The organism is Pseudomonas asiatica (genome assembly GCF_009932335.1).
GTDB classification, from domain to species: Bacteria; Pseudomonadota; Gammaproteobacteria; order Pseudomonadales; family Pseudomonadaceae; genus Aquipseudomonas; species Aquipseudomonas asiatica.
Genome location: NZ_BLJF01000001.1, coordinates 915,114 through 1,364,341, shown reverse-complemented (window position 1 = coordinate 1,364,341; position 449,228 = coordinate 915,114). Strand labels below are relative to the sequence as shown.

The following is a 449,228-nucleotide window of genomic DNA, read 5'->3' as shown; positions in this document are numbered from 1 at the left end:
CCACTTGGCTACGACACCACCATGCCGGGCGCTGACAAGACCGTCGAGCAGCGTGCCGCTGCGTGGGTGCGTGACGGCGAGGTAGGCATGTCGTCGCGAGCTATTCACGACCACATGCTGGGACTGACGCCGAAGAACGGCTACTTCGACTATCCGCTCGATCCAGACGACCTGAACCGCTGCATCAAGCTCCTTGAATTGATCCCTGAGTGGAAGCCCCGTATGGGCGAGATGGTCTGCCACGGGAAGGATTGGGCAGGACTGGCCAGCCACTGGGAGGAAATCAGCCAGTGCTTCCTTGATGAGGTCGGCCTGGACTGGTGCAAGGGTAGCCGCGCACCGAAAACGTACGCGCTGATGAAGCAGGCTATGGGAGAGCGGGCATGACCATCGATAAAGCAAAGCTGAAGGCGCTGGCCCAACGCGCCACACCTGGCCAGTGGGTCACGGAAGGCGAATACATCAATGAGCACGGCCACCTCCTGTACGCCTACGTGGCGCATGAGAACAGCGGGATGATCGCCGAGGCCTTCGCCAACTGCCGAGTTAAAACGGATGACGAGTGCCGAGGCAATGCAGCTTTCATCGCTGGCGCAAACCCGGCAAATATCCTCGCCCTGCTTTCGGAGATTGATGCGCTGCATGACCGTGCTGCCTACTGGCGCCAACGCGCCAAGAGCGCCGAGGGGCATCTGTACTCTGCTGATTTCCAGATTGCATGCGATGAGCTGCATAAGGTCAGCAACTACGCCGACATTCCGCCCAAGCAGCTCTCAGAAGTACAAAAGGCCCGGATCGGTTCCGCCGTTCACGCAGTGCTTCGGGCGGTGAATGCCCAGCGCGACCGGCGCCGACCAGCCGACTTAATCGCCTACCGCGATGAGCTAGCCGGCAAGGTGATCTGCGACTTGGACCTGTTCGAAGACCTGCGGGACAGCGCGGCAGAGGAAGCCGAGCAGCACCGCCAGTACATGGCCAATTATCGCCCCCAGCGCCAGCAGACGCTGGACGAAATCGTGAAACGCTGCGATGCACTTATCGCTGCCGTGACAGTTCAGCGTGACAACCAAAACCTGACGCGTCAGGCGTCGGACCAAAGTAACGACTGAGGTACAGCCATGGCTAAAGTCATAGCTCAGATCACCGCCAACCTGCCTAGGCTCATGGAGGTGGGCGAGTATCGGAAACTGCGCTACGCCGGCGGTAAGCCGAGCTTGCAGCAGCTCAAGAAATGGATTGATGACGGAGAGCTGGCGGGCGAGGTCCGCGGCGGCATGTACTTCGTCGACCTACAGGCCGCCGTGATCGGATCCACGGACCCGCTCCTGGCCCAGATGTTGGAAATTTGAAATGGCACCGCGCCCTCGCAGCCCGAAGAACAAGACGCTTCCGCCCAACCTGTACGCCAACGGGAAGTATTGGCGGTACAAGAACCCGATCACGGGGAAGATGACCAGCATCAATAAGCCCTATGACGAGGCGGTGCGCCTGGCCAAAGCCGCCAATGCCAAGCTGGCGTTCCTGATGACCGACAACGGCGAGATGCTGGCGACCATCACCGGGGACCGCCTGCCGACTATCAGCGCCCTGATCGATCGTTTCGAAACAGAATGGCTGCCCGAGCGCGGCTATGCGCGTTCGTCGCTGGACGAGATCGGCTACAAGCTCAAGCGGTACCGGACGGACATCGGACACATGCTGGTGGGGCAGTTCGACGTGTTGGCGGCAGCGGAATACCTGGACCAGTTCAGCAACAATGCCTACACGAAGCACCGCGCCCTGCTGGTAAGCCTGCTGACCTTCGCTATCGCCAAAGGCATAGTGGAGCGCAACGCCGCCGACATGACCCTGCTGAAGAAGGAAGCCAAGAAGAAGCGCCAGCGCCATACTCTGGAGGGCGTACAGAAGATCCTCGACGCCGATACAACCCCGGGCTGGCTAAAGCGCGCCATTCGATTGGGGCTTACCAGCCTGCAGCGCCGTGAAGACATCGTGACCTGGAAGAAGTCGGCGGTTGACCTGATCAAGAACACCATCAAGGTATCCCCCGGCAAGACCGACAACTACGACACGCCGATCCACCTGCAGATCATCATGGGCAAGGCACTGCGCGAGACGGTGAACGAGTGCTTTCGGTCGCCGATCATTTCACCCCTTCTGATCCATTACCGCCCGAAGGCGCGCCGTCAGGACCAGATCGAGGCGAAAGAACACTGGACGGCGGTTACCCCGGATTATCTGTCCAAGAGTTTCAGGAAGGCCAGGGACGCCGCGAAGGCCTACGACCACCTAGACTTCGAAGAGCGCCCAACTTTCCATGAGATCCGGGCCCTGGGCGCCTGGCTTTACGAGCAGCAGAAATTCCCTACGGAATACGTTCAGGCGCTGATGGGCCACGCAACACCTGAAATGACAGAGCGATATCAAGATGGCCACGTTGAGAAAGGGATCGAGTATGTGGTTGTAGAGGCGAATCTGATGCTATAGGAATTGGTTAGCCGTCTTTACTCGACGCTTGCGAAGCTTCTTCTTCTAAAGCTTTCTCAGCCTTCTGAAGAGCAACCTGATCCAAATGATTAAACATCGTTGCAAGATTCTTCTTGATCAAGAACAACGTAAGCGTGAGAAATAGCAGGGTGACGACCACAAAGAAAATACATACAAAAGTTGTAAAAATCGTAGAAAAAAGACCCAAAGTAAGCTGTGAAACCGAGGTGATAAAGCTGCACGAGATAGTGTAGAAAAGGATATTGCTCAATCTGCGCAACGGATAGAACAATGGCACTGACTTCCCTGGACCAGACAGCTTATAACTATCTCTCCACTCCTTTTCGTAGCCCGCGGTATCGAAAACCTCTTTCTTCATATTAACAATGATAAAAGTTTTCGCGGACATCAAAAAACCACCAAGGGCCAAAAAGCCAGTAAAAAAGCTTGCCCTTAAATTAGAGGAATAAAACTCAAATATTTTTGCTGTGGTGCCCGCCTCCACCAACAAAAAATCGACAGCATGGTGCGGAGTTGACGCAACACAGACTGCACCGATATACATTGTTACGGTTATCAGCATGGCTACGAGAGCTATGCCAATTTCCTTATTATGATTTAGCGACAGTTTTCGAGAAGACATGCGAATATTCCTTTTCGATTTTGTGCTTGAGAGACTTGAATAAAGCGCATCCTTTCAAGTTATCAAGCTGAAAACCACCTAGCCCAAGCATATAGGAATTATAGTCAATTTCACCATAATTTACAGGGATGTTCATGATTTTCAACGACAAAGGTTCATCTTCGTCGTCCAAAACTTCAACTCTAGCTGTTCTCTCTCGCACCATCGGCATCATCAAGCTAATGCCCTGGATAATACGCGACTTGTCCACCCCAGCATCAAACCTTACTTGATGAACGGACTTAGTTACCAGGCCTTGAAGAGGCACTGCGTCATTAAGATGCGATTCGACCGAGGCCACCTCATATTTAAATGAGCGAATATCTTTGTAAGCATCTAGCACTTTTTCAATGTCGCGCTCCTGAACGAGCATTTGAAACTGCAGGCCGTGGAAGAACTTGCTATTAATCGCGGCCACCTGCTTTTTCGGCGCGTTATCACCAAGAGCCTTTAACTGCTTTTCCTTCTCGAAAATCAGCCCCCTCCGGTACATTGACGTCATCATCGATGCAAAGTTCGGAAGAGTACAGGCACCAAAGTGGTGCTGATACAGGCCAAATCCATTCTTTTTATTGATTATAAAAAAATTGAATTCTGCTATCTTTTCCAATTGTGCCAGACTGGTTATCTTCACAGACAGGCCATTTTTACCGCTAACCAAAGACGCGTATTGACGCTGATTCTTTATAGTAATAACAACGCCGTAAAAAAAAGCACTATCAGAGTCCAGAATAACCTCTCTATTATTTCCAGAACTCATCGGGAAAGAGAGATTTTGGCCAACTATCGACTGAAAAAAATCTTTGAAATCAATGTAGCTATTATCAGTAGAAAATGAAAAACCATAATTTTTTACTATATACATCTTGACTCACATCCCTGTTGCACACGTAACAGATTAGCTGGGCGCGCGTACATTACAACACCACGCGCATGATTCCAATGGGCCATCACTGAAATCGCCACACGCCTTCTGTCTGGCCACCGACGATGACAGGTGGGTGGGTGGGTGGGTGGGTGGTTTTGCAAATATTTTGCAAAAGTTTTGCAAAAGCAAAAAGGGCGACCCTCTCGGATCGCCCTTCAAGTGCCCGGAAACCTGGGCTTTCGTTTGGTAGGCACAATTGGACTCGAACCAACGACCCCCACCATGTCAAGGTGGTGCTCTAACCAACTGAGCTATGTGCCTGTCGTGTGGTGCGCATTCTACCCATTCCAAAAACCCTGTCAACACTTTTTTTCGCGCTAACCTACTGAATCTTAAACTCTTTATAGAAAAGTGCGCTGGCGGGGACCGAGTAAAGGATTTTCAACGGACGACTAGCGGGTGTTTATTATTATTGATAGCATCGGTACATTCGTTAAAAATATAAAACACGAGGTTCCTGCAGCATGGCTAACACCCCCTACCCCCAGTCCTACTACGCCGCCTCGGCCAACCCGGTGCCGCCACGTCCGGCGCTGCAGGGTGAGGTGGAAACCGATGTGTGCATCATCGGCGCCGGCTACACCGGTCTGTCCAGCGCCCTGTTCCTGCTGGAGAACGGCTTCAAGGTGAGCATCGTCGAAGCAGCCAAGGTCGGCTTCGGCGCATCGGGCCGCAACGGCGGCCAGATCGTCAACAGCTACAGCCGCGACATCGACGTCATCGAGCGCACCGTCGGCCCCAAGCAGGCCCAACTGCTGGGCCACATGGCCTTCGAAGGCGGGCGCATCATTCGTGAGCGCGTGGCCAAGTACAACATCCAGTGCGACCTGAAGGACGGTGGCGTGTTCGCTGCCCTCACCAGCAAGCAGATGGGCCACCTGGAGTCGCAAAAGCGCCTGTGGGAACGCTTCGGCCACAACCAGCTGGAGCTGATGGACCAGAAGCGCATCCGCGAAGTGGTCGCCTGCGACAACTATGTGGGCGGCATGCTGGACATGAGCGGCGGCCACATCCACCCGCTGAACCTGGCCCTGGGCGAAGCCGCTGCGGTCGAGTCGCTGGGCGGCATCATCTATGAGCAAACCCCGGCCGTACGCATCGAGCGCGGCGCCAACCCGGTGGTGCACACCCCGCAGGGCAAGGTCCGCGCCAAGTTCATCATCGTCGCCGGCAACGCCTACCTGGGCAACCTGGTGCCGGAGCTGGCCAGCAAGTCCATGCCATGCGGCACCCAGGTGATCACCACCGAACCGCTGGGCGACGAACTGGCGCGCACCCTGCTGCCGCAGGACTACTGCGTCGAGGATTGCAACTACCTGCTCGACTACTACCGCCTGACCAGCGACAAGCGCCTGATCTTCGGTGGTGGCGTGGTGTACGGCGCGCGTGACCCGGCCAACATCGAGGCGATCATCCGTCCGAAGATGCTCAAGGCCTTCCCGCAACTGAAAAACGTAAAGATCGACTACGCCTGGACCGGCAACTTCCTGCTGACCCTGTCGCGTCTGCCACAGGTTGGCCGTATCGGCGACAATATCTACTACTCCCAGGGCTGCTCGGGTCACGGCGTGACCTACACCCACCTGGCGGGCAAGGTGCTGGCCGAGGCCATGCGTGGCCAGGCCGAGCGTTTCGACGCCTTCGCCGGCCTGCCGCACTACCCGTTCCCGGGTGGCCAGATGCTGCGCGTGCCGTTCAGCGCCATTGGGGCCTGGTACTACAGCCTGCGCGATCGCCTGGGCTTCTGATGTAGGCAGGCTTGGCCTCTTCGCGGGCACGCCCGCTCCTACAGGATTTGTGCTGGTTGCACGGTCCCTGTGGGAGCGGGCGTGCCCGCGAAAGGGCCGGTACAGACAAAGCTATTTGTTCAGGCTACTCACAGCCTGCTTCGCCGCAATCTCCTGCCCCGCCCGGGCCAGTTCATCGGCAGCCTGCAACCAGCGCTGGCGGTCCACCTGGGCTGGCAGCTGCCGAGGTGGCTGCACCAGCACCGCCCAGCTCCCAAGCTTCGCCCACGCCGAGGCAAAGTCATCGAACGCCATCAACTGCCGCCGGTGCATGCCCGAGCGCAACAGCACCCGCTGCTTGTAGCGGTCGTAGCCGATCAGCACGGCGTAGCGTGGCTCGCTCCACCAGGCCGAACCATCCTCGTAACGCAGCAGCACCGGGTTGCCCGCCGCCACCTGGGTCAACAGCGCGTCCAACTGCTTGTCCAGCGGATACACCACCATGCCGTAGTCGCGCGCCACCCGGGGGATGCCGGTGTCCAGGGCCTCGGCGCCCTGCGGCAGGTTCAGCGGCTTGTCCAGCAGCCCCGGCGTGATCGGAGCCCCCTGTTGCGACAGCACCGCCGCCAATGCCATGGCCCCGCTGTGGTTGGCGTTGCCACGGTAGAACGGCACGCTGCTGATCTCGACCCGCTGCGGCAGGCCCTTGAGGTTGCCGGAGGGTGCGCTGGCGCAACCGGCCAGGCTGGCTGCAACCAGGCAGGCAGCCAGCAGCCGACGAGGGATGGTCTTGAAGGAAGGTTGCTGCATGGACACTCGCTTGCTCCAACGCCGGGCAGGCAGCGCCCGGCTCTGGCCACCGATCATAGGTCGGACAGCGGCGCGGGTATAGTCCGACACCGCTTAGGAGCAAATCGGACCAAGCAATAGACCTTTGGTCAATGGAACGTCACAGGCGAAAGACTAGACTAAAGCAGTGTCTGGAAGGCCAGCGTCGGCGACCGAGCGCGGCCCGTAGAGATGGAGGCACAGATGAGCCTGACCATGGCAATCCTCATGCTGGTTGGCATGTGGCTGAGCGTTGCAGCCGCCATGCTATGGGGTGTACTGCGTATCGTGCGGCGTCATTCCCACCACCACCTGCCACCGCAGGCCCCCGCCAAGCCACAGCCTGTGCGCCGGTCGCGGCGGCATGCCGGGGTGCACTGACTACAGATTTTCCCTACCCCCATTCGCGGGCTTGCCCGCTCCCACTGGGGCCGCGTAGCTATCTGGCTGACGCGGCACCTGTGGGAGCGGGCAAGCCCGCGAATGGGGCGCGAGCGCCCCGCATTTTTTACATCAACCTTCAGCCGCCTCACGCTTCAACCGCGCCCGACGGGCCAGGATGTTGAGGATCTCGATTGCCGTCGAGAAGGCCATGGCCGCGTACACATAGCCTTTCGGTACATGGGCGCCGAAACCTTCGGCGATCAGCGTCATGCCGATCATGATCAGGAAGCCCAGGGCCAGCATCACCACGGTCGGGTTGTCGTTGATGAAGTTGGCCAACGGGTCGGCGGCCACCATCATGACGATCACGGCAGTGATAACGGCAATGATCATGATAGGCAGGTGCTCGGTCATGCCCACGGCGGTGATGATGCTGTCGACCGAGAAGACGATGTCCAGCAGCAGGATCTGGAAGATCGCCGCGGCAAAGCCCAGGGTAACCGTCGACGACACCTTGGCTTCTTCCTTGGCCCCGTGCGGGTCGACGTTCTCGTGGATTTCCTTGGTCGCCTTCCACAGCAGGAACAGGCCACCGGCAATCAGGATCACGTCCTTCCAGGAGAAGGCATTGCCGAATACTTCAAACACCGGGTCCGTCAGCTGGACGATCCAGGCCACCGTGCTGAGCAAGGCCAGGCGCATGACCAGGGCCATGCTGATACCGATACGGCGCGCCTTGGAGCGGTACTCCACCGGCAGCTTGTTGGTCAGGATGGAGATGAAAATCAGGTTGTCGATGCCCAGCACGACTTCCATGGCCACCAGCGTAGCCAGGGCAACCCAGGCGGTAGGGCTAGCGACGAGTTCCAGCAAGTATTCCATTGTTCAAATCCTGCAGCAGCGGTTGGGGGTCAGATTTCCTGGGTGTCTTCTTTGTTGTCGGCGTCCTTGGGCTTTTGCCCTTCGCTGCCGATGGCCTCGCTCAACGCCTGCTGTGCGGCCTTGTTGGTGTCGTCGATGGCCTGCTTGGCCGACTGTGCGGCCTGGTCGAGCATCTGCTGGGCGGATTTCTCGGCCTGCTCGCAACCGGCCAGGGTGAACAGGGCCAAGGCCAGCACCAGCGGCGTGCCGATGGATTTTAGTTGCAGCATGGGTTCCTCGCTTTTCATGTTCCGGCGGCGCACACGGCGCCTGATGGAGTCGCATTCTAAAGAGCGCAACACATCCGGAAAATTCGTATTTTCAGCGGTTATACTTCGGTTTTTACGAATCCGGAACGATACCGATGCTCAACTATCGGCAGTTGCACTACTTCTGGGCCGTGGCCAAGACCGGCAGCATCGCCCGCGCCAGCGAACAGTTGAACCTGACCCCGCAAACCATCAGCGGTCAGATCAGCCTGTTCGAGCAGACCTATGGCCTGGAGTTGTTCCAGCGCGTGGGGCGCCAGCTGGAACTGACCGAAACCGGGCGCCAGACGCTGATCTATGCCGAGCAGATGTTCCAGCTGGGAAGCGAACTGGAGGCCATGCTGCGGGCCGGCCCGCAGGAGCAGATCCTGTTCCGCGTGGGTGTGGCGGACGTGGTGCCCAAGTCCATCGTCTACCGCCTGCTGGCACCGACCATGGAGCTGGACGACGTGCTGCGTATCAACTGCCGCGAAGACAAGCTCGAACGGCTGCTCGCCGACCTGGCGATCCAGCGCCTGGACCTGGTGATTTCTGACAGCCCCATGCCCAGCCACCTGGACATCAAGGGTTATAGCCAGAAACTGGGCGAGTGTGGGTTGAGCTTCTTCGCCACCCCGGCGCTGGCACAACGCCTGGAAGGCCCCTTCCCCGCCTGCCTGCAGGATGCGCCATTGCTTATCCCCGGGCAGGAAACCGTGGTACGCAGCCGCCTGCTGCGCTGGCTGGGTGAGCAGCAGGTGCAGCCACGAATCGTGGGCGAGTTCGATGACAGTGCCTTGATGCAGGCATTCGGGCAGTCGGGCAGCGGCATCTTCGTCGCGCCCAGCGTGATCGCCGAGGAAGTGTGCCGCCAATATGGCGTGGAGCTTATCGGGCAGACCGAGGCGGTGCACGAGTCGTTCTATGCCATTTCGGTGGAGCGCAAGGTCAAGCACCCGGGGATCGTGGCGATTACCGAGGGGGCACGACGAGAGTTGTTTCACTGGTAGCAGGCAGAATTGACGCCCCCGCGTTTCAATGGTCATATGCCCGCCAGTTTCAGGTGCCCTGCGCCGCCGCGCGCAGGGTGAAACGGGAAGCCGGTGCGTCGTGTTGCCCACGACAAGTCCGGCGCTGCCCCCGCAACGGTAAGCGAGCGAACCCTTCGAGATACCACTGTGCACTTGCATGGGAAGGTGAAGGTTTCATGCCCCTCGCAAGCCCGGAGACCGGCCTGGAGCTTCACTTGGCAACCCGCGGTGGGCGGGCGCAGGCCGGTATCCGTGCGTGCGCCTGCGTGCACGGTGCGCCTTTGCGTGTTTTCCACCGGGATCCATTCATTCCTGCAGTAGTGGAACGACATGTCCCGTATTTTCAAGCTTCCCCCCCTGGCGGCCTGCCTGGCCGTTTCCCTGCCGGCCCTGGCCGATGACCTCGAGCGACAACCACTGGCCCTGCCTTCCACGGCCATCACCGACACGCTCGACAGCCACGCCATCGACCTGGCCACACCGACCCAGGCTGGTTCGCGCCTGGGCCTCAGCGCCCTGGAGACACCGGCCAGCACCAGCAGCATCAGCGCCGAGCAGATCCAGCAGCGCAACAACCTCACCGTGCAGGACGCGGTGAGCCGCTCAGCGGGCATCAGCTACATCGGCTCCCCGGGCGACGGCGGCACGGGGCTGTCCGCCCGCGGCTTTACCGGGCACGGCTCGGTGATGACCTTGTTCGACGGCGCACGCCTGTACACCGGTGCCGGCACCCAGACGTTCCCGGTCGACCCGTGGATGGTCGAGCGCATCGATGTCATTCGCGGCCCGGCTTCGGTGCTGTATGGCGAAGGCGCCACCGGGGCGGTGGTCAACGTGATCCCGAAAAAGCCGTTTGCCGGCGAGGTACGCAACCACCTGCGCCTGGGCTACGGTTCGTGGGACCGCCAGCAGCTCGGCCTGGACAGCGGCGGCAGCCTCGGTGAGCGCCTGAGCTACCGCCTGGCCCTGAACCAGCAAACCGGTAACGGTTGGGTCGACCGCACCCCGTCACGCAGCCTGGCGCTGAGCGCCGCGCTGCGCTTCGATGCCAGCGACGACCTCAGCTTCACCCTCGCTCACGACCGTGGCGATGCGCAGCCTGCCAACTACTACGGCACCCCGCTGATCGACGGCCACTACCGCAGCAGCCTGCGCAAGAAGAACTACAACGTGCAGGACGACGTGCAGCACTACGTCGATGAATGGACCCGCCTGAATACCGACTGGACGTTGAACGACCACCTCAGCGCCAGCAACCAGCTTTACTACATCAAGAGCCGCCGTCACTGGCGCAATGCCGAGGAATACAGCTGGGATGCCGGGCGCCAGCAGCTGCTGCGCGGCAGCTATCTGCAGATCAAGCACAACCAGGAACAGTTCGGCGACCGACAGGCCTTCACCCTCGACCACAGGCTGTTTGGCCTGGCCAGCAAGACCGTGGTCGGCGCCGAGTACAACAAGGTCCGCTTCAACGTCGACAGCAACGCGCCCTACAACGATGTGGGCGGTGACTACGTCGAGCCTTGGCAGCCACAACCGGGTTGGTTCCACAGCGCCTCGCCTCTGCGCCCGCAAACGCTCTCTACCACCCACACCTTTGCCCTGTTTGCCGAAAACCGCCTGCAGTTGAGCGATCGCCTGTCGCTGGTCACCGGCGTGCGCCGCGACCAGAACCACATCGACCAGGAAAAACTGACCACCGACAGCCGCAGCGACCGCAGCCTGCAAGGCGGCAACTGGCGTGCCGGGCTGGTGTTCGCGGTCAGCGACGACCTGTCGCTGTATGGCCAGTACTCCACCAGCGAGGATGGGGTCGACAACCTCATCAGCCTCAGCGCCAACCAGATGCACTACGACCTGACCGAGGCCAGGCAGACCGAAGTGGGCCTGAAGCAGCGCTTCTGGGAAGGGCGTGGCGAATGGACATTGGCGGCCTACCACATCGTCAAGAAGAAGCTGCTGGTGGATGACCCGGTCACCCACGAGAAGCAACAGGCTGGCCAGCAGACGTCCGACGGCCTGGAGGCAACCCTGGAACTGGCGCTGGCGCACCAGTGGCAGGTGTCGGCCAACGCGGCGATCGTGCGCGCAAGGTACGACGACTTCGACGAAATGGTCGGCGGTGTGGCGCAGGATCGTGCGGGCAATCGCCCGGCCAATGTCCCGCGGCGTACCGCCAACCTGTGGCTGAGCAAAGGCTTCGGCCAGCGGCTGGAGGCCGGCATTGGCGCGCGTTATGTGGACGAGCGCTATGCCAATACCGCCAACACCCAGAGCGCCCCCGGCTACACCGTGGTCGATGCCGACATCGGCTGGCAGGTGTTGCCGGATGTGCGGCTGGGGTTGCAGTTGAACAACCTGTTCGACCGTGAGTATGTGCAGTCGGCGTTCAGTGGCCAGCAGTGGCTGATGGGGATGCCACGGTCGTACTTTGCGACGGTGGATTACAGCTTCTGATCTGAACTGCCTGCACCGGCCTCTTCGCGGGCTTGCCCGCTCCCACAGGAGTACCGCTGCCCTCAGGCCCGATGAGAAACCTTTGTAGGAGCAGCCTTGTGCTGCGAAGAGGCCATAACTGCCACAGAAAAGCTTCTGTCATGCCGCCCCCTTCGCAGCACAAGGCTGCTCCTACAGGTCCGCTGGGTAGCCGCGAAGAGATCGCTCAACACAGAAACCACTACCCGACGCCGAACAAATAGTTATAAGATAACGTTTCAGTTGACATCCATTCCTATCAGCGACCTCCCATGACAAGCGCCAGCGCCAACCCCACCCTGGTCACCCAGCGCCTGCAGAGCATCGACGCCCTGCGCGGCCTGGTAATCCTGTTCATGCTCCTGGACCACGTTCGTGAAACCTACTTCCTGCACCGCCAGGTCAGTGACCCGATGGCCATTGATACCACCGAGCCCACGCTGTTCTTCAGCCGCACCCTGGCCCACCTGTGCGCGCCGGTGTTCGTCTTGCTGACCGGCCTTTCAGCCTGGCTGTACGGCGAGAAACACCAGGGCCGCGGCGATGTCTCGGCGTTCCTGTTCAAGCGTGGTCTGTTCCTGGTGGTGCTGGAGTTCACCCTGGTCAACTTCGCCTGGACCTTCCAGCTGCCGCCCAGCGTCATCTACCTGCAAGTGATCTGGGCCATCGGCGTGAGCATGATCGCCCTGTCGTTGCTGGTGTGGTTGCCACGTGCCGCCCTGATCGCGGTGGGCGCAATCATCATCGCCGGCCACAACCTGCTCGATGGCCTGCACTTCGGCGTCGAATCCGCCCTGCACGTGCCATGGGCGATCCTGCATGACCGGGGCTGGCTGGAGTTCTCCGAAAACCTGCGCCTGCGCACCTCCTACCCGGTGCTGCCGTGGATCGGGGTCATCGCCCTGGGCTACGGCCTGGGCCCTTGGTTCGCCCGTGCCAGCGAGGCCGGCCAGCGTCAGCATCGCCTGCTGCTGGCCGGGCTGATCGCGCTGCTGGGCTTTGTCGTGCTGCGCCTGGTCAACGGCTACGGCGAGGCGCCGTGGAGCGTTTACCCGACCGTCACGCAAACCCTGATGAGCTTCTTCAACATCACCAAGTACCCGCCATCGCTGCTGTTCCTGGCCCTGACCCTGGGCTGTGGCCTGCTGTTGCTGCGCGCCTTCGAACGCGCCGGCCAGGCCCGCTGGATCAGTGCCCTGGCGGTGTTCGGCGCGGCACCGATGTTCTTCTACCTGCTGCACCTGTATGTGCTGAAGCTGCTGTACCTGGCCAGCGTGGCGCTGTTCGGCCGCAACCATGGTGACTACTTCGGCTTCGATGGCATCGCCGCGGTGTGGCTGGGGGCAGTGCTGCTGGCAGTTTCGCTGTACCTGCCGGTGCGCTGGTTCGCCCGCCTGAAGGCGCGGCGGCGCGACATCACCTGGCTGAAGTACTTCTGAAAAGCGTTTTCACCCGGCGGCACGATGGTCTACCATGCCGGCCGCCGGTTTCCACCACGGAATCAATAGGGAATCCCAGGCCCGCCAATTCGGGCCAAACGGAACTGCCCCCGCAACTGTAGGTGCCGAGCCTGCTCCATCAATGCCACTGGGCCACGAACCCGGGAAGGCCGGAGCCAGGCCATGACGCACCAGTCAGGAGACCTGCCGGCCCACATTCACCAACCGGCGGGGTGTCCGGGATTGGCCATCAGTGTTGCCCCTGCCGCCAGCTGGGGCTCGGCGATGCCTGTCCGTGCGTTCCTCACCCGAACTGTCCGATAGGAGATCGCCCAGCATGCTGCCCCGTTTTGCCACCCTGCTCGCCGGCCTCGGCCTTACCGGCCTGGCCCAGGCTGCTGCCACCCACTACCCGCTGACGGTCGACAACTGCGGCAAGCCGCAAACCTTCGCCCAGGCGCCGCAACGCGCGGTCACCATTGGCCAGGCCAGTACCGAGATGCTCTACGCGCTGGGGCTGGGCGACAAACTGGCGGCCACCTCGCTGTGGTTCAACAATGTGCTGCCCGAGTACCAGGTACAGAACGCCAAGGTGCCGCGCCTGGCCGACAACGAGCCCAGCTTCGAGGCGGTAGTGGGCAAGCGCCCGCAACTGGTGACGGTGCAGTTCGAATGGATGGTCGGTGCCCAGGGGGCGGTCGCCACCCGCGAACAGTTCGATGAACTGGGCATCCCCACCTACCTGCTGCCATCGGACTGCGAAGGCAAGGACAACCTGGTGGGTGCCGACGGTACTCGCCTGCAGGCGTTTCAGGTCGACACCCTCTACAAGAGCGTCAGCCAGCTGGCGGCAATCTTCGACGTGCAGGACCGTGGCACAGCCCTGAATGCCGAGCTCAGAGGCCGCCTGGACAGTGCCAAGGCGCAACTGGCCGACAAGGACCTGTCCGCCACCTCGGCGCTGTTCTGGTTCTCCAGCGCCGATCTGCACATCGACCCCTATGTGGCGGGCCGTCAGGGGGTCGCCGATTTCATGCTGCGCACCCTTGGCGTGCGCAACGTGGTCGAGTCCAGCGAAGAATGGCCGACCGTAGGCTGGGAAACTCTGGCCAAGGCCAACCCCACCTGGCTGATCATTGCCCGCATGGACCGCCGCCGCTACCCCGCCGACGACTACCAGAAGAAGCTGGCATTCCTGCGTAGCGACCCGGTAACGCGCAACATGGACGCGGTGAAGCACGACCGCATCATCATCCTCGACGCCGACGCCATGCAGGCCGGCATTCGCTTGTTCAGCGGCCTGCAGACGCTGGCCGCCGCCTTCGCCAGCGGCAAAGCAGCCCAGTGATGATGCGCCTGCTACCCTGCATCGCCGTTGCCCTGGCCGCCCTGTTGGCGGCCCTGCTGGCCGGCACCGCCATCGGCGAAACCAACCTGTCGCCCGGCGTGGTCGGCCAGGTACTGGCCAACCACCTGTGGCAGGCCGGCTACCCGGTCGACCCGATCGACGCCGGCATCGTCTGGAACTACCGCCTGCCCCGCACCCTGGTTGCCGCGGCCTGCGGCGCCGGCCTGGCCACCTGCGGCGTGATCCTCCAGGCACTGTTGCGCAACCCGTTGGCCGAGCCTTACCTGCTGGGCCTGTCTGCCGGCGCCTCGACCGGTGCGGTGCTGGTGGGCCTGCTGGGCTTCGGCAGCCTGGCGTTGAGCATGTCCGGCGGCGCGTTCATCGGTGCCCTGGCAGCGTTCGCTTTGGTACTGTTGCTGGCCCGGGCAGCCGGCCCCAGCAGCAACAATGCCCAGGTGATCCTTGCCGGGATCGCCGGCTCGCAACTGTTCAACGCCCTTACCGCCTTCCTCATCACCATGTCGGCCACCGCCGAGCAGGCGCGCGGCATCCTGTTCTGGCTGCTGGGCAACCTCAGTGGCGTACGTTGGCCTTCGGTGTGGCTGGCCGTGCCAGTTGTACTGTTCGGGCTGTTGGTGTGCCTGTGGCATCGCCGTGCCTTGGATGCCTTCACCTTCGGTGCCGACTCGGCGGCGTCGCTGGGCATCCCGGTGTGGCGTACCCAGTTGCTGCTGATCAGCTGCGCGGCGCTGGTGACCGCGGTGATGGTGTCCATCGTCGGCGCCATCGGTTTTGTCGGGCTGGTGATCCCCCATGCCCTGCGCCTGCTGCTCGGCCCCGGGCACAGCCGCCTGCTGCCCGCCAGCGCACTGGGCGGGGCACTGTTCCTGATTGCCGCCGACATCCTGTCGCGCATCTTGATCCCTGGCCAGGTGATCCCCGTGGGCGTAGTCACAGCGCTGCTCGGCGCACCGGTCTTCGCGCTGATCCTGGTCAGCCGCCGGGGGCGCCCATGACGGTCATGACGGCGCTACAGCTGGCCCCCTTGAGTTGCCAGCACCTGGGGCTGCAACTGGCCGGCAATACCGTGCTCAGCGATATCGAACTGAGCGTTGTCGCCGGTGAAACCCTGGGCGTCGTCGGCCCCAACGGTTCCGGCAAGTCCTCGCTGCTGAAGGTGCTGGCCGGGCTGCGCAAGCCAGGCAACGGCAGCGTGCAGTTGCTGGGCGAACCGCTGGCACGGTTGCCCCGCCGCCGTGTCGCCCAGGCCTTGGCGCTGGTCGAACAGCAGGCCGACACCCTCGATGCGATCAGCGTGTTCGATGCCGTTGCCCTGGGCCGTACCCCCTGGCTGTCGGCGCTGGCGCCGTTCTCCGGGGAAGACCGCGCGATCGTCGAGCAGGCTCTGGCCGACCTCGACGCTTTGCACCTGCGCGCACGCCTTTGGGGGTCGCTGTCCGGGGGCGAGCGCCAGCGGGTGCACATCGCCCGAGCCCTGGCACAGCGGCCGCAGGTGCTGCTGCTGGACGAGCCGACCAACCACCTGGATATCCAGCACCAGCTGAGCCTGTTGCAACAGGTGCAGGCCCTGCCGGTGACCACCCTGGTGGCCCTGCACGACCTCAATCAGGCGCTCACCTGCGACCGCGTCGCGGTGCTCGACAAAGGCCGCCTGGTCGCCCTCGGCAAACCGCTGGAGGTGCTCACCCCCGAGCGCCTGCTGAACACTTTCGGCGTGCGCGCCCACTACCTCATCGACCCCTTCGACGGCGCGCACATCCTGCGTTTGCGCGCCCCCTGAACAGGAAGTTCTGCCCATGCCGCGCCCTGTCGCCCTGCTGCTCGCCAGCGCCCTGCTCGCGCCCCCTGCGCTGGCCGACTCCGCCCAGTCGCAAAGCAACGGTTTTGTCGAGGATGGCCGCTGGAGCCTGCTCAACCGCAGCGTATTCGACCAACGCGACTACAAGCATGGCGGGCGCAACAGTGCCGGGCGCAACGCCTACAAGCCACGCAATGAACGTAGCGGCAAGGCCGAGGAATGGGCCTATGGCCTGATGGGCACCTTCCGGTCCGGTTTCACCCAGGGGCTGATCGGTGTCGGGGTCGACGCCCACGCCTACCTGGGCGTGCAACTCGACAGCGGCGGCGGGCGCGTGGGCAAGGCACGCTTGCTCGGGGTGGATAACGAGGGGCACCCGAAGAACGAATACAGCCGTGCCGGCGCGGCATTGAAACTGCGCGTGTCCAATACCGTGCTGTCCTACGGCGAGCAACGGGTCAAGACCCCGGTGTTCAGTTCATCCGATAGCCGCCTGCTACCCGAGACAGCGACCGGGTTCTTCCTTGACAGCACCGAGTTCGACCACCTCAGGCTGGTGGCCGGGCACTTCAACGAAAACGCCGACCGCAATGCTTCCAGCCACGATCAAGGCTTCGTGGTGAACTACTCCAATGGCCGCCAAGGCAACAGCTTCGACCTGGCCGGCGTGGTGTGGAACCCCGGCGCCGCCTTCAGCGGTAGCCTGTACACCTCACGTTACCAGGACAGCTGGAACCAGCATTACCTGGGCAGCACCCTAAGCCATGCCCTGGATGAGCGACGCAGCCTCACCCTCGACCTCAACCTGTACCGCACCACCGACACCGGCAAGGCGCTGTCCGGGCGCATCGACAACACCACCTGGAGCCTTGTCTCGCGTTACGACCATGGGCCGCACGGTTTCAGCCTGGGCTGGCAGCAGGTGGACGGCAACACACCGTTCGACTACGTGACGCGAGGGGCGATCTTCATTGCCAACGCGGTGCAGATGTCGGACTTCAACGCGCCGAACGAAAAGTCGTGGCAGGCGCGCTATGACCTGAACATGGGCGCCTACGGCGTGCCGGGGTTGAACCTGACGGCGTTGTACGTGCGCGGGTTCGATATCGACGGCAGCCATGTCGACCCTGCGGGAGGGTATGCCTACCTGGGGTATGGCAAGGGGGGCAAGCATTGGGAGCGCGACCTGGAGGCACGCTATGTGGTGCAGAGCGGCAAGGCCAAAGGCACCACGTTTTCGCTGCGGCATAACGTGCATCGGGGCAATACGGCACAGGCGGAGCTGGATGGGGACCAGATACGCTTGGCGGTGGAATGGCCGTTGGGGGGTGGGTTCTGATGTTTCGCGTTGCCTGAATGGGGCTGCATTGCAGCCCATCGCGACACAAGGCCGCTCCTACAGGGGATTCGCGCAAAGATCCGGCCAGGCGCGCTCCCTGTAGGACCGGCCTTGTGTCGCGATGGGCCGCACAGCGGCCCCCAAAATCCATCAGGCGACCACAACTGCCGTATAATCGGCAGCACTCACTGCCCAACCAGGCCACACCATGCCTCGCCTCCAGAAGTTGCTGTTGCCCCTGCTGCTGACTGCAGCCCTCACCGCCTGCGACCAGAAACCCTCCCGCGAAGAACAGATCCTGGCCCAGCTGCCGCTGCAGGATGCCTACACGCACAACATCGAGCGCATGGCCGCGCTGCTCGGCCGCACGCACCCGCAGCTGTCGCAGGCGACCATCCAGGGCGTGCTGCGCAAGCACCTGACGGTCGAGGACCAGCGCCAGGACCTGTTCCGCCTGTACAGCGAAAAGAACTTCAGCGATGCCGAGTTCGCCACCATCGTCGAGGCAACCCGGGACCCGGCGAAGGCCCGCGCCCTGGAAGACACCGAGGCCGGCAAACGCCTGAGCGAGAAGCTCACTGCCCTGATGCGCGAATCGGCCCGCGACGCAAAGGTGCAGGCCTTGGCGCAGCAGCGCATGCAACAGGTTGAAGACGAGCTGGACGCGCTGGAAAACGCAGGCTCCTGAACGCAGTTCCCCACTGCGCCCATAACGCGTAATGTTGCCCACATTTCGTAGCCGGTTTTTGATCACTCGAGGTCAGGATTGCCACACACCAAGCACGGACTGCGCCTGGATCTACGCACACTCATTCTGGTGCTTTGCGCCCTTACCGCCGTGGTGATGCTGTGCGCCAGCTATTTCGCCAGCTACCGGGTGCAACGCCAGTTGCTGATCGACCACGCCCTGGAAGCCAACCGGGTGTATGCGATGAAGCTGGCCAGCATTACCGAGACTTTTATCGACAACGCCTTGCAACAGCTGTCGTTCAGCGCGGGCGTGCAAGGCCGCCAGCTGGGTGACGCCGTCGCCCTGCAGGCGGAGGCCGAGCGTGTCCTGAGCCAGAGCATGGCCTTCAATTCCACGTTCGTGATCGATGCAAACGGGGTGCTGCTGGCGATTTCTCCCGCCCCCTTGCGGCACCTGGTCGGCAAGCACATGCATTCTCCCGGTGTCCAGGAAGCGCTACAGGCGCGCCGCCCACTGGTGTCGACGCCCTACATTTCGGCGGCCAACAACCTGGTGGTGGCGCTGTCGCAACCCATTTACGACAGCAACGGCCGCTACCTGGGGTATGTCGGCGGCAGCCTGTACCTGCGTGAACGCAACATTCTCAACAGCCTGCTGGGCGAGCATTTCTACAAGGACGGTTCCTACCTGTACGTGGTCGACCGCAACCGCCGTCTGCTGTACCACCCCGACAGTCAGCGGGTGGGTACGGTGGTTGAGGGCAATGCACTGATCGACCAGCTGGCGGGCCTGGGCAATGGTACCCGGCAATTGACCAACAGCCTCGGCGTGGAAATGCTCGCCGGATACGCCACCGTGCCCAGCGCCGGTTGGGGCGTGGTGGCGCAGCAGCCGCTGACCCAGACGGTGATGCCACTGAGCCATCTGATCCTCAACGTGGTCGGCACCTCCGCGCCGTTGGCACTCGTGGGCAGCATGCTGCTGTGGTGGCTGGCCATGACCATCGCTCGGCCGCTGTGGCAGCTGGCCGCCGGTGCCCGCTCGATGGATCGGGCCGGCACTGCCGAACGCCTGCATCGGGTACCGGCCTGGTATTTCGAGGCGGCCGAGTTGAAGCGCGCGCTGCTCTTCGGGCTGAACCTGCTGCATGAACGTATCGGTCGGCTCAACCGCGACGCCCAGACCGACCCGCTGACCGGCCTGGGCAACCGCCGCAGCCTGGAGTTCAGCCTGTCGCTGCTGGAAGCCGAAGGCCGGGCGTTTGCGGCCATCGTGCTGGATGTCGACCATTTCAAGCGGGTAAACGACTGCCACGGGCACGAGGTGGGTGACCAGGTGTTGCGCCGGTTGGCGGAGCTGATGCGCCGCTGCTGCCGCGAGGGTGACCTGCTGTGCCGCACCGGCGGCGAGGAGTTCCTGATGCTGCTGCCAGGGGCTAGCCTGGACGTTGCGGCAGCGGTGGCCGAGCGGCTGCGGCTTACGGTGCAGGATACGCCGGTGGAGCCGGTGGGCGCGGTGACGGTGTCGCTGGGGGTGGCGCATTGGGATGGCGAGGCCGAGAGCGAACCGGGGGATGCGTTCAGCGAGGCTGACCGGGCGCTTTACCGGGCCAAGCAGGAGGGGCGCAATCGGGTGGTTGTTGCCTGAGCGCCCTTGCTTGCCTGTTCCGGCCCTTTCGCGGGCATGCCCGCGAAAGGGCCGGAACAAACAATAATGAATGGGCAGGTTGTAACATTCATTGTCATGAAACTGTCTTGTTCCAGTCATAGGATTGACCCCAACCTGACATTTTCACTTCATGGATGAACGTCTGATGCGTCGTGTGGTTTTCAATCAGAAAGGTGGCGTCGGCAAGTCCAGCATCGCCTGCAACCTGGCCGCAGCCAGTGCCGCCGAAGGCTATCGGACCTTGCTGGTTGACCTCGACCCGCAGGCGAATGCCACCTACTACCTGACCGGGCTGGTCAATGACGCCATTCCTTCCGGCATCGCCGATTTCTTCCGCCAGACCTTGTCGCCGGTCACCGCTGCCGGCAAGAAGCACCGGGTGGCGATCACCGAGACCCGCTACCGCAACCTGCACCTGGTCACCGCCAGCCCCGACCTCAGCGACCTGCAAGGCAAGCTGGATCGCAAGTTCAAGATCAATAAGCTGCGCAAGCTGCTGGTGGAGCTGGGCGAGGACTACGAGCGGATCTACATCGACACACCACCGGCGCTCAACTTCTATACCTTCAGCGCGCTGGTAGCGGCCGAGCGGCTGTTGATTCCGTTCGACTGCGACAGTTTCTCGCGCCAGGCCCTGCGCAACGTCATGGCCGAGGTCGAAGAACTGCGCCAGGACCACAACCCGGCGCTGCTGGTGGAAGGTGTTGTGGTCAACCAGTTCGCCGGGCGCACCGCACTGCACCAGACCCTGGTCGAGCAATTGCGCAGCGAGGGCATGCCGGTGCTGCCGGTATACCTTAGCCATTCGATCAAGATGCGTGAGTCGCACCATGCCTCGGTGCCGCTGGTGCACCTGGCGCCGCGGCACAAGTTGGCGCTGGAGTTCGTCGATTTGCTGGATGTACTGGAGCGTGCGGCCTGACAGAACCCCGGGGCGCAAAGCGCCGCAAAAATATCAAGGCCGAAGCACTACCCGACCGTTCGTCCGGGTGGTAGATTCGCCGCCATGAAAACCACCCGGCACACCCGCACGCTGACCGCCTGGACGCTCTACGCCAGCGTCCTGTTCAGCCTGGTTCTGTGTGGCCTGCACCATGGCCAGATGGGTGGCCTGCGCCTGGCCGGCCTGGAAGGCGGTTTCTGCTCGATCAACAGCGAACACGGCGTAGCCATCGACCTGGAAGGCGCTGGCGGCGACCAGCACATGGCCCAGCTCGATTGCCCGGTGTGCTCCTCGTTCGGCCTGGCCGTGCCGCTCAGCAGCAGCGGCTGGTCGTTCACCCCGGCGCAAGCCGTGGCCACCTCGCCCATCGTGGTGCGCAGCTGGGCGCAACCGCCGCCGCGTTATCAGCGCCCCGCCCTCAACCCCCGCGCCTCCCCTGCCACCTTCCCCGCAGCCGTACCTCATTTCGCCTGACCTCAGCCGGGCGCGCCTGACTGTGCGCGTTCGCGGTCAGCCATGACCTTTGCGTGGAAGACACACCAACATGCTTCGCAAAACCTCCCTGGTGCTCCTCATGGGCACCTGCAACCTTGCCTGGGCGGATGCTGCCCCGGTAGAACTGAGCGCCACCACCATCGACGGTGAACGCGACGCCGCCAGCGGCGTGCAACTGGACGAGCCGATCCGCACTGGCTCGCGCCTGGGCCTCACCGCGCGGGAAACGCCAGCCTCGGTCAGCGTCTCGGACCGCCGCCTGATCGAAGAGCGCGGCGCCAAGGACAGCCAGGACGTGATCAACGCCATGACCGGCGTCAACGCCTCGGCCAACCCGGGCTTTGGCGGCTTCGTCGCCTACCGCGGCTTCACCCAGAACCAGGTCACCCAGTTGTACAACGGCATAAACCTGGGCTACAGCAGCGCCACCCGGCCAGTGGATGCCTGGGTACTCGACCGCGTCGAATTGATTGGCGGGCCGTCGTCGTTCCTGCATGGTGCCGGCGCGGTCGGCGGCTCGATCAACTACATCACCAAGTTGGCCAGCCGCGATCAGCAGACCATCGACGGCCGTATCCGCCATGGCAGCTTCGACGACAGCGAAGTGGCGTTCGGCATCAACCAGGCTCTGGCCAGCAACCCCGCCGATGCCCGCCACTTCATGCGCCTGGACTTCAGCCGCGGGCAGGGCAACGGCTACATCGACCGCAACGAACGGCACACAGACAGCCTGGCTTTTTCGTTGCTGAGCGACCTCACGCCCAACCTCACCCACACCCTGGCGCTGGAATACCAGGAAGACCGCGAAGACAGCCCTTACTGGGGCTCGCCGATCCTGCCCGGGCGCAGCACGATGAAGATCGACAACAGCCGCCGCTTCGAAAACTACAACGTCGGCGACGGGCGCTATGAGCAGCGGGTACGCTGGCTACGCTCGATCCTCGACTACCAGCTCAGCGACAGCACCAGCGTGCAGAACACGCTGTACCACTACAACGCCCAGCGCGACTACCGCAACCTCGAACGCTACAGCTACACCAGCGATGGCAAGGTACGACGCAGCAGCCCTTACCTGCAGCGCCACGACCAGAACCTGCTGGGTGACCGCATCGAGCTGCGCCACGACAACCAGTTGTTCGGCCTGGCCAGCCAGTGGTCGCTGGGGCTGGAGTACTCGCGCATGCGCCAGACCCTCTACCCCACCTCAAGCAGCTGGAGCGACGTGGTCGATGCCGAGCACTTCGCCCCCGGCAGCTTCGACGACATCCCCGGGGTGAATGCCGGCCTGACCAAGCAACGCCGTCATGAGGTGACCAACCGCGCGGTGTTTGCCGAAAACCGCCTGCAACTCACCGAACGCCTGGCCCTGCTGACCGCCCTGCGCTACGACTACCTGGACATGCAGGTGACCAACTACGGCGCGGTGACGCCAACCTCGCCGGCGTTCTTCGAACGCCGCTGGGAACCGCTTTCCGGGCGTATCGGCCTGACGTATGCGCTGACCCCGTCCGCCAGCGTCTATGCGCAGTACAGTACCTCTGCCGACCTGCCGGCAGGCTCGCTGGCGGCGGCGACCTATTCCAACGTCGGGATGTTCGACCTGTCCAAGGGCGAGCAGTGGGAAGTGGGCAGCAAGTTCGACTTTCTCGACGGGCGCGGTGCGGCCACGCTGGCGCTGTACCAGATCGTGCGCAAGGACTTTGCCGTGCGCGACTCCAACGACGCCAACCTCACGGTCCAGGCAGGGCAGCAGACCTCCCGCGGCGTCGAGCTGTCCGGGCGCCTGCAGGTGACGCCGAAGCTGCTGGCCGAGGCCAACTATGCCTATGTCGATGCGCAGTACGACGAGTTCAACGAGGCGGTCAACGGCGTGTCGGTGTCGCGCAAGGGCAACGCACCGGTGAACGTACCGGCCAACGTCGCCAACCTGTGGCTTACCTACAGCCTGACCCCGGCGTGGTCGGTGGGGGCAGACGGGCGCTACGTGGGCTCGGTGTATGCCGACAACGCCAACAGCCTCAAGGCCCCGGCGTACACCCTGTTCGGTGCGTTCGCCCGCTACCGGCTGGATGAACACACCACGCTCACCGGTCGGGTACGCAACCTGACCGACGAGGTGTATGCCAAGCAGGCCTACAACAGCCAGTACTACATGGGGCCGCCGCGCACCTTCGAACTGGCGCTGGACATGCGCTTCTGAGCGCATGGCCTGTCTTGCATGAACATCCCGGCCTGCATTGGCTCTTGTGGGAGCGGCCTTGCGTCGCGAAAGGGTCGCAGAGCGGCCCCGGCGATGTCAGTAGCGAAGCTGCAATCGAGGGGCTGCTGCGCAGCCCTTTCGCGACACAAGGCCGCTCCTACAGTGGACCGTGCCAAGCGAACAGCTCGCGGTTGAATCAGGTATCCCGAGGTCGCCCTCGACAAAGCGTCCTCCAGCACCCGGCGATCTACTGGCAAGCACAACAATGATGGCGCGGCCCGACCGCGCCACTTTCATCATGCCTGCCCATGGAACCGGAGAGCACTCGCATGCCCACACCTCACGAGGTATCCCCCGCCACCCTGCGCCGGGTGATCGCCGCCTCGGCCATCGGCAATTTCGTCGAATGGTTCGACTTCGCCGTCTACGGCTTTCTCGCAACCCTGATCGCCAGCCAGTTCTTCGCCAGCGAAGACGCCAGCGTGGCCTTGCTGAAGACCTTTGCGGTGTTCGCCGTGGCCTTCGCCCTGCGCCCGCTGGGCGGCATCGTGTTCGGCGCGCTGGGTGACCGCCTGGGGCGCAAGCGCATCCTGTCGCTGACCATCCTGCTGATGGCCGGCTCCACTACCCTCATCGGCTTGCTGCCGACCTACGCCAGCATCGGCCTGGCAGCCCCCGCGCTGCTGACCCTGGCGCGCTGCCTGCAGGGCTTTTCTGCCGGTGGCGAGTATGCCGGGGCCTGCGCCTACCTGATGGAGCACGCGCCCAACGACAAGCGCGCCTTCTATGGCAGCTTCGTGCCGGTGTCGACCTTTTCCGCCTTTGCCTGCGCGGCGGTGATCGCTTATGGCCTGGAAGCCAGCCTGTCGGCCGAGGCGATGAATGCATGGGGTTGGCGCGTTCCGTTCCTGATCGCCGCGCCGTTGGGGCTGGTCGGCCTGTACCTGCGCTGGCGCATGGAAGAAACACCGGCGTTCCGCGAAGCCATCGCCCAAGGCAAGGAGCATGAACATTCGCCGCTCAAGGAAACCCTGCGCAACCATGGCCGGGCTATCCGCAACCTGGGGGCTTTCATTTCGCTGACCGCGCTGTCGTTCTACATGTTCACCACCTACTTCGCCACCTACCTGCAACTGGTCGGCAACCTGACCCGCGCGCAATCGCTGCTGGTAACCACCGTGGCCCTGCTGTTCGCCGCAGTCGGCTGCCCGCTGGCCGGAGCGTTCTCGGACCGCGTGGGGCGACGCAAGACCATCGGCTTTACCTGCCTGTGGGTGATGCTGTGCGTGTTCCCCGCGTACTGGCTGGCCAGTTCCGGCTCGATGCCCGGTGCACTGCTGGGAGTGATCCTGCTGGCGGTGGGAGCGCTGTGCAGTGGCGTGGTCACGGCGGCATTGCTGTCGGAAAGCTTCCCCACCCGCACCCGCTATACCGCTTCGGCAATTACCTACAACGTGGCCTATACGCTGTTTGGCGGCACTGCGCCGCTGGTGGCGACCTGGCTGATCGGGCAGACCGGCAGCAGCCTGGCACCGGCGTTCTACCTGGTGGTGATTGCGCTGGTGGCTTTGGTGGGTGGTTTGGCGTTGCCGGAGACTTCGCGGATTTCGTTGCATGATGAGGCTGGGGGCGACGGTGCAAGGGCTGGGGCTCGTCGTACTGTTTGAGAATTTGGGGCCGCTTTGCGGCCCATCGCGACACAAGGCCGCTCCTACAAGGGATCGCGTCAATTTGCGGCTGATGCGGTCCCCTGTAGGAGCGGCCTTGTGTCGCGATGGGCTGCAAAGCAGCCCCAAAACGCTCACCCCTCCTGCACCTCTTCCCGCCGATACGCCCACTGATACAACGCAGGCAACACCAGCAAGGTCAGTGCGGTGGACGACAGAATCCCGCCAATCACAACGGTCGCCAGCGGCCTTTGCACCTCGGCCCCGGTCCCGGTAGCCAAGGCCATCGGGATGAACCCCAGCGACGCCACCAGTGCCGTCATCAGCACCGGCCGCAAGCGCGTCAGCGCGCCCTCCTCGACCGCTGCCCGCAGCGTGCGCCCCTCCTCCCGCAAGCTACGGATAAAGGCGATCATCACCAGCCCGTTGAGCACCGCCACCCCCGACAAGGCAATGAACCCCACGCCAGCGGATATGGACAACGGAATGTCGCGCAACCACAGCGCCAGCACCCCGCCGGTAAGGGCGAACGGGATGCCGGTGAACACCAGCAGGCCATCCCTGAGGTTGTTGAACATCATCAGCAACAGCGCCATGACCAACAGCAAGGCCACCGGCACCACCACCTGCAGGCGCTCGGCCGCCGACTGCAGCTGCTCGAACTGGCCGCCCCAGCGGGTCCAGTAACCCGGCGGTATCTGCACCTGCTGGATCAGCGTCTGTTCTGCCTCCTCGACGAACGAGCCCAGGTCACGCCCGCGCACGTTGGCACTGACCACCACCACCCGCTTGCCATCCTCGCGGCTGACCTGATTCGGCCCCAGCTGCAGGTTCAGCGTGGCTACCTGCGACAGCGGAATGAAGCCGATTTGCCCGGCACCCGCAGCAGCACTGGCCGGCACCGGAATCAGCAGGCTGGCCAGCCCGTCGACATCGGTGCGCAGGGTTTCCGAAAGGCGCACCACCATGTCGAAACGGCGGTCACCTTCGTACAGCGTACCGGCGGTGCGGCCACCCACGGCAATGGCAATGGCGTCCTGCACATCGCCCACGTTCAGGCCATGGCGGGCCGCCTTGTCGCGGTCGATATCGATGGTCAGCACCGGCAGGCCGGTAGTCTGCTCGACCTTTACCTCGGACGCGCCCGGCACGCCTTGCAGGCTGCTGGCGATCTGCGCTGCGGTGCGGTTAAGCACGTCCATGTCATCACCAAACAGCTTCACCGCCACATCGCTGCGCACCCCGGAAATCAGCTCGTTGAAGCGCAGCTGGATCGGCTGCGACAGCTCGTGGTTGCTGCCCGGCACGCTGGCGGAGGCGCGTTGTACCTCGGCGATCAGCTCATCACGCGGCTTGCCCGGGTCGCCCCATTGCTCACGCGGACGCAGCATCACATAGGCGTCGGAAATGTTCGGCGGCATCGGGTCGGAGGCGATCTCGGCGGTGCCGGTGCGGGCGAACACCCGTTCCACTTCCGGCACCTGGGCGATGATCGCCTGTTCCAGGCGCTGCTGCATGTCGACCGACTGCGACAGGCTGGTGCCCGGCACGCGCAGGGCCTGCAGGGCAAAGTCGCCTTCGCTGAGGCTGGGGATGAACTCGCTGCCCATGCGGCTGGCCATCACCCCGGACAACAACACCAAGGTAGCGGCGGCAGCGAATGCCAGCTTGCGCCGGCCCAGCACCCAGGCCAGCACCGGGGCATAGCGCTGACGCGCCGTGCGCATTACCAGGCCCTCCTCTTCCTTGACCTTGCCGGTGACGAACAGGGCAATGGCCGCCGGCACGAAGGTGACCGAGAGGATCATGGCACCAAGCAGGGCGATGACCACGGTAAAGGCCATAGGGTGGAACATCTTGCCCTCCACCCCGGTCAGGGCAAAGATCGGCAGGTACACCACCATGATGATCAGCTGGCCGTAGATCAGCGGCCGGCGCGCCTCACGGGCGGCAGCGAACACTTCATGGAAGCGCTCGGTGCGGGTCAGCATGCGGCCATGGCGTTGCTGGGCGTGGGCCAGGCGGCGGATGGCATTCTCCACGATCACCACCGCGCCGTCGACGATGATGCCGAAGTCCAGGGCGCCCAGGCTCATCAGGTTGGCGCTGACCTTGTTGCTGAACATGCCGGTGAAGGTAAACAGCATCGACAACGGAATGACCATGGCGGTGATCAATGCAGCGCGGATGTTGCCCAGGAACAGGAACAACACGGCGATGACCAGGATGGCGCCCTCGACCAGGTTCTTCTTCACCGTGGCGATGGCTTTTTCCACAAGGTTGGTGCGGTCGTACACCGTCACCGCGACCACGCCCTTGGGCAGGTTGCGGTTGATCTCCACCAGCTTGGCGGCGACCGCCTGGGCCACCGTGCGGCTGTTCTCGCCAATCAGCATGAACACCGTGCCCAGCACCACTTCCCGGCCGTTTTCGGTGGCCGCGCCCGAGCGCAGCTCTTCGCCCAGGCCGACCTGGGCAACATGGCTGACGCGGATTGGCGTGCCATCGACACTGGAGATGACGATATTGGCGATGTCCTCGGCCGACGCCACCTGGCCTGGCGCGCGAATCAGCAACTGCTCGCCATTGCGCTCGATGTAGCCGGCGCCGACGTTGGCGTTGTTGCGTTCCAGCGCCGCGATCAGGTCGTTGAGGGTGAGTTTGTAGGCCGCCAGGCGCTTGGGCTCCGGCGCAATCAGGTACTGCTTGGCATGGCCACCGATGCTGTTGACCTCGGCCACCCCGGGCACGTTGCGCAACTGCGGCTTGATGATCCAGTCCTGGATTACCCGCAAGTCGGTCGGGGTGTAGGGTGTGCCGTCTTCCTTCAGCGCGCCCTGCTCGGCTTCCACCGTCCACAGGAAGATTTCACCTAGCCCGGTGGAAATCGGCCCCATGCCCGCTTCGATGCCGGCGGGCAACTGCTCACGCGCCACTTGCAGGCGCTCGTTGACCAGTTGGCGGGCGAAGAACAGGTCGGTGCCGTCGTCGAAAATGACCGTGACCTGCGACAGGCCCGAGCGCGACAGCGAGCGGGTCTGCTTGAGCCCGGGCAGGCCGGCCATGGCGGTCTCGATGGCGAAGGTGATGCGCTGCTCGGTCTCCAGCGGCGAATAGCCAGGTGCGGCGGTATTGATCTGCACCTGGACGTTGGTGATGTCCGGTACAGCGTCGATCGGCAGTTTCTGGTAGCTGTGGATACCCACCGCGGCCATCAGGACCACGGCCAGCATCACCACCAGGCGTTGCTCGATGGCGAATTGGATCAGGCGTTCGAACATGCAGGTGTCCCCGTGATCAATGGCTGTGCTCGGCCGAGCCCTTGCCCAGCTCGGACTTGAGGACAAAGCTGCCGGCAGCGGCCACCTGGGTTCCGGCGGCAAGGCCGGTGGTGATTTCCACCAGGCCGGCGTCGCGGCGGCCGGCCTTCACCGGGCGGGCCTCGAAGCCTTCCTCGGTACGGGCAAACACCACGGTCTGCTCTTCCCAGGATTGCAATGCGCTTTCCGGTACCACCACGGCGGCGTTGAAGCGTTCGACGCTGACCGCGACGTTGACGAACAACCCAGGGCGCCAGGCGCCGTTGGGGTTGGCCAGCGTGGCGCGGACAGTGGCGGCACGGTTCTGCTCGCCGAGCAGGCTGCCGACGTAGTTGACCTTGCCCTCGACCCGGGCACCCAGGTCCGGCGCGCTGACCGTGACATTGCGGCCGGTGGTCACCTTGTCCAGGTCGCGCGGGGCGACGGCGAAGGTGGCCCAGACCCGGCTCAGGTCAGACAGGGTGAAGGCATTGCTGGTCTCATCGACCACCTCACCCACGGTCAGGTGCTTTTCCACCACCACTGCATCGAACGGCGCGCGCAGTTCATAGCGGTTGCCGGCACCGGCCGGGCCCACGGCGGCGACCTTCTGCCGGGCGTTGGCCAAGGCAATCTCTGCTTCCTGCAACGCCTGACGGGCCTGCAGGTAATCCTGCTCGGCGCTGATCCGCTCCTGCCACAGCTGCTGTTCGCGCTGGAAGGTCAGGCGCGCCAGTTCCAGGCGGCGCTGGGCAGCCTGTTGTTCGCTGCGCAGGTCGGAAATCTGCTGGCTGGCAATTACCGCCAGCACCTGACCACGCTTGACCGCCTGGCCCAGTTCGGCTTGCACCGACTCGACCACACCGGGCACACGTGGCACGACGTGGGCAGTGCGATCCTCGTCGAAGCGGATTTCACCCGGGAAGCTGATGGCGGTGCCCAGTTCACGAGGGCCGGCATCGGCCAGTTGCACACCGGCAGCTTCGATCTGGGCGATGGACAGGTGCAGCTTGCCCGCCTCTTCTTCGTGACCTTCGCCGGCCTGTTCCTCGCCGTGGCCGTGGCTGTCTTCGCCGTGGTCGTCGTGCCGGGCTTCAGTGCTTGATGCGTTGCCGAGGTTGCCGGTCCAGGCCAGGCCACCCAGGCCAAGCGCGGCAATGGCGGCAGCCAGAAGGGCTATCTTGCGTGGATTAGTCATTGTTGCTCCTGCTGTTCAATTTGTTGCTCAGCTCATCGAGGTCGCCATAGATCCGCTCGACCTGTGCCCGCGCGTCGGTCGCCGAGGCCAGCGCCTCGAGGTACAGCCCGCGTGCCTCGATCAGCGTGCGCTGGGCGTCGAGTACATCGAGAAAGGCGAACTTGCCCATTTCGAAACCGCGTGTGGCGGTGTCCACGGCCTGCTGGGCAGAAGGCAGGATGGTGCGGTCATAGGCCTGCACTTCCTGCATGGCCGTGGTCCACTGGCTGACGGCGCTGCGGGTTTCACTGCGCAGGCGCAGCTCCACGGCGTTGCGCAGGTCACGCGCCTGGTCGGCACGGCGGGCCGCGGCCAGCACGTTGCCCTGGTTGCGGTCGAACAGCGGCAAGGGCATCGACAGGCCCACCACATTGACCCGCTCGCGGTCTTCGCGGCTGTATTGGCTGCCAAGGCTGACGGTGAGGTTGGGAATACGCAGGGCCTTTTCCGATCCCAGGGACGCTTCGCCGCGCTCGACCTGGGCGGCGGCCAGGCGCCATTCGGCCGTTTGCTCGACCTGGTCGAGCAGAGCATCGGCGCTGGGTGCATCACCGGGGGACAGGTTGGCTGCCTGCAACTGGTCGAAGCTTGCCAGCGGGCTGCCGGTCAACCGTGCCAGGGCCTGGTAGGCCACACTGCGCTGGGTTTGCGCACGGCGCACTTCAGCCTGGGCCTGGGCCAACTGCACCTGGGCCCGGGTGGCCTCGACGGGCGATGACTGGCCAGCGGTCACCCGCCCCTGCACCACTCGCAGCCCACGCTCGGTCAACGCCTGCGATTGCTGCGCCAAATCCAGCGCGGTCTGTGCGCGCAGGGCCGCGTGGAAGGCCTGTATCACATCGGCGCGCAGGCCGTTGCGCTGGCGTTCCAGGTCCAGCAGGGCAATGGCCTGGCCAGCACCGGCCACGGCGATGCGTGCGCCGCGCTTGCCGCCCAACTCCAGCGGTTGGCTGAGGGTGACAGTGGTGGTGCTGGTGTCACGGCGGGTGTCCTCGACCTCCCAGGACAGCTCCGGGTTGGGGATCAGCCCGGCCTGGCGCCGTTCGCCATCGGCAATGCCGATTTCCCGTCCGGCTGCGGCCAGCTCCGGGTTCTGAGCAAAGGCGGCGTCTAGCGCCTGGGGCAGGCTCAGGCTCTGGCTGGCCTGGGCAGTGCCGGCGCCAGCCAGCAACAGGCAGAGCAAGGCGGTCTTGCGGGGGATGGGCACGAAACAGTCCTCGTCGGCGAGATTTGCCGAGGGACTGTAGAAAGCCGCGCTTATCGGGGCGGTGGCGGGAAAATTACAATTTTGTAATCCAGTCTGAGTTGCTGAGGGTTCGATAATCGCCCACTTTCCCGGAACAGCGGTTTAGTCCAATTGACTAAACTAACCAGGCGGTACAAAACTAGGAAGCATCCAACAACAACAAAGCGATGCCCGTCATGAAGCCCCTTATTCTCGTACTCAACGGCCCCAACCTGAACATGCTGGGCACCCGCGAGCCTGCCCAGTACGGCCACGAAACCCTCGCCGACCTGGCCCAGGGTTGTGCCGACACCGCCCATTCCCTCGGCCTGGAAATCGAATTCCGCCAAACCAACCACGAAGGTGAACTGATCGACTGGATCCATGCCGCCCGTGGCCGCTGCGCCGGCATCGTGATCAACCCCGGTGCCTGGACCCACACCTCGGTGGCCATCCGCGATGCCCTGGTGGCCGGCGAAGTGCCGGTTATCGAAGTGCACCTGTCCAACGTGCACAAGCGCGAACCGTTCCGTCACCTGTCGTTCATATCGTCCATCGCCGTCGGGGTCATCTGCGGCCTGGGCAGCCATGGCTATCGCATGGCCATCAGCCACTTTGCCGAAATGTTGCAGGAGCGCAGCGCATGAGCCAGCAAGCCATCCTCGCCGGCCTGATCGGCCGCGGCATCCAGCTGTCGCGCACCCCTGCCCTGCACGAACACGAAGGTGATGCCCAGGCGCTGCGCTACCTGTACCGGCTGATCGATGCCGACCAGCTGCAACTGGACGACAGCGCCCTGCCCGGCCTGCTCGACGCTGCCCAGCACACCGGTTTCACCGGGCTAAACATCACCTACCCGTTCAAGCAGGCGATCCTGCCGTTGCTCGACGAACTGTCGGACGAAGCCCGCGGCATCGGCGCGGTGAACACCGTGGTACTCAAGGACGGCAAGCGGGTGGGTCATAACACCGATTGCCTGGGCTTTGCCGAAGGCTTGCGCCGTGGCCTGCCGGATGTGGCACGGCGCCAGGTAGTGCAGATGGGTGCCGGTGGCGCAGGTTCGGCCGTGGCCCATGCCCTGCTGGGTGAAGGGGTCGAGCGGCTGGTACTGTTCGAAGTGGACGTGGCCCGTGCACAGGCCCTGGTGGACAACCTGAATGCCCATTTCGGTGCCGGGCGCGCCGTGGTCGGCACCGACCTGGCCACGGCCCTGGCCGAGGCGGACGGGCTGGTCAACACCACGCCGGTGGGCATGGCCAAGCTGCCGGGCACGCCGCTGCCGGTGGAGCTGCTGCATGCTCGCCTGTGGGTGGCGGAGATCATCTACTTCCCGCTGGAGACCGAACTGCTGCGCGCCGCCCGGGCACTGGGCTGCCGCACCCTGGATGGCAGCAACATGGCCGTGTTCCAGGCGGTGAAGGCGTTCGAGCTGTTCAGCGGGCGCCAGGCGGATGCGGCGCGGATGCAGGCGCACTTTGCCAGTTTCACCTGACAGACAGGTGTCGGCTTCTTCGCGGGCTTGCCCGCGAAGAAGCCGACACAGACAACTCACCCTTTCTCATCCAGCAACGCCTGTATCACCTGCTCCTGCCCACCATAATCCCCCTCGCCAAAGTGCACATGGCGCACCTGCCCCTTGCGGTCGACAAAGTAGTGTGCCGGCCAGAACTGGTTGCCCCAGGCATTCCACACCTTGTAGTCGTTATCCACCGCCACCGGGTAAGCGATCCCCAGGCTGGCCACCTTGTCACGCAAGGTGCCTACATCGTGCTCGTAGTCGTACTCCGGGGTGTGCACGCCGACCACCACCAGGCCCTGGTCGGCATAGCGCCGCGCCCATTCGTTCACATGCGGCAGGCTGCGCCGGCAGTTGATGCAGTCCCAGGTCCAGAAGTCCACCAGCACCACCTTGCCCTTGAGCCCGGGGCCATCCAGCGGCGCCGAGTTAAGCCACTGGCTGGCGCCGGACAGCGACGGCATGGCACCGTAGCTGTCGCGGGCCATCAGGTGCCCGCCCAGACCCAGGCCGGCCAGCGCCAGGGCAATGCCGCCAACCTTCAACAACAAGCGGCGATCAATTCTCATGGCAACCGCCGGTGGCATAGGTGCGGTACTGCACGCTCTGCCGCTGGCCCTTGGAGTCGAGGTAGTCCATGCGGGTGTTCACCAGGCCGCAGGCGTCGCTCTGGTCATCCTGTATCGACAGCACTTTCTTCACATCCAGGTGGTCACCATAGCGGTACTGCATGACCCCGGTATCGTCCATCGGCATGGTGGAGGCCTGGACGGCAATGGCGCCGAAGCTGAGCACGGCAAGCAGGCTGGCACGGGCGAAGGTATTGAAGTTCATGGCATCTCTCCTGTGTAACGCTTGAGGGTGGGGAGTTGCGCTCCCCGGTCGAGAGCCATTTCACGCCGGCCAGGTATCCCGTATGTGTCGCCCGAAGCTGTGATGTGCTTCCTCCTGTGTCTGTACGCATGGCAGATACACTGCAATACAAACCCCCGCAGGCAAGCGCGAACGCGCTCGGTACACTGCGCCCATCCCCTCTTGAACAGGAACGCAGCGCATGGAACACGTCGATCACATCCTGATCGTCGACGACGACCGCGAAATCCGCGAACTGGTCGGTAACTACCTGAAGAAGAACGGCCTGCGCACCAGCATCGTCGCCGACGGCCGGCAGATGCGCGCCTTTCTCGAAGCCAACAGCGTCGACCTGATCGTTCTGGACATCATGATGCCCGGCGACGACGGCCTGCTGTTGTGCCGCGAGCTGCGCGCCGGCAAGCACCGCAACACCCCGGTGCTGATGCTGACCGCCCGCAACGACGAAACCGACCGCATCATCGGCCTGGAAATGGGCGCCGACGATTACCTGACCAAGCCGTTCTCGGCCCGCGAACTGCTGGCCCGCATCAACGCCGTGCTGCGCCGCACGCGCATGCTGCCGCCCAACCTGACCATCAGCGAAAGCAGCCGCCTGCTCGGCTTCGGCCAGTGGCGGCTGGACACCACCGCGCGCCACCTGCTCGACAGCGAAGGCACCCTGGTAGCCCTGAGCGGTGCCGAATACCGCCTGCTGCGGGTGTTTCTCGACCACCCGCAGCGGGTGCTCAGCCGTGAGCAGTTGCTCAACCTGACCCAGGGCCGCGAAGCCGACATCTTCGACCGCTCCATCGACCTGCTGGTCAGCCGCCTGCGCCAGCGCCTGGGTGACGACGCCCGCGAACCCAGCTGCATCAAGACCGTGCGCAGCGAGGGCTACGTGTTCTCGCTGCCGGTGCAACTGCTCGAGTCACCATCATGAAGTGGCCACGTACCCTGGCCTCGCGCCTGGCACTTATCTTCTTCACCGGCCTGGTGCTGGCCTACGGCCTGTCGTTCGGCCTGCAGGCCTACGAGCGCTACATCAGCAGCCGCTCGATGATGCTCAGCACCCTGGAGCAGGACGTGGCCACCTCGGTGGCCATCCTCGACCGCCTGCCCGCGGCCGAGCGCCCCGCCTGGCTGCCGCGTCTGGAGCGGCGTACCTACCGCTACCGGCTGGACCAGGGCCTGGCGGGCGAAGCCATGCCGACCAGCGACCCGCCCATGGCCGCGGACTCGATCGTCAAGGCCATTGGCGCCGACTATCGCCTTTCCTTCCAGGAAATCCCCGGCCCGAATGCGCACTTCCAGGCCCACCTGACCCTCGCCGATGGCGCTCCGCTGACCATCGACGTAACCCCGTCGCCGCTCCCGGTGGCACGTTGGCTGCCCGTGGTGCTGCTGATCCAGTTGGCCGTGCTGTTGCTGTGCACCTGGCTGGCGGTACGCCTGGCGATCGGCCCGCTGACCCGCCTGGCCCGCGCGGTGGACAATCTCGACCCGGACAAGCCTGGCGTGCAGCTGGATGAAAGCGGCCCGCGCGAGGTGCGCTACGCCGCCGTGGCCTTCAACGCCCTGCAGGCGCGCATCGCTGCCTACCTCAAGGAACGCATGCAGTTGCTGGCGGCCATTTCCCACGACCTGCAAACACCGATCACGCGCATGAAACTGCGTGTCGAAGTGATGGACGAAGGAGTAGAGAAGGACAAGCTGTGGAACGACCTTGGCGAGATGGAGCATCTGGTGCGCGAAGGCGTTGCCTATGCCCGCAGCATGGATACCAGCACCGAGGCACCGTGCCGGGTCAACCTCGATGCCTTTCTCGACAGCCTGGTGTTCGACTACCAGGACAGTGGTGCCCAGGTGCTGCGCCATGGCAGCAGCGGCAGCCTGCTGGAAACCCGCCCGCATGCCCTGCGTCGGGTGCTGGTGAACCTGGTGGACAACGCCCTCAAGTTTGCTGGTGCTGCCGAGCTGGAGGTATGCCGCGAAGGGGACCTGACCGTGATCCGAGTGCTCGACAACGGGCCAGGCATCCCCGGTGGCGAACTGGATGAAGTACTCAAGCCGTTCTATCGCGTGGAAGGCTCACGCAACCGCAGCACCGGCGGCACCGGGCTGGGGTTGGCGATTGCCCATCAGCTGATCCAGGCCATGGGCGGCCGACTGACCCTGAGCAACCGCGCAGGCGGCGGGCTGTGCGCGCAGATCGAGCTGAAGTAAGGCAATCTCAGGTAGGAGCGGCCTTGTGTCGCGATCGGGCCGCAAAGCGGCCCCGGCAATTCATGCGGCGAAGCTGAAAACCTGGGGCTGCTTCGCAGCCCATCGCGACACAAGGCCGCTCCTACAGGGACTGCGGCGCTTGAGCGACTTCTACAATCCGATACACAACCCCACCACCGCCGACACACTGCAGATACCCCACCCCGACACACTCCCGGTCACACAACCACACCCCGGGAGCCTCCCTGATGAAACCCCTCACCCTTCCCTCCGGCTGGAAGCTGTTCGCCACGCTCGCCGGCCTGACCCTGGCGATGACCGCCGTGGTCCTGGCCAGCCAACCTGATCCGGACGGCCTGCGCAGTGCGATCCGTGCCACTGCGCGCAGCTCCTTCGCGCTATTCCTGCTGGCCTTTCTGGCCTCGTCGCTGGTGACCTTGCTGCCTGGCACCAGCAGCCGCCGCATCCTCCAGGAACGGCGCTATCTGGGGTTGGCATTCGCCTTTTCCCACACCGTGCACGGCGTACTGATCTACCGCTATGCCCAGCAATTCCCCGAGCTGTTCTGGGCCGGCCGCACGTTTACTTCCAGCCTGCCCGGCACCCTCGGCTACCTGTTCCTGCTGCTGCTCACCATCACCTCGTTCAAGGCCCCGATGCGCCTGTTGGGTGGCCATGCCTGGCAGGCCCTGCACAGTACCGGCATGTGGGTACTGGCCGCGGTGTTCTGCCTGTCGTTCTACAAACGCATCCCCATGGGCGGCTGGTACCCGCTGGCGTTCGCCCTGATGTTCAGCGCCATCGCCGTCAAGCTCACCGCCAAGCTGGCCCGTCAGCAACGCCGTAACGCCCGTGCCCTTTCCTGAAGAGAGAATCCAGCATGACCACCTTGACCCGCACCCTGACCACCTTCGACCGCTTCGGTACCTGGAGCGCCGACCTGCCATTGCGGCTGTTTCTGGCCTGGGAGTTTTTTGAATCCGGCTGGGAGAAATTCAATGGCAGCAACTGGTTCGCCGACCTGCAGGCGAACTTCCCGTTCCCCTTCAACCTGCTGCCTGCAGAGCTGAACTGGCAGCTGTCGATGTGGGCGGAGCTGATCCTGCCGTTACTGCTGTTGTTGGGGCTGGGTACCCGGCTGGCCTCGTTTGGGCTGATGGTGGTGACCGTGGTGGCGATTGCCGCGGTGCATTGGCCGGCGCACTGGTCGAGCCTGGCCGAACTGGCCCAAGGTTATGCGATTACCGACCAGGGCTTTGGCAACTTCAAGCTGCCGCTGATCTACCTGGTGGCGTTGCTGCCACTGCTGCTGAAAGAGGCTGGGCGGTTGAGCCTGGATCATTGGCTCAGAGGGCGGTTCTGCAGGTGATATCGCCGGGGCTGCGTTGCAGCCCATCGCCGCGGTTCGTCGCCACGACAAGCCAGCTCCCACAGGTACTGCGCAAGATTCTGGGCATGCGCTGTACCTGTGGGAGCTGGCTTGCCGGCGATTGGGCGCAAAGCGCCCCAATACCACGATTCAACATGTACCGATGATGACCCCCTGCTCGCGCAGCCCCTCCAGCAACGCCAGCCCCTCCTCCACAGCACCGCCCAACGCCTGCAACCGCGCCCGCCCACTGCCCTGTTCCAGCGCCAGCAACCGGTACGCCAGCGGCGCCAGGCGCGCGAAGCGCACCTTCAGCCCCGCATCGCGATAAACCAGCAACAAGGTCGGCGCCTCTGGCGCGACCGCTGGCTGGTAATCCGCCCCGATCCGCTCCACCGGCCAGCGATAGGCCAACACCCGCGCCACACACGACAACAGTGGCTCCCCTTCCAGCAGGTCGCCTGCCGGGTCATGGGGCGGGTCCTGCGCATCGCTCAGATACAACTGCGCCTCGACCCACTCATAGTGCGCCAGCTCCAGCTGCCAGGGTGCATCCAGTTCGATGCCTTGCAGGTAATCGACGAACGCTTCGGCAATCTCGGTGAACAACGGTGTCTGGCTGCGATAGTTGGCATAGAAGTCTCGCACTCGGGCATGCCAGCGCGGTTCACCCAACGCCTGGCGCATCACCGGAAAACTGCCGGCCAGCAAACCTTCGATAGCACCATAGAACAGCTCGCGGTAAACCTTCAGGCGCCGGGCCTCCACGCCCGGCGGCGGCGCATGGCGCTGCGGGTCACGCAGGTGTCGGGCCAAGGTGTACTGCTGCTCACGCAAGGCCTCATTCATCTGCATGCCCTCCAGAAGCACGCTGCACAGCACGGATGCGCGCCGTTTCGGCGAGCAGTTCGACCAGCGGCGGGTAGTTGAAATCACGCTCGAGTACCGTCGGTTGCACACCGAAACGCTTACAGGCGACCGCGTACAGCGCCCACACATCCTCCTTCACCGCAGCCCCATGGGTGTCTACCTTGAGGTCCGGCGCTTCATCGTAATGGCCAGCCACGTGCATGCCGGTGACCCGCGCCTGGGGCAAGCCCGCCAGGAATTCGCGGGCGTCGTAGCCGTGATTGCAGGCGTTGACGAATACGTTGTTGACGTCCAGCAGCAGGTCGCAGTCGGCCTCATCGAGGACCGCACGGATGAAATCGAGTTCGCTCAACGCCTGGTACGGCGCCGCGTAGTAGCTGATGTTTTCCACGGCAATACGCCGCTCCAGGTGTTCCTGGGCCTGGCGAATCCGCGCGGCCACATGGTGCACCGCTTCGTCGGTGAACGGAATGGGCATCAGGTCATACAGGTGCCCGTCATCACTGCAGTAGCTCAGGTGCTCGCTGTACAGGCGCACCTGGTGGCGATCGAGAAACTGGCGGGTCTGGCCAAGGAAATGGCGGTCCAGCGGCTCGCTGCCACCCAGCGACAACGACAGCCCGTGGCAGGTAATGGCAAAACGCTCGGCCAACTGCGCCAGGCCCTTGCCATAGGCACCACCCACGGCAATCCAGTTTTCCGGTGCGCATTCCAGGAAGTCCACGGCGCCAGCCTCCATGGCCAGCAGTTCCGGCAACAGGCCGCGGCGCAGGCCAAGCCCGGTCTGTAACGGTGCAGGGGGCAAAGATGTGGGGTGCATGAACAGGTCTCCGCAACAGGCACAACGCCCCGCCTGACCAGCAGGAGGGGCGTTGCGCGGTTCATGGGGCAGAAGGTCAGGACTTGCCGGTCAGGTGGCTGAACAATCCTTCGGGCATGGCCTTGCCATTAGCCTGGTAGATCGCCTTGAGGTGATCCGCCGCCTCCTGTTCGGAGATGAAGCCATCATGGTTGCTGTCGATCTTGTCGAAGTCGCCGGCACGGTCCTTGGCCACCGCCAGGAACTCGTCGCGAGAGACCTTGCCGTCGTGGTTGCTGTCGGTCTTGGCGAACGAGGCATCACCACACTTGCCCTCGCCACACTTGCCTTCGGCCCCGGCCTTGGCGCTGGCGCCGCACTTGCCCTCACCGCATTTGCCTTCGCCTTGGGTGGCCTTTGCGCTGCCACCACATTTGCCTTCACCACACTTGCCCTCGCCTGCCACCTTGGCCGAAGCCAGCTGGTAACCCTGGGCCAACGGCTCGACGGCAAAAGCGCTGCTGCTCAAAGCCATGCTGCCGATCAGGGCAGCGCCGAGCAGGCCGAGGGTGTTTCGTACTTGAGTCATGGTGTCGCTCCACTGTGGTTGGAATGTGGAGCCATTAGGCCGTTGCGGTATGTCGTGGATGTATCGCGCGGGGTGCGGTTTTGTATGGGAATGGGTCTGCAGCGTGGGCAGATACAGTGGGATACACAACGGCCCCAAGGTGCCTCGGGGCCGTCGTGCAGGGTCAGTCTTCCAGCGGCTTGGGCGGCGCGGCAGGTTTGGCGGGCTTGGCGGGCTTGCTGTCCTTGGCCTTGGCTTCCGGTGCCGCTGCAGCCACAGGTTCGGGCGCCGTCATGGCTTTTTCGCTGGCAGGCAGCTCATCGACCGCCTTGAAAATAACCTGCGGGTCAATGGCCCCGCCCTCCTCATCGTCCTTGAGCATGTGCCGTTCACCGTCCTTGCCCACCAGGATCACCTTGGTGCCTTTGCTGGCACCCAGCTTCAACTCGCGGATCAAGGCCATGGTAGTCTGCTGCTCCAGGTTCTTGTCCTCACGCTTGCCCATCATGTTGGCAACGCTGTAGAGCACCAGGTTTCGCTCCTTGAAGGCGGCCTGGGTGGCCGGATCCTTGAGAGCCTCGTTCAACCCACGCAACGTCGGGTCGGCGCTGCTGGGCGCAATGACGACCAAGGGCCTGGCCTTGCCCAGTTCCTTGGCCAGCGGCGCGTCACTGTCGGCAGCAAACACAGGGCCGACGAGCGCGAGCAAGGTGGCGAGGGTCAGTGACCGGACGAGCATGCGTATCTCCTTATTCTCTCGATAAACCAGAAGACTACAGATCAGGGCGAAAGATCCGACAAGCGAGCGTAAACCAGCAAAAGGCCTCCATGTTTGAATGAACAGTAACCGGCGGTTACCAAGTGCGGTCGCTCCCCGTCCCGAGCCCGAAAAAGTACCTCTATCACTTGTAGCTTGAGCATAGTCCAATGCGCCCTGGTCATACCGGCCGTTGCAGAGCCTCGATGGTCAGTTGGAGTTCGGTCTTCTCGGTCCAAAGCCTGATTTCCGCCATCAACCTGGCGGCGTCCTCGGCATCTGCATCCTCTGCCAACTGGTTCTGAAAACTGGCCGGCACTTCCAGTTCGCGCACGTAGCGTTTCTCGAGATAATTTCTCCAGAACGGTTGCTGGACCATCCACACTGCCACCGATTGGTCTGTCTCGTTACGCCTGACTTGATCAGCCGCGCGCATCACCGAAGCGTCATCCAGGTCCGGGATGCCCGCGTGTAGCATGCTCCGCGCGTTGCCAGGGAGGCCCAGGTCCTCGCGCAAGCGGATCGAGTAGGCCAGCGCCCATTCGATCGACTCATTGCCCGCACCTGCAGCCTCAGCCTCGCGCAAGGCGATGAAGTCAACCTCCTGTTGCCTCCACAACTGCCGCGCCAGTTTCACCAGGGCTTGTTCCTGGCTGCCAGAGGGGGCAGCCTGCTCGGCGTCCCACACAAGGCATCGGATTTCAAGCTGCTGGAAGACCACCGTGGCATTGTCGGCGCAGTTCTCGACCAGTGCATGGGCGAAAATTTCATTGGCCAGTGCTGCTGAGTTGTCCACCTTTTCCATCATGGCCAGAACGCGTGAGGCCAGCATTTCCCCATATCGAGGATGGGTGAAGTCTTGCGAGCGCGTAAGCTGTTTCAGCAGTTGCATGAAGTTCGTCACCCCATCCATTTGCTCGATAGTGCTCCAGCGGATACCCAGATTTTCGCGTTCCACACCGTCCAGGCGGTCCATCCAACGAAACCTGTGAGGGACTGAACTGTCCTCCGGAATGTTCCAGGCCTCCTGCACATCTTCAGCCTGTTGCAGCAGCACAGGATTGCCTGACAGCGCCACGTAGCCTTCCCGCCACAACCGGGACTGGATGAAGTTAGGGGGCAACAGATTGATGAAGTTGTTGGAAGCATCGAGCATGTACAACGTCTGACAATCCGTGATGCCCTCGGGCAGCAATACCAACCCGGCATTGCGCAAACGCAGTTCGGCCAACTGGTTCATCTGCGCCACAGAAAAGGTCATGTTCAAGCGATTGTGCGAAAGGTTCAGGTAGCGTAACCGGCTGCATTGCGCCAGCACTTGAGCCTGGGACTCGTCCAGAGAGATGCGATTGCCGGACAAGTCGAGTATGCGCAAGTCATTGAGCAACGACAGGCTCTCTGGCAGACGTTGCAACTTGTTGTAGCTCAGTTCCAGCGAGCTCAGATTGGGGAATGAAAGCAGGAATTGCTCTGGTACCTCCTTCAGCAACAGGCTGCGCAGGGAAAGCTCGGTAACGTGCGGGAAGCTGAAGAGTGGGCCCAATTCAGGCAATGAGCGCAGGTCATACGCGCTGAACTGCCAAGTTACCGTCAGACGTTCATGCTGAGCGAGAACCTGAGCGGGCACCCGTTCCCGCCAGCATTGCATGAGTGCTTTGCGAAACCGCTTGCGCTCGGGTCGATCGCGATTCAGCAACCCTCGCCACTCCCAGCTTTTCAGGTGGTCGTTCAACCTGCGGGCCTGCTCTTCGAGCACACCGAGTTCGGTGTCGGTATCACGCCCCGAAGCATGCAAGGTGGTCAGCCAATCTTCGATCTGCTCATCACTGTACGCTGGGTAAAGGTCGCGCAGGCGCGCCTCGAACGCCCGGGGTCGAGACGCAGACCGGGCAAAGCATCCCTGGCAGCCGCCCAGCGGGTATCCGACCCTGCCATCCTCCAGGCGCACTGGCGCCAGCATCCATGGCTGTCGAGGGTTTTTGCCCAACACCTGGGCGAGTACCCTGCTGTGCCCGGGCATTTGCCGAGCCAACACTGCTCTCAAACTCGGGGCGTAGGGTTCAGTGATACCGAGTGCCGCATGATCGGCCGGGGCAAACGCTTCCGCCAAGGTCTCGAACAGCTCGCCGGGGCCGCGCAGCTCGAGGCCTAACGCGTCCTCAAGCTCGAACCGCCCGTTGTCATGCACAAGCCTGTAGTTCTGCCCGTCGCCAGCAGTAGTCATTATCGGCTGCGGGCTACCGCCATCGTACAGCCGCCAGCGCGGCCTGGTCTCCCTGACATCCAGAGTCTCCAACAGTGTCAGCGCGACCTTGGCCTGGTCCAGGGTCTGGGGCGTCTCGATGAACAGCGCCTCGCAGGCACGCGCAACGCGTATGCGCAGTACGCTCAGCCTGGCCCTTTCGACCAACCGGAGCGGCACTGTGCCGCCGACCAGTGCCTGAAATTCCGCACCTTCTGCCGACAGCTCGCCCACAAGCTCGCGCGCCGCTCGGCAATGCAGGCTCGGGAACGCCTTGCGCAAGGTTGCCACCGCCGCATCGTCTGGCTCCTGCTGCCCGTCATACACCTTTTGAAACAGCTGGCGCCGCCTTGCCGAGACCTGCGCCGCCAATGCTGGCCCGCCCTGCTCGGTGACGCCAGGCAGGGCGCGGGCCTTCGCCAGCAACGGCGCGTCCTCCGGCACCCGCCCGAGCTTCAAATCGTCCAGCAGGGTTTGCAGCCGGCGATCGATCAGCAGGCGCTCTACGGTATCGACCAGCTCGGCCTCAGGTGGCCGGCCGTACACATGCAGCGCCCGTAGATGGTCTGCATCCAGAGCATGGACGGCCATGGCCTGGTCAATCTGTTCATCATCCAGGCGAGCGAAACGCTCACCAAGGCGGCGGAACATCCTGTGCTTGTCTGTCCAGCTGGCCGGTTGCTCGGTCCATAGCCGCCAGGCACCGGCGTCATTGTGACGCAACAAAGGTCCATGACCACCTCGTGGTGCCAGTTGCCACTCTTCATCTGCGCGCTGGACGATTTCGTAGTTGTGGCCGTCCATGATCATCCAGCTTCTGTCCTGGGCACGGTAGATGCCCATTGCATCGGCCACTTCCCCAGCGGGAGGTGCAGCGCTGCGAAACGGCACCAGGTCTCCATTCCAGAGCTTCTCGCTGCCGTCTTCCAGGCGCGCTGGCACCCACTGGTCCAATGCGGCCCAGGCCCGGCTCGCTTCCCGCCATACCACGGCGGTGACACCGATCACGGCCAGGTCTTTGGTCACGTTGAGCACATGCTCCATTGCGGCGCTGGTATCGCCCTCGCGCCAGTCTTCAACGGCCTGGAACAGCTCGCCCAGCAGGTCCCAGACCATTACCGCCAGCAGCAGTGCATTGAGTGCGGGGATGAACACGCCCGCCACCGTGGCCAGGGTCCAACCCTCGGCAACCAACCTTTGCCGATGGGCTTCCTGGGCCTTGCGGTCAAGGTCTGACACCGGCGTTGCAATCAGCGCAGCATCGTCCTTGATATGGGCAATGCGCGCGGCGGCAAGTTGGTCGAACAACGGCAGCGGGTAGTCCCGCATGTGCTGGTCCATTTCCCGAGTTGCCCAATCGGCGACGCCCACCAGTTCCTTGGCAACCCTGGAGAAGAACTGCTGGCTGTCGCGCCGGCGTACGAAGCGTTTGAAGAAATCCTGATAGCGCTTGTCTCGCAGACGCTTGCCCAAGACCTTGCGGGTGAAGCTTTCCAGGTCGGGGCTTGCGGTCCAGGGACCGTGGGGGTCATCGGGAATATAGACAATGATCTTGCGGCTGACCTTGTCATGAAATACATCGAGTATCACGATCTGTTGCAAGTCGCAGCCGAACGCCTTCAGTTGCCGGGCCACCACTTTCGATTCGTAGAGCGTGCCGGGGCGTCCGTGCTTGCACAGGTCCACCACCAGTTCCAGTTCAGCGGCGTTCAGTACGCCATCACTCTTGGCCTTGCACGCATCGATCAGCATGACCGAGCTGTAAAGCTGGGCAAGCGTCGAAGCCATGCTGCGCCAGCCGCTTGCCTGGCTGCTCGGCGCTTTGAGTACACTGTCCAGGTGCTGTTGATAGCGCCTGCCCAGATCCAGCTTGCGGCACAAGCGTGCGAAGGCTGGCGCGGTTGGTGAGGGGAGCCGTTGCGACAGGCTGTCGACGATGCAGTTGTCCTTGTGCTGTTCGTTCCGCCCCTCGCCCGGCGTGAAGTTGTCCAGTGCCGCCTCGATCAGCGGTACGTCGAAATAGTCCTTTTCCACCACCGGGTAGCGCCCCCACACGGTGCCCTGGCTGGGAGCGGTGTAGGTGTACCAGCGCCTGAAATACAGGCCATCGACATTTTCCGTGGTGCCGAATTCTTCCTGCATGGCGTGTCGAAGCAGCGGCTTGACGAAACGGTCGATGCCCTCGATTCGCGCAAGCTCCTTTTCCAGCCACTGTCGACAGGCCAGGCTGTCTTTCAACGCGTCGCGTAATGCAGCATGCTGCGATTCATACAGACCGTTGGCCGGGATGTTCTGCTCGGTCAGCGATACGATTCGCAGCCGGCGAATCCATCTGGGCAGTCGCTTGACGATGAGGTTGTCCTGATAGGCCTGCTCCATGGCCAGCGTATCGGCAGTTGGCGGTTGTTCCTGGCTGGGTGTAGTCACGTTGTTGCGCCTCGGGCTGATCAAAAGGCCCGACACTAGACGCAGGCTTGCCAAGCGATAAGCTAGATAGGTACCACCTCTTCAGAACAGCGCCAGCTGCTGGCCGGTCAACCCTTCGAAACTGTCGCCAACAAAAGGCAGGATGGCATCGGCCACCGGCTGCAGCTGCCGCGTCAGGTAATGCTCGTAGTCCACCGGCGCTTGCAGGTTTTCCAGGGGTTCGGGGCCCGCCAGGGTGATCAGATAGCTGATCCAGCCGCCGCGCTGGTATTGCAACGGGCGGCCAAGGCGGCGGTTGTAGTCATCGGCCAGCCGGGCCGCACGCACGTGCGGTGGCACATTGCGCTGGTAATCGACTAGCGGCCGGCGCAAACGCTTGCGGTACACCATCAGCTCATTCAGCTCGCCCGCCAGGGTGCGCCGTACATAATCGCGCACATACGCCTGGTAAGGCTCCCCGCGGAATATCCGGCCATAAAGCTCCTGCTGGAACTCCCGGGCCAGCGGCGACCAGTCGGTACGCACCGACTCCAGGCCCTTGTAGACCATCTGCTCGCTGCCATCGGCCCGCTGCACCAGCCCGGCGTAGCGCTTCTTGCTGCCTTCGTCCGTACCGCGGATGGTGGGCATCAGGAAGCGCCGGTAATGCACCTCGAACTGCAGCTCCAGCGCGCTATCCAGGCTCATCTGCTCGCGCAGGTGTTCGCGCCACCACTGGTTGACCTCGGCCACCAGCTCACGGCCGATGCGTGCTGCAGTCTCCTCGCCGTGGGCGCCCTTGAGCCAGACGAAAGTGGAGTCGGTATCGCCGTAGATCACCTCGTAGCCCCTGGCTTCGATCAGCGCACGGGTCTGGCGCATGATCTGGTGGCCGCGCATGGTGATCGAGGAAGCCAGGCGCGGGTCGAAGAAGCGGCAGCCGCTCGAACCCAACACCCCGTAGAAGGCATTCATGATGATCTTCAGCGCTTGCGACAGCGGCGCATTGCCCTCGCGCTTGGCTGCTTCCCGGCCCTGCCATACCCGCTCGACGATGGCCGGCAGGCAATGCTCGCTACGGGAAAAACGCCCACCCCGGAAGCCTTCCACCGAGTGTTCATCGTCGGGCAGGCGCAAACCTTCGACCAGCCCCACCGGGTCGATCAGGAAGGTACGAATGATCGACGGGTACAGGCTCTTGTAGTCCAGCACCAACACCGAGTCGTACAGGCCCGGGCGCGAATCCATGACGAAGCCACCGGGGCTGGCTTCGTCGGGGCGGCTACCGAGGTTGGGCGCGACGAAGCCCAGGCGGTGCATCTGCGGAATGTACAAGTGGCAGAACGCAGCCACCGAGCCACCGCTGCGGTCCACCGCAAGGCCGGTGACCGAGGCCCGCTCCAGCAAGAATTCGAGCAGGCGGGTGTGGGCGAAGATGCGCGTCACCAGCTCGCAATCCTTGAGGTTGTAGCGCGCCAGCGCCGGCTTGTCCTCGGCGAAGCGGCGGTTGATTTCATCCATGCGCTGGTACGGCGTATCGATGGCCTTGCCTTCACCGAGCAAGGTCTGGGCGACACTTTCGAGGCTGAACGACGGGAAGCTCCAGGTCGCCGAGCGCAGCGCCTCGATGCCGTCGATCAGCAGCCGCCCCGGGGCATCGGCGAACACGTGGCCACCACCGGCATGGCTGCGCAAGGTCATCGGCGCGCCATTGCGTCCCAGTGCCAGTGGTACCTGCAGCAGCTTGGCGTGCTCGTGCAGCAGGCGCAGGTCGAACTGGATCAGGTTCCAGCCGACGATTGCATCCGGGTCGTGCTCGGCCATCCACAGGTTGAGGCAGGCCAGTATGTCGGCGCGGTCGGCGCAGTAGTGCAGGTCGAAGTCCAGGCCATCAGCCGTGCCGTTGGCCGGCCCGAGCATGTACACCTGGCGCTGGCCACAGCCTTCCAGGGCAATGCTGTACAGCTCGCCCCGCTCGCTGGTCTCGATGTCCAGCGACACCAGGCGCAGCGGCGGGCGATAACCCGGCAGGGGCTTGAGCTGGGCATCGCAGAGCACGCCTTGGGCATCCGGTTGGCCGGTGAACTGCACCGGGGCGGTGATGAAGCGCTCCATCAGGTAGCGCTCGGGCGGGCGAATATCGGCTTCGAACACCTCGATACCGGCCGTGCGCAGGCGTTGCTCCAACTGCATCAGTTGCCGGTGCTGGCGGCAGTACAGGCCCAGCACCGGGCGGTGGTCAAAGTCCTTCAGCTGCAGCGGCCGCAGCTCGACACCGGCTTCGTTGGCCAGCAGCACCCGTGCGTGCGCTTCCTGCGCCTGGGGGATGAATGCCACCGATGCCTGTGGCGCCAGGCGCAGCTGCCGTGGCCCCTGGTCGGTGGCCAGCCAGAACTCCACGAAGGTGCCTTCGGGCGCGTCATGCCAATGTCGGGTCAGGACAAAGCCCTGCTGCAACTCCACCGCGTCGACCTCTGAATCGTTTGTTGTGCTGATTGCGGCGATTCTACCGCTGACGCACCGTCGCAGCGCATTTTGTTGGGGCCAGCAGGTGTTTGCCGAAATATTTTCAGCGCCGGGCGCTTGCCGACGGCCGGGCGCATGCTCGAACGCGTGTGCAGCCGTACAGGTAATTGATGTCCTTGCAGGGCAGCGGTGGCACCTGGCCAAGCAGGAACTCGCGCAGCTTGTGCATCTGCCGCGCCTTGGGGCTGGCCTTGAGCCAGGTCATGTAATAGCCGTCGCCGGTGGCCACCGCGTGCTTGAACGGCGTAACCAGGCGCCCGGCCAGCAGGTCGGCACTGGCCAGCACCAGGTCGACCACCGAAATACCCAGGCCTTGCTGTGCGGCCGAGATGCCCTGGTCGAGGGTATCGAACACTTGCCCGTGGTCGATGCTGATGTCCAGCGCGTCCATGCGAGCCAGCCAGCGCCGCCAGTCGCGCCGGTCAGGGGACGGGTGCAGGAATTCGCACTGGGCCAGATCGGCAAGGTCCGGTTGCGCCTGGGCCATGTAATCCGGGTGGCACACCGGGATCAGCCATTCATCGAACAGCTTGAAACTCTCGATATCGGCGGGAAAACGCCCGTTGGCCAGGAGGATCGCACAGTCGTAGGGCTCGGAATAGAAGTCCACGCTGTCGATGTCCATCCACACGCTGGACAGCTGCACGCTGCAGTTGTCCTCGGTCTTCTTGAACGCATCCAGCGCACGCAGCAGCCAGCGCACGGTCAGCGTGGACGGTGCCTTCAGACGCAGGCCGTAGCGGTCCTGGCGCAACAGGGCGCAGGCATTTTCGATGATCTTGAAGCCAACCTTGAGTTCCTGCGCCAGCAGGCGGCCGTGCTCGGTCAGGGCCAGCTTCGGCCCGCGGCGTTCGAACAGGTCGCAGCCGAACATGGCTTCGAGGGTCTTGATGTGGTGGCTGACGGCGCCCTGGGTCAGGGCCAGCTCTTCCGCGGCACGGGTAAATGAGCCATAGCGAGAGGCTACCTCGAAGGCACGCAGCGCGTGCAAAGCCTGAATCCGTTCCGACATGGCGACGCCCCGAGCATGAGTAAGACTAATAGTAGGTCATAGTTCCACGCGTTTTACAACGTCAAGGACGTCTCGGAAAATGCAGGTAAATAATAAACATAACCAAGATCCTGCCTGCATGTGACTTGAACGTTCATCAAATTTACGCCTGGGGAAATCATGTCGACGGGTTATGGAACTTGCTATCGCCTGGATGCGCTAGAGCTGGCCGCTGACCATGTGCGCAACACGCGACATTGGACCTACAAAGCCGTAGAACATTTTCGCAGTGTCCTCGCCAACCCCGAGTTTCCCTGCCTGTTCGGCCGCAAGGCGGTAAACGGCGCAACCTGCCACATCCTCTTCGCCCGAGCCGGGCAACTGGCCGATGACATCGCCATGGGCCTGGCCGACTACGTGCGCACCGTCGCACCTATCCCACCCAAGCAGCGTATCGGCAGCCCACTGGTGGTGTTTCTCGAAACCGCCGCCGACTACACACTGGCCGAGCAACAGGCGCTGGCCTGGAAGGTGTTGCGTGGTGTGCACGCGCGCGACCCGCATCCCTGGCCGCAGGGCATCCCGACCGACCCCGACGACAATGCCTGGTCGTTCTGCTTTGCCGGCATGCCGCTGTTCATCAACATGAACTTCCCCGGCCACCAGCAGATGAAAAGCCGCAACCTGGGGCCACACATTACCTTCGTCATCAACCCGCGGGCGAACTTCGACGAAGTGGCCAACGTCAACACCGAAAGCGGCCATCGTATCCGCGAACGCATCCGCGAGCGCGTGCACCACTACAACGACGGCGTCATGCCCGACACCCTTGGCTTCTTCGGCGATGCCGACAACTACGAGTGGAAGCAGTACCAACTGCAGGAGGCAGGGTCGCTCAACCCGTCCCGCTGCCCGTTCCACGCCCATGCCGTACAGCCGGCAACACCCGACATACTGATCGAGACCTGACCGTGAATACCGCACTCACCGCTACCTACGCCCTGACTGTCCTGCTACTGATCGCCACCCCCGGCCCGGTGGTGGCACTGATCGTCAACACCGCGGCCGCCTCCGGCTCACGCAAGGCCATGTTCACCGCTGTCGGCACCAACTGGGCATCACTGGTGCTGATCGGCGCAGCGGCCTGGATCATTCTCACCAGCGCCGCCATCGACAAGGCCTGGCTCAGCGCCATGAGCCTGCTGGGTTGCCTGTTCATCGGCTACATCGCCGTCGGCACGTTGCGGGAAGCCCTGCAGGCGCCTGCAACCGAGGCGCCAAGCGACCTCGCCAAGCCTGGCCGCGGCGGGCTGCTGCAAGGTTTCATGGTGGGCATCTCCAACCCGAAGGACATCATCTTCTTCATCGCCTTCTTCCCGCAGTTCATCCAGATCACCGAGTCATTCGGCAAGAGCATGGTGGTGCTGTCGTTGCTGTGGGTGGCCATCGATTTTGCCGTGCTCAGCCTTTACATCTTCGCCATCGGCAAGATCGCCTCGCAACGCAGCAACCGCATGATCAGCCTGGCCTCGGGGGTCGCCCTGCTGCTGATTGCCGCCGGCGGCCTGCTGTACAACGTCAGGGAGCTGGCGGCCTGAATGTGATGCACGGTGCCCGCTGCGAGAGAAGGAGACCCCATGACTGCGATTGACACGAGCCCTTCACCTTCGCCGTTGCAACAGGACTACCAGCGCTTTCTGCTGCTGGGCAGCCGGCGTGCACCGCACACCGTGCGTGTGCACGAAACCGGCTACCGCTCCGGCACCATCAATACCGATGCCCTGGGCCTGCGATACAGCCATTGCGCCGGCAAGCGTTTTTCGGTGGCCGAACGCGGTGGTGCATCACGTGTCAACCTGCTGGTCGGCGGTTCCGCGGCGCTGGGCATCGGTGCCAGCTCCGACGAACACACGGTGGCCTCGCACCTGTCGATGCTTACTGGCGAAGTCTGGCTGAGCCTGGCCGGCTGCGGGCTCAATGCGAGCCAGGAGCTGCTGATGTTCCTGACCCACCAGCACCGCCTTGGCCAGCTTGGCCATGTGGTGGTGCTCAGCGGCCTCAACACCCTGGCACACGAAGCCCTCTGCGAAGTCCTCGAAAACCTGAACGACCCGCGGCACGCCAAGGCCTATCAGGACTTTCTCAACAGTTTCAGCGAAGGCATGCAGCCCACGACAACGCCACGTCGGCAATCGCTGTGGCGGCGCATCGGTCAGGCGTTGGTCACGCCCCCGGCCGCGATACCTGCCACCTGGTCGCTGTCGCCTCCGGAAAAGCGCCTCACCCGAGCCGCCGACAACATTGGCCGGACCTTGCGCCAATGGGACCGGCTGCTGGCAGACAGCCACTCCACCCTCACCTTCATCCTGCAGCCGTTGCTGCCCTGGTGCCGGGATAGCGTGCCCGCTGGCGAGGAGGCGATGCTGGATGCGCTTCAGCGGCAACCGGCGAATTTCGACCGGCTGCTGGACGGCGCATTCGACAGCCAATTGCACTCGGCCTTCTTCCGCCGTATCAAGAGCCAGGCCGACCCGGTGCCTTGCTACGACATGAATTGCATGCTCAGCAGCTCGCCGGTGTTCGGCGCCGACCTGTTCATCGACCGCCTGCATTTGAACGACCTGGGCAACAATGCCCTTGCCAAGGTCATTACCGCCAAGCTTGGCCTGGCCCAGGAAAAACATGCCCAGCGCAAGGTCACGCCGATCAAGCTCGTCTGAGAATTGCCGGGTGGTCTTTCGGCCAGGCCCCTTGGGTGGCTAGAATAGGCCGTCGTTCCGATCTGCCCGAGGCGCACGCTTGACCGCCATGAACATCGAAGCCTTCCATCAGTACCTGGCACCCTCTGGAGCTTGCCTGTGAGCCGCATGCTTCGCTTGCCCCCGCTGTTGATCGCCCTGATGCCACTGGCTGCGCACGCGCTGGAGGTGCGCATCGACCCTCATGCCGACCTGCTCTACCGCCAGGCCTTGCCCCTGCTGGAGCAGGCCGACAACCAGGACGACGGCGCCAGCACGCTGCGCACGGCCATCGGCGGCGACCCGGAGCTCAGCCGCCAGGGCCAGGCAATGGCCCACACCCTGCCGACCGCGGTCGCCTTGCTGAAAAAGTCCGTGGAGCTGGGCCACCCGGTCGCACAGTACCGCCTGGCGCTGTACTACATGACCTACCTGCCCGCCGCGCAAATCCCGGATGCCGCCTGCCCGTTGCTCGAAGCCAGCCTCAGGCAGGGCTTTGCCGCACCGGCACCGGCCATCGCCACCTGGTGCCCTCCCTACAACGCCAGCAACGAGTACCGTACTGCGCTGGAGGCCATCCCCAACATGGCCACCGTGTATGCGCCCTACTACCCGCAACCGGCCACGCACCTGGCCTGCAACCGCAACCGGCCACAAGGCCTGGAAATGCAGTGGGGGCGCCAGCGTGACTACCAGGCCGAGGTATACCGCCTGCTCGGCGACCTGGACCCGCAGCACCGCCAGAGCCTGCTGCAGAAGGCCGTGGACACCAACGGCTGCGTGACGGCGCAGCAGCACCTGACCAGCCATCCGTAACACGGACGCGGTTTCTGTGTAGGAGCGGCCTTGTGTCGCGATGGGGCGCGCAGCGGCCCCAGGATTTCAGCTTCGCCGCAGATATTGCCGGGGCCGCTGCGCGCCCCATCGCGACACAAGGCCGCTCCTACAAGGGACCGTGCCCAGGCATAGCAAGATCGTTCAAGCCATCCCCCGCCCCGTCTGGCATGCTGGCCTGCCAACGTACACGCACTGCAGCCACCATGCCCCACATCGCCCGCCAAGCCTTTCTCCACGGCGCCATCGCCATTCTCCCGTTGTCCCTGGCCGTCGCCCCCTGGGGCCTGCTGGCCGGCTCCATGGCCATCGAGGCCAACCTCAGCGCCTGGGAGGGGCAAGGGCTGTCGGCCATCGTCTTCGCCGGTGCCGCGCAACTGGTGGCGATCGGCATGCTCAAGGGCGGCGCCAACCTGGCGTCGATCCTGCTGACCACCCTGCTGCTGACCTCGCAGCACCTGCTGTATGGCCTGACGATGCGCCCGGTGCTGTCCAGCCAGCCGCTGCGCTGGCGGCTGGGCCTGGGCTTCCTGCTCACCGACGAGTTCTTCGCCCTGACCAGCCAGTACGACCAGCAGCAGTTCAACCGCTGGTACGCCCTGGGCGTGGGCCTGACCTTCTACGTCGCCTGGAACCTGTTCACCCTGGCCGGCATCCTGCTGGGGCAGAACATTCCGCACCTGGACCAGCTCGGCCTGGACTTTTCCATTGTCGCCACCTTCGTCGCCCTGATCGCGCCGCTGGTGCGCAACCTGGCCACGCTGGTGTGCGTGGCGGTGTCGCTGTTCTGTTCGGTGCTGTTCAGCTACTGGCACTGGGAAACCGCCCTGGTGGCCGCAGGCCTGCTGGGCATGAGCGCCGGTTTCGTCTGCCAGAAATTCGCCGGAGCCCGCGCATGACCTGGGTCCTGATTCTTGCCATGGGCGCCATCGTGTTCCTCAACCGCTATGCGTTCCTGGAGCCGCGCCTGCCCTTGCGCCTGAGCTCCAACGCCAGGCAGTTCCTCGGCTTTGCCGTGCCAGGCATGCTCACCGCGATTTGCGGCCCGATCATATTCATGCCCGAGCACCAGCTGGACCTGAGCCTGCTCAACCCTTACCTGCTGGGTTCGCTGGTGGCCATCGCCCTGGTGCTGTTGACCCGCAGCGTGTTGCTGAGCATGCTGGTGAGCATGTTGATCTTCTTCCTCTTGCGCAGCTGGCTGGCATGAGCACGCCCCTGCGCGAACAGACACACCTCTGGCAGGCGCCGGCACTGGGCGACGTCGAGATGCTGCACGCGCGTTATTTCCAGCAGCGCTTCGCCCCGCATGTGCATGAAGGCTATGTGTTCACCGTGATCGAGTCGGGCGCACAGCGCTTCTGGCATCGCGGCAGTGAGCACCTGGCGCCGGTCGGCAGCATGGTGCTGATCAACCCCGACGAGCTGCACACCGGTGCCACCGCCCACGAAGCGGGCTGGCGCTACCGTGGGTTCTACCCGGAACATGAACGGGTAACCGGGGTGCTCGACGAACTGGAACTGGGCCGCCACGGCATGCCCAGCTTCAAGGACAGCGTGATCCACGACCCGGCCCTGGCGCTTGCCTTCAGCCAGTTGCACCAGCTGTCCGAAGCCGGCGCCAGTGCCCTGCAGCAGCAGACCGCCTGGCGCCAGGCGGTGCTGGCCCTGGTGCAACGGCACGGGCAATGCGCCGATCCTGCCACCCCTGGCCACGAACCGCTGGCAGTGGCCCGCGCCCGTGAGCTGCTGGAAAGCCAACTGGCCGACCCACCCTCGCTCGAAGCCCTGGCGGCGGCGGTCAACCTGTCACCGTTCCACTTCGCCCGGGTGTTCCGCCAGGCCACTGGCCTGCCGCCACATGCCTGGTTGAAACAGCGGCGCCTGGCCCGTGCGCGGGAAATGCTCAAGCGTGGCTGGGTGGCCTCGGAAGTGGCGTTCGACCTGGGCTTTGCCGACCAGAGCCATTTGAGCCGGCAGTTCAAGCAGGCCTACGGGGTAACGCCAGGGGCTTATCGCAGCGCCTGCCTGCAAGGCTGAGCTGCGACAGCCGGCCTCAGGCAGGCCGGCCAGCCACTGCTACACTGACAAGGCTGAATGGAGGATCCTGCCATGTCCGAAAGAGAGCTCACCACCCTCCTGTCGCTGATGAACCAGCGCCAGGCCTGCCTGAGCAGTGCCTGCAAGGAGATAGCCGACTGGATCGACCGGCAGGGCGACGTGCCCGCCGCCGGCAAGATCCGCGCAAGCCTCAAGGCTCTGGAGGCTGATGAGGCCCAGGTCCGCAAGACCCTGACCTCGCTGACCCTGGACAGACCGCTGCCCAAGTTTCGCAGCTGATTGAACCGGGGGCTGCCTGGCAGCCCCCAAAGGGTTCAGCCTGATCAGTGCTTCATGTGCATGTGATCATGCCCGCCGCCCGCCTCGGCGTTGAGCGCACGCACTTCGGCCTGCACGTCCAGGGTTTCCTTGGCCCCCTTGGCATCTTCGATGGTCAGGGTCAGCGGCACTTTCTCGCCTTCCTTCACCTGGTTGTTCAGGCCCATCAGCATCACATGCAGGCTATTCGGGTCGAGGGTCACCGCCTTGCCGGCCGGTAACTCGACCGCCTTGACCTCACGCATGCCCATCACATCGCCGTTCATGGTCATCTCGTGCACCTGCACGGTCTTGGCCACAGGCGAAGCCACGCCCACCAGCTTGCTGTCGCTGCTGGCGGTCAGGGTCATGAAGGCACCGGTGGACTGCTGGTGCGGCACGGTTGCCCGCACCCAGGCGTCACTTACGGTGGTCTGGGCCAGGGCCGGCAGCGCCAGGCCCATCAGGACCAGGGCAGCCAGGCCGCGCTTGATCGGTTGCATCGACATTCAGCAGATCTCCATCAGGGTGACCAGGTCTTCGGCGCATTCCTGGGCGGTAAGGGAATGGCCCAGGCTCAGGCGCAGGGTGCCACGCGTATCGTAGACGTAGCTTGTGGACGAGTGAGAGACGGTATAGGTATCACCGGCCGGGACTTTCTCGTAGAACACCTTGAATTCCTTGGCCACCGCGGCGATTTCCTCGGGGGTGCCGGTCAGCGCGGTGAACGACGGGTCGAACGCCTTCACGTAGGCATCGAGCACCTCGGGGGTGTCACGTTCCGGGTCCAGGGTAATCAACACCACCTGGAACAGGTCGCGATCGCGGCCGCGCAGCAGCTTGCGGATTTGCGCCGCGCGCGCCAGGGTGGTCGGGCACACGGCCGGGCACTGGGTGAAGCCGAAGAAGATCATCGGCATGCTGCCGTAGAAACTCGACAGGGTGCGCACATTGCCTTGGGTGTCCTTGAGGCTGAACTTGCGCCCAAGGATTTCGTTGCTCATGTTCTTGCCGTACTTGAACTCGAGCCCCCGGGCCGGGCTGCAGCCTGCCAGCAGGCCAAGCCCGAGAACGCCCATCCCGGCGACAACTGCGCGCCGGGTATATAGATCATTCATGAAACCATCCTTTACAGGGAAGGTGCCGGCCCTCGGGACGGGCCGGTCGAAAAACCGGGGCATTCTGGCACGACACCCCGAGGGGTTCTACCCGACGAAGGCAAGGATCGGCTGCAGCCCTTTGAATACGGGCTGCGGCCTGTTGTCGCAGGGGTTGAAACAGTAACACTTTGTTGCTAAGGAAGAGGGTTCAACGCGATCCCTGTAGGAGCGCGTCAACCTCAGTAGTAGGCGTTCTCTTTCTGACTGTGGTCAGTCACGTCACGCACGCCCTTGAGTTCGGGAATACGCTCGAGCAGGGTGCGCTCGATGCCTTCCTTCAGGGTCACGTCGGCCTGGCCACAGCCTTGGCAACCACCACCGAACTGCAGCACGGCAATACCGTCGTCGACAACATCCACCAGGCTCACCTGGCCGCCGTGGCTGGCCAGGCCGGGGTTGATCTCGGTCTGCAGGTAGTAGTTGATGCGCTCGTTGATCGGGCTGTCTTCGTTGACCATCGGCACCTTGGCATTCGGTGCCTTGATGGTCAGCTGGCCACCCATGCGGTCGGTGGCATAGTCGACCAGTGCGTCTTCCAGGAACGGCACGCTGACCGCGTCCAGGTAAGCGGTGAAGCTCTTCAGGCCCACGGCGGTGTCGTCAGGCTTCTCTTCGCCCGGCTTGCAGTAGGCGATGCAGGTTTCGGCGTACTGGGTGCCCGGCTGGGTGATGAAAATGCGAATGCCGATGCCAGGCGTGTTCTGCTTGGAGAGCAGATCGGCCAGGTAGTCATGGGCGGCGTCGGTAATGGTTATAGCGCTCATGTAGGTTCCTCACAGACTTGCGGCCAAGTGTACGCCAACCCGGCCTTCGAACAAAGTCCTAGTATTTGACTCGGGAAAGCGCATATTCAGGGGCCTGCCCCCGTGGCGCCGCCAGCCAGGCCTGCATGCGCCGGTACAGGCCGCGCTCCAGCCACTGGTAGCTGAACCACGACATTAGTCCAATGGACGGCACGCACAGGGCGAACACCAGATACGGGTTCAACTGCAGGCGCTGGCTGGCGAACCAGCCTGCGTACAGCACCAGCACATGGACCAGGTACACCGAATACGAACAGTCGCCCAGCGCCTTGAGCAGCCGGTTGCCGCGGAACACTGGTTCCAGGGCGACGAAGGCCAGCACGATCATTGCGCTCGGCACGCCCCAGTGCAGCAAGCGCCGGGAAGCGTCCAGGTGGTAGATGGCAAGGCTTGCAACCGCCAGCAACGCCAACGGCAGCCAGCGGCCCTGGTGGATCAGCCCGCGACGGTGCAGCACGCCCAGGCCGATGCCGAGCAGGAATTCGTAGATGATGTCGTTGCTGTAGAAGCGGCTGAGCACGCCCAGTCGGCCCAGTATCTCGCTGGCCAGCAGCAGCGCGGCGGTGACCAGCAACTGGTGATGACGCTGGCGCACCAGGAAGGCCAGGCCGAACAGCAGGTAGAAGAACATCTCGAAGTTCAGCGTCCAGCCCACGTTCAGGGTCGGGTACAAGCCGTAGCCACCGGGGTTTTCCGCCGGAATGAACAGCAGCGACAGCAGCAGGTGGTGCCAGGTGAATGCCTGGTGCGGCATCCATTGACTGAAGGCCAGCAGCAAGGTTGCCATCAGCGCCGTGTAGAACCAGTAGGCCGGAACGATACGCAGCGCCCGGTTGAGCAGGAACTGGCGGGGCTCGATGGCCTTGTCGCAGGTCGACAGGTAGATGACCAGCCCGCTGATGACGAAGAAGATGTCGACGCCTGCGGCGCCGCGGTCGGTGAGCAGTTGGCCGATGGGGCCGGAGGCTTGGAAGTCGAAGAAGATCTGCATGAAATGGTGGCAGACCACCACCCAGGCGGCGAACGCCCGCAGTGCCTGAAGCGAATACAGCATGGAGAACCCTGCAATTGCCGGTGCATTGAGGCCTTTGGGAGCGCGTTGCGCTCCATCGCCGGCAAGCCAGCTCCCACAAGTACTGCGCAGCCTTCAGGCATGTGCGGCCCTTGTGGGAGCTGGTTTGCCGGCGATTGGGCTGCACAGCAGCCCCCGGACCACCCATCGGTTCCGACCGCAGGGTAATCGGAAAGGTCAGCCCAACCGATCAGAGGTTCTCGTAGCGGTTCATGTCCAGCACGCCCGCCTCGACCGGCTCGGTCTCCTTGATGAAGCTGTTCAGGTCATGGAAGTAGCGCCAGAACTCTGGGTGACTGCGACGCACACCCCAGCGCATGACGATGCGCTCGAACCTGGCCGGGTCATCTTTCGCATACTCCATGTCCTCGACGAACTCGGGCACATCCCTGGTCGGGATGTTGAAGATGAAGTTGGGGTAGCTGCTGAGCACGCCCGGGTACAGGGTCAGGGTATCCAGCCCCGGCTGGTAGCGGTACGCCTCGCCCAGCAGGAACGCCACGTTGCTGTGCGCGCGGTTGCGCAGCAGGCTGTACACCTGGCGCTGGCCGCCCTGCCCTTCGATGCGCAGCATGGTCGCTTCGGGCAGCTGGTTGATCACCTTCAACCCGGCAGCCGGGCGCGACACCAGGCGGCTGAGCGACTGCTCGGCATTGCGGAACTCTTCGCTCACCTGTGGCCGCGAGCAGAACGCGCCCTGGCAGCGGTTGATCGGGTCAGGCGCGGCATTCAGGCTGCCGGTACGCTGCAACAGCTTCAGGCCGAAGTCGCGCTTGGGGTTGCGCGGGTCGAGCTGGATGCCGCTCGGGGTGTCGGTGTCGATGTCTTCATAATCCATCCACATCTTCACCTTGCCGCTGTTCTGGTACCAGTCGCCGAGGATCGCCTTGCGCTGGTCGGCCGGCATCAGGCGCAGGAAGTTGACCTCGGCGCCGTTGCGGATCAGGTCGAAGTACAGGCGCGTCTGCAACTGGTGCGAGACGTTGCCGAACACATCGAAGTTGACCGCCAGCTGGTAATAGGTGCGCTCGAACAACGGGTAGTCGAACAGCCACACGGTCAGCGGCACATCACCGATCAGGCCCTTGGTCACCGAGGCGCTGTCGAAGTGGCGGAAAATGCTCAGCAACGCGTTGTCGTTACCGGCCCACAGCGTCGCCCAGCCCGGTGCCGGCATGTCGGCATAGGCTTCGCGGCGCAGCTTTTCGTACTCGTTGCGCTTGTCACGGTAGGCGTGCCACAGGCTCAGCACGCTGCCCACGTCATCGATCTGCCCAGGCATGGCCAGCAGCGGCGTGGCCTCGCCACGGTACTTGGCATCGGTGACGTAGCGGTCGTGGGCCGGCTCCTGGAACAACGCCCAGAAGTTGTCGCGGATCACGTCGGTGGCAATCTGCCCACGGCATACCGGGCCACGGATGAAGGTGCGCACGAAGTATTCGGCGTTATCCAGCATGAACTGGTAGCGCGCCACGGCCGGGATCGCTTCGAAGGTTTCGAACGGGTTGGCCCGGTGGCGCGGGCCGTAGCCTGGCAGCGCGGTGGCATGCCAGTCGCCGGCGTAGAACAGTTGCTTGACCCGCTTGAGCTTCTGCGGCCCCATCGGGTAGGTGATGTGCGTCTTGTGCACGATCACGCCCTGCACCGGGATCAACCGGTAGTAGAAGTCGGTGCCCGGCGGGTCATTGGGGCGGCGCGTGGCGATCAGGTCGACCGGCTGGCCGCTCGGTGTACGCGAACGTACCCATTGGAAGAAGTGGCCCTGCTCGCCACCGACGAAATAGATGTGCGCCAGGAACAGGTGCTCGTACAGCCAGCGGCCGACCAGCGCCTCGGTGGAACCCGGGCGGTTGAGCAGCTCTTCCCAGTCGGCAATCTGCTTGGCTTCGGCCGCACTTGGCTTGATCGGCTGGTACTCGACCGGCGCACCGGCGGCCAGCCAGCGGCGCATGGTGTCGTATTCCTTGTCGGTCAGGCCGGTCACCGCCAGTGGCATGCCTTCCTTGGGATGGGCGCCGGCATAGGCATCGAATTCTTGCGGCAACGGGCACATGTTGTTGCGGTTCAGGCCCAGGACGATTTCTTCGGGCAGCTTGGCATTGGGCGTGAGCGGGGTCTTGTGCCCGAGCTCCAGCATGCGCGCCATCAGCGCGGCCTGGCTACCCTGGTTGTCGAGGACCGAGTAAAAGCCCTTCTTGCGCCACTCGCCCTCGCTGTGGGCGTCGTAGAACAGCCGCGTGGTGGGCACTGCCTTGCTGCGCTCGCCCTGATACACCGGCACCTTGGTGGCGCCGCGCACCGCGCCTTCGGGGCTTTCCAGCTTCAGCTGGCAGGCGGCGTCGTTGCAGGCGTGGCAGGCCACGCATTTCTCGGTGAAGATCGGTTGAATGTCCCGGGTGTAGGAAATAGCCGGGCTCGACTGGGGGGCTTGCCCGAACGCCATACTGCTGATGAGCAGGGCGAAAACGCCGGCAAGAATACGATGCACCATGTGCGGAAAGTCCTGGGTATTGAAAGCCATCACGATTTGTTGCCTGGTCGTCCTTGGGTGCCCTGCTTCGCCGACGCCCGCCCAACATGAGCCATTTTCATGCAAATGGGCGATGCGCCTAAAAACCGCGCAGCTTTGTTATGATTCTGCACCTTCTGAAATTTGCCCGACCAGGTAGTTCCTATGTCCGACCGCAGCGCTCGTCTCCAAGCACTCCAGAACGCACTCAAGGAGCGCATCCTGATCCTCGACGGCGGCATGGGTACTATGATCCAAAGCTACCGGCTCGAGGAACACGACTATCGTGGCACGCGTTTCGCCGATTGGCCAAGCGATGTCAAGGGTAACAACGACCTGTTGCTGCTCAGCCGCCCGGATGTGATCGCCGCTATCGAAAAGGCCTACCTGGATGCCGGCGCCGATATCCTCGAAACCAACACCTTCAACGCCACGCAGATTTCCCAGGCCGACTACGGCATGGAATCGCTGGTCTACGAGCTGAACGTCGAGGGCGCGCGCATCGCCCGCCAGGTGGCCGATGCCAAGACCCTGGAAACCCCGCACAAGCCGCGCTTCGTCGCCGGCGTGCTCGGCCCTACCAGCCGCACCTGCTCGATTTCCCCGGACGTCAACGACCCCGGCTACCGCAACGTCACCTTCGACGAGCTGGTAACGAACTACATCGAGGCCACCCGCGGCCTGATCGAGGGCGGCGCCGACCTGCTGCTGATCGAGACCATCTTCGACACCCTCAACGCCAAGGCGGCGATCTTCGCCGTGCAGCAGGTGTTCGAGGAAGACGGCATCGAACTGCCGATCATGATCTCCGGCACCATCACCGACGCCTCGGGCCGTACCCTGTCGGGCCAGACCACCGAAGCGTTCTGGAACTCGGTACGCCACGCCAAGCCGATTTCCGTGGGACTGAACTGCGCCCTCGGCGCCAAGGACCTGCGCCCGTACCTGGAAGAGCTGGCGACCAAGGCCGACACCCATGTCTCGGCCCACCCCAACGCCGGCCTGCCAAACGCCTTTGGTGAATACGACGAAACCCCGGCCGAAATGGCCGTGGTGGTCGAGGAATTCGCCGCCAGCGGCTTCCTCAACATCATCGGCGGCTGCTGCGGCACCACGCCGGGCCACATCCAGGCCATTGCCGAGGCCGTCGCCAAGTACAAGCCGCGCGAGATTCCGGAAATCGCCAAGGCCTGCCGCCTGTCGGGCCTGGAGCCGTTCACCATCGATCGCCAGTCGCTGTTCGTCAACGTCGGCGAGCGCACCAACATCACGGGCTCTGCCAAGTTCGCCCGGCTGATCCGTGAAGAGAACTACACCGAAGCCCTGGAAGTCGCCCTGCAACAGGTCGAGGCCGGCGCCCAGGTGATCGACATCAACATGGACGAAGGGATGCTCGATTCCCAGGCCGCCATGGTCCGCTTCCTCAACCTGATCGCCGGCGAGCCGGACATCTCGCGCGTGCCGATCATGATCGACTCGTCCAAGTGGGAAGTGATCGAAGCGGGCCTCAAGTGCATTCAGGGCAAGGGCATCGTCAACTCCATTTCCATGAAGGAAGGCGTCGAGCAGTTCAAGCACCACGCCCGCCTGTGCAAGCGCTATGGCGCTGCCGTGGTGGTGATGGCCTTTGACGAGGTCGGCCAGGCCGACACGGCCGCGCGCAAGAAAGAGATCTGCCAACGCAGTTACGACATCCTGGTCAATGAAGTGGGCTTCCCGCCGGAAGACATCATCTTCGACCCGAACATCTTCGCCGTCGCCACCGGCATCGAAGAGCACAACAACTACGCCGTCGATTTCATCGAGGCCTGCGCCTACATCCGCGACCACCTGCCGCACGCCCTGAGCTCGGGCGGTGTGTCCAACGTGTCGTTCTCGTTCCGTGGCAACAACCCGGTGCGGGAAGCCATCCACTCGGTGTTCCTGTACCACGCGATCCAGAACGGCCTGACCATGGGTATCGTCAACGCCGGCCAGCTGGAGATCTACGACGAGATCCCGCCTGCACTGCGTGAAAAGGTCGAGGACGTGGTGCTCAACCGCACCCCGCATGGCACCGACGCACTGCTGGCCATTGCCGACGACTACAAGGGCGGCGGCGCAACCAGGGAAGTGGAAAACGAAGAGTGGCGCTCGCTGCCGGTGGAAAAACGCCTGGAGCACGCGCTGGTCAAGGGCATTACAGCGTTCATCGTCGAAGACACCGAAGAATGCCGCCAGCAGTGCGCCCGCCCGATCGAAGTGATCGAAGGCCCGTTGATGAATGGCATGAACGTGGTCGGCGACCTGTTCGGCGCGGGCAAGATGTTCCTGCCTCAGGTGGTCAAGTCGGCCCGCGTGATGAAACAGGCGGTAGCGCACCTGATTCCGTTCATCGAAGCCGAGAAAGGCGACAAGCCGGAAGCCAAGGGCAAGATCCTGATGGCCACGGTAAAAGGCGACGTGCACGACATCGGCAAGAACATCGTCGGCGTGGTGCTGGGCTGCAACGGCTACGACATCGTCGACCTCGGCGTGATGGTGCCGGCCGAGAAGATCCTGCAAACCGCCCGCGACGAGAAGTGCGACATCATCGGCCTGTCCGGCCTGATCACGCCGTCGCTGGACGAGATGGTCCACGTGGCCCGCGAAATGCAACGCCAGGGCTTCCAGTTGCCGCTGATGATCGGCGGCGCCACCACCTCCAAGGCGCACACCGCAGTCAAGATCGAGCCCAAGTACAGCAACGACGCCGTGGTCTACGTCACCGACGCCTCGCGCGCGGTCGGTGTTGCCACCCAGTTGCTGTCCAAAGAGCTGAAAGCCGGCTTCGTCGAGAAGACCCGCCAGGAATACGAAGAAGTACGCGAGCGCACCGCCAACCGCAGCGCCCGCACCGAGCGCCTGAGCTACGCCCAGGCTATCGCCGCCAAGCCGCAGTACGACTGGGCTGGCTACCAGCCAGCGGTGCCCTCCTTCACCGGCGTCAAGGTGCTGGAAGACATCGACCTGCGCACGCTGGCCGAGTACATCGACTGGACCCCGTTCTTCATCTCCTGGGACCTGGCCGGCAAGTTCCCGCGCATCCTCACCGACGAAGTGGTCGGCGAGGCGGCGACGGCGCTGTACAAGGATGCCCGCGAGATGCTCGACAAACTGATCGACGAAAAACTCATCAGCGCCCGCGCAGTGTTCGGCTTCTGGCCAGCCAACCAGGTTGCCGATGACGATATCGAAGTGTACGGCGAGGACGGCCAGGCCCTGGCTACGCTGCACCACCTGCGTCAGCAGACCATCAAGCCGGACGGCAAGCCCAACTGGTCGCTGGCCGACTTCGTCGCGCCGAAGGCCAGTGGCGTTACCGACTACGTGGGCGGTTTCATCACTACCGCCGGCATCGGTGCCGAGGAAGTGGCCAAGGCCTACCAGGACAAGGGCGACGACTACAGTTCGATCATGGTCAAGGCCCTGGCCGACCGCCTGGCCGAGGCCTGTGCCGAATGGCTGCATGAGCAGGTGCGTAAAGAGCACTGGGGTTATGCCCGCGATGAACACCTCGACAACGAGGCGCTGATCAAGGAGCAGTACCGCGGTATCCGCCCGGCCCCCGGCTACCCGGCCTGCCCGGACCACACAGAGAAGGAAACCCTGTTCCGCCTGCTTGATGGCACTGCCATCGGTGAGACCGGGCCGAGCGGCGTGTTCCTCACCGACCACTTCGCGATGTTCCCGGCAGCGGCGGTCAGCGGCTGGTACTTTGCCCACCCGCAGGCGCAGTACTTTGCGGTGGGCAAGGTCGACAAGGACCAGATCGAGCGCTACAGCGCGCGCAAGGGCCAGGATGTGAGTGTCAGCGAGCGCTGGTTGGCGCCTAACTTGGGTTACGACAGCTAAGACCCTTGGGGCCGCTTTGCGGCCCATCGCGACACAAGGCCGCTCCTACAGGAGAATGCAATCCTTTGTAGGAGCGGCCTTGTGTCGCGATGGGCTGCACAGCAGCCCCAATAGCCACCTACACTGTCCCTGATTGCCTCTGATTTCCTCAGGAGCCACCATGGACGATTCCAGCCAGGGCAAGCCCCCTACCTTCTGGCAGATGCTGCACAGCATCCTCGCTGCCGCCTTCGGCGTGCAAAGCGGCAAGAACCGCGCCCGCGATTTCACCCACGGCAAGGCCAGCCATTTCATTGCGCTGGGGACGCTGTTCACCCTGGTGTTCATTGCCGTACTGATCGGCCTGGTGCAATTGGCCCTGCACCTTGCGCGCTAGCAAGAACGCCTGCGGGACTCCCTACCGCAGGCGCTCTGGCTGCATCACGGTCTTGAATACAAGTCTACTGGTGGCTGACCCAATACACGGCAGTGACCACCACCAGAACGATCAGGCAGAGGATCGCCCAGGCATCGACGCTGCTGTCAGCTTTGCGGACCTTGGTTGAGTTTCCCATTGCATTGCCTCTTGTAGTGGTTATGGGAATGCACTTCACCACCAGCAGTTAAGACGAGCAATGCCCTTCCCTCAAGCAGGGTCTTTCAATAATTGATCGGTGATGTCAGAAATGGGTACTGGTAGTCGGGCGGCCGCCCTTCGGCACTGTAATGCTGGAAATCGATACCGTAGTCGGGCCGTTCCAGTAGTTTCAGCCAACGGGTTGCCTTGGCCTGGTCAATCGACTGCAACACCGGGATGCGATGCTCGCGCAGGCCGTCGCGGTTCACCGTCAGTCCCTGGGCATCATCGTGCAGCATCACCATGGCCCAGCCGCCGAGGGTGAAATGCCCGCCCATCAGCACGCTAAGACGCCCGTCGATACGGGCATGCAGGGCCTCGGGCGAGCTGTTGATGGCGCTGAACAGCACATCGCGCCCCGGCTTGCGCCCTGCCTCCTCGAACGCCTGCATGGCACCAAAGGCCATTTCGTCGTTGGCCGACCATACCAGGCGGGTGGCCGGGTAGCGCTCCACCAGTTGCTGCGCCTGCTCGTAGGCGCGCTGGCGGCTCCAACCACCATATACCACCTGGCGCAGGCGCACCTGGGGGAAGTCGGCCAGGGCGCGGCGCATGCCCTCCTCGCGCAGCTGCGAGGCCGGGGTGGTCTTGACCCCGGCAAACGCCAGCAGGTCCACCGGCCCACTGTCGCGGGGCAATTGCGCGACCATCTGGTGCAACATCTCAAAACCCGCTTGCTCGTCGTTGGCCGTCAAGGTGCCCAGCAGCTCGGCATACTTGTCCGGCTGGGCCTCGATGCTACGGGCCTGGCTGGCAGTCAGGCCGTTGTTGACCAGGAACAGTTTGACGCCGGTGCCACGCGACAGGCGGATGATCTCCGGCGCCACGTACCGCTCATTGACCAGGACCAGGTAATCCGGCCGCTGCGGTCCGCCCAGGATCGCCCTGGCCTGGGTCAGCGCCAGGTCGGCGCGGCGTTCGCTGTATTCCACGTGCAGGGTCATGCCCAGATCGTCTGCAGCGGCCTGCATGAAGCGGGTATAACTGGTCCAGAACGTTTCGGTGGACAGCCCCGGGTTGAGGAAAACCACCGAAGCCGGTTGCGCACTTGCCGCCAGCGGCAAGGCAAGACACAAGCTTTGGCACAACGCCTTGAGCATGGGCTGACATCCCTGCGAAGCAAACGCCGGATTATAAACGCCAAGCCACGCCCAGCGCACAAATGGCAGTCAGTCTCACATAGTCCATTTGGTTCTTTTCATATGCAAAAACATCACTTTAGCGCATAAACGCAACCTGCTATCGTTCCCCGGCTCCGAAGCGGAGTGCGCGGCCGTGCGCGCGAATAGCTGCATGCCTGAGACAGGACTTTTATGTACGTATACGACGAGTACGATCAGCGGATCATCGAGGACCGCGTCAAGCAGTTCCGTGATCAGACCCGCCGCTATCTGGCCGGTGAGCTGAGCGAAGAAGAATTCCGCCCTCTGCGCCTGCAGAACGGCCTTTACATCCAACGTTTCGCGCCGATGCTGCGCGTCGCCGTGCCGTACGGCCAGCTGAACGCCACCCAGGTCCGCACCCTGGCCAGGATCGCCCGCGACTACGACAAGGGCTACGCCCACATCTCCACCCGCCAGAACGTGCAGTTCAACTGGCCGGCCCTGGAGGACATCCCGGACATCCTCGCCGAACTGGCCACCGTGCAGATGCACGCGATCCAGACCAGCGGCAACTGCCTGCGCAACACCACCACCGACCAGTTCGCCGGTGTGGCCGCAGACGAAATCGTCGATCCGCGCCCGTGGTGCGAAATCGTCCGTCAGTGGACCACCTTCCACCCGGAATTCGCCTACCTGCCGCGCAAGTTCAAGATTGCCATCAACGGCTCGCAGGAAGACCGCGCCGCCATCGAAGTGCACGACATCGGCCTGGAGCCGGTGCGCAATGCCGCTGGCGAGCTGGGCTTCCGGGTACTGGTCGGTGGCGGCCTGGGCCGTACCCCGGTGGTGGGCTCGTTCATCAACGAGTTCCTGCCGTGGCAGGACCTGATCAGCTACCTCGACGCCATCCTGCGCGTGTACAACCGTTACGGTCGCCGTGACAACAAGTACAAGGCGCGGATCAAGATCCTGGTCAAGGCCCTTACCCCGGAAGTGTTCGCCGAGAAGGTCGAGGCCGAAATGGTCCACCTGCGTGGCGGCAGCACCACCCTGACCGAAGCCGAAGTGCAGCGTGTATCGCGCCACTTCGTCGACCCGGCCTACCTGGCCCTGGACAACGTCGACTACGCCGCGCAGGACGCCGAGTACCCAGGCTTCGCCCGCTGGCGCTCGCGCAACACCCGCGCCCACAAGCGCCCTGGCTACGTGGCCGTAACCCTGTCGCTGAAGCCCACCGGCGTTGCCCCGGGCGATGTGACCGACAAGCAGCTGGACGCCGTGGCCGACCTGGCAGAACGCTACAGCTTCGGTTTCCTGCGCACCTCGCACGAGCAGAACATCATTCTTGCCGACGTCGAGCAGCGTCAGTTGCATGCCCTGTGGCTGGAATTGCGCGAAAACGGCTTCGCCACGCCGAACATCGGCCTGCTGACCGACATCATCTGCTGCCCGGGCGGTGACTACTGCTCGCTGGCCAACGCCAAGTCGATCCCGATCGCCGAATCCATCCAGCGCCGCTTCGACGACCTGGACTACCTGTTCGATATCGGCGAGATCGACCTGAACATCTCCGGCTGCATGAACGCCTGCGGCCACCACCACGTGGGCCACATCGGCATCCTCGGCGTGGACAAGAAGGGTGAGGAGTTCTACCAGGTGTCGCTGGGCGGCAATGCCGCGCGTGGCGCGAGCCTTGGCAAGATCCTCGGCCCGTCCTTCGCCCAGGATGACATGGCCGATGTGATCGAGAAGCTGATCGCCGTGTACGTCGAGCAACGTACCGAGGAAGAGCGTTTCATCGACACCTACCAGCGTATCGGCATCGACCCCTTCAAGGAACGCGTCTATGCAGCGAATCATTAAGAACAACCAGATCGTCGACGAAACCTGGCATCTGCTGCCCAAGGAAACGTCCTTTGACGAGCTGACCAACTGCGACGACTACATCGTCCCGCTGCAGATGTGGCGCGACCATGCCCATGCGCTCAAAGCCCGTGACGGCGGGCTGGGCATATGGCTGGACAGTGACGAAGAAGCCGAAGAAATCGGCGAAGACGTGCAGCACTTCCAGGTCATCGCACTGAACTTCCCGGCGTTCACCGACGGGCGCAACTACTCCAATGCGCGCCTGCTGCGTGACCGCTACAAGTTCAAGGGCGAGCTGCGCGCCATTGGCGACGTGCTGCGCGACCAGCTGTTCTTCATGGCCCGTTGCGGCTTTGACGCGTTCGCCATCCGTGCCGACAAGGACCCGGAAGACGCGCTGCAAAGCCTGAAGGACTTCTCGGTGACCTACCAGGCCGCCACCGACGAGCCGCTGCCGCTGTTCCGCCGGCGCTGATCGTCACCTTGCAATGCCAGACGGCCCGCCTATATGGCGGGCCGTTTCGTTTTCCTGTACCGGCCTCTTCGCGGGCTTGCCCGCTCCCACAGGAATGCCACATTCCTTGAAGCCTGTGGTGTACCTGTGGGAGCGGGCAAGCCCGCGAAGAGGCCGGTACAGGAAGAATCTGCTATTCCAGCAACACAGTCACGACTTTGCCGCTGATTCTTGACTGTGAATCAAATGACCTTGGCCCCGCCCCATCTTAATCAATCCCCCTCAAAGCCGCACACTGCTCCCCCACACGAAGAGCGATCGAACCCGAGCGACCAAGCTCGATTCGGCCCACCCCCTCACTCACCAGGAGCAGATCCATGAGCGTTCCATCCTTCGGCCTCGGCACCTTTCGCCTAACCGGCCAAGCCGTCATCGATTCGGTCAAGTCGGCCCTGGAACTTGGCTACCGCGTCATCGACACCGCGCAGATCTACAAGAACGAAGCCGACGTCGGCCAGGCCATCGCCGAAAGCGGCGTCAAGCGCGGCGAGCTGTTCATCACCACCAAGATCTGGGTCGAAAACTACGCCGCCGACAAGCTGGTCCCCAGCCTGCGCGACAGCCTGCAAAAACTGGGCACCGACTACGTCGACCTGCTGCTGATCCACTGGCCAGCCCCAGGCAACGGCGTTGAGCTGCCCGAGTACATGGCCGCCCTGGCCGAAGCCAAGAAGCTGGGCCTGACCCGCCAGATCGGTGTATCCAACTTCAACATCGAACTGACACGCCAGGCCATCGAAGTGGTCGGCGAAGGCGAGATCGCCACCAACCAGATCGAACTCAGCCCCTACCTGCAGAACGGCAAGCTGACCGCGTTCCTCAAGGAGCAAGGCATCACCGTCACCTCGTACATGACCCTGGCCTACGGCAAGGTGCTGAAAGACCCGGTACTGGCCGACATCGCCGCCAAGCACAAGGCCACCGTGGCCCAGGTTGCCCTGGCTTGGGCCCTGCAGCTGGGCTACGCGGTGATCCCGTCGTCGACCAAGCGGGAAAACCTGGCCAGCAACCTGCTCGCACGTGACCTGAAGCTGGACGCTGACGACATGGCACGCATCGCCAAGCTCGAGCGCAACGGCCGTGAAGTCAGCCCTGACGGCCTGGCGCCAATCTGGGATTGATACCATGACCACGCCCCTCGAACGCCTGACCGCTGGCGGTTTCAGCATCGGCCTGGAAGCACCGCTGGACCACGACTGGACGCCCGCCGGCGACCAGGCGCGGCGCCGCGATGGCCGCCAGTTCGGCGAGCCGGACCTGGCCCGCCACGCAGAACTGGCACAACTGGCCGACCGCCTGGGCTACCGCGCCCTGTGGGTCCGCGATGTGCCGCTGTACGACCCGTCGTTCGGCGATGCCGCCCAGGTGTTCGAGGTATGACCCTGAAATCGGCCAACAGCTGGTAGCCGGCCTGACCCAGCAGAACCCGGAATGGATCGGCAGCAACCTCGACGGCTGCCTGGCCCACCCCGGCACACCGGACGACCACCGGCACCGGGTCGCCACCTGGCGCACGGTGGCGGGCAACAAGCCCTACAGCAGCTTCATCCGCCTGGACCTGGCGGACAACCCTGACGAACCGTTGCAACGCTGGCGTTTCGGTTTCCGCGGCGGCCGCAAGGCGCTGGCGGCCGAGCTCCGCGTCCTGCGTACGGGGGCTGGCCTCATCGATCAATGTCGGCGCGTTCAACCTGGGCAATGCCGTAGGCGCGGCGCTGGGTGGTGCGGTGATCAGCCTGGACCTGGACTATGCGGCCGTGCCGATGGCAGGTGGCGTGCTGGCGGCCACCGGCTGCTGCTGGTGTGGCTGGGTGGGCGTAGCAAGGCTGCCGGGAAAACTGCAGCCGACGCAGCCTGATAGAGCCCCCTTGCCCCATCTCCAGCGGTCTTCATTGTTCCACGCACTGCAATTATGATGTGCCAGGCACACCCATTCTCTGTTCAGCCAGCGGCTACTACTCTCCTACCAGCCAATCGAACTGAGGAGAACCCCGATGTCCCGCCCACCCCTGCCGCCCTTCACCCGCGAAAGCGCCATCGAAAAGGTCCGCCTGGCCGAGGATGGCTGGAACGGCCGCGACCCGGCCAAGGTCGCGCTTGCCTATACCATCGACACCGTGTGGCGCAACCGCGTCGAGTTCCCGCGCGGTCGTGCCGAGGTCGAGGCGTTCCTGACGCGTAAATGGAACCATGAACTGGAGTACCGCCTGATCAAGGAGCTTTGGGCCTTCACCGGCAACCGCATTGCCGTGCGCTATGCCTACGAGTACCACGACGACAGTGGCCAGTGGTACCGCGCTTATGGCAACGAGAACTGGGAGTTTGCCGAGGACGGGTTGATGCAGAACCGCCATTCGAGCATCAACGAGCACCCTATCAGTGAAGCCGAGCGCAAGTTCCACTGGCCGCTGGGCCGGCGCCCGGATGATCACCCCGGGCTCAGCGAACTGGGGCTCTGATCAGCCCTGCGGCAGCATGATTCTGACTTCCAGCCCGCCACCCGGGCGGTTGCCCAGGGACATGCTGCCCCCCTGCTCCAGCACGATGGCACGTGCTGCGGGCAGGCCCAGCCCCACGCCACCGGTATTGCGGTTGCGTGAACCTTCGATACGGTAGAACGGCGCAAATACCTGCTCGTGCAGCTCCGGCGCAATGCCCGGCCCGCGATCCTGCACGGTAATCTCGATCTGCCTGGCGTTTACCGCCAACACCACCGTGGGCTCGCAGCCGTATTTCGCTGCATTGTCGATCAAGTTGACCAGCACCCGCTTGATACCCACCGGCCGCCCCGTATACACACAGCGACGCGGCCCGCTGAGGCCGACCTCGACCCCCGCGTCCTTGAAGTCGTCCACCACGGTCAGCAGCAATTCGCCCAGGTCGAATACGGTCGTCTGTTCCAGCCGCGCGTCATCACGGAAGAACCCCAACGCCGCATCGACCATCGCCTGCATCTCGTCGACGTCCTTGAACAACTTGGCCTGTAGCTGGGCATCGTCGATGAACTCGGCGCGCAAGCGCATGCGCGTCAGCGGTGCACGCAGGTCATGGGAGATGGCCGCGAGCATCTGGGTGCGGTCGTTGAGAAAATGCTTGAGCTGCGCCTGGGTGGCATTGAACGCAAGAATGGTCTGACGCAGGTCGTGCGGGCCGACCACCGGAATGGGCGGGGCGTTGAAGTCCTTGCCAAAACGCCGCGCACCTTCGGCAAAGCGCTCCAGCGGCTTGGCCAGGTAGCGGGTGGCCAGCAGCGCGACGACAAGGCTGGAAACCAGCATCAGCCCGAGGATGATCAGGTTGCGCGGCAGTTCGTCCAGGCCCCAGCTACGGCTGGTGGCACGGAACAGTACCCAGGACTTGTCGGTCAGCTCGATCATCAGCGCATAACCACGTTCAGGTGCGTACTCCGGCATGTCGGACGGTGCGAAGGCCTCGACCCTGGCATCCGGGCGCTTGAGCAATGCGCGCAGGATAGGCGTGCCCTCGCTGAACTCGGCATCGACCAGCACGGGTACGCCCGCTTCGTCATGGCGGCGCAGCCAGCGCACGGAGTATGAGCCGTCGCCCGCCGCACTGGCGATGTTGGCGCGCTGCGCCATGGGCGCGACGTCGAGGATGCGAGTGACCGCTGCAACCTTCTCGATCACCCCGCTCTCCAGCAGCGGTGGCTGCGCCCAGACACTCAGCAACAGGCTGAACAGCCCCTTGAGCAGCAACAGGAACAGCATCGCCGTCAGGGTGGTCAGCGCGATCCAGCGGGCAATGGTGATCCTGGGCCGTGGCAGGGCCTGGCGAACCCTGGCGAGCAGCTTCATCGCTTCGCGACCGTGGGCGTGAACAGGTAACCGGCGTTGCGCAGGGTACGGATCAAGGGCTCGTTGCCGTTGTCGGTTTCAAGCTTGCGGCGCAGCCGGCTGACCTGGACGTCGATGCTGCGATCATAGGCGTCGTAGGCATCGCCACGGGCCATGTCCAGCAACTGCTGGCGGCTGAGCACCCGCCGCGGATGTTCGGCGAACACCAGCAGCAGCTCGAACTCACCGTTGGACAAGGGGATCATTACGTTGTCCGGCGAACGCAGCTCGCGCCGCACCACATCCAGCCGCCAGCCGGCAAACTCCAGGGTCGCGCAGGCATGGCCCGCCGCGCTCCCGGCCGCTTCGCCGGCACGGCGCAGCACTGCCCTCACCCGGGCCAGCAGTTCACGGGCGGCGAACGGCTTCGTCAGGTAGTCGTCTGCCCCCAGCTCCAGGCCAACCACCCGGTCACTCAACTCGCCCATGGCGGTGAGCATGATCACTGCCACCTTGTGCTCGGCCAGCAAGCGCTGGCACAACACCAGGCCACTGTCGCCAGGCAGCATCACATCCAGGATGACCAGGTCCGGCACCCGCCGCTCGACGGCCTGCCACAGCGCCTTGCCATCCCTGGCCACATCAACCTCGTAGCCATGTTGGCAGAGAAACTTCTGCAGCAGGTCGAGCACCTCGACATCATCGTCGACTATCAGCAAATGGCTCACAAAAAAGCACCGCAAAACAAGGTTATCAGGCCGTACTTTAAGGCCATCCCCACGTAGCCGTCATATATTTCAACCCGGAAACAAAGTGTCGACGCCGAGACAATCCGGACATTACCAGGCAAAGAAAACTGCGCAGCATCGCTGCCAGTTCTTGCCAGGAATGTATCTATGTCCCGTTCATCATCCGCCTCCCGCTCAGCGCGCTCAGCCGCGCTGGCCTTGTCGCTGCTTGTGGCGGGAGGCTGCAGCCAACGTGCACCGGCCACGGCGGCCTGCGGCAATGTCGCCTATCAGGTCAGTGACCCGGCGGAGCCCGCCAACCGCGCCGTATTCGCTTTCAACCGCACGGTCGACGACTATCTGCTGGCCCCCGTCGCACGGGGCTACACCGCGCTGCCCGGTTTTGCCCGGCAGGGCATGCACAACTTTGCCAGCAACTTCGGTGAGCCGAAGGTGTTCGTCAACGACCTGCTGCAGGGCAATGGCGAACGGGCGATGACCAGCCTCTCCCGCTTCATCTTCAACACCACCCTGGGTGTGGCAGGGCTGGTCGACGTGTCTGGCAAGATGGGGCTGAGCCAGCATCGCTCGGACTTTGGCCAGACTTTCGGGGTGTGGAACATCGCCTCTGGCCCCATCGTCGAGCTGCCGCTGCTGGGCACCCACAACCTGCGCGATGCCACCGGCACGCTGCTGGGCCTGGCACTGGACCCGTTTGGTGGCAACAGCGATACCGTCGAAACCATGGGCAACGTAGCCATGGCCGGCGGCATCGTCGATGCACGGGCCGAAGCACTGCCACTGACCGACCTGCTGCGCACCTGGCCTGACTACTACGTTGCGATGCGTGACTACACCGCGCAGCGGCGCAGCAACCGGGTGGCAGAAGGCAAGGCCGGCGAGCCGGGCACCTGGCCAGTGGATTGCGCAGGGGGTGCCCATGAAGAATGATGCCCAAGGCGCCATGCTGCTGTTCAGGCGCCTGGAAGGCGCTGCCCGGCAACCGCTGTTGCTGCATGAACTGGAGGCCCGGGTTTCGGCCGATGGCCGAAGCCTGGTGCTGAGCCGCTATCGCGAACGCTTTACCGCCGAGGGCAAGCCCTACCGACACGAGGCTCACCGCAGCGTACCGATTGCAGCATTGCTGCGCTGGGTGGCGCGGCAGGGTCAATCGTTCTGAAAGGGACCGGCTTCTTCCACCCAGCGCGGGCCCTTGTAGGAGCGGCCTTGTGTCGCGAAAGGGCTGCGAAGCGGCCCCAGCAATTTGTGCATCTGCGCTGAAACTCTGGGGCTGCTTCGCAGCCCTTTCGCGACACAAGGCCGCTCCTACAAGGGATCGTGCATGTTCCTCTGACGGATGTCCGAAACGCGACAGTGGCTGCCTGTTCGGCGTGAGACAGGCAAACCGGGCACTGGCTACCCTTCTTCGGCAAATGCCTTGTTCCCTTTCGCCAGAAGAAGATCGCCCATGACGACCTCCACCGCCTCCATGGCCGCCACCACACCTGCCGACCAACCCCAGGGCTTTCTGGTCCGCATCGTCGGCGCTGCGGCATTCGCCCACCTGCTCAACGACCTGATCCAGGCCGTGCTGCCGTCCATCTACCCGATGCTCAAGAGCGATTTCGCACTCAGCTTTGCCCAGATCGGCTGGATCGCCCTCATCTACCAGGTGACCGCGTCCTTGCTGCAACCCTGGGTCGGCCTGTACACCGACAAGCGCCCGCAGCCCTACCTGCTGCCGGCCGGCATGCTGGTGACGTTGGTGGGCATCGCCCTGCTCGCCTTCGCCAGCAGCTATGAAATGCTGCTGGTGGCCGCCGCGGTGGTCGGCGTGGGCTCGGCGACCTTCCACCCCGAAGCCTCGCGAGTGGCCAGGATGGCCTCCGGCGGGCGCTTTGGCACCGCGCAATCGACCTTCCAGGTCGGTGGCAACACCGGCTCGGCCCTCGGCCCGCTGTTGACCGCTGCCATCGTCATTCCGCACGGCCAGCCGGCCATCGCCTGGTTCATGCTGGCGGCCGCGCTGGCGGTATTCGTGCTGCTGCGGGTGACCGGCTGGACCGTGCGTCACGGCCAGACCCGGCTCAAGACCTTCGCCGGCCAGCAGGCCCCCGGCCTGTCGCGTGGCGCCATGTGGCGCGCCGTGGCGGTCATCGCCGTGCTGATGTTCGCCAAGTTCGTCTACATCGCCTCGTTCACCAACTATTTCACCTTCTACCTGATCGAGCATTTCGGCCTGAGCGTGCAGCACAGCCAGCTGTACCTGTTTGTGTTCCTCGCGGCCGTGGCCCTGGGCACCTTCGCTGGTGGCCCGGTGGGTGACCGTATCGGGCGCAAGGCGGTGATCTGGGTCTCGTTCCTCGGCGTGGCGCCCTTCGCCCTCGCCCTGCCCTACGCCAACCTGGCCTGGACGGCGGTACTGGCGGTGGGCATCGGCCTGGTGATGTCCTCGGCCTTCGCCGCCCTGGTGGTGTATGCCCAGGAGGCCGTGCCGGGCCGGGTCGGCATGGTGTCGGGGGTGATGTTCGGGTTGATGTTCGGTATCAGCGGCATCGGCGCCGCCGGGCTTGGCGAACTGGCCGACCGGCATGGCATCGAGTGGGTGTACCAGATCATCTCGTTCCTGCCGCTGCTGGGGCTGGCCACCGCGCTGCTGCCGGCAACCCGCTCGCAAGCCCGCCCCAGCCGCTGCTGTTAAAGTGGGCGTGCCAGGCTGCCCGTACAAGAGGTCGAAATGCTGAAGCCGCAGCACGAATTGCTGGTGGAGGTGGATGAATGGAACTGGGAGGTGGGCAGCCGTGCGACGGACTACCCGACCGACTGGTTCATCGAGCCCCACAGCCATGCCAAACACCAACTGATCTATGCCACCAAAGGCCTGATGATCGTCGAGTCCGGTAACGAACGCTGGACCGTGCCCCCCAGCCGCGGCGTATGGATGCCTTGCGGCCAGGTGCACGCGATACGCTGCGTGGGCGATGTGAAAATGCGCAGTGTGTTCGTGCGCACCGACGCGGCAGTGCAGTTGCCCCTGCAGAGCAAGGCGATCAGCATCTCGCCATTGCTCAGCGAGCTGATCAAGGCCTCCGTAGGCTTTACCGCGCCGTTTGCCGAAGACTCGCGTGAAGCCCGGGTGATGCGCCTGATCCTCGACGAGATCTGCGTGCTGCCGACCTTGCCGCTGAAGCTGTCGCAGCCCGGCGACAAGCGCCTGCAGGCGATCTGCTCCGCGCTGCACGAGCGGCCTGACGATAACGCCACCGTGGCCGACTGGGGCCAGCAGCTGGGGGTGGACGAAAAGACCATCCAGCGCCTGTTCCGCAAGGAAACCGGCATGACCTTCGGCCAGTGGCGCCAGCAGGCGCGGCTGATGCAGGCACTGGAGCGGATCGCCCTGGGCGAGCGGATCATCGATGTGGCGGGGACGCTGGGGTATGACAGCCCCAGTGCCTTCGCCAGCATGTTCAAGCGCCAGTTCGGTATCACGCCGAGTCAGTTCTTCAAATAGCCTGTAGGAAACATATGAGATCGCCCCCGCGTCGCCTGATCTCGCACAGCAACCCTGTCAAGCCGTGTACAGTACCCTCACAACAAAGCCCCCAGAAGGAGCCCGGCACATGACAGTGACGCTGTCCCCCCTGCAGATCGACTGCGATTTCGACTCCGGCAACATTCAGGTGCTGGATGCCAGCAACCCAGCCCGGGTGCACCTGGCTATCCGCCCGGACACCCACAGCGGCCACTACCAGTGGTTCCACTTCAAGGTCAGCGGGCTGACGCCAGGCCAGGTCCATCGCTTCAGCCTCGACAATGCCTCCGGTTCCTCCTACAAGAACGCCTGGAGCGGCTACAACGCCGTGGCCTCCTACGACCAGCAAACCTGGTTCCGCGTCCCCAGCCAGTTCGACGGCACGGCGCTGTCGTTCGAGGTAAAGGCCGAACAGCCGCACATCTGGTTCGCCTACTTCGAGCCCTACCCGCGCGCTCGTCACAACCAGCTGATCGAACGTGCACGGCAACTGCCGGGGGTGGAATTGCTCGCCAGTGGCCGCAGCGTACAGGGCCGCGACATTCCCCTGCTGCGTGCCGGTGATGGTGCCGCAGGCAAGCGCAAGCTGTGGCTGATTGCCCAGCAACATCCGGGCGAACACATGGCCGAATGGTTCATGGAGGGCGTGATCGACCGCCTGCAGGCCAACGACGAGGTGATCCGGCAGTTGCTGGCCAAGGCCGACCTGTACCTGATCCCCAACATGAACCCCGACGGTGCCTTCCTCGGCCACCTGCGCACCAACTTCAAGGGCAAGGACCTCAACCGTGCCTGGCAGGACGCCAGCGTCGAGCTCAGCCCCGAGGTCTTCTTCGCCCAGGCACAGATGAAGCAACACGGCGTGGATGCGTTCATCGACGTGCATGGCGACGAAGAGATCCCCCATGTGTTCACCGCGGCCTGCGAGGGCAACCCGGGCTACACGCCGCGTCTGGCCAAACTGGAGGAGCAGTTCCGCAGCACCCTGTGCAGCCTGACCCGCGACTTCCAGACCGTGCATGGCTATACCCGCGACGAACCGGGGCAAGCCAACACGACGCTGGCCTGCAATGCGGTGGGGATGGCGCATGACTGCCTGTCACTGACCCTGGAAATGCCGTTCAAGGACCATGACGACGCGCCGGATGCCGTCACCGGGTGGTCGGGGGCACGTTCGAAGGCGTTGGCCGGGGCGGTGCTTGAGACCTTGGCGAAGATGGTTGGCGATTTGCGCTGAGGCCCCTGGCTGACGCGTCCCCTGTGGGAGCGGGCGTGCCCGCGAAGAATCCAATACGGTGTATGGCACCGGCTTCGCCGGTGTTCGCGGCGGTTCGACGCCTCGACACGCCCGCTCCCACAAGGTCCCTCGGCCGATAGCAATCCTGCGCTCAGAACTGCACATCCAGAATCACGCTGTCGGTATAGGTCGCAGCCGGTGGTGTAGCCTGGTCGGTGTAGACCTTGGCGTTGTAGTTGAACACCTGGCTACCGGTGCCGGTCCCCGTGCCGGGGTTCACATCGGCATCGGCGCTGGCCCGTCGCGCAGCCCCTGTCGAACCCCAGCGCACCGCACCGGCGCTCTTGAAAATGTCATAGGCCAGGTAGTTGTTGGCCGCCGACTTCATCCGCCGTCGACCATTGGCCACGTTCTGCCCGTCATCCAGGCCCACCGTGTAGTTGCTGCCCTTGGTGCACGACACGCTCAGGCTCTGGCTCACCGTGCCGAACCCCGCCACCACCGGCGCGCTGGCAAAGTTGATGCTGGGCGTGGTGATCTGGCTGTCGTTGGTCACCGTCATGCTTACCAGCAGGGTCCTGGTACCGGAGCCCTGGTCTCGCCCTATGCAAAGCCCGCCAACACCAATCCCGTCGCAATAGTCCCAGGTCCACTCGACATCGAGGAGTTCCTGATATAGCCCCGCCGATACGTTGCTGCCCACCTGCGTGCGCATGTAGATGGGCACGTTCTTCGGTGTACCGTTGAGCAACCCGAGCAAGTCGAGGATGCCGGTGGTCCTGAATTCGAAGGGGGTGCCACGGGTGATCGGATAGTTGGTTGTGGCGTCGGCATAGAGCGTGTAGGGGATCACATCCCCGGTAGGCCCTACCAGGCCGCTGGTGGTGGAGGTGATCTTGATCTTGAAGGAGTCGGTGCTACTGAGCACGCTGATCACCGAACCGTTGCACTGCAGGCCAGAGTTGGTGCTGGAAGCTGTCTGGACCGTGCCACGTACCTGAGTCGAGTTGAGCGAACCAAACGCCGCAGGCGCAGTCAACACTGACGTGCACTTGGCCCAGGCCGAGCCCGCCCACAACAACAAGGCGCATGCCCACAAACCACGCCAGCAGGCCTTCACTTGCACACCAACGGGCCAATCAACGGGATCGAGCCTTGCGACTCAGGCAGGTCGAACGCCACCTGGCAATGCCCGCCCCCCTCCAACTCAACCTGCAGTCGGTTATGCGGCGTCAGGTTCTCCAGATAAACCAGGCCATCCCAACCGACCACCGCCTGGCTGCCACTTTCTGCATGGGTGACACGGCTGCCCAGCTTGAGTGCCTGCTGTTCGGTGTCCACCAGTTCGACGCTGGCCGCCAGCACGCGCCTGAGCGGGAACTCCAGCAAGTAGCCGCTGCCTCGGCGCACCGCCACCCGCTGTTCCACTTCCGGCGCGAGGATGTCCGGCGGCAAGCCCATGGGGTCGATCTCGTACTTGCCGCGGTAGTAACCGCTGCTGTACGGCACCAGCAGGTGACCATCGGCATCGGTACGGCCGACCTCCTGGTTTTCATAGCGCACCGGCACGTCGGCGTAACCACTGGTGCTGACTAACACGAAGGCATCGTCGATACGGTTGGCAGCGAACAGCCCGGCATCCATCCAAACCAGCGAGCCACTGGCGTCGGCCCAGCGGGTCATCTCTCCACTGCTGCCATACAAACCGGCCTGCAACTGCACCGACTGCAGGCGCCAGGTGACATCGGCCTGGCGGTAGGCGTCGCGCTCGCTACCGGTGGCGTAGCCCAGGTTGTAACCGACACCGCCCCCCACCGGCGTCGCGCGGCTGTAGTTGACCCGCTGCAGGGTTTCGCCTTGCTGGCTGCGCTCCATGCCCAGGGCCAGGGTGCCGTGCAGGTCGAACGGGATCACCAGTTGCGCCTGCACTGCCCACTGGCTGTCCCCCACTTCACGGTTGGCCGACAGATAAACGCTGCTGTTGCCCCACAGCGGCCTGCTGTAGCTCAGGTTGATCAGCCGGGTACGTGTGCCGTCGCCGGCGCGCACATCGAAATAGCCGGCGCCGATGTTGCCGTATTCGTTCAGGTTCAGGCTCAGCGTGACCTGCTCGCTGCGCTGGCTCAGCTGTATGTCCCGGCTGTCGACCCGGGTCAGGTCGGCATAGTCGCCATGGCGTTGCAGGCGCTGGTAGCTGAAGCCGATGCGCTGGCTATTGTACTGGTAGCCGAGGGCGACCTGGTGGCCCTTGTCGCCGTCGAACCGGCTCTGCGCCAGCGCCGCATTGAGCACACCGAAGTTGCCCAGCCGCATGTTGCCACCCAGGCCTCCCAGCATCAGCGATTCGGCGCTTTCGGCATGGGTTTCCAGGGTGAAGATGTCGCTGACCCCGTAGCGCAGGCTGGCCGATGCGACCCCGGGGCCGTAGGCAAAATCGCGCACCCCGTAGTCACGCCGCAGGCTGCCGGCCGCTACCGAATAATCCGCCAGGCCCTGCTGCAGCAGGCTGCTGGTGACGTAGAACGGCAAGGTGGTCGACACCTGCCGGCCAAGGGCATCGGTGGTGACCACCACCGCCTCCCCGGCGCCGTTGATGAACGGCACGTTGGTCAACGTGTAGGGGCCCGGCTGCAATTCGCTGGTGCTGGACTTGTAGCCATTGATGAACAGGTCCAGCGAGGTCGGTACCGCCGCTTCACCGGAGAACGCCGGCAGCGGATAGGTGACCAGGTCGGGGCGCGCAGCGAAATCGCGCGACAACTGCAGGCCACCGACCCGCACCGAGCTGGTCCAGGGCAAGGCCCCGGTCACCAGGTCACCGGCTTCGTAGGTCAGCAGGCGCTGCTCGTCGGTGAAACGCCAGGTGGTGTCGTAGCGCAAGAAGCCCTGGCGCGTGTCGTCGGTCGGCGCACCATTGAACGACTGGCGCCATTGCCCGGTGCTGGAGAACGTACCCCAGCTGTCGAACAGACGCAGTTCGTTCCAGGCCGCCAGGTAGCTGCCGCCGTCATCGGTGTCGTTCAGGTACAGGTCGTAGTTGAACAAGGCGCCGAAACTACTGCGCGCATCGCTGGCCGGGTACAGGTTGCGGTCGCCCAGCTGCTGGTCGGGCAGCCAGGCCGGCGGCACTTGCAGCAGCAGGCGCTGGTTCTGGCTGTCGTAGTCGGCATGCATCCCCACGATGGCCTCCAGGGCCACCTCGCCCTGCGGGTTGCCTGGCAGCGAGACGCCGGCCGCCCGCAACACCTCGCTGTCCAGGTACAACTGCCCGGCGCGCTGCTGCACCGGTACCAGCTCAGCCCTGGGCACCTGGTTCACCAGCAACTCGAGGTACAACGTGGCATCGGCGATAGCGGACATCTCCGTAGGTGGTGGCGGCAGGTCGTCGGCCAGCACCAGGCCAGGGCCGACCAGGGCAAGCCCCAGGCACCAACGGTGGGTCAGCCACATCACACATGGTTTCCAACCATTGCCGGGTTCTCCACGGCCTCTGCGCGGCATTCAGGCGCAGGCTCATTGGCTTTGGCGGATGGCGTCCGCGCTGCTCTGGCCGTTTACCCTCCCCTTCAGCACACTGCCGGCACTCGGTGTTAGCGGTGCCGGCCAGCGCATGCTGGCCCCCGGCAGCACATAACCCAGCAAGCCATCGGCCAGTGGTTTGCTCTGGCTGCCCTGCTGCACCACCACATCAGTCAGGCGTGCATGCACCGGGCCGGTGTTGCGCAGTTCCACGTACGGCTTGCCCTGCACGGTCACCGCGCGCCAGCTGAGTTGCGGCTTGCCGACGCCCTCGGCATTGCGCTTGCCCTCAGGGCCTGCCTTGCCCCACAGGCCTTCGCCGTATACGAACAGGGGTACCGAGTAGCGCATCTGCAGGCGGATCGCCGCGGTGGTGCCGGGCTCGGCCTTGTCGACCGGGATGGCGGGCGGGATTTCGTCGATGATGATGCGGTAGGCCTGCTCCTGGCCGACTGGCGAGGGGCCGGTGCGGGTCAGGCGGATCAATTGCTTCTGCCCGGGGGCGACGTTGGCCACCGGCGGGCTGCCAATGATCTCGCGCTGTGCCTGATACTGTTCCTGGTAATCACCTTGGCGCCAGGCGAACACCCGCACCTGCAGGTTGGCCGGTGCGGTTCCGCGGTTTTCCAGCCACAGTGCGCCAGCCTTCTGGTCAGCCTCCAACACCGGGTCGATCGGCCAGATCAGCACCGAGGTGGCCGCCCAGGCTGGCAGGCTCGCCAGCCACGATACCCCGATCAATCCTCGCGCCCACTTCGCGCCTGCCCCCATGAAGCTCTCCTTGGATACTGGTCATTGGTGCCGATGCATTCACCAGGTCACCGTCACTTGCACCACATCGGTGTAAGTCCCCGCCGGCATCGTGCCGGTCAGCTGAACCCGCCCGTACACCGGCAGCTTGATCGCCGTCGGGTCGGTATAGCCCACGGCCACGCTCTGGCCGATCCCCAGGCTCTGGCTGTATGCCGCGTCCCGGTACAACTGGTAGGCCAGCACCTGCGTGCCGCCCGTGCGTTTGAGGTTGCGTGTGCCACTGGCACTGTTCTGCCCGCCATCCACGCTCATGCTCAAGGCCACGCCCGGGGTGCACTGGAAGGTCACTGTGGTACCGCCCAACGAGGTGCCGAGAGTTCCGGTGGCCAGTGCCGACTGCGAGCCGTAGTCGAGCGTCCCGTAGCTGGTCACGCCGCCCACCACCAGGCACCCGGCGACGATCTGCGCCGTCACCAGAAAGCTGCTGGTGGTCGCCGCATCCAGAGGCGCGGCCAGCAGCACGCCAAGGACGCTCATGCCGCCCGCCAGCCAGCTGCGCATGGTTCAGAACGACAGCTCGACGGACACTGTGTCGGTGTATTCCCCCGCCGGCAGGCCAACCTTGCCGCGCGCCTGGCCATACAGGTTGACGGTCTGGGCCACACCACTGCTGAGCGGCAAGGTGATGGTGCCGTTGATGGCCAACACCTGCGTACGCCCGGCATCGGTGTAGAAGTCGTACGGTACGAAGTTGCCGACGCCATCCGCCAGCGCACGGCTGCCCCCGGCCGACTGGCCATCGTGGGAACCTGCACCCACGCGGATGACTGGTACCGTGCCAGCCGAACAGAGAATGCTGATCGCCCCACCGCCGCCGCCGATTACCTGGCCGTCGGCAGTGTTGAACAAGGCATCGTGAGTGCCGAAGTCCAAGGTACCGAAGTCAGCCCCCGAGGAGGCTGAGCTGCCGTTGACCTGACACGCTGCGGTCAAGGTCAGCGTCGATTCGATAGTCCCGGTAGTGGCGGCCTGCGCCTGGTAACTCAGCATCAGCCCCAGACCGGCGAGGATGCAGCGTGAAAGGTTCGTTCGCATCGAAGTCTCCTTGTGTCGTTACCAGTCCAGGGTCACCCTCAGGGTGTCACGGTACAGGCCGGCTGGCAGCGCACGCGGTTGCGCCACTACCACACCGTAGATGGGGATCGGTATCTGCCGGGTACTGCTGATGGTGAAGGCACGCGCCTGGCCGATGCCGTAGCGGCTGTTACCACCTGGGTCGATTGCCAGTTGGTAAGGGATCAGCTCGCGGCCGTTGCTCAGCCGCCGTATGCCGTCACTGCCATTCAGGCCGCCGTTGATGCGCACGTTGAACGCCCGCACCTCGGGCGTGCAACTGATCTGCAGGCTGCCTTCGCCGCTCACATCATCAACCCGGCTGCGCAGCGGCTGGTCCCAGTTCGGTCCGCGCTCGCCGAAGTCCATCACGCCGGGGTTACCCACCGTTGCCGGTTGCGTCTCGTTGCTGCTGATCTGGCAAGCACTGCTGATCACCAGCCGCGCCTGGATGAAACCGGTGCTGGTGCCATGCGCGGCACCACCGGGCACCAGCAGCGGGCCCAGGGAAAGCAGCAGGATCGAGGTGCGGTTCATGGCGTCGCGTCCTTGAGCATGGTGGCATCCCTACCAGGTGACGGTGACTTTGAGCAGGTCGGCGTACAGGCCTGCAGGCGGTACCCAGGCCAGCTTGTCGATCCGTGCGTACAACGGCAGCTCGACCGAGCCGCTGTCCGGCACCCGCGCCGAGTGCGCCACATTCACCGCCAGCGGCTCGCGCCAGGCAGCGTCGCGGTAGAGGCGATACGGGATGAGCCGGGCCGTGTCATCGTCACTGGCCAGAAAGCGCAACTCGCCGACGCCGCCATGCTGCCCACCATCGACGCGGACCTGATAGGGGGTGTGGGGATTGCATTCCAGGCGTGGCGGGCGCTGGCTCAACAGCGCGCCGGTGAGCGGTGCGGCAGGGCCATCCAGCCGTGCAGTAGCGCCCAGGTCGATGCGCCCAAGCGCCTGTGCCCCGGCATCGCGGGGCTGGTTGACCAGCATGCAGCCACGCTGCACCAGCACCCGTACCTCCACCAGGAAGTCCGCCGCCATGGCGCTGCTGCTCAACATAAGGCCCAACAGGGCGGCCAGGTAGCGCTCCTTCACCTTATTATCCTTGTCGATATCTGCTGACTTGAGCGTAGCAGCGAGGTGGCATCACGATGCTGGCATCGAGCCATTTTTTTGTATTAGCCAAAAAGCGCTACCACTAAAAAAAAGCCGCACGACACAGAACGCATCGCCGACATTCTCCTCAAATGGCCAAAGGCCGTTATCCGGACCGATATTCTGTTAGGGTGTATCCCTTTCATCCTGCCTAGACTCATGCGGCATGCATGGAAGGACACGACAGGAGCGTTTTCATAGATGATTGCAGACAGCACGCTCACCCAAGCCCTCGAGCGCTGCGCCCAGGAGCCGATCCAGCTACCTGGCAGCATCCAGCCCCACGGTTTTCTGCTGGTGCTGGACGAAACCGACATGCGGGTACTCCAGGCCAGTGAAAATGTCGAGCATTGGCTGGGCATACCGGCCAGTGAACTGATAGGTCGCGAGTTCGCCGAACTGGTCAGCGGTGCCTTCGACTTGCGCCTGCACCTGGCCCGCCTGCCGCAGGACGAGGTCTTTCCGTTCCACATCAGCGATGTGCACCTGCGCCAGGACGCTCCATATCGTGGCAACCTGCACCTGCTGGTCCATCGTCACGACCAGGTGCTGATCGCCGAATTCGAACCCCCTCGCCTGCCGGCCGATCTTGTCGGGCAAGGCGACTACTACCCGCTGGTGCGCAGCTTCGTGGGCCGCCTGCACCAGGCCGGCAGCCTCGAGGAACTGCTGCAGCAAGCAGTGCTGCAGCTCAAGCGCATCACCGGCTTTGGCCGGGTCAAGGCCTATCGCTTCGATGCCGAAGGCAACGGCCAGGTGCTGGCCGAGGTGGCCGACCCGGGCTACCCGAGCTACCTGGGCCTGTGTTTCCCCGCTTCGGACATACCGCGCCAGGCGCGCGAGCTGTACCGAATCAACCGCATCCGCGTGATCGAGGACGCCAACTACCAGGCCTCGCCGTTGCTGCCCGCTGCCAACCCACGCACCGGCAAGCCGCTGGACCTGAGCTTTGCCGCGCTGCGCAGCGTGTCGCCAGTGCACCTGCAGTACATGCGCAACATGGGTACCCTGGCATCGATGTCGCTGTCGATCGTGGTCGACGGGCAACTCTGGGGGCTGGTGTCCTGTCACCACGAACAGCCACGCCCGGTGGACCTGCGCACCCGTACCGCCTGCGAACTGCTGGCCAGTGTGCTGTCGCTGCAGATCGAGTCGCGCGAGTCCCACGCCAACACTCGCCAGTTGCTGGAGCTGCGCCAGCACATCGTGCGCATGATCTCGTCCATGGCCGACCATGACAGTGTCGGCGACGGCCTGCGCGACTTGCCCGAAGTACTGCTGGCCTTCGCCGGCGCCCAAGGTGCCGCGGTCATATCCGCCGAACGTTGCGACCTGATCGGCAAGACCCCTCCGGCCGCGCAGGTAAACGCCCTGGTGCACTGGCTCTCCCAGCGTGGCGAAGACAGCGTGTTCCACAGCGACAACCTGTGCCGCGACATCGATGAACTGCCCGAGCTCGCGGCCCATGCAGGCGGTGTGCTGGCAGTGGCCATTTCGCAGATCCACTCGCACTACCTGCTGTGGTTCCGTCCCGAGCAGGTGCGCACGGTGAACTGGGCCGGGCAGCCGAACAAACAGGTCGGGCCGCAGGGCAACCTCGACCCGCGGCACAGTTTCGAAAGCTGGCAGGAAAAACTGCGCGGCTACTGTGAACCCTGGCACCCGCTGGTCATCGAAGGCGTGCAGGAGTTGCGCACGGCAGTGCTCGGCATTGTCCTGCGCAAGGCCGAGGAACTGGCGCAGCTGGCTGGGGAGCTGCGCCGCTCGAACAAGGAGCTCGAAGCGTTTTCCTACAGCGTGTCCCATGACCTGCGCGCCCCCCTGCGCCATATTGCCGGCTACTCCGAACTGCTCGGCGAAATCGAGGGCCAGAGCCTCAGCGAGCGCGGCAGGCGTTTTTTGCAGCACATCGAGGAAGCCGCGCATTTTGCCGGAAGCCTGGTCGACAACCTGCTCAACTTCTCGCAAATGGGCCGCTCGGCCCTGCGCCTGTCCGAGGTCGACCTCAACGCCCTGGTCGAGGCCGTTCGCAGCGAACTGGCGCCCGACTACCAAAACCGCGAAATTGTCTGGGACATCGCCCAACTGCCCAAGGTGGTCGGTGACCCGGCGTTCATCAACATGGCCTTGCACAACCTGCTGGCCAACGCCATCAAATACACACGTGGGCGCACCCCGGCGCGCATCGGCATCAGCGCCGTGCAACATCCGGGCGAAACCGAGATCTGTATTCGCGACAACGGCGTGGGCTTCGACATGGCCTACGCCAACAAACTGTTCGGCGTGTTCCAGCGCCTGCACCGCATGGAAGACTTCGAAGGCACCGGGATCGGCCTGGCCAGCGTGCGTCGCATCATCGAACGCCATGACGGCCGGGTCTGGGCCCATGGCAAGGTTGGCCAGGGTGCAACCTTCCACTTCACCCTCCCGCGCCATCCCGCAACTACCTGAGGCACCGCTACCATCATGCTCAAACCCATCCTGCTGGTCGAAGACAACCCACGGGACCTGGAGCTGACGCTCCTGGCGCTGGAGCGCAGCCAGTTGGCCAACGAGGTCATCGTGCTGCGTGACGGTGCCGAGGCACTCGACTACCTGCTTCGGCGCAATGCCTATGCCGAACGTGACGATGGCAACCCCGCCGTGTTGCTGCTGGACCTGAAACTGCCAAAGGTCGACGGCCTGGAGGTGCTGAAGGAAGTGCGCGCCACCGCCGAGCTGCGCAGTATCCCGACGGTGATGCTGACGTCCTCGCGCGAGGAGCCCGACCTGCTGCGCGCGTACGAGCTGGGGGTGAACGCGTACGTGGTCAAGCCGGTGGAGTTCAAGGAATTCGTCGCCGCCATTTCCGACCTGGGGGTGTTCTGGGCGGTACTCAACGAACCGCCACCCGGCTCGCTGCGCCTGAACCGGCGTGGCAGCATCTGAGGTGGCCGCGACGATGCAGCCAACGCCGCTGAAACTGCTGATGGTCGAAGACAACTCGATGGACGCCGAGCTGACCCTGATGCGCCTGGAACGCAGCGGGTTGCAGGTGCAGGCGCAGCTGGTGTTCGACCATGCCGGTGTCGAGCAAGCCCTGAGCGAGGCCCACTACGACCTGATCTTGTGCGACTGCGTGCTGCCGGGCTCGTCCGGCACCGATGTGCTGGCCATCGCCCAGCGCCTGGCACCCGACATTCCGTTCATTTTCCTGTCTGGTATCTATGGCGAAGAACATGCGGTGGAAATGATCCGCCTGGGCGCCACCGACTATGTGCTGAAGAAGAACCTGCCGCTGCTGCCCAAGGCCGTGCGCCGGGCCCTGACCGAAGTGCAGGAGCGCCAGCGCCGGCGCCGCGCCGAAGAGGCCCTGGCAGACGTCGAGGCACGTGCACGTATTGCCATCGACGCTGCCGGCATGGGCACATGGGACATGCGCCCGCAGGAAGGCCTGTTGTTGTGGGATGACCGCTGCAAGACCCTGTTCGGTCTACCCACCGATACTGAAATGAGCCTCGAGGTGTTTTACGCCGGCATCTACCCCGACGACCTGCCGCAGGTGCGCGAGGCGGTGGAACAGGCCATGTGCCCGAAAGGTGGCGGCCTGTATCGGGTGGAATTCCGCATCGCCCAACCCGACGGCCTGGAACCGCGCTGGTTGCTCAGCAGCGGCCAGAGCCGGTTCGTCAACGACCAGTGCGTGCGCTTTTCCGGGGTGTTGCAGGACATCCACACCCAACGCCTGGCCACCCAGGCACTGCGCCAGCTCAACGAAATGCTGGGGGAAAGGGTCGAGCGCCGCACCCGCGAACGCGACCGTGCCTGGGAGCTGTCGCAAGACTTGCTGGCCGTGCTCAACAAGGACCTGACCCCAGTCGCGCTGAACCCCGCCTGGGAAGCCAGCCTGGGCTTGTCCCGCGAACGTCTGAGCCAGTCGTCCTTGCTGCACCTGCTGCCCGAGCATGACCAGGAACTGATGCTCACCGAACTGGCCGCCCTCGCCCATGGTCGCACCAGCGCCCGCTTTGTCGGGCGCATCCTGGATGCCGGTGGTCAGCAGCGCTGGTTGTCTTGGGTGGTGGTGCCGGAAGACACCCTGCTGTATGTGGTGGCACGCGACATCACCAGCGAGCGCGAGGCCGCCCTGGGCCTGGCCGAAGCCAACGCCCGCCTGCGCGAGCAGATCGCCGAACGCGAACGCATCGAGGCCGCGCTGCAGCAGATGCAGCGCCTGGAAGCGGTCGGCCAGCTGACCGCCGGTGTGGCTCACGACTTCAACAACCTGCTGACGGTAATCCTCACCGGCGCCAGCTTCCTTGAGCGCGACCTGGCCAAAGCCGACCTGGAAAAGGCCAGTGCGCGGCTCAAGCACATCCGCGAAGCCGGCGAGCGCGGCGCCAAGCTGACCTCGCAGTTGCTGGCTTTCTCCCGCCGCCAGCGCCTGGAGCCGGTGGCGCTGAACCTCAACCGCACCCTGGCCGGGCTGGAAGAGTTGCTGCGCCGCACCTTGGGCGGCAATGTCTCGGTGCGCCTGGACCTGGAACCAACCCTGTGGCAGGCCTTGACCGACCCGACCCAGACCGAAATGATCATTCTCAACCTGGCGATCAATGCCCGCGATGCCATGCCCGACGGTGGCCAGCTGACGCTGTCGACCCGCAACACCCGGATCGACGCACGTCCACAGCGCCCGGAAGACCCGGACCCGGGCGAGTACGTGATGCTGAGTATCCGCGATACCGGCTGCGGCATGAGCGAAGAGGTGTTGGCCAAGGTGTTCGAACCGTTCTTCACCACCAAGGATATCGGCAAGGGTTCGGGCCTGGGCCTGGCCCAGGTATTCGGCTTCGCCAAACAGTCCGGGGGTGGCGTGCGCATCGACACCACGCCGGGGCGTGGTACGCAGGTGGCCGTGTATCTGCCGGCAGTCAAGGGTGAAGCCGTCAACGAACCGATGCCGTCGCTGCTCAGCCACTCGACTAGCGAAAGCGGTTGTAATCGCACCGTGCTGCTGGTGGATGACGACCATCTGGTACGCGACATGCTTGGTGATGTGTTGCGCCAGTACGGCTACCAGGTACGCCAGGCGCACAGTGGCGAACAGGCTTTGGCCTTGCTGGATGAGCAGATCGACCTGCTACTGAGCGATTTCGCCATGCCCGAGTTCAACGGTGCGCAACTGGCCCTGGCGGCGCGCGAGCGCTACCCGCACCTGCCGGTGGTGCTTCTTACCGGTTATGCAGAGTTGCAGGGACTGGAGTTGCCGGGCAGCCTGGTGATCCAGAAGCCGGTACAGGCCGATGAACTGGCCCGCTTGCTGAACGAGATGCTTGGAACGGCCAGGTGACCGAACAGAGCCTTCGGCAAAACCTGTGGAAACGACAAAGCCCAGCGCTTGTCTTTCCAAGCACCGGACCGAGATACGTTTGAAGCAAGAAAATGGCAGGGGCGGCTGGATTCGAACCAACGCATGGCAGGATCAAAACCTGCTGCCTTACCGCTTGGCGACGCCCCTGTATCGGATGCAGCATCTGCTGCTCTGACAATTCCAACTGAGTGACAACTGGGTTGTTGTCTTGGAATGCGCGGCACTTTAACAACAAACTTTCGGTCTGTGAACCCCCTGATGAAAAAAAATTACCAAAAAACAGCGAGTTAGTCATTTTCGCGGTTGGCGAGGTGACCATCCGTCGCTTTCCGCCCGCTTGGCTTCAACACAATCGCATTCCTCCCTTCCAATCAGATGAACCATCTGCATTGACCAAGGAGGACCCCATGCCTGTCTCCCACGATCTTTACCAGGACTTGCACTACCCGCGCGAAATCGTCCAGCAGCGCCGACAGCAGGACAAGGCACTGGACCGTCTGCTGGACGAATACATGGACATCGACAACCAGGTGCTGGCCGCCGAGTCGATTTCGGCGGGCAACTTCGAGGATGAAGACCTGCGCCGCCTGAAAGAACGTCGGCTGGCAGTGAAGTACATGATCGAGCGCCAACTGGAGCAAAAGGCCTGAACTAACCCGGCAACATGGCCAGCGTCATGGCGTCCGGCTCACCGTCGTAGAACTGCACCAGCGCCAGCTGGAACAACGGGTTGCCGGGCGCGGCCTGGGCGAACAGGGTCAGGCACGAGCGCAGCTTGAGGTAGTCAGGGCTGCAGAGCATTTCACGGGCACTCTTGTCATGGTGCTGCAGCAGCGCAGTCACGCACGCTTGCAGGCGCGGGCCGAGCAGCGGATGAGCCAGGTAGGCACGGGCTTCGTCGATACCGGCCAGCGCATAGCGTTCGGCCATGGCGCTGTGGCCCAGGCCATCGAGCTGGGGAAACACGTACCACATCCAGTGGCTGCGCTTGCGCCCGGCCTGCAGCTCCTGCATCACCTGGTCATACACAGGGTTCTGCGCCTCTACGAAGCGCTGCAGATCAAAGTCGGCGTGCATGCTCGCCCCTCCTCGCACCGGTTCCAGCCTTTACTGTACGCCTGCATGGCGAACCTATCTCGTCAGGCGATGATTGCCGCGCACTTTCTGTATTAGTCAAAATGGCTGCCCTCGGGCAAGCTGCACCCTGCCCTGCCATCGCCCAAGGAGCTTTGCTTTTGCCTGCCTGGATCCCTACCCCGCTACGCCAGCTTGGCCAACGCCTGCGCGGCGCCGCCGCCAACCAGAGCGAACTGCTCGGCTGGTTCGAGGACAAGGCGCACAGCCGCGGTTACCAACTCAGCGACGGCCAACGCCGGGTAATCCACTGCATGGCCGAACAGCTGGCGCAGCTCGAACAAGGCCAGCCACGCAGCCTGTACCTGTACGGTTCGGTGGGCCGTGGCAAGAGTTGGCTGCTCGACGGCTTTTTCCAGGCCGTGCCGGTGCAGGCCAAGCTGCGCCTGCACTTCCATGACTTCTTTGCCCGCCTGCACCAGGGCATGCACCGCCACCGGGCGCTGGATGATGCACTGGGCGCGACCCTCGACGAGCTGGTGGGTGATTGCCAGGTGCTGTGCTTCGACGAATTCCATGTGCACGACATTGGCGATGCCATGCTGCTCACGCGGCTGTTCAATGCGTTGTTCAGCCGTGGCGTATTCCTGCTGGTGACGTCCAACTATGCACCCGAAGGGCTGCTGCCCAACCCGCTGTACCACGAGCGCTTCCTGCCGGTGATCCGCCTGATCAACAGCGCGATGGAAGTGCTGGAAGTGGGGGGCGATACCGATTTCCGCAGCCTGCCGGCCAACCGCGAACATCAGCGCTTTACCCGGGGCCACTATGTCTGGCCGGGCAATGCAGCGCAGCGCCAGGCGCTGAATGTGCCCGAGCCGCAGCCGGTGATGCTGGAAGTGAACAAGCGCCCGCTGCGCGCACTGGCGGTGGACGGCCGGCGGGTGGTGCTGGGCTTCGACGACCTGTGCGAAAAGGCCACGGCAGTGATCGACTACCTGGTGCTGGCCGGGCAATACGATGAGTGGATCATCGATGGGCTGGATGACTTGTCGGAATGTTCCCTGGCGGCGCAGCAGCGCTTCGTCAACCTGGTGGATGTGCTGTATGACCAGGACCGGCAGGTGCTGGTGATCGGCAAGCGGCCACTGGAAGAAAGCCTGGGCGGGCCGCTTGCCGACCTGATGCGTACGCGCAGCCGGTTGGGGCAGCTGCATCAGGTAGGACCCTAGAACTGCTTTGCCCGGGCCGGCCTCTTCGCGGGCATGCCCGCTCCCACAGGTATTGCACAGTTCTCAAGGCCTGCGACATCCCTGTAGGAGCGGGTTTACCCGCGAAGAGGCCAGCAAGGTCAAACCCTCAGCCAGCCCTGGGCAAGTCCGCCAGCACCGCCTCGATCTCCCCCAGCACCGCCGGGTCATCCAGGGTCGAAGGCGGCACATAATCCTGCCCGTCGGCAATCTTGCGCAGCACCGCCCGCAGAATCTTCCCGGAGCGGGTCTTGGGCAGTCGCTTCACCAACCGCACCCGGTTGAAACACGCCAACGCGCCAATCTCCTCGCGCACGCTGCCCACCAGGTCCACCAGCAACTGCGCCTCGGCAATGCCCTCGCCGTCCTTGAGCACCACCAGCGCCAACGGCACCTGCCCCTTGATCTCGTCATGCACGCCAATCACCGCGCACTCGGCGACCGCCGGGTGGCGTGCCACCAGGTCTTCCATCTCGCCGGTGGACAGCCGGTGCCCGGACACGTTGATCACGTCATCGGTGCGCCCCATGATGTAGACGAAGCCGTCATCGTCCAGGTAGCCACCGTCACCCGTGTGGTAATACCCCGGGTAAGTCCGCAGGTAAGCCTGCAGGTAACGCTCGTGGTCGCCCCAAAGCGTCTGGCTGCACCCGGGCGGCAATGGCAGGGCGATGACGATCGAGCCCTGGTGGTTCGGCCCCAGCAGGTTGCCCTCGTCATCCAGCACGCGCACGTGATAGCCCGGCACCGCCCGGTTGCTCGACCCGGGCTTCGCCGCACTGCCTTCCAGCCCTACGCAGGGCGCGGTGACCGGCCAGCCGGTCTCGGTCTGCCACCAATGGTCGTGCACCGGCTTGCCACTGACCCGTTCCAGCCATTCGTGGGTGCTGGAATCCAGTTTCTCGCCAGCCAGGAACAACTGGCGCAGCGAGCTCAGGTCGTGCTTGCGGATCAGCTCGCCCTCAGGGTCTTCCTTGCGGATGGCGCGCATGGCCGTAGGGGCGCAGAACAATGCGTTGACCTTGTATTGCTCCACCACCCGCCAGTAGGCCGAGGCATCCGGGGTGCGGATCGGCTTGCCTTCGTAGAACACCGTGGTGCAGCCGCTCATCAGCGGCCCATAGACGATCAGCGAATGGCCAACCACCCAGCCCACGTCGGATATGCCCCACCACACATCGCCGGCCTGCATGCCGTAGATATGGCGCATGGCGTAGCACAGCGCGACGGCATTGCCGCCGTTTTCCCGCACGATGCCCTTGGGTTTGCCGGTGGTGCCAGAGGTGTACATGATGTAAAGCGGATCACCCGCATCCAGTTCCACCGGTGGCACCGGCTCGGCTTTGGCCAATGCCGCCTGCCAGTCCAGGTCGCGGCCTGGCTGCAGCTGGGCACGCGCCTGCGGGCGCTGCAGCACCAGCACGTTGCGCGGCTGGTGGCGGGCCAGTTGCAGGGCACGATCGACCAGCGGCTTGTATTCGATTACCCGGTCGAACTCCAGCCCGCAGGACGCCGTCAGCAGCAGCGTCGGCCGGGCGTCGTCGATGCGCAAGGCCAGCTCGTTGGCGGCAAAGCCACCGAACACCACCGAGTGCACTGCGCCAATCCGCGCGCAGGCCAGCATGGCCATGGCCGCCTGCGGCACCATGGGCATGTAGATGATCACGCCATCGCCCTTGTTCACCCCCAGCTGGCGCAACAACCCGGCCAGGCGCGCCACCTCGTCACGCAGCTGGTGGTAGGTGTAGGCCTGTTGCACACCGGTCACCGGCGAGTCGTAGATCAGCGCCAGTTGCTCGCCACGGCCCTGCTCGATCTGGTGATCGAGGGCCAGGTAGCAGCTGTTCAGGCGGCCATCGGCAAACCAGCGGTGGGTACCGTCGGCATTTTCTTGCAGCGTGAGGGCTGGCTTGCGGTGCCAGGCCAGGTGCGCGGCCTGCTCCGCCCAGAAAGCGGCAGGGTCGGAAATGGAATGGGCGTAGCTGTGCTGGTAGCTCATATCGAAAGAAACCCGGTACTTGTTGTTATTGAAGGGCGAAACTTGAGTATGGACCGCTACACCCGCGCCGCCATGGGACTAAAGTCACAACCGACCTGCAAATTTGCAGACAACGCAAAAACGCCCCATAACGGTGCAAAGCCTCTAGAATAGGCCACCCCTTCAGCCACCGAGCAGCTCATGGATATCGATCAGGCCCGTACCTTTCTGGAAATCGTGCGTTGCGGCAGCCTGGTCGCCGCCGCCGAACGCCTGTTCGTGTCACAAACGGCGATCACCGCGCGGGTGCAGCGCCTGGAGCAGCAACTGGGCTGCCAGCTGTTCGTGCGCAGCCGCAACGGCGCCAGCCTGACCAGCGACGGCGAGGCATTCGTCAGTTACGCCAACCAGATGGTGCAAACCTGGGAAGCGGCGCGCCGCGACCTGCCGCTGCCCGAAGGCTGCCAGCAAGTGCTGCACGTGGGCGGTGAGGTGAGCCTGGGCAACCCGATGCTGCTCGACTGGGTCGGTGCCCTGCACCGCGAACTGCCCAGCCATGCCATCCGCAGCGAGGTGAGCGACGGCGAATCGCTGCTGCGCAAGGTCGAGATGGGCCTGCTGGATGCCGCGCTGGTCTACCAGCCGATCTACGGCCCGGGCCTGCAGGTGGAGCAGTTGATGGAGGAGAAGCTGATCCGTGTGCGCCGCGTCGACCAGCCGGACCCGTACATCTATATCGACTGGGGAGAAGCCTTCCGTCGCCAGCACGATGCCGCCCTGCCCGACTGCGCGCGCCCGGCGCTGAGCTTCAACCTGGGCCCGCTGGCCTTGCAGTTCATACTCGACCAGGGCGGCAGTGGCTACTTCCGCACGCGGGTAGTGCAGGCCTATCTGGACAGCGGGGTGTTCGAACGAGTACCGCAGGCGCCGGAATTCACCTACCCGACCTTCCTGGTGTACCCGCGTAAACGCGACAGCGAAGCCCTGCAACAGGCCTTCGCCATCCTGCGCCGTCTGGTGGCCGCCGGCGCCAGCGACTGGTCACAACGCTGGGACCCGCTTATCTGAAGCCTCGGCCTCGCTGAGCAACTGGCGCTTGAGGCCGGCGATCAGATCGGTCTGGGTGATCACCCCCACCAACTGGTCGGCATCGAGCACCGGCAGGCAATGCAGGCCCTGTTCGCACAGCAGTGGCAGCAAGCGCTCCAGCGGGTGCTGGCTGCTGACGCTGATTACCCGGCGGCTCATCACCTGCTCCATGCGCACCGTCTTGCGGCCGAACAACCCACGCCAACTGAAGCGGCCACGCTGCATGGCCGGGCCGACCAGATCGCTGAGGCTGACTACTCCCACCAGCTTGCCCTGCTGCAGCACCGGCAGGGTTTTCAGGTGGTGGCTGGCCAGCAGTTTCCAGGCCTGCTCCAGGGTAGTGTCGGGCGTGGCGAACTGCACGTCGCGGGACATCACCGAGGCCGCGGTGATGCCGCCGAGGCTGCGCTGCAGGGCGTGTTGCTCGGTGGCCAGGATGATGCGTTCCAGTTCGTCACGGGTGACATCGACGAACTCGCCCAGTTCTTCCAGAGCCTGGTCCAGGTCTTCCCCACGGATGCCGACCCGCTCGCTGGGCAGCGGGTCATGGGTGTGGTGCAGGTCCTTGCGCGGCACCGCGCCTTTCGGGTAGCGCACGCCGGTGAGGTGGTTGTAGAGGATCGCCACCGCTACCAGGATCAACGCGTTGAGCAGCACCGGCTCCAGCAGGTGGTCGCCCATGGCGGTAAGCCCGGGGTCGGCCAGCACCGCGCTCACCGCCACCCCGCCGCCTGGCGGGTGCAGGCAGCGCAGCAGGCACATCACCAGAATCGAGATACCCAGGGCTGCAGCGGCAACCCACAGCTGCGGGCCGAAGCCCTGGCGCATGGCCAGGCCGACCGCACCGGCCAGGGCGTAGCTGCCCAGCACAGGCCAGGGCTGGGCCAACGGGCCGGAGTGCACGGCGAACACCAGCACGGCCGAAGCTGCCAGCGGGCCGAGCAGGTGCAAGGCAATGCTGGGGCCGTAGGCCATGCTGGTCAGCCAGCCGGCGAGGAAAAGGCCGAACAACGCGCCGATACCGGCACGCAACCATTCTTTGGGGGGAATATTCAGGGGCGCTGGCAACAGCCGCTGCAAACGACTTTCGAAACGCGAGGCAGGCATGTAGGTAATCGGAATCTGTAGTTTTTTCTGGTTAAAAAGAAAGCCCAGCCGAGGTGGCCTGGGCCTCGTATTGCGGTCGCAATAGCACAAGGGGCTCCGTCCGTGGAGAGATGGAAACCACAGGGTTTCGTGGGGGAATTTTGCCGGGTGGGGTGAGATTGGGCTAATTCAAAAAAATGCGGCTGTACTGCAATTTTTTTGCAGTGGTGATATGGCCCACGGGGTCATGCTTGTCGGCTCCCACAATGGGGCTGCTTTGCAGCCCATCGCCGGCAAGCCAGCTCCCACAGGGCCCTGCACATGGCTTGAGGTCGATGCGAGCGGCGTGGGAGCAACTGTCTTGCTCAAATTCTAAAAGTTGGCGCGCTCCCTGTGGTAGCGGCCTTGTGTCGCGAAAGGGCTGCAAAGCAGCCCCAGCAATTTCAACTGTTGCGCATCAATCCTGGGGCCGCTTTGCGGCCCTTTCGCGACACAAGGCCGCTCCCACAGGTACAGCGACAACCTCGAGAGCAACGCTGTACCTGTGGGAGCTGGCTTGCCGGCGATGGGCCGCAAAGCGGCCCCGGCATTACCGAGCCTTGCGCGGCAAGTCGATGCTTACCCGCAAGCCGCCCAACGGGCTATCCAGCAGCGCCAGGCGCCCGCCCCAGGCCTCGACGATATCGCGCACGATGCCCAACCCCAGCCCGTGCCCGTCTACCTGCTCGTCCAGCCGCGAGCCGCGCTCCAGCACCTGCTGCCGCTGGCCCTCGGGGATACCGGGGCCATCATCATCGACCCACACCTGGTAGCCATCGGTACTCGGCGCGATACCCAGCCGCACCTCGCTGTCGGCCCACTTGCAGGCGTTGTCCAGCAGGTTGCCGAGCAGCTCCAGGATGTCCTCGCGGTCCCAAGGCAGCAGCAGCCCGGGCGGCACATCCCTGGCCAGCAGCAGGCCCTCGCCATGGATCATGCCCAGCGTCCCCAGCAACCCCGGCAGCTCGACGTCGCAGTCGAACTGCGCGCCAGGCAGCGCATCCCCCGCCAGGCGCGCACGGTTCAGCTCACGCGCCAGGCGCTGCTGAATCTGCTCCAGTTGCTCGCGCATCTGCGCGCGAACATCCGGCAGGTCTTTCAGGCGCTCGCTGGAGGCCAGGCTCAGCAACACCGCCAGCGGCGTCTTCAATGCATGGCCCAGGTTGCCCAGGGCATTGCGCGAGCGGCGCAGGCTGTCTTCGGTATGGCTCAGCAGGTGGTTGATCTGCCCCACCAGCGGCGCCAGTTCGCTGGGCACTTCGGCATCCAGCTGCGAGCGCTGGCCCTGCTGCAACTGGGCGATCTGCTGGCGTGCCCGCTCCAGCGGCCGCAGCGAGCGGGTCACGGTGATGCGCTGCAACACCAGCACCAGGATCAGCGCCACCAGGCCCATGCCCAGGCCGATCTGCTGCAGGCGCCGGAAACCTTCGCGTACAGGTGAATAATCCTGTGCCACGCTGATCGAGATGTCCTGGCCCAGGCGCCGGTAGTCGGCACGCAGGGCAAGCAGTTGCTGGCCTTCCGGGCCGAGTTCGTGGCTGTCGGAAAGGCCCGGCGCGGCGGGTTTGGGCATGTCCAGATCCCACAACGACCGGGAACGCCAGGTGCCTTTATCGAAATCGATGCGGAAGTAATAGCCGGAAAACGGCCGCTGGTAGGCGGCCGAGATACGCCGCTCATCCAGCTGCAGGCCCGAAGGCCCGCGCACCAGGGCCACCAGCAGGTTTTCGCTTTCCTTGCGCAGGCCATTCTCCAGGTAGCGCTGCAGGCCGACCTCGAACAACCACAGGGTCAGCTGCGCAAGCACCAGGCCGACCACCACCAGCACCGCCACCAGGCCCAGGCTCAGGCGCGCCTGGATCGACTTCACGCGGCGCTCCCGGCGTAGATGTAGCCCTGCCCGCGGCGGGTCTCGATGACGCTGCGGCCCAGCTTGCGTCGCAAGTGGTTGACGTGCACTTCCAGCACGTTGGAGTCGCGCTCGGTTTCACCGTCGTAGAGGTGCTCGGCCAGGTGGCTCTTGGACAGGATCTGCTGCGGATGCAGCATGAAGTAGCGCAGCAGGCGGAACTCGGCGGCGGTCAGCTGGATATCCACGCCGTCACGGTTCACGCACTGCCGGCTTTCGTCCAGGTGCAGGCCGGCCGCTTCCAGCGTCGGCTGGTTGGCCAGGCCACGGGCACGGCGCAACAACGCCTGGATGCGCAGCTGCAGCTCTTCGGGGTGAAAGGGTTTGCTCAGGTAGTCATCCGCCCCGGCCTTCAGCCCTTCGATACGCTCGGCCCACGAGCCACGGGCAGTAAGGATCAACACCGGCGTGGCCAGGCCGGCGGCACGCCACTGGGCCAGCACCTCCAGGCCCGGCAGGCCCGGCAGGCCAAGGTCCAGGATGATCAGGTCGTAGGGTTCGCTCTGACCCTGGTACACCGCGTCGCGGCCATCGGCCAGCCAGTCCACGGCGTAGCCCTGGCGCTGCAGGCCTGCGGTAAGTTCATCGGCCAACGGTACATTGTCCTCGACAAGCAACAGGCGCATTCAGTCGTCTTCCTCGTCTTTTAGCAGGGCACCGCTGCTGGCATCGAGTTTGATCTCGCGCACCACGCCTTCAGCTGTCAGCAACTCGACTTCGTATTCGTAGCGATTGTCGTCTTCTTCCAGCTCGGCCTCCAGCAGGCGCGCCCCGGGGTGACGCCCCAGGGCGGTTTCCAGCAGATGCTCGAGCGGCAGGATGATGCCCTTCTGGCGTAGTTCCAGGGCTTCGTCCTGATCGAGGTCTCGGGCAACGGCCAGGGAACACACGGCCAGCAGCGCCAGCGCGAAGTAGCGCGCCGGCCGCAGTAGGTGGATCATCAGTTGTCCCGCTCGTCCTTCAGCACTTCACCGGTCTTGGCGTCCAGCGCCACGTCCCATTCGACGTTCTGCGTGTCGCGCAGCTCGACCTTGTAGATGTAGCGACCGTACTCATCTTCAAGTTCCGAGTCGGTGACGGTGGCACCTGGGTGCTTGGCCACGGCGGCGGCCTTGAGTTCGTCCAGCGACTTGACGGTCTTGGCATCTACCAGCTTGACCACTTCGTCGGGCTGCACATCCTTGGCGATGGCGGAATGGGCGCCCAGGGCAAGGGCGGCGGCTACGGTGAACAGGGCAGTCATGCGTTTCATCGTTCTTCTCTCCTGAGAACTGTACAAGTTGTCTACGGGGTTAAGATTAACCACCGGTCCTTAATTCAACCTGAAAACAACTGGCGCCATGATAGCGCAGCTCCCACCCGTTCATCACAGGCCTCGGCAATGGCACAAATACCTGTGCATGCCTTGAACCCTTTACAATGACTCGCCTGCCGCCCAAGAGACCCGCCATGAGCGCCATTCACATCAAATACCCCGCCCTCACCTTCAAGGCCGGCCAACGTGCCCTGCGGCAGGTCCGCGAGCGCGGCCTGCAGGCGGCCGACGTCGGTGTGCTGCCGGGTGCGGCTGGCGGGCCGAAGCCGCTGGGCATCCAGGGCCTGGACCTGGCGCTGTTCGGTGAGTGGCTGCCGTCGGCGCCACGCCAACGTGCGCTGATCGGCGCCTCGATCGGCGCCTGGCGCTTTGCCAGTGCCTGCCTCGACGACCCGGTAGCAGGCATCCGTCGCCTGGGCGAACTGTACACCGAGCAGGATTTCGCCAAGGGCGTCACCCCGGCCGAAATCAGCCGCAGCTGCCAACACATGCTCGATGACCTGCTGCAAGGCCGCGACAGCCAGCTGCTGGCCAACCCGCACTATCGCCTGAACATCCTGGTAGTGAAGAGCCATGGCCAGCTCGCCCACGACCATCGCGGCCGCCTGGGCCTCGGCCTGGGTTCGGTGATCGCCAGCAACCTGCTCGGCCGCTCGCGCCTGGCACGGCACTTCGAGCGCGTCATCCTGCACGACGGCCGCGCCACGCCGCCGCTCGACGCACTGACCGACTTCCCCTCGCGCTGCCTGCCGCTGGACCTGGCCAACCTGCGCCATGCCCTGCTTGCCTCGGGCTCCATCCCCATGGTCATGGAAGGCGTGAAAGACATCCCTGGCGCAGGTGCAGGCACCTACCGCGACGGCGGCCTGCTCGACTACCACCTCGACCTGCCCTACCGCGGCGACGACCTGGTGCTGTACCCGCACTTCACCGACAAGGTCGTACCCGGCTGGTTCGACAAGGCCCTGCCCTGGCGCAAGGGCGATGCCACGCGCCTGCAGAACGTGCTGCTGATGACGCCCTCGCCGCAGTACCTGGCGGCCCTGCCCTACGGCAAGCTGCCCGACCGCAATGACTTCAAGCGTTTCATGGGCGATGCGCCTGGCCGCAAGCGCTACTGGTACAAGGCCATTGCCGAGAGCCAGCGGCTGGGCGACGAGTTGCTGGAGCTGATTGCCACCGGGCGGTTGCATGAACGCCTGCAAGCCTTGTAGCGGCCATGCTGGTAGACTGCGCGCATTCTTGATTCACATAGAGTTATGACAGCGTGGAAATCTTCAAGGATTCCACTTTGGATTCCCGCCGAAAACCGAGCGATACCACAATCGGCCATGACGCCCTGAATACGGCGTCATTGGCGTATCGCCTCGTACCACGCTGTACCTTCCCAATTCCAAAAACGTAGTACATCATCCAGTACATCCAACACGCAGCGAGAGGCAATGTACTAGTGGCGCTAACGGACACCGCGGCCAGGCAGGCCAAGCCCCGGGAAAAGAGCTACACCCTTGCGGACTCGCTAGGGCTCACGCTGTACATCGCCGAAACCGGCGTCAAGAGCTGGCATTTCAGGTTCACCTGGCTCGGCAAGCAGGCCCGGATTTCCCTTGGGACCTACCCAGAGATCGGTTTGAAGGAGGCACGTGCGCGAAGGGACGAGGCGCGCGAAGAGGTAGCGCAGGGAATAGACCCGCGCGAATCAAGGAGGATGAAGAAGACAGAGCGCCTTGGCGCCCAGGAGAGGACATTCCGCCGCGTCTACGACGAGTGGCTGGAATTCAGGAAGGGAAGCCTGACCAAGTCGACGGTCAAGGTGATTTCTAACGCGATGGAGCTGGATGTACTGCCGGCGTTCGGCCTGCGCCAGATCGATTCGATCAAGCGGTCCGATGTGATCACGCTGATTCGCCGCATTGAGCGTCGCGGGTCGGTGACCACTGCCGTCAAGACCAGGCAATGGATGGGTCAGGTCTTTCGGTATGCGATCGCCACCGGCATGATCGAGAACAACCCCACGGCGGAAATGCACACTGTCACTGAGAAAATGGCGCCGCACAAAAATCGGCCGTTCCTCGCCTTTTCGGAGATGCCGGCCATCATCAAGGCCATCGAGGAAAGCCAGTCAGGCCTGCAACTGCAGTGCGCCACCAAACTGCTGATCCTCACCGCCTGCCGGCCGGCTGAGGTGCGCAAGGCCGAATGGGCGGAGATCGACCTCGACACAGCGACCTGGGCGATACCAGCTGCCAAAATGAAGATGCGCCGCGACCATGTGGTACCGCTGTCTCGCCAGGCTGTGGAGATACTGCGCTCCATGCTGCCGATCTCAGGCGGGATGAAGTATGTGTTCCCAAACCGGTCTGATGCGGTACGGCCGATCGGCATCAACTACGCGGTAAACCTGCTGGATCGTTGCGGCTATACCGGCCGGCAGTCGCCCCATGGGTTCAGGCACTTGTTTTCCACGGAGATGAACAGCCGTGGCTACAACAAGGACTGGATTGAGCGCCAGCTGGCCCACGCCGACAGCAGCGCCATCCGTGATGTGTACAACCACGCCACATATATAGAGCAGCGCCGCGACATGATGCAGGCCTGGGCCGACATGGTGCTGCCACCAAAGGACTGGTTGGTGGCCTAATCACTCGTTCCCTTGGAGCGCCCACAGCCTGGCCGCCTCGGCCAGTTCAAGCATGTCCACCAGGTCACTCTCGTCTATTTCCTGCCGCCGGTGCGCAGCATAAGCCATCTCACTGAGCACAGCCGCGCGCCCATCAGGATCAGCCACCAGGGCAACCTGGTCGTTCAGCTCGGCCAACCAGGCCCCCGGCAGCTCAGTTGCCATAGTCGCCCACCGCCCGGCACCACCACGACTGGGCGTACAGCACCCCGTCAATTTCCTCGACACCGTTGATGTTGATTCCCAGCTGGGCCATGCCATTGAGCTTGGCGTCGTGCAGCCGGGGGATGATGTCAGGCCCGGGGGACGGGTTGAACACCCACGCCTGGGTAGATACCCGGCCCAGCGGCTCACTGTGGTGGTCACCGATGTGGATGTCGGCCCGCAGGGGCTGGACCTTCCTGAGCTGATCGGAAGGGATGGCCACGCCATTCACGCGGCGGCGAACGAGGAGAAAGTACATGCTGCACCAATACTGTATATAGATACAGTATCGTAGCCATCAAAGCGCTCACCGGGCAACTGCCGGTCAGCGGGTCGACTTCATCCTGTCGACCACCGCCTCACAGGCCAGCCCAGCTATTCGGCTTCTCTCAAGCGCCGCTGCGAGGTCTCCCGCCATTCGGTCAGACTCTTCAAGCAATCCCCCGAGCACCACGACGGCAGAGGTTCCTGCCTGGCGCTGCTGGGCAGCGATGGTATCGCAGGTGGCTCGGTGGCCGTCCCGCAGTCTGGCGATCTCGCCGCGCAGCCCGTCAGCAGCAGACTCAGCAGTAGCGGCGCGGCCTTGGGCCAGCTCCAGTTTCTTGCGTGCACTCTCACCCTCCTCGTCCGCCGCGGCTTGGCGGCGTTGTTCCTCTGTTCTGGTCTTGGCGGCAGCGCGCCGGTCACGCTCAGCCACCTGCAGGCGGTAGTCGGCCAACTCGATCCGGGCGGCGCCGGTTTCGCCTTGGGCAACCACCACCCGGTACTGCTGGCCCCCGGCGACAAGCACCAGGGCGATCAGCCACCAGCACCAGGCCGGTACCGCGCCGAGCCAGTTCACGCCAGCACCCCGCCAAGCTCGACCCAGCGCCCTAGCAGCTTGTCCAGGCGATGCGGGTTCTGCCCGTAGGTGTTGCCTGGCAGCGACGCCCAGATGTTCGAGCACTTAGCGATAGCCTGCTGGATGCGGCCGGCCTTGATATCGTCCAGGGCCTTGCGTTCGCGGATCTGCTGCAGCGCGATGCGGTCCTGGTTCTCCGGCGTGAACCCGCCAGCCAAGCGCAGGCTGACCCGGTATGCATCCCAGTAACGCTCGAGCAACTGGTACCGGCCGGCTGCCGTGCTGGTCACAGGCTTTCCGTTGATGGGGAATGTCAGCTTACGCCGCGGGTGGTCCGCGTAGCCTTGGAACAGTCCGCCGCCGTACAGCACGTTGTATCCGTCGTCGCTCGCCCTGACGGTCGAGGTGCCTTCAGAGAAAGCGATCAGGTCCAGAAACCGGAGCACGTTCGCGCCTCCGGCCTGGGTTTCGGTGAGTCTGGACATGGTTTCTCCAGGCAAAAAAAATGCCCGCAACTGGGCGGGCATTGGGGAGTATCTGAAGCAGTTGCTGCTCGTTGATGGGCATTCAGTTTTCTCCAGGCAAAAAAATACCGCCGGGCGGCGGTCGGTGGTTTCGGTGCGGGTCAGGCCGGCGGCGCTGGCCAATCGATGATCGCTGGGTAGCCGTCCTGCTCGGGCACTTCGACCAGGTCGAGGCGGTAGTTCTTCCAGGCCTTGAGCTGGTCCTGCTTGGCTTGATCGGCGCGGCCCAGCTCTACGGCGTCCTGCAGCGGGGCGATGGCGTCGTCAGCGATCTTTCGCAGGCGACCCGTTTCAGTAACGGCGGCCAGCAGCAGCTGCGCTGCAGCGGTTTCCGCCTTCATCTCGGCAGTAACAAGCTGCGACCAATCCACAACGCCCGGGGCTTCCTGTCCCAGGACTTCGGAGTTCTGCCCAGGCAGCAAAATCTGACCATCCGGCGGGCTCACAATGTCGCTTGGAAACCTGACGCTTTGAGGCGCGTCATCGGCATGCGGCAGGATCAAAGTGAGCGTCAGGCTGCCACCGATACGCTCTACAGGCCCGAGAAGCCAGGGCGAAGCAACAGCCTGACCTGGAAGTGTTGCGCCCTCAGACACGGCAGCGAAATCGAAGATTTTGCCGTTGATTGACAGCGATTCTCCATTACGAGCAATCGAGAGCGATTCTGGAGAGCCGATAGGAACAAGCTTGATAATCATCAGAACCACCTTCCCACTGCAAGGACATTGAAAGAGAACGCACCCGATCCGGTTGTAGCCGGCCCCGCACCGAACCATGCATTCAATGCCGAGCCGCTACTTGCCGACAGATGTGTGATCCAGGCGGAGCGAGCCGAAATATCTGACTCATAGAACTGGCCATACAGGTCTGGTGGAGAGACGAACGCTACCGGCAAGCCGGCGGTGATGTTCACATATCGAACGCCAGTGCCAGTCGCCCACGATACTGCGCCATTGGCAATGCTCACTTTCTGACTGGAAATCATGAGCCCGCATGCAAACTTCCAGTAGGTGCCCACGGAGTTGGTGACCTGCTGCATCAGCGCGCCGGTGGGTACGCCACCTGTTTGGCTAAGTTCGCCAACAATCGCAGCGACTGCCGCTGAACCCAGGTTCAGTCCGGCACGGGCCGCTGCGGCGGTAGTGCCGCCGGTCCCCCCTTTTGCCACGGGGACTACGTTCTCGGTCGAGACGGAGCCCAGGCCGGCCAAGGTGGAACCCCATTGGTCGACGATCTGACGCAGGCGGTCGGCAGACTCCTTCACATAGCCTTGCATCGGGGCGAGGCCATATGTGCCACCGGCTACGGTCGAGCCCTGGTAGGCAGGCAAAATGCTCAGCACCGTGCCGCTGGCAATGTTGGTAACTTCATACCAGCGCCCGTCAGGCCCTTGAAAAGCGTCACCAACTCGGGCATTGGCAGAGAAGTTGGTGTTGGTTCCCGTAACCGTAGTCTGACCGGCCGTGATCGCAACCGTGCCCGTTCTATACCATGGCATGCTTGGTTCCTTTTAAAGAGGTTTCATTGGTCGAGATGCGAAGAGGGTCCGGCCGTTGACGCTGAGCGCGTTTATGCCGTCGAAGTTTTCGCAGTACATCTGCAGCACGTCCCGTCTTCCAGGAAGAAACCCGCCGTAATTCGCCCTGAATGGCTGGGTGGTTTGACCAACGTTGGTTGCAGAGAAAAGGGCATTCGCGAGGACGTAGTCGGCATAATTTCCGGTCCATGCCATCTGCGCCGGCGAGGCGTAGTAACCGGCCCCGGTGATGGGTGTTCCTGCTGTCGCGAACGAGTTGTTTGCTGGTTGGCTGTTGAGCAAGGCCAGGTTCGCGGATGTGACGAAAGTTCGGTTACCCGCTGCATCCCGCACTGATGCTCCGTACGCATCCACAGGCGTGTTCGGCGTCATGTAGCTTGCGCAAAACCAGTTGATCATCATCGGATACAGCGCGGTGGTTCCGTGAGCCGCCTGGTTGTTGTAGGCCTTGATGCGGAACCCGGTCCAGTTGCCGGGAGACCCGGTGACGAAGAAGCTCCCCACCATCATGTAGTTGTCGGCATTCAGGAAGATCATCGGGCGCTCATAAGTCGTGACAGGCTGAGGAAATGTCACATTGCCGTACTGGATCTGATTCGCGCTGCCCGGACCCTGAAATCCGATATTCATGCGTCCGTTGTACCGGACACTGAGCACTCTGTTGGTAGCATCTATCTGGGTGCGAATATTGTTGTTCGCTGCCCTTATGCCGTAGCTGCCCGCGGCAGAAAAAGGCTCGCCACCTTGCGACAGGATCATCACCTGCCAGGTGCTGGTGCGGGGCTGTCGCAGCTGCAGCTGCCCAGCAGTTGCCCAAGCGGGCGGGCTCCAGGTGTAGTCACCGCCGTCAAACAGCGCATCAACCACAACAAAGGACGCCGCCTGGATCTCCGGTATGGCGATGTACTGGTCGAAGGCGTTGTTGCCGACAACCTGTATCATCTTTAGAGAGCGGATCGGCGTAATGGTCGTGTCCAGGGTGATGGCCCCAGACGCATCTCGCGTCCGAAGGCCGTACACGTCGGTCATTGGGTCATCCTCCCTACCGCAGTTCGCTCGATGCCGTTAGCGTCGTACACGTACAAGCCGCCGTTGTTCAGCAGCGTCGAGCCGTTGGCATCCTGGCCACGGAGCGTGAAGGTGCCGGCTGCGAAGTTGATCTCCAGCAGCGGCAAGCCTTGCGAGTTGAGCGCGGCCGACCTGATGGTCATACCGGCCACGATCTGCTGGATGAACGCCGTGTTGATCACGGCGGAGTTGATGAAGACCTGGCCGCCCTGAACCACGAAGGGCAGGATCAGCTGGCCACTGACCTCGTCAACCACGCCGAACCGCTGTGCGAAGGCCAAGATCTCCGACGTTTCACCATCGGTACCGACCGAAAGGCCAGCCATCACCTTTCTGCCGCCGACAATGGTCTGTGCCTTGATGGTGGTCTGGGCTCGGACCCTTCCATCAACACCGACCACGGCTTCGCTTACCTGCTGGACCGAGGCGGCGGTCTGGCTGATGGATGCCTCCAAGGTGTCCGACTTGCGCGCCAGCGCCTGGTCGGCATCGGCGAGCGTGCGCACCTCGGTGGCGATCTTGGCCTTGGTCTGCCAGGCATCCAGAGCCCCCGTGAGATCACCCTCCCCGCTGTCCCCACGGCCAGCCGTATACACCGACTCGACCGAGGTGCGTAGCGAAGCAAGCGCCTGATCCGTATCGGATAGGGACTCGCTCACCTCCTGGATATGCGAGGCGTTGCCGTCGACCTCTGTCTTCAGCTGGCTCAGCCTGCTGGCCGTCGCCTGCTCGTTCGTAGCAACCACTTGCTCAAGGTTGCTGATCCCAGCCTTATTACCGGCGACCTGAGCGTCCAGCGTGGTCAGTCGAGTAACGGTGGCTTCGTTCTGGGTAGCGCGAACGCGCACTTCATCAGCAAATCGGGCGGTGGAATCCCAGCCTTTCATGGCGTCTGCGAGCTCGCCTTCTCCGTCGTCATCGCGCCAGGCTGCCTGCAGGGCCTGCAGCTGGCTGGCCGAAGCCGTCACCTTGCCGTCTAGGTCACTGATATCGGTGGTGTTCTGCTGCACTTGCAGCGCCAGCGCATTGGCCGTTTCGAGGATGGTTCCGATGTCTGCCCAGTAGCTGGCGTTTGGCGGCGTGACGCCGACCGGAACATCGGCGATGGCCTGAAACAGCCGCTGGCCCAGGCGCACCACGTCACCCTTCGTGTAGGCACTCTCCGGGTCGTAAGCCAGAGCGTCGGTTAGCTGGTCAATGCGGTCGATCAGTTCCTGTGTGGCCTCTTCCAGCCGATCGTTTACCGAGCCGGGCCCATCACCGGAAATCAATTCGATTTCCTTCAAGAGCTCCTGGCCAAGCTCGCTCTTGCCGATCTTGCCAGCCAGTGCCGCGAGAAAAGCAGTGACATCATTCGATGTGGAAGCCACTACTTTCAGGAAGGCGCTGACTCCGTAGGCGTTCTTCGAGCGCACGAAATAGGCATAGTTAGTAGCAAATGCCAGTCCGGTGTGCGTCAGGGTGAGGCCCTGACCAAGGTAATCACCCTGCGTGGCCTGAGGCTCAGTAGAGAAGAAATACTCGTAGGTGCCGCCGTTCAGCCCGTGCTGGACGTTGCTCGGGAACAGGGTAATCGTGTCGATGGTGGACTGAACCGTGCACGCCTCGGGAATTGGCGGCCCGTCAATGTTCACGGTGATACTGGCTTCGCCGGAGCGGGTCAGCGGGCCCAGGGCAGCCACGCTCATCGTGTAGCTGCCAGACGGCAGGCCGGACAGCGGCAACTGCAGAGTCGTCTCGGGCACCTGCTGGGCCTGCACCGCAGTGCCGCCCTGACGGATGGTGACCGCATACCCTGTGACAATTCCCGCGGGCTGCGTCCAGCTAAGCACGCCCTGGGTCACTTCTGCAGTCTCGTCGGGCACCCAGGACAGGTTGGTAGGGCTGCCCAGGCCACCGGTCGGCAGGTCGATGAAGCCAATAGGGTTGTACGGCTGACCCACGGCATCGTCGAACTGCGCTGCGTCGTACTGCTGCAGCTGGGCGGTGCACCCTTGGTCTGCGCCCATGCTCCAGTTGGTTACGATGAATTCGCCCAGGATGTTCAGCGACGGCAGGTTCACGCGCACGGCGCGGCCCGGCCGGCAGTTGTAGCCCAGGAAGTTCATGGGAATACTGATGGTGCCGCCCGCGCGCCGGCGGCGCAGCTCGATGTTCGCCAGGCGCTGGGCCTGGTAGGCGTCAGTGACATAGGAGAAAGACAGCGTTTCAGCTGCCTCGCCGCCGTCCACGATCACCCATTCGGCAACGGAGACCTCGGGATAGTCGGTCTCCGTCCACGATTGCGAGGTATCGACGAAGGTGCCGCGCACCGTGTTGATCGCGGCGTCGTTGGTCGGCTCGGTGCTGCCGGTGATGGTGCCGACCACCATGTCTTCGGTGATCTCGTAGTCGTAGGGGCCGTAGTAGGCCCCGGCCTGGAACATCCAGCGGCCACCGACACGAATGGTTCGGCCACCGCAGGAGGCCTCGAGCTTCTGCAGCACATTCGTGCGCTGCTCGTCGGCGCCAATCACGCAACTGCTGCGGTAGCGAGGGCTGATCGTGTTGTCAGGGTTGGCGACCGACTCGTCGCAGATGTTGGCACCACTGGCGAACGTCTCGAACACTATCTCATCGTCCGGCACGCCGCAGCGGTTGCGCAGGAACCAGAGGATGTGCAGCGCCGTGTTCTCGGTGTACACCGCCATGCCGCTGCGCGGGTCGTAGATGTCGTTGCGGCCACGGACAATGAAGCGCGCGTCGGGGATTCCCGACGGGAACTTCTCGGCGCTGTACTTGAGTGACAGGCGCACGAACGACAGCCCGCGGCCGATCTGCTCATCCTTCCAGTCCGGGCAGTTGGCCTTGAGGAAGGCGTTCACCTGCGTCGGGTTGACGACCAGTTCATAGGTGGCGTGCTCGCCGTAGGTGGCGATATCCTCCTCGCCAAGGTAGATGTTTTCCAAGGCGTCGACCGGCCCCTCGCAGAGGACGTAAACCAGGTGCAGCCACTCGCCATCAGTTTGGTCGCCGGTCTGCTCCTGCGCCCAGACCAGCACCCCACCGGTACTGACGCGGCCAAGGATGAAGCGCGCGGGTGCCTTGGACGAGCGGACGGTCTGCGCCGAAGGCTCGTTGTCACGCAGTGGCGACTTGGTGTTCAGCTTCTCCTGCTGCTCGGCCATATAGAAGGCCATGCCGGCGCCGATAGCCGCCCCCACCGGGCCGCCCTGGATGAAGCCAATCACCGCACCAACAGCTACCTGAGCAATCTTCCTGACGCCACCGGACATTATTCAACTCTCCAGACTGCAAGCGGATCGCACACCACGCGGGCGACCCCGTCGACAGTGGTCGCCCAGAATTCGTTTGCCCAATACACGGCCATCGACCGTCCGCCGGGCGCTTCGTACATGGCGATGTCGCCACGCTGGATGAATGCCGGCGCCACACGGGCGAAGCAGGCATCCCACGCCGCCTCGAGGCTGCCGTGCCGCTTCTTCAGCGCCCGCTTCGCCCCGGCCTCGGTCTTGTAGGTGCCGCGGTACGCCTCAGCCGGGTCGGTACCGCACACCGCTACCGCGCAGTCCGCCGCGAACAGGCAGCAGTCAAATTCGCCCCATGAAAAAGGCCGCTCTAAGGCGGCCTTGATCACTTCACTGAGGCGTGTGGTCCAGTCTCGGTAGCGCATGGCTATTTCTCGTAGGTGAACGTCGGGGCGTCCTTCTTGGATCCCCAGTAGATGGGCCATTCGGACATCTGGGCGATGGCGTAGAAGAACCGGTCGCCCTGGTGGCGGGCCCGATGGTTCTCGTCGGTGAACCGCTCGGTGCCGGTGCGACTCCACTCGGCCATCCGATCAACGATCGGGACGGTGATCTTGTTGCCGTCTTCGCCATTGCCAGCGTAGGAAAAGGTGGCGGCGTCCATGCGGCCGGAGAACAGGATGTCGGCGGCGTAGTTGCCCTGCTCGTCGAACACCACAAACATGAGCTTGCCCGAGCGCCCGCGGCATCCCCGGATGTTGGTCTCGGTGATGATGTAGCTGTCCAGGCCAGTGAGAGCCAGGTCGATCGACATGGGCGAGTTCGAGTTGTCGCTTTCCTGCGACTGCCCGACCTCGCCGAACTGCCCTACCCCCAGATACGTGATGCCGCCGATCACCAGATCACCGGTACCCGTGTGTGCGTACACCGGGCCGTCTTCGAAGTCGAGCTGGCAGGCGTACACGCTGAGGAATTTGCCGGTGGCGATGATATCGACCACGCTCTGGCTGAATGGGAACGTCGAGGGCATCAGAAGGCCTCCCTGAACTGGTAGCTGCCACTGGCCACCACCGGCCTCACCGTCATGTTCCAGGTATCCTGGGTCATGCGGCATTCGGCGTAGGGGTTGAGGTATTCGACCGGCGTCCCGGCGACCAGCGATTTGCGGATGCGCTTGTTGACCGACACGATGGCCTGGCCTTGGGCGTTGGAGGTAGCAGGTTCAACCACTTCGAACATCTCACCGGCCACCGTGAGGTAATCCCCCACGGCGAAAACCGGGGTGTTCGCGGCGGCACCGGCCACCGTGATAGCCCTGGCCTGCGCCACGCCTGACACGACGGTGAGGCTTCCCACGCTCACCTTCCGGGTTCGGGTGAACGCCGGCAGGTTGAACGTGCCGAACAGCCCGTCCAGGCGCCCGAGAAACGCCGACAGCTCGCGCTCCTGCTCCCGGGTAAGCAGACCAAACGTCAGGGTGCACTGCCAGTACGCGCCCGGCTGCCCGACGATCTGCTGGGCGTTCGAGAGCGTCGAGGTGAAGGCGCGGCTGTTGTTGACTAAGCCCCACGTCATTTCAGACGGGTGCAGCGATGCCGGCCATTGGATAGCCATGCAGTACTCCTTCTTGCTATCGGTTGCGGGCGATCAGCTGCCGCGCCGGCCCGTTCATCTTGAAGTCGCGCAGCACCAGGTTGTAGCCATCCTGAGCGCCCTTCTGGGCTGCCTGTTGGATGCGGGCTAGGGTTGCGTCGTCGGCTGTGCCTTGAACGCTGATGTGCTGAACGATAGGGGGTAGTCCAGTCTGGTTTGCAGGGAGCACCGAGGAAGACTGTGTTGCAATCGCTGCTGGCTCGACATAACCGCCACTGGCATACCCCTTCCTGTTGAGCCGATCGAGGTGGTCGCGCATTCCGGGCTGGCTGACAACCTCCTTACGGACCACGTACTCACCGCCGTGGACAACACCCTTCGGTTCAAACTTTCCGCCGTCTCCGGTATAGCCGCCAGCCGCAAAGCCAGACCGCGAGATCGTCTCGCTGAAACCGGTCATGGTGCCACTGCCTGCAGCCGCTGCTCCCCCTCCTCCGCCTAGGAATCCTAGGGCAGAGCCAAGGAAGCCGGCGGCCGCTTGGCGCACCTGAATCCGAATGAGGTCGGCCACTACCTGGTCAGCGAAGTCCTTGAAAGACAGCTTGCCGGTCTTCACGAAGTTGACCACGGCGTCTTCCATGTTGCCGAAGGCGTTGCTGAACAGGTTGCGAGTCTGCCCCGCAACGTCCCTGGCACTGTCCATGTAGTCCTGGAAGGCGCCGCGGGCGCCGTTGCTCCAGTCGGCCTGGGCTTGGTCGATCTGGGACCATCCCTCGCGCTGAGCAGCGACACGCTTCTGAAGAAACTCCCGTTCGATGTCGATCTGCGCCTGCAGGTCCTGCCGCTGCTTCTCGCCCTGGGCGTTGGCCAGCTCGGTCTGCAACTGAAGGATGCGGTTGTTGGTGTCCTGCTCGATCCTCAGGCGCTCTTGCATGCGGGTTGCATCCTTCTGGCCCATACCCACGGCATCAGCCTGCGCAGCGTACTCCATGCGCTGGGTAGCCAGCTGCCGCTCCATCTGGGCGCGGTACTGCTCGGCCTGGGTCAAGCCCTGGGCGCCCTTGATCGCCGCGGCGTAGTTCGTCGAGGCCTGCGCCAGCGCCTTGCCGTACTCCTCCTGGCTGATCTTGCCCTTCTGGAAGGCCAGGTCCAGCTGCTGCTGCTCCTTGGTCAGGGCACGGGCGGCCTGGGCTGCTGGGTCGTACTGGCCATACAGGCGAGCGAAGGTATTTTCCGCCTCGGCAACGCCTCGATTGACGTTCTTCGGCGCGTTCTTCTTCGCCTCGCGGGTTTTGATGTCCGCGATTTCCTGCTCGATGTTCTTCCGGGCTGTGGCGTATTTTGCTTCCTCAGCGGCAGTGAAAACGCCAGCCTCAACAGCTTTCGCCTTTGCCTTGTCGAGATCGGCGAGGTCTTTATTCAGTCGCTGAGTCTGGGTCAGGGCGCTCTTATAGCTGGCGTCAAGCGCGTCCAGGCCCTTGCGGCCTTCCTCCTGAACCCGTCGGCGCCTCTCCTCTTCTTCCAGCGTTTTCTGGTTAACCCTGAGGATTTCCTGCCGCTTGCTCAGTTCTTGTTCAATCTCAGCTATGCGAGATCTGGTCGTATCATCTTCATAGCCCGTATTGAGCAAGCTATTCCGATATGCCAATTCCTGCTGAAGCTTCTTGATCGCCGACTCTTCGCTCTCGGCACTTCTCCTGCCAATGCTGGCGAAGGCATCGAGAACCTCATTGGCGGCGTCCTTGATGTTGAGCCAGCCGCGCTCGATCAGACCCAGGTTCTCGCGGATCTTGGAGGTGCGCTGCCCCATCGCCTCGGCGTAGGTGCGCTCCGCCAAGTCGGCAGCAGCCACGGCTTTACCCTGATCCGACAGGGCCTTGATTTGGGCATACACCGACGCGGTCAGGAATCGGTATTTCTCGTCCAGTTCGACAATGCCCGCGACCGGATCCTTGCCGAGCTTGATGAACTCGGCAACCGTTTCTTCTATAGCCTTACCAGTGACTCGCTGCATCTCGACGGCTGTGGTCGTGATCAGCTTAAAATTCCCGGTTGTGTTCTCGCCTGCGGCGGTCAATTGCGCCAAGGCTCCGGCGGCCTGACCGAACGTCCCCGTTACCTGGTCGGCTGACTCCGCCAAGCTGATCAATTGCGCCTCGGACGCCTTGGAGAAGTTGCCTGTCAGAATCAGGCTGTTTCGAAGGGCATCCGATTGCTCGGAGCCCTTGTAGTAGGCCAGGGCCAGCGCGCCGGCGGCAGCGGCAGCAACAGTGAATGGATTCACCAAGCCAAGGATGTAACCGCCCATGGCCTGGGCTGCTGGGGCGATGCCGCCAAACATATCTTTGAGCTGTCCACCCTGCTGAAGCAGGACCGTCAATGGGGCCTGGCCTGCTTGAAGGCTGATCGCGATGTCGGTGAACTGCGCAGGTAGCATATTCAGGTTGTTGCGCATGGCCTTGGCGGACATTCCTGTCCTGTTCATGCTCTCTGCGGATTCGCCAAGCGCGTCGCGCATTGTGTTGATGCGCTGGGTGTACTCGACGAATGTGTCGCTCTCGACGATTCCGGCCTTTTTGAACTTGGCCAGCTTCTCCTGCATGTCGTCGAGGCGCCCGAGAGCAGCAACCGTTGGGTTGATCTGACCCAGCAGCTGGGAAAGCTCCTTGCGTTGATCGTCAAGGCTGCTGCTCACGCCATCAGCAGATGCAGCTGCCGCATCGCCAGCGCGCTCCATGCGCTCAAGAGATCCGGTTAGATCGTCCGCATTGCGCTTTGCGCCCCGCGAGTCGATTGTTACCGCCAGGCGGGATTCCTGCGCCATACCTTTCTCCGGGGGTTAAAAACCCGCCGGAGCGGGTTCTGTTATTTCATTGGCTCGATGATGTTCTTGTAACACTCGGCGTAGGCCGCGTTTCTGAAGTCAGACACGAGCTTTTTCTTACCGGCAGAGCTGTTCGCGACAGGTGCGGTGTACGCCTTTACCACCATGGCGTCAGAGAATTTGCTTTGGTCGCCAACGGATGACATGGCGTCCTCAAGCAAATCGCCGTTCTGGCGCGCCTCCATTGCTTTTCCCGCCATGGCAGATATTTTTTTGCAGGTCTCTTCGCCGCTTGCGGCAAGCGCTGAAAAAGGCAGACAGATAAGGGCGGCGATCAATAGCGTTCGATTCATGGCTTCCTCCATAAAGATGGCCAGAATCTACCACCATCAGGAGGAAGCGCCAAAACCCTGCACAGGCGGAGCGGAAAACGAAAAGGCACCCGAAGGTGCCCTCTCATTGCCTCTGAGCAACGCGGCGATCATCGATACTTAAAAGGAGCCGGTGTGGTGAGCAACGGCTCGGCCTTGTCCCATGTGCCGCGATACCCTCGCACCTGATATGAATAACCTGGCTTCAAGTCCAGCAGTAAGCCTCGCAGGTCTCCGCCTGCGCAACCCATGTTGTTTTTGATGGCCAGCTGCACTGGGCCAGGCTGATGATAGAGAGTCACAGATTTCCCGCTCGTGGTCTCGGCTGCAAGCTTCTCGTTCAAGAAAACTTGCATCCCTGCGCCAAAGCAGCTTATTGCGCCAGCGTCTTGAGTGAAAACGATCCTTGCATCATCAGGGGTCGTTGGGCGGCTGAATGCGTAAACATCATCCGCCTGGACCTGGACTGCAGCATCAGGCGAAACCCTAGCGGTCTCGCATCCGGTTGCCGCGATGCAGGCCAACCCTATAAAAATGGGTTATCGGTTTTACGTGTTGTTGCAGGCAAAGCGCAGCCTTAAAGCATATTGGCATTAGCTTCGGCTTTAAGTGTTGTTATAATGAAGACTCACCCCCATTGCAGGAGAGAGTCATGCCAAACCCCAAGGAAACCGCAATCCCGCCATCAGCTGCTCAGGTAGCGATGCTTGAGGCCTTAACAGCGAATCGGGGTAGTAGTGATTTGGCCGGCGAGATAGCTTCGCTGCGTAACGAAATCTCCGAGCTCCGTGCAGCCCTTGTCCCTGTTCCGTCACTGATCATGACTGGCCAGCACGCTCTTGATGAGTTCAAGCGGATAACGCGAGGAGCTACGCTGTGAACATGCAGACAGTCGGCGCCGACCGTTATCGGGTCGAGCCTACGGGCAGAGGGTTCTGGCCGTTCTGTGTGCGCGCCGGGGATGGAGAGCGAGAGCTATTCATAGGGCACCGAAAGGCCTGCGAACGAGTTGCCGCCGAACTTGCGACGGCGTTCGAGGATGGCAAGTTTGTTGGAAGTCGGGACGCCCTGGCCGCCCAGGGGGCGGCCGGTGCCTGAATCGCTTTCCCTTCTGCACCCATTGAACGTAAAGATCGTGGAGTTTCTTGAGGATGAACACGATCTGCAATTCAAGGTTGAGTTTCCGGCACCCGAGTTCTGCACCTCCTGCGGAGCTATCGGCCAGTCGATTCGTTTCTCCAAGAAGCTGACCAAGTACGTTGACCTGCCCATCAGGGGCAAGCGCACGGTGCTCTGGGGCATGCGTCGACGGTACAAGTGCAAGACATGCAGCAAAGTGTTCTCGCCGGCCCTGCTGGATTTCGACGAGAAGCACCGCATGACGAAACGCTGCCATGCCTACGTCATCAAGCACGCCATGACCAGCACGAACTCAGCTGTGGCGCGCGATCTCGGCGTGGATGAATCAGTGGTGCGCAGGGCCTTGCGCGACTACTGCGCCGAAAAGGAGGCTGGATACAGGCCCATGCTTCCGCGTGTTCTTGGCATTGATGAACTACTTGTCGGCGGCGAGTACAGGTGCGTCCTGATCAACCTGGAAGAAAGAACGATCATCGACGTCCTGCCTAACCGCAAGAAGATCGTGATCCATAATTACATCTCCAACATGCGCGGCCGGGACAGGGTCCAGATCGTCTGCCAGGACATGTTCCATCCGTACAAAGACGTGTCGCTAGAGCTGTTCCCTAACGCCACTGTCATCGTCGATAAGTTCCACGTTGTGCGGTACGCCAACGATGCAATGGACCAGATACGAAAGCGGATCAAGCGAGGCCTCACCGTTCCGCAAAAGCGCACCCTGAAAGGCGACCGCAAGCTAATGCTGATGCGTAGGCGTGACCTGGACGTTTGGGCGCACCTGAAGATCAAGACGTGGTTCGATCAGTTCCCCGAGCTAGGCACCGCCTACAACCTCAAGGAAGGCTTCTACAACATCTGGAATAGCAAGACCCACAATGCAGCCAGGCAAGCCTATGACGAATGGCGGCAGCGCATCCCCGCTGAGCAAGAGAAGGACTGGAAGGTCGTCACAACCATGATGACCAACTGGGGCGAGTACATCTTCAACTACTTCAGGTTCATTCCCCAGCGGTACACCAACGCGCTAACCGAGTCGATCAACCGCTATCTGCGCGACGTGAACCGTAACGCGCGCGGACTGAGCTTCGAGATGTTCCGCGCCAAGATCATGTTCACCCTAGAGCACAAAGTGAAGCCGCCAGAAACCAAGCGGCTAGCGCCGTTCCTGGCCAGGGAAATCATGGCAGTCGAGCCCATCGAGGACGAGCTGGTGGATTACGGCGTTCCGATATTCAGCATCTTGCAGCTGTACGCGGAGCCGGAGACCAGAGCCATCCGCGAGGACGACTAACAACACACTCAACCACCCAACCGTGGGGTATTCAGAAAGGGTCTAACAACACCCTTTCCCGAATACCCATAAAAATCCACCGTTTCACAGCGCGCCCTCCTTGAATTGAGGGCAATCTACCACAGCCTGGAAGCCGCCGGCGCACACCTATCAGTAGGTCCGCGCCCTGTCCACCCATCCACCCTGGACGGAAAGCCAGTACCAGCCCGGCACGGCGCCGTAGTAGCGTTGTGCCTCCCAACGAACTGCCCCGGTCCGTTGCCGGAAAGCCCATGGACTGGGGTGTTATGATCTAGGAGGATCAACATGAGCGAACAACGCGTAATCACTCCCTTCGAGCTCGGCGTATGCGCTGCACTTCAGGTAATAGGCACATCCCTGGCAACTCTGGACCCTTCGCTGCGCAGCAAGATTGAAGAAACAGCGAAGACTCTGATCGCCTCCATGCCAGCTGACAAATCCATCATCAAAGATCGGTCTGCGTATCACCTGCCTCTCGAATCTTTGATTCAAGGCCTTTTCCCAGAGCGGAATTCAAAATCTGACGTGTAACCCACGACAGGAGTTTCCCGGCGTCTTCGTGGCCCGGGAAACAATTTTGGGCTGAGCTCATGATTTCTCCTGCGGCCTGGCCGCGTCAGTCGTTGCTGTTCTGCTCCGCCCAGTTGGCGCGGAATTCTTCATCCAGAGCGAACACCACTGCCTCGAGCTCGTCACGATCGATGGCGGTCGGGTGCCTAGCCAGGTACTCGCTCACCATGCCTGCGGTGATCGGCGCCGGCGCGGCCATCATGCCGACGTACTGCCGTGACCTGCTGATCGCGTTGTAGGCGTCGAGCAGCTGGTCAGTGACCGGGTCAATCTCTGGGGCCTCCGGTACCGCGCCTACGCCGCTCAGTCGCTCGCGTTTCCAGCGCTTTTTCTCGTTCTCTTCGCCCGCCCAGTCGCGACCCCATCGGTAGACGGCGAGGGCTTTCCCACCGATTCCTTGATGCGCTCCTCGACGCGGTTGGCGATATCGACGCCGGTGCGCAGAGCGAGGAAGTAGACGCTCGGCATCTGCTCGATCAGGGCCTTGCCGAGCTCCGGGGTGTACGGCGCCGGTTCGCCCGGACGCTCGGCCACGTCGACGCCCTGCCAGTCCTTGATCAGGTGGTGCGCCACCAGGTCCATGTAGAGCTCGTCGTCCACCTCGATCTCGACCTGCGGGATCTGCGCGACGCTGAACTGCTTGGTGCCGACGCCGGCCTGGGAGTCTATCGCCGCCAAGTGCCGGTTGATCAGCGCGCGGTGCGATCGGTATACGGGGTCGGCGGCGGAGCCGACCAGGATCTTGGCGCCCGGGGCGAACTCCACCCAGCGCTGGCCGTGGAGGTCCATCTCGGGCTTGCGAGCAATAGTGAATCCCATGTTCTTCCTCTGCGGTAAAAGGCCCGACACGCACCGCAGGGCGCGCCGGGCAATGATTACGCCGTGACAGTGATCGCCGCGGTGCCTTTTTTGGTGCCATCCACGGTGCTGGTGGCGGTGATGGTCGCGGTGCCGACAGCCACACCTGTCACGACGCCGGTGGCGCTGACGGTGGCCTTGCTCGCATCGGAGCTGGACCAGGTAACGGTCTGGGTCGCGCCAGCCGGGGTGACGGTAGCGGTCAAGTTGGTAGTAGCACCAACGGCCACGCTGGCGGTCGACGGGGCCACGGTCACGCCAGTTGGCGCTGGAGGCGCCGGACGGCGGGTGATGGTCGGCGATACGCGACGGGCGGTGTAGGTCAGCTCCACCTGGATGATGTCGGTGGCTCCGCCATCCGGCCAGGAGCCGCTGATTTCCATCTCCGGGATTAGGATGTCGTAGGCGCCGTCGGCATTGCCCAGAGTGAATTCGAAGCTGATCGCATCGCCGGTCTGCTGCTTCTTCCACAGCTCGTAGGCCGTCTTCGACCAGCTCAGCGTGATGCTGCCCGACGGCGTGAAGGTGGTCGGGATGATATTGCCGGCAAAGGGGTTTCCGTTGCCGATACAGCGCTGGGTCTGGACGGCATTGTCGAACTGCAGGTTGAAGGTGTCGACGCAAACGTTGTTGTCGCCGACCTGGACCCCGTTGAGCTTGAGGCCGGAGACGTCCTTGAAGCCATAGCGGCGCTGGAATGCTTCGGCCACCGGCGTGAGGATGAAGTTGGTGTTGTCGCCCTTGTCCTGCCAGCCGGTCGCAGCAAAGCTGGTGGTCACCTCGATCTCGCCGTCATTCGGCACTTGGATGTTCATTGTGGCGACCTGGGCGCCGGTGGCCTTGCCGGCGATGCCGACGTCCGCGGCATAGTAGCCCAGGCTAAAGCTGATCCGGTCGTTACCCATGGTCAGGACGTTGTTGTCCCAATCCTTGCCGAAGCAGGAGGCCATGAACTCATCCAGCGCGCCAAAGCGCATCTTGGTACCGACATCGCCTGCCACGTCCACGGTGGTCTGGGCGGTACCTTGTGACATGCGGTCTTCGCCGATCTCATTGTTCTCGGCGGTGTTGTAGCTGGGCCCGACACCGAAGCTGGTCCGCGTCAGCACGCTCCAGGGGCCTGGCGGGGTGGTGCCTGGCGTGACTTCACGAATCCAGGCGGTTGCAACCTTGGCACCACTCGACATGGCGTGTTTCTCCTATCAATAGGCGTAAAAAAACCGCCTTGTGGCGGGCTTTGAATGGGCGAACTTGGAATGGCTCAGGAGGAGCGCTTACCGAATTCCTCGAGAGCCGCTTGGTAGCCGGCGCGAGCGCCTTTCACTACGGCCTCCTTGACGGCCTCCATAAGCTCGATCTTTTCCTTCAGAGGGTCAGCCAGCTTTGAATCAGCGATGCAGCTGTTCAGCTCCTGAAGCACCTGATCGACTCCAAGTCCCACACCAGCAGCAAAGTACCGCCCGCTTTCATCACGACTTAGACTTATTGCCCATCGCACCGCATCGACGGTCACTTGACCGGCCATGCCCTGGTGGCATTGGTCATCGCCTTCTGCCCTGCCCCGCAAGGTGATCGAACCGCTGGACAAATCCATCTCTACCACAGGGCGCCCGGCATCATCCGTAGCCTTAGAGCTGAGTTTCACGCTCATAGCTGAATCACGAATCATGGCCTCGTTGATGTAGGTGACGCCGTCTACCACCATGAATGGTTTGCTGTTTCTCTGCATGGACTCTCCCGCTGACCTCAGTAGGCCCGGTATGGAATGGACAGGTTGACCTGGTACCAGCCGTGGCCGTCATCGCCGATGGTGCTGGCCGAGGCCGCGTAGCACTCGAATGGCCCGGTCGGGTCGCTGTAGAACTCGAAGTGCTGAACCAGCGTGTCCGCGGCCTTGGTGATCGCCAGGGTGCCCTTGTTACTGGGCACGAACAGCTGAACCATGATGATGCCGGTTCGGCGCACGCAGGGGCCGATGCCGACCTCTGGCGCGCTGGACAGGCCTGGAACGTCCGCCAGCCTTGCCCAGATGGTTTTGCCGGACGGGTCGAACGGCCCCTGCGGGTTGTTCGGGTAATCGACAGCGGATGCGGGTATGCCCGCCCACTGCGTCATGCGGCCAGTGACGATGGCCCGGATCTGTTCGAAGGTCATTTGTCGTAGGCCTGTGTCACGCCGTAAAAGGCGATGCCGTAGATACCAGCGGGCGCCTGCCGGGAGTGGCCATCCTCGAGCGCCCCGGCGTACACCAGGTTGTTCTGGATGTAGGTGACGGTATAAGGCTCAAGCCCAGACAGCACGCTCTCACCCTTCGCGACCGTCTCCCGACCGCTCTTGTCGTAGGCGTCAAGGGAATAGAAGACCGGCGAGCCGATGCTGACGATGTTGTTGGCCAGGAAGCGCCCGGTATCCACAGGTGCCCGAAGTACGATCTCGCCCAGCATTGCCAGGGTGATCGATCGGTGCCGATCGGCCAGGGCGTCTTCGACCACGCCAATGAACGCCGACGGCGGCACGCTCCAAGCGCGCCCTCCTCTTTGCTTGGCCATCACGCCTTCCTCAGCTGCAGGTCATGATGCACGCCGGCAGGATCACCGCCCACGCGAACGATGCGATAGCCCTTAGCGGGCATGCCGAGAATACCGACGTTGTCGGTCGTCTCCACCAGGTGGCCGATGTCTGGGCGGCCGGCCACTTCGTTGGTTAGCGCAATGAGCTGGATGTCGCCGAACTTGATGTTCAGCCCGTCGACACGCTTTTCATCGTACTCATGGAATACGCCGCGCCCGGCGTAGATCACAGGCTGCGCCGTGGTTTCCTCGGTCACCGGGTCGAAAACGCCTGGACCCATGTACTCGCCTGTGAAGGCGGTTACCGACTCCGCGAAGACGTCATCGAATAGCTCCCCGAAGATTTCCTGCATCTCGTCGCGCATAGTTTGCCCTTATGGTGTACCGGGCCTGGCACCGGCAATTCGCGGTTTCGTCCCACCCAGCGCCCAGGGACCGGTCACCCGGGTACCGCAGGAGTGCGCCAGAGTTGGTGCTGAATGGCTCGCCCAGCGCCCGGGTCTGACCCTGCATGCCGGCGTGGCTGTTGCGCACCTTCTCGTCTCGCCTGGTCTCCCAGTCCTTGACGATGGCTTCCCTCGGCAGCCCGCGCTCGACCAGTTGCTCATACACCCGGTCCCGGCCAGCGCTGAACGATTCAAGCGCCTCGGTGCGGGCAATCATCTGTGCATGGGTCTGCAGAAGGCGGTCGGCGTAACGCCCTGCGATGCGGTCGGCATCAGAACTGCTTACCGGCGTTCCATCCTTCAGCGCTCGCATGACCATGGAATCAAAGCGCTTGTCGCGGCGGGTGCGGGTCAGGTACTTGCGCAGCTGTTCAGGATCGCCGCTGCGCAGCTGGGTTCTGGCATCGGCCACGTACTGGGAGAAATTGCCAGGCAGCCCAACCGTGCCGCCTGTACGCCGACCGGTTTGCTTGCTCACACGACCGGCCAGGTCCAGGGCAATTTGGCGCGGGCTCCTGCCGGCCTCCAGGCCAGAGGCAACCGTAACGCTGATGCCATCGACCTGATCCATGGCCATCTGTGACTTCAGGGTTGCGATGTGCTGCGCCAGCCATGACTGGGCGCCTTCGGCATTCACATCCAGCTCCTGCCTGCCCAGGCTGCGCGGTACGCTGCTCACCTCTGCCTTGGCGCCTGCCATATAGCCCGACCGGATCAACTCCATCAGCGCGCCGAACACGCCAACCGTGAGCATATCGCCCAGCGCAGAATCGTCTCGCGTCGCGATGAGGCGCTCGATCTCGGCGATGGTGGCCGCGTCCAGGGTTGCTCGAATCTGGTCGAGGTAGGCCTTGGCCATCGCTGGCTCCATGCCCTCGATCTGCCGGATGAGTTCTGCCTGGTTCACACGACCACCACTACTGGCAGCGGGCACCGCAGCACCATGATTGGCGCCAGGATGTCGTTGATGATGCCGACTACGGGCTTGTTGGGCTGACCGTCGACATCCTCAGGGCCGAAGAACTCGGTATCTAGAGGACCTACCTTGGCGCGTTTGACGGCCTTGGATGCCACATAGTCAGGGTTAAGGCTGCCAGGCTTCACCAGCTCACGCAGCGCGCCTTCGTAGGTGGCCTGTTCAACCTCGCGCGGCACCGAGCCTGCGTCGATTGGGTCGCCGTTTCGGTCCGTTGCGCCGGAACGAGGCCATTGCAACGCCTGGTCACGCCCGCCGACCTTGCGGCCGGGGAACGACAGAACGCAGCCGGTGGTAGGCAGCTGGGTGCCGAGGCCGTCGATGTAGGCTGAGGCTCGCGCCAGTGCCGCTTCCTTGTCGGCCTGAGTAGCAGCCGCCCAGGCGGCATTGCCACGGGCCGTGTGGTAGGAATCTGCGCCCGCCACGGTACCGTAGTAGTCAGCCATCATCGCTCTCGAATAAGTGGGCGGCGAACCGCCCGGGGTTGTTACGGGTGCTTGGCCAGTTCGGCCTGCAGCTCTTCCAGGGTGACGTCGTCGCCGACTTCAATGCCCTTTTCCTTGAGCTTGGCGATGGCTTCAGCCTTGGCCTTGGCCTCGACTTCTGCCAGGCGCTTCTGCAGGGTTTCAGGCTTGGCATTTGCGCCAACCTCGATGCCCAAAGCTTTCAGCTTGGCCATCAACTCTTCCTTGGTCAGCTCCGCCGGCTCGCCAGCCTCTACCACCAGCACGCCTGACTCGACGTAGAAGGCCAGATTCTGACGCTTGCTGTAGTCGACCCACTGCGGCACGTCGATGGTGCCGCCAGGAGGAACCACGGAGCCGTCAGGCAGGCCGATTGGGGTCTTGCTATGGGTGTTGGTTACCTTAGCCATGTGACCCCCTTAGATGCCGTCGGTGTAGCGGACTTCGGCAGGACGACGAACATCCACACCGCCCAGGCGGAAGATGCCCGGCACTTCCCAGCGGATCGGGCCTGCCTGGTACACAGGCAGGAAGCGGTGAGGCATCGGGATGTGCATCTTCAGCACCGACGGGTCGCGGCGGTAGCTGATCATACGCGCGGTGTTGCCTGCGCCGGCGGTGTCCAGGCCGTTCAGGCCCTTGATCATCAGCGGGCGACCGGTCTGTGCGGTGTAGACGTTGTTGCGCTGCAGGTAGGTCAGGATCGACTCCAGGCCCTGCTCGTTCACCTTACGGGTGGCCAGCAACAGGAACTTGCTGTACGGCAGCAACAGGGTGTCGGAGAACGCAGTGAACAGCGTGCCCTGGGCCTGCACGGTCAGGGCGGTGTTCACGTCGGCCAGGATCTGGTCGGCGGTCGCGGTAGCCCAGTTGCCGGTCACGGCCGTGCCAGCGGTGACGCCCGGGAAATTGAACAGGCCCGAGAAGCCTTTCGACGAGTCACCCAGCAGGGCAACGCGGTCAACCATTTCCTCGTAGGCCCGGCGGGCCGCCATGGCGTCATCAGCGGTCAGGTTGATGCCGAGCATCTGCGCCTGGCTGATCTCTTCCAGGCCGTAGCCATAGCCGATACCGGCCATGTGGATCTGGGTCTCGAACTTCGAGCGCTCGGTGCTGGCCAGCGGGATGTCATCGGCATTGCCGTTGATCCAGTCGGCTTTACCGACCTTGTCGGCCGAGTAGTAGGTGACGGTCTTGATCCATTCGGGAGCCGAGGTGTCGACCGGGATCAGCTGCGAATACTGAATGTCCGCATAGACGATCTCGTTCACCTGACGCTCGATGTACGAGGTCTGGGAGACCACGAAGCCCAGGGCGGCCTGAGCATCGAGGAGCTGAATGTGTCGCATGGTTTCTCCTTAGCCCAGGCGGACTTGAGCGAGTTGGTTGGCACCGGTGGTGCTGGTGTCGAAACGGGCGTTCGCGACCAGTACGTTGCTGGTGGCCACGTTGGTCCAGGCGCCGGTAGCCGGCACGAAGTAGACCGGGTCACCAGCGGCTACCTGCACGGAAGCGGTTACCCAGATGGCGCCCTTGGTCATCACGCGGGCCGATTCGTACTGGCTGTACTGGTTGGCCTCGGCCTTGACCGAGCGATCGCGGACGCTGATGCCGACGAACTTGGCTGCGGTGTCGCCGGTGGTGGCAGCACGGCCAGCCTTGTCGGCAGTGCCCTGGATAACCGGGACGCCGAACGCCAGGCCGCCAGCAGCCTCAACGGTGCGGGAGATCAGGGTCTTCGGGATCGTGTCCACGATCATGCCCGGCAGGCCGGCTCGAATGGTCGCGGTGTAGCTGGTTTGAACGGCCATTACTTGGCACCCCCTTTCCAGGCGTCGTTCAGACGCTGCTCGTAGGCCTGCTGGCCGTTGTCATTGGGCTTCGGCGGTTTGCCGTCCTGATTGATCAGGTGCTGGCGGACCGGGTCCTTGGCGGCGTCCTCGACCAGCAGGTCGAACCGAGCATCGATGTAGGCATCGGTCTTGCCGGCGATGGCAGCGTCACCGATCTTGGCGACGACCACGGCCTTGCGGATCTCGGCATCGCTCTTCCCGGCGTAATCGCCGTCGTGGATGGCCTTGGCCTTGGCGATCAGGTCGCCTCGGGCCTTCACGCGCTCGTCGATCTGCGCGTCGGTGATCTGCTTGGACTTGAGGTCATCGATCTCGGCGTCCTTCTTGGCCAGGTCAGCGTCCTTGGCTGCCATTGCAGTGGCGTGCGCAGCCTCGGTGGTGCTGAGCTTGGTGGCGGCGTCGGCCAGGCGGCCTTGCAGGGTGGCGATGACAACGGCGCCCTGGTCGGTTACTTCAACCGGGATGCCGTCGACGGTAACCGTCTTCAGGGTCATGGGTTTTTCCTCGGGGGTTGGGGTGTGTTGTGGCCAGGAGTCGCCAATGCTTGCCCGGCTGCCGGCCCGCCCGCGCTGAACGATGGCGATGTGGTCGGCGATGATGTTGGTTTGCTTGGCCTGGTACTTGGTGCCGTCCGGGGCTTCCCCGTCCTCCCAAACCAGTTCGCAGCTGTAGCCCACGCTCAGTTCGCGCTTGCCGGCTTGCACCGCGGCTACGGCGTCACCGTCGGTGATCTTCAGGCCGATCTTCAGGTACTCGCCGTCGCGCAGCACCTCGTCGCCGGTCGTGCCCACCGCCACCTTCTTCCAGTTGGCAGCCGTGACCGGCTGGCCCGGGTGGTCATTGGTCATCGGGATCTTGGAGAACGACTCCAGCGATCGCTTGGAGAAGACCTCCTTCTCGTCGCGGTAGACGTTCACGACCTTCAGGTCAGGCCGACCTACTTCGGCGCCCAGGTACTGCTGAATGCCGGTGCGCGCAGTGAGCGCAAAAGCTTCCAGGTAGCCGGAATCGTTCAGCCTGGTGTCGCCCAGGCTGACTGTGTCTGTGATGTGCATGGTTTACCTCAGGGCGTGGCCGTAACGTCGTCTGGCTCTTCTTCGTCGGGCAGTTCAGAGCCGAACTCAGCGATTGCCGCCTCAAGGCCCGGCAAAACGCTCTGCTCGACCAGCAGCGTGGTAGCTGCCTTGCTCAGCGCGTCTTCAGGCCAGAGCTTCGTTTCGCCAAGGATCTTGAGGGTCTCGGCCGTCTGCTTGCTGATCTCGGACCGCTCTTTTGCCGTCGGCTGCCAGAGAGGGTTCCACACGTAGTGGATCTGGGCCGGCCTGGAGCCAAGCGCCGAGCGGATCAGGCAGTCATCGAGCAGCTTCAGGGCCGGGGTGATGTCAAGTTCTTGCAGCGCCTGGATGCGGTCGTAGTAGTTGCGAAGGTCGGCCTCGCCGGTGGAGTTCAGGCCGGAAGGCGACTGCCCGAGCAAACGGGTAGCCGGAATGTCGGCCGCACCGGATACGGCCTGCAGGAATCGGTCGATGATGTCAGGCAGCGTGCCGAAGCTCGCCGACTTCGTCTCATAGTCCTCTTCCTTGTCCAGCAGCAGCGTACCGTTGATGCCCTTGGCAGTGGCTGCCAGGGTGATGCGTTCCAGCACCTGCTTGCGGTATCCGTCGTCCTGCAGGCTCTGCATGAAGTCAGGGATGCGGATGACGTCGACCTTGGCCTCGAACACCAGGCTGGCCACGTTGGCCATGGTGCCGTCCGACTGCTTGATGGCTTCGAAAATCGCCTGGAGGACCGAATCACCCCAGCCGAAGATGTTGGCCGGGGCCAGGTCAGGGTCGGGATGCTCGGCCCCGGAGAAGATCACCAGGCGAGATGGGTGGATCTCCACCTGGCTATCAGCCAGGCGGTAGGCCTTGGGCTTGCCGAAGCGCTCCGACTGGGGATCTTGTTCGATCTCGGTCGGGGACAACTGCCGGCGATTCATGACGGCCAGGTACTTAAGGCCGCCTGACTGGATTCGCTCAGGGTTCAGCGGCACCGCAGTGTTCGTCTCTCCCGTGCCGATGAAGATGGCCGCCCCGCCGAACAGCCGGGCCCGGGTCATGGCCTGCTTCACCTTGGCTCGAAGGTCAAGGCGAACCTCCTCAGCCTCGATTTTCTCGATCTGGGCCTTGTCAGCCTGCCATGCCCGCCAGCGCCGAGTGGCGTCCAAAGCAGGGATGTCCACTATCTTGCGCGGAAGCCAGGCCCCGCGATATGCGTTCACCAGCTGCTCGTCGGTCAGGATCACCGGCGCATACGTCGAGCCCGATGCCTTGTCGCGCTCGGTGCCCAGGTTCGCCACCAGGTTCACCAGCTTGTCGCTGAGGTATCGGACTACGCCCATTAGGTAACACCTTCGTAGGAGAATCGGCCCTTCGCAGGCCATTCAACGTCGACGCAGTAGCCGATCGCGGTTGTGATGTGTTGATACTGGTTCTTCTGGTCCTCTTGGAACGTCGAACCTTCTTGAAGCTGGACTGTGGCCAGGCCCTTGTGGCACCAAGGCGCGGTCACCGGGTTGACGAAGAGGCTGCTCTCCCCGGATGCGGTCAGGATCTTGGCCCGGACAGCGTTCTGCCGGTCCTTGATGGCCGGGTGTGCAGGCTTAACCTTGCGCGTGTAGCGCCACCCGCTCGCCTTCAGCACGGCCTCGATGTCGGTGTAGTCCGATGCGTGACCATGCTTCTCGCCGGCCTTGCCCGCCGGGTCTCCGTAGATCAGCACATGCTTGTTCTTGTGATCCTTGTAACGCTCAACGAACTCGACGGCCGCCTGGCGCGATATGGCGCTGGTCAGTACGATCTCATCAAGCAGGTACAGATCCTTGCCGTTGTTGCGCCGGACACCGATGGCCGACGATAGAGGCGTGAAGTTCTGGTCGTGCATCCACATCAGCTGCTCATGCGGCTCGATGGTGGCAGACGTTTGGTTATGCTTGCCGTAATCCTCGTAGATCCGACCCGAGGCCGTCTCGAAGCTGGCTTCAAACTCCTGCTTGAATTGCTTGGGCGACATGGCGCGCTTCATGGCATCCATGACGTCCGGCGGCAGGATCTCTGCTGACTTCCAGTGGAACACGCGGAAGTTCGGATCCTGCCCTGTCTCGGCCTGCTGGCAGAGGTCGTAGTAGTGGTTCAGGCCATCAGGCACGCCCAGCAGCCAGCACCAAGCCCGGTAGTCAGGCATGGTCGGGTTGACGGTATTGAGGGCCGGCAGGATGTTTGCCTCCCAGGCGTCCGGCTTAACGTCGGCGAATTCGTCGATGCCACCACCAGTCCACGGGATACCCTCGATCCGCTGAGGCTTGTCCAGGCCGATGACGTGTATCTCGCTACCGTTCTCCAGGTAGATGATTAGGTCCGACTCGGAAGGCCGGCGGCTATGCATGCTCGACAGCGTGAAAGCCTTGAGGTCGTCCCAGAAGATCTTCTTGGCCTGGGCATGAGTGGGAGCCGCAGCGAAGTACGGGCCACTGTAGGCCGTGGCCTGCTTCACCAGGAACCGCTTGAATCGTTCGGTCTTGCCGCTACGGCGCCCGGCCGGAACCAGGGGGAAACGGATACCAGACGGCACGGCCGCCATGAGGGCGAGCTGTACCGGGTGATCCTTGAGCTTGTACCAGCGGGCCAGCTGGCGATCGAGCATCAGGTTACCGGTGTTCATCCTGGCAACCTCGCAATCAGATCAGCCAGCAGCTGGGCGTTGGACGACTGCGACCCGGCTTGCAGGGCCTTCAGCTCAGCCTTGCGCTTCTCGATCTCCAGTCGCTTGAGCTCTTCGTCAAGCTCAGAAGGACCGCCATGCCCGAACATACCCAGGTGCCGCCCGATGTCGACCAGCGCACCCTTCTTGTCGTGCAGCTTTACCTTCAGCCCTTCTTTGCCTTGGGACACCTCGGCAATGGCGCCGGCCGTGTCGTCGTCGATCTCGGCGGAGTCGATCAGCGCAAGGCCGTGGTACGGCACCATGTCTTCGGTGCCGCCCTCTTCTGCCTCGACCATGCGCACCATCGTCTCGCCCCAGCGGACCACCTTCCGGATGTCGCTGAACCCTATCTTGGCCAGCTCTCGGAGCACCATGTCCTGGGTGATGGCTACCCTTCCAGAGCGCGCCTCCATGCCAGCCTGGATGGCCTGCTGAATGTCAACATTTGTCAACAGACGATTACCCGCCTGTCTGGCAGTCTTAGCGCTGAATCCAGCGCGGATAGCGGCTTGCGTGGCATTCAGGTCGATCAGGTATTCGTCGACGAAGCGCTGCTGTTTTGCTGTCAGCGCCATAGGGAATTCCTTGAGACTTAGGTGCCTCGCTGTGGCAGGTGTTGAAATAGTGGCTCGCTGCCTGTATTGATCTCCGCTCTACCAACGAAACGGAGCTTCAAATGGCAACCACATACGAAACGATCATCAATAATGCGATCAGCGGAGGTGCTGACGTTTACCGAGCCACCGCAGTAGCAGCCGCACTCGAACTGATAGCCGCTCGCATCGCTAGCCCAACCGTGAAGCAGGCCCAACTTGCAGACGAGATGGACAACCTGTCGAAGTATGCAGATCAGATCCAGCAGGCGCTGAACCAAAAGTAACCGCCAGCCTTCCTGGCCCGCGCCACGAAACGGAGCATCGCTATTTTGTGGCGCGCGGCCTGTGCCTGGACTGATCAAACAACCTGGCCACATTGCCCTTCGAGCGCAGCGCCAGGATGAACAGGATCCCGAATATCAGGGTGCTGGGGACCGAGGTGGCCGGCCACTGCCCGTACAGCAGGATCGCGCCGACGATGCTCAGCCACTCCTGACCGAACAGGGATGCCAGGCAGAAGGCACAGAGGCTGGGCAGGAACTTGTAGCTCGACTCGCCCCGCCGGTACATGAACGCTATGACGAAGCAGATACCGCCGCAGAACCCGGCATGGGCCAGGGTGATGGTTTGGTCTAGGGTCATTGGCCCCCTCGCTTGGGGAACAGGCTGCCAATTGCTGCTGGCAGCTCGGTTACCCACTTCGGCAGTTTGCCGGTGGTGATCGACTCCAGTACGCTGATGCTCACCAGGACAGTGGCGAGTCCACAGCTGAAGGCAGCGATGCCGCTGGTCTTCGTCCAGGCCTGGGCCAGGATCTCGGCCGAGCCGTAGTAGCCGCCGATCCAGCCAGCGAGCAGGTAGCCCATGCGCTGCCAGAGGGTTATGTCCTTCGCCCACAGGATGAAGAGCAGCGCGCCACCGAAGGCGCATACAACAGCGTTCAGATCAATCGTGGGAAGGCAGCTTGCGAGGGCAATGCCGCCAAGCCCTACAACCGTGCAGGCAGCTGCAGAAGCGGCATCGACCATGTTCAGTCCCTTAGTGTTTGTAGCGGAATGGCGCGGGCCCGCGGAAGTCGATCCCAGTGGCCAGCGCCCATACCGCAAAAATGAGGATGCCCGCGCTCAGTGCGGCAGCCAGAAAGAGCGCCCGGCGCTCCTGGGTTGAGCCGCCAGGTCTTTTGAGGCCCTGGATGATGAAGATGCAGCCCAGGAAGATGTTCGCGCTGATGTCGCGATGCATGGCGTAACTGGCCAGGGCCATGGAGAAAGCAAGCAGGCTCCAGCATGTGGAACGGGACATGCTCCCTCCAAACGCAAAAACCCGGCGCGATGGCCGGGTTCAGGTGGGTGTTTGCCGAAGGCAAAATTATCAGGATGGCGAAATCATGCCACCAGCCGAGCGGGAACGCAATAGGGCCTCATGCGGCCTTTTTCATTTCGCTTATTGCGGCGCCAATCGGACTGAGTGCCTCCTTGTCCAGATCCTCGCAACAATCGAACGCCAGGCGCACGTAACCGCCCCATTCCCTATCCCAGCGGACCGACTCAAGCTTCACGCCGTAATGCGCGTTCAGCCATGCTCGGAACCCCTCCGGCGACTCCAGCGGATCGTCATTGGCCGACTGGCCGCCCTGGTGCATGTACCGGTACCGGGCCATAACGCCCTTCACGACGTACTCCAGCTTCTCCCGCTTGGCTGCGGTCATGCGCGGCGATCGCTGCTGCACCATCAGGAATACGACCTCCTCCGCCGTTTCCTTGTCGTCGACATCCAGCCGGGGCGCGTACATGAAATGCCCGAAGGCCTTGACGTGCGGCTTGAGCTTGTCGATTGCCGACTGCACACCACCGGCCAGGGCCTGGTGAACCGCATGGCTCGCCTTCCGCTGCTTCTCCGTGGTCTGGACCATGGTGCCCAACAGGCCCAACTGCTCGATGAAGGCGCCCTGGCTATCCCACGCCGTGTAGAGGCAGTCGTGCCACGCTTGGCGCGCGCTGTTCAGTTGCATTGGCCGTTCTCCTTCTTGCGGCGGATTGCGATGACCTTGGCGCGGGCGACGCACCAGGTGGATGCGATGGTCATGGCCAGCAGCAGCGCGCCGGCGGTATCTGAAATTGTCCAGGTCATGCTGCGCTCCTCCCCTCGATCTGATGCTCACAGCGCTTGCAGCGAACCCAGTTTCCAGCATCGAACATCGGCATTTTCCCGGTGCTGACGGCATCGATGCCGCAGAGGGAGTGCCATGACACCGCCACCCCTTGCCCGTCCAGCGCCGGCAGTTCGAACTCTTTTTCGAAGTAGTGCGCCCGCCCGGTGATCGGGAACATCGGCTTCAACCAGCCCTCGGAGGCCTGCGTGGGCGGGCCGCCGATCATTGCTATTTTGGTCATGCTGCCTCCTGCGCCTGGATACGGACGCGCACGGCGCCGCCCTTGATCGTTTCCTTGCTCACCCTGATCTGGGTGGCGAACACGTTGTCGTCGATGCCCAGGGCATCAGCCAGGCCGTCACGGCCGGCCTTGAACATCGCCAGCAGGTTGTCGTCGTCGCGCCGGCGGCGATCGGGCGGCACGAACTCGAGCATGAGCAGCGCGTCACCTTCCGGCGCTTTGATACCGGCCTGCTTAGCCAGCAGGTGGCAGGCTGCCCGGTAGGACTTGGCCGCCTTGCTCTTCCTGGACCAGTGCACCCGGGCGTTCGGGCTGCATGCGGCCGGTGGCCACGGTAGTGTCAGTTCCATCAGGCAGCCCCCTTCACAGTCAGAATGCCGGCCCGGATCAGCGCCTCATGAGTCTCAGCGATCGCCCGTGGCATGTCGGACCAGTCCACTTCGCCTTTCCCACGGCCATCGAGGGCGTCGTGACAGGCGCTGCAGGCGTAGACCGCCACGGTGTCGAAGCCCTTCATGCCCATGCCCTTTTGCCCGCAAGGCAGGTGGGCCAGCACGGTGGTTTCAGGGTTGAAGTTGCAGGTGCCGGGAATCCGGACGGTGCAGTCCTGGCCGCGGGCGCTCTCGCGCACCCTTTTGGATACGACACGCATCAGTACCGCCCTCCCCACCGATCCGGCTCAGTCCAGCGAACGCCATGCTCGGCCCCGAAGGCGTGCATCACTTCGAACAGGTCGCTGAACCACTTCTGCGACTGCTTGCGGGTCGAGACGCCCAGGACGACAAAGCCACCGTCGATGCCCGGTACCGCGTCCTGCTTCTGCACCGCAGCGCTGAAGATGTGCTTCCAGTCCTCGTCGGTGAGCTTGCGGCCGTACCACTCCACCTGCTGGGATACGTCGCGGAGCATTGCCCACATCTTCCGGTTGCAGACGTCCGGGCGCTTCTCGTCCTTGATCACCACAACCTTGGGCTTGGTCAGGTCGATGGCGTGCAGGGCGCCGTAGAGGCGGTTGAGGTCCTGGGCGCTACGAAGAGCGAACTCAGCCACGCTTCACCCCCTTGCCTGCGGCCTTGATCGCTCGGGCCGCCCTGATGAAGCCGCTGGCAGTTCCGCAAAACATCGCCCAGGCCAGGTAAAGCGCGTACATGGACAACATCGCGCCTCCGGCTCCCATGACCGCGTAGCCAACGAGTTGAGCGAAATTATTCATGGTCATGGCTCGCCTCCTTGGCCATGGCCGCCGCGTGAATTTTCGCCACGCACCCGGCAAGGTCGTGTTTCTCTTGGAAGTACTCACTTGCATAGGCGCCCCAGGTAGCTACTTCCTCGGATGCTTCCAGCAGCGCCGAACGCAACGCCTCGTTCTCGGCCTTGAGTCTCACCACATCGTCTTTAAGCGATTTTCCGGCGAGCAGAAAAAGTTCGCGCTCGGCGCCTAACTGGTCGATCTCCGCGAGCAGGGCCAGGATTGCTTCAGGCGTCAGCTCGCTATGGAACTCAGCGAGGCGGCGATCCTCCTCAGCCTCGTCTGCGCACTTGGATGGGGCGCAGGCTAGGGCGAGCGCTTTGATCTCTTCCTTGTCGATGGTCATGGCTTCACCTCGACGTTCAGGCCCTGGGCCTCGATGGCCATGCGAGCGTCGTCAATCCCGCAGTCCCAGGCCTGCTTGTTGGAATGGGTTGCGTCGTTCCACTTTGGCGGCAGTTCCACCACTACGGCGGCGCGGGAGGCCTGCCAGAACACCCAGGCCTCACCAGTTGCACCCCAGTAGTAAGACTTCCCATCCGATGCAAGACGAAACTCATCGTCTGCCCAGTCCAGAACATCGCGGGCGAAGCTCTCGAATTGCTCGCGGCTTATGTCGCGCATCTTGTTGGTGTCCATCAGTGCTTCTCCTCGGCGCCCAATTCGATTTCCTGAACCTCGAATTTCATTCGCGGATCATCGTCCGCGTAGAGCTCGCGCCATTGCTCAGCCAGGCTTGCGCAAGGGTTCCCAAGCCGATTCTTGCCAGCGGCCTGATAGGCATCGTCCTTGTCGGTGAAGCCAACGCACTCGGTCCGCCCTTTGTTCCAGACCAGATAAACTTTGCTCACACCCCCTCCCCGGCCGGCTGCCCGGCGCGCTTGAATTCAACGTGATGCCCGCGCTTCTGGCTCCCATCGCCCATCACGACACGGCGGTCGGCGCCCTTGGTCATGCGGACGATTTCCCGGCCTTCCACGACCTGCGCGAAGCCCTGGCTCTTGAGCTGGGCGACTGTGATTTCTTGTGCGGGGGTCATTGGACTGGCTCCCAAACTTTCACGTTGGCTTTCTGGCTCTGGCGCTTCATGTCCGCAGTTCCGGCGCCGCCGGCAAAGGCAACAACCCCTACCGTTTCGCCAAGTTGTGCGCCGATACTGATCGCCGCTTTAAGCATCTCGGCATTTCTCCTCGGGCCAGCCGCCCTGCCGTGCTTCTTCCAGTTGGCGTGGTAGGTGATGTGATCAACCCCTGCAGAGGCTGCCCACACCAAGGCGTGGCGATCGGCTCCAGGGGCTCCTCCGTTGAGCAGCACGCTGATCGGGGTTTTACGGTGCAAAGCGTCCAGCGCACTTACAACGAACGCACCATCAGCGAAGTCTCGGCCACCGCATGCGATAACGATCATCAGACGCCCTCCTTGCCGCGGTGCGATTCCCACTCGAACGGGACAACGATCATTCCGCCCTCGCGCAGGCGGTCAACGCAGCGCTCGCCCATGGCCACCGGCAGATGCTCGGGACTCAGGTTGGAGATCACCACGGTTGGCTTCACCTGCTCGTAGCGACCGTTGATGATCGCGAACAGAGTGGTCAGCTCGAAGTCGCTGGGCTGCTCCTTGCTAACGCCTACCTCGTCCAGCACCAGCAGGGATGGCTCGATCAGGCTGGCCAGGATGCTGGCCTCGGTCGCCTCACTGGAGCGGTCGTAGGTGGCACGGATGGCCTGCAGGATCGAGCCGACAGTGCGGTACACCGCCGAGTGCGAGGTGCTGCGCATCAGGTCGTTAGCCATGCCGGCGCCCAGGTGGGTCTTGCCGGTGCCTGGCTTGCCCAGGAGCACCATGCAGCGCCCGTTCTCGGCGATCTGGTCGAAGGTCTTCACGTAGTGCCTGCAGAAGCGCAGCGCCTCGGCTTGGCCCTTGTGCTCGGCTTTGTAGTTCGCCAGCGAGCGATCAGCGAAGCGTTTCGGGATCAGCGAGTCGCCCAGCTTTCGGGAGATCGCCAGGCGCACGTTCAGGGCCTGTTCGGCCTCGGCGCGAGCCTCTCGCTCCTCCTTGGCGATACGAGCGCATTCAGGGCAGTGGCTTCGCAGTGCCTTGCCCAGCAACATGGTGACCTTCTGCTCGAAGGGGCCGTGCTTCTCGCACTCGGCTGGCTGAATGCGGGCAACGACCGCGCCTTGATCGATCTGGACTACTTTTTCAGAGCGCATAGCTGCCGTCCTCCCGACGTTTCAAGCCTGCGGTGTAGTCGCGCTCAGCAAAGCCATGGTGCCGACTGGTTGGCAGGTGGTGGACGTTGTCAGCAGGAACCTCGACCTCGTCTTCCCAGCGCTTGCCGTTGAGCCAGGTAGCCGGGTGCGGGATGAATTGGCCTTTGTCCTTGATCCAGCCGGGGGAGGCACACTGCTTGGCCAGGCCCTGGGCGATCAGGGTGAACAGGTCGTCAGTGACCTTGAGTTTCTTCCACGCCTTCTCCGCAGCCGCCTTGCCCTTCTTGTTCGGGTACAGCTTCCAGAACTTCGGGAAAAGGTCGTCACTCGCCGGAGTCGGCAATGCCGTAGGCGTTGACGTGTTTCGGGTATCAGCAGTCAGGGATCCGGAATCAGGAATCAGAGAATCAGCCCGAGCGCTACCGAGATTGGCAGAAGCAGTCCCGCCAAAATCGGTACTGATACAACCCTCTGACGCAGAAGGGATAATCGACTCCGGCTCATTACGATGCGGGTTCTGATGTTTGTCGAAGTTCTGCACCTGGATATAGCGCTTACCGCTCACGGTGTATCGAACGATGAAGTCTTCCCTAGCAAGCCAAGACAGAAGACCTTCGATATCCACACCATCGCGATAGGGGAAAAGCTCACCCTTAATGCGCAGAGGGCGATCTTCCAGTCGCCCAGCCTTATCAGCGAGCAGCCAAAGACCCTCAAAAAGCAGAGTCAGCATGGGGTCAGCCACGCCGAGGACTTCGTTCTTGAACAGGGCTGGCTTAATGTTGCGGGCGCGGGCCATTATGCGGACCTCATGATGCTATGGGTGCCGAACGATTTGGCGCCGTTACGACGCTCAGAATCTGTCCTCCCGTGGTTCGGGTGGAATCCGTAAAGAAGCTCAGCGGATTTACGGGCGGCAGCGGCTTCCTCTAGAGATTTGAATCGCCCCAGGTGCAGCCGCTTTCCGCGCACTCGAATCTTTGCGGTCCAGGCACCACTTTCCAGGCGCACGCCGGTCGTGCCCGAAGTGTTGTCAACACGCATGTGCTGGTTCTGCTGATTACCTACGACGCTTACGGCGCGCAGATTTTCAATGCGGTTATCATCACGAACGCCGTTAATGTGGTCGATCTGACCTTCTGGCCATTCGCCGTAGGTGATCAGCCAGATAACGCGATGCACCCGAAAAGCAACGTTGTTGATCTTCACGCGAAGGTAGCCGTCGCTGTTTGGAGATCCTGCAAACATGCCGGGCATGGCCCTGCTGCCACGCCTGACCAGATTTACAAGCTTTCCGTCCTGGATCTTAAACAACTCCCTAGCTTGGTCAGCGGTAAGGAGTTGCTCGATGTCTTTCCGCGCCACAGATTCGCAGCTAGAATTTTGTGGCGCGGGACTGATAAGCCCCTTGCCTGAGAGTTTCGATTCAGTCATGATTGACCTCACAGATGAGTTACCGCTGTACTTAGAAGAAGCCGCCCCGCCAGGCGGCTTTTTTGTGTCCGCGATTCTGCGGATTCGCTAATCAGGGCCTTCATCAGTCCCTCCTTTTTCAGGCCCTATTGAGTCCTGATTCCTTTGTGGCACCGGGAGGTTTCGGATTTTTCCTGCTCCTCGCGGCCTGGTCTTTTCGAAGAAGCGCTCTGTTCCCAGCTTTGCGGCGTACTGCTCAGGCGACATGCCTGCCTGTTTCGCCAGTCGCACAAGCTTTTCGTAGAGGCGCCCATCGATCCCGTGGCAGATCGTGGTTTCGGGCACGTAGGCCTCCTTCCGGGCCTTCAGGCCGTCTGGCTTTTGTCGGTAACATCGCTCTCGATGATGCTTTCCAGTTTTTCCTCTACGCACATACGCACGAAGACAGCCAGCTGAAGCTTGTGCAGCCGAGCTACGGCCTTGAGCGCTTCATAGGTCTCTTGGTCGTAGCGCGACTTAATCTCCCGGTCTTTCAGGTGACTTTGGTCGTGATAGGCCATACGGGTACTGCTCCTTGCGGTTGAAGTTGGTTATGCGGCGTTTCTTTTCGCGGACTGGACCGGAAATGGACGCAACTCTTCTGCGGTGAAGGCGCCATCAGGGCCCTCATTCACGAAAATCGATCTGCCAACTCGAAGAGCTTTGTTCAGGGCTCCCTGAGTCATGCCAAGCAGGCATGCAGCTCGGGTCTGCCCCTGCTCGTCTGCGAATTGGCTGAGAGGTATGCGGCGCATGTCATCGCCCTCAGGTTGTGTTCGGCTCAAGATTATATCCAAGGGATATTTTTATCAAGCCCATTGGAAATAGCAAAGTATTTCCAATGGCAATAGGATTGCGGAATGACGAGATCGAACACTGACCGGCGAGAGCTGGAAGACTGGGAAAAAGCCGAGTGCGCCGCCCTTAAGGAAGCGCTCAGGGCTCATAACGCCTCTTTGCCGAGAGATATGAGGCTCACTCAAGACAAGCTCGCTGCTGAGCTCGGAATGACTCAGGGAAATCTGAACGGACACCTGAACGGTAAAAGGCCGTTAAGCAAGGAGCTGGCTGCGAAGGTGTTCTCTCTGACAGGAATCCCGGTTAGCTCCTACAGCTCCAGGCTTGATGCGGAGATAAAGTCGCTGGCTGCGGCCGTGCTACCTAATGGATTGCAGGGCGCTCCTGAAACGCTACAAGGCGCAGACTTGACTGGCACCACTTTCGCAACGCCATACGTTGCAAAGCTGATCTCTGCTGCGATGGCTAGAGGAATGCTTACCGCCGATGACTCGGAAGAGCTTCGCCGATTAGCAGTTCATCTCATCAAGAAAAATGAGGCATTAGGAACTCGCTTCGCGACCATCCCAGAGAATCTGGATGCTCTAGCCGAGTCCCTCCTCTCAACCTCCGAGGCCGGAGGAAATGTGGATGACATGCTCAAGATGCTTGAGCACGGCATGAATAAATCGCGGCCTATGGACAGCGCACGTACCCATGAACCATCTAAAAAGAAAGGCTCCAACTGAGCCAGCGCTTGGAATTTACGTTAATGGCGATGCCATTGAAGACAAGGAATTAAAGGGACAACACCCACTTTTCTATGGGCTTGTGCGCTTCCCTGGTGGGCACCAGTACCACGCATACGTGAAGCTTCTGCCGCCGAAGCAAATGTATGCTGAGGTCCTAAGCGCCCTGGTAGGCCAGTATCTTGGACTTCCTATCCCCTATACATCAGTTGTTGTCGCACGAGGCTCTCAAGTTGGAGTGAATACGCCCAAGGTCATCTGCCTTGCTAGTGTCGACACTGCAGCTAAGCCGGTCGCGAGAATCGTAAGGCCTGATGAAGTCAGTCATGTGCTGAACACCTGGTCGAGCAAGCGGGTTTCCGTGGTTTTTGACGAGCTAATAGCAAATGCTGATCGAAACCTGAGAAACGTCTTGCTCGGAGCTGATGGCAAGCTATGGTTGATCGATCACGAGGAAGCGCTCGGGGAGTCCCTGAGAGCTCCGCACAGGGCTATCTGCAATCATCTACTGGAGCGCCTAATCCAGGATGTGAGCGAGTTCGAGAAACGCCGAAGCGCCCAGATGATAAATGCTGAAGCTGTACCTCTGAATGACTGCGATTTCCACGCGCACGCAGCCAAGGCTTTGCCTGGCCCATGCCAAGTGTCGGCAGAGCACGTCAGGGAGGTTGTGGCGTTTTTGCAGGAGCGGGTACATCATATACCCAACCTTATTAGCGGCGGCATGAGCCTAAGGCAAGGCACACTTGGACTAGCCCGATGATTGACTTAGATACTGATTTCACTGGGTTTCCAGAGCTCCCTTCGTACCACGCCGACTGGGCGGCCGTGTACATGGAGCCTATCGTCCAATCTGGCGAACGCTTGACGATAGGGGTGGTGGCTACGAATGGCAGCGAGCATGGCGCTCAGCTGGCAATATCGGATGCCGCCATGGAGTGTCTATATGGTGATTCCGCCCAAGGCATGCGATCCATGATGGAGCTTGCCCTTCAGAGAGCGCTCGAGTTCGCCAGAACTGGATTCGCCGGATCGTTCTCCAGCGGCATTCATGGCGTTTCCATAAGCAAGCGCAGAGAAGGCCTGGGCGAGGATCTGGATGATGTGATCCTCCAAGGCATAAGCCTGACATCAAGCTTGTGCGACCTTCATGCTGATGATGCTTCAGCAAATGGATACGACAGGACCAGCTACTGGCAACGCATGCGAGGCGCCATGGAAAGGGTTAACCCTGCCCTAGCGAAAAATTTCGGAAGGCCCGTTCCCGTGTCCATCAAGGGATCAACCATAAATCTCCAGTGCGATTACTTCTCTTCCACCCAAGCCGTTAACATTTGCGGCATGCTGCCTGGCGCTCGTCAGAGCAATCTTTTCGATATTGCTAGCGCCCGGGTTGCTCGACTTGACCAGATCAAAAGGCACGACTCACTTATCGGGCACGACCAGAGCGCTTCTCTTCTCATCGTGACTCCATCCGACTTGCAGGTCGCGAACCTCAAGCCTGCAAGCAGAAAGTCTTTCAGTGACAAGATTTTGCTTCTTCAAGACATGGTTGATGACCTAGGCTACAAATTGATCCGAGTGAGCAGCCCAAGAGAAGGAGCCCTGCGCCTGCAAGAGCTAGAAAATTCAGCCGCTTAGCCATCCTGAAAGCCGAAATCCAGCCCGCCATTGAGCGGGCTTTTTCATGCCTGCAGAAATTTTTATATCCATTGGAGTTGACGCATGTATATCCCGTGGATATATTTATCTCCATCGAGGCGCTACACAGCCCCTCGGGAGGCCCTCAAGCCTCACCCGCTCTTTAGCGACACACCTTGCCGGATCGACACCGGCCCAGATTCAAGGTAGCGAGCCGAACACCTTAAGTTCGGTACAGGGGAAGCCTCACCCCGTGGCCAGCAGCGTAGATGGCCCTAGATCAAAGAGTGCTGACGGGTGGGATGCCATTGCATGGCTACATCGCGGTTGGCTGTCGGGATCGAAGATCCCCCGAGAATTGAGAATTTCACTGATGCAGCTTGGCGACAGGCTGCATTGGGAAATCAACGAACGAGGAATGAGGAATGCAGCTTGAAAACTATTTTGCTCTGGCTTGTGGGCTTGGCCTGCTGCTTGGTCTGGCTTGGTTCGCTCTCTACCTTCTTAGCTGGGCTTGGGTTTGGTCTTGGGCTTGGATGGATGATTCGAAGCCGCCTAAGCGCAATCCGCTGATCGAGGCGGTTAACAAGTACCGCGGACTTGAGCCTGGCCAGGGAATCTGCTGCAAGTACGGGTACCAGGGTAAAGATGGTGAGTGGAAGGATGGCGAAGGCGGTTTCTTCTACCCATTCCTTGCTCTGGCTCTTGGGCCCTTGGCGTTGCTTGTGGCCTTTAAGCTTTACCCGATCGTGCTTGCGGTGGCCACCGCGCTTGCGGTTGCACACGTTGCCCGCTTCGCCCGCCGACACAAGAAGCTGTTCGACAAGCACATCAAAGATCCCGAAGCGCACAAGTGACAGACGATTCCCCGGTGCGCCTCAAGCGGGGCGCATCAGGGGGAATCCACTGAATAGCAGAGGGCAAGACAATGTCAGGCACGTTCGAGCAAGGCTGGGCGGCGCGGCCCTTCGCGCAGCAGTTCCCGGAAATGAACGCCGACGAGGCCAAGCGCCTCGACCACATCAACACCTCTATCACCACGCTTTATCTGGCCGGCCTGCTCACTGACAGGCAGGCCAACGAGATTCGCACCAAGAAATTCCCCAAGGTCGTCACCAAAGCGGTCATGGGCAAGAGCTGATTCCCTGAAAGCCGGAAAGACGGCCCGATGCCCTGCTCCCCATCGCAGGGTGCATCGGGATTTGATCTGAACCGCCAGCAAACTTTAAGGCGCTGGCATCTAGCCGAGACACGAGGGTTTGCGACCTCGGGAAGAAAGCAAGACCGCGACCTGGCAGTGAGCAATCACCGGAGCGCGGCTGTTCGGGGCGCGGACGTCGGCGCCAAGCGGGGCTTGCCTTCCGCGCAGATCAAATCACCGATGCATCCCGCATCCCCTTCCCTTCACTTCGACCGCATCAGACAGGTGCCAGTACTGCGCTCTCACGGCGCGCAGAGGTTGGTCACCTGCGCTGGCATCTGCCTCATGCGGTCCTACTGAGGTTCACACTATGAGCGAACACACTCCAGGGCCTTGGGTACTGGACACCATCCAGACTTCAGTTGGTATTTGTCATCGAATAGGGCCATTCCCACCGCGGCGGCCGGATGATGAAACAGTAAGGCATGCGTGTCTTTACGCAGACTACCCATCAGCATTCAACCCTGCTGACAAAGAGCTAGAAGCCAATGCCCGCCTGATCGCAGCCGCCCCAGATCTGCTCACTGCGCTGGTATCGGTGGTAGAGAGCGCCGAGCAACGCATTTTCGAAGACTGGCTTCTGCGCATCAGCCCAAGCGGTGACGTTGATTCTGTTAATGCTCAGTGGCTCGACAGCGGTGATTACCGCGACTTCACCGAGTCTTGGGCTGAACAACTGGACGCCATTGATAAAGCCCGGGTGAAGCCATGAGCGCCTGGATCAGGATCATGGACAGGATTCCAGATCAGGGCCAGCGCGTCCTTGTCTACTCGCCTGATCTCAGGGTCATGTCCGCGCAGTACTTCATGCACGAACCTGGACTCCATGACGGCGACACTGGGTTCTGCGATGAGAACGGAGACGACATTTTCCCCGTTACGCACTGGCAGCCCCTCCCTTCCCCACCCACCGAGTAACCCACCACCTGGAGGCGATCATGGCCTACGAAGTAATCGTGGAGGAGTTCGTCCTCCAGTGCGAAATCACCTACTCCAATTCCGTGAAGGGCAACCCGAATAGCTGGGCAAGCCCGGATGACTTCTACGGCTATCGAGAATTGGAGTTCGAGGTCGTCTCGGGGAATACCTATGACGACGAAGGTAATCCGATCGACCTTGGCAAGAACGGCTGCGCTGCCGTCGCTGATAAGTATTCCGAGGAAATCGAAGAGATTCTTTGGGAATACCTGGAAGACAAGGCCGCTGCCGAGGCAGAAGACCGGTATGACGATATCCGCCATAGCTGGTGGGAGGCAGCATGAACAAGAAGACCAGGCAGGACGTTGTCGACTTCATCGAGGCGCGCTTTGAATGGGCGCGCGAGCGGTTCACGGATGTGCTTCGGGCCGAGCTCGACACCGCAATCGACCTCGCCGGCCTCGTAGGCGCGATCGGCCTGCAAGAGCAGCGCTACTACAAGGAGCGGCTGAACCGCTTCGCTATGGATGATCACCAGCAATGGATGAGCGCAAACGGGAGAGTCGCATGAGCACGGCACCGGTTAAATCCCTGATTGACGAACAGCTCGAACAGATCGAGCGCAGCCTGGCAATTATCGGCGTGGGCCTGCCACGCGAGTGGCCAGTGCAGAAACTGCGTCCCGAGATAGCGGCAGCGCTCAAGGCCGGCCAGATCGCTGTGAGGCCTCGGCCATGACCAGCTACCAGCGTGCACGCCGCCTGGTCATCTGGCGCGGCTCCTTCTCCATGCTCTTCGCCTGCACCTTCTTCATGCTGGCCAGCGCTCTCGCTGGCTCCATCACTCAATAAACACTACATGAGCGCCCACCGCATGGATGGCGCGGGAGTTTGGCATGTCCGCAGAACAGAAACTGATTGCAATCGAAGAGATCAGCGAGGCGAACGCCCCGGCCATCTACGTGGCCGGCGGCCTGCAGCAATTCATCGACCTGGTGAAGGCCGAGATCGAGGGCGAAGTGCCCGACCTGACCACCCGCAAGGGCCGCGAACGCATTGCCAGCCTAGCCGCCAAGGTTAGCAAGTCGAAGACCGCCGTCGAGAAGCCGGGCCGCGATTACCTGCGCCGGCTCAAGGAAATGCCGAAGGTGGTCGAGGCAGAGCTGCGCGAGTTCGTGACCAAGATGGACACACTGCGGGACGAGACGCGCCGACCGCTCACCGAATGGGAAGCCGCCGAGGATGCGCGCATCGATCGCCACAACGACCGCCTGAACTGGCTGAAGACTCTGGCCGACGACCTAGGCGAACTGACCTCGCTGCACATCAAGGGCCTGATCGCTGAGGCGGAAGGAATGCAGCTAGGAGCCCACTGGGAAGAGTTCGAAGCCGAGGCGGCAAACGCCAAGGACAAGGTTCTGACGACCTTGCGGGCTGCCCTGCTGAAGCGCGAGCAGTTCGAGGCTGAGCAGGTCGAGCTGGCCCGGCTGCGCGCCGAGGCAGAAGCCCGCGAGCAGAAAGAGCGCGAAGAGCGCATTGCCCGGGAAGCATCTGAACGCGCACGCGTTGAAGCGGAGCAGAAAGCCCAGGCAGAGCGAGAGGCCGCCCAACGCCGTGAGCTGGAGGCCCAGGCCGCCGCAGAGCGCCGCGAACTTGAACTGAAGCTACAGGCCGAGCAAGCGGAGCGCGCCAGAGTTCAGGCCGAGGCCGACCGTGTTGCCGCCGAGCAGCGTGCCGAACAAGAGCGCCAGGCCGCCGCCCGCCGGGCTGAAGAAGCTGCCGAGCAGGCACGCCAGGAAGAACGCCGCCGGGCCGATGCAGCTGCCGCCCAGATCGTGCGCCAGCAGGAAGCTCGAGAGCGCGACGAAGCCCACCGCAGAAGCATCAACCGCGCCGCCTTGGAAGCCTTCATGGCCCACGGCATGCCTGAGTCCTGCGCCAAGCAGGCGGTCAAGCTGATCGCCCAGCGCAAGATCCCGAACATCACAATTTCCTACTGAGGTCGCCATGAGCCAAGCAGTAGCCATAATCTCGCAGGACATCTACGCGCAGCGAAACCAGTTCGCCAATGTGCTGACTGACCGCTCGCTGAACTTCGAGCGCGAGGCCGAATTCGCCATCCAGGTGATCACCTCGAGCGAGTACGCCACCAAGGTGGCCATGCAGAACCGGCAGTCGGTGGCCAATGCGATCACCAACATCGCCGCCATCGGCATCAGCCTGAACCCGGCCAAGAAACAGGCCTATCTGGTCCCGCGCGACGGCCGCATCTGCCTGGACATCAGCTACATCGGCTTGATGGACCTGGCCATGTCGACCGGCGCCATCCGCTGGGCGCAGGCCGAACTGGTGTACGCAGCCGACGCCTTCAGCCTGAACGGCTTCGACAAGCCGCCAACCCACTCCTACAACCCGTTCGCCAAGGATCGCGGCGAGGTGATCGGCGTCTACGTGGTGGTCAAGACTGCTGACGGCGACTACCTGACCGAAACCATGAGCATCGAGGATGTGAACGCCATCCGAGACAGGTCAAGCGCCTGGAAGGCCTGGGTCAGCAAGAACAAATCCTGCCCGTGGGTCACCGACCCAGGCGAGATGGCAAAGAAGACCGTGGTTAAGCGTGGCTACAAGTACTGGCCGAAGACTGAGCGCCTGGAGCAGGCGATTCACCACTTGAACACGGACGGTGGTGAGGGGCTGGCCAGTGTGGTCGGCTCGGCGCCCACCGATCCCGAGATGGTGAACAACTGGATCTCACTGGCACAGAAGGCAGGCAGCCTGGAAGCGCTGACCGATGTTTACCAGCAGGGAACCGCAGCCATGAAGCAGGCAAAGGATGCAGCCGGCCATGCCCGCTTCAAGGCCGAGGTCACCAAGCGCGCCGACGCCATTAAGGCAGAGGCGGCACCCATCGAAGGCGAATCTGAGGAGGTGTTAGATGGAGCAGCGTAGCGCTGAGTGGTTCGCGGCACGCCTTGGGTGCGTGACCGCCAGTCGAGTGAAGGACGTTATGGCGAGCGGCCGAGGTGGCGCGCCGTCTGCTACCCGCAAGAACTACATGATGGAGCTGCTGTGCGAGCGGCTCACCGGTCAGCAGAGCGGCCCAGACCTTTCCAGCAAGCCTGCCGTGCAACGCGGCGTCGAGCTTGAGCCATTTGCTTGCATGGCCTACGAGGCCGACAAAGGCCTGATGGTGGTTGAAACCGGCTTGGTCATGCACCCGACAATTGCTGGCTTTGGCGCGTCTCCGGACGGCCTTGTTGGCGACGATGGCGTGCTGGAGATCAAGTGCCCAAACACTGCGACCCACATCGCCACCATGCAGTCTGAGCGCCACGACCCGCAGTATGAGTGGCAGATGCTGGCCCAGATGGCCTGCACCGGCAGGGCCTGGGCGGACTTCGTCAGTTACGACGACCGCCTGCCTGAGCCGCTCCAGTACGTGTGCCATCGCTTCGAACGCGACTTCAAGCGCATCCGCGAGATGGAAGCTGAGATCAAGGCGTTTCTGGAAGAACTCGCCGACCTGGAGAAGGAGATGCGCGAGCGAATGAAGGAGGCAGCATGAACCCATCAATCGACCTGGAGGCCGCAAAAGCGGCCTTCTTCGCGTCTGGCGGCCAGCTGATTGTGCTGGAGGGATTCACCTACAGGCCACTGCCGCCGCGCAAAGGCCCTGAACCGAAGTCAGCGTCGACTGCCAAGGCGCCCGCCAAGAAGGCCGAGCCATCGCCACGCAAGGAAAAAATGAAAGCCCGCGCCGACCAGGTAGCCGAGATGGCCAAGACCATGACGTGCCAGCAGGTTCATGAGGCCACTGGCATTTCCAAGCAGGCCCTATTCCGGGCCTCGCGGGAAGGCAACTTCGTGTTCCGGCGCGCAGAGCGTAAGAAGTCGGCCAACAGCAAGCGCGATGCCCAGCGCCAGATCCAGCGGAACCTGAAGCGGATCGAGGAGTTGAAGGCGGTCCAGAAAATCTGCGCCCTGCGCGACACCGGCCTGCACCGCGCACAGGTAGCTGAGCAGCTGGGCCTGAATTACGGAACGCTGGTGAAGATCATCGAGCGCAACGACATTAACTTCCCACGGGTGCGCGTCAGGAAATGAAGCGCATCAACAACCTGGTCCGCCAGCGCCGGCGGCAAGAACAGTTCCACCTGCCGCCAAGCGGCCTATCGGAGCACAGACATGCAGAAAGCACCTTCTGGAGTGGTAACCCTGCCGGCCTGGATGAATCGGCCGGTCAAGAAGCTGTACAACACCCGCAGCGGCGGCCAGTACCGTGCTGATGAGGTCGCCCTGGCCTTTGCTCTCAGCCTGCGCGTGCACGACAGCGCCGATCACCTGCGCAGGCTGGCCCGGCGCCTGGTCGACAAGGTCTGCCTGGAGCACCAGCCGAACATGAAGCGCCTGGCCCGCGAGCCGGACGACGCCAAGGTGTTCGACGCCGCGCTCAAGATCATCAACCGGGTGTGCGACCTGCTGGAGTACGCCCCGGGCACCCGGTTTGTGCGCAATGGAGGCGATGATGGCTCTGACGCAGCAGCAGCGTAATGAAAACGCTGAGAGGAAACGCATCAAGTTCGACGAGAAGGCGCTGAGGCACCGGGTACGCCCGGGCATCCATCAGGCGATGGACCGGATCTGCGAGCGATCCAAAGGCATGCAGATAAACGAGGTGCTTCAGATGGCGATCCTGAAGATGGACGCCATGAGCGATGATGATCTGGCCAAGTTCCTGATGGTGCGCCACGAAATCTTACTTAGCGAAGATGTGGTGCAGGCCTTCTATGACGCCAGCGTGCGCAGCATCGTATCAGATCCAGACCAAGACGCCTGCGACGAAATCGAACGCCCAGCCGCCTGACCCGCGCCGCCCGCCAGCGCCTTCCCCTATTCAACGATAACGCCGACCCGGCGAGGGACGACTATGCCCGAGAAAAACATTGCGATCTTCCTGTGTGATCTGACCGGGGTCATGGCCGCCCCTTGGGTTGAAGCCGGTTACCACGCCATCCTGGTCGACCCCCAGCACCCCGCCGGAGTGCACGAAGCTGACGGCTTCACGAAGGTGGGTCACATCATTGATGATCCGGCCACCTGGTCGGTGATTCGCAAGGCACTGGCCACCGGGCGAGTCAAGTTCGTGGCCGGCTTCCCGCCGTGCACCGATCTAGCCGTCAGCGGTGCACGCTGGTTCGAACCTAAGCGAAAAGCCGACCCAGCCTTCCAGTTCAAGGCAATGCACGTGGTTTGGCAGTGCCAAATCATCGGCGAGCTTTCCGGGGCGCCATGGTTCGCCGAGAACCCGGTAAGTCAGATCAGCAGCCTCTGGCGCAAGCCTGACCACATCTTCAGCCCTGAACAGTTCACCGGCTATTGCGCCGAGGACAACTACACGAAGAAAACCTGCCTCTGGACCGGGGGGGGCTTCGTGATGCCAGAGCCGTTTAAGGACGAGTCGCTAGGCGCGCCTGATGACAGGATCCACAAATGCCCGCCCGGGCCGGAACGAGCCAACATTCGCAGCGCAACTCCGGCTGGCTTTGCACGCGCAGTGTTCCTAGCTAATCACCGGCCCGCTGTATCGCAATCCATTTCCGCCTACAAGGCCGCCTGAGCCGGAGTTACCCATGCCCACAGAAAACCGATCCAGCAACACCGACCCACGCGATGTGTTCATCAGGCTCAACCCGCTCGGCCTGGGCGAGGAAGAGCTGCGCAAGGACAGCTCCGGCTTCGAAGACCAGCGCACCCACAGCGACTACCTGCTGTTCCTGGCGGGCTACCGCGAAACGCATCCAGAGCCCCAGCAGCACACCGAGCAGCACCAGGGCGAGCCGGTGGCGTGGCGAGGGTTCAACGAGCTGGGCGAAGTCGTCACCGAGTGGATTGACGGGGCGCCGCCATCGAGCATGGTGGACTTGTCCGGAAACCCGGCCAGCTTTGCCAGGATTGAGCGGGCGTACACCAACGCCGATCCTGGCGAGGTTGAGCGGTGCGAAGCAAGACTGCATGAGGTTGCTAGCCTATGCGCCAGCGTCGAGCAAGAGCGCGACGCCCTGCGCGCCCAGCTGGCGGAGTGCGAAGCCATGGCCGCGATGATTGCCGAGCGCGAATGGGCGGAACACGCCGGCACCGGCCCGGTGTCCAGCAAGGTCGAAGCCGCATTCACCCAGTTGCACAACGATCTGCATGAGGTCGGGGAAAAGCTGGCCGAGCGGGATGCGCTGCTGCGCGAACTGGCGGACGCGCCGCCAGCCGCTATGGAGTTTAGGTTGCAGCAGAAGGTGAAAGCGGCCCTATCCGCCAGCGCAGAGCCGCAGGTGAAGTCGTGAAGACGCACTTCGCACCATTCACCGACCTGGAAGGCCTCGAGCAAGCGCCCTGCGGCACCTGGCTAGGGGAATCCTCCGAGCTGTCAGCCGACTGGGCCATGGTCGATTGCCGACTCTGCAAGAAACGCCGAGAAAGGATAATCGCGGCCGCAGCTGATGAAGAGCGCTTCATCGTCGAGCAGATGGGCGACATGGCGGCCTTCATGCGCGCTCAAGGCTAAACCGCTACGAAGCACATCTGTACTCCACCCCGGTGTAACCAATCCGCCCTATCCCGAGCAGGCGACCTGGTCGAATTTTGGGAGAGTGTCTGTGGCAATGCGGCGGGCCCGTCCGACGCCCCAGGCTAAAGCCCTGGTCATGGATTCACCGGGACGGGAATCGAAAGCCTCTTCGTGAAGGGCCATGCCACTCGCGGCATATACCCCAATGAACATCTGCGTGTTACCCGTTCGCGACAGGCGCACCTGAACATCAATGACCGTTCCATCCTCGAGTTCTTCGTCATGAGTTCGGTGGTGAAGCGTTGGATCAGCCCACTCCCAGAAAACTTCACCGCGAATCCTCATGTCGGCCTCCTACGATTTTAGTTGTATGCCACGGGTGAACTCTCACCATAGCCAAAGCGAGGCGAGACGCAATCTCGGTATCGCAGCTTGAGAACTGAATCGGACCACCGGCCGATTTTCTTGTACCGAACACAACCACTTGTACAACTCACTGCCGCGATATGGCGGCCAAGGATCTGCCGTGGGCAAAACAATCATCCTGACCGGAAAAGCCGTCGTGAACTTCCGCAAGGTTATGGAGGACGTGCCTGATGATGAGGTCCAGGACCTGGTAAGCATGGCCGACACCAGGGAGGACCAGATCACCGAAGACGACCTGCTCGACATCGAGTGGATTCATGACGATGTGACGATTGAGGTGAAGGAATGACCCGCCTCGCCCTCTGCCTCCTGTTGCTGGCCACCGGCGCCAGCGCAACCGAACTGCCGGCTGGCGTTTCGACCTTCGAAGACAAGCCGCGAGGCGTCGTCTGCTACGTCATGAGGTCGCTTGGCAATGACGCAATCAGCTGCGTGAAGGTCTGGCTACCGCAAGTGGCCGGAAACGAGCGCCAGCTCTCCCCGCACGAAACCCAACCCGAACCTACACCCGCTCTGGCGCCTGGGCGCTGGATTGATGAGAGGTATCAGCTGTGACGGAACTCGAAGAATTGCTGCTGGCCGCCAAGGCCGCCGGGCTTGAAGTTGAGCCGTGCACCTGCAGAGACCCGAAATGGCCGCTGCGCATCAAGGGGCAGTCGGGCACCCGGGCGCATTGGAACCCTAACATCAACGATGGCGACGCTTTCAAGCTGGCCATTGACCTAGGAATGCAAGTCAACGTCGAAGGCTCTGGCGAGGATGAGGCCGTCTGGGCTGACGACACCATGATCTGGGTGAACAGCGAGTACGCCCAGGGTGATCGCCGGAAGGCTGCGCGCACGGCCATTGTCAGCGTTGCCGCCCAGCGCGGGGAAAAAATGCCATGACCGACCTGATCGAAGTGAAGACGGCCGACCTGACCGGCGAGGCCTTGGGATGGGCAGTCGGCAAGGCTGAAGGCCTGGACCTGCAGCTGGCCCCGCCCAGCTATAACGGCGTGCCGTGGCGCGTGTTCGCGCGGTACCAGGGCCAGGCGATCGAGCACACCAAGCGCTACAACCCGTGGGAGGACTGGGCGCTGGCTGGCCTGCTTTTGGATAAGCACCGTATCAGCCTGATCTACGCCTTCGAAGAGTATGAGGCTCTGATTGGTATGACCGGAAGCGGAGACCACCCAAGCTCAACCATCGCGGTATGCCGCGCCATCGTCGCCACGAAGATCGGCGATACCGTCCAGGTGCCGAAGGAGCTGATGCAATGACCGAAGTTCACCGTTACAAAGCCGTCAAGATGCTTTCCGAGGCCGGAAACCTCATCAGCTACGAACCTCACGGCCCTTATGTCGTGATGGCTGAAGCCTACGACAAGCTCAAGGCCGAGAACGAGGCGCTGCGCAAGGACGCCGAGCGGTACCGCGTCCTCCGCCAAGCAGACGTCGACACAATCCATAACGGCGGCCTATTCGCCGGCCTGACGCCCGACAACATCGTAATTAACGGTCACGACCTGGATCGGCGCACCGACGCCGTGATCGCAGCACGCAAGGAGGTGCAGCCATGATCGCCCTCGCCTACATGGCCTACCTGATCTACCGAGGCCCGCGATGAAGGGCCTGGTCTGCGGCTGGGGAGTAAATGACGCCGACTATCAGATACAAGTGCGCAAGCCGTACTGGGCGGATGGCAAGAAGAAATACAAGTCGACGTTCAACTGTCCGTATTACAGGACCTGGCTCAGGATGCTGGAGAGGTGTCACACCGAAACCTATCACCTATATCACCCTTCCTACCGTGGCACATCTGTGTGCGAGGACTGGAAATACTTCATGAGCTTCAGGTCTTGGATGGAGCGCCAGTCTTGGTATGGAAACGAGCTCGACAAGGACATCCTCGGCGACGGCACGCTGTACTCACCGGATACGTGCTGCTTTGTTCCTAGGAGCGTGAACATGTTCTGGAACAAGACTGGCGAGCGTGGTTGCGGCCTGGTGGGCGCGAGCTTCCACAATGCCTCTGGGAGATTTAGGGCTCAGTGCAAGATCGACGACCAAAACGTCGCGCTCGGATACTTCAACACAGAACTTGAAGCCCATCGAGCCTGGGTTGCCGCTAAGGAAAAAGCCATGACCATCCTGATCAGCCGCTTCAGCCTGGAGCCGAGAGTGGTCGAAGGCATGCACCGCAAGCTGAAGCAGTTCCAGGCCCGTCTCGCAGCCTGATCACCACTCACAAATATCAACTACTCAAGCCCGCCGACATGCGCGGGCATGGAGAGACTCATGCTCAATTTCCTGACCCGCTTGTTCAAGCGTAAGAAGACGCCGGAGAAGCGCCCGGTCTTCGGCTCGACCGGTTTCGCGCGCGGCCATAGCCCGGCAGCCGGTCGGCAAGATCCGATGCTTGATCCGCTCAACCCGTTGAGCCCAGTCAGCCCGCTACATCCCACCTACCAGGTCGACAGCTATGAGCCGTCGCGTTCAAGCAGTCCGTGTTCGAGCCGCGACTACAGCAGCTACGACAGCGGCAGCAGTTACTTGTCGAGCGATAGCAGCAGTTCCAGCGATAGCGGCTCCAGCTCGAGCAGCTGCGACTGACCACCAACCTGCCGCAACCGGCGGCGTGGAGACCATCCATGAACCTGATCGACTGCTACGTCACGAAGATCCTCGGCGAGCCGTACCGCAAGTTCGGCGCCTGGTGGGTCGACGTCGAATACAACAGCTGGGGCAGCACCAGCAAGACCAAGCTCATGTTCCGCACCTAGGAAGCCGCCAAGGCGGCGAAGGTCGGGCACCACTTCTTGGCCTGACCCTTCTATATAAAGGAGACACCCATGCGACCCGCAGAAAACATCGACCGCTTCCTGCGCCTCGACGAGGTGCTGCACGTGACCGGCATTGGCCGTAACACCGTCTATCGCAGAATCCGTGAAGGCACCTTCCCAAAACAGGTTAAGATAGGCCCCAATTCGGTTGCCTGGCGCCAGTCGGACATCACCCAGTGGATGACCTCTTTCGACCCCAGCGACGACCAATCAGTACATTGAGCAGTACATTGAAACGCCAATTTCCGCTCAAGCCCTTATCCCACCAGCTATACAGGTCCACCAGTGGAAATCTTCAAGGAATTCACATTCGAATCGGCCCACCGCCTGCCGCACGTCCCTGCCGGGCACAAATGCGGTCGCCTGCACGGCCACTCGTTCAAGGTCGGCCTGCACCTGACCGGCCCGCTCGACCCGCACACCGGCTGGATCCGCGACTTCGCCGAGATCAAGGCGGTCTTCAAGCCGATCTACGAGCAACTGGACCACAACTACCTGAACGACATCCCGGGCCTGGAAAACCCTACCAGCGAAGTGATCGCCAAGTGGATCTGGGACCAGGTCAAGCCGCTGCTGCCGGAACTGTCGAAGGTGCGCATCCACGAAACCTGCACCAGCGGTTGCGAATATACCGGCGACTGATTTGGTAAACGCACCAGCCCATTCGCGGGCAATGCCCGCGAAGAGGCCGGCAGCTTCCCCAACAAAGCTTCAGCCCTGCCCCGCCTCCAAGGCATCGCGCAGGAAACCGGGGGCGATGTAGCGCTGGTAATGCGCCTCGGACAGCAGGAAGAACTCGCGGTCGATGGCGTCGCGCAACTGCGGCAGTTCCCAGTCGCGAAACTCCGGCAACAGCACCATGCCATAGGCTTCCAGGTCACGGATCATCCGCGCCCCGCGGGCAATCAGCTGGTACGCCCAGCAATATTCCGACTGCTGCTCGACAAAGCGGATGGAACGCTGCTCCAGTTGCTGGCGCAGCAAACCTTTGTCGAACACCTCCAGCTTGGCCATCATCACCTGCACCAGCAGCTGCTCCAGGCGCAGCCACACGGCGCGCTTCTGCGCATCGTCGTAGCCGTTCCAGCTGATCACTTCGTGGTGAAACCGCTTGCAGCCACGGCAAACCGTGTCTCCGTAAACCGTGGAGCACAGGCCGACACAAGGGGTCTTGATGGACTTGTTGGACATGAAAAACAACAGCTTGGCGATGGAACACGAACCCATGTTAGCCCTTTGTCTAACCAGGGTCACTCGTTAAAGTCATCTTCGCCGCCTTACCTTCGGGCTTTTTTTGCCGTAGAATCATCCCGCCTTTTCAAAGGCAACAATGTCCGTTGGAAGCTGTTTTCAAAGCGTCACGAGCACAGTTCATCCGGTAGAACGGCGTTGGCCCGGGCCATGCATCCCTCGCATGCCCGTGCCAGCCCTCATCAGCTCCCCGTTCTGCAGGCGTAAAACTTTGAAAGCAGCTTCTGTAAGGATTCTTTGCGACTCTGGCTGGGCGGCCCACAAAGCCGTGGCAGCGCATGGGTGCATTGAATGCTGGATGAGCGTCCCGGACCCCCTTTAGGGACCACTGATGAGGGAAATAACTGTGCTTGAAGCCTACCGCAAACACATCGAAGAGCGTGCCGCCCTGGGTATCGTGCCCCAGCCGCTGAACGCCGAACAAACTGCAGGCCTGGTCGAGCTGCTGAAAAACCCGCCGGCCGGCGAAGAAGCCTTCCTCGTAGACCTGATCACCCACCGCGTACCGCCAGGGGTCGACGAAGCTGCCTATGTCAAGGCCGCTTTCCTCTCCGCCGTCGCCAAAGGCGAAGCCAAGTCGCCTCTGATCGACCGCAAGCACGCCACCGAACTGCTGGGCACCATGCAGGGCGGCTACAACATCGAAACGCTGGTCGCACTGCTGGATGACGCCGAACTGGGCGCCGTCGCGGCCGAACAGCTCAAGCACACCCTGCTGATGTTCGATGCCTTCCATGACGTGGCCGAAAAAGCCAAGGCCGGCAACGTTCACGCCAAGGCCGTGCTGCAATCCTGGGCTGCCGGCGAGTGGTTCACCTCGCGTCCGGCCATCGCCGACAAGTACACCCTGACCGTGTTCAAGGTGCCTGGCGAAACCAACACCGACGACCTGTCCCCTGCCCCGGACGCCTGGTCGCGCCCTGACATCCCGCTGCACGCACTGGCCATGCTGAAGATGGCCCGCGACGGCATCGAGCCGCAGCAGCCTGGTTCGGTCGGCCCGCTGGCCCAGATCGAAGCGGTCAAGGCCAAGGGTTACCCGGTTGCCTACGTCGGTGACGTGGTCGGTACTGGCTCTTCGCGCAAATCCGCCACCAACTCGGTGCTGTGGTTCTTCGGCGACGACATCCCGTACGTACCGAACAAGCGCGCCGGTGGTTTCTGCTTCGGTACCAAGATCGCCCCGATCTTCTACAACACTATGGAAGACGCCGGCGCCCTGCCGATCGAATTCGACTGCACCAACCTGGCCATGGGCGACGTCATCGACGTTTACCCGTTCAAGGGCGAAGTGCGCCGTAACGGCAGCGACGAACTGGTCACCACCTTCGAGCTGAAAACCGAAGTGCTGCTGGATGAAGTCCGCGCTGGCGGCCGTATCCCGCTGATCGTCGGCCGTGGCCTGACCGAGAAGGCCCGTGCCGAACTGGGCCTGGGCGCCTCCGACCTGTTCAAGAAGCCGGAGCAGCCTGCCGATTCGGGCAAGGGCTTCACCCTGGCACAGAAAATGGTCGGCCGTGCCTGCGGCCTGCCAGAAGGCCAGGGCGTGCGCCCAGGTGCCTACTGCGAGCCGAAGATGACCACCGTCGGTTCCCAGGACACCACTGGCCCGATGACCCGCGACGAGCTGAAAGACCTGGCGTGCCTGGGCTTCTCCGCTGACCTGGTGATGCAGTCGTTCTGCCACACCGCGGCCTATCCGAAGCCGATCGACGTCACCACCCACCACACCCTGCCAGACTTCATCCGCACCCGTGGCGGCGTGTCGCTGCGCCCGGGCGACGGCATCATCCACAGCTGGCTGAACCGCATGCTGATGCCTGACACCGTGGGTACCGGTGGCGACTCGCACACCCGCTTCCCGATCGGCATCTCGTTCCCGGCCGGTTCCGGCCTGGTGGCCTTCGCCGCCGCCACCGGCGTCATGCCGCTGGACATGCCAGAATCCGTGCTGGTGCGTTTCAAGGGCAAACTGCAGCCAGGCATCACCCTGCGTGACCTGGTCCACGCCATCCCTTACTACGCCATCCAGAAGGGCCTGCTGACCGTCGAGAAGAAGGGCAAGAAGAACATCTTCTCCGGCCGCATCCTCGAGATCGAAGGCCTGAACGAGCTGACCGTCGAGCAAGCCTTCGAGCTGTCCGACGCCTCTGCCGAGCGTTCCGCTGCCGGTTGCACCATCAAGCTGCCAGAGAAGGCCATCGCCGAGTACCTGCAGTCCAACATCACCCTGCTGCGCTGGATGATCGGCGAAGGCTACGGCGATGCCCGCACCCTGGAGCGCCGCGCCCAGGCCATGGAAGCCTGGCTGGCCAAGCCTGAGCTGCTGTCGGCCGACGCCGATGCCGAATACGCCGAGATCATCGAAATCGACCTGGCCGAAGTGAAAGAGCCTGTGCTCTGTGCACCGAACGACCCGGACGATGCCCGCCTGCTGTCTTCGGTACAGGGCGAGAAGATCGACGAAGTGTTCATCGGCTCGTGCATGACCAACATCGGCCACTTCCGCGCTGCCGGCAAGCTGCTGGACAAGGTCAAGGGCGGTATCCCGACCCGTCTGTGGCTGGCTCCGCCAACCAAGATGGACGCTCACCAGCTGACCGAAGAAGGCTACTACGGCATCTACGGCAAGGCCGGCGCACGCATGGAAATGCCAGGCTGCTCGCTGTGCATGGGTAACCAGGCACGTGTGCAGACCGGTTCGACCGTGGTCTCCACCTCGACCCGTAACTTCCCGAACCGTCTGGGCGACGCCACCAACGTGTACCTGGCATCGGCCGAGCTGGCCGCTGTCGCTTCGATCATCGGCAAGCTGCCGACCGTTGAAGAGTACATGCAGTACGCGAAGGACATCGACAGCATGGCTGCCGACGTTTACCGCTACCTGAGCTTCGACCAGATCGCCGAGTTCCGCGAAGCGGCAGCCAACGCCAAGATCCCGGTGGTTCAGGCGTAAGCTGAGTTGTAAGATGTAAAAGAAAGCCCCGGCAGAAATGTCGGGGCTTTCTTGTTTTGCCCGCACCAGCCGAGATCCCTGTAGGAGCAGCCTTGCGCTGCGAAGAGGCCAGCAAGGCGACAGACTCTCCTGAGCTTTAATGGCCTCTTCGCACCGCAAGGCTGCTCCTACAGGGGTTGCACAGGCCTTGAGCGCTGTGCAGGCCGACTCAGATCACGAACAGGTCGACAAACCTGTGCACCGCCATCTGCTCCAGCTTCTGCTGGTCCTTGCACACATCCACGATCTCCCCACACCGCTGCCGCGCAAAGCGCGTCGCCAGGTTTTCCCTGAACTTGGCCTCCAGCAACGGTATGCCCTCCCCTCGCCGCCGGCGATGCCCGATCGGGTATTCCACCACCACCTGCTCGGTACTGCTGCCATCCTTGAAGAACACTTGCAGTGCGTTGGCGATCGAGCGCTTGTCCGCCTCCAGGTACTCACGGCTGAAGCGCGGGTCTTCAACCACCTCCATCTTCTCGCGCAGGCGGTCGATGCTTGGGTGATTGGCATGGAAGGCATCTTCATAATGCTCGGCCACCAGATGACCGAAAATCAGCGGCACTGCCACCATGTACTGCAGGCAGTGGTCGCGGTCAGCGGCATTGGCCAGCGGACCGCTCTTGGAAATGATGCGGATCGCCGACTCCTGGGTGGTGATGACGATACGGTCGATTTCGTGCAGGCGGTTACGCACCAGTGGGTGGAGGGCTACCGCCGCCTCGCAGGCAGTCTGAGCGTGGAACTCGGCGGGGAAACTGACCTTGAACAGCACGTTTTCCATCACGTAGCTACCCAGGGCTTGCGGCAGGCGCAGCTCTTGCTGCTCGGACGGCTTGAGCGCCAGGTCCTTGTTGGTGTGGCTGAACAGCACATCGTAGAAGCCCCACTGCGGCGCGGTGAGCACGCCAGGCACGCCCATCTCGCCACGCAGGGCGATATCGGCCAGGCGCACGCCACGGCTGGAAGCGTCACCAGCGGCCCACGATTTGCGCGAGCCAGCGTTGGGTGCATGGCGGTAGGTACGCAGCGCCTGGCCGTCGACGAAGGCATGGGAAAGAGCGCTCAGCATCTGCTCACGGTTGGCCCCCATCAGCCTCGCACACACCGCGGTTGAGGCCACCTTGACCAGTATCACGTGGTCGAGGCCAACGCGGTTGAAGGCGTTTTCCAGCGCCATCACGCCCTGAATCTCGTGAGCCATGACCATGGCTTCGAGCACATCACGCATCAGCAGCGGTGCCTCACCTGCGGCCACGTGCTTCTGCGACAGGTGATCGGCAACGGCCAGGATGCCGCCAAGGTTATCCGAGGGGTGGGCCCATTCGGCGGCCAGCCAGGTATCGTTGTAGTCCAGCCAGCGCACCGTGCAGCCGATGTCCCAGGCAGCCTTGACCGGGTCGAGGCGGTAGGCGGTGCCGGGCACGCGGGCGCCGTTGGGCACCACGGTGCCTTCCACCTGGGGGCCTAACAACTTGGTGCATTCGGGGAAGCGCAGGGCCAGCAGGCCGCAGCCGAGGGTATCCATCAGGCAGTTGCGCGCGGTATCCAGGGCTTCGGCGGATTCGACCCGGTACGTGAGGGCGTAATCGGCGAGGGTTTGCAGCACCCGGTCATAGTCTGGGCGGGCGTTGAGGTCTACGTTGGCGCTCATATCCAGCTCCCTTCAGAATTGCCGGGGCTGCTTTGCAGCCCTTCGCGACACAAGGCCGCTCCTACAGGTACCGCGCACACCGTGTAGGAGCGGGCTTGCCCGCGAAGGGGCGCAAAGCGGCCCCAACGAACTAAAGCCGAGCGCCAGTGGTGCGTTAGAAGCTATCGCCAGGCACGCGAACCCAGCCCTCCATCAGCACGCGAGCACTGCGGCTCATGATTGCCTTGGTCACTGTCCATTCACCATTCACCTGGCGCGCCTCGGCCCCCACCCGCAGGGTGCCCGAGGGGTGGCCGAAACGCACGGCGCTGCGCTCGCCCCCGCCTGCGGCGAGGTTGACCAGCGTGCCCGGAATGGCCGCCGCGGTACCGATGGCCACCGCGGCCGTCCCCATCATTGCATGGTGCAGCTTGCCCATCGACAAGGCCCGTACCAGCAGGTCGATATCACCTGCCTGCACCGCTTTGCCACTGGACGCAGTGTAGGTGCTCGGCGGCGCGACGAAAGCCACTTTCGGCGTGTGCTGACGCCCGGCAGCCTGGTCGACGTTGTCGATCAGGCCCATGCGCACGGCGCCATGGGCGCGAATCGTCTCGAAGCGCAGCAGCGCCTGCGAGTCACCGTTGATGGCGTCCTGCAGTTCGGTGCCGGTGTAGCCGATATCCGCCGCATTGACGAAGATGGTCGGGATGCCGGCATTGATCAGGGTCGCCTTGAACGTACCGACACACGGCACCTCGAGGTCATCGACCAGGTTGCCGGTGGGGAACATCGCCCCGCCGTCGCCATCTTCATCGGCCGCCGGATCTAAGAATTCCAGCTGCACCTCGGCGGCCGGGAAGGTCACCCCGTCCAGCTCGAAGTCGCCGGTTTCCTGCACTTCACCTTCGGTGATCGGCACATGGGCGATGATGGTCTTGCCGATGTTGGCCTGCCAGATGCGCACGGTGGCGATGCCATTGCGCGGAATGCGCGCCGGGTCGACCAGGCCGCTGCTGATGGCGAACGAACCGACCGCGGCGGAGAGGTTGCCGCAGTTACCGCTCCAGTCGACGAAGGCCTTGTCGATGCTGACCTGGCCGAACAGATAGTCGACGTCGTGCTCAGGCTTGATGCTCTGCGACAGGATCACGGTCTTGCTGGTGCTCGAAGTGGCACCGCCCATGCCGTCGATCTGCTTGCCGTAAGGGTCGGGGCTGCCGATCACCCGCAGCAGCAGTGCGTCGCGGGCCGGGCCGGGGATCTGCGCCTGCTCGGGCAGGTCTTGCAGGCGGAAGAACACGCCTTTGCTGGTGCCGCCACGGATGTAGGTGGCGGGGATTTTTACTTGCGGTACATGAGCCATGGATGTGCTGTCCTGTCTGATAGGCATAAAAACCCGGGGCTGCCATGCAGCCCATCGCCGGCAAGCCAGCTCCCACAGGAACCCAGCTGGCTGCAGGATGTGCAATCCCTGTGGGAGCTGGCTTGCCGGCGATGGGCCGCAAAGCGGCCCCCTGCAATTAGGCGGTCGCTTCGAGGAAGTCCTGGGCGAAGCGTTGCAGCACCCCGCCAGCCTCGTAGATCGACACTTCCTCGGCGGTGTCCAGGCGGCAGGTCACCGGTACCTCCAGACGCTCGCCGTTGGCGCGGGTAACCACCAGGGTCAGCGTCGCCCGCGGCGTGCGCGCGCCCAGCACGTCATAGGTCTCGCTGCCGTCCAACCCGAGGGTCTTGCGGTCGGTGCCCGGCTTGAACTCCAGCGGCAGTACGCCCATGCCCACCAGGTTGGTACGGTGAATACGCTCGAAGCCTTCAGCGACGATCGCCTCGACACCGGCCAGGCGCACACCCTTAGCCGCCCAGTCACGGGACGAACCCTGGCCGTAGTCGGCACCGGCGACGATGATCAGCGGCTGCTTGCGCTCCATGTAGGTCTCGATCGCCTCCCACATGCGGGTGACCTTGCCTTCCGGCTCGATACGCGCCAGCGAGCCCTGCTTCACGCTGCCGTCTTCCTTGCGCACCATTTCGTTGAACAGCTTGGGGTTGGCAAAGGTGGCGCGCTGGGCGGTCAGGTGGTCGCCACGGTGGGTAGCGTAAGAGTTGAAGTCCTCCTCCGGCAGGCCCATCTTCGCCAGGTACTCGCCGGCAGCGCTGTCGAGCATGATGGCGTTGGACGGCGACAGGTGGTCGGTGGTGATGTTGTCCGGCAGCACTGCCAGCGGGCGCATGCCGCGCAGGGTCCGTTCACCGGCCAAGGCACCCTCCCAGTACGGTGGGCGGCGGATGTAGGTGCTCATCGGGCGCCAGTCATACAACGGCGCCACCTTCGGCCCACGGTCTTCCTCGATGGCGAACATCGGGATGTACACCTTGCGGAACTGCTCCGGCTTGACCGCAGCACGTACCACGGCGTCGATTTCTTCGTCGCTGGGCCAGATATCCTTGAGGCGGATTTCCTTGCCATCGACCACGCCCAGTACATCCTTCTCGATGTCGAAGCGAATGGTACCGGCGATGGCGTAGGCCACTACCAGTGGCGGCGAAGCGAGGAAGGCCTGCTTGGCATACGGGTGGATGCGCCCGTCGAAGTTGCGGTTGCCCGACAGCACGGCAGTGGCGTACAGGTCACGGTCGATGATCTCTTGCTGGATCACCGGGTCCAGGGCACCGGACATGCCGTTGCAGGTGGTACAGGCGAAGGCGACGATGCCAAAGCCGAGCTGCTCAAGCTCCTTCTCCAGCCCGGCTTCTTCCAGGTACAGCTGCACGGCCTTGGAACCAGGCGCCAGCGACGACTTGACCCACGGCTTGCGGGCCAGCCCCAGTTTGTTGGCATTGCGCGCCAGCAGGCCTGCGGCAATCACGTTGCGCGGGTTGCTGGTGTTGGTGCAGCTGGTGATGGCAGCAATGATCACCGCGCCATCTGGCATCTGCCCTGGCACTTCTTCCCAGCTGCCAGCGATGCCTTTGGCCGCCAGGTCGCTGGTGGCGACGCGGGCATGCGGGTTGGACGGGCCGGCCATGTTGCGCACCACGCTCGACAGGTCGAAGCTCAGCGTGCGCTCGTAGACTGCACCGCCCAGGCTGTCGGCCCACAGGCCGGTGGCCTTGGCATAGGTTTCCACCAGCTTGACCTGTTGCTCTTCGCGACCGGTCAGGCGCAGGTAGTCGATGGTCTGCTGGTCGATGGCGAACATCGCCGCAGTGGCGCCATATTCCGGGGCCATGTTGGAAATGGTGGCGCGGTCGCCCAGGGTCAGGGCACGTGCACCCTCGCCGTGGAACTCCAGGTAGGCGCCGACGACTTTCTGCTTGCGCAGGAATTCGGTCAGGGCCAGCACCAGGTCGGTGGCGGTGATGTTCGGCGCCAGCTTGCCGGTCAGCTCGACGCCGACGATTTCCGGCAGGCGCATCCACGAGGCACGGCCGAGCATCACGTTCTCGGCCTCCAGGCCACCCACGCCGATGGCAATCACGCCCAGGGCGTCGACATGCGGGGTGTGGCTGTCGGTGCCGACGCAGGTATCCGGGTAGGCCACGCCACGGTCGTTGTGGATCACCGGCGACATCTTCTCCAGGTTGATCTGGTGCATGATGCCGTTGCCCGGCTGGATCACGTCGACGTTCTTGAACGCCTTCTTGGTCCAGTTGATGAAATGGAAGCGGTCTTCGTTGCGGCGGTCTTCGATGGCGCGGTTCTTTTCGAAGGCCTGCGGGTCGAAACCACCGCACTCGACGGCCAGCGAGTGGTCGACGATCAGCTGCACCGGCACCACAGGGTTGACCTGGGCCGGGTCGCCGCCTTTGTCGGCAATGGCGTCACGCAGGCCGGCGAGGTCGACCAGTGCAGTCTGGCCGAGAATGTCGTGGCACACCACGCGGGCCGGGAACCACGGGAAGTCGAGGTCGCGCTTGCGCTCGATCAGCTGGCCCAGCGAGGCGTCGAGGGTAGCCGGGTCGCAGCGGCGCACCAGGTTCTCGGCGAGTACGCGAGAGGTGTAAGGCAGGCCATCGTAGGCGCCGGGCTTGATGGCCTCGACCGCCGCGCGGGCATCGAAGTAGTCCAGGTCGGTGCCTGGCAGGTGCTTGCGGAATGCAGTGTTCATATCGTTATCAGGCTCGGTCACGGTACGGTCGTGGATAGCTTTCTAGTTGCAGCCCTGTGTCAGCTGTTCCGGCCTCATCGCCGGCAAGCCGGCTCCCACAGGTATTGCACTGCTCCTGAGGCTGGTGCAGTCCCTGTGGGAGCCGGCTTGCCGGCGATGAGGCCGGAACAGACCCCCACAGGTACGGCCTGTCAGCGCTGTTCGATCGGCACGAACTGGCGCTGCTCGACGCCGACATACTCGGCGCTCGGGCGGATGATGCGGTTGTTGGCGCGCTGTTCGAAGACGTGCGCCGCCCAGCCGGTCAGGCGCGAGCAGACGAAGATCGGGGTGAACAGCTTGGTCGGGATGCCCATGAAGTGGTACGCCGAGGCGTGGTAGAAGTCGGCGTTGGGGAACAGGCGCTTCTGCTCCCACATGGTCTTGTCGATGGCTTCGGAGACCGGGTACAGCACCTTGTCACCGACTTCGTCGGCGAGCTGTTTCGACCAGCCCTTGATCACCTCGTTGCGCGGGTCGGACTCTTTGTAGATGGCATGGCCAAAGCCCATGATCTTGTCCTTGCGCTCGAGCATGCGCAGCAGCTCGGCAGTGGCTTCCTGCGGGCTCTGGAAGCGTTCGATCAATTCCATCGCCGCCTCGTTGGCACCGCCGTGCAGCGGGCCGCGCAGGGAGCCGATGGCAGCGGTGACGCAGGAGTACAGGTCGGACAGGGTCGAGGCACAGACGCGAGCGGTGAAGGTCGAGGCGTTGAACTCGTGCTCGGCGTAGAGGATCAGCGACACGTTCATGACCTTGACGTGCAGCTCGCTCGGCTTCTTGCCGTGCAGCAGGTGCAGGAAGTGGCCACCGAGGGTGTCTTCGTCGCTGGTGCAGTCGATACGCACGCCATCGTGGGTGAAGCGATACCAGTAGCACATCACCGCCGGGAACAGCGCCAGCAGGCGGTCGGTCTTGTCGCGCTGGGCCTCGAAGGTCAGTTCGGGCTCCAGGGTACCCAGCACCGAGCAACCTGTGCGCATCACGTCCATCGGGTGGGCGTCACGCGGGATGCGCTCGAGCACTTCCTTCAGGGCTTGCGGCAGGTCGCGCAGGCCCTTGAGCTTGCGCTTGTAGTCGGCCAGTTCGGCTTTGTTCGGCAGCTCGCCGTACAGCAACAGGTAGGCGACTTCCTCGAATTCGGCACCGGCTGCCAGGTCACGCACATCGTAACCGCGGTAGGTCAGCCCGGCACCGGCCTGGCCCACGGTCGACAGCGCGGTCTGGCCGGCCACCTGGCCGCGCAGGCCTGCGCCACTGAGTACTTTTGCTTCGGCCATGGTGTTTCTCCTTTCTTGAACTTGTTATGGATTCTTTCTGGCTAATTCGGGGGTGGCTGTATCGGCCCTATCGCCGGCAAGCCAGCTCCCACAATGTCCTGCACAGGGCTCGAACCTTGTGCGGTACCTGTGGGAGCCGGCTTGCCGGCGATGAGGCCCTCACAGGCTCAACCTTTTTTCTGGGCAAACAGCGCATCGAGGCTCTGCTCGAAGGCGTGGTAACCAATGGCATCGTAGAGCTCCATGCGGGTCTGCATGGTGTCGATCACGTTCTTCTGCGTGCCGTCGCGGCGCAGCGCGGTGTACACGTTCTCGGCTGCCTTGTTCATGGCGCGGAACGCCGACAGCGGGTACAGCACCAGCGACACGTCGACCGAGGCCAGCTCCTCGGTGGTGTACAGCGGCGTGGCGCCGAACTCGGTGATGTTGGCCAGGATCGGTGCCTTCACCCGGTCGGCGAAGGTCTTGTACATCTGCAGCTCGGTGATGGCTTCAGGGAAGATCATGTCGGCACCGGCCTCGACGCAGGCGGCGGCGCGGTCCAGGGCGGCGTTCAGGCCCTCCACGGCCAGGGCGTCGGTACGCGCCATGATCACGAAGCTGTCATCGGTACGGGCATCGACTGCGGCCTTGATGCGGTCGACCATTTCCTGCTGGCTGACGATTTCCTTGTTCGGGCGGTGGCCGCAGCGCTTGGCGCCAACCTGGTCCTCGATATGGATGGCGGCAGCGCCGAACTTGCTCATCGAGCGCACGGTACGGGCGACGTTGAAGGCAGAGGCACCAAAACCGGTGTCGACATCCACCAGCAGCGGCAGGTCGCACACGTCGGTGATGCGGCGCACATCGGTGAGTACATCGTCCAGGCCGCTGATGCCCAGGTCCGGCAGGCCCAGCGAACCGGCGGCGACGCCGCCACCGGACAGGTAGATGGCCTTGAAGCCGGCGCGCTTGGCCAGCAGGGCATGATTGGCATTGATGGCGCCAACCACCTGCAGCGGATGTTCAGCGGCAACGGCGTCGCGGAAACGCTGACCGGGGGTGCTCTTCACAGTCATTTCTCACCTCGTGGGCTGTTGTTGTGGGCGTCCAGATAGTGACGCTCGATATTGCGCTTGGACGCGCCGATGTGGCGGCGCATCAGAAGTTCGGCCAGCTCGCCGTCACGGTCGGCGATGGCATCGAGAATGCGGTGGTGTTCGGCAAAGGCCTGGCGCGGCCGGTTGGGCGTGGCGGAAAACTGGATGCGGTACATGCGCACCAGCTGGTACAGCTCGCCGCAGAGCATCTTGACCAGGGTCTGGTTACCGCTGCCCTGGATGATCCGGTAATGAAAGTCGTAGTCGCCTTCCTGCTGGTAATAGCCCAGGCCGGCCTGGAACGCGGCATCGCGCTCGTGGGTGTCGAGCACCCGGCGCAGTTCGTCGATGTCGGCCTGGCTCATGCGTTCGGCGGCCAGGCGGCAAGCCATGCCTTCCAGCGATTCGCGAATTTCGTACAGCTCGATCAGTTCGGCATGATTGAGCGACACCACCCGCGCCCCCACATGCGGCACGCGCACCAGCAGGCGCTGGCCTTCGAGGCGGTGGATGGCCTCGCGCAGCGGCCCGCGGCTGATGCCATAGGTACGCGCCAGCTCCGGCTCGGAAATCTTGCTGCCGGGGGCGATATCGCCCTTGACGATGGCCGCCTGGATGCGCCGGAAGACGTTTTCGGACAAGGTTTCCGTTTCGTCTGTCAGCACCGGGCTGGGGGTGGATAGGTCCTGCATATTGTCGACACCTTGAAAATCTCTTTGCCAGAAATTAGCGAATTAGACCGAAGCAGTCAAAGACAAAATCAATATTGTCGACAATCGTCTAAGAACGAACTAATGCCAGCCCGGTGCTGTCAGATCGCGCACCGCTGGCGTCAAGGCGCCGGCGTGATAGAATGCCGCGCCTCCGATGGAGTATGGATAGCCTGTCTGTCATCCATTCATGCTGTTGACAGATGAACGAGGAAGCTTGCGCAGTCGCTGCCAGTCGCCTTGCCCTGAACACGGCTCTGAACATGGCTTTGAAAACAGCCCCGAACCTTGCACTGCACCGCGCCAGGAATATGAGACTTACACCCGCATCATTGCTGCTCTGCCTCACCCTGCTGCCGGCCCTTGGCCAGGCCGCAGGCAAGACCGTGTACGGTCTCAACGAATATGCACGCCTGGGCGACCTGGACCTGGAAGTGGCCGCCAAGCTCGACACCGGCGCCAAGACCGCGTCGCTCAGCGCCCGCGACATCAAGCGTTTCAAGCGCAACGGCGAAAGCTGGGTGCGCTTCTACCTGGCCATCGACGCCGCCCATTCGCACCCTATCGAACGCCCGCTGGCACGCGTAAGCAAGATCAAGCGCCGGGCCGGCGACTATGATGCTGAATCGGGCAAGGCCTACACCGCGCGCCCGGTCATCGAACTTGAAATCTGCATGGGCCAGGCCATGCGCACCATCGAAGTCAACCTCACCGACCGCAGCGCCTTCCAGTTCCCGCTGCTGATCGGCTCCGAGGCGCTCAAGCACTTCGACGCGCTGGTCGACCCAAGCCTTAAATACGCGGCCGGCAAACCTGCCTGTGCCACCGACGCTCCCAAAGCAGAGTAATCCCGATGCGCTCTCTTACCCTCCATCTGAAAGTCCTGATCACCGTGCTGGTGCTGTTGGGCGTGGCGGTCACGGCTTATCAGATCTTCGTACTCGGCATCCCGGTAACCGAGGATGAAACCGACGACCTGTGGAACATCGACGCCAAGGTCGAGTTCGTGGCCAGCACCAAGGACCCGGTCAAGGTGCAGATGTTCGTGCCACCGCTGAACCGCGACTACGTCAGCCTCAACGAGAGCTTCATCTCCAACAACTACGGGGTGAGCGTCAACCGTGCCGACGGCAACCGCAAGGTTACCTGGTCGGCCCGCCGCGCCAGCGGCAACCAGACCCTCTACTACCGCCTGGTGCTGACCAAGCGCTACAGCAACGAGAAGACCACGGTCAAAGGCCCGACCTTCCGTGACAGCCTGGCAGTGGAAGGCCCCGAAAAGATCGCCGCCGAGGCCCTGATGGCGCCGATCCGCCAGCATTCGGCCGACGTCGAGACCTTCGTCAGCGAGACCATCAAGCGGGTCAACAACCTCAACGACGACAACGTCAAGCTTCTGCTGGCCGGCGACACCTCGGCCATGAAGAAGGCCCAGGTCATCGACCTGCTGCTGTCGATCGCCCACGTACCGATGGAGAAGGTGCACACCATCCGCCTGGTGGCCGACACCCCGCAAACCCCGGAACTGTGGCTGCGCAGCTTCAACGGTACCGACTGGCTGTACTTCAACCCGGACACCGGCGAGCAGGGCCTGCCCAGCGATCGCCTGCTGTGGTGGACCGGTGACGACAACCTGATCACCGTCGATGGCGGCAAGAAGGCCAACGTTACCTTCAGCATGAACAACAGCGAGATGAACGCCATCCGTCTGGCCAAGCTGACCGACGAGAATACCGACGCCGACTTCCTAGAATATTCGCTGTACGGCCTGCCGCTGCAGACCCAGCAAACCTTCATGATCATGGTGATGATCCCGATCGGTGTGCTGGTGATCCTGGTGCTGCGCAACCTGGTCGGCCTGCAGACACTGGGTACCTTCACCCCGGTACTGATCGCCCTGGCCTTCCGCGAGACCCAGCTGGGCTTCGGTATCGTGCTGTTCACGGTAATCACCGCCCTGGGCCTGTCGCTGCGCTCGTACCTGGAACACCTGAAGCTGCAGATGCTGCCACGCCTGTCTGTGGTACTGACCTTCGTCGTGGTGCTGATTGCCGCCATCAGCCTGTTCAGCCACAAGCTGGGCCTGGAGCGCGGGTTGTCGGTAGCGCTGTTCCCGATGGTGATCCTGACCATGACCATCGAGCGCCTGTCCATCACCTGGGAAGAGCGTGGCGGCGGCCATGCCATGAAAGTGGCCATCGGCACCCTGTTCGCCGCTTCCCTAGCGCACCTGTTGATGATGGTGCCGGAGCTGGTGTACTTCGTGTTCACCTTCCCGGCCGTGCTGCTGATCCTGGTGGGCTTCATGCTGGCAATGGGTCGCTACCGCGGCTACCGCCTGACCGAGCTCGTGCGCTTCAAGGCATTCCTGAAGAAGGCTGACGCCTGATGTTTGGCCTGATCAAGACGTGGAAAGCCCTGGAGGCCCGGGGCATCATGGGTATCAACCGGCGCAACGCGGACTACGTGCTGAAGTACAACAAGCGCCACCTGTACCCGATCGTCGACGACAAGATCATCACCAAGGAGCGCGCCCTGGCGGCCGGCATCCATGTGCCGGAAATGTACGGCATCATCGAGACCGAGAAAGAGATCGAGAAGCTCGACCAGATCATCGGCGGGCGCAACGATTTCGTCATCAAGCCGGCGCAGGGCGCTGGCGGTGACGGCATCCTGGTGATCGCCGACCGCTTCGAGGACCGTTACCGCACGGTATCGGGCAAGATCATCAGCCACGAGGAGATCGAACACCAGATCTCGAGCATCCTCACCGGCCTGTACTCCTTGGGCGGCCACCGCGACCGCGCACTGATCGAGTACCGGGTCACCCCCGACCAGATCTTCAAGAGCATCAGCTACGAAGGCGTGCCGGACATCCGCATCATCGTGCTGATGGGCTACCCGGTGATGGCCATGCTGCGCCTTCCGACCCGCCAGTCCGGCGGCAAGGCCAACCTGCACCAGGGCGCCATCGGCGTGGGTGTCGACCTGGCCACCGGCGTTACCCTGCGCGGCACCTGGCTGAACAACATCATCAGCAAGCACCCGGACACCACCAATGCGGTGGATGGCGTGCAGTTGCCGAACTGGGACGGTTTCATGAAGCTGGCGGCCGGCTGCTACGAGCTGTGCGGCCTGGGCTACATCGGTGTCGACATGGTGCTGGACCAGGACAAGGGGCCGCTGATCCTCGAACTCAACGCCCGCCCGGGCCTGAACATCCAGATCGCCAACGACTGCGGCCTGACCCAGCGCACCCACGCCATCGAGGCGCACCTGGAAGCGCTGGCCAAGGATGGCATCAGCGAAGATGCCGAACAGCGCGTGCGAGTATCGCAAGGTTTGTTCGGGCACGTGCATCCGCGCTAGCAACCCGGGGGGCCGCTTTGCGGCCCATTCGCAGCACAAGGCTGCTCCTACAGGTTTACGCTATCTCCTGCAGGAGCAGCCTTGTGCTGCGAATGGGCTGCAAAGCAGCCCCCCCGGCGCCAAACACAATGTTGAATGTCGCGCCCAGCGCTAGGCGCATTTCCTGCACAGGTCTACAATCGCTCTCCTCGCTTTTACATCGCCGTCCACACTGATGCCGACCTGTACGCTCCACCCCCTGCCCTACCAGCCCGACCCTGCCGCCTTTTTCGCCCGCCTGCGCCAGGCCCCCGGTGCGATCCTGCTGGACAGCGCCCGCCCCGGCGCCGAACGCGGGCGCTTCGACCTGCTCAGCGCCTGGCCGCTGCAACACCTGCAGGCGCAGCCCGACGAAGATGGCCGCACCTTCCTCCAGCGCCTGCGCGCCGGCCTGGCACAGCTGGGCCATGCGCAGTTGCCCGCAGGCAGCGAGCTGCCGTTTGCCGGCGGCCTGATCGGCTACCTGAGCTATGACTTCGGCCGCCGCCTGGAACACCTGCCCAGCCTGGCCGTGGACGACCTTGGCCTACCGGACGCGCAACTGGGGCTGTATGCCTGGGCGCTGGTGACCGACCACCAGTGCGCGACCAGCCAACTGGTGTTCCACCCGAGCCTGCCGGACAGCGAACGGGAACGCCTGATCGCCCTGTTCGAAGGTGTCGACAACGCGGAAAGCGGCAGCTTCCAGCTACTCGCGCCGATGGCCGGCGACCTGCAGCCCGAGCAGTACAAGGCCGCCTTTGACCAGGTGCAGCGCTACATCCAGGCCGGCGACTGCTACCAGATCAACCTTACCCAGCGCTTCCGCGCGCCCTGCCAGGGCGACCCGTGGCACGCTTACCAGGCCCTGCGCAAAGCCTGCCCCACCCCCTTCTCCGGCTACCAGCAACTGGCCGACGGCAGCGCCCTGCTGAGCTTTTCGCCCGAACGCTTCATCCGCGTCAGCCAGCGCCAGGTGGAAACCCGGCCGATCAAGGGCACCCGCCCGCGCGCCAGCAACCCGGCAGAAGACATGCGCAATGCCGAGGAACTGCTGCACAGCCCCAAGGATCGCTCGGAAAACCTGATGATCGTCGACCTGCTGCGCAACGACCTGGGGCGTACCTGCGAGATCGGCTCGGTGAAGGTGCCGGAGCTGTTCAGCCTGGAGAGCTACCCCAACGTGCACCACCTGGTCAGCAGCATCACCGGCCAGTTGGCCAGCGACAAGGACGCCCTTGACCTGATCGGCGACAGCTTCCCCGGCGGTTCGATCACCGGCGCGCCGAAGATCCGCGCCATGCAGATCATCGATGAACTGGAGCCGGTACGCCGGGCGCTGTACTGCGGCTCACTGCTCTACGTGGATGTGCGCGGCGAGATGGACAGCTCGATTGCCATTCGCAGCCTGCTGGTCAAGGGTGGGCAGGTCAGTTGCTGGGGCGGCGGCGCGGTGGTGGCCGACTCCGAGTGGCAGGCCGAATATGAAGAGTCGATTGCCAAGGTGCGGGTGTTGATGGAGACCTTGCAGGGCTTGTGATCGGCGACGCCTGCTTCGCGGGCTCGCCCGCACCCACAACTGGCAGATGTGTGCTGTACCTGTGGGAGCAGGCGCCACCGACTCCAGGCCCGCCTAACCCGGCATTTTTTGTTACCATCACCTCACTACGAGCGCACAGCGCCACAGCCAAGATGGAAACCGCCTGATGAGCCAACCCTTCGACGTCGCCGCCCTGGCCGCGACCTATGCCAACAAGTCCCCGCAGGACATCCTCAAGCTTGCCTTCGAGCACTTCGGTGATGACCTGTGGATCTCCTTCAGCGGCGCCGAGGACGTGGTGCTGGTGGACATGGCCTGGAAGCTGAACAAGCAGGTCAAGGTGTTCAGCCTCGACACCGGCCGCCTGCACCCGGAGACCTACCGGTTCATCGACCAGGTCCGCGAGCAGTACAACCTGCCGATCGAAATCCTCAGCCCCGACCGCGCCAAACTCGACCCGTTCGTCAAGGAAAAGGGCCTGTTCAGCTTCTACAAGGACGGCCACGGCGAGTGCTGCGGCATCCGCAAGATCGAGCCGCTGCGTCGCAAGTTGGCCACCGTTAGCGCCTGGGCCACCGGCCAGCGCCGCGACCAGAGCCCGGGCACCCGCAGCCAGGTGGCTGCAGTGGAAATCGACAGCGCGTTCTCCACGCCCGAACGCACCCTGTACAAGTTCAACCCACTGGCGCAGATGACCAGCGAGGAGGTGTGGGGTTATATCCGCATGCTGGAGCTGCCGTACAACAGCCTGCACGAGCGCGGCTTCATCAGCATCGGCTGCGAGCCCTGCACCCGCCCGGTGCTGCCAAACCAGCATGAGCGCGAAGGGCGTTGGTGGTGGGAAGAGTCGACGCAGAAGGAATGCGGGTTGCACGCGGGCAACCTGATCAGCAAGGCTTGAAATAGCCGGGGCTGTTTCACAGCCCATCGCGACACAAGGCCGCTCCTACAGGGGAATGTGATCTCCTGTAGGAGCGGCCTTGTGTCGCGATGGGCCGCAAAGCGGCCCCCTGCAATTCCGGATCAGTGCACCGGCAGCTCGACGCCTTCGAACAGATCTTCCAGCTCCTGTTTGTTATGGCACTGAATGGCCTTGGCCATCACTTCACGGGTCAGGTGCGGGGCGAACTTCTCAATGAAGTCGCACATGAAACCACGCAGGAAAGTGCCGCGGCGGAAGCCGATCTTGGTAATGCTGGCTTCGAACAGCTCGCTGGCATCCAGGGCCACCAGGTCGCTGTCGAGTTTGGTGTCCACCGCCATCTTGGCGACGATTCCCACGCCCAGCCCCAGGCGCACATAAGTTTTGATCACGTCGGCGTCAGCCGCGGTAAACACAACTTTCGGCGTGAGGCCGCGGTGGTTGAACGCTTCGTCCAGCTTCGAACGCCCGGTGAAACCGAACACGTAGGTAACGATCGGGTATTCGGCGACCGCTTCCAGGGTAAGCTTTGGCAGCTTGGTCAACGGATGGCCCTGCGGCACTACCACGCAGCGATTCCACTTGTAGCACGGCATCATGATCAGGTCGCCGAACAGCTCCAGCGCCTCGGTGGCGATGGCAAAGTCGACCGTACCGTCCGCAGCCATTTCGGCAATCTGCATGGGCGAACCCTGGTGCATGTGCAAGGACACTTCCGGGTACTGCTTGATGAAGTTGCTGATCACCGGCGGCAAGGCATAACGCGCCTGGGTGTGGGTGGTGGCGATGGACAGCGTGCCCTTCTTCTCGTTGGAGAACTCCTGGGCAATCTGCTTGATGCTTTCGACCTTGCGCAGGATTTCGCCGGCGGTATTGATGATGCGCTCACCGGCCGGGGTAACGCGGGTCAGGTGCTTGCCGCTGCGGGCAAAGACTTCAACACCCAGTTCATCCTCGAGCAGGCGGATCTGCTTGCTGATACCTGGCTGGGAGGTATACAGGCTCTGCGCCGTCGCGGAGACGTTGAGGTCATGGTGCGCCACTTCCCAGATGTAGCGCAGTTGTTGAAGCTTCATAGGTTTCCCTCGGTTCAGCGATGAGTCCGCGGCAGCAGGCGGCGACGATATATAACTATATTAGTGGTTCTGGAAATAAATCTAGAACTATTTTGTTACATACCACCCCGAAATGGCCTACGGCCATCTTCATGCTTTCCTACGCCCCAAATGCTGCGCCAGCGGCACCATGTATACCGGTACCGGCGACAGCTGCAGCAGCCGTACCGCTGTGCGCCCCAATGGCACATCCACGCCGGCGCCGGCACTATGGCTACCGAAAATCAGCAGATCGACGCTCAGCCGCTGTGCCTGGTCGAGGATCACCTGCGCTGGGTCGCCCTGGCGTACCCGCACTGCCTTGATCACTGCCAGGTCAGCCTCCTCGCCAAGTTCGTCGCGAAAGTTTTCCAGCACACGCTGCTCGATATTGGCCATCACCGTATTCACCCCCTGGCTGTGCAACTGGTCGAGCGTCTGTTCATCCAGGTAGCTCTGCAGGAGAGATTCAGCGAACTGGCCCATGGGCTCCACCGCATGGATCACATACAACTCGGCGCCAAATGTGCGCGCCAGCGCCAGCGCGTGTTGCATGACAAAAGGGGCGTAGACACCGAGGTCGGTGGCATACAGCATGGAGTGGATCATTCGACCTCCTCGACTGCCGCTGCGGCAGAGCAAGCTTCAGCTTAGCAGCGCGCCGGACGCACGCTTTGCCGTCCGGCGCGCTGCCGATGCGGGCTGGAGCGCCCCGACGGGGCCAGAGCCACCCTCAGCGGGGCTGTTGGCCCCGGTCGATGAAAGCCAGCGCCTGATACAGCATCTCCATGCGCGGCAAGTGGCAGCCTGCCGCACGCGCCTGTGCCAACGGCTCGGCATAGATGGCCTGCAGCTCCAGCGGGCGCTTGTGGACATGGTCGTGGTACATGCTGGGCCAGTAGTCGGGCATGCGCTCGGTCACCTGGAACAGGTGCTCGGCATATCCCTCGGGCAACACATAGCCACATGCCGCCGCGCCTTGTACTACCTCCGCCATCAAGGCCTGGATCAGGGCACGGCCATTACTGTCGGCCATCAACGGCGTGGTGCTGGCTCCGAGCAGCACCGACAGGCCGTTATAGGGCACATTCCATACCAGCTTCTGCCAGCGTGCCTGGGCCAGGTCGGGCATGGCCTGCGAGTCGATGCCCGCAGCCCGGAACAGCTCAGCACCCTCATTGACCAGCGCGGCACCGCCATCGTTTGCCGGCCCGCTGTGGTAGCCGAGGTTGACCGCGCCCAGGGCCTGGTGGCGAATCACGCCGGGCGCCTGGCGGTTGACGCAGATGAAACACAGGCCGCCGAGCAGGTGCATGTCGCTGCGCAAGGCCGGACGCAACTGCTCCTCCACGCCCAGACCATTCTGCAACAGCACCACCTTGGCGCCCGGTGCAGCCGCCTGCACGATCAGCGGCGCCAACTGGTCATTGCTGGTGGCCTTGGCACCCACCAGCAGCCAGTCGCAGGGCGGCATGCCGGCGGCACTGGAATAGGCCTGCACCTTTGTCTGCAGTTTGCCATGCTCGGCACTTTCCAGGGTCAACCCCTGCTTGCGGACAACCTCGTACTCGCTGCGCAAAAGAAAATGCACATCGAAGCCGGCCCGGGCCAGCATCAACCCATAGAAGCCGCCGATGGCGCCACTGCCGATGATGCCGATACGTGGTGTGTGCGGGTGCATGCCGATCTCCTGGTAAAAGTCAGCCCTCTTTTTACACAGGTTGCGCGGCGCTGGGCAGCCCATGCACGGCAAACACCTGCCATCTCGGAAAAACCCCACACGGACTGGGCCCAGCCCATTGTCGCGCCACCTGTAACGCGCTAAGGTTCGGCTCCCCGCTGCGATTATTCTTGCTGCTGGGCCGCACGGGGATAGTTGGCGGCCGGCACCCGTGACCTGACGAGTAACACGATGGCTGATTTACCGATCGATGACTTGAACGTTGCCTCCAACGAGACCCTGATCACACCCGATCAGCTCAAGAAGGAAATCCCCCTCAGCGCCAAGGCCCTGCAGACCGTGACTGCCGGCCGTGAAGTGGTGCGCAATATTCTCGACGGCAAGGACCATCGCCTGTTCGTCGTGGTCGGCCCTTGCTCGATCCACGACATCAAGGCCGCCCACGAGTACGCCGAGCGCCTGAAAGTCCTGGCCGAGGAAGTGTCCGACACGCTGTACCTGGTCATGCGCGTGTATTTCGAAAAACCGCGCACCACCGTCGGCTGGAAAGGCCTGATCAACGACCCGTACCTGGATGACTCGTTCAAGATCCAGGATGGCCTGCACATCGGTCGCAAGCTGCTGCTGGACCTGGCCGAAATGGGCCTGCCGACCGCCACCGAAGCGCTCGACCCGATTTCCCCGCAGTACCTGCAGGACCTGATCAGCTGGTCGGCCATCGGCGCCCGCACCACCGAATCGCAGACCCACCGCGAGATGGCTTCGGGCCTGTCCTCGGCAGTCGGTTTCAAGAACGGCACCGACGGCGGCCTGACCGTTGCCATCAACGCCCTGCAGTCGGTATCCAAGCCGCACCGCTTCCTCGGCATCAACCAGGAAGGCGGCGTGTCGATCGTCACCACCAAGGGCAACCCGTACGGCCACGTGGTACTGCGCGGCGGCAACGGCAAGCCGAACTACGACTCGGTCAGCGTCGCCCTCTGCGAACAGGACCTGGCCAAGGCCAAGATCAAGGCCAATATCATGGTCGACTGCAGCCACGCCAACTCCAACAAGGACCCGGCCCTGCAACCACTGGTGATGGAGAACGTCGCCAACCAGATCCTCGAAGGCAACCAGTCGATCATCGGCCTGATGGTCGAGAGCCACCTGAACTGGGGCTGCCAGTCGATTCCGAAGAACCTGGACGAGCTGCAGTATGGCGTGTCGATTACCGATGCCTGCATCGACTGGTCGGCTACCGAGAAGACCCTGCGCAGCATGCGTGCCAAGCTTAAGGATGTGCTGCCGCAGCGTAAGCGCGGCTGATGCAATAAAAGAGCGGGGCCGCTTCGCGCCCCATCGCGACACAAGGCCGCTCCTACAGGGTTATGCGATTTCCTGTAGGAGCGGCCTTGTGTCGCGATGGGGCGCGAAGCGGCCCCGCTTTTTTTACAGAATCAGACCTTGCTCGAATGCCGCTGCTGGCGCTCCATGTAGCGTTCCACGTACGAGCAGGACGGAATCACGGTGTAGCCCATCTGCTCAGCATACTCCAGGGCCCGTTCGGTCAGGGCGGCAGCAATCCCGCGGCCGCGCAGGGCGTTGGGTACGAAGGTGCGATAGATGTCCAGCGTCTGCTTGCCCAGGTCCATGTACGTCAGATAGGCACGATGACCGTCCACGCTGGTCTCGAACTGATGACCGGCCTGGTCATGATGGATGGTCAGCGCTTCGCTCATCACTACTCCTCGCAGGTCTTCTCGGCAGACCCATACCTTAACCGATGGTGGTTTATCCGGCACAGAATCCTCTACGCCACCTGTTGCCCACTTCGACCACTGGACGATTGCAATCGTTCGGATCTTCTGGCACTCACAAGATAGTAGGCGCCGCAGGCAGGATTGCTCAAGGTGGTGGCGGTTAAAAATGGCGAAAATGCAGCCAAATGCCATTCTTGACCGCGCGCCCTGCAGCAACCGGATGTACTAGGGCTTAAGACGCTGGCAGACAGTTAGAGTCACCCTTAGTTCAACAAAAAAGTTCCTGTACTACAGTCGCTTGCGAGCCCTGCACGTTTTTTTCACGGAGCGTGCCGCAAATCTTGTCGAAAAGGCGTCAGGCAACATTTTTTTTGCAGTTCTTGCGCTTAGTCAGTTTACTTACTACAAGTAATGGGTACTATGTACGCCGGCCAGTTTCTCTTTTCCGAGAGATGGCTATTTAATAGAAAGTCCTTGAAGGGGAACACGATGAACAACGTTCTGAAATTCTCTGCTCTGGCTCTGGCCGCAGTTCTGGCTACCGGTTGCAGCAGCGTATCCAAAGAAACCGAAGCTCGTCTGACTGCGACTGAAGACGCAGCAGCTCGCGCTCAAGCTCGTGCTGACGAAGCCTACCGTAAGGCTGACGACGCACTGGCAGCCGCTCAGAAGGCTCAGCAGACCGCTGACGAAGCCAACGAGCGCGCTCTGCGTATGCTGGACAAAGCCAGCCGCAAGTAATAATCCTCACGGATTGTTATGAAGCCGACCCACTTGTGGGTCGGCTTTTTTATTGCCTGCGCACAAGGCAAACGCGCCAGGCAGAAACGAAAAGGCCTGCACTAAGGCAGGCCCGGGTGTGTCGCAATTACCTTACTGCAGTTCGGGCGGAATGCTCGAAACCATTGGCGCACCACCCTGGTTTTCGGTCGGTACGGCAATTTCCACCGGCATGCCATCTTCCGCGGCCACCACATCACGCACCATGTCCCAGTTCATGCGTAGGTTATTGGCCAGGTCTTCTCGCTTGAGCAAGGCATTGATAACAGCAGTGTGTTTATCGACCACCGACGGATTACCCTGGTCGTCCAGCGGCGTGTGCGCCTCCAGATAGACCTTGCCACCACTGATACCGAACTTGTAGGGCTCGTTGATGATGCGCACCGGCGTACCCACCGGCACCATCTTCGACAGTTCCAGCACGTTGTTGTTGAGCATGCGGAAGCAACCGTGGCTGGTACGCATGCCAATGCCGAACTTCTTGTTCGAACCGTGGATCAGGTAGCCCGGCACGCCGAGGGTGAACTTGAACGGCCCCAGCGGGTTGTCCGGGCCAGCCGGCACCACGCTCGGCAGGATGTCGCCGTCAGCCGCGTGCTCGGCACGGATGGACGCTGGCGGAGTCCAGGTCGGGTTTGGCGTCTTGGCAGTGATCTTGGTATTGGCGATCGGCGAACCCCAGCCTTCACGACCGATGCCCAGCGGGAATGTATGCACCACGTTCTGCCCTTTCGGGAAGTAGTACATACGGTATTCGGCCAGGTTGATGACGATGCCTTCACGCGGGCCAGGCGGCAGGATGTAGCGGGTCGGCAGGATGATCTCGGTGCCGGCACCTGGCAACCACGGGTCCACGCCCGGGTTGGCGGCGATCATTTCCAGGTAGCCGAGGTCGTTGGCAGTGCCGATATCGGCGAACGTGTCCTCGTACTTTGCCTTGATCACATGCACCTGGCCGATGATGTCTTCACCGGGTGGTGGCAGTGGCAGCTCCAGCGCAGCAGCGGGGCCTGCTACCAGCAGGGCGGCCAGGGACAGGCTACGGGTGACGGCAGGAAAGCGCGGCAACATCCGGTAAATCCTTCGAAAGGTGGGTCAAGAGAATCGATTGTACACCCGCGCCGATGCAAGCGGGAGGCATTGGCGCCATGCAAGCGTTTCAGATGATGAAAGGTGCGGCGTTCAGCCGCCCTGCAGCTCTGGCCACACCGGGCGCATGCCGCGCCGCTGGGCATCGAGGATGGCGCGGCACAGGTCGCACAGGCGGCCATCGCGGTAGATCGAGCGCGGCACCCCCGACCAGCGCGGTTGCGCCGGCAGCAGGCCACCGCACAAGGTGCGATCGGCCGGTACGCCCAGTTCCAGCTGGCGGGCCACGAGGTGGACGCGGATTTCCTGGCAGGCGAACAGGTCGAGCTGCTCATCAGGCTCGATCAGTTGGTAGGCATACAGGGACCAGGCAGGGCGCGGCATCGGTGGCACTCGAAACGGGGGGCGCAACATTAGCCGAAAGCCGGCGCCGTTTAAAGCGTCACAGCAAGGGTTTTATCGCCGGCCAGGCATTTTCCAGCAGGCGCTGCTGGGCGGCCTGGGCCGGGTGAATGCCATCCGCCTGCATCAACTCAGGCACGCCCCCTACCCCCTCGAGGAAAAACGGCACCAGCGGCACCTGTTTTTCCGTCGCCAGCTGCTCATACACCTGGGCGAAGGCGGTGGTGTAGCGCACGCCATAATTGGGTGGCAGGCGCATGCCCAGCAGCACCACCTTGGCACCGGCCTTGCGCGAGCTCTCGATCATCGAGGCAAGATTTTGTTGCAATTGCGCTGGCGGCTGCCCACGCAGGCCATCGTTGCCGCCCAGTTCCAGTACCACCAGGCTCGGCTTGTGCGCTGCAAGCAGCGCCGGCAGCCGCGCCTGGCCACCTGCACTGGTGTCGCCGCTGATCGATGCATTGACCACCTTGTCGTCGAAACCTTCGTCCCGCAGGCGGGTCTGCAACAGGGAAACCCAGCCCTGGCGGGTATCCAGGCCAAAACCGGCGCTGATACTATCGCCGACAACCAGCAGTGTTCCCGCCGCCGCGCTCTGGGCCAGGCAATACAGGGCCAGACCGGCACTCAACCACCACACTCGCATCGGATTCTCCATGGGCCCCAGCATTCTCGTTGCGCAGAACCTTAGCAAAGTGGTCCCCAGCGCGGAAGGTGACCTGACCATCCTGCACGCCCTGTCCCTCGACCTGGCCCAAGGCGACAGCCTGGCAATCGTCGGCGCCTCGGGTTCGGGCAAGTCGACCCTGCTCGGCCTGCTCGCCGGCCTCGACCAGCCCAGTGCCGGCAAGGTCATCCTTGCTGGCCACGACCTGGGGCCGCTGGATGAAGACCAGCGCGCGCGGGTGCGCGCCGAACATGTGGGTTTCGTGTTCCAGTCGTTCCAGTTGCTCGACAGCCTCAATGCCCTGGAGAACGTCATGCTGCCGCTGGAACTGGATGGCCGCCGCGATGCCCGCGAACACGCGCGCACCCTGCTCGAACGGGTCGGTCTGGGCAAGCGCCTGAGCCACACTCCGCGCCAGCTTTCGGGCGGCGAACAACAACGGGTGGCCATCGCCCGCGCCTTCGCCGCGCAACCGGCAGTGCTGTTTGCCGACGAACCCACCGGCAACCTCGACAGCCACACCGGCGAACGCATCAGCGACTTGCTGTTCGAACTGAACAAGGAGCGCGGCACCACCCTGGTGCTGGTTACCCATGACGAACGCCTGGCCCGGCGCTGCCGCCGCCAGATTCGCCTGGATGCGGGCCGCCTGGTGGCCCCGGCGGAGGCCTGATGACCCACATGCCGCTGTCCCGCCTGTGCGGCCTGGCCCTGCGCCAGCTGCTGCGCGACATTCGCGCAAGCGAAGTGCGCGTGCTGTTCTTCGCCCTGCTGGTGGCGGTCGCGGCCAGCACTGCCATCGGCTATTTCGGTGCCCGCCTCAACGGCGCCATGCAACTGCGCGCCAGCGAGTTCCTTGGTGCCGACCTGGTGCTGCAGGGCAGCGCCCCGGCCCGCGACCAGCAGATCGAGGCCGGCAAGGCACTGGGCCTGCGCCACGCCCAGGTCGTCGAGTTCACCAGCGTGGTCGGCGGCGACAACGGCATCCAGCTGTCCAGCGTCAAGGCTGCCGACGGTGCCTACCCATTGCGCGGGCAAGTGCGCAGTGCTGCGCAGCCCTATGCCACAGAAACCCCGGGCGGCGGCCCGGCACCTGGCGAAGCATGGGTCGAACCACGCCTTTTGGCGGCATTGGGGCTGAAGGTTGGCGACAGCATCGACGTGGGCATGAAGACGCTGCGCATGAGCCGCGTACTGACCTACGAACCGGACCGCGCCAACAACTTCTACAGCCTTACCCCACGGGTAATGATGAACCTGGCCGACCTGCAAGCCACCGGCGTGGTCCAGCCGGGCAGCCGGGTCACCTACCGCGACCTGTGGCGCGGCGATGCCGAAGCGCTGGCCCAGTACCGCGGGGCACTGAAAAAGGACCTGGCCGCCAACCAGCGCCTGCGCGACACCCGCGATGGCAACCAGCAGGTCGGCGGCGCGCTGGGCAAGGCCGAGCGCTACCTGAACATGGCCAGCCTGGTGGCGGTGCTGCTGGCAGGCGTTGCCGTGGCCCTGTCGGCCAGCCGCTATGCCGCACGCCGCCTGGACGCCAGCGCCCTGCTGCGCTGCCTGGGCCTTTCGCGCCGCCAGGCACTGGGCCTGTACTGCCTGCAGCTGGCCATGCTCGGCCTGGTCGCCGCGCTGGCCGGCGCCCTGCTCGGCTGGCTGGCGCAACTGGGCCTGTTCCGCCTGCTGCATGGCCTGTTGCCAAGCGTGGTGCCTGCAGGCGGCATCGTCCCAGCCCTGGCCGGCATCGCTACCGGGCTGGTAGCCCTGGCCGGTTTCGCCCTGCCGCCAATTGCCGCGCTGGGCCAGGTACCGCCGCTTCGCGTGCTGCGCCGCGACCTGCTGCCGATACCGCCCAGCAGCTGGCTGGTGTACGGTGCGGCCCTGTTCGCCCTGGGCCTGATCATGTGGCGCCTGAGCCTCGACCTGCTGCTCACCTTCGCCCTGCTCGGTGGCGGCCTGGTCGCCGCTCTGCTGCTCGGCGGCCTGCTGCTGCTCGGTTTGCGCAGCCTGCGCCAATTGCTGGCCGGGGCACCACTGACCTGGCGACTGGGGCTGGGCCAACTGCTGCGCCACCCCATGGCCGCTGCCGGCCAGGCCCTGGCCTTCGGCCTGATCCTGCTGGCCATGGCCCTGGTCGCGCTGCTGCGCGCAGAACTGCTCGACACCTGGCAAGCGCAGCTCCCCAAGGATGCACCCAACCATTTCGCCCTGAACATCCTGCCGGATGATCGTGAGCCCTTCGCCCAACACCTGCAGCAGGTCAATGCCGCCTCGGCGCCGCTGTACCCGGTGACACCCGGCCGCCTGGTAAAAATCAACGAGCAACCGGTGCAGCAGGTGGTCAGCAAGGACTCGGCAGGTGAGCGCGCCGTTCAGCGCGACCTCAGCCTGACGTGGGCGGCCGAACTGCCCGAAGGCAACGCACTGACAGGCGGCAACTGGTGGCAGGCGTTGCCCGCCGAAGATGAAATCCCCGGTGTGTCGGTGGAGGCGGAACTGGCCAACAGCCTGAAGCTGCAACTGGGTGACCTGCTGACTTTCGACATCGGCGGCCAGCAACGCCAGGCACGGGTCAGCAGCCTGCGCAGCGTGCACTGGGACAGCTTCCAGCCGAACTTCTACATGATCTTCCAACCCGGCACGCTGCAGGGGCTCCCGACCACCTACCTGACCAGCTTCTATCTGGCACCGGGCCATGACCTGGATGTGGTGGCGCTGTCACGGGCATTCCCGGCAGTGACCATCCTGCAGGTGGACGCCTTGCTCGATCAGCTGCGCAGCATCCTCGCCCAGGTGACCCTGGCGGTCGAGTATGTGTTGCTGTTCGTGCTGGCAGCCGGGCTGGCGGTGCTGTTCGCTGGCTTGCAGGCAACGCTGGACGAGCGCATCCGCCAGGGCGCCTTGCTGCGTGCGCTGGGCGCAGCGCGGCCATTGCTGGTCAAGGCGCGGCGGATCGAGTTCGGCTTGCTGGGTGCGGCCAGCGGCTTGCTGGCGGCGTTCGGGTGCGAGCTGATTACCCTGGTGCTGTACCGCTATGCCTTCGACCTGCAATGGAGCCCGCATGTATGGTTGCTGCTGTTGCCCCTGGCAGGGGCGCTGCTGGTAGGTGGGGCGGGGGTGCTGGGGACGCGGCGGGCGTTGAATGCCAGCCCGTTGGCGGTCTTGCGGGAAGGGTGAGACTTACCTGTCAGGGCCCTATCGCCGGCAAGCCAGCTCCCACCTCGACCGCATCGGCCTCGAGGCATGCGCTATCCCTGTGGGAGCTGGCTTGCCGGCGATAGGGCCATAACAGGCAATATCAGATCACTGCCCGTAGCTGATGTTGTTTACATACCAGGTCGCTTCACCGGTAGGTGTGTGCACCACCACCTCATCACCCTCCTCCTTCTTCAGCAAGGCGCGAGCCATGGGCGAGTCGATCGAGATGTAGTCATTGCGCCCATAGATCTCGTCATACCCGACAATGCGAAACTTCATGGTCTCGCCCTCGTCGTTCTCAATCTCCACCCAGGCACCGAAAAACACCTTGCCCTCCTGCTGCGGCGAGTAGGCCACCACCTTCACATCTTCAAGACGCTTGCGCAGGTAACGCACCCGGCGGTCGATCTCGCGCAGCAGCTTCTTGTTGTACTGGTAGTCGGCATTCTCGCTGCGGTCGCCCAGCGAGGCCGCCCAGGTAACCTTCTGGGTAATCTCCGGGCGGTACACCCGCCACAGGTGGTCCAGTTCTTTCTTCAGCGCCTCATGGCCTTCCGTGGTGATGATATTGGTACTCAACAGCGCGCTCCTCAGCGGCGGGTAATCAAGCCTTGACGCGCGATACGGGTGAGGTGGCCGATGATATCTGCGGTTTCGTCCGGCGCCGGGGCCTGGATCACGGCCAGGTCGAAACGGTCATTGCCATACTGCGCGAGGTGACAGCCGCTATCGGCAAACTGGATCAGAAAGGCCCGCGCCTGGCCCTTGCGCCTGGACAGGCCTTCAAGGTGACGCAAAAGAGTGGGTTGATGCTGGCCGCCGAGCAGGATGCGCGGTGTGCGGGACGCCTGGCTGGCAGGCAAGGGGCTCAAACAGACACTGGTACGTGGGCAACTCATGGAGCTTCTCTCCGCCTCGCGAATCCCGCTGGGCAGCGGTGGGAGGCGTCACCGAACCAGCGCTTTAGCGGTATTTCGGATGACCCGGAGAGGGGCTTTCCTGCGCCCCGCAAGTAGCTGTTTAAATCGGCGCAGACGGTATGCTAGAGCTACAAGCGGCAAGATACAAGCCTCAAGCCGAAAGTGATCGGCCTGAGGCTTGTATCTTGGCATTTGCGGTGTATCAGCGGGCGATCAGGCGGTCCAGCGAGAAGCGGCCAGCGCCTTCGATCAGCACCGCGACGGTGCCAGCCAGCAGGGCCAGGCCGAACTCATAGCCGTTGTTGGACATGAACAGGCCGTTGCCGATGTGCACCGAGAGGATCGCCACCACCAGGGTCACCGCCAGCACCAGGGCCGCCGGGCGGGCCAGCAGGCCGATCACCAGCGCCAGGCCGCCGAAGAACTCGGCACTACCGGACAGCAGGGCCATCAGGTAACCCGGGGCCAGGCCGATGCTCTCCATCCACTGGCCAGTGCCTTCCAGGCCATAGCCGCCGAACATGCCAAACAGTTTCTGCGCACCATGCGCAATGAAGATGATGCCGACCAGGATACGGATGACGCTCAGGCCAGCGCCGGCGCGGGTGGAGAACAGAGCGTTGAGGGTAGCGTTGTTCATGTCGAAGACTCCTTGAAGCGGGAAAGTTGTGTTGGGATGGGCGCCATCATAATCGATTCGATAGATATGAAAATCGCAAAAAACCCAACAAAACAATCGACAATATCGATTTGTCAGCGTTTAGCCACACGCTCCAGCGCGGCACGCTCCCGGTTGAACGCTACAAAGTACTTGTTGACGCTATTGACGAAGTTGACTGGCCCCATGCCCACCTGCTCCATGGCGATGCGTTCGGTCTGGAAAAACCACTGGTCGCCATTCAGCCCGCGCCGGCGCGCTTCCGCGCGCATGGCCTGGACGCGCTCGGGGCCCAGGTTGTAGGCCGCCAGCACGAAGGCCATGCGCTCGCGCTCGTTGATCTTGGCGCTGGCAAAGAACTTGCGCCGGATCAGCGCCAGGTAACGGGCGCTGGCCTGGACATTGCCATCCACCGTGGCGGTGTTGCTCACCCCCACGCGCTGCGCCGCCGAAGGGGTGATCTGCATCAGGCCATGGGCCCCTCCGGTGCCGCGCGCTGCCGGGTTGAGCGTCGACTCCTTGAAGGCCAGCGCGGCCAGGTTGAGCCAGTCGATCTGCTGCGCCTCACCGTGTTTCTGCAGCACCGCCCGCAGTGCGGTCAGGCGCTGGCGATTCTTGCTGGCCAAGGGGTCGTGCACCCGGTACTGGCGGCGGTAGATGCGCTCGAACGCGGCGTCCTGGTTGTCCGGTGCGCGGTAGCCCTGCAGAAAGCGATCGACCGTGGCCTGCAACTGCGGCGCATCGGGCCTCACATACCAACGCATGGCTTGCGGCGCCCCCAGTTTTACGCGGCTGTCCAGGCGCAGGCGCGGCATCACCCGGGCCCAGCGCCGGGCGATCGGCTGCTCGACCACGGTCAGGTGATAGATGCCGGCCTGGACCATTTCCAGCACATCCTCCACCGCCAAGGTCGAGTCGACCCACTCCACCTTGATCGGCGCGCGCTTGCGCAGCGCCAGCTGCTGGTTGACCTGCTGGATCAAAGGGCCGGCCGCGCTGGCGCTGGTCAGGGCCACGGTACGCCCGGACAACTGCTCGACATGGCTGAAACTGCGCTCGCCCTTGCGCCCCACCAGCAGCAGCGGCACCTGGTCGAGCACTGGTGCGCTGCTGCTGACCCCGCGCACCACGGCGGGGTCGAGCAGCTCGCCCGGCGCGGCCAGGTCGCCCTCGCCACGGGCCAGGGCGCCCAGCAACTGCTCCTTGGCCCGCGGGATCAGCTTGAGCTGGATCTCCTGGCCGTCGGCGGCGCGGGCATTGAGGTAATGCTCCAGGGCACGCAAGCGATAGTATTCGATGCCGACCGGCTCGCCCTTGACCTCACCGGAGCTGTTGCGGCTCTGGTTGACCAGCACCCGCAGCACCTGGCTGGTGCGAATCTGTTGCAGGTCACGGACCTTGGCCGGCGCGATGTTCTGCTGCGGTCCCGGCACGCGCGCGTGGGCAGGCCCGGTCAAGGTCAGCCCAAGCATCAGCAGGAAAATGAGCCAGCATCGCTGCATGCGAAAACGTGTCCGTGGTCGGTGAGCGGCATCCATGGGGTTGCACCGCCAAGAGAGAAATGACGGCAAAAGACCACGGCAACAGCATGAAGTTCTTGGTTTTTTCAGAAAAACACGGTTTTTGCTATGCTGGCCGCCCCGCGGCACGAGATAGCACCATGCAACTGATCGATATCGGCGTCAACCTGACCAACAGCAGTTTCCACGACCAGCAGGCGGCAATCGTCGAGCGCGCCCTTGAGGCCGGGGTCACGCAGATGGTGCTGACGGGCACCAGCCTGGCGGTCAGCGAACAGGCGCTGGAGCTGTGCCAGCAACTGGATGCGAGCGGCGCGCACCTGTTCGCCACGGCAGGCGTACACCCTCATGATGCCAAAACCTGGGATGCCGGCAGCGAGCGCCAGTTGCGCCAGCTGTTGAGTGAACCACGTGTACGCGCCGTGGGTGAATGCGGCCTGGACTTCAACCGCGACTTCTCCCCTCGCCCGCTGCAGGAAAAAGCCCTGGAGGCACAACTGGCACTGGCTGCCGAGCTGCGTCTGCCGGTGTTCCTGCACGAACGCGACGCCAGCGAACGCCTGCTGGCGATCCTCAAGGATTACCGCGACCACCTGACCGGCGCAGTGGTGCACTGCTTTACCGGCGAGCGCGACGCGCTGTTCGCCTACCTGGACATGGACCTGCACATCGGTATTACCGGCTGGATCTGCGACGAACGCCGTGGCACCCATCTGCATCCGCTGGTGGGCAACATTGCCGAGGGGCGGCTGATGCTGGAGAGCGATGCGCCTTACCTGCTGCCGCGCAGCCTGCGGCCCAAGCCGAAGAACGGGCGCAACGAACCAGCGTTCCTGCCAGAGGTGTTGCGTGAAGTGGCCTTGCACCGGGGTGAGTCGACCGAACATACGGCGGCACATACCACGGCAACGGCGCGGGCGTTTTTCCAACTCCCCTGAACCCGACGCGTTCTCCTGTAGGAGCGGCCTTGTGTCGCGAAAGGGCCGCAACGCGGCCCCGGCAATCTATCCGCTGAAGCTGAAAACCTGGGGGCGCTTCGCACCCCTATCGCGACACAAGGCCGCTCCTACAAAAGCGCGGCAGTACTTGCGGCGGAATTTTCTTGATACACATCAAGAAAGGCCCTGGCTTGCGCAGGCACAATGATGGCACCTTGCCAATATTGTTCCCGCTCAACTCAGAGAAGACCTGCCCATGGGTGCCTGGCTTAGCAATGTTTCCCTGAAGTACAAGTTCTGGGCCGTCAACGCGGTGGCCTTTGTCACGACCTTGCTGCTGGTGCTCTATGCCGTGCACCTGGAGCAGCGCGCCCGCGCCGAGGCCGCGCAGGCCCAGGCGGCCGCGCAGGCGCAACTGCTTGCTGCCTGGCCGGCCGGCCAGCCGCTACCCCGCCCGGCCAATGTCATCAGCTGGTCGCCCGGGCAAACGCCCACCTTCGCGGGCGAACCCCTGGAGGCCCTGCGCAATGCCCAAGGCTGGGTCGAACTGCCTGCCGCCCGGCTCTTGGGCAACAACCCGCTACAGGGCGCGCAGGTACTGCGCAACGGTGATCAGCAAATGGCCGTGCTGGCCCAGTCGCCAAGCCTGCGCCAGGTGTTCTTCGACCGATTCAGCAACTACGCGGTATGCGTACTGATCCTGATGCTGGCCATGCTCGGCGCCTCGCAGTTGCTGATCCGCTTCCTGCTCAGCCAGCTCAACACCCTCAAGGATGTGATGCTGCACGTGGAAAAGACTGGCGACCTGTCGGCCCGCGTGCCGTTGGCCTGTGGTGACGAGGTCGGCCAGATGGCCGGGGCCTTCAATGCCATGCAGGCGACCTACCACCGCGTGGTCAGTACTGTCGCCCACACCGCTGCGCAACTGGACTCCGGTGCCGCGCGCCTGGCCGCGAGCATGAGCGACGTGCGCCACGGCATGCTCGGCCAGCAGAGCGAGACCGACCAGGCCGCTACCGCCATCAACGAAATGTCAGCAACGGTGCACCACATCGCCCAGCATGCCGGCGCCACCCGTGACCTGTCACAAACAGCCGACGCCCTGGCCGGTAGCGGCCAGGAGGTGGTCAGCCGGGTACAGGACTCGATCTCCGGGCTGTCCAGCGGCGTGCAGCAGACTGCCGAGATGATTCGTCAACTGGCCGAAGACAGTCAGAAGATCAATGGCGTGGTCAGTGTGATCCACAGCATCGCCGAGCAGACCAACCTGCTGGCGCTCAATGCCGCCATCGAAGCAGCGCGCGCCGGCGACCTGGGCCGCGGCTTTGCCGTGGTGGCCGATGAAGTGCGCAACCTGGCCAAGCGCGTGCAAAACTCCACCGACGAGATCACCACCATGGTTTCGGCCCTGCAGTCGGGCACCCGGGATGCAGTGGAGTTCATGCAGGAGAGCTCGTACAAGGCCGACGACTGCGTCCGCCAGGCCCAGGAGGCCGGCGAAGCACTGGCCGAGATTACCGGTGCCGTGGCGCAGATGCGCGAAAGCAACACCCAGATTGCCGTGGCAGCCGAGCAGCAAAGCCAGGTGGCCGAGGAAATGAACCGCGCCGTGGTGAGTATCCGCGATGTCACCGAACAGACCGTGCAACAGACCGTGGGCTCGGCAACCACCAGCAGCGAACTGGCAACCTTGGCCGGTGAACTGAACAAGGCCATTGGCCAGCTCAAGCTATAGTCACCATAGCCAGCCTCGATTGGCCCCCGCCTGGGGGGCGCACTAAGCTTTGGGCATGACCGAGAGGAAATGCCCATGAGCAAACGCCTGCCCAACCTGCCCGCCTGGCAATGGCGCGGCTACCACCACAATCACCGCCACCCGGCCAACCTGGTGCTGCACCTGATCGCCGTGCCTTTGTTCATCCTTGGCACGTTGCTGATTCTGTCCGGCCTGTTCGGCCTGGACCTGGGCCAGATTGCCGTTGGCATCATTGCGCTGATCGCCGGCCTGGGCCTGCAACGCCAGGGCCACCGACTGGAAGCCGAGCAACCCGAACCCTTCGCCAACCGCAAGGATGCCGTGCAACGCCTGCTGACCGAGCAGTTCATCACCTTTCCGCGCTTCTTGCTGAGCGGGGCCTGGTGGAAGGCCTGGCGGGAACGACACAAGCATCGCCATTGATGCTCCAATCACGCGCAATCTTTTGTAGGAGCGGCCTTGTGTCGCGAAAGGGCTGCGCAGCAGCCCCGGATTTACAGCTTCGCCGCGAAGATTGCCGGGGCCGCTTTGCGGCCCTTTCGCGACACAAGGCCGCTCCTACAGGAAAGCGTGCAGGCCTGCAGGTATCTGCTAGGCAAACACGGTAACCGTCTGCCGGCTCAAGGCCAGCAACTCGCCCTGCGCCGTCCTCAACGCAGCAGCAGCGTGCCCGTAACCATCCCGCGCATGCTCGGTTTCCACGCAATAACGGCACCAATCCAGGGTCGATAGCTGCGCCGTGGGCTGCATGAATTCTATGGTCCAGGTCAACGTACTGCCGGCAGCCGGCTGTTTGAGAAACGGCATCAGGCTTGGCGGCCAGGCATCGACCAGCGCCAGCAGGTGCGCCTCGTTGACCGGTTCTTCGGCCACCCCGCGCAAACGTACCCAACCGCCCATTTGCCGCGACTGATTGCCACTGAACGGCAATCCACCCACCGCCCAGCGCAAGGCCACATGCTGCATGAACTCCGGAGTAACGCCTTTGATATGGGGTAGCTCGGGAGCTGCATCGTCGAGCGCTTTCATTTCCTCGGCCGGCAAGGCTGGCACATCGACCACCGACGGCCGCCCTGCACCGAAATTGCCCTGCACCAGCGTCACTACCTGGCCGTCTTGAACGGCACGGCCCAGCAAGGTGCTGACAGCCTTGCCTTCACGCAGCACCTCTACATCGAAGCGGATTGGCACATCGGCCGCGGCTGGCGCCACAAAGCTGATGGCCAAAGAACGCACGGGGCGGTCATCGGAGATTTTCTGGCGCATGGCTTCATACACCATGGCCGCCATCAGCCCGCCAAAGGCGGCGCGCCCCTGGGCCCAGCTTGGCGGGACACATACAGCTTCGGGGTTGGCCCGCACGGCGTCGAGCAGTTGGTTGAAATTCATTGGCCGGCTCCTGCCTGCTGCGAATAAGGTCTGCCCATCCTAGCCAGCAAACCCATACCGATCAGCCCGCATTTCGGTCATTTTTCGGGCTTTCGCCGCGCCAACGCCCGCTGCAGTGCATCCAGCGTCGCATCCGAATGGCGCTCGGCCTCGTGCAATTCCTGCTCCCAGGCGACCTTGCACGGCGCCAGGTCGGCATGCTCGCGCGCCTGCAGCAGCCATTGCAGGCGATCATGCCAGTCACCCAAATCGCCCTGGGCCTGCTTCAGCAAGCGCCGCAACTGCTTGCCCGCATGGTCGAGCTGCGGATAGGCCTCATCGCCATAGCGCGCACGCTTGATCAGCAAACGCAAGCGGTGGCGGTCGTGGGCCGGGTCCTGCAGCGCCTGGTACAACTTGCGCCACTGCTTGACCAGGCGTTTGTCGATGCGCTTTTCCAGCGCCTTGACCAAGCCCTCGCGACCGGCTGCACGCATGAACAGCGGAAACGCGTCGACAATCGCCAGCACCCGCGTCAGCTCGGGGCTGGCGGCAACACTGGCGAATGTCCTGGCACGCCCTTCCAGGCGCCGCTGCCCGGCCTCGGCAAAACCATGCCCAATCAGTTCGGCCGCCAGCACCTCACGGTCGCGCAACGGCGTGGTGAGGGTACCCAACGACCTGGCGGCCTCCTCCAGCTGCTCCACCCCCGGCAGCCCACGCAGCGGCCGCAGCAGGCTGCGCAGGCGCCGCAGGGTGGTGCGCAAGTCATGCAAGGCCTCGCTGTCGGTATCGGCAGCCAGGCGCTCGCGGCAGGCCAGCAGGCGCACCTGCAAGGCCACTATCTGGGCAACCACGTGATCGAGCATGGCAGACATTGAAAGACGCTCCTTGGTCAGCGCCCGGCGCGAGACTCACGAATGTAGAAACGGGCCTTTTCGGCTTTTCTGGTACAGCTTTCATAACCTTCGAACTGCTGTTGGGTCTTGGCACCGGTCAGCAGCGACAAGGCCTTGGAGTAGCTCACGGCACCGGCAAAGCCTTCGGCCTTGGCCAGGTCCAGCTCCTTCCAGGCGGCATCCAGTTGGGTTGCGCAACTCTCGCGGTAGGCCGTCTTGCCCGCGCAGCCAGCAAGGGCCAAGGCAATCAGTGGAAGGCAGATCCAGGCTTTCATCGGTAATACCTCAATGGAAAAAACATTGGCTATTCGACGCCCCGGCAGCTGAAAAGTGCCCTGCCCAGCCAGCTTGGCCCAGCCAGTTTTATTACAGTAGCTCAGCACGATGCACATTGAAGCACAGGTGGCGATGGGTGCATTGTAGGACCATGGTTGCACTGGCCGGGGAATGTTCATGAGCAAACGCGTGGCACTGGTACTGGGATCGGGTGGAGCCCGGGGGTATGCACACATCGGCGTGATCGAGGAAATCGAGCGCCGCGGCTACGACATTGCCTGTATCGCCGGCTGCTCGATGGGTGCGGTGATCGGCGGCATCTATGCCGCCGGCAAGCTGGAAGACTACCGCAACTGGATCGAGAGCCTCGACTACCTGGATGTGTTGCGCCTGGTCGATGTCAGCTTTCGCCTCGGCGCAATTCGCGGCGACAAGGTGTTCGGGCAAATCCGCAAGATCGTCGGCGAGATCAACATCGAGCAATTGCGCATCCCCTACACTGCGGTTGCAGCCGACCTCACCAACCAGCAGGAAATCTGGTTCCAGGAGGGCTGCCTGCACCAGGCCATGCGCGCCTCGGCAGCCATCCCCAGCCTGTTCACCCCGGTGATGCAAGGCAACCGCATGCTGGTCGACGGCGGCATCCTTAACCCGCTGCCGATCGTGCCGGTGGTGTCCAGCCACTGCGACCTGATCATCGCAGTCAACCTCAATGCCACCAACCAGAAGCAGTACCAGCTACCAGTGATCGAACGCCCAGCGGCGTTCAAGATGCGTTTCGATGCGCTACTCAGTTCGCTGGGTTCGCGCTTGCCGTTCCGGCGCAAGCCGGCGGAGGAGCTGATACGTATCGAGCAGGAAATCGTCGCCGAAGGGCTGGCGCCGCCTAACCCGTGGCTGACCGATGCCGCCAACCCGGAAGGCCAGCAACCGGCGGCGGCACCGGAGCGCGAGGGTGCGCCAAAGTCTGCGACCGGCTCGTTCATCATCGACAACGTGGGGCCCGCTTCGCTGCTGGACTTGATCAACCAGAGCTTCGAGGTCATGCAGACCTCGTTGGCACAGTACAAGATCGCAGGCTATCCACCGGATGTGCTGATCAACGTGCCCAAACGAGTGTGCCGGTTTTTCGAGTTCTACAAGGCGCCGGAGCTGATTGCCCTGGGGCGGGAGATTGCGCGGGATACGCTGGATATCCATGAAGGGGTGAAACGCTAACATGGCCTGTACTGGCCTCATTGCCGGCATCGACGTCAAGACATGCGAAGCACATGTAGGAGCAGCCTTGCGCTGCGAAGAGGCCATCAGGGCCGAAGAGAATCTATTGCCCTGCTGGCCTCTTCGCAGCGCAAGGCTGCTCCTACAGGGGTATCGAACAGGCCTAAAGCGCGGCGATGAGCAACAGAAACGAAACAGGCCGCTCAAGGCGGCCTGTTCGTTCATGCATCCATCACCTTAGTAGCGGGTGATGTCCGCCTTGGCTTCCAGCTGCTTGCGGTATGCCGCGAAGTCCTGCTGGCCAGCACGCGATGCGAGGTAGCGGCGGATCTGCTGCTTCTCTTCGTCGGTGGCAGCAGCGCCTTCGTTGACACCCTTGAGCTGCAGTACCACCAGGCTACCGTCACGCAGCACGACGCTGCCATAAACCGGCTTGTCCTTGGCCTGTGGCTTGCCCAGGCGGAACAGCGCCTGCAGCTCGGCCGGGTCGATACCGTCCTCGCCGCGGGTAACTGCTTCATAGGCCTTCCAGCCCTGCCCTTCGTGCACACTGCCCGCTGCGATGGAACCGTCACGCAGGCCGGCAATCAGCTTGTCCGCCTTGGCCTTGAGCTCGGCAGTTGCCTTCTCCTTGGCCAGGTGCTCGCTGATGTTCTTGGCCACGGCTTCCAGCGGCAGCTGCTCAGGCTTGCGGTGCTCCTTGACGCGCAGCACCACGGTGGTTTCCGGGTCGAGCTCGATGGCGGTGCTGTTGGCACCCTCCTCCAGCACTTCTTCGGAGAATGCGGCCTGCACGACCGAACGGTTGGCAGTGATGCCTTCGCCACCCTCGCGGCCGAACGCTGCGGAGGTTTGCACCTTCAGGTTCAGGTCCTGGGCCGGCTGGGCCAGGTCGGAAGCCTCGTAGGCAGCATCCTGCAGCTGCTTACTGGCATCTACGTAACGCTGCTCGACCAGCGGGATCTTCAGGTCACGGGTCAGCTTGTCCTTCAGGCTGGCGAAGCTCGGCACTTCCGGCGCCTGCACGCCCAGCAGCTTGATAAGGTGGTAGCCGAACTCGGTGCGAACCGGCGCCGAGACCTGACCGTCCTGCAGCTTGTACAGCGCATCCTCGAACGCCGGGTCGTAAACGCCCGGGCCGGCGAAGCCAAGGTCACCGCCGCTATTGGCCGAACCAGGGTCCTGGGAGAACTCCTTGGCCAGCGCGGCAAAGTCTTCGCCCTTGGCCAGGCGCTGCTCGATCTCTTCGGCGCGGGCCTTGGCCTGGGCGTCGGTGACCTTGTCGTTGACCTCGATGAGGATGTGCGCGGCATGGCGCTGCTCGGCGAGGTTGGCGATTTCCTTCTCGTACTGGGCCTTGAGCTCTTCGTCGGTCACCTTGACCTGATCGAAGAACGCCGACTTCTTCAGCTCGATGTAGTCGATCACCACCTGGTCTGGCGACATGAACTCCTTGGCGTGCTGGTCGTAGTGCGCCTTGATCTCTTCATCGCTGACCTTGACCGCGGCCGGGTCGGCCTTGAAGGTCAGGGAAGCGAAGTCACGGGTCTGCTTCTCGAGGCGGGCAAAGGCATCGACCTGCTGGTCGGTCACGAAGCTGCTGCCGGCCAGGCCGGTGCGCAGCTGGCCGATGAGCATTTCCTCGGCAAGCATGTCGCGGAACTGCATGCGGCCATAGCCCATCTGGCGAATGACCTGGTCAAAACGGTCGGCACTGAACTTGCCGTCCACCTGAAACTCCGGCGTCTGCAGGATCACCTGGTCCAGTGCGGCCTCGGAGAAGGCGAATTTGGCATCTTCGGCGCCTTGCAGCAGCAGCTTGCGGCTGATCAGCCCCTTCAGTGCCTCTTCGCGCAGCAATTTGTCATCCAGCAGCGCCGGGTCGAAATCCTTGCCCAACTGTTGCATCAGCTGACGGCGCTGCATGTCGGCCGCCTGGCTCAGCTCGTTCTGGCTGATGGTCTGGCCGTTCACCTTGGCGGCGTCCTGGCTATGGGTGGCGGCCTGGAAAATGGCTTCGAAGCCGGTCAACGCCATCAACACGACGATAAGGCCGATGATGGTCTTGGCAATCCAACCTTGTGAATTGTCCCTGATATTTTGCAGCATGCGTCCCCCAGAAACGGCTGTACCACTGCGTCGACAACCGCGGAGCGTGGGTAGAAACCTGATAAAAGAAAGGCGCATCCGAGGATGCGCCTTTTCTTAGCAAACGTGTCAGGCGGGAACGTTTGCGCCCCGCCATCACCGTGCTCGGACCTGGCCAGGCCGGGTCCGGCTGAAAGAGACGACTTAGTTGACGGCGTCTTTCAGGCCTTTGCCAGCCTTGAAGCCTGGAACCTTGGCGGCAGCGATCTTGATCGCGTTACCGGTTTGCGGGTTGCGGCCGGTGCGCTCTGCACGCTCCTTGACCGAGAAGGTACCGAAGCCAACCAGTACCACATCGTCACCTTGCTTCAGGGCGCCGGTGACGGATTCGATGACTGCGTCCAGCGCACGGCCGGCTACAGCTTTCGGGATGTCAGCAGATGCGGCGATAGCGTCAATCAGTTCCGACTTGTTCACTCTAAGTCCCCTTATTTCTCTATTGAGTTTGTTTCTAAGTATGTAATGAAAAGCTTATGAAACGTGCGCTGGGTGGCCTGATGACAATAGCGTGCCGCTTTATAGCAAGGCCCCGAAAAAACTGTCAAGGAAAGCCCCCCAGCCAAAAACTACTAGTGCGTGCTAATTCTTTCCTTAGCATCGCCGTCGCGCTTTTCATCTTTCGCGACAATCTCCGGAGCCACATCTGGCAAGGGCTCCGGGGCGTATTGCAGCGCAATTTGCAGGACTTCGTCAATCCATTTGACTGGTTTGATCTGCAGATCCTGTTTGATATTTTCCGGAATCTCCTTCAGATCGCGAACATTCTCCTCGGGAATGATCACCGTCTTGATCCCGCCACGGTGTGCCGCCAGCAGTTTTTCCTTCAACCCGCCAATGGCCAGCACCTGGCCACGCAGGGTGATTTCGCCGGTCATGGCCACATCGGCACGTACCGGAATCTGCGTCAGCGCCGACACCAGCGCGGTGCACATGCCGATACCGGCACTTGGGCCATCCTTCGGCGTGGCGCCTTCAGGCATGTGGATATGCACGTCGTGCTTCTCGTGGAAGTCGGCGGCGATACCCAGGCTGCGGGCACGGCTGCGCACCACAGTCTGCGCGGCGGTGATCGACTCGACCATGACGTCGCCCAGCGAGCCGGTCTTGATCAGCTGGCCCTTGCCGGGGATGACCACGGCTTCGATGGTCAGCAGTTCGCCGCCCACCTGGGTCCAGGCCAGGCCGGTAACCTGGCCGATCTGGTCCTGCTGCTCGGCCAGGCCGTAGCGGAACTTGCGCACGCCGAGCAGGTGCTCCAACTGCTCGCTGGCTACCTTGACCTTGACCTGCTTCTGCCCGGTATGTTCCTTGACCACCTTGCGGCAGACTTTGGCGATTTGCCGCTCCAGGCCGCGCACACCGGCTTCGCGGGTGTAGAAGCGGATGATGTCGCGGATCGCCGAGACATCGACTTCCAGCTCGTCCTTCTTCAAGCCGTTGGCCTTGACCTGCTTGGGCACCAGGTACTTGACCGCGATGTTGATCTTCTCGTCCTCGGTGTAGCCCGGCAGGCGGATGACTTCCATCCGGTCGAGCAGCGCCGGCGGGATGTTCATCGAGTTCGAGGTGCACAGGAACATCACGTCCGAGAGGTCGTAGTCGACCTCCAGGTAGTGGTCGTTGAAGTTGTGGTTCTGCTCCGGGTCGAGCACCTCGAGCAGTGCCGAGGCCGGGTCGCCACGCATGTCGCTGCCCATCTTGTCGATTTCGTCCAGCAGGAACAGCGGGTTGCGCACCCCCACCTTGGTCATCTTCTGGATCAGGCGGCCAGGCATGGAACCGATGTAGGTACGGCGGTGACCACGGATCTCAGCCTCGTCACGCACACCACCCAGGGCCATGCGCACGAACTTGCGATTGGTGGCAGCGGCGATCGACTCGGCCAGCGAGGTCTTGCCGACGCCGGGTGGGCCAACCAGGCACAGTACCGGGCCGCGGATCTTCTTGACGCGCTTTTGCACGGCAAGATACTCGAGGATGCGTTCCTTGACCTCTTCCAGGCCGTAGTGGTCGGCATCGAGGATTTCCTCGGCCTTGGCCAGGTCCAGACGCACCTTGCTCTGGGCCTTCCACGGCACCTGCACCAGCCAGTCGAGATAGGAACGGACCACAGTGGCCTCGGCCGACATCGGCGACATCTGCTTGAGCTTGTTCAGCTCGGCCTGGGCCTTGGCCAGTGCGTCCTTGGGCAGGCCAGCGGCTTCGATGCGCTTTTTCAGCTCTTCGACTTCGTTGTGGCCTTCGTCGCCATCACCGAGTTCCTTCTGAATGGCCTTCATCTGCTCGTTCAGGTAGTACTCGCGCTGGCTGCGCTCCATCTGCTTCTTGACCCGACCGCGAATGCGCTTTTCGACCTGCAGCAGGTCGATTTCGGCATCCAGCAGCGCCAGTACGTGCTCGACACGGGTCGGCAGGTCGACGATTTCGAGAATTTCCTGTTTCTGCTCGATCTTCAGGGCCATGTGTGCGGCCATGGTGTCGACCAGGCGCCCTGGCTCTTCGATGCTGTTCAGCGACGACAGCACTTCGGCTGGGACTTTCTTGCCCAGTTGCACGTATTGCTCGAACTGCGACAGCAGCGTGCGCACGAACACTTCCGACTCGCGCTCGGCGGCGTCGACTTCGTCGATCAGGGAAACTTCGGCACGGATGTGCCCTTCTACTTCGCTGAAACGCTCCACGGCGCCGCGTTGCTCGCCCTCGACCAGCACCTTGACGGTACCATCGGGCAGTTTCAGCAATTGCAGCACGGTGGCAACGGTACCGACGCGGTACAGGGCGTCTTCGCCCGGATCATCGTCGGCCGGGTTTTTCTGGGCCAGCAGAAGAATCTGCTTTTCGCCCGTCATCGCCGCCTCAAGGGCTTCGATGGACTTTTCGCGCCCCACGAACAGCGGGATGACCATGTGCGGGTAAACAACGACATCGCGCAATGGCAAAAGAGGCAAGTCGAGGGTGGTCTTCATGATTTCGCCTCTACAGCGGCCTTATGGCCGGAAACCGGTGGAAATGATGCTTGGACCTAATGTGGGGGCAGGCTTGGGAAATTACAAGCGCTAGCGCAGGAAAAGCAGAAAGGGGCCCGTAGGCCCCTTCTTGCTTGCAACCGTCAACCAGCCATTGCCTGGATCAGGCGTCCGGCGCGGCCTTGGCTTGCGGCTCGCTGTTTTCGTAGATCATCAGCGGCTGCGAAGTGCCATCGATGACGCTCTCGTCGATCACCACCTTGCTGACATCCTTCTTCGAAGGAATCTCGTACATGGTGTCGAGCAACACGCCTTCGAGGATCGAACGCAGGCCACGGGCGCCGGTCTTGCGCTCCAGGGCCTTGCGCGCCACGGCCTTGAGCGCATCGCTGCGGAACTCGAGGTCGACGTTTTCCATCTCGAACAGCTTGGCATACTGCTTGGTCAGGGCGTTCTTCGGCTCGGTGAGGATCTGCATCAGCGCGGCCTCGTCCAGCTCGTCGAGGGTTGCCAGCACCGGCAGGCGGCCGACGAATTCCGGGATCAGGCCAAACTTGACCAGATCGTCCGGCTCGACCTCACGCAGGGACTCGCCAACCTTCTTGCCCTCTTCCTTGCTGCGTACTTCGGCGCCAAAACCGATGCCACCCTTGGTGGAGCGGTTCTGGATGACCTTTTCCAGGCCCGAGAAGGCACCACCGCAGATGAACAGGATGTTGCGGGTATCGACCTGCAGGAATTCCTGTTGCGGGTGTTTGCGGCCGCCTTGCGGCGGAACCGAGGCCACGGTGCCTTCGATCAGCTTCAGCAGTGCCTGCTGCACGCCCTCGCCCGATACGTCACGGGTGATGGACGGGTTGTCCGACTTGCGCGAAATCTTGTCGATCTCGTCGATGTAGACGATGCCCATCTGGGCCTTTTCCACGTCGTAGTCGCACTTCTGCAACAGCTTCTGGATGATGTTCTCGACGTCCTCACCCACGTAACCGGCTTCGGTCAGGGTGGTGGCGTCAGCAATGGTGAACGGTACGTTCAACAGGCGTGCAAGGGTTTCGGCGAGCAGGGTCTTGCCCGAGCCGGTTGGCCCGATGAGCAGGATATTGCTCTTGCCGAGTTCGACTTCGTCACCCTTCTTGTCACGCTGGTTCAGGCGCTTGTAGTGGTTGTACACCGCTACGGCAAGCACCTTCTTCGCGCGTTCCTGACCAATGACGTACTGGTCCAGGATACCGCTGATTTCTTTCGGCGAAGGCAATTTGTGCGCGCTGCTCTCGGCCTGGGCTTCCTGCACCTCCTCACGGATGATGTCGTTGCACAGGTCGACGCACTCGTCGCAGATAAATACCGAGGGCCCGGCAATCAGTTTGCGCACTTCGTGCTGGCTTTTGCCGCAGAAGGAGCAATAAAGCAATTTGCCGCTGTCCTCGCCGTTACGGGTGTCAGTCATTCGATCGATCCAATCCGGTAGGCTTGCAACACAAGATGAAGGCAATTGCGGGCTTTTTCAAGTCCGCAGGTAGGCGCTTTCCGCGCCTACCTGCTCTGGCACCCCGGTTCAGGAGGCCAGTTGCCGCTTGTCGTAGACCGAGTCGATCAGGCCGTACTCGGCCGCGCGCGAGGCGCTCATGAAGTTGTCACGTTCAGTGTCGCGCTTGATGGTCTCGAGATCCTGGCCGGTGTGGTAGGCCAGCAGCTCGTTCAGGCGGGCCTTGATATTGAGGATTTCCTGGGCGTGGATCTCGATATCGGTGGCCTGACCCTGGAAGCCGCCCAGCGGCTGGTGGATCATCACGCGCGAGTTGGGCAGGCAGTGACGCTTGCCCTTGGCACCAGCAGCCAGCAGGAAGGCGCCCATGCTGCAGGCCTGGCCGATGCAGATGGTCGAGACGTCCGGCTTGATGAACTGCATGGTGTCGTAGATCGACATGCCGGCGGTTACGGAACCGCCCGGCGAGTTGATGTACAGATGGATATCCTTGTCCGGGTTTTCCGCTTCAAGGAACAGCAGTTGCGCAACGACGAGGTTGGCCATGTAGTCCTCTACCGGGCCAACCAGGAAGATCACACGCTCCTTCAACAGGCGCGAGTAGATGTCGTAAGCGCGTTCGCCACGGGCGGACTGCTCGATAACCATCGGGACCAGACCGCCTGCGGCCTGGATGTCAGAGCTCTGCTGAATATAAGAATTGCGGGACATGTCCTGCGCTCACTCCCAAATAGTCATGGCTTGAATACGCACAAGCCAGCTCGAAGGCTGGCTTGTGGGGGTTTCCTACGAGAGAAGCCTGTTACTCAGCGGCGGCTGGAGCCTGTGCTGGTTTAACGGCATCTTCGTACGAGACCGACTTGTCGGTCACAGTCGCTTTCTGCAGAACAGTATCTACAACTTGTTCTTCCAGCACAACCGAACGGACTTCGTTCAGTTGCTGGTCGTTCTTGTAGTACCAGGCGATGACCTGCTCAGGCTCTTGGTAAGCCGAAGCCATTTCTTCGATCATTTCGCGAACCTTGCCTTCGTCCGGCTTCAGTTCGAACTGCTTGACCACTTCGGCCACGATCAGACCCAGGACTACACGGCGCTTGGCTTGTTCTTCGAACAGTTCGGCCGGCAGCTGCTCAGGCTTGATGTTGCCACCGAACTGCTGAACAGCCTGCACGCGCAGACGGTTGACTTCGTTTTCCAGCAGGGCTTTCGGTACTTCGATCGGGTTGGCAGCCAGCAGACCGTCCATGACCTGATTCTTCACCTTGGCCTTGATGGCCTGGCGCAGTTCACGCTCCATGTTCTTGCGAACTTCGGTGCGGAAGCCTTCCAGGGTCGATTCCTTGATGCCGAACTGGGCGAAGAACTCTTCGTTCAGCTCTGGCAGCACAGGAGCGGCAACGCTGTTGACGGTGATGGTGAACTCGGCGGCTTTGCCAGCCAGGTCCAGGTTCTGGTAGTCCTCTGGGAAGGTCACGTTAACAACGCGCTCTTCGCCAGCCTTGGCGCCAACCAGGCCGTCTTCGAAGCCTGGGATCATGCGGCCGGAGCCCAGTACCAGCTGGGTGCCCTTGGCCGAACCACCGGCGAACACTTCACCGTCGACCTTGCCGACGAAGTCGATGTTGACCTGGTCGTCGTTCTGCGCGGCACGCTCGACGGCCTCGAAGCGGGTGTTCTGCTTGCGCAGCACTTCCAGCATGTTGTCCAGGTCGGCATCAGCCACTTCGGCGCTCAGGCGCTCGACGCTGATCGACTCGAGGCCGCCAACGGTGAACTCCGGGAACACTTCGAAGATGGCGACGAACTCCAGGTCCTTGCCCTTCTCGAAGGACTTCGGCTCTACCGCAGGGGCGCCAGCCGGGTTCAGCTTCTGCTCGACGATGGCTTCGTAGAAGGAAGCCTGGACGAGGTCACCGAACGCCTCTTGACGGGCATCGGCTTCGAAACGCTGACGAATCACGCTCATCGGCACTTTGCCTGGGCGGAAGCCGGCAACCTTGGCGCGCTTGGCAGTCTGTTGCAGACGCTTGTTGACTTCGTTCTCGACGCGCTCGGCCGGAACGGCGATGGTCATGCGGCGCTCGAGAGCGGAAGTGTTTTCAACAGAAACTTGCATGGATATTCCTCGTTGCACAGACGTTAGCCGGCGTTAGCCCGACTCCAGAATCAAGGGCAAGCATTCTAGTGAGTCGCGCAGCAGAAGTCACCCCACTCGGGACGACGAGAAACCACGCCGGTCGATTAACTTTCAAGGCCCGTACGACATAACGCCGAGCCTGCTTCAATGGGGCCGCACGACGCCACCAGGCGACCTGCAGCCGAAATACCTTGTCAAACAACTGCCACCAACGAATTCGCTTCCTTTATTCAGGTTCGATTTCGTTGAACTGGCAGTACTCCTCCCACTCCATCCCCAGCGCCTCGGCTACCTCGCGGTGCGTCTCCAGGCGCATGGCCTGCAGCTGCTCGGGGGTTTCGGCGATCAGTTGCAGGGCCAGCTCCCAAGGCTGGATACCCAGCTCCTCGGCCGCATCCTCGAACGCCCACTCGATCTGCTGGGCCTGCTCGCGCGCATCCAGCTCACGGATCTCTTCGAGCAGCTGCGGGTTGGCCTCGGCAAAGCGCTGTAGCGCCAGGGCCTGACGGCCTTCTTTTGCGATCATCGGGTTGTTCCTCTGCCGGCCAAATGGGCCAGTGTTTCAACCGGCTGAAATCTAACAGCTTTTATTGGGGTGTCACCAGAGGATTGCAAGGGCCGGGATCGATTGATTTGCAACCCGGCGAACACTCCTACAGCACTGCGGGAAACACGCTATGGCACAAGCGATTGCCCTGCGCTTGAATGGAGCACCTTTTTTGGTACACTTCCATGGGCAGGAACACGACAACACTAGATGTCCGCTTCTTTCGCACCGAAGCCGGCAATGAGCCTGTACGCGAATGGTTGACCTCACTCCCCCGCACCCACAAATACCTGATTGGAACCGAGATCAAGACAATACAAATCGGATGGCCGCTAGGCATGCCCATTGTCAGGAAGCTCGGGAAAGGCCTATGGGAGGCCAGGGTCAACCTTGAGAACACGATCGCCCGGGTACTTTTTACCGTGGATGGAAACACCATGATCCTGCTTCACGGCTTCATCAAGAAGAGCCAGAAAACACCAGCGCCGGACCTGGCCGCCGCCAGGCAGCGCCAAGCCGCCATAAAGAGGCACAAGCAATGACCATACATATCGGCTCCGACTTCGACGACTTCCTGGCAAGCGAGGACCTTGCAGAGGAGGTATCCGCAGCCGCCCTGAAGCGCGTGATCGCCTGGCAGATCGCCGAGGCCATGAAAGCGCAGAAGATCAGCAAGAAGGCATTGGCCGAGCGCATGCACACCAGTCGCACCGCGGTTGACCGGGCGCTCGACCAGAACGACTCAGGCATGACACTGGCAACCCTGGCCAGCGCAGCGCGCGCCCTCGGGCATCGCGTAGAGGTGCGCCTGATACCGGAAAACAGCCCTGCCCTCGCCTGAGCGCAGCGCCGCCAGATCAGGGCGCAAAACAAAAAGGCGCCCGATCTCACGATCAAGGCGCCTTCAAAGAATATGGGGTGGACGATGGGAATCGAACCCACGACAACTGGAATCACAATCCAGCGCTCTACCAACTGAGCTACGCCCACCATATTGCGGTCTTGCGATGTTGCAGTACAACCTTACAGAAGCATGGTGCGGACGAAGAGACTCGAACTCTTACAGCTTGCGCCGCTGGAACCTAAATCCAGTGTGTCTACCAATTTCACCACGTCCGCGTAACGCTTAAAACAAAGGCGCCAGATGCTATCGAGGCGCCTTTGAAGAATATGGGGTGGACGATGGGAATCGAACCCACGACAACTGGAATCACAATCCAGCGCTCTACCAACTGAGCTACGCCCACCATATTGCATTACAGCCTACTTGCTTGCCAAAGCTGCCTAAATGGCGCACCCGGCAGGACTCGAACCTGCGACCATCCGCTTAGAAGGCGGATGCTCTATCCAGCTGAGCTACGGGCGCTTAAGCTTGAAGCCTAACCGAACGAGACCTTTAACAGGTAACTGCTAAACCACTCATTCTGCCCGACTTCGCCAACCAGTGCTAGGCTGTGCCCGACAAGTGCGGCGAATCTTATAGGCGAGCCTGAAAGTCGTCAACACCTTTCTCAAAAAAATTTAAATTATTTAAGGGCTTAGGGGATTTGCCCGACCACCCGCCTTTGCCCTTGGCCCATGTCGTGCGAGAATGCGCCCTCTTTAATTGTTTCCTTCTCGATGGTTAATCACGCGTCTATGACTGCACACCTAATCGATGGCAAGGCGATCGCCGCCAGCCTGCGCCAGCAGATCGCTCAACGTGTCGTGGAGCGTCGCCAGCAAGGCCTGCGTACGCCGGGCCTGGCGGTGATCCTGGTCGGCACCGACCCCGCCTCCCAAGTCTATGTCTCGCACAAGCGCAAGGACTGCGAAGAGGTCGGCTTCATTTCGCAGGCGTTCGACCTGCCCAGCGAAACCACGCAGCAGGCCCTGACCGAGCTGATCGACCGCCTCAATGACGATCCGGCCGTCGACGGTATCCTGCTGCAGTTGCCGCTGCCGGCGCACCTGGACGCCTCGCTGCTGCTCGAGCGCATCCGCCCGGACAAGGACGTGGATGGCTTCCACCCGTACAACATCGGTCGTCTGGCCCAGCGCATCCCGCTGCTGCGCCCGTGCACACCGAAGGGCATCATGACCCTGCTGGAAAGCACCGGCCAGGACCTGTACGGCATGAACGCGGTCATCGTCGGCGCGTCCAACATCGTTGGTCGCCCGATGGCCATGGAGCTGCTGCTGGCCGGCTGCACCGTGACCGTCTGCCACCGCTTCACCAAGGACCTCCCCGGCCATGTCGGCCGCGCCGACCTGGTGGTAGTGGCCGCAGGCAAGCCTGGCCTGGTCAAGGGTGAATGGATCAAGGAAGGTGCCATCGTTATCGACGTGGGCATCAACCGCCAGGAAGACGGCAAGCTGGTCGGCGACGTGGTCTACGAGACCGCCCTGCCGCGCGCCGGCTGGATCACGCCGGTGCCGGGCGGCGTCGGGCCGATGACCCGCGCATGCCTGCTGGAGAACACGCTGTATGCGGCTGAAGAGCTGCACAGGTAAGACCGCGTGATATGAAAACGGCACCTCTGGCAGGTGCCGTTTTTTTTGCCCGTAAACTATGCACCGCGCCGGCTTCTTCGCGGGCTTGCCCGCTCCCACAAGTACTGCGCCGCTCTCAAGATGCGCGGGGTACCTGTGGGAAGAAGCCAGCGCGGTGCTCAGCCGATCACTTCCTGGCCGCCTCCCACGACTTCAGCAGTTCGTTGTAGCTGACTGTCTCGCCCTTGGGCTTTTCGTTGGCCAGTTTCGGTTTCGGCGCCCCAGGCTGGTCGAACCAGTATTGGGCATCCTTCTCCGGGTTCAGCTTCGGTGCGCAGGTGGCCTGGGCGTTGGACCGCTGCAAGCGCTCCATCATCCGGTCCTGGTCGCGGGCCAGGCCGTCCAGCGCTTCCTGCGGGGTCTTCTCGCCACTGGCCACTTCGGCGATGTGGCTCCACCACAACTGCGCCAACCGCGGGTAGTCCGGCACGTTGGTGCCGGTCGGTGTCCACTGTACCCGCGCCGGGCTGCGGTAGAACTCCACCAGCCCGCCCAGCTTGGGCGCCAGCTCGGTCATGGCCTGGGAGTTGATGTCCGATTCGCGAATCGGCGTGAGGCCGACGATGGTCTTTTTCAGCGACACGGTCTTGGAGGTGACGAACTGGGCGTACAGCCACGCAGCCAGGCGTTGCTTCTCGGGGGTGGACTTGAAGAAGGTCCACGAACCGGTGTCCTGGTAGCCCAGCTTCATCCCCTCCTCCCAGTACGGCCCCTTCGGCGAAGGCGCCATGCGCCACTTCGGCGTGCCGTCGGCATTCACCACCGGCAGACCGGGCTTGGTCATGTCGGCGGTAAACGCGGTGTACCAGAAGATCTGCTGGGCGATGTTGCCCTGGGCCGGCACCGGGCCGGCTTCGGAGAAGGTCATGCCCTGGGCTTCCTTGGGCGCATAGGCACGCATCCAGTCCACGTATTTCTGCGTGGCATACACGGCAGCCGGGCCGTTGGTGTCGCCGCCACGGGTCACGCTGGACCCCACCGGATGGCAGTCCTCCACGCGAATGCCCCATTCGTCCACCGGCAGACCATTGGGCAAACCTTTGTCGCCGCCACCCGCCATGGAGAACCAGGCATCGGTGAAGCGCCAGCCCAGTGACGGGTCTTTCTTGCCGTAGTCCATGTGGCCATAGACGCGTTTACCGTCGATTTCCTTGACGTCTTCGGTAAAGAACCTGGCAATGTCCTCGTAGGCTGACCAGTTCACCGGCACACCAAGTTCGTAGCCGTATTTTTCCTTGAACCTGGCCTTCAGTTCGGGCCGCTCGAACCAGTCAGCACGGAACCAGTAGAGGTTGGCGAACTGCTGGTCCGGCAGCTGGTAGACCTTGCCATCCGGCGCGGTGGTGAAGGAAATGCCGATGAAGTCCTTCAGGTCCAGGGTCGGCGAGGTGTAGTCCTTGCCTTCGTTGGCCATCAGGTCGGTGATCGATTCCACCTTGCCGTAGCGAAAGTGCGTACCGATCAGGTCGGAGTCGTTGACCCAGCCGTCATAGATGTTCTTGTCCGACTGCATCTGTGTCTGCAGCTTTTCCACCACGTCGCCTTCCTGCAGCAGGTCGTGGGTCAGCTGTATACCGGTGATCTCGCTGAAGGCCTTGGCCAGCACCTTGGACTCGTATTCATGGGTGGTGATGGTTTCCGACACCACGTTGATCTTCATGCCACGGAACGGTTCGGCAGCCTTGATGAACCACTTCAACTCGGCCAACTGCTGTTCAGGGGTAAGGGTCGAAGGCTTGAACTCACTGCCGAGCCACTTCCTTGCCGCATCCTCGTACTGGTCGGCCCAGGCTGTGCCCTGCACGCTGGCCAGTACCAGCAACGCGGCCAGGGTCAAATGTCGCCTGTTGTACTTGTTGTCGAACATTGTGATCTCCCGTTTCAGTTATCCCACAGGGCCGCTCGCTCAGCCCCAGCGCAGCACCACCACCAGCCACGCCAGCGACAGCAGCGAGGCCACCCACAATGGCCACTCGCTGACGCCAACCACCAGCAAATGCAGGTAGGCGCTGGCCAGCAGGCCGATGAACAAACGGTCGCCACGGCTGGTGACCAGCGGCAGGAAGCCGCGTCGCTCCACGCAGGGGCGGCGCAGTTCGAGCAGGGTCATGCCCAGCAGCAGCACACCAACGGCGGCGAAGAACAGCGCCGTCGGCAAGGTCCAGGCCATCCACTCCATGCCTTGCCCTCCTCACACTCGGCCCAGGGCGAAGCCCTTGGCCACATGGTTGCGCACGAACCAGATCACCAGCATGCCCGGCAAGATGGTCAGTACCCCCGCCGCCGCCAGTACCCCCCAATCTATGCCCGAGGCAGACACGGTACGGGTCATCACCGCGGCGATCGGCTTGGCATTCACCGAGGTGAGGGTGCGCGCCAGCAGCAGCTCCACCCAGGAGAACATGAAACAGAAAAACGCCGTCACGCCGATGCCGGAGCCAATCAGCGGAATGAAGATCTTCACGAAGAAGCGTGGGAAGCTGTAGCCGTCGATATAGGCCGTTTCGTCGATCTCCTTCGGCACACCAGACATGAACCCCTCGAGGATCCACACTGCCAGCGGCACGTTGAACAGGCAGTGGGCCAGGGCCACGGCGATATGGGTATCGAACAGGCCGATCGACGAATACAGCTGGAAGAACGGCAGCAGGAACACCGCTGGTGGCGCCATGCGGTTGGTCAGCAGCCAGAAGAACAGGTGCCGGTCACCGAGGAAGCGGTAACGCGAGAAGGCATATGCCGCTGGCAGCGCCACTAGCAGCGAAATCAGCGTGTTCAGGCACACGTAGTACAGCGAATTGATGTAGCCGCTGTACCAGCTGGCATCGGTGAAGATCACCCGGTAGTTGTCGAGGGTGAACGCCTGTGGCCACAGGGTCAGGCCGCCGAGGATCTCGGTGTTGCTCTTGAACGACATGTTCAGCAGCCAGTAGATCGGCACCAGCAGGAAGAAGAAGTACAGCAGCAGGGCCAGCGATTTGCGCGTGCTCATGGCCTAGTCCTTGTCGGCATGGGTCATGGCTGTGTAGAACAGCCAAGAAACCAGCAGGATGATCAGGAAGTACACCAGCGAGAACGCCGCCGCCGGGCCCAGGTCGAACTGCCCCACGGCCATGCGCGTGAGGGTCTGGCTGAGGAAGGTGGTGGCGTTGCCGGGCCCGCCACCGGTCAGCACGAAGGGCTCGGTGTAGATCATGAAGCTGTCCATGAAGCGCAGCATCACCGCGATCAGCAGCACGTTCTTCAGCTTGGGCAACTGGATATGGCGGAACACCGCCCAGCCCGAGGCGCGGTCGATGCGCGCAGCCTGGTAGTACACGTCGGGGATGGCGCGCAGCCCCGAGTAACAGAGCAACGCCACCAGCGATGTCCAGTGCCACACGTCCATCACCAGCACGGTCAGCCAGGCGTCGAACGGGTCGCCGGCGTAGTTGTAGCTGACCCCGAGCTTGGCCAGGGTAGCGCCGAGCAGGCCGATGTCGGCCCGGCCGAAAATCTGCCAGATGGTGCCGACCACGTTCCACGGGATCAGCAACGGGATGGCCATGACGATCAGGCACACCGAGGCCAAGCGCCCCTTGGTCGGCATGGTCAGGGCAATGGCGATACCCAGCGGGATTTCGATCAGCAGCACGCAGGCGGAATAGATGAACTGACGCAGCAGCGCATCGTGCAGCGCCGGGTCGCGCAGCACCTGACGGTACCAGTCGGCGCCGACGAAGTAGCGGTTGGACTGGTCGAAGATGTCCTGCACCGAGTAGTTGACCACCGTCATCATCGGCACCACCGCACTGAATGCCACCAGCAGGAACACCGGCAGCACCAGCCACCAGGCCTTGTTGTTCGGCACCTTGTTCATGGCCCGGCCTCCAGCAGCACATCGTCGAGGTACAGCATCAGCCACTGCGCCGGCAGGCTGACCCAGGCCTGGGCCACCGGCACCGGGCGGTCCTCGCCCAGGCGTGCCTTGAGCGCGACACCTCCCAGCTCGAGGGTGACGATGCGGTAGGTGCCCAGGTCCTCGACGTCCAGCACCCGTGCCGGGTAGGCATCATCGAACGGGCTGTCCCACAGCTGCACGAATTCCGGGCGGATGCCCAGCTGCAGGCGACCACCACCACCTGTGGCCGCCAGGCGCTCTTGCAGATGTTCCCGCAAATGCCCGGGCAGCATCAGGTGAATATCGCCGAACGCCACCCCGTCCGCTTCGGCGCGCACCTCGATCAGGTTCATCCCCGGGCTGCCGATGAAGTAACCGACGAAGGTATGCCGCGGCCGCTCGAACAGTTCGCGCGGGGTACCGAACTGGACGATGCGCCCGCCGTGCATCACCGCGATCTTGTCGGCGAACGTCGAGGCCTCCAGCTGGTCATGGGTGACGTAGATCATCGTGATGTTGAACTGCTCGTGGATCTGCTTGAGCTTGCGCCGCAGCTTCCACTTCAGGTGCGGGTCGATCACCGTCAGCGGCTCGTCGAACAGGATCGCCGACACGTCATCGCGCACCAGGCCCCGTCCCATGGAGACCTTCTGCTTTTCGTCGGCACTGAGGTTGCGCGCCTTCTTGCGCAGCACGGCCGACAGGTCGAGCACCTCGGCAATCTCTTCCACCCGGGCCTGCACCCGGGCTTCGTCCAACCCTTGGTTGCGCAAGGGAAACGCCAGGTTGTCGAACACCGTCATGGTGTCGTAAACCACCGGGAACTGGAACACCTGGGCAATGTTGCGCGCCTGCGGTGACAGCTGGTTGACCGGCTTGCCGTCGAACAGCACCTCGCCGTGGGAAGGGGTCAGCAGCCCGGAGATGATGTTGAGCAAGGTCGACTTGCCGCAGCCCGACGGCCCGAGCAAGGCGTAGGCACCGCCCTGCTCCCACACATGCTCCAGCGCGTGCAGGGCATAGTCCGCCTCGCTGGCGGGCTGGCGGCTGTAGCTGTGCGCCAGTTGGCGCAGGCGGATCTCGGCCATCAACCTCTCCTTGCCTGGCGCAGCCCCGGGGCCTGCACCAGCGCCCCGGTACTGTCGAACACGAACAGCTTGTGGGTGGGGATGAACACGCGGATCGGCGTGTCCACCTGGTATTCGTGTACCCCTGGCAGGTGCAGGATCATGCGCCAGTGTTCGTTGCGTACATGCAGGAAGGTCTCTGAACCACTGATCTCGGCGAGTTCCACCAGCACCGACAATTCCAGGTCGTCGTCGTGCGCCGGCACCAGGCTGATGTGGCTGGGCCGCACGCCAAAGCGGTAGTCACCCTCGGCAAGCGGCTGCAAGTCGGCATTGCGAGCAAAGTGCACGGCCTGGGCCAGGCTCACGTCGTTGCCGCTGATACGGCCAGGTACCAGGTTGATCGGCGGCTCGGAAAACAGCTCGGCAGCCAGCACGCTGCCCGGGCGCTGGTAGACCTCGGCGGTAGGCCCGCTCTGGACGATACGGCCCTCATGCACCAGGGTGGTGGTGCCGCCCAGAGCCAGCGCCTCGTTGGGCTCGGTGGTGGCATACACGGCAATGCAGTGGCGCGCCGCGAACAGTTCGCGCAGCTCCTGGCGCAGGCCCTCGCGCAGCTTGTAGTCGAGGTTGACCAGTGGCTCGTCGAACAGGATCAGCGAGGCATCCTTGACCAGCGCCCGGGCCATTGCCGTGCGTTGCTGCTGGCCACCGGACAGCTCCAGCGGCAGGCGCTGCAGGTAGGCTTCGATGCGCAGCATCTCGGCGGTTTCCTGCACCCGTCGGCGAATCTGGGGCTCGTCCATGCGTGCCTGGCGCAGCGGTGACGCAATGTTCTCGTAAACGCTGAGGGTCGGGTAATTGATGAACTGCTGATACACCATCGACACATTGCGTTGGCGCACCGGCACGCCAGTCACGTCCTGGCCATCCATCAGCACCCGCCCCCGGTCCGGGCGATCGAGCCCGGCCATCAGGCGCATCAGGCTGGTCTTGCCGGCCAGGGTGCGGCCCAGCAGCACGTTGAACGAGCCGGGTTCGAAACGCAGTGAGGCATCGACGATCCAGGCCTGGTTGTCGACGCTGCGGCTGACCTGTTCCAGCACCAGGGACATGGCGTGGCCTTCTTGTGGTTTTTGTCTGCCGGACACAGCCAGTTTCGTGCCAGATGCGCCGCAACCGTCTGGCCCGGGGCCTGGCCGGCAATGCCGGTCAATCGCAGGTTCACAACTGAACACAAGCACTGAACAACTGAACACTTGCCGGTTTGACATTGAACAACCGTGCACGACACTGAACAGCGGTCGGCCCCATGACAACAATCACACAGGACAGGCCCATGGCCGCATCCGCTTCGCCCCATGCCCAACTGATCCAGGCCTCCTGGGCCCGCTGCCGCGACCACGGCCTGCACCCCCAACACGCCCCGGACTTCGACTGCCTGACCCGCGCCGAGCTGAGCGCCCTGCTGGAGCGGCGCCAGGCCCTGCTGCACCTGACCCGCGAAGCGGTGCTGCCGCAATATGCCCACCTGCTGGGCAATGCCAGCTACCTGGTGATGCTGGCCGATGCCAGCGGCTGCCTGCTCGACAGCTGGGGCTCGCGGCGGTTCATCGAGCCGCGCCAGCAGCATGGTTTCAGCGCCGGTGCCCACTGGCACGAGCGCGGTGTCGGCACCAATGCGCTGGGCACCGCGCTGGTCTGCGCCGAGGCGATCCACGTGGGCCAGGAAGAGCACTTCCTGCGCCAGAACCGCTATATGTCCAGCGCCGCCGCGCCGCTGTTCGACGCCGAACGGCAGCTGGTCGGGGTGCTCGATGTGGCCAGCGACGGCTACCTGCCCGCCAGCCAGACCCTGGGCCTGGTACGCATGATGGGCCAGAGCCTGGAGAACCGCCTGATCCTCGCCAAGCATGCCGACCAGCATGCGCAATTGATCTTCAACAGCGCCTCCGACAACCTCGACAGCCCCTGGGCCGGCCTGCTGGTGTTCGATGAGCAGGGGCAGGTGCTGGCCGCCAATCACCGGGCCGACACCCTGCTCGGGGGCAACCCGCTGCAGCAGAACATCGCGCAACTGTTCCAGTTGCCCCTGCAACAGCTGCTCAGCCATCCCCGGCAACAGCCCTTCGCCCTGCAAGCCACCGGGCGCAACCGCTTTCATTGCCAGTGGCAGCCGCCGCGCGAGGCTCCCGGCCGCCCCGCCGCCAGCAGCGCCGAGCCACGCCTGGAGAAAGCCCTGGCGCAGGCCGGCCTGCTGCTGGAAAAGGACATCCCGGTCCTGGTGCAGGGCGAAACCGGCGTAGGCAAGGAGGTATTCGTCGATACCCTGCACCGGGCCAGCAGCCGCGCCAGCCAGCCGCTCATAGCCGTCAACTGCGCGGCGATCCCCGCAGAGCTGGTGGAGTCGGAGCTGTTCGGCTACGACAAGGGCGCGTTCACCGGCGCCCACCAGAAGGGCAACCCGGGGCTGATCCGCAAGGCCCACCACGGCATCCTGTTCCTCGACGAAATCGGCGACATGCCGTTGCCCACCCAGGCCCGCCTGCTGCGCGTGCTGCAGACGCGCAGCATCCAGCCATTGGGCAGCGGCGAACCGGTGGCGGTGGATATCCGCGTGGTGTCGGCGAGCAACCGCGACCTGGCCGAAGAAGTGCGCGCCGGGCGCTTTCGCCAGGACCTGTATTACCGCATCGCCGGGCTGGCAGTGGTTTTGCCGCCGCTGCGCGAGCGCAATGACCGCCGGCAGCTGATCGAGCAGGTGCATGCGCGCTACCGTGATCCCGGGCAGCCTGCGCGGCTGCCTGCGGCCATTATCGAACTGCTCGATCAGCACCCCTGGCCGGGGAATATGCGTGAACTGGTGAGTGTGCTGCAGGTGGCGCTGGCCTTGGCGGGCAATGGGCCTGTCGGCCTGGAACACCTGCCTGCGGGTTTTCTCGCCGAGGCTCAGGTGCCTGTGCCGATTGCGACCGAAAAGGCGGACCTGCGCGAGCTGGTGGCACAAGCCAACGGCAACCTCTCGGCGGTGGCGCGTGGGCTCGGGATCAGCCGCACCACGCTGTACAAGCGGCTGCGTGAGCGATGATTGCCCCGGCCTGTACTGGCCTCATCGCCGGCAAGCCAGCTCCCACAGGTACAGCGCCGCTCTCAAGGCCTGTGATATGCCTGTGGGAGCCGGCTTGCCGGCGATAGGGCCGGCCCAGCCACAGCCGATTCGGCTGCCAGCGCAGCGAAATCAGCCAAAGCCGCTGCCGCCACAGCCCATTACAGCCAGCTTTGCCTCCCCACCCGCCGCACAATGAAACCAGAGCCCACTCTGGAAGCGTCGACCGCAGGGAGACCCCTCATGACCCGCTATATCGATGTGCAAGACCTGGCCCGCCTGGTCAACCGCAAAGGCCTGCCCACGTGCCTGCTGGAAATGGCCGAGTACATCCGCCAGGACTACCTGCGCTGGCCCGCCTTCGAAAAATGCGCCCGGGTGGCCAACCATTCAGCGGACGGCGTGATCGAGCTGATGCCAATCTCGGACGCCAGCCGCTACGCCTTCAAGTACGTCAACGGGCATCCGAAGAACACTCGCCATGGCCTGCTCACGGTGATGGCCTTCGGCGCCCTGGCCAGCGTCGATACCGGTGCCCCGTTGCTGCTCAGCGAAATGACCCTGACCACCGCCATTCGCACCGCCGCCACCTCGGCCCTGGCCGCCCGCTACCTGGCGCGCGAGGACAGCCGCAGCATGGCATTGATCGGCAATGGCTCGCAGAGCGAGTTCCAGGCCATCGCCTTCAATGCCCTGCTGGGCATCGATGAAATCCGCCTGTATGACATCGACCCGGCTGCCTCGGCCAAGCTGGTCGCCAACCTGGCCAACCGCCCCGGCCTCAAGCTGAGCATCGCCAGCTCCGTGGCCGAAGCGGTGCGCGGGGCCGATATCGTCACCACGGTAACCGCCGACAAGGCCTGCGCCACCATCCTCACCCCGGAGATGATCGAGCCGGGCATGCACCTGAATGCCGTGGGTGGTGACTGCCCGGGCAAGACCGAGCTGCATCGGGCGATTGTCGAGCGGGCCCGGGTGATCGTCGAGTACGAACCGCAAAGCCGGGTGGAAGGCGAGATCCAGCAGATGCCTGCAGACTCGCCAGTGACCGAGTTCTGGCGTGTGGTCGCCGGGGAAGCCAAGGGGCGTGAGCACGGCGAACAGGTGACGCTGTTCGACTCGGTGGGGTTTGCCCTGGAGGATTACTCGGCATTGCGCTATGTGCTGGACACGGCGCAGGCACTGGGTATCGGCACGGACATCGGGCTGGTGCCGGTGCTGGAGGATCCGAAGGATTTGTATGGGTTGTTGCAGCCGCGGGTGGTGGAGTTGCGGGCGGTGCCCAAGGCTGGTTCTGTCTGCGCCTGATGGATCCTGGGGCTGCTGCGCAGCCCATCGCGACACAAGGCCGCTCCTACACAAGGACCGCGTATCCCTTGTAGGAGCGGCCTTGTGTCGCGATGGGCCGCGCAGCGGCCCCCTTTACCGCCTACCCTGTCCCATGCCCTCTTCTGAAAGAAGCCCAAGCGCATGGACACCAAGGACGCCAACGCCCACCCCCTCGACCGCATCGACGAAGCGATCATCGACATCCTGCGCCATGACGGCCGCATCACTTTCGAAAAACTCTCCAGCCTCGTCCACCTCACCCCGCGCCCCTGCCTGGAGCGTGTACGCAAGCTGGAGCGCCGTGGCGTGATCCGCGGCTACGGGGCGATCATCGACCTGCAGAAGGTCGCGCCCGGGGTGTCGCTGCTGGTGCTGGTCGCCCTGTCCAACCAAAGCGGGCGGGCCGCGCAGAAGGCCTTCGAAGCCACCCTGCGCAACTGCCCGGAAGTGCACGAGTGCCAGCTGATCAGCGGCCACTTCGACTACAGCCTGCGCCTGCGCTGCCGCGACATGGAACACTACCGGCTGCTCAGCGAAAGCTGGATGAACGACGACGCCCTGCACATCGACAAGCTGGTGGCGCACCCGGTGCTGGCCGAGGTCAAGCCAATGGCCCGCTGATGATCAAGGGTCACGCCATTGCACCGGCTGCCGGTAGGCCTGCGCCCAGGCTTGCACCGCACTGGCCGGCATCGGCCGGGCGATGCAGTAACCCTGTGCCAGTTCGCAGCCCAGGCCCATCAGCACGCGGCCGTGCTCGACGCTCTCCAGCCCTTCGGCAATCACCTCGCGGCCAAACGCCCGGGCCAGGCCGATCACCGCTTCGGTGAGCGCCAGGTCGTCCTGGTCATGCAGGATGTCGCGCACGAATGACTGATCGATCTTGATCGTCTGTGTCGGCAAGCGCTTCAGGTAGCTCAGCGACGAATAGCCAGTGCCAAAGTCGTCCAGGGAGAAGCGCACACCCAGTGCGCGGCAGGCATCGAGACAGCAGCTGACATGCTGCAGGTTATCGATGGCCACCGACTCGACGATTTCCAGGTCCAGCCGCGCCGGGTCCACCTCCGGGTGCGCCGCCAGCAACTGCTGCAGGCGCTCGACAAAGTCACCACGCTGCAAATGCCGCGCGGCGATGTTCACGCTCAGTGACCAGGGCTGCCCCTGACGTTGCCATGCCTGCAACTGGTTCAGCGCCTGGTCGAGCACCCATTCGCCGATTTCCACGATCAGGTCGGTCTGCTCCACCGCCGGCAGGAAATCGCCAGGCGGCACCAGCCCGCGGCCTGGCCGCTGCCAGCGCAGCAAGCCCTCGAAGCCCAGCACCTGGCCGCTGCGCAGGTTGACCTTGGGCTGGTAATACAGGCACAGCTCGCCGTTGTGTAGGGCCCGGCGCACCCGCGCCACGGTCTGGTGGGTAGCCTTGAGTTCCTGTTCCTGTGTCACGTCGAACAGGTGATAGCGGTTGCGCCCACGCTGCTTGGCCACATACATGGCCTGGTCGGCATGGCGCACCAAGGTGTCGGCGTCTTCGTCGTCCTGCGGGTACAGGGTCACGCCGATACTGGCGCTGAGCGACAGGCGCTGCTCGCGTACCACATAAGGCGCCGCCAGTGCCCGCAGCACCCGGCGCAGCGCAGCATGCAACTGGCGGTCTTCGACGTTGCGCAGGATCAGCACGAATTCGTCCCCCGACAACCGGGCCACTGCGTCGCCATCGCGCAGGATGTGCTTCAGCCGCTGCGCCACCTCGACCAACAGCAGGTCGCCCATGGCATGCCCGTAGCCGTCGTTGACTGCCTTGAAGCCATCCAGGTCGAGCATGCACACAGCCAGCGAAATGTCTTCACGGCGCGAGTAGGCCAGGGCCTGGTTCAGCAGGTCGGACAGGTAAGCGCGGTTGGGCAGGCCGGTTAGCACGTCATGGCCCACACGCCATTGCAAGGTATGCAGCAGCTGGCGCTTCTCGGTGACGTCGAAACGGATCGACACGTACTTGCGCACCTCTCCGGTGAGCGGGTCGACCAGTGGCACCATGGTGCTGTCGACCCAGTACAGCGAGCCGTCCCTGGCGCGGTTGCAGATCTCGCCCTTCCATACCCGGCCGGCGGCCAGCGCCCGCCACATGCCAACGAAGAACTCCGGCTCGTGCAGGCCGGAGTTGAGGATGCGGTGGTTGGCGCCCAGCAGCTCCTCGCGGCTGTAGCCCGAGATGCTGCAGAACTGCTGGTTGACGTAAGTGATGGTTCCACGCAGGTCGGTTTCGGAAAAGATCGCAGCCGCGTCAACGGCTGCACGATAGTTGTCATCCATAAAGCATCCTGCCTTAACGGTTGAAGCGCTCCACAAGGGCACGCAGTCCGGCGCACACCTCTTCCAGTTCGGCGCCGCGAGAGGCTGCGGCGTTGGCGCTGTGTGCGCTGTGCTGGGCTATGCCGGCCACACCATTGATCTGCCTCGAGACGTCTTCGGCGACGGCTGACTGCTGCTGCGAAGCCGTAGCCATCTGCTGGCTCATGTCACTGATGCGCTGCACCGCATCACGAATGCCATGCAACGCCTGCCGCGCTTCCTGCACCTGGGCAACGCCCTGCTCGGCACCGTCGATGCCCTGGCTGGCAATCGCCACGGCCTCTTCTGCGCCACTGCGCAGAGCATCGATGATAGCCTGGATGTGCAGTGTCGACTGCCGGGTCTTGTCGGCCAGTGCCCGCACTTCATCGGCGACCACGGCAAAGCCACGGCCTTGCTCACCGGCACGGGCCGCCTCGATGGCGGCATTTAGCGCCAGCAGGTTGGTCTGCTCGGCGATGCCGCGGATCATCCCGGTGGCTTCGGCGATAGCACCGGTCTGACCAGCCAGGTGGCTGACCGCCTGGTTGATCTGGGCCACGGTACCGGCCAAGGTGCGGATTGCAGTTCCGCTGGCGTCGGCCACCAGGCTGCCCTGCTCGGCCAGCAGGTGCGCAGTGTGGGCTTCGGCAGCAGTCAGTTGCACATGGTTGGCAACCTCACCGATGGAAGCGGCCATCTGGTTCATGGCAGTGGCGCTCAGGTCGGTTTCCGCACGCTGCTCCAGCAATGCCGCCTCGGTGCTGCGCGACAACGCACCGGCATCATGTGCAGCCACGGCCATCTGGGCCGCCAGGTCACTCAACCGGGTCAGCGCGGTTTTCAGCCGCGCCTCCTCGCTGATCAGCATCAATTGCAGTTGTCCGCCAGCACCGGGCAGGTCGCTGTAGGTCAAGGCGGCGATCGGGTCGGCAAAGGTGCCGCCTGCGCCCTGCACTACGCGCTCCATCTGCCGCCCAACGGCATTGCGTGCCAACAGGCCATAGGCCAGGAACAGCCCCAGGGTCAGCCCCTGCGCGACCAGGCCGGGCCACAGATTGTTGGCCCCCAAAGCCAGCCCCCCGCCCACGAGCGGTACGGCCAGGTCACGCGCCAGCATGGTCGCGCGCCGTGACCAGGGCAACACAGCCTGACCGTTGCGCATGCGTGCATACAGGGCCTCGGCACGGGCCACCTGCTCACGCGTCGGGCACACCCGTACCGATTCATAGCCCACCACCCGCCCGGCTTCGAGAATAGGCGTGACGTAGGCGTTGACCCAATAGTAATCGCCGTTGCGGCAGCGGTTCTTGACGATGCCCATCCAGCTCTTGCCGGCCTTCAGGTAACTCCACATCAACTGGTATACCGCCGGCGGCATGTCCGGGTGGCGTACCAGGTTATGCGGGCTGCCGATCAGCTCCGCCTCGCTGTAACCGCTGATGGCGGCGAATTCGGGGTTGCAGTAGGTGATCAGGCTGGTGGGGTCGGTAGCGGAAATCAATCGCTGATCGGGGGGGAAACGTTGCTCGACCGGGGTAACCGGAAGGTTGAGACGCACTATGAGACTCCATTCATTCAAACGCCGGGAGCCTGCTTGCGAGGCGATTATCAGGATGAATCCCCTGCAATCGACCCTTTGGTGACTTCCCGGTCGGGCGCGGATTCTACGAGGTCAGCCAAGGAATGCAAATAAACCTTACGAATCATGGCGTTATCGAAAATATCGAAGTCGGCATGGCGATTGGCAAGCTGATTGCAAAGGTGCCCTAGGCACTGGCCGAAGCCTGATCTGATTCATGTGCGCACGCGGTTCGCCGCTGCGATTCACCTGTGAACGGCCGCACTGCGGCTCGACCCAACCAGATGCACCGAATTAGAGCCAGAGACGCTGGATTGCCCCACAACTGGTCAGACCGGTAAGGCCAAAAATCCTTGCAATGTCGGATTTTTCGCGCTTTCATGGCTTCGCGCTGAACAAACCGGTAAGACCACAATAATTAAGTCCTGCGCTCTTTCGCCCCGTGCGGCTACCGAAGCAAGGACACCGATCAGAGATCCCTCCCATGCTCAAATGGTGCTCGCGTTCGATCTTCCTTCAAGTCGTGCTCGGCCTTGCCCTCGGCATCGCCTGCGGTCTCAGCTTCCCCGACCTTTCCCTGCAACTCAAACCCCTTGGCGACGGCTTCATCAAGCTGATCAAGATGCTCATCGGCCTGATCGTGTTCTGCGTGGTGGTCAGCGGTATCTCGGGCGCCGGTGACCTGAAAAAGGTCGGGCGCATCGGCCTGAAGTCGGTGATCTACTTCGAGGTACTGACCACCCTGGCGCTGGTGATCGGCCTGGTGTTCGCCTTCACCAGCGGCATCGGCAGCGGCGCCAACATCCACCTGGACCAACTGTCCAGCGCCGACGCCAGCAGCCTGGCCGAGCGCGGCCAGCACATCCACGGTGCCACGGCGTTCTTCATGGACCTGATCCCCACCTCGGTGATCGGCGCCTTTGCCGACAACAACATCCTCCAGGTACTGCTGTTCTCGGTACTGTTCGGCAGCGCGCTGAACCTGGTGGGTGACTCGGCAGCCGGCATCTCGCGGCTGATCAACGAACTGAGCCACGTGATCTTCCGCATCATGGGCATGATCGTGCGCCTGGCACCGATCGGCGTGTTCGGCGCCATCGCCTTCACCACCAGCAAGTACGGCCTGGAATCGCTGCAGCACCTGGGCGGGCTGGTGGCGCTGTTCTACCTGACCTGTGCCGGCTTTGTACTGATCGTGCTGGGCACGGTCATGCGCCTGTCGGGGCTGAAGCTGCTGCCGCTGATCAAGTACCTGCGTGAAGAACTGACCATCGTGCTGGGCACCGCCTCGTCCGACGCCGTACTGCCACAGATCATGCGCAAGCTCGAGCACCTGGGCATCGGCAGCTCCACTGTCGGCCTGGTGATCCCCACCGGTTATTCGTTCAACCTCGATGGTTTCTCCATCTACCTGACCCTGGCCATCGTGTTCATTGCCAACGCCACCGGCACGCCACTGGCAATGACCGACCTGCTGACCATCCTGCTGGTATCGCTGGTGACTTCCAAGGGCGCTCACGGCATCCCAGGCTCGGCGCTGGTCATCCTCGCCGCTACCCTGACCGCCGTGCCGGCGATACCGGTGGTCGGCCTGGTACTGGTACTGGCGGTGGACTGGTTCATGGGCATCGGCCGAGCGCTGACCAACCTGATCGGCAACTGCGTGGCCACCGTGGCCATCGCCCGCTGGGAGAAGGACATCGACCTGGAACGCGCGCACAACGTGCTCGACGGCAAGCCCGGTTTCGCCCCCATGCCACGCAAGCAGCCCAACCCCCATCAACAGGAATTCTGAGGGAACGTGGCCGGCACTGACGCCGGCCCTTCCAGGAGCGAACCGTGATCAGCTCATCTACCGTCGTCAACTCAGTGGTGGAAAAACTGCGCCAGGCCCTGGCCCGAGGCCAATGGCGCACCGGCGACATGCTGCCAGGCCAGCGCGAACTGGCCGAACAACTGGGCATCAGCCGCCCCAGCCTGCGCGAAGCGGTGACCGTGCTGGAAACCCTGGGCCTGGTGCGTTCGCTGCCAGGCAAGGGTGTGCTGGTACTGGATGTCGATGCCGCCACCCAGGAACCGGGCCTGGACACCAGCGCCGCAGCCAGCCTGGCCGACGTGCTGGAGCTGCGCTACACCCTTGAGCCTTTCATCGTCGGCCTGGTGGCGCAGTCGGCCAACAGTCAGGACATCGGCCAACTGCGCCTGACCCTGATGGACATGCGTGAAGCGCTGGAGGCCGATGACAGCGAAGCCGGCGTCAGGGCCTACATCGCCTTTCATGAAGCGCTGTTCGCCCTGACCACCAACCCGATCTTCCAGAGCGTGGTGCAACAGACCGGCAATGCCCTCAAGCAAAGCGCTGACATGCTGCGCAATTCGCCAGAGCACCTGGCCGCGCGGCTGAAGGAAAACGAAGCGGTGGTGCGCGCCATACGTGAGCGCAGCAGCGCCCAGGCCAGTGCCCAGATGCGTCAGCACATCCTGGCCGAAGGGTTGCGCATGGGCATCCCGTTGAACATCCCGGACGAACACCCGCATCCATGACCCCAGGAGAGCGACCATGAACGCCGCCCCTCACTTGCCGGCCCTGCTCGCGGCCGGCGAAACCCGCCTGTCGGCCGAGCAGATCTACCCGCGGCTGTTCGATGCCATCCTCGAACAGCGCTTGCCACCTGGCAGCCTGTTGCCCGAACAGGCGCTGGGCCATGCCTTTGGTGTCAGCCGTACAGTGATCCGCCGTGTGCTCGGGCGCCTGTCCGACCAGCAGGTGGTGGTGCAACGCCCCAGCCACACTGCGCATCTGGCCGTGCCCGACCCGGAGCAGGCACGCCAGGTGCTCAGCGCCCGGCGTCTGGCCGAAACCACGCTGATCACCCTGGCCGCGCAACGCGCCCGGCCGGTACAGATTCGCCAGCTGCGGCAACTAGTGGCGCGCGAGCGCCAGCACCATGAAAACGGCGAGCGTTGTGCGGCGATCCGCCTGGGCGGCGAGTTTCACCTGAAACTGGCGCAGGTGGCTGCCAATGCGCCACTGGCGCGGTTTCTCAATGGCCTGGTGCCGATGACCTCGCTGATCATCGCCCGTTACGAGTCGCCTTGCTGCGACCACTGCGCGTGGGAGGAACATGCGGCGATCATCGATGCCGTGGAGCATGGCGATGCCGAGGCGGCGCTGGGCCTGATGCACAAGCACCTCGACCGCCTGGAAGAAAAGCTCGACCTGGAGTAAATGGGGACGCTGCGCGCCCCATCGCCGGCAAGCCAGCTCCCACTGGTTTCGCGCTGTTCTTGAGGTCATCGCGGCCCCTGTGGGAGCTGGCTTGTCGTGGCGACGAACCGCGTCGATGGGCTGCACGGCAGCTCTCTCAACCCCACCCTATACTCCGAGAACCACCCCAGCCTCTATCAGGGAGGCGGTTGCGTGAGCACTCGAGCCCTCCTGCTGCTGTGCCTGCTGCTGGCCTTGGCCGGCTGCGCAGGCAAGCCCCCACCTGTCCCGCCGCCACCGGTGGTGCTCACCCCCGCCACCTGGCAACGCATCGACCAGGAGCTGATCGAAGCCTCGGTCGGCGCCGGCAGCTCGGCCAACGACTATGCACGCCGTTCCATGCGGGTGTGGAAGGAACAGGTACAGCAGCGTACCGAAAGCGAATTCATCCCTTGGTTTACCGGCTACTGGACCCAGCAGTGGCTGACCCTCAAGGTAGCCTGGTACAAGATCGACAGCGGTGAAGGCCGGGAGCCGGCGGAAAAGCGCCTGGCGCTGTACCTGCAGGAGCAGTACCACAAGCGGGTGATCGAACCGGTGGCCGAGCAGATCAACCCCGAAGGCATTCGCGACCGCGCCAGCGAGCTGTACCTGCAACTGCTCGGCCAGCAGCTGCCGGCTATCATCAGCCGCTACAACGCTCCCCCCGAGCAGTTCAGCCAACGCCTCAACCGCATTCCCGCCATCGCCCTGGGGCCACCGGATGCGCGCAATGCCAGCCTGTACCAGCTTCTGCGGGCCAAGTCGCTGGCCCAGCAACCTGCCTGGCAAGCCATGCGCCAGCATCTGCACCAGCAGGCCAGCAAAGGCCCGGGCAAGACCGATGTCGGGCTGAACTCGGTGGCCAACCAGGCCAGCGAAAAGCTCGGCGCCACCCTGGCTCCGCGCGGCATCGCCAGTGCCGTGGCGTCGGCGGTGGGCAAGGTGGCGGGGGCGATGATTTCTATTGCGGCGGCCGGTTACGGGGTCATGACCCATGACCGCGAACACCCGCAGATGGTCGAGCAGTTGCGGGTGATCCTCAACGTGGCGCTGAACCAGGAATGGCAGGAGCTGATGGAGAACCGCCAGAGCGGGGCCATGTCGGGGGTGTACTACCTTTCGGGGCAGGTCGAGGACAGCTTGCTGGCCAGTGCACCGAGGACGGAGGAACAACCGGTTGAGCACCAGGTGAAGCAGCAGCAGGAGCCTTTGATCATTCGCCTGCCGCCTTAGTGGTTGACTGTGTCGGCCTTTTCGCAGCTCCCGCCTGAAGGTTGTGCGGTCGCTGTAGGAGCAGCCTTGTGCTGCGAAGAGGCCGGAACAGGTTGAATCAGGCTGCTGCCAAGGCTGAGCTGGGCAAGCCAAAGATCCGGTCGAACGCCCAGTTGTAGGCAAAGGTGTAGCACGGCACCAGCACGATGAACGCCATGTCCACCAGCAGCGCCTCCAGCAATGTCATGTCCAGCCACCAGGCAATCAGCGGGATCAGGTACACCACCAGGGTCAGCTGGAAGCCGATGGCATGCGCCACCCGCCGTGCCACGCTGCGCCCGCGCTTGGCCTGGCGGCTTTCCCACCACTCGAACAGGGTGTTGTAGATCAGGTTCCAGAGCATGGCGATGGTAGTGATCATCACCGCCAGAGGCCCGGTATGCGATGCCTGGGTGTCCGACAGGTAGGCCAGCCCGAGGGTCGACATGCACAGCCCGATCAGTTCATAGAAAGTCACGTAGACGAGTTTGCGTTTGAGTCCCTGCACCCGGGATTACCTCCAATGACAAAGCGATGGGGCGCGATCATGCTTCATCGCTCTTGACAGCAAAAGTCAGCAGCTGTCAGATCATCTGACAGGAGGCTGCCATGAACTTTTCCAGCGACAATATCCAGCTGTTTCTCGCCGTGCTCGACCGCGGTTCGTTTTCCGCCGCTGCGCGGGCTCTGCAGCGGGTGCCTTCGGCCGTGAGCATGGCCATCGGCAACCTCGAGGCCGAACTGGGCTACACCCTGTTCGAGCGCGGCCCACGGGAAGTCCGCCCCTCCGCCGAGGCCAAGGCGCTGGAACCTCATGCCCGGTTGATCGCCGAACAACTGGGGCTGCTGCAGGTGCATGCCCTGGAACTTTCCCAGGGGCTGGAGAGCAGCCTGACCCTGGCCGTGGTGCCGGACATCGACCACCGCCCGCTGCTGGCGGCCATCGATCACCTGGGTGAGCGGCACCCGCTGCTGGACATCGCCCTGCTCAGCGCCCCACAGGAAGAGGCCGTACACCTGCTGGACAGTGGCCGCGCCGACCTCTGCGTGGCTTTTGCCGGGTTGCAGGTCGATGCCCGTCGCGGCTTCCAGCACATCGGCATGGAATCGCTGGTGGCCACACTGTCCCCCGCTCACCCGGCCTTGCGCGAGGGGCGTATCCACTACCTCGAAGACCTGACCCGAGTGCGCCAGATCCTGGTGCGTAGCCATGACCTTCCGGTGACAGACCCACGCCCGTTGATAGGCGCCACGCACTGGTCAACCGACAGCTTCGACCTCGCCCTGCAGATGGTCGAGGCCGGCCTGGGCTGGGGCGACTTGCCGCTGTCGAGGGTCGCGCCACTGCTGGCCAGCGGGCGCCTGGTGCGCCTGGATTTTCGCAACACCCGCAACGAGCTGCAGTTGCCGGTACACATCTTCTGGCGCAAGCAACAACCGTTGCAGCAGGCTGCACGCCTGTTGATCGAGCAGTTGTGTAGCCAGTGAATACCGTCCGTCGAAATGACCGTAAGAAATTTCTGTAAGCACTTCAATCTTTTACCCCTTGAGCCGATATCCCGAACGATAGGTTCCGCAATGCGTCATGAGCGCGCTGCGCCCTCCCCTCATTGGCCCAAGGTCTCGAAACATGAACCTGAAATTTCGCCACAAGATCCTGCTCAGCGCCTGCGGTGTCGTGGTCCTGGCATTTGCCCTGTTCACGCTCTACAACGACTACCTGCAACGCAATACCATCCGCCAGAACATCGAAGCTTCGGTGCAGCAGTCGGGCGCACTGACCGCCAGTAGTGTGCAGAACTGGATGAGCGGGCGCATCCTGGTGCTGGAAAACCTGGCCCAGGACATCGCCCAGCAAGGCGCTGGCGATACCCTGGAAGGACTGATCGAGCAGCCATCCTATACGCGTAATTTCCTGTTCACTTACCTGGGCCAGGCCACCGGTGCGTTCACCCAACGCCCCAATGCGCAGATGCCCGCCGGTTACGACCCACGTCAGCGCCCGTGGTACGGCGCCGCGGCCAGCGCCGGGCAGACCGTGCTGACTGCCCCATACCAAGGTGCTGTTGGTGGCCTGATGGTCACCATCGCCACGCCGGTGAAAAGCAAGGGCAATGGCGAGCTGATCGGCGTGGTCGGCGGTGACGTCACCCTCGACACCCTGGTCGAGATCATCAACTCGGTCGATTTCGGCGGCATCGGCCACGCCTTCCTGGCCGACAGCAATGGCCAGGTGATCGTCAGCCCCGACAAAGACCAGGTGATGAAGAACCTCAAGGACATCTACCCCGGCAGCAACCTGCGAGTCGCCGCCGGCATGCAGGATGTCACCCTCAATGGCCAGGACCGCATCATTTCCTTCGCCCCGGTGGCCGGCCTGCCTTCGGCACAGTGGTACATCGGCCTGTCGATCGACAAGGACAAGGCCTACGCTGCGCTCAGCCAGTTTCGCACCTCGGCGATCATCGCGATGCTGATTGCGGTGGCTGCCATCGCCGGCCTGCTCGGCCTGCTGATCCCGATACTGATGAGCCCGCTGACCACCATGGGCCGCGCCATGCGCGACATCGCCGAGGGCGAAGGTGACCTTACCCGCCGCCTGACCGTGCAGAACAAGGACGAGTTCGGCGAACTGGCCACTTCGTTCAACCGCTTCGTCGAGCGCATTCATGCCTCGATCAGCGAAGTGTCCTCGGCAACCCGCCTGGTGCACGACCTGTCGGAGAAAGTGGTCAATGCCTCCAATGCGTCGATCATCGGCTCCGAAGAGCAAAGCATGCGCACCAACAGCGTGGCCGCAGCGATCAACGAGCTGGGTGCTGCCACCCAGGAGATCGCCCGCAACGCCGCCGATGCCTCGCAGCATGCCAGCGGTGCCAGCGAGCAGGCCCACGGTGGCCGTGAAGTGGTCGAAGAAGCGATCAGCGCCATGACCGCCCTGTCGCAGCGCATCAGCGAGTCCTGCGCGCAAATCGAAACGCTCAACGCCAGCACCGACGAAATCGGCAAGATTCTCGACGTGATCAAGGGCATCTCGCAGCAGACCAACCTGCTGGCGCTGAACGCCGCCATCGAAGCGGCCCGTGCCGGTGAGGCCGGCCGTGGCTTTGCCGTGGTGGCCGACGAGGTACGCAACCTGGCGCACCGCACCCAGGAATCGGCGGAAGAAATCCACCGCATGATCACCAGCCTGCAGGTAGGCTCGCGCGAAGCGGTGCACACCATGAACACCAGCCAGGTTTCCAGCGAGCAGACCGTGCAGGTAGCCAACCAGGCCGGCGAGCGCCTGGCCAGCGTGACCCAGCGTATTGGCGAGATCGATGGCATGAACCAGTCGGTGGCTACCGCTACCGAAGAACAGACCGCCGTGGTCGAGAGCCTCAACCTGGACATCACCCAGATCAACGCCCTGAACCAGCAAGGGGTGGAGAACCTCAACGAGACCCTGCGCCATTGTGACCAACTGGCCCAGCAGGCCGGGCGCCTGAAGCAGCTGGTAGGCAGCTTCAGGATTTAAACCGGAACGCACACCCTCTGTAGGAGCGGCCTTGTGTCGCGAAAGGGTCGCGCAGCGGCCCCGGATTTTCAGCTACACCGCAGAAATCGCCGGGGTCGCTCTGCGACCCTTTCGCGACACAAGGCCGCTCCTACAAGGGATACGCGCCAGCAGCAGATCAAGCAGCATTGGCTACCGCTTTAACCACTCTGCTCCGCCGGACCCAGGCCAGCAGCACCGCCGCCATCAGCACGAAGCCCAGGTAGCCGAACAGCGGGTACACCTCACCCACCAGGCTGATGAACCCCACCAGGCTGCATCCGAACGCCGCCACGCCGGTCACTACCGAGCCCCAGCGAAACCTCACCGTACCCGCTGGCATCAGCCGCGAGAGAAACGAGAACAACGTACCCACCGCAGTGTTGACGATCATGCCGAAAATAATCAGGCACATCACCAGCCCCAGCAGTGGCGATACTTCGTTGGCAATCGACAGCATCGGCATCGGCAGGTCAGCCACGCTGTCCAGGCGCGACAACAGCCCGGCACTCATCACCAGCATCAGCCCACCCAGTGCGGCGCCACCAAGCAGCCCACCCCATACAGCGGTTCGCTCGCCCTTGGCCGACCCACCCAGGATGGCCAGGATCGGCGCGCCGGCAACGATGTTGTAAGACACGTACAGGAACGCCCCCAGCAGCCAGTGACGGGCGCCCGCCTGTTGCTGGCTGGCCAGCTGGTCGAGTTGGGCGAAGCTCTGTTCCCGGCTGAACACGGCGTACAACGCAATCGCCGAGGCCACCAGGATCAGCAACGGCGTGATGGCACCAATGGCGAGGATCACCCTGCGCACATCCAGGCACACGATGCCCACCACAACCAGCGTCACCAGCACGCTGCCGGCCAGCGCCGGGATACCGAACTGCTGCTCCAGCAAGGCACCACCACCGGCCAGCATGACCACGGTGACGGCAAACATGAAAAAGGTGATCAGCCAGTCGACGAACAGGCCCAGGTGACGGCCGCAGATGGCCTGGATCACATCCTTGTGCGAAGTGGCCTGCTGGCGATTGCCCAGCCCCGCCAGGGCCATGCCGAGGAAGGTGAACAAGGCTGCGCTGACCAGCGCACCGACCAGCCCCCACACACCGAAATCGACAAAGAACAACAACAGTTCCCGCCCCGAAGCGAACCCCGCCCCCACGATCACGCCGACAAACGCGCCGGCAATCTTCAGCTGCTCTTGCATGTGAACCTCTGGATTTATTGTTGTTGTCTCACTGCCACCGCATACTTTTTGTAGGAGCAGCCTTGCGCTGCGAAGAGGCCGGTATGACTGTTGCAAATGCATGGGTTTTACTGGCCTCTTCCCAGCGCAAGGCTGCTCCTACAGAAGCGCTCAGGCGTCGCCGACGAACGCCTGCACTTCGATCTCCACATCCACCCCCAGCGCCAATGCCGAGGCCACGGTCGAGCGCACCGGTAGCGCTGCGCCGAAGAATTCCTTGTACACCTCGTTGAAGCCGGCGAAGTGGCTCATGTCCGAGAGCCAGACCGTGGCCTTGACTACCTGGTCGAAACGCGCGCCGCAGGCAGCCAGGCTTTCGGAGATACGCTCGCAGGCGGCGCGGGTCTGGGTCTGGATGTCGCCGCGCACCACTTCACCGCCAGCACTCATCGGCACCTGGCCGGAGAGGAACAGGAAGCCGCCGGCTTTCACCGCTCGGGAGAACGGGAACGGCAGGCTGCTGGGGAAACGCTGGATATCATTGCTCATGGGATGCTCCTTTCAGGGTTGCTGGAAACGGGCCGGGGACAAGCGCTCGGGCACCACCCCTTGGCTGACAAGGCCGGGACACAGGGGCAGGCCCAGCAGCAGGTCGGCAGCCAGGCGCGAGGCGCCCGCAGCCGACTGGATGCCATAGCCACCTTGTGCCGCCAGCCAGAAGAACGCTGGCGCGCGCACATCGAAACCGATCACCAGGTCGCCGTCGGCGACGAACGAGCGCAGCCCGGCCCAGGTGTGGCTCGGCCGGCGGATCTCCAGGGTGGTCATGGCTTCGATGTTGTAGATGCCCAAAGCCACGTCGAGCTCCTCGGGCACGGCGTCCTGGGGTTCGACCGGGTCGGCATTGGCCGGCGACCCCAACAGCTGGCCGGCGTCGGGCTTGAAGTAGAAGCTTTCGTCTACGCCGATCACCGCCGGCCAGCGGGCGAAGTCCTGGTCTGCCGGGCCGGGGAAGGTAAAGGCACTGCGCCGGCAGGGTTGCAGGCCGATGCGCGCCACCCCGCACTGCTCGGCTACTCGGTCGGCCCAGGCGCCAGCGGCATTTACCAGCTGGCGCGCCTGTACGTGGCTGCCATCGCCCAGCTGCACCTGCCACAGGTCATCCAGGTACCAGGCCTGGATCAGCTCGGCGTTACAGCGCAGCTCACCGCCAGCGGCGCGATAGCCGCGCAAGAAGCCCTGGTGCAGGGCATGTACGTCCAGGTCCATTGCGCCCGCTTCAAGCACCGCGCCGGCCAGGTTCTCGGCACGCAGGCTCGGTACCAGGGCCAGGGCTGCGTCGCGGTCGAGCAGGCTGACTTTGGTGCCGTTGGCCAGGTTCTGTGCGTGGGTCTGCTCGAGCAGCGTGCGCTGTTCCAGGCTGGCGACGTACAGGCAGCCGCGCGGTTCCAGCAGCGGGTGCTCGCAGAACCCTTGCGGTGGTGCTTCGTAGAAGGCCCGGCTGGCACGGGTCAGCGCCTGTATCTGCGGAGTGCCGTAGGCCTCCATGAACATGGCTGCCGAACGCCCGGTGGAATGGTAGCCAGGCTGCGCCTCGCGCTCGAGCAGCAGCACCTTCTGCCGGCCGGCCAAGCGATAACCGAGGGATGCACCAGCGATGCCCGCGCCGATGATGAGGGTGTCGTAGATCGGGATCATGCACGCTCCTGCCAAGGAATTTTCATATATGAGAATTCTAATATATGAGAATTTACGAATACGCAAGGGTCCAAGGTAAGATGCCCGACCAACGCCGCATGCCGAGACCCCCGAATGCCCGCTGCCCTACCCTTGCTGGACCGTGCCGTAGTCGGCCAGCGCCTGCGCCAGGTGCGCAAGGCGCGTCAGATGACACTCAAGCAATTGTCCGAAGCCAGTGGCGTCCCGCTGTCTACCTTGTCAAAGATGGAGCTGGCGCAGGTCTCAGTCAGCTACGAAAAACTCGCCGCCGCCGCCCGGGCGCTGAACGTCGACATTGCCCAGCTGTTGCGCGCCAGCGGCACGGTAACCGCACCAGTGCCGGTGACGGTGGTGGTCGATTCACTGCCAGCGGCGGCTGGCTACTCGACCGGCACCTATGACTATCACCCGATTGCCGGCGACTTCCCTGAACGGCGCATGACACCCGCCTATGCCCGCATCATTGCCCGTGAACGTGGCCAGTTCGACGATTTTATCCGCCACCCGGGCCAAGAATTCGCGCTGGTACTGAGCGGGCGCGTTCGTATCGAGTTCGAAACCGGGGAAGCGGTGAGCATCGGGCCGCAGGAGACGGCGTATTTCGACAGCCAGGTGGGACATATCTACCTGTCGGAAAGTGACGATGGCGCAGATGCGCATGTGATGGTGGTGATGACTGATCGCTGACCCGGTGCTGCCTGCCAGGGCCTATCGCCGGCAAGCCAGTTCCCACAGGTACGGCACAGGCCTTGAGGTTGATGCGGTCGGTGTGGGTGCCGGCTTGATAGGGCCCTGGCAGGCAGCACCTGGTTATAACCTAATAACGAACAAGTCTATTTGGCTATAAAAAAATCTATATGCTGGCTGCATCCGATAACGGGCAAAGTTGGGCAGTCGAGTAGCGTATGGATGTAGGTTCTTTCGGTTTCACCATTGCAGGCCTGGTCGTGGGTTTCATCGTCGGCATGACCGGCGTCGGTGGCGGATCGCTGATGACCCCGATCCTGTTGTGGTTCGGCATCAGCCCGGCAACGGCCGTCGGTACCGACCTGCTCTATGCCGCCATCACCAAGGCCAGTGGCGTCTGGGTGCATGCGCGCAACAAGAACGTCGACTGGAAGATCACCGGCCTGCTCAGCCTGGGTAGCGTGCCCGCCGCGGCGCTGACCCTGTGGTTCCTCAGCACCCTGCACACCGACACATCGGCGCTCAACGCCGTCATCAAGCAAGGTCTGGCGGTCGTGCTGATCCTGACCGCGCTGGCCATCCTGTTCAAATCGCGTCTGCAGGCCTTCGCCAGCCGCCATGCCGGTGACCACTATCACCTCAGCGACCGCAGCCTGAACACCCTTACCGTGCTCACCGGCGTGGTGCTGGGGGTGATGGTCACCCTTACTTCCATCGGCGCTGGCGCACTGGGTACCGTGGCGCTGTTCCTGCTGTACCCGTTCCTGGTCACCCGCCGTCTGGTCGGTACCGAAATCGCCCACGCCGTGCCGCTGACCCTGGTGGCAGGGCTGGGCCATGCGGGGATGGGCAACATGGACTGGTCGCTGCTGGGTTACCTGCTGCTGGGCTCGCTGCCAGGCATCTACCTGGGCAGCCACCTCACCGGGCGGATTTCCGACCGCGTGCTGCGCCCGTGCCTGGCGGCGATGCTGTTGCTGATCGGCTACAAGCTGGCGTTCTGACCTTCAGCCCAGGCGCAGGCGCCACTGCCCGGTAAAGCTCAGCTCCAGGCGCGACAGGGGCAACACGTCGACCCGCTGGCTGGCGCTCATCGGGCAGCCAAGTACTTGTACAAGCACGGCGCGCATCACCATCGGGTGGGTAACTGCCAGCCATTCACCAGGCCTGTTGAAGGCCGCCAGCCAGGCGGCGATGCGCTGGCAAAGCACGGCGAACGACTCGCCGCCGTGAACATCACTGGCCGGGTCCTGAAGCCATTCGGTCAACGCCTGCGATTGCTCGGTCTGCAGTTGCTTCAGTGTCAGCCCTTGCCAACGCCCCAGGTCGCAATCGGCCAATGCCGGCTCGACCTGCACCGGCCCCGAAAACCACGCCGCTGTCTCGAAGGCTCGCCGCTCTGGTGCAGTCAGCACCGGCACACCGGAAAGGTCGGCGAAAGGCTGTTGGCCCAGTGGAAGAATGCCGTCTTCGGCATGGTGCAGTCGCCCGGACTTCTGGGCTTGGGTCAGGGCATGGCAGATCAGCGTCAGGCGGACGGCTTTCACCGGGTTTTTCTCATGGCGGGTTGAGGCGCAAGGTTTAGCATGCTGCGGCACTTTTTGCCGCAACAAATATGGCACCGCCTGCGCCAGTGTTCCCCGGTTTGTCGGTGAATGGGCCGTACAGCACCCCGATGTCAGAAGGTGATATTCAGCGCAGCGAACACCGCCCTGCCTGGCTGGTTATAGGTATTGGCGCCCGAAGTACTGGCGTTGCCACCACGCAGGATCTGCTTGTCGAACACGTTGTTCACCCCCACCCGCACGTCGTAGTTGGCGTTGAACTTGTACCCGGCGCTCACGTCCACCAGCCCGTAGGCTTCCACATCCTGTTGCGCGGCCTTGTCGTAGCTTTGCTGGGTTCGGTCGTTGAAGGTCGGCGACTTCTGCTTGCCGAAGTAGGTACCCGCCACCTGGAACGACAGCTTCTCGGTGGCGCGCCAGTCGAGGGTGGTGTTGACGGTGTATTCCGGAATCACCGACAGCGGCTCGCCGGTCTCGCGGTTGTCGTTGTCGAGCATCCAGGTCAGGTTGGTGTTCCAGTCCAGGGCCGGGGTCAGTTCGATGAACAGGTTGCCTTCGATACCCTCCACCCGCGCCTTGCCAGCGTTGTCCCACTGGGTCACGCGGCTGCCGGTGCCGATGGTGTACAACACATCGGTATCACCGACGATCTTGTTCTTGTAGTCGTTGCGAAAGTACGTGGCACTGGTGCGCCAGGTACCCCGGTCGTACATCAGGCCGATTTCCTTGTTGACGCTGATCTCGGGCTTGAGGTCGGCGTTGCCCTGCAGGTAACAGCCACCGTTGTTGGTCTGCTGCACGCTGCAACCATTGCCGCGGCTGTACAACAAGTAGTTGGGGTTGGACTGGTACAGGTTCGGGGTCTTGTAGGCGCGCGCGATACCGCCTTTGACCGACAGTGCTTCGGTCAGCTTGTGCGATAGGTTCAGGCTGGGGCTGAAGTTGTCGCCGAAGGTTTCGTGGTGGTCGAAACGCAGGCCCGGGGTAATGGTGGTGTCGCCGACAATGATGTTGTCCTCGACGAACAGCGCATAGCTGCGGGCGGTCGTCTTCGAGCTGCTGCGGTCGAAACCGACGAGCCCGTCATTACCCGTGGGGTCCGAGCTTTGTGGGCGCAGCGAGCCCTGATCATTGAGCGTTTCGTACAGGTACTCGCCGCCCAGGGTCAGCACATGCTCGGTGCTGCCCATGGCGAATGGCAGGTTCACTTCGCTGCTCAGGCGCGTGTTGCGCAGGCGCGACATGGCGGCGCCTTCAGCATTGGGAGCACCTTCGGTACGGCCTGCCAGGCCCTCGTTTAGACGCCAGTTGCGCACGTACTCGTAGGACAGCACGGTCTTGCTGGTACCCCAGATGAAATCGCCCAGGTGGGTCAGGTCGTAGGTACTGCGCTGCATCACATTGGTTTCATGGCCATACAGGCTGGACACGAACTCGACGTCACCACCGCCGTTGCTGTTCATGGTGTCACCGGCAAAGATATTGCTCTGGCGGCTATAGCCGGCACTGGCCTCGAGGCGGTGCTCATCGTTCAGCTTCCAGCTCAGCAGGCCATTGATGTCCTTGTTGCGCACGCCTTCGCGGCCCGCCACCAGCGCACTGGTTGCATGCCCGGCGTTGATGTCCAGGTCGTCGGCATCGGTCTTGGCCAGACCGCCGTACAGGCGGAAGCCGAGGTTGTCGGTCAGGCCGCCGCCCAGGTTGAAGTTGGCCCGGCGGCTGGTGCCCTCGGCGCTGTCTTCCGGCAGCTGGGTGTACAGGCTGACGCTGCCCTTGAGTTCGTCGGTGGGCCGTTTGGTGATGATATTGACCACCCCGCCCATGGCGCCGGAACCATAACGTGCGGCCGCCGGGCCACGCAGGATCTCGATGCGCTCGACTGCTTCTGCCGGAACCCAGTTGGTTTCACCGCGGGTATCACGGTCGCCGTTCCAGCCATAGCGCACGGCATTGCGTGCGCTGGATGGCTTGCCGTCGATGAGGATCAGGGTGTTTTCCGGGCCCATGCCGCGCAGGTCGATCTGCCGGTTGTTGCCACGCGCGCCGCTGGCGCTGTTGCCGGTCAGGTTGACCCCGGGCTCGCGGCGGATGATGTCGGACAGGTCATTGGCCGGCGGGTGGCGCTTGATGTCTTCGGCGGTGATGATCGACGTACCCAAGGCCTGGCGTGCCTCGCGCTCGGCGGTGACCAGGGTGTCCTGGATCACCAGCGCGTTGTCGGCGACCGGCATCTCCAGCACCTCACCCGTACGCTGTTCTTCGGCCTGGGCCACGGTGGCCACCATGGCCGGTGACGCCAGCGCGACAAACGCCAGGGCCAGGCTGTTGGGTGAAGTCTTGCACTGCATGGGTACATCTCCTGCGATTCATGAGCGAAACGGCACATCCCTGTCGGAGACCGGGAGCCCTCGCCCACCGGCCTCGCAAACACAGTTTGGTGGCCAACAGGGATGGTAAATATAGAGATTCGCAATTGTGTTTAAATCTTATTTACGAAGTTTACATGTTTGTAACGGAACTTTGCTGGCACGACAGCGTTGCCCGCGCAGCCCGACTATTCGCGCTGTTGCTTGCATATACCTGTCCGATTTGCATCTTGCGTGACGGCTCCTACAGTTTCGAACGTAGCCCCCTCTGCCGAGCCTCCTGATGCGCAGCCACGAAGAAAGCCACGCCATGAACGCCACCAGGTCCCTGTCGAAGATCCCTCGCAGTGTCTGGACGCTGGGCTTCGTATCGATGTTCATGGACATTTCCTCGGAAATGATTCACGCCCTGCTGCCGCTGTACATGGTCACCGTGCTTGGCACCTCGGTATTGGCGGTGGGCTTAATCGAAGGTATTGCCGAGGCGACCGCCTCGATCACCAAGGTGTTTTCCGGCGCCCTCAGCGACCGGCTGGGCAAGCGCAAGCTGCTTACGGTGCTGGGCTATGGCCTGGGAGCGTTGACCAAGCCGGTGTTCCCCATGGCCTCCGGGCTGGAGTGGTTGACCGCAGCACGCTTCGTCGACCGGGTCGGCAAAGGCATTCGTGGGGCGCCGCGCGATGCACTGGTGGCCGATGTCACGCCCGCCGAACTGCGTGGTGCAGCCTTCGGCCTGCGCCAGGCGCTGGATACCGTGGGCGCCTTCCTTGGGCCGTTGCTGGCGATCGTGCTGATGTGGCTGACGGCGAGCCATTTCCAGACGGTATTCTGGGTGGCGGTGCTTCCGGCGTTCGTGGCGGTGTACATCCTCATCGCCTTCGTGCGCGAACCTGAAACGCCGGCCACCACCCGGCCGGTGCGCTCACCGCTGGCCCTGCTCGAATTGGCACGCCTGGGCCCGTCCTACTGGCGGCTGATCGGCCTGGCCACACTGTTCACCCTCGCCCGCTTCAGCGAGGCGTTTCTACTGCTGCGCGCGCAGGACATGGGCCTGGCGCCGCTGTGGGCGCCGGCAGTGCTGGTGCTCATGGCCATGGTGTACTCGCTGTCGGCCTACCCAGCGGGAATGCTGTCGGACCGCGTAGGCCGCCGCGGCGTGCTGATGATCGGGCTGGGGCTGCTGGTCGCCGCAGACCTGCTGCTGGCCCTGCTGCCGGGCTGGACCGGGCTGGCCATGGGGGTGGCTGCCTGGGGCCTGCACCTGGGCTTCAGCCAAGGCATCTTTGCCGCCATGATCGCCGACAGCGCCCCCTCCGAGTTGCGCGGTACAGCCTTCGGCCTGTTCAACCTGCTGACCGGCGTGGCGCTGCTCGTGGCGAGCGTGGTGGCCGGACTGTTGTGGGACGGAGTCGGCTTCAAGGCGACATTCCTGCTTGGCGCAGCGTGTGCCGGCGGCACACTGATCGGGGTCGTATTGCTCAGGTCGGGCCCGATCACCGGCAATCCGAACTAGGCCAGTGCTGGCTGCTGCTCCAGCAGCGACCAGCCGCCATGTCCATCCACCTCCAGCCGGTGGGTATGGAAACCTGCCAGTGTACTGCGGTGCCCGACACTGACCAGCAATGCCCCCGGCATTTCCGTACGCAACAGTGAATACAGGGCATGCTCGAGCCCTTCGTCCATGGCCGAAGTGGACTCGTCAAGGAACACCACTTGCGGCCGGTTGAACAGCACCCGAGCAAATGCGAGGCGCTGCTGCTCACCAACCGAGAGAATGTGTGACCAGTCACAGCTGACTTCCAGTCGCTCGGCCAAGTGGGCCAGGTTGACCTGGCGCAAGGCCTGCTGCATCCGCGATTCATCCTCAGGCTTGCTGGCCGCCGGGTAGGCGATGACAGTGCGCAGATCGCCCAGCGGCAGGTACGGCCGCTGCGACAGGAACAGCGCCTGGTGGCCCAGCGGCCGCCTGACCTCACCCTCGGCGTACGGCCAGAGTCCCGCCAGCGCACGCAGCAGCGTGGTTTTACCGCTGCCCGACGGCCCCTTGATCAACAGCGCCTGGCCGGCATGCAGGTCAAGGTCCAGGTCGGTGATAAGGGCATGCCCGTCCGGGCGCAGCACCTGCAGGCGGCTGATCGCCAAGGCATGCTCCTGGTCCTCGGTGATGACGCGCGGCAAAGCGCTCGCCTGCTCGTTGGCATCGAGGAAGCCGGTCAGACGGTCGAGGGTGGCCCGGTACTGGGCAAACGCATCATACGACTCGCGGAAGAACGACAACGAATCCTGCACCTGGCCAAAGGCCTGGGAGGTCTGCATGACGTCGCCCAGCTTGATCGCCCCGCTGAAGAAGCGCGGTGCCTGCAGAATGAAGGGGAACACCACTGCGACCTGGCTCACGCCCAGGTTGAAACCGCTGAATTTCAGGTTCCGGAACACCAGCGCCCAGGCATTCACGATCAAGGCACCAAAGCGACCCAGCAACGTGCCCCGCTCGACCTGCGCGCCCTGGTAGAAAGCGATGTTCTCGGCATTTTCGCGCAGACGCATCAGCGCGTAACGGAAGTTGGCGGTGAGCTTTTCGTTGAGGAAGTTCAGGCGGATCAGCGGTCGCCCGAGGCGGAAGGCGATCCAGGTGGCGACGATGACGTAAAGGTACACGGCAAACACCATAGCCCGGGGAATCTCCACACCGGCAACGGCCAGCGGCGCCGACAGCCCCCAGAGGATGCCGGTGAACGCCACCAGCGAAACCAGCGCACTGACTGCGCCCAGGGCGAGGGTCACCGAGTTGCTGACAAAGGCGTTGACGTCCAGTTCGATACGTTGGTCAGGGTTGTCCACGGGCTCGGCGAGGAACTGGCCACGGTAGTAGGCATCGCCATGCATCCAGTCGTGGGTCAGGCGCTCAGTCAGCCAGACTCGCCACTGGATGCTGAACGCCTGGCTTACATAGAAGGTGAACAGCGAACGCAGCACATGGATGGTGGCCAATACTGCAAAGACACCGAGCAGGTACCAGAAAGCGGCTTGGTCAAGGCCCTGCAAGGCGCTGTAGAAGCCGTTGTACCAGAATGAGAACAGCACGTTCAGACGCACCGAGAATAGCGTCAGAACCAGCAGCAGGGCGAATACCAGTAACGGCCGCCAACTGCGCCTGAAACTGAAATAGGGCCCGGCAAGCTGCCAGAACTGGCTGCCCCAGCGCGTACAACGTACGGCCAGTGTGGCGGCTGCTGTGAAGCAGACAAGGGTGATGAACGAGGCGATTGCCAGCCAGCTCAGGCTCTCTTGCAAGGCCTGGTGCCAGTTCATTTCCATGATGGGTATCCGTGCTGAGTATTTCCGCGAGCGTAGCATTGACCTGTGATTCGTCAGGCATAAATGACGCACATTTCATGATTGCTTTCGGAGCTACGCGGGCCTCTGTGGGAGCGTTGCACAGGTCTGGGGCTTATTGGCCAGAAAGACAAAACCCCTACCTGCATGCGCAGATAGGGGTTTTGCGAAATGAATCTTGACGATGACCTACTCTCACATGGGGAAACCCCACACTACCATCGGCGATGCATCGTTTCACTGCTGAGTTCGGGATGGGATCAGGTGGTTCCAATGCTCTATGGTCGTCAAGAAATTCTGTTGCCAGAATGTCCAGATGGACAGCCCAGCGAATTCGAATATGCGATATTTGTGATGTTGCGAACTTTCGGTTGCTTCGTCTTCACCACCGCAATCTGCGTTAGCAAATTGCTTGGGTGTTATATGGTCAAGCCTCACGGGCAATTAGTATTGGTTAGCTCAACGCCTCACAGCGCTTACACACCCAACCTATCAACGTCGTAGTCTTCGACGGCCCTTCAGGGGATTCAAGATCCCAGTGAGATCTCATCTTGAGGCAAGTTTCCCGCTTAGATGCTTTCAGCGGTTATCTCTTCCGAACATAGCTACCCGGCAATGCCACTGGCGTGACAACCGGAACACCAGAGGTTCGTCCACTCCGGTCCTCTCGTACTAGGAGCAGCCCCTCTCAAATCTCAAACGTCCACGGCAGATAGGGACCGAACTGTCTCACGACGTTCTAAACCCAGCTCGCGTACCACTTTAAATGGCGAACAGCCATACCCTTGGGACCGGCTTCAGCCCCAGGATGTGATGAGCCGACATCGAGGTGCCAAACACCGCCGTCGATATGAACTCTTGGGCGGTATCAGCCTGTTATCCCCGGAGTACCTTTTATCCGTTGAGCGATGGCCCTTCCATACAGAACCACCGGATCACTAAGACCTACTTTCGTACCTGCTCGACGTGTTTGTCTCGCAGTCAAGCGCGCTTTTGCCTTTATACTCTACGACCGATTTCCGACCGGTCTGAGCGCACCTTCGTACTCCTCCGTTACTCTTTGGGAGGAGACCGCCCCAGTCAAACTACCCACCATACACTGTCCTCGATCCGGATAACGGACCTGAGTTAGAACCTCAAAGTTGCCAGGGTGGTATTTCAAGGATGGCTCCATGAGAACTGGCGTCCCCACTTCAAAGCCTCCCACCTATCCTACACAAGCAAATTCAAAGTCCAGTGCAAAGCTATAGTAAAGGTTCACGGGGTCTTTCCGTCTAGCCGCGGATACACTGCATCTTCACAGCGATTTCAATTTCACTGAGTCTCGGGTGGAGACAGCGCCGCCATCGTTACGCCATTCGTGCAGGTCGGAACTTACCCGACAAGGAATTTCGCTACCTTAGGACCGTTATAGTTACGGCCGCCGTTTACCGGGGCTTCGATCAAGAGCTTCGCTTGCGCTAACCCCATCAATTAACCTTCCGGCACCGGGCAGGCGTCACACCCTATACGTCCACTTTCGTGTTTGCAGAGTGCTGTGTTTTTAATAAACAGTCGCAGCGGCCTGGTATCTTCGACCGGCATGGGCTTACGGAGCAAGTCCTTCACCCTCGCCGGCGCACCTTCTCCCGAAGTTACGGTGCCATTTTGCCTAGTTCCTTCACCCGAGTTCTCTCAAGCGCCTTGGTATTCTCTACCTAACCACCTGTGTCGGTTTGGGGTACGGTTCCCAGTTATCTGAAGCTTAGGAGCTTTTCTTGGAAGCATGGTATCAACCACTTCGTCGCCTAAAGGCAACTCGTCATCAGCTCTCGGCCTTGAAATCCCGGATTTGCCTAAGATTTCAGCCTACCACCTTAAACCTGGACAACCAACGCCAGGCTGGCCTAACCTTCTCCGTCCCTCCATCGCAATAACTGGAAGTACAGGAATATTAACCTGTTTCCATCGACTACGCTTTTCAGCCTCGCCTTAGGGACCGACTAACCCTGCGTCGATTAACGTTGCGCAGGAAACCTTGGTCTTTCGGCGTGCGAGTTTTTCACTCGCATTGTCGTTACTCATGTCAGCATTCGCACTTCTGATACCTCCAGCAAGCTTCTCAACTCACCTTCACAGGCTTACAGAACGCTCCTCTACCGCGTCATCAAAGATGACACCCGTAGCTTCGGTGCATGGTTTGAGCCCCGTTACATCTTCCGCGCAGGCCGACTCGACTAGTGAGCTATTACGCTTTCTTTAAAGGGTGGCTGCTTCTAAGCCAACCTCCTAGCTGTCTAAGCCTTCCCACATCGTTTCCCACTTAACCATGACTTTGGGACCTTAGCTGACGGTCTGGGTTGTTTCCCTTTTCACGACGGACGTTAGCACCCGCCGTGTGTCTCCCATGCTCGGCACTTCCAGGTATTCGGAGTTTGCATCGGTTTGGTAAGTCGGGATGACCCCCTAGCCGAAACAGTGCTCTACCCCCTGGAGTGATACATGAGGCGCTACCTAAATAGCTTTCGAGGAGAACCAGCTATCTCCGAGCTTGATTAGCCTTTCACTCCGATCCACAGGTCATCCGCTAACTTTTCAACGGTAGTCGGTTCGGTCCTCCAGTCAGTGTTACCTAACCTTCAACCTGCCCATGGATAGATCGCCCGGTTTCGGGTCTATACCCAGCGACTAAACGCCCTATTAAGACTCGCTTTCGCTACGCCTCCCCTATTCGGTTAAGCTCGCCACTGAATATAAGTCGCTGACCCATTATACAAAAGGTACGCAGTCACCTAACAAAGTAGGCTCCCACTGCTTGTACGCATACGGTTTCAGGTTCTATTTCACTCCCCTCTCCGGGGTTCTTTTCGCCTTTCCCTCACGGTACTGGTTCACTATCGGTCAGTCAGTAGTATTTAGCCTTGGAGGATGGTCCCCCCATATTCAGACAAAGTTTCTCGTGCTCCGTCCTACTCGATTTCATTGACAAGAGATTTTCGTGTACGGGGCTATCACCCACTATGGCCGCACTTTCCAGAGCGTTCCACTAATCTCAAATCAACTTAAGGGCTGGTCCCCGTTCGCTCGCCACTACTAAGGGAATCTCGGTTGATTTCTTTTCCTCAGGGTACTTAGATGTTTCAGTTCCCCTGGTTCGCCTCTTGCACCTATGTATTCAGTACAAGATACTCAGCTTATGCTGAGTGGGTTCCCCCATTCAGAGATCTCTGGATCACAGTCTGTTTGCCGACTCCCCAAAGCTTATCGCAGGCTACCACGTCTTTCATCGCCTCTGACTGCCAAGGCATCCACCGTATGCGCTTCTTCACTTGACCATATAACCCCAAGCAATCTGGTTATACTGTGAAGACGACATTCGCCGAAAATTCGCATGTTGCTCTTTCGAGCAGAACTCACAAATTTTACCTTAGCCTGATTAACCAGCAGTGAAACTGGTCATCAGTCTATATCTATCACATATCCGAATTTTTAAAGAACGATCTGACAAAAGTCAGAAATCAACATTCGAACTGAATGTTCATTTCTAAGTTCTGACAAGCTACTGCGTACGGCGAAAGTGGTGGAGCCAAGCGGGATCGAACCGCTGACCTCCTGCGTGCAAGGCAGGCGCTCTCCCAGCTGAGCTATGGCCCCGTATTCTACGGCTGAACCATGTAATGGTAGGTCTGGGCAGATTTGAACTGCCGACCTCACCCTTATCAGGGGTGCGCTCTAACCAACTGAGCTACAGACCTATAACAGGGTCGCGTTACAGCATCGTCTTTTACAATGAATCAAGCAATTCGTGTGGGAGCTCATCAGCAGGCTGATGTCGTCGATTAAGGAGGTGATCCAGCCGCAGGTTCCCCTACGGCTACCTTGTTACGACTTCACCCCAGTCATGAATCACACCGTGGTAACCGTCCTCCCGAAGGTTAGACTAGCTACTTCTGGTGCAACCCACTCCCATGGTGTGACGGGCGGTGTGTACAAGGCCCGGGAACGTATTCACCGCGACATTCTGATTCGCGATTACTAGCGATTCCGACTTCACGCAGTCGAGTTGCAGACTGCGATCCGGACTACGATCGGTTTTGTGAGATTAGCTCCACCTCGCGGCTTGGCAACCCTCTGTACCGACCATTGTAGCACGTGTGTAGCCCAGGCCGTAAGGGCCATGATGACTTGACGTCATCCCCACCTTCCTCCGGTTTGTCACCGGCAGTCTCCTTAGAGTGCCCACCATAACGTGCTGGTAACTAAGGACAAGGGTTGCGCTCGTTACGGGACTTAACCCAACATCTCACGACACGAGCTGACGACAGCCATGCAGCACCTGTGTCAGAGTTCCCGAAGGCACCAATCCATCTCTGGAAAGTTCTCTGCATGTCAAGGCCTGGTAAGGTTCTTCGCGTTGCTTCGAATTAAACCACATGCTCCACCGCTTGTGCGGGCCCCCGTCAATTCATTTGAGTTTTAACCTTGCGGCCGTACTCCCCAGGCGGTCAACTTAATGCGTTAGCTGCGCCACTAAAATCTCAAGGATTCCAACGGCTAGTTGACATCGTTTACGGCGTGGACTACCAGGGTATCTAATCCTGTTTGCTCCCCACGCTTTCGCACCTCAGTGTCAGTATCAGTCCAGGTGGTCGCCTTCGCCACTGGTGTTCCTTCCTATATCTACGCATTTCACCGCTACACAGGAAATTCCACCACCCTCTACCGTACTCTAGCTCGCCAGTTTTGGATGCAGTTCCCAGGTTGAGCCCGGGGCTTTCACATCCAACTTAACAAACCACCTACGCGCGCTTTACGCCCAGTAATTCCGATTAACGCTTGCACCCTCTGTATTACCGCGGCTGCTGGCACAGAGTTAGCCGGTGCTTATTCTGTCGGTAACGTCAAAACAGCAAGGTATTAACTTACTGCCCTTCCTCCCAACTTAAAGTGCTTTACAATCCGAAGACCTTCTTCACACACGCGGCATGGCTGGATCAGGCTTTCGCCCATTGTCCAATATTCCCCACTGCTGCCTCCCGTAGGAGTCTGGACCGTGTCTCAGTTCCAGTGTGACTGATCATCCTCTCAGACCAGTTACGGATCGTCGCCTTGGTGAGCCATTACCTCACCAACTAGCTAATCCGACCTAGGCTCATCTGATAGCGCAAGGCCCGAAGGTCCCCTGCTTTCTCCCGTAGGACGTATGCGGTATTAGCGTTCCTTTCGAAACGTTGTCCCCCACTACCAGGCAGATTCCTAGGCATTACTCACCCGTCCGCCGCTGAATCAAGGAGCAAGCTCCCGTCATCCGCTCGACTTGCATGTGTTAGGCCTGCCGCCAGCGTTCAATCTGAGCCATGATCAAACTCTTCAGTTCAATACTGCTTGGGTTTTTAAGAAACCCTAAACTTGGCTCAGCAATCTCAAATGACTATGTGATTTCTCGCATGGCCACTTGTGATGCTGATAATCTTTGTGACTATCAGTCCGTACTCACAAGCACCCACACGAATTGCTTGATTCGATTTGTTAAAGAGCGTTTGGTTAAGAGCCTTTCGTCTCAACCGAGGCGCGCATTCTACGCTTTCCTCATTTGCTGTCAAGCGTTTATTTTGAAGTTTTTTGCGAGAAACTCGTTTAGCTTCAAACACTTGACTCAACATGGTGGCTGGCTTTGCTTCGCTACCGCGTTGGAGTGGTGCGCATTATAGGGCGGTGTTTCAGGAGGTCAACCTTTAATTTCAATAATTTAGGTTTTTTTGAAAAAGACCGCGTCAGGGCCGCATGGTGCTCGCCGCGAGCCTTGCAGCACCGGTGAGTTCGAGCACCGAAATAACAACGCCGGGCACCTTGCCCCCACCCACCGTATTTGCGCACTATATTGCTCACCCCAATCCCGCTCAAGGATCGTCGCGCAGAAATGAACACCCAGCCCCGCAGCCTGGCCGCTACCCTCTTCCCGATCGGCCTGCTGCTCATCGCCATGGCATCGATACAGTCCGGCGCCTCCCTGGCCAAAAGCATGTTCCCCATCATCGGCGCGCAAGGCACCACCACCCTGCGCCTGATTTTCGCCAGCATCATCATGCTGCTTATCCTGCGCCCTTGGCGTGTGCGCATGACCCGCAATACCCTGCGCAACGTCATCATCTACGGCATGGCGCTGGGCGGCATGAACTTCCTCTTCTATATGGCCCTGCAAACGGTACCGATCGGCATTGCCGTGGCACTGGAATTCACCGGCCCGCTGGCCGTGGCAATCTTCTCCTCGCGCCGGCCGATCGACTTCCTGTGGATTGCCCTGGCCATCGTCGGCCTGCTGCTGTTGCTGCCTGCCGGCCATGGCGGGCAGGCCCTCGACCCGGTCGGCGCTGCCTATGCCCTGGGCGCGGGCGTATGCTGGGCGCTGTACATCCTGTTCGGGCAACGTGCCGGGGCCGAGCATGGTATCCAGAGTGCCGCACTGGGCGTAGTGGTGGCCGCGCTGTTCGTTGCCCCCATCGGTATCGCCCACGCCGGCAGCGCATTGCTCACACCTGCCCTGATCCCCATGGCGCTAGGCGTCGCGGTGTTGTCCACCGCCCTGCCCTACAGCCTGGAAATGGTTGCCCTCACGCGTATCCCGGCACGCACCTTCGGCACCCTCATGAGTATCGAGCCAGCATTCGGCGCATTGTCCGGCCTGCTGTTCCTGGGCGAGGTACTGACGATTACCCAGTGGCTGGCTATTCTGGCGATCATCACCGCGTCTGTCGGCACCACCCTGTCCATGCGCAAGGAACCCAGCCCGGTCGTTGCCACTGACTGACATGAGAAATATTTTCATTTGAGACAGGATTAGTGATTGTAGCGACCCGTCTCGCTGATTAAGCTGTCACAGAATCATCATCTTTACGCTATCTACTGGACCGAACACGGACGCTGGGGAAATTTCAGGAAGAACCAAAGCGATAACGACAGGGCCAGGCAGCTGATCCGCCCTGCATTTAAGGACAGGAATGAAACGTATTTTGCTCATCCTGGCCATCTTGGCTATTGCTGGATGTGCCGCCACGGCCAAGACCGAGGTCAAAAAGGGCAAGAAAGGCCTGCATATCAATTGCTCCGGCCTGTCTTCCTCGTGGGACAACTGCTACAGCAAGGCCGCAAGCTCCTGCAGCACGCGCGGATACCGGGTCATTGCACGCTCGGGCGATAGCGATGAAGAACCCGGTGACTACTTGTTCGGCATCAACCCGGCGGGTTACACCAGCCGCAGCATGATCGTCATCTGCAAGTAGAAAAAAGGGCAGCTCGCAAGCTGCCCTTTTCATTTGCCACCTTACAAGGGCGCGGTGCGCGCCTCCAGCCAGGCCAGCGCGTCATCCTTGAGCAACGGCGCCAGACGCTCGCGTACTCTGGCGTGATAGCCATTCAACCAGTCCAGTTCTTCCCTGGACAACAACTCGGGCACCAGGCAGCGGGTATCGATCGGGCATAGCGTCAGGGTCTCGAAGTTCAGGAAGTCGCCGAAGGCGCTCTTGCCGACCTCGCGATTGACCACCAGGTTCTCGATGCGCACTCCCCACTGCCCTGGGCGGTACGTACCCGGCTCGATCGAGCTGATCATGCCCACCTGCATCGCGGTCTGCGGCGTGGGTGCCGCCTGGTAGGCAATTACCTGCGGCCCCTCGTGCACGTTCATGAAGTAGCCCACACCATGCCCGGTGCCGTGGCCGTAATCCACCTGGTCAGCCCAGATCGGTGCCCGGGCAATGGCGTCGAGCAACGGCGATAGCACGCCCCGCGGGAAGGTGGCACGCGACAGGGCGATCATGCCTTTGAGCACGCGTGTGCAATCCTGCTTCTGTGCAAGGCTCGGGTTGCCCACCGGCACCATGCGCGTGATGTCGGTGGTGCCCCCCAGGTACTGCCCGCCCGAATCGATCAGCAGCAGACCATCGCCCTCGATGACCGCGTGCGACTGTTCCGTGGCGCGGTAATGTGGCATCGCGCCATTGCCGTTGAAGGCGGCAATGGTCGAGAAGCTCAACGACACGAAACCTGGGCGGCGGGCACGGGCGGCACTCAACTGCTCGTCGATCGTCAGCTCGGTAACCAGCTCACGACCAAGGTTGGCCTCGAGCCAGGCGAAGAATTCGCACAGGGCCGCGCCATCCTGCTCCATCACCTGCCGGATGTGCACCAGGTCCTCATCACCCTTGCACGACTTGCTCAAGGTGCTGGGGTTGAGCCCCTCGACCAGCTCCACCTCGGTCGGCAGGTTATCCAGCAGGCCGCAGGTCACCCGGGCCGGGTCGACCAGCAATCGGCTGCCGGCCGGCATGGCGGCAAGGGCCTTGCCTGCTTCGGCGTAGTCACGCACTTCGATACCGTCGGCCGCAAGCACCTTGCGTAGATGTTCGTCGAGCTTGTCCTGGCCGACGAACAGGATGGCCTGCTGCTGGCTGATCAGAGCAAAGGCCACGAACACCGGATTGTAGGAAACATCGCTACCGCGCAGGTTGAACAGCCAGGCGATGTCATCCAGGGTGGCGATGAAATGCCAATCGGCCCCCTTGGCCTGCACGCTCTGGCGCAACTGCGCCAGTTTTTCCGCACGGTTCACCGTGGCGTGCGGCGGCAAATGCTGGTAGACCGGGTTGCCTGGCAGCGCCGGGCGCCCTTCCCAGACCTGGCCCAGCAGGTCCTTGTCAGTCACCAATCGCGCCCCGCGCGCCTTCAGCCGATCGCTCAGTTGGCGCGCCGAAGCCAGCGCCATGACCGCACCATCTACCGCCACGCTGCCGTTGGGCTCGACGTGATCGCCCAGCCATTCCAGCGCACCAGGCTTTCCCGGCAGCAGCTTCATAAGCTCGATGCCACTGCCTGCCAGCTCGTGTTCCGCCTGTTCCCAGTAGCGGCTATCGACCCACAACCCGGCAAAGCCAGCTGTGACGACCAGCGTGCCGACCGAGCCATGGAAACCCGAAAGCCACTGGCGCCCTTGCCAGTAACCAGGCAGATATTCGGAAAGATGGGGGTCGGCCGAAGGTACCAGCAAGGCATCGATGCCCTCTGCGGCCATGGCCTGGCGAACCAGCGCCAAACGCTGCGGCACGCTTTGCCCAAGGGTGGTCTGAACGTTCATGCGCTCTCCTGCGGCTACATCACGGTTTATCCAGTGTGCCGATAATGGAACAGCCGCCGAGGCCCTGCAATCTTGGCGACCGACACACGGCATGCATTGCCCGTGACGCCCTGCGCATACCGGACATTTCCTACAGACGGGCCAGAACCACCGATCAAGTTCCGCTGAACTTCCACAAAGCACCGGCTTCACACTCAGTACATTCATTGCACACAGGCAAATGACCATGCCCAACGCCTGCGCCCCTAAAAGCGGCGTGGTGCTGCTCGACACCCGCGCGCACACCCCCGACCACGAGCATGCCGTGCACCTGAAGCTTGCCGATGGCCTGGCCCGCCTTCTGGGCTGCCCGCACGTGCAACCCAGCCAGCCACCAAGCGCCACCGACGGCTACTACTACCTGCCCACCGAAACCCTGGTCGATCCCGAACGCCATGCCGCCCTCGGCATCTGCAGCGAACAGGACCTTTTCGGTGGCCTGGTCGCACACCCCTACATGGCGACCAAGGCGATTTCCCACCCGCTGCCGGCCGGGGCCAGTTTCCCGCCGGGCTGGACCGATGCCTTCGCACGGCAAGCCTGCGACGCCCTGCTGCGCGGCTACACCGTATTCAGCAAGGCCGATGCACGGACCGCCGCACAGCTGTTACTGACGGACGGCCCGTTGCGAATCAAGCCGGTACTGGCCTGCGCAGGCCGTGGGCAACAGGTCATAACCACGGCGGATGAGCTGGAACCGCTGCTGGCCGGCATGGATGACCAGGACCTTGCGCTATGGGGGTTGGTGCTCGAGGAAGACCTGAGCGAAGTGCAAACCTTCAGCGTTGGCCAGGTACGTGTCGCCGGCCTGACCTGCAGCTATCACGGCACCCAGCAACTTACCCGCGACCATCAGGGCACGGAAGTGTATGGCGGCTCCGACCTGGTAGTGGTACGCGGTGACTACCAGGCACTGCTGCAACTGACGCTGGATGAGCCGCTGCGCCTGGCCATCAACCAGGCGATGGCCTACGAACAGGCCGCCGAGCAGCACTTCCCCGGCTTCATTGCCTCGCGGCGCAACTACGACATTGCCCGCGGCGTGAACCCACAGGGCCACCTGCGCAGCGGCGTACTCGAGCAATCCTGGCGCCTGGGCGGTGCCAGCAGTGCCGAACTGCTGGCCTTGCAGGCGTTCGCCGACGACCCGGCATTGCAACGGGTACGTGCCTCCACCCATGAAGTGTTCGGCACCCCCGAACTACCCACTGACGCCACCCTCTTTTACCAAGGAAACGACAGTGAACTCGGACAACTCAGCAAATTTGCGCGGATTCGCGAACATGACCATTCAAAGTGAAACCGTTGAACTCCAGGTCGAGGATGACAGCATCGTCGGCACCTTGGTCAGCCCCGGCAGCAAGATGCCGGGCATTCTCTTCGTCCACGGCTGGGGTGGCAGCCAGCAACGCGACCTGGCCCGCGCCCGGCATATCACCGGGCTGGGCTGCGTATGCATGACCTTCGACCTGCGCGGCCACGAAAAAACCGAAAGCCAACGGCTGACGGTAACCCGCGAACAGAACCTGACCGACCTGCTGGTGGCCTACGACCGGCTGGCAAGCCACCCAGCCGTCGACACCAGTGCCATCGCCATCATCGGTAGCAGCTATGGCGGCTACCTGGCCACCTTGCTGACCCGTGAGCGGCCGGTCAAATGGCTGGCCCTCAGGGTACCCGCGATGTACTGGGACGACGAATGGAACCTCCCCAAGCAAACCCTCGACCGGCAACGGCTGAACGCCTATCGCCAACGCCTGCTCGGCCCGGCAGACAACCGCGCACTGGCAGCCTGTGCCGAGTTCGGTGGCGATGTACTGCTGGTCGAGTCCGAGCAGGACGACTACGTACCGCACAGCACCTTGATGAGCTACCGCTCGGCATTCGTCAGCGCCCATTCGCTCACCCACCGCATCGTCGACGGTGCCGACCACGCGCTGTCCAGCGAAGAGAGCCAGAAAGCCTACAGTTCGATCCTGGCGGCATGGGTCAGCGAAATGGTCATTGGCGCCCGCCTGGATCGCTACCCGCACTACGCGCCCTGGTATGCCTGAGGCTCACCCACCTGGCAATGCAGGCCGCCATCGGCACCGCGCACCAGGCTGCGCAGCGTCTGGTAGGCAGCAAAGTTGACGCCACGCGCCTGGTACTGGCCAAGCAGGTCGAGGAAAGGTTCCCCGACGAAATATACGGCCGCCGCTGCCCACGCCTGGCGGGATTGCCACTGCAGGTACTGCAGCACCCGGCTGCCATCGTCGCTGGCCTGAATACTGACGCCCTGCAGTCCTTCGCAACGCGCGGCCAGCTCTTCGCTGCGCGCCACCAGCGCTTGGGCCAAGGCCTGCTGGAACTTGCCAGGCACTTCAAATTCGATCATCTGGGTAAACCACAGGGCATGGGATGTTGCCGTCATGAACGGTCTCCTGGTGACGGACGCCTACAGCGCGATGCAGAGCAGGGTAAAACCTCAAGTTATGTCAAGGTCAAGCGGTTTCCGCACCGGGAACGCCCCCGCGCCCTAACCCGATACCGCGAAGCGCCGCCGATAATCACTCGGGGTCAGGCCGGTGATGCGCTGAAACACCTTGCGAAACGCACCCGGGTCCTGGTAACCGACGCCCCAGGCGATCTGCTCGACATTGCGCCGGGTGAACTCCAGCAAGCGGCACGCACGCCCCACCCTCACCTGTTGGCAGTACTCGGTCGGCCGTAGCCCCGTGGCAGCACGAAAACGCCGCAGGAAAGTGCGTTCCTCCAGCCCCGCGCATGCGGCCATGCTGGCCAGGTCGGCATCCTGCCCACCGTTGCCCTGCAACCAGTGCTGCACTTTCAGCACTGCTTCATCACCATGGTCCAGGCGTGGGTTGAACACTGCACCGGGCAGTGGCGCCGCGACCGGGTCGACCGCCAGGTAGCGGGCAGTTTCCCGCGCCACCGTCGCGCCCATGAAGCGCTCCAGCAAGCGCAAGCCCAGGTCGGTCCAGGCCATCAGCCCGGCCGAGGTGACGATGTCGCCATCGTCCAGCAACGGCTGCTGGGCCTCGACCCGCACCTTGGGAAAACGCTGGGCAAGCGAATGCACGTAGTTCCAGTGGGTACAGGCCGGGCGCCCGTCGAGCAGACCACTGGCGGCGATGAAGAACACCCCGATGCACACCGATGCCAGCACCGTGCCGTGCCCGTGCAACTGGCACAACGACGCGCGATGGCGCTCAAGCAGCTCACCCTGTGGTGCCGACTCCAGGCTTGGCGGAATGATCAGCACCCGCAGATCGGCCGGGGCGGCAGGCGGGCTCTCAGGGGCAAGCTGCAACCGCCCTGCCTCGTCTGCCTGCCAAAAGCTGATACGCGCCGACGGCAACTCGACAGCACCCAGTTCGGCAACCACCCGGTTGGCTACCAGGAAAAGGTCGGCCAGCCCATGCACGGCAGCACGCTGCGCGCCGGGGTACAGCAGCAGGCCGATGTCCAGGCTGGCGGGGTTGTCAGTTTTTGCCTGCATAGTGTCGTTCGCGCCAATCCTCAGGTCAGTGCACACAGCCTATAACTAACGTCATCCAACGACTACTGCCACAGGAGGCAGCATGAGCAAGCAGGCGCTGATCATCATCGACATCCAGAACGACTACTTCCCGGGCGGCAAATGGACCCTCGATGGTGCCGACCAGGCGGCCGACAATGCTGCCCGCCTGTTGGCGGCAGCGCGTCAACGGGGCGACTTGGTGGTGCATGTGCGGCATGAGTTCGAAAGCGCCGATGCGCCGTTCTTCGCGCCAGGCTCGCAGGGTGCGGCGATCCATGCCAAGGTCGAGCCTCAAGCCGGTGAGCCGGTGGTGCTCAAGCACAAGGTCAACGCCTTCCTCGGTACCGACCTTGAGCACACGCTGGACCGGCATGGCATCGAGGCCCTGACCATCGTCGGCAGCATGAGCCACATGTGCATCGACGCCGCCACCCGGGCCGCGGCCGACCTGGGTTACGACGTGACCGTGGCGCACGACGCCTGTGCCACGCTGCCACTGGAGTTCAATGGCAAGCGGGTGCCGGCGGCGCAGGTGCATGATTCGGTGATGGCGGCGTTGGCGTTTGCCTATGCCAAGGTGGTCAGGACCGATGAGTTGATAGGAGACTGACCGCGAACCTTGGTTGCCCATACGGGCCTCATCGCCGGCAAGCCAGCTCCCACAGGTCCACCTTCAGGCTCATAGCCAGTGGCGAACCTGTGGGAGCTGGCTTGCCGGCGATGAGGCCCTGGAGGCAGCAACACCTCTCGATCAAATCACCACATTGCGCACAAACCGCACCGCCACCGCCCCATCGTTGCGATAGGCATACCGGCAGTTACTGGGAAACACATGGAACTGCCCGACCTGCAGGCGATGCTCGACCCCTTCGATAATCAGCGTCAGTTGCCCTTGCGCCACATAAATCTGCTCGCTCCAGCCTTCGGCATCAGCCTCGCTGGAATAGCACTCGCCCGGTGCCAGGGTCCATTCCCACAGTTCCACCTCGCGCCGCGCCACGCTGCTGCCCAGCAGCACCGCCCGGCTCTGCGGGTGCTCCCCGGCCCAGGCCAACTCTTCGATGCGCCCGGGGTCGCGCTGGTCAGGTGCCTGGATCAGAGTACTGAAAGCCACGCCCAAGGCCTCGGCAATCAGGTCGAGAGTAGTCAGGCTGACATTCTTCTCGCCCGCCTCGATCGCCACCAGCATGCGCCGGCTGACCCCGGAACGCTCCGCCAACGCCGTCTGGCTCATACCCGCGGCGTTGCGCAGGCTGCGTACATTGAGGCTGACATGTTGCAGCACCGATGCCCGGTGCGAGGAATCTTTGTGCACTATATTGCTCACTGGTCGGTATTGCGCAGTATACTGCCCACTTTGCGGCGATTGTGCGCCGCCCCCTCCGAGTGCGCAAGACCATGAGCCAGCCCAGCAGCAAACCGACCCCTGCCATTGCCTTTCGCCTGAGCAAGGCCGAATTGGTGCTGGTGTTCATCACCATGCTGTGGGGCGGCACCTTCCTGCTGGTGCACAACGTGATGAGCGTCAGCGGCCCGATGTTCTTCGTCGGCCTGCGCTTCGCCGCAGCCGCGCTGTTCGTCGGGGTGGTCTCGGCGCGGGCGCTGCCAGGGCTGACCTTCACCGAACTGAAGGCCGGCATGCTGATCGGGGTGTCGATCATGCTCGGCTACGGCCTGCAGACCATGGGCCTGCAAACCATCAGCAGCAGCCAGTCGGCGTTCATCACCGCGCTGTACGTGCCGTTCGTGCCGCTGCTGCAATGGCTGGTGCTGGGCCGGCGCCCCGGCCTGATGCCCAGCATCGGTATCGGCCTGGCGTTCATCGGCCTGATGCTGCTGGCCGGTCCGGAGGGTGGCAGCCTGCACTTCAGCGAAGGCGAGCTGGTAACCCTGGTCAGCGCCGTGGCCATTGCCGGCGAAATCATCCTGATCAGCCGCTACGCCGGGCAGGTCGATGTGCGCCGGGTCACCGTGGTGCAGCTGGCGACCGCCTCGCTGCTGGCGTTCCTGATGATCGTGCCGACCCAGGAGCGCATACCCGATTTTTCCTGGCTGCTGCTGACCAGTGCCGTGGGCCTGGGCGCCATGAGCGCGGTGATCCAGGTAGCCATGAACTGGGCGCAGAAGTCGGTCTCGCCCACCCGCGCCACCCTCATCTATGCCGGCGAACCAGTATGGGCCGGGATCGTCGGGCGCATCGCCGGTGAGCGCCTGCCGGGCGTGGCACTGCTCGGCGGCCTGCTGATCGTGATCGCGGTGGTGGTCAGCGAACTCAAGGTGCGCCGCCCGCGCGAGGTGGCCGAATCGCGGGAAGTGACGGATGAAGGTGAACGCCAGGCTGGCCTGTAAAGCCGCCAACTGCGGCTATGCTTTGTAAGAATCTGTTATAAAAAAACAGCTTGTCACAGCCTGTTTGTAGGATTCTGCGACAGCTTGCGTGTTGGTGATCAACCCCTCGGCACGTATGATTCTTTGCAAACTTCTCCAGAATAGAACGCTATGTCATTGATAGTGCTATTGCTTCTGCCGTTCGTGGGCAGTTGCCTGGCAGCAGTGCTGCCGCACAACGCACGTAACGCGGAGTCCATTCTCGCCGGGCTCGTGGCCCTGGTCGGCACTGTCCAGGTAGCACTGCTGTACCCTCAGGTTGCCCACGGTGGCGTGATTCGCGAAGAGTTCCTCTGGCTGCCCAGCCTGGGGTTGAACCTGGTGCTGCGCATGGACGGCTTCGCCTGGCTGTTCTCGCTGCTGGTGCTGGGCATCGGTACGCTGGTTTCGCTGTATGCCCGCTACTACATGTCGCCACAAGACCCGGTGCCGCGCTTCTTCGCCTTCTTCCTCGCCTTCATGGGCGCCATGCTCGGCCTGGTGATCTCCGGCAACCTGATCCAGCTGGTGTTCTTCTGGGAACTCACCAGCCTGTTCTCGTTCCTGCTGATTGGCTACTGGCACCACCGTGCCGACGCCCGCCGTGGCGCCTACATGGCGCTGATGGTCACGGGCGCGGGCGGCTTGTGCCTGCTGGTGGGTGCCCTGCTGCTCGGCCATGTGGTCGGCAGCTACGACCTGGACAAGGTCCTGGCTGCCGGCAACACCATCCGCCAGCATGCGCTGTACCCGGTGCTGCTGCCGCTGATCCTCATCGGCGCCCTGAGCAAGAGCGCACAGTTCCCCTTCCAGTTCTGGCTGCCCCATGCCATGGCAGCGCCCACCCCGGTATCGGCTTATCTGCACTCGGCGACCATGGTCAAGGCCGGGGTGTTCCTGCTGGCGCGCCTGTGGCCGGTGCTGTCGGGCAGCGAAGAGTGGTTCTGGATCGTAGGCGGTGCTGGCGCCCTCACCCTGCTGCTCGGCGCCTTCGCCGCCATGTTCCAGAACGACCTCAAGGGCCTGCTGGCGTACTCGACCATCAGCCACCTGGGCCTGATTACCCTGCTGCTGGGCCTGAACAGCCCGCTGGCCGCGGTCGCGGCGGTGTTCCACATTCTCAACCACGCCACCTTCAAGGCCTCGTTGTTCATGGCCGCCGGCATCATCGACCACGAAAGCGGTACCCGTGACATCCGCCGCCTCAGCGGGCTGATACGCCTGGTGCCATACACCGCCACCCTGGCCATGGTCGCCAGCGCCTCGATGGCCGGCGTGCCGTTGATGAACGGTTTCCTGTCCAAGGAAATGTTCTTCGCCGAAACGGTGTTCATCAGCTCCACTGCCTGGGTCGAGGCCACGTTGCCGGTGGTCGCCACCCTGGCCGGCACCTTCAGCGTGGCTTATGCCCTGCGCTTCACCGTCGATGTGTTCTTCGGCCCCACTGCACAGGACCTCCCGCACACACCACACGAACCGCCACGCTGGATGCGTGCGCCGGTCGAATTGCTGGTGCTTACCTGCCTGGTGGTGGGCATCTTCCCTGCCCAGTCGGTCGGCCCGCTGCTGGCCGCCGCCGCCCTGCCTGTGGTGGGCGGCACCCTACCGGAATACAGCCTGGCCATCTGGCATGGCTGGAACGCGCCGCTGATCATGAGCCTGGTGGCCATGAGCGGCGGTATCGTGCTTTACCTGCTGCTGCGCAAGCAGCTGCGCCTTGGCCGCTTCCCCTACCCACCGGTGATCGAACGCTTCAATGGCAAGCGCCTGTTCGAACACGGCCAGGTGCAGCTAATGCTGCTGGCGCGGCGCATCGAGCGCCTGCTCACCAGCCGCCGCCTGCAATCGCAGCTGTTCATGCTGGTGCTCGCCGCCTTCCTCGCCGGCCTCACCCCCATGCTCTACAGTGGTCTCAGCTGGGGCGACCGGCCGAAGATTCCGGGCTCGGGCGTGTTTGTCGCGCTGTGGCTGATCGCCATCGCCTGCGCCATCGGCGCTGCCTACCAGGCCAAGTATCACCGTTTGGCGGCGTTGATCATGGTCAGCGTCTGCGGCCTGATGACCTGCATCACCTTCGTCTGGTTCTCCGCGCCCGATCTGGCCCTGACACAGCTGGTAGTGGAAGTGGTCACCACCGTGCTGATCCTGCTCGGCCTGCGCTGGCTGCCGCGGCGAATCGAAGGCGTATCGCCGCTGCCGGGCAGCCTCGAGCGTGCGCGCATGCGTCGCCTGCGCGACCTGCTGCTGGCGGTGCTGGTAGGTGGCGGCATGGCCGTGCTGTCCTACGCCATGCTCACCCGGCCGACGCCGAACGACATTTCCTCGTTCTACCTGAGCCGGGCACTACCCCAGGGCGGTGGCACCAACGTCGTCAATGTCATGCTGGTCGACTTCCGTGGCTTCGATACCCTCGGTGAAATCACCGTGCTTGTGGCCGTGGCGCTGACCGTGTTCGCCCTGCTGCGGCGCTTCCGCCCGCCCAAGGAAAGCATGCAACTGCCGGCGCAACAGCGTCAGCTGGCACCCGACGTGGTCACCGACCTGATCAACCCGCGGCATGCCACCGACACCGCCCTGGGCTTCATGATGGTGCCCGCGGTGCTGGTGCGCTTGCTGCTGCCGATCGCCCTGCTGGTGTCGATGTACCTGTTCATGCGTGGCCACAACCAGCCGGGTGGCGGCTTTGTTGCCGGCCTGGTGATGTCGGTGGCGTTCATCCTGCAGTACATGGTGGCCGGCACCCAGTGGGTCGAGGCGCAGATGAGCCTGCGCCCGCTGCGCTGGATGGGCACCGGGCTGCTGTGCGCAACCCTGACCGGCGCGGGCGCCATGCTGCTGGGCTACCCGTTCCTCACCACCCATACCGCCCACCTGCACCTGCCGTTGCTCGGCGATGTGCACGTGGCCAGCGCGCTGTTCTTCGATGTCGGGGTGTTCACTGTGGTGGTCGGCTCGACCCTGCTGATCCTCACCGCCCTGGCGCACCAATCGGTGCGCGCCTACCGCCCGGGTAACCCGGCGAAAACCAGCCAAGCAGGAGCCGCCTGATGGAAGAAGTGATTGCAGTTGCCATCGGCGTGCTGGCCGCTTCGGGAGTGTGGCTTATCCTGCGCCCGCGAACCTACCAGGTGATCATGGGCCTCTGCCTGCTGTCGTACGGGGTCAACCTGTTCATCTTCAGCATGGGCAGCCTGTTCATCGGCAAGGAACCGATCATCAAGGACGGCGTGCCCCAGGACCTGCTGCACTACACCGACCCGCTGCCGCAGGCCCTGGTGCTCACCGCCATCGTCATCAGCTTCGCCATGACCGCGCTGTTCCTGGTGGTGTTGCTGGCCTCGCGCGGCCTGACCGGTACCGACCACGTGGATGGCCGGGAGCGTGACGAATGAGTGGCATGAGCCAATTGATCATCGCGCCCATCCTGCTGCCCCTGGTTACCGCGGCATTGATGTTGCTGCTGGGCGAGAAACACCGGCAGACAAAGGCCTGGCTGAACCTGCTGTCGACCTTTGCCGGCCTGGCCATCGCGGTCAGCCTGCTGCTGTGGGTGCGCACCCAGGGCCAGGCGGAATCGATCGGTGTCTACCTGCCGGGCAACTGGCCGGCACCGTTCGGCATCGTGCTGGTGGTAGACCACCTGTCGGCCCTGCTGCTGACCCTCACCGGCATCATCGGTTTCAGTGCCCTGCTGTTTGCCCGCGCTCGCTGGGACGGTGCCGGGGCCAGCTTCCACGCACTGTTCCAGATCCAGCTGATGGGCCTGTACGGCGCCTTCCTCACCGCCGACCTGTTCAACCTGTTCGTGTTCTTCGAGGTGCTGCTGGCCGCTTCCTATGGCCTGCTGCTGCATGGCTCGGGCCGCGCCCGAGTGCGTGCCGGCCTGCACTACATTGCCATCAACCTGTTCGCCTCGTCGCTGTTCCTGATCGGCGCAGCGATGCTGTATGGCGTGACCGGCACCCTGAACATGGCCGACCTGGCGCTGAAGATTCCGTTGGTGCCGGAGGCCGACCGTGGCCTGCTGCACGCTGGCGCGGCGATCCTGGCCATGGCCTTCCTGGTCAAGGCCGGCATCTGGCCGCTGAACTTCTGGCTGGTACCGGCCTATGCCTCGGCCAGCGCGCCGGTGGCGGCGCTGTTCGCCATCATGACCAAGGTCGGCCTGTATGCCGTGCTGCGCCTGTGGACTCTGCTGTTCTCAGGGCAGGCCGGGGCCTCGGCGCACTTCGGTGGTGAATGGCTGGTGTACGGTGGCCTGGTCACCCTGGCGGTGGCGGCAGTGTCGATCATGGCCGCGCAGCGCCTGGAGCGCATGGCCGCCCTCAGCATCCTGGTTTCAGCCGGCACCCTGCTCGGCGCCGTCGGTTTTGCGCAATCGGCGCTGACCGGCGCGGCGTTGTTCTATCTGGTCAATTCGACCCTGGCGCTGTGCGCGCTATTCCTGCTCGCCGAACTGGTCGAACGTTCGCGCTCGGCCAACGAAGCACCGCTGGACGACGAAGAAGACGCCATGCCGCCACCGCTGGAATCACTGCACCCGCCCAAGGGTATCAACCTCGACGATGAACAAAAGGTTGTGATCGGCCAGATCATCCCGTGGACCATGGCCTTCCTCGGCCTCAGCTTCATCGCCTGCGCCCTGTTGATCATCGGCATGCCGCCGCTGTCGGGCTTTGTCGGCAAGCTCAACCTGATCAGCGCGCTGTTCAACCCGCAAGGGCTGGGCGTGCCTGCCGAGCAGCCGCTGGGCATGGCGGGTTGGGGCCTGGTGGCGTTGCTGGTCCTGTCTGGCATGGCCTCGCTGATCGCCTTCGGCCGCGTCGGCATCCAGCGCTTCTGGAAGCCTGAAGAGCGCCCGTCGCCGGTGCTGCGCCGCTATGAATGTCTGCCCATCGTCATCCTGCTCGGCCTGTGCTTCATCCTCAGCTTCAGGGCCGAGCCGCTGCTGCGCTACACCCAGGACACCGCCGCCAGCCTGCAGGCCCCCGACACCTATATCGAAGCCGTGATGGCCGCCCGGCCGATTCCTGGCCCCACCTCGCTCGACGTACAGGTGCAGCCATGAATCGACTGTTCCCGGCACCGCTGTTATCGGTTTCGCTGTTCGCACTGTGGCTGTTGCTGAACCTCTCGGTCAGCCCCGGCAACCTGCTGCTGGCAGCCGCGCTCGGCGTGCTGGCGCCACTGCTGATGGCACCGCTGCGCCCACAGCATGCCCATGTGCGACGGCCGCTGGCCATCGCCCGGCTGATTGGCCGTGTCGGCATCGATGTGATCATGTCCAATCTCCTGGTTGCCCGTGGCGTGCTGCGCGCCAGCAAGCAGCCGCCGCGCTCGGCCTTCGTGCACATCCCGCTGGCCCTGCACGACCCACATGGCCTGGCGGCGTTGTCGATGATTACCACGGTGGTGCCCGGCACGGTCTGGTCCGAGCTGGCCCTGGACCGCAGCGTGTTGCTGCTGCATGTGTTCGACCTGGACGATGAGGCGGCCTTCATCCAGCACTTCAAGGACACCTACGAACGCCCGCTGATGGAGATTTTCCAATGACAGGCCTGCTCGCCAATGCTGTCCTCGCCAGCCTGTTCATCTTCGCCCTGGCCATGGCCCTGGCACTTATCCGGCTGTTCCGCGGCCCGTCCGCCCAGGACCGGGTGCTGGCGCTGGACTACCTGTACATCCTGGCGATGCTGACCATGCTGGTGCTGGGAATCCGTTATGCCAGTGACACCTACTTCGAAGGTGCCCTGCTGATTGCGCTGTTCGGTTTCGTTGGCTCGTTTGCCCTGGCCAAGTTCCTGCTGCGCGGTGAGGTGATCGAATGACTGAAACCCTGCAACTTCCCTTCTGGCTGGAGCTGGTCACAGCCGCGCTGCTGCTGACCGGCAGCCTGTTCGCCCTGATCGGTGCCGTGGGCCTGTTGCGGCTGAAGGACTACTTCCAGCGGATGCACCCGCCGGCACTGGCTTCGACCATTGGTGCCTGGTGCGTGGCACTGGCTTCGATCATCTACTTTTCCTGGCTCAAGGAAGCCCCGGTGCTGCACGCCTGGCTGATTCCGATCCTGCTGTCGATCACCGTGCCGGTGACCACACTGTTGCTGGCCCGGGCGGCGCTGTTCCGCAAGCGCATGGCGAAAGAGCCGGTCCCTGAAGAAGTCAGCAGCGGCCGCGATCGAGGCAACTGACAGGTCGCCACCTCACCCTTGGGCCAGGCGCTGCAACTCGCGCCGGACCATGGCCGCATAAGGCGGCGGGCCGAGGCGATACAATTCCCCTGCCACCCAGTTCAACCAGGCGCCTTGCAGTTCTTCGCGCCTGGCCAGCAAACGCTCGGCCTCGGACACGGCATCCGCCTGGTGCTGCCGATGGAACTCGGCACGCGTGGCAGGCGCGTCGTCACTGTGGGTCATTCACTGGCCTTGAAGGTGGTCAGCTCACCCTTGCGCCATTTGGCAACCTTGCCGGTCACCGCCTTGAGCAACTTGCCCAGGCCTTCCTGCACTTGTTGCTGTGCGGCGAATACCAGCATCACACCGTGGCCTTCACGGAACACGATGCCCTCGCCTTCAGGCACCGACACAAAGGCATAGTCGCCCACGCCATATACGTTCAACTTGATTTCGCGAAAGCGCATTTCCAGTTTGCCGCCTTCGCGGCTGGGCAGCACGGCGGCGCGAAAGTGGTCGCCGACCTTCAGTTCCAAACGCTGCTTGTCATCGACGACCAATGCGCTTTCGGTGTCGATTTCGGCCATGTACAGGCCTTCGGGACTCTGTTCCGTAACATAGACAAAGCGGCCCTGGAACAGCTGGGCCAATTTACCGCGCAAGTCGCCCAAGGCGAACAACGCATGGGTATCAAGAGTGCTGACTGCCAATGAAGTAATCCTCAACCGGTTACAACCCGCCCTCACCCAAAGCTCGGTGAGGCACGGCCATTTCTTATCGATAGGCGAAAAGAGTAATAAAGCGATATGCGAAATGTCTGCGCCCGCTGGCGATGCAGCGTGCGGGAATCTTTACCCTGGCTTGCCAGATCTGGCCTCAAATACAGGCTTTCGGCATATTCCCGATTCGGGAAGCGCAATGTCTGACAGCAAAACCGCCAGAAAAAAATGCGACAGGCAATGCCAGAGCGCACGTAAGAACGGGCCCTGCAATCCATCAGCGCATTACTGGGGAAAGAATATGCACGAAAACACCGAAATTCGTCGAGAGGCAAAGTACATTTCTTACAAGCGAACGCCCTGAACAACACCCCGTTCGCTTGCCGGCAGCACTCACGGTGCTCAGGCAGCCAGGCCCTTCTTCAACTGCTGCCAGGCCGCTTGGCACTCCAAGGCCTCTTCACGGGTGGCAAATGCGGTACCACGGCGTTCGCCATTGACCAGCACCACCCAGCAGATGCGTTTACCCAGCGCCCGCATCGAGGCTGGCACACCAGAACCAATCATCACGGCTACATCGACCCGGCTATTCATCATTCCCTCCGGAATTTAATTAGCACCCTAACGATAAAGTGATGATACGCCTGCTTACGGCGCTGAAACAGCGCATCCCGGTACAGCAGTGTTACGTGCAGGGCAACAAAACCGCCGCCGGCAAGAAACGCAAAAAGCCCCACGGATCGCTCCGTGGGGCTTGGCACACCGCGCGGGGTTACACCTGGCGCTGGTGGCGGTCGAGCTGCTCGTGGCGCTCCTGGGCTTCGATGCAGTACTTGGTGGTCGGGCTGATCAGCAGACGCTTCAGGCCGATTGGTTCACCGCTGTCATCACACCAGCCGAAGCTTTCGTCGGCAATACGGTCCAGGGCCATTTCCAGCTGCGGCAGCAGGCGCTGGTCGCGGTCGATGGCATTCACCAGCCAGCTACGCTCTTCTTCGACCGAAGCCACGTCGGCAGGGTCCGACGGGGTGTCCAGGCCTTCGATGGTGGCACGGCTCAGCTCGATGCGTTCATGGGTTTCGACTTTCATCGCCTGCAGCAGGCCAGCGAAGAAAGCCAGCTGGTCAGCGTTCATGTAGTCATCGGCCGACATGGCCAGCAACTGTTCCTTGGTCATCGATTTCTCTATGAAAAAATGTGCATTTGGGCGATTCGGGTGCCGCCGACGCCTCGGCATCGGCAGCAGAATTCTTCAAGCGCCAACCGGCACTCTTTTACAGGGGGCGGCAGTCTAAGGCGCCACGTCGCGTGGAGCAACTGCAATTGGGTGCGAATTTGCTTCCGGTGCCCACATTCCGCCAGTCGGCGCCCTCTGCTCTGGCTCTGGCTCTGGCTCTGGCTCTGGCTCTTGATCTTGATCTTGATCTTGATCTTGATCTTGATCTTGATCTTGATCTTGATCTTGATCTTCGCGACTTCAGGAGGCCGAGCAGAGGTTTTGCGGAGGGAGGTGACGGGCATGGATGCCCGTCAAGCGCTGAGGCCCCATGGATGGGGCCTGCAGCGCGTACTCCCGGGAGCAAGACCGGCGCGAGGGAACCCCGTAGCGTAGCGGAGGGGCCGGATGATGGGAGCGCAGCGTTTTTTGGTTACTTTTTGTCGCGTTTGACAAAAAGTGACTCGCCGTAAGGGCGAAAAGGTGAGTAAGCGTCGCCATCGTAAATGGACTATGCGCGAGATCAAGACCAGTACGTTTCCGCTCTTCGCTCTTCGCTCTTCGCTTTCAAGCGTGGGCATCAACAACAAGGTCAACATTCATTTTCGAAGGTGGCGCTTAATCACCTTTCCGCCCTTACGGCGGGTCACTTTTTGTCAAACGCGACAAAAAGTAACCAAAAAACGCTGGCTCCCATCATCCGGCCCCTACGCTTCGCTCCGGGGTCCCCTCGCTACGGGCCTGCTCCCGGGAGTACGCGCTGCAGGCCCCATCCATGGGGCCTCAGCGCTTGACGGGCATCCATGCCCGTCACCTCCCTCCGCAGTCCCTTCGCTCGGCCTCCTGAAGTCGCAATCGGCGGCGCCTGAGCTACCGTGCGCTTAGAAGCAAAGCAAAAGCAAAAGCAAAAGCAAAAGCAAAAGCAACGGCAATGCCGATTCCAATCAACGATCCTTGAACTGCGCCTCGCGCTTGGCAATGAACGCAGCCATCCCCTCTTTCTGGTCTTCGGTAGCAAACGCCGCATGGAACACCCGCCGCTCGAAGCGCACACCCTCGCTAAGGGTGACTTCGAACGCACGGTTGACGCTCTCCTTGACCATCATGCTCACCGGAATCGACTTGCTGGCAATGGTCGCGGCCACCTTCAGCGCCTCTTCCACCAGCTCAGCCTGCGGCACGATACGCGCCACCAACCCGGCACGCTCCGCTTCCTCAGCCCCCATCAGGCGACCGGTCAGGCAAAGTTCCATGGCCTTGGCCTTGCCCACCGCGCGGGTCAGGCGCTGGGTGCCGCCCATGCCCGGCAGCACGCCAAGGTTGATTTCCGGCTGGCCGAACCTGGCATTGTCCGCCGCCAGGATGAAGTCACACATCATCGCCAGCTCGCAGCCACCGCCCAGGGCAAAACCGGACACCGCGGCAATGATCGGCTTGCGCCGGTTGGCAATGCGGTCGGAATCGCTGAACAGGTCGTCAACGTAGATTTGCGGGTATTGCAGCTCGGCCATTTCCTTGATGTCGGCACCAGCGGCAAAGGCCTTGGCGGAACCGGTCAGCACCACGCAGCCGATGTTCGGATCGCGCTCGAGCTGGTCCAGGGCCTGGTTGATCTCGCCGACGATCTGCGCGTTCAGCGCGTTCAGCGCCTGCGGGCGGTTGAGGGTAATCAGGCCGACCTTGCCGTGGATATCCAACAGGATAGTTTCGAATGCCATGCAGTCTGCTCCTTCAAAGATTGCGCGCAATGACCATGCGCTGAATGTCGCTGGTGCCTTCGTAGATCTGGCAAACCCGAACGTCGCGGTAGATCCGCTCCAGCGGGAAGTCACTCAGATAGCCATAACCGCCCAGGGTCTGCAAGGCATCCGAACAGACCTTTTCGGCCATTTCCGAGGCAAACAGCTTGGCCATCGACGCTTCCACAAGCGCCGGGCGCCCGGCATCGCGCAGCGCGGCAGCGTGCAGCACCATCTGCCGGGCCACGGCAATCTTCGTCGCCATGTCGGCCAGGCGGAAGGCCACCGCCTGGTGCTCGATCAGCGCCTTGCCGAAGCTCTGCCGCTCGTTGGCGTAGTCACGCGCCACTTCGAACGCCGCGCGGGCCATGCCCACCGCCTGCGAGGCGATGCCGATGCGGCCGCCTTCGAGGTTGGCCAGGGCGATCTTGTAGCCCTCGCCTTCGGCGCCCAGGCGGTTGGCCACCGGCACGCGCACATTGTCGAAAACGATCTGGCAGGTGTCGGAGGCGTGCTGGCCGAGCTTGTCCTCGACCCGCGCCACCTGGTAGCCCGGCGAATCGGTGGGCACGATGAAGGCACTGATGCCGCGCTTGCCGGCGTCCGGGTCGGTCACGGCGAACACGATCACCACCCCGGCGTTCTGCCCGGAGGTGATGAACTGCTTGCTGCCATTGAGCACGTAGTGGTCGCCATCCAGACGTGCACGGGTCTTCAGGCTGCTGGCGTCGGAGCCGGCTTGCGGTTCGGTCAGGGCGAAGGCGCCGAGCATCGCACCGCTGGCCAACGGGGTGAGGAACTGTTCCTTCTGCTGCTCGCTGCCAAAACGCAGGATCGGCACACAGCCCACCGAGTTGTGCACGCTCATGATGGTCGAGCAGGCGCCGTCACCGGCGGCGATTTCCTCCAGGGCCATGGCATAGGCCACGTAGCCGGTGTCGCTGCCGCCCCACTGCTCCGGCACCAGCATGCCGAACAGGCCCAGCTCGGCCATCTCGTCGATGGCCTCCTTGGGGAAGCGGTGTTCCTTGTCCCATTGCTCGGCAAACGGTTTCAGGCGCTCCTGGGCAAAGGCGCGTACCGCCTCGGCGATCTGTTGTTGCTCGTCAGTTACCAGCATGGTTCACCTCAGTACAGGCATTCGACAGCCATGGCTGTGGCCTCGCCACCGCCGATGCAGATGGCCGCCACGCCACGGCGCAGGTTGTTCTGGCGCAGGGCCGACAGCAGGGTCACCAGGATGCGCGCGCCGGAAGCGCCGATCGGGTGGCCGAGGGCGCAGGCGCCGCCATGGATATTGACCTTGTCGTGCGGCAGGTCGAGGTGCTTCATGGCCGCCAGGGTGACCACGGCGAAAGCCTCGTTGATCTCGAACAGGTCGACCTCGGCCAGGTTCCAGCCAGTGCGTTTCATCAGTTTGTCGATGGCACCGATCGGCGCGGTCGGGAACAGTGCCGGGGTGTCGGCAAAAGCGGCGTGGCCGTGGATCACCGCCAGCGGCTTGAGGCCGCGCTTGTCGGCTTCGGAGCGGCGCATCAGCACCAGCGCCGCAGCGCCGTCGGAAATCGAGCTGGAGTTGGCGGCGGTCACCGTGCCGCCTTCGCGGAAGGCCGGCTTGAGCTGCGGGATCTTGTCCAGGCGCGCCTTGGGCGGTTGTTCGTCGTCCTTGATGACGCGCGTCTCCTTGCCCTCGGTAACCTCGACCGGCACGATCTCGGCAGCAAAGCGACCACTCTTGATAGCGTCCTGGGCGCGGGTCAGCGAGGCGATGGCGAACTGGTCCTGGGCTTCGCGGCTGAAGGCATTGGCCTGGGCGCAGTCTTCGGCAAAGGTGCCCATCAGGCGGCCCTTGTCGTAGGCGTCTTCCAGGCCGTCCATGAACATGTGGTCGATGACCCTGCCGTGGCCCATGCGGTAACCGCCACGGGCCTTGTCCAGCAGGTACGGCGCATTGGTCATGCTTTCCATGCCACCGGCCACCACCACATCGGCGGTACCGGCCAGCAGCAGGTCATGGGCCATGATCGCCGCCTGCATGCCCGAACCGCACATCTTGTTCAAGGTGGTGCAGGTGGTGTGCTTGTCCAGCCCGGCGCCCAGCGCGGCCTGGCGCGCCGGTGCCTGGCCCTGGCCAGCCGGCAGCACGCAGCCGAACAGCACCTGCTCGACACTGGCAGCATCGATGCCGGCACGCTCCACGGCACCACGGATGGCGGCGCTGCCCAGCTGCGGCGCGGTCAGGCTCTTGAGGTCGCCCTGCAGGCCGCCCATGGGCGTGCGCACGGCGCTGACGATAACGATCGGGTCATTGGCGAGGGTCATGTTCACTCTCCTTACTTGGCAGCCATGCGCAGTGCGCCGTCGAGGCGGATCACCTCGCCGTTGAGCATGCTGTTCTCGATGATGTGGCGGGCCAGCGCGGCGTACTCCTGCGGGCGACCCAGGCGCGGAGGGAATGGCACGCCGGCGGCCAGCGAGGCGCGTACTTCCTCGGTCATGCCGGCCATCATCGGCGTTTCGAAGATGCCCGGGGCGATGGTCATCACACGGATGCCGAAGCGCGCCAGTTCGCGGGCGGTCGGCAGGGTCAGGCTGGCGATGGCGCCCTTGGAAGCAGCGTAGGCCGCCTGGCCGATCTGGCCGTCATAGGCGGCGATGGAGGCGGTGTTGATGATCACCCCGCGCTCGCCACCCTCATCTGCAGCCCCTTCGGCCATGGCCGCGGCGGCCAGGCGCAGCAGGTTGAAGCTGCCGATCAGGTTGACGTTGATGACCTTGGCAAAGCTGGCAAGGCCATGCGGGCCCTGTTTGCCCAGCACTTTCTCGGCACCGACGATGCCGGCGCAGTTGACCAGCCCGTGCAGGCTGCCAAAGGCGCTGACGGCCGCATCGACCGCCGCCTGGGCGGCCTGCTCGTCGCTGATGTCGGCCACCGCGAAACGGGCGTTTTCGCCCAGTTCGCGGGCCTTGGCTTCAACGGCCTGGGCATTGAGGTCGACCAGCATGACCTTGGCGCCGGCCTCGACCAGCATCTGCGCGGTGGCAGCACCCAGCCCGGAGGCGGCGCCGCTGACGATGAAGTGTTTGTTGGCTATCTGCATGATCGGTTCCTTTCAGGCGCTGGCAGGGGTGGCCTGTTGCGCTTGTTGTTTGGCGACTTCCTGGTTGCGCAGGATGAAGCGTTGCAGCTTGCCGCTCGGGGTCTTGGGCAGCTCGCTGACGAATTCGATTTCCCTTGGGTAGGCATGGGCGTACAGGCGCTGGCGCACGTGCTGGCGCAAAGCCTCTTCAAGCTCGGCGCTGCCCTGGTAACCGCTGGCCAATACCACGAAGGCCTTGATCAGCTCGGTACGTTCCGGGTCCGGTTTGCCAATCACCGCCGCTTCGATTACCGCTGGGTGCTCGATCAGTGCGCTCTCGACGTCGAACGGGCCGACCCGGTAGCCGGAGGTGGTGATCACATCGTCGCTGCGGCCGACGAAGCTGATGCTGCCGTCCTGGTTCAGCTCGACGGTGTCGCCGCTGAGGTAGTACTTGCCGACGAAGGCTTTGGTCGGCAGGCCGTGGTAGCCCGCGAACCAGCACAGCGGCGACTGCTCGCGGTCGACCGCGAGGATGCCCGGCTGGCCGGCGGGCAGTTCGTTGCCCTGCTCGTCCAGCACCACGATGCGGTGGCCGGGGATGGCGAAGCCGGCCGAGCCGAGGTGTACCGGGTGCTGCAGGCCATGGTGGTTGCACAGCACCATGCCCAGTTCGGTCTGCCCGTAGTGGTCATGGATGGTCACGCCCAGTTCGTCGGCGAACCAGCGGATCACTTCCGGGTTGAGCGGTTCGCCGGCACTGCTGACCACCCGCAGGCGGCCCTTGATCGGTGCCGAGAAGTCATCCCCGGCGGCAATCAGCAGGCGGTACGCGGTGGGCGAGCCGGCCAGGTTGGTGATGCCCAGCTTGTCGATCACCCGTGCGCAGCTTTCAACACTGAACGGGCCATCGTAGAAGGTGGTGGCATGGCCCAGCGACAGCGGGCCAGTGACCGCGTAATACAGGCCATAGGCCCAGCCCGGGTCGGCCAGGTTCCAAAAGTTGTCCTCGGGGCGCAGGTCGATGGCATCGCGCATGTAGCCCTGGAACGCGACGATGGCCCGCAGCGGCACTTCCAGTGGCTTGGCCGGGCCGGTGGTGCCGGAGGTGAACATCAGCAGGAACGGGTCGTTGCCCGAGCGCATGACCGGCTCGCATTTGTCTGCGGCTTTGTCCAGGCACTGCTGGAAGTCCAGCTCGCCATTGCGGGCATTGACGGTAATGATGGTCGGGCAGGCGTGCACATCGTCCAGCTTGGCGCGGTTGTGGCTGTCGGTAACGACCACCCGGGCGTGGGACTGCTCCAGGCGATGTTCGATGGCCTTGGGACCGAACGCGGTGAACAGTGGCTGGTACACCGCGCCGAGACGCCAGGTGGCGAGGATGGTGACCAGCAGCTCGGGGGTACGCGGCATCAGGCCGGCGACCCGGTCACCCGCACCCACGCCTTGCGCTTCGAGCACATTGGCGAAACGGGCCGCCAGTGCCTGCAACTGGTCGAAGCTCAAGCGCACGCTGTTGCCCTCGCGGTCTTCCCAGACCAGTGCGGTCTTGCCCTCACCGGCATGGCGGTCGCAACATTCGACACAGGCATTGAGGGCTTCGAGGTTGCCATGTAGCGCCGCCGCAGCAGCCTGGCCATGGTCGAACGCACGAGCGGCCTCGGTGTAATCGCGCATCGTCGGACTCCTGGTTTCTTGTTTTTGGAGTTGAACCATCGGTCCGACGATGTTCGCGCCGCGCTGGCGTCGCGGCAATGGCCTAAGTTGTCAAACTGGATGACCGGTTTGGCCGGTGGCCATCAGCCCGGTGCGCGCTCCAGACTGATCACGTAGTGCCGGGTCAGTTGCAGTTGCAACGTCAGCCGATCGGCCTGCAGCTGCGCATCCAGCGCCTGTACCTGGTTCAGATACTGTGCTTCACCCAGTTCATCGCGCCTTACCGCCAGGGCCGCCCGCTGCTCAGCGGCGAGTTGCTCCAGGTCGTTGAACGGCTGCGCAAAGTGCTGTTGCACAAAGCGCTGCCAGAACGCGCGCGTGCACAAGTCGGCCACTACATCATCGAGAACGTCCGCCCTTCCCACGGCTGCCTCTGCCGCCTGCAGCCGATGCTCGCTCAACCCTACGGCGGCCGCCCTGAGGCGCATTCTGGCAGGCTGGAACGGCAACCTGAGCCTGGTCCGCAAGCGCACCCTGTAGCGCATTGCCAACGTCGCCAGTACTGCAGGCTCGGCGAAGCCTTCAAGGTTTTGCCGCTCGGTCTCGACATACTCGTCAAGGCGGTCCAGGCGGTGCAAGGCGCGCCCCAACGCCAGCAACTTCGGGCCTCGGGACTGCGCACCATCGCCTGCCGCGTCGCGCTCGGCATGCAGACGCAGCAGTCGGCTGAACAGGTCGATGGCACCGTTGTCATCCATCACCACATCGTCGGCCGCCAGTTGCGCCTGGCGAGCGAACTCGACGTCTGTCTCCAGCATCGACAGGCATTGCCAGCCCATGCGCAGCAGATAAGCCTTGGGCCAGCTGAAGTCCGCCAAGCCTTGCAAAAGCTCCAGCAGATCGAACAGGCGGGCGTTTTCGTCCCGGGTGCTCAGCCGGTCCCAAAGCTCGCCGCGCCCATGGCTGGCGGAGTCGGAACCGACCCACCAGGCTCGGCCGATCTCTTCCTGCGGCTCTTCCAGAAGCGGCTCCAAGGCATACAGCTTGCCGTAATCGGCCATGGTCAGGCGGTTGCCATCAATCAGGATGCGCTGGCGAAACTCCAGCGGCATGGCCAGCACGCCGTCAGGCACCCCCCGCAAGAAATTGTCACGCAGGTCGGCTCGTTGCAGGAAGCCACACAATTCGAGCCCTCTGGGCCACTCGCTGAGCCCGCAGCGACGCAAATTCAGCTCGATCAGGTGGGGCAAGTGATGGAAGCGCATTTCGTACACCCCCAGCGGGCTGTTGTAGCTCAGGTCGAGGTGACTGAGCAGCGGCAACCCGTTCAGTGCTTCGATGGCATGGGTATCCAGGCGAATGCGGTTATGCCCCAGGCGCAACCGGCGCAGGTTGGTCAGGTAGCCAAGCCCGCGCGGGCAGCGCAACAGCTGGTTGTGGCTCAGGTCCAGCTCCTGCAGGTAGGTGAATGCCCGCAGAAACTCCTCGTTCACCACCCCGATGGTCGTCTCGCTCAGTACCAGGGTGGTTACGTGATAGAAATCGATAGGTGCAGGCATGACCGGCAACGAATCGGTTGGCAAGTCATTCAGGACCAGGCGCAACCCCTGGCGCTTGCCGTCACTGTCGATCTCCACATGGTCGCCAAGCGCCTGCCAGGCACGCAGCAATCGTTCGGCGAACAGCTGGCGTCGCGCCCGCAAAGTGTCACTCAGCGCAGCCGACACCCAACCATTGAGCGCGCGGTTCAACTGCTCAAAATCGTCCTGCAGCGCCAGGAGCGCATCGGCGACCGACACATTCTGCAGCAGCCAGCGGTCAACTTGCGTTTCCAGCGAATCGCCCAGCCCCGGGAAGAATCGCCTCAGGCCGGCCCGCAGTTGTTCCCTGGATGTGGTGGGCAGTGCCGCGCGCCCGCTGAGCAGGTAACCGACGCGGCCATCGGCAAGGCGCTGCCCAGGGTTGAACCAGCGCTCCGTCGACGCCCAGCCCAGCATGCGGGCTATTTCCTCATGGGTACCCAGGTGCGCCATGAGCTTCTCGCGCAGGCGCTCGGCATTGGCGTTCTCGGCCAGGCCCAACCGGCCCAGCAGGTTGCGCGATTCGAGCGCGGCCAGCACAGCCTGGAAGATGCATGAGGAAGCAGGTGGCTGCATCGCGAGTTTTCGGCCCTGCCCGTCATACAGGGCAAAGACACCTTGCTCACGCACCAGCACCCGTTGCTCGGCCGCATCGCCAACCGAACCGATGCGTTTCAACGCCACGGCATCCGCAGCAGCATTGCTCAACGCCAGGCTGAACGCATCAATGGCCTCGACATTCAGCAATGTCAGCACCAGCATGCCCGTTTCGTCGCTATATGCACTCGGCAGATAAAACCCTGCCAGCGCCCTGCTCACCTTCGCCTGCGAGCACAACGACCTGGCCTGGGTGGCCAGGCTTTGCGGCAACTTTCCACCACTGACGAACAGCTGGCGAGCCTCGTGACTTGCTCCGTCGGCCAGATCGCGCGCATAGGGCTCAGGCAGCCCCAGCGCCATCAGCGGCTTGAGCAAAGGCTCCGTCGATTCGGGCAGGCGTGTCAGCCGTGCGAACAGCAGGTCGCTCGACCTTGGCCGGTCCGCCAGCACTGCCGCACGCCCCTTTACACTGCCCGGTCGGGCCTCGCACCAGGCCAGCAGCTGCAAGTCCTGATCGGAGACAGTGTCGCGTTCCAGGTTGCGGAAGAACGTGTCGATCCGGGCATCGGCATCGAATGCCTTGAGGGTTTCCCGCAAGGTGGCAGGCGTTCGCCGGTTTTCCACCAGCAGGCCGCGCAGTTCGTCCTCGTCGATGCCGGCCATGCGCAAGATCCGCTGCGCCTGCTGTTTATCGAAAGGTTGATCGCGCGGCCAAAGTGTATCGAGCATTTTCGCAGGGTCGCGCCAACGCTGGGGCTCATCGTGCATCAGGCGCCAACTGCGTTCGCCATTGTGCAGCACGACCGGGCCGTACGCCTCTTCGCGACCGGGGTGGCGCAGACGCCAGGGGCCATCGGGGTCAGGCCGATGAACTTCGTAGAAGACCCCGTCGGCCTTCATCCAGCGGCGCTCGCCATCAGCATAGGCCCCGTCCGTACCCAAGGTGATCGTCTCAGGGGTCGAGGCAAAAGCTGCCAGATCTCGGGACCACAAACGCCCCGCCCCATTGGCGAGCCTTACCGGCTCCAGCGCCGCGACGAACGCGCTGCGCACGAAGGTGACGCCGGCCACCGTCGCGGCGGTGCCCGCCAGTATCTCGGCAACGCCCAGCATGTGCTCCAGCGCCTCGTGCTGATGGCCTCGCGACCAGTCCTGCACGCCCTCGAAAACCTCCGAGAGGGTCTGGGCCACCAGTTGCCCAAGCAGCAAGCCACCCACCACCGGAATGAACAGGCCCGCGAGATTGAGCACATCAAGGCCGGCGGCCTTCCACGCCTCATGCCGTTCACGCGACGCGGCTTCATCGGCATCGGCGGTCGGCACCAGCAACAGGCGGCCATCCTGCTTCACCCGGTTTGTCTGCTGCGCAGCCAGCGCCTGGAAAATGTCATGCTGTGGCACGCTGCCATCGAGCTCCAGGTCCGGCTGGTCATCCGCCAGGCGGGCCTGCAGCTTGCGCATGAACCCGGCACGCTGATCCAGGCCGATCAACTGGCTGAACGCCTGGCGATAGGGTTCATGGCGCAGCTCGGCCACCAGCGTGCGGTTGATCGAGGCATGGCTGTCGAAGTGTCGCAACGCCTGTACCGGGTCGCTGGGCAGGTAGAGCACGCCACCCTGCGTTTGCCCATGCGTGTCGCGAAGTTGAATCCACACACCATCCGCCACTGGGCAACCGAGGGCTTCGAGCAGGCCCGGGTGGCCCGTGAGGCTGGCAGATCGCCGATCCGCGGGTTTATCCACCAGGGCGTGCAATGCCTCCTTGACCGGCTCGGTAATCTCGCCTTTCAGCGCGGCAACCTGCACGGCCAGGCGCAGCCCGGAGCGTTTGTCTTCACACAAGATGCGCTGTGCCGCGGCATCGAATGTGCGGTCCAGTTCCTGCTGGTACAGGCGCCCGGCATCGAGCTTGCGGCACGCCTCGACCAGTTCATCGGTGCCTCGCGAAAGTACCCGTTCCTGCCCCGGCGCGACCAACCCGGTTCCCAGGTAGAAATCGTTGCTGACGGCAAAGTTGCGCATCAGGCGGAGCAAGCCGTTTTCACGCCGTTGCCCGTAAGTGGGAAATGGCGGCTCAGCGCCGGGCGTGGACGAAAAACGATGGGAAACTTCCAGCCACTCCAGCTGCCAGAACGCTACGTCACCCGGCAGCGGCTCGCGCAACAAACTGGCGAATTGCCGTTCGGCGAACTGCTGTGGTGACGGCAGCGCCAGGGTGATCCCGCGCAACCGGGCCTGGGTGGCATGATGGGCTTCCAGGCTTTCGCGCAAGGTGCGTATCTGGCTTTGCGTGGCCTGTTTGAGCCAGGCAGGCAACCGGTCACCGATGAAACCGTCGTGCAAGTGGCTGGAAGATGCAGAGGCGGGCTGTGGGGCGTGTGGTTCGCGGGTCATGGCAGGTCCCTGGATGACTGTCGAAAGCCACGCATGGTGTGCAACCTGCCGGTGCTTGCGCAGAGGGAACCCCTGCGGTAGAAGCAGGGCGGCACACTGCGTGCCGCCCCTGAAGGGCCGTCACTTTGCCTCTGGCACCATGAACGCTTCGCGCGTAAGGCGCTGGGCAAGGCTGGCCAGGGCCTGCTCGCGCTCGTCGCGCAGAGCGTTGCTCAGGTTCCAGTACTCGTCACTGGTCAAAGCTTCCCTTTGCTCGTCCAATGCCTCCAGCCGAACGGTGAATTGCGTTTCCAGGTTTTCGAAGTCATCCGGATGCTCTGCCCGCAGTACCGGCAACCAGAAATCACGCTCGCTGATGAACACGATCCGTTGCTCGCCCGCCTCCACCTCCAGCACTTCCTTGAAGGCCTCGTCCAGTTGCAGGGGCGACACGTTGGCCAGCCTGCCAAACTGCATATGGCGAGGCTGGCCCAACAGGTCCAGGCGCTGGGCCAAGCCGCTGAGGTAGGCAAGGTTGACCTCCACCTCCTCTTCATCGTGGTTCCCGTGGCTCCAGCGTCCATCCTGGTAGCGGGCGTCGATTTCGCGCCGGGCGATTTTCTCCACCCAGTGCACGCGAAACAGCCGCTTGGCCAGCTGCAGGCGTGCCGAGCGGGTCGAGATCGGGTCGCCGCCGCGGGTGGCCTGCTCGACATGCATGCGCACCTCAAGGCGGCTGAACACCGTGGAAACGCTGTCCACACAGGTGGTGGGCTCCGCTGCCAGGTCAAACAGCGCCATGCGCGTGGTGGTATCGGCATGGGCGGCATCCAGCATTGCCCATACCCTGAACCCGAGTTCGGCCGGCGCCTTGCTGAATTCGGCCGTGCTCGTCAGTTGCCTGAGCAGCTCGAAGAAAGCCAGGCTGCCGGGCTCGGCATTCAGCGCATCCCATTTCCCTTGCTGCTCCTGCCGCGCCGCTGGGTCCAGGGTCTGCAGCCATTGTTCCCGGGCCGGGGCGTGCCGTTGCGGGCGGGGCGTGGCCAGCAGGCGTTCGGCGGCATAAAGGCGATCGAGATCCTGCACTGGCAGTGCATTGCCCTCCAGGTGCATGGCACGGCGCAACTGCAACGGGGCCTGAAACAAGGCTGCCGGCAACTCGGCTATCTGGTTGTTGCGAAGGTCGGCGAACACCAACAGGCCACACCACTCCAGGCCCCAGGGCAGCGCCGTCATCTGCACCCGGTTCAAACGCAGGATCCGCAGGCTGGGCAACCGCTCGAACTGTAGCCTGATGTCGCCGAGCGGGTTGTCACTCAGGTCCAGCGAACGCAAGAGCGCCAGGCCAGTCAGCACATTGGCCTGCGGCTCCGAGATACGAATACGGTTGCGCGGCATCAGCAACTGGCGCAAGGCGGTCAAACGCTCCAGCCCCGCAGGTAGCGCGCGCAAGGCGTTGTCGCTCATGTCCAGGCACAGCAGATCGGGGAAGCAGGCGAGGAACCCCGGCGGGATGGCATCCAGACCGAGCGCCGACAGGGTCAATTCCGACACGTGCGAGAAGTCCGTCCCGATCGGCAATACAGGCAGGCTGCCCACCGGTACGGCGACGATGCTCAGGCTGAGCACCGCATCGTTGCCGATAGCCCCGACGGCGCGGTCGCTGCGCATCTGCCAGGCACGCCGCAACGAATCTGCGACGCGTCGGCGTGCGCGGCTGGCGCTGCCCGCCACCTCTGCAACCCAGGCCAGCAAGCTGTCATCCAGGCGGCGGTACTCCTGCTCGACACGCAGCAGGTTCTCGAACAGGCCCCCGCGCATGTCCAACAGGCTCTGGACATAGCGATCGACGCCGACATCCCCGATACCGGGGTACAAGGCGCGCACCCGCTGCCGCACCACAAGCTCCGGCGAGCCGATGCACGACTGGCAGCCACCCAGTGGATAGCCCGCTCGGCCATCGGCCAAACGCTGCATGGGCGATGCCATGGGCCTTGCCTCCCGCCAGCCGAGCAGGCGCAGCAGGGCCTGCCGGTCACCGGGTAGCCAGGCCTGCATCTGCTCGCGGATTCTGGTCGGCGCATCGGTGCCATTCCAACCCTGTCGCACCCGGTATTCCACGGGCAGGCAAGCGGCCAGCACCTCGAACAGCCCCTCGGGGGCGGCGACCTCGCGCTCATCCGGCAAGCCTCTGTCGTTGTAGAGCTGGAAGCGCCCTTCCCGCCTGACCAGCACCACGTCCTGCTCAAGGTCGGTCTCGGCGAACAGCCGTTCCATCGCCGCCCCAGCATACGGGTCACGACGCAACACCAGGTTGAACCCGGCAGCGCCGGGGCCATGCCGACGCAGCAGGGCAAAGGCCAGCGCCACCACTTCCGGCCGGTAACTGCCTTGCAGGTACAACGCTTCGCGCATGCGGGTCAGGCGCGCCAGTTGCAGGGCCACCCGCGCCTGCTCAGCCAACGCCAGCGGCAGACGGGACTCTGCCTGCATGCGCAAGCGCACAGCCTCGGTGGCCTGCTCCAGCACATCGAGGGCATAGGCTTCTGGCAGCGTCGGGAAGTCGCGCTGGATCAAGCCCAGCAGCGGGTCGTCAGCCAGGTAAAGCCCGGAGAAATGCTCGAGCATCGCCTCACGCAACTCGATTGCCGCGTCACCGATCGACAGCGCCTGTTCTTCGACGGTTTCATCCTGCAGCTGCAGCCTTTCGATGCACCATTGCCACAAGTCGGAATCGGTATCGGCCTCCCCCGCTTCCAGCCGGCTGAAAAAGGCTTGCGCGCGCGCGTCCACGGCAAAGCGCTGCAAGGTATCGCGCAGCTGCACTGGCATCGCTCGCCGCTCCACCAGCAGGCCACGCAGGTAGGCCTCGTCGACATCCGCGACTTTCAGCACCTGCTCCACCCGCACAGCGTCCATCGCGGCCGCAGCCGGCCAGAGCCGCCCGAGCAACAGCGCGGCGCCCTGCCATTCCAGTGGCCGCTCATAAGCCAGCCGCCAGCCACGCGCAGAGCAGCGTTCCAGCACCGGCCCGAACGCTGCCTCACCGTCGGCATGCAGCAAGCGCCAGACGCCATTGGCGGTTTGCCTTACCCGATACAAGGCTCCATTCAACCGCCACCAATGGCGCTCACCCTCGGCGAGCAAGCCGTTGTCGAGCTCCGTCAGCTGAACGGGTGGAGTAGTGTCCTGGTAAGGCGCCAGCTCATTGCGCCACAGCCGTTGCCGGCCATCTTCGGTGATGACCGGCTCCAGGGTTTCGACGAATGCGCTGCGGGCCAGGTGGGCACCGACAACCACCGCACCGGTGGTTGCCACGCTGAATGCCACCTGAAGCATATGCATCAAGGCCTCATGCTGATGGCCCAACTGCCAGTCACGCACGCCCTCGAAAGTTTCGGTCAACAGTTGCCTGGCAAGGTCCGCCAGCAGCAAAGCCCCGATGACCGGCACGAACAGGCCCGCCAGGTTGAGCAATACCAGGCCGGCGCCTTTGAGCTCGTCCAGGCGCTGCTCCGAAGCCGCGTCATCGGCCTGGGCGGTGGGCACCGCTAGGAAACGTCCATCGGCCTTGATTCGCTGAATGTGCCAGGCGGCCATCGACGCAAAACCGTCCCCCGCTTCCAACACCCTGCGGGGTTCCAGGTCAGGTTGTGCATCCTGCAAGCGGGTGGCCAGGGCCTGCTCACAAATGGCGCGATCACCCAAGGCAATGCGCCGCACGAATGCCTGCCGATAGTCCTGGTTGCCCATCGCCGTGGCCAGGACGCGGTTCGCCTCATCCCAGTTGGTGAACGCGCGCAGGGGTTGCGCCTGATCGTCAGGGGTGTACAGGATCACTCTTTTCAAGCGCCCAGGTACCCCGAAGGGAAACGTGGACTGGTGGCGGGACTGCTCGATCAATTCAACCGCCAGCGCGCCATCCACCCGGCAGCCAAGGACCTGAAGCGCACCGATCTCCAGCTGCAGCGGCCCCTTGATCACGGCGTGTTCATCCTTGCACGCGACACGCAGCAGCAGCAGGTCTTGCGGATCCAGCTGCTGCTTGATGGCCGCGATCTCGACCGCCACGGCCAGTTCCAGGCGCCGGTCGGTGGTCAGGGCTTTTTCATAGTCAGGGGTCAATACCTGCGCCAGGTGCCGCTGGTAGGCGCTGCCGACATCCACCTGGCGGCACAGGCTGACAATCCGGTCGATGTCTTCGCTCACCACCTGCTCGTCCTGGTGGGCTCCCGGGAGGGTCAAGGCGGTGCCGAGGAAGAAGGACTCGTTGGCCTTGAAGTTCTGCAACAGCTTTTGCAAGGCCGGCATGCGCACGAAGTACGGTTGATAATCAGGGATCAAGCCGGTTCTCACATCCAGCCGTGCGCGTGTTTCGCGCCACACCAGCTTGTCCAGGTCAACCTGCAGCTTCAGCTGGCTGTCCTGACGCAAGGCAGGCTCGAACAGTTGCTTGGCAAACCGGTCCAGAGGCTGCAGGCGGTCGGCGAACCCTGCCATCTGCCTCTGACTCGCAAGATAGGCATTGAAACGCAGTTGCAGCCTGGCAAGCTGCTTGGGCTTCGCCGCCTTCAACCAGGCGGGCAAGCTTTGGGCGATGAAGTCTTCGGCGGGGTGAAGCAACTTGGGATGCAAGGCAGGTTGAGACATCGTCGATTTCCTGGTCAGTGATCGACTCGTCACGATGCTTGCCAGCGGCGGCGGCCGGCAGCGGGAAGGCGTGGTCCCCTAGCCGCCACTGCCGCGCTTGAGGATCAGCGCACGGTAATGCCCGGGGTTGCAGCCGAACCACTTGCGAAACGCCTTGTAGAACGAACTGCTGTCGGCAAAGCCCAGGCGTTCGGCGATTTCGCTCATGGCTGCGTCTTCCTGGCTCAGCCAGGCAATCGCCAGCTCACGCCGCACACTGTCCTTCAACCCCTGGTAATTCTGACCCTCTTCGGCCAGCCGCCGGCGCAGGGTAGAGGGCGACAGGCACAACTGCCGCGCCAGGCTGTCACCATCGGGCCACTGCCCCGGATCCAGGCGCAGCAGGTCGGTGCGAATGCGCCGCCCGAGGCTGGCCGGGTCACGGTACTTGACCAGGATGTTGCCCGGCGCCTCGGCCAGAAAACGCTGCAGTTCTTCTTCGCTGCGCCGCAGCGGCAGCTCAAGGCATTCGGCAGCGATGATCATGCGTGTGCGCGGGCGCTCGAACTGCAGGTTTTCCGAAAACATCACCCGGTAGTCATCGCAGAACGGCGGTTCGGCACAGCGCAGATCGATGGCCAGGATCGGGATACGTCGCCCGGCCAGCCAGCAGGTCACACCGTGCACGATCATCCAGAAGGTGAAATAGGTGAAAGCGCGGCGCGGGGTGTCACGCGGTTCATTGATGACGATTTCGGCCAGGCCCTGCTGGCGCACCAGGCTTGGCTGCAGGTCTTCAAGCATCAGTGACAGAAACGCCAGCGCGGTTTCCAGGCCAGCGCCCAGGGTCGGCTGGCCCATGCTGGCACGGCACATGAACGCCAGGCTGCCGCTGCGCAGACCGCGCGGGTCCATGGCGAAGAACTCATCGTTGCAGCGCCGCGCCAGCAGGCGCCAGAGCCGGGCATAGGACTCGGCGCTGACTCGCGCCGCAGGCAGGTGCAGCTGTTCGACGGCGATACCCGCCCGGGCCAGCAAGCCGATATCGGGCTCGCCAGCGGGGCAGGTCTGCAACAGCGCCTCGCGTACCAGCTGCATGGAAATGGTGTCTTTCTCGCTCATCAACGGTCCTGTCGGCTCAATGCCGGCCATCTTAGGCCGCCCGATTGAAAACAGCCATCACAGCCCAGCCGCCAGACCGAGGAACGCCTGGATCAGGCGCAGCTCACGGCGGCGCTCCAGGCAGCCGATCAGGTGCTGGTTGACCAGGCCGTCACCGGCCAGCGGGCGCGCCACTACCCGCGGGTCATTGGCGACTTCGGTGGACGACACCACGCCAATGCCCAGCTCCGAGGCCACCGCTTCGGTCACCGCCTCGCGGCTATCCAGCTCCAGCAGCACCCGAGGTTGCACAGCGGCCTTGCTGCAGGCCTTGTCGAAGGTGCGCCGGGTGGTGGAGCTGGGCTCGCGCAACACCATGATCTGCTGGTGCAGCTCGGCCAGCGGCAAATCACCCTCGCCGCTGGCCCAGGCATGCCCCGCCGGCAGCAAGGCGCACAACCGCGACTCGCACAGGTTCTGCAAATGCAGGCCTTTGCGCGGCTCGATCTCGGTCAGCACGGCCACGTCGGCATGCTCGCTGAGCAATGCCGCCAAAGTTTCCTGGGCATTGCCCAAGCGCAGGTTGACGGTAATGCCCGGGTAGCGCTCGCGCAGCAGCGCCAGCATCGGCATGACCCGGTGCGGGCCATCGGCCGCCACCTCCAGGCGCCCGGTCAGCAATTGGCGATTAGCCTCGAGCATGGCCTGCGCCTCTTCGGCCAGCCCGAACATGGCGCGGGTGATGGCTGCCAGGCGGGTGCCCTCTTCGGTCAACTCAACCCGCCGCGCGGTACGCCGCAGCAAGGTGATCTGGTAGTGCTCCTCCAGCGCCTTCACGTGCCCGGTCACTGCCGGCTGGCTGATGAACAGGCGTGCGGCGGCACGGGTGAAGCTGCCCTCACGGGCCACGGCATCGAAGGCACGCAACTGGAACAGGTTCATATTTATCGGCCTTACTTATAGCTCGGATAACAACAAACAATTTGATTGATGACAGCGCCAATTGCAACCTAGGCCCCGTAGTTTCAGCCCACCGCTTGTGAGGAATAACGGAATGAGCAACGCCCCGATTCTGCTGACCCCCGGTCCCCTGACCACATCAATCCGCACCCGCCAAGCCATGCTGGTGGACTGGGGCTCCTGGGACCGCGACTTCAACCAACTGACTGCCAGTGTCTGCGAGCAACTGCTGGCCATCATCGATGGCAGCGCCAGCCACCACTGCGTGCCCCTGCAAGGCAGCGGCACCTTCGCCGTGGAAGCGGCCATCGGCACCCTGGTGCCGCGTGACGGCAAGGTCCTGGTGCTGATCAATGGCGCCTATGGCCAGCGCCTGGCGAAGATCTGCAAAGTGCTGGGCCGTGCCTACAGCACCTTCGAAACCGCCGAAGACCAGCCGACCACCGCCGCCGACGTCGACCGCCTGCTGGCCGCCGACCCGGCCATCACCCATGTCGCGCTGATCCACTGCGAAACCAGCACCGGCATCCTCAACCCGCTGCCCGAGATCGCCCAAGTGGTCAAAGGCCACGGCAAGCGCCTGATCATCGACGCCATGAGCTCGTTCGGCGCACTGCCGATCGATGCCCGCGCCATCCCCTTCGAGGCGCTGATCGCCGCCTCCGGCAAATGCCTGGAAGGGGTACCTGGCATGGGCTTCGTGTTTGCCGAGAAAACCGCCCTGGCCGCTGCCGAAGGCAACGCCCACTCGCTGGCCATGGACCTGCACGACCAGCACACCTACATGGCCAAGACCGGCCAATGGCGCTTCACCCCGCCGACCCACGTGGTCGCTGCCCTGCACGAAGCGCTGCAGCAATACAACGAGGAGGGAGGCCTGCCGGCACGCCACCGGCGCTATGCCGACAACTGCAAGACCTTGCTCGACGGCATGGCCGCCATCGGCCTGCGCAGCTTCCTGCCCGCCGAGATCCAGGCGCCGATCATCGTCACCTTCCACGCACCGAACGATCCCCGCTACCAGTTCAAGGACTTCTACGAGCGGGTCAAGGCCAAGGGCTTCATCCTCTACCCGGGCAAGCTGACCCAGGTGGAAACCTTCCGTGTCGGCTGCATCGGCGTGGTCGGAGCGGATGGCATGCAGGCCGCCGTGAATGCCGTGGCCGAGGTGCTGCGGGAAATGGAAGTGCTGGACATCTGACCCTTTGCCCACCCAATTTCAGGAACAAGCGCACATGAACTACAGCAACCCTACCCAGCTGCAAGCCGCCATCCTCGACTGGGCCGGCACCGTGGTCGACTTCGGCTCCTTCGCCCCGACCCAGATCTTTGTCGAAGCCTTTGCCGAATTCGATGTGCAGGTGTCCATCGAAGAAGCCCGTGGCCCGATGGGCATGGGCAAGTGGGACCACATCCGCACCCTGTGCGATGTGCCGGAAATTGCCGAGCGCTACCGCAAGGTGTTCGGCCGTACCCCGACCGACGATGATGTCACCGCCATCTACAACCGCTTCATGCCGCTGCAGATCGAGAAGATCGCCGTGCACTCGGCGCTGATCCCCGGCGCCCTGGACACTCTCACCGGGCTGCGCCAGGACGGCCTGAAGATCGGCTCTTGCTCGGGCTACCCGAAGGTGGTGATGGACAAGGTGGTGGAGCTGGCCGCGCAGAACGGCTACGTGGCCGACCATGTGGTGGCCACCGACGAAACCCCGAACGGCCGCCCATGGCCGGCCCAGGCCCTGGCCAACGTGATCGCGCTGGGTATCGACGATGTGGCGGCGTGCGTGAAGGTCGACGATACCGTGCCGGGCATTCTCGAAGGCCGCCGTGCCGGCATGTGGACCGTGGCCCTGGTGTGCTCGGGCAATGCCCTGGGGCTGACCTGGGAAGGCTACCGCGCGCTGAGCGCCGAGAAGCTGGAAAGCGAGCGCCAGCGCATCCACGCCCTGTTCGCTGGCTCCCGCCCGCACTACCTGATCGACACCATCAACGAACTGCCCGAAGTGATCGCCGACATCAACCGGCGCCTGGCCAAGGGTGAGATGCCGCAAACATCCTGACCCGGCCATGGGGCCGCGTTGCGGCCCATCGCCGGCAAGCCAGCTCCCACAGGTCCAGCGACAATCTTGAGAACAACGCTGTACCTGTGGGAGCTGGCTTGCCGGCGATGGGCTGCAAAGCAGCCCCAGCAAGGCCCGCCCCTACTCCGGCAACTGCACCCGGGGTTTGGTTGCCGCGAAGATCGCCCAGCTCGACACGAACAGCGCCGCGATCAACGGCCCGATCACGAAGCCGTTGAGCCCGAACACCGCCAGCCCGCCCAGCGTCGACACCAAAATCAGGTAGTCCGGCATGCGCGTGTCCTTGCCCACCAGGATCGGCCGCAACAAGTTGTCCACCAGACCGATCACCAGCACACCGAACGCGGTCAGTATCACCCCCGACAAAATCGCACCGGTCAGCAGGAAATACGCCGCCACCGGTGCCCACACGATCCCCGCCCCCACCGCCGGCAACAGCGACAGAAACGCCATCAGCACCGCCCATACCAGCGCACTCGGGATATCCAGCACCCAGAAAATGAAACCGCCCAGCGCCCCCTGGGTAATGGCCACCAGCACGTTGCCTTTTACCGTCGCCCGCACCACACGGTTGAACTTCAGTTGCAAACGGCGCTTCTGGTGTTCGGGCAACGGCACTGCCAGACGCACCTGGCGGGCGACATCCGCGCCTTCGCGCAGGAAGAAGAACAACAGGTACATCATGATGCCGAAGCTGATCACGAACTCGAACGTGCCCTGCCCAAAGTTGAACGCCTGGCTGGCCAGCACCTGGCTGCCCTGGGTGGCCCATTTGGTGATCTTGTCGCGTAGCCCGTCGAGGTTGCCCATGCCCATGCTGTCCAGGCCCTGCTGGGCAAACGCCGGAAGCATGTCCTTGCCGCGCTCGACATAGCCGGCAATATCCAGCTCCCCGTGCTCGATGCGCTGGTACAGGGCGGCTCCCTCCTGCACCAGCAACGCGCTGGTGATGATCACCGGCAGGATCGCCACCAGCAGGCACACCAGCAAGGTGGCCGCCGCAGCCAGGTTGCGCCTTCGGCCGAAACGCAGCAGCAGGTGGCGCTGCAGCGGGGCGAACAGGATGCCGAGTATCACCGCCCAGAAGATCGCACCGTAGTACGGCAGCAGGATCCAGATGAAGGCAATGGTCACCAGCGCCAGCAGTACTGCCAGGGCTTTGTTCTGCAGGGCGGTCTGGTTCATCGCGGGTCCTCGCATGGCTTATGCGTTATTAGTGCACCGCGCCTTGGCAAAAGTGCCGCCATTTCCTTGATGCAAATCAATACGCGCCGTATCTGCCAGCCCTAGCATCCGCGCCTTTTGCTCCGGTGCGCACATGAACCCTATCGCCAAGCCCGAACTGCTGGCCCCCGCCGGCACCCTCAAGACCATGCGCTACGCCTTCGCCTATGGCGCCGACGCGGTCTACGCCGGCCAGCCACGCTACAGCTTGCGGGTGCGCAACAACGAGTTCGACCATGCCAACCTGGCCCTGGGCATCCAGGAGGCGCATGCCTTGGGCAAACGCTTCTACGTGGTGGTCAACATTGCCCCGCACAATGCCAAGCTCAAGACCTTCCTCAAGGACCTGGCGCCGGTGATCGAGATGGCACCGGACGCGCTGATCATGTCCGACCCAGGCCTGATCATGCTGGTACGCCAGCACTTTCCGCAAATGCCGGTGCACCTGTCGGTGCAGGCCAACACGGTCAACTGGGCCAGCGTGCAATTCTGGCAGCAACTGGGCCTGAGCCGGGTAATCCTGTCGCGCGAACTGTCGCTCGAAGAGATCGAGGAAATCCGCCAGCAGGTGCCGGGCATGGAGCTGGAGGTGTTTGTCCACGGTGCCCTGTGCATGGCCTACTCCGGCCGTTGCCTGCTGTCGGGCTACCTCAACAAGCGCGATGCCAACCAGGGCACCTGCACCAACGCCTGCCGCTGGAAGTACGACGCCACACCTGCCACCGAGAACGCCACCGGCGACATCGTGCGCGAAGTGCAGCCGACCCTGGGCCTGGGTGCACCGACCGAGCAGGTATTCCTGCTGCAGGAAAGCAACCGCCCCGGCACCGAAATGCCGGCGTTCGAAGACGAGCACGGCACCTACATCATGAATGCCAAGGACCTGCGCGCCATCCAGCACGTCGGGCGCCTGGCCGCCATGGGCGTGCACTCGCTGAAGATCGAAGGCCGTACCAAATCGCACTTCTACTGCGCCCGCGCCGTGCAGTCGTACCGCCAGGCGATCGACGATGCGGTGGCCGGGCGACCATTCGACCGCTCGCTGATGGACAACCTCGAATCCTTGGCCCAACGCGGTTACACCGAAGGCTTCTTGCGCCGCCATGTGCACGACGAATACCAGAACTACCAGCGCGGTAACTCGGTGTCCGAGCGCCAGCAGTTCGTTGGCGAGCTGACCGGGGCACGCGTCGACGGCCTGGCCGAGGTCAAGGTGAAGAATCGCTTCGCCGTGGGCGACCACCTGGAACTGATGACCCCGCGCGGCAACTACCACTTCGATCTCGAGCACATGAGCAACGGCCAGCAGCAACCGCTTCAGGTCGCCCCAGGCGATGGCCACACCATCTACCTTCCTGTTCCCGAGCAGGTGCCGTTGGCATATGGCCTGCTGATGCGTGACCTGCCAGCTTGAGCAAGGTGGCTGTGGCTAGAGCTCGATCCTGGTAACGGCACCAAGCCGTCGGTCGCCCAACTCTTTACGAATCTGCTGACGGAAACCGGCAAAACGTTCCACGTCAAAACGATAAACAGTGCCGGTGTTCCACACGACGATGTCACGCTGGGTCTCGCTCCAGAATCCGAAGTCGCGCATCTCCACGGTGCCATTGAAGCGAAACGAGTAGACCGCCAGATGGATCTGGCCCTCCTCGTCCTTCTGGCAGGGTGTGATCAGAAAGGATGAGGCGACGTCGTTCTGCCAACCCGACTGCAGGAACTTGCTGGCGTGTGCACTGATTCGCAGTTCCTGCATGGATGCGCGCGCCAGTTGGGCCAACAGCGTCGGTGTGCTGCCTGTGCCGATGGGCTCGAGCCTGGTATCGAAATCGTCATGGTCCCTGATGACCTGGGGCGGTAACTCCAGGGCGGCCGTCCTTACGCAGCCATGTTTCTCCAGGCGATTGCGGAAGCGGTCGAACCAGCTTTTCCATAGTTCGTCCCGGTCGAGAAAGCGGCTTGCGAACTCATCGGCATGGTCCAGCAACGTTTGCACGTCCAGGCGTTCCTCTTCGGACAGGTTTGGTCCGATGCCGATCAGATTGGTCTTGGAGTACAACAGGCAGTCCAGTGGTAGGGTCATGATCAAGCAGGCTCTCAGATAGGTGTGCCGCACGTTAGCCAGCGTGATGACAGGCCGGCATCCGGAACCAGTACCTGGCAGGTAGACTGGCTGCCTGGCAACGCTGGTGAAGGGCAACAGGCCGCGCTGCGCCTGAAGGCCGCTTGCGCTATGCTGCTGGCCAACCGCTGGATACCGGACCGCCCCTGGGGCCGCAACGACACCGGGCGCGAGCAAGGCACAGGCCTGGTCGCCGGTATCCGCCCACGTTTTTGAAGGAGTGTTTCATGATGCTGCGTAAACACCTGCTGCCCCTGGGCCTGCTGGCCATCACCGGCCTGGCCCAGGCTGCCGAGACCATCGACGTCTACCGCGACCCCAACTGTGGCTGCTGCAAGGCCTGGATCAGCCACCTGCGCGACAACGGCTTCACCGTCAACGACCATGTCGAGCCGAACATGAGCGAGGTGAAGCAACGCCTGGGCGTGGCGCCACGCCTGGCGTCGTGCCATACCGGGGTGATCGATGGCAAGTTCGTCGAAGGCCATGTGCCGGCCGAGCAGGTGCGCCTGCTGGCCAAGCGCAACGACCTCAAGGGCCTGGCCGTGCCGGGCATGCCCATGGGCTCGCCCGGCATGGAAATGGGTGACCACAAGGATGCCTACCAGGTCATCGGCGTGACCCAGGACGGCAAGGACACCGTGGTCGCCAACTACTGATGCTCAGCCTGTGGGCGCTGTTCCTCAGCGCCTTCGGCGCCGCCACCCTGCTACCGCTGCAATCGGAGGCCGTGCTGGTCGGCCTTTTGCTGCGCCAGCCCGAGGCCTGGGCCACCCTGCTGCTGGTGGCGACCCTGGGCAATGTGCTGGGCTCGGTGGTCAACTGGGTGCTGGGCCGGGCCATCGAGCATCTGCGTGACAAGCGCTGGTTCCCGTTCAGCCCTGCCCAGCTGGAGCGCGCGCAGCAGCGCTACCAGCGCTGGGGGCAATGGTCGTTGCTGCTCAGCTGGATGCCGGTGATCGGTGACCCGCTGACGCTAATCGCCGGCATCATGCGTGAGCCGTTCTGGCGCTTCCTGCTGCTGGTGACCCTGGCCAAGGCCGGCCGCTATGGGGTGCTGGCGATGATTACCCTGGGCTGGTTTCACGCCTGGTAACACCTTTCACGTTCCGCGTGGTCCACTGACTGCTACAGTCGCCCCTTCCTACATGGCCCTACACGGAGTGCCCCCATGCTGCGCGCAACCGCCCTGGCCCTGGCCTGCCTCGCCGGCAGTTCGGCCATCGCCGCCGAATCGCCCACCTACGGTCCTCAGTTGGAAGGCTTCAGCTACCCGCATCCGCTCAAGCATTTCGACTTCAAGTCCCAGGGTCAGGCCCTGCAGATGGGCTACATGGACGTGCCCGCCCAGGGCCAGGCCAACGGTCACAGCGTGGTGCTGATGCATGGCAAGAACTTCTGCGCCGCCACCTGGGAAACCACCATCGATGCTTTGAGCAAGGCTGGCTACCGGGTCATCGCCCCCGATCAGGTCGGCTTCTGCAGCTCCAGCAAGCCGGCGTATTACCAGTACAGCTTCCAGCAACTGGCGAGCAATACCCATGCCCTGCTCGAACAGCTGGGGGTGAAGCAAAGCATCGTGCTCGGCCACTCCACCGGCGGCATGCTCGCCACCCGCTATGCGTTGATGTACCCGCAGCAGGTGGAGCGCCTGGCGATGGTCAACCCCATCGGGCTGGAAGACTGGAAAGCCCTGGGCGTGCCCTACCGCACGGTGGACCAGTGGTATGCGCGCGAGCTCAAGCTGGATGCCAACGGCGTGCGCGAGTATGAGCGCAAGACCTACTACGCCGGGCGCTGGAAGCCGGAGTACGAGCGCTGGGTGCAGATGCTGGTGGGCCTGAACAAGGGGCCGGGGCATGAAGCAGTGGCGTGGAACTCGGCGCTGATCTACGACATGATCTTCACCCAGCCGGTGTACCACGAGTTCAAGGACCTGCAGATGCCCACCCTGCTGCTGATCGGTGACCAGGACACCACGGCCATCGGCAGTGATATCGCGCCGCCGGAGGTGAAAGCGAAGCTGGGCAAGTATGCAGTGCTGGGGCCGCAGGTGGCCAAGCTGATCCCCAAGGGTGAGCTGATTACCTTTGAAGGCATGGGGCATGCGCCGCAGATCGAGGAGCCGGTGCGGTTCAACCGTACGCTGGTCGAGTGGTTAGGGCGCTAGATCTAATTTGGGGGCCGCTTTGCGGCCCATCGCCGGCAAGCCAGCTCCCACCTTGACCGCATCAACCTCAAGCTTTGTTCAACACCTGTGGAAGCTGCCCAGCTCTTGAGCGTAGCGCGGTCGAGGTGGGAGCTGGCTTGCCGGCAATGGGCTGCGCAGCAGCCCCTTTGGCCCGTCACATCTTCCAGACCTGCTCCTCGGTCCAGCCCAGCTCGGCAAAATCCGCCGCCCGCAACACCGCCTCCTCCTCGCAGAAAAACTCATCCAGCTGCGGCGGCCTCACTGCCGTATCACTGAGCATCGCATGCACCTGCCCACGATGATGTATCTGGTGCTCGAACAGGTGCGCCAACAACCGCAGCCGTTGCTCGCGCTGTACCCGCTCGGGGCGCACGATGCTCACATAGCGCGCCAGCTCACCATCGCGCAGGCCCCGGCAATAGGCGATCAGCCGGTGATCGGCCTGGGCCTGTTCGGCGTGCAGGTCGGTGCAGGTGGCAAACGGCTGTTCGGGGTCGAAGAAGCGCTCGCCGTCGGCGTCGGGCTGCTCGCCACGCTGCTCGCACTCGAGCATGTGCAGGTAGAACCAGTCCACCGTCAGCAGGTGGTTGAGGGTGGCCTTGATCGACGGGAAAAAACTGCAGCGGGGGGCGACGAATTCGTCCTGGGTCAGTTGCAGGCAGGCCTTGTACAGACGGTGGTTGGCCCAGCCATTGTTGTAGGCCTGGGTCAGCAGATGATGCGACAGCGGCTCCATGGTTCGGCTCCTTTTCAGGCGAAGCGTTGCAGTTGCATCTCCCGTAGCCGGCTCAGGGTCCGTTGGTACGGGAACGCCAGATACCCTTGAGTGTAGAGGGCATCCAGCGGCACCTGTGCCTCCAGGTACAACGCCACCCGGCGGTCGTAGCATTCGTCGACCAGGGCTATGAAGCGGCGCACCGCGTCGTCCTTGGGCGACAGCGCCGGCAGCTCGCGGTCGCCCGCTGCCACCCGCGCCGCAGCATCCTCGGTGCCCCGGGCAATACGCCCGGCCCGCTGTTCACCCCCCAGCGCCGGAATGCCCGACACCAGGATGGCCGGGAACCGGTCGCACAGGGCCATGAACTCCATGGCCGCCAGCGGCTGTTCGCACAGGTCGGTGAAGCGGCACCAGATGGCTTGCGCGCTGCGCCGCACCACCTGCACCTGCCGGGAGCCGATCGCCAAGGGCTGATCGTGGCCTTCGTCGCCGGGGCTGAGCTGGCGGAACACCTCGCCCAACTGGCTGGCCTGCCCCGCTTGCGCCACCCAGTAACGCTGGCGCTCGGCGCCGGGGTGCAGGCGGTGGTCCTGCTCGCCGGCTACCAGCAGCACCTGCATGTGCCGCTGGATGGCGGCGATGGCCGGCAGGAACCGCTCGCGGTTGAAGCCGTCGCGGTACAGCTGCTCGGGTGGCTGGTTAGAGGTGGCGACAATCACCACGCCTTGGTCGAACAGTACCTGGAACAGGCGGCCGAGGATGATCGCGTCACCGATGTCGTTGACGAACAGCTCGTCGAAGCACAGCACGCGAATCTGCCCGGCCAGTTCCCCGGCCAGCGCCAGCAGCGGGTCGGCGGTGCCGTTGAGCTGGAACAGGCGCTGGTGGACCCAGGCCATGAAGTGATGGAAGTGCTGGCGCCGGCTGGGTACCCGCAGGCAGCGGTGGAACTGGTCCATCAGCCAGGTCTTGCCCCGGCCGACCGGGCCCCAGAGGTAGATACCCTGGGTGGGGCGGCCCTGTTCGACGGCCTGGAAACAGGCCTGCAAGGCTTCGACGGCGCGGGCCTGGGCGGGGTCGGCGACATAGCCCTGGGTGGTCAGGGCCTGCTGGTAGAGGGAATGGGGATCGATAGCCATGCGGCATTATCTGCACCGGCCTCATCGCCGGCAAGCCAGCTCCCACAGGGATAGCGCATGGCTTGGGGCCAATGCGGTCGAGGTGGGAGCTGGCTTGCCGGCGATGAGGCCGGTGCAAGTGACTTTGGCTCAGCTATCTCCCAATCCAACTTTCAGCAGCGCGCCGTCCTTGTCATCGGTCAGCACATACAGGTAGCCATCCGGCCCCACCCGCACATCGCGGATACGCGCCTTCAGCTCACCCAGCAAACGCTCTTCATGCACCACCTTGTCGCCATCCAGTTGCAGGCGGATCAGATCCTGGGTGGCCAGCGCGCCAATGAACAGATTGTGGTCCCAGGCCTTGAACCTAAGGCTGTCGTAGAACGCCATGCCGCTGATACCCGGCGACTTCTCCCATACATGGTGCGGGTCGACCATACCCTGTACATGCTTGCCCTTGGCCTCGGGGATCGGCAGCAGCGAGTAGTTGATGCCGTGGGTCGCAATCGGCCAGCCATAGTTCTTGCCGGGTTCGGGAATGTTGATCTCGTCGCCGCCGCGCGGGCCATGCTCGTGGGTCCACAGCTTGCCGGTCCAGGGGTTGAGTGCGGCGCCTTGCTGATTGCGGTGGCCGAACGACCAGATCTCCGGCCGCACATTGTCCTTGCCGACGAAGGGGTTGTCCCTGGGCACTTCGCCGTCCGGCAAGATACGCACGATCTTGCCTTGCAGCTTGTCCAGGTCCTGGGCAGTCGGGCGCTGGTTGTTTTCACCGAGGGCGATGAACAGGTAGCCGTCGCGGTCGAACACCAGACGCGAGCCAAAGTGGTTGCCCTCCGACAGTTTGGGCTGCTGGCGGAAGATGACGTTGAAGTTTTCCAGCCGGGCGCGGTCCTGGGACAACTGGCCACGGCCGACCGCCGTACCGGCCTTGCCGTCACTGCCCTCTTCGGCGTAGGACAGGTAGACGGTGCGGTCCTTGGCGAACTCCGGCGACAGCACCACATCCAGCAAGCCGCCCTGGCCCTCGGCCCAGACCTTGGGCACACCGCTGATCGGCGGGCCGACCTTGCCTTCGGCATTGACCACCCGCAAGTTGCCGGCACGCTCGGTGACCAGCATGTCCTTGCCGCCCGGCAGGAACGCCAGGGCCCAGGGATTGCGCAGGCCGTCGGCCAGGGTGCTGACGGTCAAGGTGCCTTCTTCACTGCGAAACTGCTGTTCGGCCGCCGCCTGCGCCAAAAGGGGCAGGACTGCGGTGGCGGTCAGGGTTACAAGCCAGGGTGCTCGAAGCATGCAGGATTCCTTTCGTAGGGCGCTCATGGCGCGCGCGGGTTGTCGCGGGGTGGTCGGCTGGGCTCCAGGTTCGGGGTTTGTTGCTGGCGGCGCAGGTTGTCGCCATTGCCGATGCCGCGGTTGTCCAGGGTGGGCGTGCGCTGGTACGGGTCGGTGGACGGGCCGCGCACGGGAGGCGTGGCCGGCATGCTGCCCTGTCGGCTGTTGGGGTTGGCGCGCTGGATCGGGCTGTTGTAGGGGTTGTTGTTGCCGGCGGCGAGTTGCAAGGGCGGCTCGGGGGCCGCTTGCGCGGGCAGGCACAGCACCAGGCCGAGGGCCAGGATGGGCAAGGTCGGGGTCATGCTTCACCTCCTGTACGAAAATGCCGCGCCTGGTGGGTTTGATAGCCTAAGGCGCGAAGGGTTCGCGGCAAAAGTGTGAATGCGGGTGGAGATGATTCCTGATGTTTCAGTATGGGCCTTGGGGGCTGCTGCGCAGCCCTTTCGCGACACAAGGCCGCTCCCACAACCCCCCTACGGACGCCGAATTACTGGCCCTTGTCCACCTTGTGCCGCGCCGCATACAGGCACAGCATTTCCATCGCCAGGGTCGCCCCGGCCAGCGCGGTGATGTCGGCATGGTCATAGGCTGGCGCCACCTCCACCAGGTCCATGCCCACCAGGTTGATGCCGCGCAGCCCGCCAAGGATCTCCAGCGCCTGCACCGTGCTCAGCCCACCGCACACCGGCGTGCCGGTACCGGGCGCATACGCCGGGTCGAGGCAGTCGATATCGAAGGTCAGGTAAACCGGCCGCTCGCCCACCCGCTGGCGAATCGCCGCGATCACCGCCTCGGTGCCCTGCCGGTGCACCTGGCGGGCGTCGAGGATGGCAAAGCCCTGGCTGTCGTCATTGGTGGTGCGCAGGCCGATCTGCACCGAGCTGGCCGGGTCCACCAGGCCTTCGCGGGCGGCATGCCAGAACATGGTGCCGTGGTCGATGCGCTTGCCTTCCTCGTCCGGCCAGGTGTCGCTGTGCGCATCGAAGTGGATCAGCGCCAGCGGGCCATGGCGACGGGCATGGGCCTTGAGCAGCGGGTAGCTGATGAAGTGGTCGCCACCCAGGGTGAGCATGGCGCAGCCTGCTTCCAGAATATGCGTGGCATGGGCCTCGATGCTGTCCGGTACCGACTGCGGGGTGCCGCTGTCGAAGGCGCAATCGCCATAGTCGATCACCGCCAGGTGGTCGAACGGGTCGAACGCCCATGGCCAGTGCCGGGCCCAGGCCTGCTGCACCGAGGCGGCGCGGATCGCCCGCGGGCCGAAGCGCGCACCGGGGCGGTTGCTGGTGGCAGTATCGAACGGCACACCACTGACCACCACATCGACACCACGCAGGTCGCGGCTGTAGCGGCGGCGAGAGAAACTGGTAATACCGGCGTAGGTACTTTCCGCAGCGGTGCCATACAGGCTGTCGCGGGTCATGGCCTGGTCGTTGTTTACGGCTTGCTCCACGGTCGAGCTCCTTTGTCGTTATCGGTTACTGGCGGCTGCGGAACGCGGTCCACAGGCGGTTGCGCTGGCGCAGGTCGGCCAGGGCCATGCTGCGGTCGGCATACAGGCGCTGGCGCACCGCGGCCGACGGGTAGATGTCCGGGTCGTTGCGCACTGCTTCGTCCACCAGCGGCGTGGCCGCCTGGTTGGCGTTGGCGAAGAACAGCGTGTTGGTCAGCGCGGCGACCGACTCGGGCTTGAGCATGAAGGCGATGAACGCCCGCGCGGCCTCGGGGTGCGGGGCGTCCTTGGGAATGACCAGGTTGTCCTGCCACACCAGCGTGCCTTCGCGGGGGATGCGGTAGATCAGCTCGAACGGTTTGCCTGCGCGACGCGCCTGGTCGGCGGCCATCGCCGCATCGCCGTTGTAGGTCAGCGCCAGGCACACGCTACCGTTGGCCAGGTCGCTGATCTGCCGGCCATTGGCGACGTAGCTGATCGACGGCTGCAGCTGGCTCAGCAGGTTCTGCGCGGCGGCCAGGTCGTCCTTGTCCTGGCTGTAAGGGTCCTTGCCCAGGTAGTTCAGGGCCACGCCGATCACCTCCTGGGGCGAGTCGGGCATGGCGATGCCGCAGTCCTTCAGCCGGCTGGCGTACTCGGGCTTGAACAGCAGGTCGAGGCTGTCCAGCGGTACATCACCCAGGCGCTGGCGCACCGCTTCCACATTCACCCCCAGGCCCAGGGTGCCCCAGGTGTAGGGCACGGCATGGCGGTTGCCGGGGTCGGCCTCTGCGAGCTTGGCCAGCAGGTCCTTGTCGAGGTTGGCATAGCCGGGCATGGCCTGGGGATCGAACGGCTGCAGGGCATTTGCCTTGAGCGCCCGGGCCAGTACGGTTGACGACGGCACCACCACGTCATAACCGCTACCACCGGTCAGCAGCTTGGTTTCCAGCACTTCGGTGGTGTCGAAGGTGTCATAGCGCACTTTGTAGCCGGTTTCCCGCTCGAAGCGCTGGAGGGTTTGCGGGGCGACATAGTCGGCCCAGCTGTAGAGGTTGACGACCTTTTCTTCGGCCTGCAGCGGCAAGGCCAGGACCAGGGACAGCAGGCACAACGATCGACGCATGGCGAACACCTCGGCAAATGGGTGGATGCCGCGAGCATGCCAGCCGGGTTACATTGCAGGAATGGCAAGTTTGCAAAGCTGACATTCATCAGGAGCAATGTAATGCTCGGACAAGTGCACGACCCCGACCTGCATCTGCTGCGGCTGTTCGTCACTGTAGTCGAGGCCGGTGGCTTCAGCGCCGCGCAAGGCGTGCTGGGCCTGAGCCAGCCCACCATCAGCCAGCGCATGGCGCAGCTGGAAGCGCGGCTGGGCTACCGCCTGTGCAGCCGCGGCAAAGGTGGCTTTCACCTGACGGAAAAGGGCGCGTTGTTGCTGGACGCCGCCCGTGGGCTATTGCTGAACATCGAACAGTTTCGCCAGCAGGCCAATGGCGTTGCCGGGCGGCTGCTGGGGACCGTGCGCATAGGCATGGCGGAGAACCAGGACAAGGCGGTGAGCCTGAAGCTGGCGGCGGCCATTGCGGCGTTTCGCAGGCGCGAGGAGGCGGTGCAGCTGGAACTGATCAGTGCGCCACCGGCAGAGCTGGAGCGCTTGTTGCTGGAGCAGCGGCTGGATTACGCCATCAGCTACTTTTCCGGCAACCAGGCAGCCTTCGACTACCAGCCGCTGTTCCAGGAGCGGCAACGGCTGTATTGCGGCAAGGGCCATGTGCTGTTCGGTGAGGCTGGTGTTGGCCGGGAGCGGTTGCTGGCGATGGACCAGGTGCGCCATCCGTACCGGTTTCTCAAGGGCGGTGAGCCGTTCCAGAGCCAGCGCAGCATGGCGGTGGCGGAGCAGATCGAGAGCGTGCTGACGTTCATTCTGTCGGGGCGGCATATTGGCTATCTGCCATGCCATTGTGCGCAAGCTTGGGAGGCTGAGGGGCTGTTATGGGCGCTGGACCCGGGGTTGGACTTTGTGGTGCCGTTTACCCTGGCCAGGCACCGGGCGCAAGCGGTTGGCGAGGCACAGCAGGCGTTTGCGCAGGATTTGCTGGCGTCGTTTGCCTGACCTGGCCTCTTCGCGGGCTTGCCCGCTCCCACAGGGGCCTCACAATGCCTGAGGGCGGCGCCGTACCTGTGGGAGCGGGCAAGCCCGCGAAGAGGCCAGGTCAGACAACATCAATCAGTAAGCCATGCTCCAGGTCAGCGTGTAGGTACGCCCGCGCCCTTGGTAGTCATACAGGTAAGCCGGCCCGTAGGTCGGCGAGTAGAACAGCGTCGCACGCTGCCCCCAGACCGTGCTGTATTGCTTGTCCAGCAGGTTCTGGATGCCGGCGCTGAAGGTGCCGAAGCCGGTATCCTGGCTGCCCAGCAGGTCGAAGGTGGTGTAGCCGTCGATCTCGTGGTCGGCATCGTCCTTCAGGCTGAAGGCATGGTTGGCCTGTAGCCGCGCACTGCGGCCATCGCCCTTCCAGCCGACGAACGCGGTAGCCTTGGACAACGAGGCATAGCGGGCATCGCGCTTGATCCAGCCGCCATCGACATCCTCCTCCTCGGAGCGAGTCAGGTGCAGGGTGCCACCGGCTTCCCAGCCTGTCTGGAAGTGTCGGGTCAGAGCGCCCTCAAAACCGAAGTCACGGCTTTTCTGGTCTTCCACATTGATGGTCAGCGTCTGCGAATCGACGTTGATGATCTTGTCCGACCAGATGTAGTACAGCGCCGCCTGGGCATCCCAGTCCAGGTCGGCATAGCGCCAGCCCAGTTCCACCTGGCGGCTCTTGATGCCGGCCAGCGGGTTGTCGGCCACGCTCAATCCGGGCTTGCCGTAGTACTTGGCCGGGTCGGGCAGGTCGAAGCCTTCGCCGTAGTTGGTCCATACCTGGTGGCCATTCTTGAAGTCGTAGATGGCACCGACGTTGAACAGGTTGACCTGGTAATCGTTGCTGCCACCCGGCACACCCTTGAAGTTGCTGACGTCCACATCCATCTGCTGGCGCCGGGCGCCGCCGGACAGGGTCAGGTTATCGGTGGCATGCCAGTCCAGCTGCGCGTATACCGACACGCCATCGACCCGGTAGCTGGGGTAGCGTGCGGCCTTGCTTTCCTTTTCCAGCTCCAGGCCACCCGACTCGGACGACGTCTGGGCGTTGAAGGTGGTCTGCTCGGCGTTGAAGCGCTCGCGGTCCAGGTCCACGCCGTAGGTCAGCTTCAGCGCGTCCCACTGCTTGGCGAACAGGCCCTTGAGGCTGGTGACTTCGAAGTTTTGCTGCGAGGCGGCGAAGTACACCCCGCGCGAGCCGGTGGGCGTGGCGCGGTTGTAGTACGGGAACGGATAGAAGTTGTCGTCTTCCTTGCGGTACGAGGCCTGCAGGTAGAAGTCCTGCCCCAGCACGTCGGTGTGGTGGTAGTTGGCGTTCAGCAGCAGGCGCCGGGTGCGCGGCTCCAGGTCCGACGAGTAGCCACTGCGCAGCTCGGCGTCTTCCAGGTCGGATGGGGCGTTGTAGTTCAGGTTAGGGAAGTAAATGCCGGTGCTGCCGTGGTTGCCCGAGTCATAGTACTGGGCCAGCAGGTCGAGGCTCTGCTGGTCGTTCAGTTGCATCCCCAAGGTGCCGAGCACGTCGATGGTGCGGTTGTATTGCAGGTCGGTCTGGGTGTTGTCGATGAAGATCTGGTCGCCGGCGCCGTCGTAGAAGGCTTCGTTCTGCTCTCCGGAAACCCCCAGGCGGGCGTTGAACCGTTCGTTGCCGCCACTGATCGACTGGGCGAAGCGGGTGGCCAGGTCGTCGCTGTTGTTGAAGCCGCTGCTGGCACCGAGCTGGGTCTCGAAACGCGCCGGGCCGGGTTCGCCCTTCTTGGTCACGATGTTGATGATGCCGCCGGTGGCGCCACCACCGTAGATGGCACTGGCGCCAGACAGCACTTCGACGCGCTCGACGTTGAACGGCGAAATGCTGTCGAACTGGCGTGACAGGCCGCGCGAGCTGTTCTGGCTGACCCCGTCGATCATCACCAGCACATTGCGCCCGCGCATGTTCTGGCCGTAGTTGGTACGGCCTTCCGGCGCCAGGTCGAGGCCTGGCACCAGCTTGCCGATGGCTTCCTTCAGGCTGACGCCGCTGTCGATCTGCTCGCGCAACTGCTGCTGATCGACCACCCACACGGTGCCGGGGATTTCACTGATCGCGGTGCTGGTGCGCGAGGCCACGCTGACCTCGATCGGCTTGAGATTGATCGCCTGCGGCGCAGCGTCGGCCTTGCGCAGGGTCACCGTGCGGGCATCGCTGAAGTGCCAAACCATGCCACTTCCGGCCAGCAACTGCTGCAGCGCCTGCTCGATGCTGTAGCTGCCCTGCAAGGCCGGGCTGGCCTGGCCGGCGACGTCGCCGGTGGTGTACAGCAGGTGCAGGCCGGCCTGGTCGGCGAACGTCGTCAGGGCGTGGTCCAGCGGCTGGGCCGGCAGGTCGAGCTGGACCTGGCGGGCCTGAGTCTGGGCCTGTTCGGTGGCGGTCGAGGCAAATGCCTGCAGCGGGCCGACCAGCATGGCCAGGGCACTGCAGGACATCAGGGCATGGTGAAGCGGACCGCGGCGGCGGTGCAAGGGCTTGAGCATCAGAGGCACGAATGAGCTTCCTGACAAGTCGTAAATGAGAATTGGTTGCTGATCAGTCCCACTACGACGATCTGGCTTGCAGGAACTTGCAGTGCCAAATGGAAAATATTTTTATTTCTGTGCCGGCCTCTTCGCAGCACGAGGCTGCTCCTACAGGGATCACAGTTCGCTGTAGGAGCAGCCTTGTGCTGCGAAGAGGCCGGCACAGGCGAATCAATGAACCACGGCCAACCACGGCAGGTAGGTCACCTTCAGCCCATAACGCTGCTCAAGGGTCCGCAACAGGGCCTCCGGCTCATCGAGGTCGAACACCCCGCTGACCTGCATCGCCGCCAGCTTGCTATCGGACAACACGATCCGCCCATGCCGATAACGCTCAAGCTCCGCCAGCACCTGCCCCAGCGGCTTGCCGTTGAAGATCAGCTTGCCGCGCTGCCAGGCCATCTGCGTGCCGGCATCGGCCGCTACTGCCAGTTCATGTTCGCCAACCTTGGCTTCGCCATGGGCCAATACCACGCGGCCATCGCGACGCACGCTGAAGGTGGCCGCACTCCCCTGCACCCGCTCACCGGCCGTATCGACCACAAAGGGCCGTGAATCATCGGTGGTCTCGAACAAGGCCTCACCAGATTCCAGCACCACCCGCCGCTCACGGTCGCTGAACACCACGCTCAGGGCTGTGGCACTGTTCAGCGTCACCCGCGTGCCATCTGCCAAAGTAATCACCTGTCGCTCACCTACCCCGGTGTGGTAATCCGCCAGCAGCATTGGCGCCTTCTGCCAACCCGCCACACCAACGGCCAACACCAGTGCAGCAGCCACCCCTGCCTGTTTGAGCCAGTTGCGGCAATGGCGCAGGGCCTGGCCGATGTATTTCGCCACCATGCTTTCGGAAACCCCCAGGCGCTGCGCGATCTGCGCCTGGGTCAGGCCGTCGACGCGGTTGAGCAACAGCGCCTGGCGGGCATTGTCGGACAGCTGCAGCAGCGCCTGGTCGAGGATCTGCAAGCGCTCCCGGGCCAGCAAGGCCGCTTCCGGGGCCGGCGCCGGGCAGGCGACCTCACCTGCCCGCTCGCTGTCGTCGTGGCTGGCGGCAATGCGCTGCTCGCGGCGCAAGGCATCGATCGCCAGGTTGCCGGCCACGCGGAAGATGAAACTGCGCGCGTGCAGCACCGGCACCGCCTGCTGGTCGATGTTGACCAGCTTCAGGTAGGTTTCCTGCGCGACATCGGCAGCGCGCTGACGGTCGCTCATGCGCCGGGTCAGGAACTGAAGCAGGTCGTCGTAGTGCTCCTGGAAGCTTGCCAGCAGGCCCGGCGCGGGAGAAGTCAGCATGGGTTCGGGAACGGCCAGTAGGAGAAGTTATCGGGCGTTAATGAGAAACAGTATCTTTCATCTGGACGGTGACTTTCAACGCCGACGCGTATTTGCCACACTGCCCATTCGCCCACTCTGGCAAGGTCGCACTCCATGGCTGCCCGTCTGCACCGCTACGCCCGCCTGTTCCTGGTCCTGCTGCTGGCCTGCGGCCTGGGAGCCTGTGCGCTGTTCCAGGCACGCGACCCGGTCAATATCAGCGTGATCGGTATCGAGCCGCTGCCCGGGCAGGAGCTGGAACTGCGCATGGCGGTGAAGATGCGGGTACAAAACCCCAACGAGGCGCCGATCGACTACAACGGCATCGCCCTGAACCTGGAGGTGAACGGCCAGCCGCTGGCTGCCGGGGTGAGCGACCAGCAGGGGCACATCGGCCGTTATGGCGAAGCGGTGATCGTGGTGCCGGTGAGCATCACGGCGTTTTCCTTCCTGCGCCAGGCCTATGGGCTGGGCCGGGTGGACTCGTTGCAGGGCCTGCCCTATGTGCTGCGCGGCAAGCTGGCCGGCGGGCTGCTGGGGACCGTGCGCTTTACCGACGAGGGCAAGCTGGACCTGCCCAAGGGCGCCTACTGGTAGGCGCCTGGCGGGGTGTGATCAGCGGCTGGCGCTGGCTGCGGCCATCAGCTTGTTGACTTCGCTGCGCACCATGTTGGCGTATTCGGGCGGCGACATGCCATCCAGCTCGGCGCGCACCCACTCGGCCCATTTGCCTTTGCGCCGTGGTTTCTCGGCGATCAACCGTGCCGCTTCGCCCTTGGCCTTGCCCAGGTTGTTCTGCCACAGCTCGAACAGCCGGGCCTTCTCTGCCTCGATCTGCGCCCGTTCCTCGAAGCTCATGTTGGCCAGATTGAAACTCATGAAGGTACCTGCAGGTTTGAAAATGGCCGCTATCTTACACCCAGGTACTGCAACAGCCCAAAGCCGCCGCAACTTTCCCGACGCGCCGGCATCCATTGTTCAAGCCACACCATCGACGAGGACGAGTTCATGGCCCGGAAAAACGCCCCGCTGACCGACAGCGATCAGATCAAGGACCAGGTATTCAGCGAACTGCAGGCGCTGATCGAAGAGTCGGAAAAACTGCTGAACGACAGCGCCGCCCTGGTGGGTGACGAGGCGGAAACCCTGCGCGCGCAGGTAAGCCTCAAGCTACGTCAGGCGCGCAATGCCGCCGACAAGGTACGCAGCAAGGCGCAACCGGTGATGGACGCTACCCAGGACTATATCGGTGGCCACCCGTGGCAGACCGTGGCCATTTCCGCTGGCCTCGGGCTGGTAGTCGGCCTGCTGCTGGGCCGCCGTCACTGACGCCTGGGCCGCCTGGTGCGAATCAGGCGGCCTGCGCCATCGGTATACCGCTGTGGAAGCGCAGCTCCTGGTCCGGTGACTGGATCAGCTCCACCTCTGCTGCGCGCACCAGTTCCACCCGGCGGGCAATGTCTGCCTCTTCGCCATAGTTGTGCGCCAGTTTCAAATAACCCTGGTAATGGCGCGCTTCGCTCTTCAGCAGGCCGTGGTAGAAGCGGCCCAGTTCCTCGTCCAGATGCGGTACCAGCGCGGCAAAGCGCTCGCAGCTGCGCGCCTCGATGAACGCCCCCACCACCAGCGTATCCACCAGCTTGACCGGCTCGTGGGCGCGCACCAGCCGCCGCAGCCCCGACGCATATCGCCCCGCCGACACAGGGCGCAGCGGCACGCCACGACGCTTCATCAGGCGCAGCACCTGCTCGTGGTGCACCAGCTCCTCGCGGGCCAGGCGCGACATCATGTTGATCAGGTCGAGGTGGGTGTTGTACTTGGCGATCAGGCTCAGGGCGGTGCTGGCAGCCTTGAATTCGCAGTTCTTGTGGTCGATCAGCAGGGTTTCCTGGTCGGCGAGCGCCGCTTCGATCCAGGCGTCTGGTGTCGGGCAACCAAGAAAGGCGTCGATTTCGGGGATCAGGGACATGAGCGTGCAACCACAAAGAACTGGCAGGGCCGGCGATTATACCGGCGGCGGCGGGCGGCGCTAGTGACTATGCTTGATGTACATCAAGCGCCAGCGGGGGAAGCGCCGACTATAGTCAGGCATTGGTCGCCACCTTTGAAGGGAGTTAACGCCCATGCAAGCCGTCCGCAGCATCCTCGTCGTCCTCGACCCCGAGCACGCCCACAGCCGGGCACTGACCCGGGCCAAGCTGATCGCCGGCGTCACCGGCGCCCGCCTGCACCTGCTGATGTGCGACAAAAGGCATGACCACAGCGCGCTGCTGAGCCTGCTGAGCAGCCAGCTGCATGATGACGGGTACGACAGCGTCACCCATGAGGAGGCCTGGCGCGACAACCTGCACGACACCATCATCTACGTGCAGCAGGCCGAGGGCTGCGAGCTGGTGATCAAGGAACACCGCCCGGACAACCCGCTGAAAAAGGCCCTGCTCACCCCCAGCGACTGGAAGCTGCTGCGCCAATGCCCGTGTGCCGTGCTGATGGTCAAGAGCGAGCGGCCGTGGACCGGCGGCAAGATCCTGGCCGCGGTGGACGTGGGCAACCAGGACGAGGACCACCGCCGCCTGCATGCCAGCATCATCGACCATGGTTTCGAGATTGCCAAACTGGCCAAGGGCGAGTTGCACGTCATCAGCGCCCATCCGTCGCCGATGCTGTCGGCATCGGACCCGGTGTACCAGTTGAGCGAAACCATCGAGCAGCGTTACCGCGAGGCGTGCAAGGCATTCCAGGCAGAGTACGACATCGGCGAAGACCGCTTGCATGTGGCCGAAGGGCCGGCGGATGTGCTGATTCCGCATACCGAGAAGAAGCTGGATGCGGTGGTGACGGTGATCGGCACGGTGTGCCGCACGGGGATTTCCGGGGCGTTGATTGGTAATACCTCGGAGGTGGTGCTGGATTCGCTGGAGGGGGATGTGCTGGTGCTCAAGAGCGAGGAGGCAATTGCCCACCAGGCGGAACTGGCCCGCGGCTGAGTTCAATCTGTCAGGGCCCTATCGCCGGCAAGCCAGCTCCCACATCGACCGCATTGACCTCAAGTCATGTGCAGTACCTGTGGGAGCTGGCTTGCCGGCGATGGGCTGCGCAGCAGCCCCATTCAACACCAAACGCTAGGCCAACGCTTCCTGCACCTTCGGGTCCAGCCCCTCCCCTGCATTGGCCTCGATCCATTGCGCCAGCTGCCGGCGCATCGCCGGCGTCCAGAAGCTCTGCAGATGCTGCCGTACCCCTTGCACCGCCAGCGCCCGGTCTGGCTCGCTGTCGAAGTAATGGGCAATCTGGTTGGCCATCTTGACCAGGTTCTCACTGCTCATCGGCGCACCTCGGTTTTCTCCGCAATACGACGCTCCTTCAGCAAGCGCCGCTGCTCGTCACTGAAGTCCTGGTAGCGCTTCTGCCACTGCGAAGGCTGGAACACTTTCACCACCTCCACCGCCGTCACCTTGTACTCAGGGCAGTTGGTGGCCCAGTCGGAGTTGTCGGTGGTAATCACGTTGGCCCCCGACTCGGGGAAGTGGAAGGTGGTGTACACCACACCCGGCGCCACCCGCGTACTGACCTTGGCGCGCAGCACCGTCTGCCCGGCGCGGCTGCCGATGCCGACCCAGTCGCCATCCTGGATGCCGCGGCTTTCGGCGTCGGTCGGGTGGATTTCCAGGCGGTCGGCGTCATGCCAGGCGACGTTGCCGGTACGCCGGGTCTGGGCGCCGACGTTGTACTGGCTGAGAATGCGCCCGGTGGTCAGCAGCAGCGGGTAGCGGTTGTTGACCTTCTCCTCGGTGGGCACGTAGCCGGTGAGCATGAAGCGCCCCTTGCCACGTACGAACTGGTCGATGTGCATGGTCGGCGTGCCATCCGGCGCTGCGTCGTTGCACGGCCACTGCAGGCTGCCGTGGCGGTCGATCTCGGCGTAGCTGACGCGGTGGAAGGTAGGCGTAAGGCGGGCGATCTCGTCCATGATCTCGGACGGGTGACGGTAGCTCATCGGGTAGCCCAGGGCATTGGCCAGGGCTATGGTCGCCTCCCAGTCGGCCTTCCCGGCCAACGGCTCCATGACCTTGCGCACCCGCGAAATACGCCGCTCGGCATTGGTGAAGGTACCGTCCTTCTCCAGGAACGAGCTGCCCGGCAGGAACACATGGGCGAACTTGGCTGTTTCGTTGAGGAAGATGTCCTGCACCACCACGCACTCCATGGCCAGCAGGGCCGCAGTGACGTGCTGGGTGTTGGGGTCGCTCTGGGCAATGTCCTCGCCCTGGCAGTAAAGGGCCTTGAAACTGCCGTCCAGCGCAGCCTCGAACATGTTGGGGATGCGCAGGCCCGGGTCAGGCTGCAGGGTCACGCCCCAGGCCTGCTCGAACTCGGCGCGTACAACTTCGTTGGAAATGTGCCGGTAGCCGGGCAGTTCGTGGGGGAACGAGCCCATGTCGCACGAGCCTTGCACGTTGTTCTGCCCGCGCAGCGGGTTCACCCCTACCCCTTCACGGCCGATGTTGCCGGTGGCCATGGCCAGGTTGGCGATGCCCATCACCGCGGTGCTGCCCTGGCTGTGTTCGGTCACGCCCAGGCCGTAGTAGATAGCCGCGTTGCCGCCGGTGGCATACAGGCGCGCTGCGGCGCGGATCTGCTCGGCAGGCACGCCGCAGACCGGGCCAAGCACTTCGGGGGCGTTTTCCGCCAGGCTGACGAAGTCGCGCCAGCGGGCGAAATCCTCGGTTTCACAGCGGGCATCGATGAAGCGCTGGGCCAGCAGGCCTTCGGTGACGATCACGTGGGCCAGGGCGTTGAGCATGGCCACGTTGGTACCGGGGCGCAGTTGCAGGTGCAGCTCGGCGCGGGCGTGCGGCGAGTCGACCAGGTCGATGCGCCGAGGGTCGATCACGATCAGCCGCGCGCCCTGGCGCAGGCGGCGCTTGAGCTGCGAGCCGAATACCGGGTGGGCGTCGGTGGGGTTGGCGCCGATCACCAGCACCACGTCGGCCTGCATCACCGAGTCGAAGCTTTGTGTACCAGCCGACTCACCCAGGGTCTGCTTCAGGCCATAGCCGGTGGGCGAATGGCATACCCGCGCGCAAGTGTCGACGTTGTTGTTGCCGAACGCCGTGCGCACCAGTTTCTGCACCAGGTAGGCTTCTTCGTTGGTGCAGCGGCTGGAGGTGATGCCGCCGATGGAATCGCGACCGTACTTCAGCTGGATACGGCGGAACTCGCTGGCGGCGTAGGTCACCGCTTCGTCCCAGCTGACTTCCTGCCATGGGTCTTCCAGGCGCTTGCGGATCATTGGCTTGGTGATGCGGTCCGGGTGGGTGGCGTAACCCCAGGCGAAGCGGCCCTTGACGCAGGCGTGGCCGTGGTTGGCGCCGCCGTTCTTGTCCGGGACCATGCGCACCAGCTGGTCGCCCTTCACTTCGGCGCGGAACGAGCAGCCGACGCCGCAATAGGCGCAGGTGGTGATGACCGCACGCTCGGGCTGGCCCAGCTGTACCAGGCTCTTTTCGGTCAGGGTCGCGGTCGGGCAGGCCTGCACGCAGGCGCCGCAAGACACGCACTCGGAGGCGAGGAAGTTTTCACCACCCGCCGCCGCCACCCGCGATTCGAAACCGCGCCCGGTGATGGTCAGGGCGAAGGTGCCCTGGATGTCCTCGCAGGCACGCACGCAGCGGCTGCAGACGATGCACTTGCTCGGCTCGTAGTCGAAATACGGGTTGGATACATCCTTTTTCTCGGCCAGGTGGTTGGCGCCGTCGTAGCCATAGCGCACCTCGCGCAGGCCCACCTGGCCGGCCACGGTCTGCAGCTCGCAGTTGCCGTTGGCCGAACAGGTCAGGCAGTCCAGCGGGTGGTCGGAGATGTACAGCTCCATCACATTGCGGCGCAGGCCGGCCAGGCGCGGGGTTTCGGTGTGCACCACCATGCCTTCGCTGACCGGGGTGGTGCAGGAGGCCGGGTAACCGCGCATGCCTTCGATTTCCACCATGCACATGCGGCACGAGCCAAAGGCTTCGAGGCTGTCGGTGGCACACAGTTTGGGGATGCTGGTGCCGAGCATGGCCGCGGCACGCATCACCGAAGTACCGGCGGGCACAGTGATGGCGCGGCCATCGATGCTCAGGCTGACCTGTACCTCGCTGTCACGGGCCGGGGTGCCGAGGTCGCTGCTTTTATCAGAAGCGGGGTCGAAGAAATTGATCACTGCGCGGCCTCCGTGTGGGTCAGCCCGAAATCGGCGGGGAAGTACTTCAGCGCGCTGGCCACCGGATAGGCGGTCATGCCGCCCATGGCGCACAGCGAGCCGTATTGCATGGTGTCGCACAGGTCGCGCAGTAACAGGGCCTGGTCATGCCGTTCGGTCATGTCGCTGATGGCGATCAGCCGGTCGACCACTTCCATGCCCCGGGTCGAGCCGATGCGGCACGGGGTGCATTTGCCACAGGACTCCTCGGCGCAGAACTGCAAGGCGAAGCGCGCCATGCTGGCCATGTTCAGGGTGTCGTCGGCCACTACCACACCACCGTGGCCGAGCATCGCGCCCATGGCGGCGAAGGCTTCATAGTCCAGCGGCGTGTCGAAGTGGCTGGGCGGTACCCAGGCACCCAGCGGGCCACCAACCTGCGCGGCCTTCAGCGGCCGGCCGCTGGCCGTGCCGCCGCCATAGCCTTCCACCAGCTCGCGCAGGGTCAGGCCGAAGGCGCGTTCCACCAGGCCGCCCTGGCGGATGTTGCCGGCCAGCTGGAACGGCATGGTGCCCAGCGAGCGGCCCATGCCGAAGTCGCGGTAGAACGCCGCGCCCTTGGCCATGATGATGGGTACCGAGGCCAGGGTGAGCACGTTGTGCACCAGCGTCGGCAGGCCGAACAGGCCCTGCAGCGCGGGCAGCGGAGGCTTGGCGCGGACGATGCCGCGCTTGCCTTCGATGGATTCGAGCAGCGCGGTTTCTTCGCCGCAGATATAGGCGCCGGCGCCGACCCGCACTTCCAGGTCGAAGGCCTGGCCGCTGCCGGCCACGTCGCTGCCGAGATAGCCGGCGTCACGGGCGATGGCGAAGGCCTGGTCGAGCACGCGGATGGCGTCGGGGTATTCCGAGCGCACATAGATGTAGCCCTTGTCGGCACCCACGGCGAGGCCGGCAATGATCATGCCTTCGATCAGCAGGAACGGGTCGCCTTCCATCAGCATGCGGTCGGCGAAGGTACCGGAGTCACCCTCGTCGGCGTTGCACACCACGTACTTCTGCCCGGCCCCGGCGTCACGCACGGTGCGCCACTTGATGCCGGCCGGAAACGCCGCACCGCCGCGGCCGCGCAGGCCGGAATCGAGCACGGCGGCGACCACCTCGGCACCGTCCAGGGCCACGGCCGCTTCAAGGCCGGCGAAACCGCCATGGGCACGGTAGTCGTCCAGCGACAATGGGCGAGTGATGCCGGCGCGGGCGAACAGCAAGCGCTGCTGGGTCTTGAGGTAAGGGATGTCCTCGACCGGCCCCAGGGCCAGCGAGTGGCCACCAGGTTCACCGGTAAAGGCGTCGAGCAAGGACGGCACGTCTTCCGGGGTGACCGGGCCGAAACCCAGGCGCCCTTGCGCGCTGTCGCACTCCAGCAGCGGCTCCAGCCAGTAGAGCCCGCGGGAACTGGTGCGCTGGATGTCCAGCGGCAGCTGGCGGCGCTCGGCCTCACGTTGCAAGGCATCGGCGACCTGGTCGGCGCCCACGGCACGGGCTACCGAATCGCAGGGGATGTACAGCTTCAGCATGCTGCGTCCTCCCGGCAAGCGTTGACCAGCGCGCGCAGGCGCTCAGGGGTAAGGCGCGCATGCACCTGGCCGTCCAGTTCCAGCGCTGGCGAGCAGGCACAGGCGCCCAGGCAGTACACCGGGCGCAGGCTGATGGCGCCGTCGGCGCTGGTGCCGTGGTCGTCCAGCGCCAGTTGTTCGCGCAGTTGCGCGGCCAGCGCCTCGGCGCCCCGGCTCTGGCACGACTCGGCGCGGCACAGGCGCAGGGTGTGGCGCGCCGGTGGCGTGGTGCGGAAATCGTGGTAGAAGCTGATCACCCCACGCACCTCGGCCAGGCTGAGGTTCAGGGCATGGGCAATTTCGGCGACAGCGGCATCGGGGATGTAGCCGATGTCGTGCTGGATGGCATGCAGGATCGGCAACAGCGCGCCGGGGGTATCCTTGTCACGGGCCAGAATGCGGTGGATCACAGGCAGGTGGAGCAATTCATCAGGCATACAGCGGACCTCGGCATCACGGACCCTGCCTGAATTGTTGTAAGGGCAGGTATCCGGCGTGTTCTGCTGCGGCGCGCCGGCCACGTCACGGTTGCGTGGTACCAGCGGCCTCCTTGCCTGCGGCCGCACGTCTGCGCGCGCTGGTCCGAGGCATCCTGCAAGCATGGCACTTGTGGCGCCGGGGGGTTGCGTGCGAACGACCAGGCGCATCCTGAAACCGACGCGGGTTGTTTCTGGCCTTATGCAGTCTGCTGCGCTGTCGCTTAGAGAACTGAATTCGCAAGCGGTCCGCGTACCCAGTGGCAGCGGCTTTAGCCGCGAAGAATCCAACGCGGTGCATGGCACCGGCTGCGCCGGTGTTCGCGGCTAAAGCCGCTCCCACAGGGTCCCTGCTAATTCAATGAGTTATGTGCAGTCCCATGAATGCATGGTATGCGCAAGGCTTCAAAGCTGCACGGCTTTGTCGATCAGTGCTTGCCTTCCACCGCCTTGGCCGTCTCGATCAGCTTGTCGAACTTGCGGTTCAGCTGGGCAAAGCGCTCATCGCTCTTGGCCCGCGCCTTGACGTTCTGGTCCGAGCTGGCCTTGTCGGCGATGGTCACCACCGTCCAGTCCCGGTCCTTGGCCACCCAGTACACCAACTCACCTTCAGCGGAAAACGCCTCGAGCCGGCCACCACTGTTCGGCACAGGCTTGGCCTGCCTGGTCATCGGCAGCAGTTGCTGGACCCGCGCCTCGTCGGTACTGGCCAGCCGCACCTCCACCTGGCGAAGCTGGTCGGCCTCGTTGAACGACGCCTTCACTTGCGTGATGGCAATACCGCCCAGGTTGTAATCGCCCTTCGGGTTGCTCCCCTGAAAGAACTCGGTGGGCACCTGGTAGTGATAGCCGGTGAAATGCTCAACTTCACCGAACTGCTGCTGCAGAATGGCCATGGCCTGGGGCTTGGGCATGCCCAGGGTGAACTGGCCGACTTCCAGCGCCGACCAGGCTTGCAGGGGGAAAAGCGCGCAGGCGAATACCAGCGGCAGGGTCCGTTTCATCGGTCATCTTCCTTGAAAAGAGCCCAGCAACCTAACCCCTGCATGACAATCAGACAATACTGGCAGGGTGCCAAGCCCACCCTGCCCCCGGCTTCAGGCTACCGCCTTGTCCACGCTGCGCCCGGCCTCCAGTTCACGCACCAGCGGCAGCACATGTTCGCCGAAGTACGCTACTTCCTCCTGGAAGTGCAGGAACCCGGACAAGATCAGATCCACACCCACCGCCTTCAGCGCAACGATGCGCTCGGCAATCTGCCGCGGTGTACCGATCAGGTTGGTCTTGAAGCCATCGTTGTACTGCACCAGGTCTTCGAAGCTGGACCTGGCCCAGTTGCCCTCGCCCTCCGGGCTGGCAGAACCGGCATGCTTCACTTCCTGGCCAAACGCCCGCACCGCCTCGGGGTTGGCCTTGTCGATGATCTCCTGCAGCACCGCACGCGCCTGCTCTTCGGTGTCGCGAGCGATGATGAAGGCATTGACTCCAACCTTTACCGAATGGCCGTTGGCCGCCGCCTTGGCGCGGATATCGTCGACCTGCGCCTTGATCCCTTCCACGCTGTTGCCGTTGGTGAAGTACCAGTCCGACACGCGCGCCGCCATGTCCCGTGCGGCACGCGAGCTGCCGCCCTGGAAAATCTCCGGGTGCGGCTGCTGCAGCGGCTTGGGTTTGAGGTTGTAGTTGCGAAAGCGATAGAAGTCGCCGTTGAAGGTGAAGTTGTCCTGGGTCCAGATGCCCTTCAGCGCGCGGATGAATTCCTCGGAACGGCGATAGCGTTCGTCGTGGTCCAGCCAGGGTTCGCCGATGGCGTGGAACTCGCCCTTGAACCAGCCCGAGACCACGTTGATGGCGATGCGGCCGTTGGTGAACTGGTCGATACTCGCCAGCTGCTTGGCCGCCAGCGCCGGGTTCCACGGGCCTGGCAGGATGGCGGCGATGACCTTGAGCTTTTCCGTGGCAGCGAGCAGCGCGTGGCTGATGGTGACCGACTCGTGCTGATTGTCGGCGCCGTAGCCGGCGGTGAAACGGATTTGCGACAGGGCGTAGTCGAAACCGGCCTGTTCGGCGATTTGCGCGAGCTTGCGGTTGTAGTCGATGTCCCAACTGGTGCGTTGCTCGATGGTGCTGACCACCAGGCCACCACTGACGTTGGGGACCCAGTAGGCGAACTTGATCGGGGCTTGGCTCATGGTAAGGCTCCTTGGTGATCCTCGGGTTCAAGGAGGCAGGAGCAGCAAACATGCCAGGCTTTAAAGTGTTTTTATTTCAATGGGTTAGCTGAAATTGGCGGCGATGTTGGCTGCATGCGGTCGAACAAGCTGCTGGATCGCTGTTGCCTGCACAACATCGCCGCCCCGGGGCAGGTCAGCGGTTCTTGCGCATGCCCATATGCGCGTCATCCATCAGCGCCTTGGCCATGTCGCAAAGAAAGTGCGAAGCCCAGACCAGCACCGGTTCGTTGTCCATCACCCCGATAAACGATGCTCGCCGTGAGCAGTCCATCAAGACCGACGCTTGTTCGATGGCATGGTCGCAGCAGTTTCCCGGTTCTACGCGGAACAGTTTCTTGCCGTCCAGCACACCATCCAGGAACGTGGCCGCGCCTACGGTCAGGCCCAGTGTGCCGGTGTCGTCATCCAATTCCTTGTCCATCTGAAACCCTCTTTTGAATCTGCCGGCCAGTGCGATTTCCCGGTTGCAGTCCCTGGCAGGAAAACCACACCGCCCAGGCTGGCAAAATTTGAAAATCAGCTCATCAGTGCAATGTATGCACCGGCTGCCCGCCCCGGAGCTGCACCTGAGCAATCGCCGACTCCAGCAGCGTGCGCACAGCCTCCATTTCATGCATGACCGCCAGGGTCATGATCGTGGCGGGAGATCTGGGGAGCGAGGCTATCGCGTGATGGCCTACGGACAAGGCGCAGAGCACGTATTCCGTGGCCTGGATCAGGGTGTCTTCCAGGTGATGGGGTGAGTCGGAAATGGGGGGATCCGGGACTATTTTGAGCATGGTCACATCTCGATTTCGTGAGAGAAAACCACACCCCATCCCTTGCAGAGAATGGGTGGCGGCTACGTACGGGCCTGCAAGACCGGGGAAGATCGAGAAAAACCCAGCTGACCCGAAGGTCACCCGTACGCAGCCACCATTAAGCACAACCATTGGCACAGACCAACGGCTCGATGATGAGCACGCTTTCGATACTTCCCCAGGCTTGCAGACCCGGTCGTTGAATTTGCAACGACAGGGCGAGACTAGGGGGCTCAGGTTTCCATCGCAATGGTGAAACGGCTTGAAAAGGATGATTCAGAAATGGACTACGAGGAAGGGGAAAAATCTGATTAGTTCTTGTAGGAACTGATATGAGTTTCTCTAAAAAGACTCAAAGATCCGAGTGTGAAGCACAGCGCTTGGCAGTACGCTGTGCTTCTTTCAAATGCTCACTACAACGCCAACCGCGCCAGTCGCTGCAAAGCTCGAATCACCTCCTGATCCCGGTTCTCCAGCACATCCGCCTGAATACGCGCGATCACAGCCTTCAGCAATTCGGTCTGGTTCATCTCTGTATGCTGCTGAAGCGCAAGCATGTCCTCCGCCATGTACGGATTGACCTTCATCGACAACCGCCGAGTAACATTGGAACGCGCAAGCCCGCGCTGCTCTCGCTGTTCATCCAGCGCCTGAAGGAACGTTTGATGCGCCGCATGCAACTGCTCACACTGCTGCGCCTGCACCAACTGTTGGAAATAGTGGGCAAGAAACAACTTGCGCAAATTTGCCCCCGCCTCATTACTGACCGCATGCATGGCCGCATCGAGCACATCCAGATAGACCGCCGGCAAACGCGCCTCAATCGACTTGAGCTGCTGCTTGCGCGCCTCGCGGATGGCCGGCGTGGATTGCGATGGAATGGCGACCACACCATCACAACGAGCGCACACGCCCACCAGAATGTCCTTGGCCACCCCTTGGCCATCGCTAAACGGCACATCCCGGCGAGCATAGTGCGTGGGCACCACTGCCTGGCAATGCTCGCAAAGCGCATTTCCTCTGTCGCCTTCGAAAAAGATCTTCATGATCTGGGTACTCACTGGTGAACGCTGATGAACCAAGTGTCTGGCTCGATGAAAAAGAACTTTATGTACCAACCATCCCGTTTGAGCACATGCACCTCGATGGCTGCGACGGCATGGTGAGGGGTGCTGGCGTGATGAATACCCCTGCATGAGCGAACGACTTCGGCAACCTCGCCGGCTGACACTTCCCCTGTAGCCAGCAGGTTCTTTACATCGATATCCCTGCGTGAAACGTGTTGATACTCCCCTGACTCAAGCGCCGCTATCACCGCTCGCTGGGCCTCCCTGAAGCCGAATTTCATAGCTCATCCCTGCCAATACGAAAATCATCGTACAAAACCCGAATCAAATCTACCGTTTGCCGAGCCCGGGCGACCAATGGCACCCCGGCCAGCTCAAGACAGCGATCCGGAACACGCATGAACTATGGTCCCATCGACCGCAGGACGGCGTAGAGCAATGTAACCAACGCTTTCATGGCCTTTTCCGACTGCCCGTTCGAGGGCAAAACCTGCTCCCACGAACACATCACCGAGGCGTCATTCAGGTAAGCTCAGCCCAGCGCAATGCAACCACCAAGGACGGTACCCATGCATTCACTGACCAATGAACAAGTGCTGGCAATCATCCACGAGAACCCGATAAACCGGGCATTGCTGGCCGCCCTGCCAGCGCTGGATATCCCGCACTGCATGTTGACGGCAGGCGCCCTGTTCCAGACATTCTGGAACCACCGCGCCGGGCTACCTTCGGAGAGGGGCATCAAGGACTATGGCATCGCCTATTTCGACGCCGACTTGTCCTGGGAGGCAGAGGACCGTGTCATCGCCCGGGTTCATCAGGCGTGCGCGCACCTGGGCGTCAACGTGGAAGTGCGCAACCAGGCCCGTGTTCACTTGTGGTACGAGGCGAAGTTCGGCGCATGAGCGACATTGAAATACTGTCCTTGTCCCCAGACGGTCGCTACCAAGTCCAGGCGACCCCGTGGGAAGCAGGCAACTCGCACTGGCTGTTCCCGCCGCAAATCATAGATACCCAAAACGGAAACGTGGTGTTTGGTTTCGAGGATCCTCTGTGGTCAGCAGATCTCATTACCTGGCTAAGCCCGACCCGGGTCGAACTAACGCTGCGCAAATACCCCGGCCATCGAGTACCTTTGGGGCTCACGATGATCGTTGACTGTGCGCTGCGTATCGCTGAATGTGGCGATGGAACGCACATTGAATTAGCCCGTCTGGAAAGCACCCTTGAGGGAATGCTCGACCTGCTCGGCTGAACTCACTTGTCAGCAAGGGACTGAATGATGAATTGGAAGGCTCTGGAACAGGCGCTGTTCGACGCCGCCAGACAGACATTGCAAACGCTGCTCGATGAGGGGGGCAGCCCTTTGTACGCCGCAGCGTTTCATGCGAGCTATCGAGAAGAAGAGGCGGTTCTGTCACTGCCCAGCTTTGCCGCAAACAGCTTGCAAGCACTCTGCGAAGACTACCCCGACGAGGAAGATGAAAGCTTCAGTTCGGTGAAGTGGAACCCGGCGGACTGGCGCTGGGATTGGGAAATCTGCGCTGGTGAGCCGTTCACGCAGCTCGATGATGAACTGCAAGCCCACGCCAATCGGCTTGGCCCGCGCCAATGGCAAGCGGCTGAGCAACGCTTGCTGGTCACCGTTAGCCGTGCCGCCAGGTCGCTGGGCCGCCATTTCAGTCAGCATCCTGGTGTGACGCCTGGCTTCGTGGTGATTTTTCATGACTTTGCTGGCTATATGCCCTTGGCCAAGCGCAGCATGACCCGCCAGCAATTCGAGGATAATTTCCCTGTCGAACTGGCCATTGAAAACACCCTGCGCGGTGTCGCTGCCTTGCCGCTAGCCGAGCAGGTCGCGTTCTACGTCAGCCGCTTACATTGTTCGGATGGTATTTCGGGGGAAGACGCAGAGCGCTGGCTAATTGCCAACGGCCGTCCCGCGCAGGCAGCGCTTATCGAGCAGCTAAACGGGCACAAACAGCCTACCACTGCCGCGCGTATTCTCGGACTGGCCGGCATGGCTGATGAGCCCGTCATCCAGGCCCTGCGTCGACAGGCGATTGAGGCCTGTGAGCAACCGACCCGCAACTGGAGTGCAAAAGCCTTGGGTTACCTTGAGGATTTCGACTGGCTTATGCAGCAAACGCCCGACGTCGTTGTCGCGGGTATTTGCGCTAACTTCGACGGTTTCCGCCGGCGGGGCGTGCAGCCACCGGTGCTTAACTACACACCCGTTAAGCATCTACTCGATCAGCGTCCTGAGCTTCGGGCTGCTGTTGAAGAGACACTTGAAGAAGTCTACGGCCAGATCAATACCACCGCCGCCGATGTCAGCGAAGCCTTGCACGGTTTGATTTCACCCCACGTAGTCATTCGTCGTCATGCTGTGAGTGGATTGAATAACCGTGGTCTGCTGCCCGACGACGCGCTTCGAGCCATCGAGGCGCTACGCCTAGCAACACAGGATACCGATGAGCAGGTGCGGCACGCTGCGGGACTTGGCCTGGAAGCTATGAAACCCGGCCTGGCTCATCGTTTTTCCTGAGTGCACCGCAGATGGATAAATTACGAGTGTTCATGAGCAATTCGCCGGGCATGGGCCTACAGGTTACCGATTCAACTAGGTAATGAGCGTGTGCCCTGTCGGTCGGTTGCTGGAGTCTGGTTCTGACCCGAAGCAGGGCTTCTCAAGATTAAAGGATGCGTCATGTTGAATGAACCGAGCTTGGGGATTTGAACGTCCGCAATGGGTAGATAGCGGTCACTCACGAACGGCCGCTCTCGACCCAAAGCTGCCTCTCGGGAAAGAAGCAGCCGTTTAAGAGCGATAAATTTGATCAGCGTGGCCATTTCAAGAGAGCTATGAACAACTGATCTGCAACTCATCAATCAATGGGCAAAGAGAGCTCAAGCTTTCCATCGGATCTAAAATTGGATATCTGAACACGGATTAAATTACCCAATGGAAAGTGAGCCATAACAACCGTATTAAGAGGCAGCTTGCTGCGATGAAGAAGGCCGCTATGCCCGTTAACCCGCACAAATACCCCAAAGTCTTTCACGCCTGTTACATATCCTTCGTAGGTGCCGCCAACGGTTAGACCTTCTACTTTTTTACTTATCAAAGAGGCAGGCGACTCCAAACAAACCTGAACAAAATCTCTATCGAGATTCAGCGAGCTTACATAAAAGTAACCCTCAAAGCCTTTAGCCCTACGAAAACCATCGTGCCTGTTTGGCAATACCGCCACTAGCCCGACCTCTAGCTCGACCGAACAATAATTTTTCTTGACAGCTATCACTTTGCCTTTTATCGGCAAACAGTCATCCAGACAACGAAACGCTTCGCCCCACGCCGGTGACTCTTTACGTGAATATAAGGCTTGCAACCAATCGCGCACTGCGGGCGGAAGCACGATGCCGGCAGTAAGATTGCTCATAATATTGACAGTTTTAAACCAGTGCCCGTTATTGGGACAGGCGTTTATGCGCTCGGTCAAGTTCACGGAAAAATCCGCCGATGCTGCGTGGTGGGGCGCTATGGCTATGAACTTTGCCGCCAGTAGTGGCCATTCAGGTTTGGCCTTGGTACTTTCAAGCCATGTGGCGACCTGCGCGATGAAATCACTGGACTGGAATCGCTGATCTAGCATCGCCTCGCAAACAAAGCCCCATTCCTTAGTGTTTTCGCGCCCGGCCAGCCACCCAGCACCAAGGCACAACAGTTCACCGAGCTGCATGTCGTGCGGCGGCGACTTACTCTGTGCCAACAACTCTTCCCAGATAAATACCCACTCTGTCCGGTCTTCGCGCCCTGTCAGCCACTCCCTACCAAGGCGCAACAGCTCACCGAGCGGCATGTCTTCAGACTCGGACTTACTCTGTGCCAACAACTCTCGCCAGATATACGTCCACTCTGTCCGGTCTTCGCGCCCAGTCAACCACTCCCTACCAAGGCGCAACAGCTCACCGAGCGGTATGTCTTCTGGTAGTGACTTACTCTGCGCTAGCAAATCCTGCCAGATATAATTCCACTCTGCCCGGTCTTTACGCCCGGTCAGCCACTCCTTACCAAGACGCAACAGCTCACCGAGCGGTATGTCCTCTGGTAGCGACTTACCCTTCGCCAGCAAAGCCCGCCAGGCATACGCCCAATCGGCCCGGTCTTCGCGTCCGGCCAGCCACTCCCTACCAAGGCGCAACAGCCCACCGAGCGGCATGTCTTGCGGCAGTGACTCACCCTGCGTCAGCAAAGCCCGCCAGACATACGCCCACTCGGCTCGGTCTTCGCGCCCGGCTAGCCACTCCGTACCAAGGCGCAGCAGCTCATCGAGCGGCATGTCTTGCGGCAGTGACTCACCCTGTGCCAGCAACTCTTGAAAGACATGCGCCCACTCGGCCCGGTCTTCCCGGCCAGCCAACCATTCCCTACCAAGGCGCAACAGACCACCGAGTGGCATGTCTTCTGGTAGCGACTTACCCTTCGCCAGCAAAGCCCGCCAAGCATACGTCCAATCGGCCCGGTCTTCGCGTCCGGCCAGCCACTCCCTACCAAGGCGCAACAGCCCACCGAGCGGCATGTCTTGCGGCAGTGACTCACCCTGCGTCAGCAAAGCCCGCCAGACAAAACTCCACTCGGCCCGGTCTTCGCGCCCGACCAGCCAAGCTCTTCCCAAAAAAGCCAGATCATCCAGTTGTGGCCTGCTATGTTGCGCTAGGGCATAAAGGTCGCCAAATACATAAGCCCAATCGGCTCCGTCATTTTCCTCACGCACACGATGAAGGCCAAGAGTCAATACAGGATCGGCTTTCCAATCTGGTCTGCAGCTATCAGGTAGGAGTTTCTTCCAGACAAAATGCCAATCAGTGCGGCGGAAGTGTTTTTGCAGCCAAACCAGCCCCATGTGATGCCATACAGAGCTACGTCCGGAATCATGCTCTAGGCAGTGCTCCCAATCTAAAGACCATGTAGGGTGCGATATCTTCAGTGGGTCCGCCAAATGCTCTGCAGCCCAAGCGAAAAGCTCGTCGTGCTTTGGGTAGCTCCCGGCCAGACGGCTCCAACAACCTGACCAGACCTTATTTGCTGACTCCATGCGAGCCAGCGCATTGTCGAGGAGATTTGTTCCAAAAACTGAGGCAATGCAGGGAATCGCCGCAGCCCAACAAGCCCAACTAGTGGCGGCTTCCGCCGATCCGTCCGCATCAAGTGCCAGCAGCGCCTGCTCGTTTGTCCATAACTTGGCACACTCGCGTCCCAAGCGAGTGCGGTCCACAATACTCAACCGTTCACTCGTCAGAGCTTCCCCGCGTGCAGAAAATACCCGCAACAGTTGCAAAACCAAGCCTGTATTACGGTCGGCAAGCGCACGCCGGAAGATGGCTATCAAATCGTTGGTAAAGGCATCAGCATTAGCTGGCTTGCGTAGTGAGCGATACAGGGCATCGGCCAGATGTGGATGCGTCAGGCGAACGATTTGCGACTCGTTGTCCGCGTCTAACAGACTGAAATCGCCTTCGCCATTTAAGGTGGCAAGCTTTTCGCGGTCATCTTCGGTCAGCCAGTCGTAAGGTGCACGCAGGTAGAGCCGATTCATTGCCAGAGGCAGGCGTAGCGCTTCTTCTAGACCGTTGAGGCGAACCCGCTCTGCAAAGCGTTTTGCGAAGGCTTGTAGATCGCCGTGCGCCAATTCCACTGCCAGCGAGACGAATAGACCCTCATCATCTTTCGAAGCCTGAGAAAAAGCAGCGCCGCGGTTCGGCACTTGGCCGGTGCGAACGCAATACCAAGCTTCGATCTCGGCAGCCTCGCTCGCGGCAATGGTTTCCACTGTTTCGCGATGAACTTCGAAACCACCGAAAGCAGAATCTTCTTTAAAAGACTCAGCAAATTCAGCTGGGCCACAAGTCAGGATCATTGGCCATGCCTGGTGACCGCGCTCGTCGATGAATTCGCCCAAACGTGCAAGATCAAGCCGTTCACGAGCGTCGCGATCATATAGATCATCGATAGCAATGAAATCCGGCCACCACTCGCTAGGCGTACCAATAATCGCACGCAGGGCAGGCTCTAGTAATTCGGCCTGTCCTTTGAGCCATAAAACCCGCCAGCCTTCCCCGACAAGTCGCTCAACCGTCTGGAGTAGCAACACGCTCTTACCGACACCGGAACGACCACTCAACCAAAAAACGCGAGCCTCGCTCTTAAGGTCGCGCTGACTGAGATCCTTGCATTTGAGCAACGTGGCATAAAGAGCGTCCAGGCGGTGGGCGCGCGCCATGTATTGCTGATCACGCAGTCGCGCTAGGGTGATTTCACGCCCGATTTCCAGCGAGGGGCTGGGATGAACGACACATTGAAAATCTGCCGAAGTCAGAAGTTGCCCAGAACGCTCGTGCATCTGCCGAGCTTGTGCGAAGCGCTCACAAATATCGTCACGAATACGCTGTGCATCTGCAGCAGTTGGCGCACGAGTCAAGGCACGATCCAGCGCAAAGCGCAGGAAGCCGTAGGGATCTTTCAAATGCTTCCATACAGCGGCAATTGCTCTCCACCACGGGTCGGGCTCGATGCGTGGCGGCAAAAGCCGATCTTCTTGAAGAAGCGTATCTATAATCGAACGGGCTGCATGTTTTTCCGGAATTTCTCTCCATTGCAACGCGACATCACCTTTTGACGCGACGAGCTCGAATTTCACCAGATCACGCAAGCTTGGGTGGTGTTTTCTAAGAAAGCAATCGATGGCCTCGACCTCGGCTGCAGCATCCTTGAGAGTCTCCTTCGTTAAGGTTCGCTTGACTTGGATGCAGACTAAGCGCCCCCCCTCGGTTTGCTTAGCCAGATCTGAAAGTGCTTCCAGAAATAGCCCGCCTGCCTCATCAAGCCCCTGTCCTTCGCCAGCAAGAGACTCTGCAAACTCGGCCAGATAGCAGCGTAGCTGGTAGTCAAAGCCAGTTAAGGCATAAATACCACCGAGGGCTCTGCGTGATTGCACCTGCTCGTAAGCAGAGAGAATTGATGTCAGTTCGTCCATGAGCAGATGATCGCAAAACTCTTAAGAGAAGCCCAGACCTTCGGAATTTGCGTCCTCGAATCTTTTTTGCTCCGCTAATAGCTATGAGCCAGAAGACCTGCAAAAAATTGTCAAAAACTGTTTCGTCCGAGCGGTATGAATTAGTTGCCCGACAAGCTGAATCGCATTCCGGTCATTTGAATTCAGCTTCGCCAACGTGGGTCGCCGCTTCTGGCCGATAGCCGCCCTCCGCGACCGACCGCTTCGGGTCGATAGCTGCCGGTCGTGGATGACCGCTTTCGCCCCAGAGCGGCTCTTGGCGGAGGGTAACTAACGAACAGAAGCAGTCTCCCTAAGCGCCGACAAATAGAGTGACGGTCCAGCTGCCCTTTCAACTGACCTTGCTGCGATACCAAACGGAAGTCCGTTCATTATCAGCTTGGGATTTTCGTATTTCGAACTGTCGTGATTCGTGCAGGACATGCCTCCAGCGATTGCAACCGTAGCGCTTGGGCGACTGCTCCGGATAGGTATCACTAATCCAGCGGATCGCTGCTTCCAGTCGAGTCCAGCCACCTTCGGCAAGCTTGGCTTCTGCCTCACGTAAACAGGAGCAGATCCCACTGCCAGGCCAATCGACCGAGCCGTCCTCCCGTATGCCGTCGAGCGCATCTTCAAATACCTGGCTCTGTATAAACGAAGCCATTTTAACTTGTGCCTCAACCATGGTTCTGGCCCAACATTGCAGGTTCAAACAATGCCGATTGATGGTCTGGTAGCTTTCCTCCAGATAACCATCCGCAGCCTGGCAGCCTGACTCTGACCAGAGATCGAAATGCTCAATGAAGTGGTGAACCAGCTTGTTACGCAGGTCGACCAACGCCTTGGTAACCACCTTCGTTGCCTCATAATGCTCGACTGGCATTTCCAACTGGTTTCGATAGCTGAACCCGATCTGGTCACAAGCATCGGCGTCCGTCTGTGACTCCTCATTTTTTGGGGACTGGATCAGAAAGCTTTCGGTCAGCATCCTGACCAACATGCCCATGGTTTTTTTCTTGGTACGTGCGATCTTCTGCTCACGGATGGCATGCAGCCGATCCACAGGGCCGCTCAACTCAGCATGCGCGACTATGACTTTCAGCAGCTGTTCGTATTGTTGCAAACGCAACAGACAGCGTCCGAGCTTGCGCTGCACCACAGGTTGAAGTTCAGGTACATCATCCGCGGGCATGGTAGTGACTTCATCCATGATCAACGACTCACCTAAAAGTGGCAGGGCTGGAGCAATTCACGGCAATGCGCTTGCCCTGCAAGGAGGGCCTGCAATGCGTATATCGGGCGCTTTTCAAGCGTCAGTATAGGTTGAGGATTTTTACCCGCATCGGTCGACAGCTACCCCTGGCACTCAGGACCATTCAATGGCGACGAGCCTGTTCTGCAGGCGTCGTAACGGCCTGGATCAATACTCGTGTTGAAGCTATACCCAAAGGGTTCAGAGTAGCGATGAACCATCCGCCCTGTTAGCGACTGGGGGAACTTCGCGGTGTCGAATCAGCTGGTCATACGCAACATGACCCGTCCCGAACTGGACGAGCTCGTCGATTGGGCTGCCCGTGAGGGTTGGAATCCCGGCGTTCACGATGCCGAGCTGTTCTGGGCCACGGACCCTGCCGCCTTCATTGCAGCGTCCCGGGGCGGCGAATTGATTGGTGGCGGTGCAATCACTTCCTACAACGGCGAATTCGGTTTCATGGGTTTTTTCATCGTCCGGCCTGAGTATCGCGGTCAAGGCCTGGGCAATACCCTCTGGCACGCACGCCGCGAGCGACTCCTCGCCCGCCTGCGCCCAGGCGCGAGCATTGGCATGGATGGCGTGTTCGCAATGCAGGACTACTACGCCAAGGGTGGGTTCGTCTTCTCCCATCGCAACATGCGTTTTCGTGCCAAGGCCACCGGATGCCCGGCGAGCTCGCAGGTAGCCAACCAGGACATCGTCCCGTTGGCTACCTTCCCGTTCGATGAGGTAGTCGATTACGACCGCACCTGCTTCCCTGCCGCGCGCGCAGCCTTTCTGAGCGGGTGGATAGCCCAGGCCGATGCACTCGCCGTGGGTTGCCGCCGCGAGGGCAGGCTTAGCGGCTATGGCGTGGCAAGGCGCTGCCGGGAAGGCTACAAGATCGGCCCCTTGTTCGCCGATGACGACCTGGCAGCCAATGCCCTATACGCGCGCCTGGCAGAATTTGCGCAAGGTTGCCCGCTGTTTCTGGATGCCCCCGAGAATAACCCCGCCGCCATGGCGCTTGTGCGCCAACAGGGCATGATCGAGGTTTTCGGCTGCGCACGCATGTATCTGGGCCCTCCTCCGGCGATCGCACACGAACGTGTGTTCGCCGTCACGACCTTCGAGCTGGGCTGATGTCGGCTCGCAACCTGATCGGTTATGGCGGCAACCCACCCCACCCGCGATGGCCCGGTGGGGCGCGCGTCGCGGTCCAGTTCGTACTCAACATCGAAGAGGGCGCGGAGTCATGCATGCTCAATGGCGACGCACAGTCAGAGGCCTGGCTTCATGAGCTACCGGGCCGCCCGCCGCGTGTGGGGGAGCCGGACCTGAGCGTCGAGGGCATGTACGAATACGGATCGCGCGCAGGTGTGTGGCGCATTCTGGAGCTGTTCGGCGCCAGGGGCCTGCCGCTGACCGCCTTTGCCGTTGGCCGAGCACTGGAACTGACCCCGGCGGTTGGCCATGCGCTCTGCGCTGCCGGACATGAGATTGCCGGGCATGGCTACCGTTGGCTGGACTATCGCGACATGCCTGAAGACCAGGAGCGGCGCCATATCCGCCTCACCATCGACGTGATCGAGCAGATCTGCGGTAAACGCCCCGTAGGTTGGTATACAGGCAGGGTCAGCCAGAACACCCGCCGCCTGTTGCGTGAGGAAGGTGGGTTTCTCTATAGCTCGGATGCCTACAACGATGATCTGCCCTACTGGCTCCCAGGCTCGCCCGCCCACCTGGTGATTCCGTACACACTGGTCAACAACGACGCCCGCTATCTGCTGCCCAATGGCTTCGCCTGCGGTGAAGACTTCTTCCGGCTGCTGAAGGATGCTTTCGACCTGTTGTGGCAGGAGGGCGCGCACCACCCGAAGATGATGAGCGTGGGCCTGCATGGGCGGATCAGTGGCCATCCTGGTCGTGCGATGGCGCTGGCGCGCTTTCTCGATTACGTGCAGGGCCACAACGAGGTGTGGATCTGCCGGCGAGAAGAGATTGCCAGGCACTGGATAGCCCAGTACCCGCCTGAGCGGTCGCTGGTTCGCAACAAACGCGGGATCAGCTAACGGCCGGCCCTGCCAGACGCGCCGAGCACAGCCATGCGCTGGCATTTCATCAGGACCTTACGGCCGGTTTCGACAAAGGGCGTGACGATCAGGCTATAGACCGTCAGGTAACGCTGGTGGTCCTGCTCACCGGTGCCGAAGCGGATGTTTTCGGGCGTTGGTGTAGTGACATAGAGCGTGCCGAACATCCAGTCCCAGAGGGACAGGTTGGTGCCGAAGTTCCGGTTGAAATGGCGCGGGGCATCACTGTGATGGATCTGGTGCTGGGCCGGGCTGTTCAACACATGTTCCAGCTGCGGGCCGAACGACAGCCAGACATGGCTATGCCGCAGGTTGGCCGCCAGGCTGTTGAAGATGAACACCAGGTAGGTCACGCCGAACAGGGTGTAGCGGCTGACTTCACCGCCGCAAAGGTACCAGAAGCATCCGGCGTAGAAGCCGATGCCAATGCCGGTGCTCAGTTTCTCGACGATCTTTTCCACGAAATGCACCCGGCTCGCCGTCGCCGGTACCAGCACGGGCGCCGAATGGTGGACCTTGTGAAAGGCCCAGAGCCAGCGGGAGTGAAAGGCCCGGTGCGCCCAGTAATGGATGAAGTCCTTGAGCAGGAACACCCCCAACCCGTAGAGCAAAGACAGTGCGAGGTTTTCGCCCAGGCGCGGGCGCGCGCCCCAGAGGTTGCTGAAAAAGGCCAGGTAATCGCCGGAGCGCAGGATGTAGGGGTCGACCAGTTGGACGACGGGCAGCACCAGTGCAACCTTGAGGATGGCCCGCACGAAGTAGTAGCGGTAGTCCAGCAGCGCCGAGGGATGCAGATGTACCCGGGCGCCGCCGATGAATAGCCAGAACGACTGGGCGTCGCTCAGGCCGCGCCGCTTCCTGAAACGGAACAGACCGTAGGCTGCGCCATAGGAGATGCAAAGGAACAAGGCCCCGAAACGGCCGTTCATATTGAAAATGCCGAGAAACTGGTCGGTAACGGGCGTAATTACCCACTCGGTCAGGTGCTCAAAGACAAGCGACAGGGCATCCACGAAACGTCAGCCTCGGCAAAAGGGACGCAATTGTAAATCAGATTAATTTACTCCAGTGGTTTTATGCATGGCCTGGTGCTGCCTCACCAGCTCCCGCCTGCAGGCACTGCCGCAGTGAAAGTGGCGGCGAAGTGCGCTGGCGATGCTCGGAGTTCATTGATCAGCGTGAACGACCCGCTTCGCCCAGTCGACCGATCATGCCGGCCCGGTTACGCTGGCGCTTCCCCTTGCACGGAAGCGCCAGCGACCGCACTCACCCTGCTGCCCTCCCCTGCGAACACCGAAAGCACCGGTGCCATCCACGGCACGGTCAAGACAATCCCCGATACAGCAATCCCGGCTAGGCGCCTGCATGACTGAACAACGGATGCTAGCGCTCACCGCACCTCCCGGAGATTCCGTTCGTTGACTGATTCACAGCACAAAGCGACTTACGCGAAACGGTTCGAAGCCGTGCTTGCCTACATCGACAGCCACCTCGAAGGTGACCTGTCGGTAAATGCCCTGAGCCGCGTCGCGCACTTCTCGGCATTTCATTTCCATCGGCAGTTCACGGCATACATGGGCGTTTCGGTTTCACGGTATGTGCAACTGATGAGGCTTCGACGCGCGGCGCACCAACTGGTTGCCTCGCCTGCCATCTCCGTGCTGGAAGCAGCTTTCGGCGCCGGCTTCGAAAGCCCCGAAGCCTTTTCCAGGGCCTTCAAGCGTGCTTTTGGCGTGGCACCGAGCGTATTCGCCAAGGCCCCGAACTGGCAGGCCTGGAGTGCGGTTTTCGTTGTTCCTCATCTTTCAAGGAGTATCACCATGCAGATCCGCATCGTGGATTTCGCCGAAACCCATGTGGCCGCGCTCGAACACCAAGGGGCGCCCGGCCTGGTCAGTGAAAGCGTTGCGCGTTTTCGCCAATGGCGCATTCAGAGCCGCCAGTCATCGGTGGCCAGCAGCCGAACCTTCGGCATCCCCTACGACAACCCCGACACCACCCCGGCGCACGCCTTTCGCTTCGCCGTGTGTGGCGAGATATGCGAAGCCGTGCAGCCCAACGATTTCGGCGTACACGAACGCATCATCCCGGCGGGCCGCTGCGCTGTGATCCGGCATACCGGCTCGCCTGACTACATTGGCGAAACCATCTATCCGCTTTATCGGGACTGGCTGCCTTCGAGCGACGAGGAACTGCGGGATCATCCGTTGTTCTTTCACTACTTGAGCGTGTATCCGGAAACGCCGCTGGAGCAATGGCAAACGGATATCTACGTGCCGCTCAAGTAAGTTGGCTGGTGGCTAATCTGGGGAGAAGGCTGCTGGGCCGCGCATAGATCGAGTCCAGACGGATGCCCGGCTCTCTTGGTAAACTAGCTGCCTGCCCTGGCTATCACCGAGCACTTGCCGTCGACTTTTGCCAGGGCGCGCAACCGGATTGCTACAAACACCTTCGAAACTGCTGAATTTGGTACAAGACACGTTGAACGATATGACCAAAAACCCAGGCTCTAACCCAGCAACCACGCGCCCTGAGCCTTCCCGTCGCTTCAGCGTTGCACCGATGATGGATTGGGCTGGTGTTTCCTGAACGCCGCTTTCTACGCGACCTCCAGAGATCAGCTTTGCAGGCTGTACCATTTTTGTACCATCAGCAGCGACTACCGCTCTAACTCTCCCCCTATACCCGTCAGCGAATGATATCGTAATGCCTCATATGGACCATGAACCTAGGAGGTAGCAATGAGTGACGAAGTAGATGTTCTGCGGCAGCGCCTCAGCAACGGCAGCCTTGACGAATTCGATGCCATGGTGAAAGGGATTGCCCAGCTAGCCGTGGACCAAGGATTCGATAACCTCACCGCACGTCAACAGGCCGTGCTTCGACCACACCTGACCCAAGAGTGTGCAGGGGTTACAAATCCAGGCGGTCACCACAACGACTGCAATGTGCTTCTTGAGGGCAAGAAACTGGCGGCAGCGCTGGAACAAGAAGGTTATTACGGCAGCGTTCTTTGCGAAGATTGCATCAACGAGTCCGAACAGTACGACCGAGAGTGGGAGCGTATCCAAGCAGAATAAAATCGCTCCAAGCCCACACCAATTGGGCTTGGGTATTAACCAGAAGCAGCGTCCAAGCCCGGTACACAAAGGGCTTGGGCGCTTTTTTGTATCTGCTCGCTAGGCCCCCAAAGGGCATAGAGGGACATAGAATGGCGCTCGGTTTGTCCCATTTCTGCCTCGAGCAGAGACCTACTACCGGGCTGGGTGGCTAATCCGTCATCGCGTCTACCTCGGTAAAGGATAGGGATTTGAACCCGCCCGACATGCTCGGTAGGCCAATATAGGCCAGTAAAAACGGTTATTCTCACCTAAGCAAATGGCCCATTCGGGCCTAAAGCGCCCTAGAATCTGCCCTAAATTTGCCCTGAAAAAATCTACAGTACTAGGAGTCCATCATGGACGAGAAAGCCGCAATCACCGCAGACACCCTGGAGCTGCTGCTACTCAACCAAACTGCCATCAGAGCAGCACTAGAAGAGCTGTCCCTCTGGGTTAGTCAACGTGGCTCTATCTACATCCACGACAACGTCACGGCTGCCTTAATGACAATGGATACTCATGCGGAAGCAATCTTGATCGGGATCGAACGCTTACGGGCTTGAGCTCGGCATGCCAACGTCCGCTACTCTACCTTCCTAACCAACAAATCAGATATTTCTACTGTCAAAGTTCCGGAGCATTCGAATGGGACAAGTGAAGATCGAAATCCCTAGAGACACAGTAATCAAACGATACTTATCCTTTCAGAACTTCGAACTACTCATAAAAAATCAATCACTCTATTTTTCACGATTCGATAAATTCGAGGATCACCTAGAAGGTGGGATAAACAGACGAAACTACCACAACATCAGCAATTCCACCTCCGTGCTCGACCTAGCCATGCAGAGATGGCCAGGCGTCTCTCCTCGCACAGAAGAAGAAACAAAGGCTTTAGAAAAAACTGAAACCGCCATCTTCGAAGACACCTTCCCTTCCATTCTTGGAGTTCAAAAAAAACTTGATGGCGATGCGTTCTTAAAAAACATTAGCTCATGGCTTTATGCAAGCTGCTGGACAGACTTAAGACATGAATGCCAGGCAATGTGGCAGCTATATGGAAGCTCCGGGAGCAACTGCCGACATGAAAATGGTTGCCAAGAATGCGCAAAAACACTAGGAAATTCAGTATGCATCGAAACCACCGTTGGTGCTATTGTGGACAACCTGGAGCTCGCAAAGGGATACAACCTCACAGTTAAAAAAATCGAATATCTCGATCATCGAACCTCGCACTTCCATGAAAGCGATCTGATAATGCGCCCATACTTCTCTAAGGCGCTACACTTTAGTTACGAGAACGAGGTACGCTTCATGCTTTGGCCGGAGAGCAACGACATCAGATTTTCCTACAAATATAACCAAAGCACTGTAAACGACCAACACAGCCAGCAACTAAAAATCAAAGATCTTAACAACTTTATTCATAGAGTCGTCCTGGCACCACCGCCCCCCAGCAAAATATCCAAAACCCGGAGCCTGCACTTAGAGAATTACGCCTCCGAATTAGGCTTAAAAGAAAAGCTCTCAAACAAATCGCTAAAAACCAAAGTTGAAGAACTTTTTAGAATCAACAAACTAGCCATTAGAGTTACCGAATCCGATCTAATTCAAATAGCCACCACAGACTTGTACACACTTGACGAATAAAAAAGCAGCCAACAAGTCAAGTAAAAATGGACGGAGCAACACCAAACGTGCTTGACACTCTGCTTACGGCTCCGTCGCATAAAAGGGTTAGAACAATCCACCCAGCGAAGCTGGGTGCCAGTTCATGATCACCAGTTCACCGGTCACATCGGCCTTGCCTTGCCGCTGGTTGGTGTTGCTGTAGCGGATATCCAGGCACTCGAAGTGGAAGCCGTCGAACGCTCGTCGGATGTCCGGATGGTCGTTGATGCTGACCATCACCCTGCCCTTACAGCGCCGCATGAAGTCGGCCATGCGCTCGTACTCCTCGAACGGGAAGTCGAGCCCGTAGCCAGCGGTCTGCCAATAGGGCGGGTCCATGTAGAAGAACGTATGCGCCCGGTCATAGCGCTCGGCGCAGTCGAGCCAGGACAGATTTTCAACGTAGGTGCCGGCGAGGCGCTGCCACGCGGCCGACAGATTCTCTTCGATCCGCAGCAGGTTGATGGCCGGCCCGGTTGTGGCAGTACCGAATGTCTGCCCGGTGACCTTGCCGCCGAAAGCATGCTGCTGCAGGTAGAAGAACCGGGCAGCACGCTGGATGTCGGTAAGGGTTTCGGGGCGTGTCATCTTCTGCCACTCGAAGATCTGGCGGGAGCTGAGCGCCCATTTGAACTGGCGCACGAACTCCTCGAGGTGGTTCTGCACAACGCGGTAGAGGGTGACTAGGTCACCGTTCAGATCGTTTAGCACCTCCACCGGGGCGGGCTGGGGGCGCATGAAGTACAACGCGGCACCGCCGGCGAAGACTTCGACGTAGCATTCATGAGGGGGAAAGAGAGGGATTAAGCGGTCGGCCAGGCGGCGTTTGCCACCCATCCAGGGGATGATTGGAGAGGTCATAGGCATGCAAGTCTTTACTGTATGGATAAACAGGTGTTAGGCTCGCCGCGCTTTGTGCACAAGGCAGGGGCCGCGGCTGGACTTGCAGGAAGGGTCTGCGGGTTCGGCGGGCCGGGCTGGATGTTGACGCATCCGTCCCGGCTCGCCTCTTTACTACTGGGTGACTTCGCGGACGTAGGCCTGACAGGCCTTCAACGCGATCAGTCCTCGGTCTCCGTCGTCGGTGATGGCGACAATTCGTTGAGCATGCGCTCGGTCAAGTTGGGCGCGTACGGTTCCATGTACCACGCCTCCGGTGTCGGCGGCCTGTCGCACCCCACCGTCACAACCCTGGCCGGCAAGGGTTCCGGCGTCGACAAGGACTGACAGCCGCAGATCAGCACTAGCAAGCCGGTCACGCAGACGAGCCTGAGCTTGTTGAGCATCGTTCATTTCCTTCCAGTGCGTTTTGGTTTGGTCCTGCAGGCGAGCCTCCAGGGCGCGACGCGCATCCTGCTGCTCTGCCAGTTGATTGAGCGCCGCAGCAGCAGCCTCGTCACGCTCGCGGCTGTACTCGCGATCCTTCTTCGCCAACTGCTGGCCGTAGTCGGCAGCCTGTACCGCGAGCTGCTTCCCATAGGAGTTGGCCTGCCACACCCAGGCTACCCGTGCGCAGACGGCACACACGACCACCAGGGCCGCCAGGGCGATTAGGCGGCCGCCCCAGGCGCTCACTGCAGCACCTCAAGGGCTCGCTTGTAGATGGCCATGCGATCATCCAGGCCGTTGGTACCGCCGTTGATCCGCTTAGTGATGGCCAGGAAATCTCCCTTGTCCGCCAGACTATTCAGGCCCTCGCGGTGCCAGTACCAGCCAGCCGACATCGAGGCGTACACCGGGTGCTCGAGCAGCTCCGGGGTGACGAGCAGGCGTGCATCACCGAACAGGGCCTCACTGCAGGCCTCATAGTTGTCGCGACCAGTCACCTGAATCAGCCCACGGCCCCGGTACTTTTGGCCATCACCATCGGCCTCGGGCGTGTTGCCCAGGCGCAGGGCAAGGCGACCGGTATCGTATTTCGACAGGTATTGGTCGCCGCCCAACTCACGCACAAAACGCAGTTGGCCTGACTCGTGCCCGGTCTGCGCGATGAAGGCAGCCATGCGCAGCCGGGTGATGATGCTGTACCTGCCCATGGCAGCGTTGAGTGCAGGAACAAAAACGCCGGCTTGGCGGCCGGCGTTGGGGAGGATCTGCTGAAGCTGTTTTTCGGTGATAGCCATTACGAGATGTCCTTGTACAGATTGATTTCGAAAGTCATGCCAGCCCATTGGCGGGAAAGATCGCCGGTGTAGTCCTCTGCCCAGTCCTTTGGCTCACCCTTGAAGCCGATCTGGATCACTACGGCGCGGGTTGTCGACCATTGCCACACGCCGTAAAAGCCGTAGTAGCGGCGTCCTGTCTTTTTGTGGGTGGCCAATAAAAGGCGTCGACCACCCTCCCCAGGCCGATCCTCGACGTTCTCGTCGCCCCAGTAGCGGTAATCGCACTCCGTGACCGGACAGCCCAGCCAGCGCGTGAAACGCATGTTGTTGGCCGGGTTGCGCAGGGCCAACCACACGAACATCGACAGCGGGTGATAGGCGCCAAGGCCGAACGGCGCGTTGAGGTGCCACCAGCCGCGCTTATCGCCGACCGCCCCGTCGCGGTCGTTCGACCACAGCCAGGCCCACCCCGGCAGTCGCTTGAACTGCCAGTTGCCCGGGGCCTGGGTGAAGGGCACCGGCGGGCCTTCCGTTACGAGTAACGGCATGGCCAGCGGCACGACCACCAGGCCGATCAGGATCAGCGCAACGCGCACAGGGAACAGCAGCAGCCACTGAGCGGCCGCCTGGATCAGGTGTTTGAGCATGTAGACCTCGAATTACAGGCAGAAAAAAGCCCCAACAATGCGGGGCTTCATTGGGTTTGTTCAGCGATCCAGGGCGGCGCGACTGGCCGGTGCTCGATCGCGGGGAAGGCTGCGGACTGGGGCCAGTCGCGCAGCGACTGCAGGTACGTCAGCAGCTCAACGAATTGCGCTGGCGTTAGCGTGGTGCTGCGCTGCATGTCCTGTTCGTCTCGGTGCCGCTCGCGCAGCCAGAGCACGGCATTCACCGCTGCATCACGCCACTCGCGCTCCAGGGCCTCGATCTGCTGCCGGGACGGCGGCGGATTTACATGCACCGCCACTTGCTCATCGGTCATCAGCACCAGTTCATCGCCGATGAAGCTGTCTTGCGAGCCATCGGACTCGAACGCATAGACATCACCTGTTACTTGATGGCGGTAATATTTCATCGCAGTTCAACCCACAAAAGAATGGTGTCGTTAGTGTCGTCGCGGGTCAGCTGATACGTGGCCCCCGGGGGAACGATCGCGGTTACCGTCGCTTTGCTCCCCGACGACAAATAGAAGTTGGCGACCTTAACCCCACTCACATACAGATGTGACCCAAGGTTTCCGATCGACGGGTCGCTGGTGTTGATCGAAATCTGGATGGGCCGACCAGTCGTATTGGTGTACGTGGTCGCCCAAGTCCGGCTCCCGGTGAAGTCTTGCCATGTCTGGCCAACGCCCAGAGGGGAAAGTTCTTGCGTGACCCAACTGGTGCCGTCATACACGCGGATCGCCAAGCGCCCCTTGTTGACGCCGGCGCCGGCAATGGTCTGCACGCAGTAAGCCACCCCCCCGGTCACGTCGACGGTATGGCGCCCTTGCACCCAACCGTCGGGCAGGTTCAACAACCCGGCTTGCGGGGTGATGTACTTGCCCGGAATGTAGTAATTGTTCAGGTTAACTTCGGTCGAAATCTTCTGAACGCCAATCCCATAATCAGCCATGCCAGAGTTGATGGCGTTAATCGTCTCGGTCTTGGTGTAGGCATCGGCAATACCGTAGCCACCCAAGGTGGACGATCTGAATGCCAGGGACTTCCAGGCGCTATAACCCTCTGGCGACTTTCGGCGAAAGGCAATCTCATCATCACTCAGGCTAAGCGCCAGAGTGCCGGCATAACTGCCGTAATCCAGATGCAACGCTTGAGAACCGGACCAGCCCGCCGGCCGGTTCGCCGTCGAACCACTGCCCAGCCGGTACAAGCCTGATGCGTTCAAGGCGTTGTAGTCACTCGCGGACCAGTCGGCGCGGAAACCATCGGTAATCCCATAACCGGCCAACGTTGTGGCTTTGCTGGCCTTGTCAGCCAAGGCATTAAGTACGGTGGTAGCAAAGTTCGGATCGTTGCCGATCGCATCCGCCAGCTCTTTGAGCGTGTCCAGGGCCGCCGGCGACGATCCGACCAGTGCAGCGATGGCCGCCTGCACAAACGCCGTGCTCGCCGCCTGCAGGTTGTTGGTGCCTGCAGCCGCCGTGGGCACCGTGGGAATGCCAGTAAAAGCCGGGCTGGCCAGTGGCGCCTTGGCAGCCAACAACGTGTTGACCTGGCTTTGCGTGTACGCATCGGTGATGCCGTAGCCCGCCAGCGTGGTGGCGTTGCCAGCCTTACCCGCCAACAGGTTGTCCACCTGCGCCTGCGTGTAAACGTCAGTGATGCCATAGCCCGCCAGCGTGGTCGGGTTGCTGCCTGCCGTCACCCGACCCTGTACGTCGATGGTCACCGAACGATAGGTACCGGCGGCCACACCAGTTTTGCCAAACACACGGGCATACACCAGGGCGGTGGTACCGAGGATGGGCAACGTGGTGTTCGCCAGCTGCCAGATGGCGCCGCCGTGGGCGGTACCACTCTCGACAATCACCAGGTGTCCGGGCACGCATTCGGCGCTTTCGTTGGTGTCCAGGGCGCGTACCCAGGCGCCGGCGGCGACGGTATAGATACCGTTTTGCGAGCCGGCCGCCTGATCCTTCACCAACACCCGGTTGCCGGCCGCCAGGGCCACGCCGTCGATGGTCTGCACGCCTGACAGCGCAATGGCGCCGGTGGTGGCGACCCGCACGGTGCGTTTCACGTCGCTGGCTGCCAGGGTCTGGATGGCCTTCTGCAGCTGGGTCAGGTCGCTTTCGCTGGGCGTCAGGCCAGCCGCCACGATCACGGCCAGCAGTTCGTCGGTGACCGAGTTGCCCCAGGCCGCCGGGATCAGCGACCCGGGCTGCCCGGTACCGGTGTTTTCGTCGACGAACTTGCCGCCGACCAAGCCCACGTTGGGCGTGCTTTTCGGGTAATCCATGGTGCTTATCCGTAGTTGATGGTTTCATGTGTGTGTGCCGGCGCCGATCGGCTGATCAGGCATTCAAGGGCACCATTCGAGGCGCCGCCGAAGGCCTGGCCCCAGTGACTGAACCCAAAGCGGCTACCGGCGGCTTGCCGGGGACCGGTTTCCAGGGTCCACATGAACTGCGCCCCCCAGGTGCCAAAGCGGGCCGAGCCGAAGCGCGAACGGCCAAAGCGCGGCGCCCGGTGCTCGACCACCCGCGCCTGGCGGTAACCAAGGGTGAAGGCCAGGTCGACGAAGTACGCCGGCGTCTGCCCGCCAACCTCCAGCAGCCGCCGGCGCACGGCCAGCTGTCGGTCCTGGAACGACGGCGAGTCGCCCATGCACGGGTCGGGCAGGCTCATGACCCGTTCCCAGTCGGGCACCAGCTCGCGCACGGTGGCCGGCTCGCTTTCGGCGAGCAGGGCCACGGCGCGCAGATCCTCGCGGGCCAGTTCCTCGGCCGCCGCCTGCAGCAGCTGATCAATGCCCGGGTTGAATTCACGATCCCAGGCCGGCCCCGGGGGCAGCAGGGCGCGCAACTGGGCCAGGTAGTCGTCCACCGTCCTCACGACCACAGCACACCCCCATAGGTCAGCAGCTCATTGGTGGCCGCTGTCACGTCGCCGATCGGGGCAAGCACTTTGTGGTCGCGCTCGCCAACGGCGCCGCTGACGGCCTCGGCGATGTGCGTGGCCAGCAGGCCGCCGCCCAGCTCCGATTCGCGGTTGTGCAGGTCGACCAGGGCGGCCTCCACAGCGCGGCGCACGGCGCTGCTGTCCGGGGTGACCGATAGCCGGTACTGCACCGGCTTTTCCACCGGGGGCAGCACGTACACCTCGGCCGTCACCGGGCGTTCCTGCTCGATGTAGGCCGACACGGTGGCCAGCGCCTCGGCGTTGGGGATGATGTCGATATCGCCATCCCGCACGAAGAACACCGCCACCGTGCCCGGGCCAATCCAGCGACGCACCACCCAGGCCCGGGTCACCCCGGCCACCTCCAGCGCCCAGGTTTCGTAATCGCTCTTGCTGCCGCCGTGGGCAATGACCCGGTAAGAGCGGATCACCCGGGCGCGCAGCGTCTCGATGCTCTCCTGCTCAGTGCCGCCGGCCAGGCCAGCGGCGCCTACAGTGAACACCTCATTAACCCCCAGCACCGGCGACACCAGGCGCAGCTGAGTACCGGCCGGGGTGTTGCCAAGCTCGCCGGCGTCCAACGCCTCAATCTCGGCGACGCCCGACGTAGCAGTCAGCTTGACCGTGGTGCGCACCCGGAACAGCACCTGATCATCGCGCTGCAGCAGCGTGCCGGCGTCCAGCAGCGCCGACACGGCGCCGGTGAAGGCTGCCGGGCCGGTAGCGGCGACAGCCTCCAGACGGCCGCGCTTGAGCCGCGCCCGGGCCATGCGCAACAGGGTTTCTTCGTCGGCGGTGTCCGGTAGGATCTGGTCGGCGATGTACTGCTGATGGCCGTAGCGGCCGTAACTTGCAGCGCCCAGCACGCGGGCCAGCACCTCGGCGTCGGAGCGCACCAAGGCGCTACCGCCAGACAGGTCGGATTGTGCCCGGGCGATCAGCGCGGACAACGTAGGGGTTTCAAACGGCATTGATCACCTGCCACAGCTTGTCTAGTTGAATGTCGATCACCGAGCCGTCGCGCATCGACAGCACCACCCGCAGGTCAAGCCGGGTAACCCCGCGTGAAGCCGTTACGGTAACGGCGGCCACCCGGTCGTCATCGTTCATCCAGGCCAGCGCTTCGCGGGCGAAGGACTCGGCGTCGCGTACCGTGTCATCGGTCAGCGTGCGCCGGCGCAGCTTCCATAGGTGCGAACCGATCCAGTCACGCTCTACCGTGGGGAAAGTGTCACCCCACCAGCCATAGCGCTCGTCATCGTCCAGCTGGTCGCCGTCCTCGGCGCGCCGCCAGGTCAGCAGGCTGATCTCCACCGCCCGCCGCCAGGCCTGTTCCGAGCCGTCATCGCTGAATAGCGCCATGTCAGCCCCCCTTAACCGGCTTCTTGTCCGAGCCTTCGTGAACGTGCAGCGAGGTGCTGACGCCGGCGGCGATCTGATCGCCGTCAGACTCGATGCGGCCGGTAGTGCGAATAACGGGCGTCTCAAACACCACCGCCGTTTCGGCGCTGACCTTGAACGTCGCCGTCTTGACCTCGATTACCCGGCCACGCTTGAAATGCAGCACATCGCCTTCGTCGGTGTGCAGGGCCACTTCGCCACTCTCCAGGCCCTGCAGGCGAAAGCGGCGGTCTGACGCGCAGATCACCACCCCATGCGAGCGGTCGCCATTGATGAAGGCCGCCAGACCCTCGGCGCCGGGGTGCGGATTGGACGTGAACCCGTAGGGCTCGAAGTGCTCCATGCCGTCTTTCACTTCATCGGCGGTCAGGCGCATCTGCAGGCCCTGCAGCATGCGGCCGGCATCGACCAGGGCGACAACGCCCCGGGCGAGGAAATTTCTCATGGGTTTCATGGGCCAGGCTTCCAGTCAGCAGGAATCAGGTATTCGAAGTTGTCGGCCTTGCCGCCCTTCTTGAGCTTGCGCGACTTGTGCGGGTCTTTCGGTTCAGGGTCGAAGCCATCCGGCGGGCCTACCACGATGTTGGCCACCGTGCCGGCGTCATCCATGACGTACTCGATTTCACTGATCAGCATGTCGCGGTCGATGCCCACCAGCGGGTCGACCACCCGCACCACCATGTTCGGCAGCCACAGCGCGCCGTTGGATTGCCGCCAGCCCTGCACCTGATAGTTCAGGGTCAGCGCCTTACCCATGCGACTGCCGCGCTCCCAGTTGGCCCTGGCCTGGGCCAGCTCCGGGGTCATCTGGCCGCTTTCATGGATCAGCAGCACACGGTGCCGCGTTGCCCGAGGGTCGGCCAAGTCGGCCTTGACCTCGCTGGCCTGCTCGCCGTAGGCGCTGTCTGAGCCCGAGCGCTGCCCGGTGACGCGGTATTCGGAGAACACCCCGGAAAAATCCAGCTCGGCGCGGCCGGTCAGGATGTTCTGCCCCAGTTCCAGACGATCGACCGCACGGCCGGCGCTACCGGGCTGGATAATCACCACCCGGCCCCGGGCGTCGTCGGTCGACAGCAGACGGGAAAGCGTCAGCAGCCGGTCGATCGACTCGAACACCGTTTCGCCCGGCTCGATCTGGTGGTCGGCCAGCTTGGTGGTTTCGGTCACCTCGCTCAGTACCTTGACCCCGTAGGGTTCAGCCAGTGCCTGGACAATCTTCTGCACGCTCTGCCCGCGCCACTGGCCGGGTTTGTTGACCGCCGAGCTGTCCACCAGGTCGGCAGTGAGCGAGCGGCCAGAAACCGATCTTTCCACGCTACGGCTGTCGTAGCTGATCGGGGTGGCGAACACCCACCCCGTCAGCACCAGGTCGTCGCCGATGCGGACTTCGCAGAAGTCACCCTGCCGCACCGGGATTTCAATCACCTGGCCGGGCCAGCGCCACGTCACCCCCAGGCGGAAATCACGGCTCTGCCGCTCGATCCCCGCGCTGATGCTGACTTTCTTCCAGCCGCGATAATCCAGGCCGTTCACGCTCAGCGTGACAGCATTTATGTCATCCATAGGCTTACTCTTGAGCGACGGCCAGCACCCCGACAGGCAGGAACCCCGGGTGTGCGACCTTGTTACGCGTAACGATTTCAGCGGCGCGGGTCGCGTCGCCGTAACGCTGATAGGCCAGCACCACCGCCGGCAGGCTTTCCAGCGTGGTCACCTCGGCCAGGCGCACCCCGGCGCGGGCCACCTCGGTCAGGTGGGCGCGCACTTGCTTGCGCACCACCTCCAGCACCTCGAAATGCTCATGCGGGGCGGTCTGCTCGGCAGCCACTAGCGCGGCCTCGATCGCGTCACGCACGGCCACCACGTCAGCCGTAACCGGCACGTCCGGCCGTGCGATCGGCGAAGCCACTTGCTGCTGCAGGGACGGATACCCCGACAGCGGCGCCGGCGCCTGCACCACTGGCATGGCGGCGGCCGTGCGCACGGCCAGGACAATCAGCGCGTCACGCACCAGCTCGCGGGCAGCCTCAATGACAGCGGCCGCGGCAGCACCACCGGCAACACTGCTGCCCGCCTCGATCGCCGCCGCTGCGGCCAGCACCTGCGCCGCCAGGGCGCGTGACTGCTCAACCTGCGTGGTAATGGCACGACTCGACGCGACAAAGGTGGAAAACTCCGGGTCAGCCTCAGGCAGGCCGGCCACCGTACTGGCAAACTCCGGGTCAGCCTCAATGCTCGAGGCGCCGGACGATGCCGACGTGGTACTGCTTGAGCTGCTGGACAGCGTGCTGCTCGAAGGCCCCCAGCGGTAGCCGGTCGAGCGGCTGCCGCCGATGCTGGAAAACTGCCCCCGGATCATCGCCGCGAAGTTGCCCGGGGCATTGATCAGCATGTCGGCCAGTGCTTCCACCGAACTGACCAGACCCGTCAACTGGCGCAGTTCCTGGGCGATCGCCATCTGCACGCCGGCGATACCGTTCTGCAGGGCAACCACAGCCAGACGTGCCCGATTCACCACGGCCATGGCTTCCTTGTAGCGGCGGATCGCCGACTGCAGCAGGGTTTCGGAAGACTCTTCCAGCTGCCGCGCCGTGTTCGGCACGCCAGAGGGAAAGCCCTTTTCGCCCTCTTCCACAAACACCAGGTCGAAGCGCGCCATCCCCCCTTCACGGCGCTCATGGCTCACCGAACAGCCCGTCGCCGTGACCGTCAGACGGCCGTACCAGGGGTGGATCAAATCCCCGGCGCCGGGTTTGTCCAGGGCATTGAGCAAGGCGTCACGCTTGCGCATGTAGTCTTCGCCGATCACGAAGGCCGCCAACTTGATTTCCCGCGTTATGCGGCCCAGGTCCTCCACCAGCGGCTCGTTGCGCTGGGGGTACTCATGGACCTGGGTACGCCGACCGACCGGCATGCTGTCGCTGTCGACGTGAAACGGCACCCCACGAAAGGAGGCCGGCCGTAACTCATCCCGCCATGTCGTCATCCTGCCCCCCTACCCAATGAGCGATAACCGACCTGCGGGGTTACCTGCAGGCCGGGCTGGTTGGATTCTCCCTGTTCGACGCGCATGCCCTGCGGGGCATTGTCGAAGCGGACCACCATCGACCCTTCCAGCTGGGTCTTGTTGGCCGCTGCCGACTGCTGGACCAACGACCCCCGCGACGCCGGCAAACCACCCGGCGCCGGGGCGGCCACGGACGTTAGGCCAGGGCGCTGCACAACGGCCGTTTCAGCCTGTTTCAGCGCCTCGGCCTGGGTCAGCCCCTTGGCGTAGCTTTCCTTGGCTTGTTCGCCCAGCTGCGAGGCCATAAGCGCCGGCGCCGACGACACCAGGCGAAGCGGCGGCCGCTCCGGCGCTTGCCCAGGCACCCGCAACAGACTGGCCGCGCTGGTAGCCTCGGGCATCAGCTGCACCGGCTGAGCCATCGGCCGCACCAGGGCGCCCGGCACCGGTTGGGTCGCTGCGTTGCGCGCCTGCTGCTGCTCCGTCCAGGCGTTGACCTTGTTGGTCGCGGCCTCGATCACCCCGCCCTCCGAACTGAACCCCTGGAACTTCATCATGGGTTCAACGATCGGCCGCAGTTTCTCCCACAGCCCTTTGAAATAGGCCGTGATCGGCTCCCAGTGCTTGACCAGCAAGCCCAGCGGTGACCAGTCAAACACGGTCTTGAGGAAGTCGAGGAACGGCACCGACAGCGCCTTAATCGCTTCCCATACCCCTTGGAAAAAGCCACTGATCGGCCCCCAATGGTTGATGATCAACCCAAGCGGGGAATAGTCGAACACAGTCCGCAGGAAGCCCATGAACGGCACCGACAGCGCCTTGACCAGGCCCCACAGGCTGGCAAAGAAGCGGCTCAGTGGCTGCCAATTGGCGATGATCTGGCCAAGCGGCGTCCAGGCGAAAGCGGTTTTCATCCACCCCCACACAGTCATCGCCGGGCCTTTGATTTCATCCCACAGGGCCACAAAATACCGGCTCAGCGGCTCCCAGTTGGCCATGATCAGGCCGATCGGGGACCAGGCAAAGGCTGTTTTCATCCAGCCCCACAGGGCCATCGCCGGCCCCTTGATCTTGTCCCACACCGCTTGGAAGTACGGCGCCACGGTCGACCAGTTGGCGATCAGCACGCCGGCGGCGATGGCGATACCGCGCACGATCATCCCGATCGGGCTCATGCTCGCCACACCGTTCATCATCGCCAGGGCGGCCGTAGCGCCGGCTGTGGCCAAGCGCAACACGGTGAAGCCCACCGCCGCCCCCAGCACGCCCTTGATCAACCAGGGATGTGCAGCAGCCAGGCTGCTGACACTGCTGACAATCGGCCCCACGGTGGCCATGAAATCGTTCAGCGGCGGCAACAGCATGCTGCCGACCGTGATGCCCAAGCGGGTCACGCGGTTCTGCAGCAACTGCATGGCGTTCTGCGTGGTTGCGGCCCGGGCAGCGTACTCGTTGTTCATCGAGCCGGCGTACTGCGTTTCATCGCCGATTGACTTGAAGTTCTTCTGCAGGGTACCCAGGCTCGTCAGCAGCGGCGCGATGGCCCCTACCGACTCCTTGCCGAACAGGCTGGTCAGCACGGCCGCCTGCTTGCTCTTCTCAACCTTGGCCAGCGTCTGCAGCACGCGGTTAATCGTACCCTCGCTGTCGGTCTGCATGCCCTTGGCCAGCTCGTTGGCATCCAGGCGCAGCGCCTTATACGCCTCTTGCTGCGACTTGGTGGCCGCCGTGCCGGCGGTCAGGGTCAGCATGAAGTTCTTGATGCCCGTTGCGGCCACGTCCTGGGCGATACCCACACCGGCCAGGGTCGAGCCCATGGCGGCCAGCTGGGCCGCGCTGACACCGGCCACCTCACCCAGCGGGCCGATGGCCGTCAGGATGCTGGAAATCTGCCCGGTGCTCGCTGCGCCGGTGTTGCCTAGGTAGTTGATCTGGTCGGCCAGGGTCACCACCTCGGCCTGATTCATTTTGAAGGCCGTGCGCCACTTGGCCATCATCGAGCCGGATTCTTCGGCCGTCTGGTCGAAGGCCACGCCCATTTTCACCGCATCCTCGGCAAAGCGGTTCAGCTCTTCCCGGGCAATGCCCGACTGACCGCCAGCCGCGACAATCTGCGCGATGCCCTCGGCCGCCATCGGCAGCCGCTCGGACAGGCCCAACACGTCGTCGCTCATCGCCTTGAACTGCGCCGGCGTGTCGAAGTTGACCACCTTTTTCACGTCGGCCATGGCGCTCTCGAAGCCCATCGCCGCCTTCACGCCCATCACGAACGGGGCCGCAATGGCGCCGCCCTGCAGGGCCTCGCCAAAGGTGATCTTGCCCAGGCCCGAGCTGTTCAACTGCTTGCGCAGCATCGCCGCGTTCTTGCGCACGCCACTGAGCACCGGCGACAGCTTGTCGACGCCAGTGATCAGGGCCTTTAGCTGGAATTTATCCGCCACTGCCACCCCCAGTCAGCGCGTTGATGCGCCACGCGTTTTCCTCGCTCTCGAACAGCGTGTCGAGGGTCCATCCCAGCACCTCGCCCGGGGTGGCTTTCCACCACCACGCGAGGTCATAGGCCAACTCAGTTAGGCTGCCGACTGTTCCGAATCGCGGGGCATGAAAAACCCCACGACGAGCCAGGCTACGTTGTTCAAGTCGGGCAGTTCCAACTGGTTTACCGAGCTGGCAGGGATGGCTGCGCAGACGGCGATGTATTTGGCTGCGACTTCCACGTCGAGGATGGGGTAACCGCTTTCGCCGATGTTGTAGGGCAGCGACTTGATGGCGCGACATTCCTGCACGGTGGGCCGTCGCAGGGTCAGTTCCTTGAGTTCTTCGCCGTGGGCCTGAATCGGTGCAGTGAGGGTATGGGTTACGGTGCTCATTACTGCCAGTCTCCTTGAATGCCTTCGAATTTGAGCGAGACCTTGGCGTCGTCGCCGGTCACTTTGGTTTCATCGACCAGGTACGCGCCGCTCAGCACGTACACGGAGCCATCAGCCAGTTCGGCCGTTACGGTCATGGCAATACCGGCGGCCAGCTTGGCCCGGGGGAAGTTGGCGGTCTTCACCGCGTCAACGACGACGTAGGGGATCAGGTCTTCTTCTTTGAAGTAGCCCCGCGTGATGGTCTCCCGCTTCACGTCCGACAGCGGGCACTCCACGCCGCCGGTGATGACCAACTGATCGCCGTCGACCTTGATGTAACAGGTGCCTGCGACTTTCTGACCCATAAAGGGATCTCCCAGAAAAAAGCCCGCACAAGGCGGGCCGGGGTTGAACGATGCGGATTAAGTCGCTTCGGGGTACTGCAGGCGGAACTGGTACAGCAGCGCGAACACGCGCAGTTGATTCACCAGGTCCGGCGGGAACAGCACGCTGAGCCGGTTCGGGTTGTTGGCGTCACGCTCGACGATCAGGTACCGATTGAACATCTCGGCGTTCTCGACAATGCCGTCACGCTCAAGCGCGCCGTAGGCCGCGATCAGCTCACCGCGAATCACCTTCGGCGTGACAATCGACTGGCCGGGGCCAAAGCGGGTACCGTCGTTGGCTAGCTTGTGGCGGCCGTACTTGCTGGTGATGATGCTGCGCAAGTAGCGGATCACATACGCCGACTGGTGCAGCGTCTCGCTGTCCAGATACGAATCATCGGCTTGCCCGTAGGCGTTGCGCTGATACGTGGTAATGGCGCGCTCGATGCGGTAGCTGCCGCCGCTGTAACTTGCCGTGGCCATGCCGCTGGTCAGCAGCGACTGCCGTTCGGTCAGAGTGAAACGAGCACTTGCCTCCGCCGGATCAATGCCCGTCACCACGCCGGTCTGCGTCGGCCGCGCAGGGTCGGCACTGATGAACACCGCCGTTCGCGCCGCCCAGCCGGCCGCCACCTCCCACACCGGCTGCGGCACGCCCCGTTCGAAGCCATGCACGGTCACATGCGGGTCGTTGCGCAGGCGCCCGGCCGCGACCAGCTCACCGAGGGTGCCGCGCTTGGCGCTGTAGACGTGGCCGTACAGCTGTTTAGCCCAGGACCAACGACCGGCGCTGTCGTCCATGGTCTCTTTCCAGGCGTCCAGGGTGTCGGCGTCGGTCCACGGCTGGGCGATAAATTCGAACTCTTCGTCGCCCAACGCGGCCAGCGCGGCTGCGGCGTCAGGGCTGCCGACACCGCTGGTCATGCCGGTGGTGACGATGGTCAGGCCCGCCGGGGTAACCTCACTGTTCACGCGGCCCAGGCGATTGAGTTGCACCTGAATGTCGTTGCCCAGCTCGCCCTTGAACTTGGCCTGCAGGGTGACCACGCCGGCGGCTACCGTCGCGGTAACCGGCAGGTCGATCGCCTCATTGATGGCCGCCGCCAAGGCAGTGGCCACCGCATCGGCCGAAGCGCCCGCCACAGCCAGGGCGCGCACGCGCTGGCCAGCGATGTACAGATTGACCAGGCCGGCCGACTCGACCGACCCCGTTACGGTAACGGTGCCAGTCGCAGCCACGCCGGTGGCAACCTTGAGCGGCAGGCACCACACCTCGCCGGCCACGTCGATGGCGCGCCAACGGGCGTGCATGCTGGCCAGCATCGAACCGGCGCCGCCAATGTCCTTGGCCTCGCTGGTCCGCGACACCAGGGTCAGGCGGCCAATCTCGGGGCCATCGGCGTCGTCGTTGACTTGGCCAATGATCAGCCGGCGCAAGCTCGATGCGCCGCTGTTGGCCATGGAGTTGTCGACTTCGGCATAGAACAGCGGCACGCGAATGTCGCTGGGGATGTTGCTGAAACTTACGCTCATTGCGCCGTGCTCCCCTTGGGCTTGGTGCTGGCTTTCTGCTCGACGGCATCACCGTCGCTGATGCGGCGCTCCCAGTACGCGTTACGCGGCACCGTGGCGCCGCCGGCGGGCAGCAGCTCGCGGGGGTTGTGCGGCATCGGGCAGTCGCGCCCGGGTGCCGGCTTGAGGTTGATGGTCTTCATGGGGTCAGGTTCTCCCGGGTGTTGAACTCGACTCTCCCGTCAGGGCCTGGCGCCGTGACGTTGGAGTCTTTCAGGGGGTTGATGAAGTCGAAACGGGTGTCGATCCCTTCCAGCACCGGCAGGCCGGCCAGTTGCCATTCCTGCCAGGTCTGCGGCTTGCCTTCGCCGGTCTGTTCCCAGCGACCCAACTGCAGATCGGCATAGAAGCGGTAGCGGTAAACCACCCGATCGCGGTCGATCAGCAGCAATTGGCCGCCGTCGTACAGCAGCGGACCCGACTCCGGGTCAGGCGCGAAGCCAACCAGGGCGCGCCACAACTGGGCGCGCACGTCGTGCAGCACATCGACCACCGATTGCCCGCGTTCGTCTACCGTCGGCAGCACCACACACACATCGATCGCGTCGCGCACTTCCTGCGTGTACACGTTCTGCGAAACCGGCTCGTCGGCCGAGTCGCCCACCGCGATCACGTAGGCCGCCGGAACCTCCAGCTTGGCGCTGTCGGCGGTTGGGTCCCAATCCAGGCCGCCGGCCACACGTTCATCGAAGCCAGGCGCATAGGCGCGCAGCTGCTCAATCACAGGCGTGATTTTCATGTCGGCTCTCAGTTGAGCAGCGCGGCGGCGAAGGCCTGCTGCAGGATGCGTTGCACGTCGGCGCGGCTGTCAGTCAGCGCATCGGTCATGTAGTTATCGCGGGGTTCAATACGCCAACCGTTCTGGCGACGGGCAGCCAAAGCCTCCTGCCGCTTACCTTTTAGCCGGCGGTTGCTGCGGCCACGACCCTGCCCGGCAGCCAGCGGCCGAAGCCGTGACCCCAGGCGCACGCCGTAATGCAGGTAAGCCGGGTAAAAGTCTTTCATGCTGCTGGTCTTGGCCGGCGAGATACGCACCAGAAACCCCGACCGCGACAGCTTGAAACCGATGGAGTCGACCGTGGCACCAGTACGGTTGATCGGATAGCCCTTCTGCCCCACGCCAAGTGCCAGGTTCATCTGCGCCCGGCCGGTGACTAGCTGGCCTACCTTGCGCATGCCGGCACGGATCTTGCGCCTGTCGAAGGCCTCCCGTTCGAACTTGTCGAAGCCATCGACATGCAGATAACCGTCAATCGAAACAGAGTTGGCCATTCGACTGCCCTCCTTCGCGACTCGACGCCCCCAGTTCCTCCACCTCCACTACCGACCAGACTTGCTGCCCAGCGAGGTCGGTGGGCCGCTTCACCCGATAAACACGGCCACGGCCAACGAACTCACAGTCCCCGTCCAGATCGGGAATGAAACGACAGTACAAGCGGTGGGTCAGCGCCGTTTTGGTCTGCTGGGCACTGGCATAGGTCGCCGTGCCAAGCGGTTCAACCTTTACCCAGCGCCAACAGATCCGCTGGAACTCAGGCTCCAGGCCGGGGCCAGCGGGCTTATCAGCCCTTTTCCGAACTTCCATGCGGTGCTTCAGCTCGCCCGACGCAGGTGCTCGTATTGCCATGGCTAAAACCTCGGCGGAACGGTGATATCCGCCAGCAGATGGTCGACAAAGCTCGCCGGCACTTCGGCCAGGGATTGCCCCACGACCAAAAGCCCCCGATGGGTGAATGCCGTTTCCGCCGCCATCAGCAGCCAGCTGAGCACGCCGGGATAGGCTTCCAGGTTCACCCCGGCCCGGTAACGGATACGCAACCGGCCAGCAGGCCGGCCACCAGGGAAGTGCAGATAGCTCTCCTTCCCGCCCTGGCTAAGCTCCGCCTGGCCGTCGTAGGGGATCACCTGACCTGCCTCTCCCAACACCACCACGGATTCGACGGCAACCACCTGGCCAATGTCCAACGAATGGCCCGACGGATACGCCGCCGGCCAGTCCTCCTCGTAGATTGCTTCACGGATCGCCGCCCCTGTTTTCGATTCACCCTGGGCGGTAACGCCAGGGATGATGATCTGGTCGACTAGCTCAGGCTGCAGGTCTTCTGGCTCAGCCCGGCACTGAAAGGCCACCTGTTCCAACGTCAGCACGGGCGCCCCCGTGTAGGCGATGCGGCGCGCCATGATCAGGGTTTCTCTTCGTCGTCATCCGGATCAGTGGTGGTCGAATCCGGATTCGGTGGTGGCTCCGTCGAAGGGCCGGACTGGATTGGCTCTTTCGCCGCGGGAGCTGGCTTGCCCTTACCACCACCGGACTTGCCAGCTTTCTTGCCTTCGTGCAACTCAGCACGACCGCCATCGATCAGCGACTGCGCAACTTCTTCCTCGAAACCCGCCACCTCGCCCTTGCCGTAACCACGCCAGGAGCCTGTGAACACAACAATTACCCTTGCCATAACTTCCATCCAGTTGAGCGGCCCCGGCCAATCCAGGGCCGGTGATTACATGCCTGCGCCCCACTTCACAGCGACCGCCACCACGATGCTCTCGACGTGACGCGGGCCGAAGTCGTGTTTCGCGATCACGCGCAGCAGGGTCTGGTCACGCTGGAAGGCACTGACCATTTCGCCCTGGGCGTCCTTGTAGGAAGCTTCATTGCTGAAGCTCAGGGTCAGGTCCATGTCTTCGCCGATCATGCAGTCCGCGAAGTTGACGAAGTAGATCTCGGTTTCGTTGCCGTCGACGCCGAGGTTGACCGGGATCTGGTTGCTCAAACCGACTGGGTAGCCTTTCAGCATGCCCTGATCGATTTCTGGATAAGCCTTGTTGCCATTGCCATCACGCAGCGATTGCAGCCAACGAAGGACGCGCGGAGCCATCAACCAGCCACACGACTTCATCATCACGTTCGCGGTTTCCAGGCGCAGCATCATGCCGCCCAGGAACAGGTCGATCTTTTCCAGCGTCAGCCCATCAACCGCCGGCGCCGGCAGGACGTTGAAAGGCAGCGCCCAGTGGCGCATACCCTTGGGCAGCGAGCCAGAGCCATCAGCCCGGATGAAGTGCAGATCTTCCGACAGGCCCATGCTCACGGTCAGGTCATTGAGCACCAGGCCATCGACGCGAGGGTTTACCCCGCTCATGGCCAGCAGGTCGTTGGAAATAGGCACAATAGCGGCAGCCTTTTTCGCCGACAGCTTGGTGTCAGCGAACGTCATGCCGGTGATCGGGATATCGGTATCGCTACCGATGTACGTCACCACAGTGTTGCCGGTGATACGCGGCTGGGTCAGGTTGCCGTTGTTCAGCGGCAGGCTGGTAACGCCCATCTTGCGCACAATGGACACCGGACGCAGCGACTCAATGACCTCGGTAGCGAAGTTCTGCGGCACCAGCACACCGCCCGCACCTGGGGTTACGACGCTCAAGGCCATATGAACATCAGCGGGGAAACCGCCGTCTTTCGCCATCTGGGCAGCCGTCTGCTGGTTGCCATGGGCAGAGGCCAACAAACGCGCCATCTGCGCCATGCCGGTACCAGGCTTGGCCTTCTCGCTGAACGGTCCGGAGATACTGCCTTGTGGTGGGCTGGTCGCCCCCTGAGCCGACTCGTTGACCGGCACCGCGCTGGCCGCCGCCAGGCGCTCGGCCGATTCGGCGCGACTGATCTTGGCCGTCAGATCGTTGATCTGCGCTTCCAGACTGGTGAACTGCTGCAACTGCTCAGCGCTCAAGCTACCGCCGTCGGCCTCGATCTTGGCCAGCGCCTGCACTTGGGTGACCAGGCCAGCGCGCTCATTACGCATTTGAAGTACAAGGGACATGCTGCCTCCTGGGCATAAAAAAACCCGCACTAAGCGGGTCCGGATTCAGTTGGTACGGTTGATACGGTCAGGCGAGGACCTGCATCGCCAACGCGGCTGCACGCACGCTGATGCGACCTGTCTGGCGTGTTGCACGGTTTTGCGCAACAGCCCGCGACAGCTCGTCAACGGTGTGCTGGGGGTTCTGCAGGCGGTCAGCCAGCCCCACATCGATTGCGGTTTGCCCGCGATACAACGCAGCCTCGGTGCCAATCACTTTGGCAACCGGAAGGCCGCGATACTCGGCAACAGCACTGACAAACATCTGGTAGCTCTCCTGCACCAGCTCGTTGAGGAATTTCATCGACTGCTCGGTGATGGGCTCATGTGGGGAGAGATCGTTCTTGTGTGCCCCGGCGTACACCGTGGTCACCTTCACGCCCATCCCCTCTTCCATTTTCGAGCGGTCCATGTGACTGGCAATCACCCCGATGGAGCCGACACCACTGGTCCGACTCACCACCAGCTCGCTGCACGCCGAACCGATCAGGTAGCCACCGCTGTACGCCATGAAGTTGACCAAGCCGGTGATGGGCTTTTGCGCGGTCATCGCCCGGATATCTTCGGCCAACTCGAAGGCGCCCACGGCAGAACCACCAGGGCTGTCGATATCCAGCACGATGTGCTCGACCAGGGGGTCGGCCACGGCGCGCTGCAGCTGGGAGCGCAACCCTTCGTAACTGGTCATGGTCTCGCAGGCGTTGAGGTGACTCCCACGGCTGACCAATACACCGCTGACCGGGACAACCTCGATCCCGGTCTGGGCAATCGCATTGCGGCGCTGCTCGTCCGCGAATGCCACCCGGTCGACAGGATCGTCATCCTTCCAGAGCTGGGCCGAGCTACCGCCGAGGTTGATGATGTTGAGGCTCATGGTCTGGTTGGCCCAGCGCACGCCCAGGTCGAGCATGTCCGGCGTAACCAGCAGGGGTTGATTGAACAGCAGGCTGGAGGCCCGCAGATAACGCTTACTCATTGGGCAAGGATCCTCCCGATCTCGGCGTGCTGCAGCTCAAGCTGGGCGCGCACACTGGGGTTGTTCAGGTCGGGCTGCTTGCCAGCGTCGACCATGTTGAGCGGCTGAAGGTAGATCTCACCACCCTGCACGGGCGGCATGTTCTCCAGGCGCCGAATGTCGTTCACGCTCAGCCAACCCCACTGACGGCCGATGGCATAGGCCTCGTACCGACTTTTCTGGTCGCCGCGCAGCAGGCCGGACAGGTTGAACTCAATGAAGTAGTCACGCCGATCCTTCGGCAGCAGGAAGTCGCGCATCATTGCCTGTTCATGGCGCTTCACCCAGGGCAGCAGGGCGAATACCACAAACTGGATCATCAACTGTTCCAGAGTGTTGTAGTTCGACTTCTCCAGGTCGTTCACCATGGGCAGCGGGATCTTGTAGATCCGCGCAATGTCTAGACCGGTCAGTTTCATGATGCCGACGATTTCGGCGTCAACGTTGGTCATCGACACCGGCTTGAAGGTCATGCCCTCCTGCAGCAGCGCGACTTTCTTGGAATTGTCCATGCCGCCGAACTTATGGCCCCACTGATCGACGATCTTGTCGATGATCCCCTGGTCCTTGATCGCGGGCGCCTCACGGGGACGCTCGATCACGCCGGATACGGCCACGCCGTTGGCGAAGCTCTTGCCGGTGTACTGGCGAACCGCCTGGGTCAGGCCAATCGCGTCAGCGTGCAACTCAATGGGTGACAACCCGACGTAGGGGTTCGTGCCGAACCAGCGCACGTGGTGCACCATCCGCATCGGCACCGCCTCACCGACACCGATCTGGTAATACGGCAGCAGGTCGGCACCCTTGAGAACCTGCACCTGCTCATTTTTGAGCGACCACAGAGCCGTGACGTTGCCATCTTCCCGACGATCGATGAAGCTGAAGGCGTTACCCCGCAGCCCCGCAGCGCCCTGATGCCGCTCCATGTACTCGCACGGCGTCTGAAATGGGTTGGGCTGATAGCGCAGCACGTCGTACAGCGGGTGATTGATCGCCGCATCCCGCTGCCCCTTGTCCTTGCGCTGGAACAGCTCCAGCGGCAACTGCGCCACTGTCTCAGCCAGCAAGGTCACGCAGTTCTGCAGGATCGGCAGGGCCAGCGCGGTATCAGGCGTTACCGCTACACCCGCAGAGCTTCGACCTCCACCGATCAAACCGCGCCAGAACCCGCTGTCTGGATTGGTCAATGTGCCCGCGCCCGAGGCGCGCAAGCTGGAAAAGAACATGGTCAGCCCCCTTCCCTAGCCACCTGGTGTGCCGCCGCCTGATCGGCCAGCCGGGCCCAGAACAGCAGCCCGAGACCGGCGACGATGAATGCGGCTGGCCGATACACCATCCAGACACCAGCGACCAACAGCGCAAAGCCCAGCAGACCTGCCAGCCAGGACGCAATTTCCAACTTCATATACCTACCCCTTCGTCGTAAACCGACGTGTCTGATGCCTCGGAAATGTCACTACTGATGCCAACCGCCATCACGGCAGCGACGATGCCGTCGATGCGGCCCGTGGCTTTGGATTTGTCGACCTTCCGGTTGTTGGCAGGGTCGAATACGATCACTGCGTTGCCTGCGTTCCAGGTCATCACCGGGTTGTCGTCGTGCAGCAGGGTCTCGACCACCTCGGTGGAAGTGGTGACTTCCGACACAACTTCGTAATCATCTGGGTCCAGCTCAATGACCTCCGACGGCTCAACCTTGCGGCCCAACAGGCGCCGCTCGAACTCGTCCACCGCCGGCCCCATGTCCTTGAAGCCTTGCCCGAAGGGCTTTAGCTCGGGCAGCGTGATGCTGTTGTCCGTCATCAGCTGCAGCAAGTCCTCGATCCGCCAGCGGTCGTAGGCGATCCGCCGCACGTCGAAGTAATCGCAGATGGTCTGCAGGCGCCGGAGCACATGCAGCTTGCTGATGGCCCGCCCTGGCGTCGTCTCCAGATGGCGCTCCTTGACCCATTGCAGGTACGGCACGCGGTCGCGTTTCTCCCGGCCCGACAGATCGTCGTCAGGAATCCAAAAGTACGATAGTGAGCGCCAGTGCGGGTCGTACGGCATCGGACTGAACATCAGCACAAACGCCGTCAGGTCCGTGGTACTAGCCAAGTCCAGGCCACCAACACAAGGGCGATTGCGCAGGATGCGCATCGGTACCCGCTCGGCAGCACCGCGCCAGATCTCCCACGACAGCCAAGGCGATGTCGCCTGGGTCCACTCGCAGAAGTTCAGGCGCCGGACCACCGCCTCTTTGGCCGGTAGACCCTTGGCCTCGGCCACTTGCTCGCGCAGGTATTTGCGACCAGGGATGCCGTCGGTCTGCCCCTCAAGAACGTAGTCCAGCGACGGGTTCACCTTCGGCCAGCACGCTTCGTCCTTGAAGGGGTCATCACCTTTGTCCAGCGAGCAGATGAAGGCAAAGAATGCGTCGTTGTGCTCTTTACCCTCGCAGATCCGCACGCCCAGGTCGTGGTACTGACCGCACACCGAGCCCTTGTCGGAGCCGCTGTTGGTGATCATCACGATCAATGCACGACGCCGGAACTTGGTACCCGCTCGCATCATGTTCACCGCGCTGGCCGTCTTGTGCTCATGCAGCTCATCGATCAGCGCCACATGAGGCCGAGGGCCGGACTGGCCGTCGTCGGAACTGATCGGGCGGAAAAAGCTGTTGGTCGCGGGGTAGAACAGGTTCCAGACCTTCTCGTCGCGCCCGGACTGAACCAAACGCCCGGCAAGATGCGGTGCCATGTTCACCATCGCTACCGCATCGCGGAACAGGATCTGTGCCTGGTCCTTCTTGGTGGCGGCGGCGTACACCTCCGCTCGCTGTTCGCCGTCGGCAACCAGACCATACAGGCCGATCCCGCCGACCAGGGGCGACTTGCCGGAGCCCTTACCGGTTTCGATGTACGCCTGGCGAAACCGGCGGTAGCCATCGTCGGTGTACCAGCCGAACAGGCTACCGACGATGAACGCCTGCCAAGGCGCCAGCCTGAACGGTAACCCCTCGAAGTCGCCGCCGTTGAGGCGCAGCACATCTTCGAAAAACCCGATGGCCCGCAGCGCCGCCTCGGCGTTCCAGATCAGTCCGCGCTCATGCCCCGTCTCAAGGTCCAGCAGATGGCGCCGCACAGCGTTACGAACATCCGGCCCAGCGATGATTGTGCCGGCCAGCACCTGGTCAGCGAAGCCCTTTACCCGGCAGTCAGCTGAAATACTTTGAGGCAGCGTCTCGTTCTGCATTCGGGAACAAATCTCCTTGTGCCGCCGGCGCGGCTCTCATATTCCGGCGCGCCAGGGGAGATAACCCGAACTGAGCACCGGCCGCGTTGGCACGCTTCTCGGCGTCGTTGGCCAGCTGCCGCAGCACATGGGTCTGCTGGGCGCCGGTCTTGAAGGTCTGCACCTCGCCACCCAAGCCGTCTGCCGACTGTGCATTGCGCTCAGCGATCAGCCGCTGGAAGCGCAGCCAATCGCCGTAGGCTTGGCAGTACGTGGCGAGCGCCAACTGGTCGAGGCGCGACACCCAACCCAGTGCAACCAGCGCCTCAGTGATCCGTGTCCACTCGGCTACCGCGTCCCCGGTGAGAAAATCCGGCATGGGCGGGACGCCGACCGGCACCGCTGGATCTTTGATTTCATTCATCAACTGCGCAGGCGAGAGTTTGCTGCGGTTGCCGTTGAGCAGATGCACCGATGCGGGCAGGCCTGGCCGCCCGGAGTTACCGTTTCCGGCCATGGAAACCTCCTATTTCTGATACCCCCCTCCCTCATTTTTCCCGGTTTTGCACACGGAGTTGGGCGAGCGGTCAACGAGAGAGCCGGGAAAAAGTTTTTCACCCCCCCTACCCCGGCAGGCCGGGGCGGGCGGAGCGCCGGGTCAGCGCCGGTTCCAGTGGTGGTTGGGGTCGAGCGGCATGCCCGACGGGCTGCAGCCAGCCACCCGGCCGGTGCGCTCCAGCCTCTGCTTCACCGAGTCATGGCACAGCTTGCACAGTGGCTGCCAGTTGCCCTGATCCCAGAACAGCTTCCATGCAGCCTTGATCTTTTCAGGGTCACCGGATTCCTTTGCTTCCTGCAGACGGGGCGCGACCTTGTGGTCTACCACCGTGGCAGCCACCGGCCGGAAGGCCGTCGAACACATTGAGCAGAACGGGTTGGCCCCGAGAAACACCTCCCGAGCCAACCGCCAGCGGTGACCGTAGCCACGCGATGCGCTACTGCCCCGCCGTTCGTTACCCTTCACGACTCACCGGCGGTACTTCGCACACGCCCAGCCGTTTCGCTGCCCAACGTTCGTACAGGCTGATAGCGACATCAGCACCTGCCATCGCTGTAAGACACCCAAATGCTGCAGCCGCCCAGAGCGATGCCCCCATCGAATACAGCAGCATGATGGTGGACAGGCCGCAAACAATGCAGGCACCCGAGCGCAAGATGATGCGCCGGACCAGCGCCCAACCGCGGACCCCGGCTTTGTCAGCCCTCCACATCTCACCCGACACGCCGCCGACCAAGGACAGAATGATCACCATCCAGATCGGCATCTCGACTAATGCTTGTTGCTCGCTGTTCATGCAGGCCTCATTGGCAAAAGCACGGCGCCGGAAAAAGAAAACCCCGCCAGATGGCAGGGTTCTCGATGCACCGACAGAGCGGGGCGGGTTGCACAGCACAGTGCTTGTGGGGAAGCGCCTAAGCGCACTTTTGATATCGTGGTGACTTTTTACATGGCGCCGGAAAAACCGAAAAGGGGCAATTTTCGGTACGTCGCAATGTAGCTGTCATGTTGATTTAATACTGCACGCAAGTCGCATTCCAACCCGACGAACGGTATGTTGTCGCGCACGGCCAGCGCGCGCCGCCAGGATCGCCAGCACCTGCAGATGCAAGGCTTTGACCCAGTTGCGGTAGGTGCGGTCAGCATCCTCCGCCAACCCAACCGCCCTCATCTGCTCCCGAATTGTGAAGCCGAGGAAGTAACGCATCTCGGCCAGCTTGGCCAATGTTTCCCCTCGCTTGTCGCGCCGCCCCAGCTGGGCCACAGCAGCATCAACTTCCGCCGCCGAATGATCCAGGCCAGCCCCAGCAACCAGAATGCGATGACCCGACACGCCACCGCGCGGCGCGGCCCCCTTCCACTCCATGATGGTCCCCATCTGACTGCCAAGGCTCGCTTTCAGCCCAACCTGGCGGCGCTGCTCGCCCCAGTGGCGCATCAACTCGCCAACCAACCGCAGACGCTCGGCAGGATCAATTAGCTCTGCCATATCAACCCGATGCTGCGTGACACGCAAAAGGAGCCGCAATTCCTGATCCATCATCGCCCTACCCCCAAAATAAGCACCCAACACACATTCCCACAACCCGACACATACCCAACACAGATAAAACCCAATGAAATCAAAGAATTAAATAAATGTGTGTTGAGTGTGTTGGGTTTGTTGGGTTTATTTGTTCTCGCATAGAGATTTTTTCTTTCGTTGGTGGTGCTGCAAAAAATCACGCGCACGCGCGCGCGCGTGGACAAACCCAACACACCCAACACACCATCCGTGCAAGCCAATGAATCCGGGCTATCTGACTGTGTTGGGTAGCCCAACCCAACCCGACACAAACCCAACACACCCAACACACTAATAGAGGTAGTCATGCTGCAAGCACCCTCTTCACGTGGTCCCAGCCATCAACGTTCCAGCCAGCCAGCTTCGCCCTGGCACGCCACTCGACGACGTTCTTGCCCAGCTCGGCCGACTTCATGGATGGGGGCAGGGAAGGATCACCATCGTCAGGGAAGAAAAACGCGGCAAATCGTCGATTGTTGCCATCAGTCCAGGGAATCGCCCGGGTCTTTTCCACCTTCGCGCTGAGCATCAGCGAGAACTTCGTCTGGCTCATCACGCTCTCCCGGTTATGCGAACACCATTCGGCAAACATGGCGTACACATCACTTGTCAGCGCGCAGCCCCAAAGGCCGTGCCCCAGCTCGCCGGCGCGCCAGAGGTAGAAGAAGGTCTGCCAAGCAGTACGACTCAGCTCGACCAGCCGCTGACGGGCCTCAGTCTTGGGCGGACGCGTGCGCTGGTTGAACTCACCCAGGTCGACAGCAAGGAGCCAGCCATACAGGGCAGCGACCCCACCGTTTGCCAACTCTCGACTGATCGCCTTTTGGCGCTCCGGTGGCAACGTCTCAAGGGGCCACATCACCAGCATCCGGCGGTCGTCTTCACTGATCGGCCACGGCATGATCTCGTTGCTGAGAAACGCGGAGTTCATATGGTTGGCCTCCTCCCAACCGTTGATGAACTTCGACTCCATACGCACCGTCTTGCCGGTGATCATGTGTTTGATCTTGCCCACCTGGTTGTAACGCTGATCGCGGCTGACAACCTCCTCGAACACTGCCCAAAGCTTGCGGCTCTGCCAGGCGTTGAAGCTGCCTTCCAACTGGGTTTGCCCAACCGTCGCGCCATACTGGCCATACAGCTCACCCATGACATCGGCGAACATGAGGCTTTTGCCTGAGCCCTCCATCGTGGAGTGGAACAGAATCGCCGTGTCCATCTTCGCGCCCATGTGCTGCAGTGGATAAGCCAGCCACTTGACCAGCCAATCCAACGCCTCCGCGTCGTGGTTGCACAGGAAAGAAATCAACCAGCGCAGGTTCTCGCATGCAGCATCATCGCGCACCGGCTCAAGCGGCAGCCCCTCGAACGTGTTGATATAGACGGCCGGATCTTTGGTCATGGTCGGGTCGAACACAATGTGATCCACGTCGACAACACGGCGATCCTGACTGTTCAACCACCATTTATATTCGTCACCCAGGGCCATCTTGACCGCACCTTCAGGGATACGGCGTTTCTTCTCCCGATCCCAAACATCCTTGGTGCCATCGATGTAGACGTAGCGCTCAATCGGGTCGAGCTTCAGAGCACCGCCCTTCTTAGCTGCCAGCCTCTTTACCTGCTCCAGCTCTTTCACCTGGTCGAGCGATACCAGCTTTTTGTCTGTCCGGTCCATCCACTGCTTGGCAAGCGGCTTGCCTACTAGCGCTTCGAACCCGGCACGCTTCATCGACTGCCCTTTGTCGAGATCCCACACGCTAGTAGAGCCCTCGACCAGAGCGAACCGGCGCATGGCGCTTTTCAACGCAAGGCCATCACCCCCCTCCCCCCCGGAGGCCGAGGAGCAGGCTGCGCCGGGGTCGCTTTCCTCGGACTCTGCGTGCAGGGGCTCAACATCGCTCCCTTGCGCATCGCCTGGGCCACCCACAGGCTCATTAGCCGATGGGGCGCGGGGAAGTGCACCGATGGGAGGAGGTGCCGGCGGCCTCGATTTCGCGTCCAATCCCAACATCCGCGCCGCTGCCTTAGTGGCCTCGCGTTGGTTGCCGTCGTGCACAAGGATGCAGTACACATCGAAGGCATCATTCTTGTGACCATTAGCCAGCGGATCAGAGCTGTGATGCGAATACAGCTTGCCCTCTGTGATCGTGACGCCTGGGTCGCCGCTGCTGCTGTGAGGACACAGCCACTTGCCACCGATGCGCTTATAACCGTGCGCCTCGATCAACGTGGCAATGTCATAGGTTCGATTGAACTCAGGAATGACCTCAGGCAGCGAATTACCTGACTGCGCGCTGGCCGCGCGGGCGCGCGGTGCTGGCTGGGAGGAAACCGGAGCGGGCTTGATACCCCACGGACAAACCGCGAGCGCCTGAGGCTTCAGTTGGTCCCAATCCTGCCAAATGCTCAGCAGATCAGCCGGCAGCTCAGGAAGCCCATCAGCGGAAGGCGGAATGCGCCAGGTGTAAGGCTGGCCAGTGCCAGGGTGGATCGAAGGAGGCAGCACATCTTGAACCGCACCGCCGCGCAGCTCGAACACGGTGATCTTCTTGAAGGGCTCTGCGGCCATCTTGAGCGCCGCCTCACGCGTTGCGTCACCAGCCTCCTTTGCCGCCACCATTTGAGCGGTGAGTGCTTTCAAGATCGAACCGTCCGGGTCGGCCTGATTGGGCCAAGCCAATGACCGACGACTCAGCTCAATACCATCCGGGACGCGGAACATGACGCGGAAGCGCGCCGGATTGCCTACCGTAGTTGGGAAGGCATCCGCGAGCGAGTCGAGATCCAGTCCGAAGGCTTCACGCAACGCGATGCGGCAAAGCTCGACATCATCGACATCAAGCGAGCAGACGCGACTTGGCCCAAGCACCACCCCGAGGTTGTGATCGGGATGCTCCAACCAGAACGCCTCGGCCGCGTCTGCATCGGTGATATAACCACCCGGCGTGTTCCAAGCCTTACCTTTCGGCCCTTTTTCGCCTGGTTCAATGGGTACCAGGGCGAGACCGAAAGTTTCAATGTAACGGCGCGCCCATACGGCCGTGGTCGCTGCTGGGCGCTCACTCATCGACGACGCTCCCGCAGCTCCTGGCAATCGACGCAGGTTTCGCAACCAGCAACCGACTGTTGACGCGCCAACGGGATTGGATCTTCGCAGTCCACGCAGATATCTGCGCTTGGCTTTTCAGGAAGCCGAGCGAGGCGTTGCAGTGACAGTTGGAGAAAGTATTCGGCCTGGTCATTAGCGAAATCGACTGCATCAGCCATTGGATCGGTCCTCCATCGCCTGACGCGCACCCGAAGTGATCGCCAGTACCTGACGGATAACATCCAGGCCACAAGCCTCCAGATTTTGCACTTCGTGCATTTCCCATACGTTGTCAGCTGCACCTTCGTGCATGCTGCTTACGAACTCAGCAGCTTCCTGCAGCAACAGGCCAACGGCCTTCAACTGCTCATTGGTTGCAGGGATAGGGCATGGGCGGTACCAAACGACGCCAGCGGCGCGGCCCAGGGCGTCGAGGACGCGACGGTCAGCGGTCCACTGCAACACCTCTTCCAGCTCGTCAGGGTTGAGCCAGCGGCGCTCTTCATCGTGCTTTAGCTTCTTCTGTAGGGCATCGAAGTCCATACCCATATTGAAGGCCAGGGCGGTGAGACCGCCCTTGTATTCCCGACCAGCGCGGTAAAGCGCGTGGCGCAGAGAAAGGGCCGGACCATTGTCCGGCAAGGTGTCCATGCGACTCATAACCGTTAATCCTCGGTTAACGGTGTAGCCATGGGAGCGGGCAAGCCCTATCCTACGACCACGACCGGTATGTTGTGCTTTGCGTGCTGTGGAGCACGACTTGCGGTTGTAGTCATCCGGCCATTCTTGTGGTGAGAGGGCGCCGGATGACGGGAGTGATAGTGTTTTGCACTGTTACAGCTGGGCCGGGAGGTGAGAGTCCTGGCTCAGCGTTCTTACTCTTGCCCGCGCCGTAGATATGCCCAGTCGATGTCTGGTCGAAGCGATTCGCAGCGAATCCCCCCTCCCGTTTCCCGATCCAGACTGACAGCCAGTCCTCCACTAGCGCGCCGGTTTCCGTATGCCACTTGCTTCAGCTGGCCTACTGAGGTTCCGCAACGGCGCGCGAGAGCTTCAAGCCCCTCCTTGTCCATCGTCTTCAAGTACTCGCTTAGCGTCATAGGCACCTCCATTGGCGGCGAGATTAGCAATTGCTAATTATCAAGGCAATAGCAAATCGTAATTTACTGTTTGCTAACGGAAAGCAATCATCACCACATGGACATCAACGAAAAGCGCATAGCCTCCCTACGTACGATCATGGGCACCCTGAGCCAAAAGGAATTCGCCGAGGCTCACGACCTAGACGCGTCTTATTTGTCGCAGCTGCTGAACGGCCACCGCAAGCTGGGGGAAAAGGCTGCGCTGAATCTAGAACTCAAGATCGGACTTGCAGCAGGGACGCTGACATCCCCTTCAGGGGAAGAGTCCCCCACCGCAGCCCCAACTAACGTTGTTCGCCTGCCTACTCGGGCATCTAAGGACAAGAACTTCGTGCTGATTCCGCATCTCGACATCGCGGCATCCATGGGGCATGGCAAGGCAGCCCCGGACATGCACATTGAAGTCATTCGCGATATGACGGTTCACCTCGACTGGCTCAAAATGCAGGGCCTAACCTTCTCGACAGTCGAGAATTTGGCGATCATCACGGGCGATGGGGACAGCATGTCTGGAACGTTCGCTGATGGCGACGCGCTACTCGTCGATCGTGGGATTTCCGAGGTCAGAACAGATGCAATCTATGTCTTCACCTTAGACGGCGATCTCTACATCAAACGACTGCAGCGCTTAACTGGCGGGCTGTTGCGCATGATCTCTGATAACCCCATCTATCCGCCGATAACCATCGACGAGTCAATGATCGAGCGTATGCACATCCAAGCCCGCGTTCTGCTGGCCTGGAACGCGAAAAAGCTCTAATACTCCCAGGTTGCGTACTACCGGCCATCTGCCGGAACGAAGCTGCGCCCCAGTAATTTAGCATTTGCTATTGCTCATTCAATTAGCCTTTGCTAATTTCAGCGCCGTGCCCCTCTCTCACATCAAGGACACGGACGAATGAAATCAGCACAGCACACCGGATCGGCAGCGGTCCTCATACACCCAACAGCCTGCAACAGCCTTGCGAAAATTCAAGCTTTCCAACGCAGTACCGGATTACATCTAGTCGTCAGCTTGGATGGCAAAGCCCATGCCGTACCCGCCTCCCGAGGTGCAGCATGAGCGAGTTCCAAATACCACTTCACCAAATCATGTTGCTGCAGAGCACCATGGATAAAGGCGGTACAGCAATCTGCAAACTGCAGCGCCCGGAGGCATCGGTTGACGCGCAGGTCGAGATCGAAAACGACACAACGCACCATCGCATCAAGGTGACCCTTGGACCACTGTGCAGCAGCCTGAGCCTCCCACGTGCACTTTCGACCAAGTGCCAATCCTTGCGGGATTTTCTGCAAGACCTTGCGAACGGCCGCGCTGACTCCGGCGCCCAGTCCGAAGAAGCGCTAGCGCTTATCGAGGCGCAGGCTAGCGTCGAAGAGGTTCTTCAGATTGGCCAGACCGCCTATGTCATCACCACGGTCAACCGTAACCTCCCTCTAGGCGCGGTCGTGACCAACGACCTGGGCGACGTTTGCGCCGCTGTCACCGGAGCCAACAAAGAGCACCTAGTTGCCGCAGTACGCGCGAAGCTCCAGCCCGGCCCCGAAGGGCTCGGGGAGCGCGCATGAGCACACTGGAACAACTACGCCGCGAGTGGACCACACCTTGCCCAACGCTAACCGAAGTGAGGGAACGCTACTTCCCCCACATCGGCTCAGATCGGTGGTTTAAAGAGCTGATCAGCAAAGGGCGTATCGATCTTCAGCTGAGCAAGATTGAAAGCTCTAAGAAGGCGCAGCACGTGATCTACCTGCACAACCTCGCGGAGTACCTCGACCGCCAGGCCGAACGCACCACAAAATCTGTATGAACCAGGCGGCCCCGGCCATCAGGGGCATCCAGCCTGCCGCCGACTCTCACACTTACGGCGGCACGCTTTTTCGGAGCACAGCACATGCAACCGCATCAACAAGTTCTCGCCCTGGGCATTCTGTGGCTGGCCACCCTTGTGGTTCTGCCCTTCTTGTTTGCCACTGCTCGCCGCCGAGCCCACGCCATGGGCTTCATGGAAGGCCAGGAAATCAAGGCAGTTGCCCACGCGCACCATATTCGACAGCTCGAACGGGACCTGGCCGACAAGCAGGCCGAGCTCGACACCGCCCGGAAGGCATTCACCGCGCACATGGAAGCTCGACGCGAAACCATCGCGGAGCTCGAAGAACGCATCATGTCCTACACCGGCCTCGCAGTGACCAAGGCCGATTACCAGGCGCTCGTCAACACATGCGAGACGCTGGAGACCGCCGGGCGGACCTGGAAGCAGTTGAAGGGAGCGGAAGCATGGGTCACCCGTACCGAGCATCAGGGCCGCAGTTTGCGCGAACTGGCCGGCCGGGTTCGCAACGAACTGCGCGACGTCCCGCCAACCGCAAGCGCGGAAGCAGCAGCATGACCGCACACAAGCACGCATGGGAAACCGTAGACCCCTACGACGGCGGTTATCACATCTGCAAGAAGTGCAAGCTCGGCTCTCAAGGGGAGCGTCTGTCGACACCGTCCCCTGTTTCGGACGCTGAGCATCATGCCGTCGCTTGGCTCGGCCAGACCGGGCTGTTCCGCACTCGGTTTGACGCCGTGCGCAATTGCGAGCAGTCCGTCACGCCGATTTCCGCGGACGAGCTGTTCGAGCTTGCTAGCAAACAGGTGCTCAGCCAGCTCAATGAGGGCCGCCAACGTGCCTAACCCAACACGCACCTGGCAATTGATCAGCCTTTTGCTCGCCGTGGCGCTGATCGCTGCCCTGATCGAGCTGTATCGCAGCAGCACCGCCCGCCGCCCTGTGACTGGCACGTTACCGACTGTTAACAACATGACCGGCTATAAGCATCTGACCCTGAGCCCGAGCTCTCGGAGAGCTCGCGAGAGGTATTCACTGTGACCAGGACCTCTACCTATACACCAAACATCAGGGACGCGAAGGGAGTACAGACCTTCAGGCGTCCCGCAATGTCGGTTATCTGCGACGTCTGCACCCTCCCACGCCCCCGTGGCAGCCATGAGCTCTGCTCCAAGATTCGCCAAGCGGCAGGCTTCACTCCCACTGTCAATGTATCGAGCGAGCACGGCGCCATGAAAGAAGCCGACGGCTGGAGGCCCGACCTCAATATCCGGTCCAACAAAGCACAACTAGCCCAGCGGAGAAATGCATGAACACTGCTTTTGTACTGCTTGCTCAATACAACGGCCGAGCCATCATTTCACTTGAGCAAGTGTGTACTGACTACTTCACTCACCTGACTCCAGACATGTTCCAGCGCAAGGTGATGTCCGGCCAAATAAAAATACCCATCACTCGAATTGAGTCTAGCCAAAAGAGCGCCAAAGGAATACACATTTCCGACCTGGCAGATTATATTGAAGCCCAGAGAAAGCTAGCAGCAACAGAATCCATAAAACTTAACAAATGAAAAAACGGCGGACTAAAGTCCGCCCATATTAAACCATGGCCTCGCTAGGTTTTAGTAGATGCTCCTGAAGCTGATACTCTGTACTCCAGTGTTTCTGACTACCGCTTATACCCGACTCAGCCAACCAGTCTCGTTTATCCGCCTCCCTTAATGGGAAACCCTCGGGCAATATTTGTATTAGCGTTTCGTAGCCACGAGAAAGCCTATAAGCCCACTTCTCAGAACCATCAACTCTAGCAAAGCGCACTTCTTGAACAACACGACCATTCCTCGAATGAAAGAAAATATTAAAAGATTGAGTATCAGCACCACTGACATCTAGACTGCGCAGCAAATGCATCCCGTTTACCGAAAATTCATCCCAACTAAAAGTCTGCTCAACATTGCGACCTAACTGATCTATATCGGTAATCCTTACGGACAGCTTATAAAGCGGATAGTCACCGCAGTGACGTAAAAACCACATCCGCTTACCGTCTTGGACTCCGTTTGGCATGACATAGCAGAAGCTGTCACCTCCATTCATATGCCCCACCATTTTTTCAACATTAACTTCCAAGCTAGATGCAAGCTTTTCAAGCCTTGCCTCGACATTCACCAAGCTACTTTCCACACCGACCTGTTTACGAACTCGGAAAAACTGCCCCACCACCCAACTCACCAAAAAGAAACTAGGCCCAAAGGTTGATATAGTTTTCACCAAACTAAAAGAATCACTCCAAACAGAAAAAGCGGTCCACGCTGCGGCAGCACAAAAAGGCAACCAAAATTCTTTCAGTAACTGTTTAAAAATCTTCAAGACTCAAACTCCATTTCTATATTGCCCGAGCACCTAATACCACCTTGCTTTTCACAATGCGATCCATCCACACCCAATTCGAATAACTATCCCCCCGCCCTCTAAGGTGAGTATATCTCCTCAACGAATTCCAATCCCTGTGCCCTGAAACACTTGCTACTCGCGGGATATCCCAGTCCATTTCAAACAGACGGCTTACACCTTCGTGCCGCAGGTCATGAAAGTGCAGATCCTCGATACCCTTCATCTTGCACGCTTTGGCCCAAGCAGTGCCGACCGAGTCAGTGTTGTACGGGAATATCTCCGGGCACTCCCGCGGCATGCTCTGCACAATCTGCCATGCCTCATCGGGTAAATGACACCAGACATCATTACCCAGCTTCTGCCCGGGGTTTTTCATATCCCGCACTTTTACCGCTTTCCGGTGCTCATCCAGATCATCCCAAAGGATGCGCGTGATTTCATCCATTCGTCTCGTCGAAAAAATCGCGAACGCCACCACCTTGGGCATATGGATAGCTGTCGGCCGGCGCTGCAGCGTCTCGAAGAAGTGCTCCATCACTTTATCGAGCTCATCCAATGTAGGCCTGCGATCTCTCTCGCGACTCCGCATGTTGTAACCGAACTTCTTCAGGACGAGACGAGCGTCGGACATTGCCAAGGGATTGATCTCATACCCCCAAGCCGCCCTGGCCAAGGAAAGAACCGAACCCAGGTGAGCCAAATCATTGCCGGCAGTCTGAGGCTTTACGGAGCCACCTTCTGGCCCCATGCGCCAAAGCGCATAATCCACCAGGACCTGCTGGCTGATGTCCGAATCGACCTTCTCCCCCAAGTAGCTCTTCTTGATGGCATTGAGAGTAAGCCGCTTGGTTTCACCGAGAGGCCGGGCTTTCTCCGCCTCGATCAGGTAGCGCTCGATCATCTCCTTTACCGTGTGCCCCTTGCGGCTGGCCCGCTCGATCGCACCAGGCACCGCCAATTCGGTCTCTCGTCGCTTCGCCCAGGCTTGAGCAGCCTGCTTGCGGGCGAATGTCTGGGCTTCTTGGTAAACTATGACACCCTTTTTCTTGAGGCGGATCTGGACGGTGTAGCTGACCGTCCCATCGGCCTTTTTCCTTGCTCTGATCGTTGCCATGATTTCCGGTGGTACAAGCGTGATTGGCGGTGGTACATCGTACCACTGTCACACCAAAAACGCCCAAAAACCCCAGAAAACGGCACAAAAATGCGTAGACCAGAATGCCCCTAGAATCAGCCTCAAAGCCACAAACCACGCGTCCTGAGCCCTCCCGCCGCTTCAGCGTTGCACCCATGATGGACTGGACAGACCGCCACTGCCGGTTCTTTCTGCGCCTGCTTTCCAAAAACACCCTGCTGTACACCGAAATGGTCACCACCGGTGCCCTGCTGCACAACGACGCCCACCGTTTCCTGCGCCACGACGTCTCCGAGCACCCGCTGGCCCTGCAACTGGGCGGCAGCGTGCCGGCCGACCTGGCCGCCTGTGCCCGCCTGGCCGAGGAGGCCGGCTACGACGAGGTCAACCTCAACGTCGGCTGCCCGAGTGACCGGGTGCAGAACAACATGATCGGCGCTTGCCTGATGGCCCACCCGGCACTTGTGGCCGATTGCGTGAAAGCCATGCGCGATGCGGTGTCTACCCCGGTGACGGTCAAGCACCGCATCGGTATCAATGGCCGCGACAGCTACGCCGAGCTGTGCGACTTCGTCGGCCAGGTGCGCGAGGCAGGCTGCCGGAGCTTTACCGTGCATGCGCGCATCGCGATCCTGGAAGGGCTGTCGCCGAAGGAGAACCGTGAGATTCCGCCGCTGCGCTATGACGTGGCGGCGCAGTTGAAGGCGGACTTCCCGGACCTGGAGATCGTGCTCAACGGCGGGATAAAGACCCTGGCCGAGTGCCAGGCACACCTTGAAACCTTCGATGGGGTGATGCTGGGGCGTGAGGCGTACCACAACCCTTACCTGCTGGCCGAGGTGGACCAGCAGCTGTTCGGCAGCGAGGCGGCGGTGGTCAGCCGCAGCGAGGCGCTGGCGCAGTTGCGGCCTTATATCGTCGCGCACATGGAAAGTGGTGGCGCGATGCACCACGTTACCCGGCATATCCTGGGGCTGGCCCAAGGGTTCAAGGGGGCGCGGCGCTTCCGCCAGTTGCTGTCGGCGGATATCCACAAGGCGGCGGAGCCGCTGGCGGTGTTCGACCAGGCGGTGGAGCTGTTGCAGGGGCGGTAACCCGGCCCGAGCATCTGACGCGGTCGGGTGTAGGAGCGGCCTTGTGTCGCGAAAGGGCTGCAAAGCAGCCCTGGCAATTTGTGCACCAGCGCTGAAGCCCTGGGGCTGCTTTGCAGCCCTTTCGCGACACAAGGCCGCTCCTACAAGGGGGCGCGACAGCTTCAGACGTGTGCATGCGGAACCTAGGGGCCGCTTGCGACTCGAATCCTCACCTTTCGCACCGCGCTTCGCGAGCCCTTGAGTGGCCGCCGGGGCTCGGGTAATGTCGAGTCATTGCACAGGACAGAGCACGCCCATGACCTCCAAGCTGGAACAACTCAAGCAGTTCACCACCGTGGTCGCCGACACCGGGGACCTGGACGCCATCACCCGCCTGAAACCGGTCGATGCCACCACCAACCCGTCGCTGCTGCTCAAGGCTGCGGCCATCCCGGGTTACGCCGAGCTGCTCAAGCAGGTGAAGGCCGATGCCAAGGGTAATGTCGACCTGGCCTGCGACAAGTTCGCGGTGGCCGTGGGTTCGGGCATCCTCAAGGTCATCCCGGGGCGTATCTCCACCGAGGTGGATGCCCGCCTGTCGTTCGATGAACCCGCCCTGCTGGCCAAGGCGCGCAAGCTGATCGAGCTGTACGAAGCCGCCGGCGTTGGCCGCGGCCGTGTGCTGATCAAGCTGGCCTCCACCTGGGAAGGCATCCGCGCCGCCGAGAAGCTGGAGAAGGAAGGTATCCAGACCAACCTCACCCTGCTGTTCTCCTTCGCCCAGGCCCAGGCCTGCGCCGATGCCGGGGTGTTCCTGATTTCGCCGTTCGTGGGCCGTATCTACGACTGGTACAAGAAGAGCACCGGCCAGGAATACGTGGGCGCCGAAGATCCGGGCGTGCAGTCGGTCACTCGCATCTACAACTACTATAAGGCCAACGGCTACGGCACCGTGGTGATGGGCGCCAGCTTCCGCAATATCGGCCAGATCGAACAGCTGGCCGGCTGCGACCGCCTGACCATCAGCCCGGAACTGCTGCAGCAGCTCAGCGATGACCAGGGCGACCTGCCACAGGTGCTTAAGCCGGGCAATGCCGGCGAGCCCAAGCAGCAGCTGAACGAAAGCCAGTTCCGCTGGGCGATGAACGAAGATGCCATGGGTACCGAGAAACTGGCCGAAGGCATTCGCCAGTTCGCGCGGGACCAGGAGAAGCTGGAGAAGTTGATGGCTGAAAAGGCCTGATATATTTCGGGATTGCCTGACGGGCGGGAAGTGTTCAGCATTTTCCGCCCGTTTTTCGTCTGGCCCCATCAAGTGCCGGGCTTTAGCAGTTTGTTGAATTCAATGGCCCTATCGCCGGCAAGCCAGCTCCCACAGTTACTGCACAGCCTTCGAGATCAGCGCTGTACCTGTGGGAGCTGGCTTGCCGGCGATAGGGCCGGTTAGCCCTCAGAGCTGTCGATGACCTCCTCTACCCCATTGCCCCTCGTACTCGCCGGCCCGGTACTGCGCCGCCTGGAACCTCAGCGCCTGGCCATCTGGCTGGTCGCCACGCAACCGCTGCAACCCGAATTCATCTTCCCGGCAGGCGAGGCCCAGGTCGATTGCCAGGTGGTCGCGGTGGGCCAGCACGCCTTCATCCACCTGCTGGACATCCACTTCGCCCAGCCGCTGCCCTGCAACCAGCTGCTCGACTATGACCTGCTCATCAACGGCCAGGGCATCGCAGGCTGGGCGCCGCACCTGCTTTACCCCGGCGCCCGGCGCCCAAGCCTGGTACTGCGTGATCGGCTCGACCACCTGCTGCACGGTTCCTGCCGCAAGCCGCATTTCCCGGCCGCCGATGGCCTGCTATGCGCCGACCGCCTGCTGCTGGCCTGCGAAAAACCCGCGGACCGCCCCGCCGTGCTGCTGATGACCGGCGACCAGGTCTATGCCGACGACGTTGCCGGCCCGATGCTGCGCGCCATCCACAGCCTGATTGCGCGGCTGGGCCTGTTCGATGAGCAACTTGAGGGCGCGGTGGTGCCCGACAGCCAGGCGCTGTACCAGCACCCGGCCTGCTATTACCACCGCGCCGACCTGCTGCCAGCGCAGGAACGCAACGAAACCCTGCGCGAGCGCTTTTTCGGCGGCAAGCGCAAGCCGATATTCTCGTCCAGCAACGCCGACAACCACCTGGTGACCTTCGCCGAGGTCATGGCCATGTACCTGCTGGTGTGGTCACCGGTGCCCTGGCAGCTGGCGAACCTGGACATGCCCGACGGGCTCACCGCACCGCGCCAGGCACGTTACCGGCAGGAGCTGCCGCTGATCCAGGCGTTTGCCGACAACCTCGGCCAGGTAGCGCGGGTGATGGCCCACCTGCCGTGCCTGATGATCTTCGACGACCACGACATCACCGACGACTGGAACCTATCGGCGCTATGGGAAGAAACCGCCTACGGCCACCCCTTCTCGCGGCGGATCATCGGCAATGCCCTGCTCGGCTACCTGCTGTGCCAGGCCTGGGGTAACGACCCGCAGGGTTGCAAGCCACTGCTCGGGCAATGCCAGGCGTTGAACAGCCAGACCCAGGATGAGCTGATCGGCGCACTGCTGCGCTTCCAGGGCTGGCAGTTCAGCCTGCCCACCAACCCACCCTTGCTGGTGCTGGACACCCGCACCCGCCGCTGGCGCAGCGAAAGCAGCCTGGCCAAGCCGTCCGGCCTGCTCGACTGGGAGGCGCTGAGCGAGTTGCAGCAAGCACTGCTGGACCACCCGTCGGCGATCATCGTGTCACCTGCGCCGATTTTTGGCGTGAAGCTGATCGAGACGGTGCAGAAGCTGTTCAGCTGGCTGGGCTACCCGCTGCTGGTGGATGCCGAGAACTGGATGGCCCACCGCGGCGCAGCGCAGGTCATCCTCAACATCTTCCGCCACTCGCGCACGCCGGGGCACTACGTGGTGCTGTCCGGCGATGTGCATTACTCGTTCGTCTATGAAGTGCTGATCCGCCACCGCCAGCGCAGCCCGCACTTGTGGCAGGTGACCAGCAGCGGGATCAAGAACGAATTCCCGCGGCGCCTGCTGGATGTGCTCGACCGGCTCAACCGCTGGCTGTATGCGCCACGCTCGCCGCTCAACTGGTTTACCAAGCGGCGGGAAATGGAGGTGGTGCCGCGTACGCCCAGCCATAGCAAGGCTGGCGAGCGGTTGTGGAATGGTGCGGGGTTGGGGCAGGTGTTCTTCGATGAACAGGGGCGGCCGGCGCGGGTGTATCAGCTGGATGCGGGTGGGGGTGAGGCTACCGAGTTTGCGCGGCGAGGGTGATCAGGCAGGTAATGCTTGTGTTGGCCTTGCCGGCCTCTTCGCGGGTAAAACAGCTCCCACAGGGGCAACACAGGTTTCGAATGCAACGCAGTACCTGTAGGAGCAGCCTTGTGCTGCGAAGAGGCAGGTATGACAAAAGATATTCTGTGGCAGTGCTGGCCTCTTCGCAGCACAAGGCTGCTCCTACAGGTGAGTGCATGACTCAAGACTGGTGCATAACCTGTGGGAGCGGGTTTACCCGCGAAGAGGCCGGTACAGGCTGAAGATCAGGTCCGCTCCAGCGCATTGACCAGGTCATGGAACGCTTCGCGGTTGGAGTCGTTCAGGCCCATGAGGATCTTGTGCGCCTCCAGCACCTTGGAGCGCACCACGTCTTCGTTCTGGTCCTGGGACGGCAGGTCGGTCAGGCATTCCGGACACGGGATCGGCCGATCGACGATGTTGAACACCTGATCGAAGCCCATCGACTGCAACAACCGGGAAATGTCCGGGTTGGTGGTGACCACGGTCGGCAACAGGCCCACCTTCTGGCGCGACAGGATCGACAACTTGGCCAGCAGGCCCAGGGTGGTACTGTCGATGCTCTCGGTTTCGGTCAGGTCGATGACAATCGCCGAGAAGTTCAATGCGGTGAAAATCTTCTCGATCGTCGCATCCAGCGCCGAACACAGGGTCAGGCGCACTTCACCGACGAATTTCAGGACGAAGGTACCGCTCTGCTCGGCGAACTGGATTCTACCGGTACTCATTGAAGGTTCCTGCTCAACACCAATAGGGCGATATCATCCGGCATCTCCCCAAGCGTAGCCAATCCGAATCGTTGACGCAGCCCATCCAGGCTGCCACCTGCTGCCCTGACGATTTCCGGCAGGGCGGTTTCTTTATCTTTGAGCGTATCACCCGGCAAAAGGTCCAGAATGCCATCGGACATCAGGCTGAGGCTGAACTGCGGCGGCAGCTCCACTACCAGGTCCTGGTAGGTAGCCTCGTCGAACAGCCCTACCGGCAGGCCGCGGCCTTCCAGGTAGCGGGTGTGCTCGGGGGTGTGCAGCACCGGCAGCGGCAGATGGCCGCCAACGGCGTAGGTCAGCAGGCCGGTGTCTTCATCGATCACCCCGCCAACCATGGTCACGTGCTTGCCCAGCTTGCAGTTGATCAGCCCGCGGTTGATGTGGCTGAGCACCTGCGAGGGTTTGAACTCGCGCATTTTGCTGCCGCGCTTGAATTCGAACAACAGCCGTGTGGTCATGAACTTCAGCAGCACGGTGACGAACGCTGAGGACGCGCCATGCCCGGAGACATCGGCGAGATAGAAAGCGATGCGCCGTTCGTCCACCCGGAAGTAATCGGCAAAATCACCCGACAGGTACAGCGACGGGATGATTTGGTGCTCGAAGGCGAACTCGCCGGCCACCCAAGGGCTTTCCGGCAGCATGTTCATCTGCACCTGGCGACCGGCGGTCTGGTCCTCCTGCAGCAGGTGCAGGCTGGCCTCCAGTTCGCGGTTGGCGGCTTCGAGCTTGTCGCGGTAGCGCTGGTTTTCCAGCACCAGACGCGAGCGGTCGAGGGCGCGGCGCACCGAATGCTCGAGCACGGCCAGGTCTTCCAGCGGCTTGATCAGGTAGTCGGCAGCGCCCAGGCGCAACGCTTCCACCGCATCACTCATGACGCCGGCACCGGACACCACGATCACCGGCAACTGCGGGGCGCGCTCGCTGACCTGGCGGATCAGTTCGAGGCCGCCCATCTGCGGCATGCGCAGATCGCAGATCACGAGGTCGGGCTGGTGTTCTTCGAAGACCTGAAGCCCCTGCTGGCCATTGCCGGCCTGGAGGACGCTGAAGCCACTGTCTTCAAGATAGGCGGCGAGGCTTGCACGGACCACGTCGTCGTCATCGATGATCAGCAGCGTTGCACTGGTTTTCTGCATGTGGGCGAACGGCGCCGATTTAGGTTGGTGCAGCGGTGTCGGCAAGGCAGACGGCCAGCTACGGGAATTCTTTATGGTCACACTCTACTTGAGTTGTAGGACAAGAACACCTGCCCGGCAACTGTCTGGCAACTGCGAGAGCTACCTTGTAAGGCGCAGACGGTACTCCCATCCGGCAGGCGTTTCAAGCATGCAAGGGTCGACCCCGGCGCACTTTACAGGGCAAATCACCGAGAGTTATAAGAAAGTCGACCAGCGCAACCCGACGGGAAGGATGCAGCATGCCCCACACGCCCTCCAGCCATGGCGAGAAACGCGATTTCATCCGCATGCGCATTGACACCGAGGTCAGCCTTCTGCACGAAGGCCAGGTGATCGCGGCAGTGTGCCTTGACCTGTCCAGCGGCGGCATGCAGGTGCAGGCACCGCAGCGCTTCCAGGTGGGGGACCATATCGAGGTACGGATCGAGTCCGAGCATCCGGCGCTGAAAGGGCTGCACGCCAGCACGGAAGTGGTGTGGATTGCCGACCAGCCGGGCGGGCAGCAGAAGTTCGGGTTGCGGATTGTGGCGATGCATTGATGGCCCTGCTGGCCCCCCCCTGTAGGAGCGGCCTTGTGTCGCGATGGGCTGCGCGGCAGCCCCCGGATTCAGCTTCGCCGCATGAGTTGCCGGGGCCGCTTTGCGGCCCTATCGCGACACAAGGCCGCTCCTACACGGGGACTGCACAGGACCAAGCACGTGCAGGATCAGAAGTCGTCTTCGACCTCGCCATCCTTGACCTTGAACTCGCGGTTCTGCAGGTAGGCGTTGCGAATGAAGATGTACTTGTCACCCTGGATCAGCTTCTCTGCCGACAGCAGGTCGGCGCGGGTGTCGATGATGTCCAGGGCAAAGATCGAATTGCGCGTCGGCACATGGTCGATGTAGCGGTAGGGTTTGGTGTAGGTATCCGGGTACTTGGCCACGCCGTCACGCACGGTGCTCGGGCCCAGCAGCGGGATGACCACGTACGGGCCGCTCGGCACGCCCCAGTAGCCGAGGGTCTGGCCGAAGTCCTCGTCGTTGCGCTGCAGGCCCATCTTGGTACCCACGTCGAAGAAGCCGCCCAGGCCGAAGGTGGTGTTGACGATCAGCCGCGCAGTGTCCACGCCCGCCGCATGGGGCTTGAACTGCAGCAGGTCGTTGGCCAGGTTGGTCACGTCGCCCAGGTTGCGGAAGATGTTGTGGATGCCATCCTCGAGGAACTGCGGGGTGACCGCCTGGTAGCCCTTGGCCAATGGCTTGAGGGCATAGGTGTCGAGGGTATCGTTGAAACGGAAGATCGGGCGGTTGACCGCTTCCCAGGGATCTTCCTCGGTGGCTGCCTGGGTGGCTGCCACGGGCGCCAGCAGCATGCTGGCGCAGACACAGGCCTGGGTGACTCGTTCGATCACACTGGCACCGATCCTACGCATAGGTGTTTCTCCATCGAATTTCTCGGCCGCAAGCGCAAACGGGTGCGCTGCTGTACGGCGGCAGTATAGAGGCTTGCGGGCTGATAAACAGCTTTACACATCTCTGCTCAATATTTTGTGAACAACTGTTGCGCGGTGCCGGTTGTCACAGGGCGGTAACAATCGCCGAATAGCCTGCGGACTATTTGAGGGAAGTTGCCATGGACAATGCACCCGCCTTCACCGCTGTGCTATTCGGCTTGCGCGGCTGCCTGGTGCAAGCCGCCAACGGTACCCCCTCGCCCGCCCCCGGCGCGCTAGCCACCCTCGCCAGCCTGCGCCAGCGCCAGGTGCCGTGCATCTGGCTGGACGACCTCGACGCCCCCCAAAGCAAGCGCCTGGCGCACGTACTGCCCGCCTGGCTGCCGGGGCATTCGGTGAACGGCGTGCGCTGGCCGGCGCCGAACGCCTGTTGGCAGGCCCTGATGACGCTGGACAGCGAACGCCTGGACGGCTGCGTGCTGGTCAGCGGCGACCCACCCCTGCTGCAGTCTGGCCTGAACGCGGGGCTGTGGACGGTGGGGCTGGCTGCCTGCAGCCCGTTCTGCGACCGCAGCTCGCGGCAATGGCAAGCCTTGACCCCGCAGGAGCAGGACCTGGCCCGTGGCAAGGCGACGCTGGAACTGTTCAGCCTGGGCGTGCACTCGGTCATCGACCACCTGGAAGCGCTGGACACCTGCCTGCAGGACATCGCCCAACGCCGGCGCAAGGGCGAAAAACCCTGATACAGCACCATTGACGCGGATCATGCAAAGCAACGGCAGGTGGATTACGCTGAAGACAGGCCAGAACCTTTGCCGCTTCGCTGAGGTCCATGGCTTGCCAAGCCATTGATGGAGAACTGCCAATGCCTGCCCGCGAATTGCAAGAGCGCCTGAACAGCTTGCGCGAGCAACTGGACCGCAACGTGCCGCTTTCGGACGAGGAACTGGCCGCGCTGCACGAAGAAGCGCGCCAGATCGAGGCGCAACTGAAGCTTGAGGAAGCCACGCCAGACCATAACCTGGTGGACGGCGTGAACCTGGCGATCGAACGCTTCGAGGCCGACCACCCCGACCTCACCGCTACCCTGCGCAGCATTGCCAACTCGCTGCACAGCATGGGGATCTAGAAATACTGGGGCCGCTTTGCGGCCCTATCGCGACACAAGGCCGCTCCTACAGGTACAGCGCAAGCCCCAAATCTTGCGCTGTACCTGTAGGAGCGGCCTTGTGTCGCGATAGGGGCGCGAAGCGCCCCCCGGCGTACTTGCGAACCTTACTGCCGAACCAGGCGCTTGTTGTCCGGGCTGATCGCCCTCGTGCTGCGGTAAGGGTTGATATCCAGCCCACCCCGGCGCACATAGCGCGCATACACCGTCAAATGCTCCGGCTGCAGCAGGTTCTTCAAGTCCAGGTAGATCCGTTCCACACACTGCTCGTGGAAATCGGCATGCTGGCGGAAGCTGATCAGGTAGGTCAGCAGGCTGGCATGGTCCAGCGCCCTGCCCTTGTACTCGACCACCACGCTGCCCCAGTCCGGCTGGCCGGTGACCGGGCAGTTGGACTTCAGCAGGTGACTGTGCAGGGTTTCTTCCACCTGCCGCTCCGGGTTGCAGTGCAGCAGCTCTGGCTGTGGTTGTTCGTAGTTGCTGATGGCAACGTCCAGCGCATCGATGCACTGCCCCGGCAACGCCACCACGCCTTGGGCCTCGACCTCGGCCAGGATGCGCACTTTCACGCCCACCGGCTTGCCGGCGGCGGCGGACAGGTCTTTCTCCAGGCACGCCTGCAGCTCGCCAAGCGAGGCGAACACCGTCTGGTTCAACGAGTTCAGATACAGCTTGAACGACTTGGACTCGATGATGTTCGGCGAATCGGCGGGGATAGCGAACTCGCCGATCGCCACCACCGGCTTGCCCGAAGGCAGCAGCCAGCTCAGCTCGAAGCAGTTCCAGTAATCCACACCCTGCCACGGCAAGGTCTGGGCGGTAACGCCCAGCTCGGCCCACTTGGCGGTACGCGGGATCGGGAACAGCAGCTCCGGGGAATAGGTGGCAATGTATTCGCTGGATTTGCCCAGCGGGGAATGTTCGGCAGCGGGATGCATGGAAACTGACCTGAAGGTTCGAAATTGCCCCTAGTCTACCGGTTTTGCACCCCACCTTGGAGCGCAAGTCAGCGGTATTACATCTTCGTCAGTTTGGGGCGAGCGGGTGCATCGTCACGTATCATCTCAGCATCACCCGGTCCCTGTAGGAGCGGGTTCACCCGCGAACACCGGCAAAGCCGGTGCCATGCACCGTGTTGAATTCTTCGCGGGTAAACCCGCTCCCACAGGGTTTTGTGCCGTTTGCTGGAGTCAATTCACCCAATGAAACTGCTGATCGTCGAAGACCAGGCCCGGACCGGCCAGTACCTGAGCCAGGGCCTGAACGAGGCCGGCTTCGCCACCGAACTGGCCACCGACGGCGAGACCGGCCAGTTCCTCGCCCTGACCGGTGACCACGACCTGCTGATTCTCGACGTGATGCTGCCCGGCCGTGACGGCTGGCAGATCCTCCAGGCCGTGCGCCAGGCCGGCCTGGACACCCCGGTGCTGTTTCTCACCGCCCGCGATGCCGTGGAGGACCGGGTGCACGGCCTGGAGCTGGGCGCCGATGATTACCTGGTCAAGCCGTTTGCCTTCTCCGAACTGCTGGCGCGGGTGCGCAGCCTGCTGCGCCGGGGCACCAGCCCCAGCCAGGACACCACCCTGGGGCTGGCCGACCTGCGCCTGGACCTGATCCGCCGCCGCGCCGAGCGCGCCGGCCAGCGCATCGACCTGACCGCCAAGGAGTTCGCCCTGCTTGAACTGCTGCTGCGCCGCCAGGGCGAGGTGCTGCCCAAATCGCTGATCGCCTCGCAGGTGTGGGACATGAATTTCGACAGCGATACCAATGTGATCGAAGTGGCGATCCGCCGCCTGCGCCTGAAGATCGACGACCCGCACCCCAACAAGCTGATCCATACCGTACGCGGCATGGGCTATGTACTCGAAGAGCGCGCGGAGTGATGCGCCAGGTCTCCCTCGGCAGCCGCCTGGCCCTGCTGTTCGCCGCCTGCACCGCCGCTGTCTCGCTCGGCGCGGGCCTGATATTCAGCCGGGCCAGCGAGCAGCACTTCGTGGAACTGGACCAGCAGCTGCTGGACTCGCGCCTGTCGCTGTTCCGCACCCAGCTGGCCGGCATCTCCACCCCGGCCGAGCTGCAGGCGCGCCTGCCCGCCTTGCGCGATGAACTGGGCCACCAGGCCGACCTGGCCCTGCGCATCAACGGCAGCGACGGCGCCACCTGGTTCGAAAGCCGCACAGGCCTGCCCCGGACACCGCTGCCCGACGGGCTGGCAACCCTGCATGCGCAAGGCACCGACTACCGCAGCCTGGCCGTGCACCTGGCGCAAGGCGCCCCGCAGTCGCCACAACTGACCCTGTACCTCGACATCACCCATCACCAGCACTTCCTGCAGGGCATGCAACGGCTGATCTGGCTGACGGTGGGCCTGTCGGCGCTGGCCACGGCGCTGCTCGGTGCCTGGGCTGCACGCCGCGGGTTGCGCCCATTGCGGCAGATGGGCCAGGTGGCTGCCAGCGTGTCGGCGCGCTCGCTCACCACCCGCCTGCCGGTGGCACAGATGCCCGAAGAGCTGGCCGAGCTGGCGACGGCCATGAACGCCATGCTGCAGCGCCTGGACGATGCCTTCCAGCGCCTGTCGGCATTCTCTGCCGACATCGCCCACGAGCTGCGCACGCCGCTGTCCAACCTGCTGACCCACACCCAGGTCACCCTCACCCGCCCGCGCAGCCTCGAAGAGTACCGCGAAGCCCTGCACGGCAACCTCGAGGAACTGCAATGGATGGCGCAGATGATCAACGACATGCTGTTCCTGGCCAAGGCCGACCATGGCCTGCTGGTGCCGGGGCAAGCACCGCTGGTGCTGCATGAGGAGGTGGATGCGCTGCTGGAGTACTACGCGCCGCTGGCAGAGGACAGCGGCGTGCAGATGCTGCGCGAGGGTGAGGCGCTGCTGCAGGGCGACCGGCATATGCTGCGCCGGGCGCTGTCCAACTTGCTGGACAATGCCTTGCGCTTTACCCCGTCGGGTGGGCAGATAAAGGTGACATTGGGGCCAGGGCCGAGGGTTGGCGTGGCCAATACCGGGGCGGCTATCGAGCCGGCAGTGTTACCACGGTTGTTCGACCGCTTCTACCGGGTGGACCCGGCGCGGCGGGAAGGCAGTAGCGAGCATGCCGGGTTGGGGTTGGCGATTACCCGGTCGATCGTGCAGGCCCATGGTGGGCGCATCAGGGCGGAGTGTGCGGACGGGTGGACGCGATTCGTGATCGATTTCACTGAAGACCAGTGACATCGGGGCTGCTTTGCAGCCCATCGCCGGCAAGCCAGCTCCCACAGGTACAGCGCAGGTCTTGAGCTTGATGCAATCCTGTGGGGGCGACCGTCTTGTACTGCCTGTACTGGCCTCATCGCTGGCAAGCCAGGCTCCTACAGGGACTGCGCAGGGCTTGAGGCCGATGCGGTCGGGGTGGGAGCTGGCTTGCCGGCGATGAGGCCCTCAACAGTCACTCAAACTGCCAGGCCAATCGCCGGCTGCACCTGCGATGCCCGATAAGCCGGGTAAATGGTCGCCAGGAAGCTCATCACCAACCCGGCAGTGCAGATGATCGCCACATCGCCCCACTGCAACTGCGACGGCAAGCTGCTGACGAAGTACACATCCGAAGTAAAGATGTGCTGCCCGCTCACCCGCTCCAGCCAACCGACGATCTGGCTGACGTTGAACGCCGCAACCACCCCAAGCACGCCACCGATCAGCGTCCCGACAATACCGATCAGGCTGCCCTGGACCATGAACGTGCCCATGATCTGCGCCGGCGTGGCGCCCAGGGTGCGCAGGATGGCGATGTCCGGCCCCTTGTCGTTCACCACCATCACCAGGGTGGCGATGATGTTGAACGCCGCGACCGCGATGATCATCAGCAACAGCAGGCCGATCATGGTCTTTTCCATCTTCATGGCACTGAACAGGCTGCCCTGGGTATGCGACCAGTCATCGGCACGGTAGGCATCGCCCAGCCCGGCAGCGATGGCCTTGGACACCTGCGGCGCGGCATACAGGTCGTGCAGTTTCAGGCGCACGCCCTGCACCTGGCCCGGCGCCCAGCGCTGCATGGCGCCGGCATCGTCGACGTGAATGTAAGCCTGCGAGCCGTCCAGCTCGGCGCCGACCTTGAAGATACCGACCACGGTCAGGCGCTGCATGCGCGGGGTGATACCGCCCGGCTCCTTGCTGATTTCCGGCACGATCAGGGTCAGTTTGTCGCCGGTATTCAAACGGAAGCGCCGCGCAGTCAGCTCACCGATGACCACGCCGAACTCTCCCGGCTGCAGGTCCTGCAGGCGGCCCTGGACGATATGCTGGCCGACGATCGAGACCTTGCCCTCTTCGGCCGGGTCGATACCGCCGACCTGGATCGGCTGCATCGCGCCCTTGTACGACAGCATGCCTTCCATTTCGGTAATCGGCGCTGCCGCCATCACCGCCGGGTCGCGCATGGCCGCGTCGGCCACCTTGTGCCAGTCGTCCAGTGGCTGCACGCCGAGGATGGCGGCATGCGGCACCAGGCCGAGGATGCGCGAACTCATTTCGCGCTGGAAACCGTTCATCACCGACAGCACCACGATCATCGCCAGCACGCCCAGCGACAGGCCGATCATCGAGGTCATCGAGATGAACGAGATGAAGTGGTTGCGGCGCTTGGCTCGGGTGTAGCGCGCGCCGATGAAGATGGGCAAGGGTCTGAACATGTACGGAAACACCCAATGAAAACAGGAAAACGGGGCGGCACCGGCCACCCCGTGCAGTCGATCAGATCGCCACCAGGTGGCCGTCGTCGAGCTTCAATACACGGTCCATCTGGCGCGCCAGGTTGAGGTCGTGGGTGACCACCAGGAACGCCGTGCGCGACGCGCTGGACAGTTCCTGCATCAACTCCTGGATGCCCTGGGCGGTGTGGTGGTCGAGGTTGCCGGTCGGCTCGTCGAGCATTACCAGGCCGGGGCGGTTGACCAGTGCGCGGGCAATCGCTACCCGCTGGCGCTCACCACCGGACAACTCGGCCGGCTTGTGGTTGAAGCGGTGGGCCAGGCCAACACGCTTGAGCAGCGCCTCGGCACGCTCACGGGCCTCGGGGATCGGCGTGCGGCCGATCAGCAACGGCATGCACACGTTTTCGATGGCAGTGAATTCCGGCAGCAAGTGGTGGAACTGGTAGACAAAGCCCAGCTCGCGGTTGCGCAACAGGCCACGGGCACGCTCGCCCAGTGCCGACAGCTCCTCGCCGGCCAGCCAGACGCTGCCCTGGGTCGGCCGGTCGAGGCCGCCCAACAGGTTGAGCAAGGTACTCTTGCCCGAGCCGGAGCTACCTACGATGGCTACCCGCTCACCGGCGTGCAGCTCGAGGTTGAGCCCGGACAGCACCTGCACCGACTCCGGGCCCTCGTCGTAGGACTTGCCCAGGTTGCGGCAACTCAGAACGGCTTTATCACTCATGCGCGACTCACTCATAACGTAGCGCCTCTGCAGGCTGGGTGCGGGCCGCACGCCAGGCCGGGTACAGGGTGGCGAAGAAACTCAGGACCAGCGCCGCACCACAGACCATGTATACGTCCTGGGCCTGGATCTGCGACGGCAGGTAATCGATGAAGTACACGTCGGCGTTGAGGAACTTGTGCCCGATCAGTTTCTCGATGCCGGCGATCACCGCGCTCACGTTCAGCGCGGCGACGATCCCGACCACGGCGCCGATCAGGGTACCGATCACCCCGATCACCGTGCCCTGGACCATGAAGATGAGCATGATCTGCCCAGGCGTCGCGCCCAAGGTACGCAGAATGGCGATGTCGCCACGCTTGTCGTTGACCACCATCACCAGGGTGGAAATGATGTTGAACGCCGCCACCGCCACGATCAGCAGCAACAGCAGGCCGATCATGGCCTTTTCCATACGGATCGCCTGGTACAGGTTGCCGTGGGTGCGGGTCCAGTCACGGCTGTAGAACTCCTGGTCACCCAGGCGCTGGGCGATGTCCCAGGCCACCCGCGGCGCCTGGAACAGGTCGTCGAACTTCAGGCGCAGGCCCTGGACCTGGTCAGGCTTCCAGCGGTGCAGCCGGGACAGGTCGCTGATGTTGGTCAGGCCCAGGTAGCCGTCGATTTCGCCCGCGCCCACGTGGAAGGTACCGACCACGGTGAAGCGCTTCATGCGCGGGAACATGCCGGCCGGGGTCACGCTGACCTCGGGGGCGACGAAGGTGAGCTTGTCGCCGATGCCCACGCCCAGCTTGGCCGCGGCCTTGTCGCCGATCATGATGCCCCACTCGCCCGGCGCCAGCTGGTCCAGGCGGCCTTGCAGGACGAACTTGTCGATGATCGACACTTCGCGCTCGCGGGCCGGGTCGATGCCGTTGAGCAGCACCTTCTGCACCTTGCCTTCGTGGGTCAGCAGGCCCTGCATCTGGGTGAAGGGCGCAACCGCCACCACCTGCGGATTCTGCTTTACTTGTTGGGCAAGGGCCGGCCAGTCGGCAATGGGCTGGCCGCTCTCCAGCGTGGCATGGGGGATCATGCCCAACACGCGGGTACGCATCTCGTGGTCGAAACCGTTCATGACCGAGAGCACCACGATCATCACAACCACACCCAGGGCGAGGCCGATCATCGAGGTCAGGGAAATGAACGAGACGAAGTGATTGCGACGTTTGGCACGGGTATAACGCGTGCCGATGAATGCGAAAAGAGGTCTGAACATGTCGGGGCTTGTTCGGATGAAAGGGAACGTCCTTGTGGCGAGGCGCCTACGGCGGCTTTACACTCGGACCACCGCCGCTACCTTGGGTTCGCCATGACGACATTAGACGAAGAAGATCGCCGCGAATACTACCGCATCGAAGATCGGATCGCACTTCAAATCAGCCCCCTCAGCGCGGCCGAAGCCCTTGACCCAGATGTGTTGCAAGATGATTCGCCTCTGTTCAACCTGCTCAGCGAGCTGCACCTGTCCGACTTCGAGTCGCAGCACCTGCTGCGCCAGCTGAGCGAGAAGGACCGCACCCTCGCCGCTTTCCTGCGCGCACAGAACAAACGCCTCGACCTGCTTAGCGCAGTAGTTGCCCAGACCCTGCTCGGCGAAGTTGGCCAGCCCCAGCCGGTGGTCATTTCCGAGGGCGGCATCGAGTTCGCACAAGCCACAGCGGTTGCCCCCGGCACCCGGGTGAAGGTGAAGATGGTGCTGATGCCGCGCGCCCACGGCCTGCTGCTGCGCGGCAAGGTCACCCATTGCGACCCGCGCCCGGAGGGCGGCTTCGAGGTCGGCACCGAATTCACCGACATGACCGACGCCCAACGGCAATTGCTGGCCCGCTACATCCTGCAACGCCAGCAGCAGCAACGGCGCCAGCAGCTGGAACAGAACGACCCCGCCTCCTGAGCCCATTTTTCTCTGATTTGAAGGAACGAACGTGACCCTGATCTACGGCCACCGCGGCGCCAAGGGCGAAGCGCCCGAGAACACCCTGAAGAGCTTCCAGCAATGCCTCGCCCATGGCGTGACCCGCTGCGAGCTGGACCTGCACCTGTCGGCCGACAACGAGCTGATGGTGATCCATGACCCCACCCTCAAGCGCACCACCGGCAAACGCGGCAAGGTGGTCGAGCACCCGGCCGCCGAGCTGGTCAAGATCGATGCCCGCAAAGGCGGCCCGGGCCACGTCCAGCCCTGCCCGATCCCGAAACTGGAAGAACTGTTCGAGAAATGCCCGTTCGAGCACTGGCAGCTGGAGGTGAAAAGCGCCTCGCGCACCCGTGCCGCCACCACCGTGCTGGCAATCCGCGAACTGGCCCAGCAGTACGGCCTGCTGGACAAGGTGACCATCACCTCCAGCTCACGCGAAGTGCTGGGTGCCGCCCTGGAGCTGGTGCCGGACGTCAAGCGCGGGCTGGTGGCCGAATACGCCTGGCTCGACCCGCTGAAGGTGGCACAGAACTACGGCTGCGAGCTGCTGGCATTGAACTGGACACTGTGCACCCCCGAGCGCCTGCTCAAAGCCCAGGGCCAGGGTTTGCACGTGTCGGTGTGGACGGTCAACGAACCGGCACTGATGCGCCGGCTCGCTGATTTTGGCGTGGACAGCCTGATTACAGACTTTCCCGGTTTGGCCAAGACCACCCTCGGGCAGGGTTGAAATCGGTCTCTCCGACCGGCTCAGGCCACCGGTCGGAGCCGCTCAAAAAAGCCGGTTCAGGCCGTCGTAGGCAGCTACCCGATAGGCTTCGGCCATGGTCGGGTAGTTGAACGTGGTGTTGACGAAGTACTTCAGGTTGTTCTGCTCACCCGGCTGGTTCATGATCGCCTGGCCGATGTGGACGATCTCCGAAGCCTGGTAGCCGAAGCAGTGCACGCCAAGGATTTCCAGGGTTTCGCGGTGGAACAGGATCTTCAGCATGCCCTGCGGCTCACCGGCGATCTGCGCGCGCGCCATGCCCTTGAAGAAGGCCTTGCCCACTTCGTACGGCACCTTGGCCTGGGTCAGTTCCTGTTCGTTGCGGCCGATCGAGCTGATCTCCGGAATGGTGTAGATGCCGGTCGGCACGTCGTTGACGAAGCGCCAGCTGCCATTATCCACGATGCTGCCAGCGGCAGAGCGGCCCTGGTCATGAGCGGCACTGGCCAGGCTCGGCCAGCCAATCACGTCGCCGGCACCGTAGATGTTCGGCACGCTGGTGCGGTAGGCCTCGTCGACCTCGATCTGGCCGCGGCTGTTGACCTTGATACCGATGTTTTCCAGGCCCAGCTTGTCGGTGTTGCCGGTACGGCCGTTGCACCACAGCAAGGCGTCGGCCTTGATCTTCTTGCCCGACTTCAGGTGCAGGATCACCCCGTTGTCCAGGCCTTCGACGCGCTCATACTCTTCGTTGTGGCGCACGGTGATGTTGTTGTTGCTGAAGTGGTAGCTCAGCGCCTGGGAAATTTCCGAGTCGAGGAAGCTCAGCAACTGGCCACGGTTATCCACCAGCTCTACCAATACACCCAGGCCGCTGAAGATCGAGGCGTATTCGCAACCGATCACGCCGGCACCGTACACGATCAGCTTGCGTGGGGTGTGGCTGAGGCTGAGGATGGTGTCGCTGTCGTAGACGCGCGGGTGGTGGAAGTCGATGTCGGCCGGGCGGTACGGGCGCGAGCCGGTGGCGATGATGATGTGCTTGGCGTTGAGCTTTTCCACCACACCGTTCGGGCAGACCACTTCGACGGTCTGCTCGTCGGCGAAGCTGCCGGTGCCGAAGAACACGTCCACGCGGTTACGGGCGTAGTAGCCGGTGCGCGACGCTACCTGCTTGGCGATGACCTTCTCGGCGCTTTTCAGCACGTCCGGGAACGAGAACCAGCGCGGCTCGCCGATGGCACGGAACATCGGGTTGGTGTTGAACTGCATGATCTGCCGCACCGAGTGACGCAGTGCCTTGGACGGGATGGTGCCCAGGTGGGTGCAGTTGCCCCCGACCTGGCGACGGCTATCGACCATCGCCACCTTGCGCCCTGCTTTGGCGGCGTTCATTGCCGCACCTTCTCCGGCCGGGCCGGAACCCAGCACCACTACGTCGTAGTTGTAGACAGCCATGCGTACTCCTTCAGAACTGGCCCGCAAGCCACGGTCGCTCGCGGGGCGCGATCATGCCGCCGGGGCGTCATGAGAAAATTCGGGTGCAGTCTAATCAAGCGTGAACGCCGCGCACATTAACCCTTGGTCGCGTCGTAGGCCAATTTTGCCCGCACTACATGTGTGAACCATTCCCTGGCGGCGATCATCCCTGCTTGCGCTTTCATTCGCCTTTCACTGCCCGTTCGAATGCGGGCGTAGCTCGGGAGACGAAGCCACCCTCGGCCCGAGTCACCAATACCGCGGCCAGGTCATGCGCCACGGCAAAATCCCAGCCACGTTCCGGGCCCAGGATCAACAGCAGCGTCGAATAGCCGTCGGCCTGCAGCGCCGAGGCATCGAGCACGGTGACCGCGGCCAGGTCGTGCTGCACCGGGCGCCCGAGGCGGGCATCGAAGGTGTGCGAATAGCGCCGGCCATTCTCCTCGAAATAGTGCCGATAGTCACCCGAGGTTGATACTGAAAGGCCATTGACCGGGATGATCTGGCGGGCTATCTGGCGATCTTCGCGTGGCAGCTCCAGGGCGATGCGCCATGGGCTGCCATCGGGCTTGCGGCCGGCGGCCTTGAGCTCGCCGGTGGCTTCGGCGACAAAGTTGGCCACGCCCATGGCCTGCAGGCGCGCGGCGATCAGGTCGACGGCATGGCCGGCGGCGATGCTGTTGAAGTCGAGCTTCACCGGGGCGTCCTTGCACAGGGCCTGGCCGTCGATGTGCAGATGCCGGTAGCCCACGCGCTGGCGCACCTGGGCCAGGGCCGACGGGTCGGGCACCTGTTCGTGACGGGCCTGGGGGCCGAACCCCCACAGGTCGAGCAAGGGTTCGACGGTAAGGTCGAAGGCGCCGCCGCTCTGCTCGGCCAGGTGCTGACCAAGGCTGACCAGTTCGAGCATGTCGGGCGGCAGTACCTGGCACTGGTTGGCGGGCAACTGGTTGAAACGGCTGATGGTGGAGTCGCCGCGGTAGGTCGAGTAGTGCTGGTCGATGCCGTGCAGGATGGTTTCGACTGCCGCCTGCACCTGAACCGGCGCCGGGCCGCCGGGTTCGCGCACGTACTGGATGCTGTAGCTGCTGCCCATGGTCGGGCCACCCAGGCGCTCCAGGGTGGGGCCCTGGTTGCAGGCGGTGAGCAGCATCAGCAAGAAACAAAGAAATGCGCGCAATATCGAGATCTCGAATGTCTGTACTGGCCCTTTCGCGGGCACGCCCGCTCCCACAGGTACCCCACTGCCCTCCAGCCCTGTGATATCCCTGTGGGAGCGGGCGTGCCCGCGAAAGGGCCAGTACAGACACAGTAAATGCCCGATCGGTTTATCAGGCGAAAAAAAACGGGAACCCGAAGGTTCCCGTTTTTTCATTGCCTTACAAGCGTATCAGTGCGGAAACGCTGGCGGGTTCACACCGGCCATCTCTTCCATCACACGAACCACCTGGCAGCTGTAACCGAATTCGTTGTCGTACCAGACGTACAGAACAACGCGGTTGTCATTGCAGATGGTCGCTTCGGCGTCAACCACACCGGCGTGGCGCGAACCGACGAAGTCGGTCGAAACCACTTCCTGCGAGCTGACGTAATCGATCTGCTTGTGCAGTTCCGAGTGCATGGCGGTCTGGCGCAGGTACTCGTTGATCTCGTCGCGGCTGGTGGCCTTCTCGAGGTTCAGGTTGAGGATGGCCATCGAAACGTTCGGCGTCGGTACGCGAATGGCGTTGCCGGTCAGCTTGCCCTTCAGCACTGGCAGTGCCTTGGCGGCAGCAGTGGCGGCGCCGGTTTCGGTGATGACCATGTTCAGCGGCGCGGCGCGGCCGCGGCGGCTGCCCTTGTGGAAGTTGTCGATCAGGTTCTGGTCGTTGGTGAACGAGTGAACGGTTTCGACGTGGCCGTTGACGATGCCGTACTGGTCGTTGATGGCCTTGAGCACCGGCACGATGGCGTTGGTGGTGCAGGAAGCGGCCGAGATGATCTTGTCATCGGCAGCGATGTCGCCGTGGTTGATGCCGTGCACGATGTTCTTCAGCGCGCCCTTGCCAGGTGCGGTGAGGATCACGCGGGCAGCGCCCGGGCAGGCCAGGTGCTGGCCCAGGCCGTCGGCATCACGCCATACGCCGGTGTTGTCGACGATCAGCGCGTTTTCGATGCCGTACTGGGTGTAGTCGACTTCGCTCGGGCTCTTGGCGTAGATAACCTGGATCAGGTTGCCGTTGGCGGTGATGGTGTTGTTGGCTTCGTCGATGGTGATGGTGCCATCGAACGGGCCGTGCACCGAGTCACGGCGCAGCAGGCTGGCACGCTTGACCAGGTCGTTCTCGGCGCCCTTGCGCACGACGATGGCGCGCAGGCGCAGGCCGTCGCCACCACCGGTCTTCTCGATCAGGATGCGCGCCAGCAGGCGGCCGATGCGACCGAAACCGTACAGCACAACGTCGGTGCCCTTGCGCGCCGAAGCGTTCTGCTGGCCAACTACCGCGGCCAGTTCTTCACGGACGAACTGCTCGGCAGTGCGGCCATTGCCTTCCTGCTTGAACTTGTTGGCCAGCTTGCCCAGGTCGACCGAAGCGGCGCCCAGTTTCAGCTCGCTCATGGCCTTGAGCAGGGGGAATGTCTCGTGGACGGACAGTTCGGTTTCGTCGGCTTGACGATGACGCGCAAAGCGGTGCGCCTTGAGGATCGAGATAACCGAACGGTTGATCAGGCTACGGCCATAAATCGAGCTCACCACGTTGTTGTTGCGGTAGAGCTGACCGATAAGCGGGATCATCGCTTCAGCCAGGGCTTCACGATCGATCCACTCACCAAGACACTGGTCGGGCTTCTGAGTCACGGGAACCTTCCACATGTAGGGACAGAAAAAAGGGGCTACATTATGACGCCCCAACGCGTTACGGGCAATGAGCGCCTGTCGCGGCCACGCAAGCCAGCGTTCACGCCCTTTCGAACCTGACAGCCGGCACCGTCACCGGTACAATCGATCTCTTTGCCGCAACGCTTGGAGTGCAATCTCCCGTGTCAGTTCTGCGCCTACCGCAAATGTCGGCCACGGCCGGCAAACAAACCTGGGGCAATCTACCCGGTGCCGCCCTCAGCCTGGCCATCGCCGAGGCCGCCAGCAGCGCGGGCCGCTTCACTTTGCTGCTGACAGCCGACAGCCAGGCTGCCGATCGTCTGGAACAGGAACTTCGCTTCTTTGCCCCGGACCTGCCGGTGCTGCCGTTCCCCGATTGGGAAACCCTGCCCTACGACCTGTTCTCGCCGCACCAGGACATCATTTCCCAGCGCATCGCCAGCCTCTACCGCCTGCCCGAGCTGAGCCACGGCATCCTCGTGGTGCCGGTCACCACCGCCCTGCACCGCCTGGCGCCGACCCGCTTCCTGCTGGGCAGCAGCCTGGTGCTGGACGTGGGCCAGACCATCGATGTGGAGCAGATGCGCCTGCGCCTGGAGGCCAGTGGCTATCGCTGCGTCGACACCGTCTACGAGCATGGCGAGTTCGCCGTGCGCGGCGCGTTGATCGACCTGTTCCCGATGGGTAGCAAGCTGCCCTACCGTATCGACCTGTTCGATGACGAGATCGAGACGCTGCGCACCTTCGACCCCGAGACCCAGCGCTCGATCGACAAGGTGGATTCGGTGCGCCTGCTGCCGGCGCGCGAGTTCCCGATGCAGAAAGAGGAAGTGACCCGCTTCAAGGCGCGCTTCCGCGAACGCTTCGATGTCGATTTCCGCCGCAGCGCGATCTTCCAGGACCTGGCCAGCGGTATCATCCCCGCCGGCATCGAGTACTACCTGCCGCTGTTCTTCGAAGAAACCTCGACCCTGTTCGACTACCTGCCGGCCGACACCCAGGTGTTCTCGCTGCCCGGCGTGGAACAGGCCGCCGAACACTTCTGGAACGACGTGCGCGGGCGTTATGAAGACCGCCGTGGCGACCTGAGCCGGCCGCTGCTGCCGCCGGCCGAGCTGTTCCTGCCGGTGGAAGACTGCTTTGCCCGGCTCAAGCAATGGCCACGGGTAGTGGTCAGCACCGAAGACCTCGACCCGGGCGTGGGTCGCGAGCGCTTCCCGGCACGCGCCCTGCCCAACCTGGCAATCGAAGCCAAGGCCAACCAGCCCCTGGCCGAACTGGCCAACTTCCTCGACCAGTTCCCCGGCCGGGTGTTGTTCACCGCCGAATCGGCGGGCCGCCGCGAAGTGCTGCTGGAGCTGCTCGAGCGGCTGAAACTGCGCCCGCATACCGTCGACGGCTGGGCCGACTTCATCACCGGCAGCGAACGCCTGGCAATCACCATCGCCCCACTGGACGAAGGCCTGCTGCTGGACGACCCAGGCCTGGCCCTGATCGCCGAAAGCCCGCTGTTCGGCCAGCGAGTCATGCAGCGCCGGCGCCGCGACAAGCGTGGCGAAACCGCCAACGACGCGGTGATCAAGAACCTGACCGAGCTGCGCGAAGGCGCGCCGGTGGTGCACATCGACCATGGCGTGGGCCGCTACCTGGGCCTGGCCACCCTGGAAATCGACGGCCAGGCCGCCGAATTCCTCACCCTGGAATACGCCGAGGGCGCCAAGCTGTACGTGCCGGTGGCCAACCTGCATCTGATCGCTCGCTACACCGGGAGCGACGATGCCCTGGCACCGCTGCACCGGCTGGGCTCGGAGGCCTGGCAGAAGGCCAAGCGCAAGGCCGCCGAACAAGTGCGCGACGTCGCCGCCGAACTGCTCGATATCTATGCCCGCCGCGCCGCGCGCAAAGGCTATGCATTTGCCGACCCGTCCGCCGACTACGCCACCTTCAGCGCCGGCTTCCCGTTCGAGGAAACCCCGGATCAGCAGGCTGCCATCGAAGCCGTGCGTGCCGACATGCTGGCGCCCAAGCCGATGGACCGCCTGGTGTGCGGCGACGTCGGCTTCGGCAAGACCGAAGTGGCCATGCGCGCAGCGTTCATCGCCGTACACAGCGGCCGCCAGGTGGCCGTGCTGGTGCCCACCACCCTGCTCGCCCAGCAGCACTACAACAGCTTCCGCGACCGCTTTGCCGACTGGCCGGTGACCGTGGAGGTGATGAGCCGCTTCAAGTCGGCCAAGGAAGTGGCCAACGCCGCCGCCGATCTGGCCGAAGGCAAGATCGACATCCTCATCGGCACCCACAAGCTGCTGCAGGACGATGTACGCTTCAAGGACCTGGGCCTGGCCATCATCGACGAAGAGCACCGCTTTGGCGTGCGCCAGAAGGAACAGCTCAAGGCCCTGCGCAGCGAAGTGGACATCCTCACCCTCACCGCCACGCCGATCCCGCGTACGCTGAACATGGCGGTGGCGGGCATGCGCGACCTGTCGATCATCGCCACGCCGCCAGCGCGCCGCCTGTCGGTACGCACCTTCGTCATGGAGCAGAACAAGAGCACGGTCAAGGAGGCGCTGCTGCGCGAGCTGCTGCGCGGTGGCCAGGTGTACTACCTGCACAACGATGTGAAAACCATCGAGAAATGCGCCGCCGACCTTGCCGAACTGGTGCCAGAGGCGCGCATCGGTATCGGCCACGGGCAGATGCGCGAGCGCGAGCTGGAACAGGTGATGAGCGATTTCTACCACAAGCGCTTCAACGTGCTGGTGGCCTCGACCATCATCGAAACCGGCATCGACGTGCCCAGCGCCAACACGATCGTCATCGAGCGCGCCGACAAGTTCGGCCTGGCCCAGCTGCACCAGCTGCGCGGCCGTGTTGGCCGAAGCCACCACCAGGCCTACGCCTACCTGCTGACGCCAACCCGGCAGAAGGTCAGCGCCGACGCCGAAAAACGCCTGGAGGCGATCGCCAACACCCAGGACCTCGGTGCCGGCTTCGTGCTGGCCACCAACGACCTGGAGATTCGCGGAGCCGGCGAGCTGCTGGGCGAAGGCCAGAGCGGGCAGATCCAGGCGGTGGGCTTTACCTTGTACATGGAAATGCTCGAACGCGCGGTCAAGGCGATCCGCAAGGGTACCCAGCCCAACCTTGAGCAGCCGCTGGGTGGTGGTCCGGAAATCAACCTGCGCCTGCCGGCACTGATCCCCGAGGACTACCTGCCCGACGTGCATGCACGGCTGATCCTGTACAAGCGCATTGCCTCGGCCGCCGATGAAGAAGGCCTCAAGGACCTGCAGGTGGAAATGATCGACCGCTTCGGCCTGCTGCCCGAGCCGACCAAGAACCTGATGCGCCTGACCTCGCTCAAGCTGCACGCGGAAAAGCTCGGCATCAAGAAAGTCGACGCCGGCCCCAACGGCGGCAAGATCGAGTTCGAGGCCGAGACCCCGGTCGACCCGCTGACCCTGATCAAGCTGATTCAGGGCCAGCCCAAACGCTACAAGTTCGAAGGCGCCACCCAGTTCCGTTTCCTGGTGCCCATGGAGCGCCCCGACGAACGTTTCAATACCCTGGAGGCGCTGTTCGAGCGCCTGACCCCACAGCCTGCCTAAGGAAGACCCATGCGTGCCATCCGTTGCCTGACCCTGCTGCTGGCGCTGTTCGCCCCGGCCGCCTTCGCCGAAGGCCTGTATCAGGTAGAAATGATCCTGGTGCGGCAGAACAGCGTGCCCGCCTTCACCAGCCCGTTTGCCCCCGAAGACTGGAGCGCCGGCGCTCCGCGCCTGGAGAAGGACGCCGAGCGTCGCCTGGCGCTGGAAGACGAAGCCACCCGCCTGGAAGCCACCGCCGACTACACCGTGTTGATGCACAAGGCCTGGCAGCAGCAAGTGGGCAGCGAGCCCAGCCGCATCGCCTTGGGTGAAGGCGCCGAGCAGTTCGGCCACTTCCCCATCGAAGGCAACCTGAGCATCGCCGAGGGCCGTTTCATCGCGGTCGAGGCCAATTTCTGGGTCAACCAGCTGGACGGTAACGGCAGCGTGCTGCAAAGCGAGCAGTTCAAGCAGAGCAACAGCAACGTCAAGGGCGGCCAGCTGACCTTCCTCGATGGCGGGCACCTGGCGGTGCTGCTGAAGGTGACACCACCAGGTACGCCTAAAATGCCGGTAATGGACCCGGAGATGATGGAGCAGTGATGCAATGAGCCGTGACGCTCTCCAGTTGCTGCGCGAGTACCCGAACTGGACCCAGTCGTTCACCGGCCCGGTCCTGCAACGCGGCGAGCGTTACGCCCGGGAAGACCGGGTAGAGATCGAAAGCTGCACCGGCACGCTCGTCGAAGCCAGCTGTCGTGGCAGTGAGGGCAGCCCTTATCGGCAGAGGATCACCCTCACCGCCCTGGCTGGCCGCTGTCATGTACGCGGCCAGTGCAGTTGCCCCGTGGGGCACAACTGCAAGCATTGCGCCGCCGCGCTGTTCGTCCTGAGCGAACAGCAGGCAACGGTGAAAAGTGACGGTGACGCACTGCCGGCCAACCTGCAGCGCTGGCTGAAAGGTCTCGAACAGCCTGCGCAGGAGCCTGCCGAAAACCAAGACAAACGCGGGCGCATGGTTTGCTACCAACTCGTGCTGACCGACGAGCCAGGCTGCGCGCTGCGGATACGCAAAGGCACACGCGAAGACCAGGGGCTGCGCTATAGCCGTGTGCAGTCACTCTACGATTTCCTTTACGAACCTCCGCGCTTCGTCAAGGAAGACGATATCCGCATCTTGCGCCTGCTTTCGGCGCTCAATCAGGCCGGCAGCCAGGACCGCGGCTACCAGCTCAAAGGCCGGGAAGGCGGCGAACTGTTCCAGCGCGCGCTGGATACCGGCCGCATGCTCTGTAACGAAAACAAGCCCCTGCTGCGCGAAGGCCCTACGCTTGCGGCCGAGTTCCGCTGGGTGCGGCTGGACAATGGTCACTATCGGGGCATCTGGTACCACGGTGAAACGCCGCTGAACTGCGTGATTGCGCTGCTGCCACTTTACTATTTCGATTTCACCGGCAGCGTGGTGGGTAAACTCGAGCACAGCCTCGATCCGCATATCGCCCTGCAACTGACCATCGCTCCTGACGTTCCGGAACACCTTGTCGTGCCCCTCAGCCACAAGCTCAACGCCTTGAACCACCAACTCCCTACCCCAACCACGCTGGACGAACAACTCATTGACGACCTGCAGCCCAGGCCGCACCTGGCCCTGGGCAGTCTCGAATTCAGCGCCTACATGCCCAAGACCGGCCGCATGCAACGGCAGATGCAACACCGTGCCGCGCTGGCATTCGACTACGACGGCCTGCGCGCCAGCGGCAGCGACGACAAGCCGCTGACCCGCCTGGTCGGCGATACCTGCCAGCGCATCCGCCGCCAGCCCCAGGCCGAACAGGCGCTGCGCAAGGTGCTGCGCGACCTCGGTTTCAAGGCCGCCACCCGGCAGAGCAAGGCCCTGCCTGACAGTGCCGGCGAGATGCTCCAGTTGCCCGATGACGAAGCCTGGCTGCGCTTTGCCCGCGAAGGCCTGCCGCGCCTGCGCGAAGCCGGTTGGAACATCGACATCCACCGCGACTTCGCCTTCAACCTGCAGGAAGTGGACGACTGGTACGCCACCATCGACGAAGCGCCCGGCCATGAATGGTTCGACCTGGAGCTGGGCATCGTGGTCGATGGCCAGCGCCACAGCCTGCTGCCGATCGTGCTGCAACTGCTGCGCAGCAACCCGGAGCTGCTGCGCCCCAGCGAACTGGCCCGGCGCAGTGACGACGAGCACCTGCTGATCGACCTCAACCGTGGCCGCCTAGATGCCCCGGCCCTGCGCGTTGCCTTGCCCTATGGCCGCATCAAGGCAGTGATGGGCACCTTGGGCGAACTGTACCTGCACGAAGACGCCGCAGGCCCGTCCCTGCGCCTGGACCGTGCCGATGCCTCACGCCTGAACGACATCGACGGCCTGCCCCTGCATTGGGAGGGTGGCGAGCATGTGCGCGACCTGGGCCGTCGCCTGCGCGATGCCCGTGACTTGCAGGTAGAACCGCCGTCCGGGTTGCAGGCCAGCCTGCGCCCTTACCAGCAACAAGGCCTGAACTGGCTGCAGGCGCTGCGCGAGATGGGCACCGGCGGCATCCTCGGCGACGACATGGGGCTGGGCAAGACCCTGCAGGCCCTGGCACACCTGCTGCTGGAAAAACAGTCCGGGCGCCTGAGCGCACCGGCCCTGGCGGTGATGCCGACCAGCCTGGTGCCCAACTGGCTGGACGAAGCCCAGCGCTTCGCCCCCGGGCTGCGCGTGCTGGCCCTGCAAGGCCCGGGGCGCAGCAAGCATTTCGCCAAACTGCACGAATACGACCTGGTCCTGACCACCTATGCCCTGGTGCCACGCGACCTCGAGCACCTGCGCGCCCAGGCCTGGCATGTGCTGGTGCTGGACGAGGCACAGAACATCAAGAGCAGCACCAGCAAGGCCGCCCTCGCGGTTTGCGAGCTGCGGGCCAATCAGCGCGTCTGCCTGACCGGCACGCCAATGGAAAACAACCTGGGCGAGCTGTGGTCGATTTTCCACTTCCTCATGCCTGGCTGGCTGGGTGACCTGAAGCGCTTCAACCAGGACTACCGCACACCGATCGAGCGCCACGGCGACAGCGAGCGCATGGCCCACCTGGCCAGCCGCATCCGCCCGTTCCTGCTGCGCCGCACCAAGGAGCAGGTGGCCACCGAGCTGCCGGCCAAGACCGAGATGGTGCACTGGGTCGAGCTTAGCGATGCCCAGCGCGACACCTACGAAGCCGTGCGGGTGGCCATGGACAAGAAAGTCCGCGATGAAATCGCCCGCAATGGCGCCGCGCGCAGCCAGATCATCATCCTCGACGCCCTGCTCAAGCTGCGCCAGGTATGCTGCGACCTGCGCCTGGTCAAAGGGGTGGAAAGCAAAGGCAACCAGGCCGACAAGGGCAAACTGGGCGCGCTGCTGGAAATGCTCGAAGAGCTGCTGAGCGAAGGGCGCCGGGTACTGTTGTTCTCGCAGTTCACCTCGATGCTGGCGTTGATCGAGCAGGAACTGGAGAAGCGCAAGATTCGCTACAGCCTGCTGACCGGCGACACCCGCGACCGGCGCACGCCGGTGCAGCAGTTCCAGCAGGGTGACAGCGAAGTGTTCCTGATCAGCCTCAAGGCGGGTGGCGTGGGCTTGAACCTGACAGCCGCGGACACGGTGATCCACTTCGACCCCTGGTGGAACCCGGCCAGCGAAAACCAGGCTACCGACCGCGCCTACCGCATTGGCCAGGACAAGCCGGTATTCGTGTTCAAGCTGATCACCCGGGGAACGGTGGAAGAAAAGATCCAGCTGTTGCAGCAGGAGAAGGCCGCGCTTGCGGCGAGCCTGCTGGATGGCGGGCAGGCCGGGCAATGGCGGCTGGGGGATGAAGAGATCGAAGCGCTGTTTGCGCCGCTGCCCGGGAAGCGCGGGCGGTAGCCCAGAATCCTTCGCTGCCTGTACCGGCCTCTTCGCGGGTAAACCCGCTCCCACAGGGAGATCAGTGCCCTCAAGGGCGGTGCCGTACCTGTGGGAGCGGGCGTGCCCGCGAAGGGGCCGGCGCGGTCAATCGACCAACTGCGCCTCTCGCAACGCCCTCAACGCCTCCAGCCACCGCGGCTGCTGGCGATAGTCAGTGCGTGCAAAACTGAAGCCTCGCATCCGAGCAAGGCGCGGCGATGGCTTGACTTTCAAGCGCTGCGCAGCAAGCAGAGCAAGCTCTGCCGAAGCCCGGTCATTACATACCAGGCCCACGTCACATCCCGCACCGAAAGCAGCCTCGACGCGACCAGCAACATCTCCGACCACATGGGCACCGGCCATGGACAGATCATCACTGAAAATCACGCCATCGAAGCCAAGCTCCCCCCTGAGAATGTCCTGAAGCCAGCGCCTCGAAAAACCGGCGGGCTTACTATCGACCTGGGGATAGATCACATGTGCAGGCATCACTGCCGACAGCTGGCGTGCCAATCGGGTAAATGGCACCAGGTCCGTCTTGCGCAGTTCATCCAGGCTGCGATCATCTACGGGAATGGCCACATGCGAATCGGCCTCAGCCCAGCCATGCCCAGGAAAATGCTTGCCGCATGCTGCCATGCCCGCTGCAGTCATGCCCCGGATGAACGCCCCACCCAGCTGAGTGACACGCTCTGGATCACCATCGAAGGCACGTGCACCAATGACTGCACTGCGCCCATGATCCAGATCGAGCACTGGAGCAAAACTCAAATCCAGCCCGATCGCCAGCACCTCGGTTGCCATCAACCAGCCACAATGCCCGGCCAATCGCTCGGCATCATCGCTCTGGGCGATCTGCCGCATGGATGGCAACCTGACGAACCCTTCACGCAAGCGTTGCACCCGCCCACCTTCCTGATCGACCGCAATGATCAGGTCAGGGCGCAAAGCACGTACCGAAGCGCACAGCTCCCGCACCTGACGCGGGTGGGCAATATTACGAGCAAAGATGATCAAACCAGCTACTTCAGGCTGGAGCAATAACCGACGATCCTCAGGCGTCAGCCCTGTGCCTTCGATATCGACCATCAAGGCCCCCTGCATACAAACTGTCATTACAAAATCCTCTAATCGAATATCAGAAACCCATTACGGGCGAAGCGGAGAAATCTCCGCTTTGCCCGAGTCTCTGGAATGCGTGCCGCCTGGTACACCGGGGCACATTTCCCGGTGTACTCACGCAATACGCACATCGAAAACGCAGGATCCTGTCTCGGACCGAGCAGGGTGGAGCCTCGTCAGTCGACCAGTTGAGCGTCCTTCAACGCGGACAATGCCTGCTGCCAACGAGGCTGCTGACGATAGTCAGTCCGCGCAAACCCTTGCCCGCGCATGCCTGCGATGCGTGGCGAAGGTTTTACCTTCATGCGTTGTGCCGCGCTCAATGCCAGCTCCGCCGCCGCCCGATCATTGCAAACCAGCCCCATATCACAACCGGCGCTCAGTGCTGCTTCGATGCGGCTCGCCGCGTCCCCGACAACATGTGCGCCGGCCATCGACAAATCGTCACTGAAAATCACCCCGTCGAAACCCAGCTCGCCACGCAGGATGTCCTGCAACCAGCGCCGTGAGAAGCCAGCCGGCTGGTTGTCGACCTGCGGGTAGATGACATGCGCCGGCATCACTGCCGCCAATTGCCCGCTCAGGCGGGTGAACGGCACCAGGTCGGCCTGGCGCAGCTGTTCGAGGCTGCGCTCATCGGTCGGGATGGCCACATGCGAGTCCGCTTCGGCCCAGCCATGCCCCGGGAAGTGCTTGCCACAAGCCGCCATACCCGCCGCATTCATGCCACGGATGAACGCCCCGGCCAGTTGCGTGGCACGCAGCGGGTCACTCTCGAAGGCGCGGCTGCCCACCACGGCGCTGCGCTGGTGGTCCAGGTCGAGTACCGGGGCAAAGCTGAGGTCCAGGCCAACCGCCAGCACCTCGGTCGCCATCAACCAACCGCACTGCTCGGCCAGGTACTCGGCGTTGTCATTGTCGGCCAGCGCTCGCATGGCCGGCAGGCGCACAAAGCCCTGGCGCAGGCGCTGCACCCGGCCGCCCTCCTGGTCCACCGCCAGGATCAGGTCGGGCCGGATGGCACGGATCGACGCGCACAGTTCACGCACCTGGCGCGGGCTGTCGATGTTGCGGGCAAAAATGATCAGGCCAGCCACTTCAGGTTGGCGTAGCAGGTGACGGTCTTCGGCGGTCAGCCATTTACCGGCGATATCCACCATCAGGGAGCCTTGCAGGCTGACAGTCATGGGTAATCCTTCATTGAAGACTGAGAGAAGCCCACTGGGGGCAGGCGGCCTGCTCGATGCGCACCGGGCAATGGGCCGGCACCTGCTCGAACAGGCTTAGCAAATCGATGTTGCGCAGGCGTATGCATCCATGGGACAGCGCTACGCCCAAGGGTTCCGTATCCGGGGTGCCGTGCAGGTAGATATAACGGCGGAAGGTGTCGACCGCACCCAGGCGGTTGACACCCGGCTCGCAGCCACTAAGCCAGAGGATGCGGGTGAGGATCCAGTCCCGGCCGGGGTATTGCGCATGCAAGGCCGGCGACCACACCTCGCCGGTCCAGCGCCGCCCGACCAATACCGCTTTCAGCGGCAAGCCCGCGCCGATCTTCGCTCGCACCTGGTGCAAGCCACACGGCGTGCAACCCGAGCCGTTGCGCTCGCCGGCGCCGTTGCGCGCCGTTGAAACCGGCAGGCGTACGCGCAGCTGGCCATCGGCAAAACCATAAAGGCGCTGATCGGCGAGGGAAATGTGCAGGAAGTCGAGGTCAGGCATGGGCGCTAGCTTAGCCGAAGCGCCCTGCCCCGCCCAGCCTTCAGGCCTTGGCGGTGGTCGCGCCTGCGCTGGTCTTGGTGCGCGGGCGCAGCTGCGCGGCGGCCATGGCGTCGTCGGTTACACCGCTATCGGCACGCATGCCCGCAGCCAGGAACGGCACCATCAGGCGCATTACCTGCTCGATCGAGGTATTGATGCCGAAATCGGTTTCGGCAATCGCCCGCAGGGCCTTGATACCAGACATGCTGAAGGCGGCGGCGCCAAGCATGAAGTGCACGCGCCAGAACAGCTCCAGCGGCGGAATGCGCGGCGCGGCCTCGTTGACCAGTAGCATGTACCGGCGGAACACCTTGCCGTACATGTCTTCCAGGTAACGCCGCAGGTGGCCCTGGCTCTGGCTGAAGGCCAGACCCAGCAGGCGCATGAAGATCGACAGGTCGTTGTTGCTGCGCGGCTGCACGGCCAAAGCCTGCTCGACCAGCATTTCCAGCAGCTCCTCGAGGCTCGGCTTGTGCTCAGGCTTGGCCTGGCGCCGCTCCAGCTCACGTTCGAGGCTGGCGCAGAACGGCCCGAGGAAGCGCGAAAACACTGCCTGGATCAGGGCCTTCTTGGAGCCGAAGTGATAGTTGACTGCCGCCAGGTTGACCCCGGCCTTGCTGGTAATCAGCCGCAACGAGGTTTCTGCGAACCCCCTTTCCGCGAACAGCTGCTCGGCAGCATCGAGAATGCGTTCAACGGTTTCCGATTGGGCCATGACTACTCCGACTACTCCGCCAGACAAACAGGTGTTTGAAACATACGTTTCAGCCCTGTTTCTGTCAAGGCTCGGTGACCGGTCGGTCGCCATTTAAAAACGCCAGGCGGGTGGCTGCAAGCGCCATTGCTACTGTTTATTGCGGGTTTTGGCTTGCAGCGCATCCAGTACTGTATATAATCCCAGTCACTGTACAAAAAGACAGAGCGCTCACCATGTTGAAACTGACGCCACGCCAAGCCGAAATTCTCGCGTTCATCAAGCGTTGCCTGGAAGACAACGGCTTCCCGCCGACGCGCGCCGAGATTGCTCAGGAGCTGGGCTTCAAGTCGCCCAACGCCGCCGAGGAGCACCTCAAGGCCCTCGCCCGCAAAGGCGCGATCGAGATGACCCCGGGCGCCTCCCGTGGTATTCGCATCCCCGGCCTGGAAGCCAAGGCCGAAGAAAGCGGCCTGCCGATCATCGGCCGGGTTGCCGCCGGTGCGCCGATCCTTGCCGAACAGCACATCGAGCAATCCTGCAACATCAACCCCGACTTCTTCCACCCCCAGGCCGACTATCTGCTGCGCGTACACGGCATGAGTATGAAGGACGTCGGCATCTTCGATGGCGACCTGCTGGCGGTACACACCTGCCGCGAAGCCCGCAATGGCCAGATCGTCGTGGCCCGCATCGGCGACGAAGTCACCGTCAAGCGCTTCAAGCGCGAAGGCAGCAAGGTGTGGCTGCTTGCCGAAAACCCCGAATTCGCCCCCATCGAAGTCGACCTGAAAGAACAGGAGCTGGTGATCGAGGGCTTGAGCGTCGGCGTCATTCGCCGCTGATCCAGGAGGCATCATGCAGCAGTTCATTCACGTACCCGAGCAAGCTCAGTTGCCATTGTTCGAAGCATTCCTCGCCCAGCCCGTACTGCCTGGCCTGAAAGCCAGCGAAGTGGCACGCAAGAACAGCCAGCCCGAGCTGTTCAGCGAACTGTCGCTGCGCGGAGCCCCCGGGCATTGCCAAAGCCTGCTGGCACCCGTGCTGCGCGAACTGAGCGAAGAGGACGAGACCCGCTGGCTGACCCTGATCGCCCCGCCGTCGAGCCTGACCCAGGCCTGGCTGCGCGATGCCGGGCTCAACCGTGAACGCATCCTGCTGCTGCAACCTCGCGGCAATCAAAGCCCGCTTCAACTGGCCTGCGAAGCCTTGCGTCTGGGCCGCAGCCACACCGTCGTCAGCTGGCTGGGCAATGTCAACGCCACTGCGCGCCAGCAATTGCTGCGCGCTGCCAGTGCCGGAAACGCACAAAGCCTGAACATCCGCCTCGGCTGATGTTCAGGCTTTGCCTGTCACTGCATGAAACCTGATGCCTTGCTGCACCTCAGTGCAGCACTCGCGGCCCTTCATCACGCTCAAGCTCGCCATCCATCAGGCGACCGGCCATCTGTACGCCCACGCTGAGCATGGCCTTGGCCACTTCCACATGCTGACCCTGCAGGAACGCCTTGGCGTCTTCCGAGAAATCCAGGGTTACCAGAGAGCCCTCATCCTCGGCGCGACGCAGTTCGATGCGGCCATCAGGCAACTCGACAATTTCCAGAAACGACGTAGACATAAATGGCAGTTCTCCGCGAAAGGCCGGCATTGTACCAGCCGTAGCTGCTATCAGCACTCACTCAACGCGTCACGGAAACGTCTCACCAGGCCTTTGAGGTCGCTGCGCCAGCGTTCCAGTTCGGCATGCGACAGCGCCGGATGCTCGGGCTCATCGAGATTGACCGCCTGAATCAATGGCTGGGTAACGTCGGTTTTCGGCGTTTTTTTCGCGACCGGTGGTCGGAACAAATCGGCATAAGCACCAAGCATTTGTGCCAGCCAGGTTTCGCGCTGGCGGGCCAGCTCCAGCAGCTCGGCCACTTCCGGGATGGCGATACCGTTCAGGGCGTCGTCAGCCAGTGCTTGCTCGACAGTTGCAACAACTGGCAGGCGGTAGAAGCCACCAATTTCATGACACAGGCCCAGCAATGCGCCGTAGAGATGGAACAGCGCCGACTCGCGTTCGGCCTGGACCAGGCCCTGGGCATTCATGGCCTGGCTTTGTTCGGCCTTGGCCATGGACTCCAGGGCGAGGCCGGCAAAGAACAGTTTCTGATTGGTGCGGGTGTAGAGTTCCTGGGCCATTTCAGTGACCTCCCTAAGGCTGCAAGGCGGATAGCTGCATCATAAATGATTGGGGCCGCTTTGCGCCCCTACGCAGGCTTGCCCCGCCTGACCGGTTAACGCGGTCAGCTGTAGGAGCGGCCTTGTGTCGCGAAAGGGCTGCAAAGCAGCCCCAGCAATTTGTGCATCTGCGCTGAAATCCTGGGGCTGCTTTGCAGCCCTTTCGCGACACAAGGCCGCTCCTACAAGGGCGCGCGCAGGTCAGAGACTGATGAAGAATCAGCGCTTGTCTTCAACCTTCCACGCATTGCCGTCGTAGAACGCCTTCCAGCCGGTCGGCTTGCCATCAACCTCGGACTGCACATACTGCTCCTTGGTCTTGCGGCTGTAGCGGATAACTGCAGGGCGGCCTTCCGGGTCTTTCTGCGGCGCATCGCACAGGAAGTGGTACTTCGGATCAATCTCGTGTTTGTGTGGAACGATTTCCAGCACCAGCGGTGCACGGGTTTCGCGATTCTTGGGGAACTGGCTGGCTGCCAGGAACAGCCCCGAAGCGCCATCACGCAGCACGTAGGTATCGTCGACCTTCTCGCACTTGAGCTCCGGCATGTCCACCTTGTCCATCTTCGGTGGCGCCGCCTCGCCGCTCTTGAGCAGTTTGCGAGTGTTCTTGCACGCCGGGTTGGTGCAACCGAAGAACTTGCCAAAGCGGCCAGTCTTCAACTGCATCTCGCTGCCACACTTGTCGCACTCCAGGCTCGGCCCTTCGTAACCCTTGATGCGGTAGTTGCCTTCCTCGATCTCGTAGCCAGCGCAATCCGGGTTGTTACCGCAGATGTGCAGCTTGTGCTTCTCGTCCAGCAGGTATGCATCCATCGCCGTGGCGCAGATCGGGCAGCGGTGCTTGCCCAGCAACACGCGGGATTCCGATTCGCCCTCGTCGTCGGCGGCAATCTCGTCGCCCGGCACCAGGTTGACGGTGGCCTTGCAGCGCTCTTTCGGCGGCAGGCTGTAGCCCGAGCAACCGAGGAACACGCCGGTGGAGGCGGTGCGGATCATCATCGGCCGGCCACATTCCTTGCACGGAATGTTGGTCATGGTCGGCTGGTTGGCACGCATGCCGTCTTCGCTGGACTCGGCAGTCTGCAGCTTCTTGCTGAAGTCGCCGTAGAACTCGTCGAGCACGTTCTTCCAGTCACGCTCGCCCTGGGCCACGTCGTCGAGGTTCTCTTCCATGTCGGCGGTAAAGCCGTAGTCCATCAGGTTGGAGAAGCTTTCGGACAGGCGCTCGGTGACGATGTCGCCCATCTTCTCGGAATAGAAGCGGCGGTTGTGCAGGGTCACATAGCCACGGTCCTGAATGGTCGAAATGATCGCCGCATAGGTCGACGGGCGACCGATGCCGCGCTTTTCCATTTCCTTGACCAGGCTGGCTTCGGTGAAGCGCGCCGGTGGCTTGGTGAAGTGCTGGCTCGGGTCGATCTGGATCAGCTTCAGCGCTTCGTCCTGGACCATTTCCGGCAACACGTCGTCTTCGCCAGGCTTGCTCTGTTGCGGCAGCACACGGGTGTAACCGTCGAACTTGAGGATACGGCCCTTGGCACGCAACTCGAAGTCGCCTGCAGCCACGGTGACGCTGGTGGACAGGTACTGCGCCGGCGGCATCTGGCAGGCCAGGAACTGGCGCCAGATCAGCTCATACAGGCGCTCGGCGTCACGCTCCATGCCACTGAGCTTGCTCGGGTGGGTGTTCACGTCGGAAGGACGAATCGCTTCGTGCGCCTCCTGGGCGCCTTCCTTGCTGCCGTACACCAGCGGTGCCTCGGGCAGGTACTGCTTGCCGAACTCGCGCTCGATGTAGCTGCGCGCCATATCCAGGGCGTCGGCCGACAGGTTGGTCGAGTCGGTACGCATGTAGGTGATGTAGCCGGCTTCGTACAAGCGCTGGGCCATCATCATGGTTTTCTTCACACCGAAGCCCAGGCGGTTGCTGGCGGCCTGCTGCAAGGTGGAGGTAATGAACGGTGCCGAAGGCTTGCTGCTGGTCGGGCGGTCTTCGCGCTTGACCACGCTGTAGCTGGAAGCCTTGAGCTTCTCCAGCGCGGCCATGGCCTGGGCTTCGTTCAGCGGTTTGAAGGCCTCGCCCTTCTCGCGGGCCACTTCGAAGCGCACCTTGGCGTTCTTGGCGGTGCCGAGGTCGGCATGGATTTCCCAGTACTCTTCCGGGATGAACGCGCGGATTTCACGCTCGCGCTCCACCACCAGCTTCACCGCGACCGACTGTACACGGCCGGCGGACAAGCCCCGGGCGATCTTGGCCCACAGCAGCGGCGAAACCATGTAGCCGACCACGCGGTCGAGGAAACGCCGCGCCTGCTGCGCGTTGACCCGGTCGATATCCAGCTCGCCCGGCTGCGAGAAGGCTTCCTGGATAGCCTTCTTGGTGATTTCGTTGAACACCACGCGCTTGTAGCGGGTGTCGTCGCCGCCGATGGCCTCGCGCAGGTGCCAGGCAATGGCTTCCCCTTCGCGGTCCAAGTCGGTTGCGAGATAGATGGTGTCGGCGTCCTTCGCCAGGCGGCGCAGCTCTTCGATCACCTTTTCCTTGCCAGGCAGGATCTCGTACTTGGCCTTCCAGCCGTGGTCGGGGTCGACGCCCATGCGTGCCACCAGCTGGCGGCGGGCCTTTTCCTTCGGCGACAGGGCCGGAGCCTCACCCGCGGCCTTGCCACGCTTGGCGGCTGGCTCTTTGCTGGCGCTGGCCGAACCGCTGGTGGGGAGGTCTCGGATATGGCCGATACTCGACTTCACCACGTACTGGTTGCCCAGGTACTTGTTGATGGTCTTGGCCTTGGCCGGGGATTCCACAATGACCAGCGATTTGCCCATGGATCGGAGTATTCCTGAATCTGAAGATGAAAAACGCGTCAGGTGCCAGACGCGGCACCGCTATATATAGTGGCAAAAGTGTGAGGTCAAGTTCGGACTATCACTGGTGCGACTTGCCCAGCACCCCGGGCAGCCCCTCTTCGGCCTTGACCAAAGCAAAGCGTGGCACCTGCTCGCCGTCAACCTCGACGGACTCCCGGAACATCGAAAGTGGCCGTACCCAGAAGCTGTAATCACCATACAGGCATTGGTAGAACACCATCCACTCTTCGCTCTCGGAGTGCCGCGCAACACTGAAGACACGGTACTCAGGCCCTTTGTAATGCCGGTATACGCCTGGTTGTATCTGCATGTTGCTCCACCCTCTTGAATAAAACCTGTAAAAACAAAACCGGGGCACAAGGCCCCGGTCGCTGTCCCGCTACGCGATCAGACGCGCTCGAAGACAGTGGTGATACCTTGGCCGAGGCCGACGCACATGGTCGCCACCCCCAGGGTACCGCCATTCTGCTTCATGACATTGAGCAGGGTGCCGGAAATCCGCGCCCCGGAGCAACCGAACGGGTGGCCCAAGGCAATGGCGCCGCCGTGCAGGTTAACCTTCTCATCCATCTTGTCGAGTACTTTCAAGTCTTTCAGCACTGGCAGGGCCTGTGCAGCGAAGGCTTCATTGAGCTCGATGAAATCGATGTCGGCCATGGTCAGGCCAGCACGTTTGAGGGCTTTCTGGGTCGACGGCACCGGGCCGTAGCCCATGATTGCCGGGTCGACACCAGCTACCGCCATGGAACGGATGACCGCCAATGGCTGGATGCCCAGGTCCATGGCGCGCTGACCGGACATGACGATCATGCACGATGCACCGTCGGTGATCTGCGACGAGGTACCGGCAGTGACGGTACCGCCTTTCGGGTTGAACGCCGGCTTCAGCGATGCCAGGCCTTCGAGGGTGGTTTCCGGGCGAATGGTTTCGTCGAAATCGAACACCTTCAGGAAGCCGTTCTCGTCGTAGCCCTGCATCGGGATGATTTCGTCCTTGAACTTGCCTTCGACCGTGGCCTTGTGGGCCAGCTGGTGCGAACGCAGGCCGAACAGGTCCTGCTGCTCACGGGTGATGCCGTGCATCTTGCCGAGCATTTCCGCGGTCAGGCCCATCATCCCGGAAGCCTTGGCAGCATGCAAGGACAGGTGCGGGTTGGGGTCGACGCCATGCATCATGCTGACGTGGCCCATGTGCTCCACGCCACCGACCACGAACACATCACCGTTGCCGGTCATGATCGCCTGGGCGGCGGTGTGCAGCGCGCTCATCGACGAGCCGCACAGGCGGCTGACGGTCTGCGCCGCGGAAGTGTGCGGGATCTGGGTCATCAGCGAGGCCATGCGGGCGATGTTCCAGCCCTGCTCGAGGGTTTGGTTGACGCAGCCCCAGATCACGTCCTCGACTTCTTTCGGGTCGACCTTGTCGTTGCGTTCCAACAGCTTGCTGATCAGGTGCGCCGACATGTCTTCGGCGCGGGTATTGCGGTGCATGCCACCCTTGGAGCGGCCCATCGGCGTGCGACCGAAGTCGACAATCACCACGTCTCTTGGATTCAGGCTCATATCAAATCTCTCGCTCTAGCTCGTTGACCGCTCAGTTGAAGAAGCGCTGGCCGTTCTTGGCCATCTCACGCAGCTTCGCGGTCGGGTGGTACAGCGGCCCCAGGTCGGCGTATTGATCGGCCAGGGCAACGAATTCGGCCACACCGATCGAGTCGATGTAGCGCAGCGCACCACCGCGGAAGGGAGGGAAACCAATGCCGTAGACCAGACCCATGTCGGCTTCGGCAGCGGTTTCGACGATGCCGTCTTCCAGGCAGCGCACGGTCTCCAGGCACAGCGGGACCATCATCCAGTTGATGATGTCTTCGTCGGTGACTTCACGCTGCTCGTAGACGATCGGCTTGAGCACGTCGAGCACGGTGGCGTCGGCGACCTTCTTCGGCTTGCCGCGCTTGTCGGTTTCGTAGGCGTAGAAGCCCTTGCCGTTCTTCTGCCCCAGGCGGTTGGCCTCGTACAATGCGTCAACGGCCGAGCGGCGCTCGTCCTTCATGCGGTCCGGGAACCCTTCGGCCATCACGTCGCGGCCGTGGTGGCCGGTGTCGATGCCGACCACGTCCATCAGGTACGCCGGGCCCATTGGCCAGCCGAACTTCTCCATGACCTTGTCGATACGCACGAAGTCGACACCGGCGCTTACCAGCTTGGCGAAGCCGCCGAAGTACGGGAACAGCACGCGGTTGACCAGGAAGCCCGGGCAGTCGTTGACCACGATCGGGTTCTTGCCCATTTTCTTGGCGTAGGCCACGGTGGTGGCAACCGCCACTTCACTGGACTTCTCGCCACGGATGACTTCCACCAGCGGCATCATGTGCACCGGGTTGAAGAAGTGCATGCCAACGAAGTTTTCCGGGCGCTTGAGCGCCTTGGCCAGCAGGTTGATGGAAATGGTCGAGGTGTTGGAAGCGAGGATCGCATCGTCCTTCACCTGGGCTTCCACTTCAGCCAGCACGGCCTGCTTGACTTTCGGGTTCTCGACCACGGCCTCGACGACGATGTCGACATTGGCGAAGTCACCATAGGACAGGGTCGGGCGAATGGCGTTGAGTGCCTCGGCCATCTTGGCCGGGGTCAGGCGGCCCTTCTCGACGCGGTTGCCGAGCAGCTTGGAGGCCTCGTTCAGGCCCAGCTGGATGGCTTCCTCGCGGATATCCTTCATCAGGATCGGGGTGCCCTTGACCGCCGATTGGTAGGCGATGCCGCCACCCATGATGCCGGCACCGAGCACGGCGGCCTGCTTCACGTCGTGGGCGATTTCGTCATGCGCCTTGGCCTTGCGCTTGAGTTCCTGGTCGTTGAGGAACAGGCCGATGAGGCTCTCGGCAACCGAGGTCTTGGCCAGCTTGGCGAAGCCTGCGGCTTCGACTTCCAGGGCCTTGTCACGGCCGAAGTTGGCAGCCTTCTGGATAGTCTTGATGGCTTCGACCGGGGCTGGGTAGTTCGGGCCGGCCTGGCCGGCGACGAAGCCCTTGGCAGTCTCGAAGGCCATCATCTGTTCGATGGCGTTGAGCTTGAGCTTTTCCAGCTTGGGCTGGCGCTTGGCCTTGTAGTCCAGCTCGCCACTGATGGCGCGCTTGACCAGGTCAAGGGCACCGGCCATCAGCAGCTCAGGCGCGACCACGGCGTCGACAGCCCCCACTTTCAGGGCGTCCTCGGCACGGTTTTCCTTGCCGGCGGCGATCCATTCGATGGCGTTGTCCGAACCGATCAGGCGCGGCAGGCGCACGGTGCCGCCAAAGCCCGGGTAGATACCCAGCTTGACTTCCGGCAGGCCGATCTTGGCGCTGGTGGACATGACCCGGTAGTCGGCGGCCAGGCACATTTCCAGGCCGCCGCCCAGGGCGATGCCGTTGATGGCGGCGACGGTCGGCACTTCGAGGTCTTCGAAGGCGTTGAAAATGCGGTTGGCTTCCAGGTTGCCGGCGACCAGTTCGGCCTCGGGCAGCTTGAAGTTGTCGACGAACTCGGTGATGTCGGCGCCGACTATGAACACGTCCTTGCCACTGCTGACGATCACGCCCTTGACCGAGGCGTCGGCCTGGATGGCATCGACGGCCTGGCGCAGTTCGTTCAGGGTCAGGCGGTTGAACTTGTTGACGGACTCACCCTTGAGGTCGAACTTGAGCTCGACGATGCCACTTTCAAGAGCCTTAACCGTGATGGCTTTACCTTCGTAAATCATCAACTGATCTCCACGATATGGAAGCTGAACTGTACACGCCGATCGCTGCGGCAAAAGCAGGCCTAGCTGCCCTGCCCCAGGCACACCCGTCAGCGCGCTAGTCGGAAGTATGGCTTGGCGTCATGACATACAAACGCTCAATTCATACGCCCGTTTGATTTGGGTGTGCACACATTCTCCGAAAAGATCGGCGTTGTCAAATGCTCGCGAGCAAGGTGAAAACACGACTTTCCGGTCATTTTGTAGCGTCCCGGTACAAAACATGATGACAGTGATTGCTGACCATTCATGTCGGCGATTGACCATGAACCGCAGAAGAATGCTGCAGCTTTTGCCTTGCGCGGCGGCCTCCAACGGCTACACTGGCACTTGCTTGAATGCATACCCGGCCTGCCTGGCCTTTTCTGCGCAGCAGAACGCAAAGCGGCGACTTGGCACCCCACCCCTTCAGGGTTCGGCCAAGCCGCCGCTTTGTCGTTATAGAGGCTTAAAAAGCACCGCATACCCCTGTAGGAGCGGCCTTGTGTCGCGATCGGGCTGCGCAGCAGCCCCGGGGATTTGAGAGAAAAGCAAAGATTGCCGGGGCTGCTGCGCAGCCCGATCGCGACACAAGGCCGCTCCTACAGGGCCCGTGCAAGACAGCTCTCAAGCCAGGGCTTCGAGGACGTGGGCAATATCCTGCAACACAGCCGTATCGCCCCGCTCGGTCCAGTACAACGCGATCATCCGGGCATCGGCCTCGACCTTGTAGACACTCGCCGGCAAGCGTGCCAAGGCCTCCATGAAGCGTGGGTCCTCGCAGGGTTCACGCCACTGGTTCCACCAAACCCCCGGGGTGATCTGCCAGAAGCAGAAGCTGTCCTCATGCCCGCGGCGACGCGCCCGGTGGTATTGCGGGCATGGGCTTGGCGGCTCCTTTTCCAGCCAGTGCGGCCACTGCTGCGGCGCCAGCTGCATGGCCAAACCCATGCGCCGAGCCTCCAGGCGCAGCTTCATCTGCTCGCTCTGCTTGCGCGATGTGCGCAGCCAGGAAAGCGGGCTGAGAATCAGCGCGAGGATTGACACCACCAGCAATACCGTCATATCAGTAGTTCCCATAAAACGTTGCAAATGAGCTGGTTAGCCATTTTTCACGGAAGACCCGCCCGAAAGCGACCATACTTCTTCTATCGCGATTGTCAGGAGTTCCGCTCATGTCCTACGAACATCTTCTGGTCGCCGTCGACCTGACCGAAGAATGCGACCCGGTGATCAAGCGCGCCATGGCGCTGGCCGCGCCGTCGAATGCCAAGGTTTCGCTGGTACACATCGTCGAGCCGATGGCCATGGCGTTCGGCGGCGACGTGCCGATGGACCTGTCGCAGCTGCAACAGCAGCAGTTCGACCAGGCCAAGGAACGCATGGACCGCCTGTTCAACAAATACCCGGACATCCACCGCGGCGACTCGCACCTGACCTATGGCCAGCCGCGCCAGGAAATCCACCAGTTGGCCAAGGACCAGAAGTGCGACCTGATCGTGGTTGGCAGCCATGGCCGGCATGGCCTGGCATTGCTGCTGGGCTCCACGGCCAATGACGTGCTGCATGGCGCGCCGTGCGATGTACTGGCGGTGCGATTGCAGAAGAAGGAATGATTCAACCTGTGCCGGCCCTTTCGCGGGTGAACCCGCTCCCACAGGTACTGCACCGCGCTCAACAGCGGTGCGGTCCTTGTGGGAGCGGGTTAACCCGCGAAGAGGCCGGGTCAGGCTAACGCCGATCAGCCTTCCAGCTCGGCCCAGCGCTCCACCAGCACATCCAGCTCACTCTGCAGCTTCTCGATCTTGGCCAGCACTGCCGAGGTTTCCGCAATCGGCCGCTGATAGAAGCCCGCCGCATTCACTTCTTCCTGGGCCTCGGCCATGCGCTGCTCCAGCTCGTCGATCTGCCCCGGCAGCATTTCCAGCTCACGTTGCAGCTTGTAGCTGAGCTTCTTCTTCGAACCATCGGCCACCACTGCAACCGGCGCAGGCGCCTGCTTGGCCTCTACCTTCTCCACCACCGCGCTGTTGAGCTCGGACTTGCCGCCCTTGCTCTCGGTCACGCCCAGCAGCTTCGGTGAGCCCCCTTGGCGAATCCAGTCCTCGTAACCACCGACGTATTCACGCACCTTGCCCTCGCCTTCGAACACCAGGGTGCTGGTGACGACGTTGTCGAGGAAGGCCCGGTCGTGGCTGACCATCAGCACGGTGCCCTTGTAGTTGGACAGCACCTCCTCGAGCAGCTCGAGGGTTTCCACGTCCAGGTCGTTGGTCGGCTCGTCAAGCACCAGCAGGTTGGCCGGCTTGCTGAACAGCTTGGCCAGCAACAGCCGTGCACGCTCGCCACCCGAGAGCGCCTTGACCGGCGTACGGGCGCGCTGAGGGCTGAACAGGAAATCGCCCAGGTAGCTCAGCACATGGCGGTTCTGGCCGTCGATCTCGATGAAGTCCCGGCCTTCGGCCAGGTTGTCGATAACGGTCTTTTCCAGGTCGAGCTGGTGGCGCATCTGGTCGAAATAGGCCACTTCCAGCTTGGTGCCGCGCTCGACCTTGCCTGCGGTCGGCTCCAGGTCACCGAGCATCAGCTTTAGCAACGTGGTCTTGCCGGTACCATTCGCGCCCAGCAGGCCGATGCGGTCCTCACGCTGCAGAACCATGGAGAAGTCCTTGACCAGCACAGGCCCTTCCGGGTGATGGAAGCTGACGTTCTCCAGCACCATTACCTGCTTGCCAGACTTTTCCGCCGCCTCGATCTGGATATTGGCCTTGCCCTGGCGCTCGCGGCGTTCGCTGCGCTCCACGCGCAGGGCCTTCAGTGCGCGTACGCGGCCTTCGTTGCGGGTACGGCGGGCCTTGATGCCCTGGCGAATCCATACCTCTTCCTGGGCCAGACGCTTGTCGAACAACGCGTTGGCGGTTTCCTCGGCGGCCAGTGCGGCCTCCTTGTGCACCAGGAAGCTGGCATAGTCGCCGTTCCAGTCGATCAGGCCGCCGCGGTCCAGTTCCAGGATGCGGGTGGCCAGGTTCTGCAGGAACGAACGGTCGTGGGTGATGAACAATACCGCGCCATTGAAGCCGCGCAGGGCCTCTTCGAGCCAGGCGATGGCACCGATGTCCAGGTGGTTGGTCGGCTCGTCGAGCAGCAGCAGGTCGGGCTCCGACACCAGCGCCTGGGCCAGCAGCACGCGGCGGCGCCAGCCACCGGACAGTTCGGCCAGGGTCTTGTCGGCCGGCAGCTGCAGGCGGCTGAGGGTGCTTTCCACCACCTGCTGCAGGCGCCAGCCGTCACGGGCTTCCAGCTCGTGCTGGACGTGCATGAGTTTTTCCAGGTCTTCATCACCCTGGATGTTCAGGCTCAGGTGATGGAACTGCGCCAGCAGATCGCCCACACCATCCAGGCCTGCGGCCACCACGTCGAACACCGTGCGCTCGTCGGCCACCGGCAGCTCCTGCGGCAGCTCGCCGATCTTCAGGCCCGGGGCACGCCAGATTTCGCCGTCGTCGCCCTTCTGCTCGCCCTTGACCAGGCGCAGCATGCTCGACTTGCCGGTGCCGTTGCGGCCGATGATGCACACCCGCTCGCCACGAGCGATCTGCCAGGACACTTTGTCCAGCAGCGGCATGGCGCCGAATGCGAGGGACACATCGCTGAATTTGAGCAGGGTCATGTTGGTCTCCATAAATCGGGCGCGCATTCTACCTGACTTGGCCCTCGACGGCATCCGCCTGGCCATCCGGCAAGGGCTTTGCGACATCTGGTCGAACTTAATATCCCGATACAAGCACAGTGCTTTCACCCGCCGCCGGCAAACAGCTAAGCTAAGGCAATAGCTTCCAACAGTGCTGGCTCCGCCGTCACTTCCCCATGGTTCAACTGCCCGGACGTATCATGCGCAGCCGCCTGTTACATATTGCATCCTGCCTGCTGCTCACCGCCGCCACCTGCGCGGCGCAGGCCGCCGATCTTACCCTGCAACGCCAGTACTATGACGAGGCCAAGCGCGCGCTGGCCAAAGGCGACAAAGGCCCCTATCTGCGCTATGCCCAGGCCCTCAGCGACTACCCGCTGACGCCCTACCTGGCCTACGACGAACTCACCGCCCGCCTGAAAACCGCGAGCAACCAGGAAATCGAAGGTTTCCTTGCCAAGCATGGCGACCTGCCCCAGGCCAACTGGATGAAACTACGCTGGTTGCGCTGGCTGGCCGAACGCGGCGAATGGAACACTTTCGTCAAGTACTACGACCCCAAGCTCAACTTCACCGAACTGGACTGCCTCAACGGCCAGTACCAGCTCAGCCACGGCCTGCGCGCCGAGGGTTTTGCCACGGCCGACAAACTGTGGAACGTCGGCAAGTCGCAGCCGGCTACCTGCGACACACTGTTCGGCATGTGGGCGGCCGAGGGCCAACTGACCGAGGCCAAGCGCTGGCAACGCACCAAGCTGGCGGCCCAGGCGCGCAATTACGGCCTGGCCAACAACCTGGTCAAGACCCTGACCACCCTCGCGCCGCAGGGGCGCCTGCTGGTAGATGTGGCGCAGAAACCCGAGCTGCTCAACCAGCCGTCGCGCTTCACCCCGGCCAACGAAGCCATGTCCGACGTGGTCAGCCTCGGCCTGCGCCGCCTGGCCCGACAGGACCCGGAGCGGGCCATGGCGCTGCTCGACGACTACGCCCAGCGCATGCACTTTTCACGCGACGAGAAGGTGGCCATCGCCCGCGAAATCGGCCTGACCCTGGCGCGCCGCTACGACCCGCGCGCGCTCGACCTGATGACCCGTTACGACCCCGAGCTGCGTGACAACACCGTCAGCGAATGGCGCCTGCGCCTGCTGCTGCGCCTGGGCCGCTGGGAAGACGCCTACGAGCTGACCCGCCGCCTGCCCCAGGACCTGGCCAACAGCAGCCGCTGGAAGTACTGGCAGGCGCGCAGCCTGGAGCTGGCGCAACCGAACAACCCACAGATCCCGCTGCTGTACAAGACCGTGGCGCGCGAACGTGACTTCTACGGTTTCCTCGCTGCCGACCGGGCACAAACCCCTTACCAGCTGAACAACAAGCCGCTGGTGCTCAGCCCACAGCTGGTCAACAAGGTCCGCAACACCCCGGGCATCCGCCGTGCCCTGGAGTTCCACGCCCGTGGCCAGATCGTCGAAGGTCGCCGCGAGTGGTACCACGTCAGCCGCCACTTCAGCCGCGACGAAATGGTCGCCCAGGCGCGCCTGGGCTACGACCTGCGCTGGTACTTCCCGGCCATTCGCACCATCAGCCAGGCGCAGTACTGGGACGACCTGGACATCCGCTTCCCGATGGCCCACCGCGACACCCTGGTGCGCGAGGCCAAGGTCCGCGGCCTGCATTCGAGCTGGGTCTTCGCCATTACCCGCCAGGAAAGTGCGTTCATGGAGGATGCCCGTTCCCCGGTCGGTGCCAGCGGCCTGATGCAGTTGATGCCGGCCACGGCCAAGGAAACCGCGCGCAAGTTCAGTATCCCGCTGGCATCACCGGCGCAGGTGCTCAACCCGGACAAGAACATCCAGCTGGGTGCGGCCTACCTGAGCCAGGTGCACAGCCAGTTCAACGGCAACCGGGTGCTCGCGTCGGCAGCCTACAACGCCGGGCCTGGGCGTGTGCGGCAGTGGCTCAAAGGCGCCAAGCACCTGAGCTTCGATGTGTGGGTGGAGTCGATCCCGTTCGACGAAACGCGCCAGTATGTGCAGAACGTACTGTCGTATTCGGTGATCTACGGGCAGAAGCTGAACTCGCCGCAGCCGCTGGTGGATTGGCATGAGCGGTATTTCGATGACATGTGATTGCTACTGAGCCTGTGCCGGCCTCTTCGCGGGTTTACTCGCGAAGAGGCCGGCACAGGCAACACAGCTACTCCAGGATTTCGACCTGCATCCCTACCTCCAACCACCCGCTGCCATCCACCGCCAGGTTCTGCCCAAACAGCACATCCCCCTCCTTCTCACGGAAGGTCCTGAGCGTGGCCATCGGCTCGCGGTCCTCGCTGCGCTCGCCGGTAACCGGGTCGATGGTGGTAAAGATGCAGCGCACACTGGGCTTGAGCACGCGAAACTCCAAGCTGCCGATACGAATCCGCTTCCAGCCATCTTCGGCAAACGGTTCAGCCCCCTGCACCACCAGGTTGGGTCGAAAGCGAAGCACCTCCATGGGCCGGCCGATACGGCGATCGAGTTCTTTCAGCGATCCCTGGTTGATCAGCAACAACGGGAAACCGTCGGGGAACGCCGCCCGGTCACTGTTGAAGCCATAGCCATTGGGCAGGTAACGCGCGCGCTGCTCCGGGCAATACACCAGGCGCACGGCCTTGCCCAGCAACTGGCTGAGCCAGGCCGCCGCCGCGTCGCCCGCATCCGGCACACGCAAGGTATCGCGCCAGATGGTCACGCCGCGCAGGGCGTCATCGGCAGGTGGCACAGGTACCCACAAGGGAGTTTGCCCAGGTGCTTCCAGCAGCAACTGGCCGCTGTCATCGTCGCTTGCCTTGATCTGGCCTAGATGAGGCCAGGCGCGCTGGGTAAGGAAGTGTCCATTTTCTTCCTCCACCACCATCCAGCGCCGGTCACCCTGCAACCCCAGCAACCCAACCGCTGAAGCCTGCAGGCGTTGCGCCTGCCCGGACTTCACCGGGTACCGATACAGCTCACTGAGAAACATCCCTGCCGCCTCGCGTCATGCCAAAACGCCAAGCTTATACTCCGCAGGGGCCGGGATCACGCAGTAGCGGCATCCAGCAACAGGCGTTGCTTGACCACGTCGACCAGGCGATCGGGCTGGAACTTGGACAGGAAGTTGTCGCAGCCTACCTTCTTCACCATGGATTCGTTGAAACTGCCCGACAGCGAGGTGTGCAAAACCACGTACAGCTGGCGCAAACGGGCATCGCCACGGATCTCGGTGGTCAACCGGTAGCCGTCCATTTCCGGCATCTCGGCGTCGGTGAACACCATCAGCAGCTTCTCGCACACATCCTCACCAGCGTCGGCCCAGCCCTTGAGCATGCGCAGCGCCTTCAGACCATCACTGGCCACGTGCAGCTTCACACCCAGCTGGGACAGGGTGTCGCGCAATTGCGCCAGGGCCACGCTGGAATCGTCCACCAGCAGCACTTCGCGGCCGCGGGCCCGGGCCAGCACCGGATCGGCGAGTTTGTCGCCGGAAACCCGGGCGTTGTAGGGCACGATCTCGGCCAGCACCTTCTCCACGTCGATCACTTCCACCAGCTTGTCATCGACCTTGGTGATGGCCGTCAGGTAATGCTGGCGCCCGGCGCTGGACGGCGGCGGCATGATCGCCTCCCAGTTCATGTTGACGATACGGTCGACACCGCCCACCAGGAAAGCCTGCACCGAGCGGTTGTATTCGGTGACGATGATGGTGCTGTCCGGCCCCGGCTGCAGCGGGCGCATGCCGATCGCCTGGGACAGGTCGATCACCGGCAGGGTCTGGCCGCGCAGGTTGACCACACCGCAGACGAAAGCGTGGCGCTGGGGCATCAGGGTCAACTTGGGCAGCTGCAGCACTTCCTGCACCTTGAACACGTTGATCGCGAACAACTGGCGGCCAGCCAGGCGAAACATCAGGATTTCCAGGCGGTTCTCACCCACCAGTTGCGTGCGTTGGTCTACCGTGTCGAGAATGCCAGCCATTGGAAAGCCCCCAGGCTTGAGTCGGAAAAAGTGAAATCATCCACCCTGTATCGGCGGCTTCACGCACACCTTGACCCTTGCGGGAAAATGCCGTGAAGGCAATTGATATCACTTTACCATCATGCTTTACTGCGGGAAGCGCGGGTGATTCAGCGGGACAGCAAAAGTTCCCCTCCTGAGGCCCTTATCAGGGAAACCCTTAGCTACAATCGGGTGCGACCTGATGTTCGCGATATCCTTTAGCCATTAATGTGACGCCATTCTCATTGCATGAATGGAGTCAGGCTTTTGCTAGCTATCGTTTTGGCGTGCCCGTCCCCTGTGCCAGCCCCACGCGCGGGGGCATCATGATGGACAGCGCCTTGTCGTTCGATAACGCCCTGCAGGGGTTCCTGCTGGATGCGCAGGTACTGCTGACCCAGGCCCAGGAATGCCTGCAGCATCTGGAACTGATCGACAACGACCCGGATGCTTGCCACTGCCTGGAAAATGCCCTCGACAACCTCGCTCGACAGGCCGCACATCTGGGCCTGCGCGAAGTCGCCCATTACACCACCGCCCTGCAGCAATTGCTGGCACCGGCCTGCCAGGTCGGTTGCCTGCAGCGCGAAGCCCTGCCCGCGGTAGGGGCCTGCCTGACCTTGCTGGCCTGGCAGTTGGAACTGGTAGACCCTTGCACCGGACGGCTTAACCTGGACATCGGCGAGCAGTTGGTGCTGCTGGGTGAACTGGCCAAGGCCTTGCAGCAAACGTTTGCACAACCTTGCACACCCTGCGACGAGCAAGGCAGCGTGTGCATTCACCCGCATTCCGAGACGGCAGGCAGCACGCACTCCGGCCGCTCATCTGCCACCTATTGAACTGGCGCAAAATGCAGCCGGGCACGTTTATTCAGGCCCATCCTGGCCGAACCTGGAACATTCTCGAGGTTTTTCAGGTTGCGGGGGGCCAAGTTGAATCAACAGCGCACAAGTTCGATGGCAAGTGCATATTGCGCGATCAAGCAAAGCGGCACTTTGCCACCCTCCCGCACCCGCCCCGTCGGCGTTTCATGGCGTTAGCCGACCGCGACCGATGCACTGCGAAGTGGTAATATGCGCCCCCACAAACGCTTGCGGCCTGCAGCAAGGTCGCAAGATCACGTGTTTGAAAGAAAACGGCAAGTACTGCTCCAAAGCCTCTGACATGGATTGTGCAAGGCCTCCATCAGCAATACTTCAGTGGCTTCCCTACCTATGCTTCCACGCTTGAAGACTTCTTTGCTGTGCTGCTCCCGTACTACCCTGCTGCGCTGGGCGACTGTCGGGCTGTGCATTGCCTCGCTGGTCGCCAACCTGTTGCTGTACCTGGCCGATCAGGTGATTCCGGCCAGCCTGCTGGTGCTGCAACTGGCCGCCACACTGGGCGCTACCGTGCACCTGGCCCTTGGTGCCAAGTCGATCAGCCTGCGCCCGGCGGAACTGGCCGAGCGCATGCTCAAAGTCCAGGAAGGCGAGCGCCAGCACCTGAGCCGGGAACTGCACGACGACATCGGCCAGTTGCTCACCGCCGCCAAGCTGCAGCTGCAGTGGCTGCAGAAGCGCATGCCCGACGAGCTGCAAGGCCACTGCGACGCGCTGCGCAGCACGCTGGATGACACCTTGGGCAACGTGCGCGATGTCTCCGCCCTGCTCAACCCGCGGCAGTTGGCCAGCCTGGGCCTGGAAGCCAGCCTGCGCGCACACCTGGTGCGCACCCTGGGCAACAGCGGCGTTCACTGGAGCCTGGCATGCAACCAGCGCTTGGGGGGCATCGACGAGGCCGTGGCCATGGCGGTGTTCCGCATTACCCAGGAAGCCGTGACCAACATGCTGCGCCACGCCCAGGCACGCAATCTGGTCATCCGCCTGCAGCGCACCCCCGAGGGGTTGGCGCTGTCAATCCAAGACGATGGCCGCGGCTTCGTGCCCGCCAGGCAACCGGCCGAAGCAGGCCAGCGGGGCTTGGCCGGTATGCAGGAGCGGGTAACCGCGTTGCAGGGCAGCCTGGACATCACCAGCCAGCTCGGCCTGGGCACGCACATCGAGGCGATGTTCCCATGGCCACCGCGCACCCAGCAACGCGCCAGGAGCACTGCAACCCATGACCTGTAGACTGCTGCTGGTAGACGACCACTCGCTGATTCGCGCTGGTGTGCGCGCACTGGTGTGCGACATCCCCGGCTATGACGTGATCGGTGAAGCCGACGACGGCAGCCAGTTGCTCGAACAGGTGCGCACGCTGGCGCCGGACATCGTCTTGCTGGACATCTCCATGCGCTCGACCAGCGGCCTGGACGCCCTCACCCAACTGCGCGCCAGCGGCAGCACCTGCAAGGTGTTGATCCTGTCGATGCACACCGACCCGGACCTGATCATGCGGGCACTGGAGAGTGGCGCCCACGGCTACCTGCTCAAGGACACCAGCGCCACCGAGCTGGAACAGGCCCTGACCGCGGTGCGCAACGGCGAGCGCTACCTCAGCCCAGCCGTCGCCCATACGGTCATCAACCAGGCGCTGCAGCACACCAGGCAGGGCAAGCTACCAGCTGGCGAGCGGCATAATCTCACGGCGCGACAGCTGGAGATCCTGCGCCTGATCGTGCGTGGCAAGTCCACCCGGGAAATCGCCACCGGCCTGGGCCTGTCGATCAAGACAGTGGAAACCCACCGCTCGCAAGTCATGAAACGCCTGCAAATCCATGACGTGGCCGGCCTGGTGCTGTTCGCCGTGCGCGAGAAAATCATCAGCCTGGACGACTGAGCAACGGAGACCCCTCCGGCAGGTGTAGCCGCAGTGCAGCGGGCTTGGCCTGGAAGCGTAACTTTTCGGCCTGCACTGGCTCGCCATCAAGATTGATGTCCAGCCCCTGCGAGCACTTGATCTCCACCCAGGGCAACCTGGCCCTGACGAACAGACCGTTACCGGCCAACAGCTCACGCAACGTCCCGACCATCTCCTGAGGTGCCGGCAGGATGGCGATATCGAGCAAGCCGTCGTTCACCAGGGCCTCGGGGCACAGCACTTGCCCACCCCCGGCCTGGCGGCCATTGCCGATCCCCAGCGCCAGCAGGTCACCCTGCCAGTCGAAGCCTGGCCCTTGCAGCTCTACCGAGGCGGCCTGCAGTTCGCTAAAGCGCGACAACCCGGTGAACAGGTAGGCGGCCGCGCCCAGTACTTTCTTCAGGTCTTCGGAGGTATTGGCCGTGACCTGGCTGCCAAAACCGCCCGTGGCCATGTTGAGGAACAGCTGGTCGCCGGCCTGGCCCAGGTCTATCGGCCGTGCGGGTATGTTCAGCAAGGCCAGGGCCGTGGCAGGCTCCAGGGGTATGCCGGCGGCCTTGGCAAAATCGTTGGCCGTGCCCAGCGGCAACAACGCCAGGCTGGCCTTGGTACCTGCCAGCCCCATGGCCTCGGCGACATCACGCAGCGTGCCATCCCCGCCTCCGGCGACGATGTGGTCGTAGCCGGCGGCCAGCGCCTCGGTGACCAGGCGCTGGGCGTCACCGGCCTCCCAGGTAACCCGCACATCCAGGACCCAGCCGCTGTCGCGCAGGTCATGCACGGCGCTGCGCAAGTCTTCGTTCATCGCCTGCTTGCCATGCAGGATCAGCATTGCCTTGCCCGCTCGCATGTTGTGCGCCTCCGTGAAGTGATCAACCCAGATCTCGACCCTTTGCAGTCGCGGATCGTTGCATGCGCCCGAAAAAATAGCAGGCCGCTCCCCAGTGCCTGTCAGTTAAGCAATTCGGGGCTGCTTTGCAGCCCCAGTAAAGCCTGTAGAAACCTTAACTGACTGGCATTAGGCCGCTCCCAGTATTTAATTGCGTAGGCCTGTCTTTTCCCACACGCCTGGCAATGCACGGCTATGCTCAGCAGATACACTTTATTGCCACGGACGCGCCCCCGGCAGTGGTTCTACCACTGCTGCCCATGGGCGCGTCTTGCTATCCGCAGCCTTTAGCGAGGATTCCGGGTCATGCGCATTCTCTGGACACTGCCGTACCTGCCCTGGCCAACCACCAGCGGCAGCAAGACCCGGCAATACCACCTGATACGCGCACTGGCACAGCGGGGCCACCGGATTACCCTGCTGGTGCAATCGAAGATCCCCCTTGACGATGCCGCCCGCGAGGCCCTGGAGCCGCTGCTCGAGCGCCTGATCGTGCTGCCCCGACGGCCCCTGCACAGCCCGCTCAACCTGCTGGCCTCGCCGATTATCGCTTACCCCATGCGCGCAATTATCAATGGTCTGGCCCCTTGCCTGCGGCACCGCTTCGAGCAATTGCTGGACGAGCCCTGGGACGTGATCCAGATCGAGCACAGCTACAGTTTCCAGCCCTTCGAAAAAGCCCTGCAGGCACGCGGGCTGCCGTACATGCTTAGCGAGCACACCCTGGAATCAGTGATGGGGGGCGCCAACCACGATCGCCTGCCGCTATGGTTACGCCCGCTCAACGCCTTCGACCGCTGGCGTTATCGACGCTGGGAACAGCGGGTATTGCACCAACCCACCGAACTGGTGGCAGTCAGCGCCCACGATGCCGAATTGATCGCACAGATCAGCGGGCGCCCGGTGAACGTGGTGGTCAATGGCGTGGACTGTGATTTCTACCAGCATGTGCAACCCGCGCTGCACAGCCAGCGCCTGCTGTTCGTTGGCAACTTCGAGTATGGTGCCAACCTAGAGGCCATCGAATGGGCGCTGGAAGACATCATGCCGCAGGTCTGGATGAGCAACCCGGCGGTGCGCCTGGCGATTGCCGGGCATGCCATGCCGGCCAGCTGGAAACTGCACTGGAACGACCCGCGCATCGAATGGTTCGGCTACCGTCCCGACCTGCGTGAACTGCAGCGGCGCTCGGCACTGTTCTTCGCACCACTGCGCTATGCCGGTGGCTCCAAGGTAAAAATCCTCGAAGCGATGGCCGCCGGCTTGCCGGTAATCACCACCGGCAAGGGCGTTTCAGGCCTGGCCGCGAACAACGGTGAGCACTACCTGGGCAGTGAGGATGGCGACCAGTTGGCGCTGCTGATCACCCAGTTGCTCAACCAGCCCTGGCGCATGAGCCAGTTGAGCGACGCCGGGCGCCAGTTTGCCCGCCAGCGCCACGACTGGAGCGTGGCCGCCCAGCAACTGGAGAACGTGCACATGCGCCTGGCCCTGGCGGCACCGGTCGAGGCCGCGCCGCTGGCCAGTGCCTGGCTGGGCCGCTCAGCCAAGTAGTTCGCTGAAGGGAATGAAGGGCACGCTGTCACCCTGCTTCGGTGTGCTGCCTTCACGCACTTCTACAAGCCCCTCGGCCCAGGCCGCACTGCGCAGTACGCCCGAACTCTGGTTCTTGTAGATGCGCACTTGGCCTTGCTCGATGCGGGCGCGCAGGTACTCGCGGCGCGTGCCAGCCTTGGGCCAGTCAAAGCCGGCCGGCATGTCAAAGCGCAACGGCGTAACATCGGTCACGCCCTGACGCCGCAACAAGTAGGGCCGGGTGAGCAGGCCGAAGGTGACCAGGGTCGAGGCCGGGTTACCCGGCAGGCCGATTACCGGCACGCCCTGGAAGTGGCCGAAGGTCAGCGGCTTGCCCGGCTTGATCGCCAGCTTCCACAAGGCCAGCTCGCCGGCTTCGCGCAGGGCGGCACCGAGGTAGTCGGCCTCACCCACCGAGACACCGCCGGTGGACAGGATCAGGTCGACATCGCCCAGTTCAGCCAGGCAGGTGCGGGTACGTGCCAGGTCATCCGGCAGGATGCCCGCATCAACCACCTCGCAGCCCAGCCGCTGCAACCAGCTGACCAGCAGTCGGCGGTTACTGTTGTAGATCTGCCCCGGCCCCAGCGGCAGGCCAGGTTCGACCAGTTCGTCACCAGTGGACAACACCGCCACCCGCACCTTGCGCACCACATCCAGCCGGCCGTGGCCCAAGGTCGCGGCCAGGCCCAGCTCGATCGGCCCAAGCCGGGTGCCGGCGCTCATCACCTGTTCGCCCTTGCGGGTTTCCTGGCCCTGGGGACGAATGTTCTGCCCGGTCTTCAGCGCTTCGAGAAAGCGTACCCGCCCATCCTCCGCCACTTCGGTGTTTTCCTGCATTTCGACGCAGTCGGCACCTTCGGGCAGCGGTGCCCCGGTGAAGATGCGTGCGCAGGTACCCGGCTGCAGCGGCTGCGGCGCATGGCCGGCGAAAATCCGCTGGCTGACCGGCAGTGGTTCACCCTGCCAGTCGGCCAGGCGCAGGGCGTAACCGTCCATGGCGCTGTTCGGCCAAGGCGGCAGGTCGAGCGAGGCCACCAGGTGGGTGGCCAGCACACGGCCTTCGGCCTCGGCCAGTGGCAGGTTCTCGGTGTCACGGATAGGTGCCGCTTCGGCCAATGCCAGCAGCTGCTCCAAGGCCTGCTCTACCGGCATCAGCGGCCGGGCCTGGGTAACCTCAGCCACGGCTGTCGCAGGCCGCTGCCTGCTTCAGGTGCGGCACGAAGTTGCACGGGCGATGACGGGCGTCCAGCTGCTCGGCGAGGATACCGTCCCAACCGGTGCGCACCGCGTTGGTCGAACCTGGCAGGCAGCACACCAGGGTACCGTTGGCCAGCCCGGCCAGGGCGCGCGACTGAACGGTGGAGGTGCCGATGTCGGCCACGGAAATCTGCCGGAACAGCTCACCAAAACCTTCTACCTGCTTGTCCAGCAGGCAGGCCACAGCCTCGGGCGTGCTGTCGCGGCCAGTAAAGCCGGTGCCGCCGGTGATCAGCACTACCTGCACGCTGTCATCGGCAATCCAGGTGGCGACCTGGGCGCGAATCTTGTACAAGTCGTCTTTGAGCAGCACGCGCTCGGCCAGGCGATGGCCAGCCGCGCTCAGGCGGTCGACGAACATCTGGCCGGAGGTATCGGTGTCGAAGGTGCGGGTGTCGCTGACTGTGAGCACGGCGATGTTCAGCGGCACGAAGGGGGTATCTGCCTTGGCTTTCATGGGGGTCCGTCACAAGAAGATGGGATGGCCGCAGTTATAACACAGCACGCGCCCATCACAGCTTGACGCCCGTGGCCCTTGCCCTCGATCAATGCCACAGGTTTGCCGCTATGCTGCACTGTAGACGGAACTTGCGTGGACACCCTGCGTCTTAATGTCATCTAGCACCATCGCACTGGAGAAACACGATGATTCAACGAACCCTACCCGCCTTCCTGCTCGCCCTGGGCCTGGGCGCCCTCGCTGGCTGCGCATCGCCAACCGTCATTACCCTGAACGACGGTCGCGAAATCCAGGCCACCGACACACCGAAGTATGATGAAGACTCCGGCTTCTACGAATTCGAGCAGTTGGACGGCAAGCGCACGCGCCTGAACAAGGACCAGATCCGCACCGTCAAAGAGCTCTGATCGCAGCCTGTTTTTTGCAAAGGCCCTTTTAACAACAAGGGCTTGCGTGCAAAAAAAGTATGCAGTAGGATTTCCTTCATCGGAGTGTAGCGCAGCCAGGTAGCGCGTCTCGTTCGGGACGAGAAGGCCGCAGGTTCGAATCCTGTCTCTCCGACCAAATCCTCGTCAAAAAGCCCGCCTTGTGCGGGCTTTTTGTTGTGCCTTGAAAAGTCCCTGTAGGAGCGGCCTTGTGTCGCGATGGCCGCAAAGCGGCCCCAGATTCCGGCACCGCTGCACATATCGCCGGGGCTGCTTCGCAGCCCTCTCGCGACACAAGGCCGCTCCTACAAAGGGCTGCGTCAACCGGTCATAACGCTTGCTCGGCCTCCACCGGCACATACAGCAACTGCAGGCGTTCACTGCTCCATGCCCGGGTCTGGTTGGTCAGCGCCAGGTTGTTGTTCAGCTTTTGCCCATAGCTCGGTACGATTTCCTTGAGCCTGGCCTGCCAGGCTGGCGACTGGATACGGTCCTTGAAGGTCTTTTCCAGCACGGTCAGCATGATCGGAGCCGCTGTCGAGGCACCCGGCGAAGCTCCCAGCAACGCAGCGATGCTGCCGTCCTGCGCCGCCACCACTTCAGTACCGAACTGCAGCACACCGCCCAGGACCGGGTCCTTCTTGATCACCTGCACCCGCTGGCCGGCCTGCAGCAACTTCCAGTCTTCGTTCTTGGCGTTGGGGAAGTACTCGCGCAGCGCGTTCATGCGGTCATCGAAACTGAGCATCAGCTGCCCCATCAGGTAGGTGCTGAGGTCGATGTTGTCGATACCGGCATTGACCATCGGCAGCACGTTGTGGCTGTTCAGCGAGGCGAACATGTCCAGCAGCGAGCCGTGCTTGAGGTACTTGGTGGAGAAGGTGGCGAACGGGCCGAACAGCAGCACCTGCTTGCCATCGATCATCCGCGTGTCCAGGTGCGGTACCGACATCGGCGGCGCGCCAACCGAGGCCTTGCCGTACAGCTTGGCCTGGTGGCGGGCGACCAGGTCGGGGTTATCGGTCATCAGGAACTGTCCACCAACCGGGAAGCCGGCATAGCCTTCGGCTTCAGGGATGCCCGACTTCTGCAGCAGCTTCAGCGCGCCACCACCGGCACCAATGAACACGAAGCGGGCGTTGACGGCCTTTTCCTCGCCGCCGTTGGCCAGATCGGCCACCCGCACATGCCAGGTGCCGTCGTCGTTGCGCACGATGTCACGCACCTCATGGCGCAGGTTCAGCGACACATTGGGGTTGCGGGTCATCGCGGCGAACAACTGGCGGGTGATTTCGCCAAAGTTCACGTCGGTACCGATGGCCATGCGCGTGGCGGCGACCTTCTGCCCCGGGTCACGGCCCTCCATCACCAGCGGCGCCCACTTGCGGATCTGCTGGTGGTCTTCGGAGATTTCCATGCCGCGGAACAGCGAGCTGTGCTGCAGGGCGTCGACGCGCTTGTGCAGGAAGGCGACGTTGTCGTCACCCCAGACAAAACTCATGTGCGGCACGTTGTTGATGAACGACTTCGGGTTGCTCAGCACGCCCTGCTCGACCTGGTAGGCCCAGAACTGCTTGGACACCTCGAACTGCTCGTTGACCCCCACGGCCTTGCTGATATCGATATTGCCGTCCTTGCCCACACTGGTGTAGTTCAACTCGCAGAACGCGGAGTGACCGGTCCCGGCGTTGTTCCAGGCATTGGAGCTTTCTTCGGCCACCTGGTCCAGGCGCTCGTAGACGTCGATCTTCCAGGAGGGCTCCAGCTCGGTGAGGTAGGTACCCAGGCTGGCACTCATGATGCCACCGCCGATCAGCAGCACGTCGACGGTCTTTTCCGGTTCCGCGGGTTTGGAGCAGCCGATGACGCCCAGGCAGAGGAACGTCAGCAGGAATTTCTTCATTGATGTTATCCAGTTGTTGTGTACACGCGCGCCGCCTTGAGCAGGGAACGTGCCAACTGGGTCTGGAGCAGTGAATACAGGGGGCGGGCGACGGGGTAGATGGCGACAATCCGCCAGGGGGGCCGGATGCACTGCAATGAAATGGCGGATTTCCCCGCCTTGCGCTGCCCTTGTAGGAGCGGCCTTGTGTCGCGATGGGCTGCAAAGCAGCCCCCTGCGATATCAGCACTGTTGCCGAGACATTGGGGCCGCCTTGCGGCCCATCGCGACACAAGGCCGCTCCTACAGGGACCGCGTCAGGCATGACAGGGCGTCAGGCGCTGAGGCGGGAGGTGACTTCACCCAGCTGCCCCGACAACCCATGCAGGCGCTGCCCCGCCTGTTCGGTATGCTGCACCGCCTGCTGGTTGGCCGTGGCGATGCGGGTGATTTCGATCAGGTTGCAGGAGATGTCCTCGGCCACGCTGGTCTGCTCTTCGGCCGCCGTGGCGATCTGCCGGTTCATGTCGCGGATCGCTTCCACTGCCAGGGTGATGCGCTGCAGCATCTGCCCGGCCTGCTGCACCTGCTCGGCACCCTCCTCGCTGCGCTGCTGGCCGCTTTCGATGGCCTTGACCGCCTCCACCGCCCCCGACTGCACCGCCTCGATGATCTGGTGGATCTCGGCGATCGACGCCGCCGTGCGCTGGGCCAGGCTGCGCACTTCATCGGCGACGACCGCAAAACCTCGCCCGGCCTCGCCAGCACGGGCCGCTTCGATGGCCGCGTTGAGCGCCAGCAGGTTGGTCTGCTCGGCAATGCCGCGGATCACTTCAAGGACTTTGCCAATGCGCGCGCTGTCATGCTCAAGGTCGCGAATCACCGCCGCCGTGCCGGCAATTTCGCGGTTGACCGCGCCGATGATGTCGATGGTCTGCTGCATCACCTGCTCGCCCGCCTGGGCACTGTGATCGGCATCGTCCGCCGCGCGGGCGGCCTCGGCGGCGTGGCGGGCGACTTCCTGGGCGGTGGCGGACATCTCGTGCATGGCCGTGGCCACCTGGTCGGTGCGCTGGAACTGGTCGTGGGTACCACGGGCCATGTCGCCGGCGATGCTGCGCAGCTGGCCGCTGGCCCCTTCCAGTTCCTGGGCGTTGTCCTGCAGCCGGCCGACCGTGTCGGCGAGGAAATCGCGCAGGGTGTTGGCGGCCCGCGCCAGACGGCCCAGTTCGTCCTCACGGCGGCTGTCTACCCGGGCGGCAAAGCGGCCCTGGCTCAGCTGCGCGACATACTCGATCAACTGGCGGATCGGCTCGATCAGGCTGCGGTTGACCAGCCACAGGCTGAGCAGCCCCACCGACACGGCCGAGGCCAGCATCACCAGCAGGCCCAGCCATACCGTGCGCTCGGCACCGGCACTCAGCCTGGCGGCGTGCTGACGAGCTTCGGCACGCAGTTGCTCGACCAGTTCGCTCATCTGCTCGCTGACGGCGCGGTCCACGCCCTTGACCGCCAGATCGCCGGCCACCGGGTCGCCGCCCGCCGCCAGGAATGCCTGGCGACCCTGCGCATAGGCCTGGCCCAACTGCCGGTGGCTGTCACGCAGTTGCTGCAGCGGCGCCTTGAGCCTGGCGTCGCTGCTGTCGATCAATTGCCCGAGCAGTTGCTGCACCTGCTGCTCGCGAGCCTGGAACTGCTGCCAGTACTTGTCCATGTCAGCCGGCTGGCGCCCGCGCAACAACACATTCTTCCACTCCTGCACCTGGATCTTGAACTGCAGGTTGGCTTCGTCGATCAATTGCGAGGCCCGCAGCGGCCCATCGACCAACTCGGCATAGCCGCGCACGCTGGACGAAAGGAACTGGAAGCACACCAGGGCGATCAGCAACATCGCCACCAGACTGCCGCCGAGCAAGGAGAGAATTTGCACTCTGAGGGATTTACGCAACATCTTGGATCTCGGAAAGCAGGAGGAAGACCGGAGGGCCGCGCAAGCTGGCAACAAGGCGCAACGCAGCCCGGTTGCGGGCAGGCCAAAAAAAGGCTGCCATCAAGCAATGGCAGCCAGGTCGAGCACTTACGCAACAGTTGAGCTAGATACTCTCAGGCAAATACTACAGAAATGTTACAACGCCACTACAAGCTACCCCGTGGTGAACTGCAAGGCCGCCAGCCGCGCATACAGCGGGCTCTCTTCGATCAACTGGCGATGCGTCCCCACCGCCACCAGCCGGCCCTTGTCGATGACCGCGATACGGTCGGCATGCTGGACCGTAGCCAGACGATGGGCGATCACCAGTGTGGTGCGCCCGGCCATCAGGCTGGGCAGCGCCTGCTGGATCAGGTGTTCGCTTTGTGCGTCGAGTGCGCTGGTGGCTTCGTCCAGCAACAGGATCGGCGCATCGACCAGCAACGCACGGGCAATGGCCAGGCGCTGCCGCTGCCCGCCGGACAGGCCGATGCCGCCCTCGCCCAGCGGTGTCTGGTAGCCCTGCGGCAATTGCCGGATGAATGCGTCGGCATGGGCACCCCGGGCGGCTGCCTCGACCTCGGCCAGGGTCGCCTCGGGCCGGCCATAGCGGATGTTGGCCTCGACCGTGCCGCGAAACAGCGAGGGGTTCTGTGCCACCAGGGCGAACTGCTGGCGCAGGTGATCGGGGTCGAGTTCGGTGATCGCCCGGCCATCGAGCAGGATGCGCCCCTGCTGGGGGTCGTAGAAGCGCAGCAACAAATCGAACAAGGTCGACTTGCCCGCCCCCGACGGGCCCACCAGCGCCACGGTCTGCCCCGGCTCGATGGTCAGGCTCAGGCCATCGACAGCCGCCACCGAGGGCCGTGACGGGTAGGCGAACACCAACTGCTGCAGTTCGATACGCCCACTGGCCCGCTGCTGCGGCAGCACCTGCGCCACGGCGGGCGGCAGGATTGCACTGCGCGCCGCCAACAGTTCGGCAATGCGCTCGGCGGCGCCCGCCGCCCTTTGCAACTCGCCGATCACCTCGCTGAGGGTGCCGAAAGCGCTGCCTACGATCAGGCTGTAGAACACGAAGGCGGCCAGTTCGCCCGCGGAAATACGTCCGGCGATCACGTCCATGCCGCCAACCCACAACATCACCCCCACCGCTCCCAGAACCAGCACGATCACCAGGGTGATAAGCCAGGCGCGCTGGGCAATCCTCTGCCGGGCCACGGCAAACGCCGCTTCGACCGTGCCGGCGAACAGCTGGCGGTCATGCGCCTGGTGGTTGTAGGCCTGCACGGTCTTGATCTGCCCGAGGGTCTCGGCCACATAGCTGCCCACATCGGCCACCCGGTCCTGGCTCTGCCGCGACAGGCTGCGTACCCGGCGGCCAAACAGCAGGATCGGCGCCAGCACCAGCGGCAGGGCCACCACCACGATGCTGGTGAGCTTGGGGTTGGTGATGAACAGCAACACCACGCCACCGATGACCATCAGCGCGTTGCGCAGGAACATCGACAGCGAAGAGCCGATTACCGATTGCAGCAAGGTGGTGTCGGCGGTCAGCCGCGACTGGATCTCGGAGCTGCGGTTGTCTTCGAAAAACCCGGGATGCAGGCCGATCAGGTGGTCGAACACGGCCCGACGGATATCGGCCACGCAGCGCTCGCCGATCCACGACACCAGGTAGAAGCGGCTGAAGGTACCCACCGCCAGGGCCAACACCAGCAGCAGGAACAGGCCGATGGTCTGGTTGAGCTGATGCGCGGAGCGGGTCATGAAGCCCTGGTCCACCAGCAGGCGGATGCCCTGGCCCATGGACAGGGTGATGGCGGCGGTGACTACCAGGGCCAGCAAGGCCAGCAGCACCTGGCGACGGTACGGACGGACAAACTGCCAACCCAGGCGCAAGGCTCGGCGTTGACGCGGGGAAACCGATTCGGGCATGGCGCTGACCACATTGGCGGGAAACCGCAGCCTACCACTCATCCACGCCTGTGGAACCCTTTCAGGGTTGCTATAGCCTATCGGTCTAACCAGGCTATGGAGCTTTACTGACGTTTCTGTTGGACTGTGCCTGCCGTGACACTGCAGGTACTGTCACAGGCCAGTCACGGCACAGGGTTAACCTGCGCTTGAACCTGATGAGGAGACAATACATGAGCTTGCAACATGGCAGCGACAACCAGAAGCCCCGGACCACACCACCGTCGCAGGTGTGCGGTTCGATCATCGATGCGAAGGGGCGCGAAGTACCGATCACCGAGCAGATGATCCAGCAGGCCTGCAAGGCCCTGGAAGAAAGCCGGGTCGAGCGCGTACGCAAAGGTTGATCGGCGAATTCCTTGCAACCCGGCGCTTGCGCCGGGTTTTTATTTGCCTGAATCCTGTACCCGCGAAGAGGCCGGCACAGCGTTCAAATGGCTGTCAGACCAACACCCCACCCAAGGCACTGACCAGCTGCGCCAACTGCGGCGACTCCCCGCGCAAGCGCACCGCCAGCCCCTCGATCTCGCGCCGTGGCGGGTACTGCTTGCGCAACTGGTCGAACGCTGCACGCTGCTGCTGCGGGTCGTCGCTGAGGCTGCGGCGGAAATCGGCATCGTCGCGGCGTGGGTCGTAAACCGCGCGGCACAGGGTGGCCAAGGCCCAGGCCGGGTCGGCGCTGGCATCCAGCTCGATCTGCGCCAGCGGCGGCCGGGGCAGCAGGTCGGCCAGTTGCACCTGTTCATCCACACCGAGGAAGCGGCACAGCGCCTGGTAGATCTGCGCCGTACCACGCTGGCGGCCGTCGAGGCTGTAGCCGGCAATGTGCGGCGAAGCCAATGTGCACAGGTCGGCCAGTTGCAGGTCGACCTGCGGCTCACCCTCCCACACATCCAGCACCGCATGCAGGTCTTCGCGGTCCAGCAGCAATTCGCGCAGGGCGGCGTTGTCCACTACCGGGCCACGGCTGGCGTTGACCAGCCAGGCACCCGGGCGCAACTGTGCCAGCTGCGCCTGGCCCAGCAGGTGCCAGGTCGGGTGGTCGCCGCCACGCTGCAAGGGGGTGTGCAGGCTGATCACATCGCACTGTTGCAGGATGGTCTCGAGGCTGACGTAGTCACCGCCCTCGGCGGCCTGGCGCAGCGGGTCGCATACCAGTACCTTCCAGCCCAGGCCGTGCAGCACCCGCACCAGGCGGCCACCCACCTCACCCGCGCCCACCACGCCATACACGCGCTCGGGCAGTGCCACGCCATCCAGCTCGGCCAGGGTCAGCAGGCTGCCCAGCACATAATCGACCACGCCGCGGGCATTGCAGCCCGGTGCGCTGCTCCAGTGGATGCCGGCTTCGGCAAAGTAGTTCAGGTCGAGGTGGTCGGTGCCGATGGTGCAGGTGCCGACGAAGCGCACGCGGCTGCCTTCGAGCAACTGTCGGTCGACCTTGGTCACCGAGCGCACCAGTAGAATGTCGGCGTCCCTTACGCTGGCGGCATCGAGGCTTCGGCCGGGGTAACGGCGGATTTCGCCGAAACCCTGGAAGAATGCATCGAGCAGCGGGATGTTCTCGTCGGCAACTATCAGCATGGCGCTCTCCTGTCTGGGGAACGCAGTGTAGGCGCAACGCCAGACGTGTTCCAGAGCGGTTCAGTCGGCTTTCTTGCGGATCCAGTACAGGAAGGTACCGGCGTCTTCCTGCTGCTGCAGCAGTTCGTGGCCGAGGAAGTTGCAGAACTTGGGGATGTCGCGGCGGGTCGAGGGGTCGGTGGCGATGACCTTGAGCAGGCCGCCAGCGGCCAGGTTGCGCACGTGCTGGTGCAGCATCATTACCGGTTCCGGGCAGTTCAGGCCGGTGGCGTCGAGGATGGCGTCAGGGGTGAAATCGGTCATGGGGGACTCCGCAAATGATCGCTATTGTCGCGCATCGCGCCATTTCGACCAAGGGGCCTCAGACGCATGCCTTAAGGTTTGTGTGTGCGTCGAGATCGAGCACCGCCCGCGCGGCGCTTCGCGGGACAAGCCCGCTCCCTCATCTGTTTCGGGCCAATTACTCCTGCGCCAGATGGGTTGCAGCCCTGGGGCATGGCTGAAGATCGATGAAGAGCAGTCGCGCCCCCTCGATATCGAATGGAACAAACAAGGCGGACACAGGTGCCCTCACAAGAGTGACTGGCCCGAAACAGATGTGGGAGCGGGCTTGCCCCGCGAAGCGCCGCGCGGGCGGCGCTCGATCTCAACACCAACCAAAAACTCAAGCCATGCACCTGCAACCCCACAGAACCCAAACCCTTCGCCCGAAACTCAGCGCGGTTTCAAGTCCAACCGGCGCAGATGGCAGGTCACTTCCTCGCGGTCGTGATACAGCTGCTTGCAAGCAATCGACACCTTGATCTTACGCGCCTTGAAGGTCGCCTCCATGCGATCGAGCAGCCGGCGTACTTCGGCATAGCGCTGTTTCATCGGCAGCTTCAGGTTGACCACAGCTTCACGGCACAACCCCTCGCCCAGCCAGGTCTCGATCAGCGAGGTGGTACGGGCCGGTTTCTCGACGATGTCGCACACCATCCAGTCCACCGGCTGCTTCGGTTGCCAGGTGAAACCATCGGCCATCAGGTGCTGAACCAACCCGGTGTCCATCAGGCTTTCGGCCATCGGCCCGTTGTCGATGGCGGTCACCAGCATGCCCCGGCGCACCAGCTGGTAGGTCCAGCCACCCGGCGAGGCTCCCAGGTCGACACCGGTCATGTCATCGCCCAGGCGCTGCTCCCACTGCTCGCGCGGGATGAACTGATGCCAGGCCTCTTCCAGCTTGAGGGTCGAGCGGCTGGGCGCCTCGCGGGGGAACTTCAGACGCGGGATGCCCATGGGCCACAGTGCACTGTTGCTGGCCAGAGCAACACCGGCAAATACCCGGCGGCCGCTGATGAAGGTGAGCAGCAGGCGTGGGCGGCTGGCGTCGTCGACCAGGCGGCCAGCCTTTTCCAGGGCCTTGCGCAGCGGCACCTCGAACTTGCGGCAGAAGGTGGACAGTTCCTTGCCTTCGTTACTGTCCAGTACCTCCAGCCACAGGCTGCCGAACACCGGGAACCCGGCCAGATGCGCCAGCAGCACACTGATGCGGTCGCTTTCCGGCAGTTCGACATAACCGCCACGAGCCCACTGCCGCGGGAAAATCAGCTGGTTGAAGCGCAGTTCCCCCATCAAGCGCTCGGCACCGCCCTCCTCGCTACAGACAAACTCGGCACTGGCACTCTGCGGCTTGCCTTTGGCATAGCCGGCAACGCCCAGGCGGGCGGCATGTTCGCTGATTTCGGCGCACACCTCACCCTCGAAACCGGGCCGGCAATGCATGAACAGGGTATTCATCTCTCACTCCACTACGGCTGGCGCGCCACAGGCGCCGGCAGGGCGGCGATGATAAAGGAAGATCGGAACCTGCGACACGCCCCGCCGGTCCAGAAAAGGGTCAGGTGGCGCAAAGCGGTCTAACCTGACCTTTCAGCCAGGTCCGTGCCGTGCGGATCGATACACAGCGGTGCCACAGGCATATCTTGCCAGGCACCTGCGCAGAAGGAGTTGGCAATGCCCTCGCTCGATAGCCTGAATACCCTCAAATCCCTCAAGGTCGGCGACCAGACCTACCACTACTTCAGCCTCACCGAGGCCGCCCGCCAACTGGGCGACCTGCAGCGCCTGCCCATGTCGCTGAAGGTACTGCTGGAAAACCTGCTGCGCTGGGAGGACGGCAAGACCGTCACCGGCGACGACCTGCGCGCCCTCGCCCAATGGCTGGGCGAGCGACGCTCCGACCGCGAGATCCAGTACCGCCCGGCGCGGGTGCTGATGCAGGACTTTACCGGTGTGCCGGCCGTGGTCGACCTGGCCGCCATGCGCGCTGCCATGGCCAAGGCCGGCGGCGACCCGCAGAGGATCAACCCGCTTTCACCCGTGGACCTGGTGATCGACCATTCGGTGATGGTCGACCGCTACGGCACGCCGCAGGCCTTCAGCGAGAACGTCGACATCGAAATGCAGCGCAACGGCGAGCGCTATGCCTTCCTGCGCTGGGGCCAGAGCGCCTTTGACAACTTCCGCGTGGTACCGCCGGGTACTGGTATTTGCCACCAGGTCAACCTCGAATACCTCGGTCGCACCGTCTGGACCCGTGAGGCCGATGGCCGCACCTACGCCTTCCCCGACACCCTGGTCGGTACCGATTCGCATACCACCATGATCAACGGCCTCGGCGTGCTCGGCTGGGGCGTGGGCGGGATCGAAGCGGAGGCGGCCATGCTCGGCCAGCCGGTGTCGATGCTGATCCCTGAAGTGATCGGCTTCAAGCTGACCGGCAAGCTGCGCGAAGGCATCACCGCCACCGACCTGGTGCTGACGGTGACCCAGATGCTGCGCAAGAAGGGCGTGGTGGGCAAGTTCGTCGAGTTCTATGGTGATGGCCTGGCCGAGCTGCCCTTGGCCGACCGTGCGACCATCGCCAACATGGCCCCGGAATACGGCGCCACCTGCGGCTTCTTCCCGGTCGACCAGGTGACCTTGGACTACCTGCGCCTGTCCGGCCGCCCCGAGGCGACCGTGCAACTGGTCGAGCAGTACTGCAAAGCCCAGGGCTTGTGGCGGCAGCCGGGCCAGGAGCCACTGTTCAGCGACAGCCTGGCGCTGGACATGCAGGAGGTCGAGGCCAGCCTGGCCGGGCCCAAGCGGCCGCAGGACCGGGTAGCCCTGGGCCAGGTCAGCCAGGCCTTCGACCACTTCATCGAACTGCAACCCAAACCGCTGGCCAAAGAGGTCAGCCGCCTGGAAAGCGAAGGTGGCGGCGGCGTGGCGGTGGGCAATGCCGACCAGGCCGGGGAGATCGACTACAGCCATCAAGGCCAGACCCACACCCTGCGCGATGGCGCCGTGGTGATTGCCGCGATCACCTCGTGTACCAACACCTCGAACCCCAGTGTGATGATGGCCGCCGGGCTGGTGGCGAAAAAGGCCCTGGAGAAAGGCCTGCAACGCAAACCCTGGGTCAAGAGTTCGCTGGCGCCGGGCTCCAAGGTGGTCACCGACTACTTCAAGGCCGCCGGGCTCACCACCTATCTGGACCAATTGGGGTTCGACCTGGTCGGCTATGGCTGCACAACCTGCATCGGCAACTCCGGCCCGCTGGATGAAGCGATCGAAAAAGCCATCGGCAGCGCCGACCTCACGGTGGCTTCTGTGTTGTCGGGTAACCGCAACTTCGAAGGCCGTGTGCATCCGCTGGTCAAGACCAACTGGCTGGCCTCGCCGCCACTGGTGGTGGCCTATGCCCTGGCCGGCAGCGTACGCCTGGACCTGACCCGCGACCCTCTGGGCACTGGCAAGGATGGCCAACCGGTGTACCTGCGCGACATCTGGCCCAGCCAGCAGGAAATTGCCGCTGCCGTGGCCAAGGTAGACACGGCGATGTTCCACAAGGAATACGCCGAAGTGTTCGCCGGCGATGCACAGTGGCAGGCCATCGAGGTACCGCAGGCGGCCACCTACGTTTGGCAGGCCGATTCTACCTATATCCAGCATCCGCCGTTCTTCGACGACATCGGCGGGCCACCCCCGCAGGTCACCGACATCCAGGGTGCGCGGATCCTGGCACTACTGGGTGACTCGGTGACCACCGACCACATTTCCCCAGCTGGCAACATCAAGGCCGACAGCCCGGCCGGGCGCTACCTGCGTGAGCAGGGCGTGGAGCCCCACGACTTCAACTCCTACGGCTCACGGCGTGGCAACCATGAAGTGATGATGCGCGGCACCTTCGCCAACATCCGCATCCGCAACGAAATGCTGGCGGGCGAAGAAGGTGGCAACACCCTGCACGTGCCCAGTGGCGAGAAGCTGTCGATCTACGACGCGGCGATGCGCTACCAGCAGGAAGGCACGCCGCTGGTGGTGATCGCCGGCCAGGAATACGGCACCGGCTCGAGCCGCGACTGGGCCGCCAAAGGTACCAACCTGCTGGGGGTCAAAGCGGTACTGGCGGAAAGCTTCGAGCGCATTCACCGCTCCAACCTGGTAGGCATGGGCGTACTGCCGCTGCAATTCAAGGCCGGGCACAACCGCAAGCAGCTAGGGCTGACCGGCAAGGAGAAGATCGATGTGCTGGGCTTGAACGGTACACAGATCCGCCCGGGCATGAGCTTGCCCTTGCGCATCACCCGCGAGGATGGGCAGCACGAGCAGATCGAGGTGCTGTGCCGGATCGATACTGTGAATGAAGTGGAATACTTCAAGGCAGGGGGGATATTGCATTATGTGTTGCGCCAGCTGATTGCTGGTTGAGGCGCGTATGCTTGGGGCTGCTGTGCAGCCCATCGCCTGTAGGAGCGGCCTTGTGTCGCGATGGGGCGCGCAGCGGCCCCGCTCGATAGCGGCGGCGGAGCTGAAATCTGGGGCCGCCATGCGGCCCATCGCGACACAAGGCCGCTCCTACAAGCGACGCGTAGCGGCCCGTTTCTGCTTACCCGAGAAGGACTACTCGTGCCCCGTTCCAACCTGTTCACCCTGCTTCTGCTGGCGCTCGGCTACACCCTCGCCCTGAGCCACGGCAACCTCGGCATCACCACCTTGCCCACCTTTCTCGCCCTGCTTGCCAGCGCCCTGCTCGCTCGCCGCCCCCAGCGCTGGCAACAAGCCCTCGGCCACACGTTGTTCATCCTACTGGCCATCGCCCTGGCATTGCACTGGCTGCCCGGCTTCAACGCTGCCAAGGTCATCGACGGCGTTGTCCTCAGCCCTGGCGCCCTGCCCTTCACGATGTACCTGAACCTGGACAAACCGCTGATCGGCGCCTGGCTGCTGCTGGCCTGCCCTTAGTTGTTCCTGTGGCGTAGCCAGGGCCTGGCGACCAGCCTGCTGTACGCCCTGCCCCTGACCCTGCTTGCCTGCCTGGGAGGCGCCTGGGCAATGGGCATGCTGGGCTGGGCCCCGAAATGGCCCGACCAGGCCTGGCTATGGCTGCTGAACAACCTGCTGCTGGTAAGCCTGACCGAAGAACTGTTGTTCCGCGGTTACATCCAGGCCGGCCTGCAACGGCTGCTGCGCCACCAAGGGCTGGCATTGTTCGCCGCCGCCTTGCTGTTCGGCCTGGCACACCTGGGGGCCGGCTGGCAATGGATGTACCTGGCCACCCTTGCCGGTATCGGCTACGGCCTGGCGTACCGCTGGGGCGGCGTGGCGGCGGCGGTGCTCTGCCATTTTGGCCTGAACCTGGTGCATTTCACCCTGTTCAGCTATCCGATGCTGGCTCTTGGCTAGCCATTCGGTCATCATTCGACTTATCCGTCATGAAACAGCAGTAAAAACGAAATAATGACGCTAAATTGCTTGAACGTGCTCGTTGGCTAACCCAGATCGACTGATGGCCAGTTGCCACAGGTCAAGCACATTAATTATTCATTCAATAAAACCAGCGGCTTGCCGATACCAGTCGAAAGCCCTGCGGACTATCAACCCATGCGTAACAACCAGCCGATTACCCAGAGAGAACGGACTTTCCCTGCCCAGCAGCGGTTGATCTCCACCACCAATGCCAAAGGTGTGATCACTTACTGCAACGATGCCTTCATCGAGATCAGTGGTTTCACCCGCGAAGAACTGACCGGTGCGCCGCACAACCTGGTGCGCCACCCCGACGTACCGCCAGCGGTGTTTGCCCACATGTGGCAAACCCTCAAGCAGGGCCAGCCGTGGATGGGTATCGTCAAGAACCGCTGCAAGTCCGGCGACCACTACTGGGTCAACGCCTATGTCACGCCGATCTTCGACAACAACCAGGTAGTCGGCTTCGAGTCGGTGCGGGTCAAGCCTACCGCCGAGCAGGTCCGCCGCGCCGAGGCGCTGTACCAGCGCATCAACCAGGGCAAGCCGCCGGTACCACGCCGGGACAAGTGGCTGCCGGTGCTGCAGGACTGGTTGCCGTTCATCCTGATCAGCCAGGTGGGCTTCCTGATCGGCAACTGGCTGGGCCATTCCTGGGGCTTCGCCCTGGCTGCCGGGCTTTCCGTACCGCTGGGCCTGCTGGGCCTGAGCTGGCAGCAACGTGGCCTCAAGCGCCTGCTGCGCCTGGCCGAGCAAACCACCTCCGACCCGCTGATCGCGCAGATGTACACCGACAGCCGGGGCGTGCAGGCGCGCCTGGAAATGGCCATGCTCAGCCAGGACGCGCGCATGAAAACCTGCCTGACCCGCCTGCAGGACAGCGCCGAACACCTCAGCGAACAGGCGCGCCAGTCTGACGCGCTTGCGCACAAGAGCTCTTCGGGCCTGGAGCGCCAGCGAGTGGAGACCGAGCAGGTTGCCGCTGCGGTCAACCAGATGGCCGCCACCACCCAGGAAGTGGCCAACCACGTGCAGCGCACCGCCGATGCCACCCAGGAAGCCAACCGCCTGACCAGCCAGGGCCGTCAGATTGCCGGTGAAACCCGCGAGGCCATCGAGCGCCTGTCGGCGGCGGTGGGCGAAACCGGCCAGACGGTGACGCAACTGGCCAAGGACAGCGACGAGATTGGTGGCGTGGTCGATGTGATCAAGGGCATCGCCGACCAGACTAACCTGCTGGCGCTGAACGCGGCGATCGAAGCGGCACGTGCCGGTGAAATGGGCCGAGGCTTTGCCGTGGTGGCCGACGAAGTGCGCCAGCTGGCCCAGCGCACTGCCGAATCCACCGGGCAGATCCACGGCCTGATCGCCAAGCTGCAACAAACCGCCAGCAATGCCGTACTGACCATGGAAACCGGCCATCGCCAGGCGCAGGAAGGCGTCGACCGTGTGATGCAGGCCGACGAGGCGCTGGTGGGTATCAGTGAAGCGGTGGCCAACATCACCGACATGGCCACCCAGATTGCTGCAGCGACCGAAGAGCAGACTGCAGTGGCTGACGAGATCAGCCGCAACATCAGCACCATCGCCGACCTGGCCGACCAGACTGCCGAACAGGCCCAGCACTCGGCGCTGCTCAGCGAAGAGCTGACCAGTACGGCGGGTACCCAGTACTCGCTGGTGGAGCGGTTCAACCGCTAGGGCCCTGTAGGAGCGGCCTTGTGTCGCGATGGGCCGCGAAGCGGCCCCTGGAGTTCAGCGGTGATGCAAAAAATGCCGGGGCCGCTTCGCGGCCCATCGCGACACAAGGCCGCTCCTACAACGACCCCGTCCAGACTACCAATCCAGCTGCAAACAGCTCTCGAAGTAGCGTTCTTCCCCGCTCAGCGGGTCTGCAAAGCGCAGGCTCTGCGCCAGCAACTTCAGCGGCCGCTGGTAGTCGTCCTCGTCGTTGAGAAGCTGCGGATAGAACGGGTCATTGCAGATCCCCGCCCCCAGCGCCGCCATGTGCACGCGCAACTGATGGGTCTTGCCAGTTACCGGCGACAGCCCATAACGCCAGAGCTCGCCATTCTTCTCCAGCACTTCGGCCAGGGTTTCGCTGTTGGCCTCCCCCTCTACCTCGTGCATGCGGAAAAACGGCTCGCCATGTACCAGGCGACTTTTGTGCACCAGCGGGAAATCGTGCTGCGGCATGGCCGCCGCAATTGCCTGGTAGCGCTTGTCGATGCGTCGTTCGGGGAACAGCCGCTGGTAGGCACTGCGGCTCTGCGGGTTGGCGGAAAACAGCACAAGCCCGGCGGTATGCCGGTCGATACGGTGCAACGGCACCAGATGCGGGTTGCCCAGGCGGCGGATCAGGCGGCGCAGCAAGGTCTGTTCGACGTATTCACCAGTCGGCGTCACAGGCAGGAAATGCGGCTTGTCGGCTACCACCAGGTGCTCATCCACATGCAGTATGGCCTCCTGCACCGGGATCGGCCGCTCGTTCGGCACCTCACGGAAGTAGTGCAATCGCATACCGCGCTTGTAAGGCAGTTCGGCGGAAACCGCCCGCCCTTCGGCATCAAGCACCCGGCCACGGGCAAAACGATCGAGCCACTGGGCGCGGTCGATGGCCTTGAAATGGTCACACAGGCAGTCGAGCACCGTCGCCCAGTTACCGGGGGGCAGGCACACCGTGCTGGCTTGCTGGCGGGCGGGGTCGAAAGGCGTGGTCATGGCAGGGCTCGAAACGTTCACGGCCGCGCATTATCCCCCAAGCCCGCGCCCTCAACCAGCCTGGGCAATGGCCTCGCAGCGATCCCTCAGCCAGCGCAACACCTGCACCGGCTCCCAGCGCCCAGGGTCGTAGAGGGCATACAGCAACCCCTGATACCCCACCACATCCAGCCCGCGGTGATAGCCGGCACGCTGGAACAGGGCCTCGATCTCGGCGAAGCAGGTATTGAAGTGGACCTTGCCGAACGGCGTGCGGTCGTCGGTCACCAGGCCTTCGAGGCGCAGTTCCAGAACAGCGTCGGCCACCCGCTCGACAGGCATGCGGTTGACGCTGTACTTGAGTTGCTCGACATTGAGCATGGCTTCACCTCGACACTGTATTTATATACAGCATACGAATATCCCCTTGCCGCCGTCAATGCGCTTCATTGCAGGCCCGGCAGATAGCCGGTGCCTTTACGGATGGTCAACACCTGGCGCCGAGGGACGCCGCGCGACACGGCCAGGTGCACCCAGTCATCGAATTCGAGGATCAGCTGGTCGAAGGGGATGGTGCTTTCGCTGATCCGTCGCACAACCTCGCGCGGGGTCACTTCAATCACCGTGAAATCAGCCGCCAGCCCCTGCAGATGCTTGCTCGTCAGCGTCCCGCCAATACGCTGGTTGACTGCGGGGCTGCGATAGCCACTGCTGACGATGACCGGTGCGCCGAACAGCGCGCGCACCTGCTCCAGTGCATTGCACAGCAACTGCAGGTTGGCACGCGCCTCGGCTGGAGGATTGTTGTCGAGCCCTTCCCTGGCGGCGAGCTGCGAAACAGTCATTTCATCGAGGGTGAAATGGGGGGTAATGCGCATGGCTGGATTCCTGATGACCGGTGAAGGATGCCGGCCTCAACGTGCCGGCAGCGGATCATCACAACGCTGCACACCCCATGGAGCAGGGACAGACCTCCCCTTGCGCAATTACTGCGCGAGAAACGCCACCACCTGTTCGGCATCGAACGGCCAGTGCAGCTCGGCGCCGTTGTCACAACGGCGCAGCACCGGAATGATCAGGCCATAGCGTTCGAACAGAGTTTCGTTCTCGGCAATGTCGACCAGTTCCACCAGCAGGCCATGATCGACGAAGGGCATCAGCACGGCCTCGGCCACTTCACACAGGTGGCAGCCGAGGGTGCCGAACAGTTGGCATTCAGGCAGCATGGGGGCAAGTCCGCTTTGGCAGAGAGAAACCTATTCTAGGTCCGTCCTGCCCACAGTGCACCTGACCTGGCTCAATCCTGGCTGGTGGCGCCGATACGGTGTAGCGACAGGTCCGCGCCCTGGAACTCCTGCTCATGGCTCAAGCGCAGCCCATGCAGCGCGCGGATTGCACCATACACGGCAAAACCGCCGGCCAATGCCACCACCACGCCCATCAGGCTGCCCAGCAATTGGCTGACCAGGCTGACACCGCCCATGCCACCCAGCACCTCCTGGCCGAAGATGCCGCAGGCCATGCCACCCCATACACCGCACAGGCCATGCAACGGCCACACACCCAGCACATCGTCGATCTTCCAGCGGTTCTGCGCCGCGGTGAAGGTCCAGACGAACAGCGCCCCCGCCACCAGGCCGGTGGCCAGCGCACCAATCGGGTGCATCAGGTCGGAACCGGCACAAACCGCCACCAGCCCGGCCAGCGGCCCGTTATGCAGGAAGCCCGGGTCGTTACGCCCGGCCAGCAAGGCCGACAGGGTGCCACCGACCATGGCCATCAGCGAGTTGATCGCCACCAGGCCGCTGACACCTTGCAGGGTCTGGGCACTCATGACGTTGAAGCCGAACCAGCCGATGATCAGGATCCACGACCCCAATGCCAAAAAGGGAATGCTCGACGGGGCAAACGCCACCAACCGGCCATCGCGGTAGCGCCCACGGCGCGCACCCAGCAGCAACACCGCCGCCAGCGCCAGCCAGCCGCCCATGGCATGCACCACCACCGAGCCGGCAAAATCATGGAACGGCGCGCCGAAGCGTGCCTGCAACCAGGCCTGGACGCCCAGGTTGCCGTTCCACACCACGCCCTCGAAGAACGGGTAGATGAACGCTACGATCAATGCCGTGGCACACAGCTGCGGCACAAATCGCGCCCGCTCTGCGATGCCCCCGGAGATGATTGCCGGGATCGCCGCAGCGAAGGTCAGCAGGAAGAAGCACTTGACCAGCGCATAGCCATGGTCGGCCGCCAACGCTGCCGCCGGCTGGAAGAAGCTGACCCCGTAGGCGATCCAGTAGCCGATGAAGAAGTACACCAATGCCGAAATAGCGAAGTCGCTGAGAATCTTCGACAAGGCGTTGACCTGGTTCTTGTGGCGTACAGTGCCCACTTCGAGAAACGCGAAGCCGGCATGCATGGCCAGCACCAGGATGGCGCCCATGAGAATGAACAGGGTGTTTGAACCGTGGACCAGAGAGTCCATCGCGCTGTGCATGTTTTCCATGAAATAGGCAGACCTGCTGAAAAAGGCACCAGGACAGTTCAAGAACCTGCATCCCTGCACCGAATCGGTGCCAGCTCCCTGCCCCGTTTCGGTGAACCGGGCGGAGCCTGCTTGGTTTTTTCTTGGGTTTGTCGTGGATTGAGTTAAGGTTTATCGGTATCCGCTGCGCTGACGCCCTGAATCGGCGCAATACCCGACCAGGGCGCCCCGCAACGTGGCAAAGCCTTAGCAAGGCCCATACCAGCGCCGGTACTTGAACCTTCCGCGCGTGCTATTACTCGAACTACCAACACTCATCGACAGGGAGATACCCATGGCCAGCAAATCGGCAAAGACTGCACAAGAGATATTGATGGCTGACTTCCAGGCACTGGTCCGCGACACCGAGAAGCTGCTGGCCGACACTGCCAACCTGGCAGGCGACCAGGCTGACGAGTTGCGTGAACAGATCCACGACCGCCTGACCCAGGCCCGCGAAACCCTGCAACTGACCCAGGACTCGGTGCGGGAACGCGGCCAGGCAGCATTGAGCAGTGCCGAACAGTACGTGCAGGAAAAACCGTGGCAGGCGATCGGCATTGCCGCTGGTGTCGGCCTGTTGATCGGCCTGCTGGCCAACCGGCGCTGAGGGGTTTCCATGGAGAACGACGCCAACGGCGCCAGCGCCTCGGGCAAACGCCTGGGGGCGGCTGCCCTGGGGCTGCTGCACAGCCACATCGAACTGTTCGGCATCGAATTGCAGGAGCAGAAGGGCCGCACCTTGAGCCTGCTGCTGTTCGCCGGCCTCGCCCTGGTGTTCGCCCTGCTTCTGCTGACGGCGTTGTCCGGGCTGTTGCTGGTGCTGCTGTGGGATAGCTATCGCCTGGCCGGCATCATCGGCCTGTGCGTGTTCTACGGCATAGCCGCGCTGTATTGCGGCTTGCGCCTGAAGGCAGCGGTGTTCGACGAGTCGTCGCCCTTCGGCGCCACCCTTGAGGAACTTGCCAAGGACCGGGAGCGCCTGTTGCCATGAGCCTGCCAGAACTGCCAAACACCCGTAACCCGCGGGAACTGCGCAAGGCGCTGCTGCGCCTGCGCATGGAAATGCACCGCCAGGAAATCCGCCACGAGTCCGCGCAGTTGCTTGAGCCACTGCGCCGCGTGCGCGGCATGGGCAGCTCACTGCACGACGGGCTGGGCATCAAGCATGCGCCGCTGTGGGGGATTGGCGCCGTGGTGGCGCTGGGCTTCCTCACCGGCAAGGGCGTGCGCAGCGGCAACCTGGCGCGGCTGTTGCGCCTGGGCACCAGCCTGCTGCCGTTGCTGCGCCTGTACCTGCAAGGCAGCCGCCGCCCCTGACCATCGCAATCCTTGTAGGAGCAGCCTTGTGCTGCGAAGAGGCCGGGAGCGGCAAGGAATTTGTATCGATCAAACGGACCTCTTCGCAGCACAAGGCTGCTCCTACAGGATATGCTGCTGCCTTCGACCTACAGGAGACCGCGCCTTGGACTGGCACACCCTGCTCACCCGCGAACGCCTGGGCAAAGCCCTGTACAGCGCCGATGAACTCGGGCGCAGCCCCTTCCACAAAGACCACGACCGCATCATCTTCTCCGGTGCCTTTCGCCGCCTCGGGCGCAAGACCCAGGTGCACCCGGTTTCGAGCAACGACCATATCCATACACGCCTGACCCACTCGCTGGAAGTCAGCTGCGTCGGCCGCTCGCTGGGCATGCGCGTCGGCGAAACCCTGCGTGACAGCCTGCCGGACTGGTGCGCCCCCAGCGACCTGGGGATGATCGTGCAGTCGGCCTGCCTGGCCCATGACATCGGCAACCCACCGTTCGGCCACTCTGGCGAAGACGCCATCCGGCACTGGTTCCAGCAGGCGGCCGGGCGTGGCTGGCTGGACGACATGAGCGACGACGAGCGCGCCGACTTCCTCAACTTCGAAGGTAACGCCCAAGGCTTTCGCGTACTCACCCAACTGGAGTACCACCAGTTCGACGGCGGTACCCGGCTGACCTATGCCACCCTCGGCACTTACCTGAAGTACCCGTGGAGCGCACGCCACGCCGACGCTCTGGGCTACAAGAAGCACAAGTTCGGCAGTTACCAGAGCGAACTGCCGCTGCTCGAGCAGATCGCCCGCAAGCTCGGCCTGCCGCAACTGGAACACCAGCGCTGGGCGCGCCACCCGCTGGTCTACCTGATGGAGGCTGCAGATGACATCTGCTACGCGCTGATCGACCTGGAAGACGGCCTGGAAATGGAGCTGCTGCAATACGCCGAAGTCGAAGCACTGCTGCTCGATCTGGTCGGCGATGACCTGCCGGAAACCTACCGTCAGCTCGGCCCTGGCGATTCCCGGCGGCGCAAGCTGGCGATCCTGCGCGGCAAGGCCATCGAGCACCTGACCAACGCTGCCGCCCGTGCCTTCGTCGAGCAGCAGCAGGCCTTGCTGGCCGGGCAGCTGGCGGGCGACCTGGTCGAACACATGCACGGCCCGGCCAAGCGCTGCGTGCTGCAGGCCAAGGACATGGCACGCAACAAGATCTTCCAGGACAAGCGCAAGACCCTGCACGAGATCGGCGCCTACACCACGCTGGAAATCTTGCTGAACACCTTCTGCGGGGCCGCCCTCGAGCAGCACGGTGGACGCACGCCCTCGTTCAAGAGCCGCCGGGTACTGGACCTGATCGGCAACAATGCCCCCGACCCACACGGCTCGCTGCACAGCGCCTTCCTGCGCATGATCGACTTCATCGCGGGGATGACCGACAGCTATGCCAGTGAAATGGCCCGGGAAATGACCGGGCGCTCCAGCCCGACCTGAGCCCTGCCGGTGCAGCCCGGACATCGCCCGTAGCTGCACCGCACATTGTGGGAAACTTCCTACATATACTGGCGACAAGTTAAACGTCACGAATAAAAGTAAATGAAAAGTTACCAATCACGCTTTGACAATGAATTAAACGCGCTTATTTCGTAGCCCGAATTGTTTTATCTTGTAAGCCATTTCCCATATAGGGCTAATAGCCCTTCCTCGCATGCCCGATGACTTTCAACTGCGATAAGGTGCCGCCTGTCACCCTCAATCGCCCGCAGGGAAGTTGAACATGCATTCCATATTTATCGTCGACGACCATCCCGTCATCCGCCTGGCCGTTCGTATGTTGCTGGAAAACCAGAATTACAAGATTGTCGGCGAGTCGGACAACGGCGTGGACGCCATGCAGATGATTCGCGAAGCCGCCCCAGACCTGGTCATCCTCGACATCAGCATCCCCAAACTGGACGGGCTGGAGGTGCTTGCCCGGTTCCAGGCCATGGCCTTGCCCCTGAAGGTACTGGTACTGACCGCGCAATCTCCCGCATTGTTTGCCGTACGCTGCATGCACTCGGGTGCTGCAGGCTATGTGTGCAAGCAGGAGGACCTGAGCGAACTGCTCAGTGCAGTAAAGGCCGTGCTGGCTGGTTACAACTATTTCCCCAGCCAGGCAATCAAGCATAACCAGGCGGTAGATGCCGACCTGCAACTTTTCCGTCAGGTTAATGACCGCGAACTGATGGTGCTGCAACTATTCGCCCAGGGCCGCAGCAACAAGGAAATTGCCAAGGGCATGTTCCTCAGCAGCAAGACCGTCAGTACCTACAAGAAGCGCCTCATGCACAAACTTCAGGTCAATACGCTGGTCGATCTGATTGAAATGGCCAAACGCAACGCGCTGGTCTGAGGGTAGTCATGGCGCACAGTATCGCTCGCCTACTGCTCACCCTGCTCCTGTTCAGCGGCGTGGCACAGGCTACCCATCACGAGGCTTCATCCTATACCTTGCTGGCACGCTCATCGGCCAGGCCGGCATTACCAGCGCTCACGGACGAACAACGGCAATGGCTCGAAGGCCGTCAGGAACTGGTGCTGGGTACCTCGGCACCAGACTACCCGCCGTTCGACATCACCAGTGGGGGCCGCGACTACCAGGGCCTTACCGCCGAGTACGCAAGCCTGATCGGCAAGGCCCTGCAGTTGCCCGTGCGGGTGCTGCGCTTTTCCAGCCGGCAAGCGGCGGTCGAGGCGCTCCGGCAGGGCGATATCGACCTCCTTGGCAGCTCCAACGGCTACGAAGCGGCCAGCGATGGCCTGGCCCTGTCGGCCCCCTATGCCATCGACCAACCGGTGCTGGTAACGCGCGAGGACGAAAGCCGGGCGCTGGACACGGGCCTGGGCGGCATGCGCCTGGGCATGCTCTACCATTACCTGCCCCGGCAGGAGGTGAACAGCGCCTACCCCAAGGCCGAGCTTCTGGCCTTCGGCTCGTCCAGCCAGGCCCTGAGTGCCGTGGCGTTCGGCCAGGCCGACGTGTTCATCGGTGATACCATTTCCACCCACTACCAGCTCAATCGCGGCCACCTGCCGCGCCTGCGCATGGCCAGTTTCGGCAAGCACGAGGCCATCGGCTTCGGTTTTGCCCTGCGCCGCGAGGACAGGGTCCTGATGGATCTGGTGAACGCCACCCTGGACAGACAGACCTCGGCCATACGCGCCAGCATCTTCAAGCGCTGGAGCGCTGGTAGCGACCTGCTGCTGACCGACCGCAAGCTGCAACTGACCGACACCGAAGAACAATGGCTGAAAGACCACCCGGTGATGCGCGTTGCAATCGATGACACCGCTGCACCGGTCTCCTATTTCGACGGCTCGGGGCATTTTCGCGGCATCACCGCCGACCTGCTCGAGCTCCTTCGCCTGCGCACCGGCTTGCGCTTCGAAGTGCAGCGCGCCAGCGGCCTTGCCGACATGATTGCCCGCCTCAAGGATGGCCGCGCCGATGTCATTGCCGCACTGGCCAGCGGCGGGATGAACGAAGACGACCTGCAAATCAGCCAACCCTACCTGGAAAGCGCCTATGTGCTGGTCAGCCGCAAGGACAAACAACCCTTCACCTCGCTGGAACAGCTGCAGGGTCATCGCATCGCCATTACCCGCTACAGTGCCATGGACGCCATGCTGTCGCGGCACTATCCGCAAATCGGCTGGGTCGAGACCGAAAGCTCGTTCTATTCCATGGCGTTGCTCAACAGTGGTGCCGTCGATGCGGTGATCACCACCTTGATCGACGCCAACCACGCCCTGGCTGGCAATCCCGAACTGGTCATCCGGGCCACCGTCGGCAGCGAACCCGCCACCTTCGCCATGGCCACCAGCGCCCCGTCACAAGCGCTGGTGTCGATCCTCGACAAGGCGCTGCTGAGCATCTCGCCGGAAGAACTGGGGGTCATCAACAACCGTTGGCGCGGCTTCAGCCTGCACGAGGATGGCAACGACCACGGCTACCGCCGGCTGGCGATACAGGTGGTACTGGGCACCGCCGTGCTGTTGCTGCTGGCCTTGTTGTGGAATGCCCGCCTGCGCCTGCAGATTCGCCAGCGGCAACGCGCCGAACGGGCGCTGAACGACCAGTTGGCGTTCATGCGCGCCCTCCTCAACGGCACGCCCCACCCCATGTACGTGCGTGATCGCGAGGGCCGACTGCAAAGCTGCAACTACAGCTACCTGGAAGCCGTGCAGGCCCGCTCCGAGGAGGTCATCGGCAAAAACCTGGAGGGGAGCCTGTTCGCCGATTACGAGCAGACCCGGCAGATCCACGCCGATTATCTGAAGGTGATGGCCGAAGGCTCGCCGCTGATCATGGACCGGCCACTTCGGATCCAGGGCCGGGAGATGACCATCTACCACTGGATTCTGCCGTACCGCGACTCACTGGGTGAGGTGCAGGGCATCATCGGTGGCTGGATCGACATCAGCGAGCGCCGCCATCTGGTCATGGAGCTGCGCCAGGCCAAGCAGCAGGCCGATGATGCGAACCGCGCCAAAAGCACGTTCCTGGCCACCATCAGCCACGAAATCCGCACCCCGATGAATGCCGTCATCGGCATGCTCGAGCTGGCAGTCAAGCGCGCCGACCAAGGCCGTGTAGATCGCTGTGCGCTGGAGCTGGCCCACCATTCGGCCAAGGACCTGCTGGGCCTGATCGGCGATATCCTCGACATTGTGCGCATCGAGTCCGGGCATTTGTCCCTCGCCCCGGAGGCCGTCGACCTGGCGGCCCTGGTCGAGTCGGTGGGGCGCATTTTCGAGGGCCAGGCCCGGCAGAAAGGCCTGGCCCTGGAGGTGATCATCGCACCGGCCGCCCGCTGCCATGCCCTGCTCGACCCCCTGCGTTTCAAGCAAGTCCTGTCCAACCTGGTAAGCAACGCCATCAAGTTCACCGAGCATGGCCAGGTGCGCATATGCGTCGGCCTGGTGGACGACGGCAGCACTACCCCCGCAGTGCTGGACCTGGAAGTGCGCGACAGTGGCATCGGTATCCACGCCGACGACCTGCAGCGCCTGTTCAACCCGTTCATCCAGGCCAATCCGCATAGCCAGAGCGCCCGTGCAGGTACCGGGCTGGGCCTGGCCATCTGTCGCAACCTGTGCGAGATGATGGGCGGCAGCCTGACCATAAAGAGCCTGGAGGATGTCGGCACCCAGGTGCGCCTGAAGATGCCGCTGCAGCGGGTTGACGCAGCAGCGCAGCCGGCCCCGCTGATCGAAAACCTCGACGTGCCCGACCCACGGCTGAGCGTGCTGGTGATCGACGACCACCCGGCCAACCTGCAACTGATGGCACAGCAGCTTGGCTACCTGGGGCTTGAGCACACCAGTGCCCAAGACGGTCGCGAAGGCCTGGCTACCTGGCGGGCGGGCGACTTCGATGTGCTGGTGCTCGACTGCAACATGCCGCACATGAACGGTTACCAGCTGGCCACTGCCGTACGTACCGAGGAACGCCATGGCAAGCGGCAGCGCTGCACCATTCTCGGCTACACCGCCAACGCACAGCCGGAGGTACGCCGCAAGTGCCTGAGCGCCGGCATGGACGACTGCCTGCTCAAGCCCATCAGCCTGGGCACGCTCAGCCAGCGTCTTGCCAGTATCCGCCCACGCCGCCAGCAGAAACCGCGCCGCAAGCTCTATAACCTGGGCGGCCTGGCGACGGTGGTCGGGCATGACCCGAACGATCGCCAGCGTTTCCTGCAGGCGTTGCAGCAGAGCCTGCAGGCCGACCTGGCCACCTTGATGGCATTGCATCCGCAGCATGACAGCAATGCCATTGCCGAACAGGCGCACAAGGTGCTCAGTGCCGCGCGGATGCTGGAAGCCCCCGAGCTGATGAAAGCTTGCGAAGCCCTCGAGGCAAGCGGCTTGCCTACCACCCAGTTACGCCTGCGGCGCCAGGCACTGGCGCGGCATATGTGCCGGGTAGAACGTGCCCTGGCCAGGGAACTGGCCACAGGTACCTGCACACAGGCAGGCAGCCAGGCGTGTTAACTGGTAGACTGCGCGGCGTTATTACCTAAGAGGATTGTTTCATGGCCACAAACCGCTCCCGTCGTCTGCGCAAGAAGCTGTGTGTCGACGAGTTTCAGGAATTGGGCTTCGAGCTGAACCTGGAATTCAAGGAAGATCTGGATGACCAGGCAATCGATGCTTTCCTCGACGCGTTCCTGGCAGAAGCCATGGACGCCAATGGCCTGGACTATGTAGGCGGTGACGATTTCGGCCTGGTGTGCTCGGTCAAACGCGGCTCGGTCAGCGAAGAACAGCGTGCAGCCGTTGAAGCCTGGCTCAAAGGCCGTAGCGAACTGACCAAGATCGAGGTCAGCCCGCTGCTGGACGCCTGGTACCCGGAAAAGCCGATCAACAAGGCCGAGTAATACCGGCCCGGCTCGATCGCTGAAAAGGCTACCCTCAGGGGTGGCCTTTTTTATTGGGGGTGCTTTTCCGTCGAACGTGGCGCATCGTCGCTGCGCTTGGGGCATAATGCGTATTCTTTCACCCTGGGGCCATCATTCCTTACAGCCCCAATGCCCTTTTCCCTCGCCGTAGGGTATTTATCGATCATGATCAAAACGCTTCGTCCCCTCGTTCTTGCCGGCCTGCTGTTGCCACTCGCCCTGCCCAGCCAGGCCGCCGCCGTCAACACCACGCTGCCTGCCAAGGTGCAGCAGGCCCTCAAGGCCAACAAGCTGCAGGATTCTGCCCTGTCGCTGGTGATGCTGCCGCTTGACGGCCCCGGCACACCGACCATGTTCAATGCCGATGTCTCGGTCAACCCGGCCTCGACCATGAAGCTGGTCACCACCTACGCCGCCCTCGAATTGCTCGGCCCGACCTTCCAGTGGAAAACCGAGTTCTACACCGACGGCACCCTGAGCAACGGTGTACTCAACGGTAACCTGTACCTCAAAGGTGGCGGCGACCCGAAACTGAACATGGAAAAGCTGTGGCTGCTGATGCGTGACCTGCGCGCCAATGGCGTGCGCACCATCACCGGCGACCTGGTGCTGGACCGCAGCCACTTCGTGCAGCCCAACCTGCCGCAGTTCAACGACGACGGTGGCGATGAGAACAAGCCGTTCCTGGTCAAGCCCGACTCGCTGCTGGTCAACCTCAAGGCCCTGCGTTTCGTGGCCCGCAACGATGGCGGCAAGGTCACCATCGCGGTCGAACCGCCGATTGCCAGCATCCGTATCGACAACCAGGTCAAGGCGGTGGCCTCCAAACAGTGCTCGGGTGACGTGCGCTACAACCCGGTGCAGCAGGCCGATGGCATCAGCGTAACGGTCAGTGGCCAGCTGGGTGACGGCTGCAACTCGCAGACCTACCTGTCGCTGCTCGACCACCAAACCTACGCCGCCGGTGCCGTGCGCGCGATCTGGAACGAGCTGGGTGGCAGCATCCAGGGTGGCGACCGCTTCGAGAACGTGCCCAAGGGCGCTCGCCTGCTGGCCCGTGCCTTCTCGCCAGACCTGGTGGAAGTGATCCGCGACATCAACAAGTACAGCAACAACACCATGGCCCAGCAGCTGTTCCTGAGCCTTGGCGCGCAGTTCCGCACCGATGCCGACGGTGACGACGCCCGCGCCGCCCAGCGCGTGGTGCGCCAGTGGCTGGCGAAGAAGGGCATTACCGCGCCGCACCTGGTGATGGAAAACGGTTCCGGCCTGTCGCGTGCCGAACGGGTCAGCACCCGGGAGATGGCCGCGATGCTGCAGGCTGCCTGGAAGAGCCCTTATGCTGCCGAGTTCATGAGCTCGATGCCGCTGGTGGGTATGGATGGCACCATGCGCAAGCGCCTGAAGCGTACCGCCATGACCGGCGAAGGGCACATCAAGACTGGCACGCTGAATACCGTGCGGGCAATTGCCGGCTTCAGCCGCGACAGCAACGGCCATACCTGGGCGGTGGCGGCGATCCTCAACGATCCGAAACCGTGGGGCGCCTCGCAGGTGCTCGACCAGGTGCTGCTGGACCTGTACCGCCAGCCGAAACTGGCCGGCAGCACTGCGGCCAACTGATAGGTACAGGCAGCCAGTACCGGCCTCTTCGCGGGCTTGCCCGCTCCCACAGGTATTGCACCAAGTTCAATAACGGTGCAGTACCTGTGGGAGCGGGCAAGCCCGCGAAGAGGCCGGCACCGACAACCAAAAACGATCAGGCCAACTCCCCCTCTACCCGGTCACGCCCGGCCTGCTTGGCCGCATACACGCCTGCATCGGCCCGCAACAGCAAGGCATCGGCCCCTTCCCCCGGTCGCCAACCCGCCACACCAAAACTCGCGGTCACCCTGCCCACGCCTTCCACTGGCACATTGCGCACCCCATGCCACAGTTCCAGCGCCAGCAGCCGCGCTTGCTCGGCATCGCTCCCCGGGCACAGCACCATGAATTCCTCGCCGCCCAACCGGCAGAAAACATCGGTACGGCGCAAACGCTGGCTGATACGCAGGCACAGGCTGCGCAGCACGCGATCGCCGACAGCATGGCCAAAATGGTCGTTGATGCGCTTGAAGTGATCGATATCGAGCATGATGACCGCCAGTGCCTGGCCATCGCGCTGGGCCCGTTCCAGCTCGAGCTTGAGCCGCTCCTGAAAGTAACGGCGATTATGGATGCCGGTCAGCGAATCGGTCACCGACAGCGCCCGCAACTCTTCCTCCACACCCTTGAGGTCGGAGATATCGGTCAGGTAGCCATGCCACAACGTGCAGCCCTGCTCGCCCACCTCCGGTGTCGCCTCGCCACGCACCCAACGCAGCCCGGCACGCGGCAGGCAGACCCGATATTCTTCACGCCAGGGCGACAGGTGTTCGGCCGAGTAACGCACCGAGCGGCGCACGCGCTCGAGGTCATCCGGGTGGATGCGCTCGAACACCGCCGTGGCATCCTCGCGCAATTGCTGCAGATCGACTTCGTAGATGTCGTACAGGCCCTTGCTGGCGTACGGAAAACAGGAATGGCCGTTGCCATCCAGGCGGTACTGGTAGATGCCGCCCGGCACCTCGGCACTGAGTTTTTCCAGAAGGCGGTCACGCGCCGCCAGCGCCTCATGCACCCGACGCCGTTCAGTGACATCGATGCAGATCGCCAGGTAACCGATCCATAACCCCTGCTCATCGAGCATGGCGGTGACCAGCATGTTGGCCACCAGTTGGCTGCCATCGGCGCGCAACAAGGTCCACTCCCCCGGCTCGGCACCATGCTCCTGCACCGTTTCGGCAAACATGGCCTGACCACCTGCAATCGGCCGGCCGAAACGCAGGCTCAAGGCATGGGCACGCAGGCTCAACTCCTCGGGCAACACCAGGTCCTCCAGGCGCAGCTTGCCGATTGCCTCGCTGGCCGGGTAACCGAGCATGCGCTCGGCACCGGCGTTGAAGGTGCTGACCAAGCCCTTGAGGTTGGTGGCGATGATCGCCACCTGGGTTGCGGCATCCAGCACGCTGCGCAGTTGGTTATGGGTACCACGCAGTGACTGCTCGCTGACCCGTAGCTCGGCGGTACGCTGCTCTACCAGGGCCAAGGCGCGCTGGCGCTGGCTGAACAGGCTGTAGAGCAACACACTGAGCAGCAGGCTCAACAAGCCGCCCAGCAGGCTTACCGCCAGCACCGCGGAGGAGCGGTTGGCGCGCACGAAGGCCAGGCTCGGCCGGATACTCAGCTGGAAGTGGTGGTCAGCCAGGTGCAACAACTGGTTGATGGCCAGCGGCAGAGGTGCGACCGGGTTCTGTGAATCGAACATCACCTCAGGGCCATGCAGCCCGGTGGGGTCGACGATACGCACCACCAGGTTATCGTGTGCCGTAACCGGGCGCCCGTCACTGACCAGTTCACGCATGCTCAGCAGGGCCATCACATAGCCCATTGCCGCGCCGCGGGGGTTGGCATCGGAAAACACTGGCGCCACCATCAGCAGGCCACGCGCATCCGAGCTGGTATCGAACATGGGCAGTGGCTCGGACACCGCCATGCTGCCGGGCCCCAGCGCCCGCGCCAGTGCCGCCAAGGGCACTTCCTGGCCGGCGAGGTCCAGACCATAGGGCAGCCCGGGCAATTCACCCGACTGGGTATAGAGTACCGGGAAGTAATGGTCGCGCTGGGGGGATGGGTGCCACTGGCCTTGTTCATCCTGGTCGCGGATCACATAGCCCGGGCCGAAATGCACACTGGCCTGGCGCTCGAACTCGGCGCGTTGCGCGGCCTCGACACGCGGCGCCCAGGCGTAGGCCAGGGTCCGCTGCAGCAATGGCCGGGCGTAGCCGTCGAACTCGTGTGGGGTGATTTCGTTGGAAAAGCTGAAAAACCGCCGCAGCCCGTCCAGGCGCTGCTGCTGTTCATCAAACCGCTCGGCGATACGGCTGAAACGCTCGCTGGCCAGCAGCTCGAAGCGCTGGCGCAGTTGCTGCTTGTAGAAGGTTTGCGTGGCTAACGCCAGGACGGCCGTCAACAGGCCACCCACGATCAGGGCGACCACGGCCACCGCCCAGGCGGACACTGCCTCTGTGCACAGGCCAAGCAACCGCGCACGCACGCCACCCTTTGACATACACCCATCTCGTCACGTCAGCGTCCTGCGGATTATCTTGCCCTGCCCTCAGTTATAGCTATTGGCCATTAGCCGCGCAATGTACCTCGTCGCCTCAACGAAGCTGCAGACGCCAGGCACGATGGATACGGTTATTGCGCGCGAAGTCCGGGTCCAGGGTCTGGGCCGTGATCTCTTCCACCGCATAACGCGCCATCAGGTGCTCGTCCAACTGGAACTTGCGGAAGTTGTTGGAGAAATACAGCACGCCACCCGGCGCCAGGCGGGCCATGGCCAGGTCCAGCAGTTGCACGTGGTCACGCTGCACATCGAACACGCCTTCCATGCGCTTGGAGTTGGAGAAGGTCGGCGGGTCGATGAAGATCAGGTCATAGCTGTCGCGGTTGCCTTCCAGCCAGGCCATCACATCGCCCTGCTCCAGGCGGTTGCGCTCGGAGAAGCCATTGAGCGCCAGGTTGCGTCGCGCCCAGTCCAGGTAGGTTTTCGACAGGTCGACGCTGGTGGTGCTGCGCGCGCCGCCCTTGGCCGCGTGCACGGTGGCCGTGGCGGTGTAGCAGAACAGGTTGAGGAAGCGTTTGCCGGCTGCTTCGCGCTGGATGCGCATGCGCATCGGGCGATGGTCCAGGAACAGGCCCGTGTCGAGGTAGTCGGTGAGGTTGACCAGCAGCTTTACGCCACCTTCGTTAACTTCCTGGAAGCGGCCTTCGGTCGCCTGGCGCTCGTACTGGCGCGTGCCGCTCTGCCGCTCGCGACGCTTGAGCACCACACGCTGCGGCGAAATGCCCAGGGCCTGCGGGATGGCTGCCAGCGCGTCAAGCAGGCGTGCCTGGGCCTTGTCCGGGTCGACCGAACGTGGCGCGGCGTATTCCTGCACGTGCACCCAGTCCTGGTACAGGTCGACCGCCAGGGCATATTCGGGCATGTCGGCGTCGTACAGGCGGTAGCAATCGACCTGCTCGCGGCGGGCCCACTTGCCCAGTTGCTTGAGGTTTTTCTGCAGGCGGTTGGCGAACATCTGCGCCCCTTCCGACAGGCGCGCCGGCTCGCTGGCCGGTGCTGCCTGCTGGCGGGTTTCCGCGCCTTCAGGCTGCGCCTCGCGGCGCTCGCCGGTAACGAACTGGTCGGGCTGCACCTTGAACAGCAGCAGCTTGCACGGCAAGGCGCCGTTCCAGAACGCGTACTGCTTGTGGCTGCGAATACCCATGCGCTTGCCCAGCTGCGGCGCGCCGGTGAACACCGCCGCCTCCCAGCCCATGCAGGCCTGGCGCAGACGCTCGCCGAGGTTCTGGTAGAGGTACAGCAGGCTGGCTTCGTCACCCAGGCGCTCGCCATAGGGCGGGTTGCTGATGACAAGGCCTTTCTGGTTCTGGTCAGGGCGCGGCTCGAAGGTACTGACCTCGCCCTGGTAGATCTTCACCCAGTCGCCCAGGCCGGCACGCTCGACGTTGTTGCGGCCTGGCTGGATCAACCGCGGGTCGGCCTCGTAGCCACGGATCCACAGTGGTGGCTTGGCCAGACCGGCCTGTGCCCGCGCCTGCGCCTCGTCATGCACCTTGCGCCACAATGCCGGTACGTGGCCGAGCCAGGCACTGAAGCCCCAGCGCTCACGCTTGAGGTTGGGCGCGATATCGGCGGCGATCATCGCCGCTTCGACCAGGAAGGTACCCACACCGCACATCGGGTCGGCCAGCGCGCCACCTTCGGCGGCAATGCGCGGCCAGCCGGCGCGGATGAGTACCGCCGCCGCCAGGTTTTCCTTCAGCGGCGCGGCGCCTTGCTGCAGGCGGTAGCCACGCTGGTGCAGGCTGTGCCCGGAAAGGTCGAGCGAGAGAATGGCTTCGCCACGGTCCAGGCGCAGGTGCACGCGCACATCAGGGTCGATCTTTTCCACCGACGGGCGCAGGCCTTCACGGTTGCGCAGCTTGTCGACGATCGCGTCCTTGACCTTCAACGCACCGAAGTGGGTGTTGTCGATGCCCGAGCCATGGCCGCTGAACTCAACCGCCAGGGTGCCGTCGGCTGTCAGGTGATCGGCCCAGTCGACCGCGTGCACGCCGTCGTAGAGGTCGTCGGCGTTCTTCATGGAGAAGCGCTTGAGTACCAGCAGCACCCGGTTGGCCAGGCGTGACCAAAGGCACAGACGGTAGGCGGTTTCCATGTCGGCGGCGCCGCGAATGGCCGAGGTGTGCTCGCGCACGTCATCCAGGCCGAGGCCCCGCGCCTCTTCGGCAAGCAGGCCTTCCAGGCCTTTAGGGCAAGTGAGGTAAAGTTCGAAACGGTCCGACATGAGTAATCCAGCGCCTTGGGCTATTTGACTGACGGGGCGACGCATCGCCCCGCGATGTTTGCCCGCACACCTTTCCAGCAGGCGTGCGGGTGGCCCTTCCCGACACGCGAGCGTGCGATGAAAGGCCGGGCCGCCTGACCGATCTGTGCTTGGCCCAGTGGCAAAGACAGCTTAGATCATCAGGCAGTATGAAAAATTCTGGCGATACCAGGGCCGATGTGACCCTTCGTCGCATTTCAAATTATTTCTGTCATCCGCAAGCAACGCTGGCGAAATGACGTCAATGATCGGCAAACCCTGATCATAGCGGGCTCAACGCTAAACAAGGTTGAGTCGCATTTATTTACTTATCCCCTCACCCTTGGAAAGGTTACGTGCTTATGACAAATCGATCATTCACACCGTGACTCGCATTCGATAGAACTGGTCTCAGGCCACTTCGCAACGAGGTGGCACTTTCAGCTCGCCACGCCGGCAGCGAGCGCACACCGGCAGAAAGACTCTGCCCGGCCTCGGAGAGGCCGACGGGACATTACAGTCAACAAGTGAGGGCAACACCCTATGAGAAGACTTAAGCGTGATCCGTTGGAAAGAGCATATTCACGTGGCTACCAATACGGGGTCACCGGCAAATCCCGCGAACTTTGCCCCTTCAATCTTCCTTCTGTTCGCCAAGCCTGGATCAACGGCTGGCGTGAAGGTCGCGGTGATAACTGGGACGGAATGACTGGCACCGCTGGCATCCATAGACTCAACGAAAATCACGCCGTTGGCTGAACGAGGACACTGAATTCGATTCACCATGCACGCCCTATCCGGGCGGCGGGCGAAGGCCCAGGGGCCCCTTGATGGGGCCCTTTTTTATTGCCGATCAAACCCGTGGCATTGCCGCGATAGCGTCCACCGCCTCGCGAATCAGCGCCGGCCCTTTATAGATGAAGCCGGAGTAGATCTGCACCAGGCTCGCCCCGGCAGCGATCTTCTCGGCGGCATGGCGGCCTTCGGTAATGCCGCCAGCGGCAATGATCGGCAGCTTGCCGCCCAGCTCACCCGCCAACACCTTGACGATATGGGTGCTCTTTTCCAGCACCGGCGCACCCGACAGGCCACCCGCCTCGCCACCGTACGGCAGGCCTTCGACACCTTCACGGCCCAGCGTGGTATTGGTGGCGATCACCGCATCCATGCCCGACTCGATCAGCGCCGCGGCCACCAGGGCGGTTTCTTCGTCGCTCATGTCCGGGGCAATCTTGATTGCCAGAGGTACGCGCTTGCCATGCGTGCCGGCCAGTTGCTCGCGGCGCACGGCCAGGGCATCGAGCAGTTGCTTGAGCGAATCGCCGAACTGCAGGCTGCGCAGGCCCGGGGTGTTGGGCGAACTGACGTTGACCGTGATGTAACTGGCCTCGGTGTACACCTTGTCCAGGCAGATCAGGTAGTCATCGACGGCACGCTCCACCGGGGTGTCGAAATTCTTGCCGATGTTGATGCCCAACACACCGTTGTAACGCGCAGCCCGTACCCGGCCGAGCAGGTGATCAACGCCCAGGTTGTTGAAGCCCATGCGGTTGATGATGGCCGTTGCCTCTGGCAGGCGGAACAGCCGCGGCTTGGGGTTGCCCGGCTGCGGTCGCGGGGTGACGGTGCCGATTTCGACGAAGCCGAAGCCCAGCTGGGCGAAACCGTCGATGGCCGCACCGTTCTTGTCCAGGCCGGCCGCCAGGCCCACCGGGTTGGCGAAGTTCAAGCCCATGACCGTAACCGGCAAAGCCGCCGGCTGCTTGCACAGCATGCCGTTGAGGCCGAGACGGCCACCGGCGCCGATCAGGTCCAGGGACAGGTCGTGGGAGGTTTCCGGGGAAAGCTTGAACAGCAGCTGGCGGGCCAGGGTATACATGGGCGGGCAAGGCTCGGGGTGAATGAGGGGGCGATTATAGCCAGCGTGGGGCCGGCATGACAGCAAATCGTGGGGCTGCTGCGCAGCCCATCGCCAGCAAGCCAGCTCCCACAGGTACAACACAAGGGCTGAAACCTGTGCTGTATCTGTGGGAGCTGGCTGCCGGCGATGAGGCCAATGCAGGCGGCACAGGGCAGTTGCCCCACAGGGATGCTGCCAGATGGCACATCGGTTGCACCGGAAAAGCCCACAGCCTTATCGGTACGGGCGAGGAACCTTGTGAACACTGCACCCCGAGCAACGCCCCTGGCCTGGGTCAACGGCAGCGACGCGCCGGAAAAGCCCAGCCTGAACATCGGCTACATGGCCCTGACCGACTGCGCCTCGGTGGTAGTCGCCGCCACCCAAGGCTTCGCCCAGCAGCACGGCCTTACCCTCAACCTCAAGCGCCAGGGCTCCTGGGCCGGGCTGCGCGACAAGCTGGTCAGCGGCGAACTGGATGCGGCGCACTGCCTGTATGGCCTGGTGTACGCCGTGCACCTGGGCATCGGCGGTGTACCGGCCAGCGCCATGGCCGTGCTCATGGGGCTGAACCAGAACGCCCAGGCCATAAACCTGTCCCCGGCCCTGCAGCGCAAAGGCGTGACCAACCCTGAAGCACTGGCGCGCCTGGTGCACCAGCATGGCGCACGCCTCACCTTCGCCCAGACCTTCCCCACCGGTACCCACGCCATGTGGCTGTATTACTGGCTGGCCAGCCAGGGCATCCACCCATTGCGCGACGTCGACAGCGTGGTGGTACCACCGGCGCAAATGGCTGCGCATATTCAGGCCGGGCGCATCGACGGTTTCTGCGTGGGCGAACCCTGGGCTGCCGACGCAGTGGCCACGGGCCAGGGCTTCACCCTGGCCACCAGCCAGTCGATCTGGCCGGACCACCCGGAAAAAGTCCTGGCCTGCGCCCGCGCCTTTGCTGAGCAATACCCCAACAGCGCCCGCGCGCTGATCAAGGCGGTACTCGCCGCCAGCCGCTTCATCGAGCAAAGTCCGGAAAACCGCCGCAGCACTGCGCAACTGCTCAGCAGCAGCGCCTACGTGGACACTCCGCTGGCAAGTATCGAGCCGCGACTGCTCGGCAGCTACCACGATGGCCTGGGTAATCACTGGCAAGATCCGCACGCCCTGCGCCTGCACGATCACGGCCGGGCCAACCTGCCGTACCTGTCCGACGGCATGTGGTTCATGACCCAGTTCCGCCGCTGGGGCTTGCTGCGCGATGACCCCGACTACCTCGGCGTGGCGCGCCAGGTCCAGCAACTGGCACTGTATGGCGAGGCGGCACAAAGCCTCGGCGTGGCCTGCCCCGAGCAGCCGATGCGCAGCAGCCTGCTGATAGATGGCAGCCGCTGGGACGGCAGCGACCCCTACGGCTATGCCCGCAGCTTCAGCCTGCATGCGCTGGGCGACCTGCCCGATGCCCGTGTCGGCGCGTGAGGGGGACCATTCATGTTGCGCATCCTGCTGATCGACGACACCCAGAGCAAACTCGGCCGCCTCAAGGCGGCCTTGAGCGAGGCCGGCTTCGAGGTCATCGAAGCCCCAGGCCTGACCATCGACCTGCCCGCCTGCGTTGAAACGGTGCGCCCGGACGTGGTGCTTATCGATACCGACTCACCGGACCGCGATGTGATGGAACAGGTGGTCCTGGTCAGCCGTGACCAGCCACGGCCAATCGTGCTGTTCACCGACGAGCACGACCCCGGGGTGATGCGCCAGGCGATCCAGGCAGGGGTCAGCGCCTACATCGTTGAAGGCATTCATGCCGCGCGGCTGCAACCGATCCTGGACGTGGCCATGGCCCGCTTCGAAAGCGACCAGGCGCTGAAGGCGCAGCTGCTTGCGCGCGACCAACAACTGGCCGAGCGCAAGCGCATCGAGCAGGCCAAGGGTTTGCTGATGAAGATGAAGGACTGCAACGAAGAACAGGCCTACACCCTGATGCGCCGCCAGGCCATGAGCCGGCAGCAGAAGCTGATCCAGGTGGCCGAGCAGATCATTGCCATGCACGAGATGCTGGGCTAGCAACCTGCTTCAAGCGGTCCCCTGTAGGAGCGGCCTTGTGTCGCGATGGGCTGCACAGCAGCCCCGGTAATCTCTGCCGCGAAGCTTAGATCCTGGGGCTGCTGCGCAGCCCATCGCGACACAAGGCCGCTCCTACAAGGGGACTGCAACTTCTCAGAGTTGGCCCATCTCTTGCTGAACAAATATCACCGGTAGCCAACGGCGGTTGCCCCACTTAATCCCCGACAAAGACGTCGCTCTCCCCTCCACGCACGTGGAGCGGGTAGCGGCGTCTTTTTCGTTCCGTTGCATTGCCGAGTGAGGTGTTCGATGAGTACCAGCTTCTGGAAATCCGGGCATGTGCCCACGCTGTTCGCCGCGTTCCTGTACTTCGACCTCAGCTTCATGGTCTGGTACCTGCTTGGCCCATTGGCGGTGCAGATTGCCGCCGATCTGCAGCTGAGTGCACAACAACGGGGCCTGATGGTGGCCACGCCGATCCTGGCCGGGGCGATCCTGCGCTTCGCCATGGGCGTGCTGGTCGACCGCCTGTCGCCCAAGACCGCCGGGCTGATCGGCCAGGTGGTGGTCATCGTCGCCCTCGCCGCTGCCTGGCACCTGGGCGTGCGCAGCTATGAACAAGCGCTGCTGCTGGGCGTGTTCCTCGGCTTTGCCGGCGCTTCGTTCGCTGTGTCACTGCCGCTGGCCTCGCAATGGTACCCGCCACAGCACCAAGGCAAAGCCATGGGCATTGCAGGTGCCGGCAACTCCGGCACAGTGTTCGCCGCCCTGCTGGCCCCGGCGCTGGCTGCGGGCTTTGGCTGGAACAACGTGTTCGGCTTCGCGCTGATCCCGCTGTCGCTGGCCCTGTTGGTGTTCGCCCTGCTGGCACGCAATGCTCCGCAGCGGCCCAAGCCAAAAGCCATGGCCGACTACCTCAAGGCCCTGGGCGACCGTGACAGCTGGTGGTTCATGTTCTTCTACAGCGTCACCTTCGGCGGCTTCATCGGCCTAGCCAGCGCCCTGCCCGGCTATTTCAGCGACCAGTATGGCCTGAGCCCGGTCACCGCCGGCTACTACACCGCTGCCTGCGTGTTCGCCGGCAGCCTGATGCGCCCGCTCGGCGGCGCCCTGGCCGACCGCTTCGGCGGCATCCGCACCCTGCTGGGCATGTACAGCGTGGCGGCCATCGGCATCGCTGCAGTCGGCTTCAACCTGCCTAGCGCCGCCGCCGCACTGGCCCTGTTCGTCAGCGCCATGCTCGGCC

Annotated in this window: 443 protein-coding genes, 9 tRNA genes, 3 rRNA genes, 6 pseudogenes and 2 riboswitches (2 of these 463 cut by a window edge); of the genes and pseudogenes, 195 read left to right on the top strand and 266 right to left on the bottom strand. The window is 62.9% G+C overall.

The genetic code is table 11. The annotated features are described in order from the left end of the window. The 4 genes in view from GYA95_RS06440 to GYA95_RS06425 are tightly spaced (at most 9 nt apart) and all read left to right on the top strand, a layout consistent with a single transcriptional unit that may run on beyond the window. Positions 1 to 387, top strand: partial view of a hypothetical protein gene (locus GYA95_RS06440; RefSeq protein WP_161551339.1) — the 3' portion only. It extends 144 nt beyond the left edge of the window; only the last 387 of its 531 coding nucleotides appear in the window; its start codon lies beyond the left edge, outside the window; the stop codon is at positions 385 to 387. Next, on the top strand, positions 384 to 1,109 hold the full coding sequence (locus GYA95_RS06435; RefSeq protein WP_161551338.1) for an ead/Ea22-like family protein: 726 nt from the start codon (positions 384 to 386) through the stop codon (positions 1,107 to 1,109). Before GYA95_RS06440 ends, GYA95_RS06435 begins: the two co-directional genes overlap by 4 nt. A 9-nt stretch (positions 1,110 to 1,118) precedes the next feature. Next, positions 1,119 to 1,349 carry a hypothetical protein gene (locus GYA95_RS06430; RefSeq protein ID WP_024086683.1) on the top strand — a complete coding sequence of 77 codons (231 nt, stop codon included), beginning with the start codon at positions 1,119 to 1,121 and terminating at the stop codon, positions 1,347 to 1,349. A gap of 1 nt (position 1,350) precedes the next feature. Next, positions 1,351 to 2,487 (top strand): tyrosine-type recombinase/integrase, encoded by a 1,137-nt coding sequence (locus GYA95_RS06425; RefSeq protein ID WP_024086682.1) that lies wholly within the window; start codon positions 1,351 to 1,353, stop codon positions 2,485 to 2,487. Positions 2,488 to 2,494: 7 nt separating this feature from the next. Here the strand turns inward: GYA95_RS06425 and GYA95_RS06420 are convergent, their stop codons facing one another. From GYA95_RS06420 to GYA95_RS06410, 3 genes are all read right to left on the bottom strand, one after another. Further along, positions 2,495 to 3,130, bottom strand: coding sequence for a hypothetical protein (locus GYA95_RS06420; RefSeq protein ID WP_161551337.1), 636 nt, complete (start codon positions 3,128 to 3,130; stop codon positions 2,495 to 2,497). Next, entirely contained in the window at positions 3,099 to 4,034 is a 936-nt protein-coding gene (locus GYA95_RS06415; protein ID WP_024086680.1) for a hypothetical protein, read from the bottom strand. The genes GYA95_RS06420 and GYA95_RS06415 overlap by 32 nt, the downstream gene beginning before the upstream one ends. 247 nt (positions 4,035 to 4,281) lie before the next feature. Further along, a tRNA-Val gene (locus GYA95_RS06410) sits at positions 4,282 to 4,358 on the bottom strand. Between the two features lie 203 nt (positions 4,359 to 4,561). Between GYA95_RS06410 and GYA95_RS06405 the strand changes: the two genes are divergently transcribed. Then, positions 4,562 to 5,845 (top strand): NAD(P)/FAD-dependent oxidoreductase, encoded by a 1,284-nt coding sequence (locus tag GYA95_RS06405; protein WP_013971994.1) that lies wholly within the window; start codon positions 4,562 to 4,564, stop codon positions 5,843 to 5,845. 111 nt (positions 5,846 to 5,956) lie between these two features. Here GYA95_RS06405 and GYA95_RS06400 read toward each other — a convergent pair whose 3' ends face one another. Further along, on the bottom strand, positions 5,957 to 6,691 hold the full coding sequence (locus tag GYA95_RS06400; RefSeq protein WP_013971993.1) for a peptidase C39 family protein: 735 nt from the start codon (positions 6,689 to 6,691) through the stop codon (positions 5,957 to 5,959). Positions 6,692 to 6,856: 165 nt separating this feature from the next. Between GYA95_RS06400 and GYA95_RS27585 the strand changes: the two genes are divergently transcribed. After that, complete coding sequence (locus GYA95_RS27585; protein WP_015269782.1) at positions 6,857 to 7,033, top strand: hypothetical protein; 177 nt, start codon at positions 6,857 to 6,859, stop codon at positions 7,031 to 7,033. Between the two features lie 132 nt (positions 7,034 to 7,165). On the opposite strand, the gene GYA95_RS06395 is transcribed toward GYA95_RS27585, so the two are convergent. After that, positions 7,166 to 7,918, bottom strand: a complete 753-nt coding sequence (locus tag GYA95_RS06395) for a TerC family protein (protein ID WP_003260907.1) — start codon at positions 7,916 to 7,918, stop codon at positions 7,166 to 7,168. 29 nt (positions 7,919 to 7,947) lie between these two features. Beyond that, the gene (locus GYA95_RS06390; RefSeq protein WP_015269781.1) at positions 7,948 to 8,187 is read right to left on the bottom strand and encodes a hypothetical protein; all 240 of its coding nucleotides are present in this window, start codon (positions 8,185 to 8,187) and stop codon (positions 7,948 to 7,950) included. A 134-nt stretch (positions 8,188 to 8,321) separates the two neighbouring features. On the opposite strand from GYA95_RS06390, the gene nhaR reads away from it, so the two are divergent. The 13 genes from nhaR to GYA95_RS06325 all read left to right on the top strand — a co-directional run bounded on the left by nhaR (position 8,322) and on the right by GYA95_RS06325 (position 25,320). Beyond that, positions 8,322 to 9,215, top strand: a complete 894-nt coding sequence (nhaR, locus tag GYA95_RS06385) for a transcriptional activator NhaR (protein WP_015269780.1) — start codon at positions 8,322 to 8,324, stop codon at positions 9,213 to 9,215. 34 nt (positions 9,216 to 9,249) lie between these two features. Beyond that, positions 9,250 to 9,457, top strand: a riboswitch (cobalamin riboswitch). 109 nt (positions 9,458 to 9,566) lie between these two features. Continuing rightward, positions 9,567 to 11,693, top strand: a complete 2,127-nt coding sequence (locus GYA95_RS06380) for a TonB-dependent receptor (RefSeq protein ID WP_015269779.1) — start codon at positions 9,567 to 9,569, stop codon at positions 11,691 to 11,693. Positions 11,694 to 11,983: 290 nt separating this feature from the next. Further along, complete coding sequence (locus GYA95_RS06375) at positions 11,984 to 13,150, top strand: DUF1624 domain-containing protein (protein WP_015269778.1); 1,167 nt, start codon at positions 11,984 to 11,986, stop codon at positions 13,148 to 13,150. Positions 13,151 to 13,178: 28 nt separating this feature from the next. Further along, positions 13,179 to 13,376: riboswitch (cobalamin riboswitch) on the top strand. Between the two features lie 111 nt (positions 13,377 to 13,487). After that, on the top strand, positions 13,488 to 14,498 hold the full coding sequence (locus GYA95_RS06370) for an ABC transporter substrate-binding protein (protein WP_015269777.1): 1,011 nt from the start codon (positions 13,488 to 13,490) through the stop codon (positions 14,496 to 14,498). Then, positions 14,498 to 15,514: a FecCD family ABC transporter permease gene (locus GYA95_RS06365; RefSeq protein WP_015269776.1), complete on the top strand. Its 1,017-nt coding sequence runs from the start codon at positions 14,498 to 14,500 to the stop codon at positions 15,512 to 15,514. Before GYA95_RS06370 ends, GYA95_RS06365 begins: the two co-directional genes overlap by 1 nt. Beyond that, complete coding sequence (locus GYA95_RS06360) at positions 15,511 to 16,299, top strand: ABC transporter ATP-binding protein (RefSeq protein ID WP_015269775.1); 789 nt, start codon at positions 15,511 to 15,513, stop codon at positions 16,297 to 16,299. Before GYA95_RS06365 ends, GYA95_RS06360 begins: the two co-directional genes overlap by 4 nt. Positions 16,300 to 16,315: 16 nt before the next feature. Then, on the top strand, positions 16,316 to 17,656 hold the full coding sequence (locus GYA95_RS06355) for an OprD family porin (protein WP_015269774.1): 1,341 nt from the start codon (positions 16,316 to 16,318) through the stop codon (positions 17,654 to 17,656). A 208-nt stretch (positions 17,657 to 17,864) separates the two neighbouring features. After that, positions 17,865 to 18,344, top strand: coding sequence for a DUF2059 domain-containing protein (locus GYA95_RS06350; RefSeq protein WP_003260897.1), 480 nt, complete (start codon positions 17,865 to 17,867; stop codon positions 18,342 to 18,344). 78 nt (positions 18,345 to 18,422) lie between these two features. Then, positions 18,423 to 19,994 carry a sensor domain-containing diguanylate cyclase gene (locus tag GYA95_RS06345; protein WP_015269773.1) on the top strand — a complete coding sequence of 524 codons (1,572 nt, stop codon included), beginning with the start codon at positions 18,423 to 18,425 and terminating at the stop codon, positions 19,992 to 19,994. 166 nt (positions 19,995 to 20,160) lie between these two features. Continuing rightward, positions 20,161 to 20,937 carry a ParA family protein gene (locus tag GYA95_RS06340; protein WP_015269772.1) on the top strand — a complete coding sequence of 259 codons (777 nt, stop codon included), beginning with the start codon at positions 20,161 to 20,163 and terminating at the stop codon, positions 20,935 to 20,937. Positions 20,938 to 21,021: 84 nt separating this feature from the next. Then, a complete protein-coding gene (locus GYA95_RS06335) occupies positions 21,022 to 21,432 on the top strand; it encodes a DUF2946 family protein (protein WP_013971980.1) in 411 nt (136 codons plus the stop codon). Between the two features lie 70 nt (positions 21,433 to 21,502). Next, a complete protein-coding gene (locus GYA95_RS06330; protein WP_015269771.1) occupies positions 21,503 to 23,653 on the top strand; it encodes a TonB-dependent receptor in 2,151 nt (716 codons plus the stop codon). Between the two features lie 329 nt (positions 23,654 to 23,982). After that, positions 23,983 to 25,320, top strand: coding sequence for an MFS transporter (locus GYA95_RS06325; RefSeq protein ID WP_015269770.1), 1,338 nt, complete (start codon positions 23,983 to 23,985; stop codon positions 25,318 to 25,320). 134 nt (positions 25,321 to 25,454) lie between these two features. On the opposite strand, the gene GYA95_RS06320 is transcribed toward GYA95_RS06325, so the two are convergent. The 3 genes from GYA95_RS06320 to GYA95_RS06310 are packed head-to-tail and all read right to left on the bottom strand — an operon-like array spanning position 25,455 to position 31,063. Next, entirely contained in the window at positions 25,455 to 28,601 is a 3,147-nt protein-coding gene (locus tag GYA95_RS06320; protein ID WP_015269769.1) for an efflux RND transporter permease subunit, read from the bottom strand. A 16-nt stretch (positions 28,602 to 28,617) separates the two neighbouring features. Further along, entirely contained in the window at positions 28,618 to 29,817 is a 1,200-nt protein-coding gene (locus GYA95_RS06315) for an efflux RND transporter periplasmic adaptor subunit (protein ID WP_015269768.1), read from the bottom strand. Then, positions 29,810 to 31,063, bottom strand: a complete 1,254-nt coding sequence (locus GYA95_RS06310; protein WP_015269767.1) for a TolC family protein — start codon at positions 31,061 to 31,063, stop codon at positions 29,810 to 29,812. The genes GYA95_RS06315 and GYA95_RS06310 overlap by 8 nt, the downstream gene beginning before the upstream one ends. Positions 31,064 to 31,278: 215 nt before the next feature. On the opposite strand from GYA95_RS06310, the gene aroQ reads away from it, so the two are divergent. Continuing rightward, positions 31,279 to 31,728, top strand: coding sequence for a type II 3-dehydroquinate dehydratase (aroQ, locus tag GYA95_RS06305; protein ID WP_013971975.1), 450 nt, complete (start codon positions 31,279 to 31,281; stop codon positions 31,726 to 31,728). After that, positions 31,725 to 32,573: a shikimate dehydrogenase gene (locus tag GYA95_RS06300; protein WP_015269766.1), complete on the top strand. Its 849-nt coding sequence runs from the start codon at positions 31,725 to 31,727 to the stop codon at positions 32,571 to 32,573. The genes aroQ and GYA95_RS06300 overlap by 4 nt, the downstream gene beginning before the upstream one ends. A 56-nt stretch (positions 32,574 to 32,629) precedes the next feature. On the opposite strand, the gene GYA95_RS06295 is transcribed toward GYA95_RS06300, so the two are convergent. Beyond that, positions 32,630 to 33,166 carry a thioredoxin family protein gene (locus tag GYA95_RS06295; protein ID WP_013971973.1) on the bottom strand — a complete coding sequence of 179 codons (537 nt, stop codon included), beginning with the start codon at positions 33,164 to 33,166 and terminating at the stop codon, positions 32,630 to 32,632. Then, positions 33,156 to 33,431: a DUF2790 domain-containing protein gene (locus GYA95_RS06290; RefSeq protein ID WP_015269764.1), complete on the bottom strand. Its 276-nt coding sequence runs from the start codon at positions 33,429 to 33,431 to the stop codon at positions 33,156 to 33,158. The genes GYA95_RS06295 and GYA95_RS06290 overlap by 11 nt, the downstream gene beginning before the upstream one ends. Before the next feature lie 220 nt (positions 33,432 to 33,651). On the opposite strand from GYA95_RS06290, the gene GYA95_RS06285 reads away from it, so the two are divergent. The 4 genes from GYA95_RS06285 (at position 33,652) to GYA95_RS06270 (ending at position 37,044) form a co-directional block, all read left to right on the top strand. Further along, positions 33,652 to 34,392 (top strand): response regulator, encoded by a 741-nt coding sequence (locus tag GYA95_RS06285; protein WP_003250463.1) that lies wholly within the window; start codon positions 33,652 to 33,654, stop codon positions 34,390 to 34,392. Beyond that, entirely contained in the window at positions 34,389 to 35,675 is a 1,287-nt protein-coding gene (locus GYA95_RS06280; protein ID WP_015269763.1) for a sensor histidine kinase, read from the top strand. The genes GYA95_RS06285 and GYA95_RS06280 overlap by 4 nt, the downstream gene beginning before the upstream one ends. Before the next feature lie 248 nt (positions 35,676 to 35,923). After that, entirely contained in the window at positions 35,924 to 36,541 is a 618-nt protein-coding gene (locus GYA95_RS06275; protein ID WP_015269762.1) for a ferric reductase-like transmembrane domain-containing protein, read from the top strand. Positions 36,542 to 36,555: 14 nt separating this feature from the next. Continuing rightward, on the top strand, positions 36,556 to 37,044 hold the full coding sequence (locus tag GYA95_RS06270; RefSeq protein WP_015269761.1) for an HvfX family Cu-binding RiPP maturation protein: 489 nt from the start codon (positions 36,556 to 36,558) through the stop codon (positions 37,042 to 37,044). A 150-nt stretch (positions 37,045 to 37,194) separates the two neighbouring features. Here GYA95_RS06270 and GYA95_RS06265 read toward each other — a convergent pair whose 3' ends face one another. From GYA95_RS06265 to GYA95_RS06235, 7 genes are all read right to left on the bottom strand, one after another. Beyond that, complete coding sequence (locus tag GYA95_RS06265; protein ID WP_015269760.1) at positions 37,195 to 37,893, bottom strand: HvfC family RiPP maturation protein; 699 nt, start codon at positions 37,891 to 37,893, stop codon at positions 37,195 to 37,197. Further along, the gene (locus tag GYA95_RS06260) at positions 37,886 to 38,734 is read right to left on the bottom strand and encodes an HvfB family MNIO-type RiPP peptide maturase (protein WP_015269759.1); all 849 of its coding nucleotides are present in this window, start codon (positions 38,732 to 38,734) and stop codon (positions 37,886 to 37,888) included. The genes GYA95_RS06265 and GYA95_RS06260 overlap by 8 nt, the downstream gene beginning before the upstream one ends. Positions 38,735 to 38,810: 76 nt before the next feature. Beyond that, a complete protein-coding gene (locus tag GYA95_RS06255; protein WP_013971966.1) occupies positions 38,811 to 39,302 on the bottom strand; it encodes an HvfA family oxazolone/thioamide-modified RiPP metallophore in 492 nt (163 codons plus the stop codon). A 163-nt stretch (positions 39,303 to 39,465) separates the two neighbouring features. Then, positions 39,466 to 40,020 carry a DUF4174 domain-containing protein gene (locus tag GYA95_RS06250; RefSeq protein WP_015269758.1) on the bottom strand — a complete coding sequence of 185 codons (555 nt, stop codon included), beginning with the start codon at positions 40,018 to 40,020 and terminating at the stop codon, positions 39,466 to 39,468. Between the two features lie 199 nt (positions 40,021 to 40,219). Further along, complete coding sequence (locus tag GYA95_RS06245; RefSeq protein ID WP_015269757.1) at positions 40,220 to 44,707, bottom strand: NEL-type E3 ubiquitin ligase domain-containing protein; 4,488 nt, start codon at positions 44,705 to 44,707, stop codon at positions 40,220 to 40,222. Between the two features lie 81 nt (positions 44,708 to 44,788). Beyond that, positions 44,789 to 47,149 (bottom strand): DNA polymerase II, encoded by a 2,361-nt coding sequence (locus GYA95_RS06240; RefSeq protein ID WP_015269756.1) that lies wholly within the window; start codon positions 47,147 to 47,149, stop codon positions 44,789 to 44,791. Between the two features lie 106 nt (positions 47,150 to 47,255). Beyond that, positions 47,256 to 48,224, bottom strand: coding sequence for a LysR substrate-binding domain-containing protein (locus GYA95_RS06235; RefSeq protein ID WP_161551336.1), 969 nt, complete (start codon positions 48,222 to 48,224; stop codon positions 47,256 to 47,258). A 159-nt stretch (positions 48,225 to 48,383) separates the two neighbouring features. Between GYA95_RS06235 and GYA95_RS06230 the strand changes: the two genes are divergently transcribed. The 8 genes from GYA95_RS06230 (at position 48,384) to GYA95_RS06195 (ending at position 54,115) form a co-directional block, all read left to right on the top strand. Next, positions 48,384 to 49,172, top strand: coding sequence for a YqcI/YcgG family protein (locus GYA95_RS06230; RefSeq protein ID WP_015269755.1), 789 nt, complete (start codon positions 48,384 to 48,386; stop codon positions 49,170 to 49,172). A 2-nt stretch (positions 49,173 to 49,174) separates the two neighbouring features. Beyond that, entirely contained in the window at positions 49,175 to 49,801 is a 627-nt protein-coding gene (locus GYA95_RS06225; RefSeq protein ID WP_015269754.1) for a LysE family translocator, read from the top strand. Between the two features lie 39 nt (positions 49,802 to 49,840). Continuing rightward, positions 49,841 to 50,923, top strand: coding sequence for a hypothetical protein (locus GYA95_RS06220; RefSeq protein ID WP_015269753.1), 1,083 nt, complete (start codon positions 49,841 to 49,843; stop codon positions 50,921 to 50,923). A 138-nt stretch (positions 50,924 to 51,061) separates the two neighbouring features. Beyond that, entirely contained in the window at positions 51,062 to 51,757 is a 696-nt protein-coding gene (locus GYA95_RS06215; RefSeq protein ID WP_015269752.1) for an SEL1-like repeat protein, read from the top strand. Positions 51,758 to 51,981: 224 nt separating this feature from the next. Continuing rightward, entirely contained in the window at positions 51,982 to 52,674 is a 693-nt protein-coding gene (locus tag GYA95_RS06210) for an AzlC family ABC transporter permease (RefSeq protein WP_013971958.1), read from the top strand. After that, positions 52,671 to 52,985, top strand: coding sequence for an AzlD domain-containing protein (locus GYA95_RS06205; RefSeq protein ID WP_003260448.1), 315 nt, complete (start codon positions 52,671 to 52,673; stop codon positions 52,983 to 52,985). The genes GYA95_RS06210 and GYA95_RS06205 overlap by 4 nt, the downstream gene beginning before the upstream one ends. Beyond that, entirely contained in the window at positions 52,982 to 53,815 is an 834-nt protein-coding gene (locus GYA95_RS06200; protein WP_015269750.1) for an AraC family transcriptional regulator, read from the top strand. The genes GYA95_RS06205 and GYA95_RS06200 overlap by 4 nt, the downstream gene beginning before the upstream one ends. A gap of 72 nt (positions 53,816 to 53,887) precedes the next feature. Beyond that, positions 53,888 to 54,115, top strand: a complete 228-nt coding sequence (locus GYA95_RS06195) for a hypothetical protein (protein WP_003260451.1) — start codon at positions 53,888 to 53,890, stop codon at positions 54,113 to 54,115. A gap of 44 nt (positions 54,116 to 54,159) precedes the next feature. Here GYA95_RS06195 and GYA95_RS06190 read toward each other — a convergent pair whose 3' ends face one another. From GYA95_RS06190 to GYA95_RS06170, 5 genes are all read right to left on the bottom strand, one after another. Then, complete coding sequence (locus GYA95_RS06190; RefSeq protein WP_015269749.1) at positions 54,160 to 54,642, bottom strand: copper chaperone PCu(A)C; 483 nt, start codon at positions 54,640 to 54,642, stop codon at positions 54,160 to 54,162. Continuing rightward, entirely contained in the window at positions 54,643 to 55,251 is a 609-nt protein-coding gene (locus tag GYA95_RS06185; protein WP_024086651.1) for an SCO family protein, read from the bottom strand. Between the two features lie 221 nt (positions 55,252 to 55,472). Beyond that, positions 55,473 to 56,057, bottom strand: a complete 585-nt coding sequence (nfuA, locus tag GYA95_RS06180) for a Fe-S biogenesis protein NfuA (protein WP_003250416.1) — start codon at positions 56,055 to 56,057, stop codon at positions 55,473 to 55,475. Positions 56,058 to 56,115: 58 nt separating this feature from the next. Then, positions 56,116 to 57,150, bottom strand: a complete 1,035-nt coding sequence (locus tag GYA95_RS06175) for an acyltransferase family protein (RefSeq protein WP_015269748.1) — start codon at positions 57,148 to 57,150, stop codon at positions 56,116 to 56,118. Positions 57,151 to 57,358: 208 nt separating this feature from the next. Beyond that, on the bottom strand, positions 57,359 to 59,659 hold the full coding sequence (locus GYA95_RS06170; protein WP_161551470.1) for a fatty acid cis/trans isomerase: 2,301 nt from the start codon (positions 59,657 to 59,659) through the stop codon (positions 57,359 to 57,361). Positions 59,660 to 59,842: 183 nt separating this feature from the next. On the opposite strand from GYA95_RS06170, the gene metH reads away from it, so the two are divergent. Further along, positions 59,843 to 63,550 (top strand): methionine synthase, encoded by a 3,708-nt coding sequence (metH, locus tag GYA95_RS06165; protein WP_013971946.1) that lies wholly within the window; start codon positions 59,843 to 59,845, stop codon positions 63,548 to 63,550. Positions 63,551 to 63,710: 160 nt separating this feature from the next. Beyond that, positions 63,711 to 63,926 carry a DUF2970 domain-containing protein gene (locus GYA95_RS06160; protein ID WP_003256398.1) on the top strand — a complete coding sequence of 72 codons (216 nt, stop codon included), beginning with the start codon at positions 63,711 to 63,713 and terminating at the stop codon, positions 63,924 to 63,926. A 263-nt stretch (positions 63,927 to 64,189) separates the two neighbouring features. Here the strand turns inward: GYA95_RS06160 and GYA95_RS06155 are convergent, their stop codons facing one another. Next, complete coding sequence (locus GYA95_RS06155) at positions 64,190 to 65,266, bottom strand: ABC transporter substrate-binding protein (RefSeq protein WP_015269746.1); 1,077 nt, start codon at positions 65,264 to 65,266, stop codon at positions 64,190 to 64,192. Positions 65,267 to 65,479: 213 nt separating this feature from the next. Between GYA95_RS06155 and GYA95_RS06150 the strand changes: the two genes are divergently transcribed. The 6 genes from GYA95_RS06150 to GYA95_RS06125 all read left to right on the top strand — a co-directional run bounded on the left by GYA95_RS06150 (position 65,480) and on the right by GYA95_RS06125 (position 70,108). Further along, complete coding sequence (locus GYA95_RS06150; protein ID WP_013971944.1) at positions 65,480 to 67,132, top strand: nitrite/sulfite reductase; 1,653 nt, start codon at positions 65,480 to 65,482, stop codon at positions 67,130 to 67,132. Continuing rightward, positions 67,116 to 67,610: a DUF934 domain-containing protein gene (locus GYA95_RS06145; RefSeq protein ID WP_013971943.1), complete on the top strand. Its 495-nt coding sequence runs from the start codon at positions 67,116 to 67,118 to the stop codon at positions 67,608 to 67,610. The genes GYA95_RS06150 and GYA95_RS06145 overlap by 17 nt, the downstream gene beginning before the upstream one ends. A 356-nt stretch (positions 67,611 to 67,966) precedes the next feature. Beyond that, entirely contained in the window at positions 67,967 to 68,770 is an 804-nt protein-coding gene (gene dkgB, locus GYA95_RS06140; RefSeq protein ID WP_015269745.1) for a 2,5-didehydrogluconate reductase DkgB, read from the top strand. A gap of 4 nt (positions 68,771 to 68,774) precedes the next feature. Further along, positions 68,775 to 69,029, top strand: a complete 255-nt coding sequence (locus GYA95_RS27780) for an LLM class oxidoreductase (RefSeq protein WP_052329211.1) — start codon at positions 68,775 to 68,777, stop codon at positions 69,027 to 69,029. Continuing rightward, complete coding sequence (locus GYA95_RS28140; RefSeq protein ID WP_052329209.1) at positions 69,004 to 69,507, top strand: hypothetical protein; 504 nt, start codon at positions 69,004 to 69,006, stop codon at positions 69,505 to 69,507. The genes GYA95_RS27780 and GYA95_RS28140 overlap by 26 nt, the downstream gene beginning before the upstream one ends. A 136-nt stretch (positions 69,508 to 69,643) precedes the next feature. Beyond that, positions 69,644 to 70,108, top strand: coding sequence for a nuclear transport factor 2 family protein (locus tag GYA95_RS06125; protein ID WP_015269744.1), 465 nt, complete (start codon positions 69,644 to 69,646; stop codon positions 70,106 to 70,108). Here GYA95_RS06125 and GYA95_RS06120 read toward each other — a convergent pair whose 3' ends face one another. Together GYA95_RS06120 and GYA95_RS06115 are read right to left on the bottom strand one after the other, a co-directional pair. Next, positions 70,109 to 71,464, bottom strand: a complete 1,356-nt coding sequence (locus GYA95_RS06120; RefSeq protein WP_015269743.1) for an ATP-binding protein — start codon at positions 71,462 to 71,464, stop codon at positions 70,109 to 70,111. Continuing rightward, positions 71,461 to 72,171, bottom strand: a complete 711-nt coding sequence (locus GYA95_RS06115; RefSeq protein WP_003256403.1) for a response regulator — start codon at positions 72,169 to 72,171, stop codon at positions 71,461 to 71,463. The genes GYA95_RS06120 and GYA95_RS06115 overlap by 4 nt, the downstream gene beginning before the upstream one ends. A 168-nt stretch (positions 72,172 to 72,339) precedes the next feature. Between GYA95_RS06115 and GYA95_RS06110 the strand changes: the two genes are divergently transcribed. The 5 genes from GYA95_RS06110 (at position 72,340) to GYA95_RS06090 (ending at position 76,940) form a co-directional block, all read left to right on the top strand. Then, positions 72,340 to 73,122 carry an MlaA family lipoprotein gene (locus GYA95_RS06110; RefSeq protein WP_015269742.1) on the top strand — a complete coding sequence of 261 codons (783 nt, stop codon included), beginning with the start codon at positions 72,340 to 72,342 and terminating at the stop codon, positions 73,120 to 73,122. Further along, a complete protein-coding gene (locus GYA95_RS06105) occupies positions 73,112 to 73,351 on the top strand; it encodes a hypothetical protein (protein ID WP_061302719.1) in 240 nt (79 codons plus the stop codon). Before GYA95_RS06110 ends, GYA95_RS06105 begins: the two co-directional genes overlap by 11 nt. 288 nt (positions 73,352 to 73,639) lie before the next feature. Continuing rightward, positions 73,640 to 74,872, top strand: a complete 1,233-nt coding sequence (locus tag GYA95_RS06100) for an MFS transporter (protein WP_015269740.1) — start codon at positions 73,640 to 73,642, stop codon at positions 74,870 to 74,872. 36 nt (positions 74,873 to 74,908) lie between these two features. Next, positions 74,909 to 75,682 carry an AraC family transcriptional regulator gene (locus GYA95_RS06095; RefSeq protein ID WP_061302721.1) on the top strand — a complete coding sequence of 258 codons (774 nt, stop codon included), beginning with the start codon at positions 74,909 to 74,911 and terminating at the stop codon, positions 75,680 to 75,682. 109 nt (positions 75,683 to 75,791) lie between these two features. Then, positions 75,792 to 76,940 carry a M14 family metallopeptidase gene (locus GYA95_RS06090; RefSeq protein WP_015269738.1) on the top strand — a complete coding sequence of 383 codons (1,149 nt, stop codon included), beginning with the start codon at positions 75,792 to 75,794 and terminating at the stop codon, positions 76,938 to 76,940. A 151-nt stretch (positions 76,941 to 77,091) separates the two neighbouring features. Here the strand turns inward: GYA95_RS06090 and GYA95_RS06085 are convergent, their stop codons facing one another. The 7 genes from GYA95_RS06085 to GYA95_RS06055 form a co-directional block, all read right to left on the bottom strand. Further along, positions 77,092 to 78,060 carry a Csu type fimbrial protein gene (locus tag GYA95_RS06085; RefSeq protein WP_015269737.1) on the bottom strand — a complete coding sequence of 323 codons (969 nt, stop codon included), beginning with the start codon at positions 78,058 to 78,060 and terminating at the stop codon, positions 77,092 to 77,094. After that, positions 78,057 to 80,390: a fimbria/pilus outer membrane usher protein gene (locus GYA95_RS06080; protein WP_015269736.1), complete on the bottom strand. Its 2,334-nt coding sequence runs from the start codon at positions 80,388 to 80,390 to the stop codon at positions 78,057 to 78,059. Before GYA95_RS06080 ends, GYA95_RS06085 begins: the two co-directional genes overlap by 4 nt. Before the next feature lie 63 nt (positions 80,391 to 80,453). Next, positions 80,454 to 81,230 (bottom strand): fimbrial biogenesis chaperone, encoded by a 777-nt coding sequence (locus tag GYA95_RS06075; protein WP_015269735.1) that lies wholly within the window; start codon positions 81,228 to 81,230, stop codon positions 80,454 to 80,456. A gap of 39 nt (positions 81,231 to 81,269) precedes the next feature. Continuing rightward, on the bottom strand, positions 81,270 to 81,773 hold the full coding sequence (locus GYA95_RS06070) for a Csu type fimbrial protein (RefSeq protein WP_015269734.1): 504 nt from the start codon (positions 81,771 to 81,773) through the stop codon (positions 81,270 to 81,272). Positions 81,774 to 81,776: 3 nt separating this feature from the next. After that, positions 81,777 to 82,307: a Csu type fimbrial protein gene (locus tag GYA95_RS06065; protein WP_015269733.1), complete on the bottom strand. Its 531-nt coding sequence runs from the start codon at positions 82,305 to 82,307 to the stop codon at positions 81,777 to 81,779. 18 nt (positions 82,308 to 82,325) lie between these two features. Continuing rightward, entirely contained in the window at positions 82,326 to 82,862 is a 537-nt protein-coding gene (locus GYA95_RS06060; RefSeq protein WP_003256412.1) for a Csu type fimbrial protein, read from the bottom strand. A 30-nt stretch (positions 82,863 to 82,892) separates the two neighbouring features. Then, complete coding sequence (locus GYA95_RS06055) at positions 82,893 to 83,420, bottom strand: Csu type fimbrial protein (protein WP_015269732.1); 528 nt, start codon at positions 83,418 to 83,420, stop codon at positions 82,893 to 82,895. Between the two features lie 261 nt (positions 83,421 to 83,681). On the opposite strand from GYA95_RS06055, the gene GYA95_RS06050 reads away from it, so the two are divergent. The 3 genes from GYA95_RS06050 to GYA95_RS06040 are packed head-to-tail and all read left to right on the top strand — an operon-like array spanning position 83,682 to position 88,809. Further along, positions 83,682 to 85,931: an ATP-binding protein gene (locus tag GYA95_RS06050; RefSeq protein WP_161551335.1), complete on the top strand. Its 2,250-nt coding sequence runs from the start codon at positions 83,682 to 83,684 to the stop codon at positions 85,929 to 85,931. Between the two features lie 15 nt (positions 85,932 to 85,946). Continuing rightward, complete coding sequence (locus GYA95_RS06045; RefSeq protein WP_015269730.1) at positions 85,947 to 86,408, top strand: response regulator; 462 nt, start codon at positions 85,947 to 85,949, stop codon at positions 86,406 to 86,408. Positions 86,409 to 86,421: 13 nt separating this feature from the next. Then, positions 86,422 to 88,809, top strand: a complete 2,388-nt coding sequence (locus tag GYA95_RS06040) for a hybrid sensor histidine kinase/response regulator (RefSeq protein WP_015269729.1) — start codon at positions 86,422 to 86,424, stop codon at positions 88,807 to 88,809. Positions 88,810 to 88,902: 93 nt separating this feature from the next. Here the strand turns inward: GYA95_RS06040 and GYA95_RS06035 are convergent. Beyond that, positions 88,903 to 88,977, bottom strand: a tRNA-Gln gene (locus tag GYA95_RS06035). Positions 88,978 to 89,237: 260 nt separating this feature from the next. On the opposite strand from GYA95_RS06035, the gene GYA95_RS06030 reads away from it, so the two are divergent. Next, positions 89,238 to 89,480: a DUF465 domain-containing protein gene (locus tag GYA95_RS06030; protein WP_013971925.1), complete on the top strand. Its 243-nt coding sequence runs from the start codon at positions 89,238 to 89,240 to the stop codon at positions 89,478 to 89,480. 1 nt (position 89,481) lies between these two features. On the opposite strand, the gene GYA95_RS06025 is transcribed toward GYA95_RS06030, so the two are convergent. Further along, positions 89,482 to 89,907 (bottom strand): DUF1810 domain-containing protein, encoded by a 426-nt coding sequence (locus GYA95_RS06025; RefSeq protein ID WP_015269728.1) that lies wholly within the window; start codon positions 89,905 to 89,907, stop codon positions 89,482 to 89,484. A gap of 158 nt (positions 89,908 to 90,065) precedes the next feature. Between GYA95_RS06025 and zapE (GYA95_RS06020) the strand changes: the two genes are divergently transcribed. Beyond that, positions 90,066 to 91,136 (top strand): cell division protein ZapE, encoded by a 1,071-nt coding sequence (gene zapE, locus GYA95_RS06020; RefSeq protein ID WP_015269727.1) that lies wholly within the window; start codon positions 90,066 to 90,068, stop codon positions 91,134 to 91,136. A gap of 127 nt (positions 91,137 to 91,263) precedes the next feature. On the opposite strand, the gene GYA95_RS06015 is transcribed toward zapE (GYA95_RS06020), so the two are convergent. Beyond that, the gene (locus tag GYA95_RS06015) at positions 91,264 to 93,153 is read right to left on the bottom strand and encodes a propionyl-CoA synthetase (RefSeq protein WP_015269726.1); all 1,890 of its coding nucleotides are present in this window, start codon (positions 93,151 to 93,153) and stop codon (positions 91,264 to 91,266) included. Between the two features lie 180 nt (positions 93,154 to 93,333). Between GYA95_RS06015 and GYA95_RS06010 the strand changes: the two genes are divergently transcribed. Further along, entirely contained in the window at positions 93,334 to 94,200 is an 867-nt protein-coding gene (locus GYA95_RS06010; protein ID WP_015269725.1) for a LysR family transcriptional regulator, read from the top strand. Here GYA95_RS06010 and GYA95_RS06005 read toward each other — a convergent pair. The 5 genes from GYA95_RS06005 to GYA95_RS05985 all read right to left on the bottom strand — a co-directional run bounded on the left by GYA95_RS06005 (position 94,174) and on the right by GYA95_RS05985 (position 98,507). Further along, complete coding sequence (locus GYA95_RS06005) at positions 94,174 to 95,328, bottom strand: HPP family protein (protein WP_015269724.1); 1,155 nt, start codon at positions 95,326 to 95,328, stop codon at positions 94,174 to 94,176. The two genes, GYA95_RS06010 and GYA95_RS06005, sit on opposite strands and share 27 nt — an antisense overlap. Positions 95,329 to 95,896: 568 nt before the next feature. After that, positions 95,897 to 97,216 carry an ATP-binding protein gene (locus GYA95_RS06000; protein ID WP_015269723.1) on the bottom strand — a complete coding sequence of 440 codons (1,320 nt, stop codon included), beginning with the start codon at positions 97,214 to 97,216 and terminating at the stop codon, positions 95,897 to 95,899. Beyond that, entirely contained in the window at positions 97,213 to 97,881 is a 669-nt protein-coding gene (locus tag GYA95_RS05995) for a response regulator transcription factor (protein ID WP_013971919.1), read from the bottom strand. The genes GYA95_RS06000 and GYA95_RS05995 overlap by 4 nt, the downstream gene beginning before the upstream one ends. Then, a complete protein-coding gene (locus GYA95_RS05990) occupies positions 97,882 to 98,196 on the bottom strand; it encodes a PepSY domain-containing protein (protein WP_013971918.1) in 315 nt (104 codons plus the stop codon). After that, a complete protein-coding gene (locus tag GYA95_RS05985) occupies positions 98,196 to 98,507 on the bottom strand; it encodes a PepSY domain-containing protein (protein ID WP_015269722.1) in 312 nt (103 codons plus the stop codon). The genes GYA95_RS05990 and GYA95_RS05985 overlap by 1 nt, the downstream gene beginning before the upstream one ends. 197 nt (positions 98,508 to 98,704) lie before the next feature. On the opposite strand from GYA95_RS05985, the gene GYA95_RS05980 reads away from it, so the two are divergent. Further along, complete coding sequence (locus tag GYA95_RS05980) at positions 98,705 to 99,784, top strand: patatin-like phospholipase domain-containing protein (RefSeq protein WP_015269721.1); 1,080 nt, start codon at positions 98,705 to 98,707, stop codon at positions 99,782 to 99,784. Between the two features lie 236 nt (positions 99,785 to 100,020). After that, positions 100,021 to 101,211: a tyrosine-type recombinase/integrase gene (locus GYA95_RS05975; RefSeq protein ID WP_100413139.1), complete on the top strand. Its 1,191-nt coding sequence runs from the start codon at positions 100,021 to 100,023 to the stop codon at positions 101,209 to 101,211. On the opposite strand, the gene GYA95_RS05970 is transcribed toward GYA95_RS05975, so the two are convergent. From GYA95_RS05970 to GYA95_RS05910, 13 genes are all read right to left on the bottom strand, one after another. Continuing rightward, positions 101,212 to 101,415, bottom strand: coding sequence for a hypothetical protein (locus GYA95_RS05970; RefSeq protein WP_100413140.1), 204 nt, complete (start codon positions 101,413 to 101,415; stop codon positions 101,212 to 101,214). Next, positions 101,405 to 101,713: a hypothetical protein gene (locus GYA95_RS05965; protein WP_100413141.1), complete on the bottom strand. Its 309-nt coding sequence runs from the start codon at positions 101,711 to 101,713 to the stop codon at positions 101,405 to 101,407. Before GYA95_RS05965 ends, GYA95_RS05970 begins: the two co-directional genes overlap by 11 nt. A gap of 66 nt (positions 101,714 to 101,779) precedes the next feature. After that, complete coding sequence (locus tag GYA95_RS05960; protein WP_161551334.1) at positions 101,780 to 102,295, bottom strand: DUF2514 family protein; 516 nt, start codon at positions 102,293 to 102,295, stop codon at positions 101,780 to 101,782. Continuing rightward, positions 102,292 to 102,780 (bottom strand): glycoside hydrolase family 24 protein, encoded by a 489-nt coding sequence (locus tag GYA95_RS05955; protein WP_161551333.1) that lies wholly within the window; start codon positions 102,778 to 102,780, stop codon positions 102,292 to 102,294. The genes GYA95_RS05960 and GYA95_RS05955 overlap by 4 nt, the downstream gene beginning before the upstream one ends. A gap of 140 nt (positions 102,781 to 102,920) precedes the next feature. Further along, positions 102,921 to 103,517: a tail fiber assembly protein gene (locus tag GYA95_RS27840; protein WP_238841719.1), complete on the bottom strand. Its 597-nt coding sequence runs from the start codon at positions 103,515 to 103,517 to the stop codon at positions 102,921 to 102,923. Beyond that, entirely contained in the window at positions 103,517 to 104,317 is an 801-nt protein-coding gene (locus GYA95_RS27745) for a hypothetical protein (RefSeq protein WP_015271410.1), read from the bottom strand. The genes GYA95_RS27840 and GYA95_RS27745 overlap by 1 nt, the downstream gene beginning before the upstream one ends. Positions 104,318 to 104,329: 12 nt before the next feature. Beyond that, positions 104,330 to 105,385: a hypothetical protein gene (locus GYA95_RS05940; RefSeq protein WP_102059549.1), complete on the bottom strand. Its 1,056-nt coding sequence runs from the start codon at positions 105,383 to 105,385 to the stop codon at positions 104,330 to 104,332. Further along, the gene (locus GYA95_RS05935; RefSeq protein ID WP_161551332.1) at positions 105,382 to 108,699 is read right to left on the bottom strand and encodes a phage tail tip fiber protein; all 3,318 of its coding nucleotides are present in this window, start codon (positions 108,697 to 108,699) and stop codon (positions 105,382 to 105,384) included. Before GYA95_RS05935 ends, GYA95_RS05940 begins: the two co-directional genes overlap by 4 nt. After that, positions 108,699 to 109,097, bottom strand: a complete 399-nt coding sequence (locus GYA95_RS05930) for a DUF6950 family protein (protein ID WP_161551331.1) — start codon at positions 109,095 to 109,097, stop codon at positions 108,699 to 108,701. The genes GYA95_RS05935 and GYA95_RS05930 overlap by 1 nt, the downstream gene beginning before the upstream one ends. A gap of 2 nt (positions 109,098 to 109,099) precedes the next feature. Then, a complete protein-coding gene (locus GYA95_RS05925) occupies positions 109,100 to 109,702 on the bottom strand; it encodes a hypothetical protein (RefSeq protein ID WP_096010339.1) in 603 nt (200 codons plus the stop codon). After that, the gene (locus GYA95_RS05920; RefSeq protein ID WP_161551330.1) at positions 109,702 to 110,286 is read right to left on the bottom strand and encodes a hypothetical protein; all 585 of its coding nucleotides are present in this window, start codon (positions 110,284 to 110,286) and stop codon (positions 109,702 to 109,704) included. The genes GYA95_RS05925 and GYA95_RS05920 overlap by 1 nt, the downstream gene beginning before the upstream one ends. Before the next feature lie 16 nt (positions 110,287 to 110,302). After that, positions 110,303 to 113,089, bottom strand: coding sequence for a phage tail tape measure protein (locus GYA95_RS05915; RefSeq protein ID WP_161551329.1), 2,787 nt, complete (start codon positions 113,087 to 113,089; stop codon positions 110,303 to 110,305). A gap of 41 nt (positions 113,090 to 113,130) precedes the next feature. Further along, the gene (locus tag GYA95_RS05910; RefSeq protein ID WP_039615346.1) at positions 113,131 to 113,442 is read right to left on the bottom strand and encodes a hypothetical protein; all 312 of its coding nucleotides are present in this window, start codon (positions 113,440 to 113,442) and stop codon (positions 113,131 to 113,133) included. A 670-nt stretch (positions 113,443 to 114,112) separates the two neighbouring features. On the opposite strand from GYA95_RS05910, the gene GYA95_RS05905 reads away from it, so the two are divergent. The 3 genes from GYA95_RS05905 to GYA95_RS05895 all read left to right on the top strand — a co-directional run bounded on the left by GYA95_RS05905 (position 114,113) and on the right by GYA95_RS05895 (position 116,443). Beyond that, positions 114,113 to 114,340, top strand: a complete 228-nt coding sequence (locus GYA95_RS05905; RefSeq protein WP_123906748.1) for a hypothetical protein — start codon at positions 114,113 to 114,115, stop codon at positions 114,338 to 114,340. Positions 114,341 to 114,499: 159 nt separating this feature from the next. Continuing rightward, positions 114,500 to 115,891 (top strand): ISL3 family transposase, encoded by a 1,392-nt coding sequence (locus GYA95_RS05900; protein ID WP_070700455.1) that lies wholly within the window; start codon positions 114,500 to 114,502, stop codon positions 115,889 to 115,891. 306 nt (positions 115,892 to 116,197) lie between these two features. Further along, positions 116,198 to 116,443 carry a hypothetical protein gene (locus GYA95_RS05895; RefSeq protein ID WP_039615348.1) on the top strand — a complete coding sequence of 82 codons (246 nt, stop codon included), beginning with the start codon at positions 116,198 to 116,200 and terminating at the stop codon, positions 116,441 to 116,443. Between the two features lie 85 nt (positions 116,444 to 116,528). Here the strand turns inward: GYA95_RS05895 and GYA95_RS27775 are convergent, their stop codons facing one another. From GYA95_RS27775 to GYA95_RS05815, 16 genes are all read right to left on the bottom strand, one after another. Next, positions 116,529 to 116,684, bottom strand: a complete 156-nt coding sequence (locus GYA95_RS27775) for a hypothetical protein (RefSeq protein WP_201775115.1) — start codon at positions 116,682 to 116,684, stop codon at positions 116,529 to 116,531. A 101-nt stretch (positions 116,685 to 116,785) separates the two neighbouring features. Further along, on the bottom strand, positions 116,786 to 117,301 hold the full coding sequence (locus GYA95_RS05885; RefSeq protein ID WP_065110717.1) for a hypothetical protein: 516 nt from the start codon (positions 117,299 to 117,301) through the stop codon (positions 116,786 to 116,788). Positions 117,302 to 117,357: 56 nt separating this feature from the next. Then, positions 117,358 to 118,527: a phage tail tube protein gene (locus GYA95_RS05880; protein ID WP_161551328.1), complete on the bottom strand. Its 1,170-nt coding sequence runs from the start codon at positions 118,525 to 118,527 to the stop codon at positions 117,358 to 117,360. 74 nt (positions 118,528 to 118,601) lie between these two features. Continuing rightward, entirely contained in the window at positions 118,602 to 119,069 is a 468-nt protein-coding gene (locus tag GYA95_RS05875) for a hypothetical protein (RefSeq protein WP_161551327.1), read from the bottom strand. Positions 119,070 to 119,086: 17 nt separating this feature from the next. Next, positions 119,087 to 119,494 carry a phage tail terminator-like protein gene (locus tag GYA95_RS05870; RefSeq protein WP_161551326.1) on the bottom strand — a complete coding sequence of 136 codons (408 nt, stop codon included), beginning with the start codon at positions 119,492 to 119,494 and terminating at the stop codon, positions 119,087 to 119,089. Further along, positions 119,491 to 119,889, bottom strand: a complete 399-nt coding sequence (locus tag GYA95_RS05865) for an HK97 gp10 family phage protein (protein WP_161551325.1) — start codon at positions 119,887 to 119,889, stop codon at positions 119,491 to 119,493. Before GYA95_RS05865 ends, GYA95_RS05870 begins: the two co-directional genes overlap by 4 nt. Then, the gene (locus GYA95_RS05860; RefSeq protein WP_161551324.1) at positions 119,889 to 120,275 is read right to left on the bottom strand and encodes a hypothetical protein; all 387 of its coding nucleotides are present in this window, start codon (positions 120,273 to 120,275) and stop codon (positions 119,889 to 119,891) included. Before GYA95_RS05860 ends, GYA95_RS05865 begins: the two co-directional genes overlap by 1 nt. Further along, the gene (locus GYA95_RS05855) at positions 120,232 to 121,263 is read right to left on the bottom strand and encodes a phage minor head protein (protein ID WP_161551323.1); all 1,032 of its coding nucleotides are present in this window, start codon (positions 121,261 to 121,263) and stop codon (positions 120,232 to 120,234) included. The genes GYA95_RS05860 and GYA95_RS05855 overlap by 44 nt, the downstream gene beginning before the upstream one ends. Next, positions 121,260 to 121,778 carry a DnaT-like ssDNA-binding protein gene (locus tag GYA95_RS05850; protein WP_161551322.1) on the bottom strand — a complete coding sequence of 173 codons (519 nt, stop codon included), beginning with the start codon at positions 121,776 to 121,778 and terminating at the stop codon, positions 121,260 to 121,262. Before GYA95_RS05850 ends, GYA95_RS05855 begins: the two co-directional genes overlap by 4 nt. 41 nt (positions 121,779 to 121,819) lie before the next feature. Continuing rightward, the gene (locus tag GYA95_RS05845) at positions 121,820 to 122,206 is read right to left on the bottom strand and encodes a hypothetical protein (RefSeq protein WP_161551321.1); all 387 of its coding nucleotides are present in this window, start codon (positions 122,204 to 122,206) and stop codon (positions 121,820 to 121,822) included. Positions 122,207 to 122,215: 9 nt separating this feature from the next. Next, positions 122,216 to 123,145: a DUF2184 domain-containing protein gene (locus GYA95_RS05840; protein ID WP_161551320.1), complete on the bottom strand. Its 930-nt coding sequence runs from the start codon at positions 123,143 to 123,145 to the stop codon at positions 122,216 to 122,218. 9 nt (positions 123,146 to 123,154) lie between these two features. Continuing rightward, positions 123,155 to 123,607 (bottom strand): structural cement protein Gp24, encoded by a 453-nt coding sequence (locus GYA95_RS05835; protein ID WP_161551319.1) that lies wholly within the window; start codon positions 123,605 to 123,607, stop codon positions 123,155 to 123,157. Then, positions 123,607 to 124,704, bottom strand: a complete 1,098-nt coding sequence (locus tag GYA95_RS05830) for a DUF2213 domain-containing protein (RefSeq protein WP_161551318.1) — start codon at positions 124,702 to 124,704, stop codon at positions 123,607 to 123,609. Before GYA95_RS05830 ends, GYA95_RS05835 begins: the two co-directional genes overlap by 1 nt. A gap of 8 nt (positions 124,705 to 124,712) precedes the next feature. Beyond that, on the bottom strand, positions 124,713 to 126,032 hold the full coding sequence (locus tag GYA95_RS05825; RefSeq protein ID WP_161551317.1) for a DUF1073 domain-containing protein: 1,320 nt from the start codon (positions 126,030 to 126,032) through the stop codon (positions 124,713 to 124,715). After that, positions 126,032 to 127,351, bottom strand: a complete 1,320-nt coding sequence (locus tag GYA95_RS05820; RefSeq protein WP_137164967.1) for a terminase large subunit domain-containing protein — start codon at positions 127,349 to 127,351, stop codon at positions 126,032 to 126,034. Before GYA95_RS05820 ends, GYA95_RS05825 begins: the two co-directional genes overlap by 1 nt. After that, complete coding sequence (locus GYA95_RS05815) at positions 127,348 to 127,968, bottom strand: terminase small subunit (protein WP_161551316.1); 621 nt, start codon at positions 127,966 to 127,968, stop codon at positions 127,348 to 127,350. Before GYA95_RS05815 ends, GYA95_RS05820 begins: the two co-directional genes overlap by 4 nt. A 101-nt stretch (positions 127,969 to 128,069) precedes the next feature. Here GYA95_RS05815 and GYA95_RS05810 point away from each other — a divergent pair, with 101 nt between their 5' ends. Further along, positions 128,070 to 128,273 carry a hypothetical protein gene (locus tag GYA95_RS05810; protein WP_137164969.1) on the top strand — a complete coding sequence of 68 codons (204 nt, stop codon included), beginning with the start codon at positions 128,070 to 128,072 and terminating at the stop codon, positions 128,271 to 128,273. Positions 128,274 to 128,313: 40 nt separating this feature from the next. Here GYA95_RS05810 and GYA95_RS05805 read toward each other — a convergent pair whose 3' ends face one another. The 20 genes from GYA95_RS05805 to GYA95_RS05715 all read right to left on the bottom strand — a co-directional run bounded on the left by GYA95_RS05805 (position 128,314) and on the right by GYA95_RS05715 (position 136,051). Next, positions 128,314 to 128,631: a phage holin family protein gene (locus GYA95_RS05805; RefSeq protein WP_137164970.1), complete on the bottom strand. Its 318-nt coding sequence runs from the start codon at positions 128,629 to 128,631 to the stop codon at positions 128,314 to 128,316. After that, positions 128,628 to 129,017, bottom strand: coding sequence for a putative holin (locus tag GYA95_RS05800; RefSeq protein WP_064590629.1), 390 nt, complete (start codon positions 129,015 to 129,017; stop codon positions 128,628 to 128,630). The genes GYA95_RS05805 and GYA95_RS05800 overlap by 4 nt, the downstream gene beginning before the upstream one ends. Before the next feature lie 10 nt (positions 129,018 to 129,027). Next, positions 129,028 to 129,291 carry a hypothetical protein gene (locus GYA95_RS05795; protein WP_161551315.1) on the bottom strand — a complete coding sequence of 88 codons (264 nt, stop codon included), beginning with the start codon at positions 129,289 to 129,291 and terminating at the stop codon, positions 129,028 to 129,030. Between the two features lie 118 nt (positions 129,292 to 129,409). Further along, a complete protein-coding gene (locus tag GYA95_RS05790) occupies positions 129,410 to 130,000 on the bottom strand; it encodes a hypothetical protein (RefSeq protein ID WP_161551314.1) in 591 nt (196 codons plus the stop codon). Continuing rightward, positions 129,991 to 130,119: a hypothetical protein gene (locus GYA95_RS28135; protein WP_256580155.1), complete on the bottom strand. Its 129-nt coding sequence runs from the start codon at positions 130,117 to 130,119 to the stop codon at positions 129,991 to 129,993. Before GYA95_RS28135 ends, GYA95_RS05790 begins: the two co-directional genes overlap by 10 nt. Then, on the bottom strand, positions 130,116 to 130,382 hold the full coding sequence (locus GYA95_RS05785) for a hypothetical protein (protein ID WP_100413165.1): 267 nt from the start codon (positions 130,380 to 130,382) through the stop codon (positions 130,116 to 130,118). Before GYA95_RS05785 ends, GYA95_RS28135 begins: the two co-directional genes overlap by 4 nt. After that, positions 130,379 to 130,735, bottom strand: a complete 357-nt coding sequence (locus tag GYA95_RS05780) for a RusA family crossover junction endodeoxyribonuclease (RefSeq protein ID WP_100413166.1) — start codon at positions 130,733 to 130,735, stop codon at positions 130,379 to 130,381. The genes GYA95_RS05785 and GYA95_RS05780 overlap by 4 nt, the downstream gene beginning before the upstream one ends. After that, positions 130,732 to 131,034, bottom strand: a complete 303-nt coding sequence (locus tag GYA95_RS05775; protein WP_100413167.1) for a nuclease domain-containing protein — start codon at positions 131,032 to 131,034, stop codon at positions 130,732 to 130,734. The genes GYA95_RS05780 and GYA95_RS05775 overlap by 4 nt, the downstream gene beginning before the upstream one ends. Further along, entirely contained in the window at positions 131,034 to 131,432 is a 399-nt protein-coding gene (locus GYA95_RS05770) for a recombination protein NinB (protein WP_161551313.1), read from the bottom strand. The genes GYA95_RS05775 and GYA95_RS05770 overlap by 1 nt, the downstream gene beginning before the upstream one ends. After that, positions 131,425 to 131,601, bottom strand: coding sequence for a hypothetical protein (locus GYA95_RS05765; RefSeq protein ID WP_155489584.1), 177 nt, complete (start codon positions 131,599 to 131,601; stop codon positions 131,425 to 131,427). Before GYA95_RS05765 ends, GYA95_RS05770 begins: the two co-directional genes overlap by 8 nt. Then, positions 131,588 to 131,977, bottom strand: a complete 390-nt coding sequence (locus GYA95_RS05760) for a hypothetical protein (RefSeq protein WP_060709506.1) — start codon at positions 131,975 to 131,977, stop codon at positions 131,588 to 131,590. The genes GYA95_RS05765 and GYA95_RS05760 overlap by 14 nt, the downstream gene beginning before the upstream one ends. Then, the gene (locus GYA95_RS05755; protein WP_060709507.1) at positions 131,974 to 132,270 is read right to left on the bottom strand and encodes a hypothetical protein; all 297 of its coding nucleotides are present in this window, start codon (positions 132,268 to 132,270) and stop codon (positions 131,974 to 131,976) included. Before GYA95_RS05755 ends, GYA95_RS05760 begins: the two co-directional genes overlap by 4 nt. Further along, positions 132,270 to 132,482: a hypothetical protein gene (locus tag GYA95_RS05750; RefSeq protein WP_161551312.1), complete on the bottom strand. Its 213-nt coding sequence runs from the start codon at positions 132,480 to 132,482 to the stop codon at positions 132,270 to 132,272. Before GYA95_RS05750 ends, GYA95_RS05755 begins: the two co-directional genes overlap by 1 nt. Then, positions 132,479 to 132,670, bottom strand: coding sequence for a hypothetical protein (locus GYA95_RS05745; RefSeq protein ID WP_100413171.1), 192 nt, complete (start codon positions 132,668 to 132,670; stop codon positions 132,479 to 132,481). The genes GYA95_RS05750 and GYA95_RS05745 overlap by 4 nt, the downstream gene beginning before the upstream one ends. After that, positions 132,667 to 133,038 carry a DUF2493 domain-containing protein gene (locus GYA95_RS05740; protein ID WP_028697947.1) on the bottom strand — a complete coding sequence of 124 codons (372 nt, stop codon included), beginning with the start codon at positions 133,036 to 133,038 and terminating at the stop codon, positions 132,667 to 132,669. The genes GYA95_RS05745 and GYA95_RS05740 overlap by 4 nt, the downstream gene beginning before the upstream one ends. Beyond that, complete coding sequence (locus tag GYA95_RS05735) at positions 133,038 to 133,844, bottom strand: ATP-binding protein (protein WP_161551311.1); 807 nt, start codon at positions 133,842 to 133,844, stop codon at positions 133,038 to 133,040. Before GYA95_RS05735 ends, GYA95_RS05740 begins: the two co-directional genes overlap by 1 nt. Next, positions 133,834 to 134,643, bottom strand: coding sequence for a phage replication protein (locus GYA95_RS05730; RefSeq protein ID WP_161551310.1), 810 nt, complete (start codon positions 134,641 to 134,643; stop codon positions 133,834 to 133,836). Before GYA95_RS05730 ends, GYA95_RS05735 begins: the two co-directional genes overlap by 11 nt. Then, positions 134,643 to 135,278 (bottom strand): HNH endonuclease, encoded by a 636-nt coding sequence (locus tag GYA95_RS05725; protein WP_161551309.1) that lies wholly within the window; start codon positions 135,276 to 135,278, stop codon positions 134,643 to 134,645. The genes GYA95_RS05730 and GYA95_RS05725 overlap by 1 nt, the downstream gene beginning before the upstream one ends. A 344-nt stretch (positions 135,279 to 135,622) precedes the next feature. Beyond that, positions 135,623 to 135,817, bottom strand: coding sequence for a hypothetical protein (locus tag GYA95_RS05720; RefSeq protein ID WP_028697943.1), 195 nt, complete (start codon positions 135,815 to 135,817; stop codon positions 135,623 to 135,625). A gap of 30 nt (positions 135,818 to 135,847) precedes the next feature. Further along, positions 135,848 to 136,051 (bottom strand): Cro/CI family transcriptional regulator, encoded by a 204-nt coding sequence (locus GYA95_RS05715; RefSeq protein ID WP_161551469.1) that lies wholly within the window; start codon positions 136,049 to 136,051, stop codon positions 135,848 to 135,850. A 105-nt stretch (positions 136,052 to 136,156) separates the two neighbouring features. Here GYA95_RS05715 and GYA95_RS05710 point away from each other — a divergent pair, with 105 nt between their 5' ends. The 19 genes from GYA95_RS05710 (at position 136,157) to GYA95_RS05630 (ending at position 147,140) form a co-directional block, all read left to right on the top strand. Then, on the top strand, positions 136,157 to 136,822 hold the full coding sequence (locus GYA95_RS05710; RefSeq protein ID WP_161551308.1) for a helix-turn-helix domain-containing protein: 666 nt from the start codon (positions 136,157 to 136,159) through the stop codon (positions 136,820 to 136,822). Next, complete coding sequence (locus GYA95_RS05705) at positions 136,791 to 137,585, top strand: HipA family kinase (protein WP_161551307.1); 795 nt, start codon at positions 136,791 to 136,793, stop codon at positions 137,583 to 137,585. Before GYA95_RS05710 ends, GYA95_RS05705 begins: the two co-directional genes overlap by 32 nt. Then, a complete protein-coding gene (locus tag GYA95_RS05700) occupies positions 137,582 to 138,463 on the top strand; it encodes a hypothetical protein (RefSeq protein ID WP_161551306.1) in 882 nt (293 codons plus the stop codon). Before GYA95_RS05705 ends, GYA95_RS05700 begins: the two co-directional genes overlap by 4 nt. A 425-nt stretch (positions 138,464 to 138,888) precedes the next feature. After that, positions 138,889 to 139,320: a hypothetical protein gene (locus GYA95_RS05695; protein ID WP_161551305.1), complete on the top strand. Its 432-nt coding sequence runs from the start codon at positions 138,889 to 138,891 to the stop codon at positions 139,318 to 139,320. A gap of 71 nt (positions 139,321 to 139,391) precedes the next feature. Further along, on the top strand, positions 139,392 to 139,604 hold the full coding sequence (locus tag GYA95_RS05690; protein WP_161551304.1) for a hypothetical protein: 213 nt from the start codon (positions 139,392 to 139,394) through the stop codon (positions 139,602 to 139,604). A 370-nt stretch (positions 139,605 to 139,974) separates the two neighbouring features. Beyond that, positions 139,975 to 140,376, top strand: a complete 402-nt coding sequence (locus tag GYA95_RS27740) for a hypothetical protein (protein ID WP_174824247.1) — start codon at positions 139,975 to 139,977, stop codon at positions 140,374 to 140,376. Then, complete coding sequence (locus tag GYA95_RS28265) at positions 140,373 to 140,582, top strand: DUF551 domain-containing protein (protein WP_161551303.1); 210 nt, start codon at positions 140,373 to 140,375, stop codon at positions 140,580 to 140,582. Before GYA95_RS27740 ends, GYA95_RS28265 begins: the two co-directional genes overlap by 4 nt. Positions 140,583 to 140,602: 20 nt before the next feature. After that, complete coding sequence (locus tag GYA95_RS05675; RefSeq protein ID WP_161551302.1) at positions 140,603 to 140,926, top strand: hypothetical protein; 324 nt, start codon at positions 140,603 to 140,605, stop codon at positions 140,924 to 140,926. Next, positions 140,923 to 141,153: a hypothetical protein gene (locus GYA95_RS05670; RefSeq protein WP_161551301.1), complete on the top strand. Its 231-nt coding sequence runs from the start codon at positions 140,923 to 140,925 to the stop codon at positions 141,151 to 141,153. Before GYA95_RS05675 ends, GYA95_RS05670 begins: the two co-directional genes overlap by 4 nt. After that, positions 141,150 to 141,320 carry a hypothetical protein gene (locus GYA95_RS27580; RefSeq protein WP_170303995.1) on the top strand — a complete coding sequence of 57 codons (171 nt, stop codon included), beginning with the start codon at positions 141,150 to 141,152 and terminating at the stop codon, positions 141,318 to 141,320. Before GYA95_RS05670 ends, GYA95_RS27580 begins: the two co-directional genes overlap by 4 nt. A 157-nt stretch (positions 141,321 to 141,477) precedes the next feature. Next, positions 141,478 to 142,581, top strand: a complete 1,104-nt coding sequence (locus GYA95_RS05665) for a hypothetical protein (RefSeq protein WP_161551300.1) — start codon at positions 141,478 to 141,480, stop codon at positions 142,579 to 142,581. A gap of 7 nt (positions 142,582 to 142,588) precedes the next feature. Then, complete coding sequence (locus tag GYA95_RS05660; RefSeq protein ID WP_161551299.1) at positions 142,589 to 143,533, top strand: recombinase RecT; 945 nt, start codon at positions 142,589 to 142,591, stop codon at positions 143,531 to 143,533. Further along, positions 143,520 to 144,149 carry a lambda exonuclease family protein gene (locus tag GYA95_RS05655; RefSeq protein WP_161551298.1) on the top strand — a complete coding sequence of 210 codons (630 nt, stop codon included), beginning with the start codon at positions 143,520 to 143,522 and terminating at the stop codon, positions 144,147 to 144,149. The genes GYA95_RS05660 and GYA95_RS05655 overlap by 14 nt, the downstream gene beginning before the upstream one ends. Beyond that, positions 144,146 to 144,688: a hypothetical protein gene (locus GYA95_RS05650; RefSeq protein WP_161551297.1), complete on the top strand. Its 543-nt coding sequence runs from the start codon at positions 144,146 to 144,148 to the stop codon at positions 144,686 to 144,688. The genes GYA95_RS05655 and GYA95_RS05650 overlap by 4 nt, the downstream gene beginning before the upstream one ends. Before the next feature lie 81 nt (positions 144,689 to 144,769). Next, a complete protein-coding gene (locus tag GYA95_RS05645; protein ID WP_161551296.1) occupies positions 144,770 to 145,135 on the top strand; it encodes a DUF7740 domain-containing protein in 366 nt (121 codons plus the stop codon). Then, entirely contained in the window at positions 145,110 to 145,448 is a 339-nt protein-coding gene (locus tag GYA95_RS05640) for a hypothetical protein (protein ID WP_161551295.1), read from the top strand. Before GYA95_RS05645 ends, GYA95_RS05640 begins: the two co-directional genes overlap by 26 nt. Positions 145,449 to 145,511: 63 nt before the next feature. Then, entirely contained in the window at positions 145,512 to 146,201 is a 690-nt protein-coding gene (locus GYA95_RS05635; protein ID WP_161551294.1) for a hypothetical protein, read from the top strand. Positions 146,202 to 146,214: 13 nt separating this feature from the next. Next, complete coding sequence (locus GYA95_RS27575) at positions 146,215 to 146,919, top strand: hypothetical protein (protein ID WP_170303992.1); 705 nt, start codon at positions 146,215 to 146,217, stop codon at positions 146,917 to 146,919. Then, positions 146,916 to 147,140, top strand: a complete 225-nt coding sequence (locus GYA95_RS05630; RefSeq protein WP_161551293.1) for a hypothetical protein — start codon at positions 146,916 to 146,918, stop codon at positions 147,138 to 147,140. The genes GYA95_RS27575 and GYA95_RS05630 overlap by 4 nt, the downstream gene beginning before the upstream one ends. A 48-nt stretch (positions 147,141 to 147,188) precedes the next feature. Here GYA95_RS05630 and GYA95_RS27835 read toward each other — a convergent pair whose 3' ends face one another. Next, a complete protein-coding gene (locus tag GYA95_RS27835) occupies positions 147,189 to 147,488 on the bottom strand; it encodes a hypothetical protein (protein WP_054883278.1) in 300 nt (99 codons plus the stop codon). A 181-nt stretch (positions 147,489 to 147,669) separates the two neighbouring features. Between GYA95_RS27835 and GYA95_RS05625 the strand changes: the two genes are divergently transcribed. The 10 genes from GYA95_RS05625 (at position 147,670) to queD (ending at position 151,034) form a co-directional block, all read left to right on the top strand. Beyond that, positions 147,670 to 147,858 (top strand): hypothetical protein, encoded by a 189-nt coding sequence (locus GYA95_RS05625; RefSeq protein WP_161551292.1) that lies wholly within the window; start codon positions 147,670 to 147,672, stop codon positions 147,856 to 147,858. Further along, positions 147,855 to 148,124 carry a hypothetical protein gene (locus tag GYA95_RS05620; protein WP_161551291.1) on the top strand — a complete coding sequence of 90 codons (270 nt, stop codon included), beginning with the start codon at positions 147,855 to 147,857 and terminating at the stop codon, positions 148,122 to 148,124. Before GYA95_RS05625 ends, GYA95_RS05620 begins: the two co-directional genes overlap by 4 nt. Continuing rightward, complete coding sequence (locus tag GYA95_RS05615) at positions 148,121 to 148,456, top strand: hypothetical protein (RefSeq protein WP_161551290.1); 336 nt, start codon at positions 148,121 to 148,123, stop codon at positions 148,454 to 148,456. Before GYA95_RS05620 ends, GYA95_RS05615 begins: the two co-directional genes overlap by 4 nt. Beyond that, a complete protein-coding gene (locus GYA95_RS05610; RefSeq protein WP_161551289.1) occupies positions 148,453 to 148,830 on the top strand; it encodes a phage protein NinX family protein in 378 nt (125 codons plus the stop codon). The genes GYA95_RS05615 and GYA95_RS05610 overlap by 4 nt, the downstream gene beginning before the upstream one ends. After that, positions 148,827 to 149,129 carry a hypothetical protein gene (locus tag GYA95_RS27570; RefSeq protein WP_170303991.1) on the top strand — a complete coding sequence of 101 codons (303 nt, stop codon included), beginning with the start codon at positions 148,827 to 148,829 and terminating at the stop codon, positions 149,127 to 149,129. The genes GYA95_RS05610 and GYA95_RS27570 overlap by 4 nt, the downstream gene beginning before the upstream one ends. Positions 149,130 to 149,172: 43 nt before the next feature. After that, positions 149,173 to 149,787 (top strand): hypothetical protein, encoded by a 615-nt coding sequence (locus GYA95_RS05605; RefSeq protein WP_161551288.1) that lies wholly within the window; start codon positions 149,173 to 149,175, stop codon positions 149,785 to 149,787. Positions 149,788 to 149,847: 60 nt separating this feature from the next. After that, positions 149,848 to 150,162, top strand: coding sequence for a hypothetical protein (locus GYA95_RS05600; protein WP_161551287.1), 315 nt, complete (start codon positions 149,848 to 149,850; stop codon positions 150,160 to 150,162). A gap of 38 nt (positions 150,163 to 150,200) precedes the next feature. After that, positions 150,201 to 150,332 carry a hypothetical protein gene (locus tag GYA95_RS28130; RefSeq protein WP_275101026.1) on the top strand — a complete coding sequence of 44 codons (132 nt, stop codon included), beginning with the start codon at positions 150,201 to 150,203 and terminating at the stop codon, positions 150,330 to 150,332. 69 nt (positions 150,333 to 150,401) lie between these two features. After that, positions 150,402 to 150,614, top strand: a complete 213-nt coding sequence (locus GYA95_RS05595; RefSeq protein ID WP_054572450.1) for a helix-turn-helix transcriptional regulator — start codon at positions 150,402 to 150,404, stop codon at positions 150,612 to 150,614. 63 nt (positions 150,615 to 150,677) lie between these two features. Further along, entirely contained in the window at positions 150,678 to 151,034 is a 357-nt protein-coding gene (queD, locus tag GYA95_RS05590) for a 6-carboxytetrahydropterin synthase QueD (protein WP_015269720.1), read from the top strand. Between the two features lie 69 nt (positions 151,035 to 151,103). Here the strand turns inward: queD and GYA95_RS05585 are convergent, their stop codons facing one another. Continuing rightward, positions 151,104 to 151,583 (bottom strand): DUF1289 domain-containing protein, encoded by a 480-nt coding sequence (locus GYA95_RS05585; protein WP_015269719.1) that lies wholly within the window; start codon positions 151,581 to 151,583, stop codon positions 151,104 to 151,106. A gap of 406 nt (positions 151,584 to 151,989) precedes the next feature. On the opposite strand from GYA95_RS05585, the gene acnB reads away from it, so the two are divergent. Then, entirely contained in the window at positions 151,990 to 154,599 is a 2,610-nt protein-coding gene (gene acnB, locus GYA95_RS05580) for a bifunctional aconitate hydratase 2/2-methylisocitrate dehydratase (protein ID WP_015269718.1), read from the top strand. A gap of 208 nt (positions 154,600 to 154,807) precedes the next feature. On the opposite strand, the gene prpD is transcribed toward acnB, so the two are convergent. The 6 genes from prpD to GYA95_RS05550 form a co-directional block, all read right to left on the bottom strand. Further along, a complete protein-coding gene (gene prpD / locus GYA95_RS05575; protein WP_015269717.1) occupies positions 154,808 to 156,292 on the bottom strand; it encodes a 2-methylcitrate dehydratase in 1,485 nt (494 codons plus the stop codon). Positions 156,293 to 156,446: 154 nt separating this feature from the next. Further along, positions 156,447 to 157,637: a 2-methylaconitate cis-trans isomerase PrpF gene (prpF, locus tag GYA95_RS05570; RefSeq protein WP_015269716.1), complete on the bottom strand. Its 1,191-nt coding sequence runs from the start codon at positions 157,635 to 157,637 to the stop codon at positions 156,447 to 156,449. Positions 157,638 to 157,794: 157 nt separating this feature from the next. After that, positions 157,795 to 160,383 carry a Fe/S-dependent 2-methylisocitrate dehydratase AcnD gene (gene acnD, locus GYA95_RS05565; RefSeq protein WP_015269715.1) on the bottom strand — a complete coding sequence of 863 codons (2,589 nt, stop codon included), beginning with the start codon at positions 160,381 to 160,383 and terminating at the stop codon, positions 157,795 to 157,797. Positions 160,384 to 160,574: 191 nt separating this feature from the next. Further along, on the bottom strand, positions 160,575 to 161,702 hold the full coding sequence (gene prpC, locus GYA95_RS05560) for a bifunctional 2-methylcitrate synthase/citrate synthase (RefSeq protein WP_015269714.1): 1,128 nt from the start codon (positions 161,700 to 161,702) through the stop codon (positions 160,575 to 160,577). 167 nt (positions 161,703 to 161,869) lie between these two features. Continuing rightward, a complete protein-coding gene (gene prpB / locus GYA95_RS05555) occupies positions 161,870 to 162,760 on the bottom strand; it encodes a methylisocitrate lyase (RefSeq protein WP_003259689.1) in 891 nt (296 codons plus the stop codon). Then, a complete protein-coding gene (locus GYA95_RS05550) occupies positions 162,757 to 163,473 on the bottom strand; it encodes a GntR family transcriptional regulator (protein ID WP_013971909.1) in 717 nt (238 codons plus the stop codon). Before GYA95_RS05550 ends, prpB begins: the two co-directional genes overlap by 4 nt. A gap of 329 nt (positions 163,474 to 163,802) precedes the next feature. On the opposite strand from GYA95_RS05550, the gene rloA reads away from it, so the two are divergent. The 5 genes from rloA (at position 163,803) to GYA95_RS05525 (ending at position 169,319) form a co-directional block, all read left to right on the top strand. Beyond that, entirely contained in the window at positions 163,803 to 164,339 is a 537-nt protein-coding gene (rloA, locus tag GYA95_RS05545) for a retropepsin-like aspartic peptidase RloA (protein ID WP_023662146.1), read from the top strand. Positions 164,340 to 164,344: 5 nt separating this feature from the next. Continuing rightward, a complete protein-coding gene (rloB, locus tag GYA95_RS05540; RefSeq protein WP_013971908.1) occupies positions 164,345 to 165,880 on the top strand; it encodes an osmotic stress tolerance membrane protein RloB in 1,536 nt (511 codons plus the stop codon). Further along, entirely contained in the window at positions 165,880 to 166,860 is a 981-nt protein-coding gene (locus GYA95_RS05535; protein ID WP_013971907.1) for an alpha-L-glutamate ligase-like protein, read from the top strand. The genes rloB and GYA95_RS05535 overlap by 1 nt, the downstream gene beginning before the upstream one ends. Before the next feature lie 214 nt (positions 166,861 to 167,074). Further along, positions 167,075 to 168,418, top strand: coding sequence for an aminodeoxychorismate synthase component I (gene pabB, locus GYA95_RS05530; protein ID WP_015269713.1), 1,344 nt, complete (start codon positions 167,075 to 167,077; stop codon positions 168,416 to 168,418). Positions 168,419 to 168,584: 166 nt separating this feature from the next. Beyond that, entirely contained in the window at positions 168,585 to 169,319 is a 735-nt protein-coding gene (locus GYA95_RS05525; RefSeq protein ID WP_015269712.1) for a phosphoadenylyl-sulfate reductase, read from the top strand. Between the two features lie 122 nt (positions 169,320 to 169,441). On the opposite strand, the gene cysB is transcribed toward GYA95_RS05525, so the two are convergent. From cysB to GYA95_RS05510, 3 genes are all read right to left on the bottom strand, one after another. Continuing rightward, positions 169,442 to 170,416 carry an HTH-type transcriptional regulator CysB gene (gene cysB, locus GYA95_RS05520; RefSeq protein WP_013971904.1) on the bottom strand — a complete coding sequence of 325 codons (975 nt, stop codon included), beginning with the start codon at positions 170,414 to 170,416 and terminating at the stop codon, positions 169,442 to 169,444. A 129-nt stretch (positions 170,417 to 170,545) separates the two neighbouring features. Then, positions 170,546 to 171,043, bottom strand: a complete 498-nt coding sequence (locus GYA95_RS05515; protein ID WP_015269711.1) for a universal stress protein — start codon at positions 171,041 to 171,043, stop codon at positions 170,546 to 170,548. A 124-nt stretch (positions 171,044 to 171,167) separates the two neighbouring features. Then, positions 171,168 to 172,115, bottom strand: a complete 948-nt coding sequence (locus tag GYA95_RS05510) for a putative 2-dehydropantoate 2-reductase (protein WP_015269710.1) — start codon at positions 172,113 to 172,115, stop codon at positions 171,168 to 171,170. Between the two features lie 231 nt (positions 172,116 to 172,346). On the opposite strand from GYA95_RS05510, the gene GYA95_RS05505 reads away from it, so the two are divergent. After that, positions 172,347 to 173,423, top strand: a complete 1,077-nt coding sequence (locus GYA95_RS05505) for a 3-deoxy-7-phosphoheptulonate synthase (protein ID WP_013971901.1) — start codon at positions 172,347 to 172,349, stop codon at positions 173,421 to 173,423. A gap of 131 nt (positions 173,424 to 173,554) precedes the next feature. Here GYA95_RS05505 and GYA95_RS05500 read toward each other — a convergent pair whose 3' ends face one another. Continuing rightward, complete coding sequence (locus tag GYA95_RS05500; RefSeq protein WP_003259781.1) at positions 173,555 to 173,836, bottom strand: GNAT family N-acetyltransferase; 282 nt, start codon at positions 173,834 to 173,836, stop codon at positions 173,555 to 173,557. 510 nt (positions 173,837 to 174,346) lie between these two features. Between GYA95_RS05500 and oprI the strand changes: the two genes are divergently transcribed. Beyond that, positions 174,347 to 174,598: an outer membrane lipoprotei OprI gene (gene oprI / locus GYA95_RS05495; RefSeq protein ID WP_003259780.1), complete on the top strand. Its 252-nt coding sequence runs from the start codon at positions 174,347 to 174,349 to the stop codon at positions 174,596 to 174,598. A gap of 132 nt (positions 174,599 to 174,730) precedes the next feature. Here oprI and GYA95_RS05490 read toward each other — a convergent pair whose 3' ends face one another. From GYA95_RS05490 to GYA95_RS05480, 3 genes are all read right to left on the bottom strand, one after another. After that, positions 174,731 to 175,708: a L,D-transpeptidase family protein gene (locus GYA95_RS05490; protein WP_003259779.1), complete on the bottom strand. Its 978-nt coding sequence runs from the start codon at positions 175,706 to 175,708 to the stop codon at positions 174,731 to 174,733. Positions 175,709 to 175,819: 111 nt separating this feature from the next. Beyond that, a complete protein-coding gene (locus GYA95_RS05485; protein WP_013971899.1) occupies positions 175,820 to 176,110 on the bottom strand; it encodes a hypothetical protein in 291 nt (96 codons plus the stop codon). Positions 176,111 to 176,168: 58 nt separating this feature from the next. After that, positions 176,169 to 176,774, bottom strand: a complete 606-nt coding sequence (locus GYA95_RS05480) for an arylesterase (RefSeq protein WP_015269709.1) — start codon at positions 176,772 to 176,774, stop codon at positions 176,169 to 176,171. A 10-nt stretch (positions 176,775 to 176,784) separates the two neighbouring features. On the opposite strand from GYA95_RS05480, the gene GYA95_RS05475 reads away from it, so the two are divergent. Beyond that, positions 176,785 to 177,468 (top strand): ABC transporter ATP-binding protein, encoded by a 684-nt coding sequence (locus GYA95_RS05475; RefSeq protein ID WP_003259775.1) that lies wholly within the window; start codon positions 176,785 to 176,787, stop codon positions 177,466 to 177,468. Continuing rightward, positions 177,468 to 179,975 carry an ABC transporter permease gene (locus GYA95_RS05470; protein ID WP_015269708.1) on the top strand — a complete coding sequence of 836 codons (2,508 nt, stop codon included), beginning with the start codon at positions 177,468 to 177,470 and terminating at the stop codon, positions 179,973 to 179,975. Before GYA95_RS05475 ends, GYA95_RS05470 begins: the two co-directional genes overlap by 1 nt. Before the next feature lie 126 nt (positions 179,976 to 180,101). On the opposite strand, the gene greB is transcribed toward GYA95_RS05470, so the two are convergent. The 4 genes from greB to GYA95_RS05450 form a co-directional block, all read right to left on the bottom strand. Then, positions 180,102 to 180,575, bottom strand: coding sequence for a transcription elongation factor GreB (gene greB / locus GYA95_RS05465; RefSeq protein ID WP_015269707.1), 474 nt, complete (start codon positions 180,573 to 180,575; stop codon positions 180,102 to 180,104). Between the two features lie 11 nt (positions 180,576 to 180,586). Next, a complete protein-coding gene (locus tag GYA95_RS05460; RefSeq protein ID WP_015269706.1) occupies positions 180,587 to 180,895 on the bottom strand; it encodes a hypothetical protein in 309 nt (102 codons plus the stop codon). 223 nt (positions 180,896 to 181,118) lie between these two features. Beyond that, positions 181,119 to 181,556 carry a DoxX family protein gene (locus GYA95_RS05455; protein ID WP_015269705.1) on the bottom strand — a complete coding sequence of 146 codons (438 nt, stop codon included), beginning with the start codon at positions 181,554 to 181,556 and terminating at the stop codon, positions 181,119 to 181,121. A gap of 113 nt (positions 181,557 to 181,669) precedes the next feature. Continuing rightward, entirely contained in the window at positions 181,670 to 183,076 is a 1,407-nt protein-coding gene (locus GYA95_RS05450; protein WP_015269704.1) for an MltF family protein, read from the bottom strand. Between the two features lie 158 nt (positions 183,077 to 183,234). On the opposite strand from GYA95_RS05450, the gene GYA95_RS05445 reads away from it, so the two are divergent. The 3 genes from GYA95_RS05445 (at position 183,235) to GYA95_RS05435 (ending at position 186,211) form a co-directional block, all read left to right on the top strand. Further along, the gene (locus GYA95_RS05445) at positions 183,235 to 184,032 is read left to right on the top strand and encodes a TatD family hydrolase (RefSeq protein WP_015269703.1); all 798 of its coding nucleotides are present in this window, start codon (positions 183,235 to 183,237) and stop codon (positions 184,030 to 184,032) included. Between the two features lie 256 nt (positions 184,033 to 184,288). Continuing rightward, complete coding sequence (locus GYA95_RS05440) at positions 184,289 to 185,767, top strand: methyl-accepting chemotaxis protein (protein ID WP_013971890.1); 1,479 nt, start codon at positions 184,289 to 184,291, stop codon at positions 185,765 to 185,767. A gap of 75 nt (positions 185,768 to 185,842) precedes the next feature. Further along, positions 185,843 to 186,211 carry an Mpo1-like protein gene (locus tag GYA95_RS05435; protein ID WP_015269702.1) on the top strand — a complete coding sequence of 123 codons (369 nt, stop codon included), beginning with the start codon at positions 185,843 to 185,845 and terminating at the stop codon, positions 186,209 to 186,211. A gap of 168 nt (positions 186,212 to 186,379) precedes the next feature. Here the strand turns inward: GYA95_RS05435 and GYA95_RS05430 are convergent, their stop codons facing one another. From GYA95_RS05430 to GYA95_RS05420, 3 genes are all read right to left on the bottom strand, one after another. Then, positions 186,380 to 187,177 carry an acyl-CoA thioesterase gene (locus GYA95_RS05430; protein WP_015269701.1) on the bottom strand — a complete coding sequence of 266 codons (798 nt, stop codon included), beginning with the start codon at positions 187,175 to 187,177 and terminating at the stop codon, positions 186,380 to 186,382. A gap of 77 nt (positions 187,178 to 187,254) precedes the next feature. Beyond that, positions 187,255 to 188,034 (bottom strand): CHAD domain-containing protein, encoded by a 780-nt coding sequence (locus tag GYA95_RS05425; RefSeq protein WP_015269700.1) that lies wholly within the window; start codon positions 188,032 to 188,034, stop codon positions 187,255 to 187,257. A gap of 17 nt (positions 188,035 to 188,051) precedes the next feature. Beyond that, positions 188,052 to 188,330, bottom strand: coding sequence for a hypothetical protein (locus GYA95_RS05420; protein WP_003259403.1), 279 nt, complete (start codon positions 188,328 to 188,330; stop codon positions 188,052 to 188,054). Positions 188,331 to 188,508: 178 nt separating this feature from the next. Between GYA95_RS05420 and GYA95_RS05415 the strand changes: the two genes are divergently transcribed. Next, positions 188,509 to 189,549, top strand: coding sequence for a patatin-like phospholipase family protein (locus tag GYA95_RS05415; RefSeq protein WP_015269699.1), 1,041 nt, complete (start codon positions 188,509 to 188,511; stop codon positions 189,547 to 189,549). A gap of 237 nt (positions 189,550 to 189,786) precedes the next feature. On the opposite strand, the gene GYA95_RS05410 is transcribed toward GYA95_RS05415, so the two are convergent. The 7 genes from GYA95_RS05410 to GYA95_RS05380 form a co-directional block, all read right to left on the bottom strand. Further along, on the bottom strand, positions 189,787 to 191,658 hold the full coding sequence (locus GYA95_RS05410) for a SurA N-terminal domain-containing protein (protein ID WP_015269698.1): 1,872 nt from the start codon (positions 191,656 to 191,658) through the stop codon (positions 189,787 to 189,789). A 183-nt stretch (positions 191,659 to 191,841) separates the two neighbouring features. After that, the gene (locus tag GYA95_RS05405) at positions 191,842 to 192,114 is read right to left on the bottom strand and encodes an HU family DNA-binding protein (protein ID WP_003259401.1); all 273 of its coding nucleotides are present in this window, start codon (positions 192,112 to 192,114) and stop codon (positions 191,842 to 191,844) included. A 152-nt stretch (positions 192,115 to 192,266) separates the two neighbouring features. Continuing rightward, complete coding sequence (gene lon / locus GYA95_RS05400; protein ID WP_015269697.1) at positions 192,267 to 194,663, bottom strand: endopeptidase La; 2,397 nt, start codon at positions 194,661 to 194,663, stop codon at positions 192,267 to 192,269. Positions 194,664 to 194,826: 163 nt separating this feature from the next. Continuing rightward, positions 194,827 to 196,110 (bottom strand): ATP-dependent Clp protease ATP-binding subunit ClpX, encoded by a 1,284-nt coding sequence (clpX, locus tag GYA95_RS05395; protein WP_013971882.1) that lies wholly within the window; start codon positions 196,108 to 196,110, stop codon positions 194,827 to 194,829. Between the two features lie 108 nt (positions 196,111 to 196,218). Beyond that, entirely contained in the window at positions 196,219 to 196,860 is a 642-nt protein-coding gene (gene clpP, locus GYA95_RS05390) for an ATP-dependent Clp endopeptidase proteolytic subunit ClpP (RefSeq protein WP_003259400.1), read from the bottom strand. A 91-nt stretch (positions 196,861 to 196,951) separates the two neighbouring features. Continuing rightward, positions 196,952 to 198,265, bottom strand: a complete 1,314-nt coding sequence (gene tig, locus GYA95_RS05385) for a trigger factor (protein WP_015269696.1) — start codon at positions 198,263 to 198,265, stop codon at positions 196,952 to 196,954. Positions 198,266 to 198,512: 247 nt separating this feature from the next. Continuing rightward, positions 198,513 to 198,812 carry a DUF6388 family protein gene (locus GYA95_RS05380; RefSeq protein WP_015269695.1) on the bottom strand — a complete coding sequence of 100 codons (300 nt, stop codon included), beginning with the start codon at positions 198,810 to 198,812 and terminating at the stop codon, positions 198,513 to 198,515. 206 nt (positions 198,813 to 199,018) lie between these two features. Between GYA95_RS05380 and GYA95_RS05375 the strand changes: the two genes are divergently transcribed. Together GYA95_RS05375 and GYA95_RS05370 are read left to right on the top strand one after the other, a co-directional pair. Further along, a complete protein-coding gene (locus GYA95_RS05375; RefSeq protein WP_015269694.1) occupies positions 199,019 to 199,375 on the top strand; it encodes a type II toxin-antitoxin system RelE/ParE family toxin in 357 nt (118 codons plus the stop codon). Beyond that, complete coding sequence (locus GYA95_RS05370; RefSeq protein WP_015269693.1) at positions 199,372 to 199,674, top strand: XRE family transcriptional regulator; 303 nt, start codon at positions 199,372 to 199,374, stop codon at positions 199,672 to 199,674. Before GYA95_RS05375 ends, GYA95_RS05370 begins: the two co-directional genes overlap by 4 nt. Before the next feature lie 73 nt (positions 199,675 to 199,747). On the opposite strand, the gene GYA95_RS05365 is transcribed toward GYA95_RS05370, so the two are convergent. The 4 genes from GYA95_RS05365 to GYA95_RS05350 form a co-directional block, all read right to left on the bottom strand. Then, positions 199,748 to 199,823 (bottom strand) — tRNA-His (locus tag GYA95_RS05365). A 44-nt stretch (positions 199,824 to 199,867) separates the two neighbouring features. Then, a tRNA-Leu gene (locus tag GYA95_RS05360) sits at positions 199,868 to 199,952 on the bottom strand. Between the two features lie 52 nt (positions 199,953 to 200,004). Next, positions 200,005 to 200,080: transfer RNA gene (locus GYA95_RS05355), tRNA-His, on the bottom strand. Positions 200,081 to 200,122: 42 nt separating this feature from the next. Then, positions 200,123 to 200,199 (bottom strand) — tRNA-Arg (locus GYA95_RS05350). Positions 200,200 to 200,471: 272 nt separating this feature from the next. On the opposite strand from GYA95_RS05350, the gene folD reads away from it, so the two are divergent. Then, positions 200,472 to 201,326, top strand: a complete 855-nt coding sequence (gene folD, locus GYA95_RS05345; protein WP_015269692.1) for a bifunctional methylenetetrahydrofolate dehydrogenase/methenyltetrahydrofolate cyclohydrolase FolD — start codon at positions 200,472 to 200,474, stop codon at positions 201,324 to 201,326. Positions 201,327 to 201,492: 166 nt separating this feature from the next. Here the strand turns inward: folD and GYA95_RS05340 are convergent, their stop codons facing one another. From GYA95_RS05340 to GYA95_RS05315, 6 genes are read right to left on the bottom strand one after another with little or no spacing between them, the layout of a single operon-like run. Next, complete coding sequence (locus tag GYA95_RS05340; RefSeq protein ID WP_013971878.1) at positions 201,493 to 203,232, bottom strand: ABC transporter substrate-binding protein; 1,740 nt, start codon at positions 203,230 to 203,232, stop codon at positions 201,493 to 201,495. A gap of 39 nt (positions 203,233 to 203,271) precedes the next feature. Then, a complete protein-coding gene (locus GYA95_RS05335; RefSeq protein ID WP_013971877.1) occupies positions 203,272 to 203,544 on the bottom strand; it encodes a DUF2160 domain-containing protein in 273 nt (90 codons plus the stop codon). 12 nt (positions 203,545 to 203,556) lie between these two features. After that, the gene (locus GYA95_RS05330; RefSeq protein WP_013971876.1) at positions 203,557 to 204,357 is read right to left on the bottom strand and encodes a carbohydrate ABC transporter permease; all 801 of its coding nucleotides are present in this window, start codon (positions 204,355 to 204,357) and stop codon (positions 203,557 to 203,559) included. 3 nt (positions 204,358 to 204,360) lie between these two features. After that, positions 204,361 to 205,224, bottom strand: a complete 864-nt coding sequence (locus tag GYA95_RS05325) for a carbohydrate ABC transporter permease (protein WP_015269691.1) — start codon at positions 205,222 to 205,224, stop codon at positions 204,361 to 204,363. After that, the gene (locus GYA95_RS05320; RefSeq protein WP_015269690.1) at positions 205,221 to 206,333 is read right to left on the bottom strand and encodes an ABC transporter ATP-binding protein; all 1,113 of its coding nucleotides are present in this window, start codon (positions 206,331 to 206,333) and stop codon (positions 205,221 to 205,223) included. The genes GYA95_RS05325 and GYA95_RS05320 overlap by 4 nt, the downstream gene beginning before the upstream one ends. Then, the gene (locus GYA95_RS05315; protein ID WP_015269689.1) at positions 206,333 to 207,427 is read right to left on the bottom strand and encodes an ABC transporter ATP-binding protein; all 1,095 of its coding nucleotides are present in this window, start codon (positions 207,425 to 207,427) and stop codon (positions 206,333 to 206,335) included. Before GYA95_RS05315 ends, GYA95_RS05320 begins: the two co-directional genes overlap by 1 nt. Positions 207,428 to 207,651: 224 nt before the next feature. On the opposite strand from GYA95_RS05315, the gene GYA95_RS05310 reads away from it, so the two are divergent. The 3 genes from GYA95_RS05310 (at position 207,652) to GYA95_RS05300 (ending at position 211,368) form a co-directional block, all read left to right on the top strand. Continuing rightward, on the top strand, positions 207,652 to 209,400 hold the full coding sequence (locus GYA95_RS05310) for a sigma-54-dependent Fis family transcriptional regulator (protein ID WP_015269688.1): 1,749 nt from the start codon (positions 207,652 to 207,654) through the stop codon (positions 209,398 to 209,400). Positions 209,401 to 209,661: 261 nt separating this feature from the next. After that, entirely contained in the window at positions 209,662 to 210,726 is a 1,065-nt protein-coding gene (locus tag GYA95_RS05305) for an ornithine cyclodeaminase (RefSeq protein WP_015269687.1), read from the top strand. 162 nt (positions 210,727 to 210,888) lie between these two features. Further along, positions 210,889 to 211,368, top strand: a complete 480-nt coding sequence (locus GYA95_RS05300; protein WP_015269686.1) for an Lrp/AsnC family transcriptional regulator — start codon at positions 210,889 to 210,891, stop codon at positions 211,366 to 211,368. Positions 211,369 to 211,371: 3 nt separating this feature from the next. On the opposite strand, the gene GYA95_RS05295 is transcribed toward GYA95_RS05300, so the two are convergent. The 3 genes and pseudogenes from GYA95_RS05295 to GYA95_RS28260 form a co-directional block, all read right to left on the bottom strand. After that, positions 211,372 to 213,057, bottom strand: coding sequence for a putative bifunctional diguanylate cyclase/phosphodiesterase (locus GYA95_RS05295; RefSeq protein ID WP_015269685.1), 1,686 nt, complete (start codon positions 213,055 to 213,057; stop codon positions 211,372 to 211,374). Between the two features lie 13 nt (positions 213,058 to 213,070). Further along, a complete protein-coding gene (locus tag GYA95_RS05290) occupies positions 213,071 to 214,195 on the bottom strand; it encodes a methyl-accepting chemotaxis protein (RefSeq protein ID WP_371867747.1) in 1,125 nt (374 codons plus the stop codon). Positions 214,196 to 214,354: 159 nt separating this feature from the next. Further along, a pseudogene (locus tag GYA95_RS28260) lies at positions 214,355 to 214,636 on the bottom strand (PAS domain-containing protein); the annotation flags it as partial. Positions 214,637 to 215,141: 505 nt separating this feature from the next. Between GYA95_RS28260 and GYA95_RS05285 the strand changes: the two are divergent. From GYA95_RS05285 to GYA95_RS05270, 4 genes are all read left to right on the top strand, one after another. Further along, the gene (locus GYA95_RS05285) at positions 215,142 to 216,452 is read left to right on the top strand and encodes a C4-dicarboxylate transporter DctA (protein WP_054572835.1); all 1,311 of its coding nucleotides are present in this window, start codon (positions 215,142 to 215,144) and stop codon (positions 216,450 to 216,452) included. Between the two features lie 44 nt (positions 216,453 to 216,496). Continuing rightward, positions 216,497 to 217,201 carry a FadR/GntR family transcriptional regulator gene (locus GYA95_RS05280; RefSeq protein ID WP_015269682.1) on the top strand — a complete coding sequence of 235 codons (705 nt, stop codon included), beginning with the start codon at positions 216,497 to 216,499 and terminating at the stop codon, positions 217,199 to 217,201. A gap of 16 nt (positions 217,202 to 217,217) precedes the next feature. Beyond that, the gene (locus tag GYA95_RS05275; RefSeq protein ID WP_015269681.1) at positions 217,218 to 217,886 is read left to right on the top strand and encodes a GntR family transcriptional regulator; all 669 of its coding nucleotides are present in this window, start codon (positions 217,218 to 217,220) and stop codon (positions 217,884 to 217,886) included. A 192-nt stretch (positions 217,887 to 218,078) separates the two neighbouring features. Further along, the gene (locus GYA95_RS05270; RefSeq protein WP_015269680.1) at positions 218,079 to 219,140 is read left to right on the top strand and encodes a hypothetical protein; all 1,062 of its coding nucleotides are present in this window, start codon (positions 218,079 to 218,081) and stop codon (positions 219,138 to 219,140) included. A 97-nt stretch (positions 219,141 to 219,237) separates the two neighbouring features. On the opposite strand, the gene GYA95_RS05265 is transcribed toward GYA95_RS05270, so the two are convergent. After that, a complete protein-coding gene (locus GYA95_RS05265) occupies positions 219,238 to 219,666 on the bottom strand; it encodes a PACE efflux transporter (protein ID WP_015269679.1) in 429 nt (142 codons plus the stop codon). Between the two features lie 101 nt (positions 219,667 to 219,767). Here GYA95_RS05265 and GYA95_RS05260 point away from each other — a divergent pair, with 101 nt between their 5' ends. The 3 genes and pseudogenes from GYA95_RS05260 (at position 219,768) to GYA95_RS28250 (ending at position 222,675) form a co-directional block, all read left to right on the top strand. Beyond that, positions 219,768 to 220,646 (top strand): LysR family transcriptional regulator, encoded by an 879-nt coding sequence (locus GYA95_RS05260; protein WP_015269678.1) that lies wholly within the window; start codon positions 219,768 to 219,770, stop codon positions 220,644 to 220,646. Positions 220,647 to 220,743: 97 nt separating this feature from the next. Further along, positions 220,744 to 221,820: pseudogene (mcpA, locus tag GYA95_RS28255) on the top strand (methyl-accepting chemotaxis protein McpA); the annotation flags it as partial. Positions 221,821 to 221,934: 114 nt separating this feature from the next. Then, positions 221,935 to 222,675, top strand: a complete 741-nt coding sequence (locus GYA95_RS28250; protein ID WP_370290711.1) for a methyl-accepting chemotaxis protein — start codon at positions 221,935 to 221,937, stop codon at positions 222,673 to 222,675. A 157-nt stretch (positions 222,676 to 222,832) separates the two neighbouring features. On the opposite strand, the gene GYA95_RS05250 is transcribed toward GYA95_RS28250, so the two are convergent. From GYA95_RS05250 to GYA95_RS05240, 3 genes are all read right to left on the bottom strand, one after another. Next, on the bottom strand, positions 222,833 to 223,903 hold the full coding sequence (locus GYA95_RS05250) for a YkvI family membrane protein (RefSeq protein ID WP_015269676.1): 1,071 nt from the start codon (positions 223,901 to 223,903) through the stop codon (positions 222,833 to 222,835). Between the two features lie 150 nt (positions 223,904 to 224,053). Beyond that, complete coding sequence (locus GYA95_RS05245) at positions 224,054 to 224,431, bottom strand: RidA family protein (RefSeq protein WP_015269675.1); 378 nt, start codon at positions 224,429 to 224,431, stop codon at positions 224,054 to 224,056. A gap of 12 nt (positions 224,432 to 224,443) precedes the next feature. Beyond that, a complete protein-coding gene (locus GYA95_RS05240; RefSeq protein ID WP_015269674.1) occupies positions 224,444 to 225,580 on the bottom strand; it encodes an NAD(P)/FAD-dependent oxidoreductase in 1,137 nt (378 codons plus the stop codon). A 114-nt stretch (positions 225,581 to 225,694) separates the two neighbouring features. Between GYA95_RS05240 and GYA95_RS05235 the strand changes: the two genes are divergently transcribed. Continuing rightward, positions 225,695 to 226,288, top strand: coding sequence for a helix-turn-helix domain-containing protein (locus GYA95_RS05235; RefSeq protein ID WP_015269673.1), 594 nt, complete (start codon positions 225,695 to 225,697; stop codon positions 226,286 to 226,288). Positions 226,289 to 226,506: 218 nt separating this feature from the next. Further along, complete coding sequence (locus GYA95_RS05230; RefSeq protein WP_013971855.1) at positions 226,507 to 227,292, top strand: sulfite exporter TauE/SafE family protein; 786 nt, start codon at positions 226,507 to 226,509, stop codon at positions 227,290 to 227,292. 3 nt (positions 227,293 to 227,295) lie between these two features. Here GYA95_RS05230 and GYA95_RS05225 read toward each other — a convergent pair whose 3' ends face one another. Beyond that, entirely contained in the window at positions 227,296 to 227,835 is a 540-nt protein-coding gene (locus GYA95_RS05225) for a histidine phosphatase family protein (protein ID WP_015269672.1), read from the bottom strand. Between the two features lie 131 nt (positions 227,836 to 227,966). Next, entirely contained in the window at positions 227,967 to 230,201 is a 2,235-nt protein-coding gene (locus tag GYA95_RS05220; RefSeq protein WP_161551286.1) for a TonB-dependent siderophore receptor, read from the bottom strand. Between the two features lie 301 nt (positions 230,202 to 230,502). Between GYA95_RS05220 and GYA95_RS05215 the strand changes: the two genes are divergently transcribed. Beyond that, positions 230,503 to 231,732: an MFS transporter gene (locus tag GYA95_RS05215; protein WP_043935493.1), complete on the top strand. Its 1,230-nt coding sequence runs from the start codon at positions 230,503 to 230,505 to the stop codon at positions 231,730 to 231,732. On the opposite strand, the gene GYA95_RS05210 is transcribed toward GYA95_RS05215, so the two are convergent. The 6 genes from GYA95_RS05210 to GYA95_RS05185 form a co-directional block, all read right to left on the bottom strand. Beyond that, positions 231,729 to 233,537: an ABC transporter ATP-binding protein/permease gene (locus tag GYA95_RS05210; protein WP_015269669.1), complete on the bottom strand. Its 1,809-nt coding sequence runs from the start codon at positions 233,535 to 233,537 to the stop codon at positions 231,729 to 231,731. The two genes, GYA95_RS05215 and GYA95_RS05210, sit on opposite strands and share 4 nt — an antisense overlap. Positions 233,538 to 233,731: 194 nt before the next feature. Then, positions 233,732 to 233,847: ribosomal RNA gene (rrf, locus tag GYA95_RS05205) — 5S ribosomal RNA — on the bottom strand. Positions 233,848 to 233,978: 131 nt separating this feature from the next. Then, positions 233,979 to 236,869 (bottom strand): 23S ribosomal RNA (locus GYA95_RS05200). A gap of 243 nt (positions 236,870 to 237,112) precedes the next feature. Then, positions 237,113 to 237,188: transfer RNA gene (locus GYA95_RS05195), tRNA-Ala, on the bottom strand. A gap of 24 nt (positions 237,189 to 237,212) precedes the next feature. Further along, positions 237,213 to 237,289, bottom strand: a tRNA-Ile gene (locus GYA95_RS05190). A gap of 85 nt (positions 237,290 to 237,374) precedes the next feature. Continuing rightward, positions 237,375 to 238,911, bottom strand: a 16S ribosomal RNA gene (locus GYA95_RS05185). The 16S, 23S and 5S rRNA genes sit together here with 2 tRNA genes alongside, the layout of an rRNA operon. Before the next feature lie 543 nt (positions 238,912 to 239,454). On the opposite strand from GYA95_RS05185, the pseudogene rhtA reads away from it, so the two are divergent. Both rhtA and GYA95_RS05175 read left to right on the top strand, forming a co-directional pair. Continuing rightward, positions 239,455 to 240,364, top strand: a pseudogene (gene rhtA / locus GYA95_RS05180) (threonine/homoserine exporter RhtA). A 168-nt stretch (positions 240,365 to 240,532) separates the two neighbouring features. Further along, positions 240,533 to 240,814 carry a hypothetical protein gene (locus GYA95_RS05175; RefSeq protein WP_003259745.1) on the top strand — a complete coding sequence of 94 codons (282 nt, stop codon included), beginning with the start codon at positions 240,533 to 240,535 and terminating at the stop codon, positions 240,812 to 240,814. A 41-nt stretch (positions 240,815 to 240,855) separates the two neighbouring features. On the opposite strand, the gene GYA95_RS05170 is transcribed toward GYA95_RS05175, so the two are convergent. Then, complete coding sequence (locus GYA95_RS05170) at positions 240,856 to 242,664, bottom strand: aminopeptidase P family protein (protein ID WP_015269667.1); 1,809 nt, start codon at positions 242,662 to 242,664, stop codon at positions 240,856 to 240,858. Positions 242,665 to 242,884: 220 nt separating this feature from the next. Here GYA95_RS05170 and GYA95_RS05165 point away from each other — a divergent pair, with 220 nt between their 5' ends. Together GYA95_RS05165 and GYA95_RS05160 are read left to right on the top strand one after the other, a co-directional pair. Beyond that, positions 242,885 to 244,003, top strand: coding sequence for a DUF3182 family protein (locus GYA95_RS05165; RefSeq protein WP_161551285.1), 1,119 nt, complete (start codon positions 242,885 to 242,887; stop codon positions 244,001 to 244,003). Beyond that, positions 243,987 to 244,757 carry an alpha/beta hydrolase family protein gene (locus GYA95_RS05160; protein ID WP_054572859.1) on the top strand — a complete coding sequence of 257 codons (771 nt, stop codon included), beginning with the start codon at positions 243,987 to 243,989 and terminating at the stop codon, positions 244,755 to 244,757. Before GYA95_RS05165 ends, GYA95_RS05160 begins: the two co-directional genes overlap by 17 nt. Here GYA95_RS05160 and GYA95_RS05155 read toward each other — a convergent pair. Then, positions 244,736 to 245,116, bottom strand: coding sequence for an antibiotic biosynthesis monooxygenase (locus GYA95_RS05155; protein ID WP_015269665.1), 381 nt, complete (start codon positions 245,114 to 245,116; stop codon positions 244,736 to 244,738). The two genes, GYA95_RS05160 and GYA95_RS05155, sit on opposite strands and share 22 nt — an antisense overlap. Before the next feature lie 105 nt (positions 245,117 to 245,221). Further along, positions 245,222 to 246,205, bottom strand: a complete 984-nt coding sequence (locus tag GYA95_RS05150) for a GlxA family transcriptional regulator (protein WP_015269664.1) — start codon at positions 246,203 to 246,205, stop codon at positions 245,222 to 245,224. A gap of 82 nt (positions 246,206 to 246,287) precedes the next feature. Between GYA95_RS05150 and GYA95_RS05145 the strand changes: the two genes are divergently transcribed. Next, complete coding sequence (locus tag GYA95_RS05145) at positions 246,288 to 246,836, top strand: cysteine hydrolase family protein (protein WP_015269663.1); 549 nt, start codon at positions 246,288 to 246,290, stop codon at positions 246,834 to 246,836. 141 nt (positions 246,837 to 246,977) lie between these two features. Here the strand turns inward: GYA95_RS05145 and GYA95_RS05140 are convergent, their stop codons facing one another. Beyond that, complete coding sequence (locus GYA95_RS05140) at positions 246,978 to 247,541, bottom strand: helix-turn-helix domain-containing protein (protein WP_015269662.1); 564 nt, start codon at positions 247,539 to 247,541, stop codon at positions 246,978 to 246,980. A gap of 83 nt (positions 247,542 to 247,624) precedes the next feature. Here GYA95_RS05140 and GYA95_RS05135 point away from each other — a divergent pair, with 83 nt between their 5' ends. The 7 genes from GYA95_RS05135 to GYA95_RS05105 all read left to right on the top strand — a co-directional run bounded on the left by GYA95_RS05135 (position 247,625) and on the right by GYA95_RS05105 (position 254,783). After that, on the top strand, positions 247,625 to 248,575 hold the full coding sequence (locus tag GYA95_RS05135) for a DMT family transporter (protein ID WP_015269661.1): 951 nt from the start codon (positions 247,625 to 247,627) through the stop codon (positions 248,573 to 248,575). Positions 248,576 to 248,725: 150 nt separating this feature from the next. Then, the gene (locus GYA95_RS05130; protein ID WP_015269660.1) at positions 248,726 to 251,641 is read left to right on the top strand and encodes a monovalent cation/H+ antiporter subunit A; all 2,916 of its coding nucleotides are present in this window, start codon (positions 248,726 to 248,728) and stop codon (positions 251,639 to 251,641) included. After that, on the top strand, positions 251,641 to 251,985 hold the full coding sequence (locus GYA95_RS05125) for a Na+/H+ antiporter subunit C (protein ID WP_013971840.1): 345 nt from the start codon (positions 251,641 to 251,643) through the stop codon (positions 251,983 to 251,985). Before GYA95_RS05130 ends, GYA95_RS05125 begins: the two co-directional genes overlap by 1 nt. Further along, on the top strand, positions 251,982 to 253,661 hold the full coding sequence (locus GYA95_RS05120; RefSeq protein ID WP_015269659.1) for a monovalent cation/H+ antiporter subunit D: 1,680 nt from the start codon (positions 251,982 to 251,984) through the stop codon (positions 253,659 to 253,661). The genes GYA95_RS05125 and GYA95_RS05120 overlap by 4 nt, the downstream gene beginning before the upstream one ends. Next, entirely contained in the window at positions 253,658 to 254,146 is a 489-nt protein-coding gene (locus GYA95_RS05115) for a Na+/H+ antiporter subunit E (protein ID WP_015269658.1), read from the top strand. Before GYA95_RS05120 ends, GYA95_RS05115 begins: the two co-directional genes overlap by 4 nt. Continuing rightward, entirely contained in the window at positions 254,143 to 254,421 is a 279-nt protein-coding gene (locus tag GYA95_RS05110; protein ID WP_003259015.1) for a K+/H+ antiporter subunit F, read from the top strand. Before GYA95_RS05115 ends, GYA95_RS05110 begins: the two co-directional genes overlap by 4 nt. Next, positions 254,418 to 254,783 carry a Na+/H+ antiporter subunit G gene (locus GYA95_RS05105; protein WP_003259017.1) on the top strand — a complete coding sequence of 122 codons (366 nt, stop codon included), beginning with the start codon at positions 254,418 to 254,420 and terminating at the stop codon, positions 254,781 to 254,783. The genes GYA95_RS05110 and GYA95_RS05105 overlap by 4 nt, the downstream gene beginning before the upstream one ends. 12 nt (positions 254,784 to 254,795) lie before the next feature. Here GYA95_RS05105 and GYA95_RS05100 read toward each other — a convergent pair whose 3' ends face one another. The 14 genes from GYA95_RS05100 to GYA95_RS05035 all read right to left on the bottom strand — a co-directional run bounded on the left by GYA95_RS05100 (position 254,796) and on the right by GYA95_RS05035 (position 274,403). After that, positions 254,796 to 255,008, bottom strand: a complete 213-nt coding sequence (locus tag GYA95_RS05100; protein ID WP_015269657.1) for a hypothetical protein — start codon at positions 255,006 to 255,008, stop codon at positions 254,796 to 254,798. After that, positions 255,005 to 255,475, bottom strand: a complete 471-nt coding sequence (locus GYA95_RS05095; protein WP_003259020.1) for a hypothetical protein — start codon at positions 255,473 to 255,475, stop codon at positions 255,005 to 255,007. Before GYA95_RS05095 ends, GYA95_RS05100 begins: the two co-directional genes overlap by 4 nt. A gap of 411 nt (positions 255,476 to 255,886) precedes the next feature. Further along, positions 255,887 to 256,078 (bottom strand): hypothetical protein, encoded by a 192-nt coding sequence (locus tag GYA95_RS05090; RefSeq protein WP_015269656.1) that lies wholly within the window; start codon positions 256,076 to 256,078, stop codon positions 255,887 to 255,889. Positions 256,079 to 256,256: 178 nt separating this feature from the next. Further along, entirely contained in the window at positions 256,257 to 256,661 is a 405-nt protein-coding gene (locus GYA95_RS05085) for a TraR/DksA family transcriptional regulator (protein WP_003259022.1), read from the bottom strand. Positions 256,662 to 256,669: 8 nt separating this feature from the next. Further along, positions 256,670 to 257,005, bottom strand: coding sequence for a hypothetical protein (locus GYA95_RS27735; protein ID WP_161551284.1), 336 nt, complete (start codon positions 257,003 to 257,005; stop codon positions 256,670 to 256,672). Positions 257,006 to 257,644: 639 nt separating this feature from the next. Beyond that, positions 257,645 to 258,418: an enoyl-CoA hydratase gene (locus GYA95_RS05075; protein WP_013971834.1), complete on the bottom strand. Its 774-nt coding sequence runs from the start codon at positions 258,416 to 258,418 to the stop codon at positions 257,645 to 257,647. Positions 258,419 to 258,431: 13 nt separating this feature from the next. After that, the gene (locus GYA95_RS05070; protein WP_015269653.1) at positions 258,432 to 259,559 is read right to left on the bottom strand and encodes an acyl-CoA dehydrogenase; all 1,128 of its coding nucleotides are present in this window, start codon (positions 259,557 to 259,559) and stop codon (positions 258,432 to 258,434) included. A gap of 8 nt (positions 259,560 to 259,567) precedes the next feature. Then, the gene (locus tag GYA95_RS05065) at positions 259,568 to 260,761 is read right to left on the bottom strand and encodes an acetyl-CoA C-acyltransferase (protein WP_015269652.1); all 1,194 of its coding nucleotides are present in this window, start codon (positions 260,759 to 260,761) and stop codon (positions 259,568 to 259,570) included. Positions 260,762 to 260,772: 11 nt separating this feature from the next. Beyond that, entirely contained in the window at positions 260,773 to 261,540 is a 768-nt protein-coding gene (locus GYA95_RS05060; RefSeq protein WP_013971831.1) for an SDR family NAD(P)-dependent oxidoreductase, read from the bottom strand. A 12-nt stretch (positions 261,541 to 261,552) separates the two neighbouring features. Beyond that, positions 261,553 to 263,199: an acyl-CoA synthetase gene (locus GYA95_RS05055; protein WP_013971830.1), complete on the bottom strand. Its 1,647-nt coding sequence runs from the start codon at positions 263,197 to 263,199 to the stop codon at positions 261,553 to 261,555. Positions 263,200 to 263,321: 122 nt separating this feature from the next. Then, positions 263,322 to 267,752, bottom strand: a complete 4,431-nt coding sequence (locus tag GYA95_RS05050) for a dermonecrotic toxin domain-containing protein (protein ID WP_161551283.1) — start codon at positions 267,750 to 267,752, stop codon at positions 263,322 to 263,324. Between the two features lie 120 nt (positions 267,753 to 267,872). Then, entirely contained in the window at positions 267,873 to 272,381 is a 4,509-nt protein-coding gene (locus GYA95_RS05045; protein WP_015269650.1) for an NEL-type E3 ubiquitin ligase domain-containing protein, read from the bottom strand. Positions 272,382 to 272,459: 78 nt separating this feature from the next. After that, on the bottom strand, positions 272,460 to 273,482 hold the full coding sequence (locus GYA95_RS05040) for an AraC family transcriptional regulator (RefSeq protein WP_015269649.1): 1,023 nt from the start codon (positions 273,480 to 273,482) through the stop codon (positions 272,460 to 272,462). 57 nt (positions 273,483 to 273,539) lie between these two features. Next, a complete protein-coding gene (locus GYA95_RS05035; protein WP_015269648.1) occupies positions 273,540 to 274,403 on the bottom strand; it encodes a LysR substrate-binding domain-containing protein in 864 nt (287 codons plus the stop codon). A gap of 112 nt (positions 274,404 to 274,515) precedes the next feature. Between GYA95_RS05035 and GYA95_RS05030 the strand changes: the two genes are divergently transcribed. Both GYA95_RS05030 and phnX read left to right on the top strand, forming a co-directional pair. Continuing rightward, a complete protein-coding gene (locus tag GYA95_RS05030; RefSeq protein WP_015269647.1) occupies positions 274,516 to 275,622 on the top strand; it encodes a 2-aminoethylphosphonate--pyruvate transaminase in 1,107 nt (368 codons plus the stop codon). A gap of 34 nt (positions 275,623 to 275,656) precedes the next feature. After that, the gene (gene phnX, locus GYA95_RS05025) at positions 275,657 to 276,484 is read left to right on the top strand and encodes a phosphonoacetaldehyde hydrolase (RefSeq protein WP_015269646.1); all 828 of its coding nucleotides are present in this window, start codon (positions 275,657 to 275,659) and stop codon (positions 276,482 to 276,484) included. 141 nt (positions 276,485 to 276,625) lie between these two features. On the opposite strand, the gene GYA95_RS05020 is transcribed toward phnX, so the two are convergent. Next, on the bottom strand, positions 276,626 to 277,690 hold the full coding sequence (locus GYA95_RS05020; protein WP_015269645.1) for an AI-2E family transporter: 1,065 nt from the start codon (positions 277,688 to 277,690) through the stop codon (positions 276,626 to 276,628). 133 nt (positions 277,691 to 277,823) lie between these two features. Here GYA95_RS05020 and trhP point away from each other — a divergent pair, with 133 nt between their 5' ends. Beyond that, positions 277,824 to 279,143 carry a prephenate-dependent tRNA uridine(34) hydroxylase TrhP gene (trhP, locus tag GYA95_RS05015; RefSeq protein WP_015269644.1) on the top strand — a complete coding sequence of 440 codons (1,320 nt, stop codon included), beginning with the start codon at positions 277,824 to 277,826 and terminating at the stop codon, positions 279,141 to 279,143. A gap of 15 nt (positions 279,144 to 279,158) precedes the next feature. Here trhP and GYA95_RS05010 read toward each other — a convergent pair whose 3' ends face one another. Beyond that, the gene (locus tag GYA95_RS05010) at positions 279,159 to 279,809 is read right to left on the bottom strand and encodes a hypothetical protein (protein ID WP_015269643.1); all 651 of its coding nucleotides are present in this window, start codon (positions 279,807 to 279,809) and stop codon (positions 279,159 to 279,161) included. A gap of 24 nt (positions 279,810 to 279,833) precedes the next feature. On the opposite strand from GYA95_RS05010, the gene GYA95_RS27560 reads away from it, so the two are divergent. The 4 genes from GYA95_RS27560 (at position 279,834) to GYA95_RS04995 (ending at position 282,018) form a co-directional block, all read left to right on the top strand. Further along, positions 279,834 to 280,064 (top strand): hypothetical protein, encoded by a 231-nt coding sequence (locus GYA95_RS27560; RefSeq protein ID WP_015269642.1) that lies wholly within the window; start codon positions 279,834 to 279,836, stop codon positions 280,062 to 280,064. A 14-nt stretch (positions 280,065 to 280,078) separates the two neighbouring features. Further along, positions 280,079 to 280,507, top strand: a complete 429-nt coding sequence (locus tag GYA95_RS05005) for a DUF411 domain-containing protein (protein ID WP_015269641.1) — start codon at positions 280,079 to 280,081, stop codon at positions 280,505 to 280,507. Further along, entirely contained in the window at positions 280,507 to 280,944 is a 438-nt protein-coding gene (locus GYA95_RS05000) for a YqaA family protein (protein WP_013971818.1), read from the top strand. The genes GYA95_RS05005 and GYA95_RS05000 overlap by 1 nt, the downstream gene beginning before the upstream one ends. A 75-nt stretch (positions 280,945 to 281,019) precedes the next feature. After that, positions 281,020 to 282,018 carry an alpha/beta fold hydrolase gene (locus tag GYA95_RS04995; RefSeq protein WP_015269640.1) on the top strand — a complete coding sequence of 333 codons (999 nt, stop codon included), beginning with the start codon at positions 281,020 to 281,022 and terminating at the stop codon, positions 282,016 to 282,018. 175 nt (positions 282,019 to 282,193) lie between these two features. Here the strand turns inward: GYA95_RS04995 and GYA95_RS04990 are convergent, their stop codons facing one another. The 6 genes from GYA95_RS04990 to GYA95_RS04965 form a co-directional block, all read right to left on the bottom strand. Continuing rightward, complete coding sequence (locus tag GYA95_RS04990) at positions 282,194 to 282,775, bottom strand: DinB family protein (RefSeq protein ID WP_015269639.1); 582 nt, start codon at positions 282,773 to 282,775, stop codon at positions 282,194 to 282,196. Between the two features lie 14 nt (positions 282,776 to 282,789). Further along, complete coding sequence (gene zapE, locus GYA95_RS04985) at positions 282,790 to 283,896, bottom strand: cell division protein ZapE (RefSeq protein WP_015269638.1); 1,107 nt, start codon at positions 283,894 to 283,896, stop codon at positions 282,790 to 282,792. Positions 283,897 to 284,025: 129 nt separating this feature from the next. Then, positions 284,026 to 285,174: a PQQ-dependent sugar dehydrogenase gene (locus GYA95_RS04980; protein WP_161551282.1), complete on the bottom strand. Its 1,149-nt coding sequence runs from the start codon at positions 285,172 to 285,174 to the stop codon at positions 284,026 to 284,028. 23 nt (positions 285,175 to 285,197) lie between these two features. Next, entirely contained in the window at positions 285,198 to 285,515 is a 318-nt protein-coding gene (locus tag GYA95_RS04975) for a hypothetical protein (RefSeq protein ID WP_003256290.1), read from the bottom strand. A 185-nt stretch (positions 285,516 to 285,700) separates the two neighbouring features. Beyond that, complete coding sequence (gene speB, locus GYA95_RS04970; RefSeq protein WP_015269636.1) at positions 285,701 to 286,666, bottom strand: agmatinase; 966 nt, start codon at positions 286,664 to 286,666, stop codon at positions 285,701 to 285,703. 25 nt (positions 286,667 to 286,691) lie between these two features. Then, positions 286,692 to 287,771, bottom strand: a complete 1,080-nt coding sequence (locus tag GYA95_RS04965) for an extracellular solute-binding protein (RefSeq protein WP_015269635.1) — start codon at positions 287,769 to 287,771, stop codon at positions 286,692 to 286,694. 102 nt (positions 287,772 to 287,873) lie between these two features. Between GYA95_RS04965 and GYA95_RS04960 the strand changes: the two genes are divergently transcribed. Beyond that, complete coding sequence (locus tag GYA95_RS04960) at positions 287,874 to 288,764, top strand: LysR family transcriptional regulator (RefSeq protein WP_015269634.1); 891 nt, start codon at positions 287,874 to 287,876, stop codon at positions 288,762 to 288,764. A 114-nt stretch (positions 288,765 to 288,878) separates the two neighbouring features. On the opposite strand, the gene GYA95_RS04955 is transcribed toward GYA95_RS04960, so the two are convergent. Together GYA95_RS04955 and GYA95_RS04950 are read right to left on the bottom strand one after the other, a co-directional pair. After that, a complete protein-coding gene (locus GYA95_RS04955; protein ID WP_015269633.1) occupies positions 288,879 to 291,305 on the bottom strand; it encodes a TonB-dependent receptor in 2,427 nt (808 codons plus the stop codon). A gap of 213 nt (positions 291,306 to 291,518) precedes the next feature. Continuing rightward, positions 291,519 to 292,640 carry a sigma-70 family RNA polymerase sigma factor gene (locus tag GYA95_RS04950; protein ID WP_015269632.1) on the bottom strand — a complete coding sequence of 374 codons (1,122 nt, stop codon included), beginning with the start codon at positions 292,638 to 292,640 and terminating at the stop codon, positions 291,519 to 291,521. A 135-nt stretch (positions 292,641 to 292,775) separates the two neighbouring features. Here GYA95_RS04950 and GYA95_RS04945 point away from each other — a divergent pair, with 135 nt between their 5' ends. Beyond that, entirely contained in the window at positions 292,776 to 293,258 is a 483-nt protein-coding gene (locus GYA95_RS04945) for an LEA/WHy family protein (RefSeq protein WP_015269631.1), read from the top strand. Between the two features lie 18 nt (positions 293,259 to 293,276). On the opposite strand, the gene GYA95_RS04940 is transcribed toward GYA95_RS04945, so the two are convergent. Further along, entirely contained in the window at positions 293,277 to 293,540 is a 264-nt protein-coding gene (locus GYA95_RS04940; protein WP_003256287.1) for a hypothetical protein, read from the bottom strand. Positions 293,541 to 293,669: 129 nt separating this feature from the next. On the opposite strand from GYA95_RS04940, the gene GYA95_RS04935 reads away from it, so the two are divergent. Further along, complete coding sequence (locus GYA95_RS04935) at positions 293,670 to 293,990, top strand: DUF883 family protein (protein WP_003256286.1); 321 nt, start codon at positions 293,670 to 293,672, stop codon at positions 293,988 to 293,990. A 22-nt stretch (positions 293,991 to 294,012) separates the two neighbouring features. Here GYA95_RS04935 and miaE read toward each other — a convergent pair whose 3' ends face one another. After that, complete coding sequence (miaE, locus tag GYA95_RS04930; protein WP_015269630.1) at positions 294,013 to 294,630, bottom strand: tRNA-(ms[2]io[6]A)-hydroxylase; 618 nt, start codon at positions 294,628 to 294,630, stop codon at positions 294,013 to 294,015. Between the two features lie 154 nt (positions 294,631 to 294,784). Here miaE and GYA95_RS04925 point away from each other — a divergent pair, with 154 nt between their 5' ends. Next, positions 294,785 to 295,648, top strand: coding sequence for a universal stress protein (locus tag GYA95_RS04925; protein ID WP_015269629.1), 864 nt, complete (start codon positions 294,785 to 294,787; stop codon positions 295,646 to 295,648). Positions 295,649 to 295,783: 135 nt separating this feature from the next. On the opposite strand, the gene GYA95_RS04920 is transcribed toward GYA95_RS04925, so the two are convergent. The 10 genes from GYA95_RS04920 to GYA95_RS04875 form a co-directional block, all read right to left on the bottom strand. Beyond that, on the bottom strand, positions 295,784 to 295,987 hold the full coding sequence (locus tag GYA95_RS04920) for a formate dehydrogenase subunit delta (RefSeq protein WP_015269628.1): 204 nt from the start codon (positions 295,985 to 295,987) through the stop codon (positions 295,784 to 295,786). Further along, positions 295,984 to 298,866: a formate dehydrogenase subunit alpha gene (fdhF, locus tag GYA95_RS04915; RefSeq protein WP_015269627.1), complete on the bottom strand. Its 2,883-nt coding sequence runs from the start codon at positions 298,864 to 298,866 to the stop codon at positions 295,984 to 295,986. The genes GYA95_RS04920 and fdhF overlap by 4 nt, the downstream gene beginning before the upstream one ends. Beyond that, the gene (locus GYA95_RS04910) at positions 298,863 to 300,422 is read right to left on the bottom strand and encodes a formate dehydrogenase beta subunit (RefSeq protein WP_015269626.1); all 1,560 of its coding nucleotides are present in this window, start codon (positions 300,420 to 300,422) and stop codon (positions 298,863 to 298,865) included. The genes fdhF and GYA95_RS04910 overlap by 4 nt, the downstream gene beginning before the upstream one ends. Continuing rightward, on the bottom strand, positions 300,416 to 300,898 hold the full coding sequence (locus tag GYA95_RS04905) for a formate dehydrogenase subunit gamma (RefSeq protein WP_015269625.1): 483 nt from the start codon (positions 300,896 to 300,898) through the stop codon (positions 300,416 to 300,418). Before GYA95_RS04905 ends, GYA95_RS04910 begins: the two co-directional genes overlap by 7 nt. 467 nt (positions 300,899 to 301,365) lie before the next feature. After that, positions 301,366 to 301,941, bottom strand: a complete 576-nt coding sequence (locus GYA95_RS04900; RefSeq protein ID WP_015269624.1) for a hypothetical protein — start codon at positions 301,939 to 301,941, stop codon at positions 301,366 to 301,368. A gap of 93 nt (positions 301,942 to 302,034) precedes the next feature. After that, a complete protein-coding gene (gene sfnG / locus GYA95_RS04895) occupies positions 302,035 to 303,129 on the bottom strand; it encodes a dimethylsulfone monooxygenase SfnG (RefSeq protein WP_015269623.1) in 1,095 nt (364 codons plus the stop codon). A gap of 175 nt (positions 303,130 to 303,304) precedes the next feature. Continuing rightward, complete coding sequence (locus tag GYA95_RS04890; RefSeq protein WP_015269622.1) at positions 303,305 to 303,592, bottom strand: DUF3077 domain-containing protein; 288 nt, start codon at positions 303,590 to 303,592, stop codon at positions 303,305 to 303,307. 103 nt (positions 303,593 to 303,695) lie between these two features. Continuing rightward, positions 303,696 to 303,950 carry a hypothetical protein gene (locus GYA95_RS04885; RefSeq protein WP_015269621.1) on the bottom strand — a complete coding sequence of 85 codons (255 nt, stop codon included), beginning with the start codon at positions 303,948 to 303,950 and terminating at the stop codon, positions 303,696 to 303,698. Positions 303,951 to 304,384: 434 nt separating this feature from the next. Next, the gene (locus GYA95_RS04880; RefSeq protein WP_043936103.1) at positions 304,385 to 305,017 is read right to left on the bottom strand and encodes a hypothetical protein; all 633 of its coding nucleotides are present in this window, start codon (positions 305,015 to 305,017) and stop codon (positions 304,385 to 304,387) included. Positions 305,018 to 305,028: 11 nt separating this feature from the next. Then, a complete protein-coding gene (locus GYA95_RS04875; RefSeq protein WP_015269619.1) occupies positions 305,029 to 305,319 on the bottom strand; it encodes a hypothetical protein in 291 nt (96 codons plus the stop codon). Positions 305,320 to 305,607: 288 nt separating this feature from the next. On the opposite strand from GYA95_RS04875, the pseudogene GYA95_RS04870 reads away from it, so the two are divergent. The 3 genes and pseudogenes from GYA95_RS04870 to GYA95_RS04860 form a co-directional block, all read left to right on the top strand. After that, positions 305,608 to 305,937, top strand: a pseudogene (locus GYA95_RS04870) (nucleotidyltransferase family protein); the annotation flags it as partial. 2 nt (positions 305,938 to 305,939) lie between these two features. Beyond that, positions 305,940 to 306,293, top strand: a complete 354-nt coding sequence (locus GYA95_RS04865) for a hypothetical protein (protein ID WP_015269617.1) — start codon at positions 305,940 to 305,942, stop codon at positions 306,291 to 306,293. Positions 306,294 to 306,317: 24 nt separating this feature from the next. Next, positions 306,318 to 307,586, top strand: coding sequence for a DUF4303 domain-containing protein (locus tag GYA95_RS04860; RefSeq protein ID WP_015269616.1), 1,269 nt, complete (start codon positions 306,318 to 306,320; stop codon positions 307,584 to 307,586). A gap of 340 nt (positions 307,587 to 307,926) precedes the next feature. Here GYA95_RS04860 and GYA95_RS04855 read toward each other — a convergent pair whose 3' ends face one another. Both GYA95_RS04855 and GYA95_RS04850 read right to left on the bottom strand, forming a co-directional pair. Next, complete coding sequence (locus GYA95_RS04855) at positions 307,927 to 312,075, bottom strand: P-loop NTPase (RefSeq protein ID WP_102059576.1); 4,149 nt, start codon at positions 312,073 to 312,075, stop codon at positions 307,927 to 307,929. 370 nt (positions 312,076 to 312,445) lie between these two features. After that, the gene (locus GYA95_RS04850; protein WP_052329208.1) at positions 312,446 to 313,306 is read right to left on the bottom strand and encodes an OST-HTH/LOTUS domain-containing protein; all 861 of its coding nucleotides are present in this window, start codon (positions 313,304 to 313,306) and stop codon (positions 312,446 to 312,448) included. A 294-nt stretch (positions 313,307 to 313,600) separates the two neighbouring features. On the opposite strand from GYA95_RS04850, the gene GYA95_RS04845 reads away from it, so the two are divergent. Both GYA95_RS04845 and puuE read left to right on the top strand, forming a co-directional pair. After that, positions 313,601 to 314,473, top strand: coding sequence for a GNAT family N-acetyltransferase (locus GYA95_RS04845; protein WP_015269614.1), 873 nt, complete (start codon positions 313,601 to 313,603; stop codon positions 314,471 to 314,473). Next, the gene (gene puuE, locus GYA95_RS04840; RefSeq protein ID WP_015269613.1) at positions 314,473 to 315,402 is read left to right on the top strand and encodes an allantoinase PuuE; all 930 of its coding nucleotides are present in this window, start codon (positions 314,473 to 314,475) and stop codon (positions 315,400 to 315,402) included. The genes GYA95_RS04845 and puuE overlap by 1 nt, the downstream gene beginning before the upstream one ends. Here puuE and GYA95_RS04835 read toward each other — a convergent pair. Then, the gene (locus tag GYA95_RS04835) at positions 315,399 to 316,436 is read right to left on the bottom strand and encodes a sterol desaturase family protein (protein ID WP_015269612.1); all 1,038 of its coding nucleotides are present in this window, start codon (positions 316,434 to 316,436) and stop codon (positions 315,399 to 315,401) included. The two genes, puuE and GYA95_RS04835, sit on opposite strands and share 4 nt — an antisense overlap. 405 nt (positions 316,437 to 316,841) lie before the next feature. Here GYA95_RS04835 and GYA95_RS04830 point away from each other — a divergent pair, with 405 nt between their 5' ends. From GYA95_RS04830 to GYA95_RS04815, 4 genes are all read left to right on the top strand, one after another. Beyond that, positions 316,842 to 317,711: an AraC family transcriptional regulator gene (locus GYA95_RS04830; protein ID WP_015269611.1), complete on the top strand. Its 870-nt coding sequence runs from the start codon at positions 316,842 to 316,844 to the stop codon at positions 317,709 to 317,711. 453 nt (positions 317,712 to 318,164) lie between these two features. Further along, positions 318,165 to 318,503: a hypothetical protein gene (locus GYA95_RS04825; protein WP_161551281.1), complete on the top strand. Its 339-nt coding sequence runs from the start codon at positions 318,165 to 318,167 to the stop codon at positions 318,501 to 318,503. A 377-nt stretch (positions 318,504 to 318,880) separates the two neighbouring features. After that, entirely contained in the window at positions 318,881 to 319,087 is a 207-nt protein-coding gene (locus GYA95_RS04820) for a hypothetical protein (protein WP_161551280.1), read from the top strand. Positions 319,088 to 319,169: 82 nt separating this feature from the next. Then, a complete protein-coding gene (locus GYA95_RS04815) occupies positions 319,170 to 320,174 on the top strand; it encodes a hypothetical protein (protein WP_161551279.1) in 1,005 nt (334 codons plus the stop codon). Between the two features lie 87 nt (positions 320,175 to 320,261). Here the strand turns inward: GYA95_RS04815 and GYA95_RS04810 are convergent, their stop codons facing one another. The 35 genes from GYA95_RS04810 to GYA95_RS04645 all read right to left on the bottom strand — a co-directional run bounded on the left by GYA95_RS04810 (position 320,262) and on the right by GYA95_RS04645 (position 349,546). Next, positions 320,262 to 321,056, bottom strand: a complete 795-nt coding sequence (locus GYA95_RS04810; RefSeq protein WP_161551278.1) for a DNA adenine methylase — start codon at positions 321,054 to 321,056, stop codon at positions 320,262 to 320,264. A gap of 153 nt (positions 321,057 to 321,209) precedes the next feature. After that, positions 321,210 to 321,770 carry a lysis system i-spanin subunit Rz gene (locus GYA95_RS04805; RefSeq protein ID WP_161551277.1) on the bottom strand — a complete coding sequence of 187 codons (561 nt, stop codon included), beginning with the start codon at positions 321,768 to 321,770 and terminating at the stop codon, positions 321,210 to 321,212. Then, on the bottom strand, positions 321,767 to 322,318 hold the full coding sequence (locus GYA95_RS04800; protein WP_161551276.1) for a glycoside hydrolase family 19 protein: 552 nt from the start codon (positions 322,316 to 322,318) through the stop codon (positions 321,767 to 321,769). Before GYA95_RS04800 ends, GYA95_RS04805 begins: the two co-directional genes overlap by 4 nt. Further along, positions 322,318 to 322,947: a DUF7338 family protein gene (locus tag GYA95_RS04795; protein ID WP_161551275.1), complete on the bottom strand. Its 630-nt coding sequence runs from the start codon at positions 322,945 to 322,947 to the stop codon at positions 322,318 to 322,320. The genes GYA95_RS04800 and GYA95_RS04795 overlap by 1 nt, the downstream gene beginning before the upstream one ends. Before the next feature lie 47 nt (positions 322,948 to 322,994). Then, the gene (locus tag GYA95_RS04790; protein WP_238841718.1) at positions 322,995 to 323,375 is read right to left on the bottom strand and encodes a tail fiber assembly protein; all 381 of its coding nucleotides are present in this window, start codon (positions 323,373 to 323,375) and stop codon (positions 322,995 to 322,997) included. After that, entirely contained in the window at positions 323,372 to 325,264 is a 1,893-nt protein-coding gene (locus tag GYA95_RS27770; protein WP_202982204.1) for a hypothetical protein, read from the bottom strand. Before GYA95_RS27770 ends, GYA95_RS04790 begins: the two co-directional genes overlap by 4 nt. A 5-nt stretch (positions 325,265 to 325,269) precedes the next feature. Next, entirely contained in the window at positions 325,270 to 325,866 is a 597-nt protein-coding gene (locus GYA95_RS04780) for a YmfQ family protein (RefSeq protein ID WP_161551274.1), read from the bottom strand. Beyond that, on the bottom strand, positions 325,857 to 326,897 hold the full coding sequence (locus tag GYA95_RS04775; RefSeq protein ID WP_161551273.1) for a baseplate J/gp47 family protein: 1,041 nt from the start codon (positions 326,895 to 326,897) through the stop codon (positions 325,857 to 325,859). Before GYA95_RS04775 ends, GYA95_RS04780 begins: the two co-directional genes overlap by 10 nt. Further along, entirely contained in the window at positions 326,887 to 327,288 is a 402-nt protein-coding gene (locus GYA95_RS04770) for a phage GP46 family protein (protein WP_161551272.1), read from the bottom strand. The genes GYA95_RS04775 and GYA95_RS04770 overlap by 11 nt, the downstream gene beginning before the upstream one ends. 1 nt (position 327,289) lies before the next feature. Next, the gene (locus GYA95_RS04765) at positions 327,290 to 327,781 is read right to left on the bottom strand and encodes a phage baseplate assembly protein V (protein WP_371867602.1); all 492 of its coding nucleotides are present in this window, start codon (positions 327,779 to 327,781) and stop codon (positions 327,290 to 327,292) included. Then, the gene (locus GYA95_RS04760) at positions 327,778 to 328,890 is read right to left on the bottom strand and encodes a phage baseplate assembly protein (protein ID WP_161551271.1); all 1,113 of its coding nucleotides are present in this window, start codon (positions 328,888 to 328,890) and stop codon (positions 327,778 to 327,780) included. The genes GYA95_RS04765 and GYA95_RS04760 overlap by 4 nt, the downstream gene beginning before the upstream one ends. A 4-nt stretch (positions 328,891 to 328,894) precedes the next feature. Then, positions 328,895 to 330,313: a DNA circularization protein gene (locus tag GYA95_RS04755; RefSeq protein WP_161551270.1), complete on the bottom strand. Its 1,419-nt coding sequence runs from the start codon at positions 330,311 to 330,313 to the stop codon at positions 328,895 to 328,897. After that, complete coding sequence (locus tag GYA95_RS04750) at positions 330,310 to 332,775, bottom strand: phage tail tape measure protein (RefSeq protein ID WP_202982203.1); 2,466 nt, start codon at positions 332,773 to 332,775, stop codon at positions 330,310 to 330,312. The genes GYA95_RS04755 and GYA95_RS04750 overlap by 4 nt, the downstream gene beginning before the upstream one ends. 129 nt (positions 332,776 to 332,904) lie before the next feature. After that, on the bottom strand, positions 332,905 to 333,204 hold the full coding sequence (locus GYA95_RS04745) for a phage tail assembly protein (protein WP_161551269.1): 300 nt from the start codon (positions 333,202 to 333,204) through the stop codon (positions 332,905 to 332,907). Then, positions 333,204 to 333,551 (bottom strand): phage tail tube protein, encoded by a 348-nt coding sequence (locus GYA95_RS04740; protein ID WP_161551268.1) that lies wholly within the window; start codon positions 333,549 to 333,551, stop codon positions 333,204 to 333,206. The genes GYA95_RS04745 and GYA95_RS04740 overlap by 1 nt, the downstream gene beginning before the upstream one ends. A 57-nt stretch (positions 333,552 to 333,608) precedes the next feature. Next, on the bottom strand, positions 333,609 to 335,105 hold the full coding sequence (locus tag GYA95_RS04735) for a phage tail sheath subtilisin-like domain-containing protein (protein ID WP_161551267.1): 1,497 nt from the start codon (positions 335,103 to 335,105) through the stop codon (positions 333,609 to 333,611). Next, on the bottom strand, positions 335,102 to 335,287 hold the full coding sequence (locus GYA95_RS04730; protein WP_161551266.1) for a DUF2635 domain-containing protein: 186 nt from the start codon (positions 335,285 to 335,287) through the stop codon (positions 335,102 to 335,104). The genes GYA95_RS04735 and GYA95_RS04730 overlap by 4 nt, the downstream gene beginning before the upstream one ends. Continuing rightward, positions 335,284 to 335,883 carry a phage tail terminator protein gene (locus GYA95_RS04725; protein WP_161551265.1) on the bottom strand — a complete coding sequence of 200 codons (600 nt, stop codon included), beginning with the start codon at positions 335,881 to 335,883 and terminating at the stop codon, positions 335,284 to 335,286. Before GYA95_RS04725 ends, GYA95_RS04730 begins: the two co-directional genes overlap by 4 nt. An 8-nt stretch (positions 335,884 to 335,891) precedes the next feature. Then, positions 335,892 to 336,416, bottom strand: coding sequence for a hypothetical protein (locus GYA95_RS04720; RefSeq protein ID WP_161551264.1), 525 nt, complete (start codon positions 336,414 to 336,416; stop codon positions 335,892 to 335,894). Beyond that, positions 336,394 to 336,771, bottom strand: a complete 378-nt coding sequence (locus GYA95_RS04715; protein ID WP_161551263.1) for a phage head closure protein — start codon at positions 336,769 to 336,771, stop codon at positions 336,394 to 336,396. Before GYA95_RS04715 ends, GYA95_RS04720 begins: the two co-directional genes overlap by 23 nt. Before the next feature lie 2 nt (positions 336,772 to 336,773). Further along, positions 336,774 to 337,325 carry a hypothetical protein gene (locus GYA95_RS04710; protein ID WP_161551262.1) on the bottom strand — a complete coding sequence of 184 codons (552 nt, stop codon included), beginning with the start codon at positions 337,323 to 337,325 and terminating at the stop codon, positions 336,774 to 336,776. A 2-nt stretch (positions 337,326 to 337,327) separates the two neighbouring features. Beyond that, positions 337,328 to 337,597: a hypothetical protein gene (locus tag GYA95_RS04705; RefSeq protein ID WP_161551261.1), complete on the bottom strand. Its 270-nt coding sequence runs from the start codon at positions 337,595 to 337,597 to the stop codon at positions 337,328 to 337,330. A 45-nt stretch (positions 337,598 to 337,642) separates the two neighbouring features. Further along, a complete protein-coding gene (locus tag GYA95_RS04700; protein ID WP_161551260.1) occupies positions 337,643 to 338,965 on the bottom strand; it encodes a phage major capsid protein in 1,323 nt (440 codons plus the stop codon). A gap of 67 nt (positions 338,966 to 339,032) precedes the next feature. Continuing rightward, positions 339,033 to 339,980, bottom strand: a complete 948-nt coding sequence (locus GYA95_RS04695; protein ID WP_202982202.1) for a S49 family peptidase — start codon at positions 339,978 to 339,980, stop codon at positions 339,033 to 339,035. Next, positions 339,977 to 341,245: a phage portal protein gene (locus GYA95_RS04690; RefSeq protein WP_161551259.1), complete on the bottom strand. Its 1,269-nt coding sequence runs from the start codon at positions 341,243 to 341,245 to the stop codon at positions 339,977 to 339,979. Before GYA95_RS04690 ends, GYA95_RS04695 begins: the two co-directional genes overlap by 4 nt. 2 nt (positions 341,246 to 341,247) lie before the next feature. Continuing rightward, a complete protein-coding gene (locus GYA95_RS27555) occupies positions 341,248 to 341,424 on the bottom strand; it encodes a hypothetical protein (protein ID WP_170303994.1) in 177 nt (58 codons plus the stop codon). Then, complete coding sequence (locus GYA95_RS04685; RefSeq protein ID WP_161551258.1) at positions 341,421 to 343,253, bottom strand: terminase large subunit; 1,833 nt, start codon at positions 343,251 to 343,253, stop codon at positions 341,421 to 341,423. The genes GYA95_RS27555 and GYA95_RS04685 overlap by 4 nt, the downstream gene beginning before the upstream one ends. Then, a complete protein-coding gene (locus tag GYA95_RS04680) occupies positions 343,216 to 343,749 on the bottom strand; it encodes a phage terminase small subunit P27 family (protein WP_161551257.1) in 534 nt (177 codons plus the stop codon). The genes GYA95_RS04685 and GYA95_RS04680 overlap by 38 nt, the downstream gene beginning before the upstream one ends. Positions 343,750 to 343,890: 141 nt before the next feature. After that, positions 343,891 to 344,154 (bottom strand): HNH endonuclease, encoded by a 264-nt coding sequence (locus GYA95_RS04675; RefSeq protein WP_238841717.1) that lies wholly within the window; start codon positions 344,152 to 344,154, stop codon positions 343,891 to 343,893. Between the two features lie 91 nt (positions 344,155 to 344,245). Then, the gene (locus GYA95_RS04670; RefSeq protein WP_161551255.1) at positions 344,246 to 344,587 is read right to left on the bottom strand and encodes a phage holin family protein; all 342 of its coding nucleotides are present in this window, start codon (positions 344,585 to 344,587) and stop codon (positions 344,246 to 344,248) included. Between the two features lie 207 nt (positions 344,588 to 344,794). After that, positions 344,795 to 345,331, bottom strand: a complete 537-nt coding sequence (locus GYA95_RS04665; RefSeq protein ID WP_161551254.1) for a hypothetical protein — start codon at positions 345,329 to 345,331, stop codon at positions 344,795 to 344,797. Positions 345,332 to 345,659: 328 nt separating this feature from the next. Then, positions 345,660 to 348,425: a bifunctional DNA primase/polymerase gene (locus GYA95_RS04660; protein ID WP_161551253.1), complete on the bottom strand. Its 2,766-nt coding sequence runs from the start codon at positions 348,423 to 348,425 to the stop codon at positions 345,660 to 345,662. Next, entirely contained in the window at positions 348,422 to 348,625 is a 204-nt protein-coding gene (locus GYA95_RS04655) for a TraR/DksA C4-type zinc finger protein (protein WP_161551252.1), read from the bottom strand. The genes GYA95_RS04660 and GYA95_RS04655 overlap by 4 nt, the downstream gene beginning before the upstream one ends. Continuing rightward, entirely contained in the window at positions 348,618 to 349,106 is a 489-nt protein-coding gene (locus GYA95_RS04650; RefSeq protein WP_161551251.1) for a phage regulatory CII family protein, read from the bottom strand. Before GYA95_RS04650 ends, GYA95_RS04655 begins: the two co-directional genes overlap by 8 nt. Positions 349,107 to 349,321: 215 nt before the next feature. After that, positions 349,322 to 349,546 (bottom strand): transcriptional regulator, encoded by a 225-nt coding sequence (locus tag GYA95_RS04645; RefSeq protein ID WP_161551250.1) that lies wholly within the window; start codon positions 349,544 to 349,546, stop codon positions 349,322 to 349,324. 97 nt (positions 349,547 to 349,643) lie between these two features. Between GYA95_RS04645 and GYA95_RS04640 the strand changes: the two genes are divergently transcribed. From GYA95_RS04640 to GYA95_RS04610, 7 genes are all read left to right on the top strand, one after another. Beyond that, the gene (locus GYA95_RS04640) at positions 349,644 to 350,348 is read left to right on the top strand and encodes a S24 family peptidase (protein WP_161551249.1); all 705 of its coding nucleotides are present in this window, start codon (positions 349,644 to 349,646) and stop codon (positions 350,346 to 350,348) included. Positions 350,349 to 350,647: 299 nt separating this feature from the next. Further along, on the top strand, positions 350,648 to 351,157 hold the full coding sequence (locus tag GYA95_RS04635) for a hypothetical protein (RefSeq protein ID WP_161551248.1): 510 nt from the start codon (positions 350,648 to 350,650) through the stop codon (positions 351,155 to 351,157). After that, entirely contained in the window at positions 351,154 to 351,399 is a 246-nt protein-coding gene (locus tag GYA95_RS04630; protein WP_161551247.1) for a pyocin activator PrtN family protein, read from the top strand. The genes GYA95_RS04635 and GYA95_RS04630 overlap by 4 nt, the downstream gene beginning before the upstream one ends. 84 nt (positions 351,400 to 351,483) lie before the next feature. After that, positions 351,484 to 351,981, top strand: coding sequence for a hypothetical protein (locus GYA95_RS04625; protein WP_161551246.1), 498 nt, complete (start codon positions 351,484 to 351,486; stop codon positions 351,979 to 351,981). Further along, on the top strand, positions 351,978 to 352,271 hold the full coding sequence (locus tag GYA95_RS04620) for a hypothetical protein (protein ID WP_238841716.1): 294 nt from the start codon (positions 351,978 to 351,980) through the stop codon (positions 352,269 to 352,271). Before GYA95_RS04625 ends, GYA95_RS04620 begins: the two co-directional genes overlap by 4 nt. Continuing rightward, positions 352,264 to 352,467: a hypothetical protein gene (locus tag GYA95_RS04615; RefSeq protein WP_161551245.1), complete on the top strand. Its 204-nt coding sequence runs from the start codon at positions 352,264 to 352,266 to the stop codon at positions 352,465 to 352,467. The genes GYA95_RS04620 and GYA95_RS04615 overlap by 8 nt, the downstream gene beginning before the upstream one ends. 268 nt (positions 352,468 to 352,735) lie before the next feature. Next, positions 352,736 to 352,996, top strand: coding sequence for a pyocin activator PrtN family protein (locus GYA95_RS04610; RefSeq protein ID WP_161551244.1), 261 nt, complete (start codon positions 352,736 to 352,738; stop codon positions 352,994 to 352,996). Positions 352,997 to 353,024: 28 nt separating this feature from the next. Here the strand turns inward: GYA95_RS04610 and GYA95_RS04605 are convergent, their stop codons facing one another. Together GYA95_RS04605 and GYA95_RS04600 are read right to left on the bottom strand one after the other, a co-directional pair. Beyond that, positions 353,025 to 353,795, bottom strand: coding sequence for a hypothetical protein (locus tag GYA95_RS04605; RefSeq protein WP_161551243.1), 771 nt, complete (start codon positions 353,793 to 353,795; stop codon positions 353,025 to 353,027). A 16-nt stretch (positions 353,796 to 353,811) separates the two neighbouring features. Beyond that, positions 353,812 to 354,933 (bottom strand): site-specific integrase, encoded by a 1,122-nt coding sequence (locus tag GYA95_RS04600; RefSeq protein WP_161551242.1) that lies wholly within the window; start codon positions 354,931 to 354,933, stop codon positions 353,812 to 353,814. A gap of 104 nt (positions 354,934 to 355,037) precedes the next feature. Here GYA95_RS04600 and dusA point away from each other — a divergent pair, with 104 nt between their 5' ends. The 3 genes from dusA to GYA95_RS04585 all read left to right on the top strand — a co-directional run bounded on the left by dusA (position 355,038) and on the right by GYA95_RS04585 (position 359,340). Beyond that, positions 355,038 to 356,048, top strand: coding sequence for a tRNA dihydrouridine(20/20a) synthase DusA (dusA, locus tag GYA95_RS04595; protein WP_085625536.1), 1,011 nt, complete (start codon positions 355,038 to 355,040; stop codon positions 356,046 to 356,048). 295 nt (positions 356,049 to 356,343) lie between these two features. Continuing rightward, positions 356,344 to 357,270, top strand: a complete 927-nt coding sequence (gene tal, locus GYA95_RS04590) for a transaldolase (protein WP_015269553.1) — start codon at positions 356,344 to 356,346, stop codon at positions 357,268 to 357,270. Positions 357,271 to 357,489: 219 nt separating this feature from the next. Continuing rightward, positions 357,490 to 359,340, top strand: a complete 1,851-nt coding sequence (locus tag GYA95_RS04585) for an alkaline phosphatase D family protein (RefSeq protein WP_161551241.1) — start codon at positions 357,490 to 357,492, stop codon at positions 359,338 to 359,340. 266 nt (positions 359,341 to 359,606) lie between these two features. On the opposite strand, the gene rssC is transcribed toward GYA95_RS04585, so the two are convergent. After that, complete coding sequence (gene rssC, locus GYA95_RS04580; protein ID WP_013971741.1) at positions 359,607 to 360,089, bottom strand: anti-sigma factor antagonist RssC; 483 nt, start codon at positions 360,087 to 360,089, stop codon at positions 359,607 to 359,609. After that, positions 360,086 to 361,270, bottom strand: coding sequence for a two-component system response regulator RssB (gene rssB, locus GYA95_RS04575; RefSeq protein WP_015269551.1), 1,185 nt, complete (start codon positions 361,268 to 361,270; stop codon positions 360,086 to 360,088). The genes rssC and rssB overlap by 4 nt, the downstream gene beginning before the upstream one ends. 281 nt (positions 361,271 to 361,551) lie before the next feature. Here rssB and GYA95_RS04570 point away from each other — a divergent pair, with 281 nt between their 5' ends. Then, positions 361,552 to 361,851, top strand: a complete 300-nt coding sequence (locus GYA95_RS04570) for a PilZ domain-containing protein (protein WP_013971739.1) — start codon at positions 361,552 to 361,554, stop codon at positions 361,849 to 361,851. A 167-nt stretch (positions 361,852 to 362,018) separates the two neighbouring features. Here the strand turns inward: GYA95_RS04570 and GYA95_RS04565 are convergent, their stop codons facing one another. Next, entirely contained in the window at positions 362,019 to 362,726 is a 708-nt protein-coding gene (locus GYA95_RS04565) for an MlaA family lipoprotein (protein ID WP_015269550.1), read from the bottom strand. 200 nt (positions 362,727 to 362,926) lie between these two features. Here GYA95_RS04565 and GYA95_RS04560 point away from each other — a divergent pair, with 200 nt between their 5' ends. Together GYA95_RS04560 and GYA95_RS04555 are read left to right on the top strand one after the other, a co-directional pair. Then, entirely contained in the window at positions 362,927 to 363,490 is a 564-nt protein-coding gene (locus GYA95_RS04560) for a hypothetical protein (protein ID WP_015269549.1), read from the top strand. Positions 363,491 to 363,612: 122 nt separating this feature from the next. Beyond that, a complete protein-coding gene (locus tag GYA95_RS04555; protein ID WP_015269548.1) occupies positions 363,613 to 363,876 on the top strand; it encodes a DUF4404 family protein in 264 nt (87 codons plus the stop codon). A 146-nt stretch (positions 363,877 to 364,022) separates the two neighbouring features. Here the strand turns inward: GYA95_RS04555 and queF are convergent, their stop codons facing one another. Beyond that, positions 364,023 to 364,853, bottom strand: a complete 831-nt coding sequence (gene queF, locus GYA95_RS04550) for an NADPH-dependent 7-cyano-7-deazaguanine reductase QueF (protein ID WP_161551240.1) — start codon at positions 364,851 to 364,853, stop codon at positions 364,023 to 364,025. 264 nt (positions 364,854 to 365,117) lie between these two features. On the opposite strand from queF, the gene cinR reads away from it, so the two are divergent. Then, entirely contained in the window at positions 365,118 to 365,798 is a 681-nt protein-coding gene (cinR, locus tag GYA95_RS04545; RefSeq protein WP_015269546.1) for a two-component system response regulator CinR, read from the top strand. Further along, positions 365,795 to 367,147 (top strand): heavy metal sensor histidine kinase, encoded by a 1,353-nt coding sequence (locus tag GYA95_RS04540; RefSeq protein ID WP_043935476.1) that lies wholly within the window; start codon positions 365,795 to 365,797, stop codon positions 367,145 to 367,147. The genes cinR and GYA95_RS04540 overlap by 4 nt, the downstream gene beginning before the upstream one ends. Before the next feature lie 218 nt (positions 367,148 to 367,365). On the opposite strand, the gene GYA95_RS04535 is transcribed toward GYA95_RS04540, so the two are convergent. The 3 genes from GYA95_RS04535 to GYA95_RS04525 all read right to left on the bottom strand — a co-directional run bounded on the left by GYA95_RS04535 (position 367,366) and on the right by GYA95_RS04525 (position 370,610). Beyond that, positions 367,366 to 368,607: a lipoprotein-releasing ABC transporter permease subunit gene (locus GYA95_RS04535; RefSeq protein WP_015269544.1), complete on the bottom strand. Its 1,242-nt coding sequence runs from the start codon at positions 368,605 to 368,607 to the stop codon at positions 367,366 to 367,368. Positions 368,608 to 368,668: 61 nt separating this feature from the next. Beyond that, a complete protein-coding gene (gene lolD, locus GYA95_RS04530) occupies positions 368,669 to 369,352 on the bottom strand; it encodes a lipoprotein-releasing ABC transporter ATP-binding protein LolD (RefSeq protein WP_169774647.1) in 684 nt (227 codons plus the stop codon). A 7-nt stretch (positions 369,353 to 369,359) separates the two neighbouring features. After that, positions 369,360 to 370,610: a lipoprotein-releasing ABC transporter permease subunit gene (locus GYA95_RS04525; RefSeq protein WP_015269543.1), complete on the bottom strand. Its 1,251-nt coding sequence runs from the start codon at positions 370,608 to 370,610 to the stop codon at positions 369,360 to 369,362. A 93-nt stretch (positions 370,611 to 370,703) separates the two neighbouring features. Here GYA95_RS04525 and GYA95_RS04520 point away from each other — a divergent pair, with 93 nt between their 5' ends. Then, a complete protein-coding gene (locus GYA95_RS04520) occupies positions 370,704 to 371,288 on the top strand; it encodes a PilZ domain-containing protein (protein ID WP_013971728.1) in 585 nt (194 codons plus the stop codon). Positions 371,289 to 371,319: 31 nt separating this feature from the next. Beyond that, complete coding sequence (locus GYA95_RS04515) at positions 371,320 to 372,042, top strand: glycerophosphodiester phosphodiesterase (protein WP_015269542.1); 723 nt, start codon at positions 371,320 to 371,322, stop codon at positions 372,040 to 372,042. A 42-nt stretch (positions 372,043 to 372,084) separates the two neighbouring features. On the opposite strand, the gene sthA is transcribed toward GYA95_RS04515, so the two are convergent. The 3 genes from sthA to GYA95_RS04500 all read right to left on the bottom strand — a co-directional run bounded on the left by sthA (position 372,085) and on the right by GYA95_RS04500 (position 376,354). Then, a complete protein-coding gene (gene sthA, locus GYA95_RS04510) occupies positions 372,085 to 373,479 on the bottom strand; it encodes a Si-specific NAD(P)(+) transhydrogenase (RefSeq protein ID WP_015269541.1) in 1,395 nt (464 codons plus the stop codon). Between the two features lie 202 nt (positions 373,480 to 373,681). Further along, a complete protein-coding gene (locus tag GYA95_RS04505) occupies positions 373,682 to 374,680 on the bottom strand; it encodes an FAD:protein FMN transferase (RefSeq protein WP_043936093.1) in 999 nt (332 codons plus the stop codon). 210 nt (positions 374,681 to 374,890) lie between these two features. Beyond that, positions 374,891 to 376,354, bottom strand: a complete 1,464-nt coding sequence (locus GYA95_RS04500; protein ID WP_043935474.1) for a glyceraldehyde-3-phosphate dehydrogenase — start codon at positions 376,352 to 376,354, stop codon at positions 374,891 to 374,893. A gap of 167 nt (positions 376,355 to 376,521) precedes the next feature. Between GYA95_RS04500 and mfd the strand changes: the two genes are divergently transcribed. From mfd to GYA95_RS04485, 3 genes are read left to right on the top strand one after another with little or no spacing between them, the layout of a single operon-like run. Further along, complete coding sequence (gene mfd, locus GYA95_RS04495; RefSeq protein WP_015269538.1) at positions 376,522 to 379,971, top strand: transcription-repair coupling factor; 3,450 nt, start codon at positions 376,522 to 376,524, stop codon at positions 379,969 to 379,971. Positions 379,972 to 379,980: 9 nt separating this feature from the next. Beyond that, positions 379,981 to 380,553 (top strand): CsiV family protein, encoded by a 573-nt coding sequence (locus tag GYA95_RS04490; RefSeq protein ID WP_015269537.1) that lies wholly within the window; start codon positions 379,981 to 379,983, stop codon positions 380,551 to 380,553. A gap of 4 nt (positions 380,554 to 380,557) precedes the next feature. After that, positions 380,558 to 383,866 carry a DEAD/DEAH box helicase gene (locus GYA95_RS04485; RefSeq protein ID WP_015269536.1) on the top strand — a complete coding sequence of 1,103 codons (3,309 nt, stop codon included), beginning with the start codon at positions 380,558 to 380,560 and terminating at the stop codon, positions 383,864 to 383,866. Between the two features lie 126 nt (positions 383,867 to 383,992). Here GYA95_RS04485 and nagZ (GYA95_RS04480) read toward each other — a convergent pair whose 3' ends face one another. From nagZ (GYA95_RS04480) to GYA95_RS04465, 4 genes are all read right to left on the bottom strand, one after another. Continuing rightward, positions 383,993 to 384,991, bottom strand: a complete 999-nt coding sequence (gene nagZ / locus GYA95_RS04480; RefSeq protein WP_161551239.1) for a beta-N-acetylhexosaminidase — start codon at positions 384,989 to 384,991, stop codon at positions 383,993 to 383,995. A gap of 194 nt (positions 384,992 to 385,185) precedes the next feature. After that, complete coding sequence (gene nagZ, locus GYA95_RS04475) at positions 385,186 to 386,184, bottom strand: beta-N-acetylhexosaminidase (protein WP_170976293.1); 999 nt, start codon at positions 386,182 to 386,184, stop codon at positions 385,186 to 385,188. A gap of 22 nt (positions 386,185 to 386,206) precedes the next feature. Continuing rightward, complete coding sequence (locus GYA95_RS04470; protein WP_015269533.1) at positions 386,207 to 386,731, bottom strand: L,D-transpeptidase; 525 nt, start codon at positions 386,729 to 386,731, stop codon at positions 386,207 to 386,209. A 40-nt stretch (positions 386,732 to 386,771) separates the two neighbouring features. Next, entirely contained in the window at positions 386,772 to 387,485 is a 714-nt protein-coding gene (locus GYA95_RS04465) for a TetR/AcrR family transcriptional regulator (RefSeq protein WP_013971718.1), read from the bottom strand. Between the two features lie 215 nt (positions 387,486 to 387,700). Between GYA95_RS04465 and lexA the strand changes: the two genes are divergently transcribed. Together lexA and sulA are read left to right on the top strand one after the other, a co-directional pair. Beyond that, on the top strand, positions 387,701 to 388,309 hold the full coding sequence (lexA, locus tag GYA95_RS04460) for a transcriptional repressor LexA (RefSeq protein WP_004376420.1): 609 nt from the start codon (positions 387,701 to 387,703) through the stop codon (positions 388,307 to 388,309). Between the two features lie 13 nt (positions 388,310 to 388,322). Next, entirely contained in the window at positions 388,323 to 388,799 is a 477-nt protein-coding gene (gene sulA / locus GYA95_RS04455; protein ID WP_015269532.1) for an SOS-induced cell division inhibitor SulA, read from the top strand. Between the two features lie 49 nt (positions 388,800 to 388,848). Here sulA and GYA95_RS04450 read toward each other — a convergent pair whose 3' ends face one another. The 7 genes from GYA95_RS04450 to GYA95_RS04420 all read right to left on the bottom strand — a co-directional run bounded on the left by GYA95_RS04450 (position 388,849) and on the right by GYA95_RS04420 (position 397,383). Continuing rightward, on the bottom strand, positions 388,849 to 389,082 hold the full coding sequence (locus GYA95_RS04450; RefSeq protein WP_004376430.1) for a hypothetical protein: 234 nt from the start codon (positions 389,080 to 389,082) through the stop codon (positions 388,849 to 388,851). A 50-nt stretch (positions 389,083 to 389,132) separates the two neighbouring features. Beyond that, positions 389,133 to 389,648: a DUF6586 family protein gene (locus GYA95_RS04445; protein WP_043935471.1), complete on the bottom strand. Its 516-nt coding sequence runs from the start codon at positions 389,646 to 389,648 to the stop codon at positions 389,133 to 389,135. Positions 389,649 to 389,906: 258 nt separating this feature from the next. Then, positions 389,907 to 392,516 carry a type I DNA topoisomerase gene (gene topA, locus GYA95_RS04440; protein ID WP_161551238.1) on the bottom strand — a complete coding sequence of 870 codons (2,610 nt, stop codon included), beginning with the start codon at positions 392,514 to 392,516 and terminating at the stop codon, positions 389,907 to 389,909. A gap of 100 nt (positions 392,517 to 392,616) precedes the next feature. Further along, positions 392,617 to 392,868, bottom strand: coding sequence for a DUF1653 domain-containing protein (locus GYA95_RS04435; RefSeq protein ID WP_015269530.1), 252 nt, complete (start codon positions 392,866 to 392,868; stop codon positions 392,617 to 392,619). A 77-nt stretch (positions 392,869 to 392,945) separates the two neighbouring features. Continuing rightward, entirely contained in the window at positions 392,946 to 394,121 is a 1,176-nt protein-coding gene (gene fadA / locus GYA95_RS04430; RefSeq protein ID WP_013971712.1) for an acetyl-CoA C-acyltransferase FadA, read from the bottom strand. Between the two features lie 31 nt (positions 394,122 to 394,152). After that, positions 394,153 to 396,300, bottom strand: coding sequence for a fatty acid oxidation complex subunit alpha FadB (fadB, locus tag GYA95_RS04425; RefSeq protein ID WP_015269529.1), 2,148 nt, complete (start codon positions 396,298 to 396,300; stop codon positions 394,153 to 394,155). Between the two features lie 645 nt (positions 396,301 to 396,945). Further along, the gene (locus GYA95_RS04420) at positions 396,946 to 397,383 is read right to left on the bottom strand and encodes a hypothetical protein (protein WP_015269528.1); all 438 of its coding nucleotides are present in this window, start codon (positions 397,381 to 397,383) and stop codon (positions 396,946 to 396,948) included. 110 nt (positions 397,384 to 397,493) lie between these two features. On the opposite strand from GYA95_RS04420, the gene GYA95_RS04415 reads away from it, so the two are divergent. Next, complete coding sequence (locus GYA95_RS04415) at positions 397,494 to 397,934, top strand: universal stress protein (RefSeq protein WP_013971709.1); 441 nt, start codon at positions 397,494 to 397,496, stop codon at positions 397,932 to 397,934. Positions 397,935 to 398,059: 125 nt separating this feature from the next. On the opposite strand, the gene GYA95_RS04410 is transcribed toward GYA95_RS04415, so the two are convergent. Then, positions 398,060 to 399,988, bottom strand: a complete 1,929-nt coding sequence (locus GYA95_RS04410) for an ATP-binding cassette domain-containing protein (RefSeq protein WP_015269527.1) — start codon at positions 399,986 to 399,988, stop codon at positions 398,060 to 398,062. Positions 399,989 to 400,209: 221 nt separating this feature from the next. Between GYA95_RS04410 and GYA95_RS04405 the strand changes: the two genes are divergently transcribed. After that, positions 400,210 to 402,135, top strand: coding sequence for a transglycosylase SLT domain-containing protein (locus GYA95_RS04405; RefSeq protein ID WP_015269526.1), 1,926 nt, complete (start codon positions 400,210 to 400,212; stop codon positions 402,133 to 402,135). A 67-nt stretch (positions 402,136 to 402,202) separates the two neighbouring features. Here GYA95_RS04405 and GYA95_RS04400 read toward each other — a convergent pair whose 3' ends face one another. Then, on the bottom strand, positions 402,203 to 403,006 hold the full coding sequence (locus GYA95_RS04400) for an MOSC domain-containing protein (protein WP_015269525.1): 804 nt from the start codon (positions 403,004 to 403,006) through the stop codon (positions 402,203 to 402,205). Positions 403,007 to 403,062: 56 nt separating this feature from the next. Continuing rightward, positions 403,063 to 403,998 carry a chemotaxis protein CheV gene (locus tag GYA95_RS04395; RefSeq protein ID WP_015269524.1) on the bottom strand — a complete coding sequence of 312 codons (936 nt, stop codon included), beginning with the start codon at positions 403,996 to 403,998 and terminating at the stop codon, positions 403,063 to 403,065. 350 nt (positions 403,999 to 404,348) lie between these two features. Here GYA95_RS04395 and GYA95_RS04390 point away from each other — a divergent pair, with 350 nt between their 5' ends. From GYA95_RS04390 to GYA95_RS04380, 3 genes are all read left to right on the top strand, one after another. Then, positions 404,349 to 404,858 carry a hypothetical protein gene (locus tag GYA95_RS04390; RefSeq protein WP_015269523.1) on the top strand — a complete coding sequence of 170 codons (510 nt, stop codon included), beginning with the start codon at positions 404,349 to 404,351 and terminating at the stop codon, positions 404,856 to 404,858. Between the two features lie 375 nt (positions 404,859 to 405,233). Further along, positions 405,234 to 406,130 (top strand): sensor histidine kinase, encoded by an 897-nt coding sequence (locus GYA95_RS04385; protein ID WP_043935470.1) that lies wholly within the window; start codon positions 405,234 to 405,236, stop codon positions 406,128 to 406,130. Continuing rightward, positions 406,120 to 406,779 (top strand): response regulator, encoded by a 660-nt coding sequence (locus GYA95_RS04380; RefSeq protein ID WP_015269521.1) that lies wholly within the window; start codon positions 406,120 to 406,122, stop codon positions 406,777 to 406,779. The genes GYA95_RS04385 and GYA95_RS04380 overlap by 11 nt, the downstream gene beginning before the upstream one ends. Here the strand turns inward: GYA95_RS04380 and yegS are convergent. Beyond that, positions 406,763 to 407,650, bottom strand: coding sequence for a lipid kinase YegS (gene yegS, locus GYA95_RS04375; RefSeq protein WP_015269520.1), 888 nt, complete (start codon positions 407,648 to 407,650; stop codon positions 406,763 to 406,765). The genes GYA95_RS04380 and yegS overlap by 17 nt on opposite strands. 345 nt (positions 407,651 to 407,995) lie before the next feature. Between yegS and GYA95_RS04370 the strand changes: the two genes are divergently transcribed. Then, positions 407,996 to 409,243, top strand: a complete 1,248-nt coding sequence (locus GYA95_RS04370; protein WP_015269519.1) for a glycosyltransferase family 4 protein — start codon at positions 407,996 to 407,998, stop codon at positions 409,241 to 409,243. On the opposite strand, the gene GYA95_RS04365 is transcribed toward GYA95_RS04370, so the two are convergent. Both GYA95_RS04365 and moaB read right to left on the bottom strand, forming a co-directional pair. After that, positions 409,232 to 410,419, bottom strand: a complete 1,188-nt coding sequence (locus GYA95_RS04365) for a molybdopterin molybdotransferase MoeA (RefSeq protein ID WP_043936090.1) — start codon at positions 410,417 to 410,419, stop codon at positions 409,232 to 409,234. The two genes, GYA95_RS04370 and GYA95_RS04365, sit on opposite strands and share 12 nt — an antisense overlap. Positions 410,420 to 410,441: 22 nt before the next feature. Further along, complete coding sequence (moaB, locus tag GYA95_RS04360) at positions 410,442 to 410,981, bottom strand: molybdenum cofactor biosynthesis protein B (RefSeq protein ID WP_013971698.1); 540 nt, start codon at positions 410,979 to 410,981, stop codon at positions 410,442 to 410,444. A gap of 188 nt (positions 410,982 to 411,169) precedes the next feature. Here moaB and GYA95_RS04355 point away from each other — a divergent pair, with 188 nt between their 5' ends. Both GYA95_RS04355 and GYA95_RS04350 read left to right on the top strand, forming a co-directional pair. Further along, positions 411,170 to 411,391, top strand: a complete 222-nt coding sequence (locus GYA95_RS04355) for a YgdI/YgdR family lipoprotein (protein WP_013971697.1) — start codon at positions 411,170 to 411,172, stop codon at positions 411,389 to 411,391. Between the two features lie 80 nt (positions 411,392 to 411,471). After that, positions 411,472 to 411,548, top strand: a tRNA-Pro gene (locus tag GYA95_RS04350). Positions 411,549 to 411,737: 189 nt separating this feature from the next. Here GYA95_RS04350 and mqo read toward each other — a convergent pair. From mqo to GYA95_RS04335, 4 genes and pseudogenes are all read right to left on the bottom strand, one after another. Beyond that, the gene (mqo, locus tag GYA95_RS04345; RefSeq protein WP_015269517.1) at positions 411,738 to 413,312 is read right to left on the bottom strand and encodes a malate dehydrogenase (quinone); all 1,575 of its coding nucleotides are present in this window, start codon (positions 413,310 to 413,312) and stop codon (positions 411,738 to 411,740) included. A 313-nt stretch (positions 413,313 to 413,625) separates the two neighbouring features. Continuing rightward, positions 413,626 to 414,330 (bottom strand): methyl-accepting chemotaxis protein, encoded by a 705-nt coding sequence (locus GYA95_RS28245; RefSeq protein WP_371053073.1) that lies wholly within the window; start codon positions 414,328 to 414,330, stop codon positions 413,626 to 413,628. A gap of 228 nt (positions 414,331 to 414,558) precedes the next feature. Beyond that, positions 414,559 to 414,669, bottom strand: a pseudogene (locus GYA95_RS28240) (hypothetical protein); the annotation flags it as partial. Between the two features lie 765 nt (positions 414,670 to 415,434). Beyond that, on the bottom strand, positions 415,435 to 417,198 hold the full coding sequence (locus GYA95_RS04335) for an ABC transporter transmembrane domain-containing protein (protein WP_015269515.1): 1,764 nt from the start codon (positions 417,196 to 417,198) through the stop codon (positions 415,435 to 415,437). Positions 417,199 to 417,410: 212 nt separating this feature from the next. On the opposite strand from GYA95_RS04335, the gene GYA95_RS27550 reads away from it, so the two are divergent. Next, positions 417,411 to 417,584 carry a PA1571 family protein gene (locus tag GYA95_RS27550; protein ID WP_015269514.1) on the top strand — a complete coding sequence of 58 codons (174 nt, stop codon included), beginning with the start codon at positions 417,411 to 417,413 and terminating at the stop codon, positions 417,582 to 417,584. Positions 417,585 to 417,678: 94 nt separating this feature from the next. Here the strand turns inward: GYA95_RS27550 and pdxB are convergent, their stop codons facing one another. The 3 genes from pdxB to rlmM all read right to left on the bottom strand — a co-directional run bounded on the left by pdxB (position 417,679) and on the right by rlmM (position 420,600). Next, entirely contained in the window at positions 417,679 to 418,821 is a 1,143-nt protein-coding gene (gene pdxB / locus GYA95_RS04330) for a 4-phosphoerythronate dehydrogenase PdxB (protein WP_015269513.1), read from the bottom strand. Positions 418,822 to 418,881: 60 nt separating this feature from the next. Next, complete coding sequence (gene tusA, locus GYA95_RS04325; protein WP_003248727.1) at positions 418,882 to 419,124, bottom strand: sulfurtransferase TusA; 243 nt, start codon at positions 419,122 to 419,124, stop codon at positions 418,882 to 418,884. Between the two features lie 411 nt (positions 419,125 to 419,535). Further along, positions 419,536 to 420,600, bottom strand: coding sequence for a 23S rRNA (cytidine(2498)-2'-O)-methyltransferase RlmM (gene rlmM / locus GYA95_RS04320; protein ID WP_015269512.1), 1,065 nt, complete (start codon positions 420,598 to 420,600; stop codon positions 419,536 to 419,538). 216 nt (positions 420,601 to 420,816) lie between these two features. Here rlmM and acnA point away from each other — a divergent pair, with 216 nt between their 5' ends. From acnA to GYA95_RS04305, 3 genes and pseudogenes are all read left to right on the top strand, one after another. Continuing rightward, the gene (gene acnA, locus GYA95_RS04315) at positions 420,817 to 423,558 is read left to right on the top strand and encodes an aconitate hydratase AcnA (protein ID WP_015269511.1); all 2,742 of its coding nucleotides are present in this window, start codon (positions 420,817 to 420,819) and stop codon (positions 423,556 to 423,558) included. A gap of 198 nt (positions 423,559 to 423,756) precedes the next feature. Continuing rightward, positions 423,757 to 424,533: pseudogene (locus tag GYA95_RS04310) on the top strand (CPBP family intramembrane glutamic endopeptidase). A 198-nt stretch (positions 424,534 to 424,731) separates the two neighbouring features. Continuing rightward, positions 424,732 to 426,297 (top strand): methyl-accepting chemotaxis protein, encoded by a 1,566-nt coding sequence (locus tag GYA95_RS04305; RefSeq protein WP_015269510.1) that lies wholly within the window; start codon positions 424,732 to 424,734, stop codon positions 426,295 to 426,297. A 135-nt stretch (positions 426,298 to 426,432) separates the two neighbouring features. On the opposite strand, the gene GYA95_RS04300 is transcribed toward GYA95_RS04305, so the two are convergent. From GYA95_RS04300 to GYA95_RS04280, 5 genes are all read right to left on the bottom strand, one after another. Further along, positions 426,433 to 427,317, bottom strand: coding sequence for a pseudouridine synthase (locus GYA95_RS04300; RefSeq protein ID WP_015269509.1), 885 nt, complete (start codon positions 427,315 to 427,317; stop codon positions 426,433 to 426,435). A gap of 51 nt (positions 427,318 to 427,368) precedes the next feature. Beyond that, positions 427,369 to 427,677: a hypothetical protein gene (locus GYA95_RS04295; RefSeq protein ID WP_015269508.1), complete on the bottom strand. Its 309-nt coding sequence runs from the start codon at positions 427,675 to 427,677 to the stop codon at positions 427,369 to 427,371. Positions 427,678 to 427,742: 65 nt separating this feature from the next. Next, on the bottom strand, positions 427,743 to 428,174 hold the full coding sequence (locus GYA95_RS04290) for a D-Ala-D-Ala carboxypeptidase family metallohydrolase (protein ID WP_015269507.1): 432 nt from the start codon (positions 428,172 to 428,174) through the stop codon (positions 427,743 to 427,745). 108 nt (positions 428,175 to 428,282) lie between these two features. Further along, positions 428,283 to 428,522 (bottom strand): glutaredoxin family protein, encoded by a 240-nt coding sequence (locus GYA95_RS04285; protein WP_004376101.1) that lies wholly within the window; start codon positions 428,520 to 428,522, stop codon positions 428,283 to 428,285. A gap of 71 nt (positions 428,523 to 428,593) precedes the next feature. After that, complete coding sequence (locus GYA95_RS04280) at positions 428,594 to 429,802, bottom strand: ammonium transporter (RefSeq protein ID WP_015269506.1); 1,209 nt, start codon at positions 429,800 to 429,802, stop codon at positions 428,594 to 428,596. Between the two features lie 313 nt (positions 429,803 to 430,115). Between GYA95_RS04280 and GYA95_RS04275 the strand changes: the two genes are divergently transcribed. The 8 genes from GYA95_RS04275 (at position 430,116) to dacB (ending at position 439,189) form a co-directional block, all read left to right on the top strand. Further along, positions 430,116 to 430,430, top strand: a complete 315-nt coding sequence (locus GYA95_RS04275) for a DUF883 family protein (RefSeq protein WP_013971684.1) — start codon at positions 430,116 to 430,118, stop codon at positions 430,428 to 430,430. 9 nt (positions 430,431 to 430,439) lie between these two features. Further along, complete coding sequence (locus GYA95_RS04270; protein ID WP_013971683.1) at positions 430,440 to 430,814, top strand: phage holin family protein; 375 nt, start codon at positions 430,440 to 430,442, stop codon at positions 430,812 to 430,814. Next, the gene (locus tag GYA95_RS04265; protein WP_013971682.1) at positions 430,811 to 431,140 is read left to right on the top strand and encodes a hypothetical protein; all 330 of its coding nucleotides are present in this window, start codon (positions 430,811 to 430,813) and stop codon (positions 431,138 to 431,140) included. Before GYA95_RS04270 ends, GYA95_RS04265 begins: the two co-directional genes overlap by 4 nt. A gap of 145 nt (positions 431,141 to 431,285) precedes the next feature. Next, entirely contained in the window at positions 431,286 to 432,617 is a 1,332-nt protein-coding gene (locus tag GYA95_RS04260; protein WP_013971681.1) for a deoxyguanosinetriphosphate triphosphohydrolase, read from the top strand. 283 nt (positions 432,618 to 432,900) lie between these two features. Next, on the top strand, positions 432,901 to 433,518 hold the full coding sequence (locus GYA95_RS04255) for a response regulator transcription factor (protein WP_015269505.1): 618 nt from the start codon (positions 432,901 to 432,903) through the stop codon (positions 433,516 to 433,518). A gap of 8 nt (positions 433,519 to 433,526) precedes the next feature. Further along, complete coding sequence (locus GYA95_RS04250) at positions 433,527 to 437,159, top strand: ATP-binding protein (RefSeq protein ID WP_015269504.1); 3,633 nt, start codon at positions 433,527 to 433,529, stop codon at positions 437,157 to 437,159. A gap of 41 nt (positions 437,160 to 437,200) precedes the next feature. Next, positions 437,201 to 437,545, top strand: a complete 345-nt coding sequence (locus tag GYA95_RS04245) for a YggL family protein (protein ID WP_004376110.1) — start codon at positions 437,201 to 437,203, stop codon at positions 437,543 to 437,545. Positions 437,546 to 437,731: 186 nt separating this feature from the next. Continuing rightward, on the top strand, positions 437,732 to 439,189 hold the full coding sequence (gene dacB / locus GYA95_RS04240) for a D-alanyl-D-alanine carboxypeptidase/D-alanyl-D-alanine endopeptidase (RefSeq protein ID WP_015269503.1): 1,458 nt from the start codon (positions 437,732 to 437,734) through the stop codon (positions 439,187 to 439,189). Positions 439,190 to 439,325: 136 nt separating this feature from the next. On the opposite strand, the gene GYA95_RS04235 is transcribed toward dacB, so the two are convergent. Together GYA95_RS04235 and rlmKL are read right to left on the bottom strand one after the other, a co-directional pair. Beyond that, a complete protein-coding gene (locus tag GYA95_RS04235; RefSeq protein ID WP_015269502.1) occupies positions 439,326 to 441,716 on the bottom strand; it encodes a sensor domain-containing diguanylate cyclase in 2,391 nt (796 codons plus the stop codon). A 94-nt stretch (positions 441,717 to 441,810) separates the two neighbouring features. Continuing rightward, entirely contained in the window at positions 441,811 to 444,003 is a 2,193-nt protein-coding gene (gene rlmKL / locus GYA95_RS04230; RefSeq protein ID WP_015269501.1) for a bifunctional 23S rRNA (guanine(2069)-N(7))-methyltransferase RlmK/23S rRNA (guanine(2445)-N(2))-methyltransferase RlmL, read from the bottom strand. 561 nt (positions 444,004 to 444,564) lie between these two features. On the opposite strand from rlmKL, the gene rmf reads away from it, so the two are divergent. Continuing rightward, positions 444,565 to 444,780, top strand: coding sequence for a ribosome modulation factor (gene rmf, locus GYA95_RS04225; RefSeq protein ID WP_003248687.1), 216 nt, complete (start codon positions 444,565 to 444,567; stop codon positions 444,778 to 444,780). Positions 444,781 to 444,874: 94 nt separating this feature from the next. Here the strand turns inward: rmf and GYA95_RS04220 are convergent, their stop codons facing one another. Then, positions 444,875 to 445,900 (bottom strand): quinone-dependent dihydroorotate dehydrogenase, encoded by a 1,026-nt coding sequence (locus GYA95_RS04220; RefSeq protein WP_015269500.1) that lies wholly within the window; start codon positions 445,898 to 445,900, stop codon positions 444,875 to 444,877. A gap of 279 nt (positions 445,901 to 446,179) precedes the next feature. On the opposite strand from GYA95_RS04220, the gene GYA95_RS04215 reads away from it, so the two are divergent. The 3 genes from GYA95_RS04215 to GYA95_RS04205 all read left to right on the top strand — a co-directional run. Further along, complete coding sequence (locus GYA95_RS04215) at positions 446,180 to 447,394, top strand: CmpA/NrtA family ABC transporter substrate-binding protein (protein WP_015269499.1); 1,215 nt, start codon at positions 446,180 to 446,182, stop codon at positions 447,392 to 447,394. 12 nt (positions 447,395 to 447,406) lie between these two features. Beyond that, positions 447,407 to 447,982, top strand: a complete 576-nt coding sequence (locus tag GYA95_RS04210) for an ANTAR domain-containing response regulator (RefSeq protein ID WP_013971673.1) — start codon at positions 447,407 to 447,409, stop codon at positions 447,980 to 447,982. 309 nt (positions 447,983 to 448,291) lie between these two features. Continuing rightward, a protein-coding gene (locus GYA95_RS04205) for a nitrate/nitrite transporter (RefSeq protein ID WP_015269498.1) crosses the window boundary here: on the top strand, positions 448,292 to 449,228 show its 5' portion. It continues 275 nt past the right edge of the window; only the first 937 of its 1,212 coding nucleotides appear in the window; it begins with the start codon at positions 448,292 to 448,294; its stop codon lies beyond the right edge, outside the window.

Bases quoted from the DNA above. Each gene is read 5' to 3' on its own strand.
- GYA95_RS06435 (WP_161551338.1), top strand. From the start codon at position 384: ATGACCATCGATAAAGCAAAGCTGAAGGCGCTGGCCCAACGCGCCACA.
- GYA95_RS06430 (WP_024086683.1), top strand. From the start codon at position 1,119: ATGGCTAAAGTCATAGCTCAGATCACCGCCAACCTGCCTAGGCTCATG.
- GYA95_RS06425 (WP_024086682.1), top strand. From the start codon at position 1,351: ATGGCACCGCGCCCTCGCAGCCCGAAGAACAAGACGCTTCCGCCCAAC.
- GYA95_RS06420 (WP_161551337.1), bottom strand. From the start codon at position 3,130: ATGTCTTCTCGAAAACTGTCGCTAAATCATAATAAGGAAATTGGCATA.
- GYA95_RS06415 (WP_024086680.1), bottom strand. From the start codon at position 4,034: ATGTATATAGTAAAAAATTATGGTTTTTCATTTTCTACTGATAATAGC.
- GYA95_RS06405 (WP_013971994.1), top strand. From the start codon at position 4,562: ATGGCTAACACCCCCTACCCCCAGTCCTACTACGCCGCCTCGGCCAAC.
- GYA95_RS06400 (WP_013971993.1), bottom strand. From the start codon at position 6,691: ATGATCGGTGGCCAGAGCCGGGCGCTGCCTGCCCGGCGTTGGAGCAAG.
- GYA95_RS27585 (WP_015269782.1), top strand. From the start codon at position 6,857: ATGAGCCTGACCATGGCAATCCTCATGCTGGTTGGCATGTGGCTGAGC.
- GYA95_RS06395 (WP_003260907.1), bottom strand. From the start codon at position 7,918: ATGGAATACTTGCTGGAACTCGTCGCTAGCCCTACCGCCTGGGTTGCC.
- GYA95_RS06390 (WP_015269781.1), bottom strand. From the start codon at position 8,187: ATGCTGCAACTAAAATCCATCGGCACGCCGCTGGTGCTGGCCTTGGCC.
- nhaR (WP_015269780.1), top strand. From the start codon at position 8,322: ATGCTCAACTATCGGCAGTTGCACTACTTCTGGGCCGTGGCCAAGACC.
- GYA95_RS06380 (WP_015269779.1), top strand. From the start codon at position 9,567: ATGTCCCGTATTTTCAAGCTTCCCCCCCTGGCGGCCTGCCTGGCCGTT.
- GYA95_RS06375 (WP_015269778.1), top strand. From the start codon at position 11,984: ATGACAAGCGCCAGCGCCAACCCCACCCTGGTCACCCAGCGCCTGCAG.
- GYA95_RS06370 (WP_015269777.1), top strand. From the start codon at position 13,488: ATGCTGCCCCGTTTTGCCACCCTGCTCGCCGGCCTCGGCCTTACCGGC.
- GYA95_RS06365 (WP_015269776.1), top strand. From the start codon at position 14,498: ATGATGCGCCTGCTACCCTGCATCGCCGTTGCCCTGGCCGCCCTGTTG.
- GYA95_RS06360 (WP_015269775.1), top strand. From the start codon at position 15,511: ATGACGGTCATGACGGCGCTACAGCTGGCCCCCTTGAGTTGCCAGCAC.
- GYA95_RS06355 (WP_015269774.1), top strand. From the start codon at position 16,316: ATGCCGCGCCCTGTCGCCCTGCTGCTCGCCAGCGCCCTGCTCGCGCCC.
- GYA95_RS06350 (WP_003260897.1), top strand. From the start codon at position 17,865: ATGCCTCGCCTCCAGAAGTTGCTGTTGCCCCTGCTGCTGACTGCAGCC.
- GYA95_RS06340 (WP_015269772.1), top strand. From the start codon at position 20,161: ATGCGTCGTGTGGTTTTCAATCAGAAAGGTGGCGTCGGCAAGTCCAGC.
- GYA95_RS06335 (WP_013971980.1), top strand. From the start codon at position 21,022: ATGAAAACCACCCGGCACACCCGCACGCTGACCGCCTGGACGCTCTAC.
- GYA95_RS06330 (WP_015269771.1), top strand. From the start codon at position 21,503: ATGCTTCGCAAAACCTCCCTGGTGCTCCTCATGGGCACCTGCAACCTT.
- GYA95_RS06325 (WP_015269770.1), top strand. From the start codon at position 23,983: ATGCCCACACCTCACGAGGTATCCCCCGCCACCCTGCGCCGGGTGATC.
- GYA95_RS06320 (WP_015269769.1), bottom strand. From the start codon at position 28,601: ATGTTCGAACGCCTGATCCAATTCGCCATCGAGCAACGCCTGGTGGTG.
- GYA95_RS06315 (WP_015269768.1), bottom strand. From the start codon at position 29,817: ATGACTAATCCACGCAAGATAGCCCTTCTGGCTGCCGCCATTGCCGCG.
- aroQ (WP_013971975.1), top strand. From the start codon at position 31,279: ATGAAGCCCCTTATTCTCGTACTCAACGGCCCCAACCTGAACATGCTG.
- GYA95_RS06300 (WP_015269766.1), top strand. From the start codon at position 31,725: ATGAGCCAGCAAGCCATCCTCGCCGGCCTGATCGGCCGCGGCATCCAG.
- GYA95_RS06295 (WP_013971973.1), bottom strand. From the start codon at position 33,166: ATGAGAATTGATCGCCGCTTGTTGTTGAAGGTTGGCGGCATTGCCCTG.
- GYA95_RS06290 (WP_015269764.1), bottom strand. From the start codon at position 33,431: ATGAACTTCAATACCTTCGCCCGTGCCAGCCTGCTTGCCGTGCTCAGC.
- GYA95_RS06285 (WP_003250463.1), top strand. From the start codon at position 33,652: ATGGAACACGTCGATCACATCCTGATCGTCGACGACGACCGCGAAATC.
- GYA95_RS06280 (WP_015269763.1), top strand. From the start codon at position 34,389: ATGAAGTGGCCACGTACCCTGGCCTCGCGCCTGGCACTTATCTTCTTC.
- GYA95_RS06275 (WP_015269762.1), top strand. From the start codon at position 35,924: ATGAAACCCCTCACCCTTCCCTCCGGCTGGAAGCTGTTCGCCACGCTC.
- GYA95_RS06270 (WP_015269761.1), top strand. From the start codon at position 36,556: ATGACCACCTTGACCCGCACCCTGACCACCTTCGACCGCTTCGGTACC.
- GYA95_RS06265 (WP_015269760.1), bottom strand. From the start codon at position 37,893: ATGAATGAGGCCTTGCGTGAGCAGCAGTACACCTTGGCCCGACACCTG.
- GYA95_RS06260 (WP_015269759.1), bottom strand. From the start codon at position 38,734: ATGCACCCCACATCTTTGCCCCCTGCACCGTTACAGACCGGGCTTGGC.
- GYA95_RS06255 (WP_013971966.1), bottom strand. From the start codon at position 39,302: ATGACTCAAGTACGAAACACCCTCGGCCTGCTCGGCGCTGCCCTGATC.
- GYA95_RS06250 (WP_015269758.1), bottom strand. From the start codon at position 40,020: ATGCTCGTCCGGTCACTGACCCTCGCCACCTTGCTCGCGCTCGTCGGC.
- GYA95_RS06235 (WP_161551336.1), bottom strand. From the start codon at position 48,224: ATGTCGGAACGGATTCAGGCTTTGCACGCGCTGCGTGCCTTCGAGGTA.
- GYA95_RS06230 (WP_015269755.1), top strand. From the start codon at position 48,384: ATGTCGACGGGTTATGGAACTTGCTATCGCCTGGATGCGCTAGAGCTG.
- GYA95_RS06220 (WP_015269753.1), top strand. From the start codon at position 49,841: ATGACTGCGATTGACACGAGCCCTTCACCTTCGCCGTTGCAACAGGAC.
- GYA95_RS06210 (WP_013971958.1), top strand. From the start codon at position 51,982: ATGCCCCACATCGCCCGCCAAGCCTTTCTCCACGGCGCCATCGCCATT.
- GYA95_RS06205 (WP_003260448.1), top strand. From the start codon at position 52,671: ATGACCTGGGTCCTGATTCTTGCCATGGGCGCCATCGTGTTCCTCAAC.
- GYA95_RS06200 (WP_015269750.1), top strand. From the start codon at position 52,982: ATGAGCACGCCCCTGCGCGAACAGACACACCTCTGGCAGGCGCCGGCA.
- GYA95_RS06195 (WP_003260451.1), top strand. From the start codon at position 53,888: ATGTCCGAAAGAGAGCTCACCACCCTCCTGTCGCTGATGAACCAGCGC.
- GYA95_RS06190 (WP_015269749.1), bottom strand. From the start codon at position 54,642: ATGTCGATGCAACCGATCAAGCGCGGCCTGGCTGCCCTGGTCCTGATG.
- GYA95_RS06185 (WP_024086651.1), bottom strand. From the start codon at position 55,251: ATGAATGATCTATATACCCGGCGCGCAGTTGTCGCCGGGATGGGCGTT.
- nfuA (WP_003250416.1), bottom strand. From the start codon at position 56,057: ATGAGCGCTATAACCATTACCGACGCCGCCCATGACTACCTGGCCGAT.
- GYA95_RS06175 (WP_015269748.1), bottom strand. From the start codon at position 57,150: ATGCTGTATTCGCTTCAGGCACTGCGGGCGTTCGCCGCCTGGGTGGTG.
- GYA95_RS06170 (WP_161551470.1), bottom strand. From the start codon at position 59,659: ATGGTGCATCGTATTCTTGCCGGCGTTTTCGCCCTGCTCATCAGCAGT.
- metH (WP_013971946.1), top strand. From the start codon at position 59,843: ATGTCCGACCGCAGCGCTCGTCTCCAAGCACTCCAGAACGCACTCAAG.
- GYA95_RS06160 (WP_003256398.1), top strand. From the start codon at position 63,711: ATGGACGATTCCAGCCAGGGCAAGCCCCCTACCTTCTGGCAGATGCTG.
- GYA95_RS06155 (WP_015269746.1), bottom strand. From the start codon at position 65,266: ATGCTCAAGGCGTTGTGCCAAAGCTTGTGTCTTGCCTTGCCGCTGGCG.
- GYA95_RS06150 (WP_013971944.1), top strand. From the start codon at position 65,480: ATGTACGTATACGACGAGTACGATCAGCGGATCATCGAGGACCGCGTC.
- GYA95_RS06145 (WP_013971943.1), top strand. From the start codon at position 67,116: ATGCAGCGAATCATTAAGAACAACCAGATCGTCGACGAAACCTGGCAT.
- dkgB (WP_015269745.1), top strand. From the start codon at position 67,967: ATGAGCGTTCCATCCTTCGGCCTCGGCACCTTTCGCCTAACCGGCCAA.
- GYA95_RS27780 (WP_052329211.1), top strand. From the start codon at position 68,775: ATGACCACGCCCCTCGAACGCCTGACCGCTGGCGGTTTCAGCATCGGC.
- GYA95_RS28140 (WP_052329209.1), top strand. From the start codon at position 69,004: ATGCCGCCCAGGTGTTCGAGGTATGACCCTGAAATCGGCCAACAGCTG.
- GYA95_RS06125 (WP_015269744.1), top strand. From the start codon at position 69,644: ATGTCCCGCCCACCCCTGCCGCCCTTCACCCGCGAAAGCGCCATCGAA.
- GYA95_RS06120 (WP_015269743.1), bottom strand. From the start codon at position 71,464: ATGAAGCTGCTCGCCAGGGTTCGCCAGGCCCTGCCACGGCCCAGGATC.
- GYA95_RS06110 (WP_015269742.1), top strand. From the start codon at position 72,340: ATGTCCCGTTCATCATCCGCCTCCCGCTCAGCGCGCTCAGCCGCGCTG.
- GYA95_RS06105 (WP_061302719.1), top strand. From the start codon at position 73,112: ATGAAGAATGATGCCCAAGGCGCCATGCTGCTGTTCAGGCGCCTGGAA.
- GYA95_RS06100 (WP_015269740.1), top strand. From the start codon at position 73,640: ATGACGACCTCCACCGCCTCCATGGCCGCCACCACACCTGCCGACCAA.
- GYA95_RS06095 (WP_061302721.1), top strand. From the start codon at position 74,909: ATGCTGAAGCCGCAGCACGAATTGCTGGTGGAGGTGGATGAATGGAAC.
- GYA95_RS06090 (WP_015269738.1), top strand. From the start codon at position 75,792: ATGACAGTGACGCTGTCCCCCCTGCAGATCGACTGCGATTTCGACTCC.
- GYA95_RS06080 (WP_015269736.1), bottom strand. From the start codon at position 80,390: ATGTGGCTGACCCACCGTTGGTGCCTGGGGCTTGCCCTGGTCGGCCCT.
- GYA95_RS06075 (WP_015269735.1), bottom strand. From the start codon at position 81,230: ATGGGGGCAGGCGCGAAGTGGGCGCGAGGATTGATCGGGGTATCGTGG.
- GYA95_RS06070 (WP_015269734.1), bottom strand. From the start codon at position 81,773: ATGCGCAGCTGGCTGGCGGGCGGCATGAGCGTCCTTGGCGTGCTGCTG.
- GYA95_RS06065 (WP_015269733.1), bottom strand. From the start codon at position 82,307: ATGCGAACGAACCTTTCACGCTGCATCCTCGCCGGTCTGGGGCTGATG.
- GYA95_RS06060 (WP_003256412.1), bottom strand. From the start codon at position 82,862: ATGAACCGCACCTCGATCCTGCTGCTTTCCCTGGGCCCGCTGCTGGTG.
- GYA95_RS06050 (WP_161551335.1), top strand. From the start codon at position 83,682: ATGATTGCAGACAGCACGCTCACCCAAGCCCTCGAGCGCTGCGCCCAG.
- GYA95_RS06045 (WP_015269730.1), top strand. From the start codon at position 85,947: ATGCTCAAACCCATCCTGCTGGTCGAAGACAACCCACGGGACCTGGAG.
- GYA95_RS06040 (WP_015269729.1), top strand. From the start codon at position 86,422: ATGCAGCCAACGCCGCTGAAACTGCTGATGGTCGAAGACAACTCGATG.
- GYA95_RS06030 (WP_013971925.1), top strand. From the start codon at position 89,238: ATGCCTGTCTCCCACGATCTTTACCAGGACTTGCACTACCCGCGCGAA.
- GYA95_RS06025 (WP_015269728.1), bottom strand. From the start codon at position 89,907: ATGCACGCCGACTTTGATCTGCAGCGCTTCGTAGAGGCGCAGAACCCT.
- GYA95_RS06015 (WP_015269726.1), bottom strand. From the start codon at position 93,153: ATGAGCTACCAGCACAGCTACGCCCATTCCATTTCCGACCCTGCCGCT.
- GYA95_RS06010 (WP_015269725.1), top strand. From the start codon at position 93,334: ATGGATATCGATCAGGCCCGTACCTTTCTGGAAATCGTGCGTTGCGGC.
- GYA95_RS06005 (WP_015269724.1), bottom strand. From the start codon at position 95,328: ATGCCTGCCTCGCGTTTCGAAAGTCGTTTGCAGCGGCTGTTGCCAGCG.
- GYA95_RS05995 (WP_013971919.1), bottom strand. From the start codon at position 97,881: ATGCGCCTGTTGCTTGTCGAGGACAATGTACCGTTGGCCGATGAACTT.
- GYA95_RS05990 (WP_013971918.1), bottom strand. From the start codon at position 98,196: ATGATCCACCTACTGCGGCCGGCGCGCTACTTCGCGCTGGCGCTGCTG.
- GYA95_RS05985 (WP_015269722.1), bottom strand. From the start codon at position 98,507: ATGAAACGCATGACTGCCCTGTTCACCGTAGCCGCCGCCCTTGCCCTG.
- GYA95_RS05980 (WP_015269721.1), top strand. From the start codon at position 98,705: ATGAGCGCCATTCACATCAAATACCCCGCCCTCACCTTCAAGGCCGGC.
- GYA95_RS05970 (WP_100413140.1), bottom strand. From the start codon at position 101,415: ATGGCAACTGAGCTGCCGGGGGCCTGGTTGGCCGAGCTGAACGACCAG.
- GYA95_RS05965 (WP_100413141.1), bottom strand. From the start codon at position 101,713: ATGTACTTTCTCCTCGTTCGCCGCCGCGTGAATGGCGTGGCCATCCCT.
- GYA95_RS05955 (WP_161551333.1), bottom strand. From the start codon at position 102,780: ATGTCCAGACTCACCGAAACCCAGGCCGGAGGCGCGAACGTGCTCCGG.
- GYA95_RS27840 (WP_238841719.1), bottom strand. From the start codon at position 103,517: ATGATTATCAAGCTTGTTCCTATCGGCTCTCCAGAATCGCTCTCGATT.
- GYA95_RS27745 (WP_015271410.1), bottom strand. From the start codon at position 104,317: ATGCCATGGTATAGAACGGGCACGGTTGCGATCACGGCCGGTCAGACT.
- GYA95_RS05940 (WP_102059549.1), bottom strand. From the start codon at position 105,385: ATGACCGACGTGTACGGCCTTCGGACGCGAGATGCGTCTGGGGCCATC.
- GYA95_RS05935 (WP_161551332.1), bottom strand. From the start codon at position 108,699: ATGTCCGGTGGCGTCAGGAAGATTGCTCAGGTAGCTGTTGGTGCGGTG.
- GYA95_RS05930 (WP_161551331.1), bottom strand. From the start codon at position 109,097: ATGCGCTACCGAGACTGGACCACACGCCTCAGTGAAGTGATCAAGGCC.
- GYA95_RS05925 (WP_096010339.1), bottom strand. From the start codon at position 109,702: ATGCCCTCGACGTTCCCATTCAGCCAGAGCGTGGTCGATATCATCGCC.
- GYA95_RS05920 (WP_161551330.1), bottom strand. From the start codon at position 110,286: ATGGCTATCCAATGGCCGGCATCGCTGCACCCGTCTGAAATGACGTGG.
- GYA95_RS05915 (WP_161551329.1), bottom strand. From the start codon at position 113,089: ATGGCGCAGGAATCCCGCCTGGCGGTAACAATCGACTCGCGGGGCGCA.
- GYA95_RS05910 (WP_039615346.1), bottom strand. From the start codon at position 113,442: ATGAATCGAACGCTATTGATCGCCGCCCTTATCTGTCTGCCTTTTTCA.
- GYA95_RS05905 (WP_123906748.1), top strand. From the start codon at position 114,113: ATGCCAAACCCCAAGGAAACCGCAATCCCGCCATCAGCTGCTCAGGTA.
- GYA95_RS05900 (WP_070700455.1), top strand. From the start codon at position 114,500: ATGGCAAGTTTGTTGGAAGTCGGGACGCCCTGGCCGCCCAGGGGGCGG.
- GYA95_RS05895 (WP_039615348.1), top strand. From the start codon at position 116,198: ATGAGCGAACAACGCGTAATCACTCCCTTCGAGCTCGGCGTATGCGCT.
- GYA95_RS27775 (WP_201775115.1), bottom strand. From the start codon at position 116,684: ATGATGGCCGCGCCGGCGCCGATCACCGCAGGCATGGTGAGCGAGTAC.
- GYA95_RS05885 (WP_065110717.1), bottom strand. From the start codon at position 117,301: ATGGGATTCACTATTGCTCGCAAGCCCGAGATGGACCTCCACGGCCAG.
- GYA95_RS05880 (WP_161551328.1), bottom strand. From the start codon at position 118,527: ATGTCGAGTGGTGCCAAGGTTGCAACCGCCTGGATTCGTGAAGTCACG.
- GYA95_RS05875 (WP_161551327.1), bottom strand. From the start codon at position 119,069: ATGCAGAGAAACAGCAAACCATTCATGGTGGTAGACGGCGTCACCTAC.
- GYA95_RS05870 (WP_161551326.1), bottom strand. From the start codon at position 119,494: ATGACCTTCGAACAGATCCGGGCCATCGTCACTGGCCGCATGACGCAG.
- GYA95_RS05865 (WP_161551325.1), bottom strand. From the start codon at position 119,889: ATGGCCAAGCAAAGAGGAGGGCGCGCTTGGAGCGTGCCGCCGTCGGCG.
- GYA95_RS05860 (WP_161551324.1), bottom strand. From the start codon at position 120,275: ATGCGCGACGAGATGCAGGAAATCTTCGGGGAGCTATTCGATGACGTC.
- GYA95_RS05850 (WP_161551322.1), bottom strand. From the start codon at position 121,778: ATGGCTGACTACTACGGTACCGTGGCGGGCGCAGATTCCTACCACACG.
- GYA95_RS05845 (WP_161551321.1), bottom strand. From the start codon at position 122,206: ATGGCTAAGGTAACCAACACCCATAGCAAGACCCCAATCGGCCTGCCT.
- GYA95_RS05840 (WP_161551320.1), bottom strand. From the start codon at position 123,145: ATGCGACACATTCAGCTCCTCGATGCTCAGGCCGCCCTGGGCTTCGTG.
- GYA95_RS05835 (WP_161551319.1), bottom strand. From the start codon at position 123,607: ATGGCCGTTCAAACCAGCTACACCGCGACCATTCGAGCCGGCCTGCCG.
- GYA95_RS05830 (WP_161551318.1), bottom strand. From the start codon at position 124,704: ATGCACATCACAGACACAGTCAGCCTGGGCGACACCAGGCTGAACGAT.
- GYA95_RS05825 (WP_161551317.1), bottom strand. From the start codon at position 126,032: ATGGGCGTAGTCCGATACCTCAGCGACAAGCTGGTGAACCTGGTGGCG.
- GYA95_RS05820 (WP_137164967.1), bottom strand. From the start codon at position 127,351: ATGAACACCGGTAACCTGATGCTCGATCGCCAGCTGGCCCGCTGGTAC.
- GYA95_RS05815 (WP_161551316.1), bottom strand. From the start codon at position 127,968: ATGGCGCTGACAGCAAAACAGCAGCGCTTCGTCGACGAATACCTGATC.
- GYA95_RS05810 (WP_137164969.1), top strand. From the start codon at position 128,070: ATGGCAACCACATACGAAACGATCATCAATAATGCGATCAGCGGAGGT.
- GYA95_RS05805 (WP_137164970.1), bottom strand. From the start codon at position 128,631: ATGACCCTAGACCAAACCATCACCCTGGCCCATGCCGGGTTCTGCGGC.
- GYA95_RS05800 (WP_064590629.1), bottom strand. From the start codon at position 129,017: ATGGTCGATGCCGCTTCTGCAGCTGCCTGCACGGTTGTAGGGCTTGGC.
- GYA95_RS05795 (WP_161551315.1), bottom strand. From the start codon at position 129,291: ATGTCCCGTTCCACATGCTGGAGCCTGCTTGCTTTCTCCATGGCCCTG.
- GYA95_RS05790 (WP_161551314.1), bottom strand. From the start codon at position 130,000: ATGCAACTGAACAGCGCGCGCCAAGCGTGGCACGACTGCCTCTACACG.
- GYA95_RS28135 (WP_256580155.1), bottom strand. From the start codon at position 130,119: ATGACCTGGACAATTTCAGATACCGCCGGCGCGCTGCTGCTGGCCATG.
- GYA95_RS05785 (WP_100413165.1), bottom strand. From the start codon at position 130,382: ATGACCAAAATAGCAATGATCGGCGGCCCGCCCACGCAGGCCTCCGAG.
- GYA95_RS05775 (WP_100413167.1), bottom strand. From the start codon at position 131,034: ATGCGTGTCGTATCCAAAAGGGTGCGCGAGAGCGCCCGCGGCCAGGAC.
- GYA95_RS05765 (WP_155489584.1), bottom strand. From the start codon at position 131,601: ATGACCATGAATAATTTCGCTCAACTCGTTGGCTACGCGGTCATGGGA.
- GYA95_RS05760 (WP_060709506.1), bottom strand. From the start codon at position 131,977: ATGACCATCGACAAGGAAGAGATCAAAGCGCTCGCCCTAGCCTGCGCC.
- GYA95_RS05755 (WP_060709507.1), bottom strand. From the start codon at position 132,270: ATGGACACCAACAAGATGCGCGACATAAGCCGCGAGCAATTCGAGAGC.
- GYA95_RS05745 (WP_100413171.1), bottom strand. From the start codon at position 132,670: ATGACCCCCGCACAAGAAATCACAGTCGCCCAGCTCAAGAGCCAGGGC.
- GYA95_RS05740 (WP_028697947.1), bottom strand. From the start codon at position 133,038: ATGATCGTTATCGCATGCGGTGGCCGAGACTTCGCTGATGGTGCGTTC.
- GYA95_RS05735 (WP_161551311.1), bottom strand. From the start codon at position 133,844: ATGCGCTCTGAAAAAGTAGTCCAGATCGATCAAGGCGCGGTCGTTGCC.
- GYA95_RS05730 (WP_161551310.1), bottom strand. From the start codon at position 134,643: ATGGCCCGCGCCCGCAACATTAAGCCAGCCCTGTTCAAGAACGAAGTC.
- GYA95_RS05725 (WP_161551309.1), bottom strand. From the start codon at position 135,278: ATGACTGAATCGAAACTCTCAGGCAAGGGGCTTATCAGTCCCGCGCCA.
- GYA95_RS05720 (WP_028697943.1), bottom strand. From the start codon at position 135,817: ATGGCCTATCACGACCAAAGTCACCTGAAAGACCGGGAGATTAAGTCG.
- GYA95_RS05715 (WP_161551469.1), bottom strand. From the start codon at position 136,051: ATGCGCCGCATACCTCTCAGCCAATTCGCAGACGAGCAGGGGCAGACC.
- GYA95_RS05710 (WP_161551308.1), top strand. From the start codon at position 136,157: ATGACGAGATCGAACACTGACCGGCGAGAGCTGGAAGACTGGGAAAAA.
- GYA95_RS05705 (WP_161551307.1), top strand. From the start codon at position 136,791: ATGAACCATCTAAAAAGAAAGGCTCCAACTGAGCCAGCGCTTGGAATT.
- GYA95_RS05700 (WP_161551306.1), top strand. From the start codon at position 137,582: ATGATTGACTTAGATACTGATTTCACTGGGTTTCCAGAGCTCCCTTCG.
- GYA95_RS05695 (WP_161551305.1), top strand. From the start codon at position 138,889: ATGCAGCTTGAAAACTATTTTGCTCTGGCTTGTGGGCTTGGCCTGCTG.
- GYA95_RS05690 (WP_161551304.1), top strand. From the start codon at position 139,392: ATGTCAGGCACGTTCGAGCAAGGCTGGGCGGCGCGGCCCTTCGCGCAG.
- GYA95_RS27740 (WP_174824247.1), top strand. From the start codon at position 139,975: ATGAGCGAACACACTCCAGGGCCTTGGGTACTGGACACCATCCAGACT.
- GYA95_RS28265 (WP_161551303.1), top strand. From the start codon at position 140,373: ATGAGCGCCTGGATCAGGATCATGGACAGGATTCCAGATCAGGGCCAG.
- GYA95_RS05675 (WP_161551302.1), top strand. From the start codon at position 140,603: ATGGCCTACGAAGTAATCGTGGAGGAGTTCGTCCTCCAGTGCGAAATC.
- GYA95_RS05670 (WP_161551301.1), top strand. From the start codon at position 140,923: ATGAACAAGAAGACCAGGCAGGACGTTGTCGACTTCATCGAGGCGCGC.
- GYA95_RS27580 (WP_170303995.1), top strand. From the start codon at position 141,150: ATGAGCACGGCACCGGTTAAATCCCTGATTGACGAACAGCTCGAACAG.
- GYA95_RS05665 (WP_161551300.1), top strand. From the start codon at position 141,478: ATGTCCGCAGAACAGAAACTGATTGCAATCGAAGAGATCAGCGAGGCG.
- GYA95_RS05660 (WP_161551299.1), top strand. From the start codon at position 142,589: ATGAGCCAAGCAGTAGCCATAATCTCGCAGGACATCTACGCGCAGCGA.
- GYA95_RS05655 (WP_161551298.1), top strand. From the start codon at position 143,520: ATGGAGCAGCGTAGCGCTGAGTGGTTCGCGGCACGCCTTGGGTGCGTG.
- GYA95_RS05650 (WP_161551297.1), top strand. From the start codon at position 144,146: ATGAACCCATCAATCGACCTGGAGGCCGCAAAAGCGGCCTTCTTCGCG.
- GYA95_RS05645 (WP_161551296.1), top strand. From the start codon at position 144,770: ATGCAGAAAGCACCTTCTGGAGTGGTAACCCTGCCGGCCTGGATGAAT.
- GYA95_RS05640 (WP_161551295.1), top strand. From the start codon at position 145,110: ATGGCTCTGACGCAGCAGCAGCGTAATGAAAACGCTGAGAGGAAACGC.
- GYA95_RS05635 (WP_161551294.1), top strand. From the start codon at position 145,512: ATGCCCGAGAAAAACATTGCGATCTTCCTGTGTGATCTGACCGGGGTC.
- GYA95_RS27575 (WP_170303992.1), top strand. From the start codon at position 146,215: ATGCCCACAGAAAACCGATCCAGCAACACCGACCCACGCGATGTGTTC.
- GYA95_RS27835 (WP_054883278.1), bottom strand. From the start codon at position 147,488: ATGAGGATTCGCGGTGAAGTTTTCTGGGAGTGGGCTGATCCAACGCTT.
- GYA95_RS05620 (WP_161551291.1), top strand. From the start codon at position 147,855: ATGACCCGCCTCGCCCTCTGCCTCCTGTTGCTGGCCACCGGCGCCAGC.
- GYA95_RS05610 (WP_161551289.1), top strand. From the start codon at position 148,453: ATGACCGACCTGATCGAAGTGAAGACGGCCGACCTGACCGGCGAGGCC.
- GYA95_RS27570 (WP_170303991.1), top strand. From the start codon at position 148,827: ATGACCGAAGTTCACCGTTACAAAGCCGTCAAGATGCTTTCCGAGGCC.
- GYA95_RS05605 (WP_161551288.1), top strand. From the start codon at position 149,173: ATGAAGGGCCTGGTCTGCGGCTGGGGAGTAAATGACGCCGACTATCAG.
- GYA95_RS05600 (WP_161551287.1), top strand. From the start codon at position 149,848: ATGCTCAATTTCCTGACCCGCTTGTTCAAGCGTAAGAAGACGCCGGAG.
- GYA95_RS28130 (WP_275101026.1), top strand. From the start codon at position 150,201: ATGAACCTGATCGACTGCTACGTCACGAAGATCCTCGGCGAGCCGTAC.
- GYA95_RS05595 (WP_054572450.1), top strand. From the start codon at position 150,402: ATGCGACCCGCAGAAAACATCGACCGCTTCCTGCGCCTCGACGAGGTG.
- GYA95_RS05585 (WP_015269719.1), bottom strand. From the start codon at position 151,583: ATGTCCAACAAGTCCATCAAGACCCCTTGTGTCGGCCTGTGCTCCACG.
- prpD (WP_015269717.1), bottom strand. From the start codon at position 156,292: ATGAGCGCCAACGTAGACCTCAACGCCCGCCCAGACTATGACCGGGTG.
- prpF (WP_015269716.1), bottom strand. From the start codon at position 157,637: ATGGCTCATGTACCGCAAGTAAAAATCCCCGCCACCTACATCCGTGGC.
- acnD (WP_015269715.1), bottom strand. From the start codon at position 160,383: ATGAACACTGCATTCCGCAAGCACCTGCCAGGCACCGACCTGGACTAC.
- prpC (WP_015269714.1), bottom strand. From the start codon at position 161,702: ATGGCCGAAGCAAAAGTACTCAGTGGCGCAGGCCTGCGCGGCCAGGTG.
- prpB (WP_003259689.1), bottom strand. From the start codon at position 162,760: ATGACTGTGAAGAGCACCCCCGGTCAGCGTTTCCGCGACGCCGTTGCC.
- GYA95_RS05550 (WP_013971909.1), bottom strand. From the start codon at position 163,473: ATGCAGGACCTATCCACCCCCAGCCCGGTGCTGACAGACGAAACGGAA.
- rloA (WP_023662146.1), top strand. From the start codon at position 163,803: ATGAGACTTACACCCGCATCATTGCTGCTCTGCCTCACCCTGCTGCCG.
- rloB (WP_013971908.1), top strand. From the start codon at position 164,345: ATGCGCTCTCTTACCCTCCATCTGAAAGTCCTGATCACCGTGCTGGTG.
- GYA95_RS05535 (WP_013971907.1), top strand. From the start codon at position 165,880: ATGTTTGGCCTGATCAAGACGTGGAAAGCCCTGGAGGCCCGGGGCATC.
- pabB (WP_015269713.1), top strand. From the start codon at position 167,075: ATGCCGACCTGTACGCTCCACCCCCTGCCCTACCAGCCCGACCCTGCC.
- GYA95_RS05525 (WP_015269712.1), top strand. From the start codon at position 168,585: ATGAGCCAACCCTTCGACGTCGCCGCCCTGGCCGCGACCTATGCCAAC.
- cysB (WP_013971904.1), bottom strand. From the start codon at position 170,416: ATGAAGCTTCAACAACTGCGCTACATCTGGGAAGTGGCGCACCATGAC.
- GYA95_RS05515 (WP_015269711.1), bottom strand. From the start codon at position 171,043: ATGATCCACTCCATGCTGTATGCCACCGACCTCGGTGTCTACGCCCCT.
- GYA95_RS05510 (WP_015269710.1), bottom strand. From the start codon at position 172,115: ATGCACCCGCACACACCACGTATCGGCATCATCGGCAGTGGCGCCATC.
- GYA95_RS05505 (WP_013971901.1), top strand. From the start codon at position 172,347: ATGGCTGATTTACCGATCGATGACTTGAACGTTGCCTCCAACGAGACC.
- GYA95_RS05500 (WP_003259781.1), bottom strand. From the start codon at position 173,836: ATGAGCGAAGCGCTGACCATCCATCATGACCAGGCCGGTCATCAGTTC.
- oprI (WP_003259780.1), top strand. From the start codon at position 174,347: ATGAACAACGTTCTGAAATTCTCTGCTCTGGCTCTGGCCGCAGTTCTG.
- GYA95_RS05490 (WP_003259779.1), bottom strand. From the start codon at position 175,708: ATGTTGCCGCGCTTTCCTGCCGTCACCCGTAGCCTGTCCCTGGCCGCC.
- GYA95_RS05485 (WP_013971899.1), bottom strand. From the start codon at position 176,110: ATGCCGCGCCCTGCCTGGTCCCTGTATGCCTACCAACTGATCGAGCCT.
- GYA95_RS05480 (WP_015269709.1), bottom strand. From the start codon at position 176,774: ATGCGAGTGTGGTGGTTGAGTGCCGGTCTGGCCCTGTATTGCCTGGCC.
- GYA95_RS05475 (WP_003259775.1), top strand. From the start codon at position 176,785: ATGGGCCCCAGCATTCTCGTTGCGCAGAACCTTAGCAAAGTGGTCCCC.
- GYA95_RS05470 (WP_015269708.1), top strand. From the start codon at position 177,468: ATGACCCACATGCCGCTGTCCCGCCTGTGCGGCCTGGCCCTGCGCCAG.
- GYA95_RS05460 (WP_015269706.1), bottom strand. From the start codon at position 180,895: ATGAGTTGCCCACGTACCAGTGTCTGTTTGAGCCCCTTGCCTGCCAGC.
- GYA95_RS05455 (WP_015269705.1), bottom strand. From the start codon at position 181,556: ATGAACAACGCTACCCTCAACGCTCTGTTCTCCACCCGCGCCGGCGCT.
- GYA95_RS05450 (WP_015269704.1), bottom strand. From the start codon at position 183,076: ATGCAGCGATGCTGGCTCATTTTCCTGCTGATGCTTGGGCTGACCTTG.
- GYA95_RS05445 (WP_015269703.1), top strand. From the start codon at position 183,235: ATGCAACTGATCGATATCGGCGTCAACCTGACCAACAGCAGTTTCCAC.
- GYA95_RS05440 (WP_013971890.1), top strand. From the start codon at position 184,289: ATGGGTGCCTGGCTTAGCAATGTTTCCCTGAAGTACAAGTTCTGGGCC.
- GYA95_RS05435 (WP_015269702.1), top strand. From the start codon at position 185,843: ATGAGCAAACGCCTGCCCAACCTGCCCGCCTGGCAATGGCGCGGCTAC.
- GYA95_RS05430 (WP_015269701.1), bottom strand. From the start codon at position 187,177: ATGAATTTCAACCAACTGCTCGACGCCGTGCGGGCCAACCCCGAAGCT.
- GYA95_RS05425 (WP_015269700.1), bottom strand. From the start codon at position 188,034: ATGTCTGCCATGCTCGATCACGTGGTTGCCCAGATAGTGGCCTTGCAG.
- GYA95_RS05420 (WP_003259403.1), bottom strand. From the start codon at position 188,330: ATGAAAGCCTGGATCTGCCTTCCACTGATTGCCTTGGCCCTTGCTGGC.
- GYA95_RS05415 (WP_015269699.1), top strand. From the start codon at position 188,509: ATGAGCAAACGCGTGGCACTGGTACTGGGATCGGGTGGAGCCCGGGGG.
- GYA95_RS05410 (WP_015269698.1), bottom strand. From the start codon at position 191,658: ATGCTGCAAAATATCAGGGACAATTCACAAGGTTGGATTGCCAAGACC.
- lon (WP_015269697.1), bottom strand. From the start codon at position 194,663: ATGAAGACCACCCTCGACTTGCCTCTTTTGCCATTGCGCGATGTCGTT.
- clpX (WP_013971882.1), bottom strand. From the start codon at position 196,110: ATGACTGACACCCGTAACGGCGAGGACAGCGGCAAATTGCTTTATTGC.
- clpP (WP_003259400.1), bottom strand. From the start codon at position 196,860: ATGTCCCGCAATTCTTATATTCAGCAGAGCTCTGACATCCAGGCCGCA.
- tig (WP_015269696.1), bottom strand. From the start codon at position 198,265: ATGCAAGTTTCTGTTGAAAACACTTCCGCTCTCGAGCGCCGCATGACC.
- GYA95_RS05380 (WP_015269695.1), bottom strand. From the start codon at position 198,812: ATGATCGCAAAAGAAGGCCGTCAGGCCCTGGCGCTACAGCGCTTTGCC.
- GYA95_RS05375 (WP_015269694.1), top strand. From the start codon at position 199,019: ATGGGCAGGAACACGACAACACTAGATGTCCGCTTCTTTCGCACCGAA.
- GYA95_RS05370 (WP_015269693.1), top strand. From the start codon at position 199,372: ATGACCATACATATCGGCTCCGACTTCGACGACTTCCTGGCAAGCGAG.
- folD (WP_015269692.1), top strand. From the start codon at position 200,472: ATGACTGCACACCTAATCGATGGCAAGGCGATCGCCGCCAGCCTGCGC.
- GYA95_RS05340 (WP_013971878.1), bottom strand. From the start codon at position 203,232: ATGTTCGACAACAAGTACAACAGGCGACATTTGACCCTGGCCGCGTTG.
- GYA95_RS05335 (WP_013971877.1), bottom strand. From the start codon at position 203,544: ATGGAGTGGATGGCCTGGACCTTGCCGACGGCGCTGTTCTTCGCCGCC.
- GYA95_RS05330 (WP_013971876.1), bottom strand. From the start codon at position 204,357: ATGAGCACGCGCAAATCGCTGGCCCTGCTGCTGTACTTCTTCTTCCTG.
- GYA95_RS05325 (WP_015269691.1), bottom strand. From the start codon at position 205,224: ATGAACAAGGTGCCGAACAACAAGGCCTGGTGGCTGGTGCTGCCGGTG.
- GYA95_RS05320 (WP_015269690.1), bottom strand. From the start codon at position 206,333: ATGGCCGAGATCCGCCTGCGCCAACTGGCGCACAGCTACAGCCGCCAG.
- GYA95_RS05315 (WP_015269689.1), bottom strand. From the start codon at position 207,427: ATGTCCCTGGTGCTGGAACAGGTCAGCCGCAGCGTCGACAACCAGGCC.
- GYA95_RS05310 (WP_015269688.1), top strand. From the start codon at position 207,652: ATGGCCGCATCCGCTTCGCCCCATGCCCAACTGATCCAGGCCTCCTGG.
- GYA95_RS05305 (WP_015269687.1), top strand. From the start codon at position 209,662: ATGACCCGCTATATCGATGTGCAAGACCTGGCCCGCCTGGTCAACCGC.
- GYA95_RS05300 (WP_015269686.1), top strand. From the start codon at position 210,889: ATGGACACCAAGGACGCCAACGCCCACCCCCTCGACCGCATCGACGAA.
- GYA95_RS05295 (WP_015269685.1), bottom strand. From the start codon at position 213,057: ATGGATGACAACTATCGTGCAGCCGTTGACGCGGCTGCGATCTTTTCC.
- GYA95_RS05290 (WP_371867747.1), bottom strand. From the start codon at position 214,195: ATGCTGGCGCGTGACCTGGCCGTACCGCTCGTGGGCGGGGGGCTGGCT.
- GYA95_RS05285 (WP_054572835.1), top strand. From the start codon at position 215,142: ATGCTCAAATGGTGCTCGCGTTCGATCTTCCTTCAAGTCGTGCTCGGC.
- GYA95_RS05275 (WP_015269681.1), top strand. From the start codon at position 217,218: ATGAACGCCGCCCCTCACTTGCCGGCCCTGCTCGCGGCCGGCGAAACC.
- GYA95_RS05260 (WP_015269678.1), top strand. From the start codon at position 219,768: ATGAACTTTTCCAGCGACAATATCCAGCTGTTTCTCGCCGTGCTCGAC.
- GYA95_RS28250 (WP_370290711.1), top strand. From the start codon at position 221,935: ATGCGCACCAACAGCGTGGCCGCAGCGATCAACGAGCTGGGTGCTGCC.
- GYA95_RS05250 (WP_015269676.1), bottom strand. From the start codon at position 223,903: ATGCAAGAGCAGCTGAAGATTGCCGGCGCGTTTGTCGGCGTGATCGTG.
- GYA95_RS05245 (WP_015269675.1), bottom strand. From the start codon at position 224,431: ATGAGCAATGATATCCAGCGTTTCCCCAGCAGCCTGCCGTTCCCGTTC.
- GYA95_RS05240 (WP_015269674.1), bottom strand. From the start codon at position 225,580: ATGATCCCGATCTACGACACCCTCATCATCGGCGCGGGCATCGCTGGT.
- GYA95_RS05235 (WP_015269673.1), top strand. From the start codon at position 225,695: ATGCCCGCTGCCCTACCCTTGCTGGACCGTGCCGTAGTCGGCCAGCGC.
- GYA95_RS05230 (WP_013971855.1), top strand. From the start codon at position 226,507: ATGGATGTAGGTTCTTTCGGTTTCACCATTGCAGGCCTGGTCGTGGGT.
- GYA95_RS05220 (WP_161551286.1), bottom strand. From the start codon at position 230,201: ATGCAGTGCAAGACTTCACCCAACAGCCTGGCCCTGGCGTTTGTCGCG.
- GYA95_RS05215 (WP_043935493.1), top strand. From the start codon at position 230,503: ATGCGCAGCCACGAAGAAAGCCACGCCATGAACGCCACCAGGTCCCTG.
- GYA95_RS05210 (WP_015269669.1), bottom strand. From the start codon at position 233,537: ATGGAAATGAACTGGCACCAGGCCTTGCAAGAGAGCCTGAGCTGGCTG.
- GYA95_RS05175 (WP_003259745.1), top strand. From the start codon at position 240,533: ATGAAACGTATTTTGCTCATCCTGGCCATCTTGGCTATTGCTGGATGT.
- GYA95_RS05170 (WP_015269667.1), bottom strand. From the start codon at position 242,664: ATGAACGTTCAGACCACCCTTGGGCAAAGCGTGCCGCAGCGTTTGGCG.
- GYA95_RS05165 (WP_161551285.1), top strand. From the start codon at position 242,885: ATGACCATGCCCAACGCCTGCGCCCCTAAAAGCGGCGTGGTGCTGCTC.
- GYA95_RS05160 (WP_054572859.1), top strand. From the start codon at position 243,987: ATGACCATTCAAAGTGAAACCGTTGAACTCCAGGTCGAGGATGACAGC.
- GYA95_RS05155 (WP_015269665.1), bottom strand. From the start codon at position 245,116: ATGACGGCAACATCCCATGCCCTGTGGTTTACCCAGATGATCGAATTT.
- GYA95_RS05150 (WP_015269664.1), bottom strand. From the start codon at position 246,205: ATGCAGGCAAAAACTGACAACCCCGCCAGCCTGGACATCGGCCTGCTG.
- GYA95_RS05145 (WP_015269663.1), top strand. From the start codon at position 246,288: ATGAGCAAGCAGGCGCTGATCATCATCGACATCCAGAACGACTACTTC.
- GYA95_RS05135 (WP_015269661.1), top strand. From the start codon at position 247,625: ATGAGCCAGCCCAGCAGCAAACCGACCCCTGCCATTGCCTTTCGCCTG.
- GYA95_RS05130 (WP_015269660.1), top strand. From the start codon at position 248,726: ATGTCATTGATAGTGCTATTGCTTCTGCCGTTCGTGGGCAGTTGCCTG.
- GYA95_RS05125 (WP_013971840.1), top strand. From the start codon at position 251,641: ATGGAAGAAGTGATTGCAGTTGCCATCGGCGTGCTGGCCGCTTCGGGA.
- GYA95_RS05120 (WP_015269659.1), top strand. From the start codon at position 251,982: ATGAGTGGCATGAGCCAATTGATCATCGCGCCCATCCTGCTGCCCCTG.
- GYA95_RS05115 (WP_015269658.1), top strand. From the start codon at position 253,658: ATGAATCGACTGTTCCCGGCACCGCTGTTATCGGTTTCGCTGTTCGCA.
- GYA95_RS05110 (WP_003259015.1), top strand. From the start codon at position 254,143: ATGACAGGCCTGCTCGCCAATGCTGTCCTCGCCAGCCTGTTCATCTTC.
- GYA95_RS05105 (WP_003259017.1), top strand. From the start codon at position 254,418: ATGACTGAAACCCTGCAACTTCCCTTCTGGCTGGAGCTGGTCACAGCC.
- GYA95_RS05100 (WP_015269657.1), bottom strand. From the start codon at position 255,008: ATGACCCACAGTGACGACGCGCCTGCCACGCGTGCCGAGTTCCATCGG.
- GYA95_RS05090 (WP_015269656.1), bottom strand. From the start codon at position 256,078: ATGAATAGCCGGGTCGATGTAGCCGTGATGATTGGTTCTGGTGTGCCA.
- GYA95_RS05085 (WP_003259022.1), bottom strand. From the start codon at position 256,661: ATGACCAAGGAACAGTTGCTGGCCATGTCGGCCGATGACTACATGAAC.
- GYA95_RS27735 (WP_161551284.1), bottom strand. From the start codon at position 257,005: ATGCCCGTCACCTCCCTCCGCAAAACCTCTGCTCGGCCTCCTGAAGTC.
- GYA95_RS05075 (WP_013971834.1), bottom strand. From the start codon at position 258,418: ATGGCATTCGAAACTATCCTGTTGGATATCCACGGCAAGGTCGGCCTG.
- GYA95_RS05070 (WP_015269653.1), bottom strand. From the start codon at position 259,559: ATGCTGGTAACTGACGAGCAACAACAGATCGCCGAGGCGGTACGCGCC.
- GYA95_RS05065 (WP_015269652.1), bottom strand. From the start codon at position 260,761: ATGACCCTCGCCAATGACCCGATCGTTATCGTCAGCGCCGTGCGCACG.
- GYA95_RS05060 (WP_013971831.1), bottom strand. From the start codon at position 261,540: ATGCAGATAGCCAACAAACACTTCATCGTCAGCGGCGCCGCCTCCGGG.
- GYA95_RS05055 (WP_013971830.1), bottom strand. From the start codon at position 263,199: ATGCGCGATTACACCGAGGCCGCTCGTGCGTTCGACCATGGCCAGGCT.
- GYA95_RS05050 (WP_161551283.1), bottom strand. From the start codon at position 267,752: ATGACCCGCGAACCACACGCCCCACAGCCCGCCTCTGCATCTTCCAGC.
- GYA95_RS05045 (WP_015269650.1), bottom strand. From the start codon at position 272,381: ATGTCTCAACCTGCCTTGCATCCCAAGTTGCTTCACCCCGCCGAAGAC.
- GYA95_RS05040 (WP_015269649.1), bottom strand. From the start codon at position 273,482: ATGAGCGAGAAAGACACCATTTCCATGCAGCTGGTACGCGAGGCGCTG.
- GYA95_RS05035 (WP_015269648.1), bottom strand. From the start codon at position 274,403: ATGAACCTGTTCCAGTTGCGTGCCTTCGATGCCGTGGCCCGTGAGGGC.
- GYA95_RS05030 (WP_015269647.1), top strand. From the start codon at position 274,516: ATGAGCAACGCCCCGATTCTGCTGACCCCCGGTCCCCTGACCACATCA.
- phnX (WP_015269646.1), top strand. From the start codon at position 275,657: ATGAACTACAGCAACCCTACCCAGCTGCAAGCCGCCATCCTCGACTGG.
- GYA95_RS05020 (WP_015269645.1), bottom strand. From the start codon at position 277,690: ATGAACCAGACCGCCCTGCAGAACAAAGCCCTGGCAGTACTGCTGGCG.
- trhP (WP_015269644.1), top strand. From the start codon at position 277,824: ATGAACCCTATCGCCAAGCCCGAACTGCTGGCCCCCGCCGGCACCCTC.
- GYA95_RS05010 (WP_015269643.1), bottom strand. From the start codon at position 279,809: ATGACCCTACCACTGGACTGCCTGTTGTACTCCAAGACCAATCTGATC.
- GYA95_RS05005 (WP_015269641.1), top strand. From the start codon at position 280,079: ATGCTGCGTAAACACCTGCTGCCCCTGGGCCTGCTGGCCATCACCGGC.
- GYA95_RS05000 (WP_013971818.1), top strand. From the start codon at position 280,507: ATGCTCAGCCTGTGGGCGCTGTTCCTCAGCGCCTTCGGCGCCGCCACC.
- GYA95_RS04995 (WP_015269640.1), top strand. From the start codon at position 281,020: ATGCTGCGCGCAACCGCCCTGGCCCTGGCCTGCCTCGCCGGCAGTTCG.
- GYA95_RS04990 (WP_015269639.1), bottom strand. From the start codon at position 282,775: ATGGAGCCGCTGTCGCATCATCTGCTGACCCAGGCCTACAACAATGGC.
- zapE (WP_015269638.1), bottom strand. From the start codon at position 283,896: ATGGCTATCGATCCCCATTCCCTCTACCAGCAGGCCCTGACCACCCAG.
- GYA95_RS04980 (WP_161551282.1), bottom strand. From the start codon at position 285,174: ATGCTTCGAGCACCCTGGCTTGTAACCCTGACCGCCACCGCAGTCCTG.
- GYA95_RS04975 (WP_003256290.1), bottom strand. From the start codon at position 285,515: ATGACCCCGACCTTGCCCATCCTGGCCCTCGGCCTGGTGCTGTGCCTG.
- GYA95_RS04965 (WP_015269635.1), bottom strand. From the start codon at position 287,771: ATGCGTCGATCGTTGTGCCTGCTGTCCCTGGTCCTGGCCTTGCCGCTG.
- GYA95_RS04960 (WP_015269634.1), top strand. From the start codon at position 287,874: ATGCTCGGACAAGTGCACGACCCCGACCTGCATCTGCTGCGGCTGTTC.
- GYA95_RS04955 (WP_015269633.1), bottom strand. From the start codon at position 291,305: ATGCTCAAGCCCTTGCACCGCCGCCGCGGTCCGCTTCACCATGCCCTG.
- GYA95_RS04950 (WP_015269632.1), bottom strand. From the start codon at position 292,640: ATGCTGACTTCTCCCGCGCCGGGCCTGCTGGCAAGCTTCCAGGAGCAC.
- GYA95_RS04945 (WP_015269631.1), top strand. From the start codon at position 292,776: ATGGCTGCCCGTCTGCACCGCTACGCCCGCCTGTTCCTGGTCCTGCTG.
- GYA95_RS04940 (WP_003256287.1), bottom strand. From the start codon at position 293,540: ATGAGTTTCAATCTGGCCAACATGAGCTTCGAGGAACGGGCGCAGATC.
- GYA95_RS04935 (WP_003256286.1), top strand. From the start codon at position 293,670: ATGGCCCGGAAAAACGCCCCGCTGACCGACAGCGATCAGATCAAGGAC.
- miaE (WP_015269630.1), bottom strand. From the start codon at position 294,630: ATGTCCCTGATCCCCGAAATCGACGCCTTTCTTGGTTGCCCGACACCA.
- GYA95_RS04925 (WP_015269629.1), top strand. From the start codon at position 294,785: ATGCAAGCCGTCCGCAGCATCCTCGTCGTCCTCGACCCCGAGCACGCC.
- GYA95_RS04920 (WP_015269628.1), bottom strand. From the start codon at position 295,987: ATGAGCAGTGAGAACCTGGTCAAGATGGCCAACCAGATTGCCCATTAC.
- GYA95_RS04910 (WP_015269626.1), bottom strand. From the start codon at position 300,422: ATGCTGAAGCTGTACATCCCCTGCGATTCGGTAGCCCGTGCCGTGGGC.
- GYA95_RS04905 (WP_015269625.1), bottom strand. From the start codon at position 300,898: ATGCCTGATGAATTGCTCCACCTGCCTGTGATCCACCGCATTCTGGCC.
- GYA95_RS04900 (WP_015269624.1), bottom strand. From the start codon at position 301,941: ATGAAACGGACCCTGCCGCTGGTATTCGCCTGCGCGCTTTTCCCCCTG.
- sfnG (WP_015269623.1), bottom strand. From the start codon at position 303,129: ATGAGCCAAGCCCCGATCAAGTTCGCCTACTGGGTCCCCAACGTCAGT.
- GYA95_RS04890 (WP_015269622.1), bottom strand. From the start codon at position 303,592: ATGGACAAGGAATTGGATGACGACACCGGCACACTGGGCCTGACCGTA.
- GYA95_RS04885 (WP_015269621.1), bottom strand. From the start codon at position 303,950: ATGCTCAAAATAGTCCCGGATCCCCCCATTTCCGACTCACCCCATCAC.
- GYA95_RS04880 (WP_043936103.1), bottom strand. From the start codon at position 305,017: ATGAAGATCTTTTTCGAAGGCGACAGAGGAAATGCGCTTTGCGAGCAT.
- GYA95_RS04875 (WP_015269619.1), bottom strand. From the start codon at position 305,319: ATGAAATTCGGCTTCAGGGAGGCCCAGCGAGCGGTGATAGCGGCGCTT.
- GYA95_RS04865 (WP_015269617.1), top strand. From the start codon at position 305,940: ATGAGCGACATTGAAATACTGTCCTTGTCCCCAGACGGTCGCTACCAA.
- GYA95_RS04860 (WP_015269616.1), top strand. From the start codon at position 306,318: ATGATGAATTGGAAGGCTCTGGAACAGGCGCTGTTCGACGCCGCCAGA.
- GYA95_RS04855 (WP_102059576.1), bottom strand. From the start codon at position 312,075: ATGGACGAACTGACATCAATTCTCTCTGCTTACGAGCAGGTGCAATCA.
- GYA95_RS04850 (WP_052329208.1), bottom strand. From the start codon at position 313,306: ATGGATGAAGTCACTACCATGCCCGCGGATGATGTACCTGAACTTCAA.
- puuE (WP_015269613.1), top strand. From the start codon at position 314,473: ATGTCGGCTCGCAACCTGATCGGTTATGGCGGCAACCCACCCCACCCG.
- GYA95_RS04825 (WP_161551281.1), top strand. From the start codon at position 318,165: ATGAGTGACGAAGTAGATGTTCTGCGGCAGCGCCTCAGCAACGGCAGC.
- GYA95_RS04820 (WP_161551280.1), top strand. From the start codon at position 318,881: ATGGACGAGAAAGCCGCAATCACCGCAGACACCCTGGAGCTGCTGCTA.
- GYA95_RS04815 (WP_161551279.1), top strand. From the start codon at position 319,170: ATGGGACAAGTGAAGATCGAAATCCCTAGAGACACAGTAATCAAACGA.
- GYA95_RS04810 (WP_161551278.1), bottom strand. From the start codon at position 321,056: ATGACCTCTCCAATCATCCCCTGGATGGGTGGCAAACGCCGCCTGGCC.
- GYA95_RS04800 (WP_161551276.1), bottom strand. From the start codon at position 322,318: ATGGCTATCACCGAAAAACAGCTTCAGCAGATCCTCCCCAACGCCGGC.
- GYA95_RS04795 (WP_161551275.1), bottom strand. From the start codon at position 322,947: ATGCTCAAACACCTGATCCAGGCGGCCGCTCAGTGGCTGCTGCTGTTC.
- GYA95_RS04790 (WP_238841718.1), bottom strand. From the start codon at position 323,375: ATGAAATATTACCGCCATCAAGTAACAGGTGATGTCTATGCGTTCGAG.
- GYA95_RS27770 (WP_202982204.1), bottom strand. From the start codon at position 325,264: ATGGATTACCCGAAAAGCACGCCCAACGTGGGCTTGGTCGGCGGCAAG.
- GYA95_RS04775 (WP_161551273.1), bottom strand. From the start codon at position 326,897: ATGCCGTTTGAAACCCCTACGTTGTCCGCGCTGATCGCCCGGGCACAA.
- GYA95_RS04770 (WP_161551272.1), bottom strand. From the start codon at position 327,288: ATGGCGCTATTCAGCGATGACGGCTCGGAACAGGCCTGGCGGCGGGCG.
- GYA95_RS04765 (WP_371867602.1), bottom strand. From the start codon at position 327,781: ATGAAACCCATGAGAAATTTCCTCGCCCGGGGCGTTGTCGCCCTGGTC.
- GYA95_RS04760 (WP_161551271.1), bottom strand. From the start codon at position 328,890: ATGGATGACATAAATGCTGTCACGCTGAGCGTGAACGGCCTGGATTAT.
- GYA95_RS04755 (WP_161551270.1), bottom strand. From the start codon at position 330,313: ATGACGACATGGCGGGATGAGTTACGGCCGGCCTCCTTTCGTGGGGTG.
- GYA95_RS04745 (WP_161551269.1), bottom strand. From the start codon at position 333,204: ATGAGCACCGTAACCCATACCCTCACTGCACCGATTCAGGCCCACGGC.
- GYA95_RS04740 (WP_161551268.1), bottom strand. From the start codon at position 333,551: ATGGGTCAGAAAGTCGCAGGCACCTGTTACATCAAGGTCGACGGCGAT.
- GYA95_RS04735 (WP_161551267.1), bottom strand. From the start codon at position 335,105: ATGAGCGTAAGTTTCAGCAACATCCCCAGCGACATTCGCGTGCCGCTG.
- GYA95_RS04730 (WP_161551266.1), bottom strand. From the start codon at position 335,287: ATGAAGACCATCAACCTCAAGCCGGCACCCGGGCGCGACTGCCCGATG.
- GYA95_RS04725 (WP_161551265.1), bottom strand. From the start codon at position 335,883: ATGAAAATCACGCCTGTGATTGAGCAGCTGCGCGCCTATGCGCCTGGC.
- GYA95_RS04720 (WP_161551264.1), bottom strand. From the start codon at position 336,416: ATGGCCAACTCTGTTTCGATTGACGGTTATCTGCATGTCGATGGCTTC.
- GYA95_RS04715 (WP_161551263.1), bottom strand. From the start codon at position 336,771: ATGGCAATACGAGCACCTGCGTCGGGCGAGCTGAAGCACCGCATGGAA.
- GYA95_RS04710 (WP_161551262.1), bottom strand. From the start codon at position 337,325: ATGGCGCGCCGCATCGCCTACACGGGGGCGCCCGTGCTGACGTTGGAA.
- GYA95_RS04705 (WP_161551261.1), bottom strand. From the start codon at position 337,597: ATGGCAAGGGTAATTGTTGTGTTCACAGGCTCCTGGCGTGGTTACGGC.
- GYA95_RS04700 (WP_161551260.1), bottom strand. From the start codon at position 338,965: ATGTCCCTTGTACTTCAAATGCGTAATGAGCGCGCTGGCCTGGTCACC.
- GYA95_RS04695 (WP_202982202.1), bottom strand. From the start codon at position 339,980: ATGAGTAAGCGTTATCTGCGGGCCTCCAGCCTGCTGTTCAATCAACCC.
- GYA95_RS04690 (WP_161551259.1), bottom strand. From the start codon at position 341,245: ATGTTCTTTTCCAGCTTGCGCGCCTCGGGCGCGGGCACATTGACCAAT.
- GYA95_RS27555 (WP_170303994.1), bottom strand. From the start codon at position 341,424: ATGAAGTTGGAAATTGCGTCCTGGCTGGCAGGTCTGCTGGGCTTTGCG.
- GYA95_RS04685 (WP_161551258.1), bottom strand. From the start codon at position 343,253: ATGCAGAACGAGACGCTGCCTCAAAGTATTTCAGCTGACTGCCGGGTA.
- GYA95_RS04680 (WP_161551257.1), bottom strand. From the start codon at position 343,749: ATGGCCGGAAACGGTAACTCCGGGCGGCCAGGCCTGCCCGCATCGGTG.
- GYA95_RS04675 (WP_238841717.1), bottom strand. From the start codon at position 344,154: ATGTGTTCGACGGCCTTCCGGCCGGTGGCTGCCACGGTGGTAGACCAC.
- GYA95_RS04670 (WP_161551255.1), bottom strand. From the start codon at position 344,587: ATGAACAGCGAGCAACAAGCATTAGTCGAGATGCCGATCTGGATGGTG.
- GYA95_RS04665 (WP_161551254.1), bottom strand. From the start codon at position 345,331: ATGGATCAGGAATTGCGGCTCCTTTTGCGTGTCACGCAGCATCGGGTT.
- GYA95_RS04660 (WP_161551253.1), bottom strand. From the start codon at position 348,425: ATGAGTGAGCGCCCAGCAGCGACCACGGCCGTATGGGCGCGCCGTTAC.
- GYA95_RS04655 (WP_161551252.1), bottom strand. From the start codon at position 348,625: ATGGCTGATGCAGTCGATTTCGCTAATGACCAGGCCGAATACTTTCTC.
- GYA95_RS04650 (WP_161551251.1), bottom strand. From the start codon at position 349,106: ATGAGTCGCATGGACACCTTGCCGGACAATGGTCCGGCCCTTTCTCTG.
- GYA95_RS04645 (WP_161551250.1), bottom strand. From the start codon at position 349,546: ATGACGCTAAGCGAGTACTTGAAGACGATGGACAAGGAGGGGCTTGAA.
- GYA95_RS04640 (WP_161551249.1), top strand. From the start codon at position 349,644: ATGGACATCAACGAAAAGCGCATAGCCTCCCTACGTACGATCATGGGC.
- GYA95_RS04635 (WP_161551248.1), top strand. From the start codon at position 350,648: ATGAGCGAGTTCCAAATACCACTTCACCAAATCATGTTGCTGCAGAGC.
- GYA95_RS04630 (WP_161551247.1), top strand. From the start codon at position 351,154: ATGAGCACACTGGAACAACTACGCCGCGAGTGGACCACACCTTGCCCA.
- GYA95_RS04625 (WP_161551246.1), top strand. From the start codon at position 351,484: ATGCAACCGCATCAACAAGTTCTCGCCCTGGGCATTCTGTGGCTGGCC.
- GYA95_RS04620 (WP_238841716.1), top strand. From the start codon at position 351,978: ATGACCGCACACAAGCACGCATGGGAAACCGTAGACCCCTACGACGGC.
- GYA95_RS04610 (WP_161551244.1), top strand. From the start codon at position 352,736: ATGAACACTGCTTTTGTACTGCTTGCTCAATACAACGGCCGAGCCATC.
- GYA95_RS04600 (WP_161551242.1), bottom strand. From the start codon at position 354,933: ATGGCAACGATCAGAGCAAGGAAAAAGGCCGATGGGACGGTCAGCTAC.
- dusA (WP_085625536.1), top strand. From the start codon at position 355,038: ATGCCCCTAGAATCAGCCTCAAAGCCACAAACCACGCGTCCTGAGCCC.
- tal (WP_015269553.1), top strand. From the start codon at position 356,344: ATGACCTCCAAGCTGGAACAACTCAAGCAGTTCACCACCGTGGTCGCC.
- GYA95_RS04585 (WP_161551241.1), top strand. From the start codon at position 357,490: ATGACCTCCTCTACCCCATTGCCCCTCGTACTCGCCGGCCCGGTACTG.
- rssC (WP_013971741.1), bottom strand. From the start codon at position 360,089: ATGAGTACCGGTAGAATCCAGTTCGCCGAGCAGAGCGGTACCTTCGTC.
- rssB (WP_015269551.1), bottom strand. From the start codon at position 361,270: ATGCAGAAAACCAGTGCAACGCTGCTGATCATCGATGACGACGACGTG.
- GYA95_RS04570 (WP_013971739.1), top strand. From the start codon at position 361,552: ATGCCCCACACGCCCTCCAGCCATGGCGAGAAACGCGATTTCATCCGC.
- GYA95_RS04565 (WP_015269550.1), bottom strand. From the start codon at position 362,726: ATGCGTAGGATCGGTGCCAGTGTGATCGAACGAGTCACCCAGGCCTGT.
- GYA95_RS04560 (WP_015269549.1), top strand. From the start codon at position 362,927: ATGGACAATGCACCCGCCTTCACCGCTGTGCTATTCGGCTTGCGCGGC.
- GYA95_RS04555 (WP_015269548.1), top strand. From the start codon at position 363,613: ATGCCTGCCCGCGAATTGCAAGAGCGCCTGAACAGCTTGCGCGAGCAA.
- queF (WP_161551240.1), bottom strand. From the start codon at position 364,853: ATGCATCCCGCTGCCGAACATTCCCCGCTGGGCAAATCCAGCGAATAC.
- cinR (WP_015269546.1), top strand. From the start codon at position 365,118: ATGAAACTGCTGATCGTCGAAGACCAGGCCCGGACCGGCCAGTACCTG.
- GYA95_RS04535 (WP_015269544.1), bottom strand. From the start codon at position 368,607: ATGTTCAGACCCTTGCCCATCTTCATCGGCGCGCGCTACACCCGAGCC.
- lolD (WP_169774647.1), bottom strand. From the start codon at position 369,352: ATGAGTGATAAAGCCGTTCTGAGTTGCCGCAACCTGGGCAAGTCCTAC.
- GYA95_RS04525 (WP_015269543.1), bottom strand. From the start codon at position 370,610: ATGTTCAGACCTCTTTTCGCATTCATCGGCACGCGTTATACCCGTGCC.
- GYA95_RS04520 (WP_013971728.1), top strand. From the start codon at position 370,704: ATGACGACATTAGACGAAGAAGATCGCCGCGAATACTACCGCATCGAA.
- sthA (WP_015269541.1), bottom strand. From the start codon at position 373,479: ATGGCTGTCTACAACTACGACGTAGTGGTGCTGGGTTCCGGCCCGGCC.
- GYA95_RS04500 (WP_043935474.1), bottom strand. From the start codon at position 376,354: ATGTGGAAGGTTCCCGTGACTCAGAAGCCCGACCAGTGTCTTGGTGAG.
- GYA95_RS04490 (WP_015269537.1), top strand. From the start codon at position 379,981: ATGCGTGCCATCCGTTGCCTGACCCTGCTGCTGGCGCTGTTCGCCCCG.
- GYA95_RS04485 (WP_015269536.1), top strand. From the start codon at position 380,558: ATGAGCCGTGACGCTCTCCAGTTGCTGCGCGAGTACCCGAACTGGACC.
- nagZ (WP_161551239.1), bottom strand. From the start codon at position 384,991: ATGCAGGGGGCCTTGATGGTCGATATCGAAGGCACAGGGCTGACGCCT.
- GYA95_RS04470 (WP_015269533.1), bottom strand. From the start codon at position 386,731: ATGCCTGACCTCGACTTCCTGCACATTTCCCTCGCCGATCAGCGCCTT.
- GYA95_RS04465 (WP_013971718.1), bottom strand. From the start codon at position 387,485: ATGGCCCAATCGGAAACCGTTGAACGCATTCTCGATGCTGCCGAGCAG.
- lexA (WP_004376420.1), top strand. From the start codon at position 387,701: ATGTTGAAACTGACGCCACGCCAAGCCGAAATTCTCGCGTTCATCAAG.
- sulA (WP_015269532.1), top strand. From the start codon at position 388,323: ATGCAGCAGTTCATTCACGTACCCGAGCAAGCTCAGTTGCCATTGTTC.
- GYA95_RS04450 (WP_004376430.1), bottom strand. From the start codon at position 389,082: ATGTCTACGTCGTTTCTGGAAATTGTCGAGTTGCCTGATGGCCGCATC.
- GYA95_RS04445 (WP_043935471.1), bottom strand. From the start codon at position 389,648: ATGGCCCAGGAACTCTACACCCGCACCAATCAGAAACTGTTCTTTGCC.
- topA (WP_161551238.1), bottom strand. From the start codon at position 392,516: ATGGGCAAATCGCTGGTCATTGTGGAATCCCCGGCCAAGGCCAAGACC.
- GYA95_RS04435 (WP_015269530.1), bottom strand. From the start codon at position 392,868: ATGCAGATACAACCAGGCGTATACCGGCATTACAAAGGGCCTGAGTAC.
- fadA (WP_013971712.1), bottom strand. From the start codon at position 394,121: ATGAGCCTGAATCCAAGAGACGTGGTGATTGTCGACTTCGGTCGCACG.
- fadB (WP_015269529.1), bottom strand. From the start codon at position 396,300: ATGATTTACGAAGGTAAAGCCATCACGGTTAAGGCTCTTGAAAGTGGC.
- GYA95_RS04420 (WP_015269528.1), bottom strand. From the start codon at position 397,383: ATGACGGTATTGCTGGTGGTGTCAATCCTCGCGCTGATTCTCAGCCCG.
- GYA95_RS04415 (WP_013971709.1), top strand. From the start codon at position 397,494: ATGTCCTACGAACATCTTCTGGTCGCCGTCGACCTGACCGAAGAATGC.
- GYA95_RS04410 (WP_015269527.1), bottom strand. From the start codon at position 399,988: ATGACCCTGCTCAAATTCAGCGATGTGTCCCTCGCATTCGGCGCCATG.
- GYA95_RS04405 (WP_015269526.1), top strand. From the start codon at position 400,210: ATGCGCAGCCGCCTGTTACATATTGCATCCTGCCTGCTGCTCACCGCC.
- GYA95_RS04400 (WP_015269525.1), bottom strand. From the start codon at position 403,006: ATGTTTCTCAGTGAGCTGTATCGGTACCCGGTGAAGTCCGGGCAGGCG.
- GYA95_RS04395 (WP_015269524.1), bottom strand. From the start codon at position 403,998: ATGGCTGGCATTCTCGACACGGTAGACCAACGCACGCAACTGGTGGGT.
- GYA95_RS04390 (WP_015269523.1), top strand. From the start codon at position 404,349: ATGGACAGCGCCTTGTCGTTCGATAACGCCCTGCAGGGGTTCCTGCTG.
- GYA95_RS04385 (WP_043935470.1), top strand. From the start codon at position 405,234: ATGCTTCCACGCTTGAAGACTTCTTTGCTGTGCTGCTCCCGTACTACC.
- GYA95_RS04380 (WP_015269521.1), top strand. From the start codon at position 406,120: ATGACCTGTAGACTGCTGCTGGTAGACGACCACTCGCTGATTCGCGCT.
- yegS (WP_015269520.1), bottom strand. From the start codon at position 407,650: ATGCGAGCGGGCAAGGCAATGCTGATCCTGCATGGCAAGCAGGCGATG.
- GYA95_RS04370 (WP_015269519.1), top strand. From the start codon at position 407,996: ATGCGCATTCTCTGGACACTGCCGTACCTGCCCTGGCCAACCACCAGC.
- GYA95_RS04365 (WP_043936090.1), bottom strand. From the start codon at position 410,419: ATGCCGGTAGAGCAGGCCTTGGAGCAGCTGCTGGCATTGGCCGAAGCG.
- moaB (WP_013971698.1), bottom strand. From the start codon at position 410,981: ATGAAAGCCAAGGCAGATACCCCCTTCGTGCCGCTGAACATCGCCGTG.
- GYA95_RS04355 (WP_013971697.1), top strand. From the start codon at position 411,170: ATGATTCAACGAACCCTACCCGCCTTCCTGCTCGCCCTGGGCCTGGGC.
- mqo (WP_015269517.1), bottom strand. From the start codon at position 413,312: ATGAAGAAATTCCTGCTGACGTTCCTCTGCCTGGGCGTCATCGGCTGC.
- GYA95_RS28245 (WP_371053073.1), bottom strand. From the start codon at position 414,330: ATGTCCGCCACCGCCCAGGAAGTCGCCCGCCACGCCGCCGAGGCCGCC.
- GYA95_RS04335 (WP_015269515.1), bottom strand. From the start codon at position 417,198: ATGCCCGAATCGGTTTCCCCGCGTCAACGCCGAGCCTTGCGCCTGGGT.
- GYA95_RS27550 (WP_015269514.1), top strand. From the start codon at position 417,411: ATGAGCTTGCAACATGGCAGCGACAACCAGAAGCCCCGGACCACACCA.
- pdxB (WP_015269513.1), bottom strand. From the start codon at position 418,821: ATGCTGATAGTTGCCGACGAGAACATCCCGCTGCTCGATGCATTCTTC.
- tusA (WP_003248727.1), bottom strand. From the start codon at position 419,124: ATGACCGATTTCACCCCTGACGCCATCCTCGACGCCACCGGCCTGAAC.
- rlmM (WP_015269512.1), bottom strand. From the start codon at position 420,600: ATGAATACCCTGTTCATGCATTGCCGGCCCGGTTTCGAGGGTGAGGTG.
- acnA (WP_015269511.1), top strand. From the start codon at position 420,817: ATGCCCTCGCTCGATAGCCTGAATACCCTCAAATCCCTCAAGGTCGGC.
- GYA95_RS04305 (WP_015269510.1), top strand. From the start codon at position 424,732: ATGCGTAACAACCAGCCGATTACCCAGAGAGAACGGACTTTCCCTGCC.
- GYA95_RS04300 (WP_015269509.1), bottom strand. From the start codon at position 427,317: ATGACCACGCCTTTCGACCCCGCCCGCCAGCAAGCCAGCACGGTGTGC.
- GYA95_RS04295 (WP_015269508.1), bottom strand. From the start codon at position 427,677: ATGCTCAATGTCGAGCAACTCAAGTACAGCGTCAACCGCATGCCTGTC.
- GYA95_RS04290 (WP_015269507.1), bottom strand. From the start codon at position 428,174: ATGCGCATTACCCCCCATTTCACCCTCGATGAAATGACTGTTTCGCAG.
- GYA95_RS04285 (WP_004376101.1), bottom strand. From the start codon at position 428,522: ATGCTGCCTGAATGCCAACTGTTCGGCACCCTCGGCTGCCACCTGTGT.
- GYA95_RS04280 (WP_015269506.1), bottom strand. From the start codon at position 429,802: ATGGAAAACATGCACAGCGCGATGGACTCTCTGGTCCACGGTTCAAAC.
- GYA95_RS04275 (WP_013971684.1), top strand. From the start codon at position 430,116: ATGGCCAGCAAATCGGCAAAGACTGCACAAGAGATATTGATGGCTGAC.
- GYA95_RS04270 (WP_013971683.1), top strand. From the start codon at position 430,440: ATGGAGAACGACGCCAACGGCGCCAGCGCCTCGGGCAAACGCCTGGGG.
- GYA95_RS04265 (WP_013971682.1), top strand. From the start codon at position 430,811: ATGAGCCTGCCAGAACTGCCAAACACCCGTAACCCGCGGGAACTGCGC.
- GYA95_RS04255 (WP_015269505.1), top strand. From the start codon at position 432,901: ATGCATTCCATATTTATCGTCGACGACCATCCCGTCATCCGCCTGGCC.
- GYA95_RS04250 (WP_015269504.1), top strand. From the start codon at position 433,527: ATGGCGCACAGTATCGCTCGCCTACTGCTCACCCTGCTCCTGTTCAGC.
- GYA95_RS04245 (WP_004376110.1), top strand. From the start codon at position 437,201: ATGGCCACAAACCGCTCCCGTCGTCTGCGCAAGAAGCTGTGTGTCGAC.
- dacB (WP_015269503.1), top strand. From the start codon at position 437,732: ATGATCAAAACGCTTCGTCCCCTCGTTCTTGCCGGCCTGCTGTTGCCA.
- GYA95_RS04235 (WP_015269502.1), bottom strand. From the start codon at position 441,716: ATGTCAAAGGGTGGCGTGCGTGCGCGGTTGCTTGGCCTGTGCACAGAG.
- rlmKL (WP_015269501.1), bottom strand. From the start codon at position 444,003: ATGTCGGACCGTTTCGAACTTTACCTCACTTGCCCTAAAGGCCTGGAA.
- rmf (WP_003248687.1), top strand. From the start codon at position 444,565: ATGAGAAGACTTAAGCGTGATCCGTTGGAAAGAGCATATTCACGTGGC.
- GYA95_RS04220 (WP_015269500.1), bottom strand. From the start codon at position 445,900: ATGTATACCCTGGCCCGCCAGCTGCTGTTCAAGCTTTCCCCGGAAACC.
- GYA95_RS04210 (WP_013971673.1), top strand. From the start codon at position 447,407: ATGTTGCGCATCCTGCTGATCGACGACACCCAGAGCAAACTCGGCCGC.